The 461,373-nt window shown below is 40.3% G+C and carries 410 protein-coding genes, 6 tRNA genes, 3 rRNA genes, 1 other RNA gene, 3 pseudogenes and 1 riboswitch (2 of these 424 cut by a window edge); of the genes and pseudogenes, 151 read left to right on the top strand and 272 right to left on the bottom strand.

Annotated features, from left to right (window positions below; genetic code table 11):
* A protein-coding gene (locus E5N72_RS05785) for a bifunctional acetate--CoA ligase family protein/GNAT family N-acetyltransferase (protein WP_135923599.1) crosses the window boundary here: on the top strand, positions 1 to 1,516 show its 3' portion. It extends 1,154 nt beyond the left edge of the window; 1,516 of the gene's 2,670 nt are visible here — the last part of the coding sequence; its start codon lies off the left edge, out of view; the stop codon is at positions 1,514 to 1,516.
* Positions 1,517 to 1,525: 9 nt separating this feature from the next.
* Positions 1,526 to 2,479 carry an ion transporter gene (locus tag E5N72_RS05780; protein ID WP_135923598.1) on the top strand — a complete coding sequence of 318 codons (954 nt, stop codon included), beginning with the start codon at positions 1,526 to 1,528 and terminating at the stop codon, positions 2,477 to 2,479.
* 26 nt (positions 2,480 to 2,505) lie between these two features.
* Here E5N72_RS05780 and E5N72_RS05775 read toward each other — a convergent pair whose 3' ends face one another.
* Genes E5N72_RS05775 through E5N72_RS05765 form a run of 3 tightly spaced genes read right to left on the bottom strand, consistent with a single transcriptional unit; the run spans position 2,506 to position 7,654 of the window.
* Positions 2,506 to 7,011 carry an EAL domain-containing protein gene (locus tag E5N72_RS05775; protein ID WP_135923597.1) on the bottom strand — a complete coding sequence of 1,502 codons (4,506 nt, stop codon included), beginning with the start codon at positions 7,009 to 7,011 and terminating at the stop codon, positions 2,506 to 2,508.
* 15 nt (positions 7,012 to 7,026) lie between these two features.
* Positions 7,027 to 7,452, bottom strand: coding sequence for a GNAT family N-acetyltransferase (locus tag E5N72_RS05770; RefSeq protein WP_135923596.1), 426 nt, complete (start codon positions 7,450 to 7,452; stop codon positions 7,027 to 7,029).
* A 1-nt stretch (position 7,453) separates the two neighbouring features.
* Entirely contained in the window at positions 7,454 to 7,654 is a 201-nt protein-coding gene (locus E5N72_RS05765) for a DUF3283 family protein (protein ID WP_135923595.1), read from the bottom strand.
* Between the two features lie 145 nt (positions 7,655 to 7,799).
* Here E5N72_RS05765 and E5N72_RS05760 point away from each other — a divergent pair, with 145 nt between their 5' ends.
* A complete protein-coding gene (locus E5N72_RS05760; RefSeq protein ID WP_240704500.1) occupies positions 7,800 to 8,501 on the top strand; it encodes a transporter substrate-binding domain-containing protein in 702 nt (233 codons plus the stop codon).
* Here the strand turns inward: E5N72_RS05760 and E5N72_RS05755 are convergent.
* From E5N72_RS05755 to zntR, 4 genes are all read right to left on the bottom strand, one after another.
* Positions 8,498 to 8,743 (bottom strand): DUF1289 domain-containing protein, encoded by a 246-nt coding sequence (locus E5N72_RS05755; protein ID WP_135926240.1) that lies wholly within the window; start codon positions 8,741 to 8,743, stop codon positions 8,498 to 8,500. The genes E5N72_RS05760 and E5N72_RS05755 overlap by 4 nt on opposite strands.
* Before the next feature lie 109 nt (positions 8,744 to 8,852).
* Complete coding sequence (locus E5N72_RS05750) at positions 8,853 to 9,983, bottom strand: 1-acyl-sn-glycerol-3-phosphate acyltransferase (RefSeq protein WP_135923594.1); 1,131 nt, start codon at positions 9,981 to 9,983, stop codon at positions 8,853 to 8,855.
* Positions 9,984 to 10,136: 153 nt separating this feature from the next.
* Positions 10,137 to 11,417 carry an SO_0444 family Cu/Zn efflux transporter gene (locus E5N72_RS05745; protein WP_135923593.1) on the bottom strand — a complete coding sequence of 427 codons (1,281 nt, stop codon included), beginning with the start codon at positions 11,415 to 11,417 and terminating at the stop codon, positions 10,137 to 10,139.
* Complete coding sequence (gene zntR / locus E5N72_RS05740; RefSeq protein ID WP_135926239.1) at positions 11,401 to 11,814, bottom strand: Zn(2+)-responsive transcriptional regulator; 414 nt, start codon at positions 11,812 to 11,814, stop codon at positions 11,401 to 11,403. The genes E5N72_RS05745 and zntR overlap by 17 nt, the downstream gene beginning before the upstream one ends.
* Positions 11,815 to 11,908: 94 nt before the next feature.
* On the opposite strand from zntR, the gene E5N72_RS05735 reads away from it, so the two are divergent.
* Both E5N72_RS05735 and E5N72_RS05730 read left to right on the top strand, forming a co-directional pair.
* On the top strand, positions 11,909 to 12,853 hold the full coding sequence (locus E5N72_RS05735) for a D-2-hydroxyacid dehydrogenase (protein WP_135923592.1): 945 nt from the start codon (positions 11,909 to 11,911) through the stop codon (positions 12,851 to 12,853).
* Between the two features lie 157 nt (positions 12,854 to 13,010).
* The gene (locus E5N72_RS05730; protein ID WP_135923591.1) at positions 13,011 to 13,394 is read left to right on the top strand and encodes a DUF3192 domain-containing protein; all 384 of its coding nucleotides are present in this window, start codon (positions 13,011 to 13,013) and stop codon (positions 13,392 to 13,394) included.
* 31 nt (positions 13,395 to 13,425) lie between these two features.
* Here the strand turns inward: E5N72_RS05730 and E5N72_RS05725 are convergent, their stop codons facing one another.
* From E5N72_RS05725 to E5N72_RS05715, 3 genes and pseudogenes are all read right to left on the bottom strand, one after another.
* The gene (locus tag E5N72_RS05725; protein ID WP_135923590.1) at positions 13,426 to 14,349 is read right to left on the bottom strand and encodes a diguanylate cyclase; all 924 of its coding nucleotides are present in this window, start codon (positions 14,347 to 14,349) and stop codon (positions 13,426 to 13,428) included.
* Complete coding sequence (locus E5N72_RS05720) at positions 14,318 to 17,758, bottom strand: response regulator (RefSeq protein WP_135923589.1); 3,441 nt, start codon at positions 17,756 to 17,758, stop codon at positions 14,318 to 14,320. The genes E5N72_RS05725 and E5N72_RS05720 overlap by 32 nt, the downstream gene beginning before the upstream one ends.
* A 61-nt stretch (positions 17,759 to 17,819) precedes the next feature.
* A pseudogene (locus tag E5N72_RS05715) lies at positions 17,820 to 18,077 on the bottom strand (PhoH family protein); the annotation flags it as partial.
* Between the two features lie 85 nt (positions 18,078 to 18,162).
* On the opposite strand from E5N72_RS05715, the gene E5N72_RS05710 reads away from it, so the two are divergent.
* The 7 genes from E5N72_RS05710 (at position 18,163) to E5N72_RS05680 (ending at position 26,206) form a co-directional block, all read left to right on the top strand.
* Positions 18,163 to 19,653, top strand: coding sequence for a site-specific integrase (locus E5N72_RS05710; RefSeq protein WP_075594024.1), 1,491 nt, complete (start codon positions 18,163 to 18,165; stop codon positions 19,651 to 19,653).
* Positions 19,637 to 22,408: a hypothetical protein gene (locus tag E5N72_RS05705; protein WP_135923588.1), complete on the top strand. Its 2,772-nt coding sequence runs from the start codon at positions 19,637 to 19,639 to the stop codon at positions 22,406 to 22,408. The genes E5N72_RS05710 and E5N72_RS05705 overlap by 17 nt, the downstream gene beginning before the upstream one ends.
* A complete protein-coding gene (locus E5N72_RS05700) occupies positions 22,405 to 24,489 on the top strand; it encodes a hypothetical protein (protein ID WP_008113384.1) in 2,085 nt (694 codons plus the stop codon). The genes E5N72_RS05705 and E5N72_RS05700 overlap by 4 nt, the downstream gene beginning before the upstream one ends.
* Positions 24,486 to 24,950 carry a hypothetical protein gene (locus E5N72_RS05695; RefSeq protein ID WP_008113385.1) on the top strand — a complete coding sequence of 155 codons (465 nt, stop codon included), beginning with the start codon at positions 24,486 to 24,488 and terminating at the stop codon, positions 24,948 to 24,950. The genes E5N72_RS05700 and E5N72_RS05695 overlap by 4 nt, the downstream gene beginning before the upstream one ends.
* A gap of 222 nt (positions 24,951 to 25,172) precedes the next feature.
* Positions 25,173 to 25,550: a MerR family transcriptional regulator gene (locus tag E5N72_RS05690; RefSeq protein WP_008464133.1), complete on the top strand. Its 378-nt coding sequence runs from the start codon at positions 25,173 to 25,175 to the stop codon at positions 25,548 to 25,550.
* A gap of 60 nt (positions 25,551 to 25,610) precedes the next feature.
* Positions 25,611 to 26,000 (top strand): organomercurial transporter MerC, encoded by a 390-nt coding sequence (gene merC, locus E5N72_RS05685; protein WP_008109712.1) that lies wholly within the window; start codon positions 25,611 to 25,613, stop codon positions 25,998 to 26,000.
* Positions 25,988 to 26,206 (top strand): GDCCVxC domain-containing (seleno)protein, encoded by a 219-nt coding sequence (locus E5N72_RS05680; protein WP_008109710.1) that lies wholly within the window; start codon positions 25,988 to 25,990, stop codon positions 26,204 to 26,206. Before merC ends, E5N72_RS05680 begins: the two co-directional genes overlap by 13 nt.
* A gap of 22 nt (positions 26,207 to 26,228) precedes the next feature.
* Here the strand turns inward: E5N72_RS05680 and E5N72_RS05675 are convergent, their stop codons facing one another.
* The 7 genes from E5N72_RS05675 to cadR all read right to left on the bottom strand — a co-directional run bounded on the left by E5N72_RS05675 (position 26,229) and on the right by cadR (position 32,632).
* Positions 26,229 to 26,768, bottom strand: coding sequence for a manganese efflux pump MntP family protein (locus E5N72_RS05675; RefSeq protein ID WP_135923587.1), 540 nt, complete (start codon positions 26,766 to 26,768; stop codon positions 26,229 to 26,231).
* A 51-nt stretch (positions 26,769 to 26,819) separates the two neighbouring features.
* Positions 26,820 to 27,551 (bottom strand): Qat anti-phage system TatD family nuclease QatD, encoded by a 732-nt coding sequence (qatD, locus tag E5N72_RS05670; protein WP_135923586.1) that lies wholly within the window; start codon positions 27,549 to 27,551, stop codon positions 26,820 to 26,822.
* Positions 27,548 to 28,882: a Qat anti-phage system QueC-like protein QatC gene (gene qatC / locus E5N72_RS05665; protein ID WP_016708225.1), complete on the bottom strand. Its 1,335-nt coding sequence runs from the start codon at positions 28,880 to 28,882 to the stop codon at positions 27,548 to 27,550. Before qatC ends, qatD begins: the two co-directional genes overlap by 4 nt.
* A complete protein-coding gene (locus E5N72_RS05660; protein ID WP_016708226.1) occupies positions 28,875 to 29,762 on the bottom strand; it encodes a hypothetical protein in 888 nt (295 codons plus the stop codon). The genes qatC and E5N72_RS05660 overlap by 8 nt, the downstream gene beginning before the upstream one ends.
* A 1-nt stretch (position 29,763) precedes the next feature.
* Positions 29,764 to 31,524: a P-loop NTPase fold protein gene (locus E5N72_RS05655; protein WP_016708227.1), complete on the bottom strand. Its 1,761-nt coding sequence runs from the start codon at positions 31,522 to 31,524 to the stop codon at positions 29,764 to 29,766.
* Entirely contained in the window at positions 31,488 to 32,111 is a 624-nt protein-coding gene (locus E5N72_RS05650) for a recombinase family protein (protein ID WP_016708228.1), read from the bottom strand. Before E5N72_RS05650 ends, E5N72_RS05655 begins: the two co-directional genes overlap by 37 nt.
* Before the next feature lie 131 nt (positions 32,112 to 32,242).
* Positions 32,243 to 32,632 carry a Cd(II)/Pb(II)-responsive transcriptional regulator gene (gene cadR / locus E5N72_RS05645; RefSeq protein ID WP_016708229.1) on the bottom strand — a complete coding sequence of 130 codons (390 nt, stop codon included), beginning with the start codon at positions 32,630 to 32,632 and terminating at the stop codon, positions 32,243 to 32,245.
* Between the two features lie 82 nt (positions 32,633 to 32,714).
* Between cadR and E5N72_RS05640 the strand changes: the two genes are divergently transcribed.
* The 7 genes from E5N72_RS05640 to E5N72_RS05610 all read left to right on the top strand — a co-directional run bounded on the left by E5N72_RS05640 (position 32,715) and on the right by E5N72_RS05610 (position 40,889).
* Positions 32,715 to 33,368 carry a cation transporter gene (locus E5N72_RS05640; protein ID WP_016708230.1) on the top strand — a complete coding sequence of 218 codons (654 nt, stop codon included), beginning with the start codon at positions 32,715 to 32,717 and terminating at the stop codon, positions 33,366 to 33,368.
* Between the two features lie 12 nt (positions 33,369 to 33,380).
* Positions 33,381 to 34,109, top strand: coding sequence for a transglutaminase family protein (locus E5N72_RS05635; RefSeq protein ID WP_016708231.1), 729 nt, complete (start codon positions 33,381 to 33,383; stop codon positions 34,107 to 34,109).
* Positions 34,102 to 35,001, top strand: coding sequence for a cation diffusion facilitator family transporter (locus tag E5N72_RS05630; protein WP_016708232.1), 900 nt, complete (start codon positions 34,102 to 34,104; stop codon positions 34,999 to 35,001). Before E5N72_RS05635 ends, E5N72_RS05630 begins: the two co-directional genes overlap by 8 nt.
* Positions 35,002 to 35,046: 45 nt before the next feature.
* On the top strand, positions 35,047 to 35,409 hold the full coding sequence (locus tag E5N72_RS05625) for a hypothetical protein (RefSeq protein ID WP_016708233.1): 363 nt from the start codon (positions 35,047 to 35,049) through the stop codon (positions 35,407 to 35,409).
* Positions 35,410 to 35,478: 69 nt separating this feature from the next.
* Positions 35,479 to 36,807, top strand: a complete 1,329-nt coding sequence (locus E5N72_RS05620) for a TolC family protein (protein ID WP_029216105.1) — start codon at positions 35,479 to 35,481, stop codon at positions 36,805 to 36,807.
* Between the two features lie 2 nt (positions 36,808 to 36,809).
* Complete coding sequence (locus E5N72_RS05615; protein ID WP_016708235.1) at positions 36,810 to 37,724, top strand: efflux RND transporter periplasmic adaptor subunit; 915 nt, start codon at positions 36,810 to 36,812, stop codon at positions 37,722 to 37,724.
* A gap of 54 nt (positions 37,725 to 37,778) precedes the next feature.
* Entirely contained in the window at positions 37,779 to 40,889 is a 3,111-nt protein-coding gene (locus E5N72_RS05610) for a CusA/CzcA family heavy metal efflux RND transporter (protein ID WP_016708236.1), read from the top strand.
* Positions 40,890 to 40,980: 91 nt separating this feature from the next.
* On the opposite strand, the gene E5N72_RS05605 is transcribed toward E5N72_RS05610, so the two are convergent.
* Positions 40,981 to 41,121: a cupredoxin domain-containing protein gene (locus E5N72_RS05605; protein WP_240704540.1), complete on the bottom strand. Its 141-nt coding sequence runs from the start codon at positions 41,119 to 41,121 to the stop codon at positions 40,981 to 40,983.
* Between the two features lie 874 nt (positions 41,122 to 41,995).
* Between E5N72_RS05605 and E5N72_RS05600 the strand changes: the two genes are divergently transcribed.
* Positions 41,996 to 42,517 (top strand): DUF305 domain-containing protein, encoded by a 522-nt coding sequence (locus E5N72_RS05600; protein WP_008109672.1) that lies wholly within the window; start codon positions 41,996 to 41,998, stop codon positions 42,515 to 42,517.
* Position 42,518: 1 nt separating this feature from the next.
* A complete protein-coding gene (locus E5N72_RS05595) occupies positions 42,519 to 43,250 on the top strand; it encodes a glutaredoxin (protein ID WP_016708238.1) in 732 nt (243 codons plus the stop codon).
* Between the two features lie 216 nt (positions 43,251 to 43,466).
* Here the strand turns inward: E5N72_RS05595 and E5N72_RS05590 are convergent, their stop codons facing one another.
* From E5N72_RS05590 to E5N72_RS05455, 27 genes are all read right to left on the bottom strand, one after another.
* Positions 43,467 to 43,817, bottom strand: coding sequence for a hypothetical protein (locus tag E5N72_RS05590; RefSeq protein ID WP_135923585.1), 351 nt, complete (start codon positions 43,815 to 43,817; stop codon positions 43,467 to 43,469).
* Between the two features lie 50 nt (positions 43,818 to 43,867).
* Positions 43,868 to 44,239 carry a hypothetical protein gene (locus E5N72_RS05585; RefSeq protein ID WP_019677951.1) on the bottom strand — a complete coding sequence of 124 codons (372 nt, stop codon included), beginning with the start codon at positions 44,237 to 44,239 and terminating at the stop codon, positions 43,868 to 43,870.
* A gap of 10 nt (positions 44,240 to 44,249) precedes the next feature.
* Positions 44,250 to 44,672 (bottom strand): hypothetical protein, encoded by a 423-nt coding sequence (locus E5N72_RS05580; RefSeq protein ID WP_062566152.1) that lies wholly within the window; start codon positions 44,670 to 44,672, stop codon positions 44,250 to 44,252.
* On the bottom strand, positions 44,656 to 45,321 hold the full coding sequence (locus E5N72_RS05575) for an isoprenylcysteine carboxylmethyltransferase family protein (protein ID WP_016708241.1): 666 nt from the start codon (positions 45,319 to 45,321) through the stop codon (positions 44,656 to 44,658). Before E5N72_RS05575 ends, E5N72_RS05580 begins: the two co-directional genes overlap by 17 nt.
* On the bottom strand, positions 45,314 to 45,649 hold the full coding sequence (locus tag E5N72_RS05570) for a DUF2933 domain-containing protein (protein ID WP_016708242.1): 336 nt from the start codon (positions 45,647 to 45,649) through the stop codon (positions 45,314 to 45,316). The genes E5N72_RS05575 and E5N72_RS05570 overlap by 8 nt, the downstream gene beginning before the upstream one ends.
* Before the next feature lie 9 nt (positions 45,650 to 45,658).
* Positions 45,659 to 46,012 carry a cupredoxin domain-containing protein gene (locus tag E5N72_RS05565; RefSeq protein WP_045979597.1) on the bottom strand — a complete coding sequence of 118 codons (354 nt, stop codon included), beginning with the start codon at positions 46,010 to 46,012 and terminating at the stop codon, positions 45,659 to 45,661.
* Between the two features lie 11 nt (positions 46,013 to 46,023).
* Positions 46,024 to 48,267 (bottom strand): heavy metal translocating P-type ATPase, encoded by a 2,244-nt coding sequence (locus tag E5N72_RS05560; protein WP_045979598.1) that lies wholly within the window; start codon positions 48,265 to 48,267, stop codon positions 46,024 to 46,026.
* A 101-nt stretch (positions 48,268 to 48,368) separates the two neighbouring features.
* Positions 48,369 to 48,782, bottom strand: coding sequence for a MerR family transcriptional regulator (locus tag E5N72_RS05555; RefSeq protein WP_016708244.1), 414 nt, complete (start codon positions 48,780 to 48,782; stop codon positions 48,369 to 48,371).
* Positions 48,783 to 49,078: 296 nt separating this feature from the next.
* Positions 49,079 to 49,501, bottom strand: coding sequence for a hypothetical protein (locus tag E5N72_RS05550; RefSeq protein ID WP_016708245.1), 423 nt, complete (start codon positions 49,499 to 49,501; stop codon positions 49,079 to 49,081).
* A 609-nt stretch (positions 49,502 to 50,110) separates the two neighbouring features.
* Positions 50,111 to 50,962, bottom strand: coding sequence for a copper resistance protein B (locus E5N72_RS05540; protein ID WP_135923584.1), 852 nt, complete (start codon positions 50,960 to 50,962; stop codon positions 50,111 to 50,113).
* Positions 50,959 to 52,782: a copper resistance system multicopper oxidase gene (locus tag E5N72_RS05535; protein WP_135923583.1), complete on the bottom strand. Its 1,824-nt coding sequence runs from the start codon at positions 52,780 to 52,782 to the stop codon at positions 50,959 to 50,961. Before E5N72_RS05535 ends, E5N72_RS05540 begins: the two co-directional genes overlap by 4 nt.
* A gap of 27 nt (positions 52,783 to 52,809) precedes the next feature.
* Positions 52,810 to 53,280, bottom strand: coding sequence for a nuclear transport factor 2 family protein (locus tag E5N72_RS05530; RefSeq protein ID WP_008467847.1), 471 nt, complete (start codon positions 53,278 to 53,280; stop codon positions 52,810 to 52,812).
* 15 nt (positions 53,281 to 53,295) lie between these two features.
* Positions 53,296 to 54,183, bottom strand: a complete 888-nt coding sequence (locus E5N72_RS05525) for a CopD family protein (protein ID WP_135923582.1) — start codon at positions 54,181 to 54,183, stop codon at positions 53,296 to 53,298.
* Positions 54,184 to 54,201: 18 nt separating this feature from the next.
* Positions 54,202 to 54,549 (bottom strand): copper resistance CopC family protein, encoded by a 348-nt coding sequence (locus tag E5N72_RS05520; RefSeq protein ID WP_016708251.1) that lies wholly within the window; start codon positions 54,547 to 54,549, stop codon positions 54,202 to 54,204.
* A 24-nt stretch (positions 54,550 to 54,573) separates the two neighbouring features.
* A complete protein-coding gene (locus E5N72_RS05515; protein ID WP_135923581.1) occupies positions 54,574 to 56,406 on the bottom strand; it encodes a 2Fe-2S iron-sulfur cluster-binding protein in 1,833 nt (610 codons plus the stop codon).
* Positions 56,406 to 57,017 carry a PepSY domain-containing protein gene (locus E5N72_RS05510; protein WP_240704499.1) on the bottom strand — a complete coding sequence of 204 codons (612 nt, stop codon included), beginning with the start codon at positions 57,015 to 57,017 and terminating at the stop codon, positions 56,406 to 56,408. The genes E5N72_RS05515 and E5N72_RS05510 overlap by 1 nt, the downstream gene beginning before the upstream one ends.
* 88 nt (positions 57,018 to 57,105) lie before the next feature.
* Entirely contained in the window at positions 57,106 to 60,270 is a 3,165-nt protein-coding gene (locus E5N72_RS05505) for an efflux RND transporter permease subunit (protein WP_135923579.1), read from the bottom strand.
* Between the two features lie 14 nt (positions 60,271 to 60,284).
* Positions 60,285 to 62,042, bottom strand: a complete 1,758-nt coding sequence (locus E5N72_RS05500; protein WP_135923578.1) for an efflux RND transporter periplasmic adaptor subunit — start codon at positions 62,040 to 62,042, stop codon at positions 60,285 to 60,287.
* Positions 62,042 to 63,469, bottom strand: coding sequence for a TolC family protein (locus tag E5N72_RS05495; RefSeq protein WP_135923577.1), 1,428 nt, complete (start codon positions 63,467 to 63,469; stop codon positions 62,042 to 62,044). The genes E5N72_RS05500 and E5N72_RS05495 overlap by 1 nt, the downstream gene beginning before the upstream one ends.
* The gene (locus tag E5N72_RS05490) at positions 63,469 to 63,966 is read right to left on the bottom strand and encodes a DUF411 domain-containing protein (protein ID WP_016708256.1); all 498 of its coding nucleotides are present in this window, start codon (positions 63,964 to 63,966) and stop codon (positions 63,469 to 63,471) included. Before E5N72_RS05490 ends, E5N72_RS05495 begins: the two co-directional genes overlap by 1 nt.
* A 107-nt stretch (positions 63,967 to 64,073) precedes the next feature.
* Positions 64,074 to 64,433, bottom strand: coding sequence for a hypothetical protein (locus tag E5N72_RS05485; protein ID WP_135923576.1), 360 nt, complete (start codon positions 64,431 to 64,433; stop codon positions 64,074 to 64,076).
* Positions 64,434 to 64,590: 157 nt separating this feature from the next.
* Complete coding sequence (locus E5N72_RS05480) at positions 64,591 to 64,938, bottom strand: hypothetical protein (protein WP_135923575.1); 348 nt, start codon at positions 64,936 to 64,938, stop codon at positions 64,591 to 64,593.
* Positions 64,939 to 64,950: 12 nt separating this feature from the next.
* Positions 64,951 to 65,268: a hypothetical protein gene (locus tag E5N72_RS05475; protein WP_135923574.1), complete on the bottom strand. Its 318-nt coding sequence runs from the start codon at positions 65,266 to 65,268 to the stop codon at positions 64,951 to 64,953.
* Positions 65,265 to 66,302: a hypothetical protein gene (locus tag E5N72_RS05470; protein WP_135923573.1), complete on the bottom strand. Its 1,038-nt coding sequence runs from the start codon at positions 66,300 to 66,302 to the stop codon at positions 65,265 to 65,267. The genes E5N72_RS05475 and E5N72_RS05470 overlap by 4 nt, the downstream gene beginning before the upstream one ends.
* Positions 66,303 to 66,509: 207 nt before the next feature.
* The gene (locus E5N72_RS05465; RefSeq protein WP_076920056.1) at positions 66,510 to 66,872 is read right to left on the bottom strand and encodes a hypothetical protein; all 363 of its coding nucleotides are present in this window, start codon (positions 66,870 to 66,872) and stop codon (positions 66,510 to 66,512) included.
* A gap of 194 nt (positions 66,873 to 67,066) precedes the next feature.
* Positions 67,067 to 68,449, bottom strand: coding sequence for a PhoH family protein (locus E5N72_RS05460; protein WP_135923572.1), 1,383 nt, complete (start codon positions 68,447 to 68,449; stop codon positions 67,067 to 67,069).
* Positions 68,449 to 69,813 (bottom strand): PIN domain-containing protein, encoded by a 1,365-nt coding sequence (locus E5N72_RS05455; RefSeq protein ID WP_135923571.1) that lies wholly within the window; start codon positions 69,811 to 69,813, stop codon positions 68,449 to 68,451. Before E5N72_RS05455 ends, E5N72_RS05460 begins: the two co-directional genes overlap by 1 nt.
* A 311-nt stretch (positions 69,814 to 70,124) precedes the next feature.
* Here E5N72_RS05455 and rapA point away from each other — a divergent pair, with 311 nt between their 5' ends.
* From rapA to E5N72_RS05440, 3 genes are all read left to right on the top strand, one after another.
* Positions 70,125 to 73,019 carry an RNA polymerase-associated protein RapA gene (rapA, locus tag E5N72_RS05450; protein ID WP_135923570.1) on the top strand — a complete coding sequence of 965 codons (2,895 nt, stop codon included), beginning with the start codon at positions 70,125 to 70,127 and terminating at the stop codon, positions 73,017 to 73,019.
* A gap of 185 nt (positions 73,020 to 73,204) precedes the next feature.
* On the top strand, positions 73,205 to 73,858 hold the full coding sequence (gene rluA, locus E5N72_RS05445) for a bifunctional tRNA pseudouridine(32) synthase/23S rRNA pseudouridine(746) synthase RluA (protein WP_135923569.1): 654 nt from the start codon (positions 73,205 to 73,207) through the stop codon (positions 73,856 to 73,858).
* 81 nt (positions 73,859 to 73,939) lie between these two features.
* Positions 73,940 to 74,863 (top strand): DUF3530 family protein, encoded by a 924-nt coding sequence (locus tag E5N72_RS05440; protein ID WP_135923568.1) that lies wholly within the window; start codon positions 73,940 to 73,942, stop codon positions 74,861 to 74,863.
* On the opposite strand, the gene djlA is transcribed toward E5N72_RS05440, so the two are convergent.
* The 3 genes from djlA to E5N72_RS05425 are packed head-to-tail and all read right to left on the bottom strand — an operon-like array spanning position 74,846 to position 77,395.
* Positions 74,846 to 75,718: a co-chaperone DjlA gene (gene djlA, locus E5N72_RS05435; protein ID WP_135923567.1), complete on the bottom strand. Its 873-nt coding sequence runs from the start codon at positions 75,716 to 75,718 to the stop codon at positions 74,846 to 74,848. The genes E5N72_RS05440 and djlA overlap by 18 nt on opposite strands.
* Positions 75,719 to 75,737: 19 nt before the next feature.
* Positions 75,738 to 76,397, bottom strand: a complete 660-nt coding sequence (gene murU / locus E5N72_RS05430; protein ID WP_135923566.1) for an N-acetylmuramate alpha-1-phosphate uridylyltransferase MurU — start codon at positions 76,395 to 76,397, stop codon at positions 75,738 to 75,740.
* The gene (locus E5N72_RS05425) at positions 76,394 to 77,395 is read right to left on the bottom strand and encodes a phosphotransferase (protein WP_135923565.1); all 1,002 of its coding nucleotides are present in this window, start codon (positions 77,393 to 77,395) and stop codon (positions 76,394 to 76,396) included. Before E5N72_RS05425 ends, murU begins: the two co-directional genes overlap by 4 nt.
* Before the next feature lie 103 nt (positions 77,396 to 77,498).
* On the opposite strand from E5N72_RS05425, the gene lptD reads away from it, so the two are divergent.
* From lptD to E5N72_RS05390, 7 genes are all read left to right on the top strand, one after another.
* Positions 77,499 to 79,745, top strand: coding sequence for an LPS assembly protein LptD (gene lptD, locus E5N72_RS05420; RefSeq protein WP_135923564.1), 2,247 nt, complete (start codon positions 77,499 to 77,501; stop codon positions 79,743 to 79,745).
* Positions 79,746 to 79,781: 36 nt separating this feature from the next.
* Positions 79,782 to 81,074, top strand: a complete 1,293-nt coding sequence (surA, locus tag E5N72_RS05415; RefSeq protein WP_135923563.1) for a peptidylprolyl isomerase SurA — start codon at positions 79,782 to 79,784, stop codon at positions 81,072 to 81,074.
* A gap of 5 nt (positions 81,075 to 81,079) precedes the next feature.
* Positions 81,080 to 82,072, top strand: coding sequence for a 4-hydroxythreonine-4-phosphate dehydrogenase PdxA (gene pdxA / locus E5N72_RS05410; RefSeq protein ID WP_135923562.1), 993 nt, complete (start codon positions 81,080 to 81,082; stop codon positions 82,070 to 82,072).
* Positions 82,069 to 82,875 carry a 16S rRNA (adenine(1518)-N(6)/adenine(1519)-N(6))-dimethyltransferase RsmA gene (gene rsmA, locus E5N72_RS05405; protein WP_135923561.1) on the top strand — a complete coding sequence of 269 codons (807 nt, stop codon included), beginning with the start codon at positions 82,069 to 82,071 and terminating at the stop codon, positions 82,873 to 82,875. Before pdxA ends, rsmA begins: the two co-directional genes overlap by 4 nt.
* Positions 82,859 to 83,248, top strand: a complete 390-nt coding sequence (gene apaG, locus E5N72_RS05400) for a Co2+/Mg2+ efflux protein ApaG (protein ID WP_054550996.1) — start codon at positions 82,859 to 82,861, stop codon at positions 83,246 to 83,248. The genes rsmA and apaG overlap by 17 nt, the downstream gene beginning before the upstream one ends.
* 6 nt (positions 83,249 to 83,254) lie before the next feature.
* A complete protein-coding gene (locus tag E5N72_RS05395; protein ID WP_135923560.1) occupies positions 83,255 to 84,070 on the top strand; it encodes a symmetrical bis(5'-nucleosyl)-tetraphosphatase in 816 nt (271 codons plus the stop codon).
* Positions 84,071 to 84,210: 140 nt separating this feature from the next.
* A complete protein-coding gene (locus tag E5N72_RS05390; RefSeq protein ID WP_135923559.1) occupies positions 84,211 to 86,226 on the top strand; it encodes a methyl-accepting chemotaxis protein in 2,016 nt (671 codons plus the stop codon).
* Positions 86,227 to 86,288: 62 nt separating this feature from the next.
* Here E5N72_RS05390 and E5N72_RS05385 read toward each other — a convergent pair whose 3' ends face one another.
* Together E5N72_RS05385 and E5N72_RS05380 are read right to left on the bottom strand one after the other, a co-directional pair.
* Positions 86,289 to 87,071: a YggN family protein gene (locus tag E5N72_RS05385; protein ID WP_135923558.1), complete on the bottom strand. Its 783-nt coding sequence runs from the start codon at positions 87,069 to 87,071 to the stop codon at positions 86,289 to 86,291.
* 105 nt (positions 87,072 to 87,176) lie between these two features.
* Positions 87,177 to 89,606, bottom strand: a complete 2,430-nt coding sequence (locus E5N72_RS05380) for a zinc-dependent metalloprotease (protein WP_135923557.1) — start codon at positions 89,604 to 89,606, stop codon at positions 87,177 to 87,179.
* Between the two features lie 160 nt (positions 89,607 to 89,766).
* Between E5N72_RS05380 and E5N72_RS05375 the strand changes: the two genes are divergently transcribed.
* Positions 89,767 to 90,735 carry a class 1 fructose-bisphosphatase gene (locus E5N72_RS05375; protein WP_135923556.1) on the top strand — a complete coding sequence of 323 codons (969 nt, stop codon included), beginning with the start codon at positions 89,767 to 89,769 and terminating at the stop codon, positions 90,733 to 90,735.
* Between the two features lie 121 nt (positions 90,736 to 90,856).
* Here E5N72_RS05375 and lpdA read toward each other — a convergent pair whose 3' ends face one another.
* From lpdA to ampD, 6 genes are all read right to left on the bottom strand, one after another.
* A complete protein-coding gene (gene lpdA, locus E5N72_RS05370; protein ID WP_135923555.1) occupies positions 90,857 to 92,281 on the bottom strand; it encodes a dihydrolipoyl dehydrogenase in 1,425 nt (474 codons plus the stop codon).
* A gap of 188 nt (positions 92,282 to 92,469) precedes the next feature.
* Positions 92,470 to 94,356 carry a pyruvate dehydrogenase complex dihydrolipoyllysine-residue acetyltransferase gene (gene aceF / locus E5N72_RS05365; RefSeq protein WP_135923554.1) on the bottom strand — a complete coding sequence of 629 codons (1,887 nt, stop codon included), beginning with the start codon at positions 94,354 to 94,356 and terminating at the stop codon, positions 92,470 to 92,472.
* A 9-nt stretch (positions 94,357 to 94,365) separates the two neighbouring features.
* A complete protein-coding gene (aceE, locus tag E5N72_RS05360) occupies positions 94,366 to 97,032 on the bottom strand; it encodes a pyruvate dehydrogenase (acetyl-transferring), homodimeric type (RefSeq protein ID WP_135923553.1) in 2,667 nt (888 codons plus the stop codon).
* 84 nt (positions 97,033 to 97,116) lie between these two features.
* Entirely contained in the window at positions 97,117 to 97,866 is a 750-nt protein-coding gene (pdhR, locus tag E5N72_RS05355; RefSeq protein WP_036965924.1) for a pyruvate dehydrogenase complex transcriptional repressor PdhR, read from the bottom strand.
* A gap of 423 nt (positions 97,867 to 98,289) precedes the next feature.
* Positions 98,290 to 99,141, bottom strand: a complete 852-nt coding sequence (gene ampE / locus E5N72_RS05350) for a beta-lactamase regulator AmpE (RefSeq protein WP_135923552.1) — start codon at positions 99,139 to 99,141, stop codon at positions 98,290 to 98,292.
* Positions 99,142 to 99,162: 21 nt separating this feature from the next.
* On the bottom strand, positions 99,163 to 99,705 hold the full coding sequence (ampD, locus tag E5N72_RS05345) for a 1,6-anhydro-N-acetylmuramyl-L-alanine amidase AmpD (RefSeq protein ID WP_135923551.1): 543 nt from the start codon (positions 99,703 to 99,705) through the stop codon (positions 99,163 to 99,165).
* A 189-nt stretch (positions 99,706 to 99,894) separates the two neighbouring features.
* On the opposite strand from ampD, the gene nadC reads away from it, so the two are divergent.
* The 3 genes from nadC (at position 99,895) to E5N72_RS05330 (ending at position 102,099) form a co-directional block, all read left to right on the top strand.
* A complete protein-coding gene (gene nadC / locus E5N72_RS05340) occupies positions 99,895 to 100,743 on the top strand; it encodes a carboxylating nicotinate-nucleotide diphosphorylase (protein WP_135923550.1) in 849 nt (282 codons plus the stop codon).
* 495 nt (positions 100,744 to 101,238) lie between these two features.
* Positions 101,239 to 101,655, top strand: a complete 417-nt coding sequence (locus E5N72_RS05335; protein ID WP_135923549.1) for a prepilin-type N-terminal cleavage/methylation domain-containing protein — start codon at positions 101,239 to 101,241, stop codon at positions 101,653 to 101,655.
* An 18-nt stretch (positions 101,656 to 101,673) separates the two neighbouring features.
* Positions 101,674 to 102,099, top strand: coding sequence for a prepilin-type N-terminal cleavage/methylation domain-containing protein (locus tag E5N72_RS05330; protein ID WP_135923548.1), 426 nt, complete (start codon positions 101,674 to 101,676; stop codon positions 102,097 to 102,099).
* On the opposite strand, the gene E5N72_RS05325 is transcribed toward E5N72_RS05330, so the two are convergent.
* The gene (locus E5N72_RS05325) at positions 102,096 to 102,704 is read right to left on the bottom strand and encodes a fimbrial assembly protein (RefSeq protein WP_240704498.1); all 609 of its coding nucleotides are present in this window, start codon (positions 102,702 to 102,704) and stop codon (positions 102,096 to 102,098) included. The genes E5N72_RS05330 and E5N72_RS05325 overlap by 4 nt on opposite strands.
* A gap of 127 nt (positions 102,705 to 102,831) precedes the next feature.
* On the opposite strand from E5N72_RS05325, the gene E5N72_RS05320 reads away from it, so the two are divergent.
* The 5 genes from E5N72_RS05320 (at position 102,832) to yacG (ending at position 107,850) form a co-directional block, all read left to right on the top strand.
* On the top strand, positions 102,832 to 104,058 hold the full coding sequence (locus E5N72_RS05320; RefSeq protein WP_135923547.1) for a type II secretion system F family protein: 1,227 nt from the start codon (positions 102,832 to 102,834) through the stop codon (positions 104,056 to 104,058).
* A gap of 123 nt (positions 104,059 to 104,181) precedes the next feature.
* Positions 104,182 to 105,078: an A24 family peptidase gene (locus tag E5N72_RS05315; RefSeq protein ID WP_135923546.1), complete on the top strand. Its 897-nt coding sequence runs from the start codon at positions 104,182 to 104,184 to the stop codon at positions 105,076 to 105,078.
* Between the two features lie 2 nt (positions 105,079 to 105,080).
* Complete coding sequence (gene coaE / locus E5N72_RS05310; RefSeq protein WP_135923545.1) at positions 105,081 to 105,683, top strand: dephospho-CoA kinase; 603 nt, start codon at positions 105,081 to 105,083, stop codon at positions 105,681 to 105,683.
* Between the two features lie 190 nt (positions 105,684 to 105,873).
* A complete protein-coding gene (pilB, locus tag E5N72_RS05305) occupies positions 105,874 to 107,550 on the top strand; it encodes a type IV-A pilus assembly ATPase PilB (protein WP_135923544.1) in 1,677 nt (558 codons plus the stop codon).
* A gap of 66 nt (positions 107,551 to 107,616) precedes the next feature.
* A complete protein-coding gene (gene yacG, locus E5N72_RS05300; protein ID WP_135923543.1) occupies positions 107,617 to 107,850 on the top strand; it encodes a DNA gyrase inhibitor YacG in 234 nt (77 codons plus the stop codon).
* A 273-nt stretch (positions 107,851 to 108,123) separates the two neighbouring features.
* Here the strand turns inward: yacG and E5N72_RS05290 are convergent, their stop codons facing one another.
* A complete protein-coding gene (locus E5N72_RS05290) occupies positions 108,124 to 108,651 on the bottom strand; it encodes a Spy/CpxP family protein refolding chaperone (protein ID WP_135923541.1) in 528 nt (175 codons plus the stop codon).
* Positions 108,652 to 108,821: 170 nt separating this feature from the next.
* Here E5N72_RS05290 and E5N72_RS05285 point away from each other — a divergent pair, with 170 nt between their 5' ends.
* The 3 genes from E5N72_RS05285 to E5N72_RS05275 are packed head-to-tail and all read left to right on the top strand — an operon-like array spanning position 108,822 to position 111,840.
* Positions 108,822 to 109,511: a response regulator transcription factor gene (locus tag E5N72_RS05285; RefSeq protein ID WP_135923540.1), complete on the top strand. Its 690-nt coding sequence runs from the start codon at positions 108,822 to 108,824 to the stop codon at positions 109,509 to 109,511.
* Position 109,512: 1 nt separating this feature from the next.
* On the top strand, positions 109,513 to 110,898 hold the full coding sequence (locus E5N72_RS05280; protein WP_135923539.1) for an ATP-binding protein: 1,386 nt from the start codon (positions 109,513 to 109,515) through the stop codon (positions 110,896 to 110,898).
* Entirely contained in the window at positions 110,899 to 111,840 is a 942-nt protein-coding gene (locus E5N72_RS05275; protein WP_135923538.1) for an alpha/beta fold hydrolase, read from the top strand.
* On the opposite strand, the gene E5N72_RS05270 is transcribed toward E5N72_RS05275, so the two are convergent.
* Positions 111,819 to 112,658 carry a cation diffusion facilitator family transporter gene (locus tag E5N72_RS05270; RefSeq protein WP_235381844.1) on the bottom strand — a complete coding sequence of 280 codons (840 nt, stop codon included), beginning with the start codon at positions 112,656 to 112,658 and terminating at the stop codon, positions 111,819 to 111,821. The two genes, E5N72_RS05275 and E5N72_RS05270, sit on opposite strands and share 22 nt — an antisense overlap.
* Positions 112,659 to 112,827: 169 nt before the next feature.
* On the opposite strand from E5N72_RS05270, the gene trmL reads away from it, so the two are divergent.
* The gene (trmL, locus tag E5N72_RS05265) at positions 112,828 to 113,292 is read left to right on the top strand and encodes a tRNA (uridine(34)/cytosine(34)/5-carboxymethylaminomethyluridine(34)-2'-O)-methyltransferase TrmL (protein WP_054550977.1); all 465 of its coding nucleotides are present in this window, start codon (positions 112,828 to 112,830) and stop codon (positions 113,290 to 113,292) included.
* Positions 113,293 to 113,573: 281 nt separating this feature from the next.
* Positions 113,574 to 115,271: a GGDEF domain-containing phosphodiesterase gene (locus E5N72_RS05260; protein ID WP_205994297.1), complete on the top strand. Its 1,698-nt coding sequence runs from the start codon at positions 113,574 to 113,576 to the stop codon at positions 115,269 to 115,271.
* 188 nt (positions 115,272 to 115,459) lie between these two features.
* Here E5N72_RS05260 and gpsA read toward each other — a convergent pair whose 3' ends face one another.
* From gpsA to E5N72_RS05240, 4 genes are read right to left on the bottom strand one after another with little or no spacing between them, the layout of a single operon-like run.
* Positions 115,460 to 116,467 carry an NAD(P)H-dependent glycerol-3-phosphate dehydrogenase gene (gpsA, locus tag E5N72_RS05255; RefSeq protein ID WP_135923535.1) on the bottom strand — a complete coding sequence of 336 codons (1,008 nt, stop codon included), beginning with the start codon at positions 116,465 to 116,467 and terminating at the stop codon, positions 115,460 to 115,462.
* Between the two features lie 3 nt (positions 116,468 to 116,470).
* Complete coding sequence (gene secB / locus E5N72_RS05250; protein ID WP_135923534.1) at positions 116,471 to 116,956, bottom strand: protein-export chaperone SecB; 486 nt, start codon at positions 116,954 to 116,956, stop codon at positions 116,471 to 116,473.
* Between the two features lie 39 nt (positions 116,957 to 116,995).
* A complete protein-coding gene (grxC, locus tag E5N72_RS05245; protein ID WP_135923533.1) occupies positions 116,996 to 117,253 on the bottom strand; it encodes a glutaredoxin 3 in 258 nt (85 codons plus the stop codon).
* Positions 117,254 to 117,286: 33 nt separating this feature from the next.
* On the bottom strand, positions 117,287 to 117,718 hold the full coding sequence (locus tag E5N72_RS05240; protein WP_135923532.1) for a rhodanese-like domain-containing protein: 432 nt from the start codon (positions 117,716 to 117,718) through the stop codon (positions 117,287 to 117,289).
* 192 nt (positions 117,719 to 117,910) lie between these two features.
* On the opposite strand from E5N72_RS05240, the gene gpmM reads away from it, so the two are divergent.
* From gpmM to E5N72_RS05210, 6 genes are all read left to right on the top strand, one after another.
* Positions 117,911 to 119,455: a 2,3-bisphosphoglycerate-independent phosphoglycerate mutase gene (gpmM, locus tag E5N72_RS05235; protein WP_135923531.1), complete on the top strand. Its 1,545-nt coding sequence runs from the start codon at positions 117,911 to 117,913 to the stop codon at positions 119,453 to 119,455.
* Positions 119,456 to 119,458: 3 nt separating this feature from the next.
* Positions 119,459 to 120,598 carry a peptidoglycan DD-metalloendopeptidase family protein gene (locus tag E5N72_RS05230; RefSeq protein WP_135923530.1) on the top strand — a complete coding sequence of 380 codons (1,140 nt, stop codon included), beginning with the start codon at positions 119,459 to 119,461 and terminating at the stop codon, positions 120,596 to 120,598.
* Positions 120,599 to 120,633: 35 nt separating this feature from the next.
* A complete protein-coding gene (locus tag E5N72_RS05225) occupies positions 120,634 to 121,899 on the top strand; it encodes a S41 family peptidase (RefSeq protein WP_135923529.1) in 1,266 nt (421 codons plus the stop codon).
* Between the two features lie 35 nt (positions 121,900 to 121,934).
* A complete protein-coding gene (locus E5N72_RS05220; RefSeq protein ID WP_135923528.1) occupies positions 121,935 to 122,693 on the top strand; it encodes a divergent polysaccharide deacetylase family protein in 759 nt (252 codons plus the stop codon).
* A 47-nt stretch (positions 122,694 to 122,740) separates the two neighbouring features.
* Positions 122,741 to 122,923, top strand: coding sequence for a hypothetical protein (locus E5N72_RS05215; RefSeq protein WP_135923527.1), 183 nt, complete (start codon positions 122,741 to 122,743; stop codon positions 122,921 to 122,923).
* Positions 122,924 to 123,171: 248 nt separating this feature from the next.
* Positions 123,172 to 124,343, top strand: a protein-coding gene (locus E5N72_RS05210; RefSeq protein ID WP_135922821.1) for an IS3 family transposase whose coding sequence is annotated in 2 segments (ribosomal slippage) — positions 123,172 to 123,445 and positions 123,445 to 124,343 — 1,173 coding nt in all. Because the reading frame shifts where the segments join, the coding sequence is not laid out codon by codon here.
* 109 nt (positions 124,344 to 124,452) lie between these two features.
* Here the strand turns inward: E5N72_RS05210 and rrf are convergent.
* From rrf to rph, 5 genes are all read right to left on the bottom strand, one after another.
* A 5S ribosomal RNA gene (gene rrf, locus E5N72_RS05205) occupies positions 124,453 to 124,567 on the bottom strand.
* 189 nt (positions 124,568 to 124,756) lie between these two features.
* A 23S ribosomal RNA gene (locus tag E5N72_RS05200) occupies positions 124,757 to 127,641 on the bottom strand.
* A gap of 280 nt (positions 127,642 to 127,921) precedes the next feature.
* Positions 127,922 to 129,462, bottom strand: a 16S ribosomal RNA gene (locus E5N72_RS05195).
* Together the 16S, 23S and 5S rRNA genes form the textbook arrangement of a ribosomal RNA operon.
* A 608-nt stretch (positions 129,463 to 130,070) precedes the next feature.
* Positions 130,071 to 130,715 carry an orotate phosphoribosyltransferase gene (pyrE, locus tag E5N72_RS05190; protein ID WP_036973002.1) on the bottom strand — a complete coding sequence of 215 codons (645 nt, stop codon included), beginning with the start codon at positions 130,713 to 130,715 and terminating at the stop codon, positions 130,071 to 130,073.
* A gap of 22 nt (positions 130,716 to 130,737) precedes the next feature.
* Positions 130,738 to 131,451: a ribonuclease PH gene (gene rph / locus E5N72_RS05185; RefSeq protein ID WP_063699765.1), complete on the bottom strand. Its 714-nt coding sequence runs from the start codon at positions 131,449 to 131,451 to the stop codon at positions 130,738 to 130,740.
* A gap of 179 nt (positions 131,452 to 131,630) precedes the next feature.
* Here rph and E5N72_RS05180 point away from each other — a divergent pair, with 179 nt between their 5' ends.
* From E5N72_RS05180 to E5N72_RS05145, 8 genes are all read left to right on the top strand, one after another.
* The gene (locus tag E5N72_RS05180) at positions 131,631 to 132,491 is read left to right on the top strand and encodes a YicC/YloC family endoribonuclease (RefSeq protein ID WP_135923526.1); all 861 of its coding nucleotides are present in this window, start codon (positions 131,631 to 131,633) and stop codon (positions 132,489 to 132,491) included.
* 161 nt (positions 132,492 to 132,652) lie between these two features.
* The gene (locus tag E5N72_RS05175) at positions 132,653 to 133,891 is read left to right on the top strand and encodes a site-specific integrase (protein ID WP_135923525.1); all 1,239 of its coding nucleotides are present in this window, start codon (positions 132,653 to 132,655) and stop codon (positions 133,889 to 133,891) included.
* Position 133,892: 1 nt separating this feature from the next.
* Positions 133,893 to 134,642, top strand: a complete 750-nt coding sequence (locus tag E5N72_RS05170; RefSeq protein WP_135923524.1) for a hypothetical protein — start codon at positions 133,893 to 133,895, stop codon at positions 134,640 to 134,642.
* A 98-nt stretch (positions 134,643 to 134,740) separates the two neighbouring features.
* Positions 134,741 to 134,983, top strand: coding sequence for an AlpA family phage regulatory protein (locus E5N72_RS05165; RefSeq protein ID WP_135923523.1), 243 nt, complete (start codon positions 134,741 to 134,743; stop codon positions 134,981 to 134,983).
* Positions 134,973 to 135,197: a helix-turn-helix domain-containing protein gene (locus tag E5N72_RS05160; RefSeq protein ID WP_240704497.1), complete on the top strand. Its 225-nt coding sequence runs from the start codon at positions 134,973 to 134,975 to the stop codon at positions 135,195 to 135,197. Before E5N72_RS05165 ends, E5N72_RS05160 begins: the two co-directional genes overlap by 11 nt.
* Positions 135,198 to 135,371: 174 nt before the next feature.
* Positions 135,372 to 136,382, top strand: a complete 1,011-nt coding sequence (locus E5N72_RS05155) for an inovirus-type Gp2 protein (RefSeq protein ID WP_135923522.1) — start codon at positions 135,372 to 135,374, stop codon at positions 136,380 to 136,382.
* A 9-nt stretch (positions 136,383 to 136,391) separates the two neighbouring features.
* Positions 136,392 to 136,934, top strand: a complete 543-nt coding sequence (locus E5N72_RS05150) for an HGGxSTG domain-containing protein (RefSeq protein WP_135923521.1) — start codon at positions 136,392 to 136,394, stop codon at positions 136,932 to 136,934.
* Positions 136,935 to 137,890: 956 nt separating this feature from the next.
* Positions 137,891 to 139,123 (top strand): hypothetical protein, encoded by a 1,233-nt coding sequence (locus E5N72_RS05145; RefSeq protein ID WP_135923520.1) that lies wholly within the window; start codon positions 137,891 to 137,893, stop codon positions 139,121 to 139,123.
* Between the two features lie 151 nt (positions 139,124 to 139,274).
* Here E5N72_RS05145 and E5N72_RS20595 read toward each other — a convergent pair whose 3' ends face one another.
* From E5N72_RS20595 to rnr, 8 genes are all read right to left on the bottom strand, one after another.
* Positions 139,275 to 139,424 carry a hypothetical protein gene (locus E5N72_RS20595; protein WP_168246713.1) on the bottom strand — a complete coding sequence of 50 codons (150 nt, stop codon included), beginning with the start codon at positions 139,422 to 139,424 and terminating at the stop codon, positions 139,275 to 139,277.
* Positions 139,425 to 139,549: 125 nt separating this feature from the next.
* A complete protein-coding gene (locus E5N72_RS05140; protein WP_135923519.1) occupies positions 139,550 to 140,866 on the bottom strand; it encodes an McrC family protein in 1,317 nt (438 codons plus the stop codon).
* On the bottom strand, positions 140,853 to 143,318 hold the full coding sequence (locus E5N72_RS20700; RefSeq protein ID WP_240704496.1) for an AAA family ATPase: 2,466 nt from the start codon (positions 143,316 to 143,318) through the stop codon (positions 140,853 to 140,855). The genes E5N72_RS05140 and E5N72_RS20700 overlap by 14 nt, the downstream gene beginning before the upstream one ends.
* Before the next feature lie 267 nt (positions 143,319 to 143,585).
* Positions 143,586 to 143,738 carry a hypothetical protein gene (locus E5N72_RS20590; protein WP_168246696.1) on the bottom strand — a complete coding sequence of 51 codons (153 nt, stop codon included), beginning with the start codon at positions 143,736 to 143,738 and terminating at the stop codon, positions 143,586 to 143,588.
* Between the two features lie 92 nt (positions 143,739 to 143,830).
* Positions 143,831 to 145,030 (bottom strand): DUF4145 domain-containing protein, encoded by a 1,200-nt coding sequence (locus tag E5N72_RS05130; protein ID WP_205994295.1) that lies wholly within the window; start codon positions 145,028 to 145,030, stop codon positions 143,831 to 143,833.
* Positions 145,031 to 145,163: 133 nt separating this feature from the next.
* Complete coding sequence (locus tag E5N72_RS05125; protein ID WP_135923517.1) at positions 145,164 to 146,057, bottom strand: Abi family protein; 894 nt, start codon at positions 146,055 to 146,057, stop codon at positions 145,164 to 145,166.
* A gap of 485 nt (positions 146,058 to 146,542) precedes the next feature.
* Entirely contained in the window at positions 146,543 to 147,289 is a 747-nt protein-coding gene (rlmB, locus tag E5N72_RS05120) for a 23S rRNA (guanosine(2251)-2'-O)-methyltransferase RlmB (protein WP_135923516.1), read from the bottom strand.
* Entirely contained in the window at positions 147,286 to 149,769 is a 2,484-nt protein-coding gene (gene rnr / locus E5N72_RS05115; protein WP_135923515.1) for a ribonuclease R, read from the bottom strand. The genes rlmB and rnr overlap by 4 nt, the downstream gene beginning before the upstream one ends.
* Positions 149,770 to 149,950: 181 nt before the next feature.
* On the opposite strand from rnr, the gene E5N72_RS05110 reads away from it, so the two are divergent.
* The 5 genes from E5N72_RS05110 to queG all read left to right on the top strand — a co-directional run bounded on the left by E5N72_RS05110 (position 149,951) and on the right by queG (position 155,105).
* Entirely contained in the window at positions 149,951 to 150,799 is an 849-nt protein-coding gene (locus E5N72_RS05110) for a DUF350 domain-containing protein (protein ID WP_240704495.1), read from the top strand.
* A 238-nt stretch (positions 150,800 to 151,037) separates the two neighbouring features.
* Positions 151,038 to 151,904, top strand: a complete 867-nt coding sequence (locus E5N72_RS05105; RefSeq protein WP_135923514.1) for a DMT family transporter — start codon at positions 151,038 to 151,040, stop codon at positions 151,902 to 151,904.
* Positions 151,901 to 152,599 carry a glycerophosphodiester phosphodiesterase family protein gene (locus E5N72_RS05100; protein WP_135923513.1) on the top strand — a complete coding sequence of 233 codons (699 nt, stop codon included), beginning with the start codon at positions 151,901 to 151,903 and terminating at the stop codon, positions 152,597 to 152,599. Before E5N72_RS05105 ends, E5N72_RS05100 begins: the two co-directional genes overlap by 4 nt.
* A gap of 96 nt (positions 152,600 to 152,695) precedes the next feature.
* Positions 152,696 to 153,901: a methyl-accepting chemotaxis protein gene (locus E5N72_RS05095; protein ID WP_135923512.1), complete on the top strand. Its 1,206-nt coding sequence runs from the start codon at positions 152,696 to 152,698 to the stop codon at positions 153,899 to 153,901.
* Positions 153,902 to 153,971: 70 nt separating this feature from the next.
* Positions 153,972 to 155,105: a tRNA epoxyqueuosine(34) reductase QueG gene (gene queG / locus E5N72_RS05090; protein WP_135926235.1), complete on the top strand. Its 1,134-nt coding sequence runs from the start codon at positions 153,972 to 153,974 to the stop codon at positions 155,103 to 155,105.
* 1 nt (position 155,106) lies between these two features.
* Here the strand turns inward: queG and E5N72_RS05085 are convergent, their stop codons facing one another.
* From E5N72_RS05085 to E5N72_RS05075, 3 genes are all read right to left on the bottom strand, one after another.
* Positions 155,107 to 156,234 (bottom strand): response regulator, encoded by a 1,128-nt coding sequence (locus tag E5N72_RS05085; RefSeq protein ID WP_135923511.1) that lies wholly within the window; start codon positions 156,232 to 156,234, stop codon positions 155,107 to 155,109.
* A 15-nt stretch (positions 156,235 to 156,249) separates the two neighbouring features.
* Positions 156,250 to 158,202, bottom strand: coding sequence for an ATP-binding protein (locus E5N72_RS05080; RefSeq protein WP_135926234.1), 1,953 nt, complete (start codon positions 158,200 to 158,202; stop codon positions 156,250 to 156,252).
* Between the two features lie 144 nt (positions 158,203 to 158,346).
* Positions 158,347 to 158,838, bottom strand: coding sequence for a GNAT family N-acetyltransferase (locus E5N72_RS05075; protein ID WP_135923510.1), 492 nt, complete (start codon positions 158,836 to 158,838; stop codon positions 158,347 to 158,349).
* A gap of 75 nt (positions 158,839 to 158,913) precedes the next feature.
* On the opposite strand from E5N72_RS05075, the gene E5N72_RS05070 reads away from it, so the two are divergent.
* The 6 genes from E5N72_RS05070 to E5N72_RS05045 all read left to right on the top strand — a co-directional run bounded on the left by E5N72_RS05070 (position 158,914) and on the right by E5N72_RS05045 (position 164,329).
* Positions 158,914 to 159,489: a glutathione peroxidase gene (locus tag E5N72_RS05070; RefSeq protein ID WP_135923509.1), complete on the top strand. Its 576-nt coding sequence runs from the start codon at positions 158,914 to 158,916 to the stop codon at positions 159,487 to 159,489.
* 73 nt (positions 159,490 to 159,562) lie between these two features.
* On the top strand, positions 159,563 to 159,844 hold the full coding sequence (locus tag E5N72_RS05065; RefSeq protein WP_054552716.1) for a peptidylprolyl isomerase: 282 nt from the start codon (positions 159,563 to 159,565) through the stop codon (positions 159,842 to 159,844).
* A gap of 60 nt (positions 159,845 to 159,904) precedes the next feature.
* On the top strand, positions 159,905 to 160,483 hold the full coding sequence (locus E5N72_RS05060) for a glutathione S-transferase family protein (protein WP_135923508.1): 579 nt from the start codon (positions 159,905 to 159,907) through the stop codon (positions 160,481 to 160,483).
* Between the two features lie 17 nt (positions 160,484 to 160,500).
* Positions 160,501 to 160,851, top strand: coding sequence for a DUF2750 domain-containing protein (locus E5N72_RS05055; protein WP_054552718.1), 351 nt, complete (start codon positions 160,501 to 160,503; stop codon positions 160,849 to 160,851).
* 117 nt (positions 160,852 to 160,968) lie between these two features.
* Positions 160,969 to 161,646: a hypothetical protein gene (locus E5N72_RS05050; protein ID WP_135923507.1), complete on the top strand. Its 678-nt coding sequence runs from the start codon at positions 160,969 to 160,971 to the stop codon at positions 161,644 to 161,646.
* A 112-nt stretch (positions 161,647 to 161,758) separates the two neighbouring features.
* Positions 161,759 to 164,329 carry a M1 family metallopeptidase gene (locus E5N72_RS05045; RefSeq protein WP_135923506.1) on the top strand — a complete coding sequence of 857 codons (2,571 nt, stop codon included), beginning with the start codon at positions 161,759 to 161,761 and terminating at the stop codon, positions 164,327 to 164,329.
* 38 nt (positions 164,330 to 164,367) lie between these two features.
* Here the strand turns inward: E5N72_RS05045 and E5N72_RS05040 are convergent, their stop codons facing one another.
* Together E5N72_RS05040 and E5N72_RS05035 are read right to left on the bottom strand one after the other, a co-directional pair.
* Positions 164,368 to 164,733, bottom strand: coding sequence for a hypothetical protein (locus tag E5N72_RS05040; protein WP_135923505.1), 366 nt, complete (start codon positions 164,731 to 164,733; stop codon positions 164,368 to 164,370).
* Positions 164,734 to 164,797: 64 nt separating this feature from the next.
* Positions 164,798 to 165,667, bottom strand: coding sequence for a hypothetical protein (locus E5N72_RS05035; protein ID WP_135923504.1), 870 nt, complete (start codon positions 165,665 to 165,667; stop codon positions 164,798 to 164,800).
* 228 nt (positions 165,668 to 165,895) lie between these two features.
* Here E5N72_RS05035 and E5N72_RS05030 point away from each other — a divergent pair, with 228 nt between their 5' ends.
* Genes E5N72_RS05030 through yjjG form a run of 3 tightly spaced genes read left to right on the top strand, consistent with a single transcriptional unit; the run spans position 165,896 to position 168,069 of the window.
* Entirely contained in the window at positions 165,896 to 166,795 is a 900-nt protein-coding gene (locus E5N72_RS05030) for a phosphoribulokinase (protein ID WP_135923503.1), read from the top strand.
* A 48-nt stretch (positions 166,796 to 166,843) separates the two neighbouring features.
* A complete protein-coding gene (yjjX, locus tag E5N72_RS05025; RefSeq protein WP_135923502.1) occupies positions 166,844 to 167,383 on the top strand; it encodes an inosine/xanthosine triphosphatase in 540 nt (179 codons plus the stop codon).
* Positions 167,384 to 167,394: 11 nt separating this feature from the next.
* On the top strand, positions 167,395 to 168,069 hold the full coding sequence (gene yjjG, locus E5N72_RS05020) for a pyrimidine 5'-nucleotidase (protein ID WP_135923501.1): 675 nt from the start codon (positions 167,395 to 167,397) through the stop codon (positions 168,067 to 168,069).
* Positions 168,070 to 168,128: 59 nt separating this feature from the next.
* On the opposite strand, the gene lpxC is transcribed toward yjjG, so the two are convergent.
* The 16 genes from lpxC to mraZ form a co-directional block, all read right to left on the bottom strand.
* Complete coding sequence (gene lpxC, locus E5N72_RS05015) at positions 168,129 to 169,040, bottom strand: UDP-3-O-acyl-N-acetylglucosamine deacetylase (protein ID WP_135923500.1); 912 nt, start codon at positions 169,038 to 169,040, stop codon at positions 168,129 to 168,131.
* Between the two features lie 104 nt (positions 169,041 to 169,144).
* A complete protein-coding gene (ftsZ, locus tag E5N72_RS05010) occupies positions 169,145 to 170,392 on the bottom strand; it encodes a cell division protein FtsZ (protein ID WP_135923499.1) in 1,248 nt (415 codons plus the stop codon).
* 21 nt (positions 170,393 to 170,413) lie between these two features.
* Positions 170,414 to 171,646, bottom strand: coding sequence for a cell division protein FtsA (gene ftsA / locus E5N72_RS05005; RefSeq protein WP_036971185.1), 1,233 nt, complete (start codon positions 171,644 to 171,646; stop codon positions 170,414 to 170,416).
* The gene (locus E5N72_RS05000; RefSeq protein ID WP_135923498.1) at positions 171,643 to 172,422 is read right to left on the bottom strand and encodes a cell division protein FtsQ/DivIB; all 780 of its coding nucleotides are present in this window, start codon (positions 172,420 to 172,422) and stop codon (positions 171,643 to 171,645) included. Before E5N72_RS05000 ends, ftsA begins: the two co-directional genes overlap by 4 nt.
* 1 nt (position 172,423) lies before the next feature.
* Positions 172,424 to 173,344, bottom strand: a complete 921-nt coding sequence (locus tag E5N72_RS04995) for a D-alanine--D-alanine ligase (protein WP_135923497.1) — start codon at positions 173,342 to 173,344, stop codon at positions 172,424 to 172,426.
* Positions 173,341 to 174,792 carry a UDP-N-acetylmuramate--L-alanine ligase gene (gene murC / locus E5N72_RS04990; RefSeq protein ID WP_135923496.1) on the bottom strand — a complete coding sequence of 484 codons (1,452 nt, stop codon included), beginning with the start codon at positions 174,790 to 174,792 and terminating at the stop codon, positions 173,341 to 173,343. The genes E5N72_RS04995 and murC overlap by 4 nt, the downstream gene beginning before the upstream one ends.
* 2 nt (positions 174,793 to 174,794) lie before the next feature.
* Entirely contained in the window at positions 174,795 to 175,868 is a 1,074-nt protein-coding gene (murG, locus tag E5N72_RS04985; protein ID WP_135923495.1) for an undecaprenyldiphospho-muramoylpentapeptide beta-N-acetylglucosaminyltransferase, read from the bottom strand.
* Positions 175,865 to 177,040 (bottom strand): cell division protein FtsW, encoded by a 1,176-nt coding sequence (ftsW, locus tag E5N72_RS04980; RefSeq protein WP_135923494.1) that lies wholly within the window; start codon positions 177,038 to 177,040, stop codon positions 175,865 to 175,867. The genes murG and ftsW overlap by 4 nt, the downstream gene beginning before the upstream one ends.
* The gene (gene murD, locus E5N72_RS04975; RefSeq protein ID WP_135923493.1) at positions 177,037 to 178,362 is read right to left on the bottom strand and encodes a UDP-N-acetylmuramoyl-L-alanine--D-glutamate ligase; all 1,326 of its coding nucleotides are present in this window, start codon (positions 178,360 to 178,362) and stop codon (positions 177,037 to 177,039) included. Before murD ends, ftsW begins: the two co-directional genes overlap by 4 nt.
* Positions 178,363 to 179,445 carry a phospho-N-acetylmuramoyl-pentapeptide-transferase gene (gene mraY, locus E5N72_RS04970; RefSeq protein ID WP_135923492.1) on the bottom strand — a complete coding sequence of 361 codons (1,083 nt, stop codon included), beginning with the start codon at positions 179,443 to 179,445 and terminating at the stop codon, positions 178,363 to 178,365.
* Positions 179,439 to 180,827: a UDP-N-acetylmuramoyl-tripeptide--D-alanyl-D-alanine ligase gene (murF, locus tag E5N72_RS04965; RefSeq protein ID WP_135923491.1), complete on the bottom strand. Its 1,389-nt coding sequence runs from the start codon at positions 180,825 to 180,827 to the stop codon at positions 179,439 to 179,441. The genes mraY and murF overlap by 7 nt, the downstream gene beginning before the upstream one ends.
* Positions 180,824 to 182,302: a UDP-N-acetylmuramoyl-L-alanyl-D-glutamate--2,6-diaminopimelate ligase gene (murE, locus tag E5N72_RS04960; RefSeq protein ID WP_135923490.1), complete on the bottom strand. Its 1,479-nt coding sequence runs from the start codon at positions 182,300 to 182,302 to the stop codon at positions 180,824 to 180,826. The genes murF and murE overlap by 4 nt, the downstream gene beginning before the upstream one ends.
* Positions 182,295 to 184,112, bottom strand: coding sequence for a penicillin-binding transpeptidase domain-containing protein (locus E5N72_RS04955; protein ID WP_135923489.1), 1,818 nt, complete (start codon positions 184,110 to 184,112; stop codon positions 182,295 to 182,297). Before E5N72_RS04955 ends, murE begins: the two co-directional genes overlap by 8 nt.
* Positions 184,109 to 184,435: a cell division protein FtsL gene (gene ftsL / locus E5N72_RS04950; protein WP_135923488.1), complete on the bottom strand. Its 327-nt coding sequence runs from the start codon at positions 184,433 to 184,435 to the stop codon at positions 184,109 to 184,111. The genes E5N72_RS04955 and ftsL overlap by 4 nt, the downstream gene beginning before the upstream one ends.
* On the bottom strand, positions 184,435 to 185,370 hold the full coding sequence (rsmH, locus tag E5N72_RS04945) for a 16S rRNA (cytosine(1402)-N(4))-methyltransferase RsmH (protein ID WP_135923487.1): 936 nt from the start codon (positions 185,368 to 185,370) through the stop codon (positions 184,435 to 184,437). The genes ftsL and rsmH overlap by 1 nt, the downstream gene beginning before the upstream one ends.
* A 30-nt stretch (positions 185,371 to 185,400) precedes the next feature.
* A complete protein-coding gene (gene mraZ / locus E5N72_RS04940; RefSeq protein ID WP_135923486.1) occupies positions 185,401 to 185,859 on the bottom strand; it encodes a division/cell wall cluster transcriptional repressor MraZ in 459 nt (152 codons plus the stop codon).
* Positions 185,860 to 186,325: 466 nt separating this feature from the next.
* Here mraZ and E5N72_RS04935 point away from each other — a divergent pair, with 466 nt between their 5' ends.
* From E5N72_RS04935 to E5N72_RS04920, 4 genes are all read left to right on the top strand, one after another.
* Positions 186,326 to 186,664, top strand: a complete 339-nt coding sequence (locus E5N72_RS04935) for a DUF883 C-terminal domain-containing protein (RefSeq protein ID WP_135923485.1) — start codon at positions 186,326 to 186,328, stop codon at positions 186,662 to 186,664.
* A 1-nt stretch (position 186,665) separates the two neighbouring features.
* Positions 186,666 to 187,112 carry a hypothetical protein gene (locus tag E5N72_RS04930; protein WP_135923484.1) on the top strand — a complete coding sequence of 149 codons (447 nt, stop codon included), beginning with the start codon at positions 186,666 to 186,668 and terminating at the stop codon, positions 187,110 to 187,112.
* Positions 187,112 to 187,369, top strand: a complete 258-nt coding sequence (locus tag E5N72_RS04925) for a hypothetical protein (RefSeq protein WP_135923483.1) — start codon at positions 187,112 to 187,114, stop codon at positions 187,367 to 187,369. The genes E5N72_RS04930 and E5N72_RS04925 overlap by 1 nt, the downstream gene beginning before the upstream one ends.
* A gap of 89 nt (positions 187,370 to 187,458) precedes the next feature.
* Complete coding sequence (locus E5N72_RS04920; protein WP_135923482.1) at positions 187,459 to 188,034, top strand: AAA family ATPase; 576 nt, start codon at positions 187,459 to 187,461, stop codon at positions 188,032 to 188,034.
* A 41-nt stretch (positions 188,035 to 188,075) separates the two neighbouring features.
* Here E5N72_RS04920 and E5N72_RS04915 read toward each other — a convergent pair whose 3' ends face one another.
* The 4 genes from E5N72_RS04915 to E5N72_RS04900 all read right to left on the bottom strand — a co-directional run bounded on the left by E5N72_RS04915 (position 188,076) and on the right by E5N72_RS04900 (position 192,828).
* The gene (locus E5N72_RS04915; protein ID WP_135923481.1) at positions 188,076 to 189,047 is read right to left on the bottom strand and encodes a glutathione S-transferase family protein; all 972 of its coding nucleotides are present in this window, start codon (positions 189,045 to 189,047) and stop codon (positions 188,076 to 188,078) included.
* A 9-nt stretch (positions 189,048 to 189,056) separates the two neighbouring features.
* Entirely contained in the window at positions 189,057 to 189,899 is an 843-nt protein-coding gene (locus E5N72_RS04910) for a pirin family protein (protein ID WP_135923480.1), read from the bottom strand.
* Between the two features lie 125 nt (positions 189,900 to 190,024).
* Positions 190,025 to 191,644: a HAMP domain-containing sensor histidine kinase gene (locus E5N72_RS04905; RefSeq protein ID WP_135923479.1), complete on the bottom strand. Its 1,620-nt coding sequence runs from the start codon at positions 191,642 to 191,644 to the stop codon at positions 190,025 to 190,027.
* Between the two features lie 218 nt (positions 191,645 to 191,862).
* The gene (locus E5N72_RS04900; protein WP_135923478.1) at positions 191,863 to 192,828 is read right to left on the bottom strand and encodes a YihY/virulence factor BrkB family protein; all 966 of its coding nucleotides are present in this window, start codon (positions 192,826 to 192,828) and stop codon (positions 191,863 to 191,865) included.
* A gap of 122 nt (positions 192,829 to 192,950) precedes the next feature.
* Here E5N72_RS04900 and E5N72_RS04895 point away from each other — a divergent pair, with 122 nt between their 5' ends.
* Positions 192,951 to 194,024 (top strand): mechanosensitive ion channel domain-containing protein, encoded by a 1,074-nt coding sequence (locus E5N72_RS04895; RefSeq protein WP_135923477.1) that lies wholly within the window; start codon positions 192,951 to 192,953, stop codon positions 194,022 to 194,024.
* Between the two features lie 19 nt (positions 194,025 to 194,043).
* Here E5N72_RS04895 and tatA read toward each other — a convergent pair.
* The 3 genes and pseudogenes from tatA to agaR all read right to left on the bottom strand — a co-directional run.
* Positions 194,044 to 194,193: pseudogene (tatA, locus tag E5N72_RS04890) on the bottom strand (twin-arginine translocase TatA/TatE family subunit); the annotation flags it as partial.
* 74 nt (positions 194,194 to 194,267) lie between these two features.
* Entirely contained in the window at positions 194,268 to 197,090 is a 2,823-nt protein-coding gene (locus tag E5N72_RS04885) for a TonB-dependent receptor (RefSeq protein ID WP_135923475.1), read from the bottom strand.
* Positions 197,091 to 197,418: 328 nt separating this feature from the next.
* On the bottom strand, positions 197,419 to 198,183 hold the full coding sequence (gene agaR, locus E5N72_RS04880) for a transcriptional repressor AgaR (RefSeq protein WP_135923474.1): 765 nt from the start codon (positions 198,181 to 198,183) through the stop codon (positions 197,419 to 197,421).
* Between the two features lie 157 nt (positions 198,184 to 198,340).
* On the opposite strand from agaR, the gene E5N72_RS04875 reads away from it, so the two are divergent.
* Positions 198,341 to 199,672 carry a sugar MFS transporter gene (locus E5N72_RS04875; RefSeq protein ID WP_240704494.1) on the top strand — a complete coding sequence of 444 codons (1,332 nt, stop codon included), beginning with the start codon at positions 198,341 to 198,343 and terminating at the stop codon, positions 199,670 to 199,672.
* A gap of 20 nt (positions 199,673 to 199,692) precedes the next feature.
* On the opposite strand, the gene E5N72_RS04870 is transcribed toward E5N72_RS04875, so the two are convergent.
* Genes E5N72_RS04870 through E5N72_RS04845 form a run of 6 tightly spaced genes read right to left on the bottom strand, consistent with a single transcriptional unit; the run spans position 199,693 to position 206,399 of the window.
* Entirely contained in the window at positions 199,693 to 200,208 is a 516-nt protein-coding gene (locus E5N72_RS04870) for a hypothetical protein (RefSeq protein WP_135923473.1), read from the bottom strand.
* On the bottom strand, positions 200,201 to 201,895 hold the full coding sequence (locus E5N72_RS04865) for a GMC family oxidoreductase (protein WP_135923472.1): 1,695 nt from the start codon (positions 201,893 to 201,895) through the stop codon (positions 200,201 to 200,203). Before E5N72_RS04865 ends, E5N72_RS04870 begins: the two co-directional genes overlap by 8 nt.
* Positions 201,896 to 201,904: 9 nt before the next feature.
* Positions 201,905 to 203,074, bottom strand: coding sequence for an N-acetylglucosamine-6-phosphate deacetylase (nagA, locus tag E5N72_RS04860; RefSeq protein ID WP_135923471.1), 1,170 nt, complete (start codon positions 203,072 to 203,074; stop codon positions 201,905 to 201,907).
* Positions 203,052 to 203,975 carry an ROK family protein gene (locus E5N72_RS04855; protein WP_135923470.1) on the bottom strand — a complete coding sequence of 308 codons (924 nt, stop codon included), beginning with the start codon at positions 203,973 to 203,975 and terminating at the stop codon, positions 203,052 to 203,054. The genes nagA and E5N72_RS04855 overlap by 23 nt, the downstream gene beginning before the upstream one ends.
* 17 nt (positions 203,976 to 203,992) lie before the next feature.
* Positions 203,993 to 205,114 (bottom strand): SIS domain-containing protein, encoded by a 1,122-nt coding sequence (locus tag E5N72_RS04850; protein ID WP_240704493.1) that lies wholly within the window; start codon positions 205,112 to 205,114, stop codon positions 203,993 to 203,995.
* A 19-nt stretch (positions 205,115 to 205,133) separates the two neighbouring features.
* Positions 205,134 to 206,399 (bottom strand): D-tagatose-bisphosphate aldolase, class II, non-catalytic subunit, encoded by a 1,266-nt coding sequence (locus E5N72_RS04845; protein WP_205994293.1) that lies wholly within the window; start codon positions 206,397 to 206,399, stop codon positions 205,134 to 205,136.
* Between the two features lie 277 nt (positions 206,400 to 206,676).
* Here E5N72_RS04845 and E5N72_RS04840 point away from each other — a divergent pair, with 277 nt between their 5' ends.
* Positions 206,677 to 208,137, top strand: coding sequence for a Gfo/Idh/MocA family oxidoreductase (locus tag E5N72_RS04840; RefSeq protein WP_135923469.1), 1,461 nt, complete (start codon positions 206,677 to 206,679; stop codon positions 208,135 to 208,137).
* A 99-nt stretch (positions 208,138 to 208,236) separates the two neighbouring features.
* Here the strand turns inward: E5N72_RS04840 and E5N72_RS04835 are convergent, their stop codons facing one another.
* The 3 genes from E5N72_RS04835 to E5N72_RS04825 all read right to left on the bottom strand — a co-directional run bounded on the left by E5N72_RS04835 (position 208,237) and on the right by E5N72_RS04825 (position 212,654).
* Positions 208,237 to 211,101, bottom strand: a complete 2,865-nt coding sequence (locus tag E5N72_RS04835; protein ID WP_135923468.1) for a TonB-dependent receptor — start codon at positions 211,099 to 211,101, stop codon at positions 208,237 to 208,239.
* A 71-nt stretch (positions 211,102 to 211,172) separates the two neighbouring features.
* The gene (locus E5N72_RS04830; RefSeq protein ID WP_135923467.1) at positions 211,173 to 212,054 is read right to left on the bottom strand and encodes a FecR domain-containing protein; all 882 of its coding nucleotides are present in this window, start codon (positions 212,052 to 212,054) and stop codon (positions 211,173 to 211,175) included.
* A gap of 36 nt (positions 212,055 to 212,090) precedes the next feature.
* A complete protein-coding gene (locus E5N72_RS04825) occupies positions 212,091 to 212,654 on the bottom strand; it encodes a sigma-70 family RNA polymerase sigma factor (RefSeq protein WP_135923466.1) in 564 nt (187 codons plus the stop codon).
* 216 nt (positions 212,655 to 212,870) lie between these two features.
* On the opposite strand from E5N72_RS04825, the gene E5N72_RS04820 reads away from it, so the two are divergent.
* Positions 212,871 to 215,627, top strand: coding sequence for a TonB-dependent receptor (locus E5N72_RS04820; RefSeq protein ID WP_062566515.1), 2,757 nt, complete (start codon positions 212,871 to 212,873; stop codon positions 215,625 to 215,627).
* 52 nt (positions 215,628 to 215,679) lie between these two features.
* Positions 215,680 to 217,506 carry a metallophosphoesterase gene (locus E5N72_RS04815; RefSeq protein ID WP_135923465.1) on the top strand — a complete coding sequence of 609 codons (1,827 nt, stop codon included), beginning with the start codon at positions 215,680 to 215,682 and terminating at the stop codon, positions 217,504 to 217,506.
* Positions 217,507 to 217,551: 45 nt separating this feature from the next.
* On the opposite strand, the gene E5N72_RS04810 is transcribed toward E5N72_RS04815, so the two are convergent.
* The 3 genes from E5N72_RS04810 to E5N72_RS04800 form a co-directional block, all read right to left on the bottom strand.
* A complete protein-coding gene (locus E5N72_RS04810; RefSeq protein WP_135923464.1) occupies positions 217,552 to 220,230 on the bottom strand; it encodes a M14 family metallopeptidase in 2,679 nt (892 codons plus the stop codon).
* A gap of 139 nt (positions 220,231 to 220,369) precedes the next feature.
* Positions 220,370 to 222,616: a S46 family peptidase gene (locus E5N72_RS04805; RefSeq protein ID WP_240704492.1), complete on the bottom strand. Its 2,247-nt coding sequence runs from the start codon at positions 222,614 to 222,616 to the stop codon at positions 220,370 to 220,372.
* A 182-nt stretch (positions 222,617 to 222,798) separates the two neighbouring features.
* Positions 222,799 to 223,041 carry a DUF465 domain-containing protein gene (locus tag E5N72_RS04800; RefSeq protein ID WP_135923463.1) on the bottom strand — a complete coding sequence of 81 codons (243 nt, stop codon included), beginning with the start codon at positions 223,039 to 223,041 and terminating at the stop codon, positions 222,799 to 222,801.
* A 265-nt stretch (positions 223,042 to 223,306) separates the two neighbouring features.
* Here E5N72_RS04800 and E5N72_RS04795 point away from each other — a divergent pair, with 265 nt between their 5' ends.
* Together E5N72_RS04795 and E5N72_RS04790 are read left to right on the top strand one after the other, a co-directional pair.
* A complete protein-coding gene (locus tag E5N72_RS04795; RefSeq protein ID WP_135923462.1) occupies positions 223,307 to 223,936 on the top strand; it encodes a response regulator transcription factor in 630 nt (209 codons plus the stop codon).
* A complete protein-coding gene (locus E5N72_RS04790) occupies positions 223,923 to 225,488 on the top strand; it encodes an MASE1 domain-containing protein (RefSeq protein ID WP_135923461.1) in 1,566 nt (521 codons plus the stop codon). Before E5N72_RS04795 ends, E5N72_RS04790 begins: the two co-directional genes overlap by 14 nt.
* A 10-nt stretch (positions 225,489 to 225,498) precedes the next feature.
* Here the strand turns inward: E5N72_RS04790 and E5N72_RS04785 are convergent, their stop codons facing one another.
* The 4 genes from E5N72_RS04785 to E5N72_RS04770 form a co-directional block, all read right to left on the bottom strand.
* Positions 225,499 to 226,020, bottom strand: a complete 522-nt coding sequence (locus E5N72_RS04785) for a hypothetical protein (protein WP_135923460.1) — start codon at positions 226,018 to 226,020, stop codon at positions 225,499 to 225,501.
* Between the two features lie 249 nt (positions 226,021 to 226,269).
* Positions 226,270 to 228,378, bottom strand: coding sequence for a methyl-accepting chemotaxis protein (locus E5N72_RS04780; RefSeq protein WP_168246712.1), 2,109 nt, complete (start codon positions 228,376 to 228,378; stop codon positions 226,270 to 226,272).
* A gap of 638 nt (positions 228,379 to 229,016) precedes the next feature.
* Entirely contained in the window at positions 229,017 to 229,541 is a 525-nt protein-coding gene (locus E5N72_RS04775; protein ID WP_135923458.1) for a hypothetical protein, read from the bottom strand.
* Positions 229,542 to 229,800: 259 nt separating this feature from the next.
* Positions 229,801 to 230,439, bottom strand: coding sequence for a response regulator transcription factor (locus E5N72_RS04770; protein WP_135923457.1), 639 nt, complete (start codon positions 230,437 to 230,439; stop codon positions 229,801 to 229,803).
* A 145-nt stretch (positions 230,440 to 230,584) separates the two neighbouring features.
* Between E5N72_RS04770 and E5N72_RS04765 the strand changes: the two genes are divergently transcribed.
* Positions 230,585 to 231,130: a hypothetical protein gene (locus E5N72_RS04765; RefSeq protein WP_135923456.1), complete on the top strand. Its 546-nt coding sequence runs from the start codon at positions 230,585 to 230,587 to the stop codon at positions 231,128 to 231,130.
* 17 nt (positions 231,131 to 231,147) lie between these two features.
* On the top strand, positions 231,148 to 232,794 hold the full coding sequence (locus E5N72_RS04760) for an MASE1 domain-containing protein (protein ID WP_135923455.1): 1,647 nt from the start codon (positions 231,148 to 231,150) through the stop codon (positions 232,792 to 232,794).
* 301 nt (positions 232,795 to 233,095) lie between these two features.
* Here the strand turns inward: E5N72_RS04760 and rnpB are convergent.
* An RNA gene (gene rnpB, locus E5N72_RS04755) (RNase P RNA component class A) lies at positions 233,096 to 233,447 on the bottom strand.
* A 42-nt stretch (positions 233,448 to 233,489) separates the two neighbouring features.
* A complete protein-coding gene (gene rsmI / locus E5N72_RS04750) occupies positions 233,490 to 234,347 on the bottom strand; it encodes a 16S rRNA (cytidine(1402)-2'-O)-methyltransferase (RefSeq protein WP_135923454.1) in 858 nt (285 codons plus the stop codon).
* Between the two features lie 61 nt (positions 234,348 to 234,408).
* Here rsmI and E5N72_RS04745 point away from each other — a divergent pair, with 61 nt between their 5' ends.
* From E5N72_RS04745 to dolP, 4 genes are read left to right on the top strand one after another with little or no spacing between them, the layout of a single operon-like run.
* Positions 234,409 to 236,286, top strand: a complete 1,878-nt coding sequence (locus tag E5N72_RS04745) for a penicillin-binding protein activator (RefSeq protein ID WP_135923453.1) — start codon at positions 234,409 to 234,411, stop codon at positions 236,284 to 236,286.
* A gap of 26 nt (positions 236,287 to 236,312) precedes the next feature.
* Positions 236,313 to 236,684 (top strand): YraN family protein, encoded by a 372-nt coding sequence (locus E5N72_RS04740; protein ID WP_135923452.1) that lies wholly within the window; start codon positions 236,313 to 236,315, stop codon positions 236,682 to 236,684.
* A gap of 30 nt (positions 236,685 to 236,714) precedes the next feature.
* The gene (locus E5N72_RS04735; RefSeq protein WP_135923451.1) at positions 236,715 to 237,302 is read left to right on the top strand and encodes an SIS domain-containing protein; all 588 of its coding nucleotides are present in this window, start codon (positions 236,715 to 236,717) and stop codon (positions 237,300 to 237,302) included.
* Positions 237,302 to 237,868: a division/outer membrane stress-associated lipid-binding lipoprotein gene (gene dolP, locus E5N72_RS04730; RefSeq protein ID WP_135923450.1), complete on the top strand. Its 567-nt coding sequence runs from the start codon at positions 237,302 to 237,304 to the stop codon at positions 237,866 to 237,868. The genes E5N72_RS04735 and dolP overlap by 1 nt, the downstream gene beginning before the upstream one ends.
* Positions 237,869 to 237,931: 63 nt before the next feature.
* Here the strand turns inward: dolP and E5N72_RS04725 are convergent, their stop codons facing one another.
* From E5N72_RS04725 to zapE, 8 genes are all read right to left on the bottom strand, one after another.
* Positions 237,932 to 238,372 carry a ClpXP protease specificity-enhancing factor gene (locus E5N72_RS04725; protein WP_135923449.1) on the bottom strand — a complete coding sequence of 147 codons (441 nt, stop codon included), beginning with the start codon at positions 238,370 to 238,372 and terminating at the stop codon, positions 237,932 to 237,934.
* Positions 238,372 to 238,998 carry a stringent starvation protein SspA gene (sspA, locus tag E5N72_RS04720; RefSeq protein WP_054554181.1) on the bottom strand — a complete coding sequence of 209 codons (627 nt, stop codon included), beginning with the start codon at positions 238,996 to 238,998 and terminating at the stop codon, positions 238,372 to 238,374. Before sspA ends, E5N72_RS04725 begins: the two co-directional genes overlap by 1 nt.
* A 79-nt stretch (positions 238,999 to 239,077) precedes the next feature.
* A complete protein-coding gene (locus tag E5N72_RS04715; RefSeq protein WP_135923448.1) occupies positions 239,078 to 239,815 on the bottom strand; it encodes a cytochrome c1 in 738 nt (245 codons plus the stop codon).
* Complete coding sequence (locus tag E5N72_RS04710) at positions 239,812 to 241,077, bottom strand: cytochrome b N-terminal domain-containing protein (RefSeq protein ID WP_135923447.1); 1,266 nt, start codon at positions 241,075 to 241,077, stop codon at positions 239,812 to 239,814. The genes E5N72_RS04715 and E5N72_RS04710 overlap by 4 nt, the downstream gene beginning before the upstream one ends.
* Positions 241,077 to 241,667: a ubiquinol-cytochrome c reductase iron-sulfur subunit gene (gene petA / locus E5N72_RS04705; RefSeq protein ID WP_054554178.1), complete on the bottom strand. Its 591-nt coding sequence runs from the start codon at positions 241,665 to 241,667 to the stop codon at positions 241,077 to 241,079. Before petA ends, E5N72_RS04710 begins: the two co-directional genes overlap by 1 nt.
* Before the next feature lie 632 nt (positions 241,668 to 242,299).
* Positions 242,300 to 242,692, bottom strand: coding sequence for a 30S ribosomal protein S9 (gene rpsI / locus E5N72_RS04700; protein WP_095209788.1), 393 nt, complete (start codon positions 242,690 to 242,692; stop codon positions 242,300 to 242,302).
* An 8-nt stretch (positions 242,693 to 242,700) separates the two neighbouring features.
* Positions 242,701 to 243,129, bottom strand: a complete 429-nt coding sequence (gene rplM, locus E5N72_RS04695) for a 50S ribosomal protein L13 (RefSeq protein WP_135923446.1) — start codon at positions 243,127 to 243,129, stop codon at positions 242,701 to 242,703.
* A gap of 341 nt (positions 243,130 to 243,470) precedes the next feature.
* Complete coding sequence (gene zapE / locus E5N72_RS04690; protein ID WP_135923445.1) at positions 243,471 to 244,559, bottom strand: cell division protein ZapE; 1,089 nt, start codon at positions 244,557 to 244,559, stop codon at positions 243,471 to 243,473.
* Positions 244,560 to 244,737: 178 nt separating this feature from the next.
* Between zapE and E5N72_RS04685 the strand changes: the two genes are divergently transcribed.
* The 3 genes from E5N72_RS04685 (at position 244,738) to E5N72_RS04675 (ending at position 247,838) form a co-directional block, all read left to right on the top strand.
* Positions 244,738 to 245,181: a YhcB family protein gene (locus E5N72_RS04685; RefSeq protein ID WP_135923444.1), complete on the top strand. Its 444-nt coding sequence runs from the start codon at positions 244,738 to 244,740 to the stop codon at positions 245,179 to 245,181.
* A 123-nt stretch (positions 245,182 to 245,304) separates the two neighbouring features.
* On the top strand, positions 245,305 to 246,657 hold the full coding sequence (locus E5N72_RS04680; RefSeq protein ID WP_135923443.1) for a Do family serine endopeptidase: 1,353 nt from the start codon (positions 245,305 to 245,307) through the stop codon (positions 246,655 to 246,657).
* A 98-nt stretch (positions 246,658 to 246,755) separates the two neighbouring features.
* Positions 246,756 to 247,838 (top strand): trypsin-like peptidase domain-containing protein, encoded by a 1,083-nt coding sequence (locus E5N72_RS04675; protein ID WP_135923442.1) that lies wholly within the window; start codon positions 246,756 to 246,758, stop codon positions 247,836 to 247,838.
* 49 nt (positions 247,839 to 247,887) lie between these two features.
* On the opposite strand, the gene murA is transcribed toward E5N72_RS04675, so the two are convergent.
* Genes murA through mlaF form a run of 7 tightly spaced genes read right to left on the bottom strand, consistent with a single transcriptional unit; the run spans position 247,888 to position 252,544 of the window.
* Positions 247,888 to 249,147, bottom strand: a complete 1,260-nt coding sequence (gene murA, locus E5N72_RS04670; RefSeq protein WP_135923441.1) for a UDP-N-acetylglucosamine 1-carboxyvinyltransferase — start codon at positions 249,145 to 249,147, stop codon at positions 247,888 to 247,890.
* A 15-nt stretch (positions 249,148 to 249,162) separates the two neighbouring features.
* Complete coding sequence (locus tag E5N72_RS04665) at positions 249,163 to 249,420, bottom strand: BolA family protein (RefSeq protein ID WP_065978178.1); 258 nt, start codon at positions 249,418 to 249,420, stop codon at positions 249,163 to 249,165.
* 5 nt (positions 249,421 to 249,425) lie between these two features.
* Positions 249,426 to 249,719, bottom strand: a complete 294-nt coding sequence (locus E5N72_RS04660) for an STAS domain-containing protein (protein ID WP_135923440.1) — start codon at positions 249,717 to 249,719, stop codon at positions 249,426 to 249,428.
* Positions 249,712 to 250,389, bottom strand: coding sequence for an ABC transporter substrate-binding protein (locus tag E5N72_RS04655; RefSeq protein WP_135926229.1), 678 nt, complete (start codon positions 250,387 to 250,389; stop codon positions 249,712 to 249,714). Before E5N72_RS04655 ends, E5N72_RS04660 begins: the two co-directional genes overlap by 8 nt.
* A 2-nt stretch (positions 250,390 to 250,391) precedes the next feature.
* A complete protein-coding gene (gene mlaD / locus E5N72_RS04650; protein ID WP_135923439.1) occupies positions 250,392 to 250,940 on the bottom strand; it encodes an outer membrane lipid asymmetry maintenance protein MlaD in 549 nt (182 codons plus the stop codon).
* A 13-nt stretch (positions 250,941 to 250,953) separates the two neighbouring features.
* Positions 250,954 to 251,733 (bottom strand): lipid asymmetry maintenance ABC transporter permease subunit MlaE, encoded by a 780-nt coding sequence (gene mlaE / locus E5N72_RS04645; RefSeq protein WP_135923438.1) that lies wholly within the window; start codon positions 251,731 to 251,733, stop codon positions 250,954 to 250,956.
* Positions 251,726 to 252,544, bottom strand: coding sequence for a phospholipid ABC transporter ATP-binding protein MlaF (mlaF, locus tag E5N72_RS04640; protein WP_135926228.1), 819 nt, complete (start codon positions 252,542 to 252,544; stop codon positions 251,726 to 251,728). The genes mlaE and mlaF overlap by 8 nt, the downstream gene beginning before the upstream one ends.
* A 247-nt stretch (positions 252,545 to 252,791) precedes the next feature.
* Between mlaF and E5N72_RS04635 the strand changes: the two genes are divergently transcribed.
* From E5N72_RS04635 to mgtE, 12 genes are all read left to right on the top strand, one after another.
* On the top strand, positions 252,792 to 253,763 hold the full coding sequence (locus E5N72_RS04635; RefSeq protein ID WP_135923437.1) for a calcium/sodium antiporter: 972 nt from the start codon (positions 252,792 to 252,794) through the stop codon (positions 253,761 to 253,763).
* 3 nt (positions 253,764 to 253,766) lie between these two features.
* Positions 253,767 to 254,738: a KpsF/GutQ family sugar-phosphate isomerase gene (locus tag E5N72_RS04630; RefSeq protein ID WP_135923436.1), complete on the top strand. Its 972-nt coding sequence runs from the start codon at positions 253,767 to 253,769 to the stop codon at positions 254,736 to 254,738.
* 3 nt (positions 254,739 to 254,741) lie between these two features.
* The gene (gene kdsC, locus E5N72_RS04625; RefSeq protein WP_135923435.1) at positions 254,742 to 255,293 is read left to right on the top strand and encodes a 3-deoxy-manno-octulosonate-8-phosphatase KdsC; all 552 of its coding nucleotides are present in this window, start codon (positions 254,742 to 254,744) and stop codon (positions 255,291 to 255,293) included.
* Positions 255,290 to 255,844: an LPS export ABC transporter periplasmic protein LptC gene (gene lptC / locus E5N72_RS04620; protein WP_135923434.1), complete on the top strand. Its 555-nt coding sequence runs from the start codon at positions 255,290 to 255,292 to the stop codon at positions 255,842 to 255,844. The genes kdsC and lptC overlap by 4 nt, the downstream gene beginning before the upstream one ends.
* Positions 255,834 to 256,355, top strand: a complete 522-nt coding sequence (gene lptA, locus E5N72_RS04615; RefSeq protein ID WP_135923433.1) for a lipopolysaccharide transport periplasmic protein LptA — start codon at positions 255,834 to 255,836, stop codon at positions 256,353 to 256,355. Before lptC ends, lptA begins: the two co-directional genes overlap by 11 nt.
* Complete coding sequence (gene lptB, locus E5N72_RS04610; protein WP_135923432.1) at positions 256,352 to 257,077, top strand: LPS export ABC transporter ATP-binding protein; 726 nt, start codon at positions 256,352 to 256,354, stop codon at positions 257,075 to 257,077. The genes lptA and lptB overlap by 4 nt, the downstream gene beginning before the upstream one ends.
* A 117-nt stretch (positions 257,078 to 257,194) precedes the next feature.
* The gene (locus E5N72_RS04605; protein ID WP_135923431.1) at positions 257,195 to 258,691 is read left to right on the top strand and encodes an RNA polymerase factor sigma-54; all 1,497 of its coding nucleotides are present in this window, start codon (positions 257,195 to 257,197) and stop codon (positions 258,689 to 258,691) included.
* Between the two features lie 26 nt (positions 258,692 to 258,717).
* Complete coding sequence (gene hpf, locus E5N72_RS04600; protein ID WP_135923430.1) at positions 258,718 to 259,005, top strand: ribosome hibernation promoting factor; 288 nt, start codon at positions 258,718 to 258,720, stop codon at positions 259,003 to 259,005.
* A gap of 3 nt (positions 259,006 to 259,008) precedes the next feature.
* Entirely contained in the window at positions 259,009 to 259,461 is a 453-nt protein-coding gene (ptsN, locus tag E5N72_RS04595; RefSeq protein WP_135923429.1) for a PTS IIA-like nitrogen regulatory protein PtsN, read from the top strand.
* Positions 259,462 to 260,307, top strand: coding sequence for an RNase adapter RapZ (rapZ, locus tag E5N72_RS04590; protein WP_135923428.1), 846 nt, complete (start codon positions 259,462 to 259,464; stop codon positions 260,305 to 260,307).
* 11 nt (positions 260,308 to 260,318) lie between these two features.
* Positions 260,319 to 260,591, top strand: a complete 273-nt coding sequence (locus E5N72_RS04585) for an HPr family phosphocarrier protein (protein WP_135923427.1) — start codon at positions 260,319 to 260,321, stop codon at positions 260,589 to 260,591.
* Positions 260,592 to 260,802: 211 nt separating this feature from the next.
* Complete coding sequence (mgtE, locus tag E5N72_RS04580; protein WP_135923426.1) at positions 260,803 to 262,161, top strand: magnesium transporter; 1,359 nt, start codon at positions 260,803 to 260,805, stop codon at positions 262,159 to 262,161.
* Positions 262,162 to 262,196: 35 nt separating this feature from the next.
* On the opposite strand, the gene E5N72_RS04575 is transcribed toward mgtE, so the two are convergent.
* Both E5N72_RS04575 and E5N72_RS04570 read right to left on the bottom strand, forming a co-directional pair.
* The gene (locus E5N72_RS04575; RefSeq protein WP_135923425.1) at positions 262,197 to 264,374 is read right to left on the bottom strand and encodes a YgiQ family radical SAM protein; all 2,178 of its coding nucleotides are present in this window, start codon (positions 264,372 to 264,374) and stop codon (positions 262,197 to 262,199) included.
* Between the two features lie 121 nt (positions 264,375 to 264,495).
* Positions 264,496 to 266,691, bottom strand: a complete 2,196-nt coding sequence (locus E5N72_RS04570; protein ID WP_135923424.1) for an EAL domain-containing protein — start codon at positions 266,689 to 266,691, stop codon at positions 264,496 to 264,498.
* Positions 266,692 to 266,924: 233 nt separating this feature from the next.
* Here E5N72_RS04570 and E5N72_RS04565 point away from each other — a divergent pair, with 233 nt between their 5' ends.
* Both E5N72_RS04565 and E5N72_RS04560 read left to right on the top strand, forming a co-directional pair.
* Complete coding sequence (locus tag E5N72_RS04565) at positions 266,925 to 267,461, top strand: SRPBCC family protein (protein ID WP_135923423.1); 537 nt, start codon at positions 266,925 to 266,927, stop codon at positions 267,459 to 267,461.
* Positions 267,430 to 268,317 (top strand): TIGR03899 family protein, encoded by an 888-nt coding sequence (locus E5N72_RS04560; protein WP_135923422.1) that lies wholly within the window; start codon positions 267,430 to 267,432, stop codon positions 268,315 to 268,317. The genes E5N72_RS04565 and E5N72_RS04560 overlap by 32 nt, the downstream gene beginning before the upstream one ends.
* Positions 268,318 to 268,345: 28 nt before the next feature.
* Here the strand turns inward: E5N72_RS04560 and E5N72_RS04555 are convergent, their stop codons facing one another.
* The 9 genes from E5N72_RS04555 to E5N72_RS04515 all read right to left on the bottom strand — a co-directional run bounded on the left by E5N72_RS04555 (position 268,346) and on the right by E5N72_RS04515 (position 274,564).
* Positions 268,346 to 269,113, bottom strand: coding sequence for a TIGR04219 family outer membrane beta-barrel protein (locus tag E5N72_RS04555; RefSeq protein ID WP_135926227.1), 768 nt, complete (start codon positions 269,111 to 269,113; stop codon positions 268,346 to 268,348).
* A 4-nt stretch (positions 269,114 to 269,117) separates the two neighbouring features.
* Positions 269,118 to 270,104: a DUF2333 family protein gene (locus tag E5N72_RS04550; protein WP_135923421.1), complete on the bottom strand. Its 987-nt coding sequence runs from the start codon at positions 270,102 to 270,104 to the stop codon at positions 269,118 to 269,120.
* A gap of 8 nt (positions 270,105 to 270,112) precedes the next feature.
* Positions 270,113 to 270,619, bottom strand: coding sequence for a copper chaperone PCu(A)C (locus E5N72_RS04545; protein ID WP_135923420.1), 507 nt, complete (start codon positions 270,617 to 270,619; stop codon positions 270,113 to 270,115).
* A gap of 80 nt (positions 270,620 to 270,699) precedes the next feature.
* Positions 270,700 to 271,026: a hypothetical protein gene (locus E5N72_RS04540; RefSeq protein WP_135923419.1), complete on the bottom strand. Its 327-nt coding sequence runs from the start codon at positions 271,024 to 271,026 to the stop codon at positions 270,700 to 270,702.
* Positions 271,027 to 271,035: 9 nt separating this feature from the next.
* A complete protein-coding gene (locus tag E5N72_RS04535; RefSeq protein ID WP_135923418.1) occupies positions 271,036 to 271,242 on the bottom strand; it encodes a PspC domain-containing protein in 207 nt (68 codons plus the stop codon).
* Positions 271,243 to 271,252: 10 nt separating this feature from the next.
* Entirely contained in the window at positions 271,253 to 271,927 is a 675-nt protein-coding gene (locus tag E5N72_RS04530; RefSeq protein ID WP_135923417.1) for a PspA/IM30 family protein, read from the bottom strand.
* 235 nt (positions 271,928 to 272,162) lie between these two features.
* Entirely contained in the window at positions 272,163 to 273,140 is a 978-nt protein-coding gene (gene dusA / locus E5N72_RS04525) for a tRNA dihydrouridine(20/20a) synthase DusA (protein WP_135923416.1), read from the bottom strand.
* A gap of 226 nt (positions 273,141 to 273,366) precedes the next feature.
* Positions 273,367 to 273,846, bottom strand: a complete 480-nt coding sequence (locus E5N72_RS04520; RefSeq protein WP_135923415.1) for a hypothetical protein — start codon at positions 273,844 to 273,846, stop codon at positions 273,367 to 273,369.
* 97 nt (positions 273,847 to 273,943) lie between these two features.
* A complete protein-coding gene (locus tag E5N72_RS04515; RefSeq protein ID WP_135923414.1) occupies positions 273,944 to 274,564 on the bottom strand; it encodes a MarC family protein in 621 nt (206 codons plus the stop codon).
* A gap of 94 nt (positions 274,565 to 274,658) precedes the next feature.
* Between E5N72_RS04515 and E5N72_RS04510 the strand changes: the two genes are divergently transcribed.
* From E5N72_RS04510 to E5N72_RS04500, 3 genes are all read left to right on the top strand, one after another.
* Positions 274,659 to 275,093, top strand: coding sequence for a transcriptional repressor (locus tag E5N72_RS04510; RefSeq protein WP_135923413.1), 435 nt, complete (start codon positions 274,659 to 274,661; stop codon positions 275,091 to 275,093).
* Between the two features lie 75 nt (positions 275,094 to 275,168).
* Positions 275,169 to 275,636 (top strand): chemotaxis protein CheX, encoded by a 468-nt coding sequence (locus E5N72_RS04505; RefSeq protein ID WP_135923412.1) that lies wholly within the window; start codon positions 275,169 to 275,171, stop codon positions 275,634 to 275,636.
* Positions 275,633 to 276,058: a secondary thiamine-phosphate synthase enzyme YjbQ gene (locus E5N72_RS04500; protein ID WP_130166180.1), complete on the top strand. Its 426-nt coding sequence runs from the start codon at positions 275,633 to 275,635 to the stop codon at positions 276,056 to 276,058. Before E5N72_RS04505 ends, E5N72_RS04500 begins: the two co-directional genes overlap by 4 nt.
* Before the next feature lie 86 nt (positions 276,059 to 276,144).
* Here the strand turns inward: E5N72_RS04500 and E5N72_RS04495 are convergent.
* The 5 genes from E5N72_RS04495 to orn all read right to left on the bottom strand — a co-directional run bounded on the left by E5N72_RS04495 (position 276,145) and on the right by orn (position 277,817).
* A tRNA-Gly gene (locus E5N72_RS04495) sits at positions 276,145 to 276,220 on the bottom strand.
* A gap of 350 nt (positions 276,221 to 276,570) precedes the next feature.
* A tRNA-Gly gene (locus tag E5N72_RS04490) sits at positions 276,571 to 276,646 on the bottom strand.
* 102 nt (positions 276,647 to 276,748) lie between these two features.
* Positions 276,749 to 276,824 (bottom strand) — tRNA-Gly (locus tag E5N72_RS04485).
* Between the two features lie 99 nt (positions 276,825 to 276,923).
* Positions 276,924 to 276,999: transfer RNA gene (locus tag E5N72_RS04480), tRNA-Gly, on the bottom strand.
* A gap of 272 nt (positions 277,000 to 277,271) precedes the next feature.
* Positions 277,272 to 277,817, bottom strand: a complete 546-nt coding sequence (orn, locus tag E5N72_RS04475; RefSeq protein ID WP_135923411.1) for an oligoribonuclease — start codon at positions 277,815 to 277,817, stop codon at positions 277,272 to 277,274.
* 122 nt (positions 277,818 to 277,939) lie between these two features.
* Here orn and rsgA point away from each other — a divergent pair, with 122 nt between their 5' ends.
* Complete coding sequence (gene rsgA, locus E5N72_RS04470; RefSeq protein ID WP_135923410.1) at positions 277,940 to 278,998, top strand: small ribosomal subunit biogenesis GTPase RsgA; 1,059 nt, start codon at positions 277,940 to 277,942, stop codon at positions 278,996 to 278,998.
* Between the two features lie 18 nt (positions 278,999 to 279,016).
* Entirely contained in the window at positions 279,017 to 279,883 is an 867-nt protein-coding gene (gene asd, locus E5N72_RS04465; RefSeq protein ID WP_171040440.1) for an archaetidylserine decarboxylase, read from the top strand.
* A 78-nt stretch (positions 279,884 to 279,961) separates the two neighbouring features.
* Here the strand turns inward: asd and E5N72_RS04460 are convergent, their stop codons facing one another.
* The 8 genes from E5N72_RS04460 to E5N72_RS04425 form a co-directional block, all read right to left on the bottom strand.
* Positions 279,962 to 280,717, bottom strand: coding sequence for a HesA/MoeB/ThiF family protein (locus E5N72_RS04460; protein WP_135923409.1), 756 nt, complete (start codon positions 280,715 to 280,717; stop codon positions 279,962 to 279,964).
* A gap of 1 nt (position 280,718) precedes the next feature.
* Positions 280,719 to 282,242, bottom strand: a complete 1,524-nt coding sequence (thiE, locus tag E5N72_RS04455; RefSeq protein WP_135923408.1) for a thiamine phosphate synthase — start codon at positions 282,240 to 282,242, stop codon at positions 280,719 to 280,721.
* Positions 282,243 to 282,257: 15 nt separating this feature from the next.
* Entirely contained in the window at positions 282,258 to 283,040 is a 783-nt protein-coding gene (locus E5N72_RS04450; protein WP_135923407.1) for a thiazole synthase, read from the bottom strand.
* A gap of 1 nt (position 283,041) precedes the next feature.
* Positions 283,042 to 283,239, bottom strand: coding sequence for a sulfur carrier protein ThiS (thiS, locus tag E5N72_RS04445; protein ID WP_135923406.1), 198 nt, complete (start codon positions 283,237 to 283,239; stop codon positions 283,042 to 283,044).
* Between the two features lie 8 nt (positions 283,240 to 283,247).
* Positions 283,248 to 284,252, bottom strand: a complete 1,005-nt coding sequence (locus tag E5N72_RS04440; RefSeq protein WP_135923405.1) for an FAD-dependent oxidoreductase — start codon at positions 284,250 to 284,252, stop codon at positions 283,248 to 283,250.
* Between the two features lie 68 nt (positions 284,253 to 284,320).
* Positions 284,321 to 286,273 (bottom strand): phosphomethylpyrimidine synthase ThiC, encoded by a 1,953-nt coding sequence (gene thiC, locus E5N72_RS04435; protein WP_135923404.1) that lies wholly within the window; start codon positions 286,271 to 286,273, stop codon positions 284,321 to 284,323.
* Between the two features lie 144 nt (positions 286,274 to 286,417).
* A riboswitch (TPP riboswitch) is annotated at positions 286,418 to 286,519 on the bottom strand.
* 66 nt (positions 286,520 to 286,585) lie between these two features.
* A complete protein-coding gene (locus E5N72_RS04430; RefSeq protein WP_135923403.1) occupies positions 286,586 to 286,990 on the bottom strand; it encodes an META domain-containing protein in 405 nt (134 codons plus the stop codon).
* A 123-nt stretch (positions 286,991 to 287,113) separates the two neighbouring features.
* A complete protein-coding gene (locus E5N72_RS04425) occupies positions 287,114 to 287,503 on the bottom strand; it encodes an acyl-CoA thioesterase (RefSeq protein ID WP_054561129.1) in 390 nt (129 codons plus the stop codon).
* A 123-nt stretch (positions 287,504 to 287,626) separates the two neighbouring features.
* Here E5N72_RS04425 and E5N72_RS04420 point away from each other — a divergent pair, with 123 nt between their 5' ends.
* Complete coding sequence (locus tag E5N72_RS04420) at positions 287,627 to 289,726, top strand: TonB-dependent receptor (protein ID WP_135923402.1); 2,100 nt, start codon at positions 287,627 to 287,629, stop codon at positions 289,724 to 289,726.
* 69 nt (positions 289,727 to 289,795) lie between these two features.
* Here E5N72_RS04420 and epmA read toward each other — a convergent pair whose 3' ends face one another.
* Together epmA and efp are read right to left on the bottom strand one after the other, a co-directional pair.
* Complete coding sequence (epmA, locus tag E5N72_RS04415; protein WP_135923401.1) at positions 289,796 to 290,770, bottom strand: elongation factor P--(R)-beta-lysine ligase; 975 nt, start codon at positions 290,768 to 290,770, stop codon at positions 289,796 to 289,798.
* 67 nt (positions 290,771 to 290,837) lie between these two features.
* On the bottom strand, positions 290,838 to 291,404 hold the full coding sequence (efp, locus tag E5N72_RS04410) for an elongation factor P (protein WP_135923400.1): 567 nt from the start codon (positions 291,402 to 291,404) through the stop codon (positions 290,838 to 290,840).
* 41 nt (positions 291,405 to 291,445) lie between these two features.
* Between efp and epmB the strand changes: the two genes are divergently transcribed.
* Complete coding sequence (gene epmB, locus E5N72_RS04405; protein ID WP_135923399.1) at positions 291,446 to 292,459, top strand: EF-P beta-lysylation protein EpmB; 1,014 nt, start codon at positions 291,446 to 291,448, stop codon at positions 292,457 to 292,459.
* A gap of 3 nt (positions 292,460 to 292,462) precedes the next feature.
* Here the strand turns inward: epmB and E5N72_RS04400 are convergent, their stop codons facing one another.
* Positions 292,463 to 292,675: a hypothetical protein gene (locus E5N72_RS04400; RefSeq protein WP_135923398.1), complete on the bottom strand. Its 213-nt coding sequence runs from the start codon at positions 292,673 to 292,675 to the stop codon at positions 292,463 to 292,465.
* Between the two features lie 72 nt (positions 292,676 to 292,747).
* Between E5N72_RS04400 and E5N72_RS04395 the strand changes: the two genes are divergently transcribed.
* Entirely contained in the window at positions 292,748 to 293,038 is a 291-nt protein-coding gene (locus tag E5N72_RS04395) for a hypothetical protein (protein WP_054561134.1), read from the top strand.
* A 162-nt stretch (positions 293,039 to 293,200) separates the two neighbouring features.
* On the opposite strand, the gene E5N72_RS04390 is transcribed toward E5N72_RS04395, so the two are convergent.
* Entirely contained in the window at positions 293,201 to 293,716 is a 516-nt protein-coding gene (locus E5N72_RS04390) for a DUF3016 domain-containing protein (protein ID WP_135923397.1), read from the bottom strand.
* A 292-nt stretch (positions 293,717 to 294,008) separates the two neighbouring features.
* Entirely contained in the window at positions 294,009 to 294,512 is a 504-nt protein-coding gene (locus tag E5N72_RS04385; RefSeq protein ID WP_135923396.1) for a DUF3016 domain-containing protein, read from the bottom strand.
* Positions 294,513 to 294,741: 229 nt separating this feature from the next.
* On the opposite strand from E5N72_RS04385, the gene galE reads away from it, so the two are divergent.
* Complete coding sequence (gene galE / locus E5N72_RS04380) at positions 294,742 to 295,755, top strand: UDP-glucose 4-epimerase GalE (protein WP_135923395.1); 1,014 nt, start codon at positions 294,742 to 294,744, stop codon at positions 295,753 to 295,755.
* 669 nt (positions 295,756 to 296,424) lie between these two features.
* Here galE and mutT read toward each other — a convergent pair.
* The 3 genes from mutT to E5N72_RS04365 form a co-directional block, all read right to left on the bottom strand.
* Complete coding sequence (gene mutT, locus E5N72_RS04375) at positions 296,425 to 296,826, bottom strand: 8-oxo-dGTP diphosphatase MutT (RefSeq protein WP_135923394.1); 402 nt, start codon at positions 296,824 to 296,826, stop codon at positions 296,425 to 296,427.
* Positions 296,827 to 296,887: 61 nt separating this feature from the next.
* Positions 296,888 to 299,596, bottom strand: a complete 2,709-nt coding sequence (secA, locus tag E5N72_RS04370) for a preprotein translocase subunit SecA (protein ID WP_135923393.1) — start codon at positions 299,594 to 299,596, stop codon at positions 296,888 to 296,890.
* A gap of 1,317 nt (positions 299,597 to 300,913) precedes the next feature.
* Positions 300,914 to 301,387, bottom strand: a complete 474-nt coding sequence (locus tag E5N72_RS04365; RefSeq protein WP_135923392.1) for a DUF721 domain-containing protein — start codon at positions 301,385 to 301,387, stop codon at positions 300,914 to 300,916.
* Positions 301,388 to 302,147: 760 nt separating this feature from the next.
* Here E5N72_RS04365 and E5N72_RS04360 point away from each other — a divergent pair.
* Positions 302,148 to 303,062 (top strand): NTP transferase domain-containing protein, encoded by a 915-nt coding sequence (locus E5N72_RS04360; protein WP_135923391.1) that lies wholly within the window; start codon positions 302,148 to 302,150, stop codon positions 303,060 to 303,062.
* A 13-nt stretch (positions 303,063 to 303,075) separates the two neighbouring features.
* Complete coding sequence (locus E5N72_RS04355; RefSeq protein ID WP_135926225.1) at positions 303,076 to 304,155, top strand: aminoglycoside phosphotransferase family protein; 1,080 nt, start codon at positions 303,076 to 303,078, stop codon at positions 304,153 to 304,155.
* A 1,148-nt stretch (positions 304,156 to 305,303) separates the two neighbouring features.
* Here the strand turns inward: E5N72_RS04355 and E5N72_RS04350 are convergent.
* Both E5N72_RS04350 and E5N72_RS04345 read right to left on the bottom strand, forming a co-directional pair.
* Entirely contained in the window at positions 305,304 to 306,908 is a 1,605-nt protein-coding gene (locus E5N72_RS04350; protein WP_135923390.1) for a hypothetical protein, read from the bottom strand.
* A 297-nt stretch (positions 306,909 to 307,205) separates the two neighbouring features.
* Positions 307,206 to 309,293: a YjbH domain-containing protein gene (locus tag E5N72_RS04345; protein ID WP_135923389.1), complete on the bottom strand. Its 2,088-nt coding sequence runs from the start codon at positions 309,291 to 309,293 to the stop codon at positions 307,206 to 307,208.
* A 1,900-nt stretch (positions 309,294 to 311,193) separates the two neighbouring features.
* Between E5N72_RS04345 and E5N72_RS04340 the strand changes: the two genes are divergently transcribed.
* Complete coding sequence (locus E5N72_RS04340; RefSeq protein WP_135923388.1) at positions 311,194 to 312,603, top strand: MBL fold metallo-hydrolase; 1,410 nt, start codon at positions 311,194 to 311,196, stop codon at positions 312,601 to 312,603.
* Between the two features lie 376 nt (positions 312,604 to 312,979).
* On the opposite strand, the gene E5N72_RS04335 is transcribed toward E5N72_RS04340, so the two are convergent.
* From E5N72_RS04335 to wecB, 29 genes and pseudogenes are all read right to left on the bottom strand, one after another.
* A complete protein-coding gene (locus tag E5N72_RS04335) occupies positions 312,980 to 313,351 on the bottom strand; it encodes a GxxExxY protein (RefSeq protein ID WP_130050497.1) in 372 nt (123 codons plus the stop codon).
* A gap of 769 nt (positions 313,352 to 314,120) precedes the next feature.
* A complete protein-coding gene (gene galU, locus E5N72_RS04330) occupies positions 314,121 to 315,029 on the bottom strand; it encodes a UTP--glucose-1-phosphate uridylyltransferase GalU (RefSeq protein WP_135923387.1) in 909 nt (302 codons plus the stop codon).
* Between the two features lie 628 nt (positions 315,030 to 315,657).
* On the bottom strand, positions 315,658 to 316,824 hold the full coding sequence (locus tag E5N72_RS04325; protein WP_135923386.1) for a nucleotide sugar dehydrogenase: 1,167 nt from the start codon (positions 316,822 to 316,824) through the stop codon (positions 315,658 to 315,660).
* A gap of 130 nt (positions 316,825 to 316,954) precedes the next feature.
* Positions 316,955 to 318,919: a nucleoside-diphosphate sugar epimerase/dehydratase gene (locus E5N72_RS04320; RefSeq protein ID WP_135923385.1), complete on the bottom strand. Its 1,965-nt coding sequence runs from the start codon at positions 318,917 to 318,919 to the stop codon at positions 316,955 to 316,957.
* A 127-nt stretch (positions 318,920 to 319,046) separates the two neighbouring features.
* On the bottom strand, positions 319,047 to 320,024 hold the full coding sequence (locus E5N72_RS04315; RefSeq protein WP_135923384.1) for a DHHA1 domain-containing protein: 978 nt from the start codon (positions 320,022 to 320,024) through the stop codon (positions 319,047 to 319,049).
* A gap of 162 nt (positions 320,025 to 320,186) precedes the next feature.
* Positions 320,187 to 320,786, bottom strand: coding sequence for an adenylyl-sulfate kinase (gene cysC, locus E5N72_RS04310; RefSeq protein WP_135923383.1), 600 nt, complete (start codon positions 320,784 to 320,786; stop codon positions 320,187 to 320,189).
* A gap of 90 nt (positions 320,787 to 320,876) precedes the next feature.
* Positions 320,877 to 321,225 (bottom strand): annotated as a pseudogene (locus tag E5N72_RS04305) (four helix bundle protein).
* A gap of 54 nt (positions 321,226 to 321,279) precedes the next feature.
* Positions 321,280 to 323,007, bottom strand: a complete 1,728-nt coding sequence (locus E5N72_RS04300; RefSeq protein ID WP_135923382.1) for an SLC13 family permease — start codon at positions 323,005 to 323,007, stop codon at positions 321,280 to 321,282.
* Positions 323,008 to 323,029: 22 nt separating this feature from the next.
* On the bottom strand, positions 323,030 to 324,445 hold the full coding sequence (gene cysN, locus E5N72_RS04295) for a sulfate adenylyltransferase subunit CysN (protein ID WP_135923381.1): 1,416 nt from the start codon (positions 324,443 to 324,445) through the stop codon (positions 323,030 to 323,032).
* On the bottom strand, positions 324,445 to 325,350 hold the full coding sequence (gene cysD / locus E5N72_RS04290; protein ID WP_135923380.1) for a sulfate adenylyltransferase subunit CysD: 906 nt from the start codon (positions 325,348 to 325,350) through the stop codon (positions 324,445 to 324,447). Before cysD ends, cysN begins: the two co-directional genes overlap by 1 nt.
* Before the next feature lie 56 nt (positions 325,351 to 325,406).
* Positions 325,407 to 326,582, bottom strand: a complete 1,176-nt coding sequence (locus tag E5N72_RS04285) for a DegT/DnrJ/EryC1/StrS aminotransferase family protein (protein ID WP_135923379.1) — start codon at positions 326,580 to 326,582, stop codon at positions 325,407 to 325,409.
* A gap of 1 nt (position 326,583) precedes the next feature.
* Positions 326,584 to 327,180 carry a sugar transferase gene (locus E5N72_RS04280; RefSeq protein ID WP_135923378.1) on the bottom strand — a complete coding sequence of 199 codons (597 nt, stop codon included), beginning with the start codon at positions 327,178 to 327,180 and terminating at the stop codon, positions 326,584 to 326,586.
* Positions 327,181 to 327,927 (bottom strand): glycosyltransferase family 2 protein, encoded by a 747-nt coding sequence (locus E5N72_RS04275; RefSeq protein WP_135923377.1) that lies wholly within the window; start codon positions 327,925 to 327,927, stop codon positions 327,181 to 327,183.
* Positions 327,924 to 328,784, bottom strand: coding sequence for a sulfotransferase (locus tag E5N72_RS04270; RefSeq protein WP_135923376.1), 861 nt, complete (start codon positions 328,782 to 328,784; stop codon positions 327,924 to 327,926). Before E5N72_RS04270 ends, E5N72_RS04275 begins: the two co-directional genes overlap by 4 nt.
* Before the next feature lie 21 nt (positions 328,785 to 328,805).
* Positions 328,806 to 329,642, bottom strand: coding sequence for a glycosyltransferase family 2 protein (locus E5N72_RS04265; protein WP_135923375.1), 837 nt, complete (start codon positions 329,640 to 329,642; stop codon positions 328,806 to 328,808).
* Positions 329,639 to 330,673 (bottom strand): glycosyltransferase, encoded by a 1,035-nt coding sequence (locus tag E5N72_RS04260; protein ID WP_168246711.1) that lies wholly within the window; start codon positions 330,671 to 330,673, stop codon positions 329,639 to 329,641. The genes E5N72_RS04265 and E5N72_RS04260 overlap by 4 nt, the downstream gene beginning before the upstream one ends.
* Positions 330,651 to 331,778 carry an O-antigen polymerase gene (locus E5N72_RS04255; RefSeq protein WP_135923373.1) on the bottom strand — a complete coding sequence of 376 codons (1,128 nt, stop codon included), beginning with the start codon at positions 331,776 to 331,778 and terminating at the stop codon, positions 330,651 to 330,653. The genes E5N72_RS04260 and E5N72_RS04255 overlap by 23 nt, the downstream gene beginning before the upstream one ends.
* A complete protein-coding gene (locus E5N72_RS04250) occupies positions 331,778 to 332,737 on the bottom strand; it encodes a phosphoribosyltransferase family protein (protein WP_135923372.1) in 960 nt (319 codons plus the stop codon). Before E5N72_RS04250 ends, E5N72_RS04255 begins: the two co-directional genes overlap by 1 nt.
* Before the next feature lie 193 nt (positions 332,738 to 332,930).
* The gene (locus E5N72_RS04245; RefSeq protein WP_135923371.1) at positions 332,931 to 334,445 is read right to left on the bottom strand and encodes an oligosaccharide flippase family protein; all 1,515 of its coding nucleotides are present in this window, start codon (positions 334,443 to 334,445) and stop codon (positions 332,931 to 332,933) included.
* Positions 334,442 to 335,389 carry a sulfotransferase gene (locus E5N72_RS04240; protein WP_135923370.1) on the bottom strand — a complete coding sequence of 316 codons (948 nt, stop codon included), beginning with the start codon at positions 335,387 to 335,389 and terminating at the stop codon, positions 334,442 to 334,444. The genes E5N72_RS04245 and E5N72_RS04240 overlap by 4 nt, the downstream gene beginning before the upstream one ends.
* Positions 335,386 to 336,348 carry a hypothetical protein gene (locus E5N72_RS04235; RefSeq protein WP_135923369.1) on the bottom strand — a complete coding sequence of 321 codons (963 nt, stop codon included), beginning with the start codon at positions 336,346 to 336,348 and terminating at the stop codon, positions 335,386 to 335,388. The genes E5N72_RS04240 and E5N72_RS04235 overlap by 4 nt, the downstream gene beginning before the upstream one ends.
* Positions 336,348 to 337,037: a WbqC family protein gene (locus E5N72_RS04230; protein WP_135923368.1), complete on the bottom strand. Its 690-nt coding sequence runs from the start codon at positions 337,035 to 337,037 to the stop codon at positions 336,348 to 336,350. The genes E5N72_RS04235 and E5N72_RS04230 overlap by 1 nt, the downstream gene beginning before the upstream one ends.
* Positions 337,034 to 338,113 carry a DegT/DnrJ/EryC1/StrS family aminotransferase gene (locus E5N72_RS04225; protein WP_135923367.1) on the bottom strand — a complete coding sequence of 360 codons (1,080 nt, stop codon included), beginning with the start codon at positions 338,111 to 338,113 and terminating at the stop codon, positions 337,034 to 337,036. Before E5N72_RS04225 ends, E5N72_RS04230 begins: the two co-directional genes overlap by 4 nt.
* Positions 338,114 to 338,115: 2 nt before the next feature.
* The gene (rfbA, locus tag E5N72_RS04220; protein WP_135923366.1) at positions 338,116 to 338,988 is read right to left on the bottom strand and encodes a glucose-1-phosphate thymidylyltransferase RfbA; all 873 of its coding nucleotides are present in this window, start codon (positions 338,986 to 338,988) and stop codon (positions 338,116 to 338,118) included.
* 18 nt (positions 338,989 to 339,006) lie between these two features.
* Positions 339,007 to 340,092, bottom strand: coding sequence for a dTDP-glucose 4,6-dehydratase (gene rfbB / locus E5N72_RS04215; protein ID WP_135923365.1), 1,086 nt, complete (start codon positions 340,090 to 340,092; stop codon positions 339,007 to 339,009).
* A gap of 197 nt (positions 340,093 to 340,289) precedes the next feature.
* A complete protein-coding gene (locus E5N72_RS04210) occupies positions 340,290 to 342,533 on the bottom strand; it encodes a polysaccharide biosynthesis tyrosine autokinase (protein WP_135923364.1) in 2,244 nt (747 codons plus the stop codon).
* Between the two features lie 13 nt (positions 342,534 to 342,546).
* Positions 342,547 to 342,981: a low molecular weight protein-tyrosine-phosphatase gene (locus E5N72_RS04205; RefSeq protein WP_135923363.1), complete on the bottom strand. Its 435-nt coding sequence runs from the start codon at positions 342,979 to 342,981 to the stop codon at positions 342,547 to 342,549.
* A gap of 8 nt (positions 342,982 to 342,989) precedes the next feature.
* Positions 342,990 to 344,105: a polysaccharide export protein gene (locus E5N72_RS04200; protein WP_135923362.1), complete on the bottom strand. Its 1,116-nt coding sequence runs from the start codon at positions 344,103 to 344,105 to the stop codon at positions 342,990 to 342,992.
* Positions 344,106 to 344,606: 501 nt separating this feature from the next.
* Entirely contained in the window at positions 344,607 to 345,722 is a 1,116-nt protein-coding gene (gene wecB, locus E5N72_RS04195; RefSeq protein WP_135923361.1) for a UDP-N-acetylglucosamine 2-epimerase (non-hydrolyzing), read from the bottom strand.
* Between the two features lie 240 nt (positions 345,723 to 345,962).
* Between wecB and E5N72_RS04190 the strand changes: the two genes are divergently transcribed.
* The 4 genes from E5N72_RS04190 (at position 345,963) to pssE (ending at position 348,892) form a co-directional block, all read left to right on the top strand.
* Complete coding sequence (locus tag E5N72_RS04190) at positions 345,963 to 346,838, top strand: glycosyltransferase (RefSeq protein WP_276605827.1); 876 nt, start codon at positions 345,963 to 345,965, stop codon at positions 346,836 to 346,838.
* Positions 346,835 to 347,887 carry a glycosyltransferase family 4 protein gene (locus E5N72_RS04185; protein WP_135923359.1) on the top strand — a complete coding sequence of 351 codons (1,053 nt, stop codon included), beginning with the start codon at positions 346,835 to 346,837 and terminating at the stop codon, positions 347,885 to 347,887. The genes E5N72_RS04190 and E5N72_RS04185 overlap by 4 nt, the downstream gene beginning before the upstream one ends.
* 76 nt (positions 347,888 to 347,963) lie before the next feature.
* Positions 347,964 to 348,446, top strand: a complete 483-nt coding sequence (gene pssD, locus E5N72_RS04180; RefSeq protein ID WP_205994291.1) for a PssD/Cps14F family polysaccharide biosynthesis glycosyltransferase — start codon at positions 347,964 to 347,966, stop codon at positions 348,444 to 348,446.
* Entirely contained in the window at positions 348,443 to 348,892 is a 450-nt protein-coding gene (gene pssE / locus E5N72_RS04175; RefSeq protein ID WP_135923358.1) for a PssE/Cps14G family polysaccharide biosynthesis glycosyltransferase, read from the top strand. The genes pssD and pssE overlap by 4 nt, the downstream gene beginning before the upstream one ends.
* Positions 348,893 to 348,921: 29 nt before the next feature.
* On the opposite strand, the gene wzx is transcribed toward pssE, so the two are convergent.
* The 7 genes from wzx to E5N72_RS04140 form a co-directional block, all read right to left on the bottom strand.
* Positions 348,922 to 350,253 (bottom strand): O-unit flippase-like protein, encoded by a 1,332-nt coding sequence (gene wzx, locus E5N72_RS04170; protein ID WP_135923357.1) that lies wholly within the window; start codon positions 350,251 to 350,253, stop codon positions 348,922 to 348,924.
* Entirely contained in the window at positions 350,253 to 351,179 is a 927-nt protein-coding gene (locus tag E5N72_RS04165; RefSeq protein WP_135923356.1) for a glycosyltransferase family A protein, read from the bottom strand. The genes wzx and E5N72_RS04165 overlap by 1 nt, the downstream gene beginning before the upstream one ends.
* Positions 351,180 to 351,183: 4 nt before the next feature.
* Positions 351,184 to 352,323, bottom strand: coding sequence for a glycosyltransferase family 4 protein (locus E5N72_RS04160; RefSeq protein ID WP_135923355.1), 1,140 nt, complete (start codon positions 352,321 to 352,323; stop codon positions 351,184 to 351,186).
* A 143-nt stretch (positions 352,324 to 352,466) separates the two neighbouring features.
* Positions 352,467 to 353,732, bottom strand: a complete 1,266-nt coding sequence (locus E5N72_RS04155; RefSeq protein ID WP_135923354.1) for a hypothetical protein — start codon at positions 353,730 to 353,732, stop codon at positions 352,467 to 352,469.
* A gap of 4 nt (positions 353,733 to 353,736) precedes the next feature.
* Positions 353,737 to 354,681, bottom strand: a complete 945-nt coding sequence (locus E5N72_RS04150) for a Wzz/FepE/Etk N-terminal domain-containing protein (protein ID WP_168246709.1) — start codon at positions 354,679 to 354,681, stop codon at positions 353,737 to 353,739.
* 48 nt (positions 354,682 to 354,729) lie between these two features.
* A complete protein-coding gene (gene wecA, locus E5N72_RS04145) occupies positions 354,730 to 355,794 on the bottom strand; it encodes a UDP-N-acetylglucosamine--undecaprenyl-phosphate N-acetylglucosaminephosphotransferase (protein WP_135923352.1) in 1,065 nt (354 codons plus the stop codon).
* A gap of 179 nt (positions 355,795 to 355,973) precedes the next feature.
* On the bottom strand, positions 355,974 to 357,137 hold the full coding sequence (locus E5N72_RS04140) for a polysaccharide pyruvyl transferase family protein (RefSeq protein ID WP_135923351.1): 1,164 nt from the start codon (positions 357,135 to 357,137) through the stop codon (positions 355,974 to 355,976).
* A 129-nt stretch (positions 357,138 to 357,266) separates the two neighbouring features.
* Here E5N72_RS04140 and E5N72_RS04135 point away from each other — a divergent pair, with 129 nt between their 5' ends.
* A complete protein-coding gene (locus tag E5N72_RS04135; RefSeq protein WP_135923350.1) occupies positions 357,267 to 358,598 on the top strand; it encodes a flippase in 1,332 nt (443 codons plus the stop codon).
* On the top strand, positions 358,570 to 359,457 hold the full coding sequence (locus tag E5N72_RS04130; protein ID WP_135923349.1) for a sulfotransferase family 2 domain-containing protein: 888 nt from the start codon (positions 358,570 to 358,572) through the stop codon (positions 359,455 to 359,457). The genes E5N72_RS04135 and E5N72_RS04130 overlap by 29 nt, the downstream gene beginning before the upstream one ends.
* 62 nt (positions 359,458 to 359,519) lie before the next feature.
* Here the strand turns inward: E5N72_RS04130 and E5N72_RS04125 are convergent, their stop codons facing one another.
* From E5N72_RS04125 to E5N72_RS04045, 17 genes are all read right to left on the bottom strand, one after another.
* A complete protein-coding gene (locus E5N72_RS04125) occupies positions 359,520 to 360,104 on the bottom strand; it encodes a hypothetical protein (protein ID WP_135923348.1) in 585 nt (194 codons plus the stop codon).
* Between the two features lie 274 nt (positions 360,105 to 360,378).
* Entirely contained in the window at positions 360,379 to 361,842 is a 1,464-nt protein-coding gene (locus E5N72_RS04120; protein ID WP_135923347.1) for a hypothetical protein, read from the bottom strand.
* Between the two features lie 474 nt (positions 361,843 to 362,316).
* On the bottom strand, positions 362,317 to 364,398 hold the full coding sequence (locus E5N72_RS04115; protein ID WP_135923346.1) for a secretin N-terminal domain-containing protein: 2,082 nt from the start codon (positions 364,396 to 364,398) through the stop codon (positions 362,317 to 362,319).
* Positions 364,391 to 364,858 carry a hypothetical protein gene (locus E5N72_RS04110; RefSeq protein WP_135923345.1) on the bottom strand — a complete coding sequence of 156 codons (468 nt, stop codon included), beginning with the start codon at positions 364,856 to 364,858 and terminating at the stop codon, positions 364,391 to 364,393. The genes E5N72_RS04115 and E5N72_RS04110 overlap by 8 nt, the downstream gene beginning before the upstream one ends.
* Positions 364,855 to 365,418 carry a hypothetical protein gene (locus E5N72_RS04105; protein ID WP_135923344.1) on the bottom strand — a complete coding sequence of 188 codons (564 nt, stop codon included), beginning with the start codon at positions 365,416 to 365,418 and terminating at the stop codon, positions 364,855 to 364,857. Before E5N72_RS04105 ends, E5N72_RS04110 begins: the two co-directional genes overlap by 4 nt.
* Positions 365,408 to 366,514: a hypothetical protein gene (locus E5N72_RS04100; protein WP_135923343.1), complete on the bottom strand. Its 1,107-nt coding sequence runs from the start codon at positions 366,512 to 366,514 to the stop codon at positions 365,408 to 365,410. Before E5N72_RS04100 ends, E5N72_RS04105 begins: the two co-directional genes overlap by 11 nt.
* Positions 366,501 to 367,400 (bottom strand): type II secretion system protein GspK, encoded by a 900-nt coding sequence (locus tag E5N72_RS04095; RefSeq protein WP_135923342.1) that lies wholly within the window; start codon positions 367,398 to 367,400, stop codon positions 366,501 to 366,503. Before E5N72_RS04095 ends, E5N72_RS04100 begins: the two co-directional genes overlap by 14 nt.
* Entirely contained in the window at positions 367,400 to 368,104 is a 705-nt protein-coding gene (locus E5N72_RS04090) for a prepilin-type N-terminal cleavage/methylation domain-containing protein (RefSeq protein ID WP_135923341.1), read from the bottom strand. Before E5N72_RS04090 ends, E5N72_RS04095 begins: the two co-directional genes overlap by 1 nt.
* The gene (locus tag E5N72_RS04085; RefSeq protein ID WP_135923340.1) at positions 368,098 to 368,505 is read right to left on the bottom strand and encodes a prepilin-type N-terminal cleavage/methylation domain-containing protein; all 408 of its coding nucleotides are present in this window, start codon (positions 368,503 to 368,505) and stop codon (positions 368,098 to 368,100) included. The genes E5N72_RS04090 and E5N72_RS04085 overlap by 7 nt, the downstream gene beginning before the upstream one ends.
* Entirely contained in the window at positions 368,498 to 368,899 is a 402-nt protein-coding gene (locus tag E5N72_RS04080; protein ID WP_135923339.1) for a type II secretion system protein, read from the bottom strand. Before E5N72_RS04080 ends, E5N72_RS04085 begins: the two co-directional genes overlap by 8 nt.
* A complete protein-coding gene (locus E5N72_RS04075; protein WP_135923338.1) occupies positions 368,883 to 370,082 on the bottom strand; it encodes a type II secretion system F family protein in 1,200 nt (399 codons plus the stop codon). Before E5N72_RS04075 ends, E5N72_RS04080 begins: the two co-directional genes overlap by 17 nt.
* A complete protein-coding gene (locus E5N72_RS04070) occupies positions 370,082 to 371,737 on the bottom strand; it encodes a GspE/PulE family protein (RefSeq protein WP_135926223.1) in 1,656 nt (551 codons plus the stop codon). Before E5N72_RS04070 ends, E5N72_RS04075 begins: the two co-directional genes overlap by 1 nt.
* Entirely contained in the window at positions 371,737 to 372,132 is a 396-nt protein-coding gene (gene gspG / locus E5N72_RS04065) for a type II secretion system major pseudopilin GspG (protein WP_135923337.1), read from the bottom strand. The genes E5N72_RS04070 and gspG overlap by 1 nt, the downstream gene beginning before the upstream one ends.
* Before the next feature lie 75 nt (positions 372,133 to 372,207).
* Complete coding sequence (locus E5N72_RS04060; protein ID WP_240704491.1) at positions 372,208 to 373,242, bottom strand: nitroreductase family protein; 1,035 nt, start codon at positions 373,240 to 373,242, stop codon at positions 372,208 to 372,210.
* A 14-nt stretch (positions 373,243 to 373,256) separates the two neighbouring features.
* On the bottom strand, positions 373,257 to 375,938 hold the full coding sequence (locus E5N72_RS04055) for an SLBB domain-containing protein (protein ID WP_135923336.1): 2,682 nt from the start codon (positions 375,936 to 375,938) through the stop codon (positions 373,257 to 373,259).
* A gap of 105 nt (positions 375,939 to 376,043) precedes the next feature.
* Positions 376,044 to 376,823: a DUF481 domain-containing protein gene (locus tag E5N72_RS04050; RefSeq protein WP_135923335.1), complete on the bottom strand. Its 780-nt coding sequence runs from the start codon at positions 376,821 to 376,823 to the stop codon at positions 376,044 to 376,046.
* Between the two features lie 35 nt (positions 376,824 to 376,858).
* Positions 376,859 to 377,677 carry a mechanosensitive ion channel domain-containing protein gene (locus E5N72_RS04045; RefSeq protein WP_054563554.1) on the bottom strand — a complete coding sequence of 273 codons (819 nt, stop codon included), beginning with the start codon at positions 377,675 to 377,677 and terminating at the stop codon, positions 376,859 to 376,861.
* Positions 377,678 to 377,956: 279 nt separating this feature from the next.
* On the opposite strand from E5N72_RS04045, the gene E5N72_RS04040 reads away from it, so the two are divergent.
* Positions 377,957 to 378,032: transfer RNA gene (locus E5N72_RS04040), tRNA-His, on the top strand.
* Positions 378,033 to 379,067: 1,035 nt separating this feature from the next.
* Here E5N72_RS04040 and E5N72_RS04035 read toward each other — a convergent pair.
* The 11 genes from E5N72_RS04035 to trmJ form a co-directional block, all read right to left on the bottom strand.
* Positions 379,068 to 380,351, bottom strand: coding sequence for a sugar MFS transporter (locus tag E5N72_RS04035; RefSeq protein ID WP_135923334.1), 1,284 nt, complete (start codon positions 380,349 to 380,351; stop codon positions 379,068 to 379,070).
* 1,025 nt (positions 380,352 to 381,376) lie between these two features.
* On the bottom strand, positions 381,377 to 384,025 hold the full coding sequence (locus E5N72_RS04030; protein WP_135923333.1) for a family 20 glycosylhydrolase: 2,649 nt from the start codon (positions 384,023 to 384,025) through the stop codon (positions 381,377 to 381,379).
* Between the two features lie 599 nt (positions 384,026 to 384,624).
* On the bottom strand, positions 384,625 to 386,052 hold the full coding sequence (locus E5N72_RS04025) for an NAD-dependent succinate-semialdehyde dehydrogenase (protein ID WP_135923332.1): 1,428 nt from the start codon (positions 386,050 to 386,052) through the stop codon (positions 384,625 to 384,627).
* A 189-nt stretch (positions 386,053 to 386,241) separates the two neighbouring features.
* Positions 386,242 to 386,580, bottom strand: a complete 339-nt coding sequence (gene fdx / locus E5N72_RS04020) for an ISC system 2Fe-2S type ferredoxin (RefSeq protein ID WP_135923331.1) — start codon at positions 386,578 to 386,580, stop codon at positions 386,242 to 386,244.
* 11 nt (positions 386,581 to 386,591) lie between these two features.
* Complete coding sequence (hscA, locus tag E5N72_RS04015) at positions 386,592 to 388,454, bottom strand: Fe-S protein assembly chaperone HscA (RefSeq protein WP_135923330.1); 1,863 nt, start codon at positions 388,452 to 388,454, stop codon at positions 386,592 to 386,594.
* A gap of 47 nt (positions 388,455 to 388,501) precedes the next feature.
* On the bottom strand, positions 388,502 to 389,029 hold the full coding sequence (gene hscB, locus E5N72_RS04010; protein ID WP_135923329.1) for a co-chaperone HscB: 528 nt from the start codon (positions 389,027 to 389,029) through the stop codon (positions 388,502 to 388,504).
* 77 nt (positions 389,030 to 389,106) lie between these two features.
* The gene (gene iscA, locus E5N72_RS04005; RefSeq protein ID WP_054552502.1) at positions 389,107 to 389,430 is read right to left on the bottom strand and encodes an iron-sulfur cluster assembly protein IscA; all 324 of its coding nucleotides are present in this window, start codon (positions 389,428 to 389,430) and stop codon (positions 389,107 to 389,109) included.
* Between the two features lie 11 nt (positions 389,431 to 389,441).
* Entirely contained in the window at positions 389,442 to 389,825 is a 384-nt protein-coding gene (iscU, locus tag E5N72_RS04000; protein WP_054552501.1) for a Fe-S cluster assembly scaffold IscU, read from the bottom strand.
* A 40-nt stretch (positions 389,826 to 389,865) separates the two neighbouring features.
* Positions 389,866 to 391,083 carry an IscS subfamily cysteine desulfurase gene (locus E5N72_RS03995; RefSeq protein WP_135923328.1) on the bottom strand — a complete coding sequence of 406 codons (1,218 nt, stop codon included), beginning with the start codon at positions 391,081 to 391,083 and terminating at the stop codon, positions 389,866 to 389,868.
* 22 nt (positions 391,084 to 391,105) lie between these two features.
* Complete coding sequence (gene iscR, locus E5N72_RS03990) at positions 391,106 to 391,597, bottom strand: Fe-S cluster assembly transcriptional regulator IscR (RefSeq protein ID WP_063701779.1); 492 nt, start codon at positions 391,595 to 391,597, stop codon at positions 391,106 to 391,108.
* Positions 391,598 to 391,789: 192 nt separating this feature from the next.
* Complete coding sequence (trmJ, locus tag E5N72_RS03985; protein ID WP_135923327.1) at positions 391,790 to 392,512, bottom strand: tRNA (cytosine(32)/uridine(32)-2'-O)-methyltransferase TrmJ; 723 nt, start codon at positions 392,510 to 392,512, stop codon at positions 391,790 to 391,792.
* Positions 392,513 to 393,431: 919 nt separating this feature from the next.
* Here trmJ and suhB point away from each other — a divergent pair.
* Positions 393,432 to 394,235 (top strand): inositol-1-monophosphatase, encoded by an 804-nt coding sequence (suhB, locus tag E5N72_RS03980; RefSeq protein WP_135923326.1) that lies wholly within the window; start codon positions 393,432 to 393,434, stop codon positions 394,233 to 394,235.
* A gap of 65 nt (positions 394,236 to 394,300) precedes the next feature.
* Here the strand turns inward: suhB and E5N72_RS03975 are convergent, their stop codons facing one another.
* The 5 genes from E5N72_RS03975 to E5N72_RS03955 form a co-directional block, all read right to left on the bottom strand.
* Entirely contained in the window at positions 394,301 to 395,131 is an 831-nt protein-coding gene (locus tag E5N72_RS03975; protein ID WP_135923325.1) for a transporter substrate-binding domain-containing protein, read from the bottom strand.
* A gap of 82 nt (positions 395,132 to 395,213) precedes the next feature.
* Positions 395,214 to 397,004: a GGDEF domain-containing protein gene (locus tag E5N72_RS03970; RefSeq protein WP_135923324.1), complete on the bottom strand. Its 1,791-nt coding sequence runs from the start codon at positions 397,002 to 397,004 to the stop codon at positions 395,214 to 395,216.
* 87 nt (positions 397,005 to 397,091) lie between these two features.
* Positions 397,092 to 397,637, bottom strand: coding sequence for a hypothetical protein (locus E5N72_RS03965; protein WP_135923323.1), 546 nt, complete (start codon positions 397,635 to 397,637; stop codon positions 397,092 to 397,094).
* A 115-nt stretch (positions 397,638 to 397,752) separates the two neighbouring features.
* Positions 397,753 to 398,709, bottom strand: a complete 957-nt coding sequence (locus E5N72_RS03960) for a sugar-binding transcriptional regulator (RefSeq protein ID WP_135923322.1) — start codon at positions 398,707 to 398,709, stop codon at positions 397,753 to 397,755.
* Positions 398,710 to 399,178: 469 nt separating this feature from the next.
* Entirely contained in the window at positions 399,179 to 400,534 is a 1,356-nt protein-coding gene (locus tag E5N72_RS03955; RefSeq protein ID WP_205994289.1) for a carbohydrate porin, read from the bottom strand.
* A 499-nt stretch (positions 400,535 to 401,033) separates the two neighbouring features.
* On the opposite strand from E5N72_RS03955, the gene E5N72_RS03950 reads away from it, so the two are divergent.
* Both E5N72_RS03950 and E5N72_RS03945 read left to right on the top strand, forming a co-directional pair.
* The gene (locus tag E5N72_RS03950) at positions 401,034 to 402,758 is read left to right on the top strand and encodes a hypothetical protein (RefSeq protein ID WP_135923321.1); all 1,725 of its coding nucleotides are present in this window, start codon (positions 401,034 to 401,036) and stop codon (positions 402,756 to 402,758) included.
* Between the two features lie 3 nt (positions 402,759 to 402,761).
* Positions 402,762 to 404,270, top strand: a complete 1,509-nt coding sequence (locus tag E5N72_RS03945; protein WP_135923320.1) for a mannitol dehydrogenase family protein — start codon at positions 402,762 to 402,764, stop codon at positions 404,268 to 404,270.
* 118 nt (positions 404,271 to 404,388) lie between these two features.
* On the opposite strand, the gene secF is transcribed toward E5N72_RS03945, so the two are convergent.
* From secF to queA, 5 genes are all read right to left on the bottom strand, one after another.
* The gene (gene secF, locus E5N72_RS03940) at positions 404,389 to 405,336 is read right to left on the bottom strand and encodes a protein translocase subunit SecF (protein ID WP_135923319.1); all 948 of its coding nucleotides are present in this window, start codon (positions 405,334 to 405,336) and stop codon (positions 404,389 to 404,391) included.
* Positions 405,337 to 405,344: 8 nt separating this feature from the next.
* Positions 405,345 to 407,204, bottom strand: a complete 1,860-nt coding sequence (secD, locus tag E5N72_RS03935) for a protein translocase subunit SecD (protein ID WP_135923318.1) — start codon at positions 407,202 to 407,204, stop codon at positions 405,345 to 405,347.
* Positions 407,205 to 407,226: 22 nt separating this feature from the next.
* Complete coding sequence (yajC, locus tag E5N72_RS03930; protein WP_036973302.1) at positions 407,227 to 407,565, bottom strand: preprotein translocase subunit YajC; 339 nt, start codon at positions 407,563 to 407,565, stop codon at positions 407,227 to 407,229.
* Between the two features lie 29 nt (positions 407,566 to 407,594).
* Positions 407,595 to 408,722: a tRNA guanosine(34) transglycosylase Tgt gene (tgt, locus tag E5N72_RS03925; protein WP_058583935.1), complete on the bottom strand. Its 1,128-nt coding sequence runs from the start codon at positions 408,720 to 408,722 to the stop codon at positions 407,595 to 407,597.
* 150 nt (positions 408,723 to 408,872) lie between these two features.
* Positions 408,873 to 409,904 carry a tRNA preQ1(34) S-adenosylmethionine ribosyltransferase-isomerase QueA gene (gene queA / locus E5N72_RS03920; RefSeq protein WP_135923317.1) on the bottom strand — a complete coding sequence of 344 codons (1,032 nt, stop codon included), beginning with the start codon at positions 409,902 to 409,904 and terminating at the stop codon, positions 408,873 to 408,875.
* A 169-nt stretch (positions 409,905 to 410,073) separates the two neighbouring features.
* On the opposite strand from queA, the gene E5N72_RS03915 reads away from it, so the two are divergent.
* Positions 410,074 to 412,584, top strand: a complete 2,511-nt coding sequence (locus E5N72_RS03915) for an EAL domain-containing protein (protein WP_135923316.1) — start codon at positions 410,074 to 410,076, stop codon at positions 412,582 to 412,584.
* Between the two features lie 232 nt (positions 412,585 to 412,816).
* Positions 412,817 to 413,020: a hypothetical protein gene (locus E5N72_RS03910; RefSeq protein WP_135923315.1), complete on the top strand. Its 204-nt coding sequence runs from the start codon at positions 412,817 to 412,819 to the stop codon at positions 413,018 to 413,020.
* A gap of 29 nt (positions 413,021 to 413,049) precedes the next feature.
* On the opposite strand, the gene E5N72_RS03905 is transcribed toward E5N72_RS03910, so the two are convergent.
* The 10 genes from E5N72_RS03905 to E5N72_RS03860 form a co-directional block, all read right to left on the bottom strand.
* Positions 413,050 to 413,958: a hypothetical protein gene (locus E5N72_RS03905; RefSeq protein ID WP_135923314.1), complete on the bottom strand. Its 909-nt coding sequence runs from the start codon at positions 413,956 to 413,958 to the stop codon at positions 413,050 to 413,052.
* 1 nt (position 413,959) lies between these two features.
* Positions 413,960 to 414,559 (bottom strand): hypothetical protein, encoded by a 600-nt coding sequence (locus E5N72_RS03900; protein WP_135923313.1) that lies wholly within the window; start codon positions 414,557 to 414,559, stop codon positions 413,960 to 413,962.
* The gene (locus tag E5N72_RS03895) at positions 414,552 to 415,094 is read right to left on the bottom strand and encodes an RNA polymerase sigma factor (protein WP_135923312.1); all 543 of its coding nucleotides are present in this window, start codon (positions 415,092 to 415,094) and stop codon (positions 414,552 to 414,554) included. Before E5N72_RS03895 ends, E5N72_RS03900 begins: the two co-directional genes overlap by 8 nt.
* A 118-nt stretch (positions 415,095 to 415,212) precedes the next feature.
* A complete protein-coding gene (locus E5N72_RS03890; RefSeq protein WP_135923311.1) occupies positions 415,213 to 416,139 on the bottom strand; it encodes a hydrogen peroxide-inducible genes activator in 927 nt (308 codons plus the stop codon).
* Between the two features lie 249 nt (positions 416,140 to 416,388).
* A complete protein-coding gene (locus E5N72_RS03885; RefSeq protein WP_135923310.1) occupies positions 416,389 to 417,657 on the bottom strand; it encodes an inorganic phosphate transporter in 1,269 nt (422 codons plus the stop codon).
* 41 nt (positions 417,658 to 417,698) lie between these two features.
* Positions 417,699 to 418,376 carry a TIGR00153 family protein gene (locus tag E5N72_RS03880; RefSeq protein ID WP_135923309.1) on the bottom strand — a complete coding sequence of 226 codons (678 nt, stop codon included), beginning with the start codon at positions 418,374 to 418,376 and terminating at the stop codon, positions 417,699 to 417,701.
* A gap of 150 nt (positions 418,377 to 418,526) precedes the next feature.
* Positions 418,527 to 419,228, bottom strand: coding sequence for a phosphate signaling complex protein PhoU (gene phoU / locus E5N72_RS03875; protein WP_054552476.1), 702 nt, complete (start codon positions 419,226 to 419,228; stop codon positions 418,527 to 418,529).
* 47 nt (positions 419,229 to 419,275) lie between these two features.
* Positions 419,276 to 420,103 (bottom strand): phosphate ABC transporter ATP-binding protein PstB, encoded by an 828-nt coding sequence (pstB, locus tag E5N72_RS03870; RefSeq protein ID WP_135923308.1) that lies wholly within the window; start codon positions 420,101 to 420,103, stop codon positions 419,276 to 419,278.
* 26 nt (positions 420,104 to 420,129) lie between these two features.
* Positions 420,130 to 421,779, bottom strand: coding sequence for a phosphate ABC transporter permease PstA (gene pstA / locus E5N72_RS03865; RefSeq protein WP_135923307.1), 1,650 nt, complete (start codon positions 421,777 to 421,779; stop codon positions 420,130 to 420,132).
* A gap of 15 nt (positions 421,780 to 421,794) precedes the next feature.
* On the bottom strand, positions 421,795 to 424,029 hold the full coding sequence (locus tag E5N72_RS03860) for an ABC transporter permease subunit (RefSeq protein WP_135923306.1): 2,235 nt from the start codon (positions 424,027 to 424,029) through the stop codon (positions 421,795 to 421,797).
* A gap of 344 nt (positions 424,030 to 424,373) precedes the next feature.
* Between E5N72_RS03860 and E5N72_RS03855 the strand changes: the two genes are divergently transcribed.
* From E5N72_RS03855 to ppx, 3 genes are all read left to right on the top strand, one after another.
* A complete protein-coding gene (locus E5N72_RS03855; RefSeq protein ID WP_135923305.1) occupies positions 424,374 to 424,880 on the top strand; it encodes an ACT domain-containing protein in 507 nt (168 codons plus the stop codon).
* Positions 424,881 to 425,029: 149 nt separating this feature from the next.
* Positions 425,030 to 427,111, top strand: a complete 2,082-nt coding sequence (gene ppk1 / locus E5N72_RS03850) for a polyphosphate kinase 1 (protein WP_135923304.1) — start codon at positions 425,030 to 425,032, stop codon at positions 427,109 to 427,111.
* Positions 427,104 to 428,591: an exopolyphosphatase gene (gene ppx, locus E5N72_RS03845; RefSeq protein ID WP_135923303.1), complete on the top strand. Its 1,488-nt coding sequence runs from the start codon at positions 427,104 to 427,106 to the stop codon at positions 428,589 to 428,591. The genes ppk1 and ppx overlap by 8 nt, the downstream gene beginning before the upstream one ends.
* A 21-nt stretch (positions 428,592 to 428,612) precedes the next feature.
* On the opposite strand, the gene E5N72_RS03840 is transcribed toward ppx, so the two are convergent.
* The 7 genes from E5N72_RS03840 to E5N72_RS03810 form a co-directional block, all read right to left on the bottom strand.
* Positions 428,613 to 429,068 (bottom strand): hypothetical protein, encoded by a 456-nt coding sequence (locus tag E5N72_RS03840; protein ID WP_135923302.1) that lies wholly within the window; start codon positions 429,066 to 429,068, stop codon positions 428,613 to 428,615.
* Positions 429,069 to 429,210: 142 nt separating this feature from the next.
* Positions 429,211 to 432,315: an efflux RND transporter permease subunit gene (locus E5N72_RS03835; RefSeq protein WP_135923301.1), complete on the bottom strand. Its 3,105-nt coding sequence runs from the start codon at positions 432,313 to 432,315 to the stop codon at positions 429,211 to 429,213.
* Entirely contained in the window at positions 432,312 to 433,769 is a 1,458-nt protein-coding gene (locus tag E5N72_RS03830; RefSeq protein ID WP_135923300.1) for an efflux RND transporter periplasmic adaptor subunit, read from the bottom strand. The genes E5N72_RS03835 and E5N72_RS03830 overlap by 4 nt, the downstream gene beginning before the upstream one ends.
* Complete coding sequence (locus E5N72_RS03825) at positions 433,762 to 435,084, bottom strand: TolC family protein (protein WP_135923299.1); 1,323 nt, start codon at positions 435,082 to 435,084, stop codon at positions 433,762 to 433,764. The genes E5N72_RS03830 and E5N72_RS03825 overlap by 8 nt, the downstream gene beginning before the upstream one ends.
* 104 nt (positions 435,085 to 435,188) lie before the next feature.
* Positions 435,189 to 435,542 carry a hypothetical protein gene (locus tag E5N72_RS03820; RefSeq protein ID WP_135923298.1) on the bottom strand — a complete coding sequence of 118 codons (354 nt, stop codon included), beginning with the start codon at positions 435,540 to 435,542 and terminating at the stop codon, positions 435,189 to 435,191.
* A gap of 43 nt (positions 435,543 to 435,585) precedes the next feature.
* Positions 435,586 to 436,200 (bottom strand): paraquat-inducible protein A, encoded by a 615-nt coding sequence (locus E5N72_RS03815; RefSeq protein ID WP_135923297.1) that lies wholly within the window; start codon positions 436,198 to 436,200, stop codon positions 435,586 to 435,588.
* Between the two features lie 53 nt (positions 436,201 to 436,253).
* Complete coding sequence (locus E5N72_RS03810; RefSeq protein ID WP_240704490.1) at positions 436,254 to 437,531, bottom strand: HDOD domain-containing protein; 1,278 nt, start codon at positions 437,529 to 437,531, stop codon at positions 436,254 to 436,256.
* Between the two features lie 112 nt (positions 437,532 to 437,643).
* On the opposite strand from E5N72_RS03810, the gene E5N72_RS03805 reads away from it, so the two are divergent.
* The 3 genes from E5N72_RS03805 to E5N72_RS03795 all read left to right on the top strand — a co-directional run bounded on the left by E5N72_RS03805 (position 437,644) and on the right by E5N72_RS03795 (position 439,968).
* Positions 437,644 to 438,399, top strand: coding sequence for a transporter substrate-binding domain-containing protein (locus E5N72_RS03805; RefSeq protein WP_168246707.1), 756 nt, complete (start codon positions 437,644 to 437,646; stop codon positions 438,397 to 438,399).
* A gap of 80 nt (positions 438,400 to 438,479) precedes the next feature.
* Complete coding sequence (locus E5N72_RS03800; RefSeq protein ID WP_135923295.1) at positions 438,480 to 439,046, top strand: alkylphosphonate utilization protein; 567 nt, start codon at positions 438,480 to 438,482, stop codon at positions 439,044 to 439,046.
* 112 nt (positions 439,047 to 439,158) lie between these two features.
* On the top strand, positions 439,159 to 439,968 hold the full coding sequence (locus tag E5N72_RS03795; protein ID WP_135923294.1) for an META domain-containing protein: 810 nt from the start codon (positions 439,159 to 439,161) through the stop codon (positions 439,966 to 439,968).
* Between the two features lie 102 nt (positions 439,969 to 440,070).
* Here E5N72_RS03795 and rlmJ read toward each other — a convergent pair whose 3' ends face one another.
* Positions 440,071 to 440,910 carry a 23S rRNA (adenine(2030)-N(6))-methyltransferase RlmJ gene (rlmJ, locus tag E5N72_RS03790; protein WP_135923293.1) on the bottom strand — a complete coding sequence of 280 codons (840 nt, stop codon included), beginning with the start codon at positions 440,908 to 440,910 and terminating at the stop codon, positions 440,071 to 440,073.
* 230 nt (positions 440,911 to 441,140) lie between these two features.
* Here rlmJ and E5N72_RS03785 point away from each other — a divergent pair, with 230 nt between their 5' ends.
* From E5N72_RS03785 to E5N72_RS03740, 10 genes are all read left to right on the top strand, one after another.
* Positions 441,141 to 441,371 carry a DUF904 domain-containing protein gene (locus tag E5N72_RS03785; protein WP_130050403.1) on the top strand — a complete coding sequence of 77 codons (231 nt, stop codon included), beginning with the start codon at positions 441,141 to 441,143 and terminating at the stop codon, positions 441,369 to 441,371.
* A complete protein-coding gene (locus E5N72_RS03780) occupies positions 441,371 to 441,658 on the top strand; it encodes a cell division protein ZapA (RefSeq protein ID WP_135923292.1) in 288 nt (95 codons plus the stop codon). Before E5N72_RS03785 ends, E5N72_RS03780 begins: the two co-directional genes overlap by 1 nt.
* A gap of 65 nt (positions 441,659 to 441,723) precedes the next feature.
* Positions 441,724 to 442,710, top strand: coding sequence for an MBL fold metallo-hydrolase (locus tag E5N72_RS03775; RefSeq protein ID WP_135923291.1), 987 nt, complete (start codon positions 441,724 to 441,726; stop codon positions 442,708 to 442,710).
* A 28-nt stretch (positions 442,711 to 442,738) separates the two neighbouring features.
* Positions 442,739 to 444,238, top strand: a complete 1,500-nt coding sequence (locus tag E5N72_RS03770; RefSeq protein ID WP_135923290.1) for a LysM peptidoglycan-binding domain-containing protein — start codon at positions 442,739 to 442,741, stop codon at positions 444,236 to 444,238.
* A 64-nt stretch (positions 444,239 to 444,302) separates the two neighbouring features.
* Positions 444,303 to 444,791: a peptidylprolyl isomerase gene (locus tag E5N72_RS03765; protein WP_135923289.1), complete on the top strand. Its 489-nt coding sequence runs from the start codon at positions 444,303 to 444,305 to the stop codon at positions 444,789 to 444,791.
* A 9-nt stretch (positions 444,792 to 444,800) separates the two neighbouring features.
* Positions 444,801 to 445,526, top strand: coding sequence for an SDR family oxidoreductase (locus tag E5N72_RS03760; RefSeq protein WP_135923288.1), 726 nt, complete (start codon positions 444,801 to 444,803; stop codon positions 445,524 to 445,526).
* The gene (locus tag E5N72_RS03755; protein ID WP_135923287.1) at positions 445,523 to 446,365 is read left to right on the top strand and encodes an amidohydrolase family protein; all 843 of its coding nucleotides are present in this window, start codon (positions 445,523 to 445,525) and stop codon (positions 446,363 to 446,365) included. Before E5N72_RS03760 ends, E5N72_RS03755 begins: the two co-directional genes overlap by 4 nt.
* A gap of 57 nt (positions 446,366 to 446,422) precedes the next feature.
* Complete coding sequence (locus tag E5N72_RS03750) at positions 446,423 to 446,800, top strand: hypothetical protein (protein WP_240704489.1); 378 nt, start codon at positions 446,423 to 446,425, stop codon at positions 446,798 to 446,800.
* Between the two features lie 152 nt (positions 446,801 to 446,952).
* Positions 446,953 to 447,315: a hypothetical protein gene (locus E5N72_RS03745; RefSeq protein WP_135923286.1), complete on the top strand. Its 363-nt coding sequence runs from the start codon at positions 446,953 to 446,955 to the stop codon at positions 447,313 to 447,315.
* Between the two features lie 70 nt (positions 447,316 to 447,385).
* On the top strand, positions 447,386 to 447,865 hold the full coding sequence (locus tag E5N72_RS03740; RefSeq protein ID WP_135923285.1) for a hypothetical protein: 480 nt from the start codon (positions 447,386 to 447,388) through the stop codon (positions 447,863 to 447,865).
* A gap of 1 nt (position 447,866) precedes the next feature.
* Here E5N72_RS03740 and E5N72_RS03735 read toward each other — a convergent pair whose 3' ends face one another.
* Positions 447,867 to 450,431: a serine/threonine-protein kinase gene (locus tag E5N72_RS03735; protein ID WP_276605826.1), complete on the bottom strand. Its 2,565-nt coding sequence runs from the start codon at positions 450,429 to 450,431 to the stop codon at positions 447,867 to 447,869.
* 120 nt (positions 450,432 to 450,551) lie between these two features.
* On the opposite strand from E5N72_RS03735, the gene E5N72_RS03730 reads away from it, so the two are divergent.
* Complete coding sequence (locus E5N72_RS03730) at positions 450,552 to 451,502, top strand: FHA domain-containing protein (protein WP_135923283.1); 951 nt, start codon at positions 450,552 to 450,554, stop codon at positions 451,500 to 451,502.
* A 156-nt stretch (positions 451,503 to 451,658) separates the two neighbouring features.
* Here the strand turns inward: E5N72_RS03730 and E5N72_RS03725 are convergent, their stop codons facing one another.
* The 4 genes from E5N72_RS03725 to E5N72_RS03710 all read right to left on the bottom strand — a co-directional run bounded on the left by E5N72_RS03725 (position 451,659) and on the right by E5N72_RS03710 (position 454,708).
* Positions 451,659 to 452,834, bottom strand: a complete 1,176-nt coding sequence (locus tag E5N72_RS03725; protein ID WP_054552450.1) for a mandelate racemase/muconate lactonizing enzyme family protein — start codon at positions 452,832 to 452,834, stop codon at positions 451,659 to 451,661.
* Between the two features lie 9 nt (positions 452,835 to 452,843).
* Positions 452,844 to 453,611, bottom strand: coding sequence for a class II aldolase/adducin family protein (locus E5N72_RS03720; protein WP_135923282.1), 768 nt, complete (start codon positions 453,609 to 453,611; stop codon positions 452,844 to 452,846).
* Between the two features lie 128 nt (positions 453,612 to 453,739).
* Positions 453,740 to 454,063, bottom strand: coding sequence for a c-type cytochrome (locus E5N72_RS03715; RefSeq protein WP_135923281.1), 324 nt, complete (start codon positions 454,061 to 454,063; stop codon positions 453,740 to 453,742).
* 105 nt (positions 454,064 to 454,168) lie between these two features.
* Positions 454,169 to 454,708, bottom strand: a complete 540-nt coding sequence (locus tag E5N72_RS03710; RefSeq protein ID WP_135923280.1) for a DUF2058 domain-containing protein — start codon at positions 454,706 to 454,708, stop codon at positions 454,169 to 454,171.
* 232 nt (positions 454,709 to 454,940) lie between these two features.
* Between E5N72_RS03710 and E5N72_RS03705 the strand changes: the two genes are divergently transcribed.
* Positions 454,941 to 456,077 (top strand): MFS transporter, encoded by a 1,137-nt coding sequence (locus E5N72_RS03705; protein ID WP_135923279.1) that lies wholly within the window; start codon positions 454,941 to 454,943, stop codon positions 456,075 to 456,077.
* On the opposite strand, the gene E5N72_RS03700 is transcribed toward E5N72_RS03705, so the two are convergent.
* Both E5N72_RS03700 and E5N72_RS03695 read right to left on the bottom strand, forming a co-directional pair.
* Positions 456,044 to 456,544 (bottom strand): prolyl-tRNA synthetase associated domain-containing protein, encoded by a 501-nt coding sequence (locus E5N72_RS03700; protein ID WP_135923278.1) that lies wholly within the window; start codon positions 456,542 to 456,544, stop codon positions 456,044 to 456,046. The genes E5N72_RS03705 and E5N72_RS03700 overlap by 34 nt on opposite strands.
* Positions 456,545 to 456,931, bottom strand: coding sequence for a hypothetical protein (locus E5N72_RS03695; RefSeq protein ID WP_135923277.1), 387 nt, complete (start codon positions 456,929 to 456,931; stop codon positions 456,545 to 456,547).
* A gap of 166 nt (positions 456,932 to 457,097) precedes the next feature.
* Between E5N72_RS03695 and E5N72_RS03690 the strand changes: the two genes are divergently transcribed.
* A tRNA-Ala gene (locus E5N72_RS03690) sits at positions 457,098 to 457,173 on the top strand.
* A gap of 156 nt (positions 457,174 to 457,329) precedes the next feature.
* Here E5N72_RS03690 and E5N72_RS03685 read toward each other — a convergent pair.
* Together E5N72_RS03685 and proB are read right to left on the bottom strand one after the other, a co-directional pair.
* Positions 457,330 to 458,577 carry a glutamate-5-semialdehyde dehydrogenase gene (locus E5N72_RS03685; protein WP_135923276.1) on the bottom strand — a complete coding sequence of 416 codons (1,248 nt, stop codon included), beginning with the start codon at positions 458,575 to 458,577 and terminating at the stop codon, positions 457,330 to 457,332.
* Positions 458,574 to 459,674, bottom strand: coding sequence for a glutamate 5-kinase (proB, locus tag E5N72_RS03680; RefSeq protein WP_135923275.1), 1,101 nt, complete (start codon positions 459,672 to 459,674; stop codon positions 458,574 to 458,576). Before proB ends, E5N72_RS03685 begins: the two co-directional genes overlap by 4 nt.
* 919 nt (positions 459,675 to 460,593) lie before the next feature.
* Here proB and E5N72_RS03675 point away from each other — a divergent pair.
* Positions 460,594 to 461,373, top strand: the beginning of a protein-coding gene (locus E5N72_RS03675) for a sodium:proton antiporter (protein WP_135923274.1). Its footprint extends 1,077 nt past the window's final position; only the first 780 of its 1,857 coding nucleotides appear in the window; it begins with the start codon at positions 460,594 to 460,596; its stop codon lies beyond the right edge, outside the window.

Here is a 461,373-nt window from a genome sequence, read left to right as displayed (position 1 = left end):
GAGTGAAGACTATGCAGAGATCATTGTCGAAACCTTAGAGAAAATCCCGAAGATGGCTCGCCCTTATGTTATGACTAATTTTATGGGTGAAGATGCCGCGTATGCTGCGCGAAAAGTATGTGCCAATAATGCCATTCCGACCTACCGTACACCTGAAGGTGCAGTTGGTGCCTTTATGCACTTGGTAAGTTATCGCCGTAACCAAAAGCATTTAACGCAAACACCAGAGTCAAACACAGATGATGCAAAAATAAATAAAGACGCAGCTCGGGCTGTAGTGAATGAGTTTTTAGCCGAAGAGCAAAGCTATTTATCAACCCATGAAGCAAGCCAAATTCTCACTCATTATGGTATTGATTGTATTCAAACTGAGGTTGCTTACACGCCAACAGAAGCCAAAGAACAAGCCATAGAGCTAGGTTTTCCGGTAGCGTTGAAACTTATTAGCCCAAGTATTCCTTCTAAATCAGAAGTCGGTGGTGTGGTACTTAATTTAAATGATGCGCAAGAAGTTGAGCAAACAGCCTTTGCCATGCTGCTACGAATCAAAAACACCTACCCTGATGCGCATATTGAAGGCTTTTCATTACAAAAAATGGCGCCGCGAGCAGGTGCTAATGAACTGCGCATCGCTATTAAAACAGAGCCGAACTTTGGCCCGGTGATCTTACTGGGTGAAGCTGGCACCGGACTTGAGTTCGCTCAAGCCGCAGTGGCATTACCACCACTAAATATGAACTTGGCAAAATACCTGATTGCTGCGGCGCACGATAAAGGGGTTCTTAAAGACCGCGTGCTACCAGAAAAAGTCGATAAATACCGTTTATGTGCCCTACTTACTCGTATCTCACAGCTTGTTATCGACCAACCTGATATTACCAGTGTTGAGCTAAATCCTATTTTAGCCAGCAACGGGCAGTTTTTGGTACTTGATGCGACCATTGGCCTTAGCCGTTATAAAGCAAAAGCGAACCGTAAACGCTTGTGCATTCGCCCCTACCCGATTGAATTAGTTAAAGAAGTTACGCTAAAAAACAATACCCAAGCACAGCTAAGGCCTATTAAACCGGAAGATGAGCAAGCACACTTAGAGTTTGATCAATCATTAAGTAAAGAAGACAGATATAAGCGTTTCTTCGGTGAATTACCGCAATTTAATCATGATCAACTCGCAAAAATGACGCAAATCGATTACGACCGAGAAATGGCGTTTATTGTTAGCCAAGAGCAAAATGGTTCAGCCTGCACGTTAGGTGTATCTCGTGTATTGATGGATCCTGACAAGCTCGATGCTGAGTTTGCAATTGTGGTGCGCTCTGATTGCCAAGGTTTAGGGCTTGGTACAATATTAATGAATGCGGCGATTGAGCATTGTAAAAACCAAGGCGTTAAACAAATTGCAGGCATCACTTTGCCGGAAAACACCGGCATGATTGAACTGGCACGAAAGCTCGGGTTTAAGATCACCCGCGACTTTGAAGAAGGCAGCATTAATATGGTGCTAAAACTAAACTAAAACTGGATCATTATTTTGCATCGTTTAAGAAATTACACTGCACGGGTTTTTGAAGGTAATGGCAAATACCGGCGTATAGGACGCGCACTTGACGTGTTTTTGATGTCGATGATTATGGTCAATGTGATTGCGATTGTGTTGGAGTCGGTTGCTCCTTTAGCAAAGCAATATCATCATGAATTTTTAATGATTGAGCTGGTTTCTGTCGGTATCTTCACCTTAGAATATGTGCTCAGGCTTTGGTCTTGTGTAGATAAAAGCGTGCATAAAGAAAGCACGCTGACAAACTCAAAGATTCGCATTCGATATTTCTTTTCGCCGTTGGCGCTGATTGACCTTATCGCAATTTTACCCACCATTCTGATGGTCTTTGTGAGTGTTGATTTACGCTTCTTACGGGTGCTTAGGTTAATGCGTATCTTTAAGCTCACACGCTATTCAAGGGCGATGCAACTACTCTTAAACTCATTCAAAGAAGAAAGTAGTTCACTACTTGCGGCTTTTTTTATTATGGCCGTGGTGCTAATAATTGCCTCATGCGGTATTTATTTAATTGAACACGATGTACAGCCAGATAAGTTTGGCTCCATCCCTGCTGCAATGTGGTGGGCAATGGTGACACTAACAACCGTTGGTTATGGCGATGTCGTGCCTGTGACTCCCCTAGGTCGCTTATTTGGTGGTGCCATTACATTAGTGAGTATGGGCATGGTGGCTATTCCAACCGGTTTGCTAGCTTCAAGCTTTTCTGAGCAGTTACGTAAACGTAGACAAGTATTTACCGATGCAGTACACGAAGCCGTTGAAGATGGGCACTTATCGCCTGTTGAAGAAGAACACTTAGAAAACCTACGTTATAAGCTGGGTTTAAGTCAGCAAGAGGCAAATAAAGCGATTCATAACGAACTTAAAAACCGCAATCGCAACCTGTATTGCCGTCACTGCGGTAAACGCCAAGATTAATAATTAAAGGGATAAAGTCAGTAACTTTATCCCTGAAACTCTTGATGCCAACTCTTATCTAAAAGCGGCCCTATTGCATCACCAGGTACCGGTTTACTAAATAAATAACCTTGAAAATACTCACAGTCTTTTGCCTGTAAAAAACGCAGCTGTTGGATAGTTTCTACGCCCTCTGCGACGCACTCTTTTCCTAAACTTTTTGCCAAGGTTAGAGTTGAGTTGATAATTGCCTCATCACCTTTATCAACACCAATATCATTAACGAAACTTTTATCAATTTTCAGCACATCAACCGGGAAACGCTTTAAATAGGTTAACGAGGCATAACCTGTACCAAAGTCATCCATATAAATACGACAGCCTAGCTGCTTTAATTTCTCCATGCTTTGTTGAGCTTTTTCTGAATCTCGCATCATCACCGACTCGGTAATTTCAAACACGACAGCACTGGCCGGTACTTTTATGGCATTGAGAGTGTGTTCAATGTTGGCAACTAAGTTCACACTTTCAAAATCAAGGGCCGATAAATTAATTGAGATATACAGTTCAGGATGAGTTATGTGCCACTGACGCAACTCAATAAGAGCTCGCGATAACGTTTGCAACATTATTTTGGTGATCAGTCCTGAACTTTCTGCCGCATTAGCAAAATCTTCAGGGCTATATACATCGTTACTAGGCCAGCGAAGTAACACTTCTAAACCAGCGACTTGATGGGTTTTTGCACTGACTATTGGTTGGTAATAATTGCAAAACTCATGCTCTAGGTAAGCTTTACTCAATTGCGATTCAAGATGCAATGTACGCTGAACCTGTAAATTCATCTCTTGTTTATAAAATTGATAACACCCCTCTACATGACGCTTAGCATGATATAAAGCAACGTTTGCCGCTTTTAACAACGCTTTAGTCCCGCTTGCATCATCTGGGTATACGGCCACCCCAACGCTCAGATTAACCTTAACGGCTTGCTGACTTAGCTCTATGTGTTTTTCTACTGAGTCCATCACCTTGGCACACAGTAACAATAACTCATCTATTTGTTTGTAATCTTCAGCTAGAATCACAAACTCATCGCCATCAAATCGCGCAATACTATCTTGAGGTCGAAGCACATTTTTTAACCGCTGAGCTACTCGTTTAATTAATTCATCAGATTCTTCGCGCCCAAGTGAGTCATTAAAGTATTTAAAACGCTTGATATTAACATTCAACAAGGCAACTTTGGTTTTATGATAATCAGCTTGCTCAATCGCGTGATTCACACGGTCATTAAATAATGTTTTATTTGGTAAACCAGTAAGCGCATCATAGTTTGCTAAAATATGTAGTTCACTTTCTGCTAGTTTTTGTGCACTGATGTCAGTAACAATGATCACATAACTATCGAGCTGACGATTGCTGCCTGCTACAGCACTAATTTTAATCAATACTTGTCGTTTCTCACCGTTTGCTACAACCACGACATCTTCGGCGGAATAATGCTCACCCGATTGTAGGTTTTGCATAACTCGTAAGTAATTGATCCGAGCCGATACAGGTAATCCCAGCGTTAAAGAGCGGCTTGAGCGCGGCTCTGCGGGAAAATCAAAGGCATCTTGAAGTGATTTATTTGTGGCGCGAATACGCAGGTTTTTATCTATGATAAATACCCAGTCTCTCGTTTGTTCAAAGGCTGCACCAAAGAGACGAGCATTCTCTTCAAACACTAACTCACGCGTCATATTCGTGTAAGTGCCCGCTACTTTTTCAGGGGCTGTGCCTTGCCATTCGACCACTTTGCCAAAGTCTTTGTACCATCGCCATTGACCATCGGCATGACGTAATCGGTAAGTACAATTAAAGTAACCTTTTTGAGTGGATAAAAACTCCAGCCATTCCAATCGGAAAGTTTGCTTATCATGCGGATGAATTTTTGCTAAATAGTCATCTAAATTAACACTGTCGGTATCATAGCCCAACTCGTTCCTAAGACGAGGTTGATAAATAATAGGGCTTTGTGACGACCAATCCCACACCCCTGAATGACTTCCCTCTAAAGCAAGCTTTAACCGCGCTTCACTTTCTTGGCTTTCTTTATGAGCGGCCAGCAAAATTTTCTGCATGCGATTACGTCTAAATACCCATGCAGCAATAATTAAAACTATCAAAATTAAATACAATACTATGACATGTGGGGCTCGCCATGGTGGGTACTTTACTTCGATATTTAAAATAGCAGGTGGAGTCAGGTCCCCCGTAACTGGATCTTTTGCCCATACCTTAAGATGGTACTTTCCTGCACTTAGTTTTGGAAAAAGAACGCGATTGTTATTGCGCGTATATGTTTTTTGCCCATCACCCAGTTGGTACTCGTAAATGATACGTTCTTGATAATTAAATGCCATCGCCGAAAAAGCCACCTCAAGACCAATATCATCATGCTCAAGGACAACACTGTCGATAGGCTGTTTTAACTCAGCAGGCAAATCGCGAGACATTAGATCAAGGTTAGTAATATTGACATGATCAATCAGCGCTTGCTGGTAGTGGTTATCCATCGGATAAAAATAGGTAAACCCTTTTAAAGTACCATAAACTATCTGCCCAGATTTTAGCTTGGTAAATGCGCCACTATTAAACTCTGTTGAGAACAACCCTTCTGCACCGGTAAACTGCTGAAAATGCAAGTTTTCTGGATTTAATCGCCATAACCCTTTGTGACTACTCATCCAGATCATACCGGCCTCATCGAGCACCATGTCGTAGAGCAATGTACCCAGTTTGTTTTTTTCTAGGTCAATCGTGTAAATATGCTCATAAGTATCAGCATCTAAGCCAATCAAACCGAAATTAGATAACGACAACCACAGTACATTGTTGTTATCTATGATGTACGACATCACATTAACAGCAACATTCTCATGTTGTTCTGGAACTGTATAAATAGTGGTTAGCTCGTATGTATCAGGATCAACTTGATACAAAATGCCGGCATTATAAAATAGTGGCGAATCAGGCTTACTTGTTAAAGCAGGTAAGAATCCATAGGCTAGGAAAGGCTCAAATTCATCAAACTGCCCTGCCAAACGGGTAATTACTTGAGTTTCAATATTATAAACAAACATGCCGTAGTCAGGGTGAACGTAAAATAGCTCCCCAGATGGCATCAATAATACACCGTGAACCCAATCGTTTATTAATTTTTGTTGCTCTGGATCTGCGGTTTTCACCGGGGTCGCTTGGCCTGTTTTTGGATCAAAACTCATGATCCCACGATTACTGTGTAACCACAGCTTATCTTTGTAAGGCATCACCTGATAGATGGTAAACTCTGTGGTGATAAGATCCACTTGGTAATCTTTTAAAAACACCTCGCTTTCGTAGGTATCCAAATTAATGGCTGTTAAACCATTATGGGTAGCAAGCCAAACTCTGTCCTGAAACTCAGTAATTCCCCATATAGAATGATGAGATAACCCATCTCCCTTTATTGAGTTTGCTACTACATTGCTAAAATTATAATTATCATAAGGTAAGTAAAAGGCTCCATCATTTTTAGTCGCCAACCACATACCGCCTGATTTGTCCTCAACTAAATCAATAATACTCGTATCAGCGAGTGTGTATCCGCTATCTTTTAAACGCGTACTTTTTACAAGCTCATTATTCGATGGAGTAAATTCGAATAACCCTTTATCAGTGCCTAAAGTTATTGATGTTTCCTTCGGAGTTATCGTCCAAATATTTAAATCATCAATTAAGGTTTTACTGCTAAAAGCAAGCTCGGGAGAGGCAAACATTTCATCTAAATGACTTATATCAATCTGATACAAGCCCCTAACAGCACCAACCAATAATGTTTGCTCGTCAACAACTGCGAATGACTTTACATAGTTTTGATAAATATGAGTTGGTTCTTGTTGGAGATGGTCAAGTTTTCGATATTTACCTGACGCAATTTCATACACAAACGCCCCATTGCTGGTACCTATAAAAATGAAGCCTTTGTACGGGTACAAATCGCGAATGACACTACTTCTAACTCGATCTGGTATTTCAAAAATTGTTGTTACTTGTTTAGTTTCTAAGTCTAGTTTTGCAAAATCCCAACCACGTCCAAGCCAAAGCGTCTTATCATCAAGAGCGACCATGCTAAACACAGATTCGCTGAAAATCTGTTCTTCGGTAGTTGGTTTTGCAATAAATTGTTGATAACTATCGGTGTTAGGATCGTAACGAAATAAACCCGCTTGCAATGATGCAATCCAAATATAACCCTGGGGATCTTGGTAGATGCGGTCGATAATAGCGTCTTCTAGCTCGCCATTAGGGCCTTTAATATGCACAACTTGATAGCCATCGTAACGGTTTAGGCCACCTTCGGTCGATAGCCATAGGTAACCACTATCATCGATTAGCATAGTATTGACATAGCTTTGCGATAAGCCTTCGCTGGTAGATAAACGCTTTACCTGTGCAAATGCTGGCTGACTAAACAAGCCACAGATAAAAAATACAAACAGCACGATGATGGAAAAGAACTGTGTCATTGACGTTCCAAATTGCTAACTTGGCACTGTGTGTCGTGTACAGTGCATCGCAACTATATTTCGATGCGCATATAACTCAAACAACGATTGCAAAGAATTGGGTAATGTTAACGTACAGTTAAACCCATTTTGTACATAAAAATCAATCAGATTTTGGTATGCAAAAGTAAATATAGGCGCGTTTTGTGCTGTAATTAACGTCGTAAGTAATTGAGAAGCAATCTTTTGACCTCGCCATGCATCATCAACATAAAGTGTTGATAAAAACAAAGACCCCGACTGGTTTTGTATTCGACATGCTGCAATAATCTCTAGACCAGAATAGCAAACCCATACTTGGTCTGCTTTGCAGGCTCGCCCTCGAGCACCATGTTTATCATAAAACTTATTAACTAACGGTGTTTTTATTGGTTCAAGAAGACAAAACTTTAGCGCAGTCATATCAGCTCATAAGTGCAAGATAATGCTCAAACTGCTGTTTCAAAAATGCTTGTTCTGACATTGGGCGACTGTTAATTGTTGTATATACCCCCTCCCGCGTATTTTTACCTCGCTTTATTTGGTAAGCCCAAAAAGAGGCTTCATAGTCCAGTTGTATTTGATACTTTTGCTCTCGTGGCAACTTACATAAATTAAAACTCATATATTCACAACAACTAAAAAATAATAGTGACCAGTATAGCATTTTTTATTGGTCTGTTTAGCCTAATGCCATACGATTAACCTTGATTTTGGTAGCACATACCAGTAAATTAACGGCGGTTTTTTAAACACGCAAGGAATGCACATTGTCAAAATATCTGCTTCTCAGATTTGCGCTAGTCTTATTGCTTTTTTGCCTTCCTGCTAGTGCTAGCTCGAACCTATTAATTTTCAATCGACCAGCGGATACCCCACAAGCACGTTATGTTATTGATTTACTTAAAATGGCCTACAAAGAAATAGGTTATGAAGTACATATCATTGATTTTAATCACCAAAGTGCCCTTATAGCAGCCAATAATGGTATTTTAGATGGTCAACTAGGCCGTATTGCAGATGTAAAAGATGACTACCCAAACCTACTAAAAGTTGATTTCCCGCTTTTTGATTTTAATCTTGTGCTATTAAAAAATTGCCAACACTGTCGCTATAAAGAGTTAAAATCATTAGCAATTCAATCAAGTTATCCTGCTGCCCAAAGTTACATCGATAAACACCCATTCGGCGGAGATGTTATTAAAGTACGAAATATTACCGCACAATTAAATTTACTAACCCAAAAGCGTGTTGAAGGCACTATATTGCTAGATTTTATGCTCAAAACAAAGCACCCAGATTTTAATCAAGCAGCTTTTCATAAAGAAGTTTTAATGCCAATGCAGAGCTTCCATTTCGTTCATAAACGCCATGAGGTACTAATTCCTAAGCTCACTCGCGCCCTTCAGAAATTGCAGGAAGAGGGTAAAGTGCATTTTCTAAAATCCAAATACAACTTAACTGAATTTTAAAAATCAAAACCACCTTGCGAGGGAGAAGACGGTGGGTTTTCTGCTTGTTGTTTTTTTTGTAGGTAACGCTTATATCGCTGTTGGCACAAGCTAATTACTTTACGCTTTTCGGCATTAGTAAACTTATTCCAATAGAAGCGTTCATCCCTGCTTCGATAACAGCCTTTACAATACCCTCGATTGTTAACCTGACAAATCCCTTTGCAAGGGCTTGGAATCTCAAAGATTTCAATTTGTTGCATCATATTTGCCAGTGACGAGTTCATAACTAAAGTATAGCCTGAAAAATAACCATAAAAAAAGCCACTTTATAAAAGTGGCTTTCTAACGCTATTTTTAGCCGCTAAAAATTTAGGCTAATTCACTGTTTGTCAGTTCTGCTTTACGATGAAAAGGCTTCGCATACATTGCAAGAACTAGCGGCTTTAATTCATCGGGTACTTTTGCCAAGCGAGCATTAAATGCCTCTGCATCTTTTTTATCGACAACGGCTTCTTTACAGCCACCAGCAATATAGTTACCAGGGTGTAGAAAGAATGAATCAACGATTTGCTGATCAATAGTTTTTGCAAGCTCTTCAGGTGACTCACAGCCTGACTCAATTGGCTCACCAAAGGCTAAATGCACATGTCCTTTAGCTGTACTAAAGCCTTCAACAATGCTGGCAATATCTTCGCCTTGTTGTTTAACATACTGACCATGTTGCTGCTTATGATAAAGCTCTTTTGCTTTAGCTATCGCACACGGCTCGTATTGATAAGAGATAGACACAGGCACAATTTTTAGTTCGCGCACGTATTCAGCAAACTCTTTCTTCTGCTTACGACCTTGTAACTGCAACATCTTAAGTAGAGCTGGATCTGTTTGGTCAAAACCATCTTTTGCTCGGCCTTCTTTTTGGGCTATCCAAATTGAGTGACCTTCAGCTAGGGAGTCATAAATATAAGCAGAAAGCTGCGACAAAGCTTTTAGCATCTCTTTAGGTGCTTTCGCTGAACGCTTCACAATAAAGCTTTTGTTTAAGCGCATTAACTCAGTGATATAAGGAATTTGCAGTAAGTTATCACCAATTGCGATGCGAACAGTCGGCATATTGTGTTTAAACAACCCCCAATTCACCAATGCAGGGTCAAGCACGATATCTCGGTGATTCGAGATAAATAAATAGGCTTGTTTAGGATCTAGCTTATCTATGCCAGAAAATGTCACTTCAGAAGTAGTACGGGTGATTAACTTATTTAAATAATCTGCCACTTCATGCTGTACTTGCTCAACCGATGAGGTATTACCCCACTTTTTACGCAGCTGGCTGCGCACTAATGGGCGAGTAATAAATGGAAAATAGGATAAAAAGCGCGGTAGATTATATTTGGCAATTACATCCACAAAAGCATTATCAGCAATTAAACGTGCTACTGAATCAGCGACTTCATCATCATTGTAAGGTCTTATGTCGGCGTATTTATCCACACTTTCACTCATTAAAAACTACTTAAGTTAAAAAACGGCACGCACAGCGCACCGTTTAAATATTTGGCGGATTATAACTCAGGCAATTTTAAATGCGAACCGAGACGCGATAGTTAACCAAGTTATTTGCCAAATGTTAGTAAAATATATTTTTATAACAAGTAATTATGCAATGCTCTTACCAGTTTGCGAGGACTTTTTCAGAACCATTTTTAACACTAATCTAAGCATTAAAGTAGCCAATACAATGCCCGATATAAAGCTTAACCAATGCGGTAAAACTTCATGCTCTTCGCCTATCATCGGTGCCACCACAAAACCATATTGCGTCACTAAATAATCAGTTAAAAAGCCAAATGCCAACGCTGTAGCAATCACACCTATTAAGTAAGCAACCACTGCACGCTTACCTAGTTCTTTACCCACAACACCTAAGGTTGCAATATTTGTAGCAGGGCCTGCCAACATAAAAACTAAGACTGCACCAGGCGATACACCACTGAGTAATAGTCCAGCAGCTATCGGTGTTGAGGCTGTTGCGCAAATATACATAGGAATACTAATTAAAATAACCACAAGCATCGCAAGTATGCCACTGCCCCATTGGCTTAAATAAGATTCTGGCACATAGGTTTGTACTAAAGCGGCAAAGAATAAACCAATCATTAACCAAATCATGGTGTCTTCAAGTAACTTGTTACAACTAAAACTCACCGCTCGTTTCAGTTTACCAAAGCGGCTTTCAACTGCTTTAGTTGGCTGCCCACTGCTACAACAGCTTTTCTGCGAAGGTGCAGCTTGTTCAGTTGCGCAACTCTGTTGCGGCTCTGGAGTAGCTTGTGAACCTTTATTACTACAACAACTTGTTGTTTTAACAGCCTCATGTTCTTTAGTTGTTTGCTTGCTGCAACAACTTTGTGCGGGCTTAGCAGACGTCTCTTTACTGCAACAACTCGATGTGGTCAAAGGCTCAGGCTGTTTACTGCTGCAACAAGATGTTGTTTTAGTGTTCTCTTTATTTGCTGTTGTGCCTTGCTGTTGATGAAGCTCACTGTCTTTACCCACTAATACACCCGCCACAATGGCACTACACACGGCCGCAATAGGACGTATCACCGCCATAAATGGGCCTAGTAACACATAAGATACCGAGACCGAATCGACTCCCGTTTCAGGGGTTGAAACTAAAAATGCGGTGGTGGCACTTTTTGACGCCCCCGCCCTTCTTAAACCAATGGCCGCAGGGATCACACCACATGAGCACAATGGCATAGGAGCACCAATAAAAGCTGCTTTAACTGTGGTCCATAGCCCTTCTTTTCCTAAATGACGGTTAAGAAAGTTGGCAGGCAAATACACATTTAACAGGCCAGCTATGAATAAGCCCAGCATTAACCAAGGCGCCGAGAGTAAAAACAGATGCCAAAAATTACTGAGTAAGTCCATCGATATCCTCCAGCGTCGTTAGTATTGAACAGTTTTCAGCGGGTTCTTCACCACCACAACATTTATCAGCCAATAATGAAAGTGAGTCATAAAAGCGGGTAAGCTCTGCAATTCTTTGTGCAACGAGATCGCGCTTTTGTAACGTCATCTCTTTAACTTCATGGCAAGAGTGCTGATCTTTATGAAACTTAATTTGCAGCAACTCTTTGATCTCAGCCAAACTAAAGCCAACATTCTTTGCTCTGAGAATAAACGCCATTTGCTTATAGTCATCCTCAGAATAAAAACGATATCCCACGTCTGAACGCGAACTTGGCGTTAACAAACCATGCTTTTCGTAGTACCTTAGGGTATCTGTTGAAACACCCAACTGGCGGGAAAACTCACCTATTTTCATCACCGTCTCCATTGTGAAGCGTTTATTTATTATGCTCACTATAAACCTTGGAGTACACCCCAAGGTCAAGCAATAAATTAAAAAAGGAAAGCACATGAATATTACTGTCCTTGATGCAGCAACATTAGCCAACACTTCGTTAGATGCCTTAGCACAGCTAGGTAAATTAACTTGTTACGATCTAACTTCCCAAGAGCAAGTTGTTGAGCGCTGCCAAGATGCTGATGTAATTATCAGTAATAAAGTGGTGATTGATCAGCTCGCTATGAGCCAGTTAACTAATTTGAAATTAATATGCGTTGCAGCAACAGGCACTAATAATATCGATTTAGAGGCAGCAAAAGAGCATAACATTGCAGTGACAAATGTGGCGGGCTATTCAACACCGAGCGTGGTGCAGCATACCTTTACCTTAATCACTAACTTATTGGGTAATACTCATAGATACATTAATGATTGCCAGCAAGGTTTATGGCAACAAAGCCCAATGTTTTGTCGCTTAGATTACAGCTTTAATGAAATTGCCGGCAAAACATTGGCAATTGTTGGTTATGGGTCATTAGGTAAAGCTGTGGCTGATGTAGCGCGTGCCTTTGGTGCCAATGTCATTATCAGTGAGCGAAAAGGTCATACGCCTCGTGAAGGTCGTGTTAGTTTTAATGATGCCCTAAGCAAAGCCGATATTATTAGTGTTCATTGCCCGCTAACGGATGAAACACGCAACCAAATAGCCGCGGCAGAATTAAGCATGATGAAATCGTCAGCTATTATTATTAATACCGCTCGTGGTGGGATTATCAATGAAGCCGATTTAGCTGACGCTTTAGCTAATAATGTCATTGCTGGCGCAGGTGTAGATGTACTTAGTAAAGAACCCGCAGAGCAAGCAAACCCGCTGGCACTATACAAAGGCGCAAACTTATTACTCACACCACACATCGCATGGGCAAGCCAAGAATCAATCGCTCGCTTAGTTAACGAAATAGCTTTAAATATCCAAGCATTTAACCAAGGCGAACCACGGAATAGATTAGTCTAAAATACAACAAATTAGTCAAACAGACTAATCTACGTGTTTATTTAGCCTATAACGCATGTAAGTTAACAGGCAAAACATTGATTTAAAAAGACTTTTAAAGTTGGCAAGCTGATTGCTATCTAACAATCACTTAAACTCGAATTTCTAGGAAAAAAAAATGAAAAAAGCTCTTCTAATCGCTGCACTATCTGCTCCATTCTTAACAGGTTGCGTTATTGCAGTTTCAGATGGCGAAGCCGATACACATTGGGCAGGTAGTTCTTCATCAAGCTGGGAGAAGCAACATAAAAATAATCGTGAAATTATTTCTAACCTTGCACTCGATACCAGTTATCAAACAGTATTAAACAAACTTCATACACCTAACTTTACCGAGCTGCTAAAACAAGGTGATGATGTATATCAAGTGCTATTTTATGTTACGCATAGCATTCATTCAGATGGCAAGATGACAAAAGATGAGTGCACACCTTTAGTATTTAAAAATGATAAGTTAATCGGCGTGGGCGATACAATTTATCAATCGCTAAGTAACGGCTAATTAGCAAGCTAAAGTTAAGAGTAGGCTTTGCCTACTCTGATTCATTTACCGCAACCATCCTTGAAACAACTTTATCGCGTCCAGTATCTTTAGCTTGATACAAACCTAAATCAGCCTCTTCTAATAAAGTTTGCTCTGCGTATACTTGCCCGGTTTCAGTGGTGGCAATACCAATACTAATCGTAATGTGATCAGCATTTAAAGACGCTTTATGAGGGATATTTAGTTTATTCACTGCATCGCGTAGTTTGTTAGCAAATGCAATAGCTTCTTTTGCAGAAGTGTTTGGCAGTACCGCAGCAAATTCTTCACCACCATAACGTGCTACAAAGTCACTGCCGCGCTCACATGCCCCCACAAGCGCGTGAGCAATTTTTTTCAAACAATCATCCCCGGCTCTATGTCCATAACAATCGTTGTAGCGTTTAAAGTGATCAACGTCCATTAACAGCACAGATAACGGTGTACAGTCTCGACGACTTCGACGCCATTCACGAGCTAAATTCTCATCTAAATAACGCCTGTTAGGTATTTCCGTCAACCCATCAATCGAAGCAAGCATTTCAAGAAGGTCATTTTTTTGCTTAATTAATAACTGATTGCGTACCCTTGCACGAACTATCGCAGCACTAAAAGGTTTAGTGATGTAGTCCATTGCACCTAATTCAAGGCCCTTTGCTTCATCATCATGGCTGTTATTCGCGGAAATAAAGATAACGGGTAACATGCTGGTTGTGGCATTTTCTTTTAACTTGCCAAGTACCTCGTAACCATCAATGCCGGGCATCACTATATCTAAAATCAACAAGTCGACAGCTTGAGTTTTCAAAAACGTCAGTGCTTTTTCACCACTTTCAACACAAAAAACATCGTAGTCTTGCTGCAACGTTTTCTCTAATACCAAGCGATTTAACGGATCATCATCAACAATCAGTACCTTGGCTCTTTTCAACATGTGTAGATCCTTGTTCGATGATAAATGCAATCACTTGCTGTAATTGGCATTGCAATTCATCATTTAATTGTTCGGGCAGTTCACCAGTTTTCTTCAGCTTAACTTCACATTCCTGAGCGCACGCTGACAAACGTTTAAAACCGAGGTTTCCAGCTGACCCTTTAAGATTATGCACCACACGTATCAGCTCTTGCGCAGTGTTTACTTTAGATATGAGTAATAACTGCTCTTGTGCCATAATCGCAAACTTTGACAACATAGTTAATACTAACTTAGTGCTGTTTCCAAATTGGGATAGAATAAAGTCTTGATCGAAAAAGGATTCTTTTTTATGTTCCAATTCATTCATGGCTAAAAATAATTTGCTCGCAACAATTGGCTTGGTTAGGTGCTTATTCATACCAGCTGCAACTGATTGCTCTATGTCAGCAGGTTCACTGTGTGCCGTTAATGCATAGATTGGTATTTGTTGTTTACTAAATGTCTGACGAATAATGCGCGTTGCTTGGCAACCATCCATTTCTGGCATTTGAATATCCATAAAAATCAGATCAGGATGCAATGACTTTGCAAGCTTTATCGCTTTTTCACCACTGTCTGCACAAACAACATTAACATCAGCTTGCTCTAGAATACTTTTAATTATGTTTAAATTGAGTGGGTTATCGTCTACAGCAAGTACGAGTAAGCCTGATAAATCCATTTTAGAGGGTAACGACACCACAGACTTTTTGGCCGACTCTGTGGTTTTATCAAACTGTAAGCAAAAGTAAAACTCACTGCCTTTGCCTTTTTCACTCTCAAGCTTGATTTCACCTCCCATCAAGGCAACCTCATACTTCACAATGGCAAGACCAAGTCCTACGCCTTGATGTGAACGAGTAAGAGATTCATCGCCCTGTGTAAACGCATCAAATAAACGACTTTGATCTTCTTGGCTTATCCCTATACCAGTATCTTTGACGGTAAAACAAATAAGTTGCTGCTCTGTTGATTGTTCAATGAGCTTCATACACAAGGTGACACTGCCTTGCTCTGTAAACTTAGCGGCGTTTGTCAGTAAATTTCCTAACACTTGTTGCAAACATATTTGGTCGCCAATTAAGCTGTCATTGATATCATCATCACATTCAATATTAAAAGTTAAGCCTTTTTTTCTGCACAGTGGTGCGATCAAGCCTTGGCAATACTCAATTAAATTAGAGACACTAAATGGCGCATTACTTAATTGCATTTGCGAGTTTTCTGCTCGAGCAAAGTCAAGCATGCGATTAAGTAAAGTAAGTAAACTATTTGCCGCAGATTTAGCTTGTTCTGCATGAGTACGCTGCTCAGCTGATAAGCCTTGTAAAGCAATTACATCAATCAGGCCTAACACTGCATTCAACGGCGTACGAATTTCATGACTTAAGTTTGCAATAAATCGGCTTTTTGCCAATGTTGCTCGCTCAGCATCGTCTTTTGCTTGCACAAGCGCTGTAACATCTTGCACATGCACAACATAGTAGTCGGGTGTTTGCTCGCCATTAAACACTAATGAAACACTAATTTGTAGCCATCGCTTTTGCTCTTGTTGTGGCAGGCTAAAGTGATAGACATTCTTCTTCTCGTTGAGTAAATCTAGTAACGTCTCTTTTAATGTATTAAATGATTGCTCAGCAAATAGGTCTTCCAATGTATAGTGACTAGGTGATTTATTACCTAAATCAATTGAAAAAATCTTCCTTGCCGCTTTATTTACTTGTAAAACCTGATAATCAAGTGACACTAACAGCACGCCATTGGCAGCATACTCCATTGCACTTCGTAATTTAGCTTCTGAACTTTGCAACGCATTGAGCGCTTCATACTGTTTGGTAATATCACGACCAATCGCCATAGTCCCCAAAAACTGCTGATGCTCGTTATAAAAAGGCACTATGCTCAAATCATAGATTTTATCTTGTGTTGATAAACGTTTTTGATAAACCTGTCTGTCTTTGAGCACTTTCTTTTCAAGCTCGTTGATTTCGCCATTATCATCACTGATATCACATAATTGCTGACCCACTAACTTTTCTTGTGGCAAGCCTATGTAGCGTTCATATGCTTTATTACACCCCAAAAATGAGCCATCAATATTCTTAAAATAAATAATATCCGGAACATTGTTGAGCATGGTGTTTAATAACGCTAATTGACGCTCTTTAGCATCAATACTTCTTCTAAGCTGTTGCGACTTTACTTGTACTTGAGAATCTAAAGTTTTATTGGCTTCTTGTAAGGACTGTACTAACTCTTCATTGCGTCGAAAGATCTGCTTAACACGACTAAACCAAGGCTGCCAGTTAGCAGGAATTTTGTAACTTACAAGCGCTTGCTTGCCCTCATCATGCTGCTCTAAATAATTCATCAAATGCGTCATGGGTTTTACAAAAATACGTTGGCTTAACCAAAACACGGCACTAAACATCATTACTAAAAAGACGCTTAAAAACATAAACTCTAAAAAAATGTCATAGCCAATAGGCTTACTCAATGCCCTAAGTGATTCGTGAAAACGCGTATGAATAGGTAAGTTGGTAGTATCTTGTACAAAATGACTTTGATAGCGCGAGCCTGAACTTTCAACGATATCTGGCCAATATCCTGTCGCATTAATGGCGCTCTTTAATATCTCTTTAGAGCTAGCAATCACTTGGTTGTCTTGATTAATAAAGATAAACTCACCATCACTAGGTGCTATCTTCTTAAGCCACAATGAAATAGCCTCTAGGTCATAGATCAAAACGATATAATCTTGACTATCAGCAGCTCTTTGTTTACCAATCGCAAAATAGGCATGACCGTTTATGGTCAAAACAGAGCTTGAAGCAAGCCGCTCTTCATTCAGTTGCAATGGACGAAACTTGTTATCTAAAACACTCGTAAGCAACTCACTTTTCGTTGTATTACGTCGTTTAATAAAAACAAAACCCTGCTGGTTTACATAGGCAACTGCTTCAAGTGATTGAATTAAAGAAAGTGCGGTATTGAACGATGGACCTAAGGCTATAACTTGTCGCCATTGATTAACTGCAAATTGCGTTGAAGCAAATCGACCTTGCCCCACAACTTCTCCGATCCCCTCACCTACCAATTGGTAATAATAATGGTCAAACTGATTAACATTGCGCGCCAAGCTAGGCGCATAATCATAAGAAAGTGGCTGCTCGTAGAGCTTGAACATAGTATCTATTAAGCCATTGGCAGCATTCATTGCATGGCTAAGCTGTGCAGAGATATTATTAAAACCGTTTTGCCTGCTTTCAATAGCACGTTCGAGCTTTAAATTATAAAGATGCAAACACAAAAAAAACGCCACCATCAGTGGCACAATAAGTGCCACTGATAAAGAGCGATAATAATGCTTTAATGGTAAAAAATTCACTGGTTATAAGTACCTTACCTCGTTAACGGTTAGGTTAACGAGGCATAGAAGTACTAGCAAGTTATAAATTTTCTTCAGCGAAGCTGGCTAAACGGCTGCGTACGACGCCATTTAAGTTAACAGTGGCGCTGCCTTCAAAATCTTTAAAGCGTTCAACAATATAGGTAAGCCCTGAAGTTACGGGGGTTAAGTAGTTGCTATCTATTTGCGCCAAGTTACCTGAGCAAATTAGTTTCGTGCCTTCACCGCAGCGGGTAATAATGGTTTTAAGCTGTGATGCCGTTAAGTTTTGACTCTCATCCAAAATCACCCCCGAATTGATATAATACTATCATACCCTTAATAAACTTGAACAAAAAAGTTTTTACACACATACTCTAGCTAAGAATCAAAGGTGAACGAAAATGATACTTCGAAATACAACAAAAACTAAAATAATTAAAACATCAGTCAACTTTGGAAAAGGAATGTCTTTTCACCTCGATAAATCAGGGCAACCTATTAAGACTGAAAAAGGCATCAGAACTCACTCATATAGGCACGATAAAATAGAACCTAATTTTCCAGTGCTATATCACCCGACTCGCTTCACAGAATGCCAAGAAATGAACTTATTTTTAATGCACCGCTTTGAAGGTCATTTCAGTCTCAAAAAGAATCAAATAGACAATGAGGCTTTTAGTGACGCTTATCATGCCAGCCAACCGGGAAAGCCATTAGATGTTAAGTCTGTTCGCAGTATAGCTAAGCACTTAAAAGCTTTCTTAGATTGGTTGGATAAAGATGGTGCATCCTATTTTGAAGTAATAGCCGCGCCACTTTCGAAACAGTCTGTAGATGATGAGATTTCTAGGTTACCTGTGTGGAGATATCACGAGCATTTGTGTGAAAGAATCGAAACCAAAGATAAGTCTAAACGCATAAGCTTTAACAGTGCTCAAGAACGAATTAGAGCGGTTAAAGCATTCTATATATGGAGTCATAAACGCGGGGCTATAGATAGCCTCCCTTTTTCGCTCGAATATAAACAGGTACGTATTAAAACAAAAGCTAAATCAGGTGTCAGTTCGTTGTTTCAATTACCTACCAGCAACAATCGTTCTGGGGGCTTATGGAAATGGGTCAGTAATTTGAGCATTCCAAATACATTGAAACAAAAAGAAGACTCACCAGACAAAGGTCTACAACCATATTCTCCAAAAGAACTTAAACAGTTACTGGAGACGAATACAGCTCAAAAAGAGACTTATAAACTTTATTTGCAATGTGCTTTGCTAGGTGGACTTCGTTCTTTTGAGATTTCAGCCATCGACCAGAAAGACCTTTTTGATCCTGATGAAAAAGAAAACGAGAAACGTATTCCAAAATTGAACATTGTACGAAAAGGACATAAGCCAGTGAGATTAACAATAGCGCGAGTTCTAATGAAGCTTTTGTACAATCACACTTTGACAATTCAAAATATGAAGCGACGTACCAAACATGAGACTAATCATGGTATGGACAATAGTGAACATCCGCTTCCTTTGTTTATGAATAGTTCAGGATCGCGGATAAGCGAAGATACACCGGGGAATACTATTTCCATAGTTAGAAAAGAACAAAGGAAGCAGGGATTAGAAATACTATTACGCACATTCCATGACTTACGCGCTACCTTTGCTACTTATGTCGCTAAATACCTAATTGACAAAGGTGAATCGGAGAGTTCCATCAGACAGACACTAATGACCTTGATGAGTCACGAAAGTTTTAAAACAACCAAACGTTACATCGACTTTGCCAAAAGTGTAGCAGTGGATGCATACGGAGCAATGTCAGAGTGGGTGAAAGATATCTACGGTGATGTTGACGAATTACTGATGCGTGAGGCTGAAGATGCAGCAGCAAGTTAAAACGCGGAAGTCCAATCGTATTCCTGCTAGATTTAAACCTCATTCAATTGTTCTAGCCAAACAGTTAGACGTTTTATTTAACAGGGCATATGACAAAGAAAACAATATTAGCGCAGATGACGACACTGCTATTTCAATGAGTCGCTTGCGGAATGCTTGTGTCAGTTTACAACACACTCTTCCTCTAGCCCTTAATAAGGTTAGTACAGATACTGCGACATCAATTCAAACTTCGGGATTAAATGCTCTATCAGACTTTGAAATTTGGCAAGAACTGGAATACTTTTGCATTAATGAAATAAATGATGTCAAGCTACCTAGTTATGCTACTCGTATAGAAGAAGCCTTAGAAAACTTAGCTAAGTTTCATTTTTATGATAACGCTATCAACGCTCCTTTTAGACTAGTAAATGGGGCTACTTCAATCGACATAACTAAATTATTCGAACTTGAATTCCATCAAGTAAAAGAGATTCGTAAATTACTAAATAAATATCTGGACTATCTCGTCCTTCCAGAATTAAGCCTCAAAGATTCTTCTATTAGGGACAATATCCTCAAAACTGCGACAGCTATTATAAATCTTTGTCTACATGATACTTTTAAGAATACTGAACGCGTCAAACTGCCATTATTGGCAACATTACAGGATAGGGAATTCGTTTCATCATTTATATGCAATCACAACTTCCGTACTTTTTTAAAATTTATACTACCCGATGTGTGGGGTAAAGCTAGAGTCAATCAATTTAAAACTGAAGCCGAAGTAATAGGGTATGCACAAAGCATATCATCCAAATTTGGCAATGAAGTTGATGCTTTTTTGAAAAATCAGATAGCAAGCGCTTCGGAAGCTAATACAACAAGAGTTAGATCCTCAACTTTATCATTTCCAAGGTGGTTGAATAGTGCTGGTAGCGTAGCATCACCAATAATTAAGCTGCTTAGTGAGCGTGGAATTCAAGGGTTTGCAGAAAATGGCCTTCAGGGATTTAAATACCTTTATAAGCATTACCAAGAAGAAACTCAAAATAACCAGCAGTTTTTACTGCTACTAAACGCTGCATTGGACCTTTACCACTTTGTTACGGGTGAAAAAATCGCAAAGGAAAGTTTATTACCCTACTCATTGGGCTATTACCTTAAAGAAAGTGACACTACCGAATGGCAGAAGCATGAGTGGGTATATGACAATGCCTATAAATTTTATCAAAACCTAGTCGAATACCATAAAGTTTTTACAAAGCGAATTGATGGCGAGAGCATAGGTATCGTCACTCTCAAAGGTTACATAGGTAGTATGGCTAGAGCATTGAAAGAAAATGCATCATCATTAACAGATGAACAAATGAAGCTTATTGCCAGTCATGGGGTTCATGCTTTTGTTGAAAATAACTGTGAGATACTAAAGGCTATAAGAGAGGCAATTCAACTAAAATCAAAACAAGGCGACTTGTCGGTTTTTGTTGGTAATCAATATCAGAGCGCTATCGACAAATTACTATCGTTTTATGGTCTAGATACTATTAAAAGCTTTCCGGTCAACACCGAATTAACTGCACAACATCAAGAGCAACTCTCTCAGAATCAAGATAAGCTCTACTCATATAGAGAAGTAGTAGAATTAGCATATTACATAGAAAAAGGGCTTTCTGAGACCTTACTCACAATTAAAGACAAAGTTACACTTTATGCAGCAAAAGTCATATTGAAAACTGGTTGGAATTCAACTCCTACGCTAGAGCTTGATACTGACGACTTATTTTTCTTTAACACGCCATTACATTCAAGTAAAACTCCTGCTCTTCGTTTATTTAAACGCCGAGCTAATTATCAAACACAATGGCATAAATTTGAAATTCAAGCCGAAGATCTAGAAAAAGAAGGCGTCTTATACGGCGACGTTGTCGAACCAGTAATATTTGATATTAAGGCTGCGACTAAACTTACGTCTATTTACCGCCCTTCTATTGAGAACCTATCAAAAAGAATTTTTGTTTTTCCCAAAGTAAATAGTATTGGAGAAGTAAAGATTCAATTATTAACAGCATCACGTTTCAAGACCACTATAGATAGGATATTGACTGAGCTTGGGTGTGATATCGTATTTAATTCGCAAAAGATCAGAAAATCAGGGCTTAACTACATTTACCGAAAAGTTGCCAAAGAATTTAAGTGGTATCAAAAAGCTGGCAAGCACTCTTATGAAACGTTCTTGCGTCATTATTTAATGCAAGATAACAAAGATGTTGCAATGACAATCAACAGAGCGACAAAAACAATGGCAGACTATTTTGTTCGCGATGTTACCGACAAAGTAATCATTTTGCAGACTCCACCAGAAGACGGTAAAAAAGTCCCGAATGGCACATGCATTAACTCAAAAGATAAATCCGCAGTAGTGGCATTCGAATCACAAAACAGGAAATTATTAGACCAGCGAGATACAAACGAGCATGCATGTGCCGACTTTAACGCATGCTTGTGGTGTCCGTTCTATCGCTGTGTTGCTGACGCATTGCATGTTTGGAAACTTTTGTCATACCGGGATTTTGTTGTTGCTGATATGGAAAACTCAGCCGCAACATTTGACTCTATAACAGAGCAACTGGAAAACATAGAGCAGTTGAAAAATAGGGTTAACGAAATATTAGCTGATATTGCCAAGCTTAATGCTCAAGCTGTGACTGATGGAAAAGAACTATTGAGAACAGAGGGTATTCATCCTCATTGGAAAAACACAGGTTTGCTATGACCAAAGAGATAACTAAAACAAAACTACTTGATATCGCTGTTGTAAAAACACATACAGGTCAAATCACTATAAAACCTTTGGTTCAGGTGTTAGAAGATTTTAAAGTTGATGATACTAGCGCTTTTAATTCGATTGCTTTGTGGGAAAACAGAGCATTGAATATTGCTAAACATGGCACTATTCACTTTGGCGATGACACTTGGATAAGCTATGAAGAAACGCAAAGAAATGTGAATTTTAAAGGTGTTGATGAATTAGCATATCAAATTCGAATTTATTCACTAATTAAACTCACACATGGTGATGTTGTAGGCGGTAAACCTCTAAAAATCTCTACACTTCAAAATGATGTAACGTATCTAAATTTATTTGCAGCCTTCTTAAGACAAAGAGGTTATCACTCATTTCATGAGTTGGAGTTCAAATCTGACTTAGTTATTAGGAATCTCATAAAAGACTATTTATATGAAGTCAGGAAAATAGCTATTTACAGACAATCACACTCATTTACTAAACTATTTGACGTGCAGCGCAGCTTTCGTCTTTTTGGCCCTAAGGTGTGTAGTGTTTTTATTGATGTACTTAACCAACTAAACGAGTTACACCATCCGAGACCAGTCACTTATTCGCACCCTGTCATTCCTACTAAAGTAATGAAAAAAATTCTGAAGTTTGCAGAAAAAATAGTTGAAAACTCTAAGGATAAGATAGAACGATGGCTAGAATTAAATGCACGCTTAATAGATAGTTTAAATGAAGGCTCCGTTGAACCACCGCCCAAAATTAGTACAGGTGAGCTAATAGCAAAACATGTAAGAAACTTACCCGATGAAGTGGAATTCATTCAATTATCCGAAGAATTAGAAGATTTAAAATTAGCCACATACATTAATATCTTGGCCTATACAGGCATGAGATATAACGAAGTACTTACATGCAAGGTTGGCTGTGCCAATTACAAAGATGATATTTATTACATTACGGCAATCATGACCAAAACCGACAACAGTAAGGTTGAGATGGAATGGTTTTCAAACGCTGAAGTACATGAGTGTGTTGGTATTTACGAAAAATATGTGTTCGGTATGCAAGAAAGGGCAAAAGCTGTACTTTCTTCATGCAGAGCCAATATAACAAGTAGTCAAGCACACAACTTGAAAGAAGGGTTAGAAAGAAACCGTCTTTTCGGGGTTTCACATAGTAGCTGTAGTGTTAGTTTTAGCGATGCTGGGCGATTCACAAAATTTGAGGTTAAAAACAGTGAAAACATTGAGCTTTTTGACTTAACTCTAGACGATGATGATATAGCAGAGCTTGAACGCCTTGAATCTAACTACAAAGAAGTTAGAGGAGAGAATAGAGGTGTCCCATACGAAGAAGGCGATACGTTTAGATTAACCGCTCACATGTTTCGACATACGTTGGCCTACTTTGTCATTGCCAATAAATTAGGTGAGCTTGATGATATTAGATATCAATTTAAACATTTAACCAGCCTAATGACGTTTGTTTATACTCGAAGAGCATTTTTGGCCTCAACAACTTTAATTAAAACTACTGAAGAGTTTAATGAGATTTTAATTGACCGTGTTGCAGAAGAGTTAATAGATGAAGCCGAGTCACAATCACTTAAAGGTGGTGCTGGTGAGCAAATTAATAAAACATCTAAAGATCTGATAATAGGTATTACTGATAGTCAAAGTAAAGATTCGACTGTGATTAAGCAGATCCATTTCAGTTCAATTGAAGAACTGAAAAAATTTCTCGTCAAAAATATTAAAAACATACGTGGCTTGCCTACGGGGTACTGCACTGCGGGAGAAGCTTGCAAGATAAAAGGAGCAGGAATCCCTAGTGGCTGTGTGTATTGTGGTAGTAAAATCATTACCAAACGCCACAAGGTCAATTGGCAAGTGATAAAAAAAGATGCGACCCAGAAACTAGAGGCATATGCAGCATCAACCACAGAAGAGCAAGAAGATTACGAGCTATTTGCTATTCACTGGAAAAATAATATAGCAGCAGCTGACTATGTATTAGATGAAGGCAAAGCGCATACAAACCAAGGAGAACAAGCATGAGTAGCGCATATGATGATATAAAACGTGCTTTTGAAGAGATGAAATCTGATGGCAGCAAGATAACCAAAAATGCAGTAGCAACGAGAGCTAAAAGAAATATTGCGAATCTATCTAAAGAAGAAGAAAAATGGGTAAAGTTACGAGAAAGTATTGAAAAAGCTCAATTAACTTGGGAAGAAAAAAATAAAGATAATTTAATAAAACAACTCAGAACAAAGGTAGCCGAACTAAAAAGCAAGCTTGCTAAAGAAAAGCAAAAAAATAATATCGGCACTAAGGAAATCGATAATAAAGATACAAAGTTATTAGTGTTGTTGAGTGAAATGTACGCAGAAATAGATAAGCTCAAACTGATTAATGCCGATTTACAAAATCAACTTCAGCATTCAGGGCAACATACAGAAATAAGAGTGGATACGTCTACTGGTGAAATTATTGAATTAGTTTCAACGAAACAATAGATTAGATGTAGTAGCTCATATCTCAACTTACAGTTTTGTTGATTAGGCTTAGACTTCACCTGACAGGCAGCAAGAGCGAACAAGAGACGGTCAGAGTGATCTGGATATGTGAACTTAATTCTACAAAGAGGACGCTTAGCGACCCCGTTCATGCAATAAAATTGAGTTTAGGCAATCCGCATTAATTGTATAATGATATTTCTGCTTCTAAAGAGTATGTTTATGAGAACCATTGGAAAACTGGCAAAAGATTTAGATATCAATGTTGAAACAATCCGTTTCTATGAGCGCCAAGGTCTGATAGAGCAACCTTTAAAACCAGAGTCTGGTTACAGAATGTATGGCGATGCCCTTACCAGTCAACTCAAATTTATTCTGAAAGCTAAAGCATTAGGGTTTACGCTGAAAGAAATTGAATCGCTTATGTCACTAAGTGACAGTTGCGCTGATATTGAGTCGATGGGGTTGCAAAAACTTAATCTCATTCGTAATAAAATTGCTGATTTACAGCGATTAGAGAAAGTAATTCAAGATATGACAGATTCTTGCAAGGCCAATCAAGACCCTCAATCCTGCCCGGTAATAAATTCACTTAAATAGCTATTGACCCCGTACTTATGTACGGAGTTTATACTACCTTAAAAATTGAGGTAGATAGTTATGATCAATAAAATTCTAGATAAAGTAGGTTCTGGTGGCGTTTGGCTAGCCGCCCTTAGCTGCACAGCATGTTTTCCTGCACTCGGCTCATTGGCATCTGCTCTTGGGTTAGGTTTTCTTTCACATTTTGAAGGGATAGCGGTGAACACCTTATTGCCATTATTTGCTTCACTAGCGTTGTTAGTTAATTTCTATAATTGGTATCAACATCGAGATTCATTGAGAGGCGTTTTAAGTGTCATTGGCCCAATTGCAGTATTGCTGACCCTTTATCCTTTATGGCAATACGACTGGAGCACTTACTTATTTTACTTTGGGATCATTTGGATGGTCGTAATGTCTATTTTAGATATTGTTAAGCCCATTAAGGAACCAGTATGCAAGGTATAGAACTAGAATCTAAAATCACTTGCCCTGAATGTGGATTTAGCAAAGTTGAAACCATGCCTACAAACGCTTGCCAATGGTATTACGAATGCGAAAGCTGTAAAGCACTACTTAAACCGTTAAAAGGTGATTGTTGCGTTTATTGCTCTTATGGAACAGTTAAGTGTCCTCCTATTCAAGAAGGCAATGCATGTTGCTCAGGTAAGTAGCCTAGTATTCGGTGGTTCTGTGTCAACCAAGTAATATCTTAAATGCGATTGCGATTAACACTAAACCACCAAATAGTTCAGCTTTAGATTCCAGCCATACGCCACTTCTTTCGCCGATATTCACACCAATCCAGCTAAAGGCAAACGTCGTGACGCCTATTATCAAGCAAGCTACGGCTATATCTACCTCAAGCAATGTGATTGCATAACCTGCCGCCATTGCATCAATACTGGTGGCAATAGCAAGAACAAATAGCACACGATGAGTAACATTAGCAATATCTTCTTCAATTCCTTCAGATTGGGACTCATAAATCATTTTGCCACCGATAAATACTAGCAAAATAAAAGCTATCCAAGGTGCATAATCTTCAATCCAAGATGATAAACCTTTACCGCTGTAATAGCCTAAAAGAGGCATAAAGCCTTGGAAAAATCCAAAATAAGCAACGGCTTTAATAAAGAGTTTTTCAGCATTTGCTACTTTTTTAGAACCTAAGCCTATGGATACTGCAAACACGTCCATACTGAGTGCTATAGCTAATACAAATACTTCAAACAAATCGATTAAACCTGAATAAAATTGTTATAAGATTACGTGACGTATAATTAGTTACTTGACTGATGTTAAACACCTAAGGTTTGCTGACAGTTGCTCAATTATCGAAGCCTTATTTTTACACCAAATTTCAGCCAGATATTCAGTAACAGTGCCAACACTTGAAGGAAACAGAATATTCCCCGCCACTTTGGCGAAAGGGCCATCAGTTTCGAGTAAAATCCTATCTTGAGGTATCCACGATATTACTTTTTTAGCTCTGGCTGAAGTAAGCATGGCTGGCCCAATAGAAAAGAAACAGCCTAGCTCGACGGCTTCTAGAACTTGCTTCTTAGTACCTAAAAACCAATGAAGAATAGAAGTACCAGCATCGGGGTATAACTTAAGTTGTTCAAGTACTTCACCTGTCGCATTAAGACTATGGATAGTTAATATTTTGTTATCAAAGCCTTCACATTTTTTCAAAATATGCGTAAAAACCTCTAATTGATCATCAAAGTAATCAGCATAACCTTTTGAGCCATCCAGCCCAATTTCTCCAATATATCTAGTTCTATCAACTAGCTTATCGAATAGAGGTAGTTCATTTTTCCTTAAATGAGCAAGTTGAGGGTGAAGCCCCAAAGCCGTTTTACAGTGTTTTATGCCACTTGTTAACTGAACAGTACCTTCAAAAGCTGAAGGCACCGTAGTTACTGATAGCACGTAATAATTACTGCTTTTTATGTCGTTCAATACCTCTTTATGATCTGGATATAAATCAACATGGCAATGAAGATCCATCATGATGATTTATCCGCTTGGAGAAATAATTCAACCTCTGCTAATCCTCGCTTAATAGTTGATTCTAGTTTTTCTCGTATATCTTTATCTTGTGGTATTGGTCCTGACTTTCGAAGCCAAGAACGATAATTGTCAGTCTGTTTCAACCGGATAATGGCAGTTTGAACCGCTTGGAGATCATCGCGAGTATCTTTTTCTTTAATAAGACCTCTCAACCGCTTTGTCTTGTATGGCGCATCTTGTGTAAAACCAGCATGAAAAACTGACGCTCTTCGAATAAGGCAAGGTACACAATGCCCACACTGTTTATGCTCTCTGTGCCAATGACTACAAGAAACACTCAGAGGAACTGCTTTTCTAATTGCGTCTTGATCAACACATTCCGCTAACATTTCACCTTTAGTTTTGAATTGATAGGGGTTTACAAATTTGACATGAAACCCAGTGTCTCTAAGCAAAGATTCAAGCCTGCTTAGAAAATTAGGATGAGTAGTTCTAGTACTATGGCTACCAATCCGTCTTCTGGTAAGCGGTGGATTTATAGAAATATAGCCATTCTCAGGGACGACAATAGTTTCAATACTGCTATCGCAATTAGCATTTCTTAAGGCTGATATACCAAGTACCGCCATAGCTAGGAAGTTGAAGCTTCTTCCCCTCATGCTAATGTCAGTTTTACCTTCTAAATGCTTGATAATATGAGGAGACATTGAATAGGACAATTCGCCGAATGGCGGGGATAATAAATGCTTAATATCTTCCTGTTTTGCGCCATCACCACGATAAGCGTGACTAACCAAAAGCGGTTTTAAGGCTGACTCTCCGTTTAAAATGTCAATTGCACCAACTGCGCTGTCAAGACCTCCTGAAAAAAGGCAGACTGAGTTGAGTCCAATTAATGATTTTGCTTTTGCTTTCGCTTGCTCACTTGTTTTAGGAGTCGGCATCGGCATAGTTGTTTTTTCAAAAGTAAACTGCCATTGATCGCCCGTTAGAAAGTTGAGCAAAGAACTTAGTTCAGGCTCAACAGTATTCCACATATCCTCATCGGTAACAGGAACATGTAAATGCATTTTTCTAGCCCATGCATTTTCTGCATTATCCCTCAATTCAAATGTATCAGCGGCGGTAACGGCGGTTGCAATTGTTATCAGATCTATTGCATCAGCATCTACATGCAATCCTAAATCACGAACTGTTTGTAGTAGTTGTTTTGACACCAAGCTGTGCTTAGTGATGTCATTTTGATGCGTGTGAAACATTTGGACAGGATGACAGTCTTCAGAAAAATCAGGCAAGTTAGCTGGGTCATGGTTAAAATAAAAATTAGTCATCAAAACTCTCCCATTCATCCACTGTCATTGCAATTGCATCAGCTTGAATTTTAGTAATATTTTCCTTGCTAATAGTACTAGGGTTGCCATTAGTTACTTTGTCTAACTGCTCTTGTGTGATCACTTTTATTAATTCCCTTAATTCTACTTCCATTTGATGATGCTTACTTGCAGGCTCAACATGAAACCAAGCTCTGCCCATGCCTTCAACCACATCCTGAAAAATAAGATCTGTTAAATAACAGCCTATGGCTTCTTGAATAACTTCGTCAGTAAAACTGTTTGGGTCAAATTCTTCTGTATCGGGGAGTGCTTCTTCTAGTGCGTAATCCAACGCAACTCTTACAGCATCCGAATCGGCATTATCAGGTGCCAAATGACTAGCAATTTTGTCAATTGCTTGGTCAGTCGATAACCCAGTTAGATCACCTAATGATAAGCTTTGATTATTAACCGTTACGGTGTCGCCACGCATGACACCAAGCAATCCAGAACCAGCCGTTATACCGCTTGCTAGTCTCCGGCTTGTGCTTTTACCTCCGCCAGAGCCTTTTCTAGAGTAACTTTTTAATGAACGCCTTAGATCTGAGGTTGAGCCACCTGTTTGTGCATATTTACCAAATGCTCTTCTGGCGCTGGCAAACCTATTTGGAGGTGGCGTTGCTGTTGGCGAACCACCGATTTCTTGTTGAACCTTGTCATTGTCAATATCGTTGGTATGGTCATTCTGATCATCAGATTGATTGTTATCAGAACCAGTTTGATCATCCCCATCAGTACCTGATGCAGGCTCTATTGTGACGGGATCTCCTTGCTCTGCCCAAGATGGAATTAGCGGACTCTTGTTATTCGGTCCTGTAGACGATGCGGACGTACCCATATTACTTAATTCCCTCTAGTTCTTTTAAGATTGGATTGAGCCACCTTTGACGAGGCAAGCTTTTTAAGAATGTAAGAAGACTTAAGCAACATTTATCATCCTGCTTGGCAAGTAACACGGCTCCATAGATGCCTGTTGGTTTTTCGGTCCAATCACCAATCAACTTAAAGTTTTCAATCAAACCATCCATGACTGACATGTACTCTTCCTTCGGAGTTGTGGTAATCGCAGTAGAGTTAACGCCACTGACCCTTACCTTTTGCTTCATTAATTCTTCTACAAGTTTTTGAGCAGCTCCCGACATTACCGCATTAACAGCACCCATTGGAATGCTTTCTCGGCTAAGGTATGCCGCTGGGGTCAAATCCATCTCAGTAAACATTGGAGGTAATTTTGACCATTTATCAATAAAAGCTAGGTCGAGTTTCCACTCTTCAGGTAACTTTATTTCATCAAATTCAACTTCTGAATTTTCGAGATCCGCTAAAACTTTTGGATATCCGTTTTCCTTATCAATTAATTCATAAAGCTTGTTAGTAGCCTGAGTGCCTAAGCACCTCTCAAAAATTACCAGCTTAGTGATAGTTTTCTCGTCAAGCTGCATTCCTCGACGGTGAGCCGTTTTCTTTCTCATCTTAACTTGATTGAGTAATCGCTTAACTATGCGAGGGTTACCGTTAATGTTTGTGGATTCAGCTAATAGTGGAGCTAACTGTTCAGCAACTACAAATTTGCTTCTGAGTCCTGAATGCTTTTCGATATCGTGATCCTGAAGAAGCTCATCAACGGTAATTTGTGGTTGTTTCCAAGAAAGCCTTAATGATTCTTCAAGGGCACATCTTATCGCTTCTAACTGAGCATCTGTCACTCCGTGGTCTTGAGCGGTGAGCATCATTAAATATGCCCTTATCTCAAGAACACCGGGCCTTGGTACATGCACAGGAATTTGAATAAGCTTGTCTAAATAATCAGTTTGATGTCGTTGAGATGCACCTTTGTGATATTCAGGTACTGCCAAACGGATCATGTCTTCATCGGCGGCAATGACAAATGCGGTATTTGGTAAAAATAGAAATAATCTGATCGCCTCAAGTGTTGAAATGGCATTAAATGGAGAGCAGCGATCTAAATTATCGACATAGACAATAAGTGGCTTATCAAACTCCTTTAACAGATCAGAATATGCTTTTCGGAATTCTTTAATTTCTTTAGGAGGTGAGAATGATTTCTTATCTTTGATCAAACCTTTGTTTTTCTTCGCAACATCCTTAGCGCCATCGACAGCACCTTTTACATCATCAACATCAAGTTCACCATCGTCACCACCACTGAATAGTCCCATGATCTTCTGTATACCACCCATAGTCGGTATACCAGCTAATGCTGCACCACCATTCATTAGCAGTCCCATCAGTCTGATCTTATCTATTCGTCCAGCAAACTCTATTGCTTTTGCACTTAGATTTTTATCGTCTGCTGCTTTTTTTACTAAAGTAGATGCAATTGTTTCTAATAGCGCTGCTTTAGCGTCATCGTATCCTTGGAAAGTCCATGCATCGAAATGCACTTGGATATATTCTTGTTCATCAGTTTCCAAAGATGCTTTGGTAAGTTCAAGAATCGTGGATTTTCCAGCGCCCCAATCACCAAAGACACCTATACTAATAGGCATTAATTCCTTTTCAGTGATAAGATCTTTAATCGACTCAGCCGTTTCATTAAAGTTTAAGAAGTCAATTTTTGACTCTTTATCAGACCACATAACATCTCCTTTTGTTTATTATTTTTTTGTTCCATTCTTTCAATAGTTCGATGAACCGTCGGGCGGCTAACAGAATATTTCTTCGCTAATGCAGAGATCGATTCACCATTTAATTTATCTTTATATAATTCTTTCGCTTGTTTGTCTGATAAAGCAGGCAACCTACCCATATGTTTGCCTTTAGCCTTCGCTTCTTCGCGACCTTCTGCGGTTCTGGCTTTTATAAGATCCCGCTCAAGTTGAGCGAATACTCCACATAGGTTGATCATGGCGGTGGCAAACGGATTATCATTTTTAGTATTGAGAGAGCCGTCGATAATATTTAAACAAGCCCCCTTTTTGTGGATACTTTCAATAGCCTCAAGAATAGACTTTAATGATCGGCCTAGCCGATCAAGGCGAGTAACAATTACCTCATCACCCTCCCTGATAAAATCGATGAGTTCCTTTAGCTTTTCTTCATTTCTAATGGAAGCACCTGACTGTTTTCCTTGAAATATTTTTTCACAGCCATGAGCGTCCAACTTGGACAGTTGAATATTTAAATCTTGCTCTTTAGTTGAGACTCTTGCAAAACCAACTTTCATATGTACGAAACCTGTAACTTTCGTACATCTTAACAATCAAGTGAACGAAAGTACATTAAATAAATTTCGTACATGAACGTAATAAAATATAGTTATTCGTACACAACACGGATAGAAAATGAATGACAATTCTAACTATCAAGTGACTTAATTATTCCACACGCTTCAATGGTGTTTTCAGTTGTACACAAACTTGCCATTTGTTGAAGCTCAGCTTTTAGTGCTTTGAGTTCTCTCATTCGATTGTTAACTAAGGCCAATTGTTGAGCAATGAGCTTATTAACACTTGCACAGCTTTCTTCTGGCTTATTTTTCAGTTCCATAAGGCGTTTAACATCTGTTAGAGGGATATCCAAACTTCGGCAATGCTTTATAAACTCTAATTCTTTTAAAGCCCGTTCACCGTATAACCTGTAATTCCCTTCAGTACGTTCAGGAGTTGAAAGCAACCCTTCTTTCTCGTAATACCGAATTGTTTGTATCGAACACCCTGTCGTTTTTGAAAGTTCACCTATCTTCATAAAACTTTAGTCCTAAATCTTGACTCTATAGTCACTATAGACTTTATAGTTAAGTTATCAAGCAAATAACTAAGGCCGTGCAATGAGTGGTTGTGGTTGCGAAGTCGAACTAAAAGATGCGAAACAAAAACATGTGCTGTATTGGTTGCTAGGTATTAATGCGGTTATGTTCTGCGTTGAGATTACTGTGGGCCTATATGCAAACTCAACGGCTTTGATAGCAGATTCAATGGATATGCTGGCTGACGCAATTGTCTATGGTATTGCTCTATATGCCGTGAGCCGATCTTTAAAGCATAAAGCCAATGCAGCCCTTATCAGCGGTTACTTTCAGCTGACACTCGGAATACTGGTAATCTTTGACATAGTAAGAAGACTCGGAGAAGGTGAGCCTCACTCTTGGTTCATGATCGGCTTTGGTTTTGTAGCATTAATAGCAAACGTCATTTGTTTAGTTTTAATCAGAATGCAAAGCAATGGTGAAGTCCATATGCGTGCAAGCTGGATATTTTCAGCCAACGATGTGATCGCAAACTTGGGGGTCATTGCTGCTGGTGTTTTAGTGATGCTACTTGATTCTCGCTGGCCTGACATTGTGATTGGTAGTGTGATTGCAACCCTAATTTTAAGAGGGGCTTACCTGATTATTACTGATGCGAAGAAAGAGCTGAGCAACGCAGAGTTAACAAGCGAAAACAATAGCTGTAGTGGAAGTAAATCAAAATCATGTTCTTAAAGGAGATGGATAATGAGTGCTAATTATTTAGAGAAAACACAAATATTAGACTTAGATGATCACAGCATCCAATCTCTAATAGCAGATCGGAATTGGAATACAATGGATGAATACAACACAATAGGAGCTGCTTACACCTTTGTTAAAGATGAGATTCAGTTTGGTTACAACCGCAGCGATGATATATCTGCGAGTGAAGTTTTAGCGGATGGCTATGGACAGTGCAATACCAAGGGAAACTTGTTAATGGCTCTATTCCGAGCGCTTGGTATTCAGTGCCGATTTCATGGTTTCACGATTGACCAACAGCTTCAGAAAGGCGCTATTCCTTCTTATGTATTTTGGCTTGCCCCAAAATCCATTATCCATAGCTGGGTAGAAGTGCTCTATGAAGGTAAGTGGATCAATTTAGAAGGCTTCATTCTCGACGAAGCTTACCTAAGTTCAATTCAATCCAAATTCAGTCAAGCTAAAGATAATTTTTGTGGTTATGGAATAGCTACTACCTGCATAAGTAACCCAGAGACGAACTGGGTTGGTAAAGATACTTATATTCAAAAAGAAGGCATACACGACGACTTTGGCTTTTATGACTCACCCGATGAATTCTATGCTGAGCAGGGAACCAATCTAACGGGTATTAAACGTTGGGCGTACCAAAACTTTATCCGTCATATCATTAATTGGAATGTACAAAGGCTTAGAAGAAAAAATGTAACCGCCGAGGCTCAACATGCATAACCACTCTCACGGTCATGATCACCCTCACAATGATGAGGACGCTTCGAGACGCATTGGCTGGGCTTTTTTTCTAAACCTCACGTTTACCATCATCGAATTTATCGGAGGTTGGTTAACCAATAGTACGGCAATCATGGCAGATGCTATCCATGATTTAGGAGATAGCATCTCCATAGGCACCGCATGGGGATTAAATAAGCTCAGTAACAAGCCTGCCTCTAGCCAGTTTTCATATGGTTACAAGCGCTTTTCATTGCTTGGCGCATTGATTAACGGTTTGGTATTAACTGTTGGTTCTGTTTTTATACTAATTGAGGCCATACCAAGATTAGCTAACCCCGAAATGCCTCAAGTCGAAGGAATGCTTTTATTAGCTATTTTTGGCATGGTGGTAAACGGTTACGCTGCCTATAAGCTAAGTCATGGAAAGACCTTAAATGAACGAGTTTTAAACTGGCACTTGCTTGAAGACGTTTTAGGTTGGATAGCTATATTTATTGTATCAATCGTATTGATGTTTGTTGAATGGCCCATACTCGATCCTATTTTATCAATTGGGTTTACCCTTTTTATTTTATTTAATGTTGTAAGAACACTGAAAACGACACTTATGCTCTTCTTGCAAGCGACACCAGATATTGATCTTATTGAAAATATTAAATCGAAAATAGTTTCTAAAGCCATTGTGGGTGAAGTACATCACTTACACATCTGGTCACTTGATGGTGAACACAACGTTTTAACCGCCCATATTGTTTTAAACACTGAAATATCTAACGAAGAGCTGAAATCGTACAAGCTAGAGTTGCGACAGGAGCTTAAAGAGTTTGATTTTGCTCATACAACAATTGAAATAGAGTTCATAGACGAGCAATGTCGTGACGCAAGCTAAACGATAGTGTTAACATTGGCATAACTAAGAGATAGTTGAAACGAAATGAATATTAAACAATTCCCTGCATACATCATGATAGTGCTGATATTACTTCAGTCATTTTCTGCTGTGGCAAAAGTTGCTGATGTTCATATTGTTGATTCCGAGCATATAAAAACCGAGCATGTTCATGCTTTAGATGACCACATTTCTTCTGAAAAATTAATACAATCATCAGCAGATAATGACCAACACAACCCCGCTGATTGTCATCATTGCGGACACTGCAATGGCTCGCATGTACAGTTTGCTACGCATGTTTACATCAGTAGAGACATTGATTTCAAATCAAGTCAGGTATTTGATTATTTAAAAGTAGTCATTGAAGCTCCCCCTTCCAGATTACTTCGACCTCCCAAAAGTTAGTCCTTTTATTTAATTGGCGCGTTAGGCGGTGAAGCCAACGCTCGTTTCATAAAATAAACAGGACAAAATATGAATATGTCTTATTTTAAGGCCCCCGTACTTGCTTGGAAGAAAGTAAAACGGTTGCTTCTGTTGTCGTTTTTAGTGACAACTAATAATGTATTTGCAAATGACTTAACTGTTGATTCAGTTTCATTGTCAGAGGCAATACAACGAACACTTGCAAACAACCCACAGCTAACAGCTTTTAAATACAAACAAAAGCGTTTAGACGGCGAGTTAGCTACCGCAGGGTTAAAACCTGAATATAACGTCAGCGCTGAATTGGAAAACTTTGCAGGTACAGGTGATGTATCTGGATTCAGCGACGCTGAACTTACCTTATCAATATCTTCCGTGGTGGAATTGGGAGATAAGGTAAATAGCAGAAAGCTTTATGTTAATGCCCAACAGCAAGCAATAGCTGTTGAAAAAAGAATACAAACACTCGATATTTTGGGTGAAGTAGCAGCTCGCTATATCGATGTTTTGACGTTACAGCAAATCATGCTCGTCAATGAAAATGCAGAAAAGCTAGCACGAGAAACCTATCAAACTGTCTCCAAAAAAGTTCGTGTTGGTTCGGCACCGTCATCAGAGCAAAAACGAGCTGATGCAGCTTTAGCAACAGCTCGACTAAAGACGCTAACCATTTCCAAGCAGTTAGAGGCCAGTGTTCGTAAGTTAGCTATTATGTGGGGAGAACAATCACCGCAATTCTCTCGTGTATCAGGCGATTTATTTGCACTTCCCAAAACAATATCACTCGAATACATCATGGCTCAACTTTCTCAAAGTCCTCATATATTAGCTTATGCAGAGCAATCGAGAATTCAGCAAGCTCAATTACAATCAATCAACGCACAAAGCCACGCTAATATAACGTGGAGCGCAGGTGTGAAAAGACTTGAAGGTAGCAATGAGACTGCGTTGGTTGCAGGAATTAGCGTCCCTCTGTTTACGAGTGATAGAAATAGAGGCAGCTATCAATCTCAAAAAGCAAAACTCGATGAAGTTGAGCAGCAACGGAAAGCCAGTGAGCGAGCAATTTACAGCCAATTAGCGACATTTTATGCGGCTCAGGAAGAGGCTCGCCTTACGGTTGAAACCTTACAAACCAGTATTATTCCGCCTCAAGAAAGTGCTTTGTCATTAGTGCAAAAAGCCTATTCGGACGGGCGCTTTAGTTATTTAGAGCTAGTTTCAGTTCAAAAAGAGCTTATTGAGATGCAATATGCGCTTATTTTTGCCGCAAGTGAGGTTCACAAACAAAGCGCCTCCATTGAGTCCTTATCAGGCATTCCATTAATTTCTTCCGGCAATACAGAAAGCCAACTTTCAAGCTTTATTGAGAATTAATCATGAAAAAGAAAAATATATTAAATTCACCAATCAGCCTTTTCAAATTAATGCTTGTTGCTGTAATTGGTTTCACCTCCATCACGACCTCAGCCAGTGAAGAACACAAAGATGAAATAGTCTCTATGTCTGTTGAGATGGCTAAACAAAACAGCATTGAAACAGTAGCAGCAACTAGCGGTGTTATTCATAACGAAGAAGTTGTATATGGAAAAATCGTTGCCGATCCTGCCTCACTTGCGCACGTTAACGCTAGATTCGATGGTGTTATTAAGGAAGTAAAAGTCAATCTCGGCGAAGAGGTCAAAAAAGGTGAAACGTTGGTAGTGATTGAATCCAATGAGAGCTTAAATCAATATTCGATAAAAGCACCAATGTCTGGGCGTATAGTCGCTAGGCAAGCCAATATTGGCGAGCTTACAAATGGTGAAAACTTGCTGACAATAGCCAATTTTGACGTGGTTTGGGCACAACTATCAGTGTTTCCTACTCAGCTAAGTAAGGTTAACGCTAACCAGCAGGTGCTAATTCATAGCACTGAATTTAATCAAAGTGCGCAAATTAGCTATTTAACACCATCACTAAACGACAAGCCATACTCATTGGCATTTGTAAAATTGGATAACAAAACCAACAAGTGGCCGCTTGGCACTGTAATTAAAGGTGCGGTTACGACCAGTCAACACTCTGCTCCAGTTGTTGTGCCAAAAGGAGCCATTCAAGAGTTTGAAGGCAAAGATGTTGTTTTTATTAAAGAAGGCAATGAATACCACCCTAGCGCCGTAAAAACTGGCGCTTCAGACGCTATCAATATTGCTATCATCGACGGTTTGAACGTCGGCGAAAGTGTGGTTGTAAAGAACAGTTATCTGCTAGTTGCTGATCTAAAAAAATCGGAGGCTGGACATGAACACTAATCTCCGACCTTTTTGTCCTCTACATATTGGCTTCAGTATTATCGAGGTGAAAATATGATCGCTTGGATACTAGAATTATCTATCCGTAGACGTGGTACTATGTTGCTTATGGCCTTGTTTATCATCGCTTTAGGAATATGGAACTATCAGAAGCTACCTATTGACGCTGTGCCAGATATAACCAATGTACAGGTACAAATAAACACGCAGGCTCAAGGTTATTCACCTTTGGAAACAGAGCAACGGATTACGTTTATCGTCGAAACGGGCTTGGCAGGTTTACCTAAGCTGGATTATACCCGTTCACTTTCTCGATATGGCCTGTCGCAAGTGACTGTTGTGTTTGAAGAAGGCACAGATTTGTATTTTGCCAGAAACCTAATCAATGAGCGACTTAGCGCAATTAAGGAGCAACTACCGTTTGGCATTGAACCAGAAATGGGACCAATTGCTACGGGCCTCGGTGAAATATACATGTACAGTATAACTGCCGACGAAAGTGCAAAGCAGAATAATGGCTTACCCTATGATGCGATGGCGTTAAGGGAGATCCATGACTGGGTAGTGAAACCACAACTTGCATTGGTTAAAGGGATTACGGAAATCAATGCAATTGGTGGCTATAAAAAGCAATACCATATCAATCCCGATCCGTTAAGGATGTTGCACTTCGGTATTACCAGTGAAGCACTATCAAATGCAATAATGCGAAATAATGCAAATCAAGGGGCTGGATTCATCGAAAGAAGCGGACAGCAAATTCTTGTTCGTTCACAAGCTCAGTTGCAATCTATTCAAGACATCCAAAACGTCATTATAAAAAGCGACGACGGCACACTTGTAAAAGTTAAAGATGTCGCCGAAGTTGCGATAGGAAAAGAGCTAAGGACAGGAGCTGCATCACTGGAAGGCAAGGAAAGTGTGATTGGCACCGCAATGATGCTGGTAGGAGAAAATTCACGCTCGGTGGCATTGGCTGTTGGTGACAAGCTTAGTGAAATCCAAAACAGTTTACCTCAAGGCGTGTCCATAGTTCCCTTATATGACAGGACAACTCTGGTTGATAAAGCAATTAGCACCGTACAGAAAAATCTTATTGAAGGTGCATTACTGGTTATCTTCGTATTGTTCCTATTACTGGGTAACATACGCGCCGCTTTGATTACCGCCGCAGTAATTCCTTTGGCAATGTTGGCAACAATCACGGGCATGGTTCAAAGCAAAGTCTCTGCGAATTTAATGAGTCTGGGAGCCTTAGATTTTGGATTGATTGTCGATGGCGCGGTAATAATCGTTGAGAACTGCATTAGGCGGTTAGCAGAAAGCCAAAAACGAAATAGTTCTGTCATTTCCCTGAAAGAACGCCTAGACATTGTTTATTCTGCTACCAATGAGGTTATACGACCTAGTGTTTTTGGCGTATTGATCATAACGATTGTCTATTTACCTTTGTTTACCTTATCGGGTGTCGAGGGCAAAATGTTTCATCCGATGGCCGCAACGGTGATAATCGCTCTATTGTCTGCAATGGTATTTACCTTCACGCTAGTCCCCGCTGCGGTTGCTTTATTCTTGAAAGGCAAAATCAGCGAAAAAGAAAGTCCAGTAATTGTCGGCGCTAAGTCAGTTTATAGTCCTGTTTTGAAGTGGGCTTTAAAACTACGTTGGCTAGTTGTTTGCGGCGCTGCTTTACTTGTGACATTTAGCATATTACTTGGTAGTAAATTAGGATCTGAATTTGTTCCTCAACTTAATGAAGGTGACATTGCACTGCACGCGATGCGTATTCCGGGCACGGGTATTGACCAAGCTGTAGAAATGCAGAAGGTACTTGAACAACAAATTATGAAATATGATGAAGTTGTTACGGTGTTTTCAAAAACGGGCACAGCAGAAGTTGCGACAGACGCGATGCCGCCAAATGTGACTGATACTTTTCTGATATTAAAGCCGAGAGAGCAATGGCCCGACCCTAATTTAACGAAAGAGGATTTTGTTGAAAGGCTGGAAAAAGATCTCAGCTCTATTCCCGGCAATAATTATGAGTTTACTCAACCAATTCAGATGCGATTTAACGAATTAATTAGCGGAGTAAGAGCTGATTTAGGGATTAAGCTCTACGGTGATGATCTATCCCAACTTGTCATTTCTGCACAAGAAGTTTTGGCTACACTCAATACAATTTCAGGTGTTGCTGATGCGCGGCTCGAACAAGTTGATGACGTGCCTATCTTTACCGTTAACCCCAAGCCTGAAGCATTAGCGCTATACGGGTTGGATGCAAGCGACTTACAGTCTTGGTTAAAAACAGTCGTGTCAGGTGAAGGCGCAGGGTTAATATTCGAAGGTGATCGTCGATTTGAAATTGTAGTTAGATATCCTGAGCTGTTGAGAGCCAACCTTGATCAGCTAGGTAATTTGCCAATCGCGACAGAAAGTGGTGAGTTTGTACCTGTAAGCGAAGTTGCAGAGTTAAATTATACGACAGTTCCAAGTCAAATAAGCCGAGAAAATGGTAAGCGACGAATTGTAATTACAGCAAATGTTAGAAACCGAGATCTAGGCTCATTCGTACAAGAGGCACAGCAAAAAATTCAACAAAATGTTGAATTGCCTGCTGGTTATTGGCTTGAGTACGGCGGAACATTTGAGCAACTTGAGAGTGCAACGCAAAGATTATCCATCGTAGTACCTGCCACATTGTTTGTAATTTTGACACTGCTTGTCATAGCATTTAGTTCAATAAAAGATGCCCTGATCATATTTAGTGGTGTGCCTTTAGCACTTACAGGCGGCGTATTGGCTTTGTGGTTAAGAGACATGCCTCTTTCAATTTCTGCTGCTGTTGGATTTATCGCTCTTTCAGGGATAGCTGTATTAAATGGACTGGTGATGCTGTCATTCATTAAACAGCGATTACTTGAAACAGGAGAGCTAATAAACTCAATTATCGAAGGTGCAACTATCAGGCTTCGCCCTGTATTAATGACCGCTTTGGTTGCTAGCTTAGGTTTCATTCCTATGGCATTAAACGTCGGAACTGGGGCTGAAGTTCAGAGGCCATTAGCAACGGTGGTAATTGGAGGGATTATTTCCTCTACTTTACTTACTTTAGTTGTTTTGCCTGTTCTATATAGAATTGTTTACAGTAAATACAAATCTTAACTTTAATTTAGAGGCTTCTCGTAATGTTTTCGAGAAGCCTTTTGTTAAGTTACTTTTGCTCGTTCAGGTGTGTAAAAAGACCTATTTAAAACTAAATTACTTTTAAGACGCCGCGATAGATTTGTATCTGACAATGAAACTCATGCTCTCCCTGTGACAAGTTTAATAAGGTAATTTGAGTAATTTCATTTAACTTAAGCTGTTCGCTTATATCCAATGAAGGAATAAGCATTATTTCAGCGCAGGGGGATTGCTCTTTATGACCGTTATGAACGCACGTCATTATTGCTAATTGCGCAGATTATGAATGAAACTGGTAAACGGATTATCATTTTTTGTACTGACAGAACCATTAATAATCTTTGAACAATCGCCCCGTTTGTGAGTACTTTCAATGTCCTCAAGAATAGACTTTAATGATCGGCCTAGCCGATCAAGGCGAGTAACTATTACCTCATCACCCTACCTGATGAAATCGATTAGCTTCTTTAACTTTTTTCATTTCTAACCGAAGTACCAGACACATTGCCTTATAATATTTTTTTACAACCATAATAGCCCAACTGAACAGTTGAGCATTCAAATCTTGTTCTCTAGTAGATACTCTTGCAAAACCACTTTCATGTGTAGGAAACTTTTAGCTTTCGGACATGAACGAGATAAAAGATCAATATTCGTTCATTTAAAAAGTGAAATAAATGACAACTCTAACTATCAAGATTAATTCTTCCACATGCTTTAACTGTGTCTTCACTTGTACACGAGCTTACATTTGTTGAAGCTCAGCTTGTAGTACTTTGAGTTCCCACATTAGATTGTTAACTAAAGCCAATTCCGCCTGTGTCTATCACAAGTTCAAAACTCAAACTCTAAATATAAGCTGATTTGATCTCCTTCAAAGAAGATTTTTTGCCCATAAACTCTTACACCGAAATGTGTAGATTAGTACTGATTCACAATAATTGCGCTGAAATTGAGTCAATCGTATTACAAATACTCTTATTGATACTGGCTCATTACTTGCAATTTTTCGAGAACATGACCACATGTAGAGAATAATAGGCTAACAGTGGGAAATATTTACACTATCAATGTAAGGATTACTTATGAAATACTCAAGATTTGCTGCAATGATCATCACCTCAACCATTGCTATGTTTGTCATGATGTATCTCAACACTTACGCAGTATCACATATATGGTTTAGTGAAACGCGTATCTATATGGCGTTGTATATGGGAGCAGGTATGGCAATGATCATGCTGGCCTTTATGCTTGGCATGTACAGTAACAAGAAGCTCAACATGGCTATTTTTCTATTGGCGACAATACTGTTCGCCATATGTCTTTATCTTGTTCGCTCTCAAAGCACAATTTCTGACACTGCCTACATGAAAGCGATGATTCCTCATCACTCCATTGCTATTCTTACTAGTGAGCATTCAACTTTGGAGGATGTACGCGTGCGTGAATTGGCAAATGGTATTATTAAAGCCCAACGAAAAGAAATAAAAGAAATGGAATGGCTGATTAAGGATATTTCTGAAAATGGAAAGGTCAGCTCACAAGCTCAGGCTGAGCAACGACCGCTCCCAAAGTTTGAAGGCACACTGAACAAAGGAGACTAAGATGACTAAGACAGCTACCCTGTACAGAATGGTCACTGACGAACATATCTGCCCCTATGGTTTAAGGTCGAAAGATTTGCTGGAGAGGCAAGGGTATGATGTAGAAGATCATAAGCTCACGTCAAGACAACAAGCTGATGACTTCAAAGATAAGCATGATGTCAAAACTACGCCACAAACCTTTATTGAAGGAAAGCGTGTCGGAGGATACGATGACTTAAGAGAGTATTTTGGTAAAGATGAAGCAGGTCAAACTGGCACAACCTACACGCCAGTTGTAGCCATTTTCTCGATAGCTGCACTTCTTGCTGTCGCATCTCAACATTTTGCTTCCGGCTCATTTATCTCCATCAGAACACTGATGCTATTTATAGCTTTTTCAATGACGCTCTTAGCGGTGCAAAAACTGAAAGACCTATACAGTTTCACAAATTCGTTTATTACTTATGATTTACTAGCGATGAGATGGATAAGATATGGTTATATTTATCCCTTCATTGAAGCATATGCAGGTATTGGTATGGTTGCCCAACTACAGCCTCTCGCAGTGGCACCATTTTCATTGTTTATCGGCACAGTTGGAGCAATTTCAGTTTTCAAAGCCGTTTACATTGACAAACGCCAGTTAAAGTGTGCCTGTGTAGGCGGCGATAGTAGTGTGCCACTTGGATTTGTATCGCTATCTGAAAACTTATTTATGATCGCGGGAGCATTGATTATGCTGCTGATGTAAAGGTATAGCTCTATTCGGCGGCTCCTTAACTGTTAAGATTAGACCTAGGATGCCAGCCCACACCTTTCTAATCCATATGTAACATTTTTTCTGTCGTACTGGCATCAAGATAACCAGAACTGAGCAAACAATCTCAAAGGTTGTACAAAATAACACTAAAGCTTTTTCATTAAGTTTTATTGTTATGCTCTTGTGGTGGCTTTCGCCACCACTTTATTAGTTTTCAAGTTCCACCATATCTTTCGCTGCAATGTCACCAGACACTAGCTTTACAGTTGCGAAATGATCATTCACAATTTTAGTAATTTGTACCGTTCCTACCTTTTCGATAGTGTAGGGATCGTCACCTTCACTCAATACTATTCTTTCATGGAATCTAATAACACTGTATTTTTGCCCAACCTCTGCGCCATGCTTAGCACCAATACAGATTAGAGTTCGATTATCAGAACTTTCTACTACCTGACCTCTCATCATGTATTTATGATAAAAAGTGGTATTAGAACAACCCACTAAATATAAACCGAATGTAAGCAATAAAAGAGTTTTTATATAGGGTGTTTTCATCACTGTTACCTCATTTGACTAACTAATTATCTATACACTTTTTTATGAATTCATTTGTTTTTCCGGCCAGCCCCCGAAGGTGCTTGATGACAACTCCAAGGCTTATGAACAGAGTTATCTTTGATGTTCTGATCAACAAATTTATAGTAACTTTCTTTAGTATGTGTCCACCAATCATCATGAACATCTGCGCCATACTTACGGATTACCTCCTCAATCCCATCAAGGCTTACGTTTGCGGCATCATAGGCAAGGTGTATTTCACCTTCTTTGATGTTGTAACTAACTTCATCTATACCAAAAAGCTGATCTATTTCTTTTACTAACTCGTCACAGCTTTCTTCTGTGACATTGCTAAGCTTTAGATTTCGAACAACTAAATTTTGCTCTCTAACGCCAACTCTATGATCTAAATCGCTCATAATTTTTCTCCTAATGTTTGTGTGAATGCTGTTGATTGCTATCTTTCATTTCTTCCATTTTCCGGTTCATCTGCGGCATCATGTTCTCCATCATTTCTAAATGATGTTCAGTCATCTTGATTTGTTGATGCATTGGCATTTCTTCCATATTTTTGTGCATGGATTGCATCATCTTCATCATTGAACGGTGATGTTCAACCATCATCTGCTGTTGCTTGTCAGGATCTTTTTCAGTTTTAATGGCATGGACTTCCTTTTTCATTTCCATCATTTTTTTATGCATTTCTCCCATGTTCTCATGTGGTATTGTCATGCCTTGATGCATATCAGCTTTGTTCGCACCTTCATGTTTATGCTCATTGTTTTGGGCAAATGAGCTAGTGGTTATCAGTAGTGAACTAATAAATAAAATTGATTTAGTTAACGTTTTCATGATTTTTACCTTCTACACTTTTATTAAAACTTGGGATCCAACTTGGTGTCGATTCCATATACCTGTGGTACTCCGAACCAAATTCAGCAATCGCCTGTGCTTCTTCGCGTTTCGCTAGCTTGACGTAAACAACGACTAAGATCGGAAACATCGCAAGTGTTGGGATTGTCGGCCACTGCAATAAAAAGCCGAACATGATTAGAATGAAAGCTACATACTGTGGGTGGCGACATCTTGCATACCATCCAGTTGTAGCCAATTGATGATGTTTTTGCGCGTGATGCAATACATTCCATGCTGAAGACAACATAAAGAAACCTGCAACAATAAACACCATACTCACTATATGAAATGGGTCCCAATGGGCATCACCTTGAAATCCAAAGAAAGTATGTAATAAATGCCCATTTTCATGCGCAAAGAAATTTACTTCTGGATAGGTCTCCGTCAGCCACCCCGACAGAAAATAGATAGTTAAAGGAAAGCCATACATTTCAGTAAATAGGGCAACAATAAAGGCAGAGAACGCGCTTAGACTTCTCCAATCAGTTGATGTTTTTGGTTTGACAAAACTAAAGGCAAAAAAGATAAAAATTGCTGAGTTCAGTATCACCATTGACCATAAGCCATAATCATATGTTTCATTCATCACTGCTCTCCTTTTTATGTGATTCCTTACGTGCCTTTTCTAAGCCTTGTATGTAGCCATCGCGATAGGCTGCATTTTTATCCGTGAGTTCTTGAAAGCTCTCTTCCTTTTTTTCATCAGGCGCATGTGAATGATCGTGACCATGTTTACCATGACTGCCATGCATAAATACGTGCATCAAGGGGCATAGCAATAAAATCAAGTAGGGAAGAAATTGCAGCGTATGTTGACCATGCTCAAGCACTAAGAAGTAGGTCACTGCGGCAATAAGTGCCAGTGCAGCCCAGCCTGTAGGTGTTGACCAAAAATTAGGGTGTTGATTTTTCATATTGCCCTCCTAAACGACTTTTAAGACACCGCGATACATTTGCATCTGACAGTGAAACTCATGCTCTCCCGGTGACAAGTTTAATAAGGTAATTTGAGTAATTTCATTTAACTTAAGCTGTTCGCTTATATCCAATGAAGGAATAAGCATTGTTTCAGCGCAGGGGGATTGATCTTTGCGTATAAACTTCAAGGTAACAGGTTGGCTAGCAGACACCTGAATTGAGGATGGGGAATACACGCCATCCCTCACTTCAATGAGTACTTCATTACCTTGAACGATTGTTTTATTGGGTTTATATAGCCAAAACCACCAAACAATCAGCGCGATTAACATTAAGCCTAATAAGTTAATTAACATCATCGCTCTTCTCCTTAATGCTCTTTTGCTTTAAAAAAGCGAAGTCGATTTGCATTTGACACCACAGTCAATGACGAAAACGCCATTGCAGCACCTGCAATTACAGGGCTAAGCAGAATGCCAAAGAAGGGATATAGAACCCCCGCAGCAAAAGGAATCCCAGCTACGTTATAGACAAACGCGCCAAACAAGTTTTGTTTGATATTTCGTAAAGTAGCTTTGCTTACCGCTATGGCATCGGCAAGGCCATGAAGTGAACCACGCATTAGGGTAATGTCAGCACTTTCGATAGCTACATCAGTCCCTGTGCCTATGGCGAAGCCAACATCGGCTAACGCTAGCGCAGGAGCATCGTTGATGCCATCTCCTGTCATACCAACAATTTCGCCACTGCCTTGTAGCTCTTTCACCTTGTTGGCTTTATCTTCTGGCAGCACCTCAGCAAGAAATTCGCTAATACCTGCTTTTTTGGCAACAGCGGCAGCGGTTTCCTTGTTATCACCTGTTAACATGATGACGCGTATACCATTAGCCTGAAGCCGTTTGATAGCAGAGATTGAGTCTGACTTAATGGGATCTGCGACAGCAATGATTGCGGCAAGTTCACCATCTACAGCAAAGTACATAGGTGTTTTGGCTTCTTTGGCTAAAGACTGGGCTTTTCCAACAAAGCCTGTGAGGTCTATGCCTTTTAACTTCATTAGTTTATCGTTACCAAAAAGCAGGACTTTATTGTTACAGTTTGCTTCTACACCAAAACCCGTAATAGCATTAAACGATTCAATTTTTAGTAACTCAATATCCTTATCTAAAGCACTTTCAACAATCGCTTGCGCTAAAGGGTGCTCTGAGCCGCTTTCTAAACTTGCTGCAAGCTGTAGTACGTCTTTTTCGTCAGTAGCTTTTGCTAAAACAATATCGGTTACCTTAGGTGCCCCTTCAGTAATAGTGCCCGTTTTATCTAAAATCATGGCAGTGATTTTAGAGGCGGTTTGCAGTGCCTCACCGTTGCGAATAAGTACTCCGGCTTCTGCTGCTTTTCCTACTCCCACCATGACAGACATAGGCGTTGCCAAGCCTAAAGCACACGGGCAGGCAATAATAAGCACAGTAGTTGCTGATACGATAGCAAAAGCAATTGCTGGCTCAGGGCCAAAGTTAAGCCATGCTAACGCACTTAACACCGAGATGATCATGACTACAGGAACGAAATAGGCGGAAATAACATCGGCCAAGCGGCCAATCGGCGGTTTTGAATTTTGCGCTCGTTTCACCATATTGATGATCTGTGCAAGCGCCGTGTCTTTACCAACGCGTGTCGCTCTAAATAAAATCATGCCTGATTTGTTCAAAGTACCAGCGACAACCTCATCTTCTTCGGCTTTTTCAACAGGCATAGGTTCGCCTGTCAGCATGGACTCATCAATAGAGGTGTGTCCTTCCAATACAACGCCATCTACGGGAATTTTTTCACCCGGCTTTACTTTCACAACATCATGAAGCAAAACCTGTTCGATACCTATCTGAACCTCTTTATTATCACGAACTACAGTTGCCGTTTTGGCCTGCAAGCCGATAAGACGTTTAATGGCCTCAGAGGTTTTACCTCTGGCTTTTATTTCTAATGCTAGACCTAAATCAATTAAGCCAATGATCATGGCGGTAGCTTCAAAATAGACATGTCGTGCCATCAATGGAACGGCGTCAGGTGCAAACACAACAACCATTGAGTACACCCAAGCTGTACCTGTTCCCAAAGCTATTAGTGTGTCCATATTAGCGGAGTGGTTTTTAAAGCTTTTCCAAGCGCCAACATAAAAATGCTTACCTGAAAAATACATAACACCAAAAGTTAAAATACCGACAACCAGCCAAGACATGCGTTCAAGGTTTGTTTCAACTGTCATTTCTCCAACTACAATGCTGTAGATCATCAAAGGAACGCCGAGTGAAAGGGCAATAAACGTATCGCGCATTAGCTTTTTGTAATATGCCCAATCCGCCGCCTCTTTCTCGTCAAGCGCATCTGTTGCTGAGCTATCATCAATTGGCTTCGCGTTATACCCCACTGACTCAACAGCTTTGATCAATTCTTCTGTCTTAGCTGTCCCAGAAACTGTTACAGTCCTATCAGCAAAATTCATTTCTGCACTGACGACTCCATGAGTTGCCTTTAACGCCCCTTCAATTTTGCCTACACAGCTAGCACACCCAGCGCCTTCAATGATGAGCTGTTGGCTTTGTGATGTTTTTTCCAACGTATTCTCCTTACTTTTACACGAAGAGGATTGAGTTTTTGCCTGACAGCAACAGCCTGATTCGGTTTCTATATTTGTATTAGTAGTCACCATTTTTCCTCCTATGCCTTTTTAATTTGTTCAAAGTTTTCGATGAGATGACAAACCATGTTTGCAGTCGGTGCTTTGTCTTCCATCTCTTCCCATTGAGAAAGAGCTGAAGACATTTTTCCTCGAAGTGCCAACATTGCTTGAAACTGTTTTTCTGTTTCTTCAAGCCGCTCTTTGATCAGGCTTCTGACTAATGGGCACGCACTTTTACCATCTTCAGATTCATTAATAATTTCCTTGATATCTGCAACGGAAAAACCAAGGTTTCTGGCACTTAAAATGAATTTAAGTCTCGATACTTCTTTATTCGAGTATGACTTGTAGCCGTTCACTGACTTAGCAGGTTTTAACAATCCTAATCTGGTGTAATAGCGCACCGTATCAGCAGTCGTTCCAAGGCTTTTTGCCAGCTCCGCAACTTTCATATTCACTCCTCAGTTTTTAGATAAGTTTGTACTCTCATCTTCAGCTTAGACCTGTGTCTAAGACACAGGTCAAGTACTAATTCTAGTGAATAAGCTAAAAACTAATTTTTTGGTAAAAGAGAAATCTCGGCCAAAATCGACAGCATTAAGTACTGTAAATGGCAATAGTTTGAGAATTTTCATAGTGCCTTCAAAATATCGTACTAATCGTTCAAAACAATTGATTATTTAAATCAATGAATAAGTCATTCTATTTTTGATGGGAGTGGCGAAAAAAAGACGCACTGATCCCGTGATTAGCCAATAATTGGTGGACGATAAAGTAAGAGATGGATACCAGATTTTGGTAGAGGTGTACGCTGTAGAAATAGCTCAGAGTAAATATTGCAAATACCTTCCTCTTGCGCTTGCACAAGATAGGCATTTAAATGAAAGCTTGAACAAAATCCCCCCTCACAACAAACACAATCACTAGCTTTACATTTTTCACAGACTTCATCACCATGACGGTGTTTAGAGTCTTGCGAGTTTACAGTGTGATAGTGACTATTGTCATTCATTGATTGATGGTGAATATTTTTGCTTCGTTGCATAATATGCGTGTCGGAAGATCCATTTTGATGTTCTTCACAATTCATTGGCTTAGCTGTAGCAAAACTATGCTGCGTAAGCAACACAGTTATTATCACTATTTTAAACCACCTGAAAAGTCCAAACATTATCATTCCTTCTTTAGCTCCTACAATATTAGCCACTTTATAAAAATAATTTTATGATCTTGATCAACCTTTGAACTAAAACCTAAACTTTTTACTTTTTTAAACAGCTTAAACTTAACAAGTATAAAAGGGGTGTCTGATTTATACTCATGAGATTGAAGCCAAGCATGAGCACCATAAAAAAAATAAAAACCCTACGCTCATAACTAGGTATTGAGTAAGGGATCATTTTTCCAATTGTTCAGCTTTAAGCGCAGTACTTTGCAACAATCGGTTCTATCCCGAGCACACCCAATTCCCGTTCATCAAAAGTGATAAAATGGCCTATTGTACGTCTTTCAATGGCGATGTTTTTTGGCTTGACTCTTTAACCTTAACCATTCGCCAACTTTACTTCTTAGCTGATATTCCACCTTGATAGGTATACACCAGACTGGCACCGACTGAAAACAAGAAGTAGCTTACTATTACTGCTCTTAGTTCTTTCCAAAAAACTATTAGCTAGGCCTTTCCTAACATAACTAAAATGGTTTAAATCCCAAAAAAACAAAAGCTACCATCAATATAGTTGCGGTAGCTCTCATCAAGTCAATATAGTATTTCTTCACATCAGAGCCAGAACTTGATACCTGCAACAAAAGCAGTATCACGAGTACTTTGCCCATTTAACTTCGCAAAGTCGGCTGTATTACCAAATTTATTTGTCCACTCAACGCCAACATAGGGAGCAAACTGGCGGGTAAACTCATAACGAACCCGAAAACCAATAGCACTGCTAGATAAGCCACTACCAAGGTTATTTTGGACGTCATCCTTACCGTAAAGCGTCAACTCTGCTCGTGGTTGAACAATTAACTTTTGAGTAAGTAATAGCTCATACTCAGCTTCGATCGAAAATGCACTATTACCTTGCTCTCCTAAATACGCAGTCATATCAATTTCAAACCAGTAGGGGGCTAGACCTTGTAAACCAAAAGCTAGCCATTTGCGGTTTTCACCTTCGTTATTGTAATCAAGTCGAATACCGACTTGTGTATCCCAATAAGCAGATATTGCGTGGCCCCATAGAAAATCTGTTTGGTTCTCCTCTAAATTACCTTCGCTAAAATCTCCCTCAGTTTTGATGACTAATCTATCAAAAGTAGTGCCATACCATGCCTGAAAGTCAAAAACACCTGCGTTTGTTTGCTCATTATATTCAAGACGATCCCCTAGTAGCGCGTAAAATGAATGCTCATCTGCCAAAGTCAGTCGTTTGTCGCTATTGAGTGCATAAGGACCTTCAGTCAATGTTGTACCTGCGGCATAAGCATGAGGGTCTCTAGCATCTTTAGGTGCATCTCCACCTTGTGCTTGCATTTTAGAATCAGCCATCTCATCTTTTGCAGATACAGATACACTTATAAGGGGCAAACCTATTAATAATAGTTTTAACGTATTGGTTAGTATTAATTTTCTCATGATACAACTACCTCTCTAAACATACCTGCATCCATGTGGAATAATAAATGGCAATGCCATGCCCAGCGACCTACGTCATGAGGTGTTGTTAAAAAACTAATTCTTTGCGCTGGTTGTACAGGGATAGTATGGCGACGAACCTGTACATCACCTTTTTCATTCTCCAAATCGCTCCACATACCATGCAGGTGCATTGGATGTGTCATCATTGTATCGTTTTGTAAAATAACTCTTAAACGTTGATTATGCTTCATGTGAACTGGCGTGCTTTTTCCAAATTCCAAACCATCAAATGACCAGCTATAACGCTCCATGTTTCCAGTTAAATGTAATTCAATTTCAGCCTCTGGCTCTTGCTGGTTTGTAATTCCCTCAAGAGAATGTAAATCTGCAAGTGTTAAAACACGGCGTCCATTTTTACGTAAACCTATACCGGGATCATCAAGGTTTGTTCTAGGCATATCAACACGCATATCAACAGAAGCTCCATACTCTGTTTTTGCATGACGCACTTTAGTGCTAGCAACAGCTAATGGGTTTTTAGTCATTCCATGTTTACTATGATCCATTGCCATCGCTCCATGACCCATTGCACTATGATCCATTTTATTAGAATTCATGCCCGACATACCTGCCGTATCAGCCATTGTAGAATGCACACTATCATGGGTCATATTGCCCATCATATCTGTCATCGTTAACCACTCAACGGGGTCTAAAGAAGGTACTGGTGCATCAACGTTAGGTGCCATTGATAAAGTACCTTTAGCATAACCTGAGCGATCCATGCTTTGTGCAAAAATCGTATATGCATCATTTTTTGGCTCGACAAGTACATCATAAGTTTCACCGGGACCAAATCTAAATTCATCTACTGTCACAGGTTCAACATTTTGTCCATCAGCTTGTACAACTGTTAACTTCAGCTCAGGTATTCTTACATCAAAAAACGTATTGCTAGAACCGTTAATAAATCTAAGCCTAACCTTTTCGCCAGCTTTAAACATTCCACGCCAATTTGTCAAAGGCGCACAACCATTCATTAAAAAAGTCATTGCAGATGCTGATAAGTCTGCAAGATCTGTAGGGTTCATTCTCATTTTATTCCACATTTCCCGGCGTTGTAGCGCATTTGAAACGCTGCTATTTGAAATGTCATCAAAAAACTCTGGAACAGTAGGTTGATTAAAGTTAAATACATCGCTCTGTACTTTTAACTTGCGAAACAAATCCATTGGGTCATCATCAGTCCAATCAGACAATTGGATGACATGCTCATTGTCAGCACTAATAATATCCTTTTCTCTTGGCTCAATAATTAATGCGCCGTACATACCTGTCATTTCTTGAAAACCACTGTGTGAGTGATACCAATATGTGCCGCTTTGTTGCAGCTTAAATTTATAAACAAAGGTTTCACCCGGCATTATACCTTTAAAGCTAATACCCGGTACGCCATCCATTTGATACGGAAGAATGATCCCATGCCAATGAATTGAACTCGGCACTGATAATTTATTCGTTACCCTGATAGTAACGTCATCACCTTCTCTGAGGCGCAAGGTAGGAGCTGGTATTGAGCCATTGATTGTTGTAGCCATTCTTACAACACCTGTGAAGTTTACTGGTGACTCATCTATCACCAGATCTATGACTTCCCCACTTAGTTCGGGCGCAGTACCTGTTGAAGTTCCAGCAAGCAAAGATGAAGCTGCATGAAGAACACTTGGAAAAGCAGCTAATACACCGCCAGCAGCTAATCCTTGTACAAAGCGTCTACGTGGCGTAGAAACTTGATGTAATGGATTGTTATTTCTCATTTTACTCTCCGTTGTTTGACCAATAAATTAATGTGACCAATGAATGTGCTTAATCTTCCATTCACCATTTTGTTTTTCCAGCACCATCGTTTCCATGCCTTGATAATCGCGTTCAACACCTTTATGAGTACCTGTAGTTTGACTGCGCGACGCAGAGATAGCGGTATTTCCAAGTATCGTCACTTGATGTTCAAGTGTGTCGCTCTTCATCGCTGCTAAATACTTCATATCCGACAACATATGATGATGAGCATATTCATCAGCGCTCCTTTCAACGCGGCCTCCCTCGAAGATGGTGACATCATCCGCTAACTGCGCTCTAGCCTGTTTTTGATTGCCAGTTTCAAGTGCTTGATGAAATGCCAAAACAACTTTTGCGGCTGGGGTATCTATACCTTTAAACAAACCTTTGTCTTTGTTCTTATCACCATGAGCGTTTGCTGCGAAACTAAACGTCATTAATAAAACGAGTAATATATTTATTGTTTTCATTTTCATTCTCTCTTTTAGGTTTTAATTTGCAGGGCCAACAACACTAGTAAGCCCAGCCGTTACAGATAAAATGGCAAAAGCTACTACCATTTCTATCGAGATAGATTTAGATAAAGCCTCTCTGCCTTGACTATTTTTAAGTTGTGGAACGAGTATTAGTTTATGTTTAGCAGCAAGTGCCAAAATAGACACTACAAGGGCCAATTTAAACAACATTGTTTGTCCGTAACTTGAGCTTATTAGTGCATCAAGACTTCCGACCAATTGAATCACGAGCCAGAGGCCTGCTACCAACAATAGGCTCAATGTAAAACTTGCTTGTTTGCCAAAGCTTTCCATCAGCAAATGAAGTTCTGCATAACTTAGCTGATGGCAAGCCTGTTTTAGTGGCAATAACGCCCCAAACCACCATGCCATAACGAGCACATGCAAAATAAGCAAGCCTTTTTCAATTGTGCCTAACTCAGAAATATGACCCAGTAACGTGAATGAGTATGCAAGGATTAATAAACTCAACATTAAAGCGCTTTGTTTTAAGTACGAGTTCACAGCGAGTTTGAACCTTAAAGCTAAAGCGATTATTGCGGTAACTAGCCCAAGCGCTCGAAGCAAAGCTCCAGTGCCGACAGAGGAGTCCCACATAATAGCCAATATATCAGCGTCTATCGCCCCCTGAATTCCCTCTTCTGCCATTGCACCAGTACTGGCAAAGAACCAAGTAATATTAGCGATCAAAGCCATAACTATATAAGTTCTTGTCCACGTTAAATTCGCTATTACAGCATTACTATGAGATTCATTATGCTCAAAAATTTGTCTGAAAAATGTATAGCCGGCAATACAGGCAAAGCCGACGTAAAATACAATTTTTGACAGTACAATGACTGTATTCCAGATATACATTTCCATATCAATCACACAGCCTTACTAATGAACCATAAAGCCGAAGCTATCTTTCATTTTATGTCCATCTTTACCTAAATAGGTCACATCAACGATATAGTTTGTTGGAGCTAATTTAGGTAGTTCCCATGAAAACTCTCTGGAAGCTTCTTTTGATGGTTTAAAGTCAAATTTAATATTTTCACCTTTTTTATTTTTCAACGTAACTTTAACTACACGTACCTCTTTGCTAAATCCCAATGTCAATTTTTCTGGAGTATTCATTAGCATTGCATTATCAGCAGGCACGCTTTTTTCAAGATGCACATGTGCAAATACTGCACTACTAAAAACAACACTGATTATGGTTAAAAGTTTAATTAATGTTTTCATATATACCTCTATTTATTTAATGGATTAACGACTAAATTTATCTTTGAAAATTTGATTACTTGGAATCCCAGCATTTGTAATTATTTTTTCCACTTCACTCATCATTGCTTCTGGACCGCACAAGTAAAACTCAGCCAAATGCAGTTCTGATTTTTGGTTCATATACGGCAGAAGTACTTTTTGAACATAGCCTGAGTGCCCTTGCCATTCTTCTGAAGGATTAGAAAGAGTAGGAATATAAGAGAAGTTTTTATGCTTCTCACTCAGTGACTTCAATTCATTATGGTATAGCAAGTCATCTTCAGTTCGCGCACCATAGATAAGAGTCAAACCACTTTTATCTTTATGCTTTTTCAACTGTTCAAAAATAATAGACCTCAGTGGTGCAAGTCCTGAACCCGCACCTATAAACACGCGACTAACTTTTTTATTTGAAGTGGCATAAAAATCAGAAAAAGGGCCTCTTGCAGTTATCGTTTCACCTACTTGGAGTGAACCTAAATAACTTGAACCTATTCCTGCTTTAAAACCATTCTTTGCGGTCTGCCAACGGATATTAAACATTAACTCATCAGACTCCTCGTCAAAGTTAACTAATGAGTAGTGGCGAGTTACACCGTTATGAGAAAATTTTCCATGATAGTAGCTATCCCAGTATTTTTCATAGCACTCTGGCATATCATCTGGACGTAAGCTATTCATCCCTGCTGGCACATCAAATTGCATATATGCACCAGCTTTAAATGCCAACTGTTTGCCTGATTTCACCTTAAACTTCACTTCCTTGATAAAAGGAGTAATGAAGTTAGTCGCAACCACAACTAGCTCATGATTTTCAATATTGCGATCAGTATTAACTTCAATCGAACTAATTTCAGAGAACCTATGCTGACATCCAAGCCGATAACCTTCCTTAAGTTGCTCCTGAGATAAATGTTCCTGTTCAGATAGTGTGATAGGTAATTTAGTTGAACTTAAGAACACGCATTTGCCACAAGTACCGCCACCACCGCAACCTGAAGGAAGGTATACATGTGAACTAGCTAGCCCTTCTAATACAGTTGAGCGACCAACTGCTGAGATGTCAGTAATAGTATTTTCATTGGAAAACGTCACTGCCACTTTTTGCCTGTTAGTGCCCCAACCTAGCTTCAGTAAACCACTTCGATACTGTTGTATCAGCCAAGTAACACCAGTAATTGAAAGGAATAGCGTTGCAAAAGCAAATGCAATGATCAACCAATGGTTAAATCCTCCAGAATTGCCATAGTCCATAAAGTGAAGCTTCATCATCAGATCTTTCAATCTGAAATCATCATTGGCATGGCGAAGTACTTGGCCTGTAATACTATCTAAATAAATAGTTGTATTGTTCTCATCCTCAACGGCAACTTGCCACATAGGATTTTGCTGCCTTACGTGATCAGAAAACGGAGGTTGAGATAACACTGGAGTAGTTAACTTACCCTGTCCTGAGTAGGAGTTTTTTGCCAAAGTTAGTACTTGTTCTTCAGACAAATTAAATGGCTTTCCTGTTACAGCATCAAATAGCTTTGAGTGGCGTTCTTGATAGCTATGCTGCCCCTTATCGAACACAAAATGATAGTAAGGCTGATGTAAAACCCATATAAGGTTTACTTCCTGCGGAGCATTACTAGTAATGTCTTTAATAGGGAATAGGTCAAAGCCTGTAATGCTACCTTCATGATGAGAATGAACTCTAAGTTCATTACCACTGGCTTTACTGTGATCCATCAAATTGAAGTAAAGGCCCGTTCCCAACCAAATAAGCAGTTGTAAACCAACAAATAAAGAAAGCCACTTGTGTATCGTTGTATTTAACTTAAATAGTCGCATCAAATGACTCCCTTTTTATTTGGGGAAAGCACTCGGTAATAAGTCAATACTGCGCCAGTAATTGCTCCCATTAGACCTAGAGTTGCGACCAAGAACAAAAACCAGTTAGATACGTTTTCTCCATCATAGTAATCCATAATGTGGAACCGCCACATCCAATCAAACAATCGCCAGTAATCATGACGCTTGGCAACAAGTGATCCTGTTTGTTGACTTATATAAAATGTCGGTGTGGAGAATTGCTCAAACGTCACTCTCCAAACAGGTAAATGCCTTGGGGACAACTCAGCAGGCAAGTTTGTCGCTGACTTAATCAACCTTATGCTGTCGATTTGATGATTCAGCGCATAATGGTATTGTGCGATTTCTTTAGCCTTGGTTTCATCTACAAGGGCCTGAACAGCTCCAGTTTTAGCATCTATTGCTACTTTTCCATTTTCTCCATTAATAAAAGAATACAAAGGGCGGCCCATACTTTGAGTAAGTGTAACTTGGCTAGCTTTAGGATAATCCGCAGCTAGCTTTACAATGGAGTAATCCATACTTGCTAAATCTATTTTGGGTTCCTCACTCTTAGCCAAGGTTTCGCCGTGTATATAGTGAATATCCATAGTCACCATATACACGCCTGTAATAGACCAGAAGAGGAATTGTATTCCGACAAATGCCATTAGCCATTTGTGATATTTTCTAGCCGTGCTAAGCATTATTCTCAGGCTCCACGTTAGAAAGCTCTTTGTTAAAGGCATTTACTTCAGGCTTTTTAATGATTGAGTAAATTGCAGGGAGTACAATAAGCGTGAGCAGCACAGCACTTGTCATTCCGCCTACCATAGGAGCAGCAATGCGGCTCATGACCTCAGAACCTGTACCAGTACCATATAAAATAGGCATTAAACCTATAATGATTGTAGCTACCGTCATCATTACTGGACGAACTCGTAAGCCAGCACCGTGCAATAATGCATCTTGATATGCATCATCTGAGATGAGTTCTGCTCGCTCCACCGCTTTTTCCTTAAGCTCAGCAAGTGCTTGATTAAGATAAACCAGCATTATCACGCCAATCTCAACCGCAACACCAGCTAGAGCGATAAAGCCCACACCAACAGCTACTGAGAAATTAAACCCTTCTAGATACATCAACCATAAGCCACCGATCATTGCCATCGGCAAGGTAACGATAATGATAGCCACTTCACTAAACGCTCTGAAATTCAGGTAAAGCAGAATAACAATAATGGCGAGTGTTAAAGGCAATACATAGGTGAGCTTTTCTTTCGCTCTTTCCATATATTCGTATTGTCCGGCCCAAGTAATTGAATAGCCTGCTGGTAATGTCAGGTTATTTGCTAAGTGTTCTTTAGCATTTTCAACATAAGTACCTACATCAACGCTATCAATATCAATGAAAGTCCAACCATTGATTCTGGCATTCTCACTTTTAATACCCGGTGGGCCATTCTCTATTCGAATATCAGCAACATCACCTAGTGCAATGCGTTGACCACTTGGTGTTACAACAGGTAATCGTGCTAGCTGCTCAGGAGAATCTCGATAATCTTGCGGATAGCGCAGATTAACAGGGTAACGCTCTTGACCTTCTATCGTTTGTGTCACATTCATACCGCCAATCGCAGTAGAAACTACTTGTTGGACATCTTCGATATTTAACCCAAAGCGACTTGATTTATCTCGTGAAATATCAACCTTGATATATCGTCCACCTGCAACTCGTTCAGAGTAAACTGACGCTGTGCCTGTCACTTCTGGCAAGAGTTGTTCTATTTGTTGGCCGATATCCTGAATTACATCAAGTTCTGGTCCGGCGACTTTAATACCGACAGGCGTTTTTATACCTGTAGCTAACATGTCAATGCGGGTCTTGATTGGCATGACCCAAGCATTGGTTAAGCCCGGAAATTTAACCAACTTATCAAACTCAGCTTTTAACGACTCAGTTGTCACGCCTTCTCGCCACTCCTCCCGTGGCTTCAATTGAATAAAGGTTTCAATCATGGTTAGAGGCGCAGGGTCAGTTGCGGTTTCAGCTCGTCCTACTTTACCGAATACATTTTCAACTTCTGGCACAGTGCGAATAAGCTTGTCCGTTTGCTGCAATAACTCTCTTGCTTTACCGATTGAAATGCCGGGATATGTAGTAGGCATATACATAAGGTCGCCTTCATCCAATGGCGGAATGAATTCACTACCAATTTTATCGACAGGCCAAAAACCAACGATAGTCACTAATACTGCTGCGACTATTGTCGATTTTGGAAACTTCATGACTTGCTTTAAAACAGGCATGTAGATAGCAATCAATAATCGGTTTAACGGGTTTTTCTTTTCAGAGACGACTTTGCCTCGAATAAAGTAGCCCATCAAAACAGGCACCAATGTTATTGCCAAGCCTGCTGATGCAGCCATTGCATAGGTTTTTGTATAGGCGAGCGGTGAAAACATTCTTCCTTCTTGCGCTTCTAAGATAAACACAGGTAAGAATGAGACAGTTATGATCAGCAAGCTAAAAAATAATGCAGGGCCTACCTCACTCGCAGCCTTAGCTACAATTTGCCAACGGTTTTCATCTGTTAGTGGTGTTTTCTCCATATGTTTATGCATATTTTCAATCATCACTATTGCACCATCAGTCATCGCACCAATAGCAATAGCGATACCGCCTAAAGACATAATATTGGCATTGATGCCTTGCATATACATGATGATGAATGACACCAATATACCTAATGGTAGAGTAACAACTGCCACAATTGATGAGCGAAGATGAAATAGGAAAGCAACACAGACAATAGCCACGACTGCAAGCTCCTCTAGCAACTTGCTCCAAAGGTTATCAACAGCACGATCTATTAACTTCGATCTGTCATAGACAGGGACAACCTCCACCCCCTCTGGTAAAGAAGATTTGAGCGACTCAAGCTTTTCTTTTACCCCATTTATGGTTTGTTGAGCGTTTTCACCAAAGCGCATAACGACAACGCCACCAACAACTTCGCCTTCGCCATTAAGTTCTGCGATACCACGGCGCATTTGAGGACCAAGGTTAACGTTGGCAACATCACCAATACGCAACGGCGTGCCTTGTTCGTTAATACCAAGTGGAATTTTCTCTATATCACTAACTGATTGAATATACCCCGTTGCGGTAACCATATATTCAGCTTCAGCCATTTCCACAACGGATGCGCCAGTTTCTTTGTTCCCTTTTTGTAAGGCTATTTGTATTAAACTTAGAGGAATATCGTAAGCTCTCAATTTGTCAGGATCTACTTGCACTTGATACTGCTTAACCATACCACCAACGGCGGCAACTTCGGACACGCCCGGAACAGTTTGTAGTTCATACTTTAAGAACCAGTCTTGAATGCTTCTTAATTGGCTTAGATCATGGTTTCCAGACTTATCTGTTAAAGCGTAAATGTATACCCAACCCACACCTGTTGCATCAGGTCCTAATTGAGGTTTTGCCGAATCAGGCAGGCTTGATGCTACTTGGCTTAAGTATTCAAGTACTCTGCTTCTAGCCCAATACAAATCAGTATCATCATCAAAAATAATGTAGACGTAGGAATCACCAAAGAATGAGTAACCACGAACAGTTTGCGCCCCCGGCACTGATAACATCGCTGTAGTAAGAGGAAATGTCACTTGATCCTGCACAACTTGTGGTGCCTGTCCCGGATAACTCGTCTTAATTATCACCTGCACATCAGAAAGATCTGGGAGTGCATCTACTGGCGTTTTTTGTAATGAATACAAACCACCAAACGCGATAATTAAGGTAATCAACAAAACAAAGAAACGATTGCCGATAGACCACCTAATAATTGATTCAATCATTATTTTTCTCCCACTTAATGATTCGAATGGTCAACAGCACTTTTTTGTTCATGCTCGTGTTGATCATCAGATTCAAGGGAAATTTCAGTTATCACTAAGTCATCTCTTACCTCAAAGGTGAAAGTGAGATTATCACCGACATTGAAATCAACCATTTCTATATTGTCCGCGACGATAAAATCCATCGTCGCAGCAGGCCTATCCCATTTATCTATTGGGCCTCTACTAATATTTAGAATCCGTGTATCAATATCAATCGCATTAATTAAACCTGATACTGTTGCTGATGATACTTCTTCACTCATATCAGCAGGCTCACTCATGATATGAATTCCAGTAACTTCATATCCACCGTCTTCGGTTTTGCTCACTTCAAAGTGCAAAGATTGACCAGACTTCAGTGAATCAATATCTACCTTTGCACCCACATCGAAGTCCATTGTCATTTCAGGCCAATCCCAAGCCTCAGCAGGCCCATGAGTAATATTAACCATACGATGTCCCGCCATGACGCTGTTGATTTCGCCTTCCATCCAAACAGAGCTAGGCACTTCGTCATGAGTCATTCGTTTAAAATCAGAGTTTTTACTTGATTCAGAATCAATCAAGAATTGAGCAGATGTCACCACAACATCATCTTCATTAAGACCCTCTAAGATTTCGATACTATCGATATCAACCCGGCCAATTGTCACTTCGATAGACTTAAATTGCCCATCCCCCAAGGCAAGTACAACTCTGTCTTGTTTACCTGTGCGAATGACGGCTTCTTTAGGTACGAGTATCGTGCTATCAGCTTGATTAGCGTGAATAGAGACTTGTGCAAACATGTTTGGTTTTAATTGATAGTCTGGGTTGTCAAACTTCAGTCTCACTCTGAGTGTGCGTGTTTTACTATTCAATGTTGGATAAACATAATCAACGACACCAGCCCAGTCCTCACCGGGTAAATAGTCAAGTGTGATTGATACAGGCAGTCCTTCTTTAATTAAGGCTGCGTCACGTTCAAACACTTCTGCTTCAACCCAAACTTGCTCTAGTTGACCAATGCTTAATAAGGTGTTTCCCGGCTTGACATAAAAGCCTTCTCTAATCTTCAAACCGTCAACAACACCTGCTTGTGGTGAATAAAAGGTGATGGTTTGCTGAACTTTTCTAGTCTTTTCTAGCTTTTGAATGAAATCTGCTGAAAGCTGTAACGCTTTAAGGCGATCTTTCGCCGCCGAAATTAAGGAACTATTGTCGCGCTTTAAAGCTATTAAAAGTTCTTCTTGCGCGTTAACTAACTGAGGAGAATACAGTGTATAAAGAGGCTGCCCTTTCTCTACAGGGTTACCTGCCGCTTTGACATAGAGTTTTTCAATCCAACCATCAACACGTGGGTGGATATGAATTAGCTTATCTTCATCATATTGAACGTAACCAACCGTTGATATTTCAGTATGCATATTTTTCAGCTCAACAGGTGCAGTGCGAACCCCTAGGTTATTCACTACATGAGGCGCAATTTTTACTGCTCCGGGACCAAAATCATCACCAGATGATTCTTCCTCATACACAGGAATTAAATCCATCCCCATAGGCGACTTACCGGGCTTGTCCCGGCGGTAATTAGAATCCATCGGTGCAACCCAATACAGAGGCTTTTTCTCTGCTGATGTTGTTTCATCTCTATTACTGTTTGAACCTGCACCTTGATATAAGCTCAATACTCCTGCGCCTAGTGCAGCACCAATGATGATGGCAATAATTGTTTTAGTATTCGTTGACATTATTTTTCTCCAAATTGCTGATTGGATAAGTGCTGATTAGTTTTGTGTGAAGTTTGCATCGACTTATGTTCAGCATTTGAGTTAGATTGAGAACGCGCAAAGAAATAGTTGATACGAGCAACTGTTTTAAGTGCGTCAACATCAATTCTTAAGGCTGATATTCTGGCATTTAATTCTGCGATTCTTGCTCGAACAACTTCGGCAAAATCGCCATCATCATTTGTGTAAGCTGTCAATGACGCTTCTGCTTGGTCATGAGTTTGTTTAAGGAGTTGTTCTTGATAGATAGATTGCCTATCAGATAAACGCTTAAGCTGTCTAAGCTCCTTTTCCACCATACTGATCATTTGCTTTGTCAGTAATAGTTTCTCGGTTTTAATAGTCTCTGAATCTGCAATAGAAGCTGCAACTTGCTTATCTTGTCTGTTCTCGGTGAACAAGGGTAAATCAAACGTTACTCCAACAGAAAATAAATCAGCTCGGCTATCACCAGAGGGCATATTGTCACGATAGGCATAACTAGCATTAACACCCCATTGCGGCTCATATTGCTGTTTAGCTAACTCAACTGCTTTTTCTGAAGCTTTGCGTTTTATATCAATTGCAAGTATGGCTGGGTGATTCGAAAGCTCCTGAGCCAATAGATTTCTTGAGTAATTAGATGCTTTTAGGACTGTTGAATTGTTCAAATGAATTGTAGGCAACTTTTTAGAAACCCTAAACTCTAATGGTTGCGTATCAAAGTTGAATGATTCATTCAAGCCAGCAGCATCGTAGATATGAAGCCACTCATTAAGGCGAGCGATTGTTGTTTCTAGTTTCTGCTTTTGCGAAGTTAATCGGTCATCTAACTGCACGATTTCCAATTGAGCACGAATAACATCTTGTTGTCTGGTTTTACCAACAACATTTGAGTAGCTAGCTTTAGTAACTTCCGCCATCTGCTCAAAGAGCGCCCAATCCGCTTCAATCAATTTAATGGTTTGTTGGGCTAAGTAAGCATCTAACCATAACTGTGATACTTGGCTTATCAGTTTAGCCTTACGATCCTCTCGTAGCAGTGGAAATTTCGTTGACTCAATTTTTAATTGCTCTTGTTTAATCTTTAAACTATCACCTCTAGGAAACATTTGAGAAACACCAACCTTTAGTTGAGTCATTCCTTCCTGATCTAAGTCCCAAGTATCTGTTGGTAAATTCATTATCCCTAGTGATACTTTGGGGTCAGGCAAAGTACCTGAAGCGATACTTCTATTTTCAACCGCGCTTTGTTTTAACCGACTCCCATGAAGCCAAGGATCATTTTGCTGAGCCAAGGTGATAGCTTGTTCAAGTGACACTACTTTCTCAGCTTGAGCTGAGAATACAGACAAGCCGAGCATTAGCGAAGTTGAAAGTAGAGTAAGGCTTGAAACATTTAATCTCATTAGAATTGCTCCTCATAAGCCTTAACTTCTGCATATACTTTACTCGTTCCATCTTTAAATAAAATTAATACGTTATATGACATAAAGCGGTCGCCGACTTCCATACCCGGAGAGCCAACAGGCATTGCTGGGACAGATAATCCAATCGCATTGGGGTGCTCTTCTGACAAGAACTGCTGAATAAACTTAGCGGGTACATGGCCTTCAAAGGCAAATCCATTTCTACTCACTGCCGTGTGGCATGAACGGTAATTAGGTTTAATACCATACTTAGTTTTGATATTGCCGATGTTTCGGAAATCTTTGGAATGCGCAACGATCCCTTTGTCTTCAATATGAGTTATCCATTTTTTACAACACCCACAAGTAGGGGTTTTATAAACGATTAACTCCAAAGGTGTTACGTCGTTATTGTGTGCATGCTTATGTTCATTGGCGTTTGCAAACGCAGGTGAAAGCAGCATTACAACTGCTATTTTTAAATACTTATTGATCATTTTTGCCCCCAGACATCGCTGGAAAATAGCTATAGCGCTACGACGCTATATTGACTAACAGAAAAATTAATTACATGTGCGCGAAATTTAGACGCACTAATCCTGTATTAGGCAAAAATTGGTGGACGATAAAGGGAAGTGGAAATTGAATGAGGTTGTTTAGATTGCAGAGCAGCTACAGATTCACTCAATATTTGAATATCTGTCGAATCAATACTGGAATTTAGGACTGTCGTAGATGAGCAAGCATTTGCAGGACAAACACATTCAACGTCACAACAATCTTCTGATTGACCATTACTGCTTTTATTCATATCACCATGATCCATGTTCATGTTCATGTTCATGTGTGATTCGTGAGAACCTGATGACATTTCGCACGGCATAGCAGAATACGCAAATGCTTGCCCTACAAAGGCAAACAGCATAAGCGTTATTACTAAGACTTTTGAAAATGCTTTAGACATAAAATTCTCATAAAAATATACATTGTCTATGCTAATACAAATTTTCGAATAAGTAAATTGATGTCATGTAAACATTTATGAATATTTGACTAACGTCAATTTTTTCAAAGAGGTAAGTGACAAATAATAATCTCATCAGACTTTTTATCTTCGTTATTCAATGGCTTTTATTTTGAGACTTAAGTTGCTCTCTCATTTCTAAAACTCGATCTACCGAATAAGCTCCCGCCCTCATAACAACCAGTTCAACAAACGAAATATCAATTAACTTATGGTCAGCATCAATCACATAACAACTCTCACTATGTGTGTATATTTCTAACTTATCCTCATCAGCAGATTTGCTAACAACCTTTGAAGTCACGATTTGCTGAAATGGCCGGAACCTGAATGTTTCATCTTCAATAACCACCCCTGATAAAAACTCGCCAAGAAATATTTTTTCAAATTCTTTATAGTCGTAAACAGATACTATGTAGGCATCCTTTAAATATATTCTATCCAACGTATTCCCTTACTAATAACTAGCCGGGAGCATATTTCGCAGCTCTAATAACTTATTAGGAGAATACATACACTCATGCATTAAATTAAACTCAAATGCATTTACATCAAACTCTTTTGGTACAGCATCTAAGATATAAAAGTCAACACCAAAGCACTTACTTTCTTGACCATTGATTTCCAGAACCTTTATCGTGAATAAAGCATCTCCTTCTTTACCATTTTCATTTTCGTCAGCAAATGTGCCGTAAAGCACCCGTTCAACTTTTTCCTCTGTATCAGATTGAATTGAGATAAGTTTTGCGTTGGTTAGTTTTACTCTAGGTCTCATGCTTGAACTCCTTTCATATCTTCTACAGAAAAAGGACGAAAGAAACTTAGATATTTAACCCCATCAACTTTAAGTAAATTGTTGTCAGCATCAAAATGTGACAGAACACTAGATTGATACAACGAAATGTATTTTTCATAATCGATGGTGTTAAAAAAATTGGTATCAACGCGCCTCGCATAAAAAACAAGATCTTGCTGATCGATACGAACAATGAACTTCTGATCGCCATCTAGATTTTTAACACGTAAACACAAATTAGGTTTGTGCCAATCAGATACAAAGGAAGGAATCAGAGGGAAGCCGTATACCAAATAGCGCATACCTTCGATTTTGAAGGTTGTTGGATTGAACTGAGCCTTATTTACTTTGCCGCTACTGAATAATTCAAGTGTCAACACCAGCCAGTGCACATGCTTAGAAAATGTATTTCCTTCAGAAATACAGCCTTCGAACTCACCATTATGGTTTACATGATTGATGTACATGTATTTTTTAATGTCATCCAAGGAAAGCTTTTCAACCGGAAACTTTGAAGCTATGAGCCTGAAATAACAACCATGAACTTTTAAATCTGCATATTGAACTATCAACGGATCATCAAAGGCATCAAAGTATGGTCGCCACTCTAAGCGGAAGTCTGCGCCTGTATTAACAATAAACTTGGCATCTTCAGGTAACCCTAAAACTTGGTATATCAATGAAACTAAATCTAAAGTTTCAATATCTACCAGCATCAGGCTTTCAATACGGTTTGCCATTGACTCAATTTCTTTATGAAGCGATTCAATAATTTCTTGATCATCGTGTTCGTTGATCATTAAATATTTCAGGGAATCGTGCTTTAGAATTGAATCCAGTTTTTTCTGTTCAAATGCTTCAGTGAGGCTATTATGGGTATCAGAAAAATGAGGGCAGTTATAAACACCTCTAGCCCACAGGCCTTGGGCGTAAAGATCAGGAAACTCTAATAACTCAGCAAACTCTTTTGCTTGTTTATTGAGTTTATTCTTTAATTGATAAAGTGAGATCATTTAGTTCTCCAAACAACTTTTTAATAAACAATGGCCTACCAACACATTGCTTTATTTATTGTTCAAATAACCAAATTTTTACGGATGCTCCGCTTCACTGTTCACGTTTTCAAGGCGAAAAACATGTGTAGGCGTAGGCTGTCCGTTCAGCCTTCTTATTATAATATCGCCAAAAAACAAAATGACAACTTACGTATTTGTACAACTTTAGGTAGATATTTTGAGTTTGAACTCTGAAAAGCTAAGCCCAAACAAGGATACGACCATCTCTTCATTTATATTGGAGCCGGGAAATTTTTTTTCAAAATTTCCAATAATGCTATCTAGGTGGCTAGCTAATATTTTTACTAAAAATATTTCCGAGTTTGGTGAGAGTGCAGACAGTGCTATCAATGGGTTATCAAAGGATTCAGCTTTTATTTTTACTAGTAAATCGCTGTAACTGTCACAGCCATATAGACAAATAGCTGCCCCTTCTTGGGCTTGTCCAAGGGGAATAGTTAATAATTTAGATAATCGTTTTGCCTGCCTTTTTATATTTACTAGCAGGTCTTCTTTATTAAAAGACATCAATACACCAAAAAACGGCAACGCTAGGCCACGCACCTATGTCACTCAGTTTTTATGTGAATATTTAATCTTTTAGTTCAGAGTAAATCCATTTCGTCCTGTTTTCGTGGGAACGGGCTTCTCTGAAAAGCCACTGCAAAAAGCAGTGGCCATTGTCGCAATATTATAAGGAAATGTGAATGGTAGTTTGATGCCTACATATTCTTTTCAGAGAATTCAGCCAAGCTACTACGCTCTACTTCATCAAAAATCAGCACTGATCCTTTTTCATAATGACGAAACACATTAACAGCCGCACTTGCACCAGAAGAAGCAGGTGTTACAAACTTATCGTCAATCTGGGCTAGGTTGCCCAATACGATTGTCCGACAATTTTTCCCACCACGGCTTAACATGCCCTTGATTTGCGCTCTAGTCATGTTTTGAGCTTCATCAATGATTAAAACAGCATCGTCTATTGAACGGCCACGAAAATAAGCCATGCTAGTAAATTCTATATTGGCTTTTTCAATCACATGCTCGACTGTAGCGTAGACATTTCCTTCATGATTATCATCCGAGTGCATCGAAATTAATGCGTCAGTAATACCTGCCAGAAGAGGCATTGATTTTTCAGTTAAATCCCCCGGTAAGAATCCCGGATCGTCGTCCATAAAGTCTCTGGAGCGCACCACAACGATTTTTTTGTACTTTTTCAACTCCAATACTTGATGCAGCGCCGAAGCAACTGCCAAAAAAGTTTTTCCGGAGCCAGCAGGACCAAGGATGATATTTAAATCATAGTAAGGGTCTGTTAATTGGCTTAAAGCTACCGACTGACGCTGATTTTTAGGCAAAATGCCCCATACTTTTTCTTGTTTACGAGGCAATAGCTTTGTGAATACCTCAGTATCTGTTACTTCTGAAATTCGCCCAATGTGTCCAGCTTCATCGTACCAATACATGTTTGGCTGAACTTCATCATTAAATAGACTTATTGGGAAAGTATAAACTTCTCCTGAAACCTTGAAGTCTTTGTCTGATTTAATTCGATCAAAAAGATCTCCTTTAAAGGCTTGTACCCCTGTGTATAAAAGATCAATATCTGATATTTGATTATCTACGGCAACGTCTTCTGCCATGACCCCTACGGTTCGAGCTTTCAAGCGCATATTAATGTCACGGCTAACAATTATTACGTCTTTATTGAGTTCTTTTTGAAGATATAAAGCATAATTAATTATTCTGTTATCAGCATCACTTCCTATCCCGTGCTTTAACTCCTTAGCCAGATCCAATTGAGTGTCAATTCCAATGAAAAGCTTTCCTCTCTGGGCTGTTTCGGTAGATGGTAAAGGAATACCTATTTCCATTTCCTCGGCTGTATGTCCATTTATAATGTCTTCAAGCATTCTAATGCACATACGGGCATCGGCACTTACCGATTTATTAGTTCTTTCTTTCAGGTTATCAAGCTCTTCAAGGACAGTTAGACAGATGTAAATATCATCTTTGTAGCTAAAAATAGATTTTGGATCATGTACTAATGCAGATGTGTCTAGTACACGAGGATTTCGATTATCAATAGAGCTTTTCATTACGCAGCCTCCCAAAAGATTGAATCGTTGCTAGGCTTTGTGTTGTACTTTTCTTGTAAATTACAAATTTTGAGTAAAGGTTTATTGTTGAGAGACTGCTCAGAGTAGCTAAGGTAATCAATTTTTTTGGAAATTCTTTTTACTTTTTCTACAGGCCAATAAAAACAAGGGGGTAAAAACTTTAAAATATCCCCAATTCGGGGTTGTAAAATAACAACGGCGTTTTGAATGCTACGGCCGCGCATAAAGTTCACCGATTTAAACTGTACGTTGGCTTTTTCCATAATATAATTACGGCTCGAAATCGGGTTTTCATCTCCTTTATGCAACACTTCTAAAGTATCGGTAATTGCTGCTAACCAAGGGGCCATTTTCTCTTCTTCAGTACCGGGTAAAAAGCCAATTGATTCAGCAATTTCTGGCGTGTTACGGGTGACTATAACTTTGTCGTAAATGCCTTTTTCAATGATCATTTCAAGGGCGCTGGCAAGAGCAAGCAGAGTTTTACCACAGCCTGCTGGGCCCGTTAAAATCACTAGTTCTATGCTTGGGTCAAGTAGCGCATCAAGTGCCATCCCTTGATACACATTCTTAGGTTTTACACCCCAAGCGGTATGGCTCATCAAACGCTCAACACTAATATCTTTTAAAGTAATTTGTTTATCATCGTAGCTTGTTACTCGAGCCGCAAAGTGATCGCTATCATCTAAAATATATTCATTGCAGAACACATCACTAATCGTATTTTTTGCTACGTGGTGATAAGTATCTCGGCCTTGCTGCTCAGTTTCACACTCACCAACCTGTTGCCAAAAGTCTCCGTCAATTTTTTTATAGCCGCTGGTCAGTAAGGCTATGTCGTCAATTAATTGGTCTGTTCTGTAGTCTTCAACAAATTTAAGGCCGGCTCCCTTCGCCTTGAGGCGCATATTGATGTCTTTTGTTACAAGCACCACTTTGCTGTCGCTGTGCTGCTTTTGCAAATGCACTGCACAATTGATAATACGATGGTCATTTTCGTTGCCTGGTAAACCCGAAATACTGTCTGCAAATAAGTGATCATTCACGATAATTAGGCGGCCACGAGACTCTGTTTTCGCCTTTTTATTACTCGGCAGTGCCACCCCTTGCAACATCTGCTCAGGAGACGCGTCTTTTAACACTTCATCTAAACCACGAATAGCAACACGGGCGTCACGACTAACATCGTGTTTTCTATCTTTAATATGGTCAAGCTCTTCTAATACTGTCATGGGGATAACAACATCATGCTCTTGGAAAGATAAATAAGCGAGGGGTTCGTGGAGTAATACATTGGTATCGAGCACATACATTTTACTATCAAGGTTCGAAGCTTTTTCCATAGCACTTTCCTTACGTTTTATGATTTTTATGCTATACCCAATAAACTAAACAAGCGGCGGATGAAGCTATGATTTATTCGTTAGGTATATACTCAGTTTAGTCTATTTACGACAAAAGTCCTTTTTATGACAAACAAATATACAATTATTTAACTGGTTAAAATATATACAGATATCACTAATATTTTCACCAGTAAAAGTGACTTAAAAAGGTTGACTAAATTTAATTGTGTGCGGCGAGTTTACTACCTTGAAGTAGCATGGCGTTACAGGTAACATAGCCGCCTTTTTTCTTCATAGACGAGACATACATGAATTTTTCCTTAGGTCAGCGTTGGATCAGTGATACAGAGTCAGATTTAGGATTAGGCACCGTTGTTGCCCTTGAAGGCCGTCAGGTCAGCATTTTATTTCCAGCCAGTGGAGAAAACAGAGTTTATTCTTTAACTGAAGCACCTGTTACTCGTGTCGCATTTAATCCAGGTGATATTATTCGCAGCGTTGAAGAATGGGAATTAGAAGTCGAGTCTGTTGAACAGCAGGGCGAGTTATTATGCTATCACGGCACTCGCGTTGATAATGGTGAAAAAGCCCAGTTAAAAGAAACCTTTTTAGATCACTTTATCAAATTCAATAAACCACAAGACCGTTTATTTGCAGGTCAAGTAGACCGTTTTGACCGCTATACGCTTCGCTACCAAACTTGGCAGCATCAATTTGAGCGCCAACAATCACCTTTAAAAGGCTTAATTGGCCAGCGTGCAAACCTTATTCCGCATCAGCTTTATATCGCCCAAGAAGTGGGTAAACGTTTTGCGCCACGCGTATTACTTTCTGATGAGGTGGGTTTAGGTAAAACCATTGAAGCGGGTATGATTTTACATCAACAAATCATCAGTGGCCGTGCTAGCCGCGTATTGATTGTTGTGCCTGAAAATCTTCAGCATCAGTGGTTAGTAGAAATGCTACGCCGCTTTAACTTACGTTTTTCTATTTTTGATGAAGAACGTTGTGATGAAGCATTTGCAGACTCACCAAACGTATTCGAAACAGAACAGTTAGTACTTACTAGCCTTGAGTTTTTAAGCAAGAAAAAACGCTGGTTTGAGCAAGCAACTCTGGCTGATTGGGATTTATTAGTTGTCGATGAAGCACACCATTTAAGTATCAATAATGGTAAGCCAAGCACAGAATATCAACGTATGGCGGAGTTAAGCCTAGACATTCCGGGCCTTATCTTATTAACTGCAACGCCAGATCAACTTGGTCACCGTAGTCACTTTGCACGTTTGCAATTACTCGACCCAGATCGTTTCTACGACTACGATGCGTTTGTAGAAGAAGAAAGTAACTACAAAGAGGTTGCCGAAGCAGCCAACCAATTACTGGGTGAAAAAGGCCTTGATGATGCATCTAGAGCAACTTTAAAAGAGCTATTAAAAGAAACCGACATCACTGACCTTTTAGCTAACGCAGAGCAAGGTGATGAAACGGCGCGTAACGAAATTCTATCAATGCTGTTAGACCGCCATGGTACAGGCCGTATTTTATTTAGAAATAGCCGCAGCGGTATTGATGGTTACCCAAGCCGTAAGCTTCATGCTTATCCAATGGCAATGCCTAAACAATATAAAACGGCAATGTCGGTACTAGGTAATATGGGCGGCATTCAAAATGCTGAGCTAACAGCACTTCGTGCTTTATTCCCTGAAAAAATCTTCCAAGAGTTTGAAGGTGAAAATGCCAGCTGGGGTGCATTTGACCCACGTGTTGATTGGTTAATTGAAACACTTAAAACCCTTAAGCACGAAAAAGTACTGCTTATTTGTGCTAAAGCCGAAACCGCACTTAGCCTAGAACAAATTTTACGTGAGCGTGAAGCAATTAAAGCCTCGGTGTTCCACGAAGGCATGTCGATTGTTGAACGTGACCGTGCAGCGGCTTACTTTGCCGATGAGTACGACAGCGCACAAATTCTACTTTGTTCTGAAATTGGTTCTGAAGGTCGTAACTTCCAATTCTCGCATCACCTAGTACTGTTTGATTTACCACTTAATCCAGACTTACTCGAGCAACGCATTGGTCGTCTTGACCGTATTGGTCAAACGCAAGACGTAAACATCCACGTGCCGTATTTCGAAAACACCGCACAAGAAGTGTTACTTCGTTGGTACAACGAAGGCTTAGATGCGTTTGAAACAACATCGACAACAGGACAAATGCTGTATAAAGAATATGGCGAAGAACTACTTGAGTTTATTGGTGCACACAACTGTGACGAAGAAGAGCTAGACCCACTACTAGAACAAGTTGCCAGCCAAAATGCTAAGCTTCGTAAACAAATGGAAAGTGGTCGTGACCGTTTATTAGAGCTGCACTCAAGTGGCCAAGGACGAGCTGAAAGTCTTGTTGCTGATATCGAAGAGTTAGATGATCAATTCACGCTACCAAGTTATATGATCAATGTGTTCGACACCTTTGGTGTAAGCCAAGAGGATAAAGGTGAAAATACCATCATCTTAAAGCCAACTGAGCACATGCTAAATCCATCTTTCCCATGCTTGAAAGATGATGGCATCACAGTAACGTTTGATCGTAGCACCTCGCTTTCGCAAGAAGACGCGCATTTCATCAGCTGGGACCACCCTATGGTGCAAGGCAGCTTAGATATGATTTGTGATGATGACTTTGGTACTGCCTCTGTGGCATTACTGAAAAACAAAAAGCTACCTGCTGGTACCTTCTTTGTTGAGCTCATTTTCATTGCTGAGGCGATGGCGCCAAAAGCACTTCAGGTTGGCCGCTTCTTGCCACCAACGCCAATTCGTATCTTATTAGATAAGAGCAGCAATAACTTAGCCGACAATGTTGCCTTTGATGCCTTCAACCAGCAGCTGTCTGCGGTTGGTCGCCAAACTGCAAGTAAGTTAGCCAGTGCGTTACAAAGTGCCATTCACCCAATGATCACCAGTGCACAAGGCATGGCACAAACTAAGCTTGAAACACTCCGTGCGGAATCACTAGAGAAAATGCAAACAGCCCTTGGTGAAGAACAAGCTCGCTTAACAGCACTTAAGCAAATCAACCCTAATATTCGTGATGAAGAGCTTAGCTTCTATGATAAGCAACGCAGTGAACTCACTACTTACATCGAAAAAGCCCAAGTTAAACTGGATGCTATTCGTTTAATTGTGGTTTCTCACTAACGTTGAAGCGCTAAACAAAAACCATAAACGCGATGTGCTTTCACATCGCGTTTTTTATGCCAAACAAAACAAGGGGAAAAAATCAGAGTCCTACTTGTTAGCATATACTTGAAAACCAGCACTGCCATTGTGTATGCGCTCATACTCCTTTAAAATAGCGCCCTTGCATATCATCGAGGCTGGCTGTGTTACTCAATTATAATCCCCCAATGACACCTTATTTAAGTATTGTTTATCAAGACGATGACTTGCTTATTGTAAATAAACCAAGTGGTTTACTTACTGTGCCGGGAAAAGATCCAAAACACGCCGACTGCCTTATTGCTCGCATTAATCGCGTTTTTCCAACGGCAAAAATTGTTCATCGCCTTGATATGGCAACCTCTGGCATTATTTGTTTAGCTATGCACAAAGAGGCGCATCGTAATTTAAGCATTCAATTTCAAGATAGAAAAACCGCGAAACGCTACATTGCTCGTGTATTTGGTAAGCTTGAGCAAGAAACTGGTTCGGTAGATTTACCACTTATTTGTGATTGGCCAAACCGCCCAAAGCAAATGGTTGATCACGACAATGGCAAACCGTCATTAACCCACTTTAAAGTGCTTGAGTATGAACAGAATGCAACTCGCGTCGAGCTGACCCCTATTACAGGGCGCTCTCACCAACTACGTGTGCACATGTTGTCTTTAGGTCACCCTATTTTAGGCGATAAGTTGTATGCGCACCCCGAAGCATTCGCCATGGCTTCTCGCTTACAACTGCATGCCGAAATGCTAACCTTAGCTCACCCTGCCAGTGGTGAAACGCTTGTTTTTGAGGCAGCTCCTGAGTTTTAAGACAATTAGCTAAATATTTTACCAACACTGCCGATAGTTAATTTAATCACTGATTTAATTTAAGACTCAGGAAATTTCGGCATGAAGTTAAAACCCGCACATTGCTTAGTTTACGCAGCCTGTTTTGCGTTGATGGGTAATGTGAATGCTGCCGATTTTATTAAACCCACCCCTTGGTCAAGTTTGGTCACTAACGATATTCAACGCTTTTTACCAAGTGATGAAGTACGTACTCTGCTTGCCGGTGAAGATGAGTTTATTAGTTTATATCGCCAATCTATGGCAGCGAGTCAACGCGGAATTGTACTCATTATTCCTGATTGGCAGCATGTTCCAACTAATAATGCCGGAATCAACTTTTTACGTAAGCAGTTAAATGAAATTGGCTATGCGACCCTTGCCATGACCATGCCTGACATTGACTGGCACCCTGCTGATATAACGATGCCAGAGCCCACTGAGAATTCTGAAACTGAGTCAACAACACAAAATGACCAGCAAGCTGACTCAGCTCCACCAGCTAAAACACAACAAGCACCTCATTTTGTAACTGGTGAACCAAATATTAGCGAAGCAGTGCTTGATGATTACAAACTAAAGTTAATTGCTAGATTCAATGCCTTGTATAACAGTGCCATGGATGAAGGTGGCAATATTATTGTCGTGGCGCAAGGTGCCAGTGCGGGGCTCTTGATTGAGCATTATGCTAGCTTTCCAAATAACGAACTAAATGCCTTTATTAGCTTAGGAAGCTATTTACCTAACAGTATTCGTAACCAGCATCTTAATGCCACGCTTTCAACTATCAGCCCACCATTACTGGATATTTTTTACAGTGAAGGTAACCCTGACACACTGCAAAGCGTAAAAGATAGAAAACGTTGGGTTAGAAAGCACGCAAAATATGACTACCGACAAAGAGAGTTATTTGGTGTGCCTTCAGAGCCAGAGCAGCACGAAAGGCTACTCAAAGAAATTGATGGATTTTTACGCCGCCTTTTTTAAATACTCGTAAGCCGCTTGAATATCTTGGCTTTTCTTTACCGCTACTTCCATCATGTGTTTTGGTAAACCTTGCGATACTAATTTATCGGGGTGATGCTGAGCCATGAGCTTTCGATAGGCAACTTTAATATCTCGTGCCGATGCATCACTGTTTAAGCCTAAAAGAGCCAATGCCTGCGCGCGATTCATGCCATTATTAGGTGGCACACTGTGCCCTCTTTGTTCACTATAACTGCTGCGACTTTGCTGGCCTTGTTGGCGTTGCTGCTCATAAAAGCGCTGTTGTTGCTGGCGAAATGCAAACTCGGCTTGGTAGCGCTTTAACAAAAATGCGAACTGGGTGCGCGAAATACCTAACTGCTTGCTCACCTCTTGCAATAGCTGCTTTTCTTGCTCTGCAAGGTGGCCATCAGAAAAGGCCATTTGAATTTGGATTTCGAGGAATAATTGCAATAAATCATGGCGTCGAGCAAAGCGCTCTTTAAAGTCATGAACGGTTTCTTTTAATGAAAAATCTGTTTCTTTACCACTACGAAAGGCATCTTGTGCTTCACGACGCTCATCACCCGACAGCCTCATTTCGTCCATAAAGACACTGGCAGCTCGAATATGAGTTTCACTAACACGACCATTTGATTTGGCAATATGCCCCATCACCGCAAAACAACTAGAAAAGAAAAGCGCTTGACGTTCGTTAATATCATCGCCTTTAAACAAACCAGAAAACCCACCGGCTTTATCAAAGTCTTGTTTTAAGCTGCGATCGAACATATGGCCTAAGTATAAGCCTAGTAAGGCACCGATAAACTTGCCAAACATAAAGCCAAAACAAAAACCAAGTACTTTTCCCCACATAATTGGCAAACCTCTGTTGTTATTGCAAAGCGAAACGCTGATTGATTTCGTCTAATCTGGCTGGTGTGCCAATGTCATCCCACTGACCTAAGTAAAGCTCCGTTGATACTTGATGTGCACTGAGCTTTTCACGCAAAATTGGTCCAAGTGGACGAACACCTTCGGTTAAACCATTAAAAAAATCAACGTGGTAACGACTTATACCTGAAAAAGTATACTTTTGGCTATCAGGACTTAAATGACTAAGGGCAAAATCACCATCAGGATTATGAGCAGGATTTTCAACAAGTACGATGTGCGCCTCTCCCGCTTGCAAATGAATCTGCATCAACGAAGTCACATCGTAATCAGTATACACATCACCATTTATGACAATAAATTGCTCACCCAATAACGGCAATGCTTGAATGATACCACCTGCGGTTTCAAGCCCCCCCGCCTGTTCTTGACTGTAAGTGATCGATACACCAAACTGCGATCCATCAGCAAAATACTCTGTTATTTTGTCGCCCTGCCATGCAAGGTTAATGACAATGTCGGTAATACCTGCTTGACGTAAATTATTAATATGATGCTCTAATAATGGCTTGCCATTAATCCTAAGCATCGGCTTTGGCATTGTTTCTGTTAGCGGCATCATGCGCTTACCGCGCCCAGCCGCTAGGATCATTGCTTTCATTTCATCTCTTTTGTTAAGCGCAGCTTGGTACGTGGAATAACAGTGTGTTCTATCCACTGACCAAGTGCTGTTAACTCTGGGTATTCTTTGCTTACATTACTAATGTATTTAAGGGTTGGCAGTACATTATTCAAATAACCAGACTTATCGTCACGAAGTTTTAAGCGGCAAAATATGCCTGCTGCTTTTAAATGACGCTGTACACCGGTCAAATCAAACCAACGTTTAAACATGGCAAATGAGGTGTCTTGCAATAACTGTTGCTGGTTAAACTCGTCATATGCGTAATGCAAAAGATAGTCGAGCTCTTGCTCAGGTAACTTGAAGTAGCAATCTCTTAATAACGAAACAAGGTCATAACACACAGGCCCTTGTACGGCATCTTGATAATCAATGATCGCCCATTGCTGCCCTGTGCGCATTATATTGCGACTATGGAAGTCTCGGTGTACCGTCACAATCGGTTGTTCAAGCGCATTGTTAACTAATAACTCACAAGCTTGTTGCCACATTTGCTGCTCAGCAACAGAAAGTTGCTCACCAATAAAGTTATCAACTAACCACTCTTTAAAAATACTCAGTTCAAACTGTAAAAACTCACCATCAAATACTTTCATGTATTGAGCTGGCGGTATTTGTGCCCACTGCGCACTTAACTTTATTAGGTGTTTGTAGTGTAAAGTGCGGTCTTCATCGCCGAGTAAATCAGCCAAGTGTGTATTGCCTAAATCACTGAGTAAAAAGAAACCTTGTTTTTCATCAGCCTGAAGAATTTTAGGTAATTTAAAACCGTGCTTAGAAAATACCTTGTTGAGCTCTATGTAAGGCGTGTTGTCTAATTTGTTGGGGTCTGAGTCCATGACAATATAGCTCTGATCACTTGTATTTACGCGGAAATAACGGCGAAAGCTCGCATCTCCAGTGATGGCGGCTAATTGATATTCATCCTCTTTAAAGTGAGGATTTAAAAACTGCTGTAAACTTTTATAACGATTCATTTAGTAAGATATCTATTTTTCACTAAGTCAATTACTGTATTTGCCATTGTTTTCCTTTATTATGTCTAGCTTATATCCAACCAAAGAGCATTAAGGTCATTAAATGAGCAAAACCTGGGGCATAATGATGCTAAGCGTACTTAGCGCACCATCGTTCGCCGAAACTGAACTGGCACACAATTTTTGTGGCACTTCAATGCAAACCAGAGCTTGGCAACCGCTCCCTGGCCTTGAACTTAATATGATCGATATCAAATCCGATGATATTGAACTATTGGGTACCCAAAGCGCAGAATTTACCGGTAATGTAGATATTAACACCCTAACGATGAATTTGTCCGCACAAAGTGCACTGATTGACAAACAACGTGGGTTACTTAATGCAACCGGCCCTATCGTGTATCGCGATAAAGTAAGCCAAATTAACAGTTCTGGGCTCAATGCGGATTTAAATAATTCTGAATTAAGCTTGCTTGGTGCTGATTATAAGCTCACCGACCAACTAGGTCATGGTGGCGCAGAAAAACTAACAGTCAACGAGTCTGGCCTAAACCTGATGAACGCAAGCTTTACTACTTGCCCTGGCGAAACCCCCGTATGGGCAATCGAAGCTGACGAAATTGACTTATCAAGTGAAGATGGCTGGGGCGAAACCCACAATACTGTATTACGTGTATTTGACACACCGGTTCTTTATATTCCCTATTTTACGTTTCCGTTAGACGACCGCCGTAAATCAGGTTTATTAACGCCTAACTTCTCAAGTTCTGGTCGTTACGGTATTGAAACAATCACGCCATACTATTGGAACATTGCACCAAATTACGATGCCACCATCACGCCGCGTTATATGTCTAAACGAGGCTTACAAATGATTGGTGAGTTTCGTTATTTAACTGAGCAAAACAATGGCCTCGTTGCGGTCGAGTATCTTGATAAAGATGACGAAGAACCCAATGTTGACTCACGTTATTTATTTCACTGGCAACAGCAAAGTTACTTTGGTGAGAGCTGGCGCGGCAATATCGATATTACTAACGTTAGTGATGATAACTACCTAACAGACTTAAACTCTAATTATGCAACTCGCACAGACACTCAGTTATACCGTACTGGTTCACTGACTTACTTGGGAGATACTTGGCATACAAACATTAAACTACAGAGTTTTGAAGTACTTGGTGATCACAAAGAATCCTATGCAGCGTTACCACAAATTACTTTTTCACAAATGGATGCCTATGATTTCTACGGTATCGATTTAACGCTTGACGGTGAGCTCAGTTATTTTACCAATGATAAAGCCATTATTGATGAAGCGAGTAGACTTCACATTGAACCAAAAGCAAGTTTTGGCTATCAAGAATATGCTTGGTCGTTTTTATCTGAATTCAGCTTACTCCACACTGAGTATAACCAGCATGGTGATTTAACAGGCACCGACTTCGACGAAAGAGTGACACGTACTATGCCTAAAGTACGCTTGTATAGCCAGTTAAACTTCGAGCGAGAAACTGCCTTTTTCTTTAAAGATGGCATTCAAACGCTTGAGCCACAAATTCAGTACTTGTATACGCCAAATAAAGACCAATCGAACATTGGCCTTTACGATACAGCTAAATTACAAGATGATTTTTTTGGTTTATTTAGAGACCGTCGTTTCTCAAGTATCGACCGTATTGCCACTGCAAACCAATTCACATTGGGTGCCACAACTCGCTTATTCAGTAATGAAAACGAAGAAGTGTTTAATTTTAGTGCCGGCCAAATATTTTATTTAAGTAATGATGCTAAACCAACATCACAAGGGCTTCAGTCAGATACTAACTACAATGCCTTGTTTGCAGCGCAAACCATGTTACATTGGCACCGTCGCTGGTATTTATCGGGTGGTATTCAATATGACACTGACGGTAAAGAAATTATTCAATCAAACATAACCTTAGATTATAAAGGTGACGATAAACAGCTCGTACAATTGAACCATCGCTATGCAAATGATGTCTCAGGCAATACAATCGAGCAAGTTGGTCTATTCACCAGCATTCCGCTAACACAAGATTGGCAGTTTGTTGGTAGCTACCACCGCGATTTAGAAAGTGGTCGTAGCATTGAGGTTTTCAGTGGTCTTCAGTATGAATCTTGCTGCTGGGCGTTTCAAATCACAGGCCGTCGTCAAATCGAAACTGATTTGAATCAAGCGATTGGTCAAGAGCAAGCTACTTTTGATACCAGTATTGGTTTCAATATCGTATTAAAAGGGCTTGGAAGTAAAAGCCGTTATGATGCACAAAAATTATTACAACAAGGTATTTTTGGCTATCGTAGACCGTATTTTCTTAATAACTAGTACCGCAGTACTATTAGCAAGAGTATTAGAAAAAGTATGAATTTAAAAAAACTATTTGCATCAGCATTATTAACAGTTGGCCTATGCCAAAGTGTTTTCGCAAAACCTGTCGAAATCGACAAAGTCGTCGGGGTTGTTAACCAAGGTGTTATTTTACAAAGTGAAGTTGACACCATCATTAACCGTGTTAAAACTCAAGCAGCAGAGCAAGGCCAGCAACTGCCTTCTGATGACACGCTACGTATTCAAGCGATTGAACGTTTAGTAAACCAAACGCTTATGATGCAACTTGCAGAGCGTATGGGTCTAGAAATCTCAGACTCTCAATTAGACCAAACACTTGAAAACATGGCCCGTGAGCAAGGCGGTACGATTGCAGATTTACGTCGTACGATTGAGGCTGCAGGTGAAAGTTACACCGCGTATCGTGAAGAGATCCGTAAAGAAATAACGACTCAGCAAGTGACTCGCGCCAATGTCGATCGTCGAATTTACATTAGCCCACAAGAAATCGATAACTTATTAAAAATCATGGAAACTCAAGGTAAAAATGCCGAAGAGTATGACATTGGTCACATCCTGATTGATATCCCAAGCGATGCAACAGCTGATGAAATCGCAAGTGCAAAAACACGTGCAGACAAAGTAATCGAATTTTTAAATGAAGGTAAAGAATTCAAACGTATTGCTATCTCATCATCAAGTGGCTCAAAAGCCCTTGAAGGTGGTCAACTAGGTTGGATGAGCATCAATGAAATGCCATCGTTGTTTGCTGAAGCAGTGAAAGGTCATAAGAAAGACGATATTGTTGGCCCGCTTCGTTCAGGTGCTGGTTTCCACATCATCAAAGTTCAGGATGTTCGTGGTCGTCAAGTGGTTGAAACAACAGAAGTTCGCTCACGTCACATTTTAATCAAGCCATCAATTATCTTAAGCGAAGAAAAAGCGCGTGACATGCTAAAAGGCTTTGCTAAAGACTTACGTGAAGGAAAGGCAGACTTTGCTGAACTAGCAAAAGAATACTCTGAAGACCCGGGTTCTGCATTAAAAGGCGGTGAGTACGATTGGACTGATCCAAGTACTTATGTACCTGAGTTTAAAAATACTCTGCTTTCACTTGATAAAAATGAAATCAGTGAGCCTTTCAGAACGCAATTCGGTTGGCACATTGTGCAGTTACTTGATAAGCGTGTAGCAGACAAAACAGAGCAAGCTAAACGTAACCGCGCGCATCAACTGCTGTTTAATCGTAAATTTAAAGAAGAAAGTTTCAACTGGCAGCAAGAAATGCGCGAACAAGCCCATGTTGATATTTTCCCAGCAGAATAACGATCATGACTATACGAATTGCAATAACACCCGGTGAGCCGGCCGGTATAGGCCCTGATTTACTAATAAAATTAGCTCAACATCACTGGGATGCCCAGCTTGTTGTGATTGCTGATGGTGCGCTGTTAAAACAGCGCGCAAAATTATTAGGGTTAGAATTAAACCTAATTAAGTTTGACGAAACGCAAGCTCCAACCGACACACCAGCTGGAAGTGTTTACCTTCATCAAGTCGATTTAGGTGAAGACGTTGAAGTTGGCGTTTTAAATGACGCTAATGGCCAATATGTACTTGATACCTTACGTATTGCCAGTGAAAAGAATATGGATGGAACCTTTGCTGCTGTTGTGACGGGTCCAGTACATAAAGGCATTATCAATAAAGCAGGTATTTCATTCAGTGGTCACACCGAATATTTTGCTCAGCAATCAAATACTGCCGATGTCGTCATGCTTCTTGCAACCGAAGGCTTACGCGTTGCACTTGTTACAACGCATATTCCACTGGCGTATGTATCACGTGCCATTACAGTTGAACGATTAAGTAAAGTTATCTCGATATTAAACCATGACTTACAGACAAAGTTTGGTATCGAGAAGCCGCGTATTTTAGTGTGCGGATTAAACCCACATGCAGGTGAAGACGGTCACTTAGGTACTGAAGAGATTGACACAATTACACCTACTCTTGAGCTTTTAAATAACCAAGGTATGAATTTAATTGGTCCTTTACCAGCTGATACTCTTTTCCAAGATAAGTATTTATCGCAAGCAGATGCAGTGCTGGCAATGTATCACGATCAGGGCTTACCTGTGCTAAAATACAAGGGTTTCGGCAAATCAGTCAATATCACTCTTGGCTTGCCATTTATTCGCACATCAGTAGATCATGGCACAGCACTTGATTTAGCCGGTACAGGCACTGCTGATGTGGGTAGTTTTGAATTAGCGATCCGCGAAGCAATTAAGCTCGCCCATGAAAAAGCACAGAATCAATGACAGATAAAGTACATTTAGGACACCGCGCCCGTAAGCGTTTTGGTCAAAACTTTTTAAACGATGACATGATTATCGATAAAATCGTCACGGCTATCGATCCTAAACCTGAAGACAATTTAGTAGAAATCGGCCCGGGTCTTGGTGCAATCACTGAGCCTGTTGCTGATTTAAGTGGCCATTTAACTGTTGTTGAGTTAGACAAAGACTTAGCAGAGCGTTTAACAAGCCATCCATTTTTAGGTCCAAAACTTACAGTGCATCAAGGTGATGCAATGAAGTTTGATTTTAGTACCTTAATCAAAGCAGATGAAAAACTAAAAATATTTGGTAACTTACCTTACAACGTTTCAACTCCGTTGTTATTTCACTTATTTGAATTTGCAGACAACGTTGAGCATATGCACTTTATGCTGCAAAAAGAAGTGGTCAAACGTATGGTCGCAGGCCCGGGCAGCAAAGCTTTTGGCCGTTTAAGTGTGATGACACAATATTACTGTCATGCGATGCCAGTGATTGATGTACCACCTGAGTGCTTTAAGCCCGCACCAAAAGTTGACTCAGCAGTGATCCGCTTGATCCCTAAAAAGCCTGAGCAACGTACAGCAAAGAGTACCAAACTTTTAAATACAGTCTGTTTAGAAGCGTTTAACCAACGCCGTAAAACACTGCGTAATAGTTTATCTAACTTACTGACAGCTGAAGAGTTAACTGGCATAGGTATTGATATTACGCTTCGCGCAGAAAGCCTGTCTTTACAACAATTTATTGATATAGCTAATTGGATTTATGACAACAAGCAGTAATTTAGGTTCGCCAATTAAGGTCTCTGTTGAGACCTTCTATGTTGAAGGCCAATCAGAGCCTGAACAAGATAAATACGTTTTTGCTTACTCAATCACCATTAAAAACCACAGCTTATGCAGTGCAAAACTTTTAAGTCGCTATTGGTTAATTACCGATGCCAACGGCAAAGAAGTCGAAGTACAAGGTGAAGGTGTTGTTGGTGAAACGCCAACAATTGCCCCTGGAGAAAGCTATAAATACACCAGCGGAGCAGTTCTCGATACTCCTGTGGGCACGATGCAGGGCCACTACACAATGCGCAATGAGTTTGGAACTGAATTTGAAGCGCCTATCGAAGTGTTTCGTTTAGCACGTCCAAATATACTGCATTAGGTAAGCATGGCTGACTACGCAATAGGTGATCTACAAGGCTGTTTTACTGAGTTTGATGCGTTACTAAAACGTGTTAACTTCAACCCTAGCCAAGATCATTTATATTTAGTGGGTGATATAGTCGCAAGAGGTCCTGATTCACTTGCGTGTCTTGAGCGGCTATATAGCATGCAAGGTAGTGTTAGCATTACATTAGGCAATCATGATCTGCATCTGATTGCCTGTCACCATTTGAATAAGCCAGCCAATCCTAAAGATAAATTAGAACCGCTTTTTAATAGCTCAAAACGCGCTGATTATATTCAATTTTTACAGCAACAACCTTTAGCTATTTGGCTTGAAAACTATAATATGTTTATCAGTCATGCGGGGCTAAACCCTAACTGGTCAGTCAAAAAAGCCCTCAAACGTGCTCGCTTCGCCGAATCCTGTTACCAAGGTGACGATGCGCATCATTATTTTACGCATATGTATGATCCTCACCCGCTTGAGTGGTTAAAATCTTTAAGCAATGAGGAAAAGTTTCGCTACATCGTTAATTATTTTACTCGGATGCGGTTTGTCGATCACGATGGCAAGTTAGATTTAAATAATAAAACCAATACAAGTATCGATACTTCATTTATTCCTTGGTTTGAGCATCCAAATATTCTGAAATTAAAACAACAGATTACATTTGGCCACTGGGCTGCTCTAGAAGGAAAGGTTGAATATAAAAATATTCATGCCCTCGACACAGGCTGTGTATGGGGAGGTGCTATGACACTAATGGAACTAAGTAAAAATAAGTACCACACAGAAAGTTCTCATTCTTTTATCTAAATAAACTGAAAAATAACTGAACATCTGTTAGATTTATACAATTAAAGTAAATTTAAATTAAAGCTACTTAAATTTAAATACTTAACTAATTGGCAACCTTGCCGATAAGTGTTGATTAGTACTATTTTGTGGAATTACATATGAACTTGACCGTTAGACAGCGTATTTGGGGTGGCTTTATTGTCATTACCTTGCTCCTGCTTTTTATTGGTGGTAACTCGTTGGTCAGAATTACCAATATTGATCAATCAACGCAGCGTGTTAATCAGCTGTCGCTACCAGCGCTTGATAAAAGCTACGAGCTGCAGGTCGAATTTATTTTAATGAGTAAAGCTGCACAAGCCAGTTTTTATACATCATCACAAGAAGAACTAACAACAATACGTAATCGCTTTAATGAACAGAAAAAACGTTATGATAGCTCTTATCAAGAGTTACAACGAATTGTCAGCGATGATCCTGAACTAAAAAGCAGCAGCCAACAAGTTGAGCAGACCTACAAGCGATTCAATAAATCTGTCGAAAATTTATTTGCTGATAAGAAAACACAACTTGATTTAAACAAAACACTCGCAAGCCAGCTTGAGAATATAGAAATTAGCGCAGAAGATGCGAACTCAGTAGTTCTTGATATCATTGATATTGACGGTCTTGAAGAAAACCATTCTCGCGCCTACCAAGCCGCCAACAACATGGAAAACAACTTCCAGTCAGTGGTTACAAACAGCACTGATATGCTTACGGTGAAAACGCTAAATACCCTCGATATCATTAAAAATGAGCAAGTATATTACCTAGAAGAGATTGAGCGAAGCCTTGGTCTTATTCGCCCAGCAATTATTGATAACAACGCTGGACTATACAATGATTTAAATAATTACTTTGAATCTTTGGCTAACAATGTGCGTGGTAACAATAGTTTATCAGCCAATAAAAAGCGCTTAATCGATGCCATAGCGCAAACACAAGCAGAGCTTGCTAACGCAGAAAACTCAACCACCGAAGCATTAAAGCAGTTAAGAGACCTTGTAAACGAAGCAACTGTCTTAGCATTTGATCTACAACAAGATGTGAGTGGTAATGTATCGACAGCGACAATTTGGACATGGATTGCGATGGCTATTGCGACCTTAATTGCTATTGTTGTCGCAGTCATTACGGTTAACCGTATCACGAAACCTCTGCTTGAGGTGAATCGTATTCTTGATATCGTTGCCAGCGGCGACATGACGCAACGTTTAGATGATTCAGCAAAAGATGAATTCGGTGAATTGTCTCGTAGTTGTAATACCCTGATTGAAAGTTTACGAACACTTATTCAAGGTATTATTTCTCGTTCTACGCAACTTGCTGCTGCATCAGAAGAGACTTCAGCGATCACTGAGGAATCTAGCCAAGCAATTCGCAATCAGCAAGCACAAGTTGAACAAGCAGCCACTGCAACCACTGAAATGAGCAGCACATCACAAGCAGTAAGCAGCAGTGCACAACAAGCACTTAGCGAAATCAAAAATGCGGATAAAGAAGCTGATCGTGTTAAAGGTATTTCTTCGCAAAACAAAGCAACCATAGAACAACTTGCGCGTGAAGTTGATGATGCATCACACGTTATTAATCAGTTACACAAAGACAGCGCCTCAATTGGCGGTATTTTAGATGTAATTCGTGGCATTGCTGAACAAACTAACCTCCTTGCACTCAACGCGGCTATAGAAGCGGCACGTGCAGGTGAACAAGGTCGTGGTTTTGCGGTTGTAGCAGACGAGGTACGTTCACTAGCAAGTAAAACACAAGAGTCGACCCAAGAAATTCAAGCAATGATTGAATCTCTGCAAGTAGGCGCAGAAGCCGCTGTAGCAGCAATGTCTAAAGGTAAACAACAAGCTGAATCATGCGTTGAGCAATCAGATCTTGCCAACACTGCACTAGACTCAATTACTGCAGCTGTTGCTCAAGCGCACAATGTAAGTGAAGAAATTTCCACTGCGGCTCATGAGCAACAACAAGTATCGCAAGAGATCAGTGAACGATTGGAGTCTATCGTGGCAATTGCAGAGCAAACAGCAGAAGGCGCAAACCAAACTAACATCTCAAGCTCAGAAGTTGCTAAGTTAGCAGAAGAGCTTCGATTATCGGTCGATGCTTTTAAAGTTTAATAAGCATAAACACAAACAAAAAAACCGTGTTCAAAACACGGTTTTTTTATCTTTAAAAAAGGCTATGACTTAATTTGCACTAAGTCAAAATCTGCCATTCCAGGCACTATTTTTTGTAACCTTGATTCAGTTACATCTAAAGAGTTTAAACATTCACAGTACTCAGAAGCTTTCATCTCAAGCTGCTCAGCTTTTTTTTGCAGTGATTTGTCAATTTCTTTTGAGATGATATCCATTCGCTGTCCCATATCGTTGATACGATCTTCGATATTTCCTTCGCGCGATTTAAACGCATCCCCCAGCGACACTAAAATAGCCCCCAATGAACCGTGAACTGCGGAGTGAATTTTTTGGCTAATTTCCTTAGTGAAGAAATCATCGATTTTCGACAGCGACTGCGGAGCAATAAAGAAAAAGTCATCGCCACGCTTAAACTTATCCATCAGCGCACGTTCAACATATTGCAGCTGAGTTTTTAGTACTTCAGGCTCTTTATCTGACATACCTTCAACGACCTGTTCAATCGCACTTAAACCGAGATTTACACCATCAGTCGCAAGGTCTACTAGCTCTGGGACAGTTTGTCTGATACCACGGCTAAACTGTTCAACAACTTTGCTTTCTTCGGGGCTCAAATCAACCCAGTAACCACGAATAAATAATTGCTTATCGTTATTAATTTGTACCCGTGTCTGACCTTTATCAACAATACGAATAACATCGTCAGTAATAATTAAGCCATGACTAAGCTCAACATCACATTGTTTTTTTTCAAGGGTAGCGTAGCTGGAAAAACTAGAGAATGTAATGGCCGCTGCCAACAACGAGCGAGAAAAGAACGCCATATACACCTCAATAAGACAAAAAAGGAAGGCCGCTAGATTAGCAAATATCCAGTTTTATGCAAGTAAAACGCCTAGCTATGCTAGGCGCCTTAAAACACAGGAAGGTTAAATTGGCGACCCCGGTGGCATTGGCAACACTTTAAAGTTGGCAGGCCATTCACCACTTTCTAAAAAGTGACTGATTTGCTCGCTTAAATATTGCTTGAATGCACTGTTACCAACTGATGCGCTGCCTAGCATTGATTCTTGCTGATAACTCTTTGCTAGTTTAGCTAAGTAGTAACGAAGTTGGGCTTGTACCTCGGGTGCGACTTCGCTGCTTGCGACTAAATCGGCAAACTGTTTCGCTGTTAAAAGCTGCACACGCTGGCTAATTTTACCTGCCATCCCTGAAGCAATTTTTTGCTCAAAAACTTGCTGATAAGTTTGCGCTAATAGCGCATCTAAACCATAAAATGCATCGCTTCTTGCTTGCTGCTGCGCTAAGCGGTTAATGCGTTGGCTATTAAAAAGTAGGTTCAAACTATGTGCAGCAGCCACCTCAGGCAGTGCCATAGCATCAAGCGTAAGTCCTGTGCGACCAACAATGCTCTCCCGTGACTTAGATTCACCATACGCTTTTGGTGGAATAAGCGCTAATACCGACTCAGGTAAAACAAGGTTCTCGGCTTTTAGTGTAGCAAGCACTGCATCGGCTGCCGCTTGTTGTGTTTGCTTTGCAACAACCTGCGCCCCTTTAGGCTGTGAGCCATCGCGCACTTCGTATTCGTAATTCACACCAGCAATTAGTTTAACCGCAGCTTCTACTTGGTAACGGTGGAATAAATAAAGTGGCACCAGCATTTCTTCTAGTTGCGATAAAGCAGTGCCCGTTTTGATGTTCTCAATGCCAAAGCTCGTCAGCGCTTGTTTACGAACATCAAGTACACGCATTAGCTCATCACTCGGTGAACTACCGTTATCCCATAAATGGCCAGTTGGATGAGCACCACCTTGAGCGCGGGCATCACTGTCTGAGATAAACTCCAGCCCTTTACTTTTGTTTTCAGCTAAAATTGCGGCCAATTGCTGTGCTTCATCTTGATTAGTGAAATCACTATAGCCGTATTTAATCACTTGAGTATCCCAAACGCCCATACCAGCAGCATAGCCTCGGCTTACATCTAACTTACCTTGCTCATTAAAGCTCAGTAACGGATGTGGATAATCCATTACAGAGGCTCTGTCTGCCACTGACGCTGCAAAGTTATGCGAAATACCTAAAGTATGCCCTACTTCATGGGCGCTTAATTGACGAATACGATCAAGTGCCATGGCTTGTAAACGCTTAGCCACTTCATTGCCTTCAAAGTATGGAGCAGCTAATGCTTCTGCAATTAGGATGTCTTGACGAACACGCAGTGACCCGAGTGTCACATGACCTTTGATAATTTCACCTGTTCGCGGGTCAATCACAGAGCTGCCATACGACCAGCCACGTGTTGCACGGTGCACCCATTGGATCACGTTATAGCGCACATCCATAGGGTCTGCATCATCAGGTAATACTTTAACGATAAAAGCATTCTTGTAGCCTGCTGCACTAAATGCATCATTCCACCATTTAGCACCATCAAGTAACGCTGTTTTAACTGGCTCAGGTACGCCCGGATCTAAATAATAAACAATCGGTTCAACGGGTTCGCTGATTGGTAAGCTCGGATCTTTTTTCGCTAAACGATGACGTGGGATGTAACGTACATACATAGACTCACCCAGCGCAGCCGCATAATCTTTATGCTCAATGCTCCAAAAACCTGCTTGAGGATGGAATTTGCGCGGGGTGTAGTTATCGTCCGGTAACTCAATTAATGAGTGATGCATATGCACTGTCAGCGCATAGGGGTCGGCACTCACTTGACGAACATACTTACCCGGGTTATTTCCATGAAAAGTAAGCACGGCTTCTAATTCAGTATTTTTTTCAAATGCTTTTGAACGCGCTAAATAAACTGCACTGCGATTGCTATCTAAGTTAAAACTTCCTTGCCCTGTTGCCGATAAACGGCGGCTCACACCATGAACATCGCTTAATAGGTAAGGTGTATAATCAACTAATACAGCAGTGTCTGATTGAGCAACAACACTAAAACCCGCTAAAATACTTGATGCGAATGCTTCTTTAATACTTTGTTGTTCCGCAAGATTATTAGTGTTAGCGCGGTAATAAGTATTAATGGCTCTTAGCATCACCTTATCACCAAAACGCTCAAACTGTACTAAGTGAGTATCACCTAACTGACCACGATCTAAGCCAATATCGTTTGAGCCAACACCGTAAGGTAGGCTTTGTTGTAATAAAAATTGCTGCTCGAGTTTATCCACCTCAAGGTACAATTTGCCGTTTTCTGTATCGTAATAAAATGAAAAATAGCCCGAAAAATGAGTCATTTTTTCAGTAAAATCATTTATAGACTTAATTGCTGCGTGTGCTTGAGTTATCATAGTAAGTAGCACAGCTAAGAGCAGATATCGTAGTAATGGTATTTTTTGCATAATCTTATCTTTGTTATTCGCGTTTTAAATACTGTATAGGTATTAAGCAGTATAAAGTACCGTTTATAAAAATCAGCTATTTAAGACGAAATTCAGCGCTTGCTAAGACATTCTCTCTCACACTAAAAATGTCTGGCTACAACGTTATCAGGAAAATAGAATGCGTAGACTCCCACCGGTATTGTTAGAAGATGGTTGCCCTCGTGAACTGATCTCATTGATCAGAACGGTACTTGCGGCATGTAAAGAGATTTCATTTCGTGTTGGTCAAGGCGCCCTATCTGGCGTATTAGGCTCAACCCTAGACGAAAACATTCAGGGTGAAACACAGAAAAAACTCGACGTTCTAACTAACCAACTTTTAAAAGATATTTTATTAGAATCGGGCTACGTAAAAGCCATTGCCTCTGAAGAAGAAGACTTCACTGTTGCAGGTAATCCAAATGCCAACTACATTGTTGCATTCGACCCACTTGACGGTTCATCAAATACTGATATCAACTCGCTCGTTGGTACGATTTTCTCAATTATGGCGGCGCCTGAAGACTCTGATCCAGCTGACCCAAGTATCTTTATGCAACCAGGTAAGAACCAAGTTGCGGCAGGTTACGTGTTATATGGCCCATCAACCGTATTGGCTCTTACTACAGGTAAAGGCACGCGCTTTTTCACTTTAGATAAAACTCACGGCACCTTCTTATTAACGCAAGAGTTTGCAAAAATCCCAGAAGAGACCAGCGAATTTGCTATCAATGCTTCAAATCAACGCCATTGGCAACCTGCGATGCAAAATTATATTAACGATTTGCTAGCCGGTGACACAGGCCCGCGCGGCCGTAACTTCAATATGCGCTGGATTGCTGCAATGGTGGGTGATGTACACCGTGTATTATGCCGTGGTGGTATCTTCACGTACCCAACAGACACGAAAGATCCAAACAAACCAAACAAATTACGTTTATTATACGAAGCAAACCCAATGGCAATGCTAATTGAGCAAGCTGGCGGTATTGCCTCTACAGGTACTGAGCGCATCATGGAGATTCAACCTGATGCCATCCACCAGCGAGTGGCGGTGATCTTAGGCTCTAAAAATGAAGTTGAAACCTGCTTAAGCTACCATAAGTAACCCGAGCTCTTAATAACAAAAACCGTGCTTGTAATAACAAACACGGTTTTTTTGTTGCTCCAATCTAAATACAAAAAACCCAGCCTAAGCTGGGTTTTTTAAAGCTATTCATTAAAAGAACTTACTTCTTTTTAACTGCTTTTTTGTTTGGAAGGTCAGTGATTGAACCTTCGAAGATTTCAGCAGCTAAACCGATTGATTCGTTTAGCGTTGGGTGAGCGTGAATAGTTAACGCTAGGTCTTCACCGTCTGCGCCCATTTCAACTGCTAGGCCGATTTCACCTAACATTTCACCTGCGTTGATACCAACCATAGCACCACCGATAACGCGACCTGAGTCTTTATCGAAGATTAGCTTAGTTTGACCTTCAGTACGTGCTGAAGCGATTGCACGGCCAGAAGCAGCCCAAGGGAATACCGCAGTTTCGATGTTTAAGCCTTGCTCTTTAGCTTCTTTCTCAGTTACACCAACCCATGCGATTTCTGGATCTGTGTATGCGATTGAAGGAATGCACTTAGGATCGAAGAAGTGTTTCTGACCTGAGATAACTTCTGCTGCAACGTGAGCTTCGTGAACCGCTTTGTGCGCAAGCATTGGCTGACCAACGATATCACCGATAGCGAAGATGTGATCAACGTTTGTTTTAAGCTGCTTATCAACATTGATGAAACCACGCTCATCAACGTTAACGCCAGCTTTATCAGCGTCAAGTAATTTACCGTTAGGTGTACGACCTACAGCTACAAGTACTTTGTCGTAACGTACTGCGTCAGCTGGTGCGTTTTTACCTTCGAATGAAACGTATAGACCGTCTTCTTTCGCTTCAACGCCAACTACTTTAGTAGAAAGCATTACGTTGAACTTGTTCTTAACGTATTTTTGGTAGATCTTGATAACGTCTTTATCAGCTGCTGGTACTAATTGATCAGCAAATTCAACAACGTCGATTTCAGAACCTAGCGCACGGTATACAGTACCCATCTCAAGACCGATGATACCACCACCTAAAACAAGAAGCTTCTCAGGAACGTCTTTAAGCTCTAGTGCACCTGTTGAGTCAATTACGCGGTCATCTTCAGGGATGAAAGGTAAATTAACAGGTTGAGAACCTGCAGCGATAATAGCATTATCAAATGTGATCGTTGTTGTACCGTCTTCACCTTCAACAGCTAGTGTGTTGCTACCAGTGAATTTACCGTAGCCGTTAACTACTTTCACTTTACGCATTTTAGCCATGCCGTCTAGGCCGCCAGTTAATTGACCGATTACAGACTCTTTCCAAGAACGGATTTTGTCTAGATCGATTTCAGGCTTGCCAAAAGTAACGCCGTGAGATGACATTTCTGCAGCGTCATCGATCACTTTAGCTACGTGTAAAAGTGCTTTTGAAGGAATACAACCCACATTTAGACATACACCGCCTAATGTGTTGCGAGATTCTACCAATGTTACTTCTAAGCCCAAGTCAGCAGCACGGAAAGCCGCAGAATAACCACCAGGACCACCGCCTAGTACAACAACTTGAGTTTTTAATTCGTTGCTCATGCTATTACCTTAAATGTTTGAACGGGACACTGCCCCTAAGTTTAACTGCCATGTTTCTGCAAGGCAGAAAGGGAGAGCAGATATCTATACCAAGATTGTTCTATGGCAAAGATTGTATCATTGCCAATGGTAAAAATCCCAGCAAAAAACACCTTGCTGGGATTTGATTCTTATAAATTATGAGACGATTACATCACCAATTGACGAATATCGCTCATGTAGCTTGCTAGCGTCACAGTAAAGCGTGCTGCTAGTGCACCGTCAATAACCCTATGGTCGTATGACATTGATAATGGAACCATTAATTTAGGTTCAAACTCTTTGCCGTTCCACTTAGGTTTCATTTCTGACTTAGATACACCCAAGATAGCAACTTCTGGCGCATTCACAATTGGCGTGAACGCTGTACCACCGATACCACCAAGGCTTGAGATTGTGAAACAACCGCCTTGCATATCAGATGACGTTAGCTTGCCGTCACGTGCTTTAGCTGAAATTTCCATTAATTCACGAGAAAGTTCAATGATGCCTTTTTTATCAACATCTTTGAATACTGGAACAACCAAGCCGTTTGGTGTATCAACCGCAACACCAATGTTGATGTACTTCTTCAAGATTAAGCTTTCGCCGTCTTCAGACAGTGAAGAGTTAAACGTTGGGAATTCAGCAAGTGCTTTCGCCGCCGCTTTCATCACAAACACAAGTGGTGTGATTTTAACACCCAGCTTTTTCTTCTCAGCAAGCGCGTTTTGCTCTTTACGGAATGCTTCAAGGCTTGTGATATCCGCTTCGTCAAACTGTGTAACATGCGGGATTTGCACCCAGTTACGGTGTAAGTTAGCACCTGATAGCTTCTGAATACGAGAAAGTTTCTTCTCTTCGATTTCACCAAACTTAGCAAAATCAACCTTAGGCCAAGGGATAAGACCTAACTCACCGCCACCCGCATTACCTTTACCTGCAGATAGCTGACCAGATTCAACTTTCTTCACAAGGTCTTTTACGTAGTTTTGTACGTCTTCTTTAACAACACGATTCTTACGACCCGTGCCTTTTACGTTTGCTAGGTTAATACCGAACTCACGCGCTAAACGACGAACAACTGGTGATGCATGTGCATACGCTTTGTTATCTGCAAAACCTTCGTTGCTTGCAGGTGCTGATGCAGGCTTTTCAGCTGCTGGTGCTTTTGCAGCAGGAGCGGCTTCAGCTTTTGCAGGAGCAGGTTCAGCTGCAGCGGGTGCACTACCGGCTACTTCAAATACAAAGACAAGTGAGCCAGTTGATACTTTATCTCCAGCTGCTACTTTGATTTCTTTAACTGTACCAGCAAATGGTGCTGGCACTTCCATTGATGCTTTATCGCCTTCAACGTTTAAGATTGATTGATCTTCTTCAACCTTATCGCCAACAGCAACCATCACTTCGGTTACTTCAACTTCATCACCACCGATATCTGGCACGTTTACTTCTTTAGTGCCAGATGTAGCAGGAGCAGCTTCTGCTGGAGCTGATTCTGCTGCAGGTGCTTCAGAGCCGCTTGATGCTGTTTCAAAAACGAAGATTAAAGAGCCAGTTTTCACTTTATCGCCAGTTGCGATTTTGATCTCTTTAACAGTACCAGCAAATGGCGCAGGTACTTCCATTGATGCTTTATCGCCTTCAACGCTTAATAAAGATTGCTCTTCTTCAACCGTGTCACCTACCGCAACCATGATTTCAGTTACTTCAACTTCATCATCGCCTATATCTGGTACAGTCACTTCCTGTGTAGCAGAAGCTGAAGACGCAGCTGCTGGAGCTGGCGCTTCTTCTTTAGCCTCTGCAGGAGCCGCAGCTTGTTCTTCACCTTCGAAGATCATGATAAGTGAACCCGTCGTTACCGTATCACCTTCAGCTACTTTAATTTCTTTAACCGTACCTGCTTGTGCAGCAGGTACTTCCATTGATGCTTTATCGCCTTCAACCGTTAATAACGACTGATCAACCTCAACCTTATCACCAACGCTAACAAGGATTTCGGTTACTTCAACTTCATCGCCACCGATATCTGGTACTTTAATTTCAATACTCATTGGAACCTCTTATGCGTATAGCGGGTTAACTTTGTTTGTGTCGATGTCGAACTTCTTGATTGCTTCAACAACCACTGACTTCTCAACTTCACCACGTTTAGCAAGCTCAGATAATGTTGCAACTACAACATAGCCCGCATTAACTTCGAAGTGACGACGTAAGTTTTCACGGCTATCAGAACGACCGTAACCATCTGTACCCAACACTTTATAGTTGCTGCTTGGAACAAATGAACGAACTTGTTCTGCGTAGTTCTTCATGTAGTCTGTTGCTGCAACAGTTACTGCATCTGTTAATGCATTTGTGATGTAAGCAGTCTTTTGTTCTGCTTCAGGATTAAGCATGTTGAAACGCTCAACATCTTGACCATCACGTGTTAGCTCGTTGAATGACGTTACAGAGAATACATCTGAACCAATGCCATATTCTTCGCTGAGGATTTGTGCCGCTTTACGCACTTCCATCATGATTGTACCTGAACCTAGTAACTGTACTTTTGCTTTCTCGCCAGCCACAGTTTCAAGTTTGTAGATACCTTTACGAATACCCTCTTCAGCGCCTTCAGGCATTGCTGGTTGATGGTAGTTTTCGTTCATTAGCGTTAGGTAGTAGAACACGTTTTCTTGGTCTTCACCGTACATGCGACGGATACCGTCTTGCATGATTACTGCTACTTCGTATGCGAATGTCGGATCATAAGAAATACAGTTAGGTACTGTGTTAGCAAGAATGTGGCTATGACCATCTTCGTGCTGTAAACCTTCGCCGTTAAGTGTAGTACGACCAGCTGTCGCACCTAGTAAGAAACCACGTGCTTGTTGGTCACCAGCCATCCACGCCATATCACCTACACGTTGGAAACCGAACATTGAGTAGTAGATGTAGAATGGGATCATCGGTAAGTCGTTAGTGCTGTAAGATGTTGCAGCAGCAACCCATGATGACATTGCACCTAACTCGTTGATACCTTCTTGTAGTACCTGACCTGATGTCGCTTCTTTGTAGTAAGAAACGATGTCACGGTCTTGCGGCGTATAGTTTTGGCCATGCGGGTTGTAAATACCGATTTGACGGAATAAACCTTCCATACCAAACGTACGCGCTTCATCTGCGATGATAGGAACGATATTTTTACCAATGCCTTTGTCTTTTAGTAACACGTTAAGTGCACGTACAAAGCCCATTGTTGTTGAGATGTCACGTTTTTGCTCTTCAAGTAGCGGCTTGAACGCGTCAACTTCAGGTAATGTTAACTTTTCAGAGAACTTAGCAATACGCTTAGGCGTGTAACCTTGCAGTGCTTCACGACGTGCGTGAAGATACTTGTACTCTTCAGAACCTTCTTCAAGTGTAAGATATGGAAGGTCTTTAATTTCTTCATCAGAAACCAAATCTTGAAGACCTAAACGTGAGCGTAAGTGCTCAACGTGTGTCATGTCCATTTTCTTAACTTGGTGCGCGATGTTTTTACCTTCAGCTGCATCACCCATGCCGTAACCTTTTACAGTTTTAGCTAGGATTACTGTTGGACGATCTTTGGTTTCTTCCGCTTTTTTGAATGCAGCGTAAAGTTTTGATGGCTCATGACCTCCACGCTTAAGTGCGAAAATTTCTTCATCAGTCATATCAGCAACAAGTGCTGCTGTTTCTGGGTAACGACCAAAGAAGTGCTCACGAACGTATGCACCATCTTTCGCTTTATATGTTTGGTAATCACCGTCAATGGTTTCGTTCATTAACTGCAGTAATTTACCTGTTGTATCTTTAGCTAGTAGGATATCCCAACCGCTACCCCATACAACTTTAATCACGTTCCAGCCAGCGCCTTTGAATAGACCTTCAAGCTCTTGAATGATCTTGCCGTTACCCATTACCGGGCCATCTAAACGCTGTAAGTTACAGTTGATTAGGTAACATAGGTTATCTAGCTTCTCACGCGCAGCAAATGAGATTGCACCACGTGATTCTGGCTCATCCATCTCACCATCGCCTAAGAAAGCGTATACACGTTGATTTTTAGTGTCTTTTAAGCCACGACCATCTAGGTATTTTAGGAAACGCGCTTGGTAGATTGATGCTATCGGACCAAGACCCATAGATACTGTAGGGAACTGCCAGAATTCAGGCATTAATTTAGGGTGTGGGTATGAAGGAAGACCTTTACCATCAACTTCTTGACGGAAGTTATCAAGCTGCTCAGCTGTTAAACGACCTTCAACAAATGCACGTGCATAGATACCAGGAGAAATATGGCCTTGGTAATACACTAAGTCACCGCCGTCTACATCGTTTGGTGCTTTGAAGAAGTGGTTAAAACACACTTCATAGAATGCAGCAGAAGACTGGTAAGACGCCATATGGCCGCCTAAGTCTAGATCTTTTTTCGACGCACGTAATACGATCATGATCGCATTCCAACGGATGATTGAACGAATACGACGTTCAATGTTTACGTCACCTGGGTAAGCAGGCTCTTGATCTACCGGAATGGTATTAACGTAGTTAGTAGTCGTGCCAGTAGGCATATCAACACCGTCTAAACGGGCTTGCTCTAACACTTGCTCAAGTAAATATTGAGCTCGTTCTACACCTTCTTCGCGCACAACAGATTCAAGGGCTTGTAACCACTCTTGTGTTTCTAGCGCGTCTACGTCAATTTTATTGACTTCAGACATATGGAGGTTTCCTTATGTTTAAAATACTAATTATTTTAATAAATCTTAAATTAAGTAGTTAACTAAACTTAGCTAATCACTTGCTTAATGTTGTTTGGTGCGTCTTAAACTACGTTCAATCCGCGAATGCTCTTTGCCAGCCTCAAGTAAGGCTTCTTCGATAAAGGCTAAATGAGCATTACTAGCAAGACGTGCTTGCTCTGGGTTTCCTTCAATAACCGCATCCATCAACAGTCGCCTATGCTCTGCAAGCTGTTGGCTGATCTGTGGTTTTTTTAACAGTACAGTTAAATTCTGTAATACATTTTGCTCTAGTAGAGCCTGCATCCCTCTAACTAGATGTAGTAACACCACGTTATGAGATGCTTCAGCCACACTAAAATGGAATGCATTAATGGCTTTTGCTTTTTGCACAATGTCATCGTTAACAAGCGCGATATTATCAAAGCTTTGTTTTACTTTTTTAAAGTCATTGGTGGTACCACGCATAGCCGCGTAATAAGCCGCGATCCCCTCAAGGGCATGACGAAATTCAAGTAAATCAAATTGTGACTCTGGATGCTTACTGATCAAATCAAAAAGCGGATCAGTGAGCCCCTCTTCAAGTTGATTTTTTACAAAGGTTCCACCGCCTTGGCGACGTGTCACCAAGCCTTTTGCTTCTAGCTTTTGGATTGCCTCACGCAGTGAAGGTCGCGACACTTCAAATTGTTTCGCAAGCTCACGTTCCGGAGGCAGCTTTTCACCTGGCGCTAACGATCCCTCGAGAATCATATTCTCAAGTTGCTGTAAAATAACATCAGATAATTTTGCTGCTTTAATCTTTAAAGACATTTATTAACGTCCGCATTGTTATGCATTAACCCTATAAATATCGGGTACTTAACTTTGTGCCTTGACCAAAAAGGTAAATTGGTCATACCAAATTGAGACATACGTTATCAAAAACCCGTATTTCTGTCAATTTCAGTGCGATTTAAGACTAATAACACCCTAACGCAATTCGCTTAAAGATTAAACAGTATGGATTAAAGTGACTTTTTCTGAAGGAAAAAACAATAAAAATTAAATGGTCAGACCAGATTGGTAAGCACTAGGTATTACATCTAAGCATTTAGTCATCAGATAGTAGATATTTGTCTATTTGAATGACTTGGTAGCAAGTACAGGTAGGATGCACTTCAGTGCTGAAAAATCAGAACTCAATAGAAGTGCACTAACAGAGCAATTTATGAATAAAGTCATTCCTACAATCTACTACGCCAAACCACCAAATAAAGTAAGTGCTGCAATAATCACTAAAAAGAACAATACATTTCTTTTTACAAGTTTCATCATGCAGGTGGCTTCGTAAGTACAGCCAAAATGTTGTTGCTCTATTTGCTCAGCAGCAAGTGCGGTTTGCGTAACGACTTTTCGGTTACTAACTGAAAAGTCGAGCACATACTTCAACCAACAACTGGTGCCTTTATTAAAGTTACCAATCACTAAATAACCAAAGCTTGCAACACGTGCTGGTAACCAATCGAGCCAAAACAGTAAGCTATGAATCAGTTTAAAACGTTTAGCATAGACAACACTGTGATCATCCCTTACCTTGTCTGCAAAGGTTCGAACTAGTGCATAAAGCACCGCGCCTGGTACACCTAAAACCACAAACCAAAAAATCACTGCACAATAAAAACGAAAATTTAGCCATGCTAGCGTTTGCCCAAATGTCTCACCATGAGGCTGATCTTCTGTTTTCTTTTGCCCCATCTGTAATGCAAATAAAGAAGCAGCTTCTTGATCGTTACGTGTTAATGCATTTAAGTATGACTTATATAAAGCACGCTGCTTAGCACAGCCAAAGCAAACCAACAGTACAGCAACATTCACAGCTAACTGCCAAATTATAAAATCTGAGAATTGATAAACTAGTCCAACGGCAACCACTGGTAACATTAACCAAATCAAAAAGCCTATTGGGGAATTGAATAAGCCTTTTTCTGAAAGGTGTTTTTGCGAGTGCTTAAGATAGGAGTTGGCATAAAAACCGATTTGCCAATAATCAGCCCGCGCCCCTAAACGCTCAATCACCAAAGCAACAATTATTGAAATTAAGATCATGCTTTTACCTATATCCTTTAACTAAAACACTAAATCAAAATAGTATTGCCAATCGAAACTTCTACCTGGATCCGTTTTTCGGCCCGGTGCAATGTCACAATGACCAACGATACGCGAACGATTAATATCTGGGTACTTTTCGATTAATGCCGATGTCACCAAGTGTAATGCATTATATTGTGCTTGGGTATACGCTTGCGTGTCGGTGCCTTCAAGCTCAATACCAATACTAAAGTCATTACAGCGTTCTCTGCCTTCAAATGTTGATACGCCTGCATGCCAAGCTCGTTTGGTAAAAGGAACATACTGAATTATCTCTCCTGTACGACGAATAAAGCAATGGGCGGAAACCCGCAACCCCTCTAAATCAGCAAAGCTCTCATGCGCAGAACAGTCAATACATCCCATAAATAAATCATCAACATAAGGTGTTGCAAACTGCCCTGCCGGCAAAGAAATATTATGAATGACCAATAATGAGACTTCATTATCAGGGCGTTCATCATAATGTGCACATGGACGTTGTAACACATTGTTTAATTGACCAAGTTCATTTATATGCATTTTAAAAACTAACAATGACAGTAAAGTTAAATAGTGTAAATGGTTAAAAACTTAGGGTCTAGTTAGATTCATTTTCGCTAAGGAGGATGCGATTAAGCCTACTCTACTTGCGGTCGATCTTTAACTTCTAATAAGGGGTTAAACATAGTAAAATTTCGCCAATTTATTCATAAACAATGAGCTTTCTACATGTCAGTCCCTCACTCTTTAATTAGCCAATTGGTTAAACTTGCCCTTGATGAAGATTTGAATTACCAAAGCGCCGGTGACGGTGATATCACCGCACAGCTGATACCGGAAAACCAGCAAGCGAATGCCAAGGTAATAACTCGTGAAGACTGTGTATTTTGTGGAAAAGAGATTATTTTAGAAGTATTTAACCAAGTCGATCCAACAGTAAAAGTTGATGTACTGGTAAATGATGGCGATAAAGTCGCAGCGAATGCTACTTTGTTTACAGCATCTGGTTCAGCTCGCGCTATTTTAACTGCAGAGCGCACGGCTCTTAACTTTGTACAAACACTTTCTGGCACAGCAACAACAACTGCTCGTTATGTAAAAGAGCTAGAAGGTACAACCACACAGCTACTCGATACACGCAAAACAATTCCTGGCTTACGGGCGTTACAAAAATACGCAGTTAAATGTGGTGGTGGCGCGAATCACCGCATCGGGCTATTTGATGCATTTCTTATTAAAGAAAACCACATCGCTGCATGTGGCGGTATTGATAAAGCAGTAGCACAAGCAAAAAGCAACCACCCTACAAAGCCAGTTGAAGTAGAAGTTGAATCACTTAATGAGCTTGAGCAAGCAATCACTGCGGGTGCTGATATCATTATGCTCGACAACTTCACCGTTGAGCAAATTCAGCAAGCAGTCACAATAACAGATAAGCGCGCAAAACTTGAAGTGTCTGGCAATATGACACTCGAAACTCTTAAAACTTACTCGCAAGCGGGTATAGATTTTATCTCGAGCGGTGCACTTACAAAAAATTTACAATCAATCGATCTATCCATGCGATTTAACGGCTAACTTCCCCTTTATACGTATTTAGTGACTTACCTAATTTATTGACAAGAAAATAAAAAAAGCATTAAATACGTAAAAAGCTTAGGTGAGTAACAAAAAACATACATTTGTTTGATGCAGATCAACCTTTTGTACTAAACTACTCATAACTAACAGTTAAACTACAAACATTTCAATGATTTACAACAGGCGTATAGACTTTACTAATGGGTTCCCCCTATTTTAGAGGCTTGACCTGTCTCAAAGTAAGGCCGGAAAGTTCAGAAAAATTGCTTGTCTTACAGTAAAATAGCTTTCAAATGCATTGAATAATGCTAAAGTAATTTTACATGCTTTGAACATGGGATGTTTGTTGAAAACTTTGTTATCAATCACGCTATATTTGAAGACATTTAAATTAAAACTGTAAGATTTAACCTGTAAATTGAGCCTTGGTTTTACAACGCTGAAGTTATAGCTAAACTTACTAAATCATCATATCCTTTAGGAGAGGAACAAATGACACAACAAAAGCAACAGGGTTTCACCCTAATTGAATTAATGATTGTAATTGCAATCATCGGTATTCTTGCAGCTATCGCACTACCGCAATACCAAACTTACACTAAAAAAGCACGTTTTTCTGAAGTAGTTTTAGCTGCATCTTCGGCTAAAGGTCTTGTTGATGTGTGCTATCAGACTCGTGGGGCTGGTAATTTAGATAACTGTGACACAGCTGCCGAAATTGGCCTGAACTCAACTGGCGCGGCTGCCGGTGATCATGTTGCAGAAGTTAAAGTAGAAGCTAAAGGAAAGGTAACAGCAACAGGCGCAGCTTCTGTTGATGGAAAGACTTATATCCTTACGCCTACAGCAAAAAATGGCACTCTTGTCTGGGCACAATCAGGTGATTGTGTAGCAGCAGGTATCTGCTAATTGTAAGCTTATTTAATTGTGAAAAAACCTAATGGTTTTACACTAATCGAGCTAATGGTAACGGTGGCAATATTAGGTCTTCTGTTATCATTGGCTCTTCCTGCCTATAACAACCATTTCAAACGTTCTAAATTCACTGAAGTTGTGCTTGCCAGTAATGCTTTGCAAAGAGCGGTTGAGCTTTGTTATCACAGGTATGTTGATTTATCTAAATGCGACACCTTCACTAAGCTAGGTCGTAAAAAAACCGATTTTACTTCTCCTAAACATGTATCAAACATTGAAATCACGAATTCGGGGAATTTTATTATTACATCAACAGCGACTGCTGATGCGTCTGAGTCGAATGGTGATACTTATATAATGCAAGGGCAATTAAATGCTGGTCAATTAATATGGAAGTTGTCACAAACTAGCACTTGTATCAGCGGTGGTACTTGCTAAAAAAAGACCATGCCCTCTTTGGTACTTTTTAATTTAACTAGCCCTGATTTAGAAATCACTTCGCAAGGTGATTCATTACATTCGCTCGATAACGGAACTTCCACAAAATATTCATACATTTCAATCGGTGGTACGGCATGTTTTATCATCATTTCATAAAAAGCTCTTTCATTACTTTGCACTGTAGGCTCATTAAAGTGATATAAAGCTTCTTCATGGTTTACTCTTCTATCCTCACTTTTTAACACCGTAAAGTAGGAGTTTTGCCATTTAACAATATAGGCCAAACGTTGACCATCTATCTGAGTAATACCATAAGCAAGCGATACAATCTGTAACATGAGGATACAGCCAAAATTAATTGAGTTTTCACGCTTCGACTTTAGTGGCGATAGCAACCAGAAGTTAAATATTGGGCCCAATATAAGATCAATTGAAAGAATAATTACTGTAATACCCACTAAATCAGTGAGTAAGTATCGCCCATGATTAAACCAGCTAAAAAAAAGCCAAGTGGCAACTATAAACAAGAACAAGCTACCCACTAGAAAATGAATAAAACTCCAAACAAACTTTGTTCTATAAACCTTTAATGTATTTTGCACTTTTGAGACCCGAATCCTCTGAATCTTCATATTTAAGCAAGATAACATCACCTTATCAATTGTTTCAGCCTCAAAAGGCCGCTACTATTAAGCTATTAAACATCAATCAGTAACATATGGATTTACAATGAGTAAAGTTCAAGAAAAGCAATCTTTAGATACTTTTGAATGGGTTGGTGTAAGTGCTCGAGGTAAAAAACTTGAGGGTGAGCTTTCAGGGCAAAGCATTGCTTTAGTCAAAGCGCAGTTACGTAAGCAAGGGATTACGCCTTCAAAAGTTAAGCGTAAAGCAAAACCAATGTTTGGCTCACGTGTACAGAAAATAACCTCTAAGGATATCGCCCTAATTTCTAGACAAATTGCAACTATGCTGATGGCAGGTGTTCCCCTAATTCAGTCTATTGAAATGATAGCCTCTGGTGCAAAGAACAAAAGCGTTGCAAAATTAATGGAGGGTATTGCTGATGAAGTAAAAGCAGGTATTCCCCTTTCTCAAGCTTTACGAAAGCACCCTCGCTATTTTGATGATCTTTATTGCGACTTAGTTGCATCTGGTGAGCAGTCAGGCGCACTTGATAAAATTTATGACCGTGTTGCGCTTTATAAAGAAAAAGCAGAGGCTCTTAAATCAAAGATTAAAAAAGCCATGTTTTATCCTATTGCGGTTTTGGTGGTTGCTATAATCGTAACATCTATTTTGCTGATATTTGTAGTGCCGCAATTCCAAGATATTTTTAACGGCTTTGGCGCAGAGCTACCTGCTTTTACTCTTATGGTAATTGGTATTTCGGAGTTTATGCAGGAATATTGGTGGGTAATGCTAATCATTGTAGTAGCTGCAGGCTATATTTATAAAGAAGCACTTCTTAAGAGCAGAAAACTCAGGGATGCCAATGATAGAGCAATATTAAAACTACCTGTTGTTGGTATGATTTTAAATAAAGCAGCTGTTGCTCGCTACGCTCGTACGCTCTCAACGACTTTTGCGGCAGGTGTACCTTTAGTTGACGCACTCGATTCTGCTGCTGGCGCTTCTGGCAACGCTGTATACCGTTATGCGATTTTAGAGATAAAAGCCGAAGTAAGCTCTGGTAATTTAATGAACTGGGCAATGCGCAACACAAAAATTTTCCCAGATATGGTAGTGCAAATGGTGGCTATTGGTGAAGAGTCAGGTTCGCTAGATGGTATGCTTGCAAAGGTAGCAACTATTTATGAGCAAGAAGTTGATGATGCCGTTGATGGCTTATCAAGCCTACTTGAGCCTTTAATTATGGTTGTATTAGGCGTCCTTGTTGGTGGGTTAATTGTTGCTATGTACTTGCCTATCTTCCAATTAGGCTCAGTGATTTAAAATATAACTGTAAGAAAAATACTAAACCTTGATTGATAGTTTGCAATATAAAATAAATAATAAAAACGGTTCAACACAGCGAAATAAAATCGGCCTGTAAATGGCCAGAAGTTGGGTAATTTAATGGAAAACTTTTTTCTTGATATAACAACTGCAATGCAAAGTCAGCAGTGGTTTTATTTTTTGACTGTGGGCTTAGTTAGCCTGTGTATTGGTAGCTTTTTAAATGTGGTGATTTATCGTTTGCCACTGATGATGAAACGAGAATGGCAAACGGAATGCCGTATTGTATTGGCCGATGAGCTCAATTCAAAACAGCAAACAGAACAAGACCCCTTTAACTTAGTAAAACCTAATTCAACTTGCCCTACATGCAAAGCACCAATAAAAGCTTGGCAGAATATTCCTGTACTAAGTTGGTTATTACTCAAAGGTCGTTGTGCCAGTTGCAAAACACCGATTTCGGTGCGTTATCCTATTGTTGAAATTTTAACAGCTGTTTTAAGTTTAATAGTTGCAGCTGTGTTTGGTCCAACTAAATTAGCTCTACTTTATATATTAATTACTTGGGTTTTGGTCGCTTTAACCTTTATAGATATAGATCATATGTTACTGCCTGATCAGCTCACATTGCCATTGGTTTGGTTAGCATTAATTGCTGCAACTTTGGATATTACCATTGCGCCGAGCGATGCTATTATCGGCGCCGCAGTTGGCTACCTGAGCTTATGGAGTGTCTACTGGTTATTCAAGCTTGCTACTGGTAAAGAAGGCATGGGTTATGGCGACTTTAAACTGTTAGCTGTGTTTGGTGCGCTACTAGGCTGGCAAGATATTTTAACTATCGTGCTATTATCAAGTGTCGTTGGTGCCATCATTGGCATTACACAAATAATCATTCAAGGTAAAGATAAAACCACGCCAATCCCATTTGGGCCCTACTTGGCGATTGCTGGTTGGGTCACTTTGCTATGGCGTGAGCAAATTCAAGCCTATTACTTTAACTTTTTAGGTTACTGATTATGGCAAAGTGGATTTTAGGAATTACTGGCGGTATTGGCTCTGGAAAAAGCGCGGTAAGCGCAATGTTTGAAGAACTTGGAATTAAAGTAGTCGACGCTGATGTTGTTGCCAGAGAAGTTGTCGAGACAGGCTCAACGGGTCTAAAAAAAATTACTGAATATTTTGGTGATGAAATACTCACGAGTAGCAGCACACTCGATCGCGCAAAACTAAGAACAATAATCTTTGCTGATGAATCTAAAAAACAATGGCTAAATAGCTTATTGCACCCGCTTATTAGAGAATCAATGCTGAGGCAATTACAAAAGGCCACCAGCTCCTATGTAATATTAGTTGCACCACTACTATTCGAAAATGGCTTAGAGAAATTTTGTAACCGCACTTTGCTCGTTGACGTTCCGGTTGAGGTGCAAATAACGAGAACCACGGCACGCGATAATGTTTCCACTGAATTAGCTGAGCAAATCATAGCCTCACAAATGTCTAGAGACGATAAGCTACTAAAAGCGGATGATATTTTAGATAACAATCGTCCTCTTAGAGAGGTTTTTCTAACAGTTAAAGAGTTACATCTCTCATATTTAGCATCTGCACAACAATAGCTAATTCAAAATAGAATGCTAATATTAATTAGCATGCCACAAACCAACCCAAAAGAATTAGCAAACAATGTAAACACATGAGTTTATGATGATTTTATTTTGCAATTTTGACTAAATCAGACAAGACTGATGTTATACCCTAATTTTTTCTGGTAAATTGTGGCAAAGATAGGCTCAACTTAGGTGCGCAATGAATATAAACTCACCGCTTCTCAGAAAGTACATTACTCTTGGACGTATTGATGCCGAGACAGTAAAGTTAAAACAAAAAGAGTATAGTTCTACCGCAGAGCTTATAGCTAAAAGTTGCGGTATGGATGGTCGTGAACTTGCCGAGCAATGCACCGATCTATTTCGTGTTCCTTATTTTGATATTAAAGACTTTGATGTCACAAAAATTTCTGAAGAGCTGATCAAAGAAAAACTCATTCGCGAGCATCACATTCTGCCACTTGTAAAAAAAGGCAGTAAGCTCTATATAGCCGCATCGGATCCGACCGACTATGGTGCATTTGAAAACTTTGAGTTTAGTACAGGTCTCTCATGCGAAGTCGTGGTTGTTGATTACAATCAACTCGAAAATAAAATTGAACAATTATTCGATGCGACCGGAAGTTTACATCTTAGCGAAAGCGAATTTAAAGAGCTTGGCGAGCTTGAAACCGAAACCTCAACTGATTTAGCAGCTAAAGATGAAGACAAAGACGATGCACCGATTATTGTCTACATCAATAAAATTTTAATGGATGCAATTAAAAAAGGCGCGTCGGATTTACACTTTGAACCTTATGAACACCGATATCGTGTGCGTTTTCGTATCGATGGTATTTTGCATGAGATGGCAAGCCCGCCAAATAGCTTAGCTAGCCGCTTATCTGCACGTATCAAGGTTATGTCGCGACTAGATATCGCAGAAAAACGTAAACCTCAAGATGGTCGTATTAAGCTTAAAATAACCGAACGTAAAAGTATCGATTTTCGTGTAAGTACATTGCCTACATTATGGGGCGAGAAAATCGTAATGCGTATTCTCGACTCATCAAGTGCCATGCTCGGTATCGATGTCCTTGGCTATGAGCCTGAGCAGAAGAAGCTTTACATGGATGCACTTGAGCAGCCACAAGGGATGATCTTGGTGACAGGTCCTACAGGGTCTGGTAAAACCGTATCACTTTATACCGGTTTAAACATTCTCAACCAGCCAGAGCGTAATATTAGTACCGCCGAAGATCCAGTAGAGATAAACCTTGAAGGGATAAACCAAGTACAAATTAATCCAAAAGCTGAAATGACCTTTGCTAACGCATTAAAAGCATTCTTACGACAAGATCCTGATGTTGTCATGGTTGGTGAGATCCGTGATCTTGAAACCGCTGAAATCGCGATTAAAGCAGCACAAACGGGTCACTTAGTTTTATCAACTCTACACACAAACTCAGCGCCAGAAACCCTAACTCGTCTTTTAAATATGGGGGTGCCTGCTTATAACGTAGCAAGTTCAATTAGTCTTATTATTGCACAGCGTCTAGCAAGACGACTTTGCCCTAAGTGTAAAACACCAGAAACACTACCTGATGAAGAACTGATTCGCCAAGGTTTTGATAAAGACAAGCTTAGTGAAATACAACTATTTGCACCTAAAGGTTGTGATAGTTGCACTGAGGGTTATAAAGGACGTGTTGGTGTCTATGAAGTAATGCAGATCACACCTGAAATTGCGCAAATTATTATGCGTGGTGGTAATTCCTTAGAGATTGCAGAAGTAGCATTAAGATCAGGATTCAATAACTTACGATTATCTGGACTCAAAAAAGCCGCAGCGGGTGTCACCTCACTTGCAGAAATCAACCGAGTAACGAGTTTCTAACTCGTTACTGGATTCTCTCACTCCAGTTCAGTAAGATCAGCCTAAATGAATTATTGAGAAGCAGCAATGCCAACTGTTGTAAATTGTCCAACTTGTAAAGAAAAAGTGGAGTGGTCAGAACAAAGTCCGTTCCGTCCATTCTGTTCAAAACGATGTCAACTTATTGATTTAGGTGAGTGGTCATTCGAAAATAATCGAATTTCAACACCTATTAGCAACGCTAATGAGCTTAGCCAAGATATGATTGAAGATATTGAAGCCATGCTCGCCAAAAATGACGACTCATTCTTTAAAGAGTAGATTTTAAGTAGTACCAATCCGCAATAATACTTAATCATTTTGAGGGATTAAACCTGTCGCTACCTGGGTTAAAAATTTCTGATTTACGACGGCATGGATGCAGAAGGTAGAGCAATGCAGGATCAATTGCCGAGCACAACTAAATAACGAAATTTTTGCCTTGTTATCAACGAGGTTTTGCTGCCTCAAAATAGACCACTTTATTAAGCGCATTGGTATGAAATACAAAAATGCGGCATTTGCCGCATTTTATATATTAATAGTAACTCGCTTTTAACCTTCAGAGCGCTCACCTTTACGCTCGCCGCGATTTCCATGATGACCCTTTTTATGGCCTTTTTTACGAAGATGCTTTTTAATTTCTTGGTAGCTTTCACGTTGCTCAGTATTCAAAACCTGCCAAATATCATGCTCTGATTTCATCTTTAACAAGGCAAACTGCTGAGCTTTCGCCTGACGAGCTTTGATTAACTCAAGAGCCGCATTTTCGTCAAATTTTGCTGTAGATAATAATACATCCATTTTTTCTTTGTGAGCTGCACGAGCGGCTTTCATTGCATCTTTGTCACCACGTAATGCTTCAAATTGCGTTTTCTGCTCAGCAAAAATCGCTTTTAGTTTCGTTTGCTGCTCTTCTGTAAGTTGTAATTTATCAATACCGCGCTCAGAAAGTAAAAAGCGTGCTTGTGGGTTCATTCCACGATTAAAGTCACCTTTTGCCATTGCTGAAGTAGTACCAACACTGGCTGCTGCTAAGCCACAAACAAGTACGAATTTAGAAAGTTTATTCGAAATAGTCATAATCATTACCTTTTGTTGAGTGGTGTTCCAGAGTCGTTTTCGACTGATGAGTTAACTATACTCATTACAATGCAAAGGAACGCAAAGCAGTGTAAAGGTTGTGTAAAGATTCACTTTTACACAATTTACTGAGTAAAATAACCTCAAAGAATTAAACTGCTAGGTGTCAAATGAAACTATTAATGATCGACGACGATACAGGGTTGTGCGAATTACTCAGTGAGTACTTAACAGCACAGGGATTTACAGTAGATTGTTTTCATGATGGCGCTGAAGGACTAAAACAAGCACTGCAATATAACTACGAACTTATTCTACTTGATGTGATGCTTCCCTCTATGGATGGGTTTGAAGTCTTAAAACAATTAAGGCAGCATAAACTCACTCCTGTGATCATGCTAACAGCCAAAGGAGAGGACTTTGATCGTATCTTTGGGTTAGAGCTTGGCGCTGATGATTATATTGCCAAACCATTTAATCACAGAGAGTTACTAGCTCGCGTTAAAGCAATTACCCGTCGTATTGAACATATTAATAGTCTGTCTAATCAACATAGCAATTCGTTAAGTGTAAACAGTATCAATATTAACTTTGCAACACGTGAGGCCTCAGTAAACGACAACATCCTCAGCCTAACAGGTACTGAATATGAAATTCTTGCAATGTTAGTAGACCATGCGGGAGAAGTGATCAGTAAAGAACAAATAAGTGAACAAGTATTGGGGAGACGCCTTGCTCCGTTTGACCGTTCAATAGATATGCATGTGAGTAATATTCGTAAGAAAATAGCTGAACATGTCAACAATGAACGAATAAAAACAATACGTGGTAGTGGCTACGTACTCATTCAAGGTGAATAACATGACGCCTCCTAGTTGGTTAAAGCACCCACGTCACTACCTATTTTTAAAAATCTTTGTATGGTTTTGGATTACCGTGCTGGCCACCATTACCCTACTCGTTTTTTTGAGTCAACTAACCAGCAATGTAGGCAGTGATAATCTACGCGGCCCGATGCTAAAAAACTTGCAGTACACTGCAAAAAGTATTGAGCGGATAGTTGCTAAACATGGCAAATCAACGCAAGAAGTATTATCCCATCCGCGCTTTTCAAAGCATAAATTGCTGTACTTAAATGGTGACGTACACGGAGTTGAAATGCTCAGTGAACCTATCTCTAAAGACATTGACTTAAGTTTGCTTAACTTTACTAAATACATGAGCCCACAAATTATATTTACCGATGAGTATCAAGCTTATGGGCCGATAGAATTAAATGTACCCGAAGGTAAGTTTTACCTCTATGAGATTGACGAGAAACGCAAAAAGCCGTTTTTCGTTAGCTTATGGCTAATGCCAACGTGGTTAAAGCTATTTATCGCTTTAATTGCATCATTAATGCTCAGCTTTTTCTTCAGTCGCAACTTAATTGCACCTATTAATAGCTTAAAAGAAACAGCAAAAAAACTCGCAAATGGTAACTTAGCAGCCCGAGCGGATGTATCGTCCACTCGACAAGATGAACTTGGTGTACTCGGGCGTGATTTTAATGCTATGGCAATACAGCTTGAACAACTTATTACGGCTCAAAAGCGATTACTAGCAGATATTTCTCATGAGCTGCGTTCACCTTTAACGCGCTTAAAAATGGCAACTGGCCTTGCGCAAATGCAGGCTGATGATACCCAACAGGCCTATTTAGAGCGTATCGAAAAAGAAGCCAATCAGCTTGATAAAATGATTGCCGATGTACTACAGGTGTCACGGTTAGAAGCGAAGAGTCAGACCCTTTCATTAAGTACGCAGTCACTACAAATCATAGTCGATCACGTACTTAACGACGCCCAATTTGAAGCCAAACAAAGTAATAAAGTATTGCGTGTTAATGGTGCGCTCAAAACCGATATTCGGTGTGATGAAACCTTAATTGCCAGTGCGCTTGAAAACGTGCTTCGCAATGCAATTAAGTACGCAGAGCACACCATTTCAATTAACCTAGAAGAGTCTGATGCTATTTACATGACTATTTGCGATGATGGTAAAGGTGTTGATGAAGCAAACCTTGCAAGGCTGTGTGAGCCTTTCTTTCGTCAAGAGCATGCACGCGATAGAAACACCGGAGGTACAGGTTTAGGGCTTGCAATTGCAAAGAATGCGATCTCTGCACATGATGGTACACTAACACTTGAAAACCAAGAACATGGTGGACTTTGCGTTAACATCCGCCTTCCTTTAAAGAGTCAGTAAATGTTTTATAGCACTGAAGCTAGCCTTATAAATAACACAGAGCACATCAATCAGTTTTTTTCTGAGCAATTACAAAAAGACTTTCTTAGCACGAGTCATGGTCAGCTTTATTATGGTTATGCCATACCTGAGCAAGCAAATACAGCTGTCGTCATTAGTAGTGGCCGAATTGAGTCTTTGGTTAAGTATAAGGAGTTACTGTGGGAACTTTATCAAAATGGCTTTGCGGTTTTTAGTGTTGACCACCAAGGCCAAGGTCGCTCTTATCGTCATTTAAAAAACGCTCACAAAGGCTATGTAAATCGTTTTACTGACTATGCCGATGACTTTGCCGTGTTTATTGATAAAGTGGTAAAGCAGCACTGGCAAGGAAAGCAGGTTTTACTCGGCCATTCAATGGGGAGTGCTATTGCCTATGATTACCTCTCGCGTTATCAGCATCAGTTTTCAGGTGCTTTTTTATCCGCGCCAATGTTTGATATTCACACCAAAGGTACACCAAAGCCTTTAGCAAAACTGGCAGCTAAAATTGCATCCTTACTTGGTCTTGGTCGTAGTTACGCATTTGGCCAAAGCGACTATTTGCCGGTCGACTTTACAGCCAATGAATTAACCAGTAGTGAAATTCGCTATAAGCTGTTTAGGGAACTGTATGCAGCAGAAGATGATTTACAACTAGGTGGCGTCACCTACGGCTGGCTCAATGCATCGTTTGATTTTATTGCTTCTTTAATCGATAAAAAAGTCGATATTCCTTTATTTATCGCAAGTGCAGAGCAAGATACCGTGGTCGATAATGCTGCGCAATTTGCACTTACCCATAAACAGAAACATGCACGATTGAAAACCTACGCGGGTGCTCGCCATGAACTGTTATGTGAACGCGACGAGATAAGACAGGCAGTACTCAGCGATTTTTATCAGTTTTGTGACTCTGTTTGACGAGACTTCTGAACGACTGAGAGCGGGTCTAGGTGAACTAATATATCCATCTCACATGCAAAATGAGTTTGGATCATTACCTCAACTTCATCAGCAACTTGATGAGCACGAATGAGCGATAGTGAATCTTCTAGCTCCAAATGCATTTGAATGAATTTGATCTTACCGCCTTGGCGAGTACGAATATCATGTGCGCCATAAACATCTCGATGACTATTTACAATGGCAAGAATCGTTTCTTTTTCTTCATCTGGAAGCTCTTTGTCCATAAGATGATCAGCACTTTCACGGGCAATATCCCAACTGTTATAAAGTAAATAAACTGCGACGCCAATTGCAAACAGAGGATCTGCATATGCAACACCGTATTTAGCCAACACAATAGCCAGCAACACAGCTAGGTTTAAGATCAAGTCACCTTTGTAATGAATTGAGTCAGCTTTAATTGCGATAGATTCTGTGTGGTTAATCACTTTGGTTTGTACAAATACCACCACTAACGTACAAACAATCGCAAAAATACTTACCCAAATACCTAAATCAGAATGCTTTAAGGTAACAGGGTTGAATAAACGCTCAATACCATGGAACGCTAAAAAACAACCAGAACCGGCAATGAATGCAGCTTGAGCAAGGCCAGCTAATGCTTCCGCTTTACCATGACCAAAGCGATGATCATCATCCGCTGGACGTAATGCATAACCTAGCACTAAAAAGCTCATTAAAGATGCAGTGATGTCCATCAGTGAGTCGGTTAATGAGCCAAGCATAGAAGCTGAGCCTGAAGCAAGCCATGCCCAACTTTTTGCGGCAATCATCAAGCTGACCATAGTGATGGTCACTAAACTAGCTGTTTTAACCCAAAACTCATAACTGCGATGTTGCACAAAACTTACCTTTAGATATTAACAGTTGTCAGTATATCATCTTTTTATTTGAGTTCGTGTATACTCACCTACAATTGATATTGTTTAAAAAGAGAGTCACATGCTTGATATAGTGTTATACCAACCAGAGATCCCACCTAACACTGGAAATATCATCCGTTTATGCGCAAACACTGGCTACGCCTTACATCTTATTGAACCTCTTGGCTTTGAATGGGATGACAAGCGTGTAAAACGTGCAGGACTTGATTATCATGAATTTAGTCACGTACAACGTCATGCTTCGTTCGAAGCATACCTAGAAAAATGCCAACCTAAGAAAGTCTACGCATGTACGACTAAAGGCAGTCAGTTTCACCATCAAGCACAATACCAACCAGGTGACTGTTTAGTGTTTGGTCCGGAAACTCGAGGCCTACCTGATGAGCTCATTCAATCTTTACCTAAAGAGCAACGAGTACGTATCCCGATGCAAAAAGACAGTCGAAGCATGAACTTATCTAATTCTGTGGCTGTATTTGTATATGAGTCTTGGCGTCAACTTGGCTTTGTTAATGGCCAGTAAGTTATTGAAAAAACGTTTTTAATAAAAACACACTAATTATTTAGCATTACCATTTTTTATGAACTAACCTAAATAGGCTGGCTTGTTCCTAAAGATGGTTTTAAATGCGCCCTTTTCATATTTTATGTTGCTCGACCTTGCTGATGCATCTTCCATTAGGTAAAGCATCAGCTGCAACAACCTTGCCCACGCAAGCTTCTAATTTTCCATATATCATTCTTCTGGCCTTCATTATCTTATTACTTTTGGCTTGGCTGTTTTTTTATTACAGAAATAAAAAAATGATATTCACGGATGCGTTATTGTCTAAAGCAAAAGATGCTATTTGGATAACCGACGAAGACTTCAATATCATTGAGATAAATGACGCTTTTTCTGAAATTACTGGCTATCAAAAAGTCGATGTTATCGGCAAAAAGTTTAAGGCGCTAACTCAAAGCGGTCGAGACCAACAGCTTGAAGCAATCATTCTCCAAGAGTTAGAGCAAGATGGTTACTGGTCTGGCGAAATGTGGAACATTCGTAAAGACGGTCAACCTTACGCTCTGGCTTTATCAATCACCAAAGTAATAACCTCATCACTGACTAAGCCTACTGTTCGCTATGTTGGACTGTTTTACGATATCACAACTCGTAAAAATACTGAGCGCAGTATGCTTAAGCTCACAACAAAAGATACTGTTACAGGATTATCGAATCGTGCTATTTTTATTGAATCTCTTGATAAAGCAATCAAAGCATGTAACGACACTTACCCGAGTTTACTCATCGTATTTATTGACATCGATAATTTCAAAAAGATAAATGACTCTTTAGGTCATACCTTAGGTGATGTGTTACTCAAAGAGGTCGCGTGCCGCTTAACAGCATCGCTCAATTCAGGCTTCACAATCGCCAGACTAGGTGCAGATGAGTTTGCAATACTTGTTCCTCCATACCTTTATTCAGGAAAAACGATATTCTTTGCAAAGCAAACTGTGGATACAGTTCTTCAGCAATTCAAAACACCTTTTATGCTGGATAATTTTGAAACTTCATTATCTGTATGTTGTGGTCTCGCTATTTATCCAGACAATGCTTATAACTGCGAGAACCTGATGCGCAGTGCCAATAGCGCATTAAATCATGCAAAAAAAATAGGCCGAAATACATACCAGTTTTTTGATAAAGATCGCCACACACTTGACCCAACCGAGTTAACGAAAGAAAGCGCTCTGTTTAAGGCAATTACCAATAATGACTTTGAACTTTACTTCCAACCTAAGTTTGATGCTCAACACAATCGTCTGCATGGCTTTGAAGCCCTAGTTAGGTGGCCTCAAGATGATGGCAGTATTATAACACCTGACGAATTCATCCCTCTTGCAGAACAAAATGGTGCCATTATCCCACTAACACAATTACTAATAGAGCGGTTACTAAAACAACTATCTAGCTGGCAAAAGCAAAATATACGGTTTGGCAATGTAGCCATTAACATTTCTGCTTTACACTTTCAGCACAGTAGCTTAATAGACACATTAATAGAGTACTTAGGCAAGTTTGATGTACCAGCCTACTGCTTGGAGTTAGAAATAACAGAAAGTGCAATGATGGATAACCCTGAGTTTGCCCTTCAGCAAATGACACGCATAAAAGCGCTTGGTGTTAACATCGCCCTAGACGACTTTGGTACAGGGCACTCATCGTTAAGTTACCTGAAACGGTTTCCTATCGACACCCTAAAAATTGACAAATCCTTTGTCAAAGACATCGCTCATAACGATCAAGATAGAAACATCACGGCAACTATTGTCCGCTTGGCAAAGTATCTCGGTATTAATATTATTGCCGAGGGCGTTGAAACCCAAGAGCAGGCTTACATGTTACATATTATGGGTTGCCATTTTCAACAGGGATTCTATTACAGTAAGCCTCTTAAAGCTGAACAAGTGGTCGATTTCATTAATAAAAACAAGTTAAACAACCAACTTAAGTAATACCTATTCGCTTAATTAAGTGAGCTATTTTGAGGCAACAAAATCTCGTTAATAACAAGGCTAAGATTTAGTTTTTTAGATCTTTAAAAGAGAAGGTATTAGTACCTCGCATTGCGAGCAGTTATAAGTTATAAAAAAACAAAAAACGCGATTAATAATCGCGTTTTGTTTTAAGTGCGCCGGTATCATTACTCTGACTTTTGCTCTCGACCAAGCAACGCCATCGCAGCTTCTTTTACATCTTTATTTTCATAAAGCACTTTGTAAATTTGCTCTGTGATCGGCATTTCGATGCCGGTACGCTCAGCAAGTAAAAACACTTCTTTAGTATTTCTATAGCCTTCGACAACCTGACCAATTGATTCGATTGCCGCTTCGACTCCTTCACCTTTACCCAGTGCCAGACCAAAACGACGGTTACGCGATTGGTTATCTGTACAGGTTAAGATTAAGTCACCAAGACCAGCCATGCCCATAAAGGTATCTGAACGGGCACCTAATGCACAACCTAAACGACACAGCTCAGCTAAACCACGGGTTATTAAAGCTGTACGAGCATTAGCCCCAAAGCCAAAACCGTCCGACATACCTGCGCCAATCGCAATCACATTTTTTACTGCGCCACCAAGTTGTATACCAATGAAATCATCATTGTTATACACCCTAAATGAGCGGCCACAATGTAAAAGATCAGCCAGCTGCTTTGCAAAATCTTTAGAAGTCGACGATACCGAAATAGCTGTTGGCAAGCCCATAGCCATTTCTTTAGCAAAAGTAGGTCCTGAAAGCACGGCCAGTGGAATATTATCCCCAAGCTCTTGTACTGCAACTTCTTGCAATAAACGCCCTGTGTTAGGCTCTAAACCTTTTGTAGCCCACGCAACTTCAGCTTCCTCGTTTAACCATGGTTTTATTTTCTGTAGAGTGCCTGCGAAAGCATGACTTGGTACAACCACTAGAATGATTTTACTTGCTTTTACTGCTGTTTCTAGATCAGCTTCTAGCTTTAGCGACTCAGGAAAGGTGACATCAGGAACATAACGTTGATTTTTTCGCTCAGCTGCAAGCGTAGCAACGTCATCGCTATTGCGCCCCCATAAAGTGACTGGGTGACCATTTCTGGCAAAGCAAATAGCAAGGGCGGTGCCATACGACCCCGCCCCTAAAACTGTAACAGCTGATTGTGCTGTAGTCATAGCTTATGCGTCTGCAGTTGCCTGTTGCTCTTGAGCTGCACGCTGTTGCATGTATTGAGCAAAAAGAGCATCAAAGTTAACTGGTGCTAAGTTTAATTGTGGGAAAGTACCACGGTTAACTAAGTTTGATACTGCTTCACGAGCGTAAGGGAAAAGTACGTTCGGGCAGAATGCACCTAGCATGTGTGCAAGTTGTACTTCTTCAACATCAGCGATAGTAAAAATACCTGCTTGTTGAATTTCACAAAGGAACGCAGTTTCTTCACCGATAGATGCTGTCACTGTTAATGCAAGAACAACTTCAAATACACCTTCTTCTAACTTGTTAGAACGAGTATCTAGGTCAAGTTTAACTTCAGGAGTCCACTCTTTTTGGAAAATTGCTGGCGAATTAGGTGTCTCGAATGAAACATCTTTTGTGTAAATACGTTGGATTGTGAATTGCGCGCCTGCTTGTTGTTCTGCTGCGTTTTGATTTTCTTCGTTCATTGTAATTCCTATCTTGAATTCGTTTTTATAATTAAAAAATTAAGCGTTAAGCTTTGCGTCTAAAAGGCCTTGAGCCTCTATTGCCATCATGTCGTCGCAACCACCGATATGTTCATCATTGATGAAAATTTGTGGCACCGTGTAACCACCATTTGCTTTATCGATCATTTCATCGCGTCGTTCTGGATGAACACCAATATCAATGTTCGTATAGTTTACACCTTTACTGTCTAACAATGCCAAAGCGCGTTGGCAAAATGGGCAGTAAGCCTTTGTGTAAAGAACAACATTACTCATAATAATTCCTCTATCGAGCTGCAACGTAGATATTTAACGGCCTGTCGTTGTTGGTAGGCTCGCTGATTGCCATGCACCCATACCACCTGATAATACATAAACACGCTCATAGCCTGCTTTATGCATAGCAGTTGCGATACCTGAAGCTGTCATGCCTGTAGTACATACAAGTATAATGGGTTTACTCTTGAACTTTTCAAGGCTTGAAAAATCAGATTGTTTAGCTTTTTCCGGATTTAAATGCTCTGCACCCGCAATTCGACCCGAATTAAATTCTTTTTGAGGACGAATATCAACGACTTGACCATCTTCACGATTAATCAGCAAAGTTACTTGTTGTGGGTTAATCTGGCGAATAGCTGAAAATTTACTTTTAAACCAACTGCTGATCAGCATTGCTACTAATGCTAACCAAATGATGCTCAAAACCGGATGATTTGAGATAAATTCAATATATTGATCCATGCGTTTTCCACTAAGAAATTTAGGTACCACAGCGCATAGCCATGGGTTAATTAAAATTTGCCACGCAAGTATACGTGCTTGAATTGAAAATGCTAGGGCGTGAAATATTTTAATATGACATATTGATAGCTGATCAAAACCATAAAACACGGTATGCTAGTGATATATAAGTGCCAATCTTCAGGAGCTATAATGACAGAGCATAAAAAACCATTGGTATTAATGATCTTAGACGGTTGGGGATACCGTGAAGATACAGAAAGTAACGCTATACTTGCTGCTAATACCCCAGTACTCGATAACCTTTGGGCAACCCGCCCACATACATTAATTTCAGGTTCGGGACTTGATGTTGGTTTACCTGCAGGACAAATGGGTAACTCTGAAGTAGGCCACGTAAACTTAGGTGCTGGCCGTATTGTTTACCAAGATTTTACGCGCATCACAAAAGCCATTGATGATGGTGAATTCGATAGCAACCCAGCACTTGTTGATAATATCGACAAAGCTGTAAATGCAGGCAAAGCTGTACATATCATGGGTCTTTTAAGCCCGGGTGGTGTTCATAGTCACGAAGACCACATTGTTGCAACGATTGAACTTGCAGCCAAGCGCGGTGCAAAAGAAGTTTACTTCCACGGTTTCTTAGATGGTCGTGACACGCCGCCACGCAGTGCAAAAGCATCAATTGAGCGTATCGAAGCATTATTTGCAGAACTTGGCTGCGGCCGTTTAGCAACACTTGTTGGTCGTTACTATGCAATGGACCGCGATAACCGTTGGAACCGTGTCGAGCTTGCTTATGACGTTATGGTTAGTGGCATTGCTGAATACAGTTACACTGATGGCGTAACCGCACTAGAAGAGGCTTATGCACGTGATGAAAACGATGAATTCGTTGCTGCAACTACAGTAGTACCAGAAGGCCAGACAGCTGTTGAGATTAATGACGGCGACACTGTTATCTTTGCTAACTTCAGAGCAGACCGAGCACGTGAAATGACTCGTGCCTTTGTTGATGCTGACTTTAGCGGTTTTGATAAGAAAAAATCACCACAGTTAAGCGCTTTTGTGATGATGACTGAGTATGCAGCAGACATCAAAGCGCCGATTGCATTTGCCCCAGAGCCTTTAACAAATGTATTAGGCGAATGGTTAGAGAAGCAAGGTAAAACACAGCTACGTATTTCTGAAACAGAAAAATACGCACACGTGACCTTTTTCTTTAGTGGTGGTCGTGAAGATGAATTTGTTGGCGAGACTCGCGAACTAATTCCATCACCACAAGTAGCAACATACGATCTGCAACCAGAAATGAACTCTGAAATGCTGACCGATAAGCTTGTTGAAGCAATCGCTAGCGGTAAATACGATGCCATCATCTGTAACTACCCTAACGGAGACATGGTAGGTCACTCAGGTGTATTCGAAGCTGCAGTTAAAGCATGTGAAGCTGTTGACCACTGTATTGGTCGTGTTATAGCTGCACTTGAAGAGCATGGTGGTGAAGCGCTGATCACAGCAGACCACGGTAATGCAGAACAAATGGCTAACCCAGCAACAGGTCAAGCGCATACTGCACACACTAGTGAGCCTGTGCCATTTATCTATGTTGGCCGTGATGCAACACCACATGATGGTAAAACATTAAGTGACGTGGCTCCAACCATGCTTCACCTACTTGGCTTAGAGCAGCCAAGTGAAATGACTGGTAAACCAATCATGACGCTGAAATAAGCTATGAGTAAATGTATTAACCACTTCTTTAAAACTGGTTTAATACTGACTTCATTAGTAACAACTTCGGTTGTTGCTAATGAAGATCAAACCAAAAAAGACTTATCAGACATTCAATCAGCTTTACAAAAAACAGAGGCTGAGCTTAAAGGTCAACGCAAGTCCATTGCTCAAATGCGCAAAGATCTGCGCGCCCATGAGCTCGATATAGCTCAAAATGCCAAAGCATTAAACCTTGCAGCCCAATCGGTTAAAGAAAACGAGCAACAACAGCGAGAACAACAAGCTAAAGCACAGCAGCTTAAAGCTCAACAAGCCAAGCGACAAACCTTATTAGCTGCCCAGCTAAAAAGCGCCTACATGGCTGGTAGCCATGACTATTCAAAAATGCTGCTTAACCAACAAGACACAGCCAAGATTGAGCGTACACTCAGTTATTACAATTACCTAAATAAAGCACGCATTAAGCAAATTGAAGAGCTCAAAGCACTGCAGCAAGAAATAGCTGACAACCAAGCTGAGCTTGAAAAAACGAAACAACGTCTAGTTGCCTTATATGATGAGCAAAAGCAGCGTCAGCAGGCCTTAGTTAAAGCTCAACAAGAACGTAAAAACAACCTCAATAAACTTCAGTCAGCACTCAAAGAGACTAAAAGCTCAATAGACTATTTAAAAGAGAATGAACAAACTCTCATCACAGCCATTGAAGAGTTAGAAAGAGAGCGCAGTGAAAAAGTAGAACTACTAGGTCTTCAAAGCAGTAAAGGAAAGCTAGACTGGCCAACCAAAGGGGCACTACGCCATCGCTTTGGACAACGTAAGCACGGCAACATAGACTGGAAAGGCGTACTCATTAGTGCCAAAGAGGGCAGTAATGTTAAAAGCGTACAGAACGGCCAAGTTGTTTATGCCGATTGGTTAAATGGCTTTGGTTGGGTGATTGCCATTGACCATGGTGATGGCTTTATGAGCTTATACGGCCATGCTCAAACTCTACTTCGCGATGTTGGTGACCTTGTTAGAGAAGGCGAAACAATTGCTTTAGTTGGTCAAAGCGGCGGACAGCCAGATCCTGGTCTATACTTTGAAATACGCCACAAAGGACGCGCAGTAAATCCTGTAAAATGGTGCAGACGCATTTAATAGATTAAATAGCTGCACCCTATGAGGAGCAGCTGATGCTAAACACAACCCTTACATTCAGAGCTATCTACCCAGCCAAGTTTTTTACTCAGCTGTGTTTTATAACGTTAGTTACATTTTTTTGCTTGGTGTTTCAATCATTCCCAAGCATTGCTAAACCCTCGCTTGAAACACTTCATCGTCAACAGTTAAACGAAATACTTTTTAATATTCACACCTATTATGTAGATGATTTGAAGTTACAAAATAGCTTTGTTAGTCAACCTAATAACGACCAAGTGGAAGAATTACTAAAACAGCTTGATCCCTACTCTAAATATCTTAATGAAAATGAGCTCGATGCCATATTTAGCAACACCAATGGTCGCTACACAGGCTTGGGGATCGAAGTTAAAATGGATAATGGACGAGTTTATATCGTCAATACTTTAAGTAACTCCCCAGCAGAACAAGCGGGATTACAAATAAATGATGAAGTTGTTGCGATTAATCATCAGCCTATCATGAATAAGAGTATTGATGAGGTTGCAACGCTGATTCGAGAGAGCGGATTAGACGCCGTCAATGTTTCAATAATGCGAAAAGAATCAACAGCATTAAGCTTTTCAATTAAGCGCCAGCAAATCACACTAGAAAGCGTTCATGGCTACCTATCCAATTCAGGCGTCGCTTTATTAAGCATTAATACATTTAATAATCACACACTGCATGACGTTGCACGTGAACTTGCAAAAATGCAAGTTAATAACAGCTTCCCATTATCTGGTTTAATTATTGATTTACGTGATAATCCCGGCGGCACATTGCAAGGCGCCATAGAGGTTGCAGACTTATTTCTAGACAGCGGCATCATTGTTTCAACTAAAGGACGCTTTAATGAGGCAAACCAGAGATACACTGCGCATAGCGGTGATATTTTAGAAGGAGCCCCTATTGCTGTTTTAATAAATGAAAACTCAGCTTCTGCCGCAGAAATTCTCGCCGCTGCACTTCGCGATAACCAACGTGCAACTTTAATTGGCGAAACATCTTTTGGTAAAGGCTCAGTGCAATCGCTTATTCCGCTAGGCAACGGTAATACAGCATTAAAACTCACCACTGCGCGTTATTATACCCCTCTTGGTCAGTCAATAGATGGTAAAGGGATCACACCTGATGTGAGTATAAATCAAACAATACTTTCAGAAATTAACCTAGACGTTATAATAAAAAATATACAAGAATTGGCGCTTTTTAGTTCACTGCTTGATAGACAGGACAAAAAACAGCTGACAGCAAAACAGTTCGCTATTATGCAGTAAGTAAGCGCACACACTGGATATAATAATTACAAAAAGTGAATCTAAAAACTGGCTTATTACTCGCAGTATGTTGCCTACCGCTATTTTGCCAAGCAAAGCAAATAGCTATAGTAATCGATGATATAGGCAATCATCAGCGCGATCTTGAAATATTAAACTTACCAGGGCAAGTGACTTTCTCAATCTTGCCCCATACTCCCTATTCACAAATATTTGCTGAACGTGCTAGTAAAACTCATAAAGAATTACTTTTACATGTACCAATGCAAGCGCTTGATAAAACTAAGGCGCTTGGTCCTGGTGCACTCACGGACAATATGACTAAGTCAGAGTTACAAACAACCCTTGGCCATGCGTTAGCCTCTTTACCACAAGTAAAAGGGGTCAATAACCACATGGGTTCTGAGCTAACACAGCTTACAGAGCCAATGAAATGGACAATGGAAGTTTTAAAAAAACGTGGTTTGTACTTCTTAGATAGCCGTACAACCAGCCTAAGTGAAGCGCAAAATGTTGCTAACCTGTATGGTGTGGCTAATGTATCTCGTCATGTATTTCTTGATAACAATGTCACCCAAAGCCAGCTACAACATCAACTTGAGGAACTTAAAAGCAAAGCTGAGCACTTCAACTACGCAATCGCCATTGCCCACCCCTACCCAGAAACTGTTACATTTCTTCAGCAAGCACTCCCAGAACTACAACGACAAGGCTTCGAACTTGTTCCTCTCTCACAACTAGTCGAAACCAAATACATTCAACTAGCCAAAGCAGAACAAAGACAAGGGGAGTAAGCGTTATAAACGTGAGTGGCGAGTTAGCGAGTTAGAAAGGGTAAAGTTTGAGATCTGGCGTAGGTTGGGTAGAGCGCAGCGAAACCCAACACAGTGCTATCAGCTTTCAGCAGTCAGCGATCAGCCGCGCGGTGGAGGTGTTTGGTGCTGCGTCTTCCTCTGCCGGAGGTTCTAGGCAAAGTGTACTTGTAGGAATGGCTTTAGCCGTAAATGTGTTTGTTCTGGTCTGAATTCGGCACTGAAGTGCCTCCTACGGGGGTTGTTGCTGAGGGTGACTCTGTACTAAACAACCACACAGTTCAACTTTACCCTTGCTAACTTGTAACTAGCTAACTCGTGTTGGGTTTCGCTCCGCTCTACCCAACCTACCTGGAGAATGAACAGGGAGTGCTGAGGGAGTCTCTGTACTAAACAACCCCGCAGTTCAGCTGATTGATCTGACTCCATAAAAGTAGACACCTTTTTGGAGTCAGTAATCATGAAAGTAAAGTCACAGCGTAGATATTCCCTCGAATTTAAAATAAAAGTCGTTCAAGAGTCGTTAGACACCACAGATACAGTTAAGATGGTCGCTAATAAGTACGGTATTCATCCTGACATGCTATCAAGTTGGAGAAGTCACATGACCTCGAAAAAGAAAACGGCAAAGCCACTAAAGAACCAAGGCCCTGACAAATCATACACAGATTTAGAACGCCAAATTCGCAAGCTTGAGAAGCAACTCGAAGATGCTCAGTTGGAGAATGACGTTTTAAAAAAGGCGAAGGTCTACTTCGACAGCCTAAAAGAATAAGGTTCGAATATATCCACAAGGTCACAGACGCCAAACGCACAGTGAAGAAGTTGTGCAGCTGGTTATCTGTGTCGCCGGCTGGATACTATAAATGGTTAAAGCAATTACCTAGCACACGCCAGAAAGAAAACAGTTCGTTACTGAAATTTCTAAAGTATGTCAGCGACCAAGAGCACTGTATTCCTGGTTATAGGAAGCTCTGGGAGGCAGCGGTAGCACATGGTTTTGATTGCAGTAAAGGGCGTGTGCAGAGACTATTACAAAGCGTTGGCTATCGTTCAAAGTCAGGTAAAAGACGCTATACAAGCCGCTCGAAGAAAGAAGGTACAATCAAAGCGAGTAATTTATTACGGCGCCAGTTTAATGTTGATGCAGTAAATACCGTGTGGGTATCAGATATCACACAAGTACGCTGTAAAGATGGTTGGCAGTATTTATGCGTCATCCTTGACTTGTACTCTCGTAAGGTTGTTGGCTGGGTAACAAGCCGTATAAACAACGCCGAGTTAGTTATTAAAACACTGAGGAAAGCATGGTCAGCACGTAAACCTGATGGTTCGAATTTGCTCTTTCATTCAGACCAAGGAGCTCAGTATGTCGCAAAGGAAACAGTGAAGTGGTTAACTAATAGAGGTGTCACAGTGAGTATGTCTAGAAAAGGCAACTGCTGGGATAACGCATGCTCAGAAAGCTTCTTTGCGCAGTATAAAAAGGAGTGGATAAAGAATTTAAATGAACTGAGTCGTAGTGAAATGACAACACAAACGTATTTTTATATTGAAAAATACTACAACTCAGTAAGAAGGCATGGCACCCTAGGGTATAAAAGTCCCATGCAGTACGAACAAGTTAATTAAACCTTGTGTCTACTTTATCGGAGTCAGATCAGATGTCTGATGGCTGAAAGCTGACAGCTAAAACGCAAAAAAGCCCGACTCTTTCGAATCGGGCTTTCTTTAATTTGGAGCCTGGCGATGTCCTACTTTCACATGGCAAATGCCACACTATCATCGGCGCTGTTTCGTTTCACTACTGAGTTCGGCATGGGGTCAGGTGGGTCCAAAACGCTATTGTCACCAAGCAAAAGGCGTGGAAAGGATTCTCGACAAAGCGCGTAGCGCTTACGAGTCCTTTGCGCAAGGTGAACTGATTTCGCATTAAGCGTTGAGGTTCACCCTACATAAATTCGGAATTCTGATATCAAGTAAATGTCTACTTTAGTTTCTTAACTTCTGTCTGTTACGCTGTCATAAAACGCGTTTGGCGTTGTATGGTTAAGCCTCACGGGTAATTAGTACAGGTTAGCTTAATGGCTCGCACCACTTCCACACCCTGCCTATCAACGTTGTAGTCTTCAACGGCCCTTCAGAGACTTTAAAAGTCTAGTGAGAACTCATCTCGAGGCCTGCTTCGCGCTTAGATGCTTTCAGCGCTTATCAGTTCCGAACGTAGCTACCGGGCAGTGCCATTGGCATGACAACCCGAACACCAGCGGTTCGTTCACTCCGGTCCTCTCGTACTAGGAGCAACCCCTCTCAATTCTCAAACGCCCACGGCAGATAGGGACCGAACTGTCTCACGACGTTCTAAACCCAGCTCGCGTACCACTTTAAATGGCGAACAGCCATACCCTTGGGACCGACTTCAGCCCCAGGATGTGATGAGCCGACATCGAGGTGCCAAACACCGCCGTCGATATGAACTCTTGGGCGGTATCAGCCTGTTATCCCCGGAGTACCTTTTATCCGTTGAGCGATGGCCCTTCCATTCAGAACCACCGGATCACTATGACCTACTTTCGTACCTGCTCGACGTGTCTGTCTCGCAGTTAAGCTGGCTTCTACCATTACACTAACCGTACGATGTCCGACCGTACTTAGCCAACCTTCGTGCTCCTCCGTTACTCTTTGGGAGGAGACCGCCCCAGTCAAACTACCCACCAGGCACTGTCCGTAACCCCGATTAGGGGCCAACGTTAGAACATCAACACTACAAGGGTGGTATTTCAAGGACGGCTCCACAAAGACTAGCGTCTCTGCTTCAAAGCCTCCCACCTATCCTACACATGTAGGGTCAATGTTCAGTGCCAAGCTGTAGTAAAGGTTCACGGGGTCTTTCCGTCTAGCCGCGGGTACACAGCATCTTCACTGCGATTTCAATTTCACTGAGTCTCGGGTGGAGACAGCGTGGCCATGGTTACACCATTCGTGCAGGTCGGAACTTACCCGACAAGGAATTTCGCTACCTTAGGACCGTTATAGTTACGGCCGCCGTTTACCGGGGCTTCGATCAAGAGCTTCGTCCGAAAACTAACCCCATCAATTAACCTTCCGGCACCGGGCAGGTGTCACACCGTATACGTCATCTTGCGATTTTGCACAGTGCTGTGTTTTTAATAAACAGTCCCAGCCACCTGGTCACTGCGGCTCCCGTCCGCTTAGAGAGCAAGTCTCATCACAGATAGGAGCGTACCTTCTCCCGAAGTTACGGTACGATTTTGCCTAGTTCCTTCACCCGAGTTCTCTCAAGCGCCTTAGTATTCTCTACCTGACCACCTGTGTCGGTTTGGGGTACGATTCGGTATAATCTGAAGCTTAGAGGCTTTTCCTGGAAGTATGGCATCAACAACTTCACCACCTTAGTGGCTCGTCTCGTGTCTCAGTCTTAGCAACCCGGATTTTCCTAAGTCACCAACCTACTCACTTTCACATGGACAACCAACGCCATGCTTGTTTAGCCTGCTCCGTCCCCCCATCGCAATTATACCAAGTACGGGAATATTAACCCGTTTCCCATCGACTACGCCTTTCGGCCTCGCCTTAGGGGTCGACTTACCCTACCCTGATTAACATGGGATAGGAACCCTTGGTCTTCCGGCGTGCGGGTTTTTCACCCGCATTATCGTTACTCATGTCAGCATTCGCACTTCTGATACCTCCAGCAACCCTCCCGGGTCACCTTCAACGGCTTACAGAACGCTCCCCTACCACTCATACATAGTATGAATCCGCAGCTTCGGTGCATAGTTTAGCCCCGTTACATCTTCCGCGCAGACCGACTCGACCAGTGAGCTATTACGCTTTCTTTAAAGGGTGGCTGCTTCTAAGCCAACCTCCTGGCTGTCTGGGCCTTTCCACATCGTTTCCCACTTAACTATGACTTTGGGACCTTAGCTGGCGGTCTGGGTTGTTTCCCTCTTCACGACGGACGTTAGCACCCGCCGTGTGTCTCCCGGATAGTACTTTACGGTATTCGGAGTTTGCAAAGGGTTGGTAAGTCGGGATGACCCCCTAGCCTTAACAGTGCTCTACCCCCGTAAGTATTCGTCCGAGGCTCTACCTAAATAGATTTCGGGGAGAACCAGCTATCTCCCGGTTTGATTAGCCTTTCACTCCTAGCCACAGGTCATCCCCTAACTTTTCAACGTTAGTGGGTTCGGTCCTCCAGTTGATGTTACTCAACCTTCAACCTGCCCATGGCTAGATCACCGGGTTTCGGGTCTATACCTTGCAACTATACGCCCAGTTAAGACTCGGTTTCCCTACGGCTACCCTAATCGGTTAACCTCGCTACAAAATATAAGTCGCTGACCCATTATACAAAAGGTACGCAGTCACCCAACAAGTGGGCTCCTACTGCTTGTACGTACACGGTTTCAGGTTCTATTTCACTCCCCTCACAGGGGTTCTTTTCGCCTTTCCCTCACGGTACTGGTTCACTATCGGTCAGTTGGGAGTATTTAGCCTTAGATGATGGTCCACCTATATTCAGTCAAAGTTTCACGTGCTCCGACCTACTCGATTTCACTTAAGATGCATTTTCGTGTACGGGACTATCACCCTGTATCGTCAAACTTTCCAGAATGTTCCACTAACACATAATAAGCTTAAGGGCTGGTCCGGTTTCGCTCGCCGCTACTTCCGGAATCTCGGTTGATTTCTGTTCCTACGGGTACTTAGATGTTTCAGTTCTCCGCGTTCGCCTCTTACACCTATGTATTCAGTGTAAGATACCTGCAAGCAGGTGGGTTTCCCCATTCGGAAATCCTAGTCTCAAGCGCTTTTTACTAGCTTGACTAGGCTTATCGCAAGTTAATACGTCCTTCATCGCCTCCAACTGCCAAGGCATCCACCGTGTACGCTTAGTCACTTAACCATACAACCCAAACGGGTCTTTGTTAGTGACAGCTGTTAACTTCGCCAGAAGTTAATTCATCAAATAATGATGAGAATACTAAAGTAGATACCGATTAATCATTGCTGATTAACTGGCATATTTTTACTTTTGAAAACTCTTTATAGATACAAGTATCTATAAGAATTTTAATATCAGCTTTCCAAATTTTTAAAGAGCATATTAATTAGTTAAACCAAAGGGTTTAGCTAACTAACAATCATCTGTGTGGACACTACGAACAAATAAGTTCTAAATCGTATAAGGAGGTGATCCAGCCCCAGGTTCCCCTAGGGCTACCTTGTTACGACTTCACCCCAGTCATGAATCACTCCGTGGTGAACGTCCTCCCGAAGGTTAGACTATCCACTTCTGGAGCAACCCACTCCCATGGTGTGACGGGCGGTGTGTACAAGGCCCGGGAACGTATTCACCGCATCATTCTGATATGCGATTACTAGCGATTCCGACTTCATGGAGTCGAGTTGCAGACTCCAATCCGGACTACGACGCACTTTAAGTGATTCGCTTACCCTCGCAGGTTCGCAGCACTCTGTATGCGCCATTGTAGCACGTGTGTAGCCCTACACGTAAGGGCCATGATGACTTGACGTCGTCCCCACCTTCCTCCGGTTTATCACCGGCAGTCTCCTTAGAGTTCCCGACCGAATCGCTGGCAACTAAGGATAGGGGTTGCGCTCGTTGCGGGACTTAACCCAACATCTCACAACACGAGCTGACGACAGCCATGCAGCACCTGTATCAGAGCTCCCGAAGGCACCAAACCATCTCTGGTAAGTTCTCTGTATGTCAAGTGTAGGTAAGGTTCTTCGCGTTGCATCGAATTAAACCACATGCTCCACCGCTTGTGCGGGCCCCCGTCAATTCATTTGAGTTTTAACCTTGCGGCCGTACTCCCCAGGCGGTCTACTTAATGCGTTAGCTTTGAAAAACAACTCCGAAGAGTCGAGCTTCTAGTAGACATCGTTTACGGCGTGGACTACCAGGGTATCTAATCCTGTTTGCTCCCCACGCTTTCGTACATGAGCGTCAGTGTTGACCCAGGTGGCTGCCTTCGCCATCGGTATTCCTTCAGATCTCTACGCATTTCACCGCTACACCTGAAATTCTACCACCCTCTATCACACTCTAGTTTGCCAGTTCGAAATGCAGTTCCCAGGTTGAGCCCGGGGCTTTCACATCTCGCTTAACAAACCGCCTGCGTACGCTTTACGCCCAGTAATTCCGATTAACGCTCGCACCCTCCGTATTACCGCGGCTGCTGGCACGGAGTTAGCCGGTGCTTCTTCTGTAAGTAACGTCACAGCTAAGTGCTATTAACACTTAACCTTTCCTCCTTACTGAAAGTGCTTTACAACCCGAAGGCCTTCTTCACACACGCGGCATGGCTGCATCAGGCTTGCGCCCATTGTGCAATATTCCCCACTGCTGCCTCCCGTAGGAGTCTGGGCCGTGTCTCAGTCCCAGTGTGGCTGATCATCCTCTCAAACCAGCTAGGGATCGTCGCCTTGGTGAGCCATTACCTCACCAACTAGCTAATCCCACTTGGGCTAATCTTATGGCGTGAGGCCCGAAGGTCCCCCACTTTGGTCCGTAGACATCATGCGGTATTAGCAGTCGTTTCCAACTGTTGTCCCCCACCATAAGGCATATTCCCAAGCATTACTCACCCGTCCGCCGCTCGTCAGCAAAGTAGCAAGCTACTCTCTGTTACCGCTCGACTTGCATGTGTTAGGCCTGCCGCCAGCGTTCAATCTGAGCCATGATCAAACTCTTCAATTAAAAGTTTTTTCTGTCCCGAAGGACATGCTCAATGAATTCTGAATTTTGATATCTTTCGATATCGAATTGACTGTGCTGAAACAAGTAAACTTGTTTCCGTTGGTCACTCAGTTCAATTGAGACTCTAAATTTGTTTGCGTCATCTAGCGAACTAGAATCTGCTGTTAGAACTCAACCTGTACGAGTGCCCACACAGATGATTGCTTTATATTGTTAAAGAACGTTTTGAGATACTTTTGCGTCTCAAGGGCTGTGCATTCTACGCAAGCCGTTATTTTTGTCAACACTTAATTTTGAGAAAAGTTTAATTTTTCAAAACTCAGTCTTACTTGACTCAACCAACTCGTCGTTTCGCTTTTTTGTAAGCAGTCCGCCGTGTCGGTGGATGCGCATTATAGGGATGCAGCGAATTAACGCAAGCACTTTTTTGAGAAAACTTTAAAAAAACTACCTTTTGCATCCTTTTTAGTCTAAACAGTACAAAAGAGAAACTTTATTAACGCTTTAGTAACTTTTAGCTGTATTTAAGGCTATAAAAGCACAACGCTCTAAAAACAAAAAAGCCCAGCAACATAGCTGGGCTTTTAAAAAATTCGCGTTTTTAGTTGTTATGCAATGCCGTATTGATCACGGTATGCTTTTACAGCCGCTAAATGCTCATCCATTGTACCTTTCGCTTCTAGGTAACTAATTAAGTCAGCTAGTTTTACAATCGAGATAACTTTAGTGCCAAAGTCACGCTCGACTTCTTGAATAGCCGATAACTCAGCTTTGCCTTTCTCTTGGCGGTCAAGAGCAATTAAAACGCCACTTAAGTCTGCACCATTATCTGCAATGATTTCCATCGATTCACGAATCGCTGTACCCGCAGTGATCACGTCATCGACTAACATGATCTTCCCTTTAAGTTCAGAACCTACTAATGTACCACCTTCACCGTGTGCTTTTTTCTCTTTACGGTTAAAACAGTAAGGCACATCTTTGTCGTGGTGATCAGCTAAAGCAACCGCAGTAGTCGTTGCAATTGGAATACCTTTATAAGCAGGGCCAAATAATACATCGTATTCAATGCCAGCATCTTCAAGTGCAGCTGCATAAAAGCGGCCTAAACGTGCAAGGTCACGACCAGTATTAAATAAACCAGCGTTAAAGAAATAAGGGCTAGTACGGCCAGACTTTAAAGTAAACTCACCAAATTTAAGCACCTGCTTTTCAAGTGCGAATTCAATAAACTCTTTTTGATAATCTTTCATAACTAATAAACCTACTTCTTTATTAAGCTAATGCTTGCTTTTGAACGTCGATAATTTCACGAATTGAGTGCTTAGCTAATGTAAGTAGCTCATCTAGTTCGTCGAATGAGAAAGGTTCACCTTCAGCTGTACCTTGGATTTCGATGATTTTGCCTGTTTCCGTCAAAATCACGTTCATATCTGTTTCAGCTTCAGAATCTTCTAGGTACTCAAGATCTGTGATTGGTTGGCCTTTATATACACCGACTGAGATTGCAGCAATCATATGCTTAAGTGGGTTTGAATTGATCATACCTTTACTACGCATGTAAGTGAGTGCATCAACTAACGCAACGCACGCACCACTAATAGATGCTGTACGTGTACCGCCATCAGCTTGAATTACATCACAATCGATAGTAATGGTGTTTTCACCTAACGCTTTTAAATCAACTGCAGCACGAAGTGCACGTGCAATTAAGCGTTGAATTTCCATTGTACGACCGCCCTGCTTACCGCGCGACGCTTCACGACCATTACGAGTATGTGTTGAACGAGGTAACATACCGTATTCAGCCGTAACCCAACCTTTACCTTGGCCTTTCATAAAGCGTGGTACACCAGCTTCAACAGTTGCTGTACACAAAACTTTAGTGTTTCCAAACTCTACTAATACTGAGCCTTCAGCATGCATAGTGTAATTACGTGTAAATGTAACCGGTCTAATTTGATTAGGTGTTCTTTCGCTTGGACGCATTAACGATCCCCTTAATTCTGAATTTGCCACATTATAAGTCGATGTGGTGGCAGATGCCATGTGATTTACATAATTAACTGTATCTGAAAAGCCGATTTCAGAAAATTTACGCTAGAGGTTAAAAGCTGATACGGTATAATCAAGCAACTTTGAATATAAATAACACTAGGAAATTATCCATGATCCACAGCATGACAGCTTATGCGCGTCGCGAAATTAAAGGCGAATGGGGCACTGGCACTTGGGAAATTCGTTCAGTTAACCAACGTTACCTTGAGACTTTTATCCGCGCACCTGAGCAATTTCGTGGCATGGAACCTGTTATTCGTGAGCGTTTACGTAAACACTTACAACGCGGTAAAGTTGAAGTTTTCTTAAAGTTTGCTGCAAATCCAGCTCATGTTGGTGAGTTAACGATTAACGAATCACTGGCTGAGCAGCTAATTAAAAGCGCACAATGGGTGCAACAACAGAGTAATGGTGACATTAATCCTGTTGATATTTTGCGTTGGCCTGGCGTTATGGAAGCCGAAGAGCTCGATATGGATAGCGTTAATACAGCGCTGATTACAGGTTTTGACAAAGTAATTGAAGACTTCAAACAAGCTCGCGGTGATGAAGGTGCAAACCTACAAGAAATGATCACTACTCGCCTTGATGCAATTTTAGAGCAAGTTGCCATTGTTGAGGGGCACTTACCAGAAATCGCTAAATGGCAACGTGAAAAGCTAAATCAAAAACTTGAAGAATTGAAAACAGACATTGATGAATCACGTCTTGAGCAAGAACTTATTTACCTAGCGCAAAAGCAAGATGTAGCTGAAGAGCTAGATCGCTTAAAGTCGCATGTTAAAGAAACAAAGAAAATTATAGTGAAAGGTGGTGCATGTGGCCGACGCTTAGATTTTATGATGCAAGAGTTTAACCGAGAAGCAAACACATTAGCATCGAAGTCTATCAACAGTGACATCACCAATGCAGCGGTAGAATTAAAAGTGTTAATTGAGCAAATGCGCGAACAAATTCAGAACATTGAATAAGGTTTCACCTTGTTTCAATATGTTTATAAACCATTAAAAAACCTAGCCTTTGCTAGGTTTTTTGTTTTCAATCGTTCATAATGGTTACATATTGTATTAATTAAAGTGGTTACCAAACTGGTTACCAAATGCATTTTGGCAACCACTAAAAATGAGAATTTATGAACGTTAAAGAAATAAAAGCAAATATAAAAAATTGCGCAACTCTCAGGTTTAATGTCGGTGATGGGTTATATATAAAACCAAACAAATCAAAAAATGGGGGCGCTTGGGAACTTCGCTATACAATAAATGGTAACCGCCGATTTATGACACTTTCAGGGTTAGGCTTTCCTGAGAAATCACTTGCCGAGGCAAAAGCTGAAGCAGCCATCATAAAACATCAAATAAAGAATGGCATCGATCCTTTAGCAGAAAGAGCTCGTCAAAGCGAAGTAGAAATCATCACTATGAATGATTTGTTCAATGATTGGTATAAAGAAAAAAGCAAAAAACTTGAAAACCCAAATATACCTTTTCGCCAATACATTAGAGGAGTTAAGCCTTATATAGGCAATCTAAGAGTAGAAGATGTAAAGGCAACAGATATCCGAAAAATTATTCAAATAATAAATGATGACGGCCGCCCTTCTATTTCTAATAAAACACTTTACCTTTTTAAGCATCTTTTTGAGCATGCTAATAAACTAGACATTACACAGAGAAATCCAGCATCAGCATTCAAAGAGTCAGATGCTGGAGGCCCTACTAAAAGTCGAGACAGAGCTTTAAGTTTCCAAGAAATTGAAATCACATTAAACGTCTTAAGAGGTAACTTAGGTATATTCACTTATGATAACTATTTACTGATTATATTACTTATCATTTTTGGAAATAGAAAAACCGAGTTAACTAAAGCAAAGTGGAGCGAGTTCGACTTTAGCAAAAATGTCTGGGATTTAGGTATAAGAAATAAAAAAAAATCAGATATAAAAATCCCATTACCTAAAGAAGTAATGCCAATATTTAAAGAAATAAAAGAAAGGTCCTGCGGATCTGAGTACTTATTTCCTGCTAGGAAAAAAAGTAACAGTGGACATATAAGTGACGATACTTTGAATCACGCGTTAGGGAAAATGTTCGGAAGTAAAGTTAGCAAAAAACAATATCCAAATTTACTCGGTGCAGAAGGAGTAAAACACTTTACCCTTCATGATTTAAGAAGAACATGTCGAAGCTTGTTGGCTGAGCTTGGGTATGAGGGCAACAAAGTAACTAGATACCTCAATCACAGTATTAAGGGGGTTGCCGGAATTTATAACCGATATGATTACCTCGAAGAACGGAGAGAAATTGCTAGTACACTAGCTCAAAGAATACTTCCCTTAGCAAAAATCAACTTAATATCTGAGGAGAAGTAAGATGGATAAATACAGTATTTTTCCGCAATGTATAGCGCGGGAGTCGCTAAAAATTCAGTCAAAGCGGCTATTAGTTGACACACAAAAAGTTAGAGAAATCAATAAGAATGATATTGAGTGTGCAAATTATGAAGAAAGCGTATCTCCTATAGGCTTAGATAAACCAAATTTAATTATATCTTCTATTAATAATTTACCTAAAGACGAATTTGGCCAAGATATTATGTTATTGGAAAAAGAGTCAATTAAACGCAAGGCGATGCTGGTGGAAGACATTCTGAGAGTACTTCCAGATAAGTCTAACGAAGACTACAAATTTTGGCTTAATAAACTAATGCACGAAATGTTTACGCTTGGCTCTCGAGTACAGGAACATAATGATTTTGTAGAACATCTTTATGCACTTAGGGCTACGGAGAAGAATACTATCGATCGAAAAAAAGCTGGGAGCACAACACCAAGAGCTTGGCAGCCTTTCATTAAGCTAATCCAACAGATAGTAAGAGACATCCAAAAAGACCCATATATGCATTTAGCAAGTAGATCAAATTTAGCCGAGGCCATTAATGATTTATTTTCAAAAACCACGATTAGTTACCCTGCAAATAAATCTATAAAAAAATATATCAATGAATCATATGGGTATGCAGGAAAAAAAGGAAAGCAAGCTAATGCGCCATCTTTAAGAAAAGTAAGAGAATGGGTTTACGAGAATTACAAAAACAAAATATCAACTAAATCAACAGATTAAATACTTTAATTACCCCATATCAATCTATGGGGGTAATTACGCCCCATCCAAACAAATAATATTTCCCCATCGAATAAAAGTGAACAGGGGAAACCTCTATGAACCAACTAATTACACCACCAACACAATTTACTGACCGTTTAGTCAGAGAAGCAGAGAGAGCTAAAATAACGTCTGTATCTCGAACTAGCGCTTGGGCTTTAGAAAAAAAAGGCCTGTTTCCAAAAAGAAGAAAGCTTCATGCCGATAGCGATAGAGTTTGTTGGTTATTAAGTGAGCTCTTAGACTTTGTAAAATCTCGCGAAGTAATAAATATGGAGCGCAGCATCAATGAGCGATAAGAAGCTACCTGATATTGCTATGTATATAGATAATGCGCGTCTAATAAAAAAGCCCGAGTTGCAAAAATTACTTAATGTAAGCCGTTCTACTCTTGGAAGGTGGATCAAGTCAGGAAACTTTCCGCCACCAGCAAAAATCATTAATGGTCGCTCTTTATGGCATTTTCACGATATAGATAGATGGATTTCAGAGCGAGCTCATAAAGCAGGTTAACAGCCTGCTTTTTTTTACCACCTGATGACGCACTTTGCTACAAATTGATCTAAAAAAGCAAAGGCATTTGGCGCTATCAATATCTTTAAAGTAGTTGTTATAACTGAAAAAAGTATCGCTCTCACCAGCCTGAACAGTCGCGGATATTAAATAATATAGAAAGAATGGTTGAATATGTCCTTTTCAATAACAAAAAATAACTCATATAACTTTCAATACAAAAATCATAGTTACAAAGTTTATAAGCCAAAAAGTAAAAAACAAAATAACACTGCTTTAAACAACTTATTTCAATTAGTAGAAAAAATGCTGTCACATTACTCAAAAGTAATTGTTATTAGAATAGACTTAAAACCTAATAAGTACTCAGCTGATAACTCCAAGTTTTTAAAGTTTATTAAAGAACAAAAAACGCAGCTTACTAAAGCATATAAATGCCAAGTTACTTATATTGCAACCAGAGAACGTAACAGCTCTGAAAAACAACACTACCACCTAGCTTTTTTATTAAGTGGTCATAAAGCCCATCATAGCTCCTCAATAACAGCTAACATCAAAAAAGATTGGGAAGAACAGCTGTTAGGGATAGCCTCATATGTCGAGAATCCATTTTATATGATTTACAGAGGTAACAAACTCTCAATTGAGCCAGCTATGTACAGGTTAAGTTACTTCACTAAATTAGATACGAAAGAATCTAATTGTAGGGCGCGTAAGTTTATTTATAGCAAACTAGCCTATTCAAACCCTCAATTTGAAAGTAATTCAAACGACTCTCTATTAGTCAACCCAGCATTAACTTACCAGAAAAATATTAAACAAATGAGAGCCATCAAAGATGTGGCTGGTGGGTTAAATCCTTCACATAAAACTCAAGATAAAAGTGATCACCTTTGTTATCAAAAGCCCATGAACCGAAGAATTTTGATATCAAAAGAGCGATCACTTTGCAGCAAAAATAGTGAGTTTTATAGAGTCAATGCCATTAAAAGCGATCACTTACATAGCTTTTTAACTGATCACAGTCCCACTACACCACTAACAGAAAAGGCTAACAAATTGAAATTAAATGATTTCCCCCTAGGTAAAGCACACACACCGTATACTTTAGAAACAACAAACGACTGCGGGGAAAACAAACCCTATGAACCGAAGATTTATACCGAAACCGATCACTGTAGCTAGGTAACAAATATGACTAGATATAACCTTGAAAACCTTCCTTTGTGCGGTGCGAAAACTCGTAGTGGTTCACCTTGCAAGCGTAAAGGCAACAAACGAAATGGTAGATGCAAACTTCATGGCGGACGCTCTACAGGGGCTAAAACAATTGAAGGCAAGTTAGCTATTAAAACTAACGCTTTAAAAGATGGATATACTTGGTACCTCACTAAAGAAGTTGACGAGAATTTATTAGCACAATCACAGCAAAGTTTTATTGAACTGTGTGAACTTGTAAATCACGAGGTGGTTAATTTAGATGATTTCAATAAGCTAATAGAAGAATCCAGAGTAGCTTTGGAGAGTTTTAAATATCGTATTTTAGAATTCTACGGCGCAGATGGTTTCATTATTGTTCAATCAGCACTTGATTCTTACTACAAGAATGATGATTCAAAACATTTATCTTCCCATAAATACACAATTACTACTAATGGGCCTTATTTCCACCAGCCTATGAGCGAAGCTGAAAAGAAGTTTGTTCATGTAAAAAAAGGGTTTAAATTTAGCTTCTAAAAACCGTCAACCGTTGACGGTTTTGCGCAACTCAGGGTTTTCATGCATCTGTAGAAAGCCTACGGCGCAGATGGTTTCATTATTGTTCAATCAGCACTTGATTCTTATTACAAGAATGATGACTCAAAACATCTATCTTCCCATAAATACACAATTACTACTAACGGGCCTTATTTCCACCAGCCTATGAGCGAAGCTGAAAGGAAATTTGTTCATGTAAAAAAAGGGTTTAAATTTAGCTTCTAAAAACCGTCAACCGTTGACGGTTTTAATAGCGACTCAGTAAGAGCTGAATTTTCTTACATTTTAGAAAACCAGCCAGCACAGTTTTATGTCATAAAAAACTAAATTTAAAGCTTTCATAAATTCCGTCAACGGTTGACGGCTTTACTTTTTGCCAGCTTTCAAACGTTAATAGACCCCCTGCTAGACTAATTTTAGGTGTCATTTTAAACCAAATATTAAACTGCCATAAGTTCCGTCAACCGTTGACGGTTTCAATTGCGACTCAGTAAGAGCTGAATTTTCTTACATTTTAGAAAACCTGCCTGCACATTTTCATGTCATGAAAAACTAAATTTAAAGCTTTCATAAATTCCGTCAACGGTTGACGGCTTTATTTTTTGCCAACTTTCAAACGTCAATAGAACCCCTACTAGACTAATTTTAGGTGTCATTTGAAACCAAATATTAAACTGCCATAAGTTCCGTCAACCGTTGACGGTTTTACTCAACTCAGGGTTTCATACATCTGTAGAAAGCTTACGACACTTATTTGAGGTATCTGTTTTCTGTTAGATAATGCTTGGTTAGGTATGCACATAGATGCTTAATATTAAGCATTTATAGAAACCGTCAACCGTTGACGGTTTCTATTCATCGCATAGTTTATTGAATATTTATATTAAATGAGTAAAGCTCTGAAGTTATCTTTCAGGGCGAAGTAAAGGACTAATATGCTCAAACCTAATGAAGGTAACAAATATGTTTTTAAAAAAATTAACTTTAAAAGTGCTTACCTCCCATCTTTTGATGAAGTAGCTTATTTATTACATTTCCCAAATAACTTTCGAGGTATTATTGATTATGCTCAGTCATTTTATGGAGCTGAACTACCAGTAAGTAAAAGTTCTATTTCGACTTTATCAACTAAAGGCATAGGGAAGCCTACCTTCAAAAAAATTGAAAATTGGTTTATGTCCTTGTCACCTAGTATTGTCCACATTTTTAACCCCAAACTTCTCAAGAAAAATTATAAAGCTGTAGTAGTTGGCTCAAATGCAAGCCATTTCTATTCGTGTGTTGATAGTTATAAACTCAGCCTTATGGCTAATAAAAGCGATAATGAATTAAACGTATTAATGGACTGGCTTGAAGAACGTTCTAATGCTGACTACTTATTAATGAGTGAAATTCATAGAAAAGCAAAATCAAAAATTATTGATAAGAATGATCCTAAGGATATTTGGCTATTACAAAAAACACATTGGCATGCACAAAGCTTAGTGCCATCCAGACAGCTCGAAGTTCTAGATGAGTTTTTTAAGTCCGATAAAAGAAGAGAAAATTATACATTCGATGAAACATTAGCTATTGCAGGAGCATCTTATTATTTAACATTTGATTTCTATTTATCTGCAATTGCCAACTATGAAATAGGTCTTCAATCCTACTACGAGAGATTAGATGAAACTTATAAAGATAAACAATACTCAAGTTTCTTTACTAAAGTACTTAATACATTAATTGAATCTGACGAAGCTAACGGCTGTTTCGATGCTTTACTTATAGAGCTAAAAAAATTTATATCATCGAAAATAAAACCAATTAGCTGGAGACACCTGGCAAGCTTTATACCTATTGAAAACTCTCAATTAAATGACTCTGAAAGTTGCGAGCCCCTGAAAGATAGACAATACAAACAACTAAAAGATTGGCGTAACGGGAAGAACTTACCTTCCTTTCTAAAGTTAGAAAGGTTTGTAAGTGCAATTTGCGCGAATTTATGTGATTTAGATTCTTCAGCATTACTCGTATACTTCAGGATTAGCCGTGGGATAGATACAAAAATACAAGAATGCTTTGAACAAACTTACAGCGAAAAAGTCATTCCTATTTTCAATGAGGTTATTGGGCAATATCCTGCTTACTTTAAATACTATTCAGAACGCGAGAATTCGGCCATCTAACTTCAAATTAGATGGCCTTTGCTTTTGCAATTAATCGTCTAGGCGCTCTTCCCAATCATCAGGGCGCTCATCTTCACCTCGGCTTTGCCAATAAGCGTCATGCTCAGGGTTTAGCTGCTGTGAACGATTGTCATCATCATGTTTAGCCATGTTATTTTCTCCCTTGTTGGTTTTTGTTTGCTGCTCTAGCTGCGCGAGCAGCAAAACCATTAGAATCAACACCGCCACCATTTTGCTTAGCTTCATGTCTTTGAATACGGGCCAAAGCACCGGTAGTCATTGGGGTTTCTTTCTTTGTCATTATATTTCTCCAAAAATAAAGTTTATTGTTAGGTGCTCCTAACAACGGAGAGAATCATGCCAAACTAAATAGACGCTGTGGTGGGGGGGAAAGAGTGTAAATTTCAACTTTTAAAAAATTTATATTTAAATGCTACCAGCGGTAACATTTTCAAAACTATAACGAGTAAAATCAATAGAACAACTATCACTCTCTAAGTCATATGGCACAACTTTAAGCTTTAAGTTTTTATGATAATGGAAGTCACCTAAAGGAGATTTGAAACCATCATACTTAGGATAAACCAAATAAAGCTCACCATTGCCCTGCAAGTATTTTTCACCATATGAGAATAACTGGTAAATGTCAGATTGGTTTAGATTATATTTATCAGTAGCATTCCCCAGCGACTCATTTAAACGTTTCCATTTTGTATCTATCACAGTCACTGTTTTGATTTTATCGTAGATAACAATATCAGGCTCTAACCTAAACCATTCATCACCTTTATGCTCAACCAAACCGAAAGTAGAAGGCTGCTCTTTCAAACGAAAAGCTGATGGTAGTTGTTTAGCTAACTGGTTAGCTACATAACGCTCAAATAATTTCTCCATTGGGAATAGAAAAGAAATTCCTTTGTGATTACCAATCATGGCTATGGGTGATTTATAACTAAGAATTAACTCACACCATGGTTTAAGTGGGCGATAGTGCGCAATACTTCGGTCAGTCTTCCAACTTCTAAAATCGTTTGATATATTTTTTGATTCATCAATCTCATTGAATACAAACAATAGCTCTCTCGCTAAGCGCTGATTAGCGCTAGATCTTGACCACTTTAAAACTAACTTTAAGGATGAGTGTATTAACCTGTTCTCAGCTCTATTGGATGTGAAAACATCATGAGAAACATGAAAGTGATGATTACGTCCCGGTCGTTGCCGAAGTTGTTTTGCTACTAGCAACTGCCCCTTTAAATAAGTCGCTTCTCGCTCAACTCGTTGGTATTTATTGCGTATACCTTGTTTTACTAATTTAGATACTGCATTCAAAAAATGACTAATTAGCAACTCATACAGCGGCTGTTTCAACACTTCTAAATGCGATTGTTGAAACTCTTGTAATTTTAATTTTTCAACACTCGCTAGCATCTTCATTAATATTTTGCGCGAGTTATAAGGGCAGCTGTCATGAGTAGATATTTTAGGCAAAATTTCAATTCGGGTTTTGCAAGGAGTTTCGAGTACACCAACAAAGTTCACAACTTGTAATGCAACCGCTTTACCATGTCGTTTTACTTTAATTAATTCACGCTGCTTTTCACTCTGGCTAACACCATTAACTAACAGCCACTCAAAAGCACTCTTGGGAATTGAATGGCAATCAATACTGCTATCAACACCACCATTAGTCAAAAGCGCATACTCTCTAACAATTACATCATTGAGTTTAGAGCGCTTCATAAACACCTATATACGCTTCAGGATTATTTAACGCCGCAACATTACGCTTATAAGGTATTATCCCCTCCTGCTGCCATTCAGCCCCCATGAGGTTAGCAATAGAAGTGTCGGTAAACTTTTCTTCTATAAATTTCAAGCTTGTATCTGTTTTTAAGTGGTCACCTAATACTTGGCCTACGCGTTCCCAGTCCTCAAAAAAGTATTCTTCAAGTAAAGGAAGGATTTCTAGCTCAAATATTTTTGCTAATCGCTCAATTGTTGGCTCATCTTTTAAAGGTAAAAAGAAACTATGCCCAATGGTATGTTCACGATCATATAAAAGCTCTATTCGCTGGTTAATGGTTTCTAGCAATTTTGCTATTTCAATTCCATCGACTTCAAGATGATTGAGTAATTCATGATTCGGCATCATCTCCACAAATTCAAAACGGCGGCGTAATGCAATATCAACCTGCGCCAAAGATTTATCAGCCGTGTTCATAGTGCCAATAATATGTAAATTTGAAGGAACTGATAAAGGCTCTTTTGAATAAGGCAACTTCACCGATAATGACTCGGAGCCACCAGCACGCTTGCTAGGTTCGATTAATGTAATCAATTCACCAAAAATGTTAGAGATATTACCTCGGTTAATCTCATCAATAATCAACACTCGTTTTTCTGAGTTGTTAAACACTTTATTTTTAATACCATGATTTACAATTGCTTCAACTAATGGTGCAAGTACATTTGGATATCCGTTAACAATATATTTTTCCATTTCAGTACTACTGTTCCAGTCGAACACTTTTTTAGAACGGATATCGCTGATAGAAGTTTTTCCTTGTTTAACTAAATGCACAAGTTCATCGACAATAACTCGCGGCATTGGAAGCAGAGCACCATTAGGCTTTCTCAATCTAATAATCTCGCTTGTTATACCTTCAACCATATAAGTTGAAACTTTAGATCCCACTGACAGTGAAGGAATAGAGTCACTATTTAAATCATCACCAGAAAGTAGCTCTATAAGTTTGTCTCTTATAAGCACAGGCTCTCGTAATCTATACAAAGTCATCTGAGATAAATTCTTAGTAAATAATTCATCAGCTGGTAACGAAGGCTCATAGACTCGATGCCAAATCACTTCCCTTTTTTGAGAGTAACTTTCATCATCAATTGCTGAAGGGGCGTATTCATATTCGCCTATAATTTCTGCTATTGCTCTAAACTTACGGTTTCCATCTGAGACTATAATCAGATCACCAATCGCCATGACATTCTTAAAACTGTGAACAGAAGTAACTCTGTAATCGTTACTTTCATTTTCTATATTAATACCGTAATTATTATATGTACTTACAACCGACTTCCTGTCTTTTGAAGAACTAAAGTCAATATTGCCGCCATAGCCTAATAAAACATAATTATTCTCAATACATTGCTGATATATGTATGCATCATCACTCAACGTATCACCTAAAGACATTTTCCAAACTTTACGTCCTGTTATATCTACGGGGCGCTTTTGCTGAGATATAACTGTATGAGCATTGCCAGCATCACACATTCGCTTAAAAATACCATCTTCAATTTCATAGCTTATCTGCTGGGCTTCGTTACTATTGGCTTTTAACCCCTCAACAAAGTCTTCATAGCTAAAGCTCTGATGAAACGTAACAAAGCCTATGCGGTTTTTTTCCATAAGCTCATCGAAGCGATCTTTGACTTTAGTGCGGTCATTTTTGTGTTGAGCTAAAAAGTCAGGGTCTACTATTTCAAGCGCTTTATTTATTGTGTTGTAGGTTTTACCTGTGCCCGGTGGCCCATAAAGTATTTGGTTTAAACTGCTGGTGGTATTATTAATTGTTTTTTCCACTGTGTAGCCCTCTTTAGGTTCTTGCACATTTGTAACAGTGTTTAATTCTGTATTCTTCCATTTACTTTTTAACGGCTCAATATAGTAATCGAGCTCTGTTGTGCCAAACTCTTGTTCAAATTTTTTACGCAGCTTTAAAAGCGCAGCATCTCTTTCACTGCACTTCATTTTGTTGTATTGGGGTTTAGTAAGGCCAGCTAGAGTGACTAGTATTGAGCATCTATCGGTATTACCAAATATGCGTTCATTAAAATCAGGGAAGAATAAAAACAACAGCATATGACGGAGTTGGCGGTTTTCATTATCAGGAACTTGTTCTAACCACTGGGCAAATTTAATGTGGTTATTTAATAGTTCTTTTTTTTCAGGTTTATCCAGCTTTAAAAACGACTCTGTAAAACGAATTAAATACACTAACTCGCGCCAACGCATTGTATTGTAGGCCGTACCTGAGCTACCAACACCTGTAAGCGCATTGTCAGATAAATAACGCTCTTTTATGGCTTCGTCTATTTTGTAGCCACTCCAAGCAAATACACGCTCAACACTCCCGCGCTTTGATGCTGCACCTGTATTACTTGGGCATAAAAACATTAACCACAGCATTTCAGCGACAAGTAGTTTAGCATTAGCTGAAGCATCTGCTAACTGAGTTTCAAGCTTTGTAAAAAAGTCGCCCTTACCTGCATTTGGATTATTTACAAAATACTTCGTTAATTCTTCACAGTATTCACTTGTCCAAATAACAGAATCTGTTAATAGAGATTTACCTTCAATTAAACAGTTTTGCTTAAACTCTTTTATGTTTTTTAATAGATGTTCTGAATTTCTGTTTCCACAATACCTCGGCATCTTATTTCCTTATGGAGTCAAATCTAAATTTGGTATAACTGATTGCAACCATGGCTCAGCTAACTTTGTCTTTACTAAAGAAACTGCCGCTGCAGAAAAAGGTGACTTTCTATTACACTTATCGATAATACCTAATTTAGCGTCAATAATTGGTTGTGACATTATCACTTTACTTCCATGATCAAGGTCGTAATCAAAGTCCATCGCATCAAGCTTTTGTTCTGCTTGCTGGGTGGTTTGCTTTAAATAGCCTTTTATTTCTGTGGTGAATACCAGCCTTTAAGTGCTTTGCGTCTATGAGCGTTATCTCGCACATCTAAAAACCAAATACCGCTTTCTTGCTCTAATTGCTTTAAATAAGGTCGCCCATTAGTCGCAAATGTGAGAGGCACTTTAAAATCGCCCCATATAGCATCTAAATCTAATGATGGGTTAGGTTCTAAGTCTCTGGCATAGCGTTTTGCTTGGTCGATCGCACCGTAAACATTTTTAGCTGACTTTTTAGCCTCTACAACAGCAACAGGTGTAAGGCCCATAAATAAAATATAATCCGCAGGCCCTGATTTAGTTGGCCACTCTGCAATGGCCCTATTCTCGTTTACAACTGGCCTTGTGCCTTTTGAATACTTTAGGTTAAAGCTATCTACCAGCCAACCAGCAGCAGCTAACTGCTCATCGATAAGTACACGCGTTTCACTTTCATTTAATTGAAACGCAGATTTTTCAACTCGCTGGATTTCTTGCTGCTGTGCTTGTTTGTCTTTAGCATTAAACTGAGCCATATACATGATATTGGCTTTAACCATTTTATCTTTATACTCAGCTAGCAATGCTTCTTGTTCGGTGGCTATTTGTTCCCACGTCTGGCTATCTGCAAGCATTTGCTCAGAGCGCTTTCGCTCGGCAGCAGCTTTTTCAGCTTCGATTTGCTTTAACTGCTCTGCAATTTTTAGACGTTCAGATGACCTTTGACGTTCAACTTCAAGTTCAAGTTCATGTAATTTCTCTTCAAGTTCTCTAACTTCTATAGATGGTTCTAGGGGTTTAACGAATGGTGTAAATACAAAGCCTTTTGCTGCTTTATCACCATACAGCTTGTGATACCACACAGATAAAGCGTGGCCTAACTGCATAGAATTTAAGGCATCTCGGTGGCTACTTGAAGTAAAATCGTGGTTAGCAGTGTTACCTAATTTGCGAATAACATGGAAAGCATCTTTAATTCGCTCATCGAGCTTAAGGGTGTAATCAAGCTCTCTTAATAGATCCACTTGTTTAACATCTTGACCAAAATCGACGCCAACTCGCGCAGCGACATTTTGAGCCAAAGCTTCACCTAACTGCCGCATTTTAACGAGGGTTGTATTTGGATCTGGGGCAAAACAGCGTTCAGCCGTTTGAGCTAAACGAAGTAGTAATTCGTCGTGGTGTTTTAAAAAATCAAAGTTACTCAAATCGCTTCCCATCTCAACAGCCTAACTAATCCCTTTGTGTATCAATCGATACTACCAAAGAAAATTATTACTGTGCAAAATAAAAACTAAATAAAGCGACTTTACAGTTAGTTGAGACCTAATTAGAACCTAGTTACTTAACGCTATTCCAGATTGGCAAACCCTTCCAATCCTCAGGAAAGCCCATTTCGGATACGTCGATAGCATAAGTATCAATTAAGCTGGCTAACTTTTGTTTCCAGTGGTGATTAGGACTAATTAAATCCATGAAGTAAGCACACATAACTAGTGTGTTGTAAAGCTGTTTAGTTGTATCACTGAAACTACTAAGTAAAACACTGTCGCCATTTTTTGGCAGCTTCATAGTGAACGTAAAATCTCGATTGTATAAACGACAGTGATGAGCACAGATGTTACGAACCGTAGTAATGTGGTGTAAAAAAGATGAAAGTATTGTTTCCTTTACTTTATATGAATCTGCAATATCATTTTTCAGTGCTCGACGCGCTATAGCATCATAACTTCTTGAAAGCCAACCGAAGCTCATTACTTCAGCAACAATCCAAATTGCGGGTGTTTGCTCTTCATATTTACTGTTTTGCTTTTTTATATTGGTATCTGACGTTCTTTGAATTTCAGCACAAATATTACTAACGAAGTCTTCGTGATTAAACTTAGTTATAAAGGCAGCTGGCTCTAGATGTGCATGTGAGCCATGCTTTTTTGCTAAATGGTATGCCCATTGAGTTCGCAGAGAAACTTCTATTCGCTCAATGGCATCAAGTAGTAACAATCTCAACTCTCTATCAAAAGAATACAGATTCAAAACTTGTTCAAATGTAGTACCAGACTTGAAAGTATGATTTTGATGATCTTCAATAAAAGCCCACCAATAAGTACCTAGCCTATAATAATTGATATGGCTAAGGTAAAAGGCAGCTGATTCTTTATTATTAATTACTAAACCGCGCTTTTCTAAAAGCTCAACTTGCTTATCAAACGTTATGGGGGCTTTAGAGAACTGCATGAAGGTTAAATTCCTTTTATCATGCTTTAAAAATAATTAACCCCTCGCAGGGCGCTGAGCTTACGGGTAGCGGGAGGGGTGTTGTTACGCGTAATTATAAAGCTTAAAAGTATAATTTCAAGATATTTGTATATTTGTTCAAATTGAAATATCTAAGCAAACAAGGGTTATCACTGGATGAAAGTCCAATACTTACACTGTACTTCTGAATAGTTAATTTTGGATGCTATAATAATCAGTACAAGTTAAATGTTCATATATATCATCAGAATAATTATGTTTACCCTCACACAAAGTGGTTACCACAACGGTTACCAAACTCATCTAAAAGGCAAGGAAATAAAGCAAGTAATTGATTTTTAATAAAAATAAAAACCCATTCAACACTCAAATTCAAAATATCGAATAAGGTTTATTTGCTCTAGACCATAAAAAAGCCAGTGAATATTCACTGGCTTTTTAATGCATAAATTAACGACCTGACATTAAAGTTGCGTCGCATTTCTTTGACGAAGTACTTCAAATAAGCAAATACCCGTGGCAACAGATACATTTAAGCTCGATACCGTCCCTGCCATTGGAATTTTTACTAGTAAATCACAATGTTCTCGGGTAAGGCGACGCATTCCGTCACCTTCAGCTCCCATTACTACAGCCATTGGCCCAGTGAGGTTTGCATCGAATAACTCAGTGTCGGTTTCACCAGCAGTACCAACGACCCAAACACCAGCGTCTTTAATTTCACGTAAAGTACGCGCTAAGTTTGTCACTTGCACAAGTGGCACTGTTTCAGCAGCACCACACGCCACTTTGCGCGCGGTACCATTTAATTTAGCTGATTTATCTTTAGGAACAATAATAGCGTGTACACCAGCAGCATCAGCGCTTCGTAGGCACGCACCTAAATTATGTGGATCAGTTATGCCGTCTAGCACCAATAAGAAAGGGGTTTCTTCGCGGGCTATAATTTCGTCAAGGTCTTTTTCACTATACATACGTGCAGCTTTAACATTGGCAATAATGCCTTGGTGTTGCTCACCGTTTGCTTTATTGTCTAGCGCTTTACGCTGCATAAACTGAACAGAAATACCGAATTTACGTGCTTGGTCAATAACCGGATTTAAACGTTTATCTTCACGCCCTTTTAAAGCATAAATTTCTAAAAAGCGCTCCGGCTCTTTTTCTAAAATTGCTTCAACTGAGTGAAAACCAAAAATTAATTCATTACTCACGTATTGTTTGCTCCTCGGCTACTTTGTTTGCGGGCATTCTTACCCGGCCTTTTTGCCTTTTTAGTGGCTTTTTTCTTGCTCTTCTTTTTACTGGCTTTTACAGCATCAGCCTGTTTGCCGCTGGGCTTTTTGCGCCCTTTAGCATGAGAAGACTTACCACGTTTTTCATTATCTTTGTCACCTGACTTTGCTTCAAAGCGATTTGATTCACCTTTTTTACCGGGAATTTTACCAGCTTTAAGCTGCGCGCGAACGCTTGGTTTTGCAGGTTCACTGCGACCACGACGACGAGCGTAACGATCTTGTGGTGCTTCACCCGCTAATACTAAGTTTATACGGCGCTCATCAAGACTTACAGATGACACCTGAACCGTCACTTTATCGCCTAAACGATACACTGTGTGCGTTTGCTCACCAATTAAGCAATGCTTAGCGCCATCATAATGGAAGTATTCGTTGCCTAAGTTGGTCACATGGATCATGCCATCGATTTGTAAATCGTCTAAGCGTACAAATAAACCAAAGTTAGTCACCGATGAGATCACCCCACCAAATTCGTCACCAACATGATCTTGCATAAATTCACATTTAAGCCAATCTGCCACTTCGCGAGTCGCATCATCGGCACGGCGTTCAGTGGTTGAACACTGCTCACCTAAAATATCTACTTCGTCATCAGTGTAAGCGTACTCACCCGAAGTTTGCTGGCCTTGCGCTTTAAGTACCGCTTTAATAGCTCGGTGCACGACTAAATCTGGATAACGACGAATTGGCGATGTAAAGTGCGCATAAGCTGGTAAGGCTAACCCAAAATGGCCAATGTTATCAGGCTGATAAACAGCTTGCTTCATTGAACGGAGCAACATAGTTTGAATAAGCTCTGCTTCTGGGCGGTCGCCTAATTTAGCTAACACTTGAGTGATTTCTTTTGGTGTTGGCTCATCAGAAATCGCCGCTTCAATACCAAGCTCTGATAAAAAGTTTCGGAAAAAACCTAACTTTTCAGCATCAGGCTCATCATGCACGCGATAAAGCGCACTTGCTTCGTGTTTTTCTAATAAGCGGGCTGCTGATACGTTCGCTAGAATCATACACTCTTCGATAAGTTTGTGTGCATCATTGCGAACCACAGGAACGATTGATTCAATCTTGCGATGCGCATTAAACACAAAGCGCGTTTCTAAGGTTTCAAACTCAATCGCACCGCGCTCTTGGCGTGCAGCTTTAAGTGCCATGTACATTTGGTGCAAATCAGTTAAATGTGGCACCATCTGGGCATACTCTTCACGCAGTTTTTCATCACCTTGTAAAATTGCATTTACTTTAGTGTAGGTAAAACGAGCGTGCGAATTCATTACCGCTTCGTAAAATTTATACCCTGATAACTTGCCTGCATCAGACACTGTCATTTCTGCGACCATACATAAACGGTCGACTTCTGGGTTTAATGAACACAGGCCATTCGATAGCACTTTTGGTAGCATCGGAATAACTTGTTCAGGAAAATACACTGAGTTACCGCGCTCAATTGCCTCTTTATTCAGTGGCGTGTTCATACCAACGTAATGCGACACATCGGCTATTGCCACCCATAAGCGCCAACCACCAGAGGGTTTACGCTCGCAATAAACCGCGTCGTCAAAGTCGCGGGCATCTTCGCCATCAATAGTAACGAGTGGTAAGTCACGTAAATCAACTCGACCTTGTTTAGCCTGCTCATCAACAAATTCACCTAAATGAGCAACTTGTTTTTCAACCGCTTCAGGCCATACATGAGGGATATCGTGATTACGCAGCGCGACTTCAATTTCCATACCGGGAGCTAAATGCTCACCAAGTACTTCTGTCACTTTACCCACAGCATTCATATGTCGACTAGGGTTTTGCGTAATTTGCACCTGTACCATTTGATTATGACGTGCGCCATTTTCACTACCCGGCAGTATCATAATGTCTTGCGTAATACGCGGGTCTTCCGCTACCACAACGGCAATTCCGTGCTCAACAAAATAGCGGCCAACAATTGGCGCGCGTTCATTGGTAAGCACTTTAATGATGCGTGCTTCGCATTTGCCACTTGAACCTTTACGGTTACCTTTAGCAAGCACAATGTCACCGTGCAACACCATATTCATTTGATGTTTCGCGATAAACCAATCTTTACTCTCGCCTTCAACTTCTAAAAAGCCGAATCCGTCACGATGACCTATGACTTTACCTTTTACCAAGCCTGATTCATCTATCAATGCATAGCATTTAAATTTATTGAAATACAATTGACCATCGCGCTCCATTGCACGCAAACGACGTTTGAACGCTATTTGACGTTCAGTATCATTCACGTGTAATTCGTCACAAAGTTGTGTGAAATTAGCTGGTTTTGCGCGTGATTCTAAGTGAGCAAGTATGAACTCACGGCTAGGGACTGGGTTTTCGTACTTTTCTTGTTCTCGACTGAGATTTGGATCCTGTTTTGACATTCACTATCTTGTTAGTTGGTTATGTGGTTATTTTAACCCATATCCTGACAATGAGACAGGCAAAAGCTATTAAACTTTTAAGAAACTAAGAAAAATGCCAAAAATAGGGCCTAGATATTCTGTGTAATAAACACTCTATGATAAGATTTTCGAAAAAGAACAACAAAATAACCCAACCGTTATGGATATTAACTTAACTCACTATCTTTCAAGCATGGCTTACAATAGCGCCTACATAGCTCTATTCATTGCAATTATAGCCCTTGCTAAGTTGTCTTATAACCTGGCAACTCCTTATAACACCACCAGCCAGTTAACCGATAATGCCAACAGTGCCTTAGGTTTATCTATTGGCGGCTACTTAGGGGCAATTACCATTATTTATGGTTTTGTTTTAACAGGCCCAAGTAAAGGCTTAATTACCGATTTAATAAATGTTTCGCTCTACAGTTTACTAGGAATGGTGTTGTTAACATGTTCACGTATTTTAAATGACAAATTATTACTTCGTTTATTTTGCAACCAAGAGCAACTAATAAACCAACAAAATGAAGCAGTTGGCTTGGTTCAAGCCGCTAATTACATGGCTGCTGCCTTGATCATTGGAGGCGCTTTAACGGGAGAAGGTACTTGGTTATCAGCAATAGTGTTCTACTTGCTAGGTCAACTTATGCTAATTATTTTCGCTAAAGGCTATGATCACCTCACAGCTTTTAACTTGAATGAGCAACTAGAAAAAGGCAATAAAGCTGTTGCGCTGAGCTTTTCGGGCACCATGTTGGCATTGGCTATTATTTTATGTCATGCGCTTATTGGTGGCTTTCACTCTTGGCAGCAAAGTTTAAGTTTATTCTTTATTGACGCATTATTTGGCTTTTTAATTTTACCGGTTGTTCGTTACTTAGTTGATAAAATTATTTTCAGTAAAATTTCGATTGATCAAGCAATGCAGGATAAAAACACGGCAGTCGCTGTAATAGAAAGCAGCATTGCTATTTGTGTTGCCGTAATTATTACTATCGCTATTTAAGCTTGTTAAAAATCGCTATTACCGCTTTGGAAATAACACACAATTGTTTATTTTGATCACTGATATAAGCCTATCATGATGAAGAAGTATCGACTCTTAAGAAACCAAATGTGAGCTACTACTACGTACGGAGTTGTAATTTTGGAATTAAACGAATGGATTAGCCTATTTGGGGAGTTTACAAAGTAAAGGATTACCGTTACAAAGAGAGTTAATAACAACAATAATAAGGTCAGTAATGCAGGCACACAAACAAAGCCTAATATACTTGCACATTGCAGTACTGCTATTTGGTGGAACGGCATTATTTGCAAAGTTAGTCAGCTTAAGTGCATTAGATATTACCGTTTACCGAACAGCGATTGCAGGCTGTGCATTAGTGATCTTACTCACAATTCAAAAGAAAGCCATCAAGCTCCGCTCTCGTCGTGATTACCTCATCGCCTTATTGCTTGGCGTAACGGTTGGGATTCATTGGCTCACCTACTTTGCTGGTATGCAATTGGCTGGTATCGCTGTAGGTATGATTGCCTTTTTTACCTACCCTGTTATCACAGTGTTTTTAGAACCTTTTTTTCATGGTAACAAACCACAACTGAAAGATATTTTTAGTGCTTTGGTTGTAATGGCTGGCATTTACTTGCTCATTCCTGATGCTAGTTTAGGCAATGATGTTACTATGGGCATTGTCATTGGCATTTTATCGGCGTTATTTTTTGCTTTTAGGAATATTGTTCACAAGCGATACTTTAGCCAATATGGCGGCCCTCAAACCATGCTTTATCAAACCTGGATTGCCAGTATCATGCTCTGTGCCTTTGTTGAAGTGCCGCCATTACAAGTTGATACAATTAATTGGCTGCTATTAATTACCGTTGGGGTTATTTTTACAGCAGCGCCCCACTCATTGTTTGCGGCAAGTCTGCAAAACTTATCGGCTTCAACGGCTGGTTTAATATCTTGTTTGCAACCTTTGTATGGCACGTTTTTCGCTTTTTTAATTTTGCATGAGCAACCTTCAATTAGCACCCTATTGGGCGGTGCGTTAGTGATAAGCGCCGCTTTTTATGAAACATGGTCAGTGACTCGGAAACATAAGCAATGATAAAAGTATTCGCTCACAGAGGTGCTAGCGGTACCTACCCAGAAAATACCAAGAGCGCCATTCTCGCCGCCGTAGATTTGGCAGTAGATGGTATCGAAATTGATGTACAAAGCTGCCTTGATGACTACATGATTATTCATGACACCTGGCTTGATCGCACAACCTCAGGTCGCGGTAAAGTGAATGCTTGCTCAAAAGAGCAAATTCAACAGTACGATGCGGGTAATGGCGAAGTAGTGCCGACTTTACAGCAAGCTATTGATTGGGTCGATGATAAAACTTTGCTCAATTTAGAGCTAAAGCACACCTTTTCATTAGACAAGTTTGTTGAGCTTATAGAGTCAAATGTCAGTACCGGGAAAATTTCTAGAGATAACCTCTTAGTCTCATCATTTGATCATCACCAACTAATGTGGCTTAAACAAAAACTGCCTTGGGTAAAGATTGGTGCACTCACCGCCTCTATTCCAATTAATTACAGTGAATTTGCGCAAAAACTGCATGCTTATAGCATTCATGTAGATAAAAACTTTATAAACCATGAGTTTGTTGCGGATGCTAAGCAACGCGGTCTTCAAGTTTATGCCTATACGGTCGATAAGGTAGAAGATATAGAGCTTATGCTAGAGTATGGCGTAGATGGTATTTTCACTAATTTTCCATGTCATACACAAATGACACTACAGTCACTGTAACTCAACAAAACTAAGCTATACTGTTGAATTATGTGAAAATGAACAATACTAAAATACGCCAAAATGAATCAACACAACACCATATTGAGTAGCTATATGCGCATTTATAATTTTATCGAACAAACTTTCTTTTACACCCTAACACGTAAGATTGTCGGTAATTTAGGTTTTGTGTTTGCGTTTCAAGCGATCACGCTTATCTGGCTTTACAGCAGTCTTTCAGAACAACAAACCAGTATGGGTTTATTTTGGCTGATGACTTTTATCATTTTTGCCAGCTTTATTTTTACTGTGTTTTATATGCGCTTTTTAATTGTTCGCCCGGTGCAGGCAATGCGCGATACATTAGAAAAAATTAATCAACATGATGCCGACTTGTCTGCAAAGTTACCGCACTTTACTTACGATGAATTTCGAGATTTAAGTGAACAATACAACACTTTTACTACCCATTTGAGTCAGTTGTTAGCCACTACATATCAAAGTGCCCAAGCGAGTGCTGATAGTAGCTCAAAAATGACCCAGTCAATGCAGCAAACAGCGCAATTGAGCCACCAGCAAATTGAGTTCAGTCAAACAATTACTGACTCAAGCAATCAAATTACCTCGAGCCTTGAAAATATATCAGCAAATACTGACAGCGTGCATCATGTTAACAGTGAGCACCTGAGTTTTGTACAAAACTCAGCTCATGAACTGTCATCCCTCGTTAAAAAAGTAGCAATGATCAGCCAAATACTCGGTAACTTCTCAGCTACCGTATCAGGGTTGAAAGAGAACAGCGAAAACATTCGCGCTATTTTGAAAATGGTCGAAGAGTTTTCAGATCAAACTAATTTACTTGCTCTCAATGCGGCCATTGAAGCAGCCCGTGCTGGTGAAGCCGGCCGTGGTTTTGCGGTGGTCGCCGATGAAGTAAGAACCCTCTCAGTAAAAGTCAATGATGCAACCCGCCAAATTAGCGATTTCATCAATCAAATGAATAGTCTAGTAAGCGAAACCAATAAAGAATCTGAGCAGCTCATTAGCCACTCAAGTGAAGCCGAAACAGCAATTAGCAACACATCAACTGGATTTAGTAACATGCTCTCTGAATTTGAGCAAAATCAACAGCAACTGCAACAAATTGTTAGTGCGGTGCGTTTATTAGAGCAAACTCAAACCCAAACTCATCAAAGTGTTGAGCAAATTGTGGCGTTAGGTGAGCAAGCTAAACAGCAAATAGATGAATCCCTGGCTGATTGTGAGCAATCTCATCTACTCAGCCAACAAACCCAAGAGCAGCTTAAACGCTTTGTATAGTCTCTTTTAGCTGCTGAATGTAGCTAATCTATGATAAAGTAGCCACTTCTTGGCTACTTTTTTATTGACCGTGACAACACCTGCTACTGATTATGAACAACTCGCACTGCAAATAAAGCAATGGGGTAAAGACCTTGGCTTTGCAGAAGTCGGGATCACTGATATTGATCTTACTAAACACGAGGCACAATTACAGCGCTGGTTAGATTTAGGCTATCACGGTGAGATGGAGTATATGGCAGCCCATGGAATGAAGCGAGCGCGCCCCGCTGAGCTGGTGCCTGGCACGCAGCGAGTCATCTCAGTAAAAATGAACTACCTACCACCTGATGCAAGTTTTGCTAAAAATCTCAAACAGACCGATAAAGCCTATATTAGTCGCTATGCACTAGGTCGTGATTACCATAAGTTAATTCGCAACCGCCTAAAAAAGTTAGGTCAACAAATTGAACAACATGTTGGCCAGTTAGGCTTTCGTCCATTTGTTGACTCTGCACCTGTACTTGAGCGACAACTGGCCGAAAAAGCAGGCCTAGGCTGGCGTGGAAAGCACAGCTTATTAATCAACAAAGAAGCGGGTTCATGGTTTTTCTTAGGTGAATTGTTTGTTGATATACCGCTGCCTATTGATCAAGAAAATAGCTTTGAAGGCTGTGGTAAATGTGTAGCCTGTATGACACTTTGCCCTACCGGTGCCATTGTTGAGCCCTATGTTGTTGATGCACGTAAATGTATCTCTTACCTTACTATTGAATTGCAAGGTGCAATCCCTGAAGAGTATCGCCCACTTTTAGGTAATCGCGTGTATGGCTGTGATGACTGCCAGTTAGTCTGCCCGTGGAATCGTTACGGACAAATAACCGATGAAGCTGACTTTCATCCCAGACAACAGCTTAAAGACCAAGATTTACTGACGCTCTTTGCATGGGATGAAGCGACGTTTTTAAAAAATACCGAAGGCAGCCCTATCCGCCGCATTGGTCACGAACGTTGGCAACGAAACCTCGCTGTAGGATTAGGTAATGCCGATTACAACGACAACATCATCCAAGCTTTGAACGATACGCTTGTTAATGCCAGCCCTTTAGTTGCCGAGCATATCGAATGGGCGCTCGAGCAACAGCAAAACAAGCGACAAATTAAGTTACGTAAAACTGCGCGGCTAATTCGTATTGTTGAAAAAGGATTGCCGCGGGATGCCTAAATTAACGTGTTAATAGTTGCGATAAATCATTTTCGATTTCATGAAACGCTGATTTAACTCCTTTGACAGACTCTTCTCTGGCTACCGAGTTTTGAATCGTTTCATCCACCTTTTGATAAATAAATATCTCTTGGTCTTCATCTAAGCCCATAGTGGGTATTCGCTGTTCAAGATCTTCTTGTAGCTGTTTAAATACTGCCTCATTACTAATTCGGTTGTCATCTAACAGCTTGATTAAGCCAGTAAATTTTCTATGTACATTACTCACAGCTTCATTTAGTTGTTGCTGCTGTTTTAATAACTCTTTTTTAGTAATGATCGCTTTTAATTGTTGCTCTGTGACACTCACTAGAAAGCAAATATGGTCGCGAATTCGACCATGTTTATCGGGGTCTTGCTCTGGCATGTTTAAGATAAGCAGACTAATCATGTCGTAATTAACTAAAATGCGGTTCGAAAACTCATGAAGGCGCCCTTTTCTTTTTAACATGTCGAACAATTCAATGACGATCGGTGAGCACACACCCGTTACAGAAAAATGCTCAACATGCGTACCTAATCTAAATTCGACATTACTTTGTAAATCAAATGACTTTAGGCAGTTTAAAAAGGCTTTTCCTAACTCACGTTCACTCTCAATCGAACCTATATGTTCAATATAATTAACTATTTGCCCCATTTCACTGCTATTAGCCATCGCATTAAACGCAGTTGATGTGGCATCTTCTACTTGCTGCTCTAGAGCCTCTTTTTCAATAAGGACTTGATTCAGGTTCAATAATTTTAATTTTAGCTCTTGATGGCTAAATGGCTTCACAATATAGTCTTCAGCACCAGCGGAATAGCCTTCCATTCGCTCTTCTACAGTGCCTCTTGCCGATACGAACATGACAATAATCTTTTCTGTACTTGGATTCTCTTTTAGTTTGCGACAAACCTCATAACCACTCATTTGAGGCATACTTACGTCAAGCAGAATGACTTGTGGAGCAAATTCTTCAACAACGTTTAAACATTCTGGACCGCTATTTACCATTTTCAGCTCAAAATCGAGATCTTCAAAAATCTCTTCAATGATTTCTAAGTTAAATGGTTCATCATCTACGGCTAAAATTCGCTTCAAGGCCATGTTATTTCTTCCGTTTTATGAATTAAGTGTTATTGGTTTAGTGTCATTCGTTAAGTGTTTTGGTAAATCTATCTGCAGGGGCAACCGAACGATAATTGTCGCACCGCCATGTTCATTATTAAGTGCCTTAATTGTGCCCTGATGCAAAGTGACAAATTCGCGACAAATAGCAAGCCCAAGCCCAGTTCCTCCGGCACCGCTATTAGTTTTACTGCTTTGTTCAAACTTAGCGAATACCTTTTCAAGTTCTTGCTCAGGAATACCTATACCATGGTCAATAACAGCGATTTCGGCCATTTTTTCTTGTGACGACAAACTAATTTCAATCTCACTATTAGGCTCACTAAACTTCAGAGCATTACCTAATAAATTACGCATGATTTGGTTGATCTGCTCTTCATCACAATCAAGGGTAATACCTTGTTCTCCCCCCAATAAACGAATAATAATGTTTCTTTCAAGCGCGGTGCCCGAAACATCATCAATACTGGTTTTTATAATGTTACTGAGGTTGTGCTTTTGCGGATTAAAAGGAAACTTACCGACATCAAGCTTTGACAGATCGAGAAGGTTATTAAGTAAAGATAAAAGCCGCTCTCCGCTTTGCTCTATTCGTGACAAATATTTATTTAATTTATCTTTGCTTAAGTCGTCATTAGCAACTTTTTCTAAGCCAAAACGAGCAAAACTTAAAATAGAATGCATTGGTGTTCTTAATTCGTGAGACATATTCGCTAGAAACTCAGATTTACTGAGGCTTGCTGCTTCTGCTACATTTTTTGCATGCTCTAGTTGTGCCGTACGCGCTTTGACTTCTTCCTCAAGCATATCTTTCGCTTCTAAAAGTAGGTCTTCTTTTTCTTTTAAGTGCGTTACATTTTTAAAGATTACCGCAAGCGCTATTTCACCATGATGGTCTATCTCATTGAACGATCCCACCAAAGGAACTGTGTTACCGTTTTCTTTAAGTAACCTTAAATCACAACTAAACTGACGATTTTTATTTAGCGTCGCTATTTTTTCTTTGATACGTAAAATGGATGTTGCATCAAAAAAATCGAATACTGAACAGTTTTCAAACTCCTTCAAAGGCTTATCGAATAGCTGTTCACATGCATCATTGGTTTCGATTATCTTGCCATGGCGATCAAATAAAATAATGGCATCGGGAGTATGTTTAAAAATAACCCGCAGTAAGCTGTCTTTTTCGATAAGAGCATCAACGGTATTTTGTAATCGCTCAACAAGCTCAGCATTGTGACGCTTTAATAACTCGGTTTGCCAAAGCTTATGCACTGACTGCAATAAGCTATTATCGTCAACAGGCTTGATCAAGACATCCTCAACCCCTTGTCGAATTGCAGCAACCATAGAAACCTGATCCGGTTTTGAGGTATACAATAAACAACGGCTATGCGGTTGTAACGCTTTAAGCTTTATGAATAACTCAAGCCCCGTGCCATCAGCAAACGTAAAATCACTGATTAATAGATCAATATCATGCTCTTTGATAAGTTCTATTGCAGAGGATGAGTTGTCAGCAGTTAACGTCTCGATATGTGCGCCTTTAAGGTTAAGCGCTATTTTTTCTAGACGCTCTGCACAGTGATCAACAAGTAGCACTTTAGGAAGTTGAAGAATATTGTCACTATCGAGCTCAAGCACCTCTTCTAGTAAAGAACTAATTTCCTTATTGGCAAAAAAAGGATAAATAACGACTGCATTTGGCAGTAATCGATTGACCACGCTGAAGTGCTCAAGCAGGTCGCTTCGCTGTGCTTTTGGAGCAAGCAATAAAAAGCGGTCATGCGAAAACCCGCCCATTAATCTTCGAATAACTGTCGTTGGTACACCATGAGAAGCAGCCACAAGATCAAAGTCTTGTTCTACTACTGAATCATCAACCATAGAAAAGTGTAATAGCTCAACCCTGCAGCCGATCAGCTCCAGCAGCACTTTTACTCGCATCGCTAAAACACTATTGCTATCAACAATTAAGATTCTGCGCACTGTAAACCACACCCACTATAAGAATAATTACCTATATTAGCGTAGTCTAAAAACTCGAAGCATCACAAATGACTTAGCACTTTTTATCTGTTTTACCGTATGTTATGCGTCAATATGCTTACCTAAAATGGTTAAGCTATAAGGTTTTCCATCCATAATAGCCACCTCAGGCAATTCTCCCCACACCAAGTAATCAAAGCGCTTGAACAGTTTTATACTCGGCATGTTATGGCTGAAAATGAAAGCTAACAACACCTTAATTCCAAGCGTTTTTGCATGTTGCTCTGAAAATGTAAGCAATTGTTTTCCTAGCCCTTGTCCTTGTGCTCGCTGGGTAATATAAATACTGATTTCAACAGTACCATCATAAGCGGGGCGGCCATAAAAAGATTTATAGCTCATCCATGCAACCACCTTCCCTGCCTGTTCACATACAAAAATAGGTCGTTTTTCTGAGTGGCTATCGAACCATACTTGCCTGTCCGCAACCGTCACCTCTTCGGTATCTGCGGTTACCATACGTCCAGGAATTGTCTCGTTGTAAATCGCGACAATATCAGTTAAATCGTTTTGAGTTGCTGTACGAATCGTCATAAATAGCTGAAATTAAATGATCACTTTTTCGCATATTAGCGTATATTCATCACAAATAACTAGCGGGAAATTAGTATGTATAAATATGCTTTGTTACTTGCAGCAGGTCTAATTACAACAAACCTTGCAGCACAAACCACAGAAGCGACGCCAACAGCAAAATCAACTAGCCAATGCGACGATTTCACCAACGTTACATTACGAAAATTGCGCTCAAAAGAATCAATTAACTTTTGTGAATTTAAAGACAAACCTCTATTGATCGTCAATACCGCAAGTAATTGTGGTTTTACCGGTCAGTTTGAAGGCTTAGAAGCCATCCATAAGGAATACAAAGACCGCGGGTTAGTTGTATTAGGATTTCCTTCTGATGACTTCTTTCAAGAAGAAGACGATGAAAAAGACACAGCAAAAGTTTGTTTTATTAACTATGGGGTGACTTTTAATATGATGGCTACCAGTGCTGTTCGCGGTAGTGATGCAAACCCTATATTTAAACATTTAAACGAAGTAACCAGCTCACCTAACTGGAACTTTTACAAATACTTAGTGTCTGCAGACCGTAAGACAGTACAGCGCTTCAACAGTAAAACCAAGCCAGAATCTAAAGAATTACGTGATGCGATTGAAGCAGAACTAGCTGCAAAATAAATTTAATTTTTCGTTCAGTAAATATTGAACTAGACTAGTAATTTAATACTAAAACACATAGTAGGGAGATGTTATGGCAGTAGCCAGTGCAAGACACATTCTCGTAGACAGTGAAGCTCACTGTTTAGATTTAAAACAGCAAATTGAACAGGGCGCTGATTTTGCAGAACTTGCGCGCGCTCACTCTAATTGCCCATCGGGGCAAGATGGTGGCGCACTAGGTGAGTTTGGTCCAGGCATGATGGTACCTGAGTTTGATAAAGTGGTTTTTTCAGCTCCCATTAACCAAGTACAAGGTCCGGTCCAAACACAGTTCGGTTACCACCTGCTTGAAGTAACAAGCCGTACTGACTGATTTCATACGAATATTTGAAAGCCGCCTAACCAGCGGCTTTTTTTTGCGAAGGATCTCAAAATGCAACTTTTAGGCTCGACCACCTCACCTTTTGTGCGCCGTATTCGTATTTGGGCTGCACTCAATAAGCAAGCTCTTGAATTTATAAACCTAGATATTTTCTCTGAGCAAGACCGTAAAACCATGATTGCTCATAATCCGGCTAGAAAAATTCCTGTGTTAATTGATAAAGGCTTTCATGTTTTTGACTCAAACTCAATTATTCGCTACTTGTTAGAAAATACAGATCAAACATTACTCAGTTGGCAACAAGAAAATTATTTAACCATTATTAATGCTTGCAATGATTCACTCGTAGAAATGTTACTTTGCCAGCGCTCTGGATTTAATACCCACGACGATAAATTGTTTTTTAATTTACAAAACGAACGAATTGCTGAAACATTAGCCTATTTAAATGATCATTTATCTGAGCCAGTATTTAAAAGCTGTGAATACCTCAACATCAGTTTATACTGCTTGCTAGATTGGATCCGCTTTCGTGAATTAACTGATTTTAGTCAACTAACACACTTAGTAGAGTTTTATCATAAATTTGCAGATAACGCGGCGGTACAACAAACAGATCCACGAAAATAAAGATAAGGGTTACGCAAATGAGCGATATCGAAATTGAATCAGAATTAGTTAGCTTTGTTGAAAAAGTTCGCTTGAACGAATCTATGTGGGCACTGGGTGCCGAAGATGGTGGTTTTGTTGTCTGTGAATCAAACCAATTTAGCGACACTGATGTGCTATTACTTTGGGGCACTGAAGACGCAGCAAAAGCACAATGTAAAGACGAGTGGCAAGACTATACGCCAGTCGAAATTGGCCTAGATGAATTTTTGGACGAATGGGTTGAAGACCTAAACGAAGATGATGCGCTAGTTGGTTTAAATTGGAACGATGATCAAGTATGCGTTGAAATCGAACCTGTTGGTCTAGCTAAAGCACTTTGCGATTAACTCCAATCCTTGAGCTTACAACGACACGGCCGTATTTATGGCAGTGTCGTTAAGCTGGAAACTTGATACTTATCAGGTATACTCTTCTAGACACATCTTTATTATCAAGGTATTAGGTTGAAGTCCCATCTTGGTCGTAGGCCCTTTTCGGCCATGGAATTACATACCCTGTATAATGGTTACATCTATGGTGATCAGCGTTTAGTTCGTGAACAAGCTAAGCATTGGCATTTTTGGCTACCTTTATTTGCTTATTACACCGGTGCCTACAGTGATGAAATTGGCCATTTAACTCTTGATAATATAGTGACCCTTGATGGCATTCGCTGCTTTGACTTTCATACTCATGGCAAGATCAAGCCCCGCTATGTGCCTATTCATAATGCATTACTCGATGCAGGACTTGATCAGTACTTAGACTTTTTAAACGAGCAAAACCAGCAACGACTAATGTTTGATTTACCCGCTAAATCAGGTCGCTATAGCGAAAAAGTACGTATTTGGTTTTCTGGCGAAGGTGAGCGAGCTGGTTATTTACAAAAATGCGCGATTCCAAATGTTGATCAACAAGGTATGAAAACCGCAATTAGCAGCTTACGGCTTAACTTCGAACAACAAGTGCGAATTCATGCCCTGCAAGCAAACAGCAAAGATGCTTTTAACTACTTACTTGGTTTTAAAGATTTCAACGAGCAACGCTTTACTGATATGCCGTTATTAAATGCCGTGTTACAAAACGTCCGACAAATAAACCCGCAACTGCATTGGCAACGTTTCATCGACCGCCATAATTAACTGACAAACTTTGTTACTAACTATTTATTACTGTTCAAATTAAAACCTGATAGCATGGTGATTCGCCCCTCATAGCAGGTGCCTTTCTAACAACAAAAAATCAGGGATATTTATGTTCTTAAAAAGCCTATTAACGGTAAGTGTTGCACTTGCTGTTAGCTCTGCCCATGCCAATGAATATGTTATCGAAAAGCTTGCCAAGCCTAGCTCACAACAAGTAGCACTAACGCTTGATCCTGCAAAAGACAATTTTTCTGGTCATACCGAAATTGCTTTAGAAGTTCTAAAAGCAACGAATTACATCGAATTAAACGGTATTGATTATGCCGTTAGTATGGCGAAAATTTTAGGTGCAGAAAACTGCGACCTAAGCGCTGAAATGCTAAAAACAGGCAAAGTTAAATTCGCGTGTGAAGAAAAAATTCAGCCTGGTAAATACACTTTAAAAGTTGATTTTACCGCACCTTATAACCGTCAAAGTGTTGGTTTATATAAAACCTTAGACCAAGGTACGCCTTACCTTTTCACCCAATTTGAAATGAGTGATGCTCGTCGTGCATTTCCCGTTTTTGACGAGCCTAGTTATAAAATACCTTTTCAGCTAACAATCACAGCGCCAACATCACAAAAAGTGTATGCCAACACACCGGTATTAAAAACCAAAGTTGATGGCGATATGACAACACACTTTTTTGATAAAACGCCGCCTATTCCTTCTTATTTAGTCGCCATGGCTGTAGGCCCGTTTGAAGAGCTTGAAATTAAAGGCATGCCGATCCCTGGCCGCGTATTGACTCCACAAGGTAAAATTCACCTTGCTGATTACGCAAAAGAAAATATGCCTCGCGTGTTAAAAGCACTGGAAGATTATTTTGGCATTCCTTACGTTTACAAAAAACTAGACTCAGTGGCAGTACCAGAGTTCCCATTTGGCGCTATGGAAAATGCAGGCTTAGTGACTTACCGTGAAGACATTTTACTGGTAGACCTAGCGACAGCAACGCGCAGCAAAAAAGAGCGTAATGTATCAATTATTGCCCATGAGTTAGCCCACCAATGGTACGGTAACCTAGTGACCATGAAATGGTGGAATGACTTATGGTTAAACGAAGCGTTCGCAAGCTGGATGGCAGCGAAAATCACAGCACAAATTAACCCTGAGTTTGAGTCGCACTTAGATTTACCACAAAATTATGTAATGGCCTTAGATGCGCGTTTAAGTACCAAGCCTATTCGTAAACCAATCAAAACTGAAGCTGACATTATGGATGGCCTTGGCCTTGCCTACAGCAAAGGTAGTGCAGTTTTATCTATGGTTGAAAACTGGATTGGCGAAGATGCATTCCAGCAAGGTATTCGCGCTTACTTGAAGAAATTCTCGTATAAGAATGCAGAAGCCGCGGATCTATGGCAAGCACTAGGCGAAGCGTCTAATAAAGATGTAGCCAGTGTTCTAAAATCGTTTATCGAACAATCATCTTTCCCACTTATCAAAGTAACGCAAGATGGTAAAAAAATTAATATCAGCCAAAGCCGTTTTGTAAATGCTGGCGTTGATGCACCTGCACAACTTTGGAATGTTCCGGTTGCGATTAAGTATGGTGCGGGCGACAAAGTTAAAACCGCAAGTGTACTGCTTAACAAAGAAACACAGCAACTGACTCTCGACTTTGAGCCTGAGTGGATCTACCCAGATCAAGGTGCAATGGGCTATTACCGCTGGGTATTAGATGACGCACAGTTCAATGCCCTGCTCGATAACGCTGCTGACAAACTAACGGTTCGTGAACGCTTAGCGCTGCTTTCTGCTGTTGATTCATTACTTGATGCAGGTGTTATTTCTGCCGCTCACTTAATGCAAACTTTAGAAGCCTTCGTAAGTGATGCGCACCCATTAGTCGCAAATACAGCATTAGGTTACCTTGCTTCTCAAAAACGTGTATTCGAAGACGACAGCAACCGGGAGCTATGGCCTAAGTTTATCCGTAACAGCATTTCACCTGCTGCCAAGCAGTATGGTTTAACAGCAAAAGCAGATGAAGACGCGGCAGTATCACAATTACGTGCGCAAGTGATTACGCGTTTAGGTTTTGATGGTGAAGATCAAAAAGTAATTGATACCGCAAAAGCGCAAGCAGCACTTTACTTAAATAATCCTGAAAATGTAGACCCATACTTAGCATCAACTTACTTAAATCTTGCTGCTTACCATGGTGATGCGAAGTTACTTGAAAAGTACAAGCAAACCTTTAAAACCACCAAAGATCCACAAGTACGTACTAAGATGCTGGCAGCAATGGGTTACTTTGGTAAACCAGAGCTACAAAAAGCAGTACTTGAATACAGCTTAACTGATGACGTAACAGCCTCAGATATGCGCACGCTGTTAGGTGGTTTAGGCTATGGTAAAGAACGTGAAGCACTGTTTATTGAATGGATTTACAACAATTACGATGCGATCACTAAGAACTTACCACCGTTCTTTGTACCAAACTTGCCGTTCTTCACTACCGCAAGCTGTGATGCACAAAGCCTAGAGAAAACCAAAACCTTCTTCAATGATAAAATCACTGAAGTACCAGGGTATGCACGCTCTCTTAGTAAGCTTGAAGAAAGCGTTAATGATTGTATTGCACTGAAAAAACGTGAGTTAAGTTCAGTAAATAGCTTCCTTAAACGCTAACCCTACTAGATGCAAAAAGGGCCACAATGTGGCCCTTTTTATTGCGCCAAAATAGCGCTTAATTTATTTATAAATTGCTCAGCCGCTTCAGAGGAAGTGACTTTAAATGCGATACCATAATGAATGGGATGCGCACTTTTATAAATTCGCGTTGGAAAGCGTGTCATTTCACTGCTGTGAAAATAGTCTTTAACACGCGTAATACCTTCGATTGCATCAAAGTCAGCACTAAATACTTCAAAAATTGGTCTAATAACGATTTTAGCTTGGCCACCTTGCTCATGAACATAAAAAGCTTCTTTTGAGTTTGCAGGCATAAATTCGTTAATATTCTTAATTTTAAAATTACTGCGACAGCCCGCTTTAACCAGCTGTACACTAAGTTGTTCGGCAGAAAAAGACAAATGCGTCCCTTATCAATAGCGTTAATTATTAGTCACAGTACAGCAATCAGTGTAAAACCGTTACTCATTTATTACACACAAATGCCAGTTTGTTATGTTTATAATTTAAACGCGAAATTGATCCTTCACAAAAACGCCTTAAATCAAGCCATTGTGATACCACTTCAGGCTCTGTTAGGCTGCGCTTGTAAATTCGGTTATTAACCGCATATGCCAAAGTGTTTTGATCAATTAAAGCAAAATCTTGCACTGAGTCAGGTAACCTAAATAAGTCACTGACCTCTTCAGTTTGCGGCGCAAAGCGTGCAACCCAATGTTGATTATCTTTGTTATAACTAAATAAATAACTGTTTGTATGTTTATCAAAAACTAACGTACGGCCAATATCAGCTGCAATTACTCGCGGTTTAGCGGCTGCAATACTCGTGTACTGCAAGGTATGTGGTTCACCTAAAATAAACATAATTAGGTCGTTTTCAGCGCCCCATGCATGGTAGCCAACTGGTTCAATCCATTCAAAAATACGACTTGCAGTTTGCTCATTAGCAAGCGGATATTGCCATAACTTTTGTTTGCCATCTTCTTCGACAACGATTGCTGAGAGAGCCTGCTGATTTGGCATTAAAGTTGGTGAATATTCACTAACAGCCGTATTGGTTATATTCACGCTAGTTTTTGTAGCAAAGTTATAAAACACAATATCTGTTTGTGACTGTCCAGTTTCAGCAATAACCTCATGGGTGTAATACAGCCCTGAATCAACTAAAAATGGCTGATTGTTGTAACTTTTATTATCGGTTATCCGCGAGACTTTCATACCGTAAGGAGTGTCAAAATCAGCAAGTAGTATTTCGCTTTTTGGCATCGCAGCATTTACGTGACTAGTAAAAAATGTCCCTGCGGCGACGAAAAGTAAAGACGAAATCAATTTCATAGGGTTCTCTCTTTTAATTTTTATATGCCATGATAGCGCTAATTAATCTGACAGTCACTTGACCTTACCATGCTCGACCTTTATAACTAGGGAGTGTTCGTTTTTTATCAGTTTCGACTGATTGATTTTATGCACGCTACACCAATCGTGTTAAGTTACTGACCATTCTGCGCGCTAGAATGTTTCAATATTTAAGTCGATTGGTATCAACAAATAACGAGAATAATTATGTCAGCTAAACACCCTATCATCGCAATTACAGGCTCATCTGGTGCTGGCACCACCACCACAACCAATGCCATTAAGCATATTTTTAGAAGCTTAGATATTGATGCAGCCTTTATTGAAGGAGATAGCTTTCATCGTTATACACGTCCAGAAATGGATAAAAAGGTCCGTGAAGCACAACAAGAAGGCAAGCATATTAGCTATTTTGGCCGAGAAGCTAACGATTTTGGTGCCCTTGAGGAGCTTTTTTATCATTATGGTGAAACCGGCCAAGGAAAAATAAGGCGCTACCTACATACCTTTGATGAAGCAGTTCCTTATAACCAATTGCCGGGGACTTTTACGCCTTGGCAAGACTTAGCACCCAATACCGATATGTTGTTTTATGAAGGTCTGCATGGCGGTGCTGTTGATGAAAATCATGATGTTGCCAAACATGTTGACCTGTTAATTGGCATGGTGCCAATTATCAACCTTGAGTGGATCCAAAAATTGATCCGCGATACCTCTGAACGAGGTCATTCGCGCGAAGCTGTCATGGGCTCAATTGTGCGCAGTATGGATGATTACATTAACCATATTACCCCTCAGTTTTCACGAACACATATAAACTTCCAACGGGTGCCAACGGTTGATACCTCCAACCCGTTCAGTGCAAAAGATATTCCTTCTCTTGATGAAAGTTTTGTTGTGATCCGTTTTCGAGGCATAGAGGACGTAGATTTCCCCTATTATTTGCGCATGATTGAAGGCAGTTTTATGTCACGCATAAACACGCTTGTTGTGCCGGGCGGTAAAATGGGCCTTGCAATGGAATTGGTCTTAACACCGTTGATCAAAGATATTATTTTGAAAAAGCGCGCACTTGAAAATTTAGCCCCAGTTGACTTGCCGATTTAACTCACTCGGGTACACTGCTGGCTCAACCGAAATAATGGAGTCGCCAGCTTGAAAAAAACATTACGTGTTATTGTCGGTTCAAAGAACCCTGTAAAAATTAACGCGGCTAAACATGTCTTTAGTCTTTATTTCCCAGAATATACCATTGAATGCAAAGGTGAGCATGCACCATCGGGTGTGCCTGATCAGCCACTAGGTGAAGATGAAACCCGTATCGGCGCTGAAAACCGTGTTAAGTATTGCCAAAACCACTTTGATGCCGACTTTTATACCGCAATGGAGGGAGGCGCAGAACAATTTAGTTATGGCGCAGCAACCTTTGCCTTTGTGGTGATTGCAAACAAGCAGCAATTAAGCGTTGGCCGCAGTAGCAATCTACCTTTACCTCAACCTTTTTATGATGCCTTACTGGCCGGTAAAGAGCTGGGAGATGTAATGGATGATGCATTCAATACTGTTAATATCAAGCAGCAAGGTGGCGCTATTGGTTTATTGACCAATCACTTAGCGACTCGCGAAAGTACTTATGTACAAGCGCTAACGCTTGCAATGGCACCATTTTTACACCCTACCCTGTTTAATCAGTAATTAGGATAACCATGAAGTATAGCCACGTATTATTCGATGCCGATGAAACACTATTTAGTTTTAATGCATTTGAAGGCCTCAGGGTAATGTTCGCCAATTATGGCGTAGAATTTACTGAGTCAGATTATCATCATTACCAAGCAACTAATAAACCGCTTTGGGTTGCTTATCAAAAGCACGAAATTACTGCCAGTGAGCTACAGATCACCCGCTTTACAGAGTGGGCTAATAAACTAGATGTGTCAGCAAAAACCTTAAATGATGGCTTTTTAGACGCTATGGCCTCTATTTGTGTGCCACTACCTGGTGCGGTTGAACTACTGACTAAATTAAAGCCACACGCCAAGTTAGGCATTATTACCAATGGCTTTGCTAAACTACAGCAAAAGCGTTTAGAGCATACAGGTTTACAGGATATGTTCGATTGGCTGGTTATTTCAGAGTTAGTCGGTAAAGCCAAACCTGCTCCAGAAATTTTTCAGCATACTTTCCAATTAATGGGTAATCCACCAAAAGAGCAGATTTTAATGGTGGGTGATACCGCTGCTAGCGATATTTTAGGCGGTCATAATGTTGGTATCGACACTTGCTGGTTGCAACATCCTGGGGTTGAGTTACCAGAAGATATTAAACCAACTTATCAAATCAATCAGTTGGTCGAGCTTGAAGCGATTCTAGGCTTATAAGCTAAGCAAAAAAAATGACGCTTAAAGCGTCATTTTTTATAACTGTAATATGCTTGCGATTAAGCTGTCGCTACTTCTAAGCCTGGTGCTGGCATAGTCACTGGGGTATCGAATGTTGCCCATTCCCATGCTGACTCAGTCGCCATAATTTTACGAAGTAGTTTATTGTTTAAATCATGGCCTGATTTATAAGCCGTGATTTTACCTAGAATGTTGTGGCCAGTCATAAACATGTCGCCCACACAGTCTAAGATTTTGTGTTTAACAAACTCATCGCTATAACGTAAGCCGTTTGGATTTAGTACTTTAAACTCATCCAATACAACTGCGTTATCCATGCTACCACCTAATGCTAGGTTGTTAGCGTGCATATACTCAATATCTTTCATAAAGCCGAAAGTACGTGCGCGGCTGATTTCTTCTGTGAAGCTTTGCGTCGTAATATCTAAACCGATACGTTGGCGGCTTTCATTGATTGCAGGGTGATCAAACGCAATTTCAAAATCGATGTGGAAACCATCGTATGGTTCGATCTCAGCCCATTTATCGCCTTCTTCAATACGTACTTTTTCTTTAATACGAATAAAGCGCTTAGCTGCATTTACTTCTTTAATGCCGCCTTTTTGTAACAAGTAGATGAATGGTAATGCACTACCATCCATAATAGGTACTTCTGAGCTGTCTAATTCAACAATTAGATTATCAATACCCATTGCCGCTACCGCCGCAATAAGGTGCTCAGTCGTTGATAAGCGAACGCCATCTTTGTTTGTTAAACAGGTACACAATTGCGTATCACCAACGGCTTCAGGTGTTGTTTCAAAATCAACAACCGGATCAAGGTCTACGCGACGAAATACAATCCCAGTATTTGCGCTCGCAGGTCGGAGAGTAATAGTGACCTTCTCACCTTTATGAAGTCCAATTCCTATGGCTTTGACTACTTCTGCAATCGTACGCTGTTTAATCATAGGTTCGCTCACTTATAGTTACAGTTAGACGGCAAATTGTATCATAAATACATTCAGCTGCCAATTTGTTTATTTATCGAACAAAATTACCAACAAAATCTGTCTTAGTCAGCTTGCTTTCTTAGGAAAGCAGGAATGTCGAAATAATCGCCACCTTCTGATTTATCAGACTTTTTGCTGCTCTCAGTGCTGCTAGATACTGAGCTGCTCGCTGTACTTTGTTGTACTGGCTCTTGCTTTTCAGGTGCAGCAGACATGCTTACATCATCGCTGCTGCCTTGACTTGCAAAGCTTGGTACATACATGCTGCTAGTCGTTTGGTTCATTGAGCTATGTACATCAGAGCCTGATGCTTTCTTAAAGCCATTATCAACAATTCCAAACTGTGGACGACGATCGCCGCCTAAACCTGTTGCAACAACTGTTACGCGTAGTTCATCACTCATTTCAGGGTCAATTACCGCACCAACAACCACTGTTGCGTTTTCTGATGCAAGTGCCTTAACGTGATTACCTACAATTTCAAATTCTTCAATCGCAATATCCATACCTGCTGTGATATTAACCAGGATACCTTTAGCACCGGTTAAATCGACATCTTCAAGTAATGGGCTTGAAATAGCTGCTTCTGCCGCTTCTTGTGCACGGTCAGGACCAGACGCTGATGCAGTGCCCATCATTGCAGTGCCCATCGCTGACATAACTGTACGTACGTCGGCGAAATCCACGTTGATCAGACCTGAACGTGTGATTAGCTCTGCAATACCTTGTACCGCACCAAATAAAACGTCGTTTGCTTTTGCGAAGGCATCTAATAGTGTAGTGCCTTTACCTAAAACTTTAAGCAATTTATTGTTCGGAATTGTAATAAGCGAGTCTACAATTTCTGACAACTCATTAATGCCTTGTTCAGCTGCTGCCGCGCGTTTCTTACCTTCAAAGTCAAACGGACGAGTTACTACAGCAACCGTTAAAATACCTAACTCTTTAGCAATTTTAGCAACCACTGGTGCAGCACCGGTACCTGTACCACCGCCCATACCGGCTGCGATAAATACCATGTCAGCACCTTCAAGGCTGGCACGAATTGTCTCAGCGTCTTCTTCTGCTGAGTTTCGACCTACTTCAGGGTTTGCCCCCGCACCTAAACCTGAGGTGATTTGTGTACCTAGCTGTACAGTCACATCAGCCGACGAATTACGTAATGCTTGTGCATCCGTATTCGCAGCAATGAAACGTACGCCTTCAATTTGTTGTTTTACCATGTGCTCAACAGCGTTACCGCCGCCACCGCCCACGCCAATTACTTTAATGACAGCTTCTTCGCTGTGCTGTTCCATCATATCAAACATGTTTACTCTCCGACTTGAGTCTTAAAACTCACCTTGGAACCATTTAGTAATACGGTTCCACCAATTATTATCACCTTCCGCTTTCGACTTTTGTGCATTCATCGATTGCATTGTACGGCCGTATTGTAACAAACCAACCGCGGTCGCGTACGAAGGATCATCTACATAATCTGTCAAACCAACAATCCCGATTGGTTTGCCAATTCTGACCGGCATTTGGAAAATGTCTTCTGCCACTTCCATTGCGCCAGTCATTTTTGCTGTTCCACCTGTAATGACGAGACCTGCAGCAATCTGGTCTTCTAAACCTGAGCGGCGTATTTCTTCCATCGCCAACTCAAATAATTCTCTAAAACGAGGTTCAACAACCTCAGATAAAGTATGACGCGACATGATTCGCGCTGGACGTCCACCTACACTTGGTACTTCAATAGTGTCTTCATTGCTTGCCATTTGGCTGCTTGCACATGCGTATTGTACTTTGAGTGACTCTGCATGTGATATAGGTGTTCTAAATATTTTTGCAATATCACCAGTCACTTGGTTACCAGCAACCGGAATAACAGCCGAATGACGCAGCGCACCATTGATATAAATAGTGATGTCCATTGTACCACCACCAATATCTAATACAGCGACACCTAACTCTTTTTCATCATCCGTTAGTACTGAGTAACATGATGCCAGAGCCGTAAAGATCAACTGATCGACTTCAAGGCCACAACGTTCAACACACTTTTCAATATTCTTTGCCATATCGTTCGAGCAAGTAATAATGTGTGCACGGGCTTCCATACGTACACCGCTCATACCTAATGGGTTTTTAATCCCCTCTTGCATGTCGATGCTGTATTCTTGTGGCAGAGCATGTAACATTTTGCGTTCAGCCGAAATAGGCACTGAACGCGCGATATGAATTACATTCTCGATGTCTTCATCAGTCACTTCAGTGTTATTGATTGCAACCACACCGCTTTCATTCTGACATTGAATATGTTTACCAGATATACCTAAGTAAACAGAGCTGATACGGCAATCAGCCATCAACTCCGCTTCGTCAATAGCACGACGAATCGATTCAGAAACAAGGTTAAGGTCGTTAACGCCGCCTTTATCCATACCATGCGATACTTGGCTGCCAACACCCACAATACTGAGTTTATTATCTGCGGTGATCTCACCAACGGTGGCTACTACTTTTGATGTGCCAACGTCTAATCCAATCACTAGGTTTCTTTCTGCTGACTTAGTCATGCCTTACTCTTATTTTCTAATTGCTCTTCTTGAAGTGGCTTCCAGCTCACTGCAAGACCGGTATCGTACCGTAAATCAACAACATCAATTTGTGCATCTGCACGTTGTTCCATGCGCGGATACACATCAATAAAACGCTGTACACGCTTTGCTTTTTCTTTACGACCTAAATTCAGGCGAATGCCGTTATCAAGCCATAACTGCCATGAAAAGCGCTCTGAAAGCGCTAAACTTGTCAGCTCTAAATTATTGACCTTAAGCATTTCTTGAAATTGACGAAATGCTGTCCAGGCTTCAATTTCACTTCCCTCTGGGCCATAAAGCTGAGGAAGTGTATCAGGTAGCTTATCGCTAGTTGCTTCAAATACCTCGCCTGATTGATTTAAAAGCGCTCCACTGTTCCAGTGCGCAACTGCTTGATGCTCTACTACGTATACTTGCAGAGTATCTGGCCATTGCTTTCTTACTGAAGCTGTCGCAACCCAAGGTAAACTTTGTACCAAGCGTTGCACATGTTTCACGTCTAATTCAAAAAAACTCGATAAATCCGCTTTTTTTATTGCGCCAATAATCGCTTTTTCATCTGTATATTTGGGTTGTCCTAATACCGATAAATGCTTTATTTGCGCATCTTTATTTTCAACTAACCAGTCAGACACACCTGTCGTGATTTTTACTAGACCAAAAACCACGACTAAAAAAAAGCTCACACCAAATATCAACGACCAATTAAGTTGTTGTTTTAACTGCTTTGCTTTTTCTAAAACCGGATGCATATTAAAGCGTTTGCTCCAAAATGCGAACCACTAATTGTTCAAAGCTAGCACCGTTTGCTTTTGCCGCCATAGGTACTAACGACTTTTCTGTCATTCCTGGCACAGTATTAACCTCTAATAAATAGAAGTTACCTTGCTGATCACGCATTGCATCAACACGACCCCAACCACTTGCACCGACTAAATCAAATGCTTTTAATGCCATATCTTGCAATAACTCAGTCTCTTGTACTGATAAATCAGCTGGGCAATGATACTGAGTTGTGTTTGATTGATACTTAGCTTGGTAGTCATAAAAACCATTTGGCGTGGTCATCTCAATAACAGGCTGAACATCTTGACCAAGTACCGCTACAGTAAATTCACGCCCAGTGATCCACTGCTCTACCAACACTTGACTATCAAACTTAAATGCAGCGTTTAAAGCGGCATCTAGTTGTTCTGCGCTGCTTGCTTCTGCCATACCAATGCTTGAGCCTTCATGTGACGGTTTTACCATCACTTTGCCAAATTCATTAATAATTGCTTGGCTATCAAATCCATTACGGCTATCAACAACAGTATATGGTGCAGTGCTCAGGCCCATTGCTTTAAACAAGTGCTTACAGCGAACTTTGTCCATCGCAAGCGCAGAGCCAAGAACGTCACTACCGGTATACGGAATACCCATAAATTCAAGTGCGCCCTGAATGGTGCCATCTTCACCACCACGACCATGAAGCGCAATAAACACGCGCTCTATATTTAAATCCTTTAATTGCCATAATGAGTTATCTTTTGGATCAAAAGCAATGGCGTCAACGCCAACGCTTTGCAAAGCGTTCAATACGGCTTGGCCTGATTTTAGCGAGACATCTCGTTCGGCAGATGTGCCACCAAAAAGTACCGCTACTTTGCCAAATTTGTCGCTTAACTGGCTCATATATTTACCTGCTTTAGTTGTTCAACTGACAAGTTGGTTGCTGCTAACTTTTTCACTAACTGGCCTATGTTACCAGCGCCTTGTGTTAAAACTAAATCATTATCTTGCAGGGTATCTGCAAGAACACCCGCAAGCTCAGAGCTGCTAGCGATGTGTAATGGTTCTTTACCTCGTTGGCGTAAACTACGGCATAAACTCTTACTATCAGCTCCCACAATAGGCTCTTCACCTGCTGAATACACATCTAACAGTAATAACTGATCAACGTCAGCCAGTACTTTGACAAACTCCTCGTATAAATCACGAGTACGGCTATAACGGTGAGGCTGATAAACCATCACTAAACGTTTATCTGGCCAGCCCTCACGAACCGCTGCAATCGTTGCTGCTACTTCTGATGGATGGTGTCCATAGTCATCAACTAGCATCACGCTGCCACGCTCATTTTCAAAGGTACCGTAATGCTGAAAACGACGGCCTACCCCTTCAAACTTTGTTAACGCTTCTAAAATCGCGTGGTTAGCAATGTTTTGATCTTTTGCCACTGCAATCGCCGCTGTCGCGTTAAGTGCATTGTGCTTACCAGGCATATTAAGCGTTACAGCTAAGCTTTCGCCTTGTTTATTTACTACGTTAAATGAACAAGTATTCGCAGTTTGACTAAAATCAAGCATGCGATAATCAGCTTCAGCCGATTCACCATAGGTAATAACAGGACGCCCAAAGCGAGGGATCAGCTCTGCAGCAACCTCAGAGTCAATACACACCACAGCTAAACCATAAAACGGTAAGTTATGAATGAAATCAACATACGTGTCTTTCATTTTTTCTAAGCTGCCGCCGTAAGTATCCATGTGATCTTCTTCAATGTTTGTGATCACCGAAACCATAGGCTGTAAGTGTAAGAATGACGCATCACTCTCATCGGCTTCAGCAATTAAGAAGTCGCTTTTACCGACCTTGGCATTACTACCAGCACTGTTTAACAAGCCACCAATAATAAAGGTTGGATCAAGACCGGCTTGTGCATAAATGCTGGCAATTAAACTGGTTGTTGTGGTTTTACCATGGGTGCCGGCCACTGCGATACCGTGGCGAAAACGCATTAATTCAGCAAGCATTTCTGCGCGGCGAACAATAGGAATTCGCGCCGCTTTAGCTGCTTTAATCTCAGGGTTTTGCTCATTAATAGCACTTGATACCACCACAACACTGGCATCTTTTACGTTGTTTTCGTCATGACCAATAAATACTTCTGCACCCACTTGAATTAAGCGTTCAGTCATCGCACTGTGCGCAATGTCAGAACCTGTGATGCGGTAGCCTTCAAAAGCAAGTACTTCGGCAATTCCACCCATGCCTGCACCACCAATACCAACAAAGTGGATGGTGTCGATACGACGCATCGCAGGACGAGTGTTGTTTTCTTTCTTCGTGCTTTCTTTCACTACTAATCTCTTCTATCTGCTAGTTGCTCACAGCGTTTGGCAACATTGGCTGTGGCATCTAAAATAGCAAGCTGTTTTGCTTTACTTGCCATTGTTGAAATTTTCTCTGGTGCGTTTACATACGGTGTTAATAATTCAACGACCGCTGTTTTATTAAACTCACTTTGCTGCATAATCAGCGCGGCTTGCTCAGTCACTAAATACTTTGCATTGGCCGTTTGGTGGTCATCCACTGCATGTGGAAAAGGCACAAATAACGCCATTCGACCCGCTGCGGCAATCTCACTAACCGTTAGCGCACCAGCGCGGCAAATTACCAAATCGGCCCACTGATATGCACTATCCATATCATCAATGAATTCAGCAACTTTGCTATTTTCAGCTAGTCCTAACTGTTGATAGCTGGCAGTCACATTCGGTTCATTATTTTTACCCGTTTGGTGCCATATATTAAGCGTTGTTAGCGCTGAAAGTTCACTGAATACAGCAGGTAAAGTCTCATTGAGTACCTGCGCGCCCAATGAACCACCCACCACAAGCACATTAATCGGCGTAGTTGTCTGCTTAGGTGTAACATTTGCAACACTTGCTCTGACCGGATTACCTACCACTTCACAGTGTTCTTTTGCAAAAGCAGATGGAAAAGCGGCAAGCACTTTATTGGCAAACTTTGCTAACCAGCGGTTACTCATGCCTGCAACTGCATTCTGCTCATGAATAACCAAAGGAATGCCTAAGCTTTTAGCTGCAATTCCAGTAGGTCCGGTCACATAACCACCCATAGCAAGCACCACATCAGGCTTTTGTGCTTTTAAAATTTTACGCGCTTGAAAAATAGCATTCATCACCATAAACGGGGCTTTAATCAAGCGTTTAATACCGTTACCACGAACCCCTTTGACATTGATAAAGTCAATATCAATGTGGTGCTTAGGTACCACTGTCGCTTCCATTCTGTCAGGCGTGCCAATCCAGCTGACCTGCCAGCCTTGCTGCTTTAAAAAATCAGCGACGGCAATACCCGGAAAAATATGTCCGCCAGTACCGCCTGCAACAACAAGTAACTTTTTACTCATCGTTTACCTCCACGTGAGGTTGCCTGCTTAGTCGCCATTTTTGTTTCAAAATCGATCCGCAAAAGTACACCTGTTGCTATGGTCATAATTAATAAACTAGAACCACCGTAAGAAATAAACGGTAATGTTAAGCCTTTTGTAGGTAATATTCCGGCACTTGCGCCAACATTGACCATGGTTTGAAACGCAAACCAGATACCTATTGCAAAGGCAAAATAGCCTTCGTATTCTTTGCCACACTTCAAGGCTTTTTGACCAATTAACAAGGCTCTAAATACGAATACACCTAGTACTATCAAAATGCTCAGTACACCAAAAAAGCCAAGCTCTTCACCAATTACGGCAAAGATAAAGTCATTATGCGCCTCTGGTAGATATTGCAGTTTTTGTACGCTATTCCCCAAGCCTTGGCCAAACCAACCGCCTTGACTGTAGGCCATTAGTGATTGTACTAACTGATACCCTTTACCAAACGGATCTTCCCATGGCTCTAAAAAGCCAGTTACACGGGCCATACGGTATGGTTCAGCGATAATTAGCACCACAATGGCTGCAATGCCCGTTAAGATCAGTCCAAAAAACTGCCATAACTTAGCACCCGCTAAAAATAATAAACCTACAGTGGTAACAAAAAGTACAACAACAGTACCTAAATCTGGTTGCATTAAAATAAGCAATGCATAAACACCAAAGACAACGAGTGGCTTAAAAAAGCCTTTTAGGTTTTCTTGTACTTCTTCGCGCTTACGAACTAAATAGCCGGCAATATAACTAAAAAAGAATAACTTAGCGGCTTCTGCCACCTGAAAACCTACAGGGCCTATGGGGATCCAACGTTTTGCACCATTCACTTCGCGGCCAACTATAAGTACCAACACCAGTAAACCTAAACCCAATAACAATAAATAGGCATTACTGCGTTTCCACCAGTCCATAGGCACACTTGTGGCAATCCAAAATAGAAAAAAGCCCATGATTAAAAACATGCTATGGCGAATAATAATGTGATACGGATTATCAAATAATCGCTCTGCGGTTGGCATTGAGGCACTTGTAACCATCACAAAACCAACACCTATCAACATCAACATACAATACAACAACGGCACATCATAAAGCTGTGGCGATTGCTTAGGGGTTAATGCTTCACGAATGTCGGCAAATGCGATCATATTGCCTCCGCCAATACGCACTGCGCAAAGTCATCACCACGTTGCATATAGTTGTTATACATATCAATGCTGGCGCACGCAGGAGCAAGCAATACGATGTCACCGCTACTACTTAACTGCTTTGCCAATTGCACAGCTTCATGCATATTCGTGGTTAAATGACCTTTTTCAGTTAATGACACCAGTGCTTTAGCATCTTTACCAAAACAAATAAGAGCTTTCACTTTGTCATTCAAATAGGGTTTCAAGGCATCTAAATCAGCCCCTTTTGCATCACCGCCAGCAATCACAACTAATTGCTTTGCTTGATCAGCTAAGCTTTCAATAGCAGCGATGGTTGCGCCAACGTTGGTCGCTTTTGAATCATTAAAGTATTTCACTTCATTAATTTCAGCGACAAACTGACAACGGTGTGCAAGCCCAGTAAACGTACTAAACGCTTGCTGATAATGCTCTGTAGAAATGCTAAACGGGCTTAGTAGCGCCATAACTGCTAGTGCATTTTGTTGATTGTGTGAGCCAACAACTTTCAAACAGCTTGCAGGTAACACAGGTTTACCTTGTGCTGCAAAGTACGTCTCACCTTGATGCTCTACTAAGGCAAAGTCTGCATTTGCAAGTGCAAAGCTTACTTGTGGTTGCTTTGCTGTATGGGTTGCCACATCAATGGCATTCACAACAGCAAGCTCTGAGCCGTTATAAATACTTTGCTTTGAGTCAATGTATGCTTGGTAACTTGGGTAGCGATCAAGGTGATCTTCGCTAACATTCAATACACAGGCACTTTTCGCTTTTAAGCTGTGCGTGGTATCAAGCTGAAAACTCGATAGCTCAAGTACATAAACGTCGTAATCTTGCGACAATAAGTCAAGTACTGCTGTGCCAATATTACCGCCAAGCCCTACTTTATAACCAGCGGCTTTCAGTACTTCAAACGCCAAGGTAACTACTGTCGACTTACCATTCGAGCCTGTTACTGCAACAATTGGTTTATCGGTTAAACGGGCAAAAAGCTCAACGTCACCAATCACTTCAACGCCCGCAGCAATGGCCTTTGCAACAGCCGGTGTAGCAAGGCTTAGACCTGGGCTGATGATAATAATGTCATTGCTGGCTAAGTCTGCCTGTTCTAAATCACCAAAGAACGTAGTTAACTCGCTGGCATGCTCGTTTAGCCAATCCGCACCCGGAGGCGCCATGCGGCTATCAACAACAATTGGCTTAATATTCTGAGACAATAAAAAACGCACAATGCCCAGACCGGTTACAGCGAGTCCGAGCACTGAGATTTGTTTGTTTTTTATCTCGTTAATAACTGTCATTTACCTGATCTTTAATGTCGCAAGGCCAGCCAGAACTAGCACGATTGAAATAATCCAAAAGCGCACAATTACGCGCGGCTCAGGCCAACCCTTTAATTCATAATGATGGTGAATAGGCGCCATTCTAAAAATACGTTGACCACGTAATTTATAAGAGCCTACTTGTAAAATCACCGATAATGCTTCCATTACAAACACACCACCCATGATGATAAGTACCAGTTCTTGACGCACAAGCACCGCAATAATACCCAGTGCACCACCGAGTGCTAATGAGCCTACATCACCCATAAATACCTGTGCTGGGTAAGTGTTAAACCACAAGAAACCTAGTCCTGCGCCAACTATGGCAGTACATACAACCACAAGTTCGCTTGCTAATGGCAAATGCGGAATATGTAAGTAGCTTGAGAAGTTAACGTTACCGGTTAAGTAAGCAATAATAGCAAGCGCCGCAGCAACCAAAATGGTTGGTACAATTGCTAAGCCATCAAGGCCATCCGTTAGGTTTACCGCATTCGAAGTACCTACAATTACAAAATAGGTCATCACGATATAAAACAGCCCAAGCTGTGGTAACACATCTTTAAAAAACGGCACAACTAACGAGGTTTCACTGCCTTGTTGCGAAGTAAAATAAAGTGCACTGGCAACCACTAATGCAATCACTGATTGCCAAAAGTATTTCCACTTCGCAATTAGGCCTTTAGGGTCTTTGCGGATCACTTTACGGTAGTCATCAATAAAGCCAACTACACCTAATGACCCCACCACAAATAAGGTTGCCCATACATATTTGTTTGAAAGGTCAGCCCACAGTAATGTACTGGTAAAAATCGCCCCTAAAATCAAAATACCACCCATGGTAGGCGTGCCTTTTTTAGATAGGTGAGATTCGGGGCCGTCGTGACGTACCACCTGACCAATTTGCATTTTTTGTAGGCCACGAATAAGCTTAGGACCAAAATAAAGAGAGATAAGCAGCGCAGTTAAAATACCTAAAATCGCACGCAGCGTAAGGTAAGAAAAAACATTAAAGCCACTATAATATTGTGTTAAATACTCTGCCAGCCAAACTAACATGACGATACTCCATTGTTGCCATCTTGCTGGCTATTAACTAAATCTGCTACCACTAGCTCCATACGAGAACTGCGCGATCCTTTTACTACAAGGGTGGTCTTTTGCTGAGATTCAGTAAGCACACTTTGTAATTGTTGTAATAGTTGTTCACGGTTCGAGAAGTGACGATTGGGTTTTTCAAATACATCACTGGCCGACTTGCTTAATACACCTAGGCTGTATAGCTCATCAATGCCTTTTTGTTTTGCATATTCGCCTACTTGCTGATGATAAAAGCGGGCTTCTTCGCCAAGTTCGCCCATATCACCTAACGCAAAAATTCGACGTCCCGGCATGTCGCTTAATAAATCAATCGCCGCTTTTACTGACTGCACATTGGCATTATAAGTATCATCAATTACGGTTAGAGTGTCTGATACTTTAAGTACATTGACACGACCTTTGACTTCTCCCATGCCAGCCAATGCCTTAGCAACACTTTCTAGGCTTACACCCAGCTCAGTGGTTAATGCTGTCGCTATTAATGCATTAGCAATATTATGCTTGCCCGGTAATGCGAGAGTAACAGGAACTTTTTGCTGTTTACTGCAAAGCACAAAAGACGCACGCGCTTGCTCATCAAGCACCACATCTTCTGCCCAATAATCTAGTTTTTGCTGAGTAGAAAAACGTTTTACATTGCGATCAGTTAGTTTTTCGAGCCAGTAATCTGCAAAATCACTGTCGCTGTTAACGATTGCAACACCGTCAGGTTTTAGGCCATCGTAGATTTCGCCTTTTGCGGTAGCCACACCTTGTAATGATCCAAATCCCTCTAAATGAGATTCAGCCACATTACAAACCACAGCAACATCAGGTTTAGTCATCGCGACTGTGTAAGCTATTTCACCAATGTGATTGGCGCCTAATTCAATTACCGCATATTGATGCTGTGGCTCAAGGCGTAACAAGGTCAGAGGTACACCAATGTCATTATTAAAGTTGCCTTTGGTTGCCAGTACTTCACCATGACCTGATAAAATCGCCGCGCACATTTCTTTTACAGTGGTTTTACCCACACTACCTGTAATAGCGATTGTTTTTGGTGCAACCTGTGTCATCACAGCTGCGCCAATTTGGCCTAGCGCTATACGTGTGTCACTCACCACAAACTGCACAATATCAACATTAACAGGACGCGCTACAATAGCTGCAATCGCCCCTTTCTCTTTTGCTTGCGCAACAAATTTATGACCATCAAAGTTAGGCCCTTGTAGCGCTAAAAACACTTCACCCTCGCACAGAGTACGGGTGTCGGTGTTAATATTTTTTACCGTTTGATTACCATCTTGGTAATCAGTTGCTAGAACTTTTGCTAGCCAATCAAAATCCATAGGGATCATAACTGCGCCCCTTGCGATTTTTCTTTTAATTGTTGTTGTACATATTGGCGATCGCAGAAGTCGATTCGTGTATCGCCAATAATTTGATAATCTTCATGGCCTTTACCGGCAATTAAAACCACATCATCAGCACCGGCCTGCTCTATTGCATAACTAATTGCTTTAGCGCGATCAGCTACACAATGGGCTTTTTCAGCATGCTCAAGACCTGCCACCACATCAGCAATAATGGCATTAGGGTCTTCACTGCGCGGATTATCGCTAGTAATAATAATACGGTCTGCGTTGCCTTCAGCGGCTTTTGCCATCATTGGGCGCTTGCCTTTATCACGGTCACCACCACAGCCAAACACACAGCTTACGCCTCCAGGTACATGCTTTTGTAAAGCCTGTAATGCTAATGCCAACGCATCGGGTGTATGCGCGTAATCAACAATACAGGTTGGCTGCCCTGGTACGCTAAACGCTTGCATACGACCAGCCACTGGTTGCAGTGTTTTGCAGGCAGCAACTAACTGTGCCAGCGGATACCCCATACCAAGTAGAGTGGCCATCGCCGCAGCCAGATTATACAAGTTAAACTCACCAAATAATGCAGACTGCACCTGTGCTTGACCCCAGCTTGTTTCGAATGTTGCCGAAATCCCGGTGTTGCTATAAACAACATCGCTAAAGTAAACATAGCGCGCACCTTCTGGTGCTAAGTTTTTATGGCCGTAGCAAATTAAGTTGTTAAAGTCGTATTTTTCTAACCACTGCTCAACTTGTGTATCATCTTGATTGAGAACCACAATCTCAGGATTGTGATCACGCATCAACATCAGCTTTGCATCACCATAAGCATCCATAGTGCCATGATAATCTAAATGGTCGCGAGATAAATTAGTAAAAACGGCTGCTTTAAACTGACAATGGTCAACACGCTGTTGCACAAGGCCATGTGATGAAACTTCCATTGCAACAACATCGGTGTGCTGTTCATGTAATTCAAACAAAATTCGCTGCAAATCAACACTTGATGGTGTGGTATTTACTAATGGAGTTAATTGCTCTGGATGCCCATAGCCAAGCGTCCCCACCACCGCTGCTGATTTATGACATTGCTGTGCTAAATGCGCGATCATCGCAGTTGTGGTTGATTTACCATTTGTTCCAGTAACGCCAACCAGATCTAATTGTTTTGATGGCTGATGATAAAACGCAGCAGCTAAAGCAGGTAGTTTTTTCGCTAGGTCTGTGACCAAGTAAAGCGATTCAAAATCACTTTCAAATTCGCATAACCTATCAGCAATAATTGCTACAGCGCCATTTTCTATGGCTTTATCTATAAATTGTCCGCCATCTAGTTGATGGCCTTTAACAGCTACAAAAACATCGCCTGTTTTTACGTCTCGGCTATCAAGACGTAGTTGATTAACCAGCAAACTAGTGGCCTCAACTTCAATTTGACTCAGAATTGGTTTTAAATCACGCATCGTTATCTTTGCCTTCTACGTACGCAACCGCATCTTTATCCGGTGCGACGTTTAAAATTCTTAAGGCATTGGAGACAATCTCTGCAAATGCAGGGCCTGCCGTCGCACCGCCATAATAAACATCTCCACCCGGCTCATTGATCAACACTACTACCGCTAAACGTGGATTGCTTGCCGGTGCAACACCAGCAAAGTAGCCGACATACTCATCACCATAACCACCTACAGCGGCTTTTTTAGAGGTACCTGTTTTGCCAGCTGCGCGATAACCATCGACGTGAACTTTTTGTGCCGTGCCGCCTTTTTCGAACACGCTTTCCATCATATGGACGACGGCTTCAACATCTTTTTGCTGAAAAATGCGCTCACCTTCAGGCACTGACTCTTGCTTAAGTACAGTAAGAGGACGCATCACGCCACCAGAACCTAACATGGCATAAAAACGTGCCATTTGTGCGGTGCTCACAGCTAAGTTATAGCCAAATGATAATGCTGCTATTTCATGATCTGACCAACGACGATTAGGGTAAAACAAGCCGCTACTTTCACCGACCATGCCTGTTCCACTATCACTACCAAATCCGACTTTTTGATAAAGCCCGACAAAATAGTCTTTTGGTAAGTCTTGGCTAACTTTAGTCACACCCATGTTACTTGAGTATTTTAAGATTTCTCTTAATGTCATTTCACCATGGTTACGCGTATCTTGGACAAGACTGCCACCAACACGCATCCAGCCAGGGTAAGTATCAACAATTGAATCCGGTTGAATTGAGCCATAGTCTAAACCAGCTAAAATGGCTAGCGGCTTAACAGTTGAGCCTGGCTCAAACAAATCAGTTATTGCTCGATTTCGACGCTTATGTGGAGCAGCATCATTAAGATTATTAGGATTAAACGACGGGCTATTTACCATAGCCAATACTTCGCCTGTTTTTACATCCACGACCATAGCTGAGCCCGAGGTCGCTTTATATGTCAGCACAGCCGATTTTATCGCCTTGTAGGCAATCGCTTGAATACGTTGATCGATACTTAAATGAATATTTTCTGGTTCAACACGTTCACGCTCATCAAGCACTTCGACCTCTCGGCCTTGAGCGTCTTTACGGATTGTTCTTTGTCCTTCAACACCGGTTAACGATTTTTCGTATAACTTTTCAATACCTTCGATACCATGACCATCGATATTTGTGAAACCAATCACATGTGCAGTCACTTCTCCAGCCGGATAGTAACGTTTAGACTCATCCAGCAGATGGATACCCGGTAAACGTAAATCACCAATATAGTTTGCAACTGCAGGCGTTACTTGACGTTTTAAATAAACAAAACGGCGTTTTGGATTATCACGAAGACGGGAGTTGATTTTACTTGGTTCAATGCGTAATACATCAGCAAGCTCACGCCAACGAATGTCATTGTTATAATAAGTAGCGATGCGCTTGTTTAGTTCAGCCGTATTTTCAGCAAGTGCATTTTGATCTTCACCATTCTTACGCGCTTGACGCAGCACCTTGCTCGTTAATGATTTGTGCAGTGCCTTGGGATCAGCATACACACTTACAACAGGCACACTCACCGCAAGCTCTTTGCCGTTACGGTCAAATATCATTCCGCGCTGTACATGTTGTTTTTCAACGCGAACGGTACGTTTATCGCTTTCAGAACGTGCTTTATCGGGCTCAATAACCTGCAAAAATGCGGCACGTGCAACCAGTGTCATAAAGACTAAAAGCAGCACAGAGCACACAAGCATAAAGCGCCATGTGATCAAGGTATTAGTTGGCTTTTTCCCTCTGCTTCTCATTGCAGTACTACCACCTGTTCGTCTTGGCTGGTCGGCCGTTTCATTTCTAATTGCATGGTCGCGATTTCTTCAATGCGCGCATGCTGCGAATAAAACTCTTCTTCTACAAGCAAGTAACGCCACTCGAGATCAAGCTCATCACGTTCTTGCAATAACTCATCTTGTGTTATCAACTGCTGACGCGCTAAATGCGTCACCTGCACAACACTTAAACTCGACGCGAGAATCACAACCAACAAGGCTAAGGTCAGCTTATTAGCAGCAAGACCTTTAAACACTTCAACAAATAAATTAGGTTGGCGATTCGTCGCTTTTGCTTTCATTACAACCTCTTAGCAACCCTTAACACAGAACTGCGTGAACGAGGATTTGCATCAATTTCCGCCTTACTTGGCTTAATGGCTTTACCCACTGCCTTTAACGTCAGGTTTTTATTTATTTGTGCATCAGTTAAAGGCAGACCTCTGGGTATCGCCTCTCCCTTACTCTGTTTTTTAATAAACTGCTTAACAATGCGATCTTCTAACGAGTGAAACGAAATAACCACTAATCGACCACCGGGCTTAAGCACTTCAACAGCAGCTTGTAGTGCCGTTTGAATTTCTTCTAACTCGCTGTTGATATAAATTCGGATCGCTTGGAATGTACGTGTTGCTGGGTGTTTATATTTATCTTTTACTGGTACAGCTTCATCAACTAAATCAGCAAGCTGCTTTGTACTAGTGATTGGAGTATGCTCTCGAGTCTCAATGATTTTATGAGCGATACGGCGGCCAAACTTTTCTTCACCATAGGTTTTAATGACATGAGTGATATCTTCAAGTTCAGCTTCAGCTAGCCATTGTGCTGCACTGCGGCCGCTGGTTGGGTCCATACGCATATCTAGCGGGCCATCTTTCATGAAGCTAAAGCCGCGCTCAGCATCATCTAGCTGCGGTGATGACACACCAATATCTAATAAAATTCCGTCTACTTTGCCAATTAAATCATTGTCTTCAGCGACTGTTTTAAGGTTGGAAAAACGGGTATGGGCAATCGAAAAACGTGCATCATCTGCAAACTTTTCAGCAGCTTTAATAGCTTGTGGATCTTGGTCAATTGCTTGTAAACGACCATGCTCATTTAAGCGCGCAAGAATTTGTCCTGAATGTCCGCCGCGACCAAACGTGCCATCCATATAAATGCCTTCGGGTTTAATATCCAAAGCGTCTATGGTTTCGTCCATCAGTACAGAGACATGTTCAAATTGCGCTGTCATTAGCTATTTTTTGCCTTTTTATTATTGTGGTTAGAGCGAGAAGTTATCGAATTCGGGATTTGCCTCAAACTCACCTAAGCGTTCAATTTCAGTATCTTGGCGCATTTGCTCATGCCAACGATCTTCATCCCAAATTTCAAACTTATTCATCAAGCCAACCAACATGATTTTTTTTCCAAGTTCCGCGTGAGCTCGTAAAGAAGGAGCAAGCAAAATCCGGCCATTTTTATCTAGTTGATACTCTGTAGCATTGCCAAGCAACATACGTTGCATTCGGCGTGCTCGTGGATTCATGTTAGAGATCTTTAATAATCGTTCTTCAATTTCTAGCCATTCGGCTAGTGGGTATAACCACAAACAAGGCTCATTCAGTGCGACTGTGCAAATAACCGTTCCCTGATCTTCAGACAAGATCGCGTCTCGGTACTTGGTTGGTACCGCAAAGCGTCCTTTATCATCCAAACTCAGCGAGCTTGCACCCCTAAACATAATTAGCCTTAAAATAGGTTATAAATTGTTAATGATTATTTCCGATCCAATTTGATCCACTAAAAACCACTTTTTACCACAGTGCTCCAGTTTAGGGCTTGACAAGGCTTTTTGTCAAGTAAGCTGATCATCATAATAGGCTTCTAAAGCCAGAAAAAATAAGGCTTCAAGCAAAGCCACTGAATTACGTGGGAAAAAGTGGAAAACAAATAAAAAAATTTTTTTTACTATTTTATTGGCGACGAATTGGGGAAAAATGATTAATGAATAACCAATGAATAGTTACAAATGAATCGTACATCTTTCCTAGCCTGTAATTTTTACTTAACTACTGTGCAATAGTTACTAGAAATTATGTTGATCTCATAGTCTAAAAATATAACACCCTGAAATTAAATGATTTAATAATTGGTATAAAGGTTGCGAGCTATTGAATACCAATAATGGCAATTTTTAAGGAATGATCATGGCTACAGCAACGTCGAAATCGAATTCAAGTACTGCAAACAGCAAAACAAATCCGAAACCAACTGAAGTAGAGGCGCCATTTACGGAAAAAGCAACTGAGGCAGCTCATCATGCAGTTGACGCGCTGTCAACTCGTGCTGCATCAGCTGAGCATTCAGTACGTGAAGGCGCATCAAATTCAGCACAAACTATTTCAGAGAAACAAGCTCAAGCTCGCGAGAAACTAGGTGAGTACAGTAGCAAAACACGTCAGCTTGCCTCTGAGAATCCGCTTGCAACAGCAGGTATTGCGTTTGCTGCAGGTATGTTAGTTAGCGCACTTATTCGCCGTAAATAACATGCCGCACTCTCAACATTCACAAGAGAAGTCGCAAGCAGCCACTGATCAGCCTTTGCATGCTGATCAGTGGCAAGATCACCTTGCCAAGTTGTCGCAATATGCTGAACAACTTTACGTAGACTACCGTACACAAGCTGGGTTATGTAAACAGGTAGCTGCAGCTGAGTGGCGATTATCGACACGCTCTTTGGCATTAACTATCATCATGCTGGTCTGCTTTGCAGGTGGTTTAGTTTTACTTTGGGCTGGTTTGTTAGCCACAATAGGTATTGCCATATTCAGTTTAAGTGGATCAGTCGCTCTTTGCGCTTTATCGCTGATCGTTTTGCAACTGCTTTGTTTGTTTTGGCTTTGGAAAAATATTGGCTATATCAGTAGTAAAATTGGTTTTGATCGAACGGTTAAAAGTGCCCGCCAATTATTCAACATTGATAAGGAAAAATAATGTTAATTAACTACTTTATTCGCGAACCACTGAAAAAAGTCACTGATCTTAGTCATAGTATGGACATGCAAAATGAACTTAAACGTCAGCATCACCAAGCATTCAACTATCGGTTAAAACGATTTGCTGTCACTAAAGTCGGCCTTGCTAGCGCCTTCACCGCAGGGATGGGTTATCAGGCTTTACAAAGTAATGACCAATCTAAAAGCAAATTAAAACAAGTTAGTCAGTTTAGTTGGCTTCTTAGATTATTATGATCTTTATCAGTAAAATCAGAGTTTTTACTTCTCATTAAGTCGCAATTTCACTACCTTAAAGTATCAGAAATTAATTTCGGAAATTATTAGTGAAAAAACGGATAGTATTAACTGGCGGCCCCGGAGGTGGTAAAACTACAGCCATCGATTTACTAAGACGCGAGTTTTCAAAACAAATTGTTGTCGTTCCTGAATCTGCCACCATGTTATTTGGCGGAGGAATTGAGCGTAGCACCGAACCTCACCTTATCAAGGCTCACCAACAGGCTATTTATAACCTACAAAAACACTTAGAGCATATTCAGCGAACCATGCATCCAGATCGTTTAATGCTTTGCGATCGTGGTAGCTTAGATGGACTAGCCTATTGGCCTGGTGAGCAAGATGAATTTTTTCAATGCTTAAATACCAACCTACAAACCGAACTTAACCAATATGATGCAGTGATCTTTTTTGAAACTGCAGCTAAATCTGGACAAAGTATTCATTCTAATAACCCAGTAAGAAATGAGTCTGACCAACAAGCCATATTACTTGATGACAAACTACAAGCTGTTTGGTCTCAACACCCTAATTTTAATTTAGTGAAAAGCTCAGAATCATTTATTCAGAAAGTAATGTTTGGCATCGACACCATCCGCAAGGTGATGGATAGTTATAACTAACAGCTTAATCAAATCATTAAACTGTTAGTTATCAATGTCTATTAACCACGGTTGTGTGGTCGAGCGTAGTCTATATCAGGCCCTTTTGGCACGACTTGAGTTGGATTGATCATAGTATGACTGAAATAGTAATGACGTTTAATATGGTAAAAATCAACCGTCTTACTTACCTCTTCAACTTGATACAACTCACGCAGATAGTTACTGATTGCCGGATAACTCTCGATAGTACGTAAGTTACACTTAAAATGACCAACATAAACGCTATCAAAGCGGATTAAAGTGGTAAATAAACGCCAATCAGCTTCTGTGAGTGTATCGCCTACTAAATAACGGTTTTCTGTTAAACGTTGTTCAATTTTATCAAGCGCTGCAAATAGATCATCAAAGGCTTCTGTATAAGCTTCTTGCGTTGTCGCAAAGCCTGCACGGTATACACCGTTGTTGATGTTGTGATAAACAAACTCATTAATTTCGTCAATTTCAGCATGTAATGCTGTAGGATAAAAGTCGCGCTCATTACCTGTGAGTGCATTAAACGCGCTATTGAACATTCTGATAATTTCAGCAGATTCATTGCTAACAATACGCTGCGTTTTTTTATCCCAAAGCACAGGCACCGTAACACGGCCTGAATAATCAGCTTTATTACGCGTATAAATTTGATGCATAAAGTCGCTATTGAAAAGAGCATCACCGGTGCTGTGATTATCTTTATCAAACGTCCAACCATGCTCTAGCATGTCAGGGCTTACAACCGACACGCTGATATAATCTTCTAACCCCTTTAAGTGGCGAAATATCAAGGTGCGATGAGCCCAAGGACAGGCTAAAGATACATAAAGGTGGTAGCGATCTTTTTCAGCTTTAAAGCCTGCATCACCACTTGGACCAGCGCTACCATCAGCGGTAACCCAGTTTCGTAACTGGGCCGCCTCACGTTTAAATTCACCTTGGTTGTTATCGGTGTCGTACCATTTATCTTGCCATTGACCGTTTACAAGTAATCCCACAATAACCTCCTATAGTGTGCCAAATTTTCCTAACTGATAATCTCTAACCGCTTGCTGTAACTCAGCTTGGGTAGTCATCACAAACGGACCCATGTGCGCGATTGGCTGATTGAGTGGTTCTCCAGCAAGGATTAAAACTCCAGCCCCTGTTTGTGAGTTAAATTCAATGTCACTACCAGGCTCAAGAATGAGTAAGCTACCCGCTTTTACAGGACCACCTTGCTCTGTGTGTATTTCACCAGTATGAACATAAAGCATCACTTTGGTTTGCGCTAAAGGCGCATGGTTAAATACAGTTCCTGCAGGTAAGGTCACATCAGCCAGCATGCCATTAGCAGCAAGATCTTGAAGGCTTGATACCTGCTCTTCACCGGAAAACTGCCAGCTTCCAGCTAATGCTTTAAGCTCAACACCCTGTTCATTTCGTGTCGTCGGCGCAGGCGCTTCAGTGGTATCTTGGTAACGTGGTGCTCTGAGCTTCTCAGCACTGGGCATATTTAGCCAAATCTGAAAACCATGCATGCCTTCTTTCGCATCTGCTAATGGCATTTCACTATGGATCACACCAAAGCCAGTACTCATCCACTGCACGTCACCAGCACGAATCGCTTTTTTGTTGCCCATTTGATCTTGGTGCTCAAAGCCACCTTTAATAATATACGTAAAGGTTTCGATACCACGGTGAGGATGCGCAGGAAAACCGCCCATAAAATCACTGTGATCATCTGACTTAAGCTCGTCGATCATTAAAAAAGGGTCTAAATACTTACCGTCAAAGCCGGGAATGCGGCTGATGTTTACACCATCACCATCTTGTGTAGCATGGCTATTTAATTGTTGAATCACTTTCATAACTTTACTCCCGTAAATTGTATGAAATGATTGTAGGCGCTAATTTAACTAACAACCATGAGTAAAATTAGTGTTAATCGTTCTATAAAAAAGAATGTTTAGCTGTTCGTTTCTATTTCACGTTATTAAACTTGCTCATCATTTAGATTAGGCAAAGTTAAATAAAAAGTAGTACCTAGCTGTTCATTGGATTCGAAAGTAATTGTACCTTTTAGCTTTTGGGTCACTAGGTTCATGACTGCGTAAAGACCTAAACCAGTATTTTTTTGCACGCGTTTAGTCGTAAAGAAAGGGTCAAAGATTTTATCTTGAATATCTTCAGCAATGCCACTGCCATTATCTTTTACAGTAATAAGCACTGCTGATCCTTCGCTTTTAGCTGAGATCTCTATTCGAGGCTCGTCAAAGTCTCCATCAAAGGCATGAAAAATTGCATTTGATAATAAATTAGTCATGACTTGGCAAAGCGTCCCCGGAAAGCTCTGTACTTGCAGGCCTTCAGGAATAGCAGAAACCACCTCTATGTTTTTGTGTTTAGACTCGCTCTTTAAAGACTTAACAATATCATTTAAATGGTCATCTAATTTAATAACTCTTAGTTCATCACAATGCTGATCGGCGGCTATTTGTTTAAAGCTTGTGATCAACTCAGCTAAACGATCTAAGTTTGAATGAAGTAATAAGCTAATTTCTTCAGAGGTATGTACGTATTTTTCGAGTGACCCCTTACTTACCTGTTTGTCAGCTAACACTTTTCCCATTCTCTTATTTTCATCTTCAAGGTAACTAACAGCGGTAATACAAATTCCGACTGGTGTATTTACCTCATGTGCGACCCCCACAACAAGTCGACCTAAAGCGGCTGTTTTCTCAGCTTCCATCAAGTACTTCTGAGTTTTTGCCATTAAGTCCATGGATTCTTCGAGCTGTAGATTTTTCTCTGTTAAGGAAGCTGTTTTTTCTGCTACTTCAGCTTCAAGTGAGGAGACATATAAATAATTAAGTGATTTTCGAAGTCGGCTGATAAAAAACAGCACTATTAAGATTGTGATAAAGCAGCAAAAAGAAAACAGCGATATTAAATAATGCTCGCGAGTCACAGAATTGAGGCGCTGCTCTGTCCGATAATCTAGCATAAATAAAAAGTTATTTATGTGACTCATAATTTCTGATTTAGCCGTAAAATACTCGTCACTGTATAAACTTAATATCGCTGCTACCCGCTCATTCGTTAGAGAAAGTTCAGCTTCATTTTCAACGGCTTGAAAAGCTGCATATTCAATTTTTGTTAAATCATTTGATGCTTTTTCAGCAAGCTTAATTTGTTGCATTTCTTCATGAGTGATACCTATTGAGCTCAACATGTCTTTGAGTGCTTTTTTTTCACCATCCGGAAATGGAGCCTTACCACTTTGTGGCATTAGCATATCCCAATAAACACGGTGATAATTTTCTGGCCGAGGAGCTTCGCCGTTTCGAATAGCTAGAATTTGATTAAAAAAATCTAAGAATTTTGAATTACCCGTTACCGTATATGCTCGTGCCATTAAACTTAACTGATCTGAACTTTGCCTTACTTGCTCCGCCAAAACATAAGATCGATACCTCATTTTAATTTCAGACTCTATGGTTTTTAAACTGTCGTACATGAAGTAAACCGATAAAGCAGTTAATCCTGCTAATATTACAGCGACCAAATTGAGTAATGACAAACTTTTGATATTTGACTGGAGCTCTTTTTGCATTCTAAAACCTAGAAATTATGATTATTAGCTTTGTACAAAAAAATTTAACTTTCTGATTTATAGATGCATAAGAATCACATCACTGACCACGGCAAACAAAAAGCAAAACTTTAGGATTAACTAACTAATTAGAAGTCAATCCTAATAAAGTCAATTTATGACTTACGTTTGTCTAAGATTTATTGGCACTCAACAAGCGCAATGATGGCATGCTTAAGTTACTTTTTCTGCTGTTGCTGTTTTTCGGTTAATCTATCAGCCACTGTTGCTCCTCGCTCTCCAACGTCTTTCACGGGGCCCACAGTACTATCGACTAAAGTTTGTTGTTCAATGCTGGCATTAATTGCAGCACCAAAAATAATGATGTATGCGCTGATATAGAGCCACATCAACATAATCACTACACCACCTAATGAGCCATACGTTTCGTTATAACTTGCAAATTGTGAGACATAATATGAAAAACCAATTGATGCGATAATCCATAACAAAGTAGCCACTATTGAACCTGGTGTGATCCAGCGCCATTTTGCTGCTGTTCGATGTGGCGCATAGCGATATAAGAATGCCAACGCGCAATTAAAAATAATCGCAAGCAGTGGCCAAGTAATAAGCTTGATCAACAAATCAATCAGCTCTGTTAAACCAACTAGGTTAAGCACAATCGGTAAAATACCGATGATCAACAAGGCCACCAGCGCAACAACAATGGCACCTAGCGAAAATAAAAAGCGTACCAGTAACGCCATAAAAAATTGTCGTTTGTTATGCTGATGATAAGTGATATTACAGGCTGTTATTAGCGCCTGACAGCCCTTGCTGCTACTCCAAATCGTTAACAATAAAGTCCCTATGGCACTAACACTTAACACCTTTTGCGATTGCTGAGTCACCTCTGCAACCTGTAGCAAAATAATGTCTCGACTACTTGTTGGTAAAATAGCAGTGACTTTATCAAGTTGCTCATGGATATCGGTCGGGGACGCAAAATAAGCGTAAACAGAGACTGTCGCGGCTAATGCAGGAAAGATCGCAAGCAAAGCATAAAATGCCACCCCAGCCGCCACAAACGATAAATTGTCTTGTGATAAATTGTGATACACGCGTTTGATAATATCCCACCAGCCTCTAACTGGGATCTCCAACGGTGAATGTGCCTGAAATCCGCGCTTATCTTGAGCCATATCTGACCTAATACATTGCTTTATTAATTTTAAAGCTGCAAACAGCTTGCCATTAATTATGGCGCTTGAATTGCACTAAGCTAAGCTTACTGTAACAAAACAACCATCCATGGAGTGGTGCAATGAGCCTCTATTTATTATATAAAAATCAATTAGCTAGTTTGTTTTCACCTAAATTATTTGTTACCACACAGACACCCACCGACAGCATTGCTTGGCAAGACTTAAACCTACAAGTTACGCAGTTTTTACACACTACTTGGCAAATGTTACCAGCCCTTACGTTGGGCCTCGTAGCTGTTATTATTTGCTATTTATTAGCACGCCCTTTGTCATATATCTTGATAAAACCGCTTGGTTTTGTAAGTGAAAGCAAGCTATTACATGTTGTAACACGACGATTTTTTAGCATCATTATCATTTTGTTTGGGGTGTACTTATTTTTGCGCCTTGCAGGACTTACCGATTTTGCTGTAGCTATTATGAGTGGTACTGGATTAGTGGGTCTTATTTTAGGTTTTGCTTTTCGAGATATTGCCGAAAACTTTATCTCAAGCATGCTGCTCAGTGTGCAGCGCCCTTTTCGTATTGACGATGTGATAGAAGTTGATGGTCGTTTAGGGGTGGTTAAAAAAGTGACGGCTCGCGCCACAACTTTAGTTGATTTTGATGGTAATCACATTCAAATACCGAATGCGACTGTGTATAAAAATGTCATAAAAAACCTCACCGCAAATCCTAAAATGCGAGGTCACTTTAACGTTGGCATTGGTTACGATAATGACATTCGCTATGCCCAGCAATTAGCAATGAAAGTGGTTAAGCAAAACCCGGCTGTTATTAGTGATCCGCCAAGCCAAGTGTTAATTGATTCATTAGGCTCAGCAACACTAAATCTAACTATTTATTTTTGGGTAAATAGCAATGAGCACAGCACAGTTAAAGTGGCATCTCAATTGATGCGAGAGTTGGTCAATACCTACTTATCAGAGCAAGTCAGTATGCCTGATGATGCCCGCGAGCGAATCATTTTAAATACCGAAACAGAGCAAATAAATAGTAATTCGAGCACGCCTCCCCAAACATCAAAAACACTCACCGATCATAGTTTAGATGATGTCAGCAGTGATGCCGATGATATACGCGAACAAGCTGATCAATCTCGCGACCCCGAACAAGGCAGTAATATTATCTAAAATTTATTGCTAACTAAGTTTCATCATTGGGTTTATCGTGCATAGCGCGTTTAAACCCTTTAACTGACGTCCCTAAATCACCACCTATTCGTGAGAGCTTTTTTGTGCCAAATAACAGCACCACAATTGCGGCAATAATGACTAATTGCCAAACACTAATTCCTGCCATAACAACCTCATTTTTTAAAAATAAAAGCGCCTTTGCAGGCGCTTGAACAACACTAACAACTGGGAATACAAAGATTAAAAGCTAGCACGTACACCTAATGCGACCTGAGTACCAAAGCGCTCAAGGTAACTCACTTGGTCTGTGCGTTTGGTGTAACCCCAATAACGCTCATTCGTTAAGTTAGTTGCTTCAGCAAACACAGTGAATTGATCACTGATGTTATAGCTCATGCTGGCATCTAACTGACCATAATCAGAGATCCAATAAGGGCCACCCCACGCATCTGGATCCGACAAGAATTTACTACGCCAGTTATAGGCTAAACGCGCTTGGAAACCATATTGCTCATAGTAAACCACCGCGTTATATGAGTTTTTCGACATACCTCTAAATGGCAAGCCTGACTCTTTTAGCTCTGGCTCATCGTAGCTACTGTCTACATAGGTATAGTTAAGCTGAAAACCTAAACCATTAAAGGGCTCAGGTAGTAAATTTTCGAGCGATTGCTGATAAGCAAACTCAGCGCCTTTAATAGTGGCACCATACTCACTCTTGCCCGGGTAAGAGGCAAAATAACGCACGCCTTCGATTTCAACTGGGCTTTCTACATAATCGATAAATGATTTCAGGTCTTTTACAAACACCCCACCACTTAACGAGCTGCTGTCTTCAAAGTACCATTCTAAGGTCATGTCTGCTTGATTAGCTTCTTCAGGTGTTAACGATGAATCACCCATAGAAAGTTGTGGTAAGCCTTCACGATAAGTATCAAAGTTTGGCGCAAGCCATGGGCGTAAATAGGCTAATGATGGACGACTAATAACTTGTGCCGCAGAGAAGCGGTAAATCAAATCATCAGTAATGCTAAGCTTAAAGTTCATGCTTGGTAAAATATTGCTGTAATCCCCTTCAAATGATTGCTGAACGGTTTCGCGCCAACCATTTTCAAGTGGTTTACCATCTTCTTGTAAGTCAATTAACGATAAATCATACACCGACCCTTTAGAGCTCACTTCTGTTTGTGAACCACGAATACCGACATTTAGCATATACGGCATTTTTGCAACAGTGCTTTCAAGCGTCACTTGCGCATACGCGGTAAGAACTTCTTCTGTTACCTCATAAGTACCCGATGAATTAAGCGAGGCAACAATGCTCTTGTCTGTAGCTTCAGCATTAATTGAACGATAATAAGCAAGTAACTTATCGTAATCGAAACTTGGCCATGGCTCAGGTGTAATGCTACTTTCACCTTCTAAGAAGTTATCGAAATTCGCCTCAACAAACACGTCACTTGGGATTTCAAACAGGTTAAAGTCACCTACATTTACTACCGTGCTGTCATCAAATTCATAACCGTCACGATCTAAGTATTGGCCACCATTACTAAATTGGCTGGCATTTTTTGAAGCATATTCCAGTTGGCTCTTGGTTTGCTCAAGGTATGTTAAGCCAAAATCGATACGGGTAACTAAATCACTTTCAGGCAAAAATGTACCGGTAAACTTAAAGTCATTGATAGTGTCTTCAACCCCGGTACCTGTATTACGGCTATAGTGCGCACCGTATGATTGATCCGCTGTTAAGCCCGGCGATAAAGTAACATCTGGCAGCATATTACCAGTGGTGTAATCAATGCCAATCGAGTCAATAAAACCACGGGCAACAATAAAGCGATTATCACCACCATTTTCATTTTTCGCTTTTGAATGCGCAACATCCACAGCCAGTGTTAGGCCACCCATTGGATACCATTTGGCATTAAGGGCAAACTGATACGTATCTGTTTTTCGAGGATTGGTTAAGTTTAATAACTCCACCATAGTATTACCGGTTTGCGTCATTGATACCACTCGGCCTGAGTCATCAAATTGTGCATCGGTAAAAACGGGCGTGCCTGGCGTCCAGCTTTCGTCGTAGTTAACAAAACCGATTTGATAACGGTGACCATCGGTGTTGTAACGCGAATATAAGGCATCAAAGTTAATATCTAGGGTATCTGTTGGGCGCCATTGCATTGCTAACGTCGCACCGACGCGTTCACGCACATCTTGCGCGTTGGCAAAATACATGTAACTCGGAATTTTTGAGGCAAATATTTCGCTTTGCCCGTCAATTTCTCCGTTACCATTCATATCGACTGGCACACCGGCACTGTCTGCTCCCCAGCCCTCTTCTTCATCAAAAAAGCCGCTTGCAGAGTATGTGTCTGCACGTAAGGTTTTCTTTGAATAGGCCCCAGAGAAAAGCACACCAAAGGTATCATCATTAAAGTTGTCACCTATGATAAATGAAGCATGCGGGTGTACATCTCCCGTGCGCGATTCATAAATCCCCTTTGCTGAAGCACTTAACGTGAAACCGTCTTGATCAAGTGGTTTGCGAGTTTCGATATCAACAACCGCACCAATCCCACCTTCAATTAAGCGTGCTTCTGGTGATTTATAAACTTGCAGTGCTCCGACTAACTCTGAGGCAATGGTATCAAAGTTAAAGTCGCGGCCTGAATTTTCAGACGCCAGCTTACGGCCATTCAAGGTGGTAATGTTGTAGCCACCACCTAAACCACGTACTAAAATATTTTGCCCCTCACCGCCATTACGGGTAATGGTGATACCAGGAATACGCTGTAATGCTTCAGCTAAGTTTTCATCGGGAAACTTACCAATGTCGTCCGCAACTACAACATCAACAACCGTTGTTGCTTCTCTTTTACGAAAGTTTGATTCTTTAATGCTGCTACGTATCCCTGTAACCTCAATAACCTCAACATCCTCTTCGACTTGGTTATTGTTATTATTCTCTTGCTGTTGTGCAGAGGCTGCGAAACTGACTGACGAAGCCAGTATCGAGCTTATCAATACGCTCAGGTATGTTTTTCTAGCTGTTGTTGCCATGGTGATTTCCTGTTTTTTTAATATTCTGATTTGTTGACTATAAAAAATAGTACTTAAGTAAGGCCTTACACTTAATTTATAACAAAATGAAACAACCTATCAACAAATAATTACCTAGTGAAACTTTCGATAGTTACGAAAAAAGCGTTAAAATAGTCATCAATCGCTTCAAAAGCCTTTAATGGCGTACGTTTAATTTCGAAAGCTACAGGAAGGATTTTTTTTAATTATTTTGAAAGGAACAAGAAAATCGTATTAACTAGGCAACAAAAAAGGCAACCTAAGGTTGCCTTTTAGAAATATGTTTACAGTATTCTATTGTTTTGTATTAAACGATGATCACTTCTATGCCTAGGTTTGTTAAAGATTCAACAAATTCAGTTGGCATATTTTTGTCAGTAACCAGAACATCTATTGATTTAAGCGGTAGGACATTATACAAGGCACGTTTACCAAATTTACTCGAATCAGTCACTGCAATGACTTTGTCTGCGCGAGTACACATGGTTCTATTTAACATTGCCTCAGGCTCGTAATGAGTGGTGATCCCCGCTTCAGAATCGATGCCATCAACACCTAAAATAACCTTTTTGAAGTTATATTTACTCAGTGCTTGCTCAACCTCATTGGAGTAGAAAGACAAGGATTTCTTGCGTAATTGGCCACCGAGCATAAATACATTTGCATCGTCGATATCGGCTAATACGTGCGCAATATTCAAACCATTAGTCATCACCGTTAGCGCTTTTTTGCTTGTGAGTGCTTTGGCAACTTCTTCAGTGGTGGTACCTGAGTCAATAATTAATGAATCGCCATCTTCAACTAAATTTGCAACAGCTTTCGCCAGCTGAACTTTAATTGCGTAGTTTTCGTTATGTTTATCTTTTACCGAAAGCTCTTTGGCAAGCTTATCGCAAGCGATTGCCCCACCACGAGAACGCACGACTAAGCCGCGCTTACCTAGTTCATTAAGATCATGGCGTATACTAACCTCTGAAATATCAAAGGTTTTAGCCAGATCTTTCACACTAACTTTGCCCTTTTCTTCAGTCATAAGGACGATTTTTTGTCTTCTTTCGATTGTGGTTAGCATAACTGCCCTGTTGGTTTAAAACTGCTTTCAAAGTAATACATCAATACTACACACTTTACGGTTGTAAAGCTAAAATTAGTTTCGAAATAAAATAAAACTTTCAAAACTTACGAATTTTGTTTTATAGTGAATAAAAAAAACCACCTTGGTGAAAAAAATGACAACAAAAAGTTCACTCATAGCTCAGCCACAATATATCGCTCGCAGCCAGCTTCTTCCAATGGTGATTATTGGCGGACTGTTCTTTTTATTCGGCTTTATTACTTGGCTTAATGGCTCTTTGATCCCATTTTTACAAATGGTCTGTGATCTCAATCACATCGAAGCCTATATGGTCACACTGGTATTTTATATTGCCTATACGGTAATGGCATTACCCAGCGCGAAAATTTTACAGGCATTCAGCTATAAGCATGGTATGTCATTTGGCTTGGCTATCATGGCTTTGGGCGCCTTATTATTTATACCAGCAGCACAAACACAAGCCTATTGGTTATTTTTAGTCGCCTTGTTTACATTAGGGAGCGGTCTGACCTTACTACAAACAGCTGCTAACCCGTATATTGTGTTGCTGGGGTCAAAAGATACAGCGGCGGTGCGCATTAGTATCATGGGTATTTTGAACAAAAGTGCAGGTGTAGTTGCTCCATTACTTTTCTCTGCCATCGTGTTCAGTGATATTGCCAACTTTAGCCCTGAAGTCTTGGCACAACTCAGTGACCTTCAAAAACAACTTCAATTACAAGAATTAGCAAACCGCTTAATTAGCCCTTACATGGCTATGGCGATTTCACTGGCAATTTTAGCTGCGTTAATTATGTTTGCTCCATTACCTGATATTGAACAACCTCAAGCAATTAGTAGCAGCGAAGAGCAATCTATTTTGCAATTTCCAAACTTAATTTTAGGTGTGATTGCTTTATTCTTTTATATCGGTGCTGAAGTTATCGCCGGTGATACCATAGGTCTATATGGTAAGGAGCAAGGCATACTACAGTTTGCTGAACTCACCTCATACACCATGGGTTTTATGGTGCTAGGCTATGTATTAGGGATTGTGCTTATTCCGCGCTTTTTTACTCAGCAACAAGCCCTGCTATTCTCAGCATTGAGTGGCTGCGTATTTTCACTCGGTATTATTTTTGTAGACACGCAACAAACAGCACTCTCTAATATTTTACTATTTTGGCTCGCTGATAACAGTTTCCCTGATACGGTATTATTTGTAGCCCTGCTTGGCTTATCAAATGCGCTGGTTTGGCCCACTATTTGGCCTATGGCGCTGGCAAACTTGGGGAGTAAAACCCAAACGGGTGCCGCACTATTAATCATGGGGATTTCTGGTGGAGCATTACTGCCGCTTGTATATGGTGTGTTTGCAGAATTTACAGGGAATGCTCAGCAAGCATACTTATTATTATTACCTTGTTATGGATTTATTCTTTATTACGCATTGATTGGTCACAAGCTAACAAGTTGGCGTAAATAAATCGTTCGCAGGCGATGCCATTAAGCAGAGCCTGCTATTTTCTCTGATGTAAAATACCCTAATAATAAAAACTCGCGTACGGTGAAGATACACTTATACATTAAGTATTCTTCATGCTTAGCTGGAGTTACCTGTGAAATCGGTACCCCTTGCAGCTCAATTACTTGCTGATACTGCTGTTCACTGATAGTGAACAAGCGTTTTAATTTGTTAGCCAGCTGTGGTGCACAGGAATTACCCTGCGCAATTAATTCAGCGCCTTGTAAACACTGTATCCGTTCAGTAGCCGTGACAGTGTTAGCCAACATCAAATCTGTAAAAGCCACTAAATCAAAATATAGCTGTTCGGCGGGGTCTAACTCTAAAATAACCGCTTGCATCTGCGTGATGACATCCCGATGCGCCGCTTCTTTTAGCACCTCAAAATGGCTGTCATCCATTTTATCAAACAACTGAGTAGCGGCCACTGGCGTAATAGCAACACCTAATAAAGCCGATAAATATTTAATAGCCTGTCGCCTTTGTAGATCAGCCATTAAACACTCCATTGTGATAATGCTTAACGGCATGATCCGCCGCTCTAGCAGTAAATGCCATATAGGTTAGAGAAGGGTTTTGATAAGCTGATGAGCACATAAATGAGCCATCAGTAACATAGACATTACGCACACTATGAATTTGGTTATAGCGATTAAGAACAGAGGTTTTAGCATCTTGCCCCATACGGGCAGTGCCCATTTCATGGATCGCTTGTCCCGGTGCAGATCCCCTATCATAGGGTTGCACGTTCTGGTAACCGGCCTTTGTTAGCATCTCAACTGCCTGTGCTTTCATATCTTCTCGCATACGCAGCTCGTTTTCACCAAACTGACAATCAAAATTAACTAATGGCAGCCCCCACTCATCTTTTAATACAGGGTCTAAGCTCATTTTATTGTGATGATAAGGCAGACATTCCCCAAAACCTATCAAAGCAACTTGCCAAGGCCCTGGTTTGGCAAGCTCTTCACGAAAGGCCTTGCCAAAACTGAGCTCTTTAAAACCGCGTCGCCAGTCTTTACGTGTCGCGTACCCTTGATAACCATAGCCACGAATAAAGTTATGTTGCTCTTTATCATCAAGGTTTCGAAAACGTGGGATATGAAAGCCAACGGGTCTATCGCCATCATTATAATCATCAGCAAAGCCTTTCGGCTCACCCGTGGCGCCAACCCGAAAATGATGATCCATTAGGTTATGACCAAGCTCTCCACTGTCATTCCCTAAGCCATTAGGAAAACGTGCAGAAGTTGAATTTAATAACAAGGCTGTTGTTGCCACAGTTGATGCACAGCAAAAAATAATATTCGCCCGTTCGATACGCTCTTTTTTAGATTCAGCATCAATCACTTTCACACCTGTGGCTTGCCTAGTTTCTGGGTTGTAAATAATCTCTTTGGCAATGGAGTGAGTCTGAATGGTGAGTCGCCCAGTACGCATTGCAGCAGGCAAGGTCGAGGCTAAACTACTAAAGTAACTACCGGTTGGGCAACCTCGCATACAGCGGTTGCGCTTGGTGCATGGAGCACGACCTTGCTCAGGTTTTGCCTGTGTTAAATGGGCGACACGCCCTATCGTTACATGACGGTTTTTATAATGATTTAATAAACTGCGTTTTAGATGTTGCTCTACGGCATTGAGTTGGAAAGGCGGTAAAAAGGGGCCATCGGGTAATTGCGGTAAATTGAGTGCTTCACCAATAACCCCGATGTAAGCTTCGACTTTATCGTACCAAGGCGCAATATCTTGATAGCGAACAGGCCAATCAATGCCGTGGCCATCTTGTTTGTTAGCAGCAAAATCAAGATCGCTGAGGCGTAAACACTGACGTCCCCAAGTTAATGAACGCCCGCCTAAATGATAGCCTCTGATCCAATCAAAGCGTTGCGTTTCTCGGTAAGGATGCTGCAAATCATTCACAAACCAATGTTTTATTGATTGCTTAGTAGCATAGCCAGTGCGCGCTTGTTTAGCTTGATTCCGCTTTTCTAGCAGGCTGGGTCTGTCACGAAATGGCAGTTGCCAGTCTTCTTTAAAAGCCGTTATATAATCGCTTCCATGCACAACCTGCCTGCCGCGCTCAAGTAACAGCACGTTAAGGCCTTTTTCGGTCAGTTCTTTAGCAGCCCAGCCGCCAGTAATACCACTGCCAATAACAATGGCATCAAACACTTTTGCCTGCATTCGTGTATGTTAGTTCTCGTATATTTGCTTACCAGCACAGATGGTTGCACGAACAGTAAAGCTGTTGTCGAGCACAGCAAAATTTGCCACTTTCCCTACAGCAATACTTCCGATAGAGTCGGCTTTATTTAAAAATTCAGCCGGGACTAAACTGGCCATATTAGTCGCTTCAACTAAGCTTGCGTCGGTTAAGTTATAGAAACGTTCAACGCCCACTTCCATCGTTAATGTACTGCCTGCTAAAGAGCCACTTTCAGTTCGCGCAACACCTTGCTCAACCAAAATAGGAAGCTCACCTAATCGATAACGACCATCTTGTAAGCCACCCGCGCTGACACAGTCTGTAATAAGGGCTATTTTATCTGCCCCTTTTAAACGATAAACCATGTTCATTATGCTCGGATGCAAATGAATTCCATCCGGAATAAGCTCAACCATTGCATCGTTGTCCATCAACAGTGCACCGGTACAACCGGGATCACGATGATGAATACCGCGCATACCATTAAAAATATGTACCCCGCCACATGCACCATGCTCTAGTGCTTGTGTCGTTTGATCAAAACTGGCATCAGTATGGCCTAGCATTACCCGCACTCCCTTGTCGGTGATATAGCGGATCATGTCGGGCGATTCAAGTAACTCTGGCGCCAATGCAAAAGAGGTTAAACAGCCATCGCAAGCAGCATAAATCTCATCAAAACGCTGCTTTGTAAGCTCTAAAAAGAATGACTCATTGTGTGCTCCCTTATGCGCTTCAGCGAAGAATAATCCTTCGTTATAAGCACCAAGTAGCTGTGCACCAGTCAGGCCTTTTTGGTAGGCACTCGCCATATTTTTATAAGCTTGTATTGATACGTCCCAATCTGCGGTCACTGTTGTGCCGACAAAACCGGTAACACCGTGCTTAGCTAAAGAGCGAGAAATGGTCTCTAGAGATTCTGGGGTGCCGTCCATAATATCGCAGCCTTCCCGACCATGAATATGCAAATCGATAAAGCCCGGAAATAAACTCTGATCCCCTAAATCAATAACCTCAATACCTGGCTCGCAATCTTCAGTAATAGCCATAATTTTACCGTGTTTTACAAGCACGGCATGATGATTTAACACTGCCTCGGCTGTGATCACCTTAGCAGCTTTTAAGTAATAACAATCAAGATGTTGAGGAAATAGCATGAACACTTCCTATTATTGCAGCGCCTCTTACGCCGCTAGAATCACCAAATTTTGCCCGTTTTACCTCTGGAACTGTAAAACCAGAAAACAGGTGCGACTGAATCGCATCAGGGAGTTTTTCAACGATAGCATCAATTAAAGATAAGCCACCCCCTAATACTATAACTTCGGGATGAAGACTTTTACTGACGGCCGCAAAGGTCTCGCCAAGAATATCTAAATAACACCCGAGCACGGCCAGTGCTTGCTCATCGCCATGCTTAATATCGTTAGCCCACTCAATCGCTGACTTAGGAGATTGAGTAATATGCTTATAAAGCGTCTGCACACCCGGCCCTGCGATATAACTCTCAACACAGCCATTCAAACCACAGCCACATTTTAAAACCGGCAGTTGGTATTTTTGTTGTAGATAGGCAGAAAGTGGTAAATGACCATATTCACCCGACATACCTAACCCTTGATTGAACAGCTCGCCATTAATACACATGCCACCCGCAGCGCCAGTGCCAACAATAGCACCAAAAACACGGCTATACCCTTCGCCGGCTCCGCCATTGGCTTCAGATAAAGCAAAACAGCGAGTGTCATTCAGTATGGCGACAGGTCGTTGTAACAATGCTTGCAAGTCATTAGCAATAACTCGACCAGATGCACAAGGCACGTTTGCCGATAAAACTTTACCATCATCATTTACGATTCCTGGCATACCAATGCCAACTGCCCCTTTGCAACCACTGAGTTGATCAGCCTTTAACACTTGCTGATGAATTGCTTCTAAAAACTCCTGATAATTTTGAGTTGGCGTCGAAATTCGCCAACTCTGCTGTTGCTCTAAAATATCATTAAAAATAGCGGTTTCTATCTTCGTTCCGCCAATATCGAGTCCATAAACAGCCATATTCTACCCAACGTCGCTTAGCGAGAAGTTAATGGGTAAATAGTTACCCCTTTTACAACACGGTTAACTTCGCCCGTAGGACAAGGGTTGTCAGGTGTTAAACCGAGTGAAATTGATTTGAAAAATGCAAAAATCTGACAATAGACAATATAATACAAGCCTTGCCAAACATCATCTAGCTCGACCAGTTCACTATCGACTGTTAATTTTTTTACCGCTGAACATTGCTGGTCATTGACTAGCTCATTGTATAGGTCCGTATCATAAAGGCTGCTGTACTTATCACTTGATGACATTAACAACACGGCTGTTTTGTCATTAATAATTGTTTTAGGGCCATGACGAAAACCAAGTGGTGTTTCAAAATAGCTGATTAAGTCGCCATTAGTTAACTCTAAACATTTCAATGCAGCTTCTTTTGCATAACCTAATAACGAGCCAGCCCCTAAAATAACCAGTCGTTCCATATCTGAATCTGCAAATGCTTTAATACTCTGCAATTGCGTTTCAATAAGCTGCTCAGTTTGTGTTGCTAAATGCGCCAATTGATTCACATCGGGTGTAAAAATACACAAGGTAGAAATTAGCATTGAAGAGAAGCTGCTAGTCATTGCAAAACTTTCATCAAGCGTTTCTTTAGGCATTAATAGGCAAAAACTATTCTCTTGGTTATTAGCTCGTTTTGCCAGCTCCCCTTGTTCATTACAGGTAATCACTAAGTGATAACATTGATCAAGCACTTCATCGGCCAAATCAACCGCAGCGACACTTTCAGGGCTATTACCCGAGCGCGCATAAGATACCAACAAAGTAGGCGTGTTTTTTTGCAAATAACCCAAAGGATTAGAAACAATATCAGTGGTACTTATTGCACGTACATCAAGGTCTGTTTTTGCAGTTAAGTGAGGAGCAAGCGCTTCACCCACATACGCCGATGTTCCTGCACCTGTTAATACAATTTGTAGTTTCTTTAGTGCAAGGATTGGGGCTAAAAAGTTTTTAATTTCTGTACGGTGGTTTTCAACAATAGCAGCTGTATTACACCATGATTCTGGTTGCTGGCTTATTTCTTTTGCTGTCCAATAAGCATTTTGTTGCTTAAGATCGGCTACATCTAATGATAAAAATTGCGTCATCATTCATTCTCTCTCACATAACTTATTGATTACAAGCAAGCGAATAAGTATTCGTTACTTCCATTATTTTATTGATCACTAACTCTCGCGGTAACGAGGTAATTTCTCTTTTGATTAATGCTTTATATTGCATTGGCATAAATTGACTGAGTAACGTTTGTGGAATGATCTGCGCTTCTAGGTTCGCAAATAAAGTTTCTACAGCGTACTTAATTTCATCTTCAGGCCAGTAATAACGAATACGATCACTATAGCTATATGCACGATAAATTGCCGCTTCTGGCTCGTCAGTCGGATAAAACTTATTCCAATAACCTGGCTTTTCGAGCATAACTCGCTCGCAAACTGCGCGAATATTAGAACGGCGCGACGGTTCAATAAGTTGATCTTCAATGTACGATAATGCGAATAACCCTTCACGTAATGCGTAGGTTAGCTGTGGCCCTACTTTCAAAATAGCGAAATGATCTTGAACCAACTCGTGGTAACAATGATCTGGTTGATAATCCGTCGAGTGAGCTTCATAAACAAGATTATCAACACGGGTGATAAACTCTTTCAGTTGTTGTGCTTCACTTCGTTGGTAATCAAAAACCTGATGATTATCAAATTCAACACCCGGTTGAACAACAACCGCAATTACGCGAGACCAAACATCAGCGATATTTAATTCATTAAAAGCATCTTGATGTAACTTTATCGTTTGTTGTACACCCTCAACATGCGTTACTTCGATTACTTCAAGATCTTCTTTTGCACCACCGGGTGGAGGAACTTCAGTTCCCACCACATATAAAATATCTTGCTCTTGGCATACAGACTCAGCTGCTTGGCACATTAGTGCTGCACGCTTAGCGATTTCAGCATCGGCTAAACACACTTCATCATCGCTACATGGCATACTGGCATCAAGATGAATCTTCTTAAAACCCGCACTTGCGTAAGCTTTAACTAAATCAACGGCTTTTTGCATTGCTTGTTCTGCAGGCTCATTAACCCAGCAAACAGGCCCTAGATGGTCACCACCCAAAATAATACGGTGTTTATCAAGTCCTACTTTGTCTGCAATTTCATGAACAAATTCAACAAAGTCTTTTGGCTGCATGCCCGTGTAGCCACCAAATTGATTAACCTGATTCGCAGTTGCTTCAATCAATAACTCAGAATCATCTTTTATTGCTTGCAGCATCGCAGCTTCAATTACGAGCGGGTGCGCACAGCACACAGAATAAATCCCCTGCGCTTGACCTGCTCGGTTATTGTTAATAATTGTTTTCAATGCATTCATGGTGTTTTCTCCAAGCAGCTTGCACTAATGTTAAATACGTGATTTGAAATTACGGTATCACACAACGAAACACTTCGCAATAAAACGAAAGATAATGAAAGATGAAAAACAAACGTTATGGATGGGTAAAAATCAATAGAACCCTGATAAATTCGCTAAAAAGATTAAAATCGAAAGTTTGTGAAACCTAATTCATTGTAATTAGCTTTAAGTTGAGATATAACAGAAAGAACTGAAACCCATATTAAAAAATAATCTCAGTGAATTAGGTATCGTTATGACAATTGATAGACGTAGTTTCTTAAAATCTGCCGCAGCAATCACTGCTGCGACAGTCGTGACTGGCTGTGCGAAAAGCCAACAAGGTGACAATCAACAACCGACGCTGGCCGCACAAGGTAAAAGCGTAATGGGCTTAGCTGTGCCAGCGATGGATGTAGTGCGTGTTGGTTTTATTGGTGTTGGTCAACGTGGTAGCGGCCATGTTAAACACCTTTGCCATATAGACGGTGTTGAAATTAAAGCTATTTGTGACACCGATCAGGTTATGTTAGATAAGTCAGTTAACTATGTTGTTGAAAAAGGCTTGCCTAAACCAACGGCTTATACTGGTTCTGATAAAGCTTATTTAGACATGCTGGCTCGACAAGATATTGATATTGTGATCATTTCAACACCGTGGCAATGGCATACACCGATGAGTGTTGAAACCATGGAAAGCGGTAAACATGCCTTTGTAGAAGTACCTGCAGCAACCACCATGGAAGAGTGCTGGCAGTTAGTTAATACTGCAGAGCGCACTCAAAAGAACTGCATGATGATGGAAAACGTTAACTATGGTCGCGATGAGTTAATGGTTTTAAACATGGTTCGCAAAGGTATATTTGGTGAATTACTGCATGGTGAAGCGGCTTATATTCATGATCTACGCTGGCAAATGAAAGAGATTGACCGTAGCACCGGCTCATGGCGTACTTATTGGCATACCAAAGTAAACGGTAACTTATACCCAACCCATGGTTTAGGCCCGGTTGCCCAGTATATGAACATCAACCGTGGTGACCGTTTTGACTTTGTGACATCAGTGAGTTCACCAGCACTTGGCCGCGCAGCCTATGCTGAACGTGAATTTCCAGCAGGTCACGAACGCCGTTCGCTTAAGTTTGTTGCTGGCGATATGAACACCAGTATTATTAAAACAGTGAAAGGTCGTAGCATTATGGTACAGCACGATACCACTAGCCCTCGCCCTTACAGCCGCCATAATCTAATTCAAGGGACTAATGGTACTTTTGCTGGTTTCCCGAATCGTATTGCCCTTGAAGATGTACCACCAGCGATTGCAAAAGTGTATCAAAAACAATATGAAGCTGAGTTAGCTGCATGGGAAAAAGCGGGTTCGCAAGGCCGTAAGCCATATATGCAAAACTTCCATAGCTGGGATCAAGATATGGAAAAATGGCGTGCCGAATTTGATCACCCTCTGTGGAGACGCATGGGTGAAGAAGCGGTTAAGAACGGCGGCCACGGCGGTATGGACTTCATTATGCTGTGGCGCATGATCTACTGCTTACGCAATAATGAGCCACTCGATCAAGATGTATACGATGCCGCAGCATGGTCATCCATCTTCCCGCTAAGCATGGCATCGGTTGCTGATAGAAGTAACAGCAAAACGATTCCAGACTTTACCCGTGGCGCTTGGCAAACAGGTAAGCCATTAGGGATTGTGTCTTAACACTTTCTTTTTTGGATAACTCAAAAGCCCGCACTTTGCCCTGCGGGCTTTTTTATTAATAGACAACGTTATTCATCCATATGATGCTTTGATGTTCATTTATAGGGTTAATGAAAGACTCAGTACAAAGCGGCGACCAAATTGCTCGACTTTCATAAGTGATGAGGCGTCGTTTGTTTGCACCTCTCTAACTAGGCTCTTATCTGTGGCATTAAAAATATCAAACCGCAATGCAACTAAATCAGAGAAAAACCAACTGTAACTTAGGTCTACACTTGTAAAATCATCGACATAAACATCTGCATTATTCGATAAGTCTCGTTGCTCTAAAAAATCACTCCGGTAATTCAGGTTAACTGCGCTTTGCCATTTCTTTGCATTAAACAGTAAACGCAGATTTGCAGTTAATTCAGATACCCCTTCGATATCTGTGTTGTCGATTTGCTCCGCCGTTAATTTGGCGTCCAATAACTGACTAACGCTCGATATCATTCGACTTTGCAGTAGAGCATTTGATAACACGGGTAGTTTCAAGTCAGTACTAAATTGCAGCCCACTAATTGCTGCTTGCCCATCATTATTGGCCTGTAAAGCAGGGTATTGCTGCTGTTGATAGGTTACGTTTTTGATTTGTTCAACAATAAAGTTATCGAGCTGATGATTAAAGGCCATTAATTGCAAACTACTCTCTTCCCCTGACCAACTGAAAGATAGGCTTGTGGTGTTGGCTACTACAGGCTCTAAAGCTGGGTTTCCTAATTCGGCATAAGGTAAACCGCCAGAATTAACATGTAGTTTAGGGTTTAAATCAGAATAGTTAGGCCGATTCACTGCACGGCTATAACCTAAGCGAGCAAGCCATTGCTCAGACAACCGCCATTTGAAATTCAAAGAAGGTAACCAAGTAGAAATGTTAACCTGCTCAGAAAGCTTTTCTAATTGGCTATTCTCATTAAGCTGATGCCCTAATGTTTTACTTTTTACATGGCTGTGTCTGAGTCCAAAAGCCGTCGTTAAGCTTTTAAGTTCTGGTATTTGCCATACACTGTGAATATAGCTTTCATAGGCAGTAAATTCGGTTTCATAACTATTTAAGTAATCATTGGCTTGCCGATCGGCAAATGGTAAGTCAATATCATACAACTGTAAAAGGTCACGTTTTGGGATCAGCCAAGCTTGTGTAGGGTGTGACAGAAAATCGGCTTCAAATGCCGTATTTAATGGCTCTAACCAACGGCCATCAAGCGCTGGTAAATCAGTTAACTGTGTTTGCGATAAACTTACATCTTGACGAAGATACTGATGAGAGTGCGTAGACTTTACCGCGCCAAACTGTAAACTCGACAACCCCCAAATAGATGATATTTGCCAAGTGCCATCTATCCCCCATTCTGTTACTTCATCGTTTACTTCAATCTGGCGGCGGCTTAATTGTGATAACTGTGAGTAACTATCAACAAGCGCTAAATTACTGTCCAATTCGTAGTAGGCAAGCTGTTTTCCTGAAATAGAAATCTCTGCAGGTACAGCTTTTAATTCAACATGAGTTCGGGTGATTGGGGTTTGCGTTTCACTCAACGATTCACTGTGGCTGTAAAATGGACTTATTTGCCAGTGGCTGCCATCTTTTGCATACCATGTAGGTAATATTTGTAAGGTTTGCGTATGGTAGTAAAGGCCTGATTCTTCGCGTGAAGATTTACTTTTTGCCGCATTAAATTGCACCGTTTGAATACTGTTTTGATGCTCACCTAATATGGCTGTTGCATCATCACTTGATGGATTAATTGAGAGCCGGTGCTCATCGTAGGTAAAATCGGTGTCTGAACGAAGCCAAAGTGTATTTAATTCAAATCGCTGATTAGGCTGCCAAGCAATATTTGTGTAATAGCTTGCACGAGTTCTATCTTCATGTTCGATAGTAAGTGCTAACGTATCGGTGGGAACTAAGCTATTATTTTCAAGCCCTTGCCACTGATATGCTGCAGGTGCTCCACCATTATTTCCCCAATGCCACGTTTCAAATTGAAATTGCCTTTGTAAGCGGTTTTCGTAATTAAACTTAACGACAGCAGCTAACTTATTGTCAGCTGAAATAGTATTGGCAACTAAACCAAAGCTTGGTTGAAAGTTACGCTCACCTGCAAGGGCTGCACTGGTTAAGGTTACTTTTAGGTGATCATCATCAAATGAAAGCGGATCATCACTGATCAAGTTGACTGTCGCTCCAGCTGCTCCGCTAGGTAACCTTGCATCAGCGAGTTTATATACGGCAATATTGGAAAAAAGCTCGGCGCTGAATGTATCAAAACGATACTGCTGACCATATTGATTCGAGTTACGAACGTTTTCAGTATTTGCTAATCTGTGCCCATTTAACAAGGTTAATTGATACTCAGGGCCTAGTCCCATCGCATTAATATTAAGTGCTTCTCCGCGGTCTCTTGAAATACTTACCCCAGGAATTGCTTGTAGTGCTTCAGCCAAATTTTCAGCAGGTAGAAGAGAAAGCATTGTGCCGCTAGCAAAGTCAGCCTCGCCAATGTAGTTTTGTTTTTGCTGCTGCGCGTAATCGGCACTTTGTTGGTAATCGCGGGCATAAACCACAGAAGAAGCCTGATTGTTTTTATCACCTTTCACTGTCACCTCCTCTATATAGGGCTGTGACAGTGAGTGATGTTGTGTCTGGCTTGGTTTAGAAATAATAATGCCCGATGATGTTTGTTGCCAAATAAAGCCATGTTTTAGCAACAGGGCATCAAGGCTTGCCTCTAGACTAACTGTTCTAGGTAACGTAGCTGAGTTTAAGATAACTGAGCTTATTAGGTTGTCTGGATAAATAATTGCAACTTGGTACTGTTCAGCCAGATCATTAAGCGCTGTTTTTAGAGTGCTTTGTGCAGCAAACAGCTGCTTGGCATACAAACCAAACAGCATCAAAACACAGCAGAAAATACGCCACATTAACTTACATCCTCATTGCTAGAGGAAAATATTGTGCCTATTTTCAATGAAAGGTTTATGACAACATCATGTCAGTTTTCAGCCTTTTTACTTAGCTCAATGCTATCGGGGTATTGGTTTACATCAAGTGCATTTAGCTGGGCGATGAGCTTTGCAGCACCAAGAATGTCGTCAACAGCAAAGCGACCACTTACATGTATATCACTTGGTACATTACTTAATACCACAGGTTTTTCGCTATAACGATTTAACTGAAATAATGCATCATTGATAGACACGTTATCTAAGTCCAACCATCCTTGCTGCCAATCAGGTTGTGAGGCATTAAATTGCAAGACCTGTATTGTAGAATCACTTACTCGGGCACGCTGCCCTTTCACTAATTCAACGTGCTGCGTTCCATCTAAACTGGTTACTGAAACTTTACCATGAAAAACATCAACTAATGTTTCTCGCAATGTTTTGTCCACATTAAAAGCCGTACCAAGAACTTCGATCGTGGCATTGCCCGTATCAATTGTGAAAGGGCGCGATTCATCACGATGTACAGAAAAATATGCTTCGCCATTTGCTAAGGTTGCTTTTCGAGCATGACTATTCTCACTGAACTCAAGTTGCGTATTCACGTTCATTGCGACCTGTGTACCATCAGACAAATTCACTTGTTGTGCTTTACCACTAGTAAATTGTTGAACAGCTACAAGATCAGAGGACGAAATGGACGGCTGTTCATTCACTGGCATTAAAGTCCACATGAAAATAGCAAAGCATGCTGCTACAGCACCGCCTCCCCAAGAATACTGCGTTAAACGACGGCGTTTTTTAGCCTGTTCGAGTTGTTCATTCTGTTGTGCATCCACCAGCTCAAGCGCGGCTAATAATGCAGGGTCGTCCCAAATAGCCTTTTCTAGCGCATTATCAGATTCATAATCATGTTGGTGTGAAGAATTCATCGTTGTCTCAATTGCTGGTAATACTAATATGACGGATTAACTGTCATGACGGGGACATTCATGTACTAAAAAATACTCAGCCATGGCATTTTTCAGCATATCCATTGCCCGTGAAATATGTTTTTTAACTGCTTCTTCTGAGATCCCCAAACTACTTGCAATCTCAGCTCGTGTTTGGCCTTTAATACGGCGGCGAATAAACACATCTCTGCGCAATGCCGGCATTTGCGACAAAACGCGCTGATAAAGTTCAATACGTTGCTCATATTCAAGTGCGGACTCAAGCGATAACGCCTCACAATGAGGCTCATGCTCTAAACTTTCTGGTGTTTTTTTCTGCTCACGGTGGTGATCTATTATCAAGTGCTGAGCCATCCGATAACCATATGCGAGTGGATTATCTATCACATCTAGGTGTTCTGATCTAAGTGCCTTGAGAAGTAGCTTCTGAAATAAATCATCCGCATCAGCACGCTCTGCCACTGCTTTGCAAAAAAAGCCTTTTAAAGCGTCTTGATTTGCTATGAAGCATTGTAAAAGTGTTCTGCTTTGCTCTGTGATCTTATTATCAAAGCCGTTAGTCATTGAAGGTAAAGACATATTTAAGTTAAAGGCTAGCTTATTTATCTGAGTATGACGTAAATGCTAGCCTAAAGAGGACAGCAGTTTGATGATCATTTGGTGACAGTTTTAAGTAACTATCGACTTAAAAGTGTCATGAAAGCTTCATTAAAAAATAGGTCCCCTTCTTTGTTAATGCAGCGTCTTTAGAGGCGAATTTAAACCAAATATTGCATTTAACAGGAATTAACCCTCATGACTTACCGTGCATTTTCATTATCACCTTTAGCGCTTGCTGTTGGCTCATTATTAATTGCTCCCACCTACGCAGAAGAAAACCCAGAGCCAATGGAAGAAATTGTTGTCACTGGCAGCTACATAAAAAGCTTAGAAAAAGCGATTGATTTAAAACGCACTAATATTGGCTTCTCAGATTCAATTGTCGCGTCTGATATCGCAGATTTCCCAGAACAAAACTTAGCAGAAGCTTTACAGCGTATGCCGGGTGTTACGATTGAGCGTAATAAAGGCCTAGGTCAAAAAGTAAATGTACGTAGCTTACCGTCTGAATTTACCTTTGTTTCTATTAACAACCTTGCGACAGCCTCAGGCAGTGGTGGCCGTGATGTTGAATTTGATATGTTTGCGTCAGAAATTATTCAAAGTGTCACCGTTAAAAAATCGCCAACAGCCGCAGATGAAGAAGGCGGCATTGCAGGCTCTGTTGCAATTACGACTGCTCGCCCATTTGACTATGATGGTCGTCAAATAGTGGCATCGGTTGAAGGCGCATATAACGATATCTCTGAGCAAAGCGATCCTAAGTTTGCGTTTTTAGCGAGTAATACCTTTGGTGATTGGGGCGCGCTTGCTTCATTCGCTTATTCAGAGCGTACAAATAGAACAGATAGTAACTCTGGTATTGATTTTCGTCCTCTGTCACGTTGGACAGAAAAATCAGGTTCATCACAATGGCAATCAGACCAAACTGTTGACGTTTTAGAGCGCGATACGGGGATCACTATCAATGATCGCTTCGACAAAGATGAAACCAGCCGCGTTGTATTTATAAATAAAGTCGGCGACAGAGCTTACTTAACTGAACAAGAAAAATGGGGCGCAACTTTATCACTACAATACAAACCGAGCAGTGAATTTAGCCTCACTTTTGATGCGCTACTGGGTAACTTTGATAATCATGAAGACCAGTATGATGCCGCAGCCTATTCAGCTTCAAGTATCAGTGCATTAGAAAAAATAAACAGTTACGATAACACCACCCTTGCAGATTATGGTATTACCGTTTTAACTGATGTTAACTATGCCGCAACGCAGCATGAGTTTTTAAGCAAAGAAAATAGTAGCGATACAGACTACCAGCAATTTAGCTTAACCCTTGATTGGATGATAGGTGACTGGGAAGTTTACGGTGTCGTTGGCTACAGTGGTGCAGATAAATTAGCTGAGACAACTAATTTAAAGCACACTGCTTATGGCCCAACTCGCACTCGTTACACATCAACAGGCGGTGAAACCATTGCCAGCGATAACCCCGACACATTCGATATGTATAATTCTCCTGAAGCTTATACATTTGATTACTATGAAGTAAATCTTGAAGATATCTCTGATGACAAATATGCAGCTCAACTCGATTTTAGCCGCCATTTTCAACTAGATTTCTTCCCTGCATTATCAAAAGTTCAGTTTGGTGCGCGTTATACTGATAAATCAAAACAACGTAATTATGGTAGCAACCGAATCACAGGCCCTAGCGCAGGTGATTCATCGTGGGTAGGCACACGTACCTTAGCTGATAGCGAAATACATACTATTTCAGATTTAGTGTCAGGTGGTGAGTATTTATCTGACGTATCGTCTAAACAAGACTGGAGTCAAATTTCAAATAGCTATGCGCGTAATGAATTACGTTACGATGGTTTCGGCGTTGACTACGCACCGGATCAATTCTACGAAGTGTCAGAAAAAACCACCGCCATTTATGCGATGGCTGATTTTGCATTTGAAATTGGCACCTTACCTGCCACTTTAAATACCGGTGTTCGTTACATTGATACCAATGTAGATTCTTCAGGATATCACCAAGTGCAAGCTAATGATGGCAGCACAAATTATACGCCAGCACCTATCTCAAAAGAAGGTAACTATAAAGAAACTCTACCTAGCATTAACTTTAGCTTAGAGCTTACTGACAACTTACTATTCCGCGCGGCAGCATCAGAAACCTTTATCCGCCCTGCATTAACGGATATTGCTTATAAACGTACTGTGAGTTTAAGTGAATTTAAATACCGCGATGGTAACCCTGATTTAAAACCAACTTATGCAGATCAATGGGAAACAGGCCTAGAGTGGTATTTAGAAGAAGGTGGTTTACTTGCTGTTTCATACTTCGAAAAAGAAATTGAAGGCGTAGTGCGTGAATCTCTAACAGGTGTTGTTACTGATGTAACTAAATATAATGACAATGGTACTGTGGATGGCGTTTACGACTTTGATGTTTATCAAAAAGTAAATGCAGATGGTTCGTACGATGTAAGTGGTATCGAGTTCATTGCACAAATTCCATTTGCACGTTTTCACCCAATGTTACAGGGGTTCGGTATTAACGCTAACTATACGACGCTTGATAACTCACTTACAGGTGCCTCTGATTTAGCGATTCCAACACCACCAGAAGGCTTAGCTGACGAAACCTACAATATTACTTTCTACTACGAAAATGACAGCTTTGATGCGCGTATCTCATACAACTATAAAGACAAGTATGTAGAGTATATTGAACGCGATATGTACCCTGTTTACCGCGATGCCTACGGTCAAACAGATATCTCGTTAGGCTATCAAATAAACGACATGTTTAAAGTCACTCTTGAGGGGATCAATATCACAGATGAAGAAACAACGGGCTACACTATTGCTCCGGCTTTCCCAACTATGTATGAGTTCTCAGGTCGTCGCTTCTCATTAGGCTTACGCGGCAATTTCTAAATACATTATTGGGGCCTTTGCGCCCCAATTTTTTTTCAGCAAGGCAACTTAAATGCGATTATTAACGCTATTTTCACTGCTTTTTGTGGCGCTTCAAACCTATGGCAAAGAGCTAAACACACAAATTGCATTTATTCCCGATGTTCATTTTCACGATATCTATGCTGACTTTAGCCAAAGCGGCTTTAAAGGGGTAAAACTAGATAGCCAAACCAAACCCGTTGCAATTCGTAGTATGAAAGCACAGCTTCACTCAACGCGACTTTTTAATGAAAACTACTTTGCTCTGATAGCGGCTTTAAATGATATTGCCGAACGCGGTGTGAAATTAGTCGCTTTGCCCGGAGATTTTACTGACGATGGACAGCCCGCTCACCTAAAGGGGCTAAAAGCATTATTAAATGATTACACAAAACGCTACGACATGCGTTTTTTTGCTATTCCAGGAAACCATGATCCTGTTAAACCTATAAAAACCGCGGCAGGTAAGTCTGACTTTTTGAACGATGAAGGACGCGAAGTTGCTATTTTTAGCCCAGATCATAAAAACTGTAAAGCGTCACAGACCGACGCTTTGTTTTGCGATGATGGCATTGCTCATGGAGGCTATCAAGAGATAGTCTCTGCTATGGCTGATTTTGGTTTAATGCCTAGTAGCCAAGATTTGCTTTGGCAAACACCTTTTACCAGTGATCATGCAGCCTTGTCAGAACGCCAATATCAACAGTGTAGTGAGGATAAACAACACTGCGTAATGCTCCCCGACACCAGTTATCTAGTGGAACCCGTTGCTGGATTGTGGCTTTTAGCCATAGATGCCAATGTGTATTTACCTGAGTTTAAAAACAACCAACTAACATTCAAAGGCTCTGGAAATGCTGGATACAATAAAGTACTTACTGAAAAACCATATTTAATAACTTGGATAAAGCAAATTGTGAGTGCAGCAAAAAAGCAAAATAAAACGCTTATTGCATTTAGCCATTTTCCGATGGGTGAGTTTTACGATCAACAAAGTGCATCGATTAAAGAGCTGTATGGCAGCGATGCTTTTCAGCTCACTAGAGAGCCAACTAACAATACACAAGAGACCTTAGCGGAAACTGGACTACGTTTGCATATAGGCGGCCATATGCATATGAATGACACCAGCTTGATTAAAACTGCAAAAAATACCCTTTATAACATTCAAGCTCCTTCAATAAGTGCATACCGTCCGGCGTACAAATTGGTCAGCATCATAGGCAGTAAAGCCAAAGTTGATACCGTACTTCTTGATTCTATTGCTGGCTTTGACACGCTATTTCCTGCCTATGAAAAAGAATACAGTTACTTAGCAGAGCATAATCCAGATGAGAAATGGCTTGCGGATATCCTAGATAGTGAAGACTATCACCAGTTTACTTTGCGGCATCTCGCTGGCCTTACGCGTTGGCGTTTTATACCAAGGGAATGGCCGGAAAGTTTTAGAAGCGTGTTACTCTCATTCAGTTTCCACGAGCTATTAGGATTATACGAAAGTCCAATAAATAAGCCTTTAACACAACACTCTGAGCGCGTGCTGAAAGGAGTCACTCTATTTGATTTTATACGCGATTTTTATTTACTCAGAAATGCAGGGACTTTGGCATTTGAAGACATTCCTACAACACACCTAAAAGCATACAAAGTCATGGCCCAGCAATTAAATACAATGGGGCAATGTATACCCAAAGATGTGGGGAAAATAGCACAAACCGTTGATGTTTGTACGCTACAGGTAGGTCTTAGCAAAGCGCTTATGATTTTTGAAAAGCTAGCAGATGGTGAAAACGATCGCTGCTTGATGATTGATCTAAACTTAAATGCAAACAAACCAGCAAAAGCATGTCGCCCTTAATAAAGACGGCACCTAAGTAGGTGCCATTTTTATTGTGCTTAGTAATTACTGAGCATGTGCTGCAGCACGGAAAATCGTGTTAGCTAACATTACATTCATACCTTCAAGGTAAGCACGATAAGTTGGTGATTGTGTAAAACCAATCACCATGCCTTTGCCTTGCGGTTGGTGAACAAGCAATGGCTTATACGCAAGCTGTGCTTTATTTTGCTGCCACAGATAACCACTTGCCAGCACATCGTCTTTAGCTGTGAACCATGCTAAGTTTTTACCTGAGTTAAGTTTTATTGGCGTGTAAATATCATTACCGTAAGCCACTGCAACTAAGCTTTTATCAACTCCAGCGGTTAACCAATGCTCTTGGTCTACTTCAACATTCGCAAGTACACCGGCTACATAGTCTGGCGATGTATGTGGCTCAATGCTCGCTGCTTTTAAATCATCGCGAGAAGTGAATAACTGCCCTGCCACTTTGCTGCTTTTATCATCGCTGCTGTCGGGTTTATCTTCTCGGTAAGCTTGCTCGCGCTTAACATCCAATAAACCGTAATCAGCGTTGGTGGTAAAACGGTTAGCATTACCGAGGGCAATCAACACGCCGCCGGCATCAACCCAGCTTTTTAAATTAGCCGCGCCCGATTTACCGAGTGCTTGCTCGTAATTACCTTCTGGTAAAATAAGCACTTGGTAATCACTTAAATCAGCCCATGCAAGCATTGGCGTACGAATCGCTGTGACGGGATAACCAAGCTGTCTTTCAATAACAAAACGGGTGTTACCGGCACTTAGCTCACTGGTCGGTGCATCCCATGCAATCGCCACTTTTGGTGCGACCATTGGCACTGTTTTGTTACTACCAAAGCTTGGGCCTTCAATCACCCAGCTTGAGTCAACACCATTTACTATTGCACCTGTTTGCTCAGCAATTTGGCTAATTTTGCTGAGTAGGTCTTTATCGTTTAGGCGCTTTTCGATTACTAAGCTACCCGCTGGGTAGTTAGTTTTATCACCTAATACAAATGCTTGGTCAGCAGTTTTCAGTTTAATGCCAGCTTGCAGTGCTGAGGTTAAAAAGCGTGCTGCAGCCGTATCACCCCAAGCAACAATATAAGCCACTGAGGCTTCTGGGTTATTCACTTTGCCAAGCAATGTGTCGTAGGCCTTAACTGCTTTACTGTCTGCGCTTACAGCACGACCACAGCTATCGCTATCAACATTAAACATCATTGGCAGTGACCAACCTGTTACATCGTAAATTTCATCATCCAGATTACGAGCTCGGCGTCTTTCTTGCTCTTTTACAAATGCCTCTGCCATATCTACTTGGTCGGTAAAGGTGGTACGCACAAATACCCCACGCGGCTGCGCGGTATCAATAAAATAGCTACCCGCTTTATACTTAACGCCACAGGCTTTGAAGTCTTCGGTTGCTTGCTTAACTTCAACACCATGCTCAGCCATTAAGGTTGCGAGTCTATGAGCGCCTTCACGGTTACTTTGCTTAGGTAAGATATAAACACGCTCTTTGCTATCTTTACCCGCATCAATCGCATCGACTTGATATTGGTAAAAATCACCCAGTAATTTTTCACGCTGATTGGCAGCCCCTTCGGCAGTCGAAATTGAGGCCACAAACTGACGTTTAACAGTATTAAAATAAGTGAGTAGCTCGCCGGTATTTTTCTCAAATACATGACCACGAGCTGAGCCTACTTCGTAAGTTGATGCTGATGCACCATAAAATACTGGCCAGCTATCACCGTAACCTGGATAAAAGGCATCAAAGATTTCACGGGTAAAATAATCAAAGCCAAATTCATCAAAATACTTCGCATGATTTTGACCAATTGCATCCATGTTGGCGATTTGGGTTTTCGTCATATGCGGATTAAATGGCTGAGCAGCCGGTGCAAAGTAGTAAGATTGGTCGCCGCCCATTTCATGAATATCAACCACCACTTGCGGTTTATACTTATTGATTGCAGCCACCCTACCTTTACTTTCAGGCTGAGTAAGCGCTAACCAATCACGGTTCATATCAAACAAATAATGATTTGTTCGGCCTCTTGGCCATGGCTCATTATGCTCTGCACTTAACCTGTCTGCGCTGTGCTCAAGACCCACAGTTGCATAATAACGAGTAACAAAGCGCTCACGGCCATCAGGGTTTTGTAATGGGTCGATAAACACCACTGTGTTATCTAAAATTTTGCTGTTAACAGCATCATTCGGGGCTGCGAGTAAGTGATATGCAGTAAATAATGCAGCATCGGTTGAGCTAATTTCATTACCGTGCACGGCATACTGAAGCCACACAGACGTCGGTAAATTTTTAATTAGCGACTTAGCTTCTTTTTCAGAGGTAATACGCGGATCAGCCAAGGCTTGGGTGTTATTGGCGAGGGTTTCTAATGAGCGAATATGATCCGCAGTGCCAACCACTGCATAAACCAGTTCACGACCTTCCCAGCTGTTTGCGTACTTAAACACTTTAATACGATCAGGCGCCGCTTGTTCTAGGGCGCTAAGATAACGACGCATATCGCTGTAATTTGTAATGCGCTCACCTACATCGTACCCAAGCACTTGTTTAAATGTTGGAATTTTCTGATTGTAAGCGGTGCCCGGCCACATTGCTTCGGTATTCGTTGCACTGGCATTAAAGCTTGCCGTTATTGCCACAACACTGACTGAAATGGCGTTTATTATTTGTTTGGCGCTCATTATTTTTCCCAAGTAAAAGTATCTGCTTTGTACATTACAAAAGTATTGAAAATAAACAAATTAAAAACGTTAGACTGGCATAAAATAGAGACATAAAAAAACCGCAGCGATTGCTGCGGTTATTATTCACATAGCTTAGTTATTTAACTAAGGTCATTTCATCTAGTAGGTAACCTGCGTTATCAACTTCTTCCATTAACCAAAGCATGTATCGAATATCAACGTGAATTGCACGGGTGATCTTGGCGTTAAAGTACCAATCTTTGGTGATTGATTCATAAGTCGAGTCAAAATTAAGGCCTACTAATTCACCTTTACCATTCATTACTGGCGAACCTGAGTTACCCCCAGTGGTATCAGCGCTACTTAAAAAGTTTACAGGTACTGAGTTTACTTCAAGTGGTTTCGCCGCTTGTGGCTCACAACCAAAGCTGAATAAACTACAGCTGACACCTGGTAAACCTAAGTCACCGCGGTAGTACGCACCAAACGCTTGCTTTTTATATGCTTTAAGTACTTTATCTGTAACAACAAATGGTTTTTCACCTGTGTGTTTAGCTACTAAACCACGTAGTGATGTAAAAGGTGTTTTATACACAGCATCTGCTGCTGGGTAACCATCAACTTGTGCATAGCTTACGCGTAAAGTGCCATTTGCATCTGGGTAAACTGGCTTACCTTTAGCGTTGTTGAAAGCGATCACTGCTTGCATATATTGCGGACGAATTTCAGCTAAACGACCGGCCATTTCTTTTTCATCAGCTTCTTGTGCCATGTTGGTATCGTATAGGGCAACAGCAAGCTTTATGAATGGGTCGTTTGATGCTTCAAACTCTGCGACAGATTTACCAATCCAGTTAACGCGTGCTGCTACATCTGTAAGCTCAGTTTTAGCATAGAAAGACGCAATAATCGCTTCAAGCTCGGCTTGGGTAGTGGTATCTGTGATGCCTAAGCCGTCGTTTAATGCCGCAACTTGGGCTGCTTTATCTTGCGCTAAATAGTTACCTAAGTAGCTTAACCATAAGGCTTTATCGACCTCAGGCGTAAATTGCTTTTGCAAGCGCTCTAAACGGGCTTTAAGCATAGGAAGGTCGCGCTCTTGGTAACCCATTTCGCGCTCTGCATTAGGCTTTTCGCTCTCTTTTGCTAAGCGGTATAAACGAATCGCCGTGCTTAGTAAGTCTGCGCGTTTTGCATAATCAAAGTAAAAGTGACTTTGTTGCTGAGCATGTGCTTCAACTAACAATGCTTTCAATGCATGATATGAATCTGCGTAAGCTTTACGTTCATCACTTTGTGCAAACCAAGCTAGGTACTCTTGCTCTTGTGCGGCTTTAATACCCGGAATATCCGTTACTTTAAAGCCATCTTGTAAGCCTTCCAGTTTCTTTAAACGGTTGTTAGTGCTTTTTACACGAGAGGCGTATTTTACTTGTGCTTGCTCATCGCCTTTGCTTTGCTTGGCAATCACATCAAGGGTCATGTTGTAAGTATTAAGCAATGTTGGGTAATACCAACTCGCTGAATAGTTTACTTCGTCTGCAAGCTTATAGCGGCTAGTACGCCCCGGATAACCTGCCACCAGCACGCCATCACCTAAGCTTACGCCGCTGGTATTCACTTTTAAGAAAGATTTTGGCTCATAAGGTACGTTATCTTCGCTGTAATCAGCAGGTTTTCCATCTTTACCAACATAACCACGTACAAAGGTAAAATCGGCCGTATGACGTGGGTATTCAAAGTTATCGATGTCACCACCAAAGTTACCCAGCGCTTCTGCCGGGGCATACACTAAGCGCACATCTTTGATCATGAGTTGCTTGATCATGAAGTACTCTAAGCCATGGTGGAAATCACGTACCGTACAACGATAGTTAGGATCTGACTCACACTCACTGATCAAGGCTTTGCGGTTTGCTTGAATCGCTTCATAACGGTCTTTGCCGTGTAGATCTGCGGGTAAGTTACCCAGTACGCGATCTGTTACATCATCCACTTGTTCTGTTACATACAAACGCTCTTGCGGGCCTGCTGGTAGCTCTTTTGATAAGTCAGCTGCTAAAAAGCCTTTTTCAATTAAGTTATTTTCTGGTGTGCTGTTATTTTGAATCGCGCCATAAGCACAGTGATGATTAGTTACCGCTAAGCCTTTTGGTGAAACAAATGATGCAGAGCAATAGCCTAAACCAACCACTGCATTGAGTGGGTATTGGTTGAGATCTGCCACTTGTGAAGCCGGTAATTCGATACCAACGCGGTCAAACTCGCTTTGTAATTGTTTTAATTGATGCGGTTGCCACTGCCCTTCATCAGCGTGCGCGCTACCTACAGCGACAACACCCATTAGTGCTAATGAAGTTGTAATCATATTTTTTTTAATCATGTTAATCCTAGTCAGTGCAAAGCACTATTCCATTGTTACCTGAAAAAATCGCGCTAAGACTACCATAACCTTGATTGAGTAAAGGGATATTGCGATTAACAACGATTAGGGAGTGAAAGTAAAAAAGAAATACCCCTTGCTGAGAGTCTGAGTGCAAGGGGTATCATTATTAATATGATTTATTAAGCATTTGCTTTTAAAAAGTCATAAAGCTCATCTTTTAGCACGGCACGTTGATGCTTCTTTTCATGCATGTCAGCATCTTCAATGGGTGAGTTTTGCAATTCAAGCTCACGGATTTCTTTATCCATATCATCGTAACGCTGCATCGTTTTTTTAAAATGAGCGTCAGTTTTCACAAGACTGTGGATTAATTCATTAAACTCTGGAAACTCATTTAACAACGAGTGTTTTTCACCTAGCATGGGCAACTCCTTTGACTAAAAATAAGGTTCAACTTCACTGTATCACTGCAACATACAGAGTCAACGCAGCAACCTTGTCCGAGATCAATAATTAACACGATTCAGAAAATATAGCATTCAAACTAGAAACGTTCCTAAAGCTTAGTGCTGTTAAAATCACGGCATATCAACGCGTATTTAATTTATATAAGAATAATTTATATAAGAATAATTCCTAGACATAACTCATTGAATTGAGGATATAATAAAAATCTATGGAGGGGTTATGCGAATTGGAATCATTGAAGATCATCAACTGGTTAGAGATAGCTTTAAAAAACTATTAGAGCTACAAAGCGGGTGGCAAGTTATCATAGAAGCCTGCTCAGTCACTGAGGCAAAACTTGCTGTTAACTTAGAGCAACCGAATGTATTTATTGTAGATATTTCAATGCATGACAGTGAAAACGGACTCGCATTTCTAGCTTATTTAAACACTCACTTTCCCGACATAAAAACCATTGTTGCTTCTATGTATGACTACGAGCCTTACGTTAGCAACGCCTTAAAGCTCGGCGCTCAAGGTTATGTTTCTAAACGCTCAGCATCTGAAGCTTTAATTGATGCGGTCAATTCAGTTATTAAAGGAGGGCGCTATATCAGTGAAGATGTGAAGTTTAATACCACTTCCCCTGCAAGCAAACTTTCTTTTTTAACGCCAAGAGAGAAAGAGGCACTTCCCTTATTTGCCAAAGGGCTAAATGCTAAACAAGTTGCGCAACAACTCGATATGATGCCCAAAACAGCCCACGTACATAAAACGAATATATACAACAAACTTGAAGTCACTAATTCATTTGAATTATTAAAAATTGCTATAGAGTCCGGGATGATCACACTTGATGAACTGGCATAAGCTCGTTTCAACAAAGTATTCTTCACATAGCTTTATAACTGAAGTATTTAACCAGTTATTGGTGTTTGCGCTTTACTTTTTAGCCTTATATTTATCCTCTTGGGTGAGCAATCATTTAGAAACCGTTGCCCAAAGTAGCGCCATTTACCTACCTGCAGGAGTGAAGCTTGCATTTTTTGTTATTTTGCCTGTGCGCTTTTGGCCAATGCTTTGGATTGCTTTTCGAGTTTATGCGTCGTATTTAAGTGTCTATTATAATGGCGAATGGAGCTTTGATTTATTTCACGGTTTCTTCCAAGAGTTAACTTATATGGCTATTGTCTACAGCTTTAAGAAAAGCCGCTGGCCGCCAAAAGTTACCTCTAATTCAGGTGCTTTGTCGCTAATTCTACTTGCTGTTATTTCAGCTTCTTTTAAATGGTTTTTATTTTCGAGCGCCTTTGAATTCACAACCTGGTTAGAAGGTAAGCAAGTATTACAATATCAACTTAATATGACATTAGGCGACTTGACGGGAACATTATTAGTGGCCCCAGCATTATTGTTACTTAGCCAAAGTTATAGCCGAATGCTTTCTCGTCATCATGCGGTTATTTTATTAAGCTTATTAGCACTAGCATTTCTTTATATAGTAAGTTACCTAAACCACTCAGATCTTTACCCCTTACTACGCCTTTGTTCACTTCTACCGGTAATCTGGTTCTCTTATAAATTTGGTATTAAAGGAGCGATAGCAAGTGCTGTGGTAAGTAATGCTCTGATCGCTGCACAAGCTGGCATCACCCAAGATGCGACCAATACTTACATTAGCCAATTATTTATCCTCGCTAATTCAGTAACTGGCTTACTAATAGGAACCGCCACTAACGAATTAAAGATCAAAAATAATCAGCTACAAGCCAGCAACGAAAAACTCACAGCGCTTCTTGAGAAAAATAAACAACTTGCTAAACGTATGGTGACTGTGCAAGAAAATGAGCGAAAGTACTTGTCTCAAGAACTTCATGACGAATTAGGCCAAAATCTAACAGCACTTAAAACTGACCTGACGGTACTTTCGATAGCGCAACAAAATAATGAAAATACCCTCGTAGAAGGCCTAAAAGAAAATGCAAAAGCGATGTATGACTCTGTCTATCAAATTATGCATCACTTAAGACCTAGAGAGCTTGATGAGCTTGGGCTAGAGCAAGCTCTTAAAGAAGGACGCTTTAACTCTCTGCTAAGTAAAGCATCGATCAAATACGTAGCTGAAATAAACTTAAGTTCAGCAATATCAGATGAACACCAAACAGCTATTTACAGAATTTGCCAAGAAGCGGTTACAAACTGCGTCAAACACAGCACAGCCACTGAACTAAGGCTTAGCTTAAACACTCATGAACAGTATATACGCCTTGCTATTATGGATAATGGAAAAACCAAGACCACACAGCAAGAGTCTGGTGGTTACGGGTTATCATTCATTGAAGAGCGAGTTATCGCTCTTGGCGGCACATATACTGTTACTGAAGTAGATGGATTTAAAATTGAAGTGTACTTTGATATTTGAATACTTACACTTACCTTAAATAAACCTGCTTGGTGAGATACTTTTTCTTATTATTCGCAAGCTGTATTTCAGCTTGATTACCAATAAGCTGTAACAACAAACCATGCGCTATTTCCTTTTCACCCAACTTCGATTTAACAACAACTTCTTTACCAATTGCACCTTGCAACCTCGGTTTAGGAAAGCTCGCTTTAGTTACAGGTTTAAGCCCCTCATTTTCAACAAACAAATTTAGACAATGCTGCTTAGCGGCACTGATCCAGTCATCATGGGATTTAACAATATCAACGTTATTTAGAAAGTGTATCAAAGCGCTATTTCGACTACTAAATTCGCTCGAAACATCAGACATATTTTTCACTTGTGCCCACTTACGAATAACAACGTACTTGCCTTGCTTGAGCCTAGCTAAACTCGTCGACGCCCCCGTCATCCGGCTATACCATTCAATTCTGTAACAAGAAGAGCCTAAGCTATGAAGAAGAATAGTCGTATTGCCAAACTCCTTAGTACTTCCCTCAATAACACTCATTTTCAATCCTTTAAGCATAAGTAAATTTTATACAAAGGATATAAAGAACAAGCCGTTATGGTAATGAGAGACTTTCTTAGTATGGCTAAGAAAAATTCCTAGTTTACTAAGAGTGAGAAACGACTTTAGAGCAGGTAATTATGATTCAGTTTTAATGTGAACACAGTGGATTTTATTTGAGAAAGTAAAAAGTCTTACCCTGCGCTCATATACAAAAGCCTATGGCACTTACCACAGGCTTGCAGAAGATTAATATTTAAATTGATTAACCAAGCTTCTTAATTGCTCTCCCAATCGAGCTAGACTTTGACTCACTTCCATACTTTCTTCAGATGCTTCCATTGTTTGCTGAGAAATTTGCACAATAGAATTGATGTTTCTATTGATATCTTCCATGGTTGTGGTTTGCTCTTCAGCAGCTGTCGCAATTTGCGTATTCATATCGTTAATCGTATCCATTGACGAAAAAACAACATCAAGCGACTGACCAGCTTCTTGTGAACTTGCTACTGAGGAGTTACCAAATTCTTTGCTTTGTTTCATTGCGTCTACTGCTCCTTGAGAGCCTTTTTGTAAACGCTCAATCATCGCGTTTATTTCTGCTGTGCTTTGCTGTGTTCGCGCTGCAAGCGAGCGAACCTCATCTGCTACAACGGCAAATCCCCGGCCTTGCTCTCCTGCTCGAGCAGCCTCAATTGCCGCATTTAGCGCAAGTAAATTTGTTTGCTCCGCAATGCCGCCTATTACATCGAGTACTTTACTAATTTCAACCACATCAGTGGCTAACGCCCCAATTACTTGAGAAGACTTCTCTACTTCACTGGCTAGCTGTTGAACAGAAGAAATAGATTGCTGTACCACACTTTTAGCCGCTTTCGTTTCATTACTTGCTTCATCGGTTGACTGCGCCGCATTTGCTGCACTACGCGCAACTTCTTGCGCAGTCACTGTAATTTCATTCATTGCCGTAGCAACTGAATCAGTCTCTGTACCTTGTTGTAATATCGCCTCTTTTGAACGGATACTTATATCTCTTTGCCTATCTGTTGAATCAACAATTTCGTTGGTAGCAGTCGAAATTTCTTGTACCAGAACTTGCACCTTATAAACAAACTGATTAAATGCTCTAGCTAACTGCCCGAGTTCATCTTGCGATGATGCGTCAACTCGCTGAGTTAAATCTCCTTCCCCTTCAGCGATACTCTCCATACTATTTAATAAAGTGTCTATTGGTGCTAATACCGTTTTATAAGAAACGATCAAGACAAGAGCACCGATGACAATAGCAATGGCTGTTAAAGACAGAATGCCAAAAAAAGCTTGATTAAGAACTTCTGCCGCTTTTTCATCTGCGTTGTCTGAAAAAGCATCAGCCTCTTCGGCTATTTCTTCAAAATAAGCATCAGCGTTATCAACATCAACCTCCAACTCCTCTGTTAATTGATCTGCAAGCGCTTCTGCTGATAACTGATCTCTATACGAGTCAAACAAAGCATCTTCATTATTTGCGCCAGTTACCCAATTATTAAATGAATCAATCAACACTTTTGCATCTTCTTTATCCTCTTCTGACTCGGCTAAATCTGTAAGCACAACAAAGTATTCATCAGCTTGTTTAGCAAGGGCTTCAAACTCTTTTTGAATATTAGGAAGGTTAGTTGGGTCTTCCTCAGCTAAATACTCGCCCGAGGTGTCCTGCATTTCAATAACCAAACGCTGCAACTTTAATGCAGCTTCAACAACGGGGTAGTCACTTTCAAATAAAGAACCAAGTACATCATTCACGGCACTTGCAGAGGCGCCTCTGGCGACAAGCGCATCACCTTCATCTTCGGCTTTTTGCATCTCTTCTTCGTTTTCAACTGCAAATTCATCGAGCATACTGATCAGCTTTGCACCTGAACTATCAAACTCATCGAGTAATTTCTCAGAGATGATTTCTTTTTCAAGTTCAATTAGCTTCTGTTCAGACATTTTTAGCGCATGAGATAAAAACTCATCTTGCTCGGTAGACGCTTTTTTTATTAACGCTACTTGCTCAGGTTTACTAATTAAAGTGAGTAGCTCTTGCTCTGTGTCATCAAATAGCTTTGCTAGCTCTTTAATTTCAGCGGTTCGGGCTTTTAATTCGGGGATTTCTTCACTTGCTAAGATCTCGTTAGCGACTTTTGCGGACTCCCACAAATTTGCAATCAAATCATCCGTAGTTTCCATCACTGGCACAACTTCATCACTGAGTTGATTAAGCTGATTTTCAAGCTGATTAACGTAATACAAAGAGAGTATTCCTGATAACACGATCAGCATACACATCAATGATAACCCTGCGCTTAGCCTACCTTTTATGGTTCCTAGCATGGACTGAATCATAATCTTAACCCCTATATTAAGACCTTACAGGTAAATACATATTTCTATCGTTCGCGCCGTAATAGCGACATATTACTCAGTCAATAATCTTCAGACAGAACCAACACTTCACAGGTGGGCATTAGGTAGTTTTTTACAGACTTAAACACTGTTGCAGCATGCACCTACAGTAATAAGAACTGTGCAGCCACTAATAAATTGCCATCATATTAAGAATAAAATACTAAATTAAGTTGTGAGATTAAGCTTAGTACAAAATCGAAAATATGTAACAAAGCATTAACTTAATTCAGTGGGTGATAGATTATGCTGTTTTTAAACGCAATAGTGGGATAGAAATCAGAGTTTGCTCTACTTAAATAGTCATATTTCTCATAAAGAATACTGAATACAAAAGGATTTTTGCCAGTATGTTTGTGTTTGCCAGCTCGACTATCGTAGCCGTATGTAAGGCAGAATAGGCCTTTAAGCCTATTCTTAACATTAATAACGCTCTTTTGAATACTCAAGCAGGTTTAAGAGAGCTCTACTCAACCTAGCCGTAGACTGATTTTGGCTTCGTTCATTCGAGAAGTTTTATATTATTTACTCGATTTTTATACTCATAACTTTGAGTCTTTGTGCTATCAGTCTAACTTATCGGCTAAACTTACAGGTAACTCAAAGTCAGTAAACTGTTGTTTAGCAATGTTAAAGTGTCGTTTTGCTTGCTGCTTATTCCCTATTTCTAGATAGGTACTGATCATGTGAGTTGCATACTGTGGATGTTTAAAATACTCGGCAATCTTTTCCATTAACTGTAGTTCAAGTGCTTTATCTTGAGCCGTTTGTGCCAACTTATATCCATATAATCCATACAGTGCTAAATACATGGTGTCGTAGCGAGCGGGGTTTTTACTCATCGCGATATCTAATTGCGACACCCCCATGCTACGCGCCATTGCGATTAACTCCATGGTCGCTTCATCTTTAAACGCTTCACGAGCAACGGGGGTGATACCGATGGTAATTAAAAGCGCTTCCGCCGCTTTCGCCACTGAGGTTGGGTTTTGCGCGGTGATCAAATTGCCGTCACGCGATACAAAAGGCAGCATAGGGCTATTTGCAATAAAGTGAGCACCACGTGCTTCAAGCTCGGTTTGAACGATCATTGGGTACTTATCTATGTTCTCTTTTTTAAAGGCGTGATCTTCTAAATATGTAAAGCTATTTACGTATTTATCAGCAACAAAATTTCTATTTAGGAGACTCTGGCAAGTGCAGCTCTATGCACTGATATGACAGTCCTTCGAGCTCAACTGTAAGGCTAATGTGTCATTGCTCCATCGCTTTGGAATGAGTTTAAGCCTGGTATATATGACTAACTAGTTAAAAACAGTATGGTTTTTGAGATTTAATAGCGTCTTAAAACTAGCCTATTTCATCAATAAGAATTACCCCTTTTTCAAGAGCTAGTTTAGTAATTTGAATTTGCGAAGTTAAGTTCAGTTTACTCATAATGCTTGCACGATGAACATGAGCCGTTTTAGGCATTATATCAATCAGTTGTGAAACTTGTTTCGCATTAAAACCCTGTGCAAGTAGCTTAAAAACTTCTAATTCTCTTGGCGTTAATTTGTTTAATACACTGTCAGTTTTTTGGGGTTTTAAGAAATGCGTGTTAATTGAAGGGCTTAAAAATAGTTGGTTTTTAAAGATAGAATGTATTGCTGTTATTAACTCTTCAGCTGCATCTCGTTTCGATAGATAAGCATCAACACCTATGTCTAACGCTCTTTGAATGTAAGATTTTTCCTCGTACATACTCAAAATTATACGCCTAGCACCTGGTAGCTTCTCGCCTATTAACTCAGCTACTTCTAACCCATTTCTATCTGGCAGCGAAATATCAATGACGCAGCAATCTATATCAATATCACCTAAGTTTTGTAGACACTCATTGTAGCTACTTGCTTCAAAGCTAACTTGCCAATCAGGATCTTCCTCTTCGATGAGAGCCCTAAAACCCTCTCTTACCATTTGATGATCGTCAATAAGTGCAAATTTCATAACAACTCCATGTATTGATTAATCCCCATTATAACGCGGTAAAAACGCACTCAGGTAAGAAAAATTCTTATAAGCCTAAGAAAAGTGGAAATAATTTTATTGTTTATCTCCTTGTAAGCTTACCCAAAATGACAAGGAAATAGCCATGAAAAAGATCGCAGGGGAAACAAGCCACTTTCACAACATCACCGTATTACTACATTACATTGGTGAGTCAAATTATCGTATTGAGTGGACAAGTAAAATGACAAAAGGGTCTACTAACCTAGTCAAAACAGGTAAAAATAAATATGTAGTCATGCGTAAATGGCCAGAATCAAAAGCCTTAGCTAATGTTACGGCTAACTTTACTTCACGAAATGCCGCGTTTGTTCATTTCATTAAAAATGTAGACATAATCAAAAGCAACGATGAGACCATCAATAAAGCAAAACAGCAATGTTTAGATTATTTTACTCAGTGCGAGCATATCAAGCCGGTAACCAAAACAGCTTTCCCGAAACCACGCTTGCAAGGAGCTTTAGGTCGTGAAGTAATTGTAAAGCATAAGCGTAATATGTCAGATATTGCAAAAGGGCATTTATTACAACTTATTGGAAATAAAGCTGAAATTCAAGTTACACAACGTTATACTTTGTGTAACCCTAGCGCCAAACAACAGTTTGATACGACGCAAGTTTACATATTATAAAAAGGTTATGCTTACTCATGGATAGAGTTTTCAACAAAAGTTACTTTGTTCCGCTAGCCCTCAAGTTGAAGAGCACACAGCGCAGTGACATAGTAAAGTTTGTACTGTTTTCGTGCTTAATAGTTTTAATAGCACCAGTTATCGAAAACAGCCTATATTTGCTTTCTTTTAACTATGTAGTGTACGAGGACTTTGTTAGTTGGTACTTTCCGGTTGGCTTCAGAGTAGTTTGTTATCTGTTTTTTCCTTTACGTTATTGGCCTGCATTAGCTGTAGGTTTTACATTAGGACAAATCAGTTATGTTTGGTATTTTTATGATGTTCCTCTTGATGATATCCCCTATAGACTTGTTAGCTCTGCATGCCGAGAGTTTTTGATTCTTACTCCTCTTCTGCTGGCAAAGCTTTTCAAAGTTCGATTAGATATTCAAACTGTTAAAAGTGCTGTTACAGTATTATTTATTGCAATTTCATATCGCTTTATACGATCAATGCTCATTATCTTACCGAGTGATAGCCAAAATAAGTACCGGCTTATTGCTGATGAAGATCGTTTTGAAATGATGTTAGCCCATCAACTTGGCGGTATCATAACGACACTTATCATGTTGCTTTTCGCGTTTCATGCTAAAACAATTTACCAGCAATTAAATAAACTCATAATTAAAGAGGTTAGTACGCTTTTAGTGCAGCTGTGTTTTTGCCTCACTGTTTTCATTGGGGTTTACCTGTTTGAACCTAAATCACTCTACCTCTTGCGAATGCTCGCTATATTTCCGTTGATATGGTTTAGCTATCGATACGGGGCCTTAGGGGCTCTGAGCTATGCAAGTGTAACTGTTATATCCTTACTCATTAACGTCTATGGTGTGAATGAAACCGAGTTACTCCTGACTACGCAACTTTACATAATAAGTTACAGCGTTCTGGCTCTTTTGCTCAGTGCATTTGTTACTGAATTAAATAAGTCTAAATCCGCATTATTAGAGCAAAATAAAGAATTAATTGAACTTAGTACGTTAACTCAAAACTTAGCAACTAAAGTTGTTAATGTTCAAGAATCTGAGCGAAGCCAGCTTTCACAAGAATTACATGATGATATAGGTCAAAACCTGACAGCTTTAAAAACAAATATTGCAATATTAGAAAAGAAAACAGCCAACCATAACGAGTTAGCATCGACAATTACAAGACTCCAAAACGTTTCAAGCCATATGTATGACTCGGTATACAGGTTAATGCACTGGCTGAGACCTCGTCTATTAGACGAATTAGGTTTAGAAGCAGCATTAAAAAGCGAGTTATTCTCTGAGCACCTAAATGAAGCTGGAATAGCTTATCAATGCAAAATAAGTGGACCGATAGATAGCTTAAATGATGATTTTAAAATCGCCATCTTTCGCATTTGCCAAGAGGCATCAACCAATGCTGTTAAACACTCTCTAGCCACTGAGTTTTCAATCGATATTACTTACCAAGAAAATGAACTTGAGATAATTATTTGTGATAACGGCATAGGCCTGCCTGAACATAAAAACTCAAATTCTAAAGGCGGGTTTGGTGTATTAGGGATCGTCGAGCGTGTCTCAGTACTCAAAGGTAAAACTCAGTTTAAAAATGGTGAATGTGGTGGTTTAACAATAATGATAAATTTCACTATTTAGCATAATGGTTAGGCCACAATAGCAATCAGCTAAAAACTCTGCTCTAAAAAGCAAAAAGCCCGTAGCATTCACTACGGGCTTTAATATGACTTGGTGAGTCAGCCAATAAGCCGCTGTTTTGTATGCGCGAAGTGGTTTTTCTTAATTACGTAAAGGTTTAGAAAGCAAAAAGCCTCGGTAAATACCGAGGCTCTTTTGTTATTTGATGAGTCAGCCAATAAGCCGCTGTTTTGTATGCGCGGAGTGGATTTTCTTTTAGAAAACAAAAAGCCCACAGTTTTCACTGTGGGCTTTCTTTAATTTGGTGAGTCAGCCAGTAAGCCGGGTTCTGTCGTGGATAATCATTCGTCTAGGCCATAAATCGCTCTATGGCTCAAGCAACCTACCCGGTTCCAACGTGGGCCACGCCATAAGGAACCCTATTTGGTCTTGCTCCGGGTGGAGTTTACCTTGCAACCAACTGTTACCAGTGGCCCGGTGCGCTCTTACCGCACCCTTTCACCCTTACCAACCGAAGTTGGCGGTCTCCTCTCTGCTGCACTTGTCGTAGGCTCGCGCCCCCCAGCCGTTAGCTGGCACCCTGCCCTGTGGAGCCCGGACTTTCCTCCCCCTGCGCATTTTCGTTGCAGGCAGCGATTATCTCGGCTGACTCGGCGGGCAGTATACCTGAGCGCGCACGTCTATGCAGTAAAGAATTAGTCTTTTTCGTCAATAATTGCTTTATAAAGTGCGTTTTTCTTCAAACCAAAATACTCAGCCACAACACCACAGGCTTTTTTCAGTGGCATTTCGGCTTCGAGTAAACCGAGCATGCGGCGCGCATCTTCTGGAATGTCGTCACTTTGCTTTGCTTTACCCGGTAACATCAATACGATTTCACCGCGTTGCTTAGTTGGATCATCCGTTAAAAACTGTTTTAACTCGGCAACCGTGCCATTGAAAAAGGTTTCGAAGGTTTTGGTCAGTTCTTTAGCAAACACTACTGGCTGCTCTGCACCGAGCGCTGCTTCTAAATCATCAAGGCTCGCCATAATACGGTGGGTACTTTCATACATGATGCTAGTAATACCTGAGTTTACCGCTTCGATAAAAAAGGTCTGCCTTGCTTTACTCTTTGCAGGTGTAAAACCAATAAACTGAAAACGATCTGTCGGTAAACCAGAACAACATACAGCGGTAATTGCAGCACACGCTCCCGGCACTGGCGTAACATGCGCGCCTTGTTCACGGCATAAATTGACCACCGCATAACCTGGATCGCTAATCAGTGGCGTGCCGGCATCAGATACCAGCGCAATGTTCATTCCTTGCTCTAGCCAGTCGACAATTTGTTGTGCTTTTTGTTTCTCGTTGTGGTCATGTAAAGCAAAGGTTTTTGCTTTGATATTAAAGTGGCTTAACAACTTTCCTGTGTGACGAGTATCTTCAGCGGCTATTAAGTCAACCTCAGATAGGGTTTGGATGGCACGCTGGCTGATGTCATCAAAGTTACCAATAGGCGTGGCAACAATGTAAAGAGTGCCGATTTTATCTGAATTGTCCTCATTTAACATTGAGGTCTCCTGCGTCAGTCAGTAATATAAGCAAATCGCGTTAACGTATTGGGAAATCATTGTGCGACTTAAACTTGTTAGTCTATTAATTGTATTGTCGGGGTTATCGGCTTGTAGCACAACCGAAAAACAACTAAATACTGCAGAAAATCAGTCAGGCCAAGCTGAGCTTGGACTATCACAACTAACCGACGCACAATCAATGTATCAAACGGCACTGCTCCGCCAAGGTGCCGATAAAATCCAACTTCTTTATACTGCTCGCGATGCTGCAATTAACGAAGAGCGCTGGGAACTGCTAGAAAAGATCTGCCTTGAACTTGAAAGCACGCCAAGTGTCGATCAAATTCAAAACAAACTTTATATCGCCCTTGCCCTAGAGCAACAAGGTAAGAGCGACTTAGCGCTAGCACAACTACAACAGCTTGAGCCTCAGTTAACGCAGCCTGAGCATCAAGCATGGCACAAATACTTAACAGCACGGGTATATGCTTCTCAAGGTATGCCTAAACTAGCTATGCCATTTTACTTTGCAGCATCAACATTAAGCAGTGAAAACAATTTTACTGTCGCTAATTTAAATAAAGATTTGTGGCAAAGCCTTACTCAGCTTTCATCCTATGCTCTTGAGCGCTTTAACCGAGGTTCTGTTGTACAACAAGGCTGGGTTAACTTAGCGCTTTATCATCAAGTTTATTTAGGTGCACCGGTAGAACTTCATCAAGCAATGAATAACTGGTTACGCCGTTACCCTGGCCACCCTGCGGCAGAAGTTTTGCCAAAAAAGGTCACTGAGCTTGTACAAATCGAACCATTAGAAGTAAATCGTTTAGTGGTACTTATTCCGCAATCGGGTGCCAATGAACGTTTGGGCGACGCCTTAAAAGCAGGCGTGCTTGCGGCACTTGATAACAGAGCAATAACAGAAACCCTATTTATTGATGAATCATTACCGGCAGAAGAGATAGCACTTAAGTTAAGCGAGTTTAAAGCTGACTTTGTTATTGGCCCATTGCTTAAAAGTAATATTGAAAAATTGAATACGGCACAAACGCTGGTTGATTACCCGGTGATGCACTTAAACAGCTTTGATGGCGAACGGATCTCACAGCAGCACTTTTTCTTTGCTCTTAACCCTGAACATGAAGTTCAACAAGCTTTAGAACGCTTTTTAACTGCGGGCTACCAAAAGCCCATGTTACTTGCACCTAATAATAATAATGGTCAGCGCTTGGTTGAATACTTTAACACTCAATGGCAGCGTTACAGCGAAGTAAAACCGCAAATTGGCTTTTACTCTGATAAATCAGATATGCCTAAAACAATTACCGGCTTGCTTGAGGTAGACCAAAGTAAAGAGCGTATTAATGTTGTTAAATCATTATTTAAGCAAGAAGTTGAAAGTGAAACCCGTTCTCGTAGCGATATAGATGTAATTTATATTTTAGGTGATGCCACCGAAACACGTTTAATTAAACCCTATTTAGACGTTAACGTAAGTACTTTTGCTGACCGCATTCCGCTTTACGCCAGCTCAAAAAGTCACAGTAAACAAATTGATAGAACCGATAAAGGCGATTTAGATGGCCTTTATTTTACTGAGCTTCCTTGGATGCTCGAAGGTCAAATTCAACAACATAACTTGCGTCAACAATATGATAGCTTGTGGCCTGAACATGCTGACATCAACCAACGCCTTTTTGCTATGGCGTTCGATGCAACCAGTATGCTGGGTGAAGTAAAACAACTTAGTATGGTGCAAGGCAAACGCTTTACAGGAATCAGCGGCGACCTTAGCATTGCCAGTAATGGCTATGTAACCCGCAGCCTAGACTGGGCTCAATACAAAAATAAGCAAATAATCGCTGTTGATTTACCAACAGAGCAACCTATTCCTTTATTTATGCAATCAGCATCGAGGTATAACTCAGCTGATTAAATTAACGCATGCTCAAGGATGAAGCTATGTCGTGGTTTAAGCAATTGTGGCAAAATAGCCGCGAAAAAGGCCTGTATTATGAAAAGCAGGCCGAACAGTATTTAATACAGCATGGATTAGTTGCTATTGAGCGTAACTATCTGTGTAAGTATGGTGAGCTTGATCTCATTATGCGTGATGGACAAACTTTAGTGTTTGTTGAAGTGAAATTTAGAAAAAACACCCTTCGAGGGGGTGCTAACGTTGCACTCAGCAAACAAAAGCAGCAACGATTAAGGCGAACAATTGCCCATTATCTTGCAGAGAAAAAAATATCAAACCAGGCTATGCGATTAGATTATCTAGCCATTACCGGCGAGACTAACAGTGCAATTAACTGGTTTAAAAATGTTTACTAACGCTTATGGCGTCAGCTTAATTGGTAGGTTATGCAAGAAACAATAAAAAAGATCTTTACCGAAAATATTCAAGTTCAAATTGCCGCAGGTGAAGTACTGCCAAGCGCCCTCGAATCAGCCGCATTTACCATTGCGCAAAGTCTAATTAATGGTAATAAATTGCTTTGTTGCGGCACGCCAAGCTGCCACATGCTGGCTCAACATATGGCTGGGCTATTAATTAACTTTTATGAAACTGAGCGTCCATGCCTACCAGCTGTTGCGCTCGCGCAAGAGCAGGTTAATTTAGGCTCGACAAACCAAACAGATGAGCACGAAACCTTTGCAAGGCAAATTCGTGCGTTTGCCCAGCAAGGTGACCTGCTTTTAGCTATCGCGATTAATGGCAATGAAAAACACATTATTTCTGCGGTTGAGGCGGCACTTACTCGCGATATGAAAGTCATAGTATTAGTCGGTGATGACGGCGGTGAATTAGTTGGATTATTGGGCCCCAATGATGTTGAAATTCGCGTGCCATCAAAGCGCCCTAGTCGTATTGTTGAATCACATTTAGTGAACTTACACTGTTTAAGTGAGCTTATTGATTTAACCTTATTCCCACAGGAAGAAAATTAATGTTAAAACAGTCTCTACTTGTAATTAGTACCGTATTATTACTACAAGGGTGTGCTGCAGCAGTTGTTGCAGGCACTGCAGGCGCAGTCACAGCAGCAAATGATCGTCGTACAATTGGCTCACAAATTGACGATAACAACATCGAAATTAAAAGTTCAATCGCTATCAGTGAAATTGAACGTTTACACAAATTTGCTAACGTGAACGTTATTAGCGTTAACGGTATTGTATTAATGATTGGTCAAGTGCCTAACCAAGAAATGAAAGAGCAAGCACAACGTGCAATTGAAGGCGTTGATGGTATTCGTAAAATTCATAACCAAATTCGCATCAGCTCTAATATTGGCATGAGCACACAAACACACGATTCATGGTTAACCTCAAAAGTGAAAACCCAATTACTCACCACTGAGAATATCAGCAGTAACAACATTAAAGTCATAACAGAGAATGGAGAGGTTTTCTTAATGGGCTTAGTGAGTGATACAGAAGCCAACTTGGCGGTTGATGTAGCACGAAACGTATCAGGTGTTGAGCGTGTAATTAAAGTGTTTGAATATCTATAATACGAACTGTAAGTTGATAATAAAAAACCCGCTTTATAAGCGGGTTTTTCGATTTTAATAAGGCTATTTGATCACTCGTAAGTGAGCACCTTTTTTCTTCTCTGGTTTAGTTGGTGGTTCATCATCTGGCGTTACATCGTCAGGCGTGTCTACACTTTCTAATACCGGAGCAAAATCGTCTTCGTCCTCGATGAATTCTTCTGCAGTAAATACAGTCCCTTCACCATTCTCACGTGCATAAATTGCGAGCACAGCACCCATAGGTACATACACTTGCATAGGTTGACCACCAAACCGAGCATTAAAGCTCAGTTGCTGGTTGTCCATAGCAAATTGCGTGACCGCTGATGGGCTGATGTTTAAAACGATCTGGCCGTCTTGAACAAACTGTGTTGGTACTTGTACAGCAGGAAAATCAGCATTCACCACTAAGTGTGGTGTACATTGATTATCAACAATCCAATCAAAGAAAGCGCGTAGTAAATAAGGACGATTAGGCGTCATTATAAACGGATCTCACGCTCTGCTTCAGTTAATGAAGCTTGGAATGATTCACGCTCAAATAAACGCAACATGTATTCTTTAAGCTCTTTAGCACCAGCACCATTAAGTTCAATGCCAAGCTCAGGTAAACGCCATAATAACGGCGCTAAGTAACAATCAACTAAGCTGAACTCTTCGCTCATAAAGTAAGGAGCTTCAGAGAAGATAGGTGCGATTGCAAGTAACGCTTCAGTAAGCTCTTTGCGTGCTTGTGCTGCTTCGCTGCTACCGCTAGTGATCTTATTCGCTAGACTATACCAATCCGTATCAATACGGTGCATCATCAGACGACTACGGCCACGCATAACCGGATATACTGGCATTAGTGGAGGATGAGGAAAACGTTCATCAAGGTATTCCATGATGATGTTTGCCTGATATAAACCAAGCTCACGATCGATCAGTGTTGGTACTGTACCGTAAGGGTTAATTTCATGAAGTGCCTCTGGCAGGTTATCCTTTTCAGCCAGGTGAATGTCAACACTTACACCTTTTTCAGCAAGTACAATACGTACTTGGTGGCTATACATACAGTTAGCACCAGAAAACAGGGTCATTACAGGGCGCTTATTGGCAGCTACGGCCATGCCTACCTCCATTATATTACAAAAACAGCAATAGGGGCTTAAGCCCCTATCACAAAATTACCTTTCAAAACGTCCAGAATTAGTGAACATCTCTCCAGTATTCTTTCTTCAGCATGAATGCCAAGATAAATAGAATCACTAAGAAACCAATTACCTTAAGACCTAACGCTTCTGACTCTAAACGTGACGGCTCGCCAACGTAAGCTAAGAAGTTAGTTAAATCACGAGCAGCTTGGTCATACTCGTCAACACTCATTTCACCTGAACCATCTGTTTCAGTGCCAACAACTTTAGTCACAGTGTGACCGTGTTCTTCCACTTCTTCAGTGATTGGTGTTGGTAAGCCTTGTAGTTCTTGAAGAACGTGCGGCATACCTACCGATGGGAAAACAACGTTGTTTACGCCAAACGGACGAGATTCATCTTTGTAGAATGACTTCAGGTAAGTGTAGATCCAGTCAGTACCACGAACTCGCGCTACAAGCGTAAGATCTGGTGGCGCTGCGCCAAACCATTTAGCTGCGTCATCTTTATCAATCGCGTTTTTGATGTGGCTACCTACTTTTGAGCCATCAAAAATCAGTTGCTCTTGACCAATCTCAGTAGGAATACCGATGTCGCGGAACGTACGCTCATAACGTTGATACTGCATTTGGTGACAACCAAGACAGTAGTTCATGAACAATTTAGCACCGCGCTGTAAAGACGCATTGTCTTTAAGGTCAATGTTGGCATCCATTAAAGGAACCGAAGGACCCGCTGCCATTGTCAACGATGGCAACAATGCGAATAAACCGATAATTAGCTTTTTCATCATTTCGTCAACCTCGTTGGTAATGGCTTAGTTTTCTCATTCTTACTGTAAACAAATAACAATACGAAGAACATGAAGTATGTCACAGTCGTGATTTGTGATAACAGCGTTTTGAAATCAGTTTGTGGAGTTGCACCAACCCAACCTAAGATAACGAACGTTACCACGAATTGAGCAATGTTTAACTTGTGTAAGCCACAACGATAACGAATAGAACGAACCGAACCACGGTCAATCCAAGGTAGTAACGCAAGCACTACGATAGATGCACCCATCGCGATAACACCGATTAGTTTATCTGGGATAGCGCGCAGAATCGCATAGAATGGCGTGAAGTACCAAACAGGGAAAATGTGCTCAGGTGTTTTCAGTGGGTTAGCTGCTTCGAAGTTTGGCGCTTCTAAGAAGAAACCATTCATCGCAGGCATAAAGAATACAACCCAACAGAATAATATTAAGAAACCAACCACACCCACAATATCTTTCACTGTGTAGTAAGGGTGGAACGGGATTGCATCAACAATGTCTTTCTTGTTGGTGTAATACTCGTGGAATTTAAATTTAGGCTTGTCTTCTTCAGCTACAGTGCCTTTCTTACGTTTGATTTCAACACCGTCTGGGTTGTTTGAACCCACTTCGTGTAGTGCAACAATGTGTAAGAATACTAAGATAACGATAACTAAAGGTAGTGCAATTACGTGTAGTGCAAAGAAGCGGTTAAGCGTTGCACCTGAAATTACGTAGTCACCACGGATCCAAAGCGTTAAGTCATCACCAATTACCGGAATCGCACCGAATAGTGAAATGATTACCTGTGCACCCCAGAAAGACATTTGTCCCCAAGGCAATAAGTAACCCATGAAAGCTTCAGCCATAAGCGCTAAGAAGATGAACATACCGAATAACCACAGTAGTTCACGTGGTTTTTGGTAAGAACCGTAGATCATGCCACGGAACATGTGCAGATATACAACGATAAAGAACGCTGATGCACCTGTTGAGTGAAGGTAACGTAGTAACCAACCGTATTCAACATCACGCATGATGTATTCTACCGATGCGAAAGCACCTTCAGCAGACGGTACGAAGTTCATTGTTAACCAGATACCAGTTACGATTTGGTTAACAAGTACTAACATGGCTAGAGAGCCAAAGAAGTACCAGAAGTTAAAGTTTTTTGGTGCTGGATACTGTGCAATGTGCATGTTCCAAACACGTGTCATTGGAATACGATCGTCGATCCAACCAATAATTTTACCAAACATTACGCCACTCCTTTTTCTTCACCGACTAAAATAGTCGTGTCATCAAGGAAGGTATACGGAGGGATTTCTAGATTTAATGGTGCAGGTACAGATTGGAATACACGACCCGCCATATCAAATTTAGAACCGTGACACGGACAGAAGAAACCGTCGTCTGTGCCCTCTACTTTTTCACCAAAGCCACCTTGTAGGAAGCTAGGAGAACAACCTAAGTGCGTACAAATACCAACAGCAACGAAGATCTCAGGACGTTGAGAACGGTATTCGTTTGTTGATGATTCAGGTTGTTGAGGCTCTTCAGATGCAGGATCACGAAGTTGACCTTCATGTTCTTTCATCTGTTCAAGCATTCTTGGTGTACGATTAATAACCCAAACAGGTTTTCCTCGCCACTCAACACGTATTAATTGTCCTGGCTCAAGCTTGCTGATATCTACTTCTACAGGCGCACCCGCAGATTTAGCTCGCTCACTTGGATTCCAAGACGCAATAAAAGGAACAGCAGCCCCAGCCGCACCAACACCACCAACAACAGAGGTAGCTATGGTTAAAAAGCGACGTCGGCCATTGTCTACAGGCGCATTGCTCATCCACTTATCTCCACTATGATTCCCAACACTTGCCATATTGAGAACATCAGTTACAGCAGGTTAATTTTTAGAAATTTTAAAATAGACGCGATCATAATTAAAAGCCTTGATTAAAACAAGGTTATTCACAGTCCCATGCTCGAATAAACCCATTTTAATAGTTGATTAATTAGGGCCAGCTCGAGCATGAAGCCGCTGGTTATGATAACGCATATAAAAAAACAATATACTGACCAAGATCAACCTCACTAAGAGGAAACAGAATTCTGTATTAGCTGTTGTTGAACTCACTCACATTACTTGCCCCCCAATTGTAGCAAAAAAATTCATCAATTAACTGATGGATTTAAGCTAATTTCGCTAAATCGTGAAGTTTTTTTACTGTAATACGCAGTAATTACTATCAGCGGTTAAATATCGAACGAAAAAAGGTAGGGTTTTTACTATCAGCTATCAGTCGTCAGCGTTCTGATCTGTGATCTGACCCCGATATAACCTGAGAAATGGATGTAAAACATCAAAAACTGAGCCCCCTCTCGATCTGCTAAAAACTGACGTCTGAAAGCAGATGGCTCCAAGAAACAAAAAACCCAGCCGGAGCTGGGTTTTTGGTATTCTGATAAACGTAAATATTAACGTTTTGAGAATTGTGGACGCTTACGTGCTTTCTTAAGACCCACTTTCTTACGCTCAACTTTACGTGCATCACGTGTAACGAAACCTGCTTTACGAAGTGTAGGACGTAGAGACTCGTCAAACTCCATAAGTGCACGAGTGATACCGTGACGGATAGCACCAGCTTGACCAGTAGTACCACCACCTGAAACAGTGATGTGTAGGTCAAACTTTTCAGTCATTTCAACGTGCTCTAATGCTTGACGAACAACCATGCGAGCAGTCTCACGACCGAAGTACTCTTCTAGAGAGCGCTTGTTGATTACGATGTTACCAGTGCCTGGGCGTAAGAATACGCGAGCACTTGAACTTTTACGACGACCTGTACCGTAGTATTGATTTGCCATGATAGTGCTCCTTAAATGTCTAGAACCTGAGGCTGTTGTGCAGCATGGTTGTGCTCAGTACCTGCGTAAACTTTAAGTTTACGGTACATTTCGCGGCCTAAAGGACCACGTGGCAACATGCCTTTAACAGCTTTTTCGATAATCATTTCAGGCTTTGCAGCTTGAAGCTTGTCGAAAGTAGTAGACTTAAGACCACCTGGGAAACCAGTGTGTGCGTGGTACATTTTGTCTTTTGCTTTATTACCAGTAACAGTAACTTTCTCTGCATTGATAACGATGATGTAATCACCAGTATCTACGTGAGGAGTGTACTCAGCTTTATGCTTACCGCGTAGGCGACGAGCGATTTCAGTAGCGATGCGACCTAAAGTTTTACCTTCAGCGTCAACTACGTACCAGTCACGTTTTACTGTTTCTGGCTTAGCAACAAACGTTTTCATTTATTAAAATCCAATGTTTTTTAATTTAAAACCACAGGTAATTATTATTAATTACCGCTCTAAGTTGAATGCTTTAACCCCTTCGAGTTTAAGACTTTGAGCCATCAATTAGAGGCTAAACTAATATCTGGCAATAGAACGCAACGTGGCAGACGCGGGAGTATACCAGCACTTAAACCACATTGCTATATGATGGTTGTTTTTTATTCGAGAAATTCAGCTATCAGCTAATAAGTGCGCGCGAAATAAATTTCACGCCTACATCAATCGTAGGCGTCACGCTTGCTTGGCGCGCCTTATATTCAAAACCTTTCGGCTTTAAAGTGACGGCTAACTGCTCACTAAGCTAAATGCTCTCTCGCTAAATATTCAAGCGATTGCATTTCTTGCAATCGACTGATGCAGCGCTTAAATTCAAAATTTAAGTTACCTTCGCTATACAGCTCAGTTATGGGCTTTTCAGCAGAAATAATTAACGTCACATTACGCTCATAAAACTCATCAACTAACGCAATAAAACGGCGAGCTGCATCATCATTAGCTTGGCCGAGCGCTTTAACATTCGATAAAATAACAGTGTTATAGAGTCGGCTGATTTCCATGTAGTCGACTTGGCTTCTCGCTGTTTCGCACAACTCACTAAAGTCGAACATAACGATACAATCAGCTACCTTTCGCGTTTTTATCAATCGGCCTTCGATTTCAATCGCTTTATCGAGCACGCCAGGCTCTGGCGACAACTTATCAAAGTATTCAAATAAATTATCATCCGCTTGCTGATCAAGTGGGCTATGAAAAATTTCGGCTTGCTCAAGGGTACGTAAGCGGTAATCAACACCCGAGTCCACATTAACAATCTCGGTGTTAGCTTTTACTAGTTCAATAGCTGGTAAAAAACGCGCGCGTTGCAAACCGTTTCGGTATAGCTCGTCAGGTACAATGTTTGAAGTTGCCACTAATACGATACCGCGCTCAAATAACGCTTCCATCAGGCCACCTAACAGCATGGCATCAGTGATATCTTGAACAAAAAACTCGTCAAAACAAATAATATCTGTTTCTGCTTTAAAGATATCTGCAACCACATTTAATGGATTACTGGTATTTTTTAACTTTTTGAGCTCATCATGAACACGATGCATAAAACGGTGAAAGTGCACACGCATCTTACGTTCAGTAGGTAAAGCTTCGTAGAAAGTATCGACTAAATAGGTCTTACCTCTACCTACACCACCCCAAAAATAGAGCCCTTTTATGGCTGGCGTGCTATCTTTAGAGAAGAGTTTGGCAAACCACCCCTTAGCGGCTGGTTTCTCTGCCGTTAGGTCATCATAGAGCCTTTGCAAATGACGCACAGCATTTTCTTGTGCTGCATCATGTACAAAGTCTTCACGTTGTAAATCTTGTTGGTACTTCTGCCAAGGAGTCATAGGTCGTTACAATAAAACACAGTTAAATTTGCAGAGTATATTAACACGCATCGTATCTCAGGGTATATTAACCCGCAGTATGATTTCACAATCAAATTAAGCATATTTTAATAATGATTGGACTATAAGTGCTTTTACAGCATTTGTTTTTGTTATTTTTTCCCAAAGGGGTAGATTTATGGGCACAATTACCTGGGTAGGTATTCTTATCATCGTTGCAATTTCGGCATTTTTCATTGGTGCGTTTGTAACAAAGAAACAATTTAAGCAAGATGAGTTAGAACAACAAGTAGAGCAAGCTAATAATGCACTTGAGCAATACCGCCAAGATGTTGCCGATCACTTGGCAAGCACAGGGAAACTTGTCTCAAAGATGAAAGATAACTATGACCAGCTTCTCAACCATGTTGAAGAAACGAACAAACTATTATTAGCAGATAAAAAGCAGCACCCTAACGAGCCGTTCTTTTCAAAAGAAACCACCGAGCAATTGCAAAGCTCATTACAAGACCGTCGTGGCGATCGCTCAAGTGCAGAAGCACAACCTGCAGACTATGTGGTCGGTGAAACAGGGTTATTTACTGGTTCAAATAAAGTTTCAGAACATTCTAAAGCCTCTTGATGAACTTTTTTTTGACCCCATAGTCTTTAGATATAACAGCTTTATATCTAAACCAAGAAAAGGGCTGCTTATGCAGCCCTTTTTAGTTTTTGCTTTATCTCTGATGTGGAGTAAACCCTGACTATGAAAATGAAATTATCTGTTATTAGTGCTGCTATTTTATCTTCTAGCTTATTGTTAGCGCCTGCAGTTTCAATGGCTAAACTGCCAGTGGCGGTAAATGGTCAACAGTTACCAACCCTTGCACCAATGTTAGAACAAATCACCCCTGGCGTGGTGAGTATTCAAGTTTCGGGCTCAAAAGAAGTTCGTCGTCGTCCAACACCGTTTGATGACTTTTTTGGCGTACCACGCGGCGGTAGTCAAAAACGTGAATTTAGCGGCCTTGGTTCTGGCGTGATAATTAATGCAGACGAAGGGTATATTGTTACCAATAACCACGTTGTCGAAGATGCAGAAAAAATGATTGTCACCCTTGAGGATGGTCGTGAGTACGAGGCAACCAGAATTGGCAGTGATAAAGAATCAGATATTGCATTGCTGCAAATTGATGCTGATGACTTAACTGAGCTAAAAATTGCCGACTCAGATAAACTGCGCGTGGGTGATTTTGCGGTAGCAATCGGTAACCCATTTGGTTTAAGCCACACAGTAACCTCAGGTATTGTGAGTGCGCTTGGTCGCAGTGGTTTAAACATAGAAGGTTATGAAGACTTTATTCAAACCGACGCGGCTATTAACCAAGGTAACTCTGGTGGTGCATTAGTAAACCTAAATGGTGAGCTGATTGGTATTAACACCGCTATTTTAGGCGCATCAGGTGGAAACGTAGGTATTGGCTTTGCAATCCCATCAACCATGATGAAAAACCTCGTTGATCAAATTATTGAGCATGGCGAAGTTCGTCGCGGTTCACTGGGCATTTCAGGTCGCCCGCTTGACGCTGGCCTTGCTAAAGCACAAAAACTTGATGTAAAACAGGGTGCCTACGTTATGCAAGTGATGGATGACACCGCAGCAAGCAAAGCGGGTATCAAAGCCGGTGACGTGATCATCAGCGTCGATGGCACTGAGATCAGCGGGTTCCATGAACTACGCAGCAAAATTGCCACGCTTGGTGAAGGCAAACGCGTAAAACTAGGTATTTATCGAGATGGTAAAGTTAAAATAGTAAATGTAACCCTCGATGGCGCAGCTTCACTAACAGCAGCTGGCGAAGAAACTCACCCAGCTTTCCAAGGTGCAACACTAGAGAACACTCAGAAGAGTGATGGTAAAGGAGTTGAAATAACCAGTGTGGCAGCACGCTCTCCAGCTGCGCGGGTAGGCCTTGAAGAAGGTGACGTGATTATGCAAGTAAACCGTCAACGTGTTGAAACAATCCGCGACATGAATAAGATTATCGAAAACACTAAAGGTAATATCGTCCTAGGAGTAAAACGAGGTCGAGAGCTTATTTTTGTATTAATTCAATAATTTTATTTGATTTTTAATGAAAAAATAACAGTGGTGCTTGCCGCTGTTATTTTTTTTGTGCCATCATTAAATAATTGCTCATTGATAATAAGAATATTGTGCTAAAACTTTTAAAATTTATCCTACCGCCGCTTTTTACTGGTTTAGGTATCGCCTTCTTGGTCGTGCTTTTTAGCCCGAGTTTACGTAGCGCTTTATTACCCAACATGAATTTACCCGTTGCGATCAGCTCGCAGCACATGAGCTTTGCCGATGCAGTGCAACGTGCAGCCCCTTCTGTGGTAACTATTTTTTCCGAAAGTATTTCTAACCAACCACGCTACAAACGTCAAAACACTGTTCAGGCACTTGGTTCAGGCGTCATTATGTCGCAAGACGGTTACATTCTGACTAATTATCACGTTATTAAAAATGCTGACTTGATCATTATTACCCTGGCAGACGGTCGTCGTTTTTATGATGTTCAAGTGATTGGCTTTGATAGTGAAACAGATTTAGCTTTATTAAAAATAAACGCTGAACACTTACCTGTCATTCCTGTTAATGACAATTTTAAACCACGTGTAGGCGATGTTGTTTTAGCCATTGGTAACCCGCTTAATTTAGGTCAAACCATTACCCAAGGTATTATTAGCGCTACAGGTAAGCAAAACTTAATCGACAGCCCATACAGCAGCCTATTACAAATGGATGCCGCCATAAATGTAGGAAACTCAGGTGGCGCATTAGTTAATTCACGTGGTGACTTAGTAGGTATCACGTCGGCGCAATTCAAAACCCATGCAGATTTGGATATCCAAGGCATTTTCTTTGCAGTGCCCTACTCAATCGCTAAAGACATCATGGATATATTAATCAAACATGGTCGTGTTGTACGAGGTTATTTAGGTTTTAGAGGCACCGGCATAGATAGCACAGGCAAAGATGTTAGTGATAACTTTACGCCTGTAGCAGGAATGCGTATTACCGAGCTAGACCCGTTTGGACCAGCGTGGCAAGCGGGGATCAGAGAAACCGATATCGTAATTAAAATCGGCGGTATTTCGGTTGCTAACCCACAACTAGTTTTAGACAAACTAGCAAAAACTGAACCGGGCAATAAGCTAGAATTTGAAGTCTATCGTGATGGTGAGATATTAAAGATTATGGTTACTGTTGGCGAACTAGAGTCAAAATCTTAACCAAAAAAAAGCCTAACAGACGTTAGGCTTTTTTATAAGTATTTAGCGATTAGCTTGAACGGCGCTTAATATTAGCACCCAGCGCACTTAGTTTGTCTTCAATACGCTGATAACCACGGTCAACGTGGTAAATGCGATCAACAACTGTCTCACCCTGCGCCACAATGCCAGTTAAAATAAGGCTTGCTGACGCACGTAAATCTGTCGCCATCACTTGCGCGCCCGATAACCTTTCTGTATCACCACAAATTGCTGTATTACCTTCTAAGCGAATATTTGCGCCCATACGCTGTAACTCAGGCACGTGCATAAAACGATTTTCAAAAATCGTTTCAGTGATGGTAGCACTGCCCTTCGCTACCACATTTAAAGCGGTAAATTGCGCTTGCATGTCGGTTGGAAAGCCCGGGTGTGGCATGGTCTTAATGTTAACCGCTTTTAATTCACGACCACGCATATCAAGGTAAATACTGTTATCAGTCACTTCAACCAAAGCATTCGTGGCGCGTAACTTTTCAATCACGGGATCTAGGCTATGGTGATCTGTGTTTTTACACAATACTTCGCCGCCAGCCATTGCCGCAGCGACCAAGAAAGTACCTGTTTCAATGCGGTCTGGAAGAATACTGTACTCACAACCAGATAACGACTCAACACCTTCAATTTCGATGCGGCTTGTACCTGCACCGCTGATTTTAGCGCCCATCGCAATTAAGCAATTCGCAAGATCAGTGATCTCAGGTTCGCGTGCTGCGTTTTCAAGAACTGTTTTACCATCAGCCAGCGTTGCGGCCATGAGTAAGTTTTCTGTTGCGCCAACACTCACCATTTCCATGAAGATTTCGGCGCCTTTTAAACGACCATCAACTTTGGCATTGATATAACCATTTTCAACCTTGATCACTGCGCCCATGCGCTCAAGTCCTTGAATATGAATATCAACCGGGCGGGCACCAATGGCACAACCGCCAGGCAGTGAAACTTGTGCTTCACCGAAACGTGCTACTAAAGGCCCCAGAGCAAGCACAGAGGCACGCATTTGTTTTACCAGCTCATACGGAGCTAAAGTTTTATCAACCGTCGCGCCATCAATGATCAGCGTATCTTGCTGCCATTCTACCGTTGCACCAAGCGTTTTAAGTAAAGCTTCGGTGGTGCCGATATCACGTAAGCGAGGTACGTTACTAAAGGTACTTTTACCTTGCCCAAGCAGTGCTGCAAACAAAATAGGAAGTGCGGCGTTTTTAGCGCCAGAAATAGTGACTTCACCTGCCAGCGAGGTGCCACCTTGAATAACAAATTGATCCATGAGGAGGCCCTGAAACTATTGAGGTAAAATAAATTTTTGTTCGCGTTTCCATTCAGTCGGCGTGAACGCTTTGATTGATACAGCGTGGATTGTACCGTCTGAGATTGTTGACATTAACGGAGCATAGACCAATTGTTGTTTCTTAACGCGCGTTAAACCGTCAAAACACTCACCAACAGCAATCACTTCGTAGTGGCTACCGTTTGCTTTAACAATCACTTCGTCTAGCTTTAATTCGTCGCGTAATAACGTTTCGACTTGGCTTGTTTCCATAAATCTCACTCAAATAAGGTTGTGACCTGTCCCAACTGCATCAAGTTTTGCAGTTGCTCAGGAATATTTTGCAATTCAAGGCGAATACCTTGCTGCTTTAATTCTGCGAAAGAGTGAATTAACCAAGCTAAGCCCGCCGTGTCAACCCTAGATACACCAGAAAGGTCAAAATACCACGTTTTGTGTGTAGATTGTGACTTGGTGTTCAGAAGGCGTTCATTGGCGATAGAGTTTCGGGTCAGTTCACCACTGACCCGAAACTGATTATCCTCGAGTTGAGTAATATCAACGTTACTCATCGCCACCTTCACCTCTAAACTGCACTGGTAGTTGGCTCTTTTGCTCAAGTAAGTCACTCACGTGTTCGATACCTTGTTGACGCAAAATGCCTTGTAATTCACTTTGTTTAGCGTCAAGCAGGCTAATACCCTCGGCAATCATGTCGTATGCACGCCAATCACCATCTCGGTCTTCACGTACTTTAAAGTCAATTTTAATATCAGGCTTACCTGGTTCCACAATTTTCGTTTTGACTAGTACCACATCTTGACCTTTAAAAGGCTGGGCTGGGCCAAACTCAACACTTTGGTTTGTATACTGCGTAAACACACCAGCGTATGTAGCAATTAGGTATTTTTGAAACACATCAATGAAGTGTTGCAAATCTTTGATTGCTTTTGCCTTTTCTTCTTTATCTTCGATTGCACGTACTTTTGATACATGGTTACCTAACACACGAAGTGCAGCGTACTTGTAGTCAATGTAAGGCATTAACTCTTCTTCTACGATCACTCGTAGATACTCTTTATCTTTGGCGATTAAAGGCTGATCTTTAGTAATACGTGCAAAGGTATTATCTGATACTTTACGCACCATTTTGTATGGGTCTTTTAAATCGACCTCAGGCTCTGCAGCGTGTACACCTACCGTAAACACCACGCTTAAAGCGATTAGAAATTTTTTAAACATCATTATTCACTTCCTTGGTTGAACAAGAACTGACCTATCAGCTCTTCTAATACTAATGCTGACTTGGTATCGGTGATGTAATCACCATCAGCAAGCGCTTTACTTTCAACACCAAACAAATCATCTAAAGCAGCATCATCTTGAGCGGCTGTCACTTTTTCACCCATGCAGCGTTGCTCTGCAGAATCGGCAGCAATAACCGGGTTAATACCCAAGTACTGCTCCCCTAAAATACCTGATGTTAAAATAGAGATAGAGGTTGTATCTGAAAACTTACACAAATAGTTTGCGTCAATCGCCATGTTAACTACTGGCACAAACTCTTTTGGATCAATTGAAATTGACTCAACACGCCCCACAACAACTCCGCCGACCTTAATTGGCGCTCGGGCTTTTAACGAACCAATGTTTTCAAACTTGGCATTTAGTTGGTACGTTTCACCGCTACCACTAATGCCGGCATTTGCTACTTTGAATGCAAGCAATGCAAAAGCCGCAATACCTAGGGCTACAAAAAAGCCAACTAAAATTTCTAATTTCCGTGAATTCATCTTTATACCCTAATTAGCTGGTAAACATTACCGCTGTTAAAATAAAGTCAAAACCTAAAACTGCCAGTGATGAGTGTACAACGGTTTCTGTTGTCGCTTTACTTATCCCTTCAGAAGTAGGGATACAGTCATACCCTTTGTAAAGCGCAATCCACGTTACAATCAAGGCAAATACAAAGCTTTTAATCATGCCATTAACAATATCTTGCTGAAACGACACTTGCGCTTGCATGATTGACCAAAAACTACCTGAATCAACACCAAGCCAATCAACGCCAACTAAGTGAGCGCCGATAATAGCAACAGCAGAAAATATTAATGCAAGCAATGGCATACTAATAAAGCCAGCCCAAAAGCGCGGGGCAATAATGCGTTTAAGTGGGTCAATTGCCATCATTTCTAAGCTAGATAATTGCTCAGTGGCTTTCATCAAGCCGATTTCAGCTGTTAGTGCACTGCCCGCGCGACCAGCAAATAATAACGCCGTGACCACAGGCCCTAATTCGCGTAACAAACTTAGTGCCACCAATGGTCCTAAGCTATCTTCAGCACCATAACCGACTAATACGGTATAGCCTTGTAAGGCGAGCACCATGCCGATAAACAGGCCCGACACCATAATGATTAAAAGCGATTGTGAGCCGACCATATATAACTGACGGATCAGTAACGGCGTGCCTTTTTTGAAGTTTGGCATATTAACTAATGCGCCAAACAACATTTGCGTAGAGCGACCAAGCGCAGCAAAACGGCCTAACGTCTTGTGACCTAGCTTTTGAAACAGATCAAGCATTCGGTACTCCCAATAATTCATCATCATAAGCAGGAGCAGGATAATGGAATGGTACAGGACCATCCGATAATCCTTTTAAGAACTGCTGAACAAGCTCTGATTGATGATTTTGCATTTGCTCAGGTGAGCCTTCACCAATCACACCTTGATCAGCAATAATGATCACGTGATCTGCAATACTAAGCACTTCGGTTACATCGTGCGTTACAATAAGCGACGATAAACCTAACACCTCATTCAGTGATTTGATCAGCTTAACAAGTACCCCCATCGAAATAGGGTCTTGGCCGGCAAAAGGCTCATCATACATAATCAGTTCGGGGTCAAGGGCTATCGAGCGAGCCAAAGCTGCACGGCGTGCCATACCACCTGATAATTCAGACGGCATTAAATCTTGTGCACCACGAAGACCTACAGCTTGTAACTTCATAAGGACTACAAGCCGAATTAAGTCTTCACTAAGTTGAGTGTGTTCGCGTAAGGGGAAAGCGATATTGTCAAACACAGACATATCAGTGAATAAAGCACCACTTTGAAAAAGCATACTCATTTTAGTGCGGGCAGCGTAAAGCTCCTTGCGAGACATGCTAGGAATACTATTGCCTTCGAACAAAATATCACCAGAATCAGGCTTAAGTTGACCACCTATCAAGCGTAACATGGTGGTTTTACCTATGCCGCTCGGTCCCATGATAGCGGTGATCTTGCCTTTCGGAATGTTAAAACTCATATTTTTATATATGATTCTATCGCCCCGTGAAAAGGTTACATCCTTGATTTCTACTATTGATTGCGACAAGTCGCTCTCCATAACGTTTTTCACTCGTTTTGCCATTTTAAAGTTTTTTTAGTCAAGATGGAAAAAACAATTCGTAAAATTTTGTAATATTTTCTATTCGCCAAATTAAACTCTACGCAGTTGCTCCTTAACCACACCTGAAATCTCATTCCTAAAAAACCGCGCTTTGTGCCTGCCAGCCTATTCTTTTACTTATACTTTCCTGCTCGCTTTTGTTACTATTTGCAGTCATCTGTTTCAGTAATGTTGGCGTATCACAATGGTGACTTCTTTTGTCATTTTAATTATTGGTTTTGCAGCACTTGTTTGGAGTGCCGATCGGTTTGTTTATGGTGCGGCTGCACTCGCAAAAAATATGGGGATCCCGACCCTAATCATAGGTTTAACGGTTGTTGCTATGGGTTCTTCAGCCCCTGAAATGATGGTATCTGCTTCTGCCGCGCTTGCCGGTAAAACTGATACAGCAGTAGGTAATGCTGTTGGCTCAAATATCACCAATATCTTACTTGTACTGGGCGTAACAGCACTACTTCGCCCTCTTTCTGTCTCGTCAATGACCTTAAAACGAGAAATGCCTTTAGTACTACTTGTCTCAATTGCGGCATGGTACGTGTTTTCAGATAACTACTTTTCGTTTGCCGAAGGTATCGCATTAGCTCTTGCCTTTGTTGTCTTCATCGCAGGCTTAGTGATTGTGTCTTTACGCGCTAAAAATCAAGACGATGACCCTTTCGTGAGCGAGGCATGTGAAGATGTTCCCGATAATGTCAGTACTAAATCAGCTATCCTATGGCTTGTTATCGGTATGATACTTTTACCTATCAGCTCACATTTTTTAGTCGAATCAGCCGTTGATATTGCTAAATACTTTGGCCTTTCAGACCTTGTAATTGGTTTAACAATTATCGCTATTGGTACCAGTCTACCTGAACTGGCTGCATGTATTGCTGGGGTATTGAAAAACGAAGATGATTTAGCATTGGGTAATATTGTAGGCTCGAACATTTTCAACCTACTCGCTGTTTTACCACTGGCTGGGATCATCAACCCATCGATTATTGACCCATCTGCGGCAAACCGCGATGCACTTATCATGATTGCAGCAACCGTTGTATTGATTGCCATGTCATTGAACTTTAAAGGTGCTCGTCGTATCAATAGAGTAGAAGGTGGCTTCTTGTTAGTCGCATTTATTGCATATCAGGGCTATATTTTCAGCCAAGTAGGATAATTAATGACACAACCTAGCTTTATCGCGCAGGGTAAGCGCGTACTCGAAATTGAAGCACAAGCTTTACAAGAAATTGAGCAATATATAAATCAAGATTTCGATAACGCTTGCCAATTAATGTTCCAATGTACAGGTCGTATTATTGTGATTGGTATGGGCAAGTCTGGCCACGTTGGTAATAAAATTGCGGCGACCCTTGCAAGTACTGGCACACCGGCATTTTTTGTTCACCCTGGCGAAGCAAGCCATGGTGATTTAGGCATGATCACCCGTGATGATGTGGTAATGTGTATTTCGAACTCAGGTGAGACCAGCGAAGTACTTAGTATTATCCCCGTTATTAAGCGTATTGGCGCAAAGATGATTTCACTCACTGGCAACCCAGACTCAACCATGGCAAAACTGTCTGATGTACATGTTTGCATTAAAGTTAGCCAAGAAGCATGCCCACTGGGTCTTGCGCCAACGGCAAGCACTACAGCAACCTTGGTTATGGGTGATGCAATGGCTGTTGCTTTACTCGAAACACGTGGCTTTACAGCCGATGACTTTGCATTATCTCATCCCGGAGGCAGCCTAGGTAAGCGCTTGTTGCTTACATTAAACGATGTAATGCACAGTGGTGATGCAACACCAATAGTGCACGAGTCGCAAAGCATTAAAGATGCGCTTATTGAAATGTCTGCGAAGGGGTTAGGTATGACAGCCGTGGTCGCGGAAGACCAAAAACTCTGCGGCTTATTTACGGATGGTGATTTACGTCGTATTTTAGAGCAACGTATTGATATTCATAGTACCGCCATTAGCCAGGTCATGACGCGCTCATGTACTACAGCCAGTGCAGAGATGCTGGCTGCTGAGGCGTTAAATATTATGGAACGCAAACGTATCAACGGCTTGATTGTAATCGATAAAAATAACACACCGATTGGCGCGCTTAATATGCAAGACCTATTAAAAGCAGGAGTTCTGTAAGTAATGACATTCGCCGAGCTATACCAGCCCCTTAGTCCTGATGTAAGTCAGCGTGCTCAAAAAGTTAAGTTACTAATATGTGATATTGATGGCGTTTTTTCTGATGGCAGAATTTATCTTGGAAATCAGGGCGAAGAGCTTAAAGCATTTAATACCAAAGATGGCTTTGGCATCAAAGCACTCATTAATAGTGGCTTTGAAGTTGCCGTTATTACCGGGCGCCATTCACAAATAGTTCAGCAGCGAATGACTAGCCTAACCGTACAGCATATTTATCAAGGCCAAGAAACAAAGCTGATTGCATACCAAGAGTTAAAAGATAAACTTGGCCTAGAAGATGAGCAAATAGCGTACATTGGTGACGATGGCCCTGATTTGCCTGTAATGGAAAAAGTAGGCTTTGCGGTAGCAGTCAATGATGCGCACCCATTGATAAAAAAACTGGCTCACTATACGACCATGCTACCGGGTGGCTTTGGCGCTGTACGTGAATTAACAGATTTACTGATGTTAGAAAACGGTAAGCCGTTAACTAGCGATGGAACCAGCGCATGAATATAGCCCGTATTTTACTGAGTATTGTTTTTGTTTGTTGCATGGTGTGGTTGTGGTATCCGTACTTTAACCAAACAACAAACACAATAAATAGTGAAGACGAGATTATTGCAACTCCCGATTATACGGCCGTTGCACTAAAGCAAACCGCTTATGATGAGCAAGGCAAGATTAGCCATAAAGTGGCCGCTGCGAAAATGGAGCTTTATCAGCAACTTGGGTTTACCTTTTTTGAGCAACCTATTTTTACACTTTATGGCGACCAGCAAATTTGGCAAGTAAAAGCTAAAGAAGCCACCTTATATGAAAACGATCAGCTTATTTTTGAAGGCGATGTTGTTGCTAAAAACTTAACCCATAATGGCATGATCGAAGATATTAAAGCTGAAAACATTAACGTTGATATAGAACAAATGACCATGTTTTCGAAGCAACCTGTGACGCTAACAGGACCAAATTTAAAAATTACCGGTAAAGGCCTAAAAGCTAATTTAAAAACCGAGATTGTAGAGTTAACTAACCATACACGAACCATATACTATGACCAATAAACTGAAGAAATTACTCCTGATCCCAAGCTTATTGATTGCCTTTTCAGGCGTAGCTGCCGAACAGACAGGCGCACAAATTAGCATAAGCTCAGATCGCCAAACTGGTAAGCTAAAAGATGGCGTTGGTATATTTGAAGGCAATGTCGAAATTATACATGGTAACCGCCGGATCACAGCCGAACGCCTTGAAGCCCATGGTGGTGACACAGAAGGTACTGTTGAGTTAATTATCGCCACAGGTAAGCCTGCTTATTTTGAAGAAAAGCAAGCAGATGGCACGGTAATGAGCGCCAGTGCAGAAGAAGTTCGCTACGACGTAGCCAAGCGCTTCTTAACTTTAAATGGCGAAGCCGAAGTGACTCAAGCAGGCCAAAAAGTAACAGCGAAAAGCATTACTTATGATATGGCACAACAACTAATTAGCGCAGAAAAAGACGAAAACTCAACAGACCGTGTACACACAATCTTAGTGCCTGTTGACAACAAACAAGACGATAAAGGCCAACCATGAGCACATTAAAAGCAGAGCTTTTAGCAAAAAGCTATAAAGGCCGCCAAGTTGTCAAAAATGTGGGTCTTGAGGTTGAAGCGGGCAGTATCGTTGGTTTGCTTGGCCCAAATGGCGCAGGCAAAACCACCACTTTCTATATGATTGTTGGCTTAGTACCCAGCGATAAAGGCAAGATCAGCATTGATGATAATGATATTACACTTTTGCCAATGCATAGCCGAGCACGTTTAGGGATTGGTTACCTACCACAAGAGTCATCTATTTTTAGAAAGTTAACGGTTTATCAAAACCTAATGGCTATTTTAGAAACGCGTAAAGATTTAAATAAACAAGGCCGAGAAGAAACACTCAACAACTTACTTGATGAATTTAGTATTCAGCACATTCGTGATAGTCAAGGTATGGCCTTATCTGGGGGCGAGCGTCGTCGCGTAGAAATTGCTCGGGCATTAGCCGCAAACCCTAAATTTATCTTGTTAGATGAGCCTTTTGCTGGTGTTGATCCTATTTCAGTGTTAGATATAAAGAAAATTATTGAACACTTAAAAAATCGTGGTATTGGTGTATTAATCACTGACCATAATGTTAGAGAAACCCTTGATGTTTGTGAAAAAGCCTACATTGTTTCTCATGGGGAGCTAATTGCATCAGGAACACCTGAGCATGTTTTAGCTGACCAAACCGTACGCGATGTGTATCTAGGTGAGCAATTCAGGCTATAACCAATAAGCCACCATCTAGCGCATCTGCTAAACTAAATAACAATGACAATAAATCGATATAAATTTACCTGTGACTGCACAGGTGTCGATAACACATAAAAGGATTGTTAGGGATACATGAGGCAATCATTACAGCTGCGCATGGGCCAGCAACTTACAATGACTCCACAACTGCAACAAGCAATTCGCTTGCTGCAGCTTAGTACATTGGATCTCCAGCAAGAAATTCAAGAAGCACTTGATAGTAACCCTCTGCTTGAAGTGGAAGAAGCAGATTACAACGATGAAAACATTGGTAAGAACGAGCAAAAAGCTGAATCTGATGATACTCAGCTAAGTGCATCGGCCGAAGAAGCGCCGAGTGAGTACGAACAAGAAAGCAGCGATGCCCTTAACAAAGACACCGTTAGTGACGATTTAGCCATGGATGTGACATGGGATGAGTACATGAGTGCTGCCCCATCAACATCATCAGGTCCAATGCCTGAAGATGAGTCAATTTATCAAGGTGCATCGACTGAAACCCTCCATGAATACCTTATGTGGCAATTACAACTCACACCATTTAGCCCAACCGATGAAGCGATCGCTGTCGCCATCGTAGAGGCAATTGATGACTCAGGTATTTTAACTGTTAGCTGCGAAGACATAGTCGAAAGTTTTAATCAAAATAATGATGAAGAAGAAATCGAACTAGATGAAGTCGAAGCGGTCTTAAAGAGAATACAGTTGTTTGATCCAGTAGGGATTGGTGCCCGTAGCTTACAAGAGTGCTTATGTATCCAGCTTCGCCAATTCGATGCCAGTACGCCGTATTTAGCTGAAACTAAAATGGTTTTATCTGAGCATATTGAATTATTAGCAAGTCGCGACTATCGCACTTTGATGAAAAAGACTAAGCTTAAAGAAAGCGAACTAAAAGAAGTAATGACGCTGATCCACAGCTTAAACCCTAAGCCAGCAGACAGCATAGTTCGCGAAGAGTCTGAGTACGTTATACCCGATGTATCGGTTAAAAAAGTTAAAGGTCGTTGGGTCGTTGAACTAAACCCAGATTGTATGCCAAAAATTAGAGTGAATAGCCAATATGCAGCTATGTCACGCTCAGTAAAATCGAGCAGCGATAGCCAGTTTATTCGCTCTCATTTACAAGAAGCTAAATGGTTTATTAAAAGCTTAGAGAGCCGTAACGATACACTTTTAAAAGTAACCAACTGTATCGTACAGCAACAACAAGCATTTTTTGAACATGGCCCAGAAGCCATGAAACCAATGGTGCTGAACGATGTCGCAGAAATGGTCGAAATGCATGAATCGACAATTTCACGTGTTACAACACAAAAATACATGCACACCCCTCGCGGGATTTTTGAGTTGAAATATTTCTTCTCAAGCCATGTCAGCACAGAAAACGGTGGTGAGTGTTCATCAACAGCAATTCGCGCTTTGATCAAAAAGCTTATCGCTGCAGAAAACTCAGCTAAACCATTGAGTGATAGTAAAATTGCAGATATATTGGCTGAGCAAGGAATTAAAGTAGCTAGACGCACAATTGCAAAATATCGAGAGTCTCTAGCGATACCTCCGTCTAATCAGCGTAAGAGTTTGATTTAGACGTTTTACATAGAAGGAAAATGCTTATGCAACTAAATTTAACTGGTCGTCATGTAGAAATCACTGATTCATTAAGAGACTATGTAAACAGCAAGTTTGCAAAACTAGAAAGGCATTTTGACCACATTAATAATGTACATGTCATTCTAGATGTAGAAAAATTAAGCCAAAAAGCAGAAGCAACTTTACATGTAAATGGAGGCGAGCTCTTTGCCTCAACTGCACACCAAGATATGTATGCAGCCATTGACTCGCTAATCGATAAACTAGATCGTCAAGTCATTAAACACAAAGAGAAATTAGCTCGACACTAAATTATGAAACTTAGTTCACTTACTAACCAGGACTGCAGCAAAGCTGCGGTCCTTTTTAATAGCAAAAAAAGAATCCTTGAATATATCAGCGAGCTGGCTCACCAGCAGCTTCCTCATTTATCTCAACAAGACGTCCTTGATGCCTTACTCAATAGAGAAAAATTAGGCAGCACAGGTATTGGTCGTGGCATTGCTATTCCACATGGCCGCATGAGTGGTGCAGAGCAACCACAGGCATTTGTCATAGTGAGTGAATCCCCAATCAATTTTGACGCAATTGATAACCGACCTGTGGATATTTTCGTTGCACTCATCGTACCAGATGGAGACAGCCAACTTCACCTAAAGACCTTATCGACAATTGCTGATAGACTAAAAGATAAAGAGTTTTGTAAACAGTTACGTAGCGCCAAAACAGACCACGAACTGTTTCAGGTCATATCAGCAGAGGCATAAATGGAATTAATTATCATCAGCGGTCGCTCAGGCTCAGGTAAATCGGTCGCTTTACGTGTACTTGAAGACTTGGGTTACTACTGTGTTGATAATATCCCAGTCAACTTATTACCTTCGCTTGTTCGTAGCGTTTCAGACAACTATGACAAAATAGCAGTCAGCATAGATGTGCGTAACTTACCGAAAGAGCAGCAAGAGTTTAATGATATTCTTGAATACCTGCCAGGTTTCGCAAACCCAACACTGTTCTATTTAGACAGTGATGACCAAACTCTGATCAAACGCTTTTCTGAAACGCGACGCTTACATCCTCTATCGATTGACTCGCTGCCACTCGATTTAGCAATTAAGCAAGAAAGAGTATTACTGGATGTACTGATCACGCGCGCTGATTTTATGATTGATACCACCGACCTGAGTGTTCATCAGTTAGCTGAATCAATTCGTGAAAAGATCTTAGGTAAAAAAGATAAAAAGCTGATTATCACCTTTATGTCGTTTGGCTTTAAACATGGTATTCCTAAAGAAGCCGATTACGTATTTGATGCACGTTTTTTACCAAATCCACACTGGGAGCCAGACCTAAAGCCACTCACAGGCTTAGATCAACCAGTAAAAGATTACCTTGCAAGTCATAGCATAGTGCAAAAATTTACATGGCAAATTCAAACATTTGTGCAAACATGGTTACCTCACCTTGAGCGTAACAATCGAAGCTATCTTACTATCGCAATTGGCTGTACTGGCGGGCAACATCGCTCGGTATATTTAGCGCAGACCATTGGTGATAGCTTTTCAAAAACGCATGCGAACGTAAAAATCCGCCATCGCGAGCAAGATATTTAATTGGATGCCAGATGCACGCAGAAGACACGTTTTTAATTCAAAATAAGCTTGGCTTGCACGCACGAGCAGCCACTGTTTTAGCACAACTTGCTTTGCAATTTGATGCTAAAATTATGCTTTATCAAGACGATAAAGAAGCTGAAGGTGATAGTGTTTTAGCCTTAATGTTACTTGAAAGTAGCCAAGGTAAAGAAGTGCGTGTGGTATGTGAAGGCCCAGATGCAGAGGCTGCACTGAACGCAATTGGAGAATTAATTGCACAACGCTTTCATGAACAAGAATAGCGTTTGCTAAGGCTTAACCGTTTAAGTTAAACTTAGTTCAGGTATTTATAATTCTCTTTAAATATCCTACTTTTATATCGTTCACACCTTAAAAATACAAAGCACTTAATAATTTTATCGCAGTGTGAAGATATCCTGCAAATACACCACTTAGCAACTATGCTGTATTTGCAGAATCTGTATTAATCTATTTTCAGTTGTAAGGACGCCAATGCCAGAAGCCTTTGAACAAGACTACCCACTACAACAACTTAAACAAGTGACCAAGTCACTCAATAGTGGACAATTTGTTCAGGTGCGAGGCATGCTCGCTAAAACAGCTCCGTGTGATACCGCTTTATTATTAGAGTCATCTCCCCATAAAATTCGTCGCATGCTATGGCAGTTGGTAGACCCAGATGTGCGTGGTGATGTTTTAGAAGAACTCTCTGAAGACGTACGTTTAGGTATTATTGCTCAGATGGAGCCTGAGCACATTGCTGCTGCAACCGAAGACATGGACGACGATGACTTAGGTGAAGTTCTTCGTAGCCTTCCTGACACCGTTTATCAAGACGTAGTCAGTGCAATGGACTCGCAAGATAGAGAAAGGGCAACTCAGGCACTGTCGTACCAAGAGCGTTCAGCCGGTGCCCTGATGAACAGCGATACGGTCACCATTCGTCCAGATGTTACCTTAGATGTAGTCCTGCGCTATTTACGCTTGCGTGGTGAACTACCAGAAGGTACGGATGACTTATACGTTGTTGATAAACATAACTGCTTTTTAGGCGCGCTTTCGTTAACCACATTACTGACCAACTCATCGGATAAAATTGTTCGTGATTTAATGGATGAAGAGTGTGAGTCAATCCTAATCTCAATGGATGAAAGTGATGTAGCGCAATTGTTCGAGCGTCATAACTGGATTTCAGCCCCTGTTGTTGATGATAACGCTCACTTGCTTGGTCGTATTACCATCGATGATATCGTTGACGTCATCCGTGAAGATGCTGAACACAGCATGTTAAGCCTTGCTGGTCTTGACGACGAAGAAGATACCTTTGCGCCAGTACTCAAAAGTTCGCAGCGTCGCTCTATTTGGCTGGGAGTTAACTTATTAACCGCATTGCTAGCAGCAATTGTGGCAAGCTTTTTTGAAAACACCTTAGCAATCTTGCCTATTTTGGCGGTACTAAATGGTATCGTACCTTCAATGGGTGGTGTTGCAGGTAGCCAAACATTAACACTGGTTATTCGTGGTATAGCGGTTGGCCATATCAACCAAACAAACCAACGCTTCTTATTACTTAAGGAACTGGCGATAGGCGCACTGAATGGCGTTATTTGGTCGATATTGATTGCTGGTGTGGTTGCCCTATGGCAATGGGACTTTAAGCTCGGTGCGGTCTTAGCGTTTGCGATGTTTATGAATCTTGTTGCCGCTGGTATCGCGGGTGCGAGTATTCCGTTAATTCTTAAGAAAATGAAAATTGACCCAGCCCTCGCCGGCAGTGTGGTGCTGACAACCGTCACCGATATTGTTGGTATTTTTGCCTTTTTAGGCACCGCAACCTGGTTATTGATCTAATATAAAAACGGCCCTTTAAGGGCCATTTATATCTTTTACTTTGCGCGCTGCTTATTTTTACCTACTCTAGGCTTGGTATTGGCCTTTTTGAATTGGCTAAAACCAGTGTGGCGTGTAAGTGCCGCACGGCCTTTACCACCTTTACTATTTGCTGCTTTTTCGTTGCGACTCTCTTCAGGCACCAAACAGTTTGGCCCTTTACCGATTAGATTCGCTTTGCCCATTTTTCTAAGAGCTTCGCGGATCATCGGCCAGCCGGCAGGATCATGATAACGTAAAATAGCTTTATGCAAGCGACGCTGACGTGCCCCTTTTGGCACAGGCACTTGTTCAGTATTGTTTTTAATATTACGTAACGAGTTCATCTCGGTATGATAAATTGTCGTTGCGTTGGCCATTGGCGACGGGTAAAAATTTTGTACCTGATCAAGCTTAAAGTCATTGGCCTTTAACCATAACGCCATGTTAACCATGTCTTCGTCTTTCGTTCCTGGGTGTGCAGAAATAAAATACGGGATCAAATACTGTTTTTTACCGGCTTCTTTTGAGTATTTATCAAATAGCTCTTTAAACTTATCGTAAGCCCCCATGCCCGGCTTCATCATCTTAGATAGTGGGCCATCCTCGGTATGTTCAGGGGCAATTTTTAAGTACCCGCCTACGTGATGAGTAACCAGCTCTTTTACATAGCGTGGATCTTCTACTGCTAAGTCATAGCGTACGCCTGACGCAATCAAGATTTTCTTCACGCCTTTCACATCACGGGCTTTTTTATAAAGCTCAATCGTTGGGGTGTGATCGGTGTCCATATGCTTACAGATATCAGGATAAACACATGATAAACGTCGGCACGTGCTCTCGGCCTTTTTGCTCTTACAGCGCAATTTATACATATTCGCTGTTGGGCCACCTAAGTCAGAAATTACCCCTGTGAAGCCCGGTACTTTGTCACGAATTTGCTCAATTTCATCAATAATTGATTGCTCTGAACGGCTTTGAATAATGCGTCCTTCATGTTCTGTAATCGAACAGAAAGAACAACCACCAAAGCACCCGCGCATAATGTTCACCGAGGTTTTAATCATTTCATAGGCAGGAATTTTTTCATCGCCATAGCTTGGATGTGGAATACGCTGATATGGCAAACCAAATACGCCATCCATTTCTTCAGTTTCAAGCGGAAATGCAGGCGGGTTCACCCAAATAGAACGGTCGCCATGGCGTTGAAACAAGGCACGTGCACAACCTGGGTTTGTTTCTTGGTGCAAAATACGCGACGCATGGGCATAAAGCGGTTTATTTACACTCACTTGCTCATACGCTGGCAACTTAACGTAGGTCTTTTCCCATGGCTTAGGACGCGCAGGCTGAATAGTGATTGGCTTGGCAGCCTCTGCGCTTAAATCAATACCCGCTTGTTTAAACTCAGACTTACTACAACCGACATCATCTGCACCATACGGGTTTGGAATTGGATCAATCTTACCGATTTTATCGATAGCCGTAGAGTCACTGCCACGCCAGCCCGGCAAAGGCTCTTTTCGAATAACCGCGGTACCACGAATATCTTGAATGGTATCAACCGACTCACCACCAGCAATTCGGTGCGCAACTTCAACAAGCGGACGCTCGGCATTACCGTAAATTAGAATGTCTGCTTTGGCATCAAACAAAACACTTCGGCGTACTTTTTCTTGCCAGTAATCATAGTGCGCAATACGACGTAAACTCGCCTCAATACCACCAATAATTAACGGCACATCTTTATAAGCTTCACGACAGCGTTGGCTATACACAACCACAGCACGATCAGGACGTTTACCACCTATGTTACCCGGCGTGTAAGCATCATCATGGCGCATACGCTTTTCAGCAGTATAGCGGTTGATCATCGAGTCCATATTGCCCGCAGTCACACCAAAAAATAAGTTAGGCTTACCTAACGCCATAAAGGCATCTTTTGAGTTCCAATCAGGCTGAGCAATAATACCAACGCGAAAACCCTGCGACTCAAGCATGCGGCCAATTACAGCCATACCAAAACTTGGGTGATCAACATAGGCATCGCCACTGACGATAATCACATCGCAACTATCCCAGCCTAATGCATCCATTTCTGCACGGGTGGTTGGTAAAAATGGCGCCGTGCCATAGCATTCAGCCCAATACTTAGGGTAAGAAAACAGGCCTCGCTCGGCTTTTAATGCGCTCATAAAGTGTACTCTGCTAACAAAAGGGGCGAATTATACCCCACTCTTATAGATTATTATAGAAAACAAAACGCCCTTCACATTGAAGGGCGCTGCAAGTAACTAGGGTCAAGAGCTAAGCTAATTAATGTTTGGCTTGTAAATACGTGATTAACTCGTTCTCAGGCATAGGCTTAGCGTACATAAATCCTTGTACTTCATCACAACCAAGCTCAAGTAAATAATCGGCTTGTGCTTGTGTTTCAACACCCTCTGCAATTGTTTTTAGACCTAATCTTGCACCCAAAGAAATAATTAACGCAGCGATAGCCTCACACCCCTTACCTGGTAGGTCTTTTATAAATGCTCTGTCGATTTTGAGTCTATCTAACGGCAGTTTTTGCAAATAACTCAACGATGAGAAGCCTGTACCAAAATCATCAATCGCAATTTCAATGCCAAATGATTTTAACTCCTCAAGAGTGGTAATAACATTGCTCAGCTCATCCATTACCACACTTTCGGTTACTTCAAGCTCTATAAACTGTGGCTTAACTTCATATTTTATTAGAGTGTCTTTAACCTGCTGCGCATAACCTTTCACTTTAAACTGTGGCACTGAAACGTTTACAGCAACACTAATGTTAAAGCCAAGCTGTTCAAGACGCTTTTGTTGTAAACATGCTTGTTCTAGTACCCACTGCCCTATTTCAACAATTAAACCTGCATCTTCAGCCAAGGGAACAAATATAGCTGGGGAAATATATTGGCCATTCCCTGACGGCCAACGTAGCAATGCTTCACAGCCAATGATCTCTAATGTATTCAAATCTAGTTGCGGCTGGAACCACACTTCAAGTTTACGTTGTTCAAAGTCTTGACGAAGCTGCCTAATAATCCCTAAGCGCCATGCCATCTGCTCTTCCATTTCTGGAGTATACGTGACGACCATTTCAGAGGAATTCTTTTTAGCTTGGTTCAAAGCTATATATGCCAATTTTAGTGTTTCAATACCCGCTTTCTGAAAGTCACCTTGAAGGCACAAGCCAATCTTAAAATTGATAGGTAAAATATGTTCGCCAGCAGTAAAAGGTAAACTAAGATGTTCGCGTAACTGCTCAAGGTCATAACGCTGTTTTGGTAATATCAAACCAAACACATCAGCACCTATTCGAGAAAGTAGCTCGGCTTCTGGATACTCTTGTTGCAGCCTTTCAACAATGGCATTTAAAAGCAAATTACCAATTTCTTGTCCTAAACCATTATTGATATCAGAGAAATGGGCAACATCAATCAATAAAAAAACATAGTCTGTTTTACCGGGCTGATAAAAACGCTCTACTTTGTTGATAAAATCATTACGATTAGGAAGACCTGTTAAAATATCTTTATATGCTGCATCACATAAACGGTTAAACAAGCGCACATTATCAAGACCAACGCTTACATTGGTTAAAAAGATCTCGGCAAATTGTAACTGCGACGGGCTTGGCGTTTGATTTGTTTCTAAGTAAATCGCGGCTTGGCGATTTTTACTTTTTAGTAGATAGGTACTGTCAAGCTCAGTATGTTGATGCTCACCTTGTGCTAAGCAGTTTTTCACTTGTAAAATGATACGACCATTATCAAGCTGCTCAATTCGCTGACCAATTACATCGTTGTATTCAGCGCCACCGCCCAAAACAAAAACCCGCTCGTCATCTTCAATCGAACCACACAGTAAGCCGTGAGGCTCACAATCTAAAATAAACGAAAGCTGCTTTAATACAGCCATGGTAAAAGCTTTGATATCGGTAAAGCCTAAAATAGCCTTCGAGGCGAGTAGAATATTGTTTAATGCGCGGCTTTGAAATTCGAGCTGGCAAACTTGTTCATAAGAACGGATAGCTGTTACCAGTGAAGTAATCAATTTACTACGAGTCAGCTCAGTTTTAGTTTTGTAATCATTAATATCGTACTCGCGGATTACTTTTTCTTCAGGGGCATACCCTGGCTGACCAGTACGAAGAATAATACGAATATTATGGTTTTTTAGGCATTCTCTGACCTGCTTCACAACTTGTAAACCAGCATCATCTGACTCCATCACAACATCAAGTAAAATAACGGAAATAGAATGATCTTTTTTAAGTAATTCGAGCGCTTCTGCACCAGAGTAGGCGTGATGGAATCGCAAGCCTTTATCCCAAAACTCAACCCCAGATAAAGCTAGCTTAGTGACAGAATGTATTTCAGGATCATCATCGACTATTAATACATCCCAAAAATCAGATACAGTTTCTTCGAGAAGCTGCTCATCATCTTGGTCGTTAAATAAAAAGTCATTACTGTCTGATGTCATTAATAATTCCTTAAAGTGAACACCGTAAAACTGTATCGATGGTGACTCTCCACTTTACAACGATGCATAAAAATTCTATCACTTATTCGACTGTGGTACATTAGTGATAACATATACAGTCGTATCAAAAAGATTATAGCCTAAGATACGTATAATGTTATGAAAGATATAAAACTATTGCCTGAGGTGAGATTATTAAATTATTCTTTGTGAGTTTAAAAGCATTATTTGTTATGACACTCATCGCGCTTGTGGTGGGTTTAATGCTTTCTCAACAATACACTGTTGATAAGTCGATAAGAATATCAGCAAGCGCCGAAGAAATCGCAGGTTTGGTTAGTGATTTTAACCAATGGCCTGAGTGGCAACCTTGGCAAGCAGTTGACCCAAGTATTGAATTTATAATTGCAGAGCCAAGCCAAGGTGTTGGCGCTCATCAGTTTTGGCAAAGTCGCTTTGGCAAAGGCGAGATGACCATTACCCAACTAAATAAAAATGCAATGATGTTTAATATTTTGTTTAACCAAGAGCACATTGCAAAAGGCGAGATACGTTTTTCAAATGCCGCAGATGGCGTTGAGGTTAGATGCACATTACAAGGTGAAGTCAACACTCCTATTATTGGCGGCTACCTCGCTTTATTAAGCCAATATATACTTAATAACTCGGTTAAGTTGGCTTTGAACAATATAAAAACCTATGCGCAGTTAGCAACAACAGAAAAGGCAATTGCTACCGATGACAGTCAAAGCGGCTCAAGCGAGAATTAATCTTGCTAACATAATCGAAAACCAGCTTGGATACCCTATCCATAAAACATCGTCTGTAAAAATCAATCAAACAAACGATGAACAATACTCGCCGCAAGGACAACAACAGCTACCCTATCAAGTAAAAGCTGAAGCAACATTACTCGACAGAGCCCATACACGCCAAGAAATCCAATTAATAAAGCGCCAAGAAAATATCGAAACCATTATGGCAATGGCGATGGCGTTTTGCCCCGATGTAACAGGCCAACAACGACCGGATTTCGATTGGATAGAGCGCTTTATTAGTTTATGCGAAGATACTGCAAATACTGCAATGCAAAAACTGTGGGCAAAAATATTGGCAGGTGAAACTGTTACTCCAGGTACATTTTCAATCAAAAGCTTACAAACGCTTAAATTTATGACTCAGCGTGAAGCCGATGCATTACAGCGCTGCACCTCGCTGTGTGGATTTAACGAAAAAGACCACAGTCACTTAATTCTCTTGGGCTTTTACAAAAAGCCGTCGCTTTTTGATTTATTAAGAAAAGGCAACAAAGTGTCATTTAACTTGGGCAAAACCCCGGTTAGTTTTCCTGACATTTTGACTTTAATGGATATTAACTTGTTGTATCGAAAAGAAATTGAATCAGCAGTATTAAAAGCAGGACAAGAGTTAGCCCTTAGTTTTATGAATCAGCGCCTTGTATTAAAAGCTAAAAGTAATGATTTGGTGCTTAGTTACTATAAGTTTACTCAAACCGGTGATGAGCTTAAAAAACTCATTAGTACACCGATAAATAAAGCTTATAAAAATATTTTATCAACATCCTTAGAAGATGAGTTTGACGTTAGCTGGCATGCTTTAAAATAGCCTGCCAGCTAATAATAGATTCACCATCTTAGAAGTGAATTTGAATACCTGCAAATGGCCCAGAAGCATCAATATCTGTGTAGATATCATCGATATCATCAAGCTCTAAGGTCATTGAACGATAGCCCGCTTTAATATCCATATCAATAGCAAGGTTATCAAGTAACGCATAAGCAATACCGGCTTGATAATCTTGAACCTTACTATCATCAATAGCCAGTAAGCTACCTTCAAAGAAAACACTCAAGCCAGTTAATGGTAAGCCAACTTCAGCACGGCCATACACTAATGGTACAAAGCCTGAAAAATCAACACGCTCAGTAGTGCTTGGTCCACCGTTTTGCGATGTACCCGTTACCGTAATCTCACCATCAAACTGTTTAGCATTGACACCTAAATCGATAGACACTAAATCGTTATCAAAAATCTCATAGTAAAGAATATAATCAACATGTGACAAATCACTTACCGTACCAACGGTTGTACCTACCACGTAGTTAGAATCGCCAAAGCTAAAGCTTTCATCAAGCATGGTTGAACCGTTTAATTCAAGCTCTGTGTACTTAAGTTTAATATTTGGTACAAGTGGTACTGGGTGCTCTAGTGCTGCGTAGTAGCTCGTAAACGTCTCATCATCAAATTTGAAGCTTTGTAGATTACCGTCTTGGGCAAAACTACCGCTGTTATCAGATTGCCAGCCATCAACACCAAGATATAAACCTAATAATGTGTCAGCTTGAGCTGTCGGAGCTAAACAGGCCATCGATAAGGCGGCCGCTAAACAGTACTTTTTCATCATTTTATCCTTGCGCTAAAAGTTCGCTAAGTTCAATTAGAGCCGCATTGGCTCGAGAAATATAATTCGCCATTACTAATGAATGATTCGCTACAAAGCCAAAACCACTACCATTTAATATCATTGGACTCCACACGGTTTCTTGTGTGGCCTCTAATTCACGAATAATCTGTTGCAGGCTAACACGCGCATTTTTCTTTTCTAAGACATCGGCAAAATCATATTCAACTGCCTGTAAAAAATGCAGCAACGCCCATGTTGCACCACGAGACTCATAAAACACATCATCAATTTGCCACCATGATGTTTTTACCTGATTCTGTAAAGGCGTATAGGTTGCTTGATGGGCTGCGGTATCACCGGCTAGATCTGTGTTTAAGCGTTCTTGGCCGACACTGGCACTTAAGCGTTGGCTTAAACTGCCTAGGCGTTTTTCAGCTTCTTTTAACCAACCACGTAGATTATCTGCACGGGCATAAAACTGGCTATCGCGGTCATTTTGATCCGCAATTTGAGTTCGATATACAATCAGTAAATCAATGCCTTTTTGATATTCAGCCTCAGCACTTGGCCATGCCCATGCTACTGAACTTATATTAAATTGCGGCTGCGCTTTTTTCAGAGCCTCATGTTCGGTCGACTGTGATTGTGAACGACTAAAGTCTTTACGCATCGACAATACCAGGTCTCGAGTCATCTCAAGCGCCCCGTATTCCCATGCCGGCATATTATCCATCATCACACTTGGTGGCATAATATCATTTGATAAATAGCCACCCGGTTTGTTTAACAATGTACTTGCAACATTAATGAGTGTTGACGTGGTTGTGTAACCGGTGACAAACTTTTCACCCCGTTGTTGGGCTTCTTGTTTTGCCTTGTTTACAACATCCATGCGATCTGGCTCACTACTCCAGTAAACCGCAATTGCATAGAAAATAATTAAAATGATAAGTAATGCGCTGGCTATTTTTCCTTTATGCTCAGACATGGTACCTCCTAGTGGTGTGAGTGTTGTTCACTCTTATTTGCAGCCTGTTCAGACATTTCTTGTAAAGACACAACCTTAGCTTGAGTAAAAACTCGGTTGCCGTTTTTAAAATATAGCGTGAGTTTACGCTCTTGCCCTGCTTTTAGTTCATCCTCTGGTTCAAAAACCATTAAATGATAACCGCCAGGTTTAAACTCCACCTGACTATGAGCGCTAATTTCCAGTGAAAGAACCTGTTGCATTTTCATCATGCCATCAACATGCGTATGCTGATGAATCTCAACGCGGCCTAAACCATCCAGTTCGGCTTTAGTAAGCACTGTGGCGTGATCGCTTGGATTGGTAATAGTAAGATAAGCAACAGTCGCTTTACTAGCGGGTAAGAATTCTCGAACTTGGGCGTCACTCACGGTAACTTCTGCAACCTCGCTGTGCTCATGACCGCTATGGGCAGATGTAAACGTACTAAATAATAAACTTGCAGTAAAAAAAGACAGTGCGGGTAACAACTTCATTATGTTTTAATCCTTGTTAAGACATCTACTTACCCGCTAAATTTAGCATACTTTGGCTATTAAGGCAGTTTATTCACAGCTTAAGCCACTGATTTTTTGTTATCGGCAACCAGCCAACACAACGCGGCGATTAACAATAACGGCCATGCAATTACAACTGAGCCAAATAAAAACGCAAGCACTACGCCAATCACAGCAACAACACCTGCGCCAATTAAGCCAATAGTAAATAAAGCAACCCCAGCCACAACGGCAATTACTGCGATGATAGCACCAAGCACTTCAAGCCCAGCCCAGCTCATATCTGCAATCGACAAAGGCAACTGCCATGTATCAAACGATACAAACGAAATTGTATCTGTGCACAGTAATAACATTGCTAAGATGATGATAGCTAACGTTTTCATAAAAGACTCCTAGTAACCTTTAACTGGTAAAGTGCAATGAGCCACTAAATAACCCAAGCCTATTAACAACGGCATTTGAATAAGTAGTATGATCATGACTAAACGTGTAGACCATACCGGAAAGCCTAATCGTGCAGCTAAGCCACTACACACACCAGAGATCTTCTTGTTGCTTAGATCTCGGTACCAACGTGTTGATGTATGATATGTATTCATCACTAAACTCCTAAGCAGATTGCTTCATACTTGCTTTTAAATCAGCAAGTTCTTTATCAATCGCGTCATTTTTCTCAAGCGCTGCAATTTGTGCTGCTGTTGAATTTGCCGCATCACTTTGCGTAAGTTCATACGCTTCAACCTGCGATTCAATATTTTCAACGCGTTGCTCTAAGTAGTCAAAACGCGCTAATGCATCTTCAACTTTGCTGCTATGCAGCTGCTCTTTTACTTTTAAACGTGCTGTAACAACGCGCTCTTTTTGCATATAAGTCAGTTGCTTTGCTTTTGCATCTGCAAGCTTATTTTGTAAACGCTGACAATCTTCAGTGAGCTTTGCTAGTGACTCAGCCACTTTATTCATTTCAGCTTGTTGCGCTTCGATTTCTGTAGTTAAACGCTGTTTTTCAACTAATGCTGCTTTGGCAAGATCGTCACGATCTTTACTCAGTGCTTTTTCTGCCTTCGCTTGCCAGTCAGCTACTTTTGCTTGTTTAGCGGCAATTTCACGCTTCATTTGCTTTTCTTGCGTTAGAAACGTGGCTGCAGTTGCACGACACTCACTCAATGCATCCTGCATTTCTTGCACAAGTAAGTTCAGTAGCTTTTCAGGATCTTCTGCTTTGTCTAATGCAGCTGAAAGGTTTGCCTGAATAATGTCATTTACGCGATTTAATACACCCATGTGACTCTCCTGTTGATTATTGGGTTAATACATCAAGGAGATTCCAATTCTTGTGCCAACTACCACTAAAATAAAAATAAATATTTAAATACAATAAGTTGAGATTTAAAAATCAAGAATTAGACTGACTGGTGACTGAATGAAAAATAACTAATTTGACTAAAAAATTAACTTTTTCACCAAATTTTAGGATCAAAAAAAGCCACAAAATGTGGCTTTTTAATGAGGGAAATGATTAGGCTTCTGGGACAAAACTTAAGGCTTTATCCATAACAGATAAATCAGCCGCTTTACCATGACCCTTTTCTGAAAGATGACGTCTAAAACCACGCGCGCCAGGTTGGCCTTGGAAAATCCCCAACATGTGGCGAGCAATATGCCAAAAGTTAGCACCTTTACTCATTTCATCTTCGATATAGTCATACATAGAGCGCACAACCTGATGACGAGTAAGCGTAAAGGCTTCATCACCATAAATGTTTTCATCAACCTCAGACAAAATAAACGGATTACTATACGCTTCACGACCAATCATAATGCCATCAACATACTCAAGGTGAGCCACACTATCAGCAATGGTTTTCACGCCACCATTTAAACTTAAGTGAAGTTGCGGATAATCTTTTTTCAGCTGATAAACACGCGGGTAATCAAGTGGTGGGATCTCACGATTTTCTTTTGGGCTTAAACCATTTAACCATGCTTTACGGGCATGGATAATAAAGTCATCACAACCAACATCATGACTTGCTTCAATTAAGGCACATAAAAACTCATACGAGTCTTGCTCATCAATGCCAATGCGCGTTTTAACTGTAACAGGAATAGTCACTTCGGCCTTCATTGCTGCAACACAGTCAGCAACCAGCTTCGGCTCTGCCATTAAACAAGCACCAAAACGACCATTTTGCACACGGTCAGAAGGACAGCCAACATTAAGGTTAACCTCATCATAGCCACGCTCTGCCGCTAACTTTGCACACTTAGCCAACGCTTCAGGATCTGAGCCACCAAGCTGCAATGCCACAGGCCCTTCATGCTGGTTAAAATGAAGGTAGTCGCCTTTACCAAATAAAATAGCCCCTGTTGTCACCATCTCAGTGTAAAGCACAGCATGCTTAGTCATTTTACGGTGAAAAGTTCGACAGTGACGATCTGTCCAATCTAACATGGGTGCCACGGAAAAACGGCGGTTTAATGTCGTTGTGCTCATAACATGGCCCCTTTAAAGATCAATACGTTTACTTGCAACTTGATTACCTAATACGATTAACGCTCAGTACAGCGATGACGCAATTTTAAGAGATGCATCATGCCCTGACAAAATTTTCGATATTATATCACTAATGCTCAATCGCAACATGACATAATCAAAGATGGGGAAGAAAAGAATAAAAGAAGTGGACTACACACTCACTTCTTACAAAATGGTGGATAAGTTAACTTTTAACTTCATTAAGGAGGTGTTCTAAGTTTTTGCCTGTAAGTTCAAATATGGTGATTTCTAACTCTTTATAATCTTCGTTCTTAAGGTTAACTAGTTTGGCACCCACTGCAATTCGCGCTACTTTTTCAACAGGGTCGATTTCAACAATTTCAATTGATGCATGAGTATCATGATCTTTTGACTGCACATAGTATTCACTAAAAAATGTACCATCAGCGCGAACATTCGGGTTGCTGTCAGACACTGATTGTAAAAGTGTACCTTTCTTTAAATCACTTTTACGAAGTGAAAAGCTGTACTCAGCAACATTTGCATGACCAATGATCACTGTTACTGCGCTTTCACCATTAATTTTAAAATCATGATCAGTTACTTCAATAACTTTTAACTTACCACTGTCATAGGTTGGCTCCATGCAAGCACCTAAACTAAAAATCAGAAAAACTGATAAAACAACATTTTTGAGTAGCATTCTCTATTCCTTAAATTTTTATTGCCTACTTCTTAACTTAGATAAAAGAAGACAAATATTCAAAGTTTAAATTACTGAAAATGCACTTTAATTCATCTTATCCAACGACACTCAAACCAAAGTAGTGAGCTATGCCGCCAAGAATGTTTGTCACAGCCACTGAAGATAAAATTAGTCCCATCACTCGGCTGATTATACTGGCACCACTATCACCAATTAATTTGTGAACTTGAGTAGCCAATAAAAGTAACACTAAGACGATAATGAGCACCGATAACATTATCGCAGAGGTAACTAGTTGCTCTAACCATGTATATTCATTATTGCGCGTCATCAACACTGCACCGAGCATTGCCCCTGGGCTTGCAATAGATGGAATTGCCAGCGGAAAGATAGCCGTTTCGGTACTATCACGGACACTTTTAATTTCGCTTTCAGGCTTACTCTCGCCAAAGATCATAGACAGCGCAAAAAGTAATAGAACAATGCCGCCAGCAATCTGAAATGCCGATAAAGGGATTTTAATTGCGTTTAACAGCAACTCCCCAGCAATAACAAAGAAAAGCAAAACTAATGCCGACACTCCTACCGCTTTAAGTGCAACTTTGCGTTTAAACTTGGCATCATCCCAGCGGGTTACAGCAATAAAGACAGGCACCGTACCGATTGGATCAATCACAGCAAAAAAGAAAATGAACGCGGCGAGCAACTCAGTCATTAACAAACTTCCTTGAAAACGAGATAGCGAATAAAAACACTGCAACTACAATACAGTATGTTAGTATATCACGGTAGCGTAAGGATAAGAGAAGATGAATATAGAATCACTCGTTAGTAAAGCAAAACAAGTCTGCGACAATCGTGGTGCACGTTTCACGCCTATCCGTGAAAAAGTATTTCGCCTTTTAGCTAGTGCGCAAGGTGGTGTAGGTGCTTATGACTTATTAGAACAACTTAAATTAACTGAGTCTGGTGCAAAACCTGCCACTATTTATCGCGCGTTAGATTTTTTGTCTGAACTTGGCTTTATTCATAAAATCGAAAGTACTAACTCTTTTATGTTGTGCCATCATTTCGATTATATTCACCCTGTACAACTATTAATTTGCGACAGCTGTGGTTTTGTTAAAGAGTTACATTCAACAGTGATTTCTCACGAACTGAATAATCTCGCCGCAGAAAGTGGATTTATTGTCTCTGGACAAACTATCGAAGCACATGGAAAGTGTGAAAATTGCAAAGATTAAGTGCACTGTTCTGAACAGCCACTACACTTAAGTTATAATTGCAGCTTGGCTGCGTAACCTGAGGGAAATTAAATAATGAATGTGGAGTTCATCAACCCATTTTTATCATCATTATTAAATGTATTGAGCACCATGGCTCAAACAGAATTGAAACCGGGTAAACCTAGTTTAAAAAAAGATGAAGTAGCCCGTGGTGATGTTTCCGGTTTAATAGGTATGGTTGGACCACAAACAAAAGGCTCACTTTCAATCTCATTTGATGAAAGCCTAGCATTAACCATTATGGAAAGAATGCTCGGAGAACGACCAGAAACTATCGATGAAGAAGTTACCGATATGGTCGGTGAAATCACTAACATGGTGACAGGTGGTGCTAAAAACTTACTTGGCGAAAAAGGCTATGAGTTTGATATGGCAACACCAGTTGTAGTGTCTGGCAAAGGACATACAATTGCTCACAAATGCGAAGGTGCCAAGGTGTTAATTCCATTCACGTCAGCTGACGGTAACGCCAATATCGAAGTAAGCTTTGATAAACTATGAGTTGGCAGCAAAAAACAATTCAATTAAAGCCTCGCTCGCGAGGCTTTCACATTATTGATGACGAAATACTTCGCCAACTCCCCGAAATAACACAGTACAAAGTCGGTTTATTACACCTTTTCATTCAGCATACTTCTGCAAGCTTAACCATTAACGAAAATGCAGATCCGACTGTGCGAATGGATATGGAAAGTCACTTCAATCACTTTGTGCCAGAACGACAAAGTTATTATCGTCATGATTATGAAGGTGATGACGATATGCCAGCCCATATAAAAAGCAGTACATTAGGTGCTGAACTCACCATACCAATTAATCAAGGCCGCTTAATGCTAGGCACATGGCAAGGTATTTATTTAGGTGAACACCGAGACCATGGTGGTGCTAGACGCATTGTCGCGACGATTCAAGGTCAGATCTAAAAACTAGCTATAGACAAAATTTGGTTTTAACAGCTTTATTTAAGAAAGATTTTATTTAAGAAAGTATTTTGGGATTTTTTAGAGATTGGAGCGGCACACGAGGCTCGAACTCGTGACCTCAACCTTGGCAAGGTTGCGCTCTACCAACTGAGCTAGTGCCGCTTTATAAGTAGTCAGTAATTTGTCCGTTGGTGCACAACCTTGAAGGTTGCGGTAAAACGTTCTGGCAACTGAGCTAGTGCCGCTTTATAAGTAGTCAGTAATTTGTCCGTTGTCGCACAACCTGAAGGTTGCGGTAAACGTTCTGGCAACTGAGCTAGTGCCGCATTCAAAAGTAGTCAGTAATTTGTCCGTTGGTGCACAACCTTGAAGGTTGCGGTAAAACGTTCTGGCAACTGAGCTAGTGCCGCTTTAAATAGTTTCTAGTTACAAGATTCAAGTTACAAGTTTGAATAGCTTGGTGCTTTCAACTTTCCCCTTGAAACTTATATCAATTTCTTTTGGTGAGAAATTGGAGCGGCACACGAGGCTCGAACTCGTGACCTCAACCTTGGCAAGGTTGCGCTCTACCAACTGAGCTAGTGCCGCATCAAATAGTTTCTAGTTACAAGATTCAAGTTACAAGTTTGAATAGCTTGGTGCTTTCAACTTTCCACTTGAAACTTATATCAATTTCTTTTGGTGAGAAATTGGAGCGGCACACGAGGCTCGAACTCGTGACCTCAACCTTGGCAAGGTTGCGCTCTACCAACTGAGCTAGTGCCGCACAATAAGTTACTAGTTTTAAGTTACTAGTTTTAAGTTACAAGCTTCAAGTTAGTTACTTTCCCCTTGAAACTTAAGCCAATTTCTTTTGGTGAGAAATTGGAGCGGCACACGAGGCTCGAACTCGTGACCTCAACCTTGGCAAGGTTGCGCTCTACCAACTGAGCTAGTGCCGCTTTATAAGTAGTCAGTAATTTGTCCGTTGCTGCACAACCTTGAAGGTTGCGGTAAAACGTTCTGGCAACTGAGCTAGTGCCGCTTTATAAGTAGTCAGTAATTTGTCCGTTGGTGCACAACCTTGAAGGTTGCGGTAAAACGTTCTGGCAACTGAACTAGTGCCGCAAATTTCAACTATAAAAGTTTAGCTAAAGGCACACTAACCCCGCGGGGGTTAACGTCTTAAGCGGGGCAGGATTCTACAATAATCCGATGTGTTTGCAAATGTTTTTTACAAATTAAAGAATTTTTCTTGGTAAACCTTTAATTCCATGATCGAATCTTTAATATCGTCGAGGGCTAGATGCGAACCTTTTTTGTTCACTTGTGCTAACACGTCAGGTTTCCAGCGACGCGCAAGCTCTTTAACTGTGCTTACATCGAGGTTACGGTAGTGAAAGTAGTCTTCCAATTCAGGCATGTACTTATTCATAAAGCGGCGATCTTGGCCGATAGAATTACCACACATAGGCGAAGCACCCGCAGGTACCCATTGCTTCAAAAATGCCAGTGTTTGCTCAATGGCATCTTGCTCTGTGAATGTGCTTGCTTTACAGCGAGCTGTTAAACCAGATTGACCGTGCTGAGTCGTACACCACTCATCCATGCCATCAAGCAGTTCATCGCTTTGATGAATAGCAATAACAGGGCCTTCAGCCAAAATGTTTAAATCACTGTCGGTGACAACAGTGGCAATTTCGAGTATTTTATCTGTTGCTGGTTCGAGGCCTGTCATTTCCAGGTCGAGCCAGATAAGATTTGATTTATGAAAAGACATAGTTACCTTAGCGGTGCTTTCCTTTAGATCCAACGCATTTAGATATATCATATTAGTATCATCAGTCGACCTAAAGCTTTTTTTTCAAAAAGCCCGACATTTACTCAAGTTATAGGCCAAAAGTGGCAAAACAAAAGAAATTAAGTAAAGGCCAATCGCGTCGAATTAAGGCCAACCATCAAAAACGCCTCTCTAATGCAGATAAAAAGCAAGAGAAAGGGGCAACTGTGCAATGGCAAAATGACAATTTAGGTCCTGCCGAAAATGCGGTAGTGATCAGTCGATTTGGCCAACATGCCGACATCGAAACCGAATCAGGCAGCATATTACGTTGTAATATTCGCAGAACAGTATCGAGCCTTGTCTGTGGTGATGAAGTTATTTTTCGCCGAGCAAAAGTTAGCGAGGGCGACTTATCTGGCGTTATTGAAGCAACCCATGAACGTCGCTCACAATTAACGCGCCCTGATTTTTATGACGGGGTAAAAGTCGTCGCTGCCAATATCGACCAAATTTTAATGGTTTCTGCGGTACTGCCTGAGTTTACGCCAAACATTATCGATCGCTATTTAGTTGCCTGTGAAGACATGGGAATTGAGCCTATTTTAGTGCTCAACAAAATAGATTTAATTGACAATGAAGGCCTTGCTTTTATTGATGAAATTCTCGATATCTATCGAGAGTTAGGTTATCAAGTACTGTTAGTCAGTAATAAAACGGGTCAAGGCATTGATGAACTTAAACAAAAACTGGTCGGTAAAAACAGCATTTTTGTTGGTCAAAGTGGTGTGGGTAAATCAACCTTAGTCAACACTGTACTGCCAGATGCTGACATTCTAACCCAAGAGGTCTCCGAGAACAGCGGCCTTGGTCAACACACAACAACCGTATCGCGATTACACCATTTACCAAGTGGCGGTAATCTTATCGACTCACCGGGAATTCGTGAGTTCGGCTTATGGCATTTAGAGGTTGAGCGCGTTACATGGTGCTTTAAAGAGTTCCGTGATTTTATTGGTGGCTGTCGTTTTCGCGATTGTAAGCATTTAAACGATCCTGGCTGTATAATTCGCCAAGCTGTTGATGATGGTGAAATTTCAGAACTTCGCTTTGACAGTTACCACCGAATTTTAGAAACTATGGCCGACGGCCGTGCTGGTGCACGCGCTCCTCGCGTATAACTATTTAGGAAATAACAAGTGAGTTTAGATAAATTCAAAATTGCTATGCAATATGCCATGCCAAAACATTTCATTTCGCGCATGGTTGGCAAGTTAGCAGCAGCAAAAGCGGGTGGCTTAACAACGGCCTTAATTAAATTGTTTATCAAACAATACAAAATTGATATGAGTGAGGCTAAATACCCAGATCCAGCTCATTACAAAACTTTTAATGAGTTTTTCACTCGCCCATTAAAAGAAGGTATTCGTCCACTTGCTGAAGAAAGCGACATTATTGCTCACCCAGTTGATGGTGCAATTAGCCAATTAGGCGATGTAGTCGACGGTCAAATCATCCAAGCAAAAGGCCATGACTACAGCTTACAAGCACTACTTGGTGGCAAAGAAGAAGACACAGCGCCGTTTTTAGGCGGCAAGTTTGCGACTATTTATTTAGCGCCTAAAGATTACCACCGTATTCACATGCCTGTTGATGGTACGCTGAGCAAAATGATCTACGTACCGGGTGATTTATTTTCGGTAAACCCGTTAACAGCGCAAAATGTACCTAACCTATTTGCTCGTAACGAGCGAGTTGTGGCTATCTTCGAAACCGAAATTGGCCCGCTAGCCATGGTGCTTGTAGGTGCGACAATTGTTGCTAGCATCGAGACTATTTGGGCTGGCACAGTAACGCCACCAGCAGGTAAAGATGTATTTAGTTGGAATTACCCAACTAAAGGTGACAATGCAATTACCCTGAAGAAGGGTGAAGAAATGGGTCGCTTTAAATTAGGCTCTACCGTTATTTTAGCCTGGGGTGCAAATCAAGCTGAGTTCTTATCAGATCAACACCCAGAAACAGTAACACGTATGGGCACACCATTTGCGAAAATTAACGACTAATAAGTTCAATTAAGCAAACCAATTAAGCAAACCACTTTAACTAAAAGTGGTTTGCTTAAAATTCACTATAAATCGCGCCTATACCCCACGATTACACTCTAAACATTCACTATCTTTTTGAATATTAAAGCGCTGCTGTTTTAGTGTTAGCCCATCAAATTGAATAAACTCGCTACCCGTTTTATGGCCAAGCAATATATTGATAGCCAATAAACTTTGCATGCTCCCAATAACACCCAGTAACGGGCTCAATACCCCAGCATTATCGCAATTAAGCGCTGTTTGCTCCTCCGTTTGCGGGAATACACAACCATAACAAGGGCTCTGTTCATCACGAAAATCAAAACTCATCACCTGCCCCTGCGTTGCAATGGCAGCAGCTGACACAAGAGGGATAGATTTAGCTAAACAATAGCGATTAACCAAATAACGGGTAGCAAAGTTATCACTGCAATCAAGGATGATGTCAGCGCCATCAAGAAGCTCAGCACAGTTACTTTCATCAAGCTTTTGGCATAGGGGCTTAACCGTAATTTGATTATTTAAACTGCTTAATACCTTGGCAGCCGCCTGTGTTTTTGCCTGCCCCATATGGTTTACTTTATAGAGTATTTGTCGCTGTAGATTTGAAAGCTCAACCTTATCGTCGTCAATCAAAGTGAGCGTTCCGATACCCGCCGCCGCTAAATAAAACAGTGCTGGTGAGCCAAGTCCACCTGCCCCGACAACCACAATATGTGCAGACTTTAACTTTTGCTGCCCCGCATGCCCCACCTCTTTTAATAGCAAGTGGCGGCTATAACGAATTTGCTCTTTGTCGCTTAACGCGCTCATGCTAAGACTGACCTTCGACCAGCTGTTTTAACTTGGCAATGGCTACTTGGTAGTCTTCGGCTTCAGTAATCGCACGTACTACTGCAACACTGCCAACCCCCGTACTCGCAACTTGCTCTGCACGTGATATATCAATTCCACCAATCGCAACCGTTGGATAATCAGCCATCAACGGCACAAATTTTTCGAGCTTTTCTAAGCCTTGAATTTGCCCTGTCATGTCTTTGGTGGTGGTTGGGTAAATAGCACCAAACGCCATATAACTTGGTCTGTAATTGTGCGCGCGTAGCATCTCATAAAAGCCATGGGTTGAAACACCTAAGCGTAACCCAGCCTCTTTTATGGCAATTAGATTAGCGGTTTGTAAGTCTTCTTGCCCTAAATGCACACCATAAGCGCCATGTTTAATCGCTAATTGCCAATAATCATTGATATACACCTGCGCATCGTACTTTTGCCCCAGCATAACTGCACTTGCAATGGCATCTTCGAGTGTTGCATCGTCTGCATTTTTCATTCTTAATTGAACGGTTTTAACTCCTTCAGCTAAACACTTCTCTAACCAATCAACCGTATCAACAACGGCATATAGCCCAAGCTGTTTAGAGTCGCACTCAGCAAAGCCTGCTGCCATGGTAAAATCAACCGGGCAGTCAAAGTCGAGTTCATCACCTAGCCAACTTCCCGCTTCGATGACTTGTGGGTAATCAGCTAGATTTGTTGGAAAGCAAGTGTGTGCAACAGGGCCAATCCCTTCACCATATCGAATGGCTGCTTTTAATCCTTGGTTTATATAGGCTTTCGCTAAAATAAAGGCATCTTTGAGTGGATACTGTTTGGCTAAACACGCAGCAATCACAGAGGCCATACTGCATCCAGTACCGTGACTATGCGGTGTTTGAATTTTTTCGTTGCCAAGCCAATATGCGTGATCACCTTGCACGCAGTAATCAATACAATAGCCACTTGGGTAATCCCAATGCCCCCCTTTGATGATCACCGCTTTTGCACCATAGCCTGTTAACTTCTCGGCGGCTTCTTTCACTGCGCTTGGGCCAATCAAATAAACACCGGTTAATAGCTGCGTTTCGTGAGTGTTCGGTGTTACTACATCGACTAATGGCAATAAACACTCTTTAATGGCACTAACAGTATCTTCTTCTGTAAGTAAGTCACCACTTGAGGCAATGGCAACCGGATCATAAACAACCAAAGGTGGCTCTGCCCAAGTTGCTTTGTAATGTTTTAAATGCTCACTAATAAGCTGTATTTGCTGCACATTGGCAAGCATGCCAATTTTAATCACGCTGGCAGGCATATCACTGGCTAAGGCTAATAGTTGCGACTCAATCACTTCTGTTGATATCGGGTTCAGCGCTTCTACACCTAAACTATTTTGTGCCGTTAAAGCAGTAATAACTGTGCAGCCATGTACGTTAAAACTTTGCATTGCTTTGATGTCGGCTTGAATTCCTGCACCGCCGCCCGAATCTGAGCCAGCTATGGTCCATACAACCTGATTCATGTTACTCCTCACTTTTTATTCTTGATGCCAAAATGGCATTCCGAGCGTCGGCGTTGATGGGCTTGCTACGTCTTTCTCTGGCATCGCTTTGGCCAAATAGCTATATCGCCCCGCTTCAACCGCACTCTTAAACGCTTTACTCATCGTCACTGGGCAACCTGCACCTGCAATTGCCGAATTTAATAATACGGCATCATACCCTAATTCTAGCGCTTGGCAGGCATGGGATGGTAAACCTAAGCCCGCATCAACAATTAAAGTATGGTTTGGCAAGCGCCCACGGATCATTTTTAAGTTGTAAGGATTCAGCAAGCCTTTACCCGTGCCAATCGGTGCGCCCCAAGGCATAAGTACTTCACAGCCTAAATCAGCGAGGCGCTGACACAGCACTAAATCATCAGTGCAATAAGGTAAAACTTTAAAGCCATCGGCCAATAAAATTTTAGTGGCTTCGAGCAGTGCGAATGGATCTGGCTGTAAATTATATTCATCACCAATCAACTCTAACTTGATCCAATCAGTGGCAAACACTTCGCGGCACATTTGTGCCAAGGTCACCGCTTCTTTCACGCTATGACAACCCGCCGTATTTGGCAGCACCTTTAACCCGGTATTTTTTATCAATTGCCAAAAATCATCACCCGCAGCAGCGCTTTGCTGACGTCTCAATGAAACGGTGACAATTTCAGCCTGTGAGGCCACTATCGACTCTGTCATAACACTTGGCGAAGGGTACAGTGCAGAGCCAATCAGTAACCGACTCGTAAATTGCTCACCATAAACCGAAAAACTATCCATCTTAGCCTCCTTGAATTGGCGACAATAGCTCAATGCTGTCGCCTTCGTTGAGAGGTTTAGCATCGCATTGGCTGCGCGGTACAAAGTCACCATTAACGGCAACCGCAAATGGAGGTCTTGCGCCAAACTGGCTCAACGCCTGAGTGAGCGATGTATTGTCGTCCACTGTAACTGACTGACCATTAATTAAAATATTCATTTTTATCCTTAAGCAATTAAGCTCACTGCATCATCGACCACCTGAGGCGCAAGTAAATAGCCATGACGGTACAAGCCATTAATACTGATCACTCGACCTTGCTTTGTGACTTTCGGGCGGTTGTCTGCAAACGCTGGACGAAGCCCTGATTGCAAGCTCTCGATACGCCCTTCAGCAAAGCCGCTATGTACTGTATAAGCAGCAGACAATAGCTCCAGCGCCGAGCGCACGGTGACTTTACCGCGGTCTTGCGATTCGATTTCAGTCGCACCAATCACAAATTGATGATTTGGCTTAGGAGCAATATAAATTGGGTAACGCGGATGCATCAGTCGTATCGGTCTGGTTAGGTTCACCTCTGGTGCATATAAACGCGCCACCTCCCCTCTTACTCCACGCAGTAAGGGTTCAGCATGTTTAGCACCTAAGCCGCGGCAATCAAATACATAATCAAAGCTTTGGCCATTCACTTGATGGGCGTTCAACTCAACTTTACAGCCAAAGTTAAATTGCACCCCTTGCGAGGTAAGCTTTTTAAAACTAGCGCGATAAAATGCCTGATTATCGAGTTGCCCTTCACAAGGTAAATACACACCTTGGTGGAACCGCCCAGCTAGTTCTGGCTCAAGGTCTGCGATTTGAGTGCCAACCAATGCCTGCGCCTGATAGCTTTCAAGCGGTTTTAAGCGGCTCACAAAACTTTGTAAATCGCCCTTATCTTGCTGATGAGCAACCACTAAACTGCCTGTTTGTTGAAAATACACAGCGTCATCGAGCTCACTTAAAATTTGCTGCCAACGAATGATGCTATTAAGCCCTTGTAAGGCTAAATCCTGTTCACACAAGACTGATTCAGCAAGGGGTGCCAACATCGCTGCAGCAACGCTGCCAGCACTGTTGCTAGCATGTTCATCATCTTGTTCAAACACCGTAACTTGATGCTGCTTAATTAGCGCCAATGCCGCTAAGCGCCCCGCTAAGCCAAAACCAATCACTGCAATGTTGTAAGACATATTAACCTCAGCCTTAAACGATAAGATTTAAGCAAATAGCGCGATATAAAATCGCGCCTACAACTAGCCTAAACTGCTTTTTGGTAAATCTCAGAGCCTGTTTTTTTGAACTCGTCTGATTTCGCTTTCATTTCGGCTTCAACATCGACCATTTTGATTTCGATAGCATCGCCTACGTTATTTGGATCAATGCCTCTTGCTTCAAGATCTTTGGCGTAATCACGTACTTCTTGAGTGATCTTCATCGAGCAGAACTTAGGACCACACATAGAGCAGAAGTGTGCAATCTTGCCTGATTCTTGTGGCAGTGTTTCATCGTGATATTCGCGGGCGCGTTCTGGGTCTAAACCTAGGTTAAATTGGTCGTGCCAACGGAACTCAAAGCGTGCTTTTGATAATGCATTATCGCGCTCTTGCGCACCCGGGTGACCTTTTGCCAAATCGGCAGCATGAGCAGCAATTTTGTAAGTGATTAAACCTTCTTTAACGTCTTCTTTGTTTGGTAAGCCTAAATGCTCTTTAGGGGTTACATAACAAAGCATAGCGCACCCGTACCAAGCAATTTGCGCAGCGCCAATACCTGATGTGAAATGATCGTACCCCGGTGCAATATCCGTGGTTAATGGACCAAGAGTATAAAACGGTGCTTCTTCACAGTGTTTTAGCTGCTCTTCCATGTTCTCTTTGATCATATGCATTGGCACATGGCCTGGGCCTTCAATGAACACTTGCACATCATGTTTCCAAGCAAGTTTTGTCAGCTCACCTAAAGTACGTAATTCGCTGAACTGGGCTTCGTCATTAGCATCGGCAATAGAGCCCGGACGCAGGCCATCACCTAATGAAAAACACACATCGTACTGTTTTAAAATTTCACAAATTTCTTCAAAGTGCGTGTATAAGAAGTTTTCTTTATGATGCGCTAAACACCATTTCGCCATGATTGAACCACCACGCGAAACAATACCGGTAACACGCTTTGCGGTCATTGGCACATAACGGAGCAATACCCCAGCGTGAATGGTAAAGTAATCAACACCCTGTTCTGCTTGTTCAATCAAGGTATCGCGGAAAATCTCCCACGTTAGGTCTTCAGCCACACCGTTTACTTTTTCAAGCGCTTGGTAAATTGGTACGGTGCCAATTGGTACTGGTGAGTTACGTACCACCCACTCACGAGTTTCGTGAATATAGCGACCCGTTGATAAATCCATTACCGTGTCAGCGCCCCAACGAGTAGACCACACCATTTTTTCGACTTCTTCTTCGATTGATGAAGTCACAGACGAATTACCAATATTCGCGTTCACTTTAACTAAAAAGTTTCGGCCAATGATCATCGGCTCGGTTTCTGGGTGGTTAATATTGTTAGGAAGCACAGCGCGGCCTCGAGCAATTTCATCACGCACAAATTCAGGGGTAATAAAATCAGGAATGCTAGCACCAAACGATTCGCCTTTGTGCTGGGCTGCAAGTAACTCTTCACGAATTTTAGCGCGACCCATGTTTTCACGGATTGCCACATATTCCATTTCAGGCGTCACGATGCCTTGTCGCGCATAATGCATTTGCGTGACGTTTTTACCTGCTTTTGCACGGCGGATTTTTGGTAAGTGCTCAAAGCGGATATGATCTAACCCTTCATCTGCCATACGCTGTTGAGAAAATTGTGAAGTCACTGAGTCTAAAATTTCAGTATCGCCGCGGCTTTCAATCCACTTTTCACGGTATTTCTCAAGACCCTTTCGCACATCGAGTTTAAAATCCGGATCAGTGTATGGGCCTGATGTATCGTAAACACGAATTGGCGCGTTAGGCTCAAATACGGGATTCTCTTCAGTACCACCGATGAAGGTATCGCTGAGGGTGATTTCACGCATCCCTACTCGCACATTATCTTGCGTGCCTTCTACATAAACTTTATGAGAATTAGGAAACGGTTGGCCCGTTAAGTTATAAATATACTCTGATGCAGCCGCACGAACTTCGCGGCGAGATGGTTTAGTTGTTGTGTTTGACATGACTTACCTCATTGCTTTAAGGGTTGTCTTGTCAGATATTGCAAGTGCAATAGAGAGTGGCAAACGCCATTGGATCGTTAGTAAGTTAAATGCTTACCAGTGCAGCCTGTGCCGCTTATGCCCCAAAATTTGGCGCACAAGCGCCTAGTGAGGCAGCTTGTTCCCTACGCAGGTGTTAGCCTGATCAGGTTCACGGATCCCGCTTTCGCGATCTCAGCCTTGTTAAAGGCACTCCGACAAGTTTAAATTCGTTATTTTTTATTAACGCAATGAGTGTACGTTAGTTAAAAATTTGCTGCAAGCACATGCGCTTTAGTTTTTGGCGATAAAGGTAAAGCGATGCGTACCTTGCAAAGTCAGTTGCTCACCTTCAAGCTTAATGGCTGCACCTTCTCTTAACGCGGTTAACAAACTACGTTCGAGTTCATCGGCTTTCTCACCGCACGATTTACGTGTCATGCCTAGCTTGTTTACTACAATTGAATCATCGTCAGTTAGAACTGCTTCGCCAAAGAATTTATTACAGCCTGCAAAGCCATTTATTTGCATTGCTTCAATAAATCGCATTGATGCACTTTGCGACACATCAAGACTTAAGCCATTCACCTTTGATAGCTGCCACTGAGTATATTTTAATTGTTCACTTGTGACTGTACTGGTTGATGAACACCCTAAACAAAATAATACAAACAAAAGTGGTACGGCTAAACGCTTCATATTTTTTACAATTCAAATTCCAATACCATAATAGTAACAATATTTGACTGCTTTGATCGTTAAAAAAACATGTTTTATCTGTAAAAAATTGTTCTAAGCCCCATTTTTTTGAAACACTCTCGCTTACTTGAATAAGTTATCGACTTCTTCTGGTAAAAAAGGACGACCTTTTTCATTTACCGACGTACCAATCACTAACGCTTGTAGCATCACTTTATCGTCATGTTTGCGATACACCGTTTGCCTAAACGCAAACTTTAAACGGCTGATACGCTCCGGCTCAACTGCAACGTAAAATTCATCACCCGGCACAAGTGATGCCTTGTAATCCATTTCGCTGCGAAGCACCACAAGGTTCACTTTTTCTCTTGCTAGCTTTGCAAAGTCGATACCTTGAGCATGTAAAAATTCATGGCGAGCATGTTCTAAGTAATTAAAATAAACACTGTTATTTACAATACCTTGTAAATCACACTCATAATCACGCACTTTAAAGTCGACTTTAAAGGTCATAGTCGTATTCCTAATCAATTTACGTATAATTGCCTGCGTTTATACCATAAAAATTGATTTTATAGCCATTTGGCTAGCTAGGTTGCTAGAATAGCAGTCCCGAAAATGGAGTTAAGAATCCACATGAAACGACGTTTATCATTATTATCTGCTGCCATCCTGCCTTTATTTGCAGCATCTTCGATTGCCTACGCTGAAGATGGTGAGTTGGAAACGATTGTAGTTACCGGTGATTTCAAAAAAGAAAGCATTCAAACATTAAGTGCCAGTGCTAGTTTGTTTTCAGACCATGAAATCAATCAACGTGGTGCAAAGTTTTTAGATGAAATGCTTGCTAGTGCAGCGAATGTAAACTTTACCTCAGGGGCATCTCGTGGTCGTTTCGTGCAAATTCGTGGTGTAGGTTTACGCTCACAGTTTGTAGACCCAATTAATCCTTCGGTTGGCTTAGTGATCGACGGCATCAACTACTCTGGTTTAGGCGGTAGTTCACTGTTATTTGATATCGACCAGGTAGAAATTTATCGCGGCCCACAAGGAACTCGCTTTGGTGCTGATGCTCTAGCTGGCATGATTCAAATGGAATCTGCAACACCCACTCTTGACCCAAGTGTGAAAGTACAACTAGGTGCGGGCAACTACAACAGCTTTGAGGCAGGTATTGCCGCAGGTACGGGTATTACCGACGACACAGCAGTACGCGCCAGTATTTATCAACGTGAGTCTGATGGCTATGTTGAAAACCGTTATTTAGGCGAAGATACCCAACAACAAGATGAGCTCGTTTCTCGCTTTAAATTACACAGCCAATTGACCGATCATCTACGTACTGAACTGAGCGTTCATTACATTGATATTAATAACGGCTATGACGCCTTCACCTTGGATAACAGCCGTTACAGTGTGGCTGATGAACCTGGCCAAGATAACCAAGAAAGCATTGCGGTTGGCCTTGCCAACATTTACACCGGCTTCGATTGGTTTGATGTTAGCCTAAACCTTTCAGGTATCGACAGCGAGCTGCTATACAGCTACGACGAAGACTGGGTGTGTAATGATGAAGCCCAACCAGAGTTATGTGCTGCAGGCTTGCATGAATGGGGCTATAGCTCAACAGATGCTTACTTTCGCGATCGTCAAGATCAAGCAGCCGAGCTGCAATTTAGCGGTAAGTCTGGTGAGTGGGTTGCCGGTATTTACTACCAAGGCCGCGAAGTTGATTTAGAACGCCAATACACTTGGCTGGCGCAACCATTTGCATCAAATTATGAAACCAGCAATATTGCGGCATACGGTCAATTAGCAACACCTATTGGTCCAAAAACAACCTTAATTACGGGTTTGCGTGTTGAGCAGTATCAAGGCGACTACACCGACAACAACGGTTTTGTTGAAGAAACTGATGATGTCATGGTGGGCGGTAAGCTTGCACTTGAATACCAAGTGATTGATCGCACCATGATCTACACCAGTATTACTCGTGGCTATAAGGCCGGCGGTATTAATTCTGAAGCATTAGCAAAAGCAAAAGATGAAGGCTTAAATCTAGATGCTGATTTCTTTGCTAATCACACATCATTTGCCCCTGAATACCTTTGGAGCGGTGAGTTTGGTGTAAAAGGCAGCTCACTAGACGATAAGTTTGTGTTACGTCTTGCCGCTTTCTACATGTATCGCGAAGATATGCAGTTAAAATCGTGGCAGGTTGAAGGTCAAAAATTCACAGGCTATATCGATAATGCCAGCTCTGGTGAAAACTACGGTTTAGAAATTGAAGGTAGCTTCCAAGCCACTGACAATTTACTACTTACGGGTAGTGCAGGTTATTTACATACCGAAATCAATGACTTTGTTGCACAATCAGGCCTTGATCAAGATGGCCGTGACCAAGCACAAGCACCTAAATACCAATATGCATTCACTGCGCGTTATAACTTTACGCCAGCACTTTACGCATCAATTGGTGTAGAGGGCAAAGACGATTATTACTTCTCTGACAGCCATAACTCACAAGCACCAAGCACCAACTTGGTAAATGCTTCGTTTGGTTATGAAAGTGATAATTGGAGCATTAATGCATGGGCACGTAACTTATTTGATGAAGACGTACCAACTCGTGGTTTTGAGTTTGGTAACGACCCATTAGATGGTTACACCACTCATACTTACACCCAACTTGGCGAACCTATGGTTGCCGGTGTGACATTTATTTACGAGCTATAAACCGTAGGCGCGACTTTATGTCGCGCTTTTAAAATCAATGAAAATCGCGGGTTAAACCCGCTCCTACATTTAAGCCCTTTCGACATCAAAAGCGATCACGTCTTTGATCTTTTGCTTATTCGTTGCCAGCATAATGAGTCGATCAATGCCCAGTGCGACACCCGCACATTGTGGTAAGCCATGCTCTAGTGCAGCTATTAAACGCTCATCCATTGGCACTTGCTTTAAGCCATTTGCTTCTCGGTACTGATTATCTTCACTAAAACGAGCTGCTTGCTCTTTGCCATTGGTCAGCTCATTAAAGCCGTTTGCCAGTTCCATATTTTTAAAATATAACTCAAAGCGCCCTGCTACTCGCTCATCGTGCTGACAAATTTGCGCAAGAGCTGCTTGCGAAGCTGGAAAATGATAAACGAAACAAGGCTTTTCTTGGCCAATAGTTGGCTCAACCTTCATACAAAATAATAGCTGTAACAAGGTATCGCGATGTGTTTCATTCGCGGCAATATCGGCAAAGCCCTGCTCTGTTGCTAGTTGCTGCAATGTGCTGATATCAGCAGTTAAAGGGTCTACACCTAAGGCGTTCATAAAGGCTTGCTGATAAGTGAGTCGCTCTGCGCTTTCTACGCCAAGCACCAATTGCATAAGCTCATCCATTTCATCCATAAGCGCAAATTCATCAAAACCCGGACGATACCACTCAAGCATCGTAAATTCAGGATTATGATGGCTACCCGCCTCTTCATTTCGAAAGGCTTTGCACAGCTGGAAAATAGCCCCAGAGCCCGCAGCAAGTAAACGCTTCATGGCAAACTCAGGTGACGTTTGCAAATAAAGTGGTAAGCCACCAGCATGACCAGGACCAACAAACTCGGTACTAAATGTCGCTAAATGCACATCAGTTACACTGGCAGCACTTAGGCTTGGTGTTTCAACCTCCATAACATCGCGCGCATAAAAGAACTCACGAATACGGCGAATGATGGCGGCACGGTGGCGTAAAGTTTCAATATCGGCGCTTGGTTGCCAAAGGGCTTTAGACATAAACTGTTTCTCAAAAAAAATCCCAGCAGAAGCTGGGATTTTATAATAAATTGCTTAACAAAGCCTATTACTTAACGCGGCTCACGTATTCACCGCTACGTGTATCAACCTTGATCACTTCACCGATTTGTACGAATAGAGGAACACGAACAACAGCACCAGTGCTTAATGTTGCTGGTTTACCGCCAGTACCTGCTGTATCACCTTTTAGACCTGGATCTGTGTCAGTGATTTCTAGTTCAACAAAGTTTGGTGGAGTAACGGCGATTGGGTTACCGTTCCAAAGCGTGATTGTACATACGTCATTTTCAACTAACCATTTAGCGTTGTCGCCAAGTGCTTTTTCGTCAGCAGCGATTTGCTCAAATGTTTCGTTGTTCATGAAATGCCAGAACTCACCGTCAGTATATAGATACGCTAAATCGGTATCCATTACGTCTGCACCTTCAACGGTCTCACCTGACTTGAACGTTTTTTCTAGTACTTTACCTGTGATAAGTTTACGAATACGAACACGGTTAAACGCCTGGCCTTTACCTGGTTTTACCATTTCATTTTCTAAGATGCTGCAAGGTTCGCCGTCTAACATAATTTTTAGGCCGCCCTTGAACTCATTGGTGCTATAATTCGCCATCGTTTCCTCTGTCTAAATAATTTCGAGTAATCTACGTGTCAATGATACAAAGAAATGAAGTAAATTTGCATAAAAACTGGCAAAAAGAATTGGCAAATGTTGTCACTTGTCCTGAACGCTTGCTAGAAATGCTAGGATTATCAAGCAAAGTAGACGAAAAAGACCTCAAAGCACGCAGTCTTTTTCCTGTCCGCGTGCCGCTGCCTTTTATCAAAAAAATGCGTTATGGCGACATAAACGACCCTCTTTTGCTGCAAGTGATGCCTCGCCATCAAGAATTTTTAGCAAAAACAGGTTACGACAAAGACCCCTTAAAAGAGCAAGATAACAACCAACCTGGTTTGTTACACAAGTATCGCTCTCGCGTTTTAGTGATGTTTAAAACCGGTTGTGCGGTAAATTGTCGCTATTGTTTTAGACGCCATTTCCCGTATCAAGAAAACCAATTAAACAAACGTAGCTTAATTGACGCACTGGCTTATATAAAAGCCGACAGCAATATTAACGAAGTCATTTTAAGTGGCGGCGACCCTTTGATGGCCAAAGACGATGCCGTTAGTTGGTTTATGGATGAGTTAGAGCAGCTACCGCAAATTAAACGCCTACGTATTCACAGCCGCTTACCTGTGGTGATCCCTGCAAGAATTACCGATGAGCTATGTGCACGCTTTGCTGCATCATCGTTAAAAGTGGTGTTTATAAACCATATCAATCACGCCAACGAAATTGATGATGACTTTAAAGCTGCCATGCAAAAATTAAAAGCTGTGGGTGTTACCTTATTAAATCAAGCGGTGTTACTAAAAGATGTGAATGACTCTGTCGAGTCACAAGTTGCACTTAGTGAAGCGCTATTCGAAGCAGACATTTTACCTTACTACTTACATCTACTTGATAAAGTTGAAGGTGCCAGCCACTTTGATATAGCAGAGAGTCAGGCACGGGAAATCGTGACGGCTATGCTGGCAGCATTGCCGGGGTTCTTGGTTCCAAAGCTGGTACGCGAGATCGGCGGCGAAAAAAGTAAAACGCCAATCGATCTCAATCTAGTTTAACAACTAAACGTATACGTTTACGTTGTTACCTAGTGTCGCAGTTACCGACTTAGCAGGTGTTTGTGCTGCTGCACTCGATGTGGCTGCACCTTCGATTAGCGCTAGAGCTGCTGCACCTTCTGCTTTTTGCTGTTTTTTAGCAAGCGATGCGCTGTAAACTTCGGCGCTTTCACCACCGCCACTCATCGCTGGTAAGCTTGATCCTGATATATTCATAGTTCATTACCTGACTTTTTAAGACAATCCACGTACTATATCGGCATTGCAGTCTAAAGCTTTAGGAAAAAAATGGATTCAATTATAGAACAGCTAAATGCTAACCTAAAAATCGTTTACCGTCAGGCACTTGATGCCGATAAAAAATTAGATGACTTACAGCAGCAAGGGCACGGCAAATTCACAGCCTTATTTGCAAAAGATGCTGGCTTTGATTTTGAAGCTAAACGCTTTAAACCTTACGTTCTCGATGTTGCTGCTGATGTAGAAAGCTTAAGCAATGATGGTATGGACGAAGAAAAACTGAAAAAAACCGTTATTAAACTGCAACAGCTATTACAACTGTTAGCGACGTTTAAGTAAACTAACGGAAAAGTGAAAGTGGCTCTTTAGCCATAAGTTTAACAATGAGTATATTCATCGTTAAAACTCATATAGTTAATTTTGGCAGCGCTTTTATATCTTGTTAATTATGCAAACAAAAGCAAAAACACTCTATATAAAGTTGCTGCCATAAAAGCGTATTTATTCAGCTGAGTCAATTGACGGAAGCAGTTTATCCTCAAACCACTCGGCTATCAGTTTATTATCGTAATAGTATGAATCTTTGTAACGCATTACGATACCATCTAGATAGCTCATATCTTTAAGTTTCAAGTTGCTATCTTGGCTAACAACTTTTCCATCATTACTCTTAACTGTATAATTTAAGGTAATTTTAGGTGAGTATGTAGATGACATTACGCGAGGTTCGGTACTATTGCCATTGCCATTACCTAACAGTACTTCACCAGCAAGATCTAAATCTGTTACCTCAACAGAAAAAACATAACCATCAGGTAATTTACTTGCTAACTTTCTAAACGTTTTTTCGTGGTTACGCTTAACGCTGTTATAGTAATTTTCTTTTTTCCAGTTACTCCCTGGGCGCACATCACTGTATTCATCAAAATTTTGCCATTTTACTTCGGCTTCACCAGAGTAGGCAAAAGCAGGTAAAAGTAAACTAGTTACAAGTAAAGCTTTATTGATCTTAATCATTCCATTTCTCCATTAGGTTTCAAACTATTACATAATCAACATTTATAAAATGTATAGTGTGAACACCACGTAAAAATCATGTAATAGAATAATAATATGGTTCAAAATGTAACCAAGATCAAGACTAAGAATACTTTTAGTACTTTAGGTATTGAACGTTAAACGAATAAGCTAAAAGAAAAACTTATATACGGATATTCTCAATAAAATGAAATTTATAAATTGTAGCAGCAGTTAAATATGTATTTAGTTGTACTATTTACTTACTGCTACAGCCACATAGTGACTAAGTTTATTCATCAAGATTTAACGACGGTAATAGCTCATCTTCGAACCAATCAGTAATTAAACGTTTATCGTAATAATAAGCCTCGTCACGACCCATCTTCATACGATCCATGAATCCCATATCTTTGAGTTTTACATCGTTTGCTTCGCTCACGACCTTACCGTTTTTATCGGTAATTGAATAATTTAGGTCGATACGCGGAAAGTAAATTGGTTTGATAATACGTAGCTCATTCATGGTACCAAAACGCACATCACCAGCTAGATCGAGCTCTGTCACCTCAACATTAAAGGTATAACCTTCGGGTAGCTTTTCAGCTAGTTTGTTAAAGTGTTTTTCAAAATTATTTGCCACATTTTTATGAAATGCGCCTTTTGGTGAGTTATTCCCTGGGCGTACATCACGATAATCATTAAAGTCATGCCATTTAACTTTTGCTTCGCCTGCATGAGCAAAAGCCGGGAGCGTAACCATAAGCGCTAACGCAACTTTTTTTACTATATTCATTATATTCTCCAGTTAACAGGTTTAGCTAGTGCTTAAAAATTTAGCAGCTGACGATTAACTATAGCTTAATATGTAATCAGCTAGGTGTAACCAATATGGTATAAAGTGTAATCAAAAACAACTACCTCACCTTGCCATACAGAATAATAATCACATTTTATTCATGTAATTTAGCGCTAAATATGATGAAATAAGCCTAATTTAATCAGGTATAGTTTATGGAAATCTTATGACCATTTTAGTCACCGGCGGAGCCGGATATATCGGTTCACATACCGTTTTAGAGTTATTACAACAGGGTAATGATGTTGTTGTACTTGATAATTTAAGCAATTCATCAAATGAGTCATTGGCTCGTGTTAAAAAAATTACGGGTAAAGATGTCACATTTTACCAAGGTGATATTTTAGATAGAGCCTGTTTAGATAAAATCTTTAGTGAGCACTCAATCGACAGCGTTATCCACTTTGCAGGTTTAAAAGCCGTGGGCGAATCGGTTATTAAACCTATTGAGTATTACCAAAACAACGTACAAGGCACGTTAACGCTGGTTGATGCAATGCGCGACGCTGGTGTATTCAAATTAGTATTTAGCTCATCAGCAACGGTTTATGGCGACCCAGCAAGCTTACCAATTCGCGAAGACTTCCCTGTTGGTGGCACAACAAACCCATACGGTACATCAAAACTCATGGTTGAGATGATGCTACAAGATATTGCTAAATCGGATGAACGCTTTGCCTTTGTAATTTTACGTTACTTTAATCCTGTTGGTGCGCACGAGTCGGGGCTAATCGGTGAAGACCCTAATGGCATTCCTAATAACTTACTGCCGTATATTTCTCAGGTGGCAGTTGGCAAATTAGAAAAGCTAGGTGTGTTTGGTGATGACTACGATACGGTAGATGGCACGGGCGTGCGTGATTACATTCATGTTGTTGATTTAGCTCTTGGTCACTTAAAAGCGCTGAACCGCATTGCTAGTGATACAGGCGCACACGTATTTAACCTTGGCACAGGCAATGGTTATTCGGTATTACAAATGGTTAATGCCTTTGAAAAAGCCAGCGGTCAAGCTGTTCCTTACCAAATATCGCCGCGCAGAGCGGGTGATATAGCTGCATGTTACGCTGCCCCAGAAAAGGCGCTAAAGGAGCTTGGCTGGCAAGCTGAGCGCGGCATTGACGAGATGATGCAAGATACGTGGCGCTGGCAAAGTAAAAACCCTAACGGTTATAAATAAGCACTAGCCTTGGTGTTAGACAAATGGCTGTTCTCTGTGTCCTCTGTGGTTAGAAAAAGATCTTTAATTCACAAAGAGGACAAGAGGCGCTGCGCTTTAGAGGAAACAAAAAACACAATTATCACTTCCTCATTCTCTTCTCATTCACTTCTCTTTGTGCAAAAAATATTTGAACCACAGAGAACACCGAGGCGCTTCGCACTACATAGAGAAACCAATATTTACTAAGAAATTTTGATCTCTTCCTCTGTGCTCTCTGTGTCCTCTGTGGTTAGAAAAAGCTCTTTAATTCACAAAGAGGATAAGAGGCGCTGCGCTTTAGAGGAAAACAAATTAAGTAAGTTATTGGTTTACCTCATTCTCTTCTCATTCACTTCTCTTTGTGCAAATTTTTTAAAAACATATTGAACCACAGAGCACACCGAGGCGCTTCGCGCTACACAGAGAAACCACTATCAACAATTATGGTCTCGCTTTCTCTTCCTCTGTGCTCTCTGTGTCCTCTGTGGTTAGAAAAAGCTCTTTAATTCACAAAGAGGTTATGAGGCGCTGCGCTTTAGAGGAAACAAAAAACATAATTATCACTTCCTCATTCTCTTCTCTTTGTGAAAATATTTTCGGCACTAAAGTACCTCCTACACGCATCTCCCACCAACAACACCGTTCAGCTTACAGCTCAAACTTCTGCTTTATCTTTTCGATAATCTCAACATTCGCTGCTGGGAAGCTGTAATCATCAAGCTCGCTCAGTGCAACCCACTTACCTTGTTGGCCTTCTGCACCATGGGCAGTGCCTGTGAAATCATCAACAATGTGCACATCTAAGCGCACGCATTTATCGCCGTAGTCATGCTCGATAACCATTAGCTCTTCGCTGCCGTTTACGGTTAGGTTTACTTCTTCTAACAGCTCACGCTGAAGTGCTGCAAACACACTTTCGCCCTGCTCTACTTTTCCGCCTGGGAATTCCCACAAGCCGCCTTGGTGTTTGTCGTCTGGGCGCTTACAAATAAATAACTGCTGATCTTTATAAATAACGCCAACAGCAACATGCACTACTTTTTTTGTCATTTGTTATTCCTCAATCATAAAAAAAGCGACGCAAGCGTCGCTTTTTATCAGCGTATTTTGGTTACTTTAATTTACCGCAACACTGTTTAAATTTATTACCTGAACCACATGGGCAAGGCTCGTTACGGCCTACTTTAGGCTCTGCACGGTGAGTTACTGTAGCACCTTCTGGTGTTTCGCCACCAATGTGCTCAGCTTCTTCGTGTTGGTATTCACGTGGTGCATTTTCGCTACGACGATGTTGCTCTTCAACTTTCTCAACATCTTCTTCTGCGCGAACTTGCACTTTACTTAAAATACCAACAACGTCGATTTTTAAGTTCTCAAGCATTTCAGAGAACAGCTCAAACGACTCACGCTTGTACTCTTGCTTTGGATTCTTCTGTGCGTAACCACGTAAGTGGATACCTTGACGAAGGTGGTCCATCGCTGCCAAGTGATCTTTCCAGTGTTGGTCTAGGCTTTGTAGCATAATCGCTTTTTCGAATTGACGTAGTACAGACTCACCTACCATCTCTTCTTTTTGCTTGTATGCTTGCTCAACCGCTTCTTCGATACGCTCACGAAGTTTTTCTTCGTATAGTTTGCTATCGTCAGCTAACCATTGTGAAATTGGCAGCTCAATTAAGAAGTCCAGTTTTAAGCGCTCTTCAAGACCTGGAATATCCCACATTTCAGCTAAGCTTTGCGGTGCAATATATTGGTCAATCGTACTGTTAAGAACGTCGCTACGAATTGCAGTGATAGTTTCTGAAATATCGCCTTCTTCAAGTAGCTCGTTACGCTGTGAGTAAACAACACGACGTTGGTCGTTTGCTACATCATCGTACTCAAGTAGTTGCTTACGAACGTCGAAGTTGCGTGCTTCAACTTTACGTTGTGCGTTTTCGATTGCGCGGTTAACCCAAGGGTGCTCAATCGCTTCGCCGCGTTGCATACCTAGTTTACGCATCATGTTAGTCATGCGCTCACCAGCGAAGATACGCATTAGCGCGTCGTCCATTGATAAATAGAAACGGCTTGAACCCGCATCACCTTGACGACCAGAACGACCACGTAACTGGTTATCGATACGACGAGACTCGTGACGCTCAGTACCAATGATGTGTAAACCACCCGCTTCGATTACTGCATCGTGACGTTTTTGCCACTCATCTTTAATCGCTTTGATTTGTTCATCAGTCGGGTTTTCTAGCTTTTCAACTTCGCTGTGCCAGTTACCACCTAACACGATATCGGTACCACGACCGGCCATGTTAGTTGCAATGGTTACTGTGCCAGGTAAACCTGCATCGGCAACAATGTCTGCTTCTTGCGCGTGGAACTTAGCATTAAGTACGTTGTGCTTAATTTTTTCTTTACGTAAGAACTGCGATAAGTACTCAGAACTTTCGATAGAAATCGTACCCACAAGTACCGGTTGACCGCGTTCTTGACAATCTTTGATATCAGCAAGAATTGCTTCGTACTTCTCTTCTTGTGTTAAGTACACAAGGTCAGCACGATCGTCACGGATCATCGGTTTGTTAGTTGGCATTACTACTGTGTCTAGACCATAGATAGACTGGAACTCAAACGCTTCGGTGTCTGCTGTACCTGTCATACCCGCTAATGTGTCGTATAAACGGAAGTAGTTTTGGAATGTGATTGATGCCAATGTTTGGTTTTCGTTTTGAATGCGAACACCTTCTTTTGCTTCAACAGCTTGGTGTAAACCTTCTGACCAACGACGACCTTCCATTGTACGACCTGTATGCTCATCAACGATGATAACTTCGTTTTCTTTAACAACGTAATCAACGTCTTTTTGATACAGCTTGTGAGCTCGTAGCGCCGCATACACATGACTTAATAATGTGATGCTAGAAGCTGAGTAAAGTGAATCACCTTCTTCGATTAAGCCACGCTCAATTAATAGTTCTTCAACTTTGATTTGGCCACGTTCAGTTAAGTGAACTTGCTTAGATTTTTCGTCGATAGTGAAGTCGCCGTCACCTTCAACGCCTTCTTCATCTTCTTTTTCTTGCAGCTCAAGTTCTGGCACAATTTTGTTGATTTCGATGTAAAGCTCAGAGCTGTCTTCTGCAGGGCCTGAGATAATAAGCGGCGTACGCGCTTCATCGATTAGGATTGAATCCACCTCATCCACTACTGCGTAGTAAAGTGGGCGTTGCACACGTTCTTCAATGCTAAATGCCATGTTATCGCGTAGATAATCAAAGCCAAATTCGTTATTCGTACCGTAAGTAATGTCGGCAGCATAAGCGATTTTCTTTTGCTGTGGCATCATGCCTGGTACGTTGCAGCCTACTGTTAGGCCTAAGAATTCAAATAATGGACGGTTAGTTTCGGCGTCACGTTTTGCAAGGTAGTCATTCACAGTAATAACGTGAACACCTTTACCTGTTAAACCACGAAGGTATGCAGGTAATGTTGCAGTAAGTGTTTTACCTTCACCGGTACGCATCTCTGCGATACGACCTTGATGTAACACCATACCACCTAGTAGCTGTACGTCGAAGTGACGCATGCCATTTACACGCTTAGATGCTTCACGTACCACAGCAAATGCTTCTGGTAAGATATCATCTAGGCTTTGTCCGTTATCGTAACGCTCTCTAAATTCAGCTGTTTTTGCTTTTAAATCTTCATCAGAAAGCGCTTCTAATTGCTTTTCAAGCGCATTAATTAGAGCGACCGTCTTTCTTAGGTTTTTAATAGTGCGGTCATTGCGACTACCAAAAATCTTGGTAAATAAATTAGATATCATGATAAAACCGTTACAATATATTCTTTGTTAGCTAGTCATTAGCTAACCCACTTTCTTCAATTGATAATTAATATGCGCTTATGCTCATGATGTAGGGCATATTAATTAACAATTTATCAGTACGCTGTTCAAAACACCGTCAGTACGCTGTTCAAAACACCGCTTATTTCGTGCGCTATCATACCAGAGTCTGCGCAACATCAAACCTTCTGTGTGTGAAGATATGGAATTTCGGCAAGAAAATTTAAAAATCAGCCATAATCTTTGATCTAACCCCATAAAAAAGGTGAAAACAAGACCACTGAGTAGATATGGCGACAATTGAAATAAAATCAAGATCAGGGATGAAAAAAGGAGCTCAATTGTAGGCGCGATTTCATATCGCGAAACCTGCAAAAGTGAAAATTAATATTCACAAAGAGGATAAGAGGCGCTGCGCTTTAGAGGAAAACATATTGAACCACAGAGAACACCGAGGCGCTTCGCGATACACAGAGAAACCAATATTTACAAAGAGGTTATTGTCTCGCTTTCTCTTCCTCTGTGCTCTCTGTGACCTCTGTGGTTAGAAAAAAGGATCTTTAACTTACAAAGAGGTTATGAGGCGCTACGCTTTAGAGGAAAAAAAATTAAGTAAGTTATTGGTTTACCTCACTCTCTTCTCATTCTCTTCTCTATGTGCAAATCATGTAAAAACAATATTTGAACCACAGAGAACACCGAGGCGCTTCGCGCTACATAGAGAAACCACTATCAACAAAAAGGTTATGGTCTCGCTTTCTCTTCCTCTGTGACCTCTGTGGTTAGAAAAAAGCTCTTTAATTCATAAAGAGATTATGAGGCGCTGCGCTTTAGAGGAAAATAAATTAGGTAATTTCTTGGTTTACCTCATTCTCTTCTCATTCACTTCTCTTTGTGCAAATATTGTAAAAACAATATTTGAACCACAGAGCACACCGAGGCGCTTCGCGCTACACAGAGAAACCACTATCAACAAAGAGGTTATGGTCTCGCTTCCTCTGTGCTCTCTGTGACCTCTGTGGTTAGAAAAAAGATATTTAACTCACAAAGAGGTTATGAGGCGCTGCGCTTTAGAGAAAGTAAAAAAATGGACCTGTGGTTCCCTCATTCCTTTCTCATTCACTTCTCTTTGTGAGAAAGATCTGACGCGCGAAATAAATTTCACGCCTACATCAAACGTAGGCGTCACGCTTGCTTGGCGCGCATGCCATAAAACGCGAATCATGCACATCAACACATAACCAACAGGCAATGCTGGGCAACTCAAAACTGACGGCTGAAAGCTGATGGCTTTACTTATTTTTTCCGCCCGTGTTGGGCTAAGCGCTCTAATTTTTCTTTTAACGATGGAGGGGCGTCAGCAGCAATAGCTGTTAAATAGTCCGCCGTTTGCTCACTCATATGGCGCTTTGATTGCGGTTTTTTTTCAGCTTCTTTTGATGTAGATAAGCGCTGAGTAGCTTGTGGGTTGGCGGTAATTTTAATTTGTCCAAGCTCTACCATGCCAGCGGCACGAAAATGCGAGAGCATATCCATTTTTAAATAATTTAAACGCAGTGCAATCGGTGCAGAAACCGCTTCAATCATCAAAGTACCATCGCGGTAATTACTTACCCGGCATTTTTTGGAAAGCGTTTCACCTAAAAACTCGTCTAAAATCGTTTGTTGACTCGACAGGCCTTGGGTTTTACCAGCATAAGACGCTAAACGACCACTCAAGCCCGCCATAATATCGCCAAGAGCCTTTGGCGCATATCTATCTTTTGCCATTAAATCTTCTACCTAAAGGGGTTAATCACCACATAGGGAATATACCACCTACGTAAATATGAAGCTATCAGGTTTAAGGCACAAGGTGCGAGATGCGATTTTGTTAATGTAAGTCGTCATTTATGGCAACAAGATATTACGTACGTTTCATCAATGACGCGCTAAAGCACGACCTACAAGAAAGCTCGAAATAAATTTCACGCCTACATCAAAGACATCTAATCGAACAAAGAGGGTAAGAGGCGCTGCGCTTTAGAGGAAGTAAAATAATGATCTTGTGGTTCCCTCATTTTCTTCTCATTATTTTCTCTTTGTGTAAAAACAATATTTGAACCACAGAGTACATAGAGGCGCTTCGCGCTACATAGAGAAACCACTATCAACAAAGAGATTATGGTCTCGCTTTCTCTTCCTCTGTGCTCTCTATGTCCTCTGTGGTTAGAAAAAGATCTTTAGCTCACAAGGAGGGTAAGAGGCGCTGCGCTTTGAAGTAAAAATTTAATAAGTTCTTGGTTTACCTCTTTCTCTTCTCATTCTTTTCTCATTGTGCACATCGTATAAAAACATGTTTAACCACAGATCTCATTGTAAAAATATTTTCGGCACTAAAGTACCTCCTACATGCATCACCCATTCCGTTTAAAGCTTCTTGAACTCTTTAATCGTTTAAAAATAATTCTTTGCGATTGCTAGCTCCAATAATATTTTTCCTTTGGGGTTTCTGGTACTCTTTTCCTTTATTTTTTAACTTATTCACACAATGACACAATACTCTCTTACTTTAATCGTATTAGCCGGTGGGCTTGGTAGTCGTTTTGGCGGAAACAAACAAATAGCAGAGATCCCAGGGTTGGGCTGCACCATAATGGAATTAAGCATTCGTGATGCAATAAAAGCGGGTGTAAGCCAAGCTGTTATCATCATAAATAAAAAAATCCGCGCCGAACTTGAAGCAACCATACTGCCTCGCTTACCTAAATCACTTGAGGTTGTGCTTGTTGAACAAGAAATTAGTATGGTACCTGAGCAGTACAGCCATTTAGCGAAAGATCGTATTAAGCCTTGGGGAACTGGGCATGCTCTGTTATGTGCAAAGCCCTATGTAAAGAACCCCGCTATTGTCATCACTGCTGATGATTATTATGGGGCATCCTCTTTTGAAATAATGGCTAAACACTTTAAAAATAATAACGATTGGGCCATGGTTGGTTTTCCAATCAAAAACACACTTTCTGAACAAGGTGGTGTAAATCGTGGTGTTTGTGAAGTGAATGAGCAGCAACAACTTACTAATGTGATTGAGTATTTAAATATAAAACTTGAAGATAAGACCTTGTATGGTGACAACCCTCAGGGTAAGCGCGAAGTAATTTCGACCGAAGCTCTAGGCTCCATGAGTTTTTGGGGAGTAACGCCAAACATATTCAACGAGTTAGAAATAGGCTTTGCGCAATTCCTAGAACATAATGACAACGGTGTCACAAAAGAGTATTATTTACCTGATCAAATCCAAACTGCTGTTAAAAACAATCAACAATCTGTCATGGTCTATCAAGCGCAATCAGCCTGGTATGGCGTCACTTACAGAGAAGAGCTAGAAAAGGTTTCGAAAAAGCTTTATGAATTACATCATGGACGAACAACCAGCAACCACAGCTGTTCAAACGCATTTTAAAAGTGAACTTTCTATGAAGTCTAACCCTGTCGCAGAACACTTATCAGAGTGTTTTGGCCTAAATAAAGTGGATATTAGCCTAAAACCGATTGGCAATGGCCATATAAATACCACCATGCTATTAAAAGCAGATGATCAAGCACTTGTGGTTCAAAAGTTAAATACAACCGTTTTTCCGAATCCTGAACAACTTGTTGAAAATGCTCGCTTAATTGAACAGCATTTAACTGTAAAGCACGACAATGGTGAATATAACCTCGACATTATTCGTCATGTGCCCACCATTCAAAATGACTTTTTAGTTGAGTGTGATCAAGGCGTGTGGCGCGCACTCGAATTTATTGGCGGCAGCTACAGTGAAGATGTGGTAGCAACCATATCGCAAGCACAAACTGCAGCCAATGCATTTGGACAATTTGCTTTAGCCTTACAAGATTTTCAGGCTGATCAGTTGCATCATGTGATCCCTGATTTTCATAATTTAGCAATGCGTTTTGACGCGTTCAAAAACGTGTTAGCAAAAGACCCAGCAAGCAGAGTAGCGCTTTGCCAAGACGATATTGACTTTTGTTTAGCACAACAAGGTTTAGTAACTGAACTTAAAGAGCTTGAGGGTAAGATCCCACTTAGACCTTGCCATAATGATACTAAGATTAACAACATGCTGTTTTGCACACAATCTGACGATGCTAAAGCAGTAATTGACCTAGACACCTGTATGCCGGGTTATTGGTTATTTGATTTTGGCGATATGGTGCGTACCTTCTGCTCACCAGAGCAAGAAGATTCTACTAATTTGAGCAATGTTCGTGTGCGTGAAGAGATATTTGCAGCGATTGTGAAAGGTTATGTTGAGCCTTTAAAAGATGTGATCACCGATACTGAAAAAGAAAGCTTTTGGTTAGGCACAAAGGTCATGACCTTTATGATTGGCCTGCGCTTTTTAACAGACTTTATTGATGGCGATAATTACTTTGCTACCAAGCATGCAAACCATAACTTAGAGCGTGCCCGTAATCAGTTTGCTCTTTACCGTGATATTCTTGAAAAAGAACATACTTTAAAAGCGATTTTAGAGATAAATAAAGGTTAGAGTTGCTAGTTGCTAGTTGCTAGTTGCTAGTTGCTAGTTGCTAGTTGCTAGTTGCTAGTTGCTAGTTGCTAGTTATCGTAGGCGCGATTTTACATCGCGCAATATAAACCGTAGGCGTCACGCTTGCTTGGCAAGTCTTACATTAAACTCCCAAGCAACAAAACATTTTGAACCACAGAGAGCACAGAGAAACCAATATTTACACAGAGATTTGGTCTCTTTCTCTGTGCTCTCTGTGTCCTCTGTGGTTAGAAAAAAGATCTATAACTCACAAAGAGAATAAGAGGCGCTGCGCTATAGAGGAAAACAAATAAAGTAAGTTATTGGTTTACCTCATTCTCTTCTCATTCACTTCTCTTTGTGTAAAACAATATTTGAACCACAGAGATCACAGAGGCGCTTCGCGCTACACAGAGAAACCAATATTAACAAAGAGATAATGGTTTCTCCTTCTCTGTCTCTGTGCTCTCTGTGTCCTCTGTGGTTAGAAAAAAGATATTTAACTCACAAAGAGAATAAGAGGCGCTGCGCTTTAGAGAAAACAAAAAACATAATTATCACTTCCTCATTCTCTTCTCATTCACTTCTTTTTGTGCAAATCTTGTAAAAACAATATTTGAATCACAGAGCACAGCGAGGCGCTTCGCACTACACTGAGAAACCAATATTTACAAAGAGATTTGGTCTCTTTCTCTGTGCTCTCTGTGCCCTCTGTGGTTAGAAAAAAAGATATTTAACTCACAAAGAGTGATAAGAGACGCTGCGCTTTAGAGGAAAACAAAAAACATAATTATCACTTCCTCATTCTCTTCTCATTCACTTCTCTTTGTGCAAATTTTTTAAAAACATATTGAACCATAGAATTCACAGAAGCCCAGCCTTATAGAAGTAAATAAAGTATTTTTGGATTTACTCTTTCTCTTCTCACTCACTTCTCTTTGTGAAAAAAGATCTGTACGCGGAATCAATATCATGTCTACAGCAACCTTGCACTTTTCGGCTCAAAAATGCCAAATACAGCGAAAAAATATACTGAATCACATAATCTAAATTTTGCTCTTAACCGTATTTAGGCGCTGTATAAAAACAAAAACCCCAGCAAAAGCTGGGGTTTTGGAAAGTAGATATACTTAAATAAGTATAATCAATTAGTTAGTACCTGTTACTTCTCTTTCTTCACACTCAATAGAAACTTGTCCTGTTAGAGTGTCAGTGCTCTGAACATTCTCAAATGTGAATGTTTGTGATTGACCACCACCATCAACTTTTGCACCACGGATTGTTGCACGTACTTTGTAGGTACCACCGGCTTCAAGGCCAGCAAGGCTAAATGTTGAATTACCTTGTCCCTGAGCTAATGATGCTGCTTTACCATCTTTTGCATAAGTTACAATAGAGCCAGAAAGATCTGGATTAACTGTATTATCTGCAGCACAAACACCGTTAAGAGTTACTGCACTATCGAATGTCTCAACCGTATTATTAAGTGTAACTTCAACGTCACCACAAATTGGTTGGTTTTCTTGCTCGTACCAAGTGTTACCTGCGTTATCATATACACGAACTTTAGCTACTGCATCAGATGAAATACCAAAGCGAGCTGTCGATGCACCTGATAGAACCTGTTTAGTAGTACTTCTGATGTAGCTAGAAATAGAACCATCTGGTGAAGTCATAACTACTGCTAGTCCACGAGCAGGTAAGGTGCCACTAACAACTTTAACTGTTACACCTGCACTACACACAGGAACACTCTGATTCATTGAGAAGAATGTTAAATGGTCAGTCATAAAGCTAGCCGGATAAGTGCCATCTGTATTTGCAGCGCCTACTGTAGCTTTGAATTGCTCATCTTTCCACATACCAGTGTCTTCATTGTGTGAAGATACGTTAAGGATGTCGCCTTCACTTACACCACTGCTAGCAGGTAAAGTTACAGATACATTAATAGCAGGAGTAAACTGCTTAACTTTAGTCTCACCAGCAGTCATTGTGATGTTAGTTACGCCAAGTGACTCTTTCACTTCTGTAGTGCTGTTTTCATTTAAGCCGTCAGGAATGATAAGACCAGTACCACTTACACTTGAATCAGCCGCCAACACATTTAATTTAACAGCGCCACCAGCAACAGCATCACCATTTGCGTCTTTTAAAGTTGTGCCTGCAGGAATTGTTACATCTGACTTAGCGCCGTCTTTACTAGCAACAGCAACGATAGGATCAATCGTGGTAGCGTCTGTTAGTTCAACTTCTGTTGTAGCTGAAGCTAAACCTTCAGAGTCAGCAGGAACTAAAGCAAAGTTTAGAGGAATGTCATTAGAACCTTCATCAACTTGAGCGTCTAGATCAACAACAAAGCTTTTACCTACGTAACCGTCAAAAGTTACTTGTGCAGTTACTTCGCCTGTAGCATCTTCTTTCGGAAGGAAAGTAAAGTTACCAGAATCATCAACAGTAACCATGCTAAGTTCTTCACCGTTAGGATCCACTAAGCTTGTTGCAGCTTCACCATCAACCATGAAAGTAACCATTGCACCAACAAGAGCATCAGCGTTTGTAGCATCAATAACATTTACTGAAAATATTTTGTCTGGTTGCTCAGTAACAATTGTATCAGGTGGAACGATTTCTGTTACTGGTGGTACAACTGGATCTGGCACGACCTCATTTTTGTCGTCATCACTCGAACAGCCTGAAAGAGCAAAAACTGATGCTACAGACATAGCTAGTAGCGTTTTTCTGTTAGTAAACATAGGGAGTCCTTTTATTCCTTTTTTAAAATAAACGTATCAAATAAGGTCGATATACAGGGAAATCTCCAACTAAACCCATAGTTGAAAGCAAAATAATTAATAATTTCCCATTGCTACCTGATAGGTTAAATAACAATCACAACATTTGCAACTGTGATTTTACACAAAGAGCCTTTATTTTACTAAAAAAGGCTCAATAAAAATTATAGATAATATTTACAATCCAGCAATTAGAATTACAAAAAATAAATCAATTTGTCGATTTTAAACTTTTTATTCCTAAAACAGAAACAATGATTATTTGTATTCTAAGTAAACATCTCTCAAGCGGCTAAAATTAGCATATAAATATGCTTTAGATAACCGCCCCTGATTCAGATATTTACGGTCGATGCTAACACTATTTACTGGCTTATAAGCTTGATTAAAAATCAATGTATTTTGAGACTCACCAATTCGTGTACCAATCGAGTGTCGCCAAGCTTCCGTACCTTTTACTTGCCCGTAACGCGTTACTGACATGTCTTTACGTGGTGAGAGCGGAATACTAAAAGCAAAGCCTATTTTTCTTGCATCGGTATCTTCGCCATAAAGAGCTAGATAACTATCACCAAACCAGAACCTACTTTCTACTTTAATGCCTGAGTCTTCATTCCAAAACTTACCAACCTCAGCATGAAACGTAACATCATGCTCAACCCAGTTAAATTGGTAGGCTATTGTTTGATAATCTCTATTTGCATCGTAGTCTTGGTAGTCAAAGTAACCAATATTTGCGCTTACCTTGTGGCGACCTTCAGGACTAAGCCAAGTAGTTTCGTTTTGGATGCCATAAAAATCAAAACGTTCTTTATAATACCCAAGCTGTGTTTGGTTATAAATGCCGTAAGGTAATGCGAATGTTTGATAAAGTGTCGCTCTATCAAATTCAGATTCTTCACGGTAATACCTAAATGCTGCATCTTCATCAAAGTCGTCGCTATTAGCTACACTTACCTGACCACCAAGGTTGATACCCGCACCTTGCCATAAAGGTATGTCTACATCGGCGCGGAGCGCTAATGAAAAATCATATACTCCTAATTCAGTAGCATAGGCATTCGTAAGTGCAGGGCTAAAAGTTACACGCGGCTTAAAGTAAGGCGAGTTAGTATTCATTAAACCAACCCAAGTAAGTGCTCTTGGTAGTGGCATAGCACCTTGATAAACAACTACCTCAGGATGCTTTTGCGAAAGAATAAACTCGCGGTACTCGTCTACGTTACCTTTTAGGCTAAGTTGAGGAATATCTTGCTTAGACATAAAAACATTAAACTCAATGCCTTCACTGCTTACATATTGCGAAATTCGGCCAAGCACTAAACCAATTGCATCAAGGTCATTACGATTAAAAGTTGAGTTTTCAAACTTAACAACAATTTGCTTATCGTTATTAAAGCCCACTTGTACACTTTCGAAACCATCTTTAACTAAAGCATGCTTTAACGTTGCAGCTTGCCTTGTCATTTCTTTATTGCTTTCGAAATAACGGTGTGCGTTAGGATCTTTTATAGTTACAGGTTCTTTATTAGCGTTAAGCTTAAAGTAGGCTAGTTCATCACTTTCAGATACCACTGGTTCTGGCGCACTTTCGATCGCCTCGTACTCAGGTTTTGTGAATAATGGTATTTTGAAGTTAACACCCCAAGATGTGTCTTCTTCACTGTAGTCTGTATTACTATAAAAACGGCTAGTGAATGTTAACTCACCGATATCGTATAACCACTTTTTAGGCACTGTGACTTTTACGGCTGCATTAAATGCATCAGCGTCATGCTCTGCTTGCAACGCAAACCAGTCAAATGGTTGCCATTCAATACCAGCAAAAGGGCCATCCATTTGGCCTGTAGCACGATCACTGACTGCGTAACCTGCAGAAAATCTAAAATCCCACAATTCTTTAGAGGCAACAGCGTAGTAAGTTTCGTAGTTATTTGCTGCACCACCGATATCTTTTGCACCAATAGCAACAGTTAACCAGTCTTTTGGTATATAGGGTAATTGGTATTTAGCGTTAAACGATACATCTCGCAATTGCTTTTCATTAACGAGAAATAAATTATCATTCATAGATTCGGCAGCAATTAAACCACTGACTTCAAAACCGTCAAATAAACCTGCAGCAAAAGAGAAGTTATGACCATCAATATACTCTTTACCTCTAAGATCAAGCATGTTGTTGTAACCAATATCAATATTGCCTACATCAATTACATTTGCATTAGGGGTATTTATTAGGCCTGTATAGCCAGTAAAAGATTGATAGTTATTAATTTTTTCTGAAGCTAGCACAGGAGCGCAAAGGGTTGCTAACCCGCTAATGAGTAAAGTGTTCGCCTTTAGCATAACTCGAATCCATGAAGAATTATTAGAATTTTTTGTTAACGCCAATATAGCATTAATTAACTAAATTAGTTAGTTGTTCATGTTTAAAAAGTTAATACAAAAATGAAATTTAAATGATAGAGAAAACTAAATAATCTTGTGGTTTCCTTATTCACTTTTCATTGTGTTTAAACAATATTTGAACCACAGAGCGCACCGAGGCGCTTCGCGCTACATAGAGAAACCAATATTTAAAAAGTTTGATCTCTCCTTCTCTTCCTCTATGCTCTCTGTGTCCTCTGTGGTTATAAAAAGTTCTATAACTCACAGTTAGTTACAACTCTCTTCGCTCAAAAGAAAATAATTTTGTGGTTTCCTCATTCTTTTCTCATTCACTTCACTTTGTGTAAAAACAATATTTGAACCACAGAGTACACAGAGGCGCTTCGCGCTACACAGAGAAAACAAATAATCACAAAGAGATTATGAGACGCTTCGCTTTAGAGGAACACAAATTACTAAGCTCTTGGTTTACCTCATTTTCTTCTCATTGTGTAAAAACAATATTTGAACCATAGAGAACACCGAGGCGCTTCGCGCTACACAGAGAAACCAATATTTAAAAAGTTTGGTCTCTCCTTCTCTTCCTCTATGCTCTCTGTGACTCTGTGGTCAGAAAAAAAAGATCTTTAACTCACAAAGAGAATAAGAGGCGCAACGCTTTAGAGAAATTAAAAAATAATCTTGTGGTTTCCTCATTCACTTTTCATTGTGTTTAAACAATATTTGAACCACAGAGCGCACCGAGGCGCTTCGCGCTACATAGAGAAACCAATATTTAAAAAGTTTGGTCTCTCCTTCTCTTCCTCTATGCTCTCTGTGACCTCTGTGGTTAGAAAAAAGGTCTTTAACTCACAAAGGCGTTACGCTTTAGAGAAAGTGAAAATAACCTTGTGGTTTCCTCATTCACTTCTCATTGTGCAAAAACAATATTTGAACCACAGAGAACACCGAGGCGCTTCGCGCTGCATAGAGAAAACAAATGATCACAACGAGATTATGAGACGCTTCGCTTTAGAGAAAGTAAAAAATAATCTTGTGGTTTCCTCATTCACTTTTCATTGCGTTTAAACAATATTTGAACCACAGAGCGCACCGAGGCGCTTCGCGCTACATAGAGAAACCAATATTTAAAAAGTTTGGTCTCTCCTTCTCTTCCTCTATGCTCTCTGTGACCTCTGTGGTTAGAAAAAAGATCTATAACTCACAGTTAGTTACAACTCTCTTCGCTCAAAAGAAAATAACCTTGTGGTTTCCTCATTCTTTCCTCATTCACTTCTCATTGTGCAAAAACAATATTTGAACCACAGAGTACACCGAGGCGCTGCGCGCTACATAGAGAAAACAAATGATCACAACGAGATTATGAGACGCTTCGCTTTAGAGGAACACAAATTAAGTAAGTTCTTGGTTTACCTCATTCTCTTCTCATTGTGTAAAAACAATATTTGAACCACAGAGCGCACCGAGGCGCTTCGCGCTACACAGAGAAACCAATATTTAAAAAAGTTTGGTCTCTCCTTCTCTTCCTCTATGCTCTCTGTGACCTCTGTGGTTAGAAAAAAAGGTCTTTAACTCACAAAGGCGTTACGCTTTAGAGAAAGTAAAATAATCTTGTGGTTTACCTAATTCTCTTCTCATTCACTTCTCTTTGTGCAAATTGTACAAAAAAATCTCACGCGCGAAATAAATTTCACGCCTACGGTATCGTATTCGACTTTATAAGAGTTTACTCATCCGACTTAAAACTTAATACCTACAGCTTATGAATAATCCAACAATACATGAAGAACTTTGCTCGTTGCCGTTATAGTCAATAACCTCTATGCTGAGGCTATGCTTCAAAAATAAGGATATTATTATGCAAATAAAACACCACGGAGCAGTTAACGGTGTTACAGGGTCTTGCCACCAGCTTGTTATTAACGACAACAACTCAATACTCATCGATTGCGGGCTGTTTCAGGGCGAAGACAGCCACGAAGATCTCAATATCGACTTTGACATATCAACCGTAAAAGCGCTTATTGTTACCCACTGCCATATTGATCACGTAGGCCGCATACCCTACCTATTTGTGGCAGGGTTTAAAGGACCAATATACACATCTAAAGCAACCGCAAAACTACTACCACTCGTTATTGAAGACGCATTAAAACTAGGTGTAACACGTGATGAAGCCATAATAAACACCTGTATAAGAAGACTAAAACAGCAAATAGTGAGTCTAGATTTTAATAAATGGTACTCCATACCTGTAGGAGTGGGCTTTAGCCCCGAAAAAGCAGCCTTGAGCTCCCAAAGCCAAGAAATTTTATTTAAAATCCGCCTACAACGCGCAGGCCATATTCTTGGCTCTGCCTATGTAGAAATTGAACTTGGCAAAAAGCCAAATAATCACAGAGTGGTATTCTCGGGAGATTTAGGAGCCCCATATACGCCATTATTACCCTCACCTAAACCGCCATACCGTGCCGATACCTTAGTAATAGAATCGACCTATGGTGATAAAAACCATGATGGCCGAAAAACGCGTGTAAAAGGTTTAAAAAATATTATAGAACGAGCCGTTACAGATAACGGTGTGGTGCTTATTCCTGCGTTTAGTATTGGCCGAACGCAAGAGCTACTTTATGAGCTAGAACAAATAATTCACTCAGCTCGTAAAAATTCAATGTGGCATAAACTACAAGTAATTGTAGACTCGCCCATGGCCGCCAACTTTACTGCACAGTACCAACACTTTAAAACCCTATGGGATAACGAAGCAAAGAAGCGAGTTAACCAAGGGCGTCACCCGTTAGATTTTGACCAACTACATACAATTGATACACACCAAGAGCACAAGGCACTCATTAACTTTTTAAGTTCAAAGCAACAGCCAGCGATTATTATAGCTGCCAGCGGTATGTGCACAGGGGGGCGAATTGTTAATTACCTTGAGCAGTTTTTACCTGACAAAACAACCGATATTATTTTTGTTGGCTACCAGGGCAAAGGCACGCTAGGAAGAGATATTCAAACCTACGGCCCAAAAGGCGGTTATGTATATATTAATAATCAAAAGGTTTATATAAACGCGGCAGTTCATACCATCAGTGGCTACAGCGCCCACGCAGATCAAAAGGGACTAATTAGGTTTGTAACAGGTATGAAAAAGAAACCGAAGTTAATAAAAATTGTACACGGCGATGACGAAGCCAAAGCAACTTTGGCTAAAAAATACCAAGCCCTACTGGGCGATAAAACTAAGGTTGAAATAGCTACATAGATTTACCTACATATTGAACTTTGAACCACAGAGTACGCGGAGGCACTGCGTGCTGCACAGAGAAAACCTGGTTAATAATTAGAAATTTAAACAAGGGAGCTAACTGTAGCGCCTATGATGTAATTAGGTTTGAATAATTTTGAACCACAGAGCACACAGAGGCGCTGCGCGCTACACAGAGAAAATCAAAGTTATAATTAGAAATTTAAACAAGGGAGCTAACTGTAGCGCCTATGATGTAATTAAGTTTGAATAATTTTTAACCACAGTGAGCACAGAGGCGCTTCGCACTATATAGTGATGAGAGCTCAGAGTAAGCAGGCGCTTGACCTTGATACATCAGTGGCTCCAATTAATTTTCAAGCCAAGAGAAAAACTAAACTTGAATTCGCTTAATACCATCCACCAACCTTGTAACATTAAAGTTAATAAGCAAACCTGTTTTGATGTCGGTTAATTTTAAATATGTAATTAACTGTGCTGTGTGAATGGGTAAAAGCTTTTCTACTACTTTCAATTCGATAATTAGCGACTTTGGAAGCAATATGTCAAGTCGATACCCAGCATCTAAACAGACACTCTTGTATGAAATAGGTAACTCAACTTGGTTAAGTGGTGAAAAGCCAACTTGCAGCAATTCATATACCAAGCAACTTTCATAGGTAGACTCTAATAAACCTGGCCCTAATTGTTTATGTACCTCAATAGCACACGCTATTACTTTACGGGTAATTATATCCATTTCCATATAGCCATCCTTGCTAATATTGAACATTTAAAAGCTGTTTATAATTTAAGAATAGCTTAAATTATCTTACTAATAATACGAAAAATACTTTTTGAACTACAGAGCACGCCGAGGCGCTGCGCGCTACATGGATAAATAAAATATTAAACAGTAGGCGTCACACCTGCTTGGTGCGTCTTATATACAACACCATTCCATCAACCAATGTCTGACCCACAAACAACACAATTTACCTGAAACCTAACGGCTGAAAGCTTAAAGACCTCCTTCTCTTCCTCTGTGCTATCTATGCCCTCTGCGGTTCTAATTAGATTAAAGACATAAACACTGCACACCGAGGCGCTACATAGAGAAAATTAAATTAATTCTAAAACTCATAAAACACCGGGCTGAAGATAAAGCACCTTATACCCTCTTTCTCTTCCTCTGTGCCCTCTGTGGTTCAAAGCTCTTAAAATTTTGGTATCCAAAACATCCCACAAACTAACATAACACTACCAAACAGCTCTTTCTGAGTTTTTAGTCTTGCCGTATTTACCTCTGTGTTCTCTGTGTCCTCTGTGGTTCAAAAGAGATCTTACGTGCATAATAAATTTCAGACCTACGGTATCAAATATCACTTTAGTAAAGAGTCTACACATTCACCTTAAGTCTATTAATTATCTCAATCTGTAATCCTCGCCCCCTTTGTGTTTAAAATGCTATTTAATAAACAAAAACGCCTACACAATGTGTAGGCGTTTGAATATTTCAGAAACTCAAAAACTAATTAAACCGCTTTTAAGTGACTCACTTTAGGCGCAACAATATCGTTTAAAAACTCAGAGAACTCACCGCCTAGTTTTTCGTCACGGATACCGTACTCTATAATCGCTTTTAAATAACCTAACTTATCACCACAATCATGTGCTCGGCCACTCATGTGGAACGCCTCAACAACCTCAGTTTTCATAAGCTCGTCAATCGCATCTGTTAACTGAATTTCGCCACCCGCACCAGCAGGTGTTTTAGCAAGTAACGGCCAAATAGCTTTTGATAACACATAACGGCCAACAACCGCTAAATTAGATGGTGCTTCTTCAGCTTTTGGTTTTTCAACCATCGTTTTAATTGGTGCGCTTTCGCCGGCTTTAATTTTAACGCCACCGATATCAGCAATACCGTACTTGTGAACACTTTCTTGTGGTACAGGTTCAAGCATAATCTGACTTGCTTTAACATCGTTAAAACGCTCGATCATCGCGGCAATGTTTTCGGTTTTTTGGTCTGCGGTGTAGCCATCTAAAATAACATCTGGCAGTACCACTACAAAGTCGTCATCACCTACGATTGGTTTTGCGCATAATACCGCATGGCCCAAGCCTTTCGCTTCACCTTGGCGAACATGCATAATGGTTACATCTGGTGGGCAAATTGAGCGCACTTCTTCAAGTAGCGTACGTTTAACACGCTTTTCAAGTGTTGCCTCAAGCTCAAAGCTGGTATCAAAATGGTTTTCAATAGCGTTTTTAGAGCTGTGCGTAACTAGCACAATTTCTTTTATGCCAGCTAAAACACATTCATTAACAATGTATTGAATAAGCGGCTTATCAACTAAAGGTAACATTTCCTTTGGAATTGCTTTAGTCATTGGGAGCATACGGGTACCAAGGCCCGCAACTGGAATCACTGCTTTCATAATTAGTCCCTTATTTAATAATTAAATCTACAATAACACCAAACTAACAGTACCAAAGTAGATACAAGCTGAATGATTTTTAATTTTATTTTTCGTAGATACTGATGTTTACAAAGAGTAAAAGAGATACAATTTACCAAAGAAATATCTCACAAAGAGGTTATGAGGCGCTTCGCTTTAGAAAAAACAAAAAGCATTATTATCACTTCCTCATTCTTTTTTCATTCACTTCTCTTTGTGAATAAATCTTCGCGCGAAATAAATCTCACACCTATATCAAAGGCATATAATTGCACAAAGAAACTAAGAGGCGCTTCGCTTTAGAGAAAACAAAAAGCATAATTATCACTTCCTCATTCTTTTCTCATTCACTTCTCTTTATGAATAAATCTTCGCAAAATAAATTTCACACCTATATCAAAGGCATATATTTGCACAAAGAAACTAAGAGGCGCTGCTCTTTAGAGAAAACAAAAAGCTTTATTATCACTTCCTCTTTCCCTTCTCGTTCACTTCTCTTTGTGAAAATATTTTTGGCACTAAAGTGCCTTCTACGATTTAGGCCTTTGATAAAGGCCTACAAACAACACTGCTCGGCTCAAAACTGACAGCTGAAAGCTATTTCGCCTTAATCACTTCCGAACAAATCGCGAGTATAAACCTTGTCAGCTACATCTTGCAGCTCTTCGGCCATGCGGTTCGATACAATTACATCAGAGATACTTTTAAGCTCATCAAGATTTTTAATTACACGCGAATTAAAAAATGCATCACCCTCAAAGGTTGGCTCGTAAACGACTACCTCAATCCCCTTAGCTTTAATGCGTTTCATAATGCCTTGAATGGCAGATGCTCTAAAGTTATCAGAGCCCGATTTCATCACTAAACGGTAAATACCAACCACCTTAGGGTTTTGTTTAATAATTGAATTTGCAATAAAATCTTTGCGGGTTGTGTTGGCATCTACAATAGCGCGGATCATATTGTTAGGCACATCTTGGTAGTTAGCGAGTAGCTGCTTAGTATCTTTAGGTAAACAGTAACCGCCATAGCCAAACGATGGGTTGTTATAGTGCTTACCTATGCGTGGGTCTAACCCTACGCCCTCGATAATTTGCTTTGCATCTAAGCCATGACTTTCAGCGTAGCTGTCTAACTCATTAAAGTAAGCTACACGCATTGCCAAATAAGTATTCGAAAATAACTTAATCGCCTCTGCTTCGGTTGAGTCAGTAAATAAAATCTCGATGTTAGTTTTTACGGCGCCCTCAGCGAGTAAGTTGGCAAATGTTTTTGCTCGCTCACTTTGTTCACCAACAATAATACGTGATGGGTGCAAGTTATCGTAAAGTGCTTTACCTTCACGTAAAAACTCTGGAGAGAAAATTATATTTTCTGTACCAAACTGCTCTTTAACCGATTTAGTGTAACCAACAGGCACGGTTGATTTAATTACCATGGTTGCTGTTGGATTAATCGCTAATACATCACTAATTACCGACTCAACCGAGCGAGTATTAAAATAGTTAGTGTCTGGGTCGTAGTCTGTTGGGGTGGCAATTACAACAAATTCAGCATTTAAAAGGGCTGACTCTTTGTTAGTGGTAGCAGTAAAATTAAGCGATTTATTAACTAAAAAGTCGCTTATTTCGGTATCAACAATCGGTGATTGCTTGTTTTGTAATAAACTAACTTTTTGTTCGTCTATATCTAGGGCGACTACTTCGTTATGCTGCGCAAGCAACATTGCGTTTGACAAGCCCACATAACCAGTACCCACTACTGCTATTTTCATTTATAAATCATCCTTTCAAAAAACTTTATAGCCTAGCTTAAGACCACTTACTCAAGATAAGTAAAGCCAAGCATAACCATAAATACTACCATTTGTTATAAATATTAAAAACCAATCTGTTACACAAAGCCTAGCCTTTAAAGTTAACAACTTTATTTTCTAGAGGCTCGTTTGTGGTAGATTGTTCTTTATTTTGTTTAGCAGTCCATACTAAATCGCAAATACCATCGGTAGGGTTAAAGCCAGTAGGTGCGTCTAATAACAGCTGGCGAATTGTTTCGTGATCAAAATTATGGCAAGCAATATCAAATGCTTCTAAAAATACATTAATTTCGGCAAGCGGCAGCATTACTTCGTTAGCAGTCATAATTCGCTCGTGGCAAGTTTCGCCTACGTTATCGCCAATTAATAGCTCTTCGTAGAGCTTTTCACCAGGGCGTAAGCCTGTGCACTCTATGGCAATATCGCCATGTGGGTTAGCACTGCTTTTAACCTCAAAACCCGATAAGCGAATCATTTTTGTAGCGAGGTCTTTAATTTTTACAGGTTCGCCCATGTCGAGCACAAATACATCGCCACCTTTACCCATAGCACCGGCTTGTATTACCAATTGTGCAGCCTCTGGAATGGTCATAAAAAAGCGCGTTATATCTTGATGAGTTAAGGTAATTGGCCCGCCCTCTTTAATTTGCCTACGGAACAATGGCACTACAGAGCCGCTCGAGCCAAGTACATTCCCAAACCGCACCATACAAAAACGGGTATTATGTTGCTTACCTTTATTTTGCGCTAACCCTTGTAAGCATAACTCGGCCATGCGCTTAGTAGCCCCCATAACATTGGTTGGGCGTACAGCTTTATCGGTAGATATAAGTACAAAGGTTTCGACTTTAGCATTCATTGCTGCTTTAGCTGCGTAGTAGGTACCAAATACGTTATTACGTACACCTTCAACCACATTATGCTCAACTAAAGGCACATGTTTATAAGCAGCAGCATGGTAAACGGTGTGCACTCCAAAGGTGATCATTACAGTCTCAATGCGGTTTATACGCTGAACAGAGCCCATAATTGGCACAAGCTCAATATTAAGCTCATTCGCTTGAATATGTTCGCACAACTCTTTTTCGATTGAGTATAAGCCAAACTCGTTTACCTCAAACAAAATAAGCTTTTTAGGTTGCTGCTTAATAATTTGCCTACATAACTCAGAGCCAATAGAACCACCAGCCCCGGTAACCATAACTACTTTATTTGTTATATTAGCAGCCATTAGCTCAGGTTTTGGCTCTACCGAATCACGGCCTAATAGGTCTTCTATTTCGACTTCTCTAAATTCAGAAAGCTTAGCTTTACCACCTACAATATCGGCCATACCCGGGATCGACAAAATCTGTATTGCTAACGGCTCTAATTGCGCAAGTACCTCTTTACGGCGTGAGCGACTCTCGCTTGGCATAGCTAGCAATATTTTACCAATATTTCGTTTATCAATTAGGGTATGTATGTCGTTAAATGCATATACAGGTACACCTTGAATTATTGAACCTTGCTTTGTTACATCGTCGTCTATAAATGCGCGTACATGGTACTCTGGCCCGGCCTCTAGCGCTGTTGCAAGTTGCCTACCTGATGACCCAGCACCATAAATTATAACTTGCTCTTTATGTGATGTAGACATTTTGCCAATCATAGCGCGCACTACAATGCGTGAACCACCGACTGTTAATAAACAAAGCCAAGCAAAAATAAAAGGCATAGAACGGGGCATCATCACCCCTAAAAAAAACGAGAATATAACCAGTGCTACAGTGGCTATTAAGGTACCAATAACAATGGCCCACAATGCTTGAGCGTTCATATAACGAAGCACCGCACGGTATAAGCCTAGGTTAACAAAAGCAATTAATGAGGTAGGCAACAATAAGCCAAGTACAAACCAGTACTCAAGAACATACAAGGGGGCCAAGCTGTCGAGCCGAACAACTAAGGCAAGCCAAAAGGCCGAAAAAATAAAAAATGAATCAACAACTAGAGTGATAGCGCGCTTTTTAGAACGAGGCGCGTTAAAGATAGAGTCTATTATTTTGTCCACTTGAAATCCCTTTTGTATTAAGCTTGAATTATCAGTTGTCCTAACTGAGCAAAAGCTTAATGATTGTTATACATCCATATAATATAGCTAGTGAGAGTAAAAATCACCAAAAACCAATACATTTTTATTAACTATTGATTTCACCAACCTTTTTATAAAAATTCGCTAAAACTTCAACCAGCTCACCTACTGACTCTTTTGGTAATTCGTTAATACCTGCAGCAGCTGCTCGGCCACCTCCAGTAGCAAACAGACTGCATACATCAACAGCGCCTTTCTTATTATTGAGTGGCGCTCTCACACTTACTGTGTAACTTCCTTTATTGTTATAGGTAAGCACAGCATGGGCTTTACTTGGCGCTTGGTTTGCAAGGTCGTTGCCTAATACGCCACTTACACGGCGAGCCCATGGCGCATCTTCAAGTAAAATAACTTTAGCTGTCTCGCAATTATGTATAACTTCAGCACATGCTGCTTTTTGCATATCTGCTTTGTAGGCTCTTTCTAATACATAATAAACCGACCCAAGATCGTTAATTGCATCAAAAGGAGACTCATATTTAAGTAGCTCATTAAACAAGTCTTCTGGAGCAAAGTGTAAATCGGCAATTTCACTGCCGTAGCCATTGTAATTAATGTAAGTACCAAATGCTTTTAACTGCGACTTTTCAAGCTCTGTAAGGTTTAATTTATCAGCCTCACAGTCAGCTTTAGTAAATAAGTTATCACCATAAGCTGCTGTAATGGCCCATAAGTGGTACTGCTTATCGATAAGGTCGCTTACTATTAAACTAGTGCACATATTCGCATCTAAATTAATATGTGCAAATAAGTTAACGTGCTTTGGAATATCACCCGCTTTATGATGGTCAACATACATAACTCGCGCCCCAACACATAGCGCATCGTGCAGTTCTGCCATATTTTTTTCCATCGAAATATCGAGTACACGAATATTATCACCGGCTTTTGGGGTGATTTTTTTTAATAATTGAATATCGCGTTTCACACCGGTTACTTTAACGCTATCTATAGGGTTCGCTAGCTGTAGCTGTAAAAGAGCGATTATGCCATCAGCATCGCCGTTAAAAATATCGTAGTTCATAAAATCTCAAAGTAATAAAGGATAAAGCATTAGGCGCTAGGATTTAGAAATTAGAAGCTAGAAGTCAGATATTAGAGGTCAGAAGTTAGACATCAAAGGTTAGATATCAGAGGTCAACAGACAGATATCAGTTGTTAGACGTCAGTAATCAGGTTTCTGGCTCTAGATTTCTATAATCCCTGCTTTGCGCAAATAGCCAATAATTTGCTCAACACTTTGCTCAATGCTTTGTTCTGCTGTTTTTACATGAATCTCTGGTTGCTCTGGTACATCAAAAGCCGAGCTAATACCTGTGAAATTAGGGATCTCACCTGCACGTGCTTTTTTGTACAACCCTTTAGGGTCGCGGCTCTCGCAAACCTCTAGCGGCGTATCAATAAACACTTCAACAAACTCGCCCTGGCTCATAATACTTCTAGCGCGAGCACGGTCTTCTTTAAACGGTGAAATAAACGCGGTTGATACAATTAAACCTGCATCAACGAACAGCTTTGCAACTTCACTAATGCGGCGAATATTTTCGATGCGGTCTTCGTCACTAAAAGTAAGACCTCTGTTTAAGCCCATGCGTACGTTGTCACCATCAAGCAAGTAAGTATGACAACCTAATTCAAATAACTTTGCCTCAACCGCATTTGCAATTGTCGACTTACCTGAGCCACTTAACCCAGTGTACCAAAGTAATAAAGGCTTATGCCCTTTATGTTGCTCTTTTTCAGCACGCGAAACGGTTTGAGTGTGCCATACAATGTTCTCGGTCATATTGCCTCTTGAGGTTCAGGGTTGATTTCAGATTTCAGATTTCAGATTTCAGATTTCAGATTTCAGATTTCAGATTTCAGATTTCAGATTTCAGATTTCAGAGTCAAAACGATTCTTTAAACTTGTCAACATAGCAGCTAACTCTTTTGACTCTGCAATCCAGCTTAAAGCGACTTCACGCCCTATATAACCAACCTCTAAACCTATGTAAATTTAAGTTCTAGCTTCAGCTAAAGAAGCTCTAGCAATATCAATAAAGCGACTCTTTTCTTTAAAGCTATCTCTACAAACACCCTCAGCAATATTGCTTGGCACTGAAAGTGCCTGAACGTGTTAATTGACTCCTGAAAGCATAGTTATTTATTTCAGAAGTGGTTTTATAAATTTCTGCACTTAATTTAACAGCTCTTTTCCAAATATCTAACTTTTCAAAATTCATCGCAGTTCCTTCTTACTTCTTTTCTCTGATATCTTACCTCTATAGTGCTCGTTTTTAAAATGGAAAAAATATGGGTATCAAGGCCAATACGACCACACTATAAGTGATAGAAATCGGTAGGCCAAACTTTATGAAATCGCTTAATTTGTAGTTGCCGGCATTATAAACCATTAAGTTGGTTTGATAACCGTAAGGGCTAATAAAACTACCACTAGCGGCAAATGCAACCGCGAGTACAAATGGTAAATAACTAACACCTAAACCTTGAGCAATGGTAAATGCAATTGGAAAGGTCAGCGCTGCTGCAGCGTTATTGGTTATTAGCTCAGTAAATAATAGAGTAAGTAAAAATACACCAACAAAGGCGATATAAACACTTTGCCCAGCAAGCAAGCCTTTGACTTGCTCGGCTATTAACCTTGAGACCCCTGAGTTATCTAGGGCTGTAGCTAGAGTTAAAGCACTCATTACAATGAGCCAAAGCTCGAGCGGAAAACGCCGCTTAATCTCGTTTAGCGATAAACAACGACAACCCACCAGTACTGCAAGGTAAAATATAAAGCTTTTTAATAGGCTAATATCAAAAATCAGAGAGCTTGCAATGGTTGCAACAAAGCCCCAAATAACAATACGCTCTTTTATCCCTTTAAGCATGTTATCGGCTTTTACACCGCTAAGTATAAAAAAGTTTTTAGTTAAGTTAGTACGTTTGGCAAAGTCAGGGCCGACTGCAAGAATCAAAAAGTCACCACTTTGAATAGTGATATCACCCAGCTTACCCGAAAGCTTTTCGCCTTCACGGCGCACAGCGACAACGGCAGCATCAAAGCGAGCACGAAAACTGGCAGTCTTTAATGTTTTACCTACCACAGCAGCTCCAGGCTTAATGACGACTTCGGTTAAGTTATCACGCAACAAGCCATCTTGTTCAGCAAATAAGCTCAAACCTTCAAATTGTTGCAACACCAATACCTTAGTTACATCGCCCGAAAAAATTAGCTTATCGCCTTCTTGAATAATTTGTGAGGGTGTTATAGGCGAAATTAAGCGCTTTTCACGTACTATCTCAACTAAAAACAGAGCTTCTAAACTACGTAGCCCATTCTGCTCTACTGTTTTACCTATTAAAGGTGAGCCCGTATTCACTTTAGCTTCAACAAAGTAATCACTAGAGCTCTCAACTTTACTTACTTTACCTTTAAGTCGGTTAATAGTTAATGCCATTATCACTACACAAGCTCCGACTGCAGCTAATCCAATTGGTAAAAAGTCAAAAAACTCAAAACCCACAGCGCCTCGCTCAATAAGCATAGAGTTAACTATTAAGTTTGTTGAAGTACCTATTAGTGTAAGAGTGCCGCCTAATATAGCGGCATAAGAAAGAGGTAATAAAAGTTTGGTCGGAGCAATCAGCTTATTGTTTTTTACTGGACTAATTAAAGTAGCGACTACCGCAGTATTATTCAAAAAGCCTGACGCTACAATTGTTGCTAATAAGGTTCTAATGTAAGACTTAGCTACTGAGCCATTCAATAAAACATTAGCCAGTTTTCGCAAAAAACTGGTACGCTCAAAAGAAAATGCGCATACAACTAAAAGCAATAGCGTTACTAAGCCCGGGTTAACAGCATTCGTGAGTAATTGCTCAGTTGAAACTAAGTTAGCCGCACTGCACGCCAAACATGATGCGGCAAAAACACGTTCAGGAAACTTTTGAAACTTAACTAAAAAAATAATAGTTGCTATGAAAATAGCAACTATTAAGTACTGCTCAATATTCATAAGTTCCCTTTACTTATATTTACTAGCTAATTTCTTTTGCATTCCACTCAGGGTAATGCGTTCGAATATATTTATTTAACTGGATTTCTGCTTCTGTATATTGCTTTTTCTCAAGGTGTTTAGTACTTGAAATATTTGTTGCATTAACAACCATACCAGCACCAACAGTTCCGTTAGTTAAACGGTCAATAATAATAAATGAACCTGTTTGACGATTTAAGCTATATGGGTCTACAGTAACTTGGCTATTTAATTTTAGTTCACACAGGGCTATTTCATTAAGCTCTAAAGATTCCGCACTTTCCTTCTCAAGAGTATTTACATCAATTTTATTGCTGATAGATGAAACGAACCCCGTTACCTCTTTTGTTGCAAACTTCATTAAGTATTCTTTGTTAGGCGATAATACTTTTTCGTCCATCCATACAATATGTGCAGATACTTGGTCAGCAAGTTTAGCAGAGCTTTTTAAGTGAACAAGCATATCACCACGGCTGATATCTATTTCGTCTTCTGTAGTAATTGTTACCGCAAATGGAGCGCAAGCTTCTGTAATTGAACCTTCAAATGTATCAATACTTTTTACTTTACTTTGCTTGCCCGATGGTAAAACTTTAATTTCATCCCCCACAGCAACACAACCCGAAGAAATTGTTCCGGCAAAACCACGATAATTAAGATTTGGACGATTCACATACTGCACAGGAAAACGAAATTCGTCTAAAGTTTCAGCTGACTCAATAGAAATACCTTCTAATAACGACATCAATGCTCCACCTTTATACCAAGGTGTATTTGAGCTTTGATTAACGACGTTGTCACCATTAAGAGCAGAAATTGGTGCAAAGTGAATATCTGGGATATTTAAAGATTCAGCTAGTTTTTTATAATCTTCACAAATAGCGTTGTATGTTTGTTCAGAGAAATCAACAAGGTCCATTTTATTGATTGCTACAACAACGTGTTTTATTCCTAACAGCGATACAATAAAACTATGTCGCTTAGTCTGTGTTTGAACACCATATCGAGCATCAATTAAGATTATAGCTAAATCAGCGGTCGAAGCGCCTGTTGCCATATTTCTTGTATATTGCTCATGCCCAGGAGTGTCTGCAATTATAAATTTACGTTTATCTGTCGAAAAATAACGATAGGCAACATCAATAGTAATGCCTTGCTCGCGTTCAGACTGTAATCCATCAACCAATAATGCTAAATCTACTTTCTCACCTGTAGTACCACTTTTTTTACTGTCTTTCTCTATAGCTGCTAGCTGATCCTCAAAAATCATTTTTGAATCATGTAACAAGCGACCAATTAGAGTACTTTTACCATCATCAACTGAACCACAAGTAATAAAACGTAACAACTCTTTATTTTCGTGTTGATCAAGATAATCTAAAATATTCGATTCAATTAGCGTAGATGCGTGACTCATTAAAAATACCCTTCCATTTTTTTCTTTTCCATGCTGCCTGACGAGTCATGGTCTATTAAGCGCCCTTGCCTTTCTGATGTTTTAGTTAAAAGCATCTCTTGTATTATTTCTGGAAGTGTTGTTGCTTCAGACTCCACAGCGCCTGTAAGCGGGTAACAACCAAGCGTTCTAAAGCGAACCATTTTATGTTGAATTTCGCTTTTATCTTTAATTGGCATGCGTTCATCATCAACCATAATTAACATACCATCACGTTCAACTACAGGGCGCTCTTTAGCTAAGTAAAGAGGGACAATTTCAATATTCTCTAAGTAAATATATTGCCATATATCAAGCTCAGTCCAATTACTTAAAGGAAAAACACGTATACTCTCGCCTTGCTCAACTTTTGAGTTATAAATATTCCATAATTCTGGTCGTTGATTCTTTGGATCCCAGCGGTGATTTTTATCACGGAATGAATACACTCGTTCTTTAGCACGCGATTTTTCTTCATCACGGCGCGCTCCACCAAAGGCTGCATCATATTTACCTTTGTTTAGAGCTTGTTTTAAGCTTTGAGTTTTCATTATATCAGTGTGCTTTGAACTACCATGTGTGAACGGGCCTACCCCAGCTTCTACACCTTCCATATTTTTGTGGACTATGAGATCAAAACCATATTCATTGGCAATGCGATCCCTAAACTCAATCATCTCTTTAAATTTCCAATGAGAATCAACATGAAGTAGAGGAAACGGGATTTTGCCGGGAGCAAATGCTTTACGAGCTAAATGCAATAAAACAGATGAGTCTTTACCTATTGAGTAAAGCATAACAGGGTTGTCAAACTCAGCAGCTACTTCCCTGATAATATGTATAGCCTCGGCTTCTAAAGCTTTGAGGTGAGTTAATTTTTGATTCATATAAATTTTCTTGTTTAAAAGTTTATCCATTCACTCTTAGCAAACTAAATTGAAAGTTAACTAGAGGCTAAGAGTAAAACATTTTGAATTACTCGGGTTGTTTTAGCTATCTCAGATTCTGTTAAAGTAGGATGAACTAAAAACATAAGGGAAGTTTCACCTAATTCAACTGCGTTAGGTAAGCGTTTTTCAGGGCGCCATGGGGTATTATCGAAAGCCTTTTCTAAATAAACCTCAGAGCAACTGCCTTGAAAACAAGGTACGCCGCGCTCCATGATTTCGTGTACTATACGGTCACGATCCCATCCTTTTGCTAAATGCTCAGTTTTAATAAACATATAATGTTTATATTCAGCATGTTCTATATTATCGGGAACTTCAACTAAACGAATGCAATTAAACTCACTTGCTGCATTATCAAGCTTTGCAGCATATTCTTGTCGTTTCGCAGTCCAATCGCTCATACGAGTTAACTGAATACGACCAATAACAGCCTGCATTTCAGTCATACGCCAGTTAGTGCCAAAACTTTCGTGAAGCCACCTAAAGCCTGGTGGGTGCTCACGGTTATATATTGCATCAAAGCTTTTACCATGATCTTTATAGCTCCACATTTTACTCCAAAGTGCTTTAGAGTTCGTAGTAACCATACCTCCTTCGCCACCCGTAGTCATGATTTTATCTTGGCAAAAGCTCCAAGCACCAATATGACCAATACTCCCAACTGATTTACCGTTATACTTCGCTCCATGCGCTTGCGCACAATCTTCAATCACATAAAAGCCATACTGTTTACTTAAGGCCATTATGTCATCCATTTCAGCAGGCATACCAGCCAAGTGCACAACAATAACAGCTTTAGTTTTTGGTGTGAGTACAGCCTTAATAGACTCTGCAGTAATAGCTTGGCTGTTTAAGTCTACATCAGCAAAAACAGGATTTGCACCGGCGGTAACAATGCTACTAGCCGAAGCTAAAAATGTACGTGGAGTTGTAATAACTTCGTCACCGTCACCTACATTTAATGCTTTCAAAGCAATATCTAGAGCTAAGGTACCATTACCTAATGCAACGGCATATTTACTATCTGCCCATTCAGCAAACTCTTTTTCGAATTCACGACACTCAGTGCCGGTCCAGTAATTAACTTTATTTGATAAAACAACACGGCTTACTGCATCAGCTTCTTCTTGTGAGAAGCTAGGCCATGGTGAAAATGGTGTATTTAACATATTAACCTACAATTGTTTGCCAAATATATTTTATGTCATTAAAGAATGAATAATTTTCAATGTAAGCTTTATTAACATTTACTTTATCTGGCCATATAACTTTCCTATTATAATCTTCCGGATCATTTTGGTTAGCTAAAAGCTCTTCTTCATTCTTATATTTTATTGAAGCAGGACCAGTTATGCCTGGGCGTATAGACAGCACAATTCTGTCATCACCGAGCAACTGATCCGCATAGCCAGGTACATCTGGTCTAGGGCCAACAAAGCTCATGTCACCAATAAGAACATTCCATAACTGTGGTAGCTCATCTATTTTAGTATTTCTAAAAAAAGAACCACTTTTAGTAATTCTACAATCATTTTTTGATGTGACACTTGTACTAACACCTTGTACCTTCTTCATGGTTTTAATTTTTATTACATGAAAAAGGTTACCATTTAAACCTACCCTTACTTGGATAAAAAACCCATTAGACTTAGTTTCCAGTGATGCAACACACCATGCGATAAAAATAATAGGCCAAAATAGAAGCAACCCAAAAAATGAGAGTGCAACATCAAATAACCTTTTAAGAATTTTATTCGTCTTATTCATTTAAATTCTCTTTAATACAGCGTTGAATGCATACTTGATGAAGTAATACGAAGATTTAAAACGGTTATACTGAAGGTAGTTTCGATACACTTGCCAAACCTCCTTGGCTGCTTTAGTTTTATTGGCAGTGTTAGATGTTCCTACAAGTCTATAACTAGCCAAAATATCTTTATATCCATGAGCTACTTTTATCTCGTCCAACAAATTAACCCATAGAGCCATATCATGACTACTACGTAAATTAGGCATTATAATATCCTGTTTGAACTTAGTACGATCTAATATAACTGTTAGGCAACCTATTATAGTATTTCCAAGATATTGCGACTTAGTTATTTTATCTGGAACAGGTATTTTATCTTTTACTATAATGCCATTTTCATCTATGACCTCATAGGCAGAAAAAGAAAAAGCAATATTTTTTCTTTCCATAAACTGAATTTGTCTTTCAAGCTTTTCAGTTTTCCATAAGTCATCAGAGTCTAAAAAAGCGATATATCTACCGTTTGCAATCTTTAAGGCTTCATTCCTCGCTTCGGCAGCGCCAAGGTTGTTTTCAAGGCGAATTAATCGAAAACGATCATCTGGTAGATTAGCCTCAATATAATCAGCACTGTCATCAGGAGAAGCATCATCAACAATTAGCACTTCAAAATCAGTAAAAGTCTGGTTCTGTATTGATAATAGTGTTTCTTTTATGAATTTTTTTGACTTGTATGAAGGCGTTATAATACTGACTAAACTCATTCTCCCTCCTTCTGAATAGAGCTTAAGCTTTGTATTAAATCATAAAACTCAAAATCATTTTTATTGACAATTAAGTTTGCTCTTGAATCAATATTAAAGCTGACATCTGTACAACCTAAAAAATGATTAATTTTTTGAGAAAATTCTGTTGGATTTTCAATTATTTCCTCAAAATCCAAAAATAAATTATTGCGATCTTCATTGTTAACATTTTCAATCTCAGAAGTGCAAGCAGCCCACTGTAAAAAAGCATATAGCTCAGGGTGTTTTACTTTAGCTCTAGATGACTTAGAACAAAACTTTGGACCCCAATGCGTATCATTTTTCAGATTCAAGATATTTAATATATTGGCAAAATTGTCACAAATTAGCCTCCACATTTTCGAAGGGCTCTTTTCTACTTTTGATACCTTACTTCTAACCCTCTCTATAAGTAGCTCTAATCTAGATGAGAAAGTAACATTACCACTATTAGTAACTTTATTTATATTACCCTTTTGCTTTTTTAAAACTGATGCTATGACTTGAAAACAATTGCGTTTTATAAAAATATACTTCGCATCTGGAAATAATAATTTCAAAAACTGAATTCGAAGGGAGTTTGCAGCTGTTTTTTCAATAACTGTATCAGCCCCCTCACTTAATTTCAGAAAATCATTCCTAATAGTTTCTAGCATTTCTTTATTATAATTTTCAAAATTCACTTTATCTTGATTCTGGATAGTATATTGACTCCAGAATTCATTAATCTCAGCCAAATATTTAGCTGATGGTAAAGCATTGGAAATCGTCGAAGCAACAAGATGAGTGCCTGAACGAGCCGGGCCAATGATAAAAACTAACCTTTTATTTAACATTAATAGAATACCTATGAATATTCATCCCAAAACCAAAGAAAGCTTTTCTTTAATTACAGTTAGTAACACACTAAAAAACTTAAGAGGTCCAAATTTTAAGCTCCGAATTAAAAATATCTTAAAAGAGATCTGATAACTGTTACCTGGCTGTGATTTCAAAAAGTTATTACATTTTAATACCGTATTAAAGCGCACATTAAAATTATCTAAACTTTTATTCTTTGTCATCGAAGATGAGGACTCTGAAACAGAGTAAATTGTAGAGTTAGTAACTTTAATAGCATTAGCGTAGCAGCCTGATTTAATAGAAAAAAACAAATCATTAGATGCAATTACCTCATCAAATGCTATTTTGTGTTTTTCAAGAAAAAATCGGCTATAAAGTTTACTCCAAGGTACTATAAATTTATACCTTATTATCTCATTATCATTGTCAACATATTCATCAATAAGTTTTGAATACCTTAGATGTCTCCCCCCTACCAAACCGGTATTTAAATTTTCAGAAGTAGGGGAAAAAAACACAATATCAAAAGTTGACTTAAAATACTGCTCAACTATTTCAAAGGCACCATCAACAAATAGGTCATCGGCATCAGCGAATAATATGTAATCACCTTTAGCTTTTTTCAGCCCTATATTCCTTGCAGCTCCAGCGCCCTTATTATTCGAGCTATTAATATATAATTCAGCGGAATCATAATTAGAAACAATCTCTTTAACCATTTCAAAATCAGCACTGTTATCATCAACAACAATAATTTGGTAACCTCTATCATTAGGAATAGAGCTTAAAAGTCTTGATAACAAATCCACAGAATTAAAATGTGGAATAATAATAGATAAGGTAGTATTCATTGCTTTTTAGAAAAATTTAATTTTTTTATACATAATGAAGATAACCAAAGAAGCAGTACCCATGTAAGCTTAATACTCTTTAATGATCTCAAAAACCCAGTTAAGGTAACATCTTTAAACATTACCGATAAATCATAGTCCTTATCTGTCTTCAACTTTAAATAGAGTGCACTCTCTTCGTACTTTATTGCTTTATTCAATATCACTCTTGAAACAGAGTAGTCAGAAAAATGGTTTTTGAACTCTCTAAGCTGACTAGCAACTATCATTTTACCTTCAATAGCATTTTTCTTATCTTGATTATTATAAGAATAGGAACCTTTAGTAAAAACCCTATAAACACTCATTTCTTTATTAATAAAAGCAAAACCATTAACACCAGTTATTATTTCAATAAATAAATCACCTGCATAATAACCTTTTATCTTATTATACAATCCATGAACTAGGTTTGTTCTAAAAAAATATGAGCTAGTGGGCGCGAACTGCAGGTATGAAAGCGCGAAATCCTTAAAAGGGAGCGTTTCAGCATTATTATTTAGAGCAGCAAAGTGGCGAGTTTTCACATTCTTTTGAGTATTACAATCAAAAACAACAGCTTTATGAACAACCATGCCCAAATGCTTATTTTTTTCTAAACAATCAAATTGAGACTGTAACTTAAACTTATCAGTCCAGTAATCATCGCCTTCACACATAGCTATATATTTGCTTTTAACTAAGGGGAATAGGAATCTAGGAGCTATAATCTTTTCATTTCTGAATTGATTCTCGTCTTGTAAAATCAATTTAATTATTTTTGGATATCGATTCTTTAAGTCCTCTAGAATTTTTCTAGTACCGTCTGTCGAGGCGTCATCATGTATTATAATTTCAAATGCAAATTGAGTATTTTGGCTAACCATGCCAAAAACACACTCTTCAATATAATCCTCATGGTTATATGAAAGACAACAAACACTTACTTTAACTTCATCAGTTCCCCAATTAGATGTAACATCTCCCTCATTAGGCCAGTCTATTATTTTCACTATATATCCTTATTCTTTTAATTAAGTAACAATCTAATAAAATAATACCTACCAATGAATAAAAGTCACTAGTACTTATAAAGGGGTGGCGCCAGCTTTGTACAAATATAATTATTACGACCAGGGATAGAAATGTATTAATCAAGCGAAACTTCAAAGCTAATTTTAGTAATATAGCGTAATAAAACACTTTTATAAAAAGACCTAACAATCCAAATGCTCCATAAAACCAAGACCAATGAGGATAAAGTACATTAGCTACTCCAGATAGCGGAACAGGTTTAAAATCAGACAAAAAATTTGAACCTGATGTTACAATTGGAACGTTTACACCAAAAACCGGAGAGATTATTTTCTCAGATAAAAACCCAAAGAAGGGAGTAAGTATATTATCAGCACTATAATCTAATGAGATAGAATATTCTGCTAATTGAAATGCTGATACTTTATATCGAAAAAAAGTGTTAAAAGTAAATAAAAATGAATCTGACGCAGCTACCCGCCCTTGTATTACTGAGATATAAGTCCCAATACAGAACAAGAAAAAGATGCTTATCATGAGTTTAAATTTCGATACTTTAAGGCCAAACATAACTACAAAGGTTATAGCTAAATATATCAACTGTAACAACTCAGTTCTAGACTGCAATAGAAAAACATGAAGAATAAGTACTAGCACTAAAGGTATTATTGTCATGTATTGCTTTTTAGATGACTCAAAAACCTTATAACAAATTATAAAAAGAACAACTTTACTCATTAACAAGGTCAAGTAGGTAGGATTGTAACTCTCAATAATTAACTCTCTATTCCCCTCTATATAATAAAGGTGCCCAACATTAAAAACATAATAAACCAAATAAACCCAAGAAAATATCGCAATATACTTCCCTTTAAATTCAGAACAGAAATAGCTGAAATAGCTTTCAAAATAAGACTTGTCTAATGTGCGATATATAAAAAAGAACATAACCGCAGTTAGAGTCGTATCAATAATAAAAACAAGGGGGATTTCCGTCCCCAATATCAAGAACCCCGGATCTACAGCATTAAGATAAAGTAGAGATAATAAGTTTATAATTATTAAAACAAAAAATAATGGCATTACTTATTTTTCCACTTCCTATAAAGATTCATGAATAATTGATTTCTAAAAAGTGCTTTTTTTAAAATATATATAAGACCACTTTTTCTTGATATAGAATTCAAAACCCCTGGGTAATTTATGCTATTATCATCAGTACATATAACTGGCTTTCCTGATATATTTGCAATTTCAATAGACTGCCTTTTACTACTTTCGATAAATAACAAATTATTTGATTCAATATAAACCTTAGCTTTGTGCTTCGAATAATTATTTAGAGCTCTCCTTTCTTCAGCTGTCTTAGCAGGATTCATAATAAGGCATTTATATTTAATAGAGTTAGCATCAAGCCATTGCTCTGTTTCTTTTCTATACTTCTCCAACCTATTAGTAACTAAAGTGTCAATTTCTTTTGTTGGTTTAATATATGCGTTAACCTCAGCAAGTTTTTTTATATACTCTACGCCATCATCATCATCACTTCTATCAATGTCGTCACATAAAACTCCATCTATATCTACACATGAACTAGATAAAATTGAATGATGAAAAATATTCCACTCAAATACTCTTGGCCTTTCAACTCTTTCCAATGAGAAATCAACAAGCCCTTCTGGCGCTATTTTCGTACCAAATATCACACAAAATTTACAATTCTTTCTTAATTCTAGTGGAATTTTTGACTTAGCATCCTGCATGGATCTCCCTGACTGAATAGAATCATCAACCACCAACACTTTTTTAACATCATGTGCAGTTTCAAATTTTGATTTATGCCTACCGGTTATTCCTGATTTAAGTGCACTATTACTTATATACTCATCTAAAGAGCATAAACTAGCATTGACCTTTAAAGATATTATTGACGCTGGTAGCATTCCACTCCGAGGTATGCCAACTATTAAATCGAAGTCATGAAAATTCTTAATGTTTTTTTGAATTAAATCATTCATATTTTCAATTGTTCTATAATTCATAATTGACTACGCTCCATTTTAACTTTCCCACACTAACCTTCACATTTAACACTCTTTAAATTTTTATAAACTCAATATTAACCCACACCTTATAAAAATATTGAGGTTGTATAGCCACATTCTGGCTTCTGTATTTCAATACAAAATCGAAAAAACGCTTTTCTATTGGCGAAGCTCGTTTTTATGATTTTAATCAAACCGCTCTTTTGTCGTTAAGTTTACTTAGAATTAAATCTTTAAATAATAATAGCGTTGATAGCACGATACTTATAAGTGAAATCAAGCTCAGTAATATAAACAATTTCCATCTACTCATATCTACACTTAGAGGTAGTATATAATGCAATATCGCAACAAGTGAAGCTGATAGAATAAAAGGGAGCAGGACGCAATTTTTTAACCATTTCAGGTGCATACCAGGTGCAAATTTACTATGTACAAATGCACACCAAACCGTTAAGGAGAATAATCTGTAAGCAAACCAAACCCATCCAACTCCAAGTGCGCCATGATAGGTAGCTGCGTAAGTGATTAGAGGAATGTTAATTAACACCGAAAATGTATTCCAACGTACATGGTATTTAAGTACACCATGTGCGTATTGTAATTGGTATTGAAATACCATAACCGCTAGGACCATGCTCCCTAAGCAAAATAAAGGTAATATTGGAGCTACCCATTTTGCAGCGGTTGTATCTCCTGTCCAAGTATATATAACCACTTCAGCATTTAAAACAATGACTAAAGCAATAGGAAAAATAAAACATGCAACAAACTTAGTAGCTGTTTGGTAAAGTGCTAGCATTTGTTTTTCGCCCTGCTCAGCCAGCATGGATGTCATTCTTGGTAATAAAGCTTTAGTTACAGGACTGCTTAGCATTGTTATACCGTTAGCAACAATACCAATCAAAATAAAGTAACCATAATCAGATAAAGTTAAATATTTCGATAATAGCAACTTATCTAGCTGCGTTAATAAAATCCAGATTGCACTTGTGTAACCTATACTTAGCGCAAAAGGCGCGATACGTTTTAGCTCAGCTAATGAAAATAATTTAACCCTATCATGTTGGCTAGGTAATAAACTTCGCATTTTTATGCGAATAACTATAACTTCAACAACCACAACAGCTAGTTGAAAATAGAAATATGCAAGTACATCACCATCCAAATAAATAACTAGTAATAACGCCCCAGGAAATCGGAATGTGTTGATAATCATATCAACTACATTCATCCATACCTGTTGCTCATAAGCGTTTATACCACTACGGTTTATTGACGCTACCCACCTAAGTGCCACAATAAACGCCATTATTGATATAGCTGTTGTTATTATGTCTACATTAAGAGTTTCAACAGTTAACCAACTTGTGGCTATCCAATCTTGCAAACAAAATAAAGATACTGCGGCAACTAAGGCAACGCTTATGAATAAAAGCTCGACAGTGTTAACAACCGTTGTTAAACGCCAACCTTCATCATGATTGTTTTTCAAACGTGCCACTTCACGGCCAAGAGTTGGCGACATTCCAACATCTAATAGCTGTAACCATGCTTGTAATAGCGTAAAGAAGCCAACTAAGCCATAAGCCTCAGCCCCCATATATTGTAAAAACATAGGTAAAATCAATATACCTATGAAGGTACTATAGAGCTTACCTAAATAGTTAAATCCTATATTCTTTTTTAAGGACAAGTTACTCATTTATTTTTTGCTAGCTTTTCGTACGCAAGTTTTAGCTGCGTAAGTATTTGCTCATCAAGGGTAATTACGTTTCCGTTCTTCAGCTTTTTCGAAATTTTTTGCATATCCTCAAAGTGTAATTCAAAGCCATTCTGCAGATATTTTTCTTTTAGTTTTATTAGCACTTCTACAGGGTCTCTCACTAAATCCTCATAAGAGACTATCAGTTTTGATTTATCAGGAATATTTAGTAAAGCATTTTCTATAGCATTATTAGTATAGAAAACCTGTCCTGCAATCTGGCTAAACTTATCCATATCTTTTAAAGTTTCAAATTGCTTAGGTTTTGCTGACCACCAATTATTAGCAGATTTCTTTTCTTTAACTCTTGCCTTATAAATAGATTGCATTACGAATAATTCATTTCTTTTGATATGCAAGAAAATTGGTTTATCGAGCTTACGGTAAAAATACTCTAAGTTATACTGCATCATTAAACCTTTACTTATAAATGGCTTATCATAGAACTGGCTTAATATTTTTAGCTCTGCCTCTAAACCTTCACAATCAACTTGGGTAAGTTCTGTTTTATTTAAGTGCTTAATATCAGTATTAGGGAAAAAACGTCTGTAAAAATGAAAGAATTCATTAGCATTTAACGGTCCACTACTCCTTCCGTATTCTGAGTTAAAATCTATCGTATCTGTTGTACGTATAAACCCGAACTCTTCATTGAATAACAACTCTTGTATTACTGTCGCATAACTCATTGAAGCAGAGAATCGAGTTAGACAGTTCGTAGGATATGCAAACGCTCCGCTTTGCGATAACAATTGTAAAAGTGCGGTCGTTCCACTTCTAGGACAACCAACAATATATGTAGACGGGTATTTTTTATCTGTTACCTTTTCATGCTCACCATTAACAAGAGAGCTAAAGGTATTTATTAAATCAATTTCTTTCATAATATGCCTACAACCTTCGATATTTCATTAGATAAAAACTCTATTTTTTTATAATTTAGCCTTTCATCTATGGGTAAAAACAGTGTCTTATCAAACATACCCATTCCAACCTCACCATTATATTTACTTGGCCAATACCGAGGTAAAAAAATTGACTTTTTGATTAGTGCTTCACAAATTTCATTTACTGGAAAGTCTAACTTAAGTGGATAGCATAGAGGAACCTGATCATTAAGAGGTAAGTTCAATTTATTAGCTTCGTCAAATTTTCTTTGAAAGTATTCATAGTTACTTTTTCTGCTATGTATTATTTTTTCTTTATTTGTAGATGCAAGAATGTAACTAGAAATCTGAGAAATTCTCTTAGGATAAAAGCTATCGAGCGCTCGCTCCGCGGATAAAAATTTTTCATACCCTTTACTAACATCTCCTGATGCTCTTAATAGTAGGTGACTTAAATAAGGGCTAGAATCAAATCTTTCATTTGGCATTGGAATATCGCATGACGCTAGGAGATAACCGCCATCAGGTATACCTACGAACTTACGAGGTGAGTAAATACTTACAGTACCTTCTATATGCTCAGCAAATAAAGCTTGTGAGTTATCTACAATGAATAGTCTAGGATTTTGATTTACGAATTCTTTAATAGGCTTTGTCAACAAACCAAAGTAATTAACTAAAATGACCCTTGATCTTACATCATCAATATTTAAGAACTGTTGCTTTGGCAACAATAATTCACTCACAGAGTAAAACTTGATTTCGATTTTTAATGATTCAATTGCAGGGAATATGCTGTCACAAATATAATCTGGTAAATAAAGCATCTCTATTTTTTTTGCTTCTAAATACGCATATAAAGCAGCTCTCGCAGACTGGAATTCACAAACATTGGGTTGAAAACACGTATTAAGACTTGGTAATGTAATTTGATTATATCCGCCTATAGCCGTCATTAAACCAACCTATATTCTTGAAAAAGCGATTTCACTTGTTCTTTACTATTCCACATGAGCACATCAATCATCGACAAATGAGGTACAAAATCATTATGTGCTTGTTCATAGTTAACACTCTGCATTTCGATAAAAGATAAATTGACACCTTTTTCAGAAAAGTACTCTTTGCTATACAATTTTTTACCGCCAGGGCTATTAATGTACTCTGTACTATTAAGTACCTTCCCCATTGCAAGCAACTTATCTGCGGCAGATAATGACCTTTCATACTCCAAAACGCTTGAAAATAGAAACTCTTTACTAATATCTAAATAGTTAAATACTGAAGTGATACTTTTTGCGCATAATACTGCAACTTGACGTTCTTTACTGGTTAGCACCTTCTCAATAATAGGATAAACAGCTGTAAAATAAGGTGCTTTTATATATGCTTGCTGAATAGTTTTGAGCACTTTTTTTATATTAATATCAAAATGTAAATCTTTAATTAGCTTATTTGAAGACGCTCCAGGTACAGGTACAGTTATACGCTGGGCTTGGCCATTTACTAAAATATTATTACGGTTGATATAACCATTTTTAATGTAGGTAACATCATCGTAAAAAACAAAGGTATCTACTGAGTTAACTAATTGGTAGTAACCTAAATAAGGGAACAAGTAAGGCTGCATTACGGCAAAGCTCATCTCAATGCTCCTTTAATTGTATCACTTACTAAATTTATATCTTTTAAAGTCATATTAGCATGTAGAGGCAAACACAATATCTTTTCAGCTACATCAGCTGATACTTCAACACCATGGCACTTTAAATGACTAAATACAGTTTCTAACGAGGGCTTAAAGTAAGGTCTATATTGAATTTCGTTTTTGCTTAACGCTTCACACACTTTTTCTAATTGTTGTTTACTTTGCAGCTTAATTGGGAAGTAGGCACCATTGCTATTAGCTTGTTTATGCCACTCTGGCAGTTCTACAATCTTTTCAAGTTGTTGCCGGTATGTACTAAAAAGCAAAGATCGGTGCTTTATTACTTCGTCAATGTCATCAAGTAACGTTAAACCTACCGCACATTGATACTCGTTTAATTTTGCGTTAATACCCACATCGGTTATTTCACCATTATCTAAACCAAAGTTAATCAGTTGCTTTGCTTTTTCATAATCTTCTTTACGCTTAAAAACTATCGCCCCCCCCTCAACGGTATGAAATACCTTAGTTGCGTGAAAGCTCAGTGTACTCGCATCCCCAAAATTAAGTACCGACTGCTCATTAACTCTAACGCCAAAAGCATGTGCAGCATCATAAATCACCTTGATATTATATTGCTGTGACAGCTGTTCAAACACATCAACATCACAGGGGTTACCATAAACGTGTGTGGCGACTATACCGTTAATACACGACTCTAGTTGCAACGCTTTTTTAGTCGCTTGAGGTGATAAGTTAAAAGTTTTTGAGTCTATGTCACAAAATTGTGTATTTATATTTTGCCAAAGTAATGCACTTGTTGTCGCAACAAAGCTAAATGGCGTGGTTACCGCATGAGTTATACCCAGTACTTTACTTGCAACTTGCAAAGCTAAAGTGCCATTAGAAACAAGCAGTAGGTTTTTAACCCCTAAATAAGCCTCTAACCTTTCGGTTAATTGTTGATGAAGCGGGCCAAAATTAGTATACCAACCGCTATTATTCACTTGCTCTAAATATTGGGTTAACTTTCCTAAATTAGGCGCAACAGGGCTATTTAACGCTATACTCATTACTATTCCATTAAATCCATTAAGTATTGCCCATAACCATTTTTTAGTAATGGCTTAGCAAGCTTCTCTAGCTCAGCTTTTGTTAACCATCCCTGATTAAAGGCTATTTCTTCTAAACAGGCAATTTTGTAACCTTGTCGTTTTTCGATAGTTTCAACAAACTGAGCTGCTTCAAGTAAGCTTTCGTGTGTGCCTGTATCTAACCAAGCAAAACCACGCCCTAATATTTCTACATTTAACTTATTATGCTCAAGGAATATTTCATTTAAGCATGTTATTTCTAACTCACCCCGGTTTGATGGTTTAACTTTTTTAGCTAATTCAACTACCGAGTTATCATAAAAATATAAGCCAGTTACAGCATAATGCGATTTAGGTTTTGTTGGTTTTTCTACTATCGAAATTGCTTTTTTATTATGATCAAATTCAACCACACCAAAACGCTCAGGATCTTTGACTTGGTAACCAAATACGGTCGCTCCATTACCGTTTTTTGCATTTTCAACCGCACGTTTAAGTTTAGGGGTAAAACTTTGACCATAAAAAATATTATCACCCAGGACTAAACACACATCATCGTTACCAATAAAATCTTCTCCTAGTACAAAGGCTTGAGCTAAACCATCGGGGCTAGGCTGTACTGTATAGGTTATTTCAATACCAAATTGAGAACCATCACCTAATAAGCGCTTGAAAGAATCGCTATCTTCTGGGGTAGTAATAATTAGAACTTCACGTATACCCGCTAGCATTAATACCGATAATGGATAATAAATCATAGGCTTATCGTAAATAGGTAGTAATTGCTTAGACACTCCAAGAGTAATTGGGTATAAGCGAGAGCCTGATCCGCCAGCTAAGATTATTCCTTTCACAAGGTACTCCTTCCTTATTTATGCGATTTCGCCTAAGCGCTCTCGCTGATAAGAACCATTTTGAACATTTTCACACCACTTTTGATTTTCTAAGTACCACTGAACTGTTTTCTTTAAACCAGTTTCAAATGTTTCGTTAGGTGTCCAACCAAGCTCTCTTTGTATTTTCGAAGAGTCAATAGCATAACGCCTATCATGGCCAGGTCGGTCTGCTACATAAGTGATTAGCTCTGCGTATTTACTTTCCTTAGGTACTAAAATGTCTAATATCGCACAAATTGCTTGCACTACTTCCAAGTTTTGCTTTTCATTATGGCCGCCAATATTGTAGGTTTCACCCACTTTACCTTCGGTAACAACTTTATATAAAGCCCGAGCATGATCTTCTACATAGAGCCAATCCCTAATTTGATCCCCCTTGCCGTATATTGGTAGAGACCTGCCTTCCAAGGCGTTTAAAATCACTAATGGAATGAGTTTTTCTGGAAAGTGATACGGCCCATAATTATTAGAGCAATTAGTCACTATGGTTGGAAAGCCGTAAGTGCGTAACCAAGCACGTACTAAGTGATCGCTTGATGCTTTACTTGATGAGTAAGGACTACTCGGAGCATATGAGGTTTGTTCAGTAAATAGAGGTAATCCCTCACTTAAAGCACCATCTTCTTGTTCATCAGGGTGTGGCAAGTCACCATAGACTTCATCTGTAGAAATATGATGAAATCTAAACAATTTTTTAGAGTCACCATTTAATGAATTCCAATATTCACGTGCTGCTTCTAATAGATTGTAAGTTCCCACAATATTTGTTTGAATAAACTCAGCAGGGCCTGTAATTGAGCGATCTACATGGCTTTCAGCTGCTAAGTGCATTACTGCATCTGGTTTATGTATTGAAAAAACACGATCAAGTTCAGCGCGATCACATATATTTACGTGTTCAAAAAAATATCGCTCAGAATTCTCTGCACCAGGAAGTGATTGAAGATTGCCAGCATAGGTTAAGGCATCAACATTAACTACGCTATCTTTAGTATTTGAAAGGATGTGCCTAACAACTGCACTGCCGATAAAACCGGCACCACCTGTTACTAAAATTTTCACAATAAAAGCCTTTTGTACTTTGTATTTTCCGTGTGAAGGCTACTTTATAAAGCCTTACAACTTTTAATTTCTATGTTCAAGTATCTCAGCCATTATAAAGAATCGCTGAGATACTTTGCTCATTGGAAACAATCAATTTTAACTATCTAGCTTATGACTATTTATTTTCACAGCATTAAAAAGTAGCCTCGATACAATTATGTACTCGATTTATATTCATAATTGTAATAGCCATAATATCCATAAGCATTACTGGCTTTTTTTAGAATACCGTTAAACACTACGCCTTTTACATCAATGCCATTTTGTTCAAAACGGTTTCGGGTTAGCTCTAGTTCACGTACATGGTTTTGGCCAAAACGGGTAACAAGTAAGGTACTCCCTGCATGGGCACTCACAATTGCAGGGTCTGTTACTGCTAAAATAGGTGGCGTATCTATAATTACTAAGTCGTAATGCTCTTTAATGGTATCTACCAGTTTTGAAAAACGCTCATGCATTAATAATTCAGACGGATTTGGTGGTACTTGGCCGCGGGTAATTAAATGCAGGTTTGGTATTTTAGTTTGCTTAATTACATTTTTAAGCTCTAATCGGCCCGATAAAAAGTCACTTAAGCCGTTTTCCCATTTTTCGTTAAACGCTTTTTGTAAGTAGCCTTTACGCATATCGGCATCAATTATTAGTACCTTTTTATCGCTTTGTGCTAATACAGTTGCTAAGTTAACCGATATAAATGACTTACCCACACCTGGGCTTGGGCCCGATATCGCAATAACGTTGTTTTTTGCCTCCATCATCGCAAAATGCAGGCTAGTGCGCAGGCTACGTAGCGCCTCTATTGCTAAGTCAGCGGGGTTTTCAACCGCCAAAATAGTATTGGCTTGGGTGGCTTTTCGATTTTTAAGCTTACCAAACGAGACTAACTGATCTTGATGGTCTGAATACGGCACACTTGCGTAAACTGGTAAGCCCATGGCCTCAATTTCGCTAGGGTCTTCAATACCTTTATGGAGCGCTTTTTGCACTAATACAATCGCTACAGCAATCATGCCACCTAGCATAGTTGCCATAACCACTATAAGCGCTTTTTTAGGCTTAACCGGTTTTGATGTATTCACCTCTGCGTGATCAATAATACGTACGTTACCTACTGTACCCGCGCGAACAATATCGAGCTCTTGTGTTTTAGCCAGTAGCATAGTGTAAATTTGGTTGCTTACTTCTACATCACGGGTTAATCGCAATAACTCTTGCTGGGTAGAGGGTAAGTTAGTTACTTCGCTTGTTAGGTCATCTTTTTGTTTTTTAACTGCTTTTATTTGCTCAAGTATGCCTTGGTATGCAGGGTGACCTTTTTTAAATTTACGGCTAAGCTCTAAGCGCTGTAACTCTAACTCTTGTAATTTAGTTTCAAGCTGAACAATTTGATCAAGTACGCCTTGTGTTTCTAGCGTTATGTTTACTGATTGCTGTTTAATTTGGTAATCGTTAAAGCGTTTTTCGGCAAATTCGAGCTGTTTTTTGACCTCTGGTAATTGTACCTCTAAAAACTCAAGTGACTTTTGTGCCTCAGCGCTGTTGCGCTCTACATTGCGGCGCACATAAATACCTGCCACCTGCTCAAGCACTTTTTCAGCATAACTAAAATCGGTATCTTGTAAGGTTAAGTTAATAATGCCCGAGTCTTTGCCCTTTTCACTGGCACCTATAGCTGCTTGTAAATCTAAAATTGTATTTAAACGATCACGTTTGGTAATAATAAACTCGGTACCTGGGCGTGCATTTAAGCTACGTACAGTTAGCTCAATAATACCGTTAGAAAGCTCTTGCCCTACTTGCCCAGTTAATACTGTTTCGCCAGCTTCGTTTAATAGTGCCAATTGGTTATTTTGTTGTGCTACCACAACAAACTCAGTTCCAATATTAAAGCTAGGTACATCAAACCTAAATACATCAATGCTCTCGCCCCCCCATGCATATGAGCTTGCACCAAAACTAGGCTCAGCCAGTTCACCCGGTGAGCTTGGTTTAAAGCTTCGGTATGCGCGGTTACCTATTAATGGGAATAGTTTAGGTTTAACTACCGTATCTAGGTTTAATTTGTCGACTGCCTCGCCAATTACAGAGCGTGATTTTAATAGCTCTATTTCGGTTACTGCAGCCGAGGTACTTTCGAACATACCGCTCATGTCGTCAAAGCCTGGTACCGTGGCGCTATTATCTTCTACCTGTATCATGGCAGTGGCTTGGTAAACAGGCGCTGCATACAAAGCATAAATTACACCCAGCACCATAAACACGCCGGTAATGGCCATAATAAATAATTTACGGTCGAGCAAAGCGCCCAGTAGCGCCATTAAATCAATTTCTTGCGACTCTTGCGGGCTAGTTTGTGTTGTTCGGTTACTATTATTTAGCGTTGAAGGCTGAGCATTCATTAATGCAGTTTCCTTATAAATACTTTTGCCAAGCGCTACAAGCGCTATCGATTAGCTCATAAACATGGGTAAATGCTTCTAAGCTCTGACGATATGGGTCGGGGATCTCGGTGTCGTTTAACCATTTGCCTAACAAAAACGTTTTACCTCTTGCTTGAGGATAACGTGCGCATAAGTCAGTTAAATGACGCTGTTCCATCACTAAAATAACGCTGTTGTGCTGTACTAATGCTGAATTTATTTGTTGGCCACGGTGCTCTGCCATATTAATACCATGCTGCTCAGCAATTTGCTGAGCAGTGGCATCGGCTGGCTTACCTTCTAATGCAGTTAAACCAGCTGAAGTAACAGTAATCCCTTTGTTTTGTAACTTACTTTTAAGTACATACTCGGCAGTTGGGCTACGACAAATATTGCCAGCACACACTACTAATACAGAGTCAAACATACTTATCCTTAGTTTGTATTGGCTACATCGTTAATTGAGTCAACCGTAGAAATAGACGGTAACAATAAGCTTATTACGCGGTTCCAGCGTGCAAGCGGTGCAGAAGTTACATACACAATATCGTGTGGCTTTAACTCAAATTGCTCTGCTAATACCAGTGCTGCTACATTTTTAGCGTGTAATTGGTATACGTCTGCAATTACGCCATCTTTGGCTAGGTCGCGCTTACGTAATACAAAAATACCGTTTGCGTCAGCAGTGGCTTCTCTAATACCACCGGTATCACTTAATGCTTGAGCTAGGTTTAAGCCATAGCGGTCAATATCTACCGTGCCTGCTTTAATTACATCACCTAATACATACACTTGGTGTTTGTCGTTACGGCTAACATGTACAATATCACCATGTTTTAATAAACGGTTTTGCGAAATATCACCATGGCTGTAAAAGTCATCAAGGCGGATTATTTCTGTTTTGTTACCCGATGTATAAGTTACTTCTCGCCAGTCAGCACGATCAGTAATACCACCTGCGTTGTTTAATACGTCTATAATTGTGAGTGGAATTTCTGTAATTGGGTATACACCTGGGTTTTCTACTTCGCCTGTTACATAAGTTTTTTGACTTCTAAAGCCAACTATTTTTATGTCAACTTGCGGGTTTTCGATTACGCGGCTTAAGCGCTTTACCAAGTCAGCGCGTACTTCTGCAACAGTGCGGCCTGCTGCTGGTATTTTAGGTGCGTATGCATAAGTTATTGTGCCATCTTCTGCTACACGAAAACCATCAAACTCGGCTGTACGTTGTACAGCTGCAGGAATAGTTAACTCTGGATGATCCCATACACCAATGGTTAGCACATCACCCACCCCTAGGCGGTATTGATAATCAGAGGTATCAATGCCTTTTCGGTTGGTTGTATTAACCTGTTTAACTTCGCGTTTTTGAATATTTATTAAAGAAGAATCAATAACTTGAATATTGACTTTTTCGAGGTCTTTTTCTAAGTTTTCTACTTGAGCGCCTGAATCAATACCTTCGTAATGACTACCTGGTATGATTGTACATGCACTTACAGAGAGGAGAGATAAAGTTGCTGCAAGGAGTTTAAATTTGAACGCCATTCTTCTTCCTAAAAGATTATTATATAAGTTTACACTTACTTATTTTAAAGCTGATCAATTAAAGCATGACGGCTTGTTATACGCAAGTTAACAAGGCCTTGAATCAAGGCTAAACACATCTATTTATATACAAAAGCATGACAGTACTATTCACTTGAAAAATGCAGATAAGGCAGCTTTTCAAAGCACTTTAGTAGTAAAGCTTTTACAATTTCTATGGAGTTCTTTTAAGAAGTAATTAAAGTCGAAGACATAACTGACTTGATTATTCGTAATTTAGCAACTTTGCATTACTATCCATTTACATTGGAACATCCTTAAGTAGGGCGCATTATACAGGCAAGTCTGCATATTTCAAGCTTGGGAATGTTTCTAAAAGCGGTTTAAATAAAAGAGTACTAGAAAATGCTTGTAAGCATAAATAGTTATGCTCACAAGCAAGCCTAGTCTTACATTGGAAATGGCTAAGCTCTTAACCTATTGTAGGCAGGTGTAGGTTATTTAATTAGTAAATAGCCCTTCAATAATGCGCTCGCATGCTTTTCCATCGCCATAAGGGTTATGTGCAAAGCTCATTTCTTTGTATGTTTCTTTATTTTCAATCAGATCACTCACCGCGTTTATAATTTTATCGGTGTCTGTGCCTACTAACTTAACGGTACCTGCAGCTACTGCTTCTGGGCGTTCTGTGGTATCACGCATTACTAACACAGGCTTACCTAAACTTGGCGCTTCTTCTTGTACGCCACCTGAGTCTGTTAAAATTAAATACGCTTGATTCATTAAAAATACAAAAGGTAAGTAGTCTTGTGGATCGATAAGCTTTACATTGCTTTTATCTGCCAGCAAGCGTTTAACCGGTTCTTGTACATTTGGGTTTAAGTGCACAGGATATACAAAGTTATAGTCAGAGTATTTTGAGGCCAACGACGAAATTGATTGGCAAATTCGCTCAAACCCACCACCAAAGCTTTCGCGACGATGACCTGTGATGAGTACATAAGGTTTATCTAAAATTTCAGCGAACTTGTCGGTTAGCTGCTGCTGTACATCGTCTTTTGGCAATACGTTATTTTTAACTTGCAGTAATGCATCTATTACCGTGTTACCCGTTACAAAAATAGCGTTTTTTGATACGTGTTCACGTAATAAGTTATCTGCAGACGCTTGCGTAGGGGCAAAATGTTTTGCTGTTAATACGCCCGTTAATGTGCGGTTTGCTTCTTCTGGCCATGGGCTATACAAATTACCTGTACGTAAACCTGCTTCTACGTGCCCTACTTTAATTTGCTTGTAAAAAGCGGCCATTGATGCTGCAAATGTAGTGGTTGTATCACCATGAACAAGCACCCAATCTGGTTTAAACTCATCAAGCACATCACGTAAACCGAGTAAAATTTTACTGGTGATGTCGTATAGGTCTTGGCCTGCTTTCATTATGTTTAAATCATAATCAGGCGTAATTTGAAAAAGATCCAATACTTGGTCAAGCATTTCTCGGTGTTGCGCTGTTACACACACTTTTGCTTCAATTCTTGCATCGTTTTCGAGCGCAAGAACTAGCGGCGCCATTTTAATTGCTTCGGGGCGGGTACCAAATACTGTTAATACTTTCATTGTTTTCCTTAAGATCGATTCAAAAGTTGCGATCGGTTTAAGAGACTAAATTATTAATGCTTGCCTTTTGTTTGTGCTTGAACGTGTCATCTAACTTTTTACTGCAAAAACTCCAGCATTCTACTACGGAATAATGTTAATATAAAACGATCTGTTTATGGTTCTGTGTTTTGATATTTACAGTTGATACAGATACCATAAGCGTAGAAAAATAATTGATTAATATGGGCATGCAGTATAGTGGAAGAGAAAAATGTAATAGTATCAATATACCTTCCCACTAAGAACCGTTTGCCATTATTAAAGCGAGCGGTTGAATCTGTTTTAAATCAAACCTTTACTAACTTTGAGCTAATAATAGTTAATGATGGTTCTACTGACAGCGCGCAAACAAAAAGCTGGTTAGACGAATTAAGTAGTATTGAACCTCGTGTTCGAGTAATTCATCAACAAACAAGCATTGGGGCGTGTGCAGCCAGAAATAAAGCGATTAATATAGCTGAAGGTAAATACATTACAGGCCTTGATGACGACGATGAGTTTTTACCTCACCGGTTAGAGTCGCTTGTTAGTAACTATGATCCAAACTACGCCTTTTTATCCCATGGGGTGTTATGGTTTTATGGCAAAAAAGGTAAAGTGATTGATGCTGGCGGAGGTGAAATCTCGCTCGCTAAAATCTTGAGTTATAACTATGCAACAAACCAAGTTTTTACTGAAACTTACAAACTTAAATTGATAAAAGGTTTTGATACTTCTTTCAAAGCTTGCCAGGATTACGACACATGGACGCGACTAATAAAGCAATTTGGCCCTGCAAAAATGTTAAAAGGCTATTCTTACATACAGCATCAAGGCCACGAAGAAACCCGTATCACAACTGTTAAAAATAAAGTGACTGGTTACAACCAGTATATTAAAAAGCATCATCAAGACATGTCACGCTGTAACAAAGAAAACCTCTCTTTTTTGATTTTGGTAGCACAAAAGAAACGCTACCCTTTAAGTTTATTTGTTAAACAGCTTTTTTGTGGCCTTCAGGTAAAGAAAATGCGTTATTTTTTATCCAGCAATTTACCTATTCTTGCTCATTTTCGTAACAGGCTTTTAAAATGAGAAACCCTTTAATATATATCGTCGGTACGCATTCAACAGAAACAAAAGGCGGTATAAGTACAGTTTTAAAAGCTTTTGAAGAAGCTTTTTTAAAGTTAGGGCAACCTTTCGAACGGATCAATACTCACAACGATAGTAAAGGCACCATACTTTATTTTGTTAATGCTTGGTTTAAGCTTATTTTTAGTTCACTAAAAAATATTAAGCGCCGCCGGATTTATTGGCTTCATTGTGGCCCATGGTTTTCAATGACTCGTAAGTTTATTGTAGCACTAACTGTAAAAGCACTTGGCGGCGAAGTGATTATTCACTTTCACTCACCTACTCTATACCAATATACTAACAGCAAGTTTGGTATGTGGGCTCTTAAGGTTTTTCTTTTACCTGCCAATAAAGTAGTAGTTGTTACTCCTTGGTGGAAAACTCTATTAGAAGAAAAAGGGCTTGTAAAAGACACTCTTGTTGTTGCTAACCCTTTAGCTTATAAGCTTTTTGAACATGCACACGAACCGGCTCCTCAAAAGCGATTTGATAAAAACAATGTAACTCTTGTATCAATGGCTCGTTTCATAGAAGGGAAAGGGCTTGATTTAGTTATTAAAACACTGCCAGATTTACCTAATGTAAAACTAAAGGTGATTGGCGATGGACCACTTAAGAACCAACTTGTTTCTCTGTCTGAAAACTTAGGTGTTGCTGACCGTGTTGAGTTTTTAGGTTGGCTGGCTGACTCAAATAAAACTAAGGCTTTACAGAGCGCTGATATTTTTTGTTTGCCTTCTATCTATGATTCTTTTGGTGTTGTATTTATTGAAGCGATGAGTTTGGGCTTACCGATTGTTGCTTTTAATAACGGTCCTGTTGCCGATATTGTTAAACCCCATGTTGGAATCACTATCGATACTCACAACAAAGAACATTTGTGCTCGGCGATTCAAACTATGGCAAACAATATTGAGCAATTTGATTCTGCCGGTAAAAAAGAGGTCATAGAAAACTATGATCCTACAAGACTAACCAAAGTCATCATTGACTACATTCTGAAGTAGCTACTTTTTATAAATAATAGAAATACTGGCAGGCCTTTATTATAATCGCCCCAATTAAATTACAACGGTGACTTTTTTGGAAAAAAAACCTGTAACGCTCATCATTTATGGAAGTGGTGGTCACAAAGAACAAATGAAAAGGCTTTTGGCCTTAATGAAAACGCATGCTGAATTCGATTTTGTATCAATATCTGATACAAAAGATAATTTTAATTCTCTAAAACACTTTGAGTGTAATGAGCCTAGAGATAAATTTAGCAAGTGGAAAGCCCCATTTCAGTTGCTAAAGAATGCTTTTACAACATCAAAGCAATGCATACAAATCACTCGTAATTACAAGGTAACTGGGCTTGTTTCTACAGGGCCAGGAATGGTTATTTTGCCCGCTTTAATATTTAAGCTATTAGGTAAAAAAGTCATCTTTTTAGAATCGTGGTCGCGCTTCTATAGCCGTTCTTTAACTGGAAAAGTGATGTATCGCATTGCCGATACTTTCTTTGTACAAAACGAAGACTTACTCGCGCTTTACCCTAACGCAATTTATTCAGGCCGTTTATGAAAATATTTGCAACCGTCGGTAGTACCCGCTACGACTCGCTATTTTTTGAAATAGAAAAAGCGTTGACTGATGAAGATGATGCTATTTTTCAAATTGCTGATGGCGAATATAAAAACCCATCAGTGACAACGATCGAGTTTGTCAGTGATATTCATAAATATTATGAACAAGCTGACTTAGTAATTACTCATGCTGGTGCAGGAAGCGTTTATAACTTACTGGAAATGGGTAAAAAAATAATTGTAGTTCAAAACACTGAACGCCTTGATCCTCATCAGCAAGATTTAGTCCGCTTTGTTGACACTAACGGCTATGGCCTTGGCTGTTATAACCCTTGTGAAGTGATAGATAAAATTAAACAAGCTAAAACTTTTACACCTACTCCATATAAAAAATGCGAGTTTACAAAAGCAAAGCAAATTTGTGAAAGCTTAAAGTTACTTTAAGCTTTCACAAAAGATTAAAACCTATGCCATTATGCTGCATTTACAGCCATTTCCTTTAGAGTGCGCTTTTCTACAACAGTCCAATACCAATTATTAAAAGCTGACTGAACAATTATTTGAATAATTATTGGTAGTATGAAGTGCTGATACCCTAGTTCAAACAGTGCAATGGTTGCTAATAAAGTGATACACCCCGAAAGCACGATAGCTTTTGAGAATGGCACATGGTTATTAGCCGCAATAAAGTTCATTGAAATCTGTCTATTAACATCTAATAAGATCATTAAACTAAAAAATAGTAATGATGGTAGCTCTGGTAAACTTGTTTCTGAACCAATCAACTTTAGTAAAAGTGGTCCAATAATACTAATGCCTATACACCCCAACACAACCATTAACATTGATACTAGCCTAACACGCCCCTGTAAGCGTTTAACTGTTTGATAGCTCTTCTCTTGCATAGCACGGTTTAAAGAAGGCGTAACAACGGTCATATACAATAAACTTACGGCACTTAATATGGTGAATAGGTTTAATGCCAATGAATATGTTGCCGAGTCTGATGCACTGAAATAGTAAGCAATAATTAATATTGATATTTTAGTAAGCATAAAGTTACCTAACGATACTATCCCTATACGGCTAGCATTAGGTAAAATTTTAAACAGTGTTGGTTTTACTTTATCAAAGTTAACTGATTGGTACCCTTGCAGCATCTTATATTTATTGATTTCATACTTAGAAGCTACAAAGTAAACAAATGCGGATACAACCCTTGCTACTGCAATTGCTATTAAGGTGTAACCATTTAAGATCATCGAAATGGCCACAATAAAAAATGCAATATTATTGTAGCTTGTTACTTTATAAATGCTGGCAACGTTGTTAGTTCCAAAAAACAGTGCATTGTACAAAAGGCAAAATATATTAATAACAACCGCAGCACTATAAAGTAACCACTCATATTGAATATTTAAACCTGAGTTAGATGCCACGGTTTCTAAATAGAAGAAATACGCAATCGCTAATATGAGTGTGGTTAATACAGCAATAATTAAAAAGATGAACTTTGCGCTGTCAATAACCGTAGAGAAAAGAGCATAGTTGATATTTGACTTGTCAAACTCACCGCTAACGCCTTGCTTTTCTAGTGTTTGCGCACCACATAGCACATAGTTCATTTGGCGTGAAAAGGTACTACTTAAGCCAAAGTCAAAAACAACAATTAGCCCATAGAAGGCAACAAAAATCATCCAAAGAGAAAACTCTGCTTCAGTAAAATTTGCTAAAGCAAATGGCATAATAATTAAGCTACTCGCTAGGCTAGAAAAGCGAGAGAAGTACCCCCAAAACAGTGCCATTAACTGCCCTTCATTAATTTATCTTTCACGTACATAACGCTTCCGACAGGCGCACCTATAAACCAATTCAACAAGAAAAACCTGGGTATCTTACAGTATTCAACTAACGCTTTTACTACCCCGTCGCGGTGGCATAAATAACGCATATAATTACCGTAAAACTTTAGCTTATTCTTGCCCGATGGCAGCTTTATTAAGTTGATATTTTCGAGGATTAGCTTAAACCGTAAACACATGCCTTTAGGGTTTCTCATCGCTAGCTTATCATAGCTATTTGTTAAGCCATCTGCTTGATACTCAATGATTTTAAAAGCTGAATTTGTGCAATAATACTTTTTATCTGCATCAAAAAGAGTCATCACAACAGCTTCAGGCATAAACCTTTCGTCACTGTATACAGGGAATGCTTTGCCCTTCAATAAAGATGTTCTGATAAAATCGCAACGATCCCCTTTCATATTATATTTATATGCATTTTCTAAGATCGTTGATTCCATAGGGTCTTTAGGAAACTCTTGCGCGCTAGGCTTTTGCGTTGCTAAATCAATACACAAACCTATGATACCTGCAAACTTCTCTTGTTTACTGATCTGTTTCCATATTTTATTAGCTTCTTTAAGCGCGTTAGGAGCCAACAAGTCATCAGAGTCAAGAATTAATGTAAGTTCACCTTTGGCTTCTTTAAAAAACACATTCATACATGAATGCTTACCCTGGTTTTCTTTTCTGATATATCGATAATTTAAAAGCCCCTCAGACTCAACTTCTTTTATGAAGCTTTGAATGTCATCAGTGCTACCGTCATCGACAATGAGCCATTCAAACGAAATACCCTCTGAACAGCTTAATTTTAGGCTCTCATATAACCTAGGTAATAAATGAGCTCTGTTATATACAGGTGTACAAATTGAAAAATCTAAAGACATGATATTAATCTAGCTTAGCGCTAAGCTCTTGTTCTGAGGTTTTGCGAATATCTATTGCAACCATTGACTGGTGAGCATTCCATGCGATTTTTTCAAATAGCTCTCTATTTTCTATAAGTTCATTAACTAGAGAACAATATTCATCCATATCGTATGGTTTAGCTAGTAAGCCGGTTTTATTGTGCTCTATAAACTCAGGAATAGCACAAGTAGAGAAAGATACTGTAGGTAATCCTGAAGACATAGCTTCACACATAGATACCCCTTGGGCATCCATTCTAGTAACACCTAAATATATACCAGCCTGTTGATGAACAGATGGAATTTCTAAAGGTTGTAAAAAGCGAGAGTTTAATGTAAGTCTGTCTGATAAATTTTGCTCTGAAATTACCGACTTAATTTTATCCTCATCTGGGCCTTTGCCGTAAAGTGCAGTTTGAATATTTCCAGGCATACGACGTGCTGTTTCTAGCACTAAATCAACGGCATATTTTCCTCGGTAATTTAGAGGTCTAATACTTAGAAGCTTTTCTCTATCAGCCCAACGCTCAGTAAACTTGAAGTTTTCAGTATCAATACCATTAGCTATAACCAATGACTTTTGGCGTAGGTCTACGCCGGTATTGTTTATTGCTTCTTGCAACATCCAATCTGAAGGCGTTATGAATTTTGCAGGTATATCTGACTCAACAAATTCTGCTAAGGTTTTTTGCATCTTTTTGATCAAATAGCAATCACGATAAAGCCAGCGAGCTACACTCTTAGGAGCTAACCAAGATATATCATCACGTCTATCATTCCAGATTGTTTGTACTTCAACACCATGTATGAAGAACAAAGTAGGTAGCTTATGATCAAGCACATATCGATAAAGCACACTTGCATCAATTGCTTTTGTAAAGCGATGTAATAATAAATGAATCATGACACGGTCAACATTAGCAAGATATTTTATTAACTTGTTTACAGGGCCAAGAATTACATTTACACCATCTATTGTGTATTTTTCTTCTTTTTCACTTGGCACAAGCGCTGTTACGGTGTGTCCTTGAGCAATATATTGTTTTGAGCGAGTATGTACAAACATATGGCTGTAAGGGCTATCTATTGATGGATAACGCCCAGTCAGAACAACTAGATTCATCTTTTAATCCTAAACTTATTTATATCTAATTGAAGTAACGTTACCTACTTCAAAAATAATCATATCCATTACTGTTAATTTAATGGTTGTGATAGCAAAAATGAATTATAACACCTTAAGAAAATAAAATTAGAAACTTGGTTTCATAACTTTTGCTTTTCAGTGTTATTAATAGAGCCAAGCATGACTCCCATTAAAATTCCTACCGTTCCAGAGCCCCAAATATGCCCACTTAGCTGCGAAAGAATTAACAATATAAAGCTTGCTAATAATACAAATGGGGCAAAAAAGTTATAACCAGCTAAGGTTTGTTGATGTGCTTTGTATAAGGTGTAAACATAGAAGCTAAAAACAATGAGAAAAGTGAAAACACCAAAAAATATAAAAATATCAACGCCATCAACTTCTGTTGTAGCTGAGCTATCAGCCCGCTTTAACGATAGGGCTTCTCCCTGCCCAAACAGTTGCTCGAACAAAGTGCTACTTTGCAAAAGTATTTCTATATTTTTAGCTACCATAACTTCTCGACCCGATAAAATCATGCCTAATAGGCCGCCCTTGTTATAAAGCCAGATAAAGCGGTCATACAAACCTAGAGATTGAAGTAAATCAATAATTAAAATTATCACTATTATTGCTAACACAATAATTGGAGTAAAAATCTTAAATTTTAGCAGTGTTAACTGATATAGTTTTTGTCTTTCATTTACGATAGGCACAAGAAATATAATAATTATCGATGCAAGAATTGTGGTTTTGGTAGAAACAGATACACCACAAAAAACCGTAAAACCAGCTAATGCTAAGTAAGCCCACTTACTTTTATAATTCCAAACTTTATGAAGCATATAAGTATAGGCAACAAGAAAAGCTCCACCTAATTCATTACCAGCCATTATGAAACCAGTGGTGCCAGCTGTTGTTCCATTACCAAAATCATAGGTACTTTTACCAAAGCCTATGACACCGAGCATAAAGTTAATACTAAGCAGTACAAAGCAGTAAGTTAAAATTTTATGTGTGCTTGCAAGTGCAAACTCTGGGTCTTTTTTGTACCACTCTTTAAATAAAAAGAAGATACAAATAGGTGTTAAGATTTTTATTGCTGTTGAAAAGTCAGATATAAAAAAATCAGAACGGGCGTGCTCCATAAACTCAAAAAATGGACCAATAAAAGATATCACTATAAACAGTAATAACATGTTAAATATATTGGCATCACTGCGAGCAATCAGGCCCAAAATTAATACTAGCAGAGGAACTTTATAGATTAGAGAGGCTTTAATATCTATACCAAGGTATATAATAGTAAAGCCCGAAAACATGTCAGCTAAAATATAAAGTGACATCATCGCAACGGCCACTTGCGACCAAAAATTACGATAACTTCCGAGTGTTATGTCTCTCATTTTTCTAGCCGTTTAGCTGTTGGCGCTTTTTCGATATACCCATAAAAAGAGAAACAACACATGCAAAAAAACCACTGAAAATGAAACCTATGATGCATAATAGTGCGCGACTTGGTGCAGATTTCTCTTCTGGAACAATCACTTCTGCAACAGTCTCGAACATAGACTCGTCAGTTGCTTGAGCTAACAAGTTAGATTTCGTTTGTTCTGCAATTAGAGTAAAGAAAACTTCTTTAATCTCTGCAACTTGTGTTTTATCAGCTTTACTTGTTAGTAAATCTATATGACGCTTAGTTTCATCTAGCTTCTTTTGCTTCCAAAACTCGTTCATATCTTTTACTAAAAGGTCTAACCATTTAGCGGCAAGTTCAGGAGAGTAATAAACTAAAGAAATTTTCACTAATCCCTTTTTTGACTCATATTCTACATTGATACTTTTTTTAAGATATTCGTATGCTTCCCATGAGGTAGGAATTACGTTTTTTCCAGGGGGGGCTTCTCTAACCCACTTTTTTTGCTCTGGGTCATAGAGATCATGATCATAAATGAGCTTGTCTGACTGTTCATCCCACTTAGTTACCGCTAATAAAGGCACTATTAAGTCATGCTTTTCAATAAAAGACTGTAAAAAGTAACGCGAGGATAATAGCTCTATCGCAACATCCGTTTTGCTTTCTCCACCGCCACCAAGATTAACCCCAGCTAAACTTGCTAAACCACCAAATTGACCTGCCAACTTTGCTAGACCGCCCGCACCGTCATCAGATTTAGGCATATAAATTCCTCGAGCAGTGTAAACATTAGGCTTATTTATGGCATAAAAGACAGTGGCCACAGAACATATCAGGGTGAACAAAACGATAAAGATTTTGTAGTTCCACAAGATCTCAAAAAGGTGAGAAAGCTTAATTTCATCGTTTTGATTCGTTTCGTGTTTTACAGAGCTCAAAATTTACTTCCATTTAGTTCAAAGGTTATTAATGTAGTGAAGGCCACGCTATTTGCTATTTAATTTTTTTATAAATTTTCTAACATGAACACTGATACGCCATATTCTCAACATACAAAAATAATATGCCAACGTTAAGGCTATGAATAAATAAAACATTATGTAGTCAGGTACTTGGTATATATGTGCAATAATACCAGCCGCAGCTAATAAAGCAGAAGCAGTACATATCACTAACAGCGCCTGTCGACTCGAAAACCCCAACCTTAGCAATATGTGGTGCAAGTGTTCACGGTCAGGTTGAAATGGTGACTGCCCTTTTCGAACCCGCCTTGCGATAGTAGATACTGCATCAATAATTGGCACAGCAGCAAGCCACAATGCTGTTACAGCACTAAAAGCTGAATTTTGTTCTGGCTGAGAACCTTCCAATAAAAGCCAAATAACAGTAAAACCAATAACGGTACTGCCTGCGTCACCCATAAAAACTTTGAAGCGTTGCCCCAAAGGGAAACCAAGATTCATTAAGATATAAGGAATTGTTGTAACGACAATCACTGTGCTAAAAACAGCCAGAGACTTTTGATTATTCAAATAAAATAGGATTGCCAAAGATGTGAAAGTAACTGTTGCCAACGCCCCCAAAAGCCCGTCAATGCCATCTACCATATTAAAAGCATTTATTGCCCCAACAACCGCAACAACTGTGAAAAGATAGCAAAAATAAGAAAATTCTAAATCAAATGGACCTATTAACTGTCCTGCATTATTCAAGGTTAGCTCGCCCACAAACATCATCAGGCATGAAATTACGACTTGAATTACAAGTCGAACCCGAAAGCTAATATCGAACAAATCATCAAGAACACCAACAATTAACAATGTTCCAGCACAGAATAGGTATAAAGCTGATGAAGAGATTGTTTCAGAAAAAACAATTAAATAACTGAATACAACAATGAAAATAGCAAGTCCACCAACTAATGGAACTGCACCAGTATGATGTTTTCTTTCATTCGGCTGGTCAACTAAGTTTATGTAAATTGCAAACTTTCTGAAAACGAAAAGGCTCATGAATGAACACAAAAATAGTCCTAAGATATCAAGTATCACAAAAAATAGCCTTATTAAACATAAATAAACTTAATACGCCCAACGACGATCCAAAACGTGCTGATTATACGCGGTTTACACAAAAATAAAAATTAAAAAAGAATTATAGTGCCGAGCCACAAAAGACTAAATCACTGATATTAAACAACAAAAAAACAAACAACAATTTAGTAACATTTTCACCCATCTTCCTTACATTTGATTACATCAAATATATCTTGCCACATGCTGCCTGTTAGCTTTTTGAAATGTTTAGACTTAGAAAGTAAACCGGTCCTTAAAGCCTCTTCTTCGTTGATAACGCTGTCTAATGTTTGAATAAGTGACTCTTCTGCCACTTCAGGAGGTAACAGATATTTCCCTACATCGTATTCATCAAAAAGTTCTGTGTACTTATGACTCCAACCAGTAGCAATACAAGGCACTCCTTGAGAAAGTGCACTAACACAACCATGAAACCTTGAGCTAAATACAGACCTTGCATTAGCAATAATAGCTTTTACTTCTATCGCACTCTGTGGGTTAACTATATCGCATTGCTGGTTTAACTGAGCCTGAATAGACTCGCACAGCGCTAAATCATCAACCCCACTATGATTAAGTATCATAGCACTAATTTTATTATCTGCTGCTTTATTTATAAGTTTCACTATTGTAGGAATGTAATTCTCATACCACCATTTGTTATTATTTTTTGTACTTAGCATTTTTGAGTTAGGTATTACTATTAAGTACCCCTGATACTTTGCATACTCAGATATATTTTTTGGTAACAAGACATTGGTAAAGTCGGGCGCTTTTTTTAGAGAGTTAAGTTGCGGGGTAATACTGTTTACATGCTTATAAGAAGGCTCCTCTCTAGCAAATACCAAGCTGGCATTTTTGAAAGCTTTTTTTGCGCTAAGCCTATTACTCTTTCGTGTAAAGGGCCCTAATGATTGCGGCATGAATATGTAATGTTTACGCTTCTTTTTAAATCTCGATACTTCATTTGCGACTTGCTTAATAATTACATCAGACCATTGGTCACCATAACTAAATCCTGATGCATCTAATACAACATCAACATCCGCTTCTGTCACAATACCAAAACGGTTTTTAAAATAATTAAGAATAAAACGAGGAAAAAAATAAAAAACACCATTTAGATCAATGATATTTTTTCTTAAGTTAATCTTTTGATAAGCGCCAACTCTAGCTCGATCTTTATAAGGCGAATTTTTATTATGTGCTAGGCAAATATCAGCACTAGGCAATTCTTTTGCAAGCTGAGAAATAATTGAGGCAAGCATTAATTCTGCCCCTTTATTGACAAATTGAACACCTTTAATCTCTATCAACACTATTGGTTTCCAGCCATATAAAAGAAAAGTCAGTTAGCATATACATCAATGAATATGCATTCAAGCGTTCTGTGCAATTTCTATATTTTACGATAAGATACGCGTTTAACTTAACGATGAAAGCGTGTGATGAGTTCAAACGTTAAAAATTCGCTATTTTTGATCTTAGAAAAGGTAGTTTTACTAGGACTCAGCTTTTTTAATAGTGTACTGCTAGCCCGTATAGCAGGACCTACTTTTTTTGGCGACTTTTCGTATATTATTTCATTTGCTGGTCTTTTTAGCCCTCTTTGTATTATGGGTTTAAATAATGTTGTTACTAAGTATGTGGTGAAGCACCCCAAAAATAGTCATTACTACATAAAATCAGCATTGCGTATACGTTTACTCGGCGCTTGCTTTTCTGTTTTAGTGACTACTCTCATTTGCCTGCACTTTTTAGATATCGCTAATGAGCAATCAAAGCTCATTATCCTTCTTGTTGCTATGCAAGGTTTTACTTTTTTATACGTACTAGAATTTTTTTATATTGCAAAAAAACAAGTTACTACACTTGTCCGAGTCCGCTTAATCATAATTACTTTCATCAATGTCGCGAAACTTGTCGCTATACTTAACTCTGCCAGCCTGCAAGGCTTAGTTCTTCTTCAAGGTTTAGAAAGTGTTTTTATTGGCTGTTGCTATTACTTTATTTATATTTCTCAAGGGCACCACAAAGAAATAAAACGAAAAGCAAGGTTAAGTTCTCACCTCGCTCTGTACAAAAAAGGTCAATGGCTTCTATTTTCTGGAATTGCTGCTGCACTTTATTTAAAAGTCGATCAAATAATGCTCGCGCAGTTGGTTAACACAGAAACTGTCGCTTATTATGCTGCGGCCGCTAAACTATCGGAGTTTTGGTATGTTTTCCCTGTATTAATTGCAAACGTATATACAGCTCAGTTAAGTCACACGAGATTTAAGGCTTACCATGCCTACGAAGTCACTCTACAACAATTGATTGTTGTACTTACATTAATAGCACTAACACTGAGCATTTTTCTTTGGTTCTTTTCCAAACAATTGATAACACTAATTTATGGCGAATCATATCGTGCTAGTGCAGCTATTCTGAGTATCCATATATTTGCTAGCGTCTTTATTTTTCAGAGGGCTGTTCTTTCCAAATGGCTCATTATAGAAAAACTTTATAAATATAGTTTGGTGTCAAATGTTGCTGGCGCTGTAATTAATGTGTTACTCAATTTGGTTTTAATTCCAAAATACCATGGAATAGGTGCTGCTTGGGCAACACTTATCTCTTATATGGTAGCAAGCTATGGCTTTTTGTTTATAAATAACAAAACCCGCAGTTATGCCAAAATACTTCACCAATCGATGCTAAATTCACCCTTTATCTTAATAAAGTTAGCCCAAAATTTAAAAGTACATTATGAAAAGCACTATAAAAAAACTAATTAACCAATTTGGTTATGACCTTACTTTGAGACGCATTGCAAAAAGTTCCGATACTCAGTCAAAGTCAATTTGCTTTATACATATTCCTAAGTCAGGTGGTATATCGATTGATTTAGCCCTTCGAGAACAGTTTGCTGTAGCTGGCCAACCAAGATTTAGCCGCGAGGGTGCTATTGCGATGAGCCTAGCAGGCATGAACCGTGAAATTAACGATCTAGATAGTATTAGTGAATTTAGCGACCACCATGCGAAGCAATTATCTGGTTTACTAGCTTACCACCTAGCGCAGAACTGGCAATACATAAGTGGGCATGTAACCACCAACAAACAATTGTTGGATCAGTTTGCAAAACAATATCATTTTCTTACCGTATTACGTGAACCTGTAAGCCGTTTTAAATCTAACTATGTTTATAATAAATTGACTAACTCTTTACCTATCATGTCGCCTAACAACCTTTCTACTGATAACCTTACTCAAGAAGTAGATGCTATATTATCTCACCGACGCGGGTGGCAAATGGCTAATGTAACGAGCATGTGTGTAACAGGCCGATTTGCTTCAGATGAAGCAGATGCGAAAGCTATTCAAGCTGAATTTATTGCAAACCTGACAAGCTATAATTTGGTCGGTTTTCTTGATGAGCTAGATAAATTTAGCCAAGGAGTTAAATCGCTTACAGGTAAAGCAATACATATTGGTAACCACAACACCACTGAAAGTCATTTAGAAAGCAATAAACAAATAGTAAAAAGCACTCTTCAAAATTATTTAAATGAGCCACATATTGAACAAAGAATTAAACATCTATGTCGCTTTGAAACAGAGAATTACTTACGAGCAAAAGAGATCTACAGTTAGGTTAGGTATAAAATTAAGGTAGACGCTTAGCTTTATCACGTCTACCTATAAAAAGATTCACTTTATAAGCTGAATGATTTAACTAAATTGGTGTACTCTTCTTTAATTTCATCCGCCACTCTTTCATTTCCACTCACTGAAATAATAACAACCTGATTGCTACTTTTATCTAACACCGCTAAGTTATGGATAATTTGTTTATTCTTATTTATAGCTCCAGTGAAGCTATATTCCATATTTTCAAGGTCACCTTCGTAGACAGCATCATCCTGACCCACACGAGTGAATTGTAAGTCTTTAAAGCCTGAGTTAATTAAGCCTTGTAAGGCATTTTTCACAAAGCCTTGCCATTCTTCTTTTGAACCTGTGTACTTTTGACCTACGAGTTGCTGACAAGTTACATTGCTTGCAATGTTCGCAGCTTTGATTTGTTTTATAGAAATAAACTGTTTTAAATTTAAATCAACGCCATTACCGATGTTTAAGGTTTGCTGTTTTTCTTTTGGCTCTGATGAAAACTTGATATCGAAATCACAAGCTTCACTTCCTTGCTGTGCCTGAAGTAATGGTGTTGATGCTTGTAAAAAGCTTGAATTGATCCCTGCAAAGAATAAGCTTGATGCTAAAAATACTGTTTTAAATTTCATGCTTTACCTTTAATTAAATTACTTAAGACAACAACTTTTTCTGAACTGTAATAACAGTTGAAAGCTATTTTAGATACCTTCGCCTGGCGCTGCAATGCTCAATTTACTTCTATGATAATTTAAACACTTTATGTTGACATAAATTTATGTACTTTTGTTCCCTGTATTCTTGTAAATACTTTTCAGGCCTATAAAAGTTAGTAGCAATAAGTTTTTAAGCATAAAAAAGCCCGGCTTAAGCCGGGCTTTTACAAAGTAGTTAAACTAACTAATATTAGTTACCACGTTGTTGTGAAGTAGAAACTTCTGTACGACCTTTGTCGTTTTGGCTAACTGCGTAAGCGTTTACGTCGCCTTTATCAGCGTCGATGTTGAAAGTAACGCTTAGTTTAGTAGTAGCACCTTTAAGACCGAATAGAGTATCCATTGCTGGCTCAGAGATCTTAGTTACAGTGTTAGCAGCTAGTTTAGCACCAAGGTTCATTGGGCCGTACTCTTTACCGTTGTTATCGATAGCAGTAACGATAACATCTACTTCTTTATCCGTTTCGTTAGCGAAGTGGATGAAAGTATCAGTGTTAGGAGCATTTACTGGAACGTAAGGAACGTTGATGATAGTTGCGTCAACAGCCCACTCACCAGCAGCTACTTTAGAGTATAAAGAGTAACCGTCAGTACCAACAGTTGCGTTAGAAGCGCTAGTTACTGTAACAGAAGCTTCAACGTCACCAGTTACTGGGATTTGAACAGTGCTTGTAGAACCGTTTGTGAAATCAACAGTGTTAACGTAAGTTGCTTTAACTGGAGTTGCTGGAGTAGTCATTACATATGAATCTAAAACAGCGATAGGTGTAGTACCACCAGTAGCAGTAGGTAGAGATAGAGTACCTGCTGTACCAGCTGTGTTACCTGCTGCAGCAGTAGAAGCAGCACCTAAAGTAGTACCAGAAACAGTAGTAGTTACACCTTTGAAGTTACCAGCGAAGTTAATTTTCGCGTTAACGTTTTGAAGAGCTAGACCTAGAGACTCATCATTTGTGAAAGTGTACTTAAGAGCATCAGTTTTAACTGCAGAACCGTTTGTACCTACGAAGCTTGTTAGGTCGTCACGCATGATTAGGCCGTCAAGTTGAGTATCAACTTTGAAACCAAACTGAGTTACTTCAGAAGCAATCACACCAGTACCAGTTTCGATAACTGATTTGTCAGCTTTGTTAGAAACGTAGCTAAGAGTAGAAGCACCTTTAACTAGAACTTTAGCAACACCGTTAGTACCACCGTAGTTGTGGTTACCTAAAACAACGCGGAACGCTGAGTTAGCTGTAAGTGGGTTACCAAGGTTTACTTTGAAAGAGATTGAATCTGTTTCGCCTTTAGTTGCGTCGCCATTTGTAACTTTAACGTCGTCAAATGTGAAGCTACCAGTACCGTAGTCAAAACCTACATCGCCAGCATAAGCTGTACCTGATGCAACACCTTGAGTTACAGCGCCACCAGTGATAACACCAGCTGTGCTTGAAAGATCAACGTTTGAATCGAAGTTTAAAGTGATTACTGACGAAGACGGGTGGTCTTTATCAACAACGATGTCGAAAGTTAGAGTATCAGCAGTTGCTGCTACTTTTAATGCAACACCTTCTGCAGATAATTTTTTAGCGTCACTTGAGATAGTTGCCGCTTGTGCACCCATTGCACCTACTACAGCAGTAGCTAAAAGCGCTTTTTTGAATAGTTTCATTATTTCCATTCTCCTAGTTTCATGAAACTGATGTATTGTTAATGAAGGCAATACACCAAGATTTTTTATTGTTCTGGCTGGAGTTTTGCCAGATCAAGCTAAATTTAAGGGTTAACAATAAACTTGTCAAGTAATTAACCTTACATGCACACTTTATGAACAAGTAAAGTATTTTCACACATTTTAGTACAATATAGAAACTAAAATAGGCATTTATTATTAGCCAACCCTCTTAATTTAATTTGTTCGTTTGCATGCTGATGACTCAGTTTTTAAGCTTCTGAGTATCGTAACATGCAATACCAACATTTTTATGACAAAAGTTACTTAAGAAGTTTTAAGTAAACCCGTTAAAGCACGTACAGTTATAGTTTTATTACCGCTTTTTTGAATACGTAAGTTAACTTTCACTGAACATAGCTAAATTATCGTTTAACTGGTCATTTTTCAAGTAATTATTTGTTAAAAAAAACATTAAAACTTAAGATTTTCTAGACCTTTAATAAAGCTTTCTTTAACACGCTGCCAGTCTTCGGTGTTTTGTACTATTTTTGGCGTAACTAAAATCACTAATTCTGTTTTATCAGCTGAGCTACTATCCGTTCTAAATAGGTGCCCTAACACTGGAATAGTACCAAAAAATGGCACAGATGAAGCCCCGTTAGATTTAGTTTCGCTGATCAAACCACCTAGCATCACTGTCTGCCCATTACCGGCTACTACTTCCGTTTTTAATGTACGCTCAAAAAATGCTGGGGTGCTGCTTGAGCCATCTGTATCAGAAATATTTGAAATACTCTGATCAATAGTCATTATAACAGTACCTTGGGCATTAATAGTCGGCGTTACTGTTAAATTAACACCTGTTTGGCGATACTCAATTGTAGTTGTTTGTCTTCCAGTTCCATCCAGTGGATCATCAGTGGTACTTCCAATGGTAGGTATATCGTCACCTACATTGATATTGGCTGAAACGCCATCACGCACCAATAATGTAGGGCGAGACAATACATTTACTAATCCATCTGTTTGAGACAAGTTAAGACTTATATTACCCGGAAGCCCAACTACTGAGTAGCTAAACCCGCCTTTTCCTTCAGTATTGAAACTAATATTTTCATTACGTCCTGTAGATGGTCCATTTTGAATTGCATACTGAACCCCTTTAGAGAAGCTACCCGTTAATTTAACTTCAGCAATAACGACTTCCATCATGACCTGTTTAGGCATGATATCAAGCTGTCTAATAATAGGTTGCAGCTCTTGATAATATTGACCTGTAGAGTAAAAAATCAGTGCATTTGCTCTTTCATCAACCACTAGGCGCATGTTGTCGCCTTCAACTGTCTGTACTTCATTACCACTTTGTGATTGAGAATCAGTATTGCGCGTACTCGCTGAAGAAGTTCGTTCATTTGTAGTTTGTTTTGAACGATTACTTCCACCAGAAAGGCTACCACCAACAAGAGGAGCTAAACTTGCCCCTAAATCCGAGGCGCGCGCATATTTAGGATGATAGATGTAAAAGCTTTGTTCAGCACCAGCAGCAGGTTTATCAAGCTCTTTGCGCCAAAACGCTACGCGGTCAATAATTTCATCACTGCTAGCAAAAACCACCACTTTACCCAAGTGCTCTAAAGGAACAAACTTCACACTCGCTGCATATGGGCCACCATCAGCAACTGTAATTCCTTCTTCTTTGAGTATTTCGGTAACTTTTTTGATGAAAGTTTCCGAGCTCAAATAATCAAATCCAATAAGAGCTGTTGCTTTATTATAAATTGCAGGGCTATCTAAAAGAGAGACTAACGAAAGCGCTCTGAGTACTTGTTCTCTTTTGCCTTCAATCGTTAATAATGCTTGCGACGCATCATAGGTATTATTGGTATCGACAAGTTGGCTCATAATATTACGCAGACCAGGTTGCATACCATACTGAATTGGTACAAGTTGAACTATTTGACCTGATACATTTGGTACCGCTTCTTCATTACGACCAAACCCAAATGCCTTATCTATTCTAGTATTTGCGTTGTTAGTATGTAGATAAAAAATCCCGTCATTTTTAACAATACTGACATTGTTCTGTGACAAAATTTGCTGAACTAGTAAAAATAATTTTTTAGCGCTTAACTGTTCTTTTAAATCTAAAGTTACAGGTGTAGTGTTGCTTTTTACACTCGCTTCTAAAATATAGGATGTATCAAGCAATTCTCCGAATACATAATGAATAAAGTCATTAAGTGGCAATGCATTCACAGACACTTGAAACTGAGGGTTTTGAGAAAAAGACTTTGATAAATCGATTTCTAATGTTGTTGCCTGTCTTGAATCTGATAGTCGATTCAATCGCTCAGTTTTACCGTTTACCTGCTCTGCTTGCTCTAATTCAACAGCCTCTTCACGTTGTTCACCCTGCGGTAAATCAAGGTAAGATTCTGAAACAGTTACTTTTTCTGTTTCAACACTTGAATTTGGATCTACAAGCGATGCACAGCTTGTCGCCCCTAACACCAAGCAGGTTGAAAGGGTTAAATTGTAAAGTTTATTAGCCATTGTCACTACGTTCAAAAAGTTTAAATTTAATTGTGTCGCTACCTTTTTTGATGATTATCGCTGATGCGGTAACTTTCTCTAAGAAAATACCTTTAGTAAGCTCATCTCCAACTTGTAATTTAACCAAGTTATTTTCAGTATTTTTCAACAACACAAAAGGTTTCATTTTTTGCTTAAATATACCCAGTAGTTGGTACTTCTGCCCTTCTATTTCTAAAACAGGAAATGCTGTTTTTTTCTCCTGTGGTGCACTTACCTTTTCTTCTACTTTAGGTTTTTCAATTTCTTTTTTTAACCACTGTTTTTCTACTTCTAATTCAGGTTGTTTATTACGTAAATTAATTTTACCAACTTCTTTTAGTTCATTACCTTTCCCAGAAGCCACATCCTCAGGCATATCTAATGAATTTAAAAGAACAACAACTGTTAAAGCAGATAAAAACGCTATGAGCCACTTCATAATGCAACCTCATTTGCGTTTTGCCACATTATCAAAGTAAGAGCGACAACCATATAATTTTGTTTATCACCTGATACTTCTTTACCTGCATAGGAATAATCAGCAATTTTAACCATTGGCTCTAAACTTTCTAATTGTCTAGATACATTCAATACGCATTCCGGATTACCTCTAAATCTGGCTTCTAATGTCCAGCGTACTAATTGTTGTTCAATATTACTTTTACCCGCCCAACCTATTCGCTCAACATTGCAATTATTGGTTTGCAACAGTTTTTCTATTTTTCCTTGAGCTGTTAATTTGAACTCGGACTCTGTACTTGCAGTAAATAGATACGGCTGTAACTTCAACTTATTAATAGATAATAAACCACTTTGTTTTTCTATTTGCTTTTTATTAGCTATTAAATTTTCAACCTTAACTACTTTGGATTCATCCAAATAAACTTTTTGCTGCAACGTTTCAATATTTTTCCACATAGGATCCAATACAAAATTTGCAACAATCAAAGCCGACAAGACAAAAAGATAATTTTTATATTTTAAAAGGTTACTTTTCATTTTCACCCACTACCTTTAGCTCCATGATAAAGTAATCTCTCTTGCCTGATTTCCTGACGGGACCACTAAATTGGGCACTTTCAACCATTGGCAACTCACTTATGACCGCAAGAATACTTGAAGCTGAATCTGCAAAACCCCTGAGTGTAACATTCGATTTAGAACCAGAAAACTCTTGTATGTCCATTCCTTCTGAAATCGCTTTATATGCAATATCCCAATGGCTATGAACATTAGGGTAGAGTTCAAACTCTTGTAATACCTGTTCAACATATAGTTTATCTAGATCAATTTTTTGCTTTTGCTCCAGAAGCTCAGAGACCCCGCCTTGATAGCTTAATAGTGTTGTTTCTAGAGAGTTAGCTTTATACATATAAAAGGCATTTACTCCTGCAATGAATATCCCTGCAGAAATTAACGGCCCATAATAAAGACTATGTAAGAGCTTGTAATCTACGCTCGATTTAAAATCAAAAGCAGCAGTTTTATAAAGGCTTAAGAAAGGTGTATTCAAAATAGCTTCATTTAACAAAGATGCATAATCGTCCTGTGTAAGCGATACCTTAGCTACATCACTATGTACGCCAATACTTAAGCAGAACGATTCTAATGATGATACTAAACCTTGTTTGTATGCACTTTTCGTTTTACCTTCCACTTTACTATAAAATAGATTACCGGCAGGCGTCTGTGCTTCGATAACAACCTTTTGATCTTTATAGTAGTGATTAATTAATTCAGTCTCGGGGATGAGTATATGCTTAGAAAACTCATCGGTAAGCTTTTCTGAAAAAGTAATCGTCTTTACATCGTAGCCCTCTTGCTGTTCATTTTTAGAAAAGCTTTCAATTATAAGGCTATTCGAAGTCTCTTTTTGAAGCTTTAAAATGTCTTTCAACTCTTTTAAGCTTACTGAAGGGTAAGTCTGCCATTTTTCGTTATAATTACGGCGAGAGACTATGATTACTTTTTTACTTTTGTCAGTTACCTTGAATTCACTTGCTGCCAGTAAAAATAAATTTTCGTGGTAGTAAGCAATGCTATTGAGCAACCATTTTTTATTTTTAACGTTTTGAAGTAACTCACTCAACTTCATTTTGATTCCAGATAACATTAGTAATAACAATAGGGCGAGTTAAAGAACGCGTTCTTATTTTCGCCGTAAAGCTTTTTGACACTCGTTGATTAGATTTTTTTGCTGTTAGAGTAACTTTTACACTATCGCCAGGGAGAAAGTTAATAAACTCGTCAGGCTCAATGCCTGATTCCCTGTAAAAGGTATTACCATTTAATCCTGCATTATCGCGCAGTCCAACTAAATTAGCTACCGTTGTATCATTTTTAATAAATGCCTGCAAAATTGGCTCCGGAGCGTTTGCCGGGTTAAAGCCTGTGATATGTTCAACGGTAAAATACTCACTCCATTGCTGAGGGGTTAATATATCGCTATTTCTAATGTGACTAACTTCAGCCAATGATTGCAAGTAACCATTCCTAGGACCTGGCATATCTTGCGATTCATAATATGCCCTTTCAGCTCCATTCAATCTTTTAAGGTCATTTTCATCTTTCCAATCAGCTAGCGAATCAATAAATATATCACTCTCAGATGGCGAAACATTTAACTTCATCAGAACATCTTTAAGTAGTTGTAAATCTGCAACATTCAAGCTAATTAAGCCGTTTAAGTCTTGAAGTTGGACTGAAACCCCCTCTACTTCAAAAGGTTTATTATAAAAATTCCAGTTTTTGGCGATGTCAGATTCATTTGTTACGTTTTGAATCCGAAACTGACTTAATAGCGCATTAATAACTCGAGCCTCGGTATTTTCAATTTTTATACGCAAAGACAACGCTTCCTTAATTTCGAACGTTGTGGCGACCTGTTCTCTCGAGGACTTTATTATATATAACCCAAGGGTACTTAGGACAAGAGTAATTATCAGTACCTGCACCAGAGCAATACCTCTTTGGAACTGCATTATATTTCTAACCTTAAGTAATCGATCAGAACAGAGAAAGCTTCTTCTGGTAGAGCTACAGGAAAATGACTTCGCTCTCCCTCATGCCCTTCTATTTCGAGTGTTAAGCTAATTGGTAATATACGAATATCTTCCATAACATGTTTGGCATAAAGCTGTGGCTTAGTTTGACTATTTACATTATCTTCTTTGTAGTTTCTAGAAACCTCATCTAAGCCAGACCACCCATAATAAACAAAAGAGATTCTTTTTAAGTTCTCAAGCAACGTAACTTGATGTTCCCACTCAATAACATCAGATTGTTTCAACAGTAAGTTATTTCTCATTGAAGCCTCATTATATACGAGTGAATAAACTCCATCATTTTGTAGTATCTTAAATTCTACGACAGAAGCTTCATGGTTAAATAAAGGTGAAGTGCTTATAAATATGACTCTTTCTTTGTCACCTGAAAAATATTGTGCAGGCTCGTTTTTATCCGATTCAACAACGTATGTGCTTGCTGATTCAAAGACTCGAGTAATTGCATCGAATGCAAGTGCTTGTTGGCTTTGCTGCCAAAAGTAGTTGGTTCTTGTCTGCCATTTTTGAGTGTACAAACCATAGCCAAAATATCCTGCATATAACACTAGCATCAATACACTTGTAGCTAACAAAAGCTCGATTAATGTAAAGCCAGTTTGTTTACTTTGTATTCTCACCATGTTGCAACCTTAAAAGAGAACTCTCTTTCTCGGCCTGCACTTTTAGCAAGTATATCTACATTATAAATTGAGAAACGGTTTCGCTCTGAAAAATCAGATAACTCATCTGTCGGCGGGCTATTAAAAGTTTCTCGATTTGCTTGCCAAGAGTAATAAATACCAAATAACTCCAATTCACCATCTGCTTCTGGTATGTCGCGATTTTTTACTTTACTTCGCAGATCGAATTTTATAGCAGTGATAGCTGAAGGGGTGATTTGGAAGTACTTGGCATTTTTAACTGCAATATCAGTTGATAATGTAGCACTTTTAAAAATTTCACTCGCTAAAGCTAATGCTGTAAACAAAATAATCGCCGCGATTAATACTTCAAGCAGCGTAAACCCTTTATTTTTATTCATAAGGCTTGAACATTGTATTTATTGGAAATTCACGACTAGTTTCATTCCACTTTACAGTGAAGGAGTTCGGCATAATGGCTGATTTTGTGTTTATGGTATAACTTGACTTTTCAAACTCAAGTTCTTCAAATTCAAGATTCGTGACTTGATCGGCAATACTGATTTTGAACATGCTGCCATCAAGATCAACCTTTATAGGATAGCCGCCATAATATGCCTTATAACTCAGCATTTTGAAGTAATTTTGGGTTTTTTCAAGCTCAACTAAACGAGTCTGTTGAGCAACATTCTTAACAATAACACCGCCCGTCAACCCCATTAAAACAGCCATTATTGCCATAACGACCATTAGCTCAATGAGAGAGAATCCTTTGATTTTAAAAGGGGACATCATTAATTGATACCATACTCATCAACATAGTGATTACGATACCACCAACAAAACCACCCATAAAAATAAGCATTATAGGTTCTAGCATAGTGGTCAGCTTTTTAATAATTCCTTCCAATTCAGATTTACTACGCTGAGCAACTTCTGAAAAAACTCTTGGTAAACGCCCTGTTTCTTCGCCAACTTTGATTATCGATAGAAAAAAGTCTGGAAATATGCGTGTTTTTTCTAACACATGACTCAACTGTTTACCGGTTTTTAGCTGCTTAAGTGCTAGTTTGGCATCTCGTTTTAATTCTGGATGTTTTAAAGTGTTGGCTGTCAACTCCAGTGTTGTATCTAGCTGTAAACCAGCTTCTAACATCATTGCCATTGATTGGGAAAAACGGATACGCTCAGCCGTTAAAATTACACTTCCGATACCTGGTAAATGCGATACTTTGACATAAAACCAGTTTTTCACTTCAGGTTGCTTTAAGCCATATGTCAAACCTGTAATTGCCGCAACAATCCCACTGATAATAATCACTTGATAATCCACAAAAAAATTACTGACATTAATAATCATTTGTGTGTACCAGGGAGCTTGGCTAAGGTCAGTAAAAATACCTGACATTTTGGGGACAATGAATGTAAGCACAAAATAAACCGCCATGATACAAACAAAGAATATAACGCTAGGATAAGTTAATGCGGTGCTTATTTGAGAACGCAAATCTTTTTGAAACTTTAAGTCGTTTGATAAGCGCTGTAAAACTTCTGGTAGATTTCCTGACGTTTCACCTATTTTAAGTAGGCTAATATACAAAGGACCAAACAGCTGCTCATGCTGTGAGAACGCTTCGCTTAACGAAGCACCTTTTTTTAAAGATGCAGAAATTTGGCTTAACAAACGTGTCAACGCAGGATGACCATTTGCTTTTTTAATAATATCAATTCCGCGATCTACGCGAATTCCACTTTCTAAAAGTAGAGCTAGCTCACTCGTAAAAAACTCGAGTTGATCAAGGGTTACTTTTTGCGAGAACAGACTGCTAATACTTTTTGTATTATCAATGGGCTTAATCGATAATGCATTGAGCCCTTCTGTTAAGAGCTTTTTTTGTGCATCTGCTTGGTTAGTTGCACTAACAACACCTTGATGACGCGTGCCTTGATTATCAATCGCTTTATATTCAAACTCCATTAGCCAGCTACTCGTAGAACTTCATCAATAGTGGTTACGCCAGTAATTACTTTATACAAACCATCTTGCATTAAATTACGTCGCTTTAGCTGTGCATTATGGGCTTGCGCACGAGATATAAATTGATCGTTTTTAGGTAATTGCTTAATTTCATCATCACAACGAAGATATTCATTTATAGCGATTCGGCCTTTGAACCCAGTATGATTGCAATGCTCACAGCCTACAGCCTGTTTAATATTTAGTTCACTAATTGCTGCGTTTTTAGCTACCTGCTCTAATGGATACTGAGAAAGCAATTCGCTAGTATCTTCTAAGGGCTCAGCACAGTGTTGGCATAAACGTCTAGCCAAACGTTGCGCGACAACAGAAACTAGAGCCGCATTTAGTAAAAATTCTTCGACACCTAAGTCAAGTAAACGCGTATAAGCACTTGCAGCATCATTTGTATGCACAGTACTGAATACTAAATGCCCAGTCAGTGCCGACTGCAAAGCGATACGTGCTGTTTCTGCATCACGTATCTCACCCACCATGATAATATCTGGATCTTGTCGTACTATAGAGCGCAAACCTGCGGCAAAGTTAAAACCGATATCGTTATTAACTTGTACTTGGTTAACCCCCTCTAACTGATATTCAACTGGGTCTTCTAATGTAATGATTTTTACGTCTGGACGATTAAGCTCATTCAAGAATGTATAAAGTGTTGTTGTTTTACCTGAGCCTGTAGGCCCAGTTAACAAGATTACACCTGTTGTTTTACGTAAGTCTTGCTGAATTAGACTTTGTGTATCATTGGAAAGCCCAAGAACAGACATATCATAACGAATCGAGTCTTTAAGCAGGAAACGCAAAACAATACTTTCACCATCGTTCAATGGCAAAGCAGAAACACGAATATCAAGCTCTTGATTGGCTATGCGTAGTTCTATTTTTCCATCCTGAGGTCGGCGCTTTTCAGCAATGTCCATTCCAGAAAGTATTTTAAGTCGAGTTGTGATAGGAAGCTGCATTTTTGGAGCTAACTTATCAACCTCATGTAAGACCCCATCAATTCGATATCTAACGCGAAATCGCCCTTGATGCGGCTCAAGATGCATATCAGAAGCACCTCTAGCTAATGCTTTAGTTATCAGTGAGTTTAAAAGGTTAACCGTAGGAGCTTCTGAAGCTAACTCTCTTAATCTTGCCTCCTCGTCACCTGTTAACTCATCTTCTTCAACACTATTCTCTGATGAACTTTGAATTTCATAAAAGAAAGTTTGAAGCTGAGCTTCTGTTGCAACCAAAATAATAACATCAACATTATGTTGCTGTATAAATTGTGCAAGTGACAAAGATAATGGATCTTTACATGCTATAGTCCATACCTCATTGGCCTCGAGTAAAACACAATCAAGCTCTTTTAACGCTCGAAGTATTTCGACATTGATGTCTTCAGGTAGTTGCCAATTTGGATAATCTTCAGCATTAAAAAGAGGGTAGCCTAATAACTTGCTGTAAAGTGGTGCTAAGTCCTCTTCTGTCAAGCAGCCCATATTAACTAAAATTTGTTCTAGCCTGCCATCATAGCGACTTTGATATGACTTAGCTTTATCTATATCAGCCGCAGATATTTTAAATTGTTCAGCAAGTAATTGGCTTAGCTCCATCATTTATGAACTACATCCTCGTTTTCACCTTCACCACCAGGTTGGCCGTCAAGTCCATAACTCATAATGCTGTAAGGAGAGCCATTTTCACCAGGCACCTTATAGATGTACTCTTTACCCCACGGGTCTAGAGGAATGTCTTTTGGCAAATATGGTCCATCCCAATTTGCTGAGTCACTTTTTCGTAATGCTTGAAGAGATGGAGGTACAGTCCCCATATCTAGACGGTATGTATCAATTGCTGTTTCAAACATTTGCATTTGAGCAATCGCGGTTTTAACTTTAGATGAACTTACCTTTGAAAATAATTTAGGAGCGACTAGTGAACCTAACAGCCCAAGTATGATAAGAACTATCATTAGTTCCATTAAACTGAAACCTTTATTTTTTTTCATGAGAACTCCTTAAATTTAACTTTTTCGAGTATATCAAGCGGGAAAAAAGCTGTCGATATAACGAATTAATATGTCTTAAACATGTTTTAGAATGTCTTTAGCTTGTTTTTTATCAGAGTAAGGTATCATTCCTGAATTGGATGGGTAACCTACAGCAATGAACATAACAACACGCTTATATTGTGGTAAGTTGAGTAAACTAGCGACAGCCTTATCTTGATTAATTAATTCAGGCCAGTTAATAGGACAACTGCTTAACCCTAAAGTTTCAAGTGCTAACATAAACTGCATTGATGCAAGCGAACTATCGATATATATAACATGACGGTCGCGTGAAAGTGGGTAATAAGATAAATCTCCAACTACAGCAATTAAATGCGGGATATTGTCTGCGAACCCTGCCGTGCCGCCAGGTAAATTAGCCAATTTGCTAAGCAAAGGTTGTTCTGTAATAGAGTAAAATTCGAAAGGCTGCCTATTGCACGCACTCGGTGCTTGAAGTGCTGCTGCTAATGCTTTTTCTATTTTTTCTATTTCGACATTTTGTGCTTCAAACCACCGGACCGACGTACGAAATTTTGTTAATGTTAAAAAATCCTCATAGCTAACTTTTTGAGGAGCTTTTTGCCGATAAAAAAATGGCTTTTTTGAGGTTAACTCTAAAGTTTGTAGCTGGCTGAATAGTAAATAACTCTCATCGATCACAGGGTGATTTTTATCCACAACAGAAAAGTATTCAGTTAAAACATCATTTGCCCACTGTAGCTCCGATAGCTCTACCTCTTGGGCATTTAATGCGACACGATAAGCACTTACTGTTTCAGTTATATATTCAAGGGCAAAAACATTTCGTCTAGGTTGCATTATTAACCCTTTCTCTAAGCGATGAATATTTCTACGCAATAATGCACTTGATTTCCCATGCATGCCTTGCTGTTTTTTATACGCTAAACGCGCTTTCAGTATGGCTTGATGCTCATAGAAAAAGTCCCGTGAGAAAAAGGTAAAGTAAAGTCCAGATAAAATAGCTGATTTACTACATAAAGGTAATACAGCAGCTTGAAGTTGCTCTATTACCTTTTTTAATAATTTGATTACCGTTGTTTTCATCAAATTCTAACTAATTACAGTGAGCTTATTGCTGCAACAGCTACACCCATTTGATACATAATTTGTGTTGCAGAACTCCATAGGGTCAAATTATCAATGTAATCCGTATCGAGTGGAACAACAATTGTGTCGCCTGGTGACAGCTGGAAGTCATTGTTAACTGCAAACCAAGAGCCTGCATCAGGAACTTCAATTAAACCGCTTGCTTTGATGATATAAATACGCTCTTCATCAGCGCGCTGTTTAAGACCACCACTTCGATTTAAATAATCATCAAGTGATAGCTCATCTTGAAATAGATGAGAACCTGAGAAATTAACCTCACCGACAACATTAATGCTATTACGCTTAGAAGGAACATATAAAACATCACTATCTTCTACTTCTAAACGGCGCTTTCCATTAACGATCGAAGGTAAGTCAATAACTAATCGGCCAACGGCTTTAACTTTAGCAAGATCTGTAAGTAAGCTATTCATATCTTGATATGATAAAGAAGCATCAGTTATTGAGCTGTTAAAACTCTTAGAGGCAATATCTCTTCTCAAGTCTTCAGATATTTTATTTAATTGCTGCTGCTGTTGTAAACGAATAGATTCTCGAGTAAAAATAGCACCTTCAGGGAATGAAAACTCAGTGAAGCCCCCTGCACGCTCAATAACACTAGATAGCGTTTCACCTTTAGCTATACTGTACACACCAGGGAACTTTACCTCACCAATAATGTTGATTTTTCGATCTTGCTGCCAATTCGGAATTGGATAGATATTGATCGTGTCTTTGCTCTTTAACTCATATTTACTGATTGAGCTTTTATCTTTTAAGCTGGATAAATCAACACCGATGTGCTCAAGTACAGAATTTTCTTTATAGCGCGTAATTTCTGCATTTTGAAGATACGCTGACTCTTTTAAGCCGCCAGCCGCAATAATTGCATCACCCACATTAGCATTTACAGGGCGAGGATAAACTCCTTCATAGAATACTTCGCCACGCACGCCAATAATTTGAAGTCCACCATCTTTTGTAGCTTGCTGATTCAACTTAGAAAGGATAGGCTTTAATAGCTTTTTACGGCTAAATACTGCGTATTCATCTTCTTTCAACTCTTCTTTGTTAGTCAACAGCTCAGTTATTGATAGCACTTCCTGCTTAGTTTCTTCAACTAAAGACTCTGCAAGCTCTCTATCCAAGGCTGTACCAAGATCAATAAACTCATAGAATTTGCGCTCTTCGTACTCATCCCAAAGCTTGATTTTTTCTTGTTGCTTTAACTGCTCTTGAGTTAACGCCATACCAGTAAGCGCATTTTCTTCATTTTCTAAAGATTGGAAGCGGCTAAATACAACCACAATATCTCGAGGTTTTAATTCTAGGTCTTCTTCTCCACTTATCGCTTTTAGAAGTGAAAATTGATGTACCTCTATATCACCACGAAGATTAATTTCTCGGACAATTAAAGAATAGTCATAATCAGCAATTGGCAATAAATCAGTTTTAAGTGAACCAAATAGCTGGCTCACTTTTTTTCCTTCATGCCAAGCATAATTGCCAGGATGAGCAACAGCACCAAGCAGGGTCACAGCGTTATCAAGCTCTTGGCTAGAAGATGGAACAAGAATTACATCACCATCATTTGGTTTATACGCATTTTTATTAGATAAGTTAAGTTGCAGAACTGTTCTCGAGCTATTACCGGTATAGCGCTCTACAACTGTTTTCTGCGGATATGCAGCGGCATTAAATCCGCCAGCCATAGCTATTAAATCTTGACTAGACTCATCTTTTTTAAGCTCAAAAATGGCAGGTCTACGTACCTCACCTTTAACGCTCACCTGCATACCAACAGGTGGAATAAACACAACATCACCCGGCTTTAAAATGACATCATTACTACTATCACCTTTTATCAACAGGTTATATAAGTCGAGAGTTGTTACTGTCTTTCCTGCACGCTTTAGTTGTATATTTCGAAGAGAACCAATCTCTGATACACCACCACTCACGAATAACGCATGGGTAATTGAAGCTAATGAAGGAACAGTATAAGCACCAGGCTTGTATGCCTCACCTAAAACCATAATACGGATTGAGCGTGTTTTGCCCATTGACACAAAGGCTTCAGTACCAATAACCTCTTGTTTAACTTTAGCTTTAATAAGTTCAACTACATCACTGTATTGCATACCACTAACTGTGACTGGCTTAAGTTTATTAATTGTTAAGCGGCCTTCACGGTCTATTACAACTTCTTCTGTAGAAGATTCTTTACCAAATAAGCTAACTGAGAAAGTATCACCTGGACCAACAATATAAGAATCAGGCACTAGAGCACTTTCTGACGGTGCAAACGTGGTTGGTTCACCAGAAAAAAGTTCATAACCGAATGGTTTAAGCTTATCTTCTTCAGGTTTAAACTTATCTTCTTCTGTAATTTCTTTGTTATCTTTATTATCGTCAAACATCCCTCGAGACAAAACAGTATCAGTATTTTCATTTTCTAACTGATTCGCGTTTTGACCTGTTGAATCCAACATACTAAGATCTAAGCCATATTTCTTAGCGAGCGCTTCTTGTTGCGACTTAGGTAGCTTTTTAAATTGTTCTATTTGTTGCTTAGTTGGAGTGACTGAATGAGCCTCAGTTATGAATATAAGCGAGATAAAAAGAGCGATTACAAGTCTAAAAAACTTCACAAAGTTTCCCTTCTAAGAAAATAAAGATAACCGCGGCATACTACATCATTTTATAAGCAAAAAAAATGGGTAAACAAGTTTACCCATTTATTATTAACTTAAAAATTAGAAACTATACACAAGCGTCAATGACGTTTCTGTATCTGTGTTTTCTTTATCATCGGCAACATCTGAGTTGTGGGTGATGTTATATGCCACTTTCATTTGCAGTGAGCCGTTGATTTTAGCAAGAATTGCAGACTCTGAACGTGTTTTGGTGTTGGTATCACCGTATTCAACTGATACTAACTGAGTAAAACGTGCACTGTCTGAAATTTGCCAGTTGTAATCAACTTTACCTAGTGCGATTACTTCACCTTCGCGCTCACCAGCAAGCGAATTACCGTTGTCATCAACTTCAGTGCTGTCATCGGGGTATTGGAAGTACTTATAACCCGGACCGACTTCAGCATTAAGCCACATGTCAGAGCGGTCGATTAAACGTAAACCATAACCCGCTGAGATAACTGACTCGTTGCGGTATGCACCAAAGTAATCAGATACGTGTGAGCCGTAGATGAATAAATGTGAGTGCTTTTCGTTTAACTTATAGTTACCTTGTGCAGAGATTGAGTACTTTTCGTTAGTACGTTGTGTTTCTTTAACACCTTGGTCGTTTTCGATCTCATCTTCTTTATAAAGACCGTCTAACTTGTACTCGTTATTCCAGTTTTCTAGGTTATGTAAAACCTTGATACCACCTTTTAGTGTGGTTGTTTCAGTGTTACCGCTTGTTACAATAGCACCTAACTCACTGGTTACATCCCAAGTTTTGGTTTCATCTGCTGCGAATGCGCTAGTTGCAGCTGAGGCTGCAACTAGAATTGATAAAGCTTTTAATTTCATTAAAAAATAACCTTTACTACTTTAAGTTCGACTTATTAGTCTTCTTTATGCAAATGAACATCCATTTGCGGGAATGGGATGGTGATGTTGGCATCATCTAATGCGATCTTAATGTTTTCCATTAGATCGAAATACGTTGGCCAGTAATCAGCTGAGTTAACCCATGGGCGAACGACAAAGTTTACGCTTGAATCTGCAAGCTCAGATACAGCTACTGTGTATGCTGGGTCTTTTAATAAGCGCTCTTCTTTATCTAACACTGATTTAAGAACCGCTTTTGCTTCTTTTAAGTCTGCATCGTAACCAACACCGATTACTAAATCGATACGACGAGTTGATTCACGAGAGAAATTGGTAATTGGGCTGCCCATAATTGATGAGTTAGGCATGATAATTACTTTGTTATCAGGTGTACGCAATTCTGTAGAGAAAATTTCGATTTTCTTAACTGTGCCAGCTTTACCGCCAGCTTCTACATAGTCACCTGATTTGAATGGGCGAAGTAAAATGATTAAAACACCTGATGCAAAGTTAGACAGTGAGCCTTGCAATGCTAAACCTACTGCTAGACCAGCCGCACCTAAGATAGCAATGAATGACGTTGTCTCAATACCTAATTGAGATAGTGCCATTAAGATTGTTGCAGCAAATACAATTGCATAGACAATGCTAGCAACAAATGAACCTACAGCTTTATCTACTTTCTTTTTATCAAATGCTTTTTCGGTTAAGCCTTCGCAGAATTTAGCGATGCGACCACCGATGAAGAAAATGATTAGCGCTAGAACCGCCTGAACGGCGTAATGTATGATTAAACCTGAATTCTCGTTGATCCAGTTCATTATTGTATCCATGTTCTCTCCTGAAGTTCATTTTTAGCATAACGCTGTACAAATTATATATGATCTTTGGTTAAAAAATCATTAAATTACGTGCAAAACTAAGAAATGAGTATTTGCCTAATTACAAAAAACGCAAGTCTAATCTGCAAAACTGAACGCCCGCTGACCAAGGTGACGATTCTGAATTTTCTGAGGTAAGTAAGTTTTTTCTACTTTTTTCAATTTAGGGCTTCACAAGCTAAACTTAATTATGTAATATGCGCGCCACACCAAACGAGGTGTATCTCAGTGGCGGCTGTAGCTCAGTTGGTAGAGCCCCGGATTGTGATTCCGGTTGTCGTGGGTTCAAGCCCCATCAGTCGCCCCACTTCTCCCCCTTAGTAAATCCCTATATTTTCTTAAATATTTTTTATTTTGAATTTCAAGATTTTTCTTTAACACCTGTTTTCAATTCAAAAAGCTGTCAGCTGTCAGTTTTGAGCCGAACTGTGTTGTTTGATCGCAATACACTCCCCCTTCAGATAGGTGTTGAATGGAAGACGCGCCAAGCAAGCGTGACGCCTACGTTTGATGAAGTCGTGAAATTTATTTCGAGCACAAGACCTTTTTCACAAAGAGAAGTGAATGAGAAAAGAATGAGGAAACCACAATATTACTTTCTCTTAAGCGAAGCGTCTCATAATCTCTTTGTGATAATTTGGTTTCTCTGTGTAGCGCGCAGCGCCTCTATGTACTCTGTGGTCCAATTAATTTACGCACAAAGAGAAATGAATGAGGAAGCCACAATATTACTTTCTCTTAAGCGAAGCGCCTCATAATCTCTTTGTGATCATTTGGTTTCTCTGTGAAGCGCGCAGCGCCTCTGTGTTCTCTGTGGTTCAATATTTCTTTTTCACAAAGAGAAGTGAATGAGAAAAGAATGAGGAAACCACAACAGTACTTTCTCTTAAGCGAAGCGTCTCATATTCTCTTTGTGAACATTTGGTTTCTCTGTGTAGCGCGAAGCGCCTCTGTGTTCTCTGTGGTTCAATATTTCTTTTGCACAAAGAGAAGTGAATGAGGAAACCACAATATTACTTTCTCTTAAGCGAAGCGCTCTCTTATCCTCTTTGTGATAATTTGATTTTCTCTGTGTAGCGCAGCGCCTCTGTGTACTCTGTGGTTCAATATTTCTTTTGCACAAAGAGAACTGAATGAGGAAGCCAGAATATTACTTTCTCTTAAGCGAAGCGTCTCATAATCTCTTTGTGATAATTTGGTTTCTCTGTGTAGCGCGGCTCTTAAACTGCAGACAAAAAAATGCCACCTTTCGGTGGCATTACACACGGGATTATTTCTATTTACTAGAAATGCTTTTCAAAGTTCAAGGCAGTGCACTTTACACCTAACCTCAAACCCATAATTACTTCCAACTTTTCATCTTGTGACCTTTAACAGCATAGAAAAGTATGAATAAATAACAAGGCAACATTACAATATAAGCCATTTGTTGTGCTTCTGCACTTTTTACGCCGCCACTTGCCAAGCCCCAAAATAACGGGCCGAATGCGCCACCAGCTATGCCCATTATAAGTAGACCTGAGCCTACACTAGTTAGCTTACCTAAACCAGATAATGCTAGCGGCCAAACTGCAGGCCATACAATGGCGTTAGCAAAGCCTAGCACAGCAATGAGCAATAGTGTATCAGGCAGTACCGATTTTAGGCCAAGCAGTGTTGATATAAATACAGTTTCATTATTACCAGTAACAATCGCTAGAGTTAACACACAACCTAATACAGCAGAAATAGTCAACGCTGCTTGCTGTGATAACACGCGTGGGATTAGTAACACCCCTAAAAAGTAACCTAGCACCATACAACCCATAGTGTATGACGTCATTACACTATATTTTTCAACACCTAATGACAACGCAAAGCTACCAATCGTATCACCAGCAATTACTTCAACGGCCACATAAACAAAAAGTGCCACAATGCCTAATGCAAGACTTGGATGGCTCAGCGCTTCTTTTACTTGCCCCGGTTTTTGTTCATCAGAATCATCGATCAACTCTGGCAATGGCATTTTAGTAACCGCAAAACCAAGTATACCAATAAAAATTGCCATCCCTAAATACGGTAATATTAAACCATTTGCCATAGCATCAATATCAGTTTGGCTAAGCTCTTTACCTACAAAGCCTTTAAAATCACTGAGTATCAGTGCGGTAAACACGATTGGTGCTACAACACCGGCCGTTTTATTTAATATACCCATAATACTGACGCGAGCCGCAGCTGATTCTTCTGGGCCAATTCTTACGACGTATGGATTAACCGCTGTTTGTAGCAATGTTTGCCCTGCACCCATCACAAGCTGTGCAAATAAAAATAGTGCAAACACCTGCGTTTTTGCAGCAGGAATAAATAGTAAACCTGCCACCATCATCGTCGCCATACCTAGCGCCATACCATTTTTATAGCCTACCTTTCTGATGATCATTGCTGAAGGTAGAGCCGTAAAAGTCACGGCGATATAAAACGAGAAAATAATCAGCGATGCCTGAAACGGTGAAAGCTGCAAAACTTGCTGTAAAAACGGCATCAATGAGCCATTTAACCACGTAGCAAAACCCAGTATAAAAAACAGCGTGGCCACAATCGCCATAGGCACAATACTGCTCTGTTTATTCGTTTCTGACATAACATTTCCCACTCACAGCACACAGCGATTCTGCAATACTGTTCATTCAGATGATTATATAAAAGAGATATTAAATATTTATAACACTATCGCAACAAAAATGACAGCGCTGACATACTTATTTAGATACCGTAGCCATGAAATTTATTTCGCTCGGAGGTTTATTCACAAAGAGAAGTGAATGAGAAGATAATGAGAAGATAATGAGAAAGCCAAAACATTACTTTCTCTTAAGCGTAGCGCCCTCTTACCCTCTTTGTAATCATTTGGTTTTCACTGTGTAGCGTGCAGCGCCTCTGCGCAATCAGTGGTTCAATAATTTTTTCCACAAAGAGAAGTGAATTAGAAAAGAATGAGTAAACCTAAACATTACTTTCTCTTAAGCGCAGCGCTCTCTTATCCTCTTTGTGATCATTTGGTTTTCTTTGTGTAGCGTGTAGCGCCTCAATGTTCTCTGTGGTTCAAATATGTTTTTGCACAATATGCACAAAGAGAAGATAACGAGAAGAGAATGAGAAAACCTAAACATTACTTTCTCTTAAGCGTAGCGCTCTCTTTTCCTCTTTGTGATCATTTGGTTTTCTCTGTGTAGCGCGCAGCACCTCTGTGCACTTTGTGGTTCAATAATTTTTTTGCACAAAGAGAAGTGAATGAGAAGAGAATGAGTAAACCTAAACATTACTTTCTCTAAAGCGTAGCGCTCTCTTATACTCTTTGTGATCATTTGGTTTTCTCTGTGTAGCGCGCAGCGCCTCTGCGCAATCAGTGGTTCAATAATTTTTTGCACAAAGAGAAGTGAATGAGAAGAGAATGAGAGAGCCAAAACATTACTTTCTCTTAAGCGCAGCGCCCTCTTATCCTCTTTGTAATCATTTGGTTTTCTTTGTGTAGCGCGCAGCGCCTCTGTGCACTCTGTGGTTCAATAATTTTTTCCACAAAGAGAAGTGAATGAGAAAAGAATGAGGAAAACAAAAAATGACGCCTACTTTTTTCTGTAAGCGTCACATTTATTTATCGCAAAAATATTACTCACCAACAACTGTTACGCGGCTGGTTTGCTGTGCGTTTAAGCGGGTGCGTAACGCAACTTTTGCATTATTATTAACCTTTACTGGCTCAACGTAAGTTTGCCAGCTTTGGCCGTTATCTAGACTGTACTCAATAGTCAAATAAGCAAATGCGCTGTTGGCATATAATTTACCATCTTCAATCACGCCGCCCGGTACTGGTAAGTGCAGATTGATGCCATCTTTGGCTAACTTATCAAGCTCTTTCAAACCGACTGCACTTGAGAACTCAGCCCAGTCTTTTGCTTGTTTTTTACTATCGACACTTTCGCCTTCCCAATCCGCTTTGTGCCATGCGCGCTCTGCAACAGACAAAATACGCGGGAAGATCATTGCTAATACTTGATCTTCAGTACGGATTGTTTCTGACCATACCTGACCTTGCATACCCAGAATATTCTCAGGCTTTTCAAGTTTAGGTAATGGGCGACCAACCAACGCTTCTAAATTAACGATTGGCTCACGAGTGCGGGTGTAATCAGCATTGGCGTACACGTCATCAGGCATGTAATTAAAGGCTTTTTTAGTATCTGTGTAACGAGTAGCCCAGTAATAACCACGCTCTTGTGGGCTTGCTTCGTATGGGTGGTCAAAGTACAAATGCGTACCGTGTGATAACACCACTTGGTAACCAGCATTTGCTAGGCGGTATGCTCTATCGGCAACGCCCCATTCCCAAATGTTATCCCAAGTATTAACGGTAAAGGTTTTATTAGGAAATTCATCTCGTTTAAATGGGTTTTCACGGTCATACATGATGCCATCTTCCCAAATACCCGGAGAAATACCGCGCTTTTCAAGTAAGGTTGCAACACGTTGTGTGAAGTAAGGTTTTAAATCAGCTGGGCCAGATACACCGTTATTTGGATCGGCAAATAACGCCTGACAGATTGGCGAACCTATCCACGAGCCTGCTCCAACTTCATCACCACCAATATGCAGGTTCTTTAACTGAACACCTGCTTCGCGGTACATCTGCTGAAGTTCATAAGTCACTTTATCTAAAAATGCGTAGGTTGAGTCCATACACACATTCATCGAGTTATCTTTGTAGTTTTGTACCGTCATGTACACAGAAGTATCTTTAGGATCGGTAAGCAAGTATTGCGTTGCCGGCCCCATATCTATGTGTTGAATTTCTTTATTTGCAGAGCGAGTTTTAATATTGTTTTTAGCCGCTTTCTGAGCTTCTTCTAACATGTTGTGATAACGTGCTTCCATCGCTTTGATTGAGGCCCGCGCATGACCTGGGCCTTCAACTTCTGGGATGATTTGAATGTGGCGGTCTTTCGCAAACTTTAATAACTCAACAAACTCATCACGTTTCAAATAACCGTTACCTGAGCCTGATTTAAATGGCCCTGTGCCAAGCTGAGTCAATAAACACTCGCGCTCTTCTAAATCAAAGCAGCGATAACCGCCAACGTCAGTGAGTTCAGGTAAACCTGGGATCTCAAGTCGCCAACCTTCATCTTCTGAAAAGTGCCAGTGTAGCTTATTCATTTTATAGCGAGCCATTTGCTCAACCAGCTTGAACATTGCCTCTTTGCCATGGTAATTACGACCATTATCGTAGTGCATGCCACGCCAACCATAGCGCGGTGAATCTTCAAGTTCTAACTGCGGTAAGTTGGCACTGCCTTGGCTGTTGGCAGGAATGAGGTTCAATAAGCTTTGCATAGCATAAAACACACCGGCGTTATCGCTACCTATGATGGTGATAACTTCATCGTCAATCTCAAGGGTATAGCTTTCAGCTTTTGCATTATTGAGTTTAGGGTCAACTTTTAAGCGAATAACTTTGTCTTTGCCAATATTGATGTGATCAGGCTGTGCTTTAAGGCTAATGCCGTAGTCATCCTGTAAGTCTTGCATAAACACCATAACTTCGTGTTTAAGCTGACCTTGATAACTGATTTGCCAATTATTATTAAGTGTTGCGCTACCACGATTAAACTCAACTTTACGAGGCTTCGGAATAATACGCTTTAAGGCATCGTCTTTACTAACCGACACCTTATCAGCGTTATTTCGTTCGTAGCGTACTTTTGCCGTTGCTAAAACCGATAAATCTTTTGGTTCATTGTAACGACGTAACTGGTTTTCTCGAGTAAATGGCGTAACAAACTGTTTAAAGTCTTCAGTGTCGGTGTTGGCAAATACGGCAGGTTTATTCTTACCTGAAACAAAAAATGCCCGTGGCATAAAGTCACTGTAAGCAACAATCCAAACTTGTGCATCAAATGGCAGCTCCAAGCTTTCACCTGCGGCTAAACCTTTAAATGAGCTCGTTGGTACGATGCGATGTAAATCGCCATTAACATGTTCAATATTTAGGCCCGCGACATGCTCAGTTGAGATTTTACGAACTGAGTGAATATAAAGCTGCCAGTCACTTTCGCCCGCAGGCAACGCCACATTAGAGCCATTATTAAGGGTAATTTTTCCTAAAAAGCCCGCATCTTTATTACGAAAGTTATCTTCAACCGAAAACAGCAGTTCGGTGCCTTTCGCAAACTGATCAACTTGCGATTGAGTTAATGCTGCACTTGCCATTAAAGGCGCAGTCGCTAGCATTACCGCGAATAGTGACTTCTTAAAATCCATTACTTTCTCCTCGTTTATGCCCTGAGTGTACGGTATTTCTGCGTACTATTTTTCATTTTTGTTAATAATTCGTTCCTATCATATAAAAACTAAAATGACAGCGCTATCATTTTATGAAAATAAAGGTAAAGAGTTGATAGCTTTAGACTGTAAGCTAGCAAGTTTGAAGGGGAACTGTGTTGTTTGTAGTTTAAATGTTTTTGCACAAAGAGAAGTGAATGAGTAAAACAAAGAAATATTTATCTCTTAAGCGAAGCGCCTCTTACTCTCTTTGTGAATTAAAGAGCTTTTTCTAACCACAGAGGCCATAGAGAGCACAGAGGAAAAGAAAGAGAGATGTTTCTATTAAGCGTAGCGCCTCATAATATCTATGTGATCACTGGTTTCTCTGTGTAGCGCGCAGCGCCTCTGTGCCCTCTGTGGTTCAATATATTTTGCACAAAGAGGAGAGAATGAGAAAAGAACGAGGAAACCAAAAGATCATTTTTTTACTTCCTCTAAAGCGTAGCGCCCTCTTATCCTCTTTGTGCGAATAGTTGTCTTTAATGTAGGCGTGAAATTTATTTCGCGCACAAGGACTTAGCTATCAGTCTGATGGCTTAAATTTTAACACAAAGATACTTCTCTTCTAGGTACTCATCTAGACCTTGGTGACCGCCTTCTCGACCTAAACCTGACTGTTTAACACCGCCAAACGGCGCTACGGGGTTTGAGATAAGACCTTCGTTAATACCTATCATGCCGTATTCAAGTGCTTCGCTTACGCGATAAACCTGCTTGATGTTTTCACTATAAAAATATGCGGCTAAACCGTAAGGCACGTCGTTAGCAAGTTGAAGTACTTCTTGCTCGTCATCAAAGGTGATTATGCTCACAACTGGGCCAAACACTTCATCATGATAAATATCCATCTCTGGAGTAACATCAGTTAAAATTAATGGTGCTTGGAAGCTACCTTCAAGCTCGCTGTTATCACCGATCAACGACGCCCCTTTATCAACTGCATCTTGCACCAGTGTTTGCACTTTTTCTTTTGCTTTAGGGTAAATTAATGGGCCGATATCTACCCCGTCATCAAGACCATTGCCAACCTTTAACTCAGCTACTTTGTCAGTGAGTTTTTCAAGCACCGTTTCAAGCACTGAGCGCTGAACAAAAATTCGGTTAGCGGCAACACAAGTTTGCCCTGCGTTTCTGAATTTAGCCCCCATTAAGCCAGCAACCGCTTCATCTAAGTCAGCATTTTCAAAAATAATGAATGGGGCATTACCGCCAAGTTCCATAGACGTTTGTTTAATTGTTGAAGCGCACTGAGCTAGTAACTGCTTACCGACCCCAGTTGAGCCAGTGAATGTGAACTTACGTACACGCTCAGACTCAGTCATGATCTTACCCACCATTTTTGCGTTTTCAGAGACCACTACGTTCAGCGCTCCTTTTACAAACCCTGCTTTATCTGCAAGGTAGGCTAAGGCAATAGCGCATAATGGCGTATGCTCCGAAGGTTTAATTACAAAACTACAACCCGCTGCATAGGCAGGTGCCACTTTACGAGTGATCATAGCAATCGGGAAATTCCAAGGTGTAATACCAGCCACCACACCAATGGGTTGCTTTATCGTTGTTAAACGATGCTTGCTGTCAGTGGCAGGAATTGTGTCGCCATAACTGCGCTTTGCCTCCTCACTAAACCATTTAATAAAGCCTGCACCGTATTCAACTTCACCCAAGGATTCTTTTAAAGGCTTGCCCTGCTCTTTAGTCATCAATTCAGCAAGTTGTTGCTTGTGCTCAATGACTAAGTCGTACCAACGGCGCAACGTTTCACTGCGCTCGGTTGCTGTTGTTTGCTTTAGCTTACTAAATGCCTCGTCAGCACTTTTTATAGCCAGTTCAACCCCTGCTTCATCAATATTAGAGACCTGAGTAATCGCCTCTGCGGTTGCAGGGTTATCTACACTAAAACGCTGGCTCGTAGAATAAAAGTCACCGTCGATAAACGAATCAGAAAAAACTAAATCAGACATAGAACCTCCAAAATCAGCTTTAAGTCACAAGCTTTAAGCGATAAGTAAATTGAACGTGCACCTGCTTTACAGGGAGTAAAAATAGCAACTTAAGGCATAAGACTTACAATTTAAAGCTCTAAAAAACAAAAAACCGCTGTAGAGACTAAGCAACTACAGCGGTTTTTACGAAATCAAAGCCGTTAAAAATTAATGCTCTTCATTAACGATATTGAGATTATACTTTGGAATTTCAACCACTAAATCTTCATCTTTAATGATTGCTTGGCAACCTAGGCGTGATTCAGGCTCTAGACCCCATGCTTTATCTAGCATGTCGTCTTCAAGCTCATCGCTCTCATCTAAAGAGTCAAAGCCTTCACGGATGATTAAATGGCATGTTGTACACGCACATGACTTTTCACAAGCATGTGGAATGCTAATACCGTTTTTTAGTGCAACATCTAATACTGTTTCACCTGCAGGTGCTTCAATTGCTGCGCCTTCTGGGCATAATTCTGCATGGGGAAGAAAAATAATTTGTGGCATACCTTACCTCGTTAAACTTCGTCTACTGACTGCCCTTGCAGCGCTTTTTTGATTGATGCATCCATTCTGCGAGCAGCAAATTCGCTACTTGCATTGTCTACAGCTTCAATCGCTGCTTTAATTTCTGCAGGTGTTGTTGCAGTTTCACGTACGGCAACAAGTTTAGCAATTTCTGCTTTTAACGCACCTAATTCTTGTTCATCAAGTAATGCACTGTCGGTTGCGAGTGATGCTTCAAGCGCTTCTACAACACGTAACGCTTCAACTTGCTGCTCTTTAAGCATCCGCGCTTGCATGTCGTCTTTCGCGTTAGTCATTGACTCTTTGAGCATGTTTGCAACTTGGTCGTCCGATAAACCAAACGATGGTTTGACCTGAATTTCAGCTTGCACACCCGTTGATTTTTCCATTGCCGATACACTTAATAGGCCATCAGCATCGACTTTAAAGGTTACGCGAATATGCGCAGCACCAGCTGCCATGGCCGGAATACCTTTTAAGCTGAATTTAGCCAACGAACGACAATCGTCAACTAGCTCACGCTCACCTTGTAGTACATGGAGTGACATAGCCGTTTGACCATCTTTGAAAGTAGTAAACTCTTGTGCACGTGCAACAGGGATCGTGGTGTTACGTGGAATGATTTTTTCAACCAAACCACCCATGGTTTCAAGACCTAGCGATAGTGGTAATACGTCTAATAGCAACATGTCTGAATCTGGCTTATTGCCAACCAATACATCTGCTTGTAGTGCGGCACCGAGTGCAACTACGCGATCTGGGTCGATAGAAGTCAGAGGCTCTTTATCAAAAAATGCAGCAACTTGAGAGCGTACAATTGGCATACGAGTCGAGCCGCCAACCATTACAACTTGCAGCACTTCTTCGTTTTCGATACCCGCATCTTTAACCGCACGGCGACAAGAACGCAGTGTTTTCTTCACAAGGCCAAGAGCTAACTCATCAAACGTTTCGCGAGTAACTTCAACTTTGTGGCTTTGACCATCAAACTCTAAGCCTACATTCACTGTTTGGTATTGGCTTAGTGCTTCTTTACACGCTTTTGCTTTATTGATGAATAAACGCAATACCGATGCAGAAAGCTCGCTCACACCTGTTTGCTTTTTGAAGTAATCAACTAATAGCGAGTCAAAATCATCACCGCCAAGGCTTGAGTCACCGCCAGTCGCAAGTACTTCAAATACACCTTGGTGTAAGCGTAAAATAGAAATATCGAAGGTACCGCCACCTAAATCGTATACGGCGATGATGCCTTCTTGGCCTGAGTCAAGGCCATAAGCTACAGCCGCAGCCGTTGGCTCGTTTAATAAACGTAATACCTTGATACCAGCAAGCTCGGCAGCATCTTTGGTGCTTTGACGCTGTGCATCATCAAAATAGGCTGGCACAGTAATAACTGCACCCATAATGTCTTGGCCTGCAAAGCTATCTTCTGCACGCAGTTTTAATGCTTTTAAAATTTCACTCGATGCAGTTACAGGGCTAATTGCACCTGCAACCGTGCTGATTGCTAACGAGCCATCATGCTCACAGAATTCATACGGTAGTTGACCATAGCTTTTTTCGATTTCGGCCTGAGTTTTACCTAAAAAACGCTTAACCGAGATTAATGTGTTAGCAGGGTCTTGAGTGGCAGCTGCTGCCGCTCGTTCACCGACCACTATGCTATCAGCTTGGTATTGTACAACTGATGGTAGCATCGCATTACCTGCTAAATCAGTCAGTGTGCGTGCTTCGCCGCTTTGCACTGTTGCAACTAACGAGTTAGTTGTACCAAGGTCAATACCGACTGCTAATTTGTGCTCATGTGGTGCCGCGCTCTGCCCCGGCTCAGCAATTTGCAATAATGCCATAATGCTCTTTTTAAACTCTTAAATAGCTGCTTTAATACAACTAACGATTAATCATCAAATAAACTGTCTTCAATACGCTCTAGTTCATCGCGTAACTTATAAACAAACTTCAATTTACGAATATTGTCAGCGGCAGCTTGCCATTGTTGCTCATCATTACTTGCGAGCTGTTCGGCTAATTCGCTGCTGTATTGCTTATCGAGTTGTTTAATTTGCGCTTCAAACTGGGCAATTGCTGCATCAGGATCTGCGGCATTTTCAAGTTCTTCTAATTCTTCACGCAGTTCCATTTGCTGCATTAAGAATAGCGGGTCTTGCAATGTTTGTTGCTCGGCGCGAATATCAACACCTAACTCGCTTAGCATGTACTCAGCGCGTTTTACCGGGTGTTTTAAGGTTTGTAATGCATCATTGATTTCTGCTGCATTTTGCACAGCAAGTAATTTATCACGGCTGCTAGAGCTTGCGTGGCGATCTGGATGAACTGCGCGTTGTAGCTCAAGGTAGTGTTTATTAATAGTCGCTAAATCAATGTTGTAATCTACTGGAATTGCAAATAACTCAAAGTAACGCATTACATAATCCAACTCGGTAAACAGGAAAGAACAAAGCCCTACATAGGCAGGGCTTCAAGCAAAGAAATTTTTTAAGCTTAAACGGTAAAGCTTTCGCCGCAACCACACTCATCGGCTTGGTTCGGGTTATTAAACTTAAACCCTTCATTCAAACCTTCTTTGGTGTAATCAAGCTCAGTACCATCAATGTAGACTAAGCTTTTGGCATCAACGATCACTTTCACACCACGGCTTTCAAAAATTTCGTCGCCGTCAGCTAACTCATCAACAAATTCAAGAACATAAGCAAGACCTGAACAGCCTGTCGTTTTAATGCCAACGCGTAGGCCAATGCCTTTGCCGCGATTTGCTAAAAATGATTCTACGCGGTTTGCTGCCGCATCTGTCAATGTCACTGCCATGAATTTATCTCTTACTTCGCTTGTTTACTTTTGTAATCAGCAATTGCTGCTTGAATCGCGTCTTCTGCTAAAATTGAACAGTGAATTTTCACTGGCGGTAACTCAAGCTCAGCACTGATATCAGTATTTTTGATTGTTGCAGCTTCGTCTAATGTTTTGCCTTTTACCCACTCAGTTACAAGTGAAGAAGAAGCGATTGCGCTACCACAACCATATGTTTTGAATTTTGCATCTTCAATTACACCTTCTGGTGATACTTTGATTTGCAATTTCATTACGTCACCACACGCTGGTGCACCCACCATACCTGTTGCAACCGACGGATCATTTTTGTCTAAAGCACCCACGTTACGTGGATTTTCAACATGATCGATTACTTTATCACTATAAGCCATAATACTATCCTCACTACCTGCTAGCGGCGGCGATCACTAATTAGTGATGCGCCCACTCAACTGAATCTAAATCAATACCTTCTTGATGCATTTCCCATAGAGGAGACATCTCACGTAAACGGCCGATCGAGTTTTTGATTAGTTCAACGGTGTAATCAATCTCTTCTTCAGTCGTAAAGCGGCCAATGCTGAAACGAATTGAGCTGTGTGCTAACTCGTCATTACGGCCTAATGCACGTAGTACATAAGAAGGCTCTAAGCTTGCTGAGGTACAGGCTGAACCTGATGAAACAGCAATGTCTTTAACAGCCATTAATAACGACTCACCTTCAACAAAGTTGAAGCTGATATTTACAATACCTGGAACTGACTGGCTTGGTTCACCATTGAAGTAAACTTCTTCCATATCAGCCATGATGCCATCAACCAAACGCTTACGAAGTGCGCTGATGTGTGCATGGTCTTTTTCGAAATCTTCTTTAGCGATTCTAAATGCCGCACCCATACCAACTAACTGGTGAGTAGCCAATGTGCCTGAACGCATACCACGCTCATGACCACCACCATGCATTTGTGCTTCTAAGCGTGCACGTGGCTTACGACGAACATAAAGTGCGCCTACACCTTTCGGGCCATATACTTTGTGGCCTGAGAACGACATGAAATCTACTTTTAACTGTTGCACGTCGATAAGTACTTTACCTGCGCTTTGTGCAGCATCTACGTGGAACATAATTTTGCGCTCACGGCACATTTCGCCGATTGTCGCGATATCTTGGATAACACCTAGCTCGTTATTTACGTGCATTACGCTCACAAGTACTGTGTCGTCACGCATTGCAGCTTCAAGCTTTTTAAGGTCAAGTAAACCGTTTTCTTCAACGTCCATATAGGTTACTTCGAAACCTTGACGCTCTAGTTCACGACACGTATCAAGTACTGCTTTGTGCTCTGTTTTAACAGTGATAACGTGCTTGCCTTTCTTTTTATAGAACTGCGCAGCACCTTTAATTGCTAGGTTATTTGATTCTGTAGCACCTGAAGTGAAAACGATTTCACGCGGGTCAGCGTTGATCAGATCAGCGATATCTGTACGTGCTTGATCAACCGCTTCTTCTGCTTGCCAACCAAAACGGTGTGAGCGTGATGCAGGGTTACCAAAATTACCGTCCATAGTCAGGCATTGCATCATTTCTTTTGCCACACGTTCATCAACAGGCGTGGTTGCTGCGTAATCTAAATAAATCGGTAACTTCATTTCTCTCTCCGCTTTCGTCAAGCTACAGTTGACAGCTTACTTGAATGTTTTCCAGTTGCTTAATTGCAGTGTTGATGCTGTTATCTTGGCGTGATGCGACTTCTTTCACATCTGACTTTTCAACCAATTCAGCAAGGGTAATACTATTTAAAAACTCTTCGATACGTGCGCTTAAGTCCGACCATAAAGTGTGAGTCAAACAACGCATGCCGCTTTGGCAGCCACCCGTTGCGTTGTGGCAACGTGTTGCATCAACAGACTCATCAACGGCATTAATCACATCGCCGACAGAAATTTCGTTTGCTTCTCTACCTAATAAATATCCGCCACCTGGGCCACGCACAGAGGTCACAAGGCCATTTTTACGTAAACGGGCGAATAATTGCTCAAGGTAAGATAACGAAATCTCTTGGCGTTCAGAAATATCGGCAAGAGGCACTGCACCCACATTTGTATGTAGTGCAACATCCAACATGGCGGTTACTGCGTATCTGCCTTTTGATGTTAACTTCATGGAGCCCCCGATGTTACTGCACGCTAAGGTGTGCAAATTTTAATTACCAGACCAAAATAGTCAAGTATTATCACTTGATAAAAATTGATACTTGCCATTGATAAAACCGAATACTTGACAAAAATAGTCAAGTACTGGGTATATTGTAATTACCTGAGTAATTTAGTCAAGTATTATACTTATAACCTGTGATTATTTAATAGACTTATTAATAGAGGTAAGAATACCGCGTAAGATGTTCATCTCAGCTTCTTCTGGACGCGCGCGGTTAAATAAACGACGTAATTTAGTCATTACCATGCCAGGGTGTTGTTTGATAATAAACCCCGTGTCGTTTAGCGTTTGCTCTAAGTGCTCGTAGAACAGCTCAGTTTGCTTCGCATTTGGATAGGTTGCTTCGTCTTCTTCTTGTACTTTTGGCTGTTTATTTAAATAAGCCATACGTGTTTCATAACACAGTGTTTGCACCGCCATCGCTAGATTTAGCGAGCTATATTCAGGGTTGGCAGGAATACATACGTGGTAATTACATTGTTGTAGTTCTTCGTTTGTTAAACCACTATTTTCACGACCAAATACCAGTGCAACAGGCCCGTGCTCAGCTTCAGCTACTAATTTTTCACCACATTCACGCGGCTCAACCATAGGCCAAGATAATGTACGTGAGCGTGCACTGGTACCAATTGTTAAACTACAATCAGCAATTGCATCTGCCAGCGTATCTACAACCACTGTTTTACCTAAAACATCAGTTGCACCGGCTGCAAGCGCACTGGCATGACTATCAATTTCACAAGCAGGATCAACAAGATATAAATTTGATAAGCCCATCGTTTTCATAGCACGTGCCGCTGAGCCAATATTACCAGAATGTGATGTGTTAACTAATACGATACGAATATCATCAAGTGTCATTGCGTTGTTACTTACTGAAAGTCAAAAATTGCGGGGATTATAACATGGCTGCAAGCGCTAGGCGATATGCTTTGAACGGTAAGCGGTAAGGCGCGATTTTACATCGCGCAATAATTCTATGATTCACAAAGAGGATAAGAGGCGCTGCGCTATAGAGGAAAAAAAATCTGCGGTTTTCTCTTTGTCTTCTCGTTCACTTATCTTTATGCAAAAACATATTTGAACCACTGAAAACACAGAGGCGCTGCGCGCTACACAGAGAAAACCAAATTATCACAAAGAGATAAAGAGACGCTGCGCTATAGAGGAAGGAAAAATCTGTAGTTTTCTCTTTCTCTTCTCGTTCACTTCTCTTTGTGCATATTTTACAAAAACAAATTTGAACCACCGAGAACACAGAGGCGCTGCGCGCTACACAGAGAAAACCAAATGTTCACAAAGAGATAAAGAGACGCTGCGCTTTAGAGGAAGAAAAAAATCTGTAGTTTTCTCTTTCTCTTCTCGTTCACTTCTCTTTATGCAAAAACATACTTGAACCACAGAGAGCACAGAGGCGCTTCGCGCTACACAGAGAAAACCAAATTATCACAAAGAGATAAAGAGACGCTGCGCTTTAGAGAAAACAAGAAATGCATTATAGTCACTTCCTCACTTTATTCTCATTCATTTCTCTTTTCGTATGTTTTTTCGGCACAAAACTACCTCCTACGAATTAGGTCTTTAGCAAAGACTTAAAAACAAGACCGTTCGACTTCAAACTTAAAGCTTATCGCTTGAGGTGCAATAGGATCCCCTTGCATTTCAACCCTGTACAAAAAACAACCTAATTTATTCGAGTTTCTTGTTTACTTTACGGTAGAAATCGCTAGAATACGCCGGCTTAAATATATTCGTTCTTTTACAACCCAAAGGTAATGCTATGCATCCAATGTTAAACATTGCGGTTCGCGCTGCGCGTAACGCAGGCAAAATTTTACTTCGCGCAAGTGAAGATTTATCAAAAGTTGATGTACAACAAAAAGGCACTAACGACTTAGTGACTAACATCGACAAAGAAGCTGAAGCCGCAATTCGTGACACTATTTTAAAATCTTACCCTGATCATTGTATCGTTGGTGAAGAGCTTGGTGAGCACAAAGGTAAAGATGCAGATTACCAATGGATTGTTGACCCACTTGATGGCACAACTAACTTCATCAAGGGTATCCCTCATTTCGCAGTATCTATTGCACTTAAAGTTAAAGGTCGTTTAGACCAAGCTGTTATCTATGATCCAATTCGCGGTGAATTATTCACAGCATCTCGTGGTCAAGGCGCACAGCTTAACAGCAAACGTTTACGCGTAACTAAAACTAACGAGTTAGCAGGTTCTGTACTTGCAACTGGTTTCCCATTCAAACAAAAGCACCACTTAGACGCATACTCTGAAGCGTTTAAAGCGCTTTTCGTACACACTGCTGATATCCGCCGTGCAGGTTCTGCGGCATTAGATATGGCTTATGTTGCAGCAGGTCGTGTTGATGGTTTCTTTGAAATTGGCCTTAAGCCATGGGACACAGCAGCAGGCGAGCTTTTAGTTAAAGAAGCGGGCGGTATGGTTGTTGATTTCGCAGGTGGTATTAACTACAACCAAAGCGGCAACATCATTTGTGGTGCACCTAAATTAACGCAAGCGATCATTCGTGAAATTCGCCCAGTGTTAACTGAGTCACTACTTCGCTAATAGCGGTTGTAATTATACCAAGCCGCAATATTACTTAATTAAGCGAATTGGTATCTAAAAAGGAGCTAAGGCTCCTTTTTTTGTGGCTGAAAATAATCGTTATCGAGTTTTATTTCTATGGCTTCACTTTCTTTAAACGGCAATTTAGCTAAGTCTTCAGCGAAGTAGCTAGCAAATAACTGTTCAAACTCGCCCGTGCTCTTCATCGTTGTCAGTCCTTTCATTAACACTTCAGCTAGTTCAGGCCTGTGATTACTAACAAAAAAGTAAAATGCTGTTGGATAACTGATATATAAGTTTGGCACTATAACCAGCTCATCACTTTTCACTTGCTCTAGTTCAGAGATCACTTCAATGAACGAACGCGGAAAATAATCAACTCGCCCTCTGATCACTAAACTAAACATCGCTTGATAATTTGCCAGCGGCCTGACTGTTAGGCCATTTTGCGCAAGAATTTTTGTATCCGGCCAATCATGCCCTTGAATTGCCGTTAAAGGCGCTAAGTCTTGTTTCGTTTTTACTGATTCGAAAAGTGGTAAAAATGCACGTTTCGTTAGTAGAGCTCGCTTACCAATATAACCCTTGAACAAAGGCACAGGTACTGCAATGGCAAGGTGTTCTCGCTCAGGGCTTGTCATGCTCCAAAATATATCTGCTTGCTTTGCATCAAGCATCAGTAAGGTACGTTGTTGATGAGGGTGTACTAATACCTCATTAATTTCTGCTTGGTAATTACCAGCACGTAAAGCCGCTGCCAGTAATTCATGAAGATAATAATCACGCTTGTAGAGCGGGCGCTGTTCAATCGCTAAATTCACCACATTTTTTGCTTCTGTGGTAAGGCTGTATCCTAGGCTAAGCAATACTAAAATTGCGCTACATAGTCGCTTCATTGTTATTTTTTGATAGTGTTTTTTTTAAGCTACACCTACTCAAATGTAGACACAAGCAAAACTTACTAAACTTAAATTTTCTTCATAGTCCGACAGATGCACTGTCATCTTTCGCACAACTAAGGCGCACAACAGCTGGTGCTGGTCGCCTTCTTTGGCAAACAAATAAATGGCTACTTTGATAACGCTTAGCTTCTTTTTTTGCATCTGTCGCCAGCGCAGCTACCTGATGACTATTAATACATAGCTCTAAATCTGGCTTAACTAACCCTATCGATAGTGTAAGTAAAGGCACAAACTGCTTTTTACCTTCTCGATTACTTGCCCAATAACCCCCTTGCTCAATATGCTCAGGCGTAAAAAATGCGCGAGATTGATGCTCAAATTTATTAATGATGTCATGGCACACTTGCTCTGCATCATTTTTATCAAACACGACCATAAAATCATCCCCGCCAATGTGCCCCACAAAGCCTTTACTCGTGCTGCACGCCTCGACAATAACCTCAGCTAGCAGCTTTATTACGCTATCACCACTGGCGTATCCGTACAGATCATTGAATTGTTTAAAGTGGTTTAAATCAACATAGGCTAGCGAGAACGGATAATTATTGCGAAGCCTTAGCTCAATTGCTTCGTTAATCGCGACATTACCCGGCAGCATTGTAAGCGGGTTGGCATGTTGTGCATGGCGGATTTTTTCTTCAGTAATGTGCTTTAAAATATTACGTAGGGGTGCCAATCCTAAGTATTCACCACTTCGGGTGATCACAATGTGGCGTCGAATATCAAACTCAAATTCGGTAATTTGCTGACTCACCGTATCGAGTAACTCGTTTTCGTCTACCACTAACGGCTGTTTATCCATTAAAGAAGTAACGGGTTGCTTATCATAAAGCGCATGCCCATACGGGGCAGCAAATACTTCGGTAAGTTGATCTCGGTGTAATAAACCAACAGGAATATTATGCTCTAGTACCGCAAGGCTCGTTAAGGTTTTATCTTGCTCAAAAATTTTATGAGCATCTTTACAGCGGGTTGCTGATTCAATACTTGCATGTTCAACGGCTAACCAGCCAATCGCCATAGACTGTTCAAAATTACTTTCAGTATCTGATGATTCTAAATGCTTTAGGCAGTGAATATTAATTTCGTAACTGGGCTGTAAACTTGGCCTTTCTAACAAAAAGCCTTGTGCATGCTGTACCCCTAAACTTTCGAGTAAACGAAGCTCCTCTACACGCTCAATGCCTTCTGCTATTACTTGCGTATTGGTTGCTTTAGCAAGCTCAATAATAGACTTTAAAAACTCTTTTTTAACCACACTCTGATCGCAATGATCAATAAAATAGCGGTCTATTTTTACAAATTCAGGACATAACTCAGACCATTGTTTTAAGCCCGAATAGCCGGCGCCTAAATCATCAATTGCAATCGAAAAACCTAGCTCACGATAATGTGCAATAGTCTTTAACAATAAAAAGCCATCATCGACTTTTTCTTGCTCTGTAACCTCGATAACCACACGATTAGCAGCTAAACCGAAGTGCTCAACAAGGTGCAAAGTTTCACCTTTTGGATGACACGGATCGAGTAAAGTTTTAGGGCTTACATTTAAGAATAACTTACCTTGTAGGTTAAGCTTAACAAAGTTCTCAATCGCTTTACTGCGGCAAAGTAACTCTAACTCAGAGATTTTATGACAAGCAATGGCTTCGCTGAACAATGCACAGGGCATTTCTAACTCAGAATCTCTAGGCCCACGACTTAACGCCTCATAGCCCAAAATATGTTGATTAGAAATATCAAAGATAGGTTGAAACAAGGTTTCAATTGCACTGTTATCTAAGATCTGCTGTAGTTGTGCGCTCACCTTACACCTAGCATCAGTAATACAAATAGGCGACTAAATTAGCAACCTTGTATGACAATTTTATGGCAAGGCTATGACTAGCAATGACTACTCAGCAGCAATCATTTCTATCTGCTTGATGCGTGCAAAACTATCAATCATTTTTAACTTTGCGTGTTGGTAATCACTTTGTGCTAAATCTGCTTGTTGAGTTAGTGTATAGACCGCAAGTGGATTAAGTAATAGCTTTTGTGCGTGGTAGCAACTCGGCGCTGAGAATTCAGGTAATTTGGGGAGCTCTTCTTGAGACCCGCCATTTTCTATCTCTATATGTTGCTGTTTAATCATGGCTATTTGCGCCATAACGTTTAGACTTTCTTCGCATTCAGGCAGTTGCTCTTTAAGATTTACAAACAACTGCTTTGATGAGCCGATTAAAGTTGTTACTGAGTCACTTATCTGCGTTGGCGTAGATTGGCTTTGTAATAAACTGACTACATGCCAAGCCAGGTTTTGATACATATCTAATTGCTGTCGCACATCACCACTTGTATTGCTGCTTTCAGGCTGCTGGGGTGATGGCTCTTCTGAACATGCAACAAGCAAACAAAGTGAACACGCGCTCAGCATTAGCTTTTTAATAAGTTTTCTCATAAATAACAGTATATTACCGCCTCGTCATTTAATTTATCTTTGCAAGTGAGTGAATGAGATGCCTTCAAGTAAAAGCAACGCAAACTAACTAAGCAAGGCCTCTCGCTAATAGCATTTATAAATGCAATAACGCTTCAGCAGTAGACTCATTTGTAATGAGGGAATTGATCATACCAGACTCTATTGCCCCGGCAATGGCTGGAACCTTGTTCTGCCCTGCAGCAATTCCTATTACATGTTTGTCTCGACGAGTAGACAAAGCAACGCTCGTTACACGCTGGTTTATGTCAGATTGAACGAGTTTACCATTACTATCAAATATCCAACTTATTACTTCACCTGTGGCACCCATAGCCTCAAGTGCCGCAAGCTCATGTTGTGTAATAAACCCATCTAAATGTAAAGGGGAGTTTATCCCCAAGTCACCAACCCCGACAAAATATACATCTGCTTGTAGGGCGAGCTCATGAACATTTTTTACATGCGTCAGCTGTTGCCATTGAGCTTTATCTGCTTGCGTACTAGCAATAACAGGAACAGGCATAGGAAAATGTCTTGCCCCTAAACGCTCTGCAACATGAATAGCAACATCATAACGACTAGCAGAACCATCCTGCGCTATGTTTCCAACCAACGAGACAATACGGTGCTGAGGGCACTGCATATTTGTAAGTTCATTAGTGCAAGCACGTAAGGCTCGTCCGGTCCCAAAAGCAATCGTCTTAGCTTGTCGGCTTTTTGCGTACCGTTCAATTTCAGCTGCACCGGCTTGTGAAAGACCCACTACAGAATCAGCATCACCCGGCACACTTGGAACCACCTCACACTTGAGTAAGCCGAAGCGTTGTTGAAGTAAATCAGCCAGTTCCATGCAACGTTTAATTGGGTGTTCGAGTCGGACTTTTATTAACCCTTTTGATACGGCCATTGCCACTAATCTTTGCGCAGATTGTCGAGATGTATTGAGTTGTTTAGCGATCTCGTCTTGTGTTTTTCCTGCAACATAATAAAGCCAACCAGCTCTGGCTGCTTCCTCTAATTTTTGGTTTTCAGTAATAGGGGGCAAAGCCATTATTTATACCTGTTTTGGCCATTAATGAAAAAATTAACAGTAAAATGATTCACTGCACCAATCTATTCGTTTTTGCTATATTTTGCAGATTAACATACAGAATCAGGCTTATTGGTATCAAACCCAACTATGCGCCAGCTATTATTGAGTTCTGGCTACTGGTTTAAAAGATACCATAAATTTTAATAACATAGCCTGTTTTAAACTTAATAGTATTACTACTCTAAAACAAAATTCAGGGTTCAAGGAAGTATTAGATATGATTTCTACCCTATTTTTACAGAGTAACCACCAAGCAACGATTAAATAAAGCCTTACTGAACAACAAACACAGTGCGAGTAAAACTTAAAAAAACAGCACGTTCACTTATGAATCGTGCTGTTTTTTATTGGTTTTGCAAAAAACTAGCGGGATATTTCTTAACTATTTTTTACAGCCATCTATTGGCACACAATATAAAACTAGAGATTAGAAGTTAAAACTCAGCTGTAAACCCGCAATGATGGCATTCTCTTCTTCGCGATCACCATTTGGATGAATAATGAATTGAACACTTGGCATCAACTCAATCGCAGGCGTAATTGCATAATTGTAGTTAAGCTCAATCGGGTATTCATGACTACGCACGTTAAAATCACTATTTATATGATTTACATTATATTTATGCTGTGCATCAGTTAACTCTTTACTGACGCTGTTTCGCCCAATAGCTAATCCAATACGGTCATTAGGGCGACTAGCATATGGCGCTGTAATAAACCCTCCTATCGCGATCACTTCACCCACTGCACTAATACTACTATCTGCATGAATCATACTCGCAAATACCCGTAATCCACCACCTGATGGATTGCGTGTTATTTGCTGTTCAAGGTTAAAATAGAATGCGTTATCCGTATCTTCAATCGCAACAGCATCAATAGTCGAACCGACCGGAAAGCCAGCTTCATTTACAAGCTTGGCTTTATCTAAGCTGCTACGCACGACACCAACTCGGTAATCCCCTTGCAAGCCATGCCCATAGTTCACTTTATATTCTAACTCTCCCACCACGGTGGTGCCGTCAATACCACCTGATGTATGCAGCTTCAACCCTTGGTTCAACGACATTACTTGTGGGTTTGCATCGTAGCTACCTATTTTAAATAATAAGTTATCCGATAACTTATACGTTAATTGCGCCCCTAAAGTACTCAAAGGATCACCATACCAACTACTACTCAAATAATTAGATGAACCACCACTGCAAAATGTTAAATGTTGAAAAGCGCAGCTCATAGCAAAAAAATCAGCGCTTGGATAAATTCGACCAATTTTAATACTGAGCTGATCATCGAACAGCTGTTGAGTTAATGAAAATTGTGTGAGACGAGTTACATTTCCTCGACCATAAATTTGCTGTGATTGAAGTAATGATGGAATACCTGCCTTATTGTTTATTAGCTCACCATTTCGATTTGTAATTTCTACTTTAAACTCAGCCCCAGACCAACCAAAAAGCTTTTCAAGATCAATATATCCACCAACAAAAAATTGGTCAGCATAAGCCACCTCATTATCAAGACCGCCTTTCAAATTATGAGCAACCTGATTGAAATAGCCTAAACGAAAATCCATACCTCGCTGCGACAATTCAGATCGTGCCCCGCTCCAGTCACCTGTTATATGTTTTTGTGCATCAAACGTTTCAGCCCCATGACTTGTAAAGGAACTTAAAACCAAAATCGCTGACATTGAAGGAATTAAACGTCGCTTTTTCACTGAACAACGAAAAAACAACATTTTTGATTTCTGTGTTACTGCAATCGATTGATTGTTATCCATGTATGTGTTCTCCATTTTAATTACGCTCGAGTACTCTAAACTCATCGCCAAATTGTTACTACCACCTTTCACTTTGAGCAAACAAACACTGACTGAGCATATTCCCAACACATATAATATTTGTCAATAAAAACAGCAAGAGCTTGCCAAACATCGAAATGACAAATAACAGTATAAAATCACTAAAAAACAACATTAAGTCAGTTAAATATCACTAGAGTTATGATGAATGATGAACCCCTCTCTTTATCTACTCATTAACTTATTATTGACAAAACAATACACCAGTAGGATTATGCCCAAAGGCAACAACAATGCCCAAACAAATTATTTACCATGGAGTAGGTAATTTATTACAGTTGAATTAGACGCGTTGATCCATAACACACACCTTGTTTGAGTCGAGGTTTTCATATTTTTAGGAAGTTTTAATAAAAAAGAATCCCTTTAAAGAACATTAAAGAGCAGCACGTCATATGACTAACAGGGACAAGTACTTATGAAAAGTAATCAGGTCGATTTAAAAGGATTAGAAGAGGAACAATTACCGATTGCACAACACAAACTCAAAGGATGGAAGCACTTTTTAGGTCTATATGCAGGTGAACACGTAGCTGCAACGGAGTTTGTATTTGGTGCAACATTTGTCGCACTTGGCGCAACCATGACAGATATCCTCCTTGGATTACTGATCGGTAATATTCTTGCTGTATTGAGTTGGACGCTCATAACAACCCCCATAGCTGTAGAAACACGTTTAAGTTTATATACCTACCTACAAAAAATTGCTGGTGACTCGATGACCCGGCTATACAACTGGGCGAATGTAATTATATTTACTGTTATTTCTGCAGCCATGATTACAGTTTCTGCGACCGCAGTCCGCTTTGCTTTAAATATTCCGGCTCAACTTAACTGGTATCCAACTAACTCTTTATTTGTCATGGTTGTACTGGCTGTAGGGATCATTGTTGTACTTGTTGCCATGTATGGTTTTAACGCCGTATCACGCTTTTCAGGTATTTGCGCTCCTTGGTTATTCGTGATGTTTATAAGTGGTCCATTAGTGCTTATGCCAGAGCTTGCAAATGCTGTTATTGGCCAAACAGTCGTCTCTAGCTGGGGAGACTTTATGCATATTGGCAGCATCTCTGTTTGGACGGGTCTTGATGCCAATGGTGAACCCGGAATTGGTTTACTCGAAGTTATAGGCTTTTCTTGGGCTGCAAATACAATTACCCATTTTGGCTTAATAGACATGGCTCTTCTGCGCTATGCAAAGAAAAAAAGTTATGGGCTATGTACCTCTGCAGGCATGTTATTTGGGCACTATATAGCTTGGATCTCTGCAGGTATTATGGGCGCGGGGACTGCAGTTTTAGTGAAGAAGTCTATTGTTGAATTGGATCCCGGCGATGTTGCATTTCACGCACTAGGCTTATCTGGGTTAGTGATCGTTATTGTCGCAGGATGGACAACTGCAAATGCCAACCTGTATCGTGCAGGCCTTGCTGCTCAAGCTATTTTTAGTAATCAATCTCGAACTAGAACCACATTTTTAGTAGGTATAGTTACAGTCATCATTGCATGTTTTCCGTTTGTATTTACCAAACTATTGCCATTATTAACCTATGCAGGTCTCTTAGTTGTACCTGTGGGCGCTATTGTATTTGCTGAGCACTTCTTATTTCCAAAACTTGGGTTAACTCGCTATTGGGTAACATACAAACAGCTTCAGCACAGCTCTGCGGCTGTTTTATCATGGGCTCTGGGACTCGTCTTTGGCTTTACGTTGAATGCGATAGACATTATGCCTTTTTACTACTTATTCATCCCAACATGGATATTTAGCATCATCGTTTATATCCAGTTAGCTAAAAGATACGGAGCTGCTGATTCATACCCAGAACAAGAAGCTGAACTTGCTGCGTTTGATACACGTGTAAAAGAATTTCATGCAGAGCAAGCAGCTAAAGAGCCTCTTTTCGCCATTGATCAGCGTGGATTTACCAAACTATTGTCAACACTTGCGTGGTTAAGCTTAGGTGTAACGATAGCACTGGCTACTAATACCATGTTCTTTTCACCTGATATCAGTTCATACGAGGCTAACCGAACATTATTTTTTAACATTGGATTTGCCTGCACAATTATCTATTTTGCTACAGCTTACTGGGCGATGCATCGTAGAAACCATTTTCAGCCAGCAAGTTTAAGGAGCTAAGATATGGACGTAATTTCACTGCAGCAATCTACGTTGAGCTCATTACCGACCACAGTGGCAGTCCCAGAATATGACCGCCAAGCATTGCAATCAGGTATCGTTCACGTAGGGGTGGGTGGATTTCATCGCTCACACCAAGCTTTCTACACTGATAACTATATTAACCGTAGTGATGATTTACGCTGGGGTATATGTGGTGTTGGTTTACGTGAAGCAGACCGCTTAGTAAAACAACATCTAGAATCACAAGACTACCTTTACTCAATTTTGACGAAGCACCCTGATGGACATACGCAAGTGCAAGTTATTGGCTGCATGACGGATTTTCTAATGGCCCCTGACGACCCTGAAGCAGTCATTAGTAAAATAGCTGCTGACGAAACGTATATTGTATCATTAACAATTACCGAGGGAGGATATAACTACGATCCATCTAGCGGTGAATTTGACTTTACTAACCCTGATATTCAGCATGATTTAGCTAACCCAGATAAACCTAAGCTTATCTTTGGTTATTTGGCTGCTGCATTAGCACGTCGACGAAAAACCGATAGGCCGCCATTTACCATTCAGTCATGCGACAATATCCAACACAATGGCGACATTACTCGAAAAATGCTTGTTACTTATATTCGAGCATTCGACCACGGACTTGCCGATTGGGTCGAAAGCCATGTTTGTTTCCCCAATGCCATGGTAGATAGAATAACTCCAGCAACGGATCAAAGCGACTTAGCACTTGCTAAGAATTTGGGCATTATTGATAAATGGCCTGTTACTTGTGAGCCATTTCATCAATGGGTGATTGAAGACAAGTTTAGTCAACAACGCCCAGCATGGGAACTTGTTGGTGCCCAGATTGTAGATGATGTAACACCTTACGAAACGATGAAGATTCGTCTACTTAATGCTAGCCACTCAGTGCTTGGCATTTTAGGTTCTTTACGCGGCTATCAAACTATTGAACAAGCAATCTGCGATCCTTTGTTCACTAAGCTTATAACCGAGTTTATGGATAGCGAAGTCACACCTATTTTAGATGCCGTACCGGGTATTGACCTTAGTGACTATAAAAAAACACTAATTGCCCGTTTTGCAAATCCAAACATCAAAGATAGCCTTACAAGAATTTGCTCACAAAGCGCAGCCAAAGTATCTACTTTTTTGGTACCAACAATTATGGAAAACCTCAAAAACAACGGTAATACTGCTATTGCGAGTTTAGTTATTGCTGGATGGTGTTTATATAGTGATACGCATTTAACCCAACAAGGAGAGCCTTTAGAGATCATCGATGATATGGCTGAAACATTACAACAGGCAGCTCATGCATCGCGAATTTCCCCGCTCGCTTTTCTGGAGCAACCGAGCATTTTTGGCGCACTTGTTGAAAACACGTCATTTTGTAATGAATATAAATCTTACATTAGTAAGCTCTATGCAGGTGTGGCTATTGAGCACATTATAGTATCACTATTAGATCAGGCTCAGGCGAAGCAAGTTTATAATTAGGCGATAAAACGCAATTAGTGACTAGTTTTGTCACTTGAATGATTAAATATCATTGCCAGTGTATATAAAAACAAAAAACCGCCCTAAATTTAGGGCGGTTTTTCTTTTTAACACTCAGTTAAGGCATAGGATCGAGATCCGCACCTTCTTTTTCAATTACTTCTGGAATTAAGTCTTCTTTACTTACACCCATTGCAATTGCTACAGCTGAAGCAACATACACAGATGAATAAGTACCGATGAATACACCAAATAGTAATGCAGTTGCGAAACCGTGGATCGTTTGACCACCCCAGCCAAATAACGCAATCAATACTAAGATAGTTGTGATTGATGTTACTAAGGTACGGTTTAACGTTTGCGTTAATGAAATATCGATAATTTCAATGGTGTCATCAATACGCACTTTACGGAAGTTTTCACGGATACGGTCAGAAACAACGATGGTATCGTTAAGTGAGTAACCTATTACCGCCAAGATTGCCGCAAGAATCGTTAAGTCAAACTCAAGACCTAGTATTGAGAATAAGCCTAATGTAATGATAACGTCGTGTAACAGTGCTGATACCGCACCTACCGCAAAACGCCATTCAAAACGAAACGCAACGTAAATTAAGATACAGATAAGTGCAGTTAACATGGCAAGGCCACCCTGCTCTTTTAGATCTTCACCCACACTTGGGCCAACAAACTCGATACGACGCATTTCTACTGTCGGCTCAACTTTTTGTAATGCCGTAATGATTTGGTTACCAATCACTTCTGCTTTTACGCCAGCACCTTGTGGAGCAAGACGGACTAGAATCTCTTTACTTGAGCCAAACAGCTGCACCGAGAAATCTTCAAAGCCGCTTTCTGTGATTGCATCACGTACTTCCTTAAGATCAGGTGCTTGAGTAAAGCCCACTTCAACAGCAGTACCGCCTGTGAAGTCGAGGCCGAAATTTAAGCCTTTAGTAAAAAACGATACGAAAGAAGCCAAAATCAACAAAGTTGATAATGTCATGGCAAACTTTCTTAACTTCATAAACGGGAGTGTTTTACCACCGAGTTTTAAAATTTGCATGCTGACTCCTAAATCGACAACTTATCAATACGCTTACCGCCAATGAATAAGTTGATTACCGCACGGGTACCAACAATGGCTGTAAACATAGAGGTGATAATACCAATCGCAAGTGTTACTGCGAAACCAGCAATAGGACCAGTGCCCACTGCAAATAGGATCACTGCTGCGATAAGCGTTGTGATATTAGCATCGAAAATGGTGCTAAATGCGCTGTCGTAACCAAAATGAACCGCTTGTTGCGGACTACGACCATCTTCAAGCTCTTCACGGATACGTTCAAAGATAAGTACGTTAGCATCAACCGCCATACCTACAGTTAATACGATACCTGCAATACCTGGTAGCGTTAAAGCAGCACCCGGAATAAGCGACATTACACCGACAATTAATACTAAGTTGGCACCCAGAGCGATGTTCGCCACCATGCCGAAACCTTTGTAATAAAAAAGCATAAATACAAGCACAAACACGAAACCTAGCACAACCGCAGTCATACCCGCTTCAATGTTCTCTTGACCTAAGCTTGGACCTACCGTGCGTTCTTCAACAATTTGAATCGGCGCAACAAGTGCACCGGCACGAAGTAATAAGCTCAGGTTATGTGCTTCAGCTGGATTATCGATACCAGTAATACGGAATGAACGGTCAAGACGGGCTTGAATCGTCGCCACGTTAATCACTTCTTCAACTTTAATAGGTGGAAGTGCTTTACCGTTTTCATCTGTTTTACCTGATGGCTTATATTCAATAAATACTGTGGCCATGCGTTTGCCGATAGCACGTTTAGTGAACGCATTCATTTTTGCGCCACCTTTGCTGTCTAGCGTAATACTAACCTGTGGACGCTGATACTCATCCATACCAGATTGCGCACCAGTAATGTGGCTACCTTCAAGGATGATGCGTTGCTTAAGTACCACTGGGTATCCATCACGTGCCATGATCACTTCAGTACCTGGCGGTACACGACCTTGTAAAGCGGCACCTGCATCGGCATTTTCGTCAACTTCACGGAATTCAAGCGTTGCTGTTGCACCTAAGATTTCTTTAGCGCGTGCAGTATCTTGTACACCCGGAAGTTGCACAATAATACGCTCAGCACCTTGGCGCTGTACGTTAGGCTCTGCAACACCGATTTGGTTAATACGGTTACGAATAATAGTTTCGTTTTGTTTGATAGCATAATCGCGAATTTCTTTTAGCTTTTGCTCGCTCATGCTGGCAAAAAAAGCGTTATCACTGCTGCTATCATCAATGTATACGTTTAACGGATAACGAGTAGATAAGAAGCGCTCTGCGGCATCTTTGTCTTCTTCGTTACGCATCTCAACACGTAGACGCTCACTACCAGCTACTCTACGAATAGTGCGATAACGTAGCTTTTCTTCACGTAAGTCACTTTTGAAATCTTGTTCCATTTGCTCAAGCTGAGTATCAACCGCCGTCGCCATGTCGATTTCCATAGTAAAGTGAACACCACCGCTTAAATCTAGGCCTAGCTTCATCGGGTTACCACCCAATGCTTTTAACCACTCAGGTTGAGCCGGAGCCATATTGATTGCAGAGATGTAATCTTCACTAAGGGAATCACGCAGTATATCTTGCGCTTTTAGTTGCTCTTCAACATTCTTAAAACGAACCAGGATTTGTCCGTCTTCAAGTTTGCTTGATTTAACAGTAACGTTATGTTCTTTGAGGGTCGCATTTACTTTATCGAGTACGCTGAGGTCAGCATCAGTACCTTTAGTGCCCGATACTTGTATGGCCGGGTCGCGGCCATACAAGTTAGGTGAGGCATACAGAATACCAACGACTAACACAACAAGAACAAGTAAATACTTCCATAATGGAAACTTGTTTAACACGTGTGAGTCCTTATTTTTATTGTTATAGCGACTTCATAGTGCCTTTTGGCAATACTGCAGAAACAGCTGATTTTTGTACTGTTACTTCTGCTTGGTCGTTTAATGAAATCACGATGAAGTCTTTGTCATCAGCGATTTTAGCGATCTTACCTACTAAACCACCTTGCGTTAGTACTTCGTCGCCTTTTGCCATTGCGCTCATCAGGGCTTTATGCTCTTTTACACGTTTAGCTTGAGGGCGGTAAATTAAGAAATAAAATACCAAACCGAAAATACCCAACATGATTAGCATTTCCATGCCACCACCTGCTGGTGCTGCACCTGCCGCACTTGCGTGGGCGTTTGAGATGAATAAACTCATTTCACTTCCTCTTTAATTTTTCTAAAAATTTAATCTGATGTATCTGCAAGCTCTGGCACTTCTTGGCCGCGGCGTGCATAAAAATCTGCAACAAATTCGTCTAGTTTGCCATTACTGATGGCATTACGTAAGCCTTCCATCACGCGTTGATAATAACGTAAGTTATGAATCGTGTTTAGACGTGCGCCTAAGATTTCATTACATTTATCAAGATGATGCAAGTATGCACGTGAATAGTTTTTACACGTATGACAATCACACTCAGGATCCAGTGGGCCCGTGTCTGTTTTATGTACTGCATTACGGATTTTAACAATGCCACCCGTTACAAATAAGTGACCATTACGGGCATTACGTGTAGGCATTACACAGTCAAACATATCGATACCACGGCGAACCGCTTCAACTAAGTCTTCTGGTTTACCAACCCCCATTAAGTAACGAGGCTTATCTTCCGGCATTTTGTAAGCACAGTGATCAAGGATATTGATCATCTCGTTTTTCGGCTCACCCACCGATAAACCACCTAATGCATAACCATCAAAGCCAATTTCTTCTAGGCCTTTTTGTGATTGTGCACGAAGCTCAGGGTACATGCCACCTTGGATAATACCAAATAGCGCTGCAGGGTTATCGCCATGACCTTCTTTTGAGCGTTTAGCCCAACGAAGTGATAACTCCATAGAATCTTTAGCTTCTTTTTCAGTCGCTGGGTATGGCGTACACTCGTCAAAGATCATCACAATATCAGAGCCTAAATCGCGCTGAACTTGCATCGCTTTTTCTGGTGAAAGCATGATCTTTTCACCATTAACTGGTGAGCTGAACATCACGCCTTCTTCAGTGATTTTACGCATTGCGCCTAAGCTGAATACTTGGAAGCCGCCTGAGTCAGTAAGAATTGGGCGATCCCAATTCATAAAGTCGTGTAAGTCACCGTGTTGCTTAATGATTTCTGTACCAGGGCGCAGCATTAAGTGAAAAGTATTACCTAGGCAAATTTGCGCGCCAGTGTCTTTCACTTCGTCCGGCGTCATACCCTTAACGGTGCCGTATGTGCCTACAGGCATAAATGCTGGCGTTTCTACAACACCACGTTCAAAAATCAAGCGGCCGCGGCGCGCTTTACCGTCAGTGCGGTCTAATTCAAATTTCATATTATCCTCAGTGTCGGAAAAACAGTCCAACAAGCTATAATTTAACCGCTCGATTCTACCCTGTTTGCAGCTTTATTACTATTAATTGGGCTAAATTCGAAAATAAAAAGCCCAGTTAAAAAACTGGGCTTTTTAAAATCTAAACTGTCGTTATTTTCGCGTTAAGAACATGGCATCGCCATAACTAAAGAAACGATATTTTTGCTCTATTGCGGTATGGTAGGCACCCATGATGTTTTCTTGGCCAGCAAACGCACTGACTAACATGATCAAGGTTGATTCTGGTAAGTGGAAATTTGTCACCATAGCATCAACCACGTTGAACTGATAACCCGGGTAGATGAAGATATCGGTATCACCAAAGTAGGTATCAAGTTTGCCGCCGTGCACTTTAGCAGCAGATTCTAACGAGCGAACTGAGGTAGTCCCTACGGCTATTACGCGACCACCTTTTGCTTTCGTTTCGGCTACCGCTTTAACCACATCATCTGGTACTTCGATGTATTCTGAGTGCATGACATGCTCATCAACTGAGTCAACACGCACAGGCTGAAATGTCCCCGCACCTACATGCAAAGTCACAAACGCCATGTTTATACCTTTGTCTTTTAATGCCGTCATTAACTTGTCATCAAAGTGCAGGCCTGCCGTTGGCGCTGCAACTGCACCTGGTTTTTCACCATAAACAGTTTGGTAGCGCTCGCGGTCTGATTCGTTATCAGGACGATCAATGTAAGGTGGCAAAGGCATGTGACCAATGTCATTTAAGATATCTAATACATTTTCGTCTTTGGCAAATTCAAGCTCAAAAAGCTCGCCATGACGTGCAACCATGATAGCTTCGGCTTTACCTTCAAGAATAATTTTTGAGCCAGGTTTTGGCGATTTACTTGCTCGAACATGGGCAAGCACCCGATGTTCGTCAAGCACACGCTCAACTAATACTTCAAGTTTGCCACCCGACTCTTTTTGCCCGAACATACGTGCAGGAATTACTTTAGTATTGTTGAAAACGAGTAAATCATTTTCATTAACAAGTGATAAAATATCACTAAACACTTTATGTTCCACTTTCCCTGATGGGCCATCAAGGGTCAGCAAACGGCTGCTAGTTCGATCTGCTTTAGGAAAACGAGCAATTAATTCATCTGGAAGGTCAAAGCTAAAATCAGCTACGCGCATGGAGCATATCTCTCATTAATAAAAACGCGCCAAGTTTACTCTGATACGCCCACTACCTCAAGCAAAGGCCAAATAACCGCTTTTAGGTAAAGTTTGCTTGTAGATTAGGCAAAATGTCATTATTCTAGCTTATTCACTAAACATGGGTTCGTTAAGAGGTAGTAGCGCCATGGCAAAGCAGTTAAAACTGCTAATTTTGAACGCTAGCGTTGCAGAACGTGAGACGGTAAAGTCTACGCTCAATAAACTAAATGTATTTCAGTTTATCGAAGCAAGCGACTCTCAGGACGCGTTAAAAATACTCAAAAGTCACCCGGTGGACATTATTATTACTGGCCTTGAGGTTGGTAAAATTGATGGCTGGCGCTTTTCACGTATGATCCGCTCTGGATTGTTAAAAACACCTAAAAACACGCCTATCTTATTAACACCTCCTATATACTGCGAACGCATTGCCGAAACCACTGCGCGAAGCTACGGTATTGATGCCGTATTGCCATTCGAACGCCAAGATATGTTACCGCAAGTACTTGCCAATGTACTTTCAACCCATTTAGAAAAAAGTAGTCGCCTAAATTTACTGCTACTCGAAACAGACAGCCGCAAAGCACAAGATATAAGCAAACAACTAAAACTTAGCTTTGCGGTAACGCATACCACCTCAACTAAAGCGACGCTTGCAACATACTTACAGCATAAGTTTGCGATTGTTTTGATTGATGCCACTGAGTCACATTCTGATACTGCAGCTGGACTCATCAGCGAAATTTTGCAACATAATCCAAAACAAGCAATCGTAACCATTATTGATAATAATGATGCTGACTACGCTGAACAGTTATTATTATCGGGTGTGACTGACTTTATCCGTGCTCCTTATGATCAATCACTGTTAAGTAAGGTGTGCGATCATGCTGCCCGACGCGAAGATTTTATGGTCAGCTATGCTGAGTTTGCACAAAAGGTCGAACAGCTAAGCCAAAGCCAGAGTCGCTACAAAGAACTGTTTTCAGCGCACCAACGAATTTTATTGCATCTTAATACGGTCGTTCTTGAATTTGATCAGCACGGAAATATTCGCTTCATTAATCCTGCTTGGGAAAGCCTTACTGGTTATGGCATAAAATCAAGCTTATCAAAGTCACTCACAGATTTCTGTCTTCCAGAGTGTCAAACCAAGTTACAAAATACAATTCAAAGTATTTTGCATGGTGGCGAGCAACAACAACAAGTTGAAATACAACTTAAACACAAAAATGGCAATGCAATTTGGGTCGAGTGCCGCTTACAACTGATTAAAAATAGTCAAAACTCGGCTACGATCACTGCAACCATTGATAATATTCATGAACGAAAACAAGCTGAACTTCAGCTTCGCCATTTAGCTTTACACGATACACTCACAGAGCTGCACAATCGTTATTACTTTGACCAACAATTACAGCGTATTTGCCAAGAGAAATACACTAATGACGATATTGAGCACGCACTTATTTATATCGATTTAGACCACTTTAAGATTATTAACGACAGTAAAGGCCATCAACAAGGCGATATTGTCTTAAAAGAGGTTGCCCAGCTATTTACCGCTAACATTAGCGAAGAGCATTTGATTTGTCGTATTGGCGGTGATGAATTTGCTGTTATCTTAAAAAATACCAACTTACTTGATGCACACTTAGTTGCTGAGAGCATTTGCGTTGCTATTGAAAAACACCAATTTCACTCTGAAGGGCAAATATACTCAATTAGCTGCTCTATTGGTTTGACACAAATTACAGCACAGAATAATGATCCCAGCGAATGCTTAAAACAAGCAGATATCGCGCTTTATGTGGCAAAAAGTTTGGGCCGAAACTTAGTTCATTGTTATTCCAAAGAAGACAGTAACCACAATAGCCTACAAGTTGGTTTAGAGTGGGGACACAGTATTCGTCAGGCTCTTCAGCAAAATGCCATCGAGCTTCATTATCAGCCAATCTGGGATTTTAAACGTAATCATGTTGCTTACTTTGAAACATTACTGCGCTTGAAATTAAATGATGAGCTAATTTACCCGAACCAGTTTATCCCTGCATTAGAGTTATTAAATGACACATTTTTGATGGACCAATGTGTTATTAGAAATGCTATTCAAAGTGTTGCAAAACATCCAGAGCTTAATCAAATTGCTATCAATTTATCGGCGCAATCATTCTTAGATGAGCGTTTGCTTCCGCATATTGAATCAAGCTTAGAAGAGTATGAAGTGGCACCGAGCCGCATAATTTTTGAAATAACTGAGTCGGCAAGCATCAAAAACCTGACAGCAACCCGTGCAATGATAGAGCGTTTAAACGGCTTGGGCTGTCACTTTTCGATTGATGATTTTGGCACTGGATTTAGCACGTTCAATTATCTAAAACAATTACCAGCACAACATGTGAAGATCGATGGTTCATTCGTTCGCGACATGCTAAATGATCCTATCGATCTTGCTTTAGTTAAAGCCATTAACGATATTAGTCGTTCGCTTGATAAGCGTTCTGTTGCTGAATATGTTGAAAATAAAGAAATATTTTTAGCATTAAAAGAAATTGGAATTGATTACGGCCAAGGCTTCTTTATCGCCCGCCCAGTACCGGTTGAAAAAATTTCTGCTGAACTAAAAAAAATATCTGAAAATAATTTATTTAACTAACAATTAGCTAGCATTATAAAGTGAAAAAAACGGCATTTTTGCTACTTTTTACCTATTTTTAGTACTTCCAAAGTCACGATACTCATCTATACTTAAATCCACAGCAGGAACTAATGTCGTATTTTTATAGTGATTACTTAAAAAACACATGACATTACCAATTACATTATACATACTGAAAATAACTTAATATTAATAAGTTCATGTATTAACGGTATAAAGGAGAAAAGTGATGACACAACTAATCGTTTTGTTGCTGTTCGTAAATTTAGGGATAGCGTATCAATGTTACCGTAATGCAACCTTCAAGGGGTATCCGGTAAAGATATTTACAGGCTTAGGTCTAGTGCCGTATTTTAATTTAGTCGTATGGGTTTACTTATTGTTTTTACCCGACTTGAAACCTTTTTCAATGAATGAAAAGCAGCCTCTCTAGGCTGCTTTTTAGTTGGGGAGCTAGCCAAGCTAAAAATTATAGCTTGATGCCTTTTCAAGCAGTTGCGTGGCTTTTATATCACCTTGCACACACTTTTTAATATCTGACTTTTTAAACACTTTAACCTGTTCACTTTTATCTTCGCTAATACCACGAATGACAAAACTAACATGCTCATCGTTTGGTAAGTTTCTTAAGCCACTACCATAATCACATAAGGTAAGCGATAAGCTGTTATTTACCTTTTGTACAAGCTCAGCTAATTGTTGCTGCTGCTCTTTCACCCGTGCTTGTTTTTTTTCTGCTAACTCTTTACGCATTACTTGCTGTTTTTGCGATAATTTTTGCTGCTGCTTTTCAAGTTCTTTGATTGCTGCTTGTAGCTCTTTTTTACGTTGTTCGAGCTCTTGATCTTTGGCGTCTTTGTCGTGACGACGGTCAAACTCCAAATCACGTTTTTCACGTTCAAGATCACGAATTTCACGGCTTATATCTCGCTCTTGTTCAGCAACATCACGCACTCGCTCAGCACTTTCACGCATCATTTCCATTGCTTGCTGGTAGGCTTCTTGCGTTTTCACTACCACGGCATCGCTTATTACTTGCACATGATCACCTAACACCTCAATTTCAGCCAGTTCTTCAAAGTCGATATCTGGCAATGGTGGAAGAGGCGCATCAGGTACAGACGCAAACACCGAAGACCACCGTGAACTACCTCGTACATCAAAGCTAAATACCACGCCTTGGTGTTGTAGATAGCTTGAAGTTACATTTCTTACCTTGTTATCGGTATCTTGTTTTAAAGCTGCGGTGAGGATTTTTTCCATGATCCCGACTTCTCGCTGAATTTTATCTAATTCATCGTTTGCTTGTGCTTGCACGCTTACGGCTGAGCAAAGCAATAAGGCAGCTGAGGTTAATGTGTATTTTGACATCTTAATACTCCAAGTTGTTGGCAACGGTTGGCATAGATCGGCCGTCCACTTGCTCTGCTAAATCATTTAACTGCATACGTAAGTACGCTTGATCTTGAGCGCGCTGCGTTTTGATATAGGCAAGCACGCTAGCAATATCTTCTTGACGCTCTACTCGCCCAGTTTTAATCGCTTCTTTAGCCAGCTGGTACATCTGCTGCTGTTGCACTTCATTTTGTGCTGTAAGAATGTTTTGCAGCTGATCAATTTGCTTTTGTTGTGACTCTAATAAGTTGGTTTGTTTAGCGACTTGCTCAAGTAATTGCTGGTTTTGTTGCTGCGGATTAGTAACAAAAAGCCACGCACAAAACGCAATTGATGCCGCCATTGCCCACATACCAGAGCCAAAAAATACGTTAGCTTTTTGCACTTTCGGTATACTTGATTCTCTGTCCCAGTTTGGTACTGGCACCGTTTCATAGTCTTTACTTTGTTGTTGCCACTGCATCGCATTGTTCATCATTAATGCATACTCAGCATTAGCTTGCAGCAAGGCTATTTGCTCATCAGTTAAGCTCTCACCTTCTAACCATGCGGTAAATAATGAATCTAAATTAGCCATCTACGGCCTCCAAATGCACTTTTAATTTGCCAAGCGCACTGTATAGTCTTGATTTAGCTGTATTGGTCGAAATGCCTAATTGCTCAGCTATCTCTTCAAATGTACAGTGCTGAAAAAACTTTAACTCCACCACTAAACGCTGCTCCCAGGGTAAATTATTCATCATTTCTTTTAGTTCATGATGCTGCTCAGATTGCAGTTGATTCGTTTCTAACTCGCTACGCTCACAGCTTTCTTCTGGCGCAGAATCCAAACTTTGATGCAATTTACGGCGACGATAATATTCGACACTACGCCGATGCACTATTTGATAGAGCCAAGTATTAAAGCTCGATTCACCACGAAAGCTCGGTAAGCTTTTATACACAGAAATAAACACTTCTTGCATCAAATCCATTGCATCATCGGGATGGCTTAACATCCTTAGGCAATAGTTATATACCTGTGTTTCGTGCTGCTTGACTAATTTCAACCACGCCCGTTTATTGCCCTGTTGCGCTTTGGCAATTAATGTTTCAAGTGATTGAAAAAACACGCTAGCCTCGTCATCTGATCTGCCTTTAATGGTTTTGTTATTATGTTAGTCGAGGGAAGGAAAAAAATAGTTTGTTTAAATAACAAAAAACCCCAAATTTTTTATTTGGGGTTTTTTATTATTCGTTACACTGACCATCTAAGCTACATTGCCTATTAAGAAACAGCTCTAACTGCTGACTAAACAGCCTAAAGTCTCTGATCCGGCCTGTGGTTTTACGCCATACAATACCAATATCACGGTACGCATCGCTCTGGGATGGCGTAGCAACCATTTCTTTCTTGTCTAAAATGCCGGCATTAATAGCCATTTGCGGTAAGAAAGTCACACCTAGCTGGTGCTCAACCATACTTAACAAAGTATGTAAGCTTGCCGCTTCAAATGGATTAATACAACTTGAACGGTTCAAGTGGCAGGCACTTAGCGCATGGCCAGTCATACAATGCTCACGCTCGAGTAAAAACACGCTGGCATCCGGTAGTAGATTAAAATCTTCCACCCCAGCTGCAGGCGTATAGTCTTTGTGATGCACCAAACTAAAGTGATCTTTTGCAAGCACTTGAGTATGAAATTTGTCAGTATCATACGGCAATGCAAGCAATGCCATATCAATTTGGCCATGCTCTAATTTATCGAGTAGCTTATCACTGGTATCTTCAACCAAGACTAACTCTAACTCAGTAAAAGTTTGTTTGCAGAAATGATATAAAGGCGCGGCAATAAAGCTGGCAATCGTTGGGATCACGCCAAGGGTGAGCGTGCCGCTTAACGGTGTCAAAAAGCTTTTTGTTAGCTCTTTTAGGCTTAAGGTATCGTCTATAATTTTACGAGCTTTCTCTACGACTTCTTCACCGATAGCTGTAAACATTAAACTGCGATTTTCACGCTCAATAAGCTGACAACCTAACGTTTCTTCTAAGTTTTGAATTGCACTACTTAATGTAGATTGGCCAATAAAACAGGCGCTGGCTGCGCGGCCAAAGTGTTGATGCTGATGGACTGCTAATAAATACTGTAGCTGTTTTATACTTGGTAAGTTATTCATATTCTGTTTTTATACCAAATCGCTTAATTAAGTGATCTATTTTGAGGCAATAAAACCTCGTTAATAACAAGGCAAAAATTTCGCTATTAAGTTGCTCTTAATGAGAAATCTTTAACGCAGATAGCGACAGGTTTATCCTTCAAAATGATTAAATATTATTGCGGATTGATATTACTACCTGCAAATAAAAAGACCCCAATACCTAAGGCATTGAGATCTTTTCAAGCTAAAAGTCTGTTAGTACTTTTTTTAAACCCCGAAGGCAGTTCTCAGTACGTAGAAAATAACAATAGCAAGGGCTGCGCCAACTGGCAATGTAATTACCCAAGAAACTACAATGTTTCTTACTACACCCATGTTAAGTGCCGCAATACCACGTGCCATACCTACACCTAATACTGCACCCACAAGTGTTTGTGTAGTAGAGATAGGTAAGCCAGTACCTGATGCGATAACAACAGTAGAAGCAGCTGCAAGCTCAGCAGCAAAACCGCGGCTAGGTGTTAAGTGTGTGATACCTTCACCGATTGTTTTGATTACTTTCTTACCTAAAATAGCAAGACCAGCAACAATACCGAAACCACCCAGTGGTAAAATCCACCATGCGATAGCCGCTTTCTTAGCGATTTCACCGTTGTGCTCAACAATATTTACAACAGCAGCTAGTGGACCAATTGCGTTAGCAACGTCGTTTGAACCATGTGCGAATGCCATACAACATGCTGTTAGTACCATCAGTACTGCGAACACTTTCTCAACGTTGTTGAATTGCATTTTTTTGTCAGCTTTAGGGTCAATTTTAAGGCGTGAAATTGCGAATTTACCAATGATTGCAACAACCACTGCAATTGCGATAGAAAGCGCATAACCTTCAACAGCACCTAAGTTAATACCAATGTGCTTCAAGCCTTTCTTGATAGTTACAAGCGACATGATGAAGCCAGCTAGACCCATGTATACAGGTACGAAACGCTTAGCATTTTTAAGTGGTGCATCAGTGTCAAAAATTAGCTTTTGCGCACTCATGAAAATCAAATAAGCAATAAAACCAGAAATAGCAGGGGTAACAATCCAGCTACCTACAATGCCCATTACCTTGTTCCATTGAATTGCTTCGCTACCTACAGCAACCAATGCGAAACCAATTATGGCACCGATGATTGAGTGAGTCGTAGATACTGGCCAGCCCAAGAAAGAGGCAATTAATAACCAGCTACCAGCAGCGAATAGCGCGGCAATCATACCAAGTATCATAAGTTCTGGTATGTCCGTAAATGGCGCGGCATCTATAATCCCTTTACGAATTGTAGATGTAACCTCACCACCGGCAAGGTATGCACCAGCGAATTCAAACACCATCGCAATGATGATTGCTTGTTTAATTGTAAGTGCTTTTGAGCCTACAGATGTACCCATCGCATTGGCAACGTCATTTGCACCAATACCATAAGCCATGAAGAAACCGACTGCGGCGGCAGTTAAAACGAGTAACGTGCCGTAATTTGCAATGATATCCATTGTGTGAACCTTTAATTTTTCGAATTTGAACTGATTTTTAATTAACGAGCTAACATCAGCTCAAGACGAGAACCTACGCGCTCAGCAATATCAGCCAGCTCGCCAACCCATTCAATGATCTTGTATAAGAACATTACGTCGATTGGGTTAAGTTCATTTTCTATAGCGCGCAATTGACGGCGTATTTTGATTTGCATGTCATCCGTGTCTTGCTCAATTGCGTCCAATTCAACGAGCATCTTTTCAACTAAAGTCACTTCGCGACCTTTGAAGCCCGTTTCAAGAAGCTCATCTAGCTCGTTGATTGCTTTTGATGCTTGTTTAGTTGCATCAACACAACGAGTTACATAAGCAAGGAAATCTTCTTGAATTTCTGCAGGAATAGTCATCTCACGACCAACTACACGACCTGCAATATCTTTTGCTTTGTTAGCAATCTTGTCTTGTTGAGTAACAAGTTCAAGCAAATCGGTACGCTCAACAGGCATGAATAAGCCACGAGGTAGTTGAAGGCGGATGTTACGTTTCATTTCATCAGCTTCACGCTCTAAATTACGAATGTTTAGGCGGATTTCTTCCGCTTCTTGCCATTCTTCTTTAAACACGTGATTAAAGAAAGGGATCAACGCTTTACTTGCTTGATGTGCTTTCTTGATGTGATCTTCCATAGGCTTAATAGGTGATTTAGCAAAAACCCCTAAAAATGCATTTGTAGGCATAACTGACCCTTTATAAATTAGTATGCTTTGGCAGCTGCGAATTTTACAGCATTGTGTTCGATTGTGAACGCTTTTTCTGCCTTACATCACCAATAATAGACAAAGCGGCCAAAGGCCGCTCGGTTTAATAATGAAAAGTAGCGGTTAAAATTACAGCGACTTTTCGATATCTGCTTGAGATGTATGACGAATATCTTTACCGTTTACAAAGTAGATAATGTATTCAGCAATATTTTGGCAACGGTCGCCAATACGCTCTAATGAGCGTACTGACCACACTAAATCCATAATTTTCGGGATTGAGCGTGGATCTTCCATCATATAAGTCATGATTTGACGTGTAATTGCTTCGTATTCACGATCAACTTTGGCATCTTCTTTGTGCACTTCAAACGCACATTGCACGTCCATACGTGCAAAAGCGTCGAGTACATCATGAAGCATTTTCGATACTTGACGACCCATATTTTCAATATTCACCAAAAGATCTTGCTGATCTTTTGTGAAAGAATCTAATGCTACTTTAGCAATGCGCTCAGCTTCATCACCAATACGCTCTAAATCGGCAATTGTTTTAGCGATTGCAATCACAAGGCGTAAGTCACTGGCAGCAGGCTGACGACGAGCAATAATGCGTGTGCACTCTTCGTCGATATTTACTTCCATTGCATTTACTTTATAGTCGTTTTCACGAACTTTTTGTGCAAGATCCGCATCACCATTGCTAACAGCATCCAGTGCACTGTTTAGCTGTTGCTCAACTAAGCCACCCATGTTTAATACATGGTTACGCACATTTTCAAGCTCTTCATTAAAGCGGCCCGAAATGTGTTTATTGATATTATGTTCCATTGTCTACCTCTATAAATTTAGTTTACGGTACCAAGTGACTTTATTGACTAACCGTAACGGCCTGTAATGTAGTCTTCTGTTTTCTTCTTGCTTGGTGTTGTAAATAACGTATTGGTATCTGAATACTCAATCAACTCACCCATGTACATGAACGCAGTTTGGTCTGATACACGAGCAGCTTGTTGCATGTTGTGAGTAACGATTACCACGGTAAACTTGTTCTTTAAGTCGTTAATTAGCTCTTCGATAACTAAAGTAGAAATTGGATCAAGTGCCGATGTTGGCTCATCCAGAAGTAATACTTCAGGCTCGATAGCAATTGAGCGAGCAATAACAAGACGCTGTTGCTGACCACCCGATAGGCCAAATGCACTATCGTGTAAACGGTCTTTAACCTCATCCCATAACGCTGCGCCACGTAAAGATTGTTCAACCACTTCGTCTAGTTTACGCTTTTCTTTAATACCTTGTAAGCGTAGGCCATAAACGACATTTTCGTAGATTGATTTTGGAAATGGATTAGGACGCTGAAACACCATCCCAACATTTCTTCGTAATGCTGCAACATCTACGCTCTTATCATAGATGTTGTGACCATGAAGTAAGATCTCACCATCGATACGACAGCTATCAACTAGGTCATTCATACGGTTGATACAACGTAAAAGTGTTGATTTACCACAACCAGATGGACCGATAAACGCCGTTACCTGTCCTTTCGGGATGTTCATATTTACGCCGCTAAGCGCTTGTTTATCACCGTAGTATAGATCTAAGTTTTTAATCTCTAACGCTGTTTGTTCTGCTGTTAGATTTTCTAAATCTAGCTTTGCCGCGCTTTTCGCTTGGTTTACTTGTGGTGCAACTGTAATCATCTCTGTCTACCTATAAAAATTCTGTATTAATGCTCAAGAGCTCTAAACTTTTCGCGTAAGTGGTTACGAATACCAATCGCGGTGATATTCAGGGCGATAATTACTGATACCAGTAAGAATGCCGTGGCATATACCAGCGGACGCGCCGCTTCTACGTTAGGGCTTTGGAAACCAACATCATAAATGTGGAAACCTAAGTGCATAAATTTTCTATCTAAATGTACGTATGGGAAGTTACCGTCAAGTGGCAGTGTTGGTGCCATCTTAACAACACCAACAAGCATTAGTGGTGCTACTTCACCGGCTGCACGCGCAACCGCTAAGATTAAACCAGTCATAATCGCAGGGCTTGCCATCGGAATGATGATGCGCCATAGCGTTTCTGCTTTTGTTGCACCAAGCGCCAGTGAACCATGACGAACAGTACTTGGAATACGTGACAAACCTTCTTCCGTTGAAACAATTACAACCGGTAAGGTTAAAATCGCTAAGGTTAATGCTGACCAAATCACACCAGGTGTACCAAATACTGGGCTTGGCGACGACTCTGGGTAGAACAATTGGTCGATACTGCCACCTAGCATATATACAAAGAAGCCTAGACCAAATACACCGTATACAATTGAAGGTACACCCGCAAGGTTGATTACCGCGATACGGATCATCTTCGTAATCGCATTTTTCGCTGCGTATTCATGTAAGTAAATCGCTGCAACAACACCAAACGGAGTCACAATCACTGCCATCAGTAATACCATGAATACAGTACCAAAAATTGCAGGGAATACACCCCCTTCAGTATTTGCTTCACGCGGGTCATCCGCTACAAACTTACCTAGCTGTACAAAGTAATGACCAAGCTTTGCAAAGAAGCCCATGTCATTTGGGAACCATACATCAAGAACTTGATACAGAGGTAAAGTAACCACTTCACCACGCATGTCTTTAACCGTTACTTGGTCACGCTTTGCTTCTTTACGAAGTGCAAATAACTGTTTTTCTAGCACGGCATATTCAGCACGTAGCTCAGCGCGTGTTTGTGCTAGCTCAGCAACACGCTCATCCGTCAACTCGTTATCAAGCTGATACGCTTTTTCTTTTAAGCGCAAGCGCTCAAGTTCATAGTTGATATGACCAATATCACCATTTTGTAAATCGAGGGCTTGGTCGTTTAGGTCAACGGCACGGTCAACAAGATCATAAAGTACCTCGATTTTGTTATCTGTAATAACTTCACCGTCTTTAATAACCTGCTCAACATAACCATAAAAGTTACCGTTTTTGCTACGTTCGAATACCGCAAGTTCAGCGGGTGCAGTACGCGATGTGATGTCTGTCTCTAATACCCAACGGAAATCGAGATCTACGTACTCACGGTTACCTGTTTTGATTAGTAAGCGCTCTAGCTGCTCTTTGTCGTAATGAGATAAATCAACGCCCGTCGCCTCAATACGTGATTTCGCAACTAGTTCACGGTCATAAACTTCACCGATCACTGTTTGTTTAGCAACTGAGCCCTGCAGCTCAAGTTGCACTACTTCTGATGGCCAGAAAAAGCTTAAACCTTTCCAAGCGATCATGGCTAATAAGCCAAGAACCGAGATTAAACTGATGCTTACCGCACCGCCGGTCATCCAAATCCAAGGAGAACCAGACTTAAACCACTGCTTTACCATGTCGTGTCTCTCCACCTACATTGAACTGTATTTTTCACGCAGTTGCTGACGAACAAACTCAGCCACTGTGTTGAAAACGAATGTGAATATGAATAGTACAAATGCTGCTAAGAATAGAATGCGATAATGCGAGCTGCCTACCTCAGACTCTGGCATTTCTACCGCGATATTCGCTGCAAGCGTTCTCATACCCTGGAAGATACTCCAGTCCATAATAGGTGTATTACCTGTTGCCATTAGTACAATCATTGTTTCACCCACAGCACGGCCTAGACCCATCATCACAGCTGAGAAGATACCCGGGCTTGCTGTTAGTAATACTACACGCACCAATGTTTGCCACTGCGTAGCACCGAGTGCTAATGAACCATTTGATAAGTGCTTAGGAACACTAAATACCGCATCTTCCGCAATTGAGAAGATAGTTGGAATAACTGCAAAGCCCATTGCAATACCAACAACTAACGAGTTACGTTGGTCGAATGTCATTCCTAATTCATTAGTTAGGTACTGACGAACGTTACCATCGAACATCCAAAGCTCAATTGAGTTACTCATCGCAAATGATAACCAACCAATAAAGATAACCACTGGAATAAGTAAGATTGAATGCGAACCTTCAGGAACACGGTGACGAATTGACGCCGGTAGCTTGTTCCAGCCAAATGCGGTTAATAAGATACCTATTGGCAGCAACACCAGTAATCCGACGATGGCTGGTAAATGCTCTTCAATCAATGGCGCTAACCAAAGACCTGCCAAGAAACCTAGGATTACCGTTGGTAATGCTTCCATGATTTCAACCGTCGGCTTAACCACTTTACGTAGTTCACTCGACATAAAATAAGCTGTGTAAATAGCCGCAGAAAGTGCAATCGGTACTGCAAATAACATCGCATACATAGCAGCTTTAATCGTACCGAATGAAATTGGTACTAGTGAGAATTTAGATTCAAAGTCATCACTCGCAGACGTTGACTGCCAGATATAAGCCGGCTCTGGGTAGCCCTCGTACCATACTTCTTGCCATAACGCAGACCAGGTTACTTCAGGGTGCTCGTTATGAATTTCGATTACTTTTAATGCATCATCAGCAAGAATAAGTGCCGCATTAGAACGTGGTGCAATTGCAAAATTTTGAATTGGACCTTCGCTTACTTTGCCTTGCCATAGTTTTGCTTCACTGGTTGTGTAATAAATACCTAGCTCACCATTTGCACCCGCGGTAAAGAAAGTTCGACGATAAAACTCTGTGAAGATATTTAATTTAGATTGTTTAGTCGTTTCGAATGCACGGATTTTTTGAAACTCGCGACCATCTTCCGTGTTTACTTCGAACCACTGCGATACTTCGCCGTTATCGTTAGCAAGCATTAGTGAGTTAGCACCGGCTAACAGCTGCGTTGAAACAAGATTAGCGTTTTCTTCGTTTGCTGCAAGCAATTGAATTAGCTCAACCTCAGAAGGATAACGCGTATCGTAAACATAAATCTGATTTGCAGAACGAATAAAAGTACGCGTTGTGTCAGGTGAGATTAATAGCTCATCAACGCGGCCTTCAATATCAAGCTCAGTGCGCTCAACAACCCATTCAACTTCGCCGGTGAACATATTTTCTTCACCCACAAAGCTACTAAATAAAACACGCTTATCAGCGGTTAAAGCAACAACGGCTGTTTTATCTTCGTAGTGGCTAAATGCGAACTTAGTAATCGCCGCACCTTGATCGTCTACTTCAAGCGCCAAATCACCTAACGGATAATCTAAGCGAGGGGTTAGCTTGCGTTCATTATTAGGGAAAGTAACTAAAAACTTTGGTGACACGATAACCACAGAGCCATTTTCTAGGCCATAGCCATATTGGTTCTGAAATGGTGCAGAGCGTGCAAAGCTGCTCACGTCACTTGGTAATTCAGTATTAAGAGTGGTGATCTTTTTACCAAACTGCGCTTTCTCGACATTATAAAAGTCGACATTGCCTTTTTCACCTAGTAAAAAAGCCACTTCAGTTTGCTCTTCAATACCTAGACCAACAATTTCTGAGGCATTATCTAGTTTTACACTGTTACGTGTTTCAACTTTTGCTGACTCAAAAATAGGTTGAACAACATATAGAAGGTAAAAGAATATCAGTAGCAGTGCGATAAGCACCATGACACCGCCTGCGGAAATACCCCACTCGGCAAACCGGTCTTTAAATAGACGGCTTCTATCCGTATGAAAGGTCGGTTTATTCGGATTGGAAGTCATCAAAACACCCTTAAATCTTAACGTTGTGCGGATTATATTTCACGAAGATGACAGTAATGTTACAACCGTCATATTTCAGTGTAATAAACTGCATGCTTGGGTGTTGTTTTTAGCCTGTAAATATAAGCGAAATGAATATTGTTTTAGAGTTATGAGTCACTAACACACAATGGGCTAACGATTTGTTATAACTAATTTTTTATTACTATATGGAAAATATTGGACAAACAATAAATCTGCAACAATACTGAATAAGTGTTATTTTTCCCAAAATAAAAATTATCATCAACCAACGCCTCCTCTTTTCATTGCATTTTACAGAGGCTTTTTTAAGAGACTTAAGTATGAAGCAGTTAGTAATTACTATTTTAGGACCAGATAAGCCTGGCCTAGTTGAAGATCTATCAGCAACAATTTTAAACCATAATGGCAATTGGTTAGGGAGTAACTTAAGCCACCTAGCCGGTCATTTTGCGGGCATTATAGAAGCTGCTGTTCCTGAAGAACACTTACAAGAATTGCAAGATGCTCTACATAGCCTTCCTCATCTGGAGGTGAGAATTGAGCGTGGTTCAGAAACACTCGAAGAGGTTAAGTCTGAACAAATTAACTTTGTGATCACCGGTAATGATAGACCCGGCATTGTCCAAGAGCTTGCCAGTGTTATTCGTCACAAAGGAGCAAATATCACTCACCTTAATTCAAAACAACAAAGTGCACCTAACTGGGGAGTACCTATATTCAGTGCCGTTGCAACCGTTGCCCTGCCCGTTGGTATGAGCAAAGACGAAGTGATCAGTGCGCTTGAATCTATTACCACAGACTTAATTGTTGATATTGAGGACGCATAACAAGCAAGTATTTAAGCTTAAACTATGCTTTAAATTAACGACATACATGTCACAAAACTGACATGTATGTCATAAAAGTGATAAGAACGTCACATAAACGTCATCTGCATCCTCTATATTCTAACTAGCTATAAACGTTGGAAAACCAGATGAACGCATCACATTCTTCTTCTCAAGCCGTTAACTACTTTGCCAAAGAGCTAAGTTGGCTGTCATTTAATGAACGCGTGCTGCAAGAAGCTAAAGATAAATCTAACCCGATTATTGAGCGCATGCGCTTTTTAGGTATTTACTCAAACAACATGGATGAGTTTTTCCGTGTCCGTGTTGCCGATGTTAAGCGCCGAATTTTACTTAATAAAATCCCTGATGCGAACTTTGAAGAAGATGAGATACTACTTCATCAGATCCAAAGTAAGGTGCTGCAGCTTGGTAAAAAGTTTAACCAAATTCATAAAGACATTTTAAATGACTTAAACGAGCACAATATTCACGTTGAGTTACCTGAGGAGCTATCTGAATTTCACTTGAGTTGGCTGAAAAAATTCTTCCACGACAATGTGCTGCAACACATATTGCCGATTTTACTCTCTGAAAAGAAAGACTACTCAGATCAAATCAACGACACCATGACCTATTTGTTTGTCGAGATGACCAACCAAAAAAGTCATTATGCCATGATGGAAGTACCAACCGACCGCGTATCTCGTTTTGTTATTTTACCACCAGAGAAAACGCGCCGTCACAAAACCATTGTGATGCTTGATGATATTATCGCCTACTTTATTCGCGATGTGTTTAGCAGCTTTTTTAGCTTTGATGATATTCAATGTTATGCCATCAAATTGACCCGTGATGCCGAATACAACTTAGATGACGAGCTTGAAGAAGGCTTGCTCGATAAAATGTCAAAAGGTCTAAAACAACGTATTTCTGCAGAGCCTGTGCGCCTTGTTTATGACGAGAGCATGCCTGCTGAAATGCTTAAAGTGATGAAAAAGCGCCTTAATATAAGCCAACATGATGCGCTGATCCCAGGTGGTCGTTACCGTAACTTCCGCGATTTTATTGCTTTTCCGAATGTTGGCCGTCAGTACTTAGAAAACAAACCACTGCCTGCATTACAAAGCACTGCTTTTAATAATCACTCGAGCGTATTTGATGCCATCTCACATCAAGACATATTGCTCTATTACCCCTACCACACCTTTAACCACTTACTTGAGTTTGTACGCCAAGCGGCGTTTGACCCAGATGTAACCCAAATTAAGGTCAATATTTATCGTGTAGCGAGTCAATCTCGCCTAGTTTCTACGCTTATTAATGCCGCCAAAAATGGCAAACACGTAACCGTAATGGTTGAGCTGAAAGCGCGCTTTGATGAACAAAACAATATTGAATGGGCAAAAACCCTGAGTAATGCGGGTGTTAAAGTTATTTTTGGTATTCCTGCACTAAAAGTGCACAGCAAACTATGCGTTATTCACCGTAAAGAAAAAAACAACATAGTGAAGTACGCCCATATTGGCACGGGTAACTTCCATGAAAAAACCGCCAAAATCTACACTGACTTTAGTTTATTTACTAGGCATGAAGGTATTAGTGAAGAGTGCGATAGTGTGTTTAAGTTTATCGAAAGTAGCTATAAGCCATTTCAATTTGATCACTTAATGATTTCACCAGTCAACGCAAGACAAACTATTACCTCCTTGATAGATAATGAGATTACCAACGTAGAACACGGAAAAGCTGGTCGAATTACGCTAAAAATAAATAATCTTGTTGATAAAGAGCTGGTTGACCATCTCTATTTTGCAGCAAGACGCGGTGTAAAAATTCGTATTATTGTGCGTGGCATGTGTTCGTTAGTGCCCTCTGTCGTTAACGATAATATTCGTATTATTAGTATTGTTGACCGCTTTTTAGAGCACCCTCGGGTTATGGTGTTTCACAATGATGGTGACGAAAAAGTGTATATTTCATCAGCAGACTGGATGACCCGGAATCTAGATCACCGTGTAGAAGTAGCTACACCCATTTATGATGAAAAATTAAAGCAGCTCATAATTGATATTCTTGAACTACAGTTTAAAGATAGAACAAAAGCGCGCATAATCGATAGCGAACAAAAAAACAGCTATGTACGCCGTGGCAATCGTAAGAAAATTCGTTCGCAAATTGCCATTTATGACCACCTTAAAAAATGGGAAAGTAACTATAATAATGAATGATTATCCCTCAATTGCTGCCGTTGACTTAGGCTCAAACAGTTTTCATTTAGTGGTGGCAAGAGAGGTCGATGGCTCTTTGCAAATCTTACACAAAGAAAAGCAGCGCGTTTATTTAGCTGATGGTTTAGATGATAAAAATCACTTAAGCCAAGAAGCTATCGAGCGCGCACTGGCGATTCTCAAACAATTTGCCACTACCTTGCAGGACTTCCCTTTAGAGAATGTCAAAGTGGCTGCCACTTACACATTACGCCGCGCGAAAAACATTCATTCATTCTTAACTCAAGCAAGTAAGGTGTTTCCTTACCCGATTGAAGTGATTTCAGGGCAAGAAGAAGCCCGTTTAATTTACCAAGGCGTTGCCCATTACATTCATCACGATGAAAACCGCTTAGTTATTGATATCGGTGGCGGCAGTACCGAGCTCATCATTGGTAAACACTTTAAACACAAACTCCTTGCTAGTCGCAACATGGGCTGTGTTAGCTATACCAAGCAGTTTTTTGCAGATGGACAAATCACAGCTAAGCGCTTTGCCAAAGCGGAGGTTCGCGCTGAACAAGAACTCGAAGTGATCTTTGCCAATTACTTATCGGCTGGCTGGCAATCTGTAGTGGGAACATCAGGCACAATAAAATCTATCCTTGCCATGATTAATGCCAATGATGCCGAGCAAGAGCTGATCACTTTAGAGCGATTATTAGAACTAAAAACCCAGTTTATTGCTGCTAAACAAATAGCTGCGCTGCAAATTGAAGGTCTTACACCTGAGCGACAAGTGAGTATTTGTGGTGGTTTGGCTATTTTAATCGCGGTATTTAGACTATTTAAAATCGACGCGATGCAATATAGCGATTACTCGTTACGTGAAGGTTTACTTCATGAAATGCAGCAAAAGCTCGCCCATAAAGATATTCGCACTAATACTATAGCGAACCTATCTGAGCGTAATGCTATAGATAAAGAGCATGCTAATCGTGTATCGACAACTGCAAAGTGGCTGTTTGAACAGGTAAAAGGGGCATGGCAACTTACCGACCCTGACTATATCAACTTACTGGATTGGGCCGCACAGCTGCATGAAATTGGCTTAGGGGTTAATTCATCAGGAATACATAAACACAGTGCGTATATCGTAGCAAACAGTCAATTACCGGGCTTCACACAGCAACAACAAACACTACTTAGCTGTATGATCCGCTTTTATCGAAAAAAGATCCGTTTAGAAGAGTTTCCAGCTCTGCATACCATGCAGCATTACGAAATATTGCAGTTAATTGTTATTTTGCGCTTAGCAGTATTGCTAAATCAAAAGCGCATTACTGACCAAGGTTTTGAACTTGAGGTCACAGCCAAGCAAAATAGTATGTTCTTAAAGTTTCACAATAAGTGGCTTAAAGAACATACCTTGCTTTTGGCGGATTTACAGCAAGAGCAAAAATACCTTAAAAAGGTCGGCTTCTTACTCGATTTTCATTAAGCGGATTAATAGATTAATCGATTACATATCCATATGACGGTTTGAGCTTTGCATCATTTGCTTAAGACCTTGATGTTCAAGCTCTAGTAAACGCTCGAGCTTTTCAATCGTTGCAGCAGTTTCGGCACGCGATACAAGGTATTCATATAAATCAATAACCTTTTGATGCTGTGTCGTTAAATATACTTGAATGGCCTTTTCATCAATTTTTTGATCAGTACTAATATCATCAAACGTGATCAAATCTGGGTTGTCTGAAAAGTACTCGTAGCAATAAGTATCCAGTGTGTTCAGTTCTGTAATGGCTTTAAAGCCAACCAGATCTTCTGCCAATTTTTTCTCGTATTGCAGATAATACTCCACCAGCATTTGATTGTGCTCGTCCAGTAAGTCTTTAACATTATGGAAGTTGGCCGCCATTTGGGTATGAAATAACACGGTCCAATCATAAACTTGCTGTATTGTTTTAACTTGCATGTGCATTCCTTATCAAAATCAATTTAATAAGACATTGCATAAATCACACCAGTAAAAAACACTTTAATTATCATAACTTTAAAAATAAAATGTGTAACTTGTAGCAAGTAAAAGCGTACAAGTTACACACTGACTGTAAAATTTATAGATCTCGTTTACGCCAAATAAAATAAAGCGCAGGTAACACAAGTAGCGTTAAAACAATGGCACTGAGCATCCCGCCAACCATAGGTGCTGCTATTCGGCTCATCACTTCACTACCCGTTCCAGTGCCATAAAGCACAGGCAGTAAACCGATAATAATGGTGGCAACTGTCATCATTACAGGTCTCACCCGAAGGCCAGCACCATTGATGATTGCTTGGCGCAGCTCTGTAACCGTAAACTGCGATGATTGCGCTTTGGCATCTTGATACGCTTGGTTGAGATAAACCAGCATGATCACGCCAATTTCTACAGCAACCCCAGCTAAGGCTATAAAGCCGACTCCAACGGCTACCGAGAAGTTAAATCCTTCAAGGTACATCAACCAAATACCCCCTATCATCGCAAGCGGTAAGGTCAACATGATCATTGCCACCTCAGTAAAGCTTCTAAAATTGAGGTATAACAGCACCACAATAATTGCCAAGGTGAGTGGCAATACGTAACTGAGTTTAGCTTTTGCGCGCTCCATATATTCATATTGCCCCGCCCACGTAATTGAGTAACCAGCAGGTAGCTCAAGTTGCTCATGCAGCGCTTGTTGCGCACGCTCAACATAACTGCCGATATCACTGCCTTCAATATCAATTAAGCTCCAGCCATTAATACGAGCATTTTCACTTTTAATACCCGGCGGGCCATCTTCGATGAAGACATGAGCTACATCGGCCAATGCGATACGCTGTCCGTTTGGTGTTACTATCGGTAACAACTTAAGCTCTTCTGGCGAGTCGCGATAATCTTGTGGATAACGTAAGTTAACCGGGTAACGCTCTTGCCCTTCAACGGTTTCGGTCACATTCATACCACCGATAGCAGTAGCAACAACCTGTTGCACATCAGCAATATTCAAACCATAACGCGCTGCTTTTTCACGGTTGATATCGACTTTGATGTAGCGACCACCGGCAACACGCTCAGAGTAAACCGAAGCCGTGCCCGGTAAGTCTTTTAAGATGACTTCAATTTGCTCACCGATTTTTTGAATTTCACTCAGCTTTGGACCAGCAACTTTGATCCCCACAGGCGTTTTAATACCAGTGGCCAGCATGTCGATTCGCGTTTTGATTGGCATAACCCACGCATTAGTGAGCCCTGGGAACTTAACCAGATTATCGAGCTCTTTTTTCAGTTTCTCGGTTGTCATGCCCTCGCGCCACTGTGATTTTGGCTTTAACTGAATAAAGGTTTCGATCATGGTGAGTGGCGCCGGATCTGTTGCAGTATCTGCACGACCTACCTTACCGAATACCGACTCGACCTCTGGCACACTGGCAATTAACTTATCGGTCTGCTGTAAGATTTCACGGGCCTTACCTATTGAAATACCCGGGTAAGTAGTTGGCATGTACATTAAGTCGCCCTCATCAAGGGGGGGAATAAACTCACTACCAATTTTATTAACTGGGTAAAAACCAATAGCAGCCAACACTAATGCCAGTACCAGTGTTGTTTTCGGCGCTTTTAATACCGCATTTAATAAGGGCTTATACGCTGCCACCAATAACCGGTTAACAGGGTTTTTCTGCTCCGAAATAACCTTACCGCGAATAAAGTAGCCCATTAACACCGGCACCAATGTAATGGCTAAACCAGCCGAGGCCGCCATGGCATAGGTTTTTGTATAAGCCAGTGGCGAGAACATACGGCCTTCTTGTGCTTCTAGAATAAACACTGGCATAAAGCTGACGGTGATAATTAATAAACTAAAGAATAACGCGGGCCCGACTTCTGAGGCTGAGTCCACTACGACTTGCCAGCGGTTCTCATCGGTCAGAGGGGTTTTCTCCATATGCTTGTGCATATTTTCTATCATCACGATAGCACCATCTGTCATTGCACCAATAGCAATCGCTATGCCGCCAAGCGACATGATGTTGGCGTTTATACCTTGCCAATACATCACCACAAAAGCCGTTAAAATCCCCATTGGCAACGTGATAATGGCTACGATCGATGAGCGTATATGGAATAAAAACACTACACACACTAAAGCCACGACGATTAACTCTTCAATTAACTTTGAACTTAAGTTATCAAGTGCTTGGGTAATAAGGTTTGAACGGTCGTACACAGGGATGATTTCAACCCCATCAGGCAGGCCTTTTTTGAGCGACTCTAGCTTTTCTTTTACGAGTTTAATGGTTGCTTCGGCGTTTTCTCCAAAGCGCATCACTACCACACCACCAGTTACTTCGCCTTCGCCGTTTAATTCAGCAATACCACGGCGCATTTGCGGCCCAAGTTTTATATCGGCCACATCGCGTAATTGCAGTGGCGTGCCATTGGCATTAGTACCCAGCGGAATGGCTTCTAAATCGGCCACACTTTTGATGTAACCTGTGCTCGATACCATGTATTCGGCCTCTGCCATTTCGACCACTGAGGCACCACGCTCTTGGTTACCTTGCTTAATTGCTGTTTGAATTAAACTTAGCGGAATACCATAAGCACGCAATTTATCCGGGTCGACATTCACCTGATACTGCTTAACCATACCACCAACAGACGCTACCTCTGATACGCCCGGCACAGTTTGCAGCTCAAACTTTAAAAACCAATCTTGCAGGCTTCGTAGCTGGCTAATATCGTGTTTACCGGTTTTATCCACCAGCGCATACAGGTAAATCCAACCCACCCCTGTTGCATCAGGGCCAAGTTCAGGCCTTGCTGAATCAGGTAAGCGAGCACTTACTTGACTCAAATACTCTTGCACCCGACTCCGAGCCCAGTAAAGGTCGGTGTCTTCGTTAAAAATAACGTATACGTAAGAGTCACCAAAAAACGAAAAGCCCCTGACCGTTTCAGCACCCGGCACGGATAACATGGCCGTGGTGATCGGAAACGTTACTTGATCTTGCACCACCTGTGGCGCTTGTCCTGGATAAGACGTTTTTACAATAACCTGTATATCAGATAAGTCAGGCAAGGCATCAACTGGGGTATTCTTTAAAGAAAAAATCCCAAAGCCTGCCAACATTAAAGACAGCAGTAATACAAAGAAGCGATTACCGACTGACCAACGGATCACGGCAGCTATCATTGCATTTCTCCTTGCATAGGGTGGCTCATGGTCATAATGTCAAAAATCACAAACTCACCATCAACCAGCTTAAAGGTAAAATGCACTTCATCATCACTTTGCAAACTAGACATATCGATGCGTGGCGAAAAATGAAACTCCATGGTTGCTGCATCTCGCCCCCACTTAGGGATAGCTTCGCGACTGATCACGGCAGTTCGGGCTTCGCGGTCAATGCTGTTGATCACGCCATTGACCATTGCACTATCAGTATCCGGCTCTTGCATACGCATAAAGTCAGAGCTTTTGCTTGATTCTGAGTCTATTAAGAACTGCGCTGACACCACTACGTTATCGTCTTTCAGTAAGCCTGATAAAATTTCGACATCATGATTATCACTACGACCTAGCGTCACGGCGACTGACTTAAAGCGCCCTTCACCTAAATCGATTACAACACGGTCTTGGCTACCGGTGCGGATCACCGCTTCTTTTGCGATGACTAATTGCGGCTCAGTCGGCTTGGTAGTAATGCTCACTTCAGCAAACATATTTGGTTTTAGTAAGCCATCTTGGTTGGCAAAACGTAAGCGCACGCGAAGGGTACGGTTTTTCTCATCAAGGGTTGGGTAAATATAATCGACCTCGCCCTGCCAGCGTTTACCCGGTAAGTAATCTAATGTCATAGTAACTGGCAAGCCTTTATGGATAAGCCCTGCTTGGCGCTCGAAAACTTCCGCCTCAACCCACACTTCTTCTAGATGAGCAATACTCATCATGGTTGTGCCAGGTTTTACGAAGAAGCCTTCGCGGATATTTAGCTCATCCAATACGCCACTTTGCTTGGCATAAAAGGTAATGTTTTGTCTGACCTTTTGGCTTTGCTCTAATCGCGCAATAAAATCATCAGAAACATTCAGTGAGGCTAAGCGTGCTTTGGCTGCACGTATAAGCACTGCGTTGTTACGTTTAAGGGCAAGCAGTAGCTCTTCTTGTGCGTTCACTAACTGTGGAGAATACAAGGTATAAAGTGGCTCGCCTTGCTTAACTTGGTCACCTGCGGCTTTTACATATAAGGTTTCTATCCACCCTTCGACACGAGGGTGAATATGCACGAGTTGGTCTTGGTCGTATTGCACATAGCCAACCGTATCAACCGTCGTTTGTAATGATTTAAACCTTACGGGTGCTGTTCTTACCCCTAAGTTATTAACGACTGCTGGTGAGATCCTCACAGTACCTGGGCTGTCTTCAGCGCTACTTTGCTCCTCATAAACGGGGACTAATTCCATACCCATTGGCGATAAACCCGGTTCATCACGGCGGTAATTACTGTCCATAGGTGCTACCCAATATAACGGCTTTTTCTCAGCGCTTGGCATAGCTTCATGATCTGGCTCAGCTAGTTTATTTACAGCCGTTGCCAATGCCGCACCTACCGCCAAGGCGATAACTAATTTCACTGTATTATTCATTGCTAGCTCCTTGGCTTTGTGCTGCATTTATTTGGTTATCTTTTGCTGCTGCGTAATAGTTAAGGCGAGCGAGGGTGATTTGTTTGTCTATTTCGATGTTTAACGCATCAATTTTTGCGTTAAGTTCGCTGATACGTGCGCGCATCACTTCTGAAAAGTCACCATCATCGTTGGTGTAAGCATTTAACGTCGCTTCGGCTTGCTCTGCCATTTGCGGTAATAGCTGCTGTTGATACAGTGCTTTGCGCTGGGCTAGTCGGCTCAACTGGCTAAGCTCTTTAAAATACTGACCTTGCAATTTTTGTAGAGTAATAAGTTTGTTGGTTTTTACTGCCTCTGCACTAGCTATTGCGGCATTGACTTGTTGATCTTGACGGTTATCAGTGAACAGCGGTAAATCAACACTCACCCCTATAGAGAACAAGTCAGCGCGAGAGTCACCCATAGGTGTATCGTCACGATAGCCATAGCCTAGGTTCATACCAAATTGCGGCTTATACGCTTCTTTAGCCACTTGTACTTGGGTGTTTTTAGCACGCATTGCATGATCAATAGCAATAATTGCCGGGTGATTCATCAACACTTCAGTCACCCCCGATGGTGCAAGCTCTTGATAAGGCATTAGTGCAGCCACCTTAGTATTGTCATCGCTCACTGCACCGTTTAGCATTTCAATAGGTAGCCATTGTGCTAGTCGCTTTTTGGCACTATCAAACTGTTGCTCTAACATCACCAGCTTATCTTCAAGCCGAGTCAGCTCTAGCTGAGCGCGAATAATATCCTGCTGGCGAGTTGCGCCAAGTGTATTGGCATAGCTTGCTTCTGTAATATCAATAAGTTGATTAAATAAGGCTTTATCTTGGTTGATCAGTTGAATGCTTTTTTGCGCGCGATAGGCATTTAGCCATGCTTCGCTAACAATGGCTTTAACCTGCGCTTGGCGGTCTGCACGCAGCCAAGGGTATTGCTCAGCTGATTGTTTCAATGCTTGCTGCTGTAGAGCAAGGCTATCACCTCGGCTAAATTGTTGTGACAAGCCCACTTTGAATTGCGTCATACCTTCTTGATCAAAGGCAAAACCATCGGTTGGTAAATTCATTAGCCCAACGGTTAATACTGGATCTGGCAAGGTACCGGCCGCAATGCTTTGCGCTTCTATCGCCTGTTGCTGGTATTTATTTGCCTGTAACCAAGGCTCGTGAGTCAATGCATAATCAATCACCTGATTGAGTGCCAACGGCTCTGCTTTCACTAAACTTGAGGTTACCAATACTGCGCCAAGAGAAAGCGCCTTAATCAATTTGCTGTGAATCATCACATGCTCCAAAAATCTTAAAAATGGTTAAAAAACAATAGATTTTGGTTGCAGGATGAGGTGTATTTCAGCGTTTTGCTGAATTTTAGACAGACCTATCCTGCTTAAGCAGTAATAGGTGGACGATATAAAGAACTTACACGGAAACTAAGCTGGCTGGCGCCTAACACTGTGACTTTTTCTGATTGCTTAATTGATTTAACAACTAAATCATTTAGCGGCAGGAGTGAGTGAGCTGTACAGGCATTGAACGGACACGCACAATCGCTGGTATCCATTACGTCTTCATGGCAACAGTCCATATCACTCATGTCGCTGTCAGCGCTCATAGTAGCATGATGGTCCATTTGCATGCTGGCATGTGGCATATCACATACCATAGCAACAGACGCAACTGACTGACCCACAAAAGTGAGCAGCATCACAGCTATCAATAAGTAGCTTGAAAGTCGCGTCATCATCACACCTTAAAAATTAGTTGCCCAAATTGTAGCCCGAAATTTACGCGCTCGACAAGGGTTTATCTGTTTTAATGCTACTGCTAGCAGCAATAGCAAAAAGGCAATAGCCAGTAAAATACCAAAATCCATCGCCTAACTCGGCATGCATTTTTATCAGTTCGCCCATTTGTCCATCGGCGTTACCAGCCAAATAAGACACGATTAATGCAATCACAAACACATCAACCATGCTCCATTTACTTAAGCCTTGTATGAGTTGACCGAGTAAATGCTTAAATCTATTCATCGGTAAGAAACAATAAAGCAATTGCATCAGGAGTTTTAAAGTGGGAATAACAATCGAGAACACCGCAACCAGCGCGGCAACAAGGTAGTTTTTGTTATTAGCAAGCTCATTTACGGTGCCCCAAATGCTGCGTGTTTTTTTATAGGCATCTATTTCACCTTCAAGCTTATCAAGCCCCAACATGCTTGATGCCATCATTAACACGCTACGGGTATTGCGATCGCCTTCATCGGCAATCATTTCAATACCTGTTTTGGCAAGCTTCGATTTATCTATTTTACCTTCTAAGGTTAAAACTGGCCTCGTCACGCCCGGTATAAGTAAAGCTAACGCCGCAATAATCATTACAATGGGGAAAAAAACACGCATATTGATAACCCTTACCTGTAAACATTGCGGGCATCATAGCTAACTTAACGAGATTAGTCTGCAACCGATGCTAAAGTGTCAAACACATTGTCAGCATAAGCACGAGCGTCATACATTGCACGATACACAATATCCATATTCGCTGCTGGACGAATTATCTTTAGTAACTTGGTTGCTGTTTGCCACTGTTCTTTTTCCATAGCTATAACAAGCTGCAAACTGGCTCCTTGCATTCCATCAAACTTAACCAGTGCACTTGTAAGTTCTGCTCCAAGCGAGAACTCTTTAACAACCGCATCAAGCTTTACATCTAAAATAGCGTCCAATACAGACAAAAGACCCACTAAATAACCTTGCTCCGAAAGCTCTTTACCCGCAGGTTCAAGCATCAGTGATATAAATTTAGCGCGAGTTAAACCAAGCTTAGTTAACTCTTGCGGTTTATCGTTCCCTAACTCGCTTAGTGCTAATACACGAACAAATTGCCTAATTGCATCTTCACCTAAATAAATAACCGCCTGCGAAATTGAGCGAATTGTCTGTTGTGTACTGCTGGTTCGTGCGTTTACCAGCCTTAAGATTCTAGCTGTTAAGGCAATATCTTTGGCTACACGTTGCTGGATTTGGTCAAAATTTAGAGCCGTTTGAGCAGTGCAGCTGAGTAACTCTAGAACAGCCACTTTTGAAGGCTCCACATTACCAAACCTTAGCAATTCTGGCTTCGCAAAAAAATACCCTTGAAATAAATCACAACCAGCCGCTTTTAATTGTTGAAAATCTTCGTAGCTTTCTACTCTCTCAACAATAACTTTTGCTTTTGGGTAGCTGCGTTTAAGCTTTTTAACCGTCATATTGGTTTTAATGATTGGGTCAGCAGCCTCTATTTTTATGAAGTCCATTAATGGCAATACATCTTGCCACTTATCATCACCGTCGTAGTCGTCTAAAGCAAAAAGGTAACCATCTTGCTTTAATTGTTTAACTCGACCAATAATTTGCGGGATACTTGTCGCACGCTCGACAATTTCTATCACAGCACTGGTTGGCTGCAACAACTTTGGAAAGTCATCTAAAATAGCGTCAGTTGATAAGTTGATAAATGCTGGTTGAAAACCTGTAAGCTTCTCTAAACCCATCAACATCAAGGCATTGAAAAACAATCGACCTGTAGCTTGACCATCACTGGTCCCCACCGGAAAGACATTATCATTTGATTCCCTGTACAATAACTCATAGGCATACAGGTTTCTGTCAGCATTAAATATTGGCTGCCGGGCTATATACTGCGTCATGCTCTGACTTTTGTTACCTTCCATACTTAATTCTGACATTATACATCTCGCTCAGATACTGTCCCCCCACTTTACTCCTGTTCTTAGTATAGTGAAAGCTGAACACCTTGCTAAAAAATAAAAACCCGACCACACTAGGCACATGAAAACGATGTCAAATAATCCATTGCCCCTAATTTACTCGGCTTTCTTAGTTTTATTACTTCTTTCACGGTCTGTACAAGCGGAACAACCACCCGTACTTAAATACAATGTCACGGGATCTGGAAACTATTTTCCATATTACACAAACGATAAACGTGAACCGGGGATATTGCCTGAAATTATCAGGCGAGTTATGCAGCTCGCTGACATACAAGCAAAACATGTAGAGCTGCCAGCCAAACGTACCGTTAAATATCTTCATCTTGGGCACATCGACTTTGATGTAATTAGCCTTGAATGGTTAAGCCAAACCGAAAAGCAAAACCCACAATTTATTTATTCAGATAGCTTATTTACCATTGAAGAGTACCTAGTAAGTTTGAAAAGTAATGTGACCAATTGGCAACAGCTTGAGGCCATAAAAAATCAACCTGTTGGTACTATACTTGGCTATTATTACTACGACGACAACCACTTTAAACGGGTCGATTTTAGTTCTGAAAAGCAACTTATTGAGGCTCTAAAACTAAAACGTATTGAGGTAGTCATTCTAGATAAACTGCCTGCGCTGTATTGGGCTCAGCAATTTAATGCTGATATCGACTTTGGCGCGCTACACTCGCGTGGTAACCTAAAAATTCGCCTACGTGCTGAACACCAAGCATTGCTACCAAAGATAAATATGGCTATCGATGAGTTAAAACAATCCGGCCGCCTTGATGCCATCATCAACAAATATACGAAAAACATACCCCCACAATAACTAAGGATATTCCGCTTTGGACCTACTTTTGCTATACTGCGCGCTGTTTTTCTTACCTTGTTAACTTAAAAGAGCCTCCTATGAGCATTGAACAAGCCCTTATCGAACGCAGTAATAACCAATGTGAACTTTGTACTAATACAGATAACCTATCTGTCTACGAAGTCCCCCCTGTTACAGAGGCTCATTCAGACAAGTGCATTTATGTGTGCCAAACCTGTAAAGACCAAATTGACAATAGCGCAGAGCTAACAGCAAACCATTGGCACTGCCTAAACGATAGCATGTGGAGTCAAACACCCGCTGTGCAAGTTGTAGCTTATCGCATGTTAAAACGCTTAGCTGCGGATAATGGTTGGGCACAAGACGCGCTAGATATGATTTACCTTGAAGAAGATACCCTTAAATGGGCGCAAATGGCCCTTGCCGAAGAAGATGACATTAAACATATCGATAGCAATGGTGTGGTTCTTCAAGCTGGTGACACCGTTACACTGATAAAAGATCTTGACGTAAAAGGCAGTAGCCTAGTTGCAAAACGAGGCACAGCTGTTAGAAATATCGGCCTGACTAGCAACCCTGAACACATCGAAGGACGCGTAGAAGGTCAGCGTATTGTTATTCTCACTAAGTACGTGAAAAAATAATACATGAAATAAATGGGCCTTGTGCCCATTTTCAATTAATTAAGCTATGATTAAGTCAGCGAACTTTATGCTTTTCTAATTATTTACATAGTGTAACGCAAGGAAAATAATCATGGCTTCGGATACCTTCTCATCTTTAAAAAACGCCTCTATTTGTAGTCTTATGCTGTTAGGTAGCAGCGTTGTATTAACGGGTTGTGGGGACAATTCTAGTACCCAACAAGCAGAGCAATCTACAATGAAAAATCTTACTACTGAGGTTACTTACTTAGATCGCAGCATGTTACCACCAGGCTCAGTACTAAAGGTGCAACTTGCTGATGTTTCAAAAATGGACGCAAAAGCTGATGTAATCAGCGAGCAAGAGATTGAACTAAATGGTGCACCACCTTACACTGTGGCTCTTGAATATGATGATAGTAAAATCGTTGATCGTCACCGTTACAGCGTAAGTGCTCGCATCGAAAACCAAGGTAAATTGCTTTATATCAGCACTACTCATAACAATCCATTTGTCGAAGATGAAACTGCTGAGGTTTATAAGGTAACCGTTTCTAAAGTATCTGCTAAAAAACCAGATGTTACTTTGGTAAACACTTACTGGAAAGCTATCACCATTAATGATGAAGCAGTGACGGTCGAAACCAAAGAGCCTTTTATTCAATTCAAAGAAGATGGCTCAACCAATGGTTTCTTGGGCTGCAATAATTTCTCTGGTAGCTATGAAGTCAGTGGCCAAACTCTGACCTTTAACCCATTAGCAAGCACCGAAAAAATGTGTATTTCGCAAATGGATATAGAAGCAGCTATGTCTGCAGCTTTAGCTGCGACTGCTCAATTTACAATAAATGGTGAAAAGCTCATACTGCTTGATGACAGTAGCGAACCTGTTGCTACCTTTGCAGCCACTTATATGAACTAAATAAAGCAACCTAAACTTTATATAAACAACTATAAAGATAAACTTAGGCAACGCATAAAAAAGCCCAACAGTGATTGTTGGGCTTTTTATACGGAAAACAATTTACTCTTCAACTAACTGTTCACTGCGATAAAAACCACTGCTATCACTCAGTAATGAGACAAGTTCTGGTAATACCGCATCCATTGTTTGCTTTAATTTCCATGGCGGGTTGATCACTATCATACCCGATGCTGTCATGCCATGAACGTCGGTATCGGCCTCAGTTGCTAATTCGAAAAGTTGAATATTGCGCATACCTGACGCAATTAATCCTGCTTCCATTCTATCGATTCGTTCACGGTCAACTACCGGATACCAAATCATATATGTGCCTGTTGCGAAACGTTTATGTGCTTTGACAAGCGTATTTACAACAGTGTCATAGTCATCTTTAATTTCATATGGAGGGTCAATCAATACACACGCACGCCGAGAGGCTGGTGGTAACAAGCCTACCAAGCCTTGAAAACCATTTTCGCCACGCACGCGAATTGAACGCTTTCCTTTCATGTTGTCTTGCAAAAGCTGTAAGTCGCGCGGATGTAATTCAAAAAACCAGCCATTATCTTGGCGGCGCAGGAAGTGCTCTGCAATTTTTGGTGAGCCTGGGTAAAAATCTAAATTACCATTTTCATTAAACAACTTAATAAGCTCAATATAGTCATTTAGTTCCGCATGTTCACTACGGTGATGCCAAAGCTTGGCGATGCCATCTAAATATTCTTGTGTTTTTTGTGCATCACTACCAGCCAGTTCAAAAAAACCTGCACCAGAATGCGTATCCACATAATCGAGTGGCTTATCTTTGATAGTTTGGTATTTAAGTACTTCAGCTAAAACAAGGTGTTTTAAAACATCGGCAGGATTGCCCGCATGGAAAGAATGTCGATAACTAAGCATATTTATAAGTCGCCAGATGCAAAAGCTGCATTAAAAATGAATAGTCATATTGTACATGATAAACAGAAAATGTGGCGCTTCAGTGAACCATAAATGAATAAAAAAGCCATTACACTGAATTACGCCTTAATAATAAATAAAAATCTGCTAAAACAGCCGTAAATGCTGGCATATCAAGGCACTTTCCTTTACATTTGCATGACAATAATCACAGTTTTATGAGCGCATTTATGAATAACGAAACTCTTTCCCAACTCGAACAACTGATCGACAAATTAATCCTTCGCAACAGTGAACTTGAAAGCGAAGTTAAAAGCTTACAAGAACAAACAGCAAAACTGTTAGATGAAAACGAAACTCTGCAACTTGAAGTTCTCGAAAACGAAGAGAAACAAAAAGATGCTAGCAGTACACTTACCGGTCTGCTTGAGAAATTACAAAGCGTTCAACAGGCTAGCTAATGAGCTCCCCACAAAGTCAGCGAGTCACTGTCGAGCTACTGGGTAAGGAACATGAATTCTCTTGCCCACAAGGGCAAGAGCATGCCCTTATAGCCGCAGCTCAAAATTTAAATGACTTGGTGGAGCAAATGAAACAACGCTCAACAGTTCGTAATGAACAAAACGCTTTGCTAATGGCTGCATTACATTTAAGTCATGAATTGCTTGAAGTGAAATCGCAACAAGCAAAACAAGAACAGCAACATGACAGTTTAATTGATAAACTCAGCCAACATCTCGATCCCTAAAAAGCGCACACAGCGCTTTTTTTGTTTACAATCGATCATATTCACTCATATTCGAGCAAATAAATATGCGAATTGCTGCTGCATTACTTTTTTTATTTACTGGGTTAAACGCACAAGCAAATGTTAGCTGGCATACAATCACGCCTGAAATTCAATTTTTAAAACAACAAAGTAAGTTACGCTTTTATGATTCAAACCAAGTACTCATTGAAGGAAAAAAGTGTGCTTTGATGGTAGATGCAAGCGGTAACTTTGCAGAAGTTGAAAGCCTTGCCAAGCAATTAAAACAACGTTTAAAAACCCCCTTATGTTATCTAGTGGCGAGTCATTTTCACGATGACCACTTGTTAGGGTTAGCCGTATTACAAGCTGAATTTCCTGATGCCAAACTAATTGTACATCAGCAAGTGGCTAGTGAATTTGCAGCAATGCAACAAGCATTAAAAGATAAACTAGATGGTTATGAAAAAAGTATTGAGCTTAGCTACCAACGCTTGGCGAATCAGCCTGAAGATCAGCAAACTATTTGGCGCGACAAATTAACCCTTGCTAAACAACGTTTATTTCGCTGGCGAGAGCTTAGTTTAAACCCACCTGCGATAAGCGTATCAAAGCAGACTAGTCTTGAATTAGGTCACTACCCTATTACATTAACGCCTTATCGGGCTCACACTCAAGGTGACTTAACCATTACCGCTGATCATGGCAGAGTGTTAGTTGGCGCAGATATCGTTGATAGCTTGCCCTACCCTGGTCATGGCGAATTAGAAAACTGGCTAGCAACGCTCAAAAAAATTCACAATAACACTGAGCTCGTGACTATTTTACCCGGCCATGGCGAACAGCTAAATACAGCTGAACTAGCTAAACCAATCGCATTTTTAAACGCAATTATTACCCTTACAAAAGCGCAGCCAGATAAATCGGTTGAGGAGTTAATTGAGCTTTTTCCTGAACAGATCAAACAGCAATATCAGCTTGATGAAATTGGTAATCGGGCATTCACTATGTTTCTAGAAGCTGGACTTAAGAAGGCCAAATTGTCAAAATAGCGCTAAAATAATAAAAGGATTTTATTATATGGCTCGTATAAAATTGAAATACATACTTTTGCTGAGCTTTATTATTGGCTTACAAGGATGCCAACTTACTCAGCAAGACACTGCTCAGGAACACTCAGAGCGGCCAGCTATCTTCAGCCACTATGAACCTGACTTAGCCCCCCAACTCGAAGTAAACGAGTTTATCGTGGCGACGCCCCAAATAAAGGTGTCACCAAAAGAGCCTGTGCCAGTAAATAATACTCCATTACCAACTGCACGTGCCGAAGAGTTATGGCAACACATTGCGAATAATTTAAGCCTTGTTTTCCAAACCAATGCACATACCACCGCTCGTCTTAAATGGTATTTAGCACAACCTAATTACTTACTGAAAGTAAACAAACGTGCTGCACCCTATCTGTATCATATTGTCCGCCGTGTAGAGCAACAAAAGTTACCAATGGAGTTGGCATTATTACCTTTTGTAGAAAGTGACTTCAGGCCTACAATTCGCTCATCAGAACATGCCGTAGGGGTGTGGCAATTAGTTGGAGCAACCGCCTATCACTTTGGCATACAAAGCGATCAATGGTATGACGGTCGTCAAGATGTATTAGCCTCAACTGATGCTGCATTGGCCTATCTACGTTACTTACATAAACGGTTTGATGGTAACTGGCTGCATGCTTTAGCAGCTTACAATAGTGGCGAAGGCAGAGTAAAAAAAGCCATAGCAAAAAACAAACGCTTGGGTAAAAAAACAGATTATTGGTCTCTTTCATTGCCTCAAGAAACTGCCGACTATATCCCAAAGTTAATGGCACTGAGTTATTTACTAAAACATCCTGAACTCGGCCTTAAGCGCCCAAGGCTCGCAAATAAAGCACTGACTACTGAGTTTAATATCGGCCAGCAGTTCGATTTTTCAGTTATTGCTAGTTTGTCAGGGGTGGGGCGTAAACAGCTACACAAATTGAACCCTGGTTATTTAAAAAACCAAAGCTCTCCAAATGGCCCCCATACCTTACTCCTGCCTGTCGAGCAACAAACCTTGTTGCAAAGTAAGCTATTTAGAAATAATTTTGCTGGAGAGTACACGGTACAAAAAGGTGATACGTTATACAGCATCGCCACCCGCTTTGGTATGCAAGTAGCTGATTTAAAAAAGATGAATAACAAGTCTTCGAACTTAATTAAAATTGGCGAGCAGTTGAGTTTAACAAAGCCTCACACCATGCCAAAATCACTCATCGTCGATTACGATATTAGTCCTTACTTAGAGCAACAAGAAGATGTGGTATCAACTATTGCAGTTAATTACCAAGTAAAACCTGGGGACTCTATTTGGAGTATCAGTCAGCTTTACGATGTTCCTCACAAAGATGTTGCAAAGTGGAATAAACTAACCGCCACCAGCATAATTAAACCCGGCACCATACTCACTTTGCACTTGCCACAAATAATGCAGCCCGAGCCGCAAGCATCAGCCAGCGAAGTAATGTTATCTGGTATTGAGAGCTCATTGAAAAAGCCTTGATTGCTCAGCCAAAGCGCTTAGCGTAAAATCAACGCTTATATTTTAAATTCTAAAGAGAAATAACATGCAAATCAGTAAAGACGCAGTGGTTGAGTTTCACTACACTTTGAGTGAAGCGGGCGAGCAAATTGAATCTAGCAAAGATGGCGAGCCACTTTCATATATCCATGGCACTGAAGGCATGCTTCCGGGTCTTGAAAAAGCGCTTGAAGGAAAAACTACTGGCGATAACTTCAGCGTAACACTTGAGCCTAGCGAATCTTACGGCGAACGCGTTGACGATCTGATCCAACGTATTCCACTTAAGCACTTACAAGGCAACACAAAAGTGTGGAAGCCAGGTATGACTGCTATTGTTCATTCAAACCAAGGTCGTCATCAAGTAACGATCGTTAAAGTAGGTCGTTTCAATGCAGATTGTGACTTAAACCACCCATTTGCTGGTAAAACACTGACTTTTGACGTTGAAGTGCTTAATGTTCGCCAAGCAACAGCCGAAGAGTTATCACACGGTCATGTGCACGGTGAAGGCGGCTGTGGCCACAGCCACTAAGGGTAAATGATGACAAACGTTGCAATTGTCACAGGCGGCAGTAAAGGTATTGGCAAAGCGATTGTTGAGCGTTTAGAGCGTGAAGCTTACACCGTTTATAATTTAGATATCACCCCATCTGAGGGCAATTATCGCCACTGTGACGTTAGTGATATTCAGCAGGTGAAGTCGGTTATCGCCGATATCATTGCCGAGACGGGTCGCGTTGATGCCTTAGTATCCAATGCAGGTCGTCATTTGAGTGCCAACATTGAAAACACTGATGAAGCAACGTTTGATGCCCTGTTTGCGCTCAATGTAAAAGGTGCTTATGCTGCAATTCAAGCCGTATTACCTAGCATGAAAAGCCAGCAAGGTGGCAGCATTGTATTGGTTGCTTCTGATCAGGCAATTATTGGCAAACCAAATTCGTTTGCTTATAACCTAACCAAGCATGCACTGGCTTCAATGGCAAAAACCACAGCACTGGATTATGCCGCGTTTAACATTCGTGCTAACGCGGTTTGTCCGGGCACGATAGAAACGCCGCTTTTCCATAATGCGATTGATGCATATTGTCAGCAAAGTGGTGCCAACAAAGCTGAGGTTGTTGCTGAAGAAGCTGCGCTGCAACCTTTAGGTCGCTTAGGGCAACCAGAAGAAATTGCCGCTTTGGTGAACTTTTTAATCAGTCCTGAAGCGAGCTTTATCACTGGTAGCTTGCAAAGCATTGATGGTGGATACACCACACAATGAGCGACAAGATTATTGACCCCCATGTGCACTTTTTTAACCTCACTGAGGGTCAATATACTTGGCTTCAAGGCAACACTCCTCCTGCTTGGCCAAACCTCGATAAAATTAAAGCGCAAACAACCGCTGCAGAGCTTAAAGCAGCGTGTCCATTTCAACTAGAAGCACTGGTGCATATTGAAGCAGGCTTCGACAACCAAGCGCCGGTCAATGAGCTTAACTGGCTTAGCAAACACTTGAAAAGTATGCCCTATAAAGCAATTAGCTTTAGCGCCATTAATGCTCCTAGCAATCAGTTTATCGCTGCAATGTCAGCCTTAGAGCAACCTCAACTTGCTGGCATTCGTGATATAACCGAAGGTAGTGACTCAATGCGTTTATTAGACCCGCATTGCCAAGAGAACCTTGCTTATCTTGCTAGTAAACACTTAATATTTGAAGCTCAGTTCGAGATTGAAAATCAACAGGTAACCGAACAGTTACTGCATTACTGTCGTGCTATTCCTAAATTACAGGTGGTTATAAATCATTTAGGCTTTATTAATAATGAGCAAAACTGGCTACGTGCGATTATAAAATTAAGTCGCTGCGATAATATCGTGATTAAGTTTTCTGGTTTAGAATTTACAACGCTCGCGGCCAATAAGCACCGCTGGTTACTGGATCAACTGTTAAACTATTTTGGTGAACATCGAATCATGTTTGCCAGTAACTTCCCTGTATGCCAAATCAATACCTGCTATGAGCAATGTTGGCAGCATTATTTTTCATTGTGTAAACAGTACAATGTATGGCAACAACTCAGTTTTAAAAATGCCCGTGCAATCTATCTAATTGATTAGAAGCTGACTATATTCAATATAATAACCTTTATTAGGCACTGTAAACTTAATGGAGCTATGATGAGAGCCCATCTAACCTGTATCTTGCTACTGAGTGTTTTGTTTGGCTGTAGTTCACATACCCAACAACCAACCCCTAAACTTCAACACGCACGCGTTACTGAGCCACAAAGCACCTTAATAGCACAAGGCATTTCAAGGTTAATGCACAGTAAGCCTATTCAGGTATCCGACGAGGCATTTATCAATAGCAGCATACTTGTCATCGAAAGCTTGAATGGCGTTGATATACAAGGGAATCCACTCAGCGGTTCACATCCAAATATACCAGAACGCTTTGAGCTGTTGATTAAAAACCAAATGTGCTTTGTTCGCCATTTAGATAGTAAAGCAACCGAGCCACTGCCTTTGGTAAAATGCAAACCAATCAATTGATATTAAAACAAAATACCATCATGTAATAATCTGTAATAACAAGCTGTAATAGAACTACCTATCCTTTTCCTTGCACAAACAGGCAAACAGCAAATTACCTATTTAGAGATTTGTTTGTTGCCACTTCAAAATTATGCAAGGAGAATTTGACTATGTGTGACAGCGATAAAAATACCAACTTAGTACCCGATCTAACCAAAGATCATTCTATTAGTTTAGCGACCAGCGAGACAGCAGCTAATCAACCTCTTGAGTTTCATCCATCCACGTTAGCCGCACAGATTTCAGCGTGCGTTGGCGCCAGTTATGAAAATGGCAAAATTTGCGTTAATTTTCCAGTAGTCGGCAATATCTGTTTTTCAGTAAGTTTACCAATTCCAAGCGGTACATCGGTTAAAGTATGTATGCAAACGTGTGGATTTCGCTTTGGTGTTCCACCATTTAATGGAATTAAAGCAACGGTATACGCAAATAATAGTCCGCTATGGAGCGGCACAATTTGGGGTTCTTGTTAAACAACCTATAGTTATAGCTGCTTATGAATTAAATAAGCAGCTCCTCAATTAGAAAACAGGATTTTATATCATGAACGATCTTAGCTTTTTTGTTATTCCCAATGACAACGGCCCATGGGAAATCACTTCTCAGTCTGGCGCGAGTGCCGAAGAAATTAAAATTAACTACAAAGATCTACTTGCAGGTGACAGCCTGAACCTCTATTACGAACTTGCTAAAGAATCCGATTGGAGTTTCGCCGAAAATGGCAGTTACTTCTCTGATGCTAAAGACAATTTCAACTATCAACTCAACAGTATTGTCGCAAATAATGGCAAAGCATTGATTGTCACTATTTCGAACATTTTACCTCATCAAGCATTATCAAAAGAGCTAGCAAAATTATTAGCTAACAGTCCAAATAAGGCTATTGCAGGACAATTAGATCAAAAAGCAAATTATGAGATCAATTTTCGACTAATTGCCAAAAGAGATGGAGACATTAACTCGCTTATGCGTTACTTCTCTCAAGATCCTCGTGTCATCATTGAGGACATGGAGCCAACCTAATTTATAAATGCGCAGAGTCTATCTCTGCGCTTTTATTATGATTACATAAAAATAAATAATGAGACTGACCAATTAAAGTGGCGAGTTTACGCTCGGAACATAACGGTTTAAACCAACCTAAGCGATAAAAAACTGGGCTCCAGCCCAGCTTAATGCTTTGCTCTATTGACGCTAGCGCTGAGTATTTTTCATTTAGTACACTTTGCAGTATTGCTTTAACAAAATATGCTTCTGCCAGATCAGGTTGTGCAATTAATACCTGTTCAATTTGATTCATAGCATATTGATTTTGCTCTAGATGAATCAATACCTGCGCTTTTTCTAATTGTTCAGCAATATTCTTTGGCGAAGCATCAAGGCGCTTATTAATTCTTGCATATAAGGAGAGTGCCTCATCAGTCTGGCCCTTTAAATAAAGTAAGTCAGCGTAATTTAGCTGCAAGGTAGATGTTTCTGACGCTAATAGCATAGCTCGATTCGCAAATATTAATGCCTCATCTAACTCGCCTTGCAAGGAGAGAACGATAGAGTAATTACTAAGTATAGAAGGACTCTGCTGCCCTGAATCAATTAATTTTTGATAATGTTGTTGCGCCTCTTTTAATTCTCCAGATAACAATGAAATATCAGCCAATGTTTTTAGCGTCACAATATCCGAAGGGTTGTAGCGTAAAACCTCTTTTAAATAAGTGGCAGCTTCAGCACGTTGTCCTTGAGTGAGGTAAGCAATCGCTAGATTTCTTGTTGCGAGCAAAGTTGGTCTAAGTGTGTATGCATTGCGAGCATGCGTTAATGCGCTTTCTAGATCGCCAATTCGATTATAGTAAACAGCTAAAATACTCTGCTTTTGATATGCCTCTAATGATGAGTTTTGAATTTGCTTAATAACCTTATAAGCTTTACTTTGCTCACCTGCGTGTTGATATATTTCCAACAAATCAATTAAGTAAGCTGGGCTTTCACGATAAGACTCGGGTGAATTATCTAGCTGAGTTTGTAGCTCTTTTATAAGCGCAATATTTTGCGTCATCTTATAAAGTCGCAACATAATTTTTCGATAAAGCGGGTAAAGAGGTTTAAAATCAGCACGCTGAAAAAGCAACGACTCTGCTATTGATTTCTCTACTTTAGAGCTTTTCAAGTTATTGGCAACGAGTGCCACAAGTGACACATATTTATCAACAAATTCATCAGACAAGGATAACTGACTGTGCTCAGCAACCTTTACATCAAGCAAGCTCTGCACCGAAGAAAGTGCCGAATTGTATATATTTAGATAGTTTTCTTTATCTGTCGCGGTACGATATTTACTCACTACTGTGGCATTTTGATCAAGCTGACTCAAACTAAAATCACACGACAAAGGATTGCAGTCTAGTTTAGGTACTAATAACTTTGATGCACCGAGTGCACTTGCCAACCCGCTCAAACTAGCTTCTTTACCCAATACGTTTTGTGTTTGTTTAATTTCTTGTTCTGAAATCAAAGCATAATGCCGACTCTCTAACAATAACTCAGTTACTGCGTCAGTGACTCCCAAGTTAAGTAACCTCTTTTGTGTTTCTGTCACTTCGCTTGTCGATGTAAAATCAATTGGTAAAAGCGCAATATACTCCTTCGTTTGCATCGCCAAATAAGCCCAAATCAGCAAACCAAAACACACTGTAAAGCCGATTAAGTACATAAGCCTTTTACCAACTAGGGGGACGCTTTGCTGCTTTTCGATATCTTTCACTTCAACAGTAGGGCAATCAAAACTGAGCGTTGCTAAAATACTTTTAAACTGTGCAGCTACCAAGCCCGCACTTGTTGGTCTATTTTCTGGTTTAAAGGCCAATAGCTTTTTAATTAGTACTGCCAAATCGGGTGATATAGTATAAATAGATTCATAATTTGCACGGCAAGGGGATGATTTTATTGCTGCAGCAATATCTTGCTCTGCTGTACTTTTAGCTTGATTTATATAAGCATGAACATCACTAAATAGTTGATATGCCATTAACCCCAATGAAAATAGGTCGCTGCGAAAATCTAATGTCTCGTTATTAAGTTGTTCTGGTGACATTGCTTTCAAACTACCAAAACTTGTAGTCTGTGTATTTATGTCTTTGTGCTTTATTTTTGAAATACCAAAGTCTGCAATTTTCACTGCACCATTTTCACTGATCAATACATTGGCGGGCTTTAAATCGAGATGCAGAATCTCTTTTTCATGAATACCTGCTAAGCCATCACAAATATGCGAAAGTATATCTATTTTCTCAGTTATACTGAGCTGCCGCTCTTTTATTAGATGTGCAAGTGTAGTCCCTTTAACGTATTCCATTTCTAATAAAACCTGCTCATCCTCATGAAGGATTCTATAGAGCTGCACGATATTTGGGTGATTAAAGCTTGCAATGAGCTGTGCTTCGTTTATGGCACGTTGAACATTGTCACTCTTTAGCTTCATGACTTTAAGTACAACTTGCCTGTTCAGTTGCACGTCTGTCGCAAGGTATATTGTGCTCATCCCTCCTTGCGCCAGTACTTGTACCTGTTTATAGTAATCCTTTAATAAAAACACAAACAACTCGGTCAGTTAAGTGCATATTTATTAGTTTAGCCCCCAATGTTAATTAAAAGCAAAATAAATGATAATAAAATGCTAATATAAAATAATTTCTCCATATATAAGGATGTATTTATGGCAGTACTTACCTGTAAAGACTCTGTTAAAAGCATTTATTTACGCGACTTCCATCGCTTTGGCCGTTTAGCTCATTCTGTAGATACACTATTAAATTATCCAGAAATCACTCGGATACATGCTGTGATTGAGTGGGTTGAGCCTCATTGGTACATTCGTGATTTGAGTAAAAATGGCGTGTGGCTTAATGGTAGAAAGCTTGAAAAACACAGCAAATCTCAATTAGCTTTAAATGATAAAATCAGCTTTTCTGAACTTAATAAGGTAACTTATCAATTAACCTCAATTGAGCCACCGAAGGATCTTTTATTACCCGTTGCTAATGATTCGCTTGATGCTATTGTACTGGAACGATATCACTTTCTGCCTAACAACCACGACCCCGTAATAATCGTCTACTTTGATCCTCACAATTACATGTGGTGCTACGAAAGTACCGATGATCACCAGGTCTCTCCCCTCGAAGAAGGTCAAACCATAGCTATCGACGGTCAACAGTGGCAGTTGTTTAAAGCTGAAATGACCTCACAAGAAAACACGATTGACCTAAGCCCTATCTCAACCAATGATTTAGAATTTATCTTCAGCTTAAGCTTAGACGAAGAACAAACTGAGTTAAAAGTGAAGCACAATGATGGACTACAAGACTTTGATGTACGCTCGCATCATTACCTCACCGTGTTATTAGCGCGCTATAAACTAGCAGATATTAAAAATAAATTTGCACCCGAGGTGCAAGGCTGGGTGCAAGTAAAAAAACTAGCCCGCGATTTAGGTATTAATGAATGCCATGTCAATATTCAAATCCACCGTGCTCGTAAGCAATTTATTGAATCATTTAATAATATGTCAGCAGATACACTTATTGAACGTAAGCGAGGAAAAGTTCGCTTTGGTGGTGAGCATTATGTGATTTACAAAGGACAGGCATGTGAATCAACAGAATAGCCTGATAAATCGGCTGTTGTATCAGAACAAACTCTAGATCTTATAACACTAATAATAGCAACTGAACTTGCTCAAGCTATAAACTGCTAGTACTAAACTCAAGTTAAAGCGCCAATTCAGTAACCCCTATATAATAAGGGGTTACTTTACAGAGTGTTATTTAATCTCAACACGTTGTGAGCGCATAACCACTTCGTCATTTAACTCAATACCGATACCTGGCTCTTCTGATACTTGGAAGAAACCATTTTTAGGTTGTGGATCTTGAATACATAGCTCACGGTTCCACTTTTTAATTGCATAAGTGTGATGCTCGTGAATTAAGAAGTTAGGAATTGCGGTTTCTAAGTGTAACGAAGCTGCGGTTGCTACTGGGCCGCCACACACGTGAGCTTGAATACGCACATCAAAAATATCGGCATAATCACACACTTTTTTAGTTTCAGTGAAACCACCACACAAGCCTAAGTCTGGCTGTAGCACATCAATACTTTGATCTTCTAAGTATGGACGCACACCCCAGCGATTATACAAACGCTCACCACCAGCAATTGGCACCGCTACTTTGTCGGCAACTTTTGCATGTAATGAGTGATTTAAGTAGTTCACTGGCTCTTCGTAATACATACAATCGAACTCTTCAGCAATTTCACCAATTTGAATTGCAGATGTCGCACCTGGCAAACTGTGACATTCAAAAATAATATCAACTTCGTCACCTACCGCTTCACGAATGGCTTGCATACGTGCACGATACAATTTCATTTCTGCGCGAGAAATGATGTTAGTACGATCGTAATAAGTATTGCCGTTTTTATCGTACTGGATTGGGTCAACTTTAACCGCATCATACCCTTCAGCCATCGCCTTAAGCGCTGCTTCTGCGTATTCTTCTGGGTGAACAAGTGCTTTAAATTCACTGTCCCAGTCAAACTGTAGTTGTGATGCGTATGTACGTAGCTTGTCGTTAACTTTACCGCCTAATAGCTGGTAAACAGGCAAGCCTAATGCTTTACCTTTAATATCCCAAAGTGCGGTATCAATAGCGCTCATTGCGGCATACACAACAGGACCACCGCCTAAACCCCAAAAGCTTTCGCGTAGCATTCGTGACCACAGTTTTTCTGTTTGAAATGGGTCATGACCAATTAAAAATGCATCAGCCATTTCTTTGATCATTGCCGCTGCAGCACTGTGACCTAAATCATAAGCAAGGCCTGCCTCTCCTACACCGCTAATACCTTCATCAGTGTGAATACGCACAAAAACAGGTGTCCAAGCAGGTCTGTCTGGACAATGAATATCGAACACTTCGACGCGATTAACTTTCATGGTTACTCCTTACTGAGCAAAACTAGGATCAAGACGATAAGCTTTACGCAACATTGCCGGCCAAGCTAACTGGCCACCGGTGCTGCCGCTATGCACGACATTCGCTTGATTATAAATATTATCGATAATAGGTTGTGGTACTGGGATTGCTGTTTGACCACTGGCTTGGATAACTAATTGAATTTCACAGGCACGCTGTAAATCATAAAAACGCATAAACGCATCACCCACTGTTGGGCCAACGGTTAAACCACCGTGGTTAACCAATAACATGTGGTTGGTGGTGCCTAAGTCATCTTGCAAGCGCTTTTTCTCATCACTGTTTACCGCTAAGCCTTCGTAGCCATGATAAGACAATGATGGCAATGAGAACATTGAGTATTGGCTAAGTGGCAACAGGCCTTTTTCTTGCGTTGCAACGGCGATGGTTTCTTTTGTGTGTAAATGAATAACACAGTGTGCGTCATCACGTACTTCGTGAATGGCGCTGTGAATCGTAAAGCCTGCAGGGTTAATTTTAAACGGCGTGTCATCAAGAATATTGCCTGCTAAATCCACCTTCACAAGGTTTGACGCAGTCACTTCATCAAAACTTAAACCAAATGCATTTACCAAATAGTGATCCGTACCAGGTAAGCGCGCCGATAGGTGGGTGTAAATTAAATCCCCCCAACGGAAATGCTCAACCAAACGGTAACATGCCGCTAAATCTACGCGTAGCTGCCATTCTTGTTCAGATACTTTATTTTTTAAATCGAGTTTTGGTAAGTCAAACATGGGAAACCTTGTATATGTGACAAGCACAAATAGATGTATAGAAGTCTAAAACACTATTAATCGATGATCAATAGCTGATACAAAAAGGCCACATCTACAGATGTGGCCTTTTCTTGCTAAAGTGGCGTTTATTTTACTTGCGATAAATAATCAGCAATTGCAGCCATTTCTTCTTCAGATACGTTTGCAACCATTGCTTTCATTGCCGCAGCCATACCGTTACTACGTGCACCTGACTTGATGTCTTTCATTTGTGCTAGTAAGTACTCTTTATTTTGGCCATTTAATTTAGGGTACTGAGGCATGATAGGTGCTTTACCTTCTGCACCATGACATGTTTGACATAGCTTAGCTGTGTAAAGTGCTGCACCATCTGCTGCCATTGTGTTAAAAGATAGGCTTGCAGCCATTGCAATGCCAGCCCCACATAAAACTTTTGTAATCTTGCTCATATTAGTCTTCTCTTTTTTGACGGGTTATTAAACATTTTCTTTAGTGTAGACCATGATTTAACAATATTGCACCCGAAAATTGTAATGGTGGCCGGTATGAGATAACTACCAGATCAAATCATCAGGTACTTCAAAATCAGCATACGGATCATCTTCATCTTTCTGCTTATCTTCAGGCTCAACATGGAACACTATGTAGTCTTCGCTAACTTCAGCGACTTTTCGTGCTGGTTCGTCTTCCAGTACAAAAAATTGGCCTTCTAAAACACAAATTGCCAAACGGCCTCCTGCAAGGGCTTTTTGTGTTTTTTCATTTACCTCTAGCTCCTTCACTTTATTTTGATAAGTGAAGTTAAAGGTGCGATCACCACGAATTTCATCTTGATTGTGGTGCTCTAAAATCTGCTTTACGCGAGCCACTTGCTCACGCTGTTTTTGCTCTTCTAAACGTGCTTTATTAAGCTCGTCGGCTTTTTTCTGCTGCTCAAGCTTTGTTTGTTCAATATGCTTTTGTAAATCACTTGGGTTGCTCGTAGCACCTTTTTTCTTCTTCTTTTGCTGCTTACGCTTTTCAGTTTTAGCCACCTTAGCTTGATGTGACGTTGTTAACCCTGCTTTAAGTAATTGATCTTGTAATGAACCCATGACTAAATTCCATATAAAAATGCCTAATTAGGGTTATTTTAATCAGCAATACGAACAAATAACAGTGTTCAGCTTAGATGATTCACTGCAATCGAGTATATTGCTGTGAGATTAACATGCGATGAAATCATGACATATTGATTTAACGCAAGATTTATCATTTTAGTCGTCTTTGAACTTGTAAAAAAAGCTGTACCCTATAAGCTAAAGCTTTTCCTCTTGGGAGCTAAAAATGCAGCTGCGACATTTGTTACTTTGCTCTGTATTTATTTTCTTTGTTTTATACGCCCCACAACCGTTACTTGGATTATTTGCTAGTCATTTTTCTGTCTCGCCAGCTACTGCTGGTAGCTTAATGACCGCGACTATGCTGCCACTAGCCATTGCTCCTTTGGTGTATGGCTTATTTTTAGCTAAGCGAAACCCGCTAACAATTTTAAAGATTGCCATGTTTGTGTTGGCTATAAGCTGCGTTGCTTTTACTTTAGCACCAAGCTTTGAGCTGCTGTTGCTGGTACGCTTTATTCAAGGGATCACCCTGCCTGCTGCGCTCACAGCCATGACCAGTTATATTGGTGTAACTTATCAGGCTGACCAATTACAACGTAATATGACTCTTTATATTGGCAGTACCATTGTCGGTGGATACTTTGGTCGTATGCTTGCTGCCTTATTCACTGACTTTTTAAGCTGGCAAAGTTTTTATTATGTGATTGCGGTAGGATTAATACTGTTTGCTGTCGTTATTCCTAAATCAAGCAAAACTGCCACAATTCATGCAGCACAGTCACCACTGCTATATCTGAAACAATTAAAAGATCCACTTGTGCTAAAGCTCTACGGAGCCGTTTTTTGTATGTTCTTTTGCTTTGCGGCGCTGTTAAATTATTTGCCATTCATCTTACAAGATAGCTTTGCTATCACTAATACTCGAGATATTGGTCTGGTTTACAGTGGCTATTTATTGGGAGCACTTGCCTCTATAGCTACCCCTTGGCTGTTACGAAAGTCATCAACTCCTTGGCGCTTACTAACATGGGTATTTGTCTTTTATAGCCTGACGATGGTGCTTTTAATGAGCCAACAATTAGTACTTTTTGTTATTGCTTTTACTGGTTTTTGCGGCGCAATGTTTGTGATCCACTCAAGTGCAGCCCCACTGGTTAATAAAATCAGCAACGCTCCTGCAAGTGTAACCAATGGAGGGTATGTTTCGTTTTATTACAGTGGTGGCGCACTGGGCTCATTATTGCCAGGGCTGGTGTATCAGCAACACGGCCAAATTGCTTTTATGACCGTGCTACTTTTAGTTTGCTTAGTAGGTTTAAGCTTAGTTTATTTGGCAGGTAGAAATACAATACGCGGTTGATGGCCGGTACTTTCAAAAAATAGCTCTAAGTCCTCTTTTTTCATCAGCCATGTAGCCGTATTTTCAAAAGGATGACAATGAAAAAGCTCGTTAAACCAAATTTCTTGGTCTAGCCAAAGGGTAACATTATTTTGCTTATCGTTTAAAAGTGCCAGCATAGAAACACAGCCCGGTGGCACTTTAAGATAACGCGCTAATCGCTCATCAGATGCAAATCCTAAGCGCGATAGCCCTTGCTGCTGAGCAATAGCTTTTAAGTCAAGCTGCTTATCGTGAGCGGTGATCACTAAAAAGTGGCGCTTGCCTTCGTTATCTCGTAAAAACAGGTTTTTTAATCGTGTGCCCGGTCTATCGAGCATAAATTTGTCGGCATCTAAGCTGCCGTGCAATGGTGGATGCTCAATCACCTCATAATTGATATCTAACTGAGCTAGCGTAGCTGCCAACTTGCTCTTATCTGCATACATTTACAAACAACGTCCTCGTAATTGCACACTTAAATCACGCCACAATACTTCGTCAATAATGTGTTTATCGTCGCAGTATTGTCGTGCTTTAAGTTCTTCATTTAATAATTCGACCGCTTGATCTTCGAGCATGAGTTTTAAGTTGCTCGACTCTTCAAATACTTCTTGCTCAGCAAAGTCTTTAAACTGACTACGTGTCATTGGCTTATCAAGGTTGATTGGACGTCTTCCTTGCGCCTTAACTGACACTACATAGGCAAAAATTTTATTGCCTTGGTCGTCATTTTTTTCGTAAAACTGTTTATTATTAATTTCAAAAGGCGGGGCCTCCTCTTGGCTTGCGCAACCAGCAAGTAATGCAAGTAAAAGCCATGCTATTTTTTTCATTATTGGATAAGCCTTGTACAGTGAATGGGCTCTAGTCTAGCAAAAATAAAACTTCAGAGTAAAAATTCGATCAATTTAAAAAAAATACTTGACCAAAAAGATAAAAATAATTAAAGTTCACCCCGCTTGAGACGCAAGACTTAAGCATCCTGTATTTTAGGAATGTGGGGCTATAGCTCAGCTGGGAGAGCGCCTGCCTTGCACGCAGGAGGTCAGCAGTTCGATCCTGCTTAGCTCCACCACTTTCCTACCTCTTTTAGGCAATCTGCCGAATACTTAATAAAAACAATACATTCTAAGTTAAAGCAATTCTATTAGTCTTTCTATCGTCTTCGTTTTATATCAGACACAAAAAAACCGAGCAAAGCCCGGCTTTTTAAACAATTATTCTTTAGTGATTACTCACGAATTTGACCTTCGCCATTCACTAAATATTTTTCAGTTGTAAGTGACTCAAGACCCATTGGACCATAAGCATGTAGCTTCGTTGTCGCAATGCCAATCTCAGCACCTAAACCTAACTGTGACCCATCAGAAAAACGCGATGACGCATTAACCATTACCACAGATGCATCTACACTACGTTGGAATAGCTCTGCAGCGGCTTTGTCTTTAGTACAAATCACTTCGGTATGGTTTGAACCAAACTTAGCAATATGATCAATAGCACCGGCAAAGTCAGGTACCACCTTGATTGCGATTTCTAGATCTAAGTACTCTTCACCAAACTCGTCGTCAGCAAGTACTGTTGCATTATCAAAGTACTCGGCAGCTTTCGCATCTGCATTTACTTTAACGCCTTCTTGACGAAGAACAACAGCACACAGATTTAAAAACTCATCGGCGATATCTTGGTGTACCACTAAGCCTTCTAGAGCATTACACACACCAGTACGCTGAGTTTTACCATTCAATAGTAAATTGATTGCTACATTCAGGTCAGCATCTTTATCTACATAAAGGTGGCATACACCTTTAAAGTGCTGAATTACTGGAATGGTGCTGTTTTCCGTTACAAAATTAATTAAACCTTCACCACCACGCGGAATGATTAAGTCAATAGTGTCGCGCTGTTGCATCAGTTCCATCAATAAGCCACGGTCTGGATCTGGGATCACCGAAATTAACGCTGCTGGTAAACCGTGCTTTTCAAGTACTTTGTGCATCACACTTGCAATAGCTTGCGAGCTACGAAGTGCTTCTTTACCACCACGTAAAATAACACCATTACCTGATTTAAAGCATAATGCACCCGCATCAGCCGTCACATTTGGGCGTGCTTCATAGATCATACACACAACACCAAGTGGTACACGCATCTTACTGATCTTAATACCATTAGGACGCTCTGAAATTTCACGCAACTGACCAACTGGATCATCAAGGCTTACAATTACTTCAATACCTTCAGCCATTGCCTCAATGCGCTCATCATTAAGCGTTAAACGGTCAATCATAGCTGCAGCAAGGTTATTATCACGCGCTGCCGCTAAATCACTTTCGTTTTCTTTGATGATAAAGGCTTTGCTTTCACGTAGCGCCTCTGCCATCTCAGTTAAAACTTGATTCTTAGTAGCAGTATCAAGCAGGGCTAACTGCGTAGCCGCTTTAGCTGCTTGACTCGAAATATCCGTAATTAAACTCATGACTTCTCCAATAATGCGATATCTTTTTCTGAAACAACTGGGCCGATTGAATCTTGCATCTTTTCGCTAAATTCACTTTGCTCGTTGTCAGCAATAAAATTCAATAAACAGCTACTGTAATTCGCTGTCGCTTTTGCTAGACGCGTACCATCATCACTGCGGACTAAAATAGTATCGCCTACGCCAAATTCTCCATGTACTGCAACGATCTCATCGCTGCGAATACAACCATCTTCGGTTGACTCGTCAATTGAGCCTTCAACAACAACCTCACCCTGCTCATTTGCAGTGTGTGTCATCCAGTGCACAGCTTCTTGCATTGGCTTTTCATAAGGTGTGAAGATTGTACCTGGGTTGTCACCCTCTAATAATCGATTAAATGTTTCTTCTTTGAAACCATTCAAGATAAAGGTAGTAATACCGTGTGAAGTCGCTTTTTCTGCCGCTTCAATTTTCGTTTTCATACCACCTGTACCTACTGCGCTTGTAGCACAGCCTGCCATTGCATAAATCGATTCATCAATGCTTTCGATTTCCGGAAGTAGTACCGCATCTTCATGTAAATTAGGATTTTTATTATAAAGACCGTCTACATCTGAAAAAATCATTAACGCATCAGCATCTGCCGCAGCAGCAACCATGGCTGATAAGTTGTCGTTATCACCCACTTTAAGATCATCGGTTGTTACCGTGTCATTTTCATTGATAATAGGTAATACACCGTGCTCCAGTAAAGTAAATACTGTTTCACGTATACTGGTATAACGCTCACGGTCACGTAAGTCACCGTGTGTTAATAAAATTTGCGCAGATGGGAAATCAAAGAAGCGATCCCACATTGCCATCATTTCGGTTTGACCGGCTGCTGCCATCGCTTTTTTCATTGTCACTGAGCGCTTTTCTTGCTTTGGAAACAAGTGTGAACCTGCAGCAACCGAACCCGATGACACTAAAATTACTTCGATACCTTGCGCACGACAGCGAACGATGAACTGTGCAATGGTTAGTAAGTAGCGAGAACGACACCCGTCCTGCTCCGGTGCGATCAATGCGCTACCAACTTTTAATACTATACGTCGCCATTTAAACTTTTGCATAACTGTTCAACTTTCCATTTTACTATCTGTTCAGTGCCACTATGCCACTGATAAAAAGACTCGCGATTAGTATCACTAAACGCACTGACTATTATCACTTTGTCAAACCACTTATCTATACACACGACTATGCCACGCAACGACTGCGATTAGATATAGCACAACTTTTATTCAGTCAGTAGACCAAACGGTTATAAACCATAAGTTGATAAAAAAGATAAGTGTTGTTTATGTATCGCTGTAAAAAGCTGTGTGCGGCTTTTATTAATAACAACATACATAGAGCCTATACAATCTGGTACACCAGCAGATAGGGTGTAGATTGTATGACCGAGATTCAGCTGCCACGATGGGAGCTAAACATTGACCAGATAATGAACCATAATTATATTCAACACGTAATAAATGTACGCTGAATCTACACAAGTTCATTTCTATTTAATTTGAAAACAAAGTGTATAAAACACTAAAAATGTCGCAAACAACTGATTTTTTGAAATCAAAGCTAAAAACAATGTGCTTATCGCTAATAACTATTTAGATATCAAATTGTTTGAACACGAACTATAATACGGGAAATTAGGGGCAGAGATCAAGTGCGAAAAGTAGTCATAAGCCTTATACTTACCATAACCACAGAAAATACACATTTAATAACAGTATGTTAGAGGTCTTTTGTTGATATGTAATAATTTTTAATGAACCAAACTAAGTTTTATTTTCAAAACACCCCCAAAAAGTAGTAATAACGACTAAAATCGTATTTGAAGCAACAAGATTGCTTGTATCCACGACGGTGAGTAGGCTTTAATAAGCAAGCATTATATTTGGAAAGTCAGCGACTAATTATCGTCTTGAAACGCGATTATCTAAGGTGTTGGTATTTTTAAGTTGTAGTAACTAAAGGATAATTCATTCTATGTCAGCAATTTTTATAGCAGGGATCGCCTTGTGTTCAGTATTGGCACAATGGGTAGCGTGGGCGTTTCGTGTACCGGCTATTTTGTTTTTACTACTAACAGGTTTGTTACTCGGACCCTTTAGTGGTGTGCTAGAGCCTGATGCACTTCTTGGCGACTTGTTATTTCCTGTCGTCTCTTTAAGTGTGGCGGTGATCCTGTTTGAAGGATCATTAACATTGCACTTTCGAGAACTTAAAGGCATTGGTAAAGTGGTTCGAAACCTCTGTTCAATCGGGATGATCACGACCTGCCTGGTCATAAGTCTCAGTGCCTACTGGATTTTAGAGCTTAATTGGCGTGTTGCTGCTGTTTTAGGAGCGGTGTTAGTTGTTACAGGCCCTACTGTCATAGCGCCACTTTTAAACTCTATGAGGCCCACCCAAGATATCGACCGTATCCTCCGCTGGGAAGGCATCGTGATTGACCCAATTGGGGCTTTATTTGCGGTATTGGTGTTTGAAGCCGTTATGTTGGTTGGTCAGGGTGAAGTATTTAGCCATACCATTATCGCGCTATTTAAAACCTTAGGCGTTGGTTTGACAATTGGTGTAGTTGCCGGATGGCTTACTACGCTTCTTATTCGCCGTGAGTGGCTGCCATTTGAATTACACAAGTTTGGTATTCTAGCCTTAGTACTTATTAGCTTTACCGTCTCTAATCACTTAAGCCATGAATCGGGCTTACTAGCAGTAACAGTATTTGGTATTTGGCTTGCCAACCAAGATGAACTCGAAATT

Origin of the sequence: Pseudoalteromonas sp. MEBiC 03607 (genome assembly GCF_004792295.1) — a bacterium.
GTDB lineage: Bacteria > Pseudomonadota > Gammaproteobacteria > Enterobacterales > Alteromonadaceae > Pseudoalteromonas > Pseudoalteromonas lipolytica_C.
The sequence above is the reverse complement of the archived record's forward strand: the minus strand, read 5'-3'. Positions and strand labels throughout refer to the sequence as shown.

What these genes read in the sequence shown, in the direction of transcription:
- E5N72_RS05775 (WP_135923597.1), bottom strand. Translation starts at nt 7,011, where the DNA reads ATGACACAGTTCTTTTCCATCATCGTGCTGTTTGTATTTTTTATCTGT.
- E5N72_RS05770 (WP_135923596.1), bottom strand. Translation starts at nt 7,452, where the DNA reads ATGACTGCGCTAAAGTTTTGTCTTCTTGAACCAATAAAAACACCGTTA.
- E5N72_RS05765 (WP_135923595.1), bottom strand. Translation starts at nt 7,654, where the DNA reads ATGAGTTTTAATTTATGTAAGTTGCCACGAGAGCAAAAGTATCAAATA.
- E5N72_RS05755 (WP_135926240.1), bottom strand. Translation starts at nt 8,743, where the DNA reads ATGCAACAAATTGAAATCTTTGAGATTCCAAGCCCTTGCAAAGGGATT.
- E5N72_RS05750 (WP_135923594.1), bottom strand. Translation starts at nt 9,983, where the DNA reads ATGAGTGAAAGTGTGGATAAATACGCCGACATAAGACCTTACAATGAT.
- E5N72_RS05745 (WP_135923593.1), bottom strand. Translation starts at nt 11,417, where the DNA reads ATGGACTTACTCAGTAATTTTTGGCATCTGTTTTTACTCTCGGCGCCT.
- zntR (WP_135926239.1), bottom strand. Translation starts at nt 11,814, where the DNA reads ATGAAAATAGGTGAGTTTTCCCGCCAGTTGGGTGTTTCAACAGATACC.
- E5N72_RS05735 (WP_135923592.1), top strand. Translation starts at nt 11,909, where the DNA reads ATGAATATTACTGTCCTTGATGCAGCAACATTAGCCAACACTTCGTTA.
- E5N72_RS05730 (WP_135923591.1), top strand. Translation starts at nt 13,011, where the DNA reads ATGAAAAAAGCTCTTCTAATCGCTGCACTATCTGCTCCATTCTTAACA.
- E5N72_RS05725 (WP_135923590.1), bottom strand. Translation starts at nt 14,349, where the DNA reads ATGTTGAAAAGAGCCAAGGTACTGATTGTTGATGATGATCCGTTAAAT.
- E5N72_RS05710 (WP_075594024.1), top strand. Translation starts at nt 18,163, where the DNA reads ATGATACTTCGAAATACAACAAAAACTAAAATAATTAAAACATCAGTC.
- E5N72_RS05705 (WP_135923588.1), top strand. Translation starts at nt 19,637, where the DNA reads ATGCAGCAGCAAGTTAAAACGCGGAAGTCCAATCGTATTCCTGCTAGA.
- E5N72_RS05700 (WP_008113384.1), top strand. Translation starts at nt 22,405, where the DNA reads ATGACCAAAGAGATAACTAAAACAAAACTACTTGATATCGCTGTTGTA.
- E5N72_RS05695 (WP_008113385.1), top strand. Translation starts at nt 24,486, where the DNA reads ATGAGTAGCGCATATGATGATATAAAACGTGCTTTTGAAGAGATGAAA.
- E5N72_RS05690 (WP_008464133.1), top strand. Translation starts at nt 25,173, where the DNA reads ATGAGAACCATTGGAAAACTGGCAAAAGATTTAGATATCAATGTTGAA.
- merC (WP_008109712.1), top strand. Translation starts at nt 25,611, where the DNA reads ATGATCAATAAAATTCTAGATAAAGTAGGTTCTGGTGGCGTTTGGCTA.
- E5N72_RS05680 (WP_008109710.1), top strand. Translation starts at nt 25,988, where the DNA reads ATGCAAGGTATAGAACTAGAATCTAAAATCACTTGCCCTGAATGTGGA.
- qatD (WP_135923586.1), bottom strand. Translation starts at nt 27,551, where the DNA reads ATGATGGATCTTCATTGCCATGTTGATTTATATCCAGATCATAAAGAG.
- qatC (WP_016708225.1), bottom strand. Translation starts at nt 28,882, where the DNA reads ATGACTAATTTTTATTTTAACCATGACCCAGCTAACTTGCCTGATTTT.
- E5N72_RS05660 (WP_016708226.1), bottom strand. Translation starts at nt 29,762, where the DNA reads ATGGGTACGTCCGCATCGTCTACAGGACCGAATAACAAGAGTCCGCTA.
- E5N72_RS05655 (WP_016708227.1), bottom strand. Translation starts at nt 31,524, where the DNA reads ATGTGGTCTGATAAAGAGTCAAAAATTGACTTCTTAAACTTTAATGAA.
- E5N72_RS05650 (WP_016708228.1), bottom strand. Translation starts at nt 32,111, where the DNA reads ATGAAAGTTGGTTTTGCAAGAGTCTCAACTAAAGAGCAAGATTTAAAT.
- cadR (WP_016708229.1), bottom strand. Translation starts at nt 32,632, where the DNA reads ATGAAGATAGGTGAACTTTCAAAAACGACAGGGTGTTCGATACAAACA.
- E5N72_RS05640 (WP_016708230.1), top strand. Translation starts at nt 32,715, where the DNA reads ATGAGTGGTTGTGGTTGCGAAGTCGAACTAAAAGATGCGAAACAAAAA.
- E5N72_RS05635 (WP_016708231.1), top strand. Translation starts at nt 33,381, where the DNA reads ATGAGTGCTAATTATTTAGAGAAAACACAAATATTAGACTTAGATGAT.
- E5N72_RS05630 (WP_016708232.1), top strand. Translation starts at nt 34,102, where the DNA reads ATGCATAACCACTCTCACGGTCATGATCACCCTCACAATGATGAGGAC.
- E5N72_RS05625 (WP_016708233.1), top strand. Translation starts at nt 35,047, where the DNA reads ATGAATATTAAACAATTCCCTGCATACATCATGATAGTGCTGATATTA.
- E5N72_RS05620 (WP_029216105.1), top strand. Translation starts at nt 35,479, where the DNA reads ATGAATATGTCTTATTTTAAGGCCCCCGTACTTGCTTGGAAGAAAGTA.
- E5N72_RS05615 (WP_016708235.1), top strand. Translation starts at nt 36,810, where the DNA reads ATGAAAAAGAAAAATATATTAAATTCACCAATCAGCCTTTTCAAATTA.
- E5N72_RS05610 (WP_016708236.1), top strand. Translation starts at nt 37,779, where the DNA reads ATGATCGCTTGGATACTAGAATTATCTATCCGTAGACGTGGTACTATG.
- E5N72_RS05605 (WP_240704540.1), bottom strand. Translation starts at nt 41,121, where the DNA reads ATGCTTATTCCTTCATTGGATATAAGCGAACAGCTTAAGTTAAATGAA.
- E5N72_RS05600 (WP_008109672.1), top strand. Translation starts at nt 41,996, where the DNA reads ATGAAATACTCAAGATTTGCTGCAATGATCATCACCTCAACCATTGCT.
- E5N72_RS05595 (WP_016708238.1), top strand. Translation starts at nt 42,519, where the DNA reads ATGACTAAGACAGCTACCCTGTACAGAATGGTCACTGACGAACATATC.
- E5N72_RS05590 (WP_135923585.1), bottom strand. Translation starts at nt 43,817, where the DNA reads ATGAAAACACCCTATATAAAAACTCTTTTATTGCTTACATTCGGTTTA.
- E5N72_RS05585 (WP_019677951.1), bottom strand. Translation starts at nt 44,239, where the DNA reads ATGAGCGATTTAGATCATAGAGTTGGCGTTAGAGAGCAAAATTTAGTT.
- E5N72_RS05580 (WP_062566152.1), bottom strand. Translation starts at nt 44,672, where the DNA reads ATGAAAACGTTAACTAAATCAATTTTATTTATTAGTTCACTACTGATA.
- E5N72_RS05575 (WP_016708241.1), bottom strand. Translation starts at nt 45,321, where the DNA reads ATGAATGAAACATATGATTATGGCTTATGGTCAATGGTGATACTGAAC.
- E5N72_RS05570 (WP_016708242.1), bottom strand. Translation starts at nt 45,649, where the DNA reads ATGAAAAATCAACACCCTAATTTTTGGTCAACACCTACAGGCTGGGCT.
- E5N72_RS05565 (WP_045979597.1), bottom strand. Translation starts at nt 46,012, where the DNA reads ATGATGTTAATTAACTTATTAGGCTTAATGTTAATCGCGCTGATTGTT.
- E5N72_RS05555 (WP_016708244.1), bottom strand. Translation starts at nt 48,782, where the DNA reads ATGAAAGTTGCGGAGCTGGCAAAAAGCCTTGGAACGACTGCTGATACG.
- E5N72_RS05550 (WP_016708245.1), bottom strand. Translation starts at nt 49,501, where the DNA reads ATGTTTGGACTTTTCAGGTGGTTTAAAATAGTGATAATAACTGTGTTG.
- E5N72_RS05540 (WP_135923584.1), bottom strand. Translation starts at nt 50,962, where the DNA reads ATGAGAAAATTAATACTAACCAATACGTTAAAACTATTATTAATAGGT.
- E5N72_RS05535 (WP_135923583.1), bottom strand. Translation starts at nt 52,782, where the DNA reads ATGAGAAATAACAATCCATTACATCAAGTTTCTACGCCACGTAGACGC.
- E5N72_RS05530 (WP_008467847.1), bottom strand. Translation starts at nt 53,280, where the DNA reads ATGAAAATGAAAACAATAAATATATTACTCGTTTTATTAATGACGTTT.
- E5N72_RS05525 (WP_135923582.1), bottom strand. Translation starts at nt 54,183, where the DNA reads ATGGAAATGTATATCTGGAATACAGTCATTGTACTGTCAAAAATTGTA.
- E5N72_RS05520 (WP_016708251.1), bottom strand. Translation starts at nt 54,549, where the DNA reads ATGAAAACATTAATTAAACTTTTAACCATAATCAGTGTTGTTTTTAGT.
- E5N72_RS05515 (WP_135923581.1), bottom strand. Translation starts at nt 56,406, where the DNA reads ATGCGACTATTTAAGTTAAATACAACGATACACAAGTGGCTTTCTTTA.
- E5N72_RS05510 (WP_240704499.1), bottom strand. Translation starts at nt 57,017, where the DNA reads ATGGATATTCACTATATACACGGCGAAACCTTGGCTAAGAGTGAGGAA.
- E5N72_RS05505 (WP_135923579.1), bottom strand. Translation starts at nt 60,270, where the DNA reads ATGATTGAATCAATTATTAGGTGGTCTATCGGCAATCGTTTCTTTGTT.
- E5N72_RS05500 (WP_135923578.1), bottom strand. Translation starts at nt 62,042, where the DNA reads ATGTCAACGAATACTAAAACAATTATTGCCATCATCATTGGTGCTGCA.
- E5N72_RS05495 (WP_135923577.1), bottom strand. Translation starts at nt 63,469, where the DNA reads ATGAGATTAAATGTTTCAAGCCTTACTCTACTTTCAACTTCGCTAATG.
- E5N72_RS05490 (WP_016708256.1), bottom strand. Translation starts at nt 63,966, where the DNA reads ATGATCAATAAGTATTTAAAAATAGCAGTTGTAATGCTGCTTTCACCT.
- E5N72_RS05485 (WP_135923576.1), bottom strand. Translation starts at nt 64,433, where the DNA reads ATGTCTAAAGCATTTTCAAAAGTCTTAGTAATAACGCTTATGCTGTTT.
- E5N72_RS05475 (WP_135923574.1), bottom strand. Translation starts at nt 65,268, where the DNA reads ATGAGACCTAGAGTAAAACTAACCAACGCAAAACTTATCTCAATTCAA.
- E5N72_RS05470 (WP_135923573.1), bottom strand. Translation starts at nt 66,302, where the DNA reads ATGATCTCACTTTATCAATTAAAGAATAAACTCAATAAACAAGCAAAA.
- E5N72_RS05465 (WP_076920056.1), bottom strand. Translation starts at nt 66,872, where the DNA reads ATGTCTTTTAATAAAGAAGACCTGCTAGTAAATATAAAAAGGCAGGCA.
- E5N72_RS05460 (WP_135923572.1), bottom strand. Translation starts at nt 68,449, where the DNA reads ATGAAAAGCTCTATTGATAATCGAAATCCTCGTGTACTAGACACATCT.
- E5N72_RS05455 (WP_135923571.1), bottom strand. Translation starts at nt 69,813, where the DNA reads ATGGAAAAAGCTTCGAACCTTGATAGTAAAATGTATGTGCTCGATACC.
- rapA (WP_135923570.1), top strand. Translation starts at nt 70,125, where the DNA reads ATGAATTTTTCCTTAGGTCAGCGTTGGATCAGTGATACAGAGTCAGAT.
- E5N72_RS05440 (WP_135923568.1), top strand. Translation starts at nt 73,940, where the DNA reads ATGAAGTTAAAACCCGCACATTGCTTAGTTTACGCAGCCTGTTTTGCG.
- djlA (WP_135923567.1), bottom strand. Translation starts at nt 75,718, where the DNA reads ATGTGGGGAAAAGTACTTGGTTTTTGTTTTGGCTTTATGTTTGGCAAG.
- murU (WP_135923566.1), bottom strand. Translation starts at nt 76,397, where the DNA reads ATGAAAGCAATGATCCTAGCGGCTGGGCGCGGTAAGCGCATGATGCCG.
- E5N72_RS05425 (WP_135923565.1), bottom strand. Translation starts at nt 77,395, where the DNA reads ATGAATCGTTATAAAAGTTTACAGCAGTTTTTAAATCCTCACTTTAAA.
- lptD (WP_135923564.1), top strand. Translation starts at nt 77,499, where the DNA reads ATGAGCAAAACCTGGGGCATAATGATGCTAAGCGTACTTAGCGCACCA.
- surA (WP_135923563.1), top strand. Translation starts at nt 79,782, where the DNA reads ATGAATTTAAAAAAACTATTTGCATCAGCATTATTAACAGTTGGCCTA.
- pdxA (WP_135923562.1), top strand. Translation starts at nt 81,080, where the DNA reads ATGACTATACGAATTGCAATAACACCCGGTGAGCCGGCCGGTATAGGC.
- rsmA (WP_135923561.1), top strand. Translation starts at nt 82,069, where the DNA reads ATGACAGATAAAGTACATTTAGGACACCGCGCCCGTAAGCGTTTTGGT.
- apaG (WP_054550996.1), top strand. Translation starts at nt 82,859, where the DNA reads ATGACAACAAGCAGTAATTTAGGTTCGCCAATTAAGGTCTCTGTTGAG.
- E5N72_RS05395 (WP_135923560.1), top strand. Translation starts at nt 83,255, where the DNA reads ATGGCTGACTACGCAATAGGTGATCTACAAGGCTGTTTTACTGAGTTT.
- E5N72_RS05390 (WP_135923559.1), top strand. Translation starts at nt 84,211, where the DNA reads ATGAACTTGACCGTTAGACAGCGTATTTGGGGTGGCTTTATTGTCATT.
- E5N72_RS05385 (WP_135923558.1), bottom strand. Translation starts at nt 87,071, where the DNA reads ATGGCGTTCTTTTCTCGCTCGTTGTTGGCAGCGGCCATTACATTCTCT.
- E5N72_RS05380 (WP_135923557.1), bottom strand. Translation starts at nt 89,606, where the DNA reads ATGCAAAAAATACCATTACTACGATATCTGCTCTTAGCTGTGCTACTT.
- E5N72_RS05375 (WP_135923556.1), top strand. Translation starts at nt 89,767, where the DNA reads ATGCGTAGACTCCCACCGGTATTGTTAGAAGATGGTTGCCCTCGTGAA.
- lpdA (WP_135923555.1), bottom strand. Translation starts at nt 92,281, where the DNA reads ATGAGCAACGAATTAAAAACTCAAGTTGTTGTACTAGGCGGTGGTCCT.
- aceF (WP_135923554.1), bottom strand. Translation starts at nt 94,356, where the DNA reads ATGAGTATTGAAATTAAAGTACCAGATATCGGTGGCGATGAAGTTGAA.
- aceE (WP_135923553.1), bottom strand. Translation starts at nt 97,032, where the DNA reads ATGTCTGAAGTCAATAAAATTGACGTAGACGCGCTAGAAACACAAGAG.
- pdhR (WP_036965924.1), bottom strand. Translation starts at nt 97,866, where the DNA reads ATGTCTTTAAAGATTAAAGCAGCAAAATTATCTGATGTTATTTTACAG.
- ampE (WP_135923552.1), bottom strand. Translation starts at nt 99,141, where the DNA reads ATGATCTTAATTTCAATAATTGTTGCTTTGGTGATTGAGCGTTTAGGG.
- ampD (WP_135923551.1), bottom strand. Translation starts at nt 99,705, where the DNA reads ATGCATATAAATGAACTTGGTCAATTAAACAATGTGTTACAACGTCCA.
- nadC (WP_135923550.1), top strand. Translation starts at nt 99,895, where the DNA reads ATGTCAGTCCCTCACTCTTTAATTAGCCAATTGGTTAAACTTGCCCTT.
- E5N72_RS05335 (WP_135923549.1), top strand. Translation starts at nt 101,239, where the DNA reads ATGACACAACAAAAGCAACAGGGTTTCACCCTAATTGAATTAATGATT.
- E5N72_RS05320 (WP_135923547.1), top strand. Translation starts at nt 102,832, where the DNA reads ATGAGTAAAGTTCAAGAAAAGCAATCTTTAGATACTTTTGAATGGGTT.
- E5N72_RS05315 (WP_135923546.1), top strand. Translation starts at nt 104,182, where the DNA reads ATGGAAAACTTTTTTCTTGATATAACAACTGCAATGCAAAGTCAGCAG.
- coaE (WP_135923545.1), top strand. Translation starts at nt 105,081, where the DNA reads ATGGCAAAGTGGATTTTAGGAATTACTGGCGGTATTGGCTCTGGAAAA.
- pilB (WP_135923544.1), top strand. Translation starts at nt 105,874, where the DNA reads ATGAATATAAACTCACCGCTTCTCAGAAAGTACATTACTCTTGGACGT.
- yacG (WP_135923543.1), top strand. Translation starts at nt 107,617, where the DNA reads ATGCCAACTGTTGTAAATTGTCCAACTTGTAAAGAAAAAGTGGAGTGG.
- E5N72_RS05290 (WP_135923541.1), bottom strand. Translation starts at nt 108,651, where the DNA reads ATGACTATTTCGAATAAACTTTCTAAATTCGTACTTGTTTGTGGCTTA.
- E5N72_RS05285 (WP_135923540.1), top strand. Translation starts at nt 108,822, where the DNA reads ATGAAACTATTAATGATCGACGACGATACAGGGTTGTGCGAATTACTC.
- E5N72_RS05280 (WP_135923539.1), top strand. Translation starts at nt 109,513, where the DNA reads ATGACGCCTCCTAGTTGGTTAAAGCACCCACGTCACTACCTATTTTTA.
- E5N72_RS05275 (WP_135923538.1), top strand. Translation starts at nt 110,899, where the DNA reads ATGTTTTATAGCACTGAAGCTAGCCTTATAAATAACACAGAGCACATC.
- E5N72_RS05270 (WP_235381844.1), bottom strand. Translation starts at nt 112,658, where the DNA reads ATGATTGCCGCAAAAAGTTGGGCATGGCTTGCTTCAGGCTCAGCTTCT.
- trmL (WP_054550977.1), top strand. Translation starts at nt 112,828, where the DNA reads ATGCTTGATATAGTGTTATACCAACCAGAGATCCCACCTAACACTGGA.
- E5N72_RS05260 (WP_205994297.1), top strand. Translation starts at nt 113,574, where the DNA reads ATGATATTCACGGATGCGTTATTGTCTAAAGCAAAAGATGCTATTTGG.
- gpsA (WP_135923535.1), bottom strand. Translation starts at nt 116,467, where the DNA reads ATGACTACAGCACAATCAGCTGTTACAGTTTTAGGGGCGGGGTCGTAT.
- secB (WP_135923534.1), bottom strand. Translation starts at nt 116,956, where the DNA reads ATGAACGAAGAAAATCAAAACGCAGCAGAACAACAAGCAGGCGCGCAA.
- grxC (WP_135923533.1), bottom strand. Translation starts at nt 117,253, where the DNA reads ATGAGTAATGTTGTTCTTTACACAAAGGCTTACTGCCCATTTTGCCAA.
- E5N72_RS05240 (WP_135923532.1), bottom strand. Translation starts at nt 117,718, where the DNA reads ATGGATCAATATATTGAATTTATCTCAAATCATCCGGTTTTGAGCATC.
- gpmM (WP_135923531.1), top strand. Translation starts at nt 117,911, where the DNA reads ATGACAGAGCATAAAAAACCATTGGTATTAATGATCTTAGACGGTTGG.
- E5N72_RS05230 (WP_135923530.1), top strand. Translation starts at nt 119,459, where the DNA reads ATGAGTAAATGTATTAACCACTTCTTTAAAACTGGTTTAATACTGACT.
- E5N72_RS05225 (WP_135923529.1), top strand. Translation starts at nt 120,634, where the DNA reads ATGCTAAACACAACCCTTACATTCAGAGCTATCTACCCAGCCAAGTTT.
- pyrE (WP_036973002.1), bottom strand. Translation starts at nt 130,715, where the DNA reads ATGAAAGATTATCAAAAAGAGTTTATTGAATTCGCACTTGAAAAGCAG.
- rph (WP_063699765.1), bottom strand. Translation starts at nt 131,451, where the DNA reads ATGCGTCCAAGCGAAAGAACACCTAATCAAATTAGACCGGTTACATTT.
- E5N72_RS05180 (WP_135923526.1), top strand. Translation starts at nt 131,631, where the DNA reads ATGATCCACAGCATGACAGCTTATGCGCGTCGCGAAATTAAAGGCGAA.
- E5N72_RS05175 (WP_135923525.1), top strand. Translation starts at nt 132,653, where the DNA reads ATGAACGTTAAAGAAATAAAAGCAAATATAAAAAATTGCGCAACTCTC.
- E5N72_RS05170 (WP_135923524.1), top strand. Translation starts at nt 133,893, where the DNA reads ATGGATAAATACAGTATTTTTCCGCAATGTATAGCGCGGGAGTCGCTA.
- E5N72_RS05165 (WP_135923523.1), top strand. Translation starts at nt 134,741, where the DNA reads ATGAACCAACTAATTACACCACCAACACAATTTACTGACCGTTTAGTC.
- E5N72_RS05160 (WP_240704497.1), top strand. Translation starts at nt 134,973, where the DNA reads ATGAGCGATAAGAAGCTACCTGATATTGCTATGTATATAGATAATGCG.
- E5N72_RS05155 (WP_135923522.1), top strand. Translation starts at nt 135,372, where the DNA reads ATGTCCTTTTCAATAACAAAAAATAACTCATATAACTTTCAATACAAA.
- E5N72_RS05150 (WP_135923521.1), top strand. Translation starts at nt 136,392, where the DNA reads ATGACTAGATATAACCTTGAAAACCTTCCTTTGTGCGGTGCGAAAACT.
- E5N72_RS05145 (WP_135923520.1), top strand. Translation starts at nt 137,891, where the DNA reads ATGCTCAAACCTAATGAAGGTAACAAATATGTTTTTAAAAAAATTAAC.
- E5N72_RS20595 (WP_168246713.1), bottom strand. Translation starts at nt 139,424, where the DNA reads ATGACAAAGAAAGAAACCCCAATGACTACCGGTGCTTTGGCCCGTATT.
- E5N72_RS05140 (WP_135923519.1), bottom strand. Translation starts at nt 140,866, where the DNA reads ATGAAGCGCTCTAAACTCAATGATGTAATTGTTAGAGAGTATGCGCTT.
- E5N72_RS20700 (WP_240704496.1), bottom strand. Translation starts at nt 143,318, where the DNA reads ATGTTTTTATGCCCAAGTAATACAGGTGCAGCATCAAAGCGCGGGAGT.
- E5N72_RS20590 (WP_168246696.1), bottom strand. Translation starts at nt 143,738, where the DNA reads ATGTCACAACCAATTATTGACGCTAAATTAGGTATTATCGATAAGTGT.
- E5N72_RS05125 (WP_135923517.1), bottom strand. Translation starts at nt 146,057, where the DNA reads ATGCAGTTCTCTAAAGCCCCCATAACGTTTGATAAGCAAGTTGAGCTT.
- rnr (WP_135923515.1), bottom strand. Translation starts at nt 149,769, where the DNA reads ATGTCAAAACAGGATCCAAATCTCAGTCGAGAACAAGAAAAGTACGAA.
- E5N72_RS05110 (WP_240704495.1), top strand. Translation starts at nt 149,951, where the DNA reads ATGGATATTAACTTAACTCACTATCTTTCAAGCATGGCTTACAATAGC.
- E5N72_RS05105 (WP_135923514.1), top strand. Translation starts at nt 151,038, where the DNA reads ATGCAGGCACACAAACAAAGCCTAATATACTTGCACATTGCAGTACTG.
- E5N72_RS05100 (WP_135923513.1), top strand. Translation starts at nt 151,901, where the DNA reads ATGATAAAAGTATTCGCTCACAGAGGTGCTAGCGGTACCTACCCAGAA.
- E5N72_RS05095 (WP_135923512.1), top strand. Translation starts at nt 152,696, where the DNA reads ATGCGCATTTATAATTTTATCGAACAAACTTTCTTTTACACCCTAACA.
- E5N72_RS05085 (WP_135923511.1), bottom strand. Translation starts at nt 156,234, where the DNA reads ATGGCCTTGAAGCGAATTTTAGCCGTAGATGATGAACCATTTAACTTA.
- E5N72_RS05080 (WP_135926234.1), bottom strand. Translation starts at nt 158,202, where the DNA reads ATGCGAGTAAAAGTGCTGCTGGAGCTGATCGGCTGCAGGGTTGAGCTA.
- E5N72_RS05075 (WP_135923510.1), bottom strand. Translation starts at nt 158,838, where the DNA reads ATGACGATTCGTACAGCAACTCAAAACGATTTAACTGATATTGTCGCG.
- E5N72_RS05070 (WP_135923509.1), top strand. Translation starts at nt 158,914, where the DNA reads ATGTATAAATATGCTTTGTTACTTGCAGCAGGTCTAATTACAACAAAC.
- E5N72_RS05065 (WP_054552716.1), top strand. Translation starts at nt 159,563, where the DNA reads ATGGCAGTAGCCAGTGCAAGACACATTCTCGTAGACAGTGAAGCTCAC.
- E5N72_RS05060 (WP_135923508.1), top strand. Translation starts at nt 159,905, where the DNA reads ATGCAACTTTTAGGCTCGACCACCTCACCTTTTGTGCGCCGTATTCGT.
- E5N72_RS05055 (WP_054552718.1), top strand. Translation starts at nt 160,501, where the DNA reads ATGAGCGATATCGAAATTGAATCAGAATTAGTTAGCTTTGTTGAAAAA.
- E5N72_RS05045 (WP_135923506.1), top strand. Translation starts at nt 161,759, where the DNA reads ATGTTCTTAAAAAGCCTATTAACGGTAAGTGTTGCACTTGCTGTTAGC.
- E5N72_RS05035 (WP_135923504.1), bottom strand. Translation starts at nt 165,667, where the DNA reads ATGAAATTGATTTCGTCTTTACTTTTCGTCGCCGCAGGGACATTTTTT.
- E5N72_RS05030 (WP_135923503.1), top strand. Translation starts at nt 165,896, where the DNA reads ATGTCAGCTAAACACCCTATCATCGCAATTACAGGCTCATCTGGTGCT.
- yjjG (WP_135923501.1), top strand. Translation starts at nt 167,395, where the DNA reads ATGAAGTATAGCCACGTATTATTCGATGCCGATGAAACACTATTTAGT.
- lpxC (WP_135923500.1), bottom strand. Translation starts at nt 169,040, where the DNA reads ATGATTAAACAGCGTACGATTGCAGAAGTAGTCAAAGCCATAGGAATT.
- ftsZ (WP_135923499.1), bottom strand. Translation starts at nt 170,392, where the DNA reads ATGTTTGATATGATGGAACAGCACAGCGAAGAAGCTGTCATTAAAGTA.
- ftsA (WP_036971185.1), bottom strand. Translation starts at nt 171,646, where the DNA reads ATGACTAAGTCAGCAGAAAGAAACCTAGTGATTGGATTAGACGTTGGC.
- E5N72_RS05000 (WP_135923498.1), bottom strand. Translation starts at nt 172,422, where the DNA reads ATGCATCCGGTTTTAGAAAAAGCAAAGCAGTTAAAACAACAACTTAAT.
- E5N72_RS04995 (WP_135923497.1), bottom strand. Translation starts at nt 173,344, where the DNA reads ATGAGCCAGTTAAGCGACAAATTTGGCAAAGTAGCGGTACTTTTTGGT.
- murG (WP_135923495.1), bottom strand. Translation starts at nt 175,868, where the DNA reads ATGAGTAAAAAGTTACTTGTTGTTGCAGGCGGTACTGGCGGACATATT.
- ftsW (WP_135923494.1), bottom strand. Translation starts at nt 177,040, where the DNA reads ATGATCGCATTTGCCGACATTCGTGAAGCATTAACCCCTAAGCAATCG.
- murD (WP_135923493.1), bottom strand. Translation starts at nt 178,362, where the DNA reads ATGACAGTTATTAACGAGATAAAAAACAAACAAATCTCAGTGCTCGGA.
- mraY (WP_135923492.1), bottom strand. Translation starts at nt 179,445, where the DNA reads ATGTTAGTTTGGCTGGCAGAGTATTTAACACAATATTATAGTGGCTTT.
- murF (WP_135923491.1), bottom strand. Translation starts at nt 180,827, where the DNA reads ATGATCCCTATGGATTTTGATTGGCTAGCAAAAGTTCTAGCAACTGAT.
- murE (WP_135923490.1), bottom strand. Translation starts at nt 182,302, where the DNA reads ATGCGTGATTTAAAACCAATTCTGAGTCAAATTGAAGTTGAGGCCACT.
- E5N72_RS04955 (WP_135923489.1), bottom strand. Translation starts at nt 184,112, where the DNA reads ATGAGAAGCAGAGGGAAAAAGCCAACTAATACCTTGATCACATGGCGC.
- ftsL (WP_135923488.1), bottom strand. Translation starts at nt 184,435, where the DNA reads ATGAAAGCAAAAGCGACGAATCGCCAACCTAATTTATTTGTTGAAGTG.
- rsmH (WP_135923487.1), bottom strand. Translation starts at nt 185,370, where the DNA reads ATGACAGCGCAATTTGAACATGTCTCTGTACTGATGGACGAAACCATA.
- mraZ (WP_135923486.1), bottom strand. Translation starts at nt 185,859, where the DNA reads ATGTTTAGGGGTGCAAGCTCGCTGAGTTTGGATGATAAAGGACGCTTT.
- E5N72_RS04935 (WP_135923485.1), top strand. Translation starts at nt 186,326, where the DNA reads ATGGCTACAGCAACGTCGAAATCGAATTCAAGTACTGCAAACAGCAAA.
- E5N72_RS04930 (WP_135923484.1), top strand. Translation starts at nt 186,666, where the DNA reads ATGCCGCACTCTCAACATTCACAAGAGAAGTCGCAAGCAGCCACTGAT.
- E5N72_RS04925 (WP_135923483.1), top strand. Translation starts at nt 187,112, where the DNA reads ATGTTAATTAACTACTTTATTCGCGAACCACTGAAAAAAGTCACTGAT.
- E5N72_RS04910 (WP_135923480.1), bottom strand. Translation starts at nt 189,899, where the DNA reads ATGAAAGTGATTCAACAATTAAATAGCCATGCTACACAAGATGGTGAT.
- E5N72_RS04905 (WP_135923479.1), bottom strand. Translation starts at nt 191,644, where the DNA reads ATGCAAAAAGAGCTCCAGTCAAATATCAAAAGTTTGTCATTACTCAAT.
- E5N72_RS04900 (WP_135923478.1), bottom strand. Translation starts at nt 192,828, where the DNA reads ATGGCTCAAGATAAGCGCGGATTTCAGGCACATTCACCGTTGGAGATC.
- E5N72_RS04895 (WP_135923477.1), top strand. Translation starts at nt 192,951, where the DNA reads ATGAGCCTCTATTTATTATATAAAAATCAATTAGCTAGTTTGTTTTCA.
- E5N72_RS04885 (WP_135923475.1), bottom strand. Translation starts at nt 197,090, where the DNA reads ATGGCAACAACAGCTAGAAAAACATACCTGAGCGTATTGATAAGCTCG.
- agaR (WP_135923474.1), bottom strand. Translation starts at nt 198,183, where the DNA reads ATGCTAACCACAATCGAAAGAAGACAAAAAATCGTCCTTATGACTGAA.
- E5N72_RS04875 (WP_240704494.1), top strand. Translation starts at nt 198,341, where the DNA reads ATGACAACAAAAAGTTCACTCATAGCTCAGCCACAATATATCGCTCGC.
- E5N72_RS04870 (WP_135923473.1), bottom strand. Translation starts at nt 200,208, where the DNA reads ATGGCTGATCTACAAAGGCGACAGGCTATTAAATATTTATCGGCTTTA.
- E5N72_RS04865 (WP_135923472.1), bottom strand. Translation starts at nt 201,895, where the DNA reads ATGCAGGCAAAAGTGTTTGATGCCATTGTTATTGGCAGTGGTATTACT.
- nagA (WP_135923471.1), bottom strand. Translation starts at nt 203,074, where the DNA reads ATGCTATTTCCTCAACATCTTGATTGTTATTACTTAAAAGCTGCTAAG.
- E5N72_RS04855 (WP_135923470.1), bottom strand. Translation starts at nt 203,975, where the DNA reads ATGGCTGTTTATGGACTCGATATTGGCGGAACGAAGATAGAAACCGCT.
- E5N72_RS04850 (WP_240704493.1), bottom strand. Translation starts at nt 205,114, where the DNA reads ATGATGACGCAATTTTTATCATTAGATGTAGCCGATCTTAAGCAACAA.
- E5N72_RS04845 (WP_205994293.1), bottom strand. Translation starts at nt 206,399, where the DNA reads ATGAATGCATTGAAAACAATTATTAACAATAACCGAGCAGGTCAAGCG.
- E5N72_RS04840 (WP_135923469.1), top strand. Translation starts at nt 206,677, where the DNA reads ATGACAATTGATAGACGTAGTTTCTTAAAATCTGCCGCAGCAATCACT.
- E5N72_RS04835 (WP_135923468.1), bottom strand. Translation starts at nt 211,101, where the DNA reads ATGTGGCGTATTTTCTGCTGTGTTTTGATGCTGTTTGGTTTGTATGCC.
- E5N72_RS04830 (WP_135923467.1), bottom strand. Translation starts at nt 212,054, where the DNA reads ATGAATTCTTCACACCAACATGATTATGAATCTGATAATGCGCTAGAA.
- E5N72_RS04825 (WP_135923466.1), bottom strand. Translation starts at nt 212,654, where the DNA reads ATGTCTTTACCTTCAATGACTAACGGCTTTGATAATAAGATCACAGAG.
- E5N72_RS04820 (WP_062566515.1), top strand. Translation starts at nt 212,871, where the DNA reads ATGACTTACCGTGCATTTTCATTATCACCTTTAGCGCTTGCTGTTGGC.
- E5N72_RS04815 (WP_135923465.1), top strand. Translation starts at nt 215,680, where the DNA reads ATGCGATTATTAACGCTATTTTCACTGCTTTTTGTGGCGCTTCAAACC.
- E5N72_RS04810 (WP_135923464.1), bottom strand. Translation starts at nt 220,230, where the DNA reads ATGAGCGCCAAACAAATAATAAACGCCATTTCAGTCAGTGTTGTGGCA.
- E5N72_RS04805 (WP_240704492.1), bottom strand. Translation starts at nt 222,616, where the DNA reads ATGATTAAAAAAAATATGATTACAACTTCATTAGCACTAATGGGTGTT.
- E5N72_RS04800 (WP_135923463.1), bottom strand. Translation starts at nt 223,041, where the DNA reads ATGCTAGGTGAAAAACACTCGTTGTTAAATGAGTTTCCAGAGTTTAAT.
- E5N72_RS04795 (WP_135923462.1), top strand. Translation starts at nt 223,307, where the DNA reads ATGCGAATTGGAATCATTGAAGATCATCAACTGGTTAGAGATAGCTTT.
- E5N72_RS04790 (WP_135923461.1), top strand. Translation starts at nt 223,923, where the DNA reads ATGAACTGGCATAAGCTCGTTTCAACAAAGTATTCTTCACATAGCTTT.
- E5N72_RS04785 (WP_135923460.1), bottom strand. Translation starts at nt 226,020, where the DNA reads ATGAGTGTTATTGAGGGAAGTACTAAGGAGTTTGGCAATACGACTATT.
- E5N72_RS04780 (WP_168246712.1), bottom strand. Translation starts at nt 228,378, where the DNA reads ATGCTAGGAACCATAAAAGGTAGGCTAAGCGCAGGGTTATCATTGATG.
- E5N72_RS04775 (WP_135923458.1), bottom strand. Translation starts at nt 229,541, where the DNA reads ATGATCGTTCAAACCGAGCTTGAAGCACGTGGTGCTCACTTTATTGCA.
- E5N72_RS04770 (WP_135923457.1), bottom strand. Translation starts at nt 230,439, where the DNA reads ATGAAATTTGCACTTATTGACGATCATCAAATGGTAAGAGAGGGTTTT.
- E5N72_RS04765 (WP_135923456.1), top strand. Translation starts at nt 230,585, where the DNA reads ATGAAAAAGATCGCAGGGGAAACAAGCCACTTTCACAACATCACCGTA.
- E5N72_RS04760 (WP_135923455.1), top strand. Translation starts at nt 231,148, where the DNA reads ATGGATAGAGTTTTCAACAAAAGTTACTTTGTTCCGCTAGCCCTCAAG.
- rsmI (WP_135923454.1), bottom strand. Translation starts at nt 234,347, where the DNA reads ATGTTAAATGAGGACAATTCAGATAAAATCGGCACTCTTTACATTGTT.
- E5N72_RS04740 (WP_135923452.1), top strand. Translation starts at nt 236,313, where the DNA reads ATGTCGTGGTTTAAGCAATTGTGGCAAAATAGCCGCGAAAAAGGCCTG.
- E5N72_RS04735 (WP_135923451.1), top strand. Translation starts at nt 236,715, where the DNA reads ATGCAAGAAACAATAAAAAAGATCTTTACCGAAAATATTCAAGTTCAA.
- dolP (WP_135923450.1), top strand. Translation starts at nt 237,302, where the DNA reads ATGTTAAAACAGTCTCTACTTGTAATTAGTACCGTATTATTACTACAA.
- E5N72_RS04725 (WP_135923449.1), bottom strand. Translation starts at nt 238,372, where the DNA reads ATGACGCCTAATCGTCCTTATTTACTACGCGCTTTCTTTGATTGGATT.
- sspA (WP_054554181.1), bottom strand. Translation starts at nt 238,998, where the DNA reads ATGGCCGTAGCTGCCAATAAGCGCCCTGTAATGACCCTGTTTTCTGGT.
- E5N72_RS04715 (WP_135923448.1), bottom strand. Translation starts at nt 239,815, where the DNA reads ATGATGAAAAAGCTAATTATCGGTTTATTCGCATTGTTGCCATCGTTG.
- E5N72_RS04710 (WP_135923447.1), bottom strand. Translation starts at nt 241,077, where the DNA reads ATGTTTGGTAAAATTATTGGTTGGATCGACGATCGTATTCCAATGACA.
- petA (WP_054554178.1), bottom strand. Translation starts at nt 241,667, where the DNA reads ATGAGCAATGCGCCTGTAGACAATGGCCGACGTCGCTTTTTAACCATA.
- rplM (WP_135923446.1), bottom strand. Translation starts at nt 243,129, where the DNA reads ATGAAAACGTTTGTTGCTAAGCCAGAAACAGTAAAACGTGACTGGTAC.
- zapE (WP_135923445.1), bottom strand. Translation starts at nt 244,559, where the DNA reads ATGACTCCTTGGCAGAAGTACCAACAAGATTTACAACGTGAAGACTTT.
- E5N72_RS04685 (WP_135923444.1), top strand. Translation starts at nt 244,738, where the DNA reads ATGGGCACAATTACCTGGGTAGGTATTCTTATCATCGTTGCAATTTCG.
- E5N72_RS04680 (WP_135923443.1), top strand. Translation starts at nt 245,305, where the DNA reads ATGAAAATGAAATTATCTGTTATTAGTGCTGCTATTTTATCTTCTAGC.
- murA (WP_135923441.1), bottom strand. Translation starts at nt 249,147, where the DNA reads ATGGATCAATTTGTTATTCAAGGTGGCACCTCGCTGGCAGGTGAAGTC.
- E5N72_RS04665 (WP_065978178.1), bottom strand. Translation starts at nt 249,420, where the DNA reads ATGGAAACAAGCCAAGTCGAAACGTTATTACGCGACGAATTAAAGCTA.
- E5N72_RS04660 (WP_135923440.1), bottom strand. Translation starts at nt 249,719, where the DNA reads ATGAGTAACGTTGATATTACTCAACTCGAGGATAATCAGTTTCGGGTC.
- E5N72_RS04655 (WP_135926229.1), bottom strand. Translation starts at nt 250,389, where the DNA reads ATGTTTAAAAAATTTCTAATCGCTTTAAGCGTGGTGTTTACGGTAGGT.
- mlaD (WP_135923439.1), bottom strand. Translation starts at nt 250,940, where the DNA reads ATGAATTCACGGAAATTAGAAATTTTAGTTGGCTTTTTTGTAGCCCTA.
- mlaE (WP_135923438.1), bottom strand. Translation starts at nt 251,733, where the DNA reads ATGCTTGATCTGTTTCAAAAGCTAGGTCACAAGACGTTAGGCCGTTTT.
- mlaF (WP_135926228.1), bottom strand. Translation starts at nt 252,544, where the DNA reads ATGGAGAGCGACTTGTCGCAATCAATAGTAGAAATCAAGGATGTAACC.
- E5N72_RS04635 (WP_135923437.1), top strand. Translation starts at nt 252,792, where the DNA reads ATGGTGACTTCTTTTGTCATTTTAATTATTGGTTTTGCAGCACTTGTT.
- E5N72_RS04630 (WP_135923436.1), top strand. Translation starts at nt 253,767, where the DNA reads ATGACACAACCTAGCTTTATCGCGCAGGGTAAGCGCGTACTCGAAATT.
- kdsC (WP_135923435.1), top strand. Translation starts at nt 254,742, where the DNA reads ATGACATTCGCCGAGCTATACCAGCCCCTTAGTCCTGATGTAAGTCAG.
- lptC (WP_135923434.1), top strand. Translation starts at nt 255,290, where the DNA reads ATGAATATAGCCCGTATTTTACTGAGTATTGTTTTTGTTTGTTGCATG.
- lptA (WP_135923433.1), top strand. Translation starts at nt 255,834, where the DNA reads ATGACCAATAAACTGAAGAAATTACTCCTGATCCCAAGCTTATTGATT.
- lptB (WP_135923432.1), top strand. Translation starts at nt 256,352, where the DNA reads ATGAGCACATTAAAAGCAGAGCTTTTAGCAAAAAGCTATAAAGGCCGC.
- E5N72_RS04605 (WP_135923431.1), top strand. Translation starts at nt 257,195, where the DNA reads ATGAGGCAATCATTACAGCTGCGCATGGGCCAGCAACTTACAATGACT.
- hpf (WP_135923430.1), top strand. Translation starts at nt 258,718, where the DNA reads ATGCAACTAAATTTAACTGGTCGTCATGTAGAAATCACTGATTCATTA.
- ptsN (WP_135923429.1), top strand. Translation starts at nt 259,009, where the DNA reads ATGAAACTTAGTTCACTTACTAACCAGGACTGCAGCAAAGCTGCGGTC.
- rapZ (WP_135923428.1), top strand. Translation starts at nt 259,462, where the DNA reads ATGGAATTAATTATCATCAGCGGTCGCTCAGGCTCAGGTAAATCGGTC.
- E5N72_RS04585 (WP_135923427.1), top strand. Translation starts at nt 260,319, where the DNA reads ATGCACGCAGAAGACACGTTTTTAATTCAAAATAAGCTTGGCTTGCAC.
- mgtE (WP_135923426.1), top strand. Translation starts at nt 260,803, where the DNA reads ATGCCAGAAGCCTTTGAACAAGACTACCCACTACAACAACTTAAACAA.
- E5N72_RS04575 (WP_135923425.1), bottom strand. Translation starts at nt 264,374, where the DNA reads ATGAGCGCATTAAAAGCCGAGCGAGGCCTGTTTTCTTACCCTAAGTAT.
- E5N72_RS04570 (WP_135923424.1), bottom strand. Translation starts at nt 266,691, where the DNA reads ATGACATCAGACAGTAATGACTTTTTATTTAACGACCAAGATGATGAG.
- E5N72_RS04565 (WP_135923423.1), top strand. Translation starts at nt 266,925, where the DNA reads ATGACACTCATCGCGCTTGTGGTGGGTTTAATGCTTTCTCAACAATAC.
- E5N72_RS04560 (WP_135923422.1), top strand. Translation starts at nt 267,430, where the DNA reads ATGACAGTCAAAGCGGCTCAAGCGAGAATTAATCTTGCTAACATAATC.
- E5N72_RS04555 (WP_135926227.1), bottom strand. Translation starts at nt 269,113, where the DNA reads ATGAAAAAGTACTGTTTAGCGGCCGCCTTATCGATGGCCTGTTTAGCT.
- E5N72_RS04550 (WP_135923421.1), bottom strand. Translation starts at nt 270,104, where the DNA reads ATGTCTGAGCATAAAGGAAAAATAGCCAGCGCATTACTTATCATTTTA.
- E5N72_RS04545 (WP_135923420.1), bottom strand. Translation starts at nt 270,619, where the DNA reads ATGAAGTTGTTACCCGCACTGTCTTTTTTTACTGCAAGTTTATTATTT.
- E5N72_RS04540 (WP_135923419.1), bottom strand. Translation starts at nt 271,026, where the DNA reads ATGAAAACGTTAGCTATCATCATCTTAGCAATGTTATTACTGTGCACA.
- E5N72_RS04535 (WP_135923418.1), bottom strand. Translation starts at nt 271,242, where the DNA reads ATGAATACATATCATACATCAACACGTTGGTACCGAGATCTAAGCAAC.
- E5N72_RS04530 (WP_135923417.1), bottom strand. Translation starts at nt 271,927, where the DNA reads ATGGGTGTATTAAATCGCGTAAATGACATTATTCAGGCAAACCTTTCA.
- dusA (WP_135923416.1), bottom strand. Translation starts at nt 273,140, where the DNA reads ATGAGCACAACGACATTAAACCGCCGTTTTTCCGTGGCACCCATGTTA.
- E5N72_RS04520 (WP_135923415.1), bottom strand. Translation starts at nt 273,846, where the DNA reads ATGCTACTCAAAAATGTTGTTTTATCAGTTTTTCTGATTTTTAGTTTA.
- E5N72_RS04515 (WP_135923414.1), bottom strand. Translation starts at nt 274,564, where the DNA reads ATGACTGAGTTGCTCGCCGCGTTCATTTTCTTTTTTGCTGTGATTGAT.
- E5N72_RS04510 (WP_135923413.1), top strand. Translation starts at nt 274,659, where the DNA reads ATGAATATAGAATCACTCGTTAGTAAAGCAAAACAAGTCTGCGACAAT.
- E5N72_RS04505 (WP_135923412.1), top strand. Translation starts at nt 275,169, where the DNA reads ATGAATGTGGAGTTCATCAACCCATTTTTATCATCATTATTAAATGTA.
- E5N72_RS04500 (WP_130166180.1), top strand. Translation starts at nt 275,633, where the DNA reads ATGAGTTGGCAGCAAAAAACAATTCAATTAAAGCCTCGCTCGCGAGGC.
- orn (WP_135923411.1), bottom strand. Translation starts at nt 277,817, where the DNA reads ATGTCTTTTCATAAATCAAATCTTATCTGGCTCGACCTGGAAATGACA.
- E5N72_RS04460 (WP_135923409.1), bottom strand. Translation starts at nt 280,717, where the DNA reads ATGAGCGCGTTAAGCGACAAAGAGCAAATTCGTTATAGCCGCCACTTG.
- thiE (WP_135923408.1), bottom strand. Translation starts at nt 282,242, where the DNA reads ATGAATCAGGTTGTATGGACCATAGCTGGCTCAGATTCGGGCGGCGGT.
- E5N72_RS04450 (WP_135923407.1), bottom strand. Translation starts at nt 283,040, where the DNA reads ATGGATAGTTTTTCGGTTTATGGTGAGCAATTTACGAGTCGGTTACTG.
- thiS (WP_135923406.1), bottom strand. Translation starts at nt 283,239, where the DNA reads ATGAATATTTTAATTAATGGTCAGTCAGTTACAGTGGACGACAATACA.
- E5N72_RS04440 (WP_135923405.1), bottom strand. Translation starts at nt 284,252, where the DNA reads ATGTCTTACAACATTGCAGTGATTGGTTTTGGCTTAGCGGGGCGCTTA.
- thiC (WP_135923404.1), bottom strand. Translation starts at nt 286,273, where the DNA reads ATGTCAAACACAACAACTAAACCATCTCGCCGCGAAGTTCGTGCGGCT.
- E5N72_RS04430 (WP_135923403.1), bottom strand. Translation starts at nt 286,990, where the DNA reads ATGAAGCGTTTAGCCGTACCACTTTTGTTTGTATTATTTTGTTTAGGG.
- E5N72_RS04425 (WP_054561129.1), bottom strand. Translation starts at nt 287,503, where the DNA reads ATGACCTTTAAAGTCGACTTTAAAGTGCGTGATTATGAGTGTGATTTA.
- E5N72_RS04420 (WP_135923402.1), top strand. Translation starts at nt 287,627, where the DNA reads ATGAAACGACGTTTATCATTATTATCTGCTGCCATCCTGCCTTTATTT.
- epmA (WP_135923401.1), bottom strand. Translation starts at nt 290,770, where the DNA reads ATGTCTAAAGCCCTTTGGCAACCAAGCGCCGATATTGAAACTTTACGC.
- efp (WP_135923400.1), bottom strand. Translation starts at nt 291,404, where the DNA reads ATGGCGAATTATAGCACCAATGAGTTCAAGGGCGGCCTAAAAATTATG.
- epmB (WP_135923399.1), top strand. Translation starts at nt 291,446, where the DNA reads ATGATACAAAGAAATGAAGTAAATTTGCATAAAAACTGGCAAAAAGAA.
- E5N72_RS04400 (WP_135923398.1), bottom strand. Translation starts at nt 292,675, where the DNA reads ATGAATATATCAGGATCAAGCTTACCAGCGATGAGTGGCGGTGGTGAA.
- E5N72_RS04395 (WP_054561134.1), top strand. Translation starts at nt 292,748, where the DNA reads ATGGATTCAATTATAGAACAGCTAAATGCTAACCTAAAAATCGTTTAC.
- E5N72_RS04390 (WP_135923397.1), bottom strand. Translation starts at nt 293,716, where the DNA reads ATGATTAAGATCAATAAAGCTTTACTTGTAACTAGTTTACTTTTACCT.
- E5N72_RS04385 (WP_135923396.1), bottom strand. Translation starts at nt 294,512, where the DNA reads ATGAATATAGTAAAAAAAGTTGCGTTAGCGCTTATGGTTACGCTCCCG.
- galE (WP_135923395.1), top strand. Translation starts at nt 294,742, where the DNA reads ATGACCATTTTAGTCACCGGCGGAGCCGGATATATCGGTTCACATACC.
- mutT (WP_135923394.1), bottom strand. Translation starts at nt 296,826, where the DNA reads ATGACAAAAAAAGTAGTGCATGTTGCTGTTGGCGTTATTTATAAAGAT.
- secA (WP_135923393.1), bottom strand. Translation starts at nt 299,596, where the DNA reads ATGATATCTAATTTATTTACCAAGATTTTTGGTAGTCGCAATGACCGC.
- E5N72_RS04365 (WP_135923392.1), bottom strand. Translation starts at nt 301,387, where the DNA reads ATGGCAAAAGATAGATATGCGCCAAAGGCTCTTGGCGATATTATGGCG.
- E5N72_RS04360 (WP_135923391.1), top strand. Translation starts at nt 302,148, where the DNA reads ATGACACAATACTCTCTTACTTTAATCGTATTAGCCGGTGGGCTTGGT.
- E5N72_RS04355 (WP_135926225.1), top strand. Translation starts at nt 303,076, where the DNA reads ATGAAGTCTAACCCTGTCGCAGAACACTTATCAGAGTGTTTTGGCCTA.
- E5N72_RS04350 (WP_135923390.1), bottom strand. Translation starts at nt 306,908, where the DNA reads ATGTTTACTAACAGAAAAACGCTACTAGCTATGTCTGTAGCATCAGTT.
- E5N72_RS04345 (WP_135923389.1), bottom strand. Translation starts at nt 309,293, where the DNA reads ATGCTAAAGGCGAACACTTTACTCATTAGCGGGTTAGCAACCCTTTGC.
- E5N72_RS04340 (WP_135923388.1), top strand. Translation starts at nt 311,194, where the DNA reads ATGCAAATAAAACACCACGGAGCAGTTAACGGTGTTACAGGGTCTTGC.
- E5N72_RS04335 (WP_130050497.1), bottom strand. Translation starts at nt 313,351, where the DNA reads ATGGAAATGGATATAATTACCCGTAAAGTAATAGCGTGTGCTATTGAG.
- galU (WP_135923387.1), bottom strand. Translation starts at nt 315,029, where the DNA reads ATGAAAGCAGTGATTCCAGTTGCGGGCCTTGGTACCCGTATGCTCCCA.
- E5N72_RS04325 (WP_135923386.1), bottom strand. Translation starts at nt 316,824, where the DNA reads ATGAAAATAGCAGTAGTGGGTACTGGTTATGTGGGCTTGTCAAACGCA.
- E5N72_RS04315 (WP_135923384.1), bottom strand. Translation starts at nt 320,024, where the DNA reads ATGAACTACGATATTTTTAACGGCGATGCTGATGGCATAATCGCTCTT.
- cysC (WP_135923383.1), bottom strand. Translation starts at nt 320,786, where the DNA reads ATGACCGAGAACATTGTATGGCACACTCAAACCGTTTCGCGTGCTGAA.
- E5N72_RS04300 (WP_135923382.1), bottom strand. Translation starts at nt 323,007, where the DNA reads ATGAATATTGAGCAGTACTTAATAGTTGCTATTTTCATAGCAACTATT.
- cysN (WP_135923381.1), bottom strand. Translation starts at nt 324,445, where the DNA reads ATGAGTCACGCATCTACGCTAATTGAATCGAATATTTTAGATTATCTT.
- cysD (WP_135923380.1), bottom strand. Translation starts at nt 325,350, where the DNA reads ATGAATCAAAAATTAACTCACCTCAAAGCTTTAGAAGCCGAGGCTATA.
- E5N72_RS04285 (WP_135923379.1), bottom strand. Translation starts at nt 326,582, where the DNA reads ATGTTAAATACACCATTTTCACCATGGCCTAGCTTCTCACAAGAAGAA.
- E5N72_RS04280 (WP_135923378.1), bottom strand. Translation starts at nt 327,180, where the DNA reads ATGAATAAGACGAATAAAATTCTTAAAAGGTTATTTGATGTTGCACTC.
- E5N72_RS04275 (WP_135923377.1), bottom strand. Translation starts at nt 327,927, where the DNA reads ATGAGTTTAGTCAGTATTATAACGCCTTCATACAAGTCAAAAAAATTC.
- E5N72_RS04270 (WP_135923376.1), bottom strand. Translation starts at nt 328,784, where the DNA reads ATGTTAAATAAAAGGTTAGTTTTTATCATTGGCCCGGCTCGTTCAGGC.
- E5N72_RS04265 (WP_135923375.1), bottom strand. Translation starts at nt 329,642, where the DNA reads ATGAATACTACCTTATCTATTATTATTCCACATTTTAATTCTGTGGAT.
- E5N72_RS04255 (WP_135923373.1), bottom strand. Translation starts at nt 331,778, where the DNA reads ATGCCATTATTTTTTGTTTTAATAATTATAAACTTATTATCTCTACTT.
- E5N72_RS04250 (WP_135923372.1), bottom strand. Translation starts at nt 332,737, where the DNA reads ATGAATTATAGAACAATTGAAAATATGAATGATTTAATTCAAAAAAAC.
- E5N72_RS04245 (WP_135923371.1), bottom strand. Translation starts at nt 334,445, where the DNA reads ATGAGTAACTTGTCCTTAAAAAAGAATATAGGATTTAACTATTTAGGT.
- E5N72_RS04240 (WP_135923370.1), bottom strand. Translation starts at nt 335,389, where the DNA reads ATGAAAGAAATTGATTTAATAAATACCTTTAGCTCTCTTGTTAATGGT.
- E5N72_RS04235 (WP_135923369.1), bottom strand. Translation starts at nt 336,348, where the DNA reads ATGACGGCTATAGGCGGATATAATCAAATTACATTACCAAGTCTTAAT.
- E5N72_RS04230 (WP_135923368.1), bottom strand. Translation starts at nt 337,037, where the DNA reads ATGAGCTTTGCCGTAATGCAGCCTTACTTGTTCCCTTATTTAGGTTAC.
- E5N72_RS04225 (WP_135923367.1), bottom strand. Translation starts at nt 338,113, where the DNA reads ATGAGTATAGCGTTAAATAGCCCTGTTGCGCCTAATTTAGGAAAGTTA.
- E5N72_RS04210 (WP_135923364.1), bottom strand. Translation starts at nt 342,533, where the DNA reads ATGAATGCTCAGCCTTCAACGCTAAATAATAGTAACCGAACAACACAA.
- E5N72_RS04205 (WP_135923363.1), bottom strand. Translation starts at nt 342,981, where the DNA reads ATGTTTGACTCTGTATTAGTAGTGTGTGCTGGCAATATTTGTCGTAGC.
- E5N72_RS04200 (WP_135923362.1), bottom strand. Translation starts at nt 344,105, where the DNA reads ATGGCGTTCAAATTTAAACTCCTTGCAGCAACTTTATCTCTCCTCTCT.
- wecB (WP_135923361.1), bottom strand. Translation starts at nt 345,722, where the DNA reads ATGAAAGTATTAACAGTATTTGGTACCCGCCCCGAAGCAATTAAAATG.
- E5N72_RS04185 (WP_135923359.1), top strand. Translation starts at nt 346,835, where the DNA reads ATGAGAAACCCTTTAATATATATCGTCGGTACGCATTCAACAGAAACA.
- pssE (WP_135923358.1), top strand. Translation starts at nt 348,443, where the DNA reads ATGAAAATATTTGCAACCGTCGGTAGTACCCGCTACGACTCGCTATTT.
- wzx (WP_135923357.1), bottom strand. Translation starts at nt 350,253, where the DNA reads ATGGCACTGTTTTGGGGGTACTTCTCTCGCTTTTCTAGCCTAGCGAGT.
- E5N72_RS04165 (WP_135923356.1), bottom strand. Translation starts at nt 351,179, where the DNA reads ATGTCTTTAGATTTTTCAATTTGTACACCTGTATATAACAGAGCTCAT.
- E5N72_RS04160 (WP_135923355.1), bottom strand. Translation starts at nt 352,323, where the DNA reads ATGAATCTAGTTGTTCTGACTGGGCGTTATCCATCAATAGATAGCCCT.
- E5N72_RS04155 (WP_135923354.1), bottom strand. Translation starts at nt 353,732, where the DNA reads ATGAGAGACATAACACTCGGAAGTTATCGTAATTTTTGGTCGCAAGTG.
- E5N72_RS04135 (WP_135923350.1), top strand. Translation starts at nt 357,267, where the DNA reads ATGAGTTCAAACGTTAAAAATTCGCTATTTTTGATCTTAGAAAAGGTA.
- E5N72_RS04130 (WP_135923349.1), top strand. Translation starts at nt 358,570, where the DNA reads ATGAAAAGCACTATAAAAAAACTAATTAACCAATTTGGTTATGACCTT.
- E5N72_RS04125 (WP_135923348.1), bottom strand. Translation starts at nt 360,104, where the DNA reads ATGAAATTTAAAACAGTATTTTTAGCATCAAGCTTATTCTTTGCAGGG.
- E5N72_RS04120 (WP_135923347.1), bottom strand. Translation starts at nt 361,842, where the DNA reads ATGAAACTATTCAAAAAAGCGCTTTTAGCTACTGCTGTAGTAGGTGCA.
- E5N72_RS04115 (WP_135923346.1), bottom strand. Translation starts at nt 364,398, where the DNA reads ATGGCTAATAAACTTTACAATTTAACCCTTTCAACCTGCTTGGTGTTA.
- E5N72_RS04110 (WP_135923345.1), bottom strand. Translation starts at nt 364,858, where the DNA reads ATGAAGTGGCTCATAGCGTTTTTATCTGCTTTAACAGTTGTTGTTCTT.
- E5N72_RS04105 (WP_135923344.1), bottom strand. Translation starts at nt 365,418, where the DNA reads ATGAAAAGTAACCTTTTAAAATATAAAAATTATCTTTTTGTCTTGTCG.
- E5N72_RS04100 (WP_135923343.1), bottom strand. Translation starts at nt 366,514, where the DNA reads ATGAAGTTGAGTGAGTTACTTCAAAACGTTAAAAATAAAAAATGGTTG.
- E5N72_RS04095 (WP_135923342.1), bottom strand. Translation starts at nt 367,400, where the DNA reads ATGCAGTTCCAAAGAGGTATTGCTCTGGTGCAGGTACTGATAATTACT.
- E5N72_RS04090 (WP_135923341.1), bottom strand. Translation starts at nt 368,104, where the DNA reads ATGGTGAGAATACAAAGTAAACAAACTGGCTTTACATTAATCGAGCTT.
- E5N72_RS04085 (WP_135923340.1), bottom strand. Translation starts at nt 368,505, where the DNA reads ATGAATAAAAATAAAGGGTTTACGCTGCTTGAAGTATTAATCGCGGCG.
- E5N72_RS04080 (WP_135923339.1), bottom strand. Translation starts at nt 368,899, where the DNA reads ATGATGTCCCCTTTTAAAATCAAAGGATTCTCTCTCATTGAGCTAATG.
- E5N72_RS04075 (WP_135923338.1), bottom strand. Translation starts at nt 370,082, where the DNA reads ATGGAGTTTGAATATAAAGCGATTGATAATCAAGGCACGCGTCATCAA.
- E5N72_RS04070 (WP_135926223.1), bottom strand. Translation starts at nt 371,737, where the DNA reads ATGGAGCTAAGCCAATTACTTGCTGAACAATTTAAAATATCTGCGGCT.
- gspG (WP_135923337.1), bottom strand. Translation starts at nt 372,132, where the DNA reads ATGAAAAAAAATAAAGGTTTCAGTTTAATGGAACTAATGATAGTTCTT.
- E5N72_RS04060 (WP_240704491.1), bottom strand. Translation starts at nt 373,242, where the DNA reads ATGAAAACAACGGTAATCAAATTATTAAAAAAGGTAATAGAGCAACTT.
- E5N72_RS04050 (WP_135923335.1), bottom strand. Translation starts at nt 376,823, where the DNA reads ATGAAATTAAAAGCTTTATCAATTCTAGTTGCAGCCTCAGCTGCAACT.
- E5N72_RS04045 (WP_054563554.1), bottom strand. Translation starts at nt 377,677, where the DNA reads ATGGATACAATAATGAACTGGATCAACGAGAATTCAGGTTTAATCATA.
- E5N72_RS04035 (WP_135923334.1), bottom strand. Translation starts at nt 380,351, where the DNA reads ATGTCAGAAACGAATAAACAGAGCAGTATTGTGCCTATGGCGATTGTG.
- E5N72_RS04030 (WP_135923333.1), bottom strand. Translation starts at nt 384,025, where the DNA reads ATGGATTTTAAGAAGTCACTATTCGCGGTAATGCTAGCGACTGCGCCT.
- E5N72_RS04025 (WP_135923332.1), bottom strand. Translation starts at nt 386,052, where the DNA reads ATGTCTGATTTAGTTTTTTCTGATTCGTTTATCGACGGTGACTTTTAT.
- fdx (WP_135923331.1), bottom strand. Translation starts at nt 386,580, where the DNA reads ATGCCACAAATTATTTTTCTTCCCCATGCAGAATTATGCCCAGAAGGC.
- hscA (WP_135923330.1), bottom strand. Translation starts at nt 388,454, where the DNA reads ATGGCATTATTGCAAATTGCTGAGCCGGGGCAGAGCGCGGCACCACAT.
- hscB (WP_135923329.1), bottom strand. Translation starts at nt 389,029, where the DNA reads ATGCGTTACTTTGAGTTATTTGCAATTCCAGTAGATTACAACATTGAT.
- iscA (WP_054552502.1), bottom strand. Translation starts at nt 389,430, where the DNA reads ATGGCAGTGACATTGACAGATGCGGCAGCAAACCGCGTAGAATCATTT.
- iscU (WP_054552501.1), bottom strand. Translation starts at nt 389,825, where the DNA reads ATGGCTTATAGTGATAAAGTAATCGATCATGTTGAAAATCCACGTAAC.
- E5N72_RS03995 (WP_135923328.1), bottom strand. Translation starts at nt 391,083, where the DNA reads ATGAAGTTACCGATTTATTTAGATTACGCAGCAACCACGCCTGTTGAT.
- iscR (WP_063701779.1), bottom strand. Translation starts at nt 391,597, where the DNA reads ATGAAGTTAACATCAAAAGGCAGATACGCAGTAACCGCCATGTTGGAT.
- trmJ (WP_135923327.1), bottom strand. Translation starts at nt 392,512, where the DNA reads ATGACACTTGATGATATTCGTATCGTATTAGTTAACACATCACATTCT.
- suhB (WP_135923326.1), top strand. Translation starts at nt 393,432, where the DNA reads ATGCATCCAATGTTAAACATTGCGGTTCGCGCTGCGCGTAACGCAGGC.
- E5N72_RS03975 (WP_135923325.1), bottom strand. Translation starts at nt 395,131, where the DNA reads ATGAAGCGACTATGTAGCGCAATTTTAGTATTGCTTAGCCTAGGATAC.
- E5N72_RS03965 (WP_135923323.1), bottom strand. Translation starts at nt 397,637, where the DNA reads ATGAGAAAACTTATTAAAAAGCTAATGCTGAGCGCGTGTTCACTTTGT.
- E5N72_RS03960 (WP_135923322.1), bottom strand. Translation starts at nt 398,709, where the DNA reads ATGGCTTTGCCCCCTATTACTGAAAACCAAAAATTAGAGGAAGCAGCC.
- E5N72_RS03955 (WP_205994289.1), bottom strand. Translation starts at nt 400,534, where the DNA reads ATGGATAACAATCAATCGATTGCAGTAACACAGAAATCAAAAATGTTG.
- E5N72_RS03950 (WP_135923321.1), top strand. Translation starts at nt 401,034, where the DNA reads ATGAAAAGTAATCAGGTCGATTTAAAAGGATTAGAAGAGGAACAATTA.
- E5N72_RS03945 (WP_135923320.1), top strand. Translation starts at nt 402,762, where the DNA reads ATGGACGTAATTTCACTGCAGCAATCTACGTTGAGCTCATTACCGACC.
- secF (WP_135923319.1), bottom strand. Translation starts at nt 405,336, where the DNA reads ATGCAAATTTTAAAACTCGGTGGTAAAACACTCCCGTTTATGAAGTTA.
- yajC (WP_036973302.1), bottom strand. Translation starts at nt 407,565, where the DNA reads ATGAGTTTATTCATCTCAAACGCCCACGCAAGTGCGGCAGGTGCAGCA.
- tgt (WP_058583935.1), bottom strand. Translation starts at nt 408,722, where the DNA reads ATGAAATTTGAATTAGACCGCACTGACGGTAAAGCGCGCCGCGGCCGC.
- queA (WP_135923317.1), bottom strand. Translation starts at nt 409,904, where the DNA reads ATGCGCGTAGCTGATTTTAGCTTTGACCTTCCAGATGAATTAATTGCT.
- E5N72_RS03915 (WP_135923316.1), top strand. Translation starts at nt 410,074, where the DNA reads ATGGCAAAGCAGTTAAAACTGCTAATTTTGAACGCTAGCGTTGCAGAA.
- E5N72_RS03910 (WP_135923315.1), top strand. Translation starts at nt 412,817, where the DNA reads ATGACACAACTAATCGTTTTGTTGCTGTTCGTAAATTTAGGGATAGCG.
- E5N72_RS03905 (WP_135923314.1), bottom strand. Translation starts at nt 413,958, where the DNA reads ATGTCAAAATACACATTAACCTCAGCTGCCTTATTGCTTTGCTCAGCC.
- E5N72_RS03900 (WP_135923313.1), bottom strand. Translation starts at nt 414,559, where the DNA reads ATGGCTAATTTAGATTCATTATTTACCGCATGGTTAGAAGGTGAGAGC.
- E5N72_RS03890 (WP_135923311.1), bottom strand. Translation starts at nt 416,139, where the DNA reads ATGAATAACTTACCAAGTATAAAACAGCTACAGTATTTATTAGCAGTC.
- E5N72_RS03885 (WP_135923310.1), bottom strand. Translation starts at nt 417,657, where the DNA reads ATGGATATCATTGCAAATTACGGCACGTTACTCGTTTTAACTGCCGCC.
- E5N72_RS03880 (WP_135923309.1), bottom strand. Translation starts at nt 418,376, where the DNA reads ATGCCTACAAATGCATTTTTAGGGGTTTTTGCTAAATCACCTATTAAG.
- phoU (WP_054552476.1), bottom strand. Translation starts at nt 419,228, where the DNA reads ATGGAACATAATATCAATAAACACATTTCGGGCCGCTTTAATGAAGAG.
- pstB (WP_135923308.1), bottom strand. Translation starts at nt 420,103, where the DNA reads ATGATTACAGTTGCACCACAAGTAAACCAAGCGAAAAGCGCGGCAAAG.
- pstA (WP_135923307.1), bottom strand. Translation starts at nt 421,779, where the DNA reads ATGGTAAAGCAGTGGTTTAAGTCTGGTTCTCCTTGGATTTGGATGACC.
- E5N72_RS03860 (WP_135923306.1), bottom strand. Translation starts at nt 424,029, where the DNA reads ATGACTTCCAATCCGAATAAACCGACCTTTCATACGGATAGAAGCCGT.
- E5N72_RS03855 (WP_135923305.1), top strand. Translation starts at nt 424,374, where the DNA reads ATGAAGCAGTTAGTAATTACTATTTTAGGACCAGATAAGCCTGGCCTA.
- ppk1 (WP_135923304.1), top strand. Translation starts at nt 425,030, where the DNA reads ATGAACGCATCACATTCTTCTTCTCAAGCCGTTAACTACTTTGCCAAA.
- ppx (WP_135923303.1), top strand. Translation starts at nt 427,104, where the DNA reads ATGAATGATTATCCCTCAATTGCTGCCGTTGACTTAGGCTCAAACAGT.
- E5N72_RS03840 (WP_135923302.1), bottom strand. Translation starts at nt 429,068, where the DNA reads ATGCAAGTTAAAACAATACAGCAAGTTTATGATTGGACCGTGTTATTT.
- E5N72_RS03835 (WP_135923301.1), bottom strand. Translation starts at nt 432,315, where the DNA reads ATGATAGCTGCCGTGATCCGTTGGTCAGTCGGTAATCGCTTCTTTGTA.
- E5N72_RS03830 (WP_135923300.1), bottom strand. Translation starts at nt 433,769, where the DNA reads ATGAATAATACAGTGAAATTAGTTATCGCCTTGGCGGTAGGTGCGGCA.
- E5N72_RS03825 (WP_135923299.1), bottom strand. Translation starts at nt 435,084, where the DNA reads ATGATTCACAGCAAATTGATTAAGGCGCTTTCTCTTGGCGCAGTATTG.
- E5N72_RS03820 (WP_135923298.1), bottom strand. Translation starts at nt 435,542, where the DNA reads ATGACGCGACTTTCAAGCTACTTATTGATAGCTGTGATGCTGCTCACT.
- E5N72_RS03815 (WP_135923297.1), bottom strand. Translation starts at nt 436,200, where the DNA reads ATGCGTGTTTTTTTCCCCATTGTAATGATTATTGCGGCGTTAGCTTTA.
- E5N72_RS03810 (WP_240704490.1), bottom strand. Translation starts at nt 437,531, where the DNA reads ATGTCAGAATTAAGTATGGAAGGTAACAAAAGTCAGAGCATGACGCAG.
- E5N72_RS03805 (WP_168246707.1), top strand. Translation starts at nt 437,644, where the DNA reads ATGTCAAATAATCCATTGCCCCTAATTTACTCGGCTTTCTTAGTTTTA.
- E5N72_RS03800 (WP_135923295.1), top strand. Translation starts at nt 438,480, where the DNA reads ATGAGCATTGAACAAGCCCTTATCGAACGCAGTAATAACCAATGTGAA.
- E5N72_RS03795 (WP_135923294.1), top strand. Translation starts at nt 439,159, where the DNA reads ATGGCTTCGGATACCTTCTCATCTTTAAAAAACGCCTCTATTTGTAGT.
- rlmJ (WP_135923293.1), bottom strand. Translation starts at nt 440,910, where the DNA reads ATGCTTAGTTATCGACATTCTTTCCATGCGGGCAATCCTGCCGATGTT.
- E5N72_RS03785 (WP_130050403.1), top strand. Translation starts at nt 441,141, where the DNA reads ATGAATAACGAAACTCTTTCCCAACTCGAACAACTGATCGACAAATTA.
- E5N72_RS03780 (WP_135923292.1), top strand. Translation starts at nt 441,371, where the DNA reads ATGAGCTCCCCACAAAGTCAGCGAGTCACTGTCGAGCTACTGGGTAAG.
- E5N72_RS03775 (WP_135923291.1), top strand. Translation starts at nt 441,724, where the DNA reads ATGCGAATTGCTGCTGCATTACTTTTTTTATTTACTGGGTTAAACGCA.
- E5N72_RS03770 (WP_135923290.1), top strand. Translation starts at nt 442,739, where the DNA reads ATGGCTCGTATAAAATTGAAATACATACTTTTGCTGAGCTTTATTATT.
- E5N72_RS03765 (WP_135923289.1), top strand. Translation starts at nt 444,303, where the DNA reads ATGCAAATCAGTAAAGACGCAGTGGTTGAGTTTCACTACACTTTGAGT.
- E5N72_RS03760 (WP_135923288.1), top strand. Translation starts at nt 444,801, where the DNA reads ATGACAAACGTTGCAATTGTCACAGGCGGCAGTAAAGGTATTGGCAAA.
- E5N72_RS03755 (WP_135923287.1), top strand. Translation starts at nt 445,523, where the DNA reads ATGAGCGACAAGATTATTGACCCCCATGTGCACTTTTTTAACCTCACT.
- E5N72_RS03750 (WP_240704489.1), top strand. Translation starts at nt 446,423, where the DNA reads ATGATGAGAGCCCATCTAACCTGTATCTTGCTACTGAGTGTTTTGTTT.
- E5N72_RS03745 (WP_135923286.1), top strand. Translation starts at nt 446,953, where the DNA reads ATGTGTGACAGCGATAAAAATACCAACTTAGTACCCGATCTAACCAAA.
- E5N72_RS03740 (WP_135923285.1), top strand. Translation starts at nt 447,386, where the DNA reads ATGAACGATCTTAGCTTTTTTGTTATTCCCAATGACAACGGCCCATGG.
- E5N72_RS03730 (WP_135923283.1), top strand. Translation starts at nt 450,552, where the DNA reads ATGGCAGTACTTACCTGTAAAGACTCTGTTAAAAGCATTTATTTACGC.
- E5N72_RS03725 (WP_054552450.1), bottom strand. Translation starts at nt 452,834, where the DNA reads ATGAAAGTTAATCGCGTCGAAGTGTTCGATATTCATTGTCCAGACAGA.
- E5N72_RS03720 (WP_135923282.1), bottom strand. Translation starts at nt 453,611, where the DNA reads ATGTTTGACTTACCAAAACTCGATTTAAAAAATAAAGTATCTGAACAA.
- E5N72_RS03715 (WP_135923281.1), bottom strand. Translation starts at nt 454,063, where the DNA reads ATGAGCAAGATTACAAAAGTTTTATGTGGGGCTGGCATTGCAATGGCT.
- E5N72_RS03710 (WP_135923280.1), bottom strand. Translation starts at nt 454,708, where the DNA reads ATGGGTTCATTACAAGATCAATTACTTAAAGCAGGGTTAACAACGTCA.
- E5N72_RS03705 (WP_135923279.1), top strand. Translation starts at nt 454,941, where the DNA reads ATGCAGCTGCGACATTTGTTACTTTGCTCTGTATTTATTTTCTTTGTT.
- E5N72_RS03700 (WP_135923278.1), bottom strand. Translation starts at nt 456,544, where the DNA reads ATGTATGCAGATAAGAGCAAGTTGGCAGCTACGCTAGCTCAGTTAGAT.
- E5N72_RS03695 (WP_135923277.1), bottom strand. Translation starts at nt 456,931, where the DNA reads ATGAAAAAAATAGCATGGCTTTTACTTGCATTACTTGCTGGTTGCGCA.
- E5N72_RS03685 (WP_135923276.1), bottom strand. Translation starts at nt 458,577, where the DNA reads ATGAGTTTAATTACGGATATTTCGAGTCAAGCAGCTAAAGCGGCTACG.
- proB (WP_135923275.1), bottom strand. Translation starts at nt 459,674, where the DNA reads ATGCAAAAGTTTAAATGGCGACGTATAGTATTAAAAGTTGGTAGCGCA.